We start from the raw sequence: 460047 nt of genomic DNA, 5'->3' as shown, positions 1-460047 counted from the left end.
ACGCGTCGCGGCTCGACGAGACCGTCGACGAGACGGCGCCCGACCTCTGCATCCTCGACGTGCGGCTGCCGCCGACCTGGGTCGACGAGGGCATCCGCGCGGCCCTGTCGCTGCGGGCGCGCCTGCCCCAGCTCGCGGTGCTCGTGCTGTCGCAGTACGTCGAGGAGCGCTACGCCGCCGACCTCATCTCGTCCAGCGGCGGGGCCCTCGGCTACCTCCTCAAGGATCGCGTGGCCGACGTCACCGACTTCCTCGAGGCGATAGAGCGCATCGCGGCCGGTGCCACGGTGCTCGACCCCGAAGTGGTGGCGCAGCTGCTCAGCCGCAGGACGAGGGACGAACGGATGCTGCGCCTCACCGAACGCGAGGCCTCCGTGCTCGCGCTCATCGCGGAGGGGCGCTCCAACCAGGCCATCGCCAAGACGCTGCACGTCACCGAGGGCAGCGTCGAGAAGCACATCACCGCGGTCTTCCAGAAGCTGGACCTCGAACCCGACGAATCGGGCAACCGGCGCGTGCTCGCCGCGATCGCCCACCTCGAGCACGGGGGCCCGACGCCGCCGGCTCCGACGACACCGAGCGGCCGTGGGTCGCAGACAGGAACGAACCGATGAGCACGACCCTGACCCCTCCTCCCGTGGTGCCCGACAGCCCCGTCGAACCGCCGCGCCCCTCCTCCGGCGGATCGCGCGCCGTCGCGATCGTCGTGATCGTGCTGGGCGGCATCGTGCTCCTCGGCGCGGGGATCTCGGCCGCGGTCGGGACCATCGCCTCGGCAGCCGTCCACACCTCGACCCGCACGGCCGACGCCGCCGGCGTCGAGGAGCTCGACGTCGACGCCGCCGCCGGCACGCTGCGCGTCGAGTTCTCCGATGTCCGGGAGGCCGAGCTGGAGGTGACGAGCTCGTGGGGCGCCGGAGACTGGCGCCTCGAGCGCGACGGCGACACGCTGCAGGTCTCGTCGCCCGACCGCGACTGGTTCGGCTGGCGCGGATGGTTCGGCGACGGGGGAGCGGATGCCGTGCTGCGGCTGCCTGCGTCGCTGGAAGGACTGGACGCCGACATCTCGCTCGCGGCCGGCGAGTTCGTGACAGACGGCGAGTTCGGCGAGCTGGACCTCTCGCTCGCGGCCGGCTCGTTCGACGTGACAGGCTCGGCGGACTCGCTCAGCGCGGACGTCAGCGCCGGGCGCGGCACCCTCGAGCTGGACGGGGTGCGCGAGGCGGACCTCACCGTGAGCGCGGGCTCGCTCGACGCGACCCTGACCGGCACCGCGCCGGACGCGATCGAGCTCGACGTGAGCGCCGGTTCGCTGCGGCTCACGGTGCCCGAGGGCGAGTACGACGTGCGCTCCGAGGTCTCGGCCGGCCAGTTCGACAACAACATCGGCTCCACGCCCGGCGCGTCCCACACGATCGACGTGCAGGTCTCGGCGGGCCAGGCGGTGCTCAAGTCCGGGAGCTGACCACTCGGATCCCCCTTCCGACCCGTCGTCGCGGCTCTGCGACGGCGGGTCGGTCTTGTGCGGCCGGGAACCGTGGGTCAGGGGCCGGAGCTGAACGCCTCCGCCTCGGCGTCGCGGCCACGGGCGAGGCCGGCGGTGAATCCCTCGGCGTAGGCCTCGTCGGCGCCGAGGCGGAACATGTCCTTCTCGAGCGGGCGCACGATCGAGCGGGCGCCGGGAAGATCCAGGGGGCCCACGAGGTCGGCGCGGCCGCGCACCACGGCGACGGGGCGCCGCGTCGCCTTGCCCTTGACGAGGTCCGCCGCCGCCGCGAGCTCGTCCCCGACGCACGGCATCGTGACGACCAGCGGGCGGCCCTCGGCATCCGTGCCCCCGCGGAGGTCCTCGAAGACGTGCACGCCGCCCGCGCCGATCGCGTGGTCGGTCTGGCCCTCCCGCCAGGCGCGGCCCAGCGTGTCGGAGACGATCACGCCGACCTGGGTGCCGAGGCGCTCCCGCAGGCCCGCGGCGATCGCCCGCGCGGAGGCGTCGGGGTCGACGGGCAGCAGCAGCACCGTGCCCTCGGGGGTGTTGGACGCGTCGACGCCGGCCGCGGCCGAGACCATGCCGAGGCGGTTCTCGACGATGCGCGTCGTGGAGCCGTTGGGGGTGGTGCGGGATGCCACGACCCGCACGGTCTCGGACGTGATCGCGTCTTCGCGGTCGTCGGCGACGACGAAGCGCCCTTCGGCCTTCGACACGATCTTCGACGTCACCACGAGGATGTCGCCGTCCGCGAGCTCGTCGCCCGCCGCGCGGGCGATGACCTCAACGAGGTCGGTGCCGGCCTCGATCTCGGGGATGCCCTCGAGGGGCCAGACGGTGAGCGCGGTGCGAGGCGGCATGGGTCCAGTCTTCCGGATGCGCGGGCGCTCCGGCTCCGCCGTCGCAAACGCCGAGGGGGCGTGCCCGGCGAACCGGACACGCCCCCTCGGGACAGCGGAGGATCAGCGCACGAAGCGCACCTCGGTGAGGGTCTCGCCGAGGAAGGGCTCGGTGTGCGTCGCGCCGTCGAGGGCGAAGCCGTTGCGCGTGTAGAAGCGGTGCGCGCGGGGGTTGTCGTCGGCGACCCACAGGTACAGGCCCTCGGCCGGCTCGACGACCGCGTCGAAGAGCTTCTGGCCGATGCCGGTGCCGTGGTGGGCGTCGAGCAGGTAGATGAAGTACAGCTCGCGGAAACGCGGGGCGTCCTTGTCGCGGGCGGGGCCGGAGCCGGCGAATCCGACGATGTCGCCGTTCACGAGGGCGGCGAACATCTTGAACTCGGGACCCTGGACGGCCCAGTGGGTCCAGAGCTCGGCGAGGCGCTTGGGCGAGACGGCCTCGAGGGCGGCCTTGCTGATGAGGTGGTCGTACGTCTCGTGCCAGGCGGTCGCGTGGACGCGCCCGAGGGCCTCCGCGTCGACGTCACGCACCGGACGGACGACGATGTCGGTCTGGGTTTCGGCTTCCATGGCCAGACTCTACGCGCGTCGGCGCGAGACCCGAAATCGGGGTAACGCCGGGTGAACGAGGGTTGACAAAAGGATGCTGCTGCCCGGCGATTCTCGGAGATCCCGCCGGAATCGGGCCGATTCATCCGCAGCATCCGAATTCGGCGGGATCTCCGAATCTCACGGCGCACCGATCAGCGCGGGCGCCGGGGTGAAGCTGTCGGGATTCGACAACCGAATCGGCGGAGTCGTCGAGGATCGCTACGATCGCACCTCGTGAACGTGATGTGGCGGACCCTGATCGTGATGGTGACCGCGCGGCGCAGGCTGCGGCGCGGCGGACGACTCGGTCCGAACGAGATCAGCCGGATCCGGCTCACGACGCTGCTCACCGACATCGACCTGCTGCGTCACATGAACAACGGCCGCTACCTCTCGCTGTTCGACCTCGGCCGGTGGGATCTGCTCGTGCGCACCGGCCTGTGGGACGTCATGAAGACCTACGGCTGGTACGCCGTCGTCTCGAGCGAGACGGTGACCTTCCGCAAGTCGCTCAATCTGTGGCAGAAGTTCGACGTCGAGTCGCGCATGATCGGGCACGACGACAAGGCCGTCTATCTCGAGCATCGCGCGGTGGTCGGCGGCGAGGTGTACGCCCGCGCGATCATCCGCGCCCGCATGATGAAGCGCTCCGGGGGAACGCTCTCGCACGAGGAGCTCTTCGCCGCGATCGGCCGCCCCGAGGGCGTTCCGGAAGTGGATGCGTGGGTGCACGAGTGGGCTGCAGCATCCGCGCTCCCTCCCACGCGCGCGGAGGCGCCCAGCGTCTGGAACTGAGGGATCAGCGGAAGACGACGCTGGCGATCAGCGACACGGCGGCGAGGATGCCGACGTTGATGGTCGCGAGGAGCACCGTCCAGAAGCGGCCGGGCTCGAAGCGGGTCCACGTGCGGTGGTCGACGGCATCGAGCGCCGCGTCGAGGGAGTGGTACCGGCCGATCGTCCGGCGTCCGCGCGTCGCGACATAGCCCCGCTCGTCCCGCTTCACCTCACCGACCTGGCGTCCGGAGCGGTCGGCTGTCCACGCGCCGCGCTCGGGGGTCGTCCAATGGATCTCACCGGCCCAGACTTCGGAGTGCTGTGTCATGCCTCCACGCTAAGGACGCGTCATCCATCGCTGCGGGTCTTGACAGATGCGCTCGGCTGCGTCTATCGCGTCGGGGTGGGTTCGTCGGGCTCGGGCACGATCGTGAGGCCCGCGGGCGAGTTCGCCGCCTTGGTGAGAGCCTCCACCCACGCCGGGTTGAGGCGCGGCTGACGCCCGCCGAAGTACTCGAACGCTAGCGAGACGTTCGGGCTCAGCCACACCGACGTGCGTCCGAGGCCGGCGCGGGTGGGGTCGCTCCAGGTGAACGGGAACGACTCGCCGCGTCGCAGCTTGGCCCAGATGACCGCCTGCAGATGCGCGAGGATCCGATCGTCGATCGACGTCGTGACGCGGGTGTCGTAGGTGAGCGTGCCCATCGCCCCCACCTTAGCCCCCGCGACAGGGGACGGTACCTGATCCGGTCGCGCGGGCGATGCGGCGTAGTATACGCAGATTCCGCGCCCGTGTCCGGTGTTGCGCCTGGATGCGAACGTCCTCGACGCTGGTGGCATGGTGCGTCCTCCCCAGCTCACTCGTGACCTGCGTGCCGCGCTCTCCGGCGGCGAGCTGTGGATCGCGTTCCAGCCTCAGTACGACCTGGACCCGGCTGGTCCCGCCGATGCCGCGGCACCCACGGATCCCGTCGCCGTCGAGGCGCTCTGCCGTTGGAACCATGCGCTCCTCGGCGCCGTGCCCCCCGACACGTTCATTCCGCTGGCAGAGGAGGGGCGATTCCTCGATGAGGTCGATCTGCAGGTCTTCGAACGGGCGACGGATCAGGTGACGCGGTGGCGAGAGTCGGGTCATCCGCTCGGGCTCTCGGTGAACGCCTCTCCGGCGCATTTCTCGAGGCGGTATGCCGACACCATCGTCGCGCGGCTGGACCGGCTCGGCGTCGACCCGGTGGGGTTGACGGTCGAGATCACGGAAGCACCGACGCCTCAACTGCGCCCCGAGATGATCACCGCGATGCAGGCATTGCAGTCCGTGGGCATCGCGATCTCGGTGGACGACTACGCCGGCGGCGACACCACCATGGGCATGCTGGAAGCGCTGCCGATCGACGAGGTCAAGATCGACCGATCACTCACGCAACGCTCCGACGCCGAAGCCCATGACGCCGTCGCCGCCGTGGTCGCCAGCAGCGCCCAGCACGGCTGGCGGGTGGTCGCCGAGGGCATCGAGACCTTCGCGGACCTCCAGCGTTCCCGCGATCGCGGCTGCGCTCTCGGGCAGGGCTACCTGTGGGGGCTTCCGATGCCGTCCGAGGAGATGGACGCGCTGCTCGCGGCGGTGTGACCGGCGCGCGAACGACTCGCGTCAGAGCTCGTATTCGGCGAGCTCGTCGTCGGGTTCGTCGACGGGAGCCGCAGGCGCCTCGCCGACCTCGAACTGCGACCAGGTGACCGGCATGCCGGGGGAGAACAGGATGTCGACTCCCGGGCCTCCGCGCAGCGGCGGGATGTTCACGTAGCCGCCCCCCGCCTTGATCGCCTCGAGGATCTTGGTCTTCAGCTCCGACACGGGGTCGGGCAGGAAGTAGTCGCGTCCATCGACGGTGAGCCGGTTCACGATCGCCATCGCACCAGAGTACCTGCGCCCACCCGCCCGTAGGATCGACGCGTGGGCATACTTCACTACGGCGCACCCCCGGCGTCCTTCACGATCGACGATCGCACCCTCGCTCACCTCGAGCTGGTCATCATGGCGAAGCTTCGGCGTCGGGAGAACCTGTCGTTCGCCCACGTCGACGACAACACATCGCTGCGTCAGGCCGTCTGGATCTCGCCGGTGACGACGCTCCGGTTCGAGTACGAGGGCCCGATGCCCGAGATCAACCGGCTCTGGCTGCAGGATCTGATCGACGCGGCGAACTCGTCGTCCGGGCTCCGGGTCCTCCCCGAGCCCGACCTTCCGTCACGCTGAGACCCGACCGCCGCCGTCGCGCTTCGCGCGGTACATCGCCGCGTCCGCGGCGTCCAGCAGTCCTCCGGGAGAGATCCCGCGCTCGGCCGCCACGACGCCCGCGGAGGCGCCCACGGCGACCTCGACGCCCCGCACCGTGATCGGCTCGGTGATCGCGGCCAGCGCCCTTCCGGCGATCGCCGCGGCCTCCTCCGGTCCCGCGCTGACGCAGACGATCACGAACTCGTCGCCGCCCAGCCGCACAACGATGTCGGAACTGCGGGCCACGCCGCTCAGCCGGCGGCCGATCGCCGCCAGCACGGCGTCGCCCATCTCGTGACCGTACGTGTCGTTGATGAGCTTGAAGTCGTCGAGGTCGAGGAAGACCACGGCCACGGCGGCCTCCGAGCCGTGCAGCAGCTCGTCGAGCCGGTCGTCCAGGAAACGGCGGTTGTGGAGGCCCGTGAGAGCATCGCGCAGCGCGAGCTCCGCGAGCTCCGCCTGGGTTCGGGCGACCATCGCCGACCTGATCTCCTCGCCGAGATCGAAGGCGTCCTGGGCGTGCTCACCCCACGGGAGGCTCCGGCCCGTGACGCTCTCGCGCCAGGCGGAGAACGACCGGCGAGGGGAGAGCGGCGTGTCGCGGTTCTCCGGTCGCTGGTCGCCGAGCCAGTCGACGGTGCGCGAGACCTCGCTGCGCACGAACACGAGCGTGTCGCCGTCGCCGCCGAGCGGCACGATGAGGAGGCCGGTGACGCCCGGCACCTCGACCGCGAGCTCCGGCCGTTCGATCGGGAGCGCCTCCCACAGCAGCCGTCCTGGGCCGAGTTCGTCGATCACGGCGAACAGGCGAGCAGGGGACGGCACAACGCCCACGGTGTGGACCGTCTCGCCCATCCGCAGCAGGGCGCCGTCGGCGGGGACCACGTCGAGCACGGTCCGCTCGCCGCTCATCAGGACGGCGCCGACATCGCCGCGCCCGTACAGCGGAGCGATGATGGCGATCCGCCGCTCGCGCGCCTCGAGCTGCCGGCGCAGGCGCCGGATCTGCTCGGCGGCGGCGAGCTGGGTGACGACCTGGGTCGCCATCACTTCCAGGGCGCGGCGCAGGAGCACCGGAATACGCCGTGGGGTGCGGTGCGCACACGTGAACATCCCCACGAGGCGGTCCTCGATGACGAGGCCGAACGACACGGTCGCCGCCTGGCCCATGTTCCGCATGAACGCGAGGTGATGCGGCGACACGGCGCGCAGCTCGGTGCCGCCGAGATCGATGGGGGCTTCCTCCGGAAGGAGCGTGTGGAGGACGAGGCCCGGGTCCTCGGTGTCGGCGATCACCCGCGAGCGCTTCTCGATGTACAGCGCACGCGCCTGCGCCGGGATGTCGGAGGCGGGGAAGTGGAGTCCGAAGTACGGCTCCATGTCGGGTTCGCGCTCGTCGGCCACGACCTGGCCGTGCCCGTCCTCGTGGAACTCGTAGCACATGACCCGGTCGAACCCCGTGATGGCCTTGATCTCGCGGGCCGCCTGCTGCCGCAGCTCGTCGGGATCGGTGACCCCCGCCAACCGCTGGATCGCGCCGACGACTCCGGTGCGGACGTACTCGAGCTCCGGTACGACGGGCTCGAGCTCGACGATGAGCGGCGCGGTGCCGCGATGCGCGATGACGTCGTAGAGCGAAGCCTCGAACTCCGCTCGCACCGGGTCGACGGCCAGTCCCTGGCCGATCGCCCAGGAGAGCGTCTCGCTGCCGGCCTCCCGCAGGTCGCGTCCGAGCCAGTGCTCGACGTTCTCGCTCGCGACGACCACGACTCCGGTCGCCTCGTCGATGCCGAAGAGGGCGCCGTGCGCCTGGATGCGTCCGATCGTGCGGATCTGCTCCTGCGAGCATTCCTGGAGGCGGAGCGTCTCCGCATCATCGCGGGGACGATCTCCGTCGAAGAGGAGGGCAGGCGTATCGGTCAACGCGGGTCCTTAAAGAGCGTGGCGGGTGGGGGGAACTGCGTCGGCGAGAGCCTCATCCTACGTGTGCGGGCGTCGGGAAGCTAAGAATCCCCGGTCCAGCGGGGACCTAGCGCAACCAGTGCCCGCGCGCAACGGGTTTGCCGCTTGCCGCGGACGGCGGTTGCCTGACTGTGGTGGTGCCGGCCGACCCCCGCCCGGCGCCGGAGGGAGAAGGAGGAGCCGTGGACACGACCACCCTGATCTGGATCATCGTCGGCGTCGTCATCGTGCTCGCGATCGTCGTCGTCGCCCTGCTGCTCACCGCGCGCGGGCGCCGCGAGCGCCGCCGGGAGCACCAGCACGATCGCGCCGAGAAGATGCGCGAAGACGCGCGCGAGACCGAGCTGCAGGCCCGGCAGCACGAGGCCGAGGCGGCACGTGCCCGCGCGGACGCCGCAGCCGCAGCCGCGGCCGCGGAAGACGCCAAGGCGCGGGCGGCCGAAGCGTCGATGGACGCCGAACGCCGGGCCGGACGCGTCGACGACCACCGCGCCGAAGCGGAGGACCTGCGTCAGCAGCACGCGGAGGCGATGCGCAAGGCCGACGACGTCGACCCCTACGTCGACGGCACCGGCGCCCGCAACGCTGCTGCTCCTTCAGCCGCTGCGTATACGGGCGACTCCGGCGACGACCGAGACACGGTGCTCGAGGGCACCGAGCGCGACCGCCGCGCGAACACGGACGAGCGGCCGCCGACTCCGCCCGAACGGCACGAGCACACCGAGCGCACCTGACCGGGAGACGGATGCTGCGACCCCGCCACCGCGCGGCCCTCGGGCGCCGCTACGTGCGTGGGGGCGCAGCATCCGTCCGCCGAAGCGGAAACGCGTCGCGCAGGGCGCGCCGAACCTCCAGGATGCCCGCGCGCGCCCGCGACGCGGTGCGCTGCGCGGTGAAGATCTCGCGCGCGGGGCGACCGGGGAGATCGAGCAGCGACACCGGGACCGCCGAGCCCTCCCACAGCAGGTCGGGCAGCACGGCGACCGCCTGCCCCGCCGCGACCAGGCGCGCGTGAGCCGACAGATCCGCCAGCTCGTACCGCACGTCGGGCTCGAAGCCCGCGGCGCGGCACTGCTGCACCGCCCACAGACGGGCAGCGGTGCCGGCGGGCTCCATCACCCACGGGCGATCGCGCAGGTCGTCGAGCGAGTGGGCGGGATCGACGGATGCCACGGCCAGATGGATCGGGTCGGTGCCGAGCGGGTCGCGCTCGAGACCCGGCGCGTGGGCCCGCGTGTGCCCGGGGTACTGCTCGGCGATCACGAGGTCGACGCCGCGCGCCGTGAGCTCGAACAGCCCGAGCTCGGGGGGCATCTCGACGAGCTCGACGCGAAGGTCGGGCGCGCGTTCGGACAGCAGTCCGAGCGCGGCGGGCACGATGGCGAGCGCGGCGGTCTGCATGACCGCGACCCTCACCGGCGCGAGGCCCGGGTGCAGAGACTCGAGCTCGCCGCGCGCCTGCTCGTCGAGATCGAGCGCGCGCGCGGCGTGCGCCGCCAGGACGCGTCCGTGCTCCGTGAGCCGCACCCGCCGGCCTTCCGGCGCGAGCAGCGCGACCCCGGCCTCCTTCTCGAGCTGCGCGAGCTGCTGCGAGATCGTGGACGGACTGTACGAGAGCGCGTCGGCGACGGCGGCGAGCGTGCCGCGCAGCGCGAGCTCGTGGAGCAGTCTGAGGCGACGCAGCTCGAACATCAGCATCCCATCGAGAAATCCGAACGATATAGATCGTAGATGATCGCTTTTCACGAATGAATGGATGCCTCACCCTTGACCTCATGCAGCAGGTGAACCCGATCGCGCACATTGAGGTGCAGGCTGGAACCACGGAGTCCGACGACGTGACAGCTGGAGTGCGCATGCAAGTACGACCCGACGAGCACCTGGCCGGTGAGGCGATCGCCCTCGCCCAGCGATGGATCTCCGAAAGCGCAGAGGTCGAGGTCGACCCGGCGGCGGAGCGACTGGCGGGCGTGCTCAAGGACCCGAACGGCCTGCCGTTCACCATCGGGTTCGTCGACGGCGTGATGCGTCCCGAGAGCCTGTCGGCCGCCGCATCCCATCTGCATCGCGTCGCGCCCCTCGTGCCCGAGTTCCTGCCCTGGTACCTGCGCGGCGCTGTCCGTGTGGGCGGTGCGGTCGCCCCGGTGCTGCCGTCGCCGGTCGTGCCCATCGCGCGGCGCGTGCTGCGCGAGATGGTCGGGCACCTCGTCGTCGACGCCCGTCCCGACAAGCTCGGTCCCGCGATCACCGCTCTTCGGGAGAGCGGCGCGCGGCTCAACCTCAACCTCCTCGGCGAGGCCGTGCTCGGCGAGCAGGAGGCGCTGCGCCGGCTCGAGGGCATCCACGAGCTCATCCGCCGGCCGGACGTCGACTACGTCTCGGTCAAGGTCTCGGCGATCGCCAGCCACATCTCGATGTGGGCGTTCGACGAGGTCGTCGAGAAGGTCGTCGCCCGGCTTCGCCCGCTGTACCTCACGGCGGCCTCGCCCACGAGCTCGGTGAACGGCCCGACGTTCATCAACCTCGACATGGAGGAGTACCGCGACCTCGATCTCACGATCGCGGTGTTCACGCGCCTCCTCGCCGACCCGCGCCTGCGCCACCTCGAAGCAGGCATCGTGCTCCAGGCCTACCTGCCCGACGCCCTGCCCGCGCTCGAGCGGCTCACCGCGTGGGCGCAGGAGCGCGTCGCGAACGGCGGCGCGCGCATCAAGGTGCGACTCGTGAAGGGCGCGAACCTCGCGATGGAGCGCGTCGACGCGGTCATGCACGACTGGAGCCTCGCCACGTACGGCGAGAAGGTCGACTCCGACGCGAACTACGTGCGGTGCCTCCGGTTCGCACTCGAGAAGGAGAACACCCGCGCGGTGCGGATCGGCGTCGCCGGTCACAACCTCTTCGACATCGCCTACGCCTGGCTGCTTGCCGGCGCCACAGGGGTCCGGGACGATGTCGAGTTCGAGATGCTGCTCGGGATGGCGCAGGGCCAGGTCGAGGCGGTCGCGCGCGAGGTCGGCCATGTGCTGCTGTACGTGCCGGTCGTGCGTCCCGACGAGTTCGACGTGGCGATCAGCTACCTGGTGCGACGCCTCGAGGAGAACGCCTCGAGCGACAACTTCCTGTCGGCCGCCTTCGACCTCGCCGACGACCCGGCGATGTTCGACCGCGAGCGCGACCGGTTCCTCGCCTCCCTCGCCCGCGCCGACGATGCGGCGCTCGCGACCGGCGCGAACCGGTCGCAGGACCGCGCCGCCGAGGCGACCGCGACCACCGACTCCGACGCGGCCCGAGCCGACTCCCCGCGCGCGCAGGCGCGCCTGCGCCGAGCCGCCGCGGCATCCGACGAGGCCGGTCTGACCCAGGCCGTGATCGGCATCGCGCGCTCGGCCGTGCCCGGCGACACCGCCCCGGTCGAGCGGTCCGTCCCCGAGCAGGTGTTCGGCGCCGAGGCGTTCGTCGAGACCGCCGTGTTCGCGCCCCGCGAGTCCGCAGCCCGCGTCGCGGGCGCACCGGGCTTCCGCAACACCGCCGACAGCGACCCGGCCCTGCCGGCGAACCGCGCCTGGGCGCGCAGCATCCTGTCCCGCATCGAGACCTCGCGCGCCGGCGACGCCACAGTCGAGGCGGCCCGTGTCACCGACGAGCCCGCGCTGCACGGCATCGTGACGCGCGTGCGCGACGCCGCACCGGCGTGGGGCGCTCTCCCTGCCGCCGAGCGCAGCCTGGTGCTGGCCGCCGCCGCGCGCGCACTCGAAGCCCGTCGCGGCGAGCTCATCGAGGTCGCCGCCTCCGAGACCGGCAAGGTCTTCGCCGAGGCCGATGTCGAGGTCAGCGAGGCCGTCGACTTCGCGAACTACTACGCCGCCACCGCGCGCGAACTCGACCGCGTGAGCGGCGCGGTGTTCGAGCCGGCCCGGCTCACCGTCGTGACGCCGCCGTGGAACTTCCCGATCGCGATCCCCGCCGGCGGTGTGCTGGCGGCCCTTGCCGCGGGATCCGGTGTCGTCTTCAAGCCCGCGCCGCAGGCACGGCGCTGTGCGGCAGTCGTCGCCGAGGCGCTGTGGGAGGCGGGCGTGCCGCGCGACGTGCTCGCGCTCGTCGACATCGACGAGGGCGGTCTCGGACAGACGCTGCTGTCGCACCCGGACGTCGACCGGGTGATCCTCACCGGCGCGTGGGAGACCGCGGCCCTGTTCCGCTCGTGGCGCCCCGACCTCCCGCTCCTCGCCGAGACCAGCGGCAAGAACGCGATGATCGTCATGCCGACGGCGGACCTCGACCTCGCGGCATCCGATCTCATCAAGAGCGCGTTCGGCCACGCCGGCCAGAAGTGCTCCGCCGCGTCGCTCGCGATCCTCGTGGGTCCGGTCGGCCACTCGCAGCGCTTCGCGCGTCAGCTGGTGGATGCTGCGACTTCTCTCCGGGTCGGACCGCCGTCCGACCCGCTCAGCGAGGTCGGCCCGGTCGTCGAGGCGCCGCGCGGCAAGCTCCAGTGGGCGCTCACCACCCTCGACGAGGGGGAGCAGTGGCTCGTCGAGCCGAAGCGCGTGGATGCCGCTCCCGAGTACGACGGGCGGCTCTGGAGCCCCGGCATCCGCACCGGCGTGCAGCCCGGCTCGCGCTTCCACCGCGAGGAGTTCTTCGGACCCGTGCTCGGCATCATGCACGCGTCGTCGCTCGCACACGCGATCGAGCTGCAGAACGCCGTGGCCTACGGCCTCACCGCGGGGCTCTACACGCAGAATCCCGACGACCTCGCGCTGTGGCTCGACCGCGTCGAAGCGGGAAACCTCTACGTCAACCGCGGCATCACCGGTGCGATCGTGCAGCGCCAGCCGTTCGGCGGCTGGAAGCGCTCGTCGGTCGGCGCCGGCGCCAAGGCGGGCGGACCCAACTACCTCGTCGGCCTCGGCCGGTGGCGCGCCACCTCCGGCGCCCCGACATCGGCCACGCTGCACCTGCGTGGTCTCGACACCCGCATCGTCGCCCTCATCGAGGCGGCGCAGCCGTCGCTGGACTACGAGGCGTTCGAGTGGCTCCGTCGCGGTGCCCTGTCGGACGCCATCGCGTGGGACCGCGAGTACGGCCAGGTCAAGGACGTGTCCGGCCTCGGTGTCGAGCGCAACCTCTTCCGCTACCGTCCGATCCCGGCCGTCGCGCTGCGCGCCACGGCAGACGCCTCGTGGCAGGCCGTGCTGCGTGTCGTGATCGCGGGTCTGCGTGCCGGATCGCGACTGACGCTGAGCGCGCCCGTCGGCCTGCCCGCCGCCGTGCGCCGCGTGCTGGCGGAGGAGGATGTCGCCGTGTTCGTCGAGACCGACGAGCAGTGGCTCGAGCGCCTCACCGCCGTCGACATCGTCGCGGCGGCCGCCGACGCCGACCCCGAGCCGCGGCCCGCGCGCGTGCGGCTCATCGGCCAGCCCGACTCGGTCGCGGCGCTGCACACCGTCGTCGCGCAGGCCATGGGCGGTGACCCCGATCTCGCGGTCTACGACAACGAGGTCACCACCGCCGGCCGGCTCGAGCTGCTGCCGTTCCTCCACGAGCAGTCCGTGACGATCACCGCGCACCGCTTCGGCAACCCCGATTCCTGGAGCGAGTCCGTCATCTGACGGAGACGGATGCTGCGGCCCGCAGCATCCGTCAACCCTGCCGTCTGCGTCTTTCGATGTGGCTGCTCGCGGGATCGGGGCGCACGGCGATCGTTCGGGGGACCGGATGCGCCCCCCCGTGCGGGCGTGCCCCGAACCCCGTGACGGCGGCACGGCGAGCGCCGGCGCTGGTCAGTCAGGCGGCGGAGGCCGGCGCGACCAGCGGCTCCGGCCGCGGAGCGCGCGCCGGACGGATGCCGATGATCAGCAGGTAGCCCACCATCCACAGCTCGCCGACGGTCGCCGGGATCACGAGCACGTCCGCGACGACGTCGGCGGCGCCGGGGAGCGCGGCCGACAGCACCGCGTTCACGACGTAGCCGACGCCGCCGACGACCAGGATCCAGCCCAGGATGCGCGGCAGCCGCCCGGTCGTCAGGGCGAACCACCCCATGGGAACGAGCCACAGCCCGAAGAACACGGCGCCGACCGTCCAGAACGCATCCGCGACGACGCGCAGCAGGGGCGCGGCATCCGGCGTCGTCGCCGTCGCCGGATCGAGAGAGATCGCGAGAGCCGCCGTGAGCATCGCGGCGCTTCCCAGCACCGCGAGGGCGTTCCCCATGCCGAATGCGGCGACCGCGTAGGCCGCGACGGGGCGGTCTTCGCGGTACAGCGCGAAGAAGCCGACGGCCGCCAGCGACTGGGCGATCACCACGCCGAGTTCGAGGGCGATGCCGAGCTGCGCATAGCCGAGCGCCTCCGTCGCGAGGGGGCGCACGAGCAGGAAGCCGAGGCCCCCGAGCACGGCGAGGGCGAGATAGGCGCCGCCGGTCCAGCGGGCGGTGCGGATGAGCGAGGGCATGTCGATTCCTTCCGAGGTGGTGTGTAAAAGATTCTTGACACGCACGGTAGGCCCGCTTATCGTCGGTGTCAAGAATCTTTTACAACCCTCTGGGGGAGTCATGGTCTACGAAGAGCGCAACATCTGGGCGAGCCTCATCGTCAGCGTGATCGGCACGATCGTCTACGTCGTGATCGTGCTGCAGCAGGCCGACGGCGGTCCGGTCACCGACGTGGACTGGGTGCCGATCATGCTGTGGGTGATCGGCGCGAGCATCGTCGGTGCGATCGTGCTGAGCATCGCGTGGGGCATCCTCGCGGGCATGTTCGACCCCGACGGGGTGGGCAAGAGCGACCAGCGCGACCGCGACATCGCCCATATGTCGACGCGCGTCGGCCAGGCGTTCCTCATCATCGCCGGGCTCGGCGTCCTCGTCCTGTGCGCGTTCGAGGCCGACTGGTTCTGGATCGCCAACACCATGTACTTCGGCTTCGCGCTGTCGTCGATCGTCGGCGGCATCGCGAGCGTCATCGCCTACCGCCGGGGGCTCGTCTGATGGTGAAGCCCACGAAGGTCACCAACTCGATCCGCGCCGTCCGCGAAGCGGCCGGCATGACCCAAGCCGATCTCGCCCGTCGCGTGGGCGTCACGCGGCAGACCCTCATCGCCATCGAGCAGGGGCGGTACTCGCCGACGCTCGAGCTGGCCTTCCAGCTGTCCCGCGCCTTCGGCGTCGGGCTCGACGATCTCTTCGACTACCCGGAGGAATGACATGTCCGAGACACCTCACGGACCCGCGTCCCTGCGCACGGACGCGATGCCCGCGTGGACGCAGCACCGATACGGCGAGGCCGGCACGGTCGCACTCGAGAACATCGACGTGCCGGCGCCACGCCGCGGCGAGGTGCTCCTGCGCCTGCGCGCGACGGGCCTCAACAACGGCGACATCCGCGTCATGCGCGGCGAGCCTCTCCTCGTGCGCTTCGCGTTCGGCCTGCGTCGCCCGCGCCAGGCGGTGAGGGGGATGGATGCTGCCGCCACCGTCGTCGCGCTGGGCGACGGCGTGACGGAGCTCGCGGTCGGGGACGAGGTCGTCGGCGAGCTTCCCGGCGGCGGCGGGCTCGCGATGTACGCGGTGTGCCCGGCGTCGCGCCTCGTCGCCCGACCCGCCGAGCTCGACCCCGCGGTCGCCGCCAGCCTGCCGGTCGCGGGCGGTACCGCCTGGCAGGCGCTGCAGCTCGGGGGAGTGACGGATGCCGCGACCCCGGCCGCGTCGCCGCAGCGGGTGCTCGTGATCGGCGCCTCGGGTGGCGTCGGCACCTTCGCGGTGCAGCTCGCCGCCGGGCGGGGTGCCGAGGTGTGGGCGCTGTGCGGACAGCGCAACCGAGTGCTCGTCGAAGGACTGGGCGCGTCGCACACGTTCGACTACCGGCACGTGCAGCCGGGGTCGGCCGAGCTCGGAGAGGGGCGGTTCGACGCCGTCATCGACATCGCCGGCACCTCTTCGCTGCGGGACCTGCAGCGGCTCGTGCGCGACGGTGGCCGGGTCGTGCTCGTCTCCGGTGAGGGCGGTCGCGTGCTCGGACCGATCGGGCGCATCGCCGGCGCCGCACTCCGCTCGGTCGGTTCGAAGCGCCCGCTGCGTCCGCTCGCCGCCGTCGCCAAGCCCGACGTCCTCGCCGAGCTGCTCGCGCTCGCCGCAGAAGGGCGCCTGAACCCGGTCATCGAGCGCCGCTACCCGTTCGCCGAGGCGGGCGCCGCGCTCGCCCGCGTGGCCGACGGCCACGTGGCGGGCAAGGTGGTGGTCCTCGCGGAGTGACCGGGGCGCAGCATCCAGAGGCTGCATTTCCTGGCCGTATGCGGCGTCCGTGAGACAATGGACGAGGCGTGCCCGGTTGACGGCTTCCTCAGCTCCGCCGGGCCTCTGGACAGCGTCCGCCGCGCCTCTACAGGAGCAAGATGTCCACGCAGAACACCGCGCCCGCCACCGCCCCGGTCACCGGGTCCGCCTCCGGCCGGATCCAGCAGATCCGCCGCTACCTGATGTGCCGCCCCGAGCACTTCACCGTCAGCTACACCATCAACCCGTGGATGGAGCCGGCCAACCCGACCGACACCGCCCTCGCGGTGCGCCAGTGGCAGGCCCTCTACGACACGTACCTCGCCCTCGGCCACGAGGTGCACCTCATCGACCCCATCGAGGGTCTGCCCGACATGGTCTACACGGCCAACGGCGGTTTCGTCATCGACAACGTCGCGTACGGTGCGAAGTTCCGCTTCCAGGAGCGCGTCCCTGAAGGCCCCGCGTTCATGGACTGGTTCCGTGACAACGGCTTCGAGGTCGCGGAGCCCGTCGAGGTCAACGAGGGCGAGGGCGACTTCCTGCTCGTCGGCGACACGATCCTCGCCGGCACCGGCTTCCGCTCGACCGGCGACAGCCACCGCGAGCTCGCCGACGTGTTCGGCAAGGAGGTCGTGAGCCTCAACCTCGTCGACCCGCGGTTCTACCACCTCGACACCGCGATCTCGGTGCTCGACCCCGTGGAGGGTCCCGGTGGCGTCGAGAAGGCCAACATCGCGTACCTCGAGCACGCCTTCGACGAGCGCAGCCAGGCGATCCTCAGCGAACGGTACCCCGACGCGATCCGCGTCGCGGACGCCGACGGCGCCGTGTTCGGCCTGAACTCGGCCAGCGACGGCCTGAACGTGATCATCTCGCCGCGTGCGACGGGCTTCGAGGCTCAGCTGCGCGAGCGCGGCTACAACCCGGTGCTCGTCGACCTGTCCGAGCTGCTGCTCGGCGGCGGCGGCATCAAGTGCTGCACGCTCGAGCTGCGACGCTGACCCGCGCGAAAGAGGAGTCCCTGATGACCGCCGCCTCCACCTCACTCGACGCCGCGATGAGCCAGATCATCGCCGCCGAAGAGGAGCACGTCGCCCACAATTACCACCCGCTCCCGGTCGTGATCTCGCGCGGCGAGGGAGCATGGGTGACGGATGTCGAGGGCAAGCGCTACCTCGACCTGCTCTCGGCCTACTCGGCCCTCAACTTCGGGCACGGGCATCCCGCGATCCTCGCCGCCGCGCAGGAGCAGCTGAACCGCCTGACGCTCACCAGCCGCGCGTACCACAACGACCGACTCGGACCCTTCGCCGCCGCGCTCGCAGAGCTCTGCGGCAAGGACCTCGTGCTGCCGATGAACACCGGCGCCGAGGCCGTCGAGACCGGAATCAAGGTCGCCCGCGCGTGGGGCTACCGCGTGAAGGGCGTCGCTCCCGACGCCGCGAAGATCGTCGTCGCGCACGGCAACTTCCACGGGCGCACCACGACGATCGTCGGCTTCAGCGACGACCCGCAGGCACGCGCCGACTTCGGGCCGTTCACGCCCGGCTTCATCTCGGTCCCGTTCGGCGACGCCGCGGTCATCGACGCCGCGATCACCGCCGACACGGTGGCCGTGCTCATCGAGCCGATCCAGGGCGAGGCGGGCGTCATCCTCCCGCCGGAGGGCTACCTCAAGAAGGTGCGCGAGATCTGCACCCGCCGCGGCGTGCTGTTCATCGCCGACGAGATCCAGTCCGGGCTCGGCCGTGTGGGCGAGACGTTCGCGTGCGACCGCGAGGGCGTCGTGCCCGACGTCTACCTCCTCGGCAAGGCGCTGGGCGGCGGCATCCTTCCGCTCTCGGCGGTCGTCGCCGACCGCGACGTGCTCGGGGTGATCCACCCCGGCGAGCACGGCTCGACGTTCGGCGGCAACCCGCTCGCCGCGGCGGTGGGCCTGCGCGTGGTCGAGATGCTGCAGACCGGCGAGTTCCAGGGCCGCGCGAAGCTCCTGGGCGAGCACCTCGAGGCGAAGCTCCAGGAGCTCGTGGGCCACGGCGTCACCGCGGTGCGCGTGGCAGGCCTCTGGGCCGGCGTCGACATCGACCGCGAGGTCGGCACCGGGCGCGAGATCGCCGAGCGCCTCATCGGACGCGGGGTGCTCGCGAAGGACACCCACGGCCAGACGATCCGCATCGCGCCGCCGCTCGTCGTGCGCGGGACGGAGCTGGACTGGGCGGTCGAGCAGCTGCGCTTCGTGCTCGCGGGCTGAGGCGCCGGAGGTCGTGGTTCTGCGGCGGCTCACGCCACGTCGACGTTGAGCTGCTGCCACCCCGTCGCGCCGTCGGGCGCCGGCCACGCGTCGGTCTCGGTCTGACGTTCGCCCTGCGCGTTGGTGGCGCGGCAGCGGATCGCGTGGGAGCCGCTCTCGGCCGTCCACGGGATCGACCACTGCACCCACGTGTCGTCCGAGATCGCCGACGCGAGGGTCGCCTCGCGCCACGGCCCGCCGTCGGCCTGCACCTCGACCTTCGCGATGCCCACGTGCTGCTGCCAGGCGACACCCGCGATCGTGGTGTCGCCGGCGCTCAGTCCCTGGCCACGGCGCGGCAGGTCGATGCGTGACTGCAGCTTGATCGGTCCCTTCGCGGACCACCCGCGCGTCGTCCAGTACGCGGTGGCCTTGTCGAACCGCGTCACCTCGAGCTCGGTGACCCACTTGGTCGCCGAGACGTAGCCGTACAGCCCCGGGACGACCATGCGCACCGGGAAGCCGTGCTCCGCCGGGAGCGGCTCGTCGTTCATGCCGACGGCGAGGATCGCTGCGCGCGTCTCCTCCTGCAGCACCTCGAGCGGCGTGCTCGCGGTGAAGCCGTCGATCGAGCGCGACAGCACCATGTCGGCGTCCGACGTCGGCCGGGCGCGTTCGAGCAGCCGGCGGATCGGATAGCCGAGCCACTTCGCGTTGCCGATGAGGTCGCCGCCGACGGGGTTCGAGACGCACGCGAGGGTGGTCCAGCTCTCCTCGAGGGGGAGCGCGAGCAGCTCGTCCCACCCGATCTCGACCTCGTTCTCCACGAGCCCGTGGATGCGCAGGCTCCAATCGCTCGGATCCACCTGCGGCACGACGAGTGCGGTGTCGATGCGATAGAAGCTCGCGTTCGGTGTCACGACCGGCGTCATGCCGGTGAGATCCAGCTGCGCGCCGGCCGGGACCGGCGGCGCGGCGACGGCCGGCGCGGGCAGTCGGAGCGCCTGGCGCACGGCGGTGACCGTGCGGGAACCCGCCTGCAGCGCGGTCCCCGCGATCGCCGCGATCACGCCGGCCGCGGCGGCCGCACCCGCCCACACGAGGAAACGACGGCGCGACGGGTCCTCGTCACCTGGTGCGTCGTCCGTCGCCGTCTCTGTCGAGGCGCGGGACGAGGCATCCGTCGTCCGTCTCGCGAGCTGCGTCAGAAGCCGCACTGCCGCCGCCGCGACGAGCCCTGCGGCGAGCGAGGGGAGCCATGCGAGTCCGGTCGCGCCGGCGCGGGTCATCGCGAGCACCGCGACGACCGCGCCGAGGACGGCGAACAGTGCGGCGCCGAACCACGGGCGGCGCAGTTCCAGGATGCCGACACCCGCCGCCGCGACCAGCAGCACGAGCGCGATGCCGATGAGCAGGGCGAGCTTGTCGGCCGTGCCGAACAGCGAGATCGCGGCATCCTTCGCCCACGGGGGCGCGAGGTCGATGAGCACGCCGCCGACGACGGAGAAGGGGCTCGACGAGGGTGCGACCAGTGCCGCGAGCAGCTCGCCCACCCCCGCGCCGAGCACGACGGACGCCACGCCCGCTCCGGCACCGGAGAGAGCCGAGGCCTTCGCGGCGACGCGCGTCGCGGCACCCGCCTCACGAGTCATAGCGGGAGCATACGTCCGATCCGCCCTGTGCGGACCAGGAGAACGGCTGGGAAACACGAGCGCAACGAAGGCCGCATTAGGCTCTTCGCATGGGTGATCTGTTCGACGGCTACGGCTCCACGCTCGCGCCGCGCAAGACGCCCTCGGGGGTCCCCGCGTTCGACGAGATGTTCGGGAGCCCGGCCCACCCGGGTGCGCCGGCCGAGTCGCGCGAGGCCTATCGAGAGCTCTACCAGGCGCTCGCGCAGATGACCCAGGAGGAGCTGCGCGGCCGCACCGATTCCCTCGCGAGCTCGTACCTCGCGCAGGGCGTGACATTCGACTTCGCGGGCGAGGAACGGCCGTTCCCGCTCGACGCCGTACCGCGCGTGATCACGTACGACGAGTGGTCGCGCATCGAGGCCGGCGTCAAGCAGCGTGTGCGGGCACTCGAGGCGTTCCTCGACGACGCGTACGGGCATCAGTTCTGCGTGCGCGACGAGGTGCTGCCGGCCGGGCTCATCGCGAGCTCCCAGTACTTCTACCGCCAGGCCGCCGGCATCCACTCCGCCAACGGCGTGCGCATCCAGGTGTCGGGCATCGACCTGATCCGCGACGAGCACGGCGAGATGCGCGTGCTCGAAGACAACGTGCGCGTGCCCTCGGGCGTCAGCTACGTCATCTCGAATCGCCGGGTCATGGCGCAGACCCTGCCCGAGCTGTTCGTGTCGATGCGGGTGCGACCGGTCGGGGATTACCCGAACAAGCTGCTCGCGGCGCTGCGCGCCTCGGCCCCCGCCGGCATCGAGGATCCCAACGTCGTGGTGCTGACGCCCGGCGTGTACAACTCCGCGTACTTCGAGCACACGCTGCTGGCACGCCTCATGGGCGTCGAGCTCGTCGAGGGCCGGGATCTGCTATGCATCGGCGGCAAGGTCTTCATGCGCACGACCCGCGGGCCCAAGCGCGTCGACGTCATCTACCGCCGAGTCGACGACGACTTCCTCGACCCGCTGCAGTTCCGCGCCGACTCCATGCTCGGCGCCCCCGGGCTCATGCTCGCCGCGCGCCTCGGCAACGTCACGATCGCGAACGCGGTGGGCAACGGAGTCGCCGACGACAAGCTGCTCTACACGTACGTGCCGGACCTCATCCGCTACTACCTGGCGGAGGAGCCCATCCTTAAGAACGTCGACACGTGGCGCCTCGAAGACCCGAACGCGCTCGAGGAGGTGCTCGACCGCCTCGACGAGCTCGTCGTGAAGCCGGTCGACGGCTCCGGTGGCAAGGGCCTGGTCGTAGGGCCCGATGCCTCGCCCGCCGAGCTCGAGAAGCTCCGCAAGAACCTGCTCGCCGACCCGCGCGGATGGATCGCGCAGCCCGTGGTCATGCTGTCGACGATCCCCACGCTCGTGGAAGACGGCATGCGTCCGCGTCACGCCGACCTCCGGCCCTTCGCGGTCAACGACGGCGAGGACGTCTGGGTGCTCCCCGGCGGCCTCACCCGCGTGGCGCTGCCCGAGGGACAGCTCGTCGTGAACTCGTCGCAGGGCGGCGGCTCCAAGGACACCTGGATCGTCGGCGGCGCCGCACCCGGCCACGTCGAATACGGCCAGGGTCAGAGCGTCGCCGGCCTCGTCGCCGACCAGGCGGCCACGGTGACCGCGGCGATCCCGATCATCTACGACGCCCAGACCGAGCCCACGCACTCGCCGCAGGACCGCCCGCGCACGCGCGTCGAGCAGCAGGAGCAGCAGCAGCAGCAGGCTGCGGAGCAGGACGGAGGCGCGTCATGCTGAGCCGCATCGCAGAGAGCCTCTTCTGGATCGGGCGCTACATCGAGCGCAGCGACGGCACCGCCCGCATCCTCGACGTGCACCTGCAGCTCCTCCTCGAGGACCCGTGGATCGACGAGGACACCGCGTGCCGGTCGCTCCTCAGCGTCATGGGGTCGCTGCCGCCCGAGGGCGTCGACCAGGTGCGCCGCGAGGACGTGCTCTCGCGCCTCGCGGTCGACCGAATGAATCCGTCGAGCATCGCGTACGCGCTCACAGCCGCGCGCGAGAACGCCCGCCGCGCCCGCGAGATCGTCTCGACGGAGCTGTGGGAGACCCTCAACACGACGAACGCCCGCATGCCCCGGCGCCTGCAGAACGACCGCGTGCACGAGTTCTTCCAGTGGGTGCGCGAGCGCGCGGCGCTCGCGGTCGGCATCGTGGACTCGTCGACGAGCCGTGACGAGGCCTGGCAGTTCTTCACGCTGGGGCGCAGCATCGAGCGCACCGACATGACCGCACGCCTGCTCGCGACGAGGTCGCTGACCGAGGCATCCGGTCCGTCGTGGACGACCATCCTGCGCTCGTGCGGTGCGTACGAGGCGTACTTGCGCACGTACCGCGGCATGCCCAGCGCCCGCAACGCCGCCGAGTTCCTGCTGCTGGACCGCCTCTTCCCGCGCTCGATCATCTACTCGATCCAGCGCGCCGAGGAATGCATGAGCGCCATCGATCCCCGCGCCGATCGCGTGGGCCACTCCAACACCGTGCTGCGGGCTCTCGGCCAGATCCGCAACGACCTCGAGTACCGGCCGATCTCCGAGATCCTCGGCGAGCTGCCGACGCACATGGACCGCGTGCAGACCGTCACTCGCGAGGCATCCGAAGCCATCCGCGGCCGGTTCTTCCCGACGCAGGCCGAGCCCAGCTGGATCGGAGAGATCTCATGAAGCGCCTCCGGATCGAGCACCAGACCGGCTTCAGCTATCAGGGCGACGTGACCGCGTCGTACAACGAGGCGCGCATGCTGCCGGGTTCCACCGACAGCCAGTTCGTGCTCAACTCGTCGCTCGACATCGAGCCGTCGACCTCCGTCAACCAGTACGTCGACTACTTCGGCACACGGGTCGCGGCGTTCGACGTGCTGTCGCCGCACTCGTCGCTCACGATCACCGCGCGTTCGCTGGTCGAGGTGCGTCCGCGGCCGCTCGAGCACATCGACGTGACGTGGGAGGGGCTCGCCCGCGAGGCGGCCCGCTCGCTCGAGACCGTCGAGCAGATGACGCAGACCCGGCGCACCCGCCCGCACGAGGAGGTCGCCGAGCTCGCACGGTCGATCGCCGCGCAGCACGACCACCCCGGCCGCGCCGCGCACGCGATCGCCGTCGCCATCGGCGACGCCGTCGAGTACATGCACGGCATCACCGGCGTCCACTCGACCGCCGCCGAGGCGTGGGAGGCGCGCAAGGGCGTCTGCCAGGACATGGCGCACATCGCCCTCGGCGCGCTGCGCGAGGTCGGCATCCCGGCGCGGTACGTGTCGGGCTACCTGCACCCGCGGCCGTCGGCAGAGGTCGGTGTCGCGGTGACGGGCGAGTCCCACGCGTGGATCGAGTGGTTCGCGGGGGAGTGGCAGGGCTTCGACCCCACGAACAACATCGAGATCGGCGACCGCCACGTGCTCGTCGGCCGCGGCCGCGACTACGGCGACGTGCCGCCGCTGCGCGGCGTGTACGCCGGCCCGTTCAAGAGCAACCTGCACGTCAAGGTCACGATCACGCGCGAGGCGTAGCCGGCGGCGTCACCCCGCAAGGATCGGAGATCCGGTGGGAATCGGATGCCTCGTGCCGAGGCATCCGATCTCCGCTGGTTCTCCGAGTTTCGGGGCGACGGATGCTGCGGCTCAGGCCGGTTCGGCGGCTTCGACCTCGACCCGCTCCTCGTCGCGCGGCCTGCCGCCCCCGAGCGAGAGCGTGGCCAGCAGGCCCACCGCGAGGAAGCCCGCGGCGGCGAAGCTGGCGTACTTCGTGCCTTCCGAGAACGCCGCCTTCGCGTCGTCGGCGAGCTGCTCGGTCTGAGGCGATCCGGCGAGGCCTGCGATCGCGCCGCCGGCGCTGTCGACCACGGCCGAGACGACCTGGTCGCGCTGTTCGGCGGGGATCCCGCGGTCGTCGAGCTTCGCCGTGAGCACCGCGGAGGTCGTGGAGAAGAGGATCGTGCCGAGGATGGCGATGCCGAGCGCCGCCCCGAGCTGGCGCGCCGTCGACTGGGTTCCCGACGCCTGACCGCCCTCGGCGGTCGGCACGTCGGCGAGCACCACGCCGGTGAGCTGCGCAGTGGCGAGACCGACACCGAACCCGTACACGAACAGTGCGGGGATCAGCGGCACCCAGGAGGCGTCCGGGGCGATGACGAAGCCGACCGCCGCGATGCCGATGATCTCGGCCACGATGCCGACGCGCACGATCCACACCGGTGCCACGCGTCCGCTCAGTGCCCCCGCCAGTCCGCTCGCGGCGAAGGAGCCGATCGCGAGGGCGAGGAGGATGAGGCCCGTCTGGACGGCCTCGAACCCGAGCACGAACTGGAGCCACAGCGGCAGCGCGAGGATCAGGCCGAACTCGCCGAGCGAGACCACCATCGCGGCGATGTTGCCGTTGCGGAAAGACGGGATGCGGAAGAGCCCGAACGCGATCACTGTCGGCTTGCCGGCCCGGCGGCGATGGAACCCCCACCAGATGAACGACACGACGCCCAGGGCCGCGACGGCGAACGCCACGGCGACGGGTGAGATGTCCCACGGCCAGGTCCATCCGCCGATCGTCAAGTCCTTCTCGGCGGTGAGCCAGCCGTAAGTGCGTCCTTCGATCAGCCCGAAGACCAGGGCTCCGACGGTGATCACCGACAGCAGCGCGCCGAAGAGGTCGATCGACACGGCATCGCCGCGCGATTCGTCCACGGTCAGCAGCACCCCGACCACGATGGCGATCCCGAGCGGCACGTTGATGAGGAACGCCCAGTGCCAGGAGAACTCGGTCGTCAGCCAGCCGCCGAGCAGCGGGCCGACCGCGGCCATACCGCCGATCGTCGAGCCCCAGACCGCGAAGGCGACGGCCCGCTCGCGCCCCCGGAACGTCGCGTTGAGCAGCGACAGCGTCGTGGGGAGCATCATGGCGCCGCCGATGCCCTGGATGAAGCGCGCGCCGATGAGGAGTCCGCCCGTCGTCGCGAGCGCGGCCCCGACGGAGGCGAGGGTGAAGATGACCACGCCGATGAGCAGCATCCGTCGACGTCCCCATCGGTCGGCGAGCGCGCCGAACACGAGCAGCAGCGACGCGAAGACGAGGGTGTAGGCCTCCTGCACCCACTGCACCTCGCTGGACGTGATGCCCAGGTCGTCGACGATCGCCGGGATCGCGACGTTGACGATGGTGGAGTCGACGATGATGAGCGCGACGGCGACGCTGATGAACACCAGCCCCGCCCATCGGCGGCGCGAACTCGAGGTCATATCGCTAGCTTATCTAGCGATATGACCTCGATCCAGATGTTCTCGCCCTCAGGCGGGAGGGTTGTCGGGATCCAGCGTCTCGAGCGTCTCCTCCTCGACGGGATTGTCGGCCTCGAGCTGTTCCTCGGTGGTCTTGTCGCCGCCCAGCGGGCTGTCGCCTTCAGGGGCCTGGTCGTCGCTTCGCCGTTCGTCCATGGCGGTCACGCTAGCGCGGGACGGATGCTGCCGACCGGGGGTTGACGGAGGTCACCAGGCAACTTCGGAATCTGCTGAAAGTTTCCTTGACGTTCGATGATGAAACGTGTCACCGTAGAGCGGTCTACAAAACGTAGAGCGATCTACGGATCGACCTCAAGGGAGAGGAAAAGCACGATGATGTCGCCTCAAACCACCAACCTCACGCGAAATCCGCGTGCGCGCCGACGTACGACGGCGCTCCTGCTGGGCGCCGCACTGATCGCCGCGGGCGGAACTGTCGCGTTCGCGGCACCCGCTGCGGCCGCGGACTGCGCCACCGTCCCCTGGATGGACACCTCGAAGTCGGCCGACCAGCGGGCTGAGGCGCTGCTGGCCGCCAGCACGCAGCACCAGAAGTACCGCTGGCTCGTGGAGCAGCCCGCGAACAGCCCGCAGCAGACGACGTGGTCGGGCGGCGTCGTCTACCCCGTGCAGGTGGACTGCACGCCCACTGTCATCTACTCGAACGGCGCCGAGGGTGCGCACGGCAAGGCGGGCACCACCGCATGGCCGGGCCCCATCGCCGTCGCGGCCTCCTGGAACCTCGAGCTGGGAGAGCAGAAGGGCGCGATCCACGCGGACGAGGCGTTCGACAACCGCAGCAACGTCATCCTCGGCCCGGGTGTCGCCAGCGGCCGCACCCCGCTCTCCGGCCGCAACGCGGAGTACTTCGGAGAGGACGCGCTGCTCTCCGGCCTCATGGGCGCCGCGAACGTCCGCGGCATCGAGGACGGCAGCAGCCCCGACAAGCCGGTCATCGCCAACCTGAAGCACTACGTCGCGAACGAGCAGGAGCTCGACCGCAACAACAGCTCCTCGAACATCGACGAGCGCACGTTCCGGCAGGTGTACGACCTGCCGTACGAGATCGCGATCAAGGAGAGCGACCCCGACAGCCTGATGTGCTCGTACAACCAGATCAACGGCATCTGGTCGTGCGAGAACGACACCCTCACGACGAGCCTGCGCGACAAGATGGGCTTCGACGGCTACGTCATGAGCGACTTCGGTTCGGTCCACTCGACGGGTCCGTCGCTCATGGCCGGCCTCGACCAGGAGCTCAACCGCCCGATCTGGTTCACGCCGGTTCGGCTGGACGCTGCTCTGGCGGCGGGGGAGATCACGCAGCAGCGCATCGACGAGGCCGCCTTCCGGGTCGTGCGCACCTACATCAAGGAGGGGCTGTTCGACCACCCGCTCCCCGCGACCTCGACGCCCGTCACCGCGACGGACGAGTCCCGCGCCCTGGCGCGCGAACTCGCCGAGGAGAGCGCCGTGCTGCTGAAGAACGACGACGGCATCCTGCCCCTCGACGACGGACCGCTCACGGTCGCGGTCGTCGGTCCGACGGCCTCGAAGACGCCGACGGGCGGCATCAGCTCCGCGCAGGCGTGCTCGGCCGGCGGCTTCGGCGCAGGTGGCGTGCTCAACTGCGCGAACGTCGTCGACCCGCTCACCGCGATCACCGAGCGGGTGCAGGCCGCGGGCGGAAGCGTCGTCTACAACAACGGCGCCGACCTCGCCTCGGTCGCCGCGACCGCTGCCCAAGCCGACGTCGCCATCGTGTTCGGCTACATCCGCACGGGTGAGTTCGCCGACACGGCAGACCTCCGCCTCGACTCGAACGGTGACGCGCTCGTGCAGGCCGTCGCTGCGGCGAACGACGACACCGTGGTGGTTCTCAACAGCGGAACCGCGGTCGAGATGCCATGGATCGACGACGTCGACGCGGTGTTCAGCAACTGGTTCGCCGGTGAGCAGATGGGCCCCGCTCTGGCCGCTCTTCTCTGGGGTGATGTCAACCCGTCGGGCAAGCTGCCGATGACCTTCCCGAAGTCGGTGGCCGACACGCCGACCGGAAGCGACCCGGCACGTTACCCCGGCATCTTCTCCAACGGATCGACCACCCGGCCCGCCGGGTCGACGGAAGCGCGCCAGGTGAACTACACCGAGGGTCTCCAGGTCGGCTACAAGTGGTACGACGCGCAGGGCATCGATCCGCTGTTCGAGTTCGGGCACGGCCTGTCGTACACGTCGTTCGCGTACAGCGACCTGGCGGTCGACCACGTGGACGATCCGGCGACCGGTGACGTGCTGTCGAAGGTGTCGTTCACGGTGACCAACTCCGGCGCCCGCGCCGGCGCGGAGATCCCGCAGGTCTACCTGACGCTGCCCGACGCGGCGGAGGAGCCCGGCAAGCGACTCGTCGGCTTCGACCGCGTCGAGCTCGCGGCGGGTGCGAGCACCCGGGTCGAGGTCGTCGTCGACTCGACCGCGAGCAACCAGCCCTTCTCCATCTGGGATGTCGACGCCGACACCTGGACCGTGCTGGACGGCGAGTACACCTTCGCCGTCGGAGCGTCGTCACGCGACCTGCCGCTCACGCAGGACGTGTTCGTCGACCGCGTCGCGCCGAAGATCACCTCGATCACGGTCAACGGCAGCCAGAAGGTCGTGGTCGCCGCGGCCGACGAGCTGAGCGGCGTCGCGCTGATCGAGTACTCGACCCAGAAGAACAAGCAGGATGCCTCGGCATGGGCCCCGTACACGGGTCCGCTGCAGGTCGACGCGAAGAGCACCGTCTCGTTCCGCGTCACCGACCACAGCTGGAACGTCAGCGAGGTCGTCCAGGTGAACCGCAAGGACCTGCGCTGAGACCCCGGGGGCGGCACTCCCTGGGTCGCCCCCGGACCATCTGTCCGCCCCGTGGTGCCGCCACGGGGCGGACGACGCTTTCCCGGGCGCGCCGGGGTACGTTTGCCCTGCAGGTCTGCACCGACGAGGAGAAGAATGACGGATGCCCCCTCCCCGCGCCACGCGACGATCGAGGACGTCGCGCGGACGGCCGGCGTCTCTCGTGCCGCCGTGTCGAAGGTGCTGCGCAATGCCTACGGCGTGAGCGACGGGATGCGCGAGCGGGTGACGGCCGCGATGACCGAGCTGAACTACCGTCCGCGGATCGCGGCACGGGCGATGCGCGGACGCACGTACACGCTCGGCATCGAGCTTCCGGACCTGGCCAACCACTTCTTCGCGCGGATCGCACGCGGCGCCACGAGCGCCCTCGAAGGAACGCCGTACCAGCTCATCATCGCCCCGGCCGAAGCCGGGTCGCGCGAGGGCCTGCGGGCGCTCGAGGCGCTGGTGGACCGTCAGGTGGACGGCGTCATCGCGGTGTCGCCGCGCGTCGACGAAGCGGGACTGGAGCGGATCTCCGGCTCCGTCCCCGTCGTCATGTTCGGGCGCCACGACACCTCCGACCGGTATGACGTGGTCGCGGGCGACGACGCCGCGGGGGCCCGAGCGGCGATGCAGCACCTGCTCGACCTCGGCCACCGCCGGATCGCGCATCTCACCCTGCACGAATCCGGCGCCTTCGAGCCGTTCCCGCACGGCGTGCGCCTGCGCGAGTACGAGGCGGCCATGGCGGACGCGGGGCTCGGCGCGCACGCCGCGGTCTGGCGCACCGACGAGGGCGAGGGTCCGTCCTCGGACGTCGTTCGTCGCATGCTCGCGGACGGGACGACGGCCACCGCCGTGTTCGCGGCCCACGACGAACTCGCCTTCGGTGCGATGCGCGCCGCGAAGGAGGCCGGGGTGCCGCTCGCCGTGGTCGGGTACGACGACGTTCCCATGGCCTCTCACCCCGCGCTCGGGCTCACGACCGTGCACCAACCTGGTGAAGCGATGGGCGCGCGTGCCGTCGAGATGCTGCTGGAGCGCATCGCCGGGCGCACCGAGGCGATGCACGAGATCTTCGAGATCGAGCTGAAGGTGCGCACCTCCACGCGCGCTCCTTCGAGCTGAGGGGGATCAGCGCGCCGCGACCACCGCGTTGTCGAGCTCGTCGAGATCGACGCCCGGCCGCTCGGCCTGGTTGGTGAGCAGCACGAAGGCGACGCCCGCGCTCGGGTGCACCCAGAACTCGGTGCCCGCCCACCCGCCGTGACCGTACACATCGCGGTCGATGAGGCCCGGGGCGCGCGTGCGCAGGTTCCACGTGAAGCCCCAGTCCTGCCCGCGCTCGGCGGGGTACGGGTCGAGGCGCGGGATGTCTCCGGTGAGCGGGCGGAGCATCATCGCGAGGGTCGCCGGCTGCACGACGCCGCCGGCCTCGCCCTGCCCGATGCGCAGCAGTGCCGAGCCGAGCGCGAGGAGATCGCCCGCCGTGCCGATCATGCCCGCGCCGGGGTTGCGGTGGCTCGCGAATCCGCGCATGTCCAGGCCCAGACGCTCTGCGTCGACCACCGTGTGCGGCTCGACGGCCGGGTCCAGCGTGAAACCGCTCGCGCCGAGCGCGGCAGCCCACTCCGTGACGTCGGCATCCCATGTCCGTCCGGTGGTGTGGCGCACGAGTTCGGCGATGCCGTCGAACGCCACCGTCGAGTAGCGCGAGGCGATGCCGGCGGCGAAGTCGCGGCCCGGCGCGAGCAGTGCGGCGCGCAGCCCCTCGGCGGGGTCGAGCGTGGGTTCGCGGATGCCGGAGGTGTGGCTCGCGAGGTGGCGAAGGCGCACGACGTCGTCGCGGCCGGCTCCGAACGCGGGTAGCGCTGCGCTGAGCGGCGTCTCGGTGGTGAGCAGGCCGCGCTCGATCGCGCGTGCGGCGGTGAGGCCGGTGAGCACCTTGGTGATCGAGAACAGCCAGTACGGATCCTCGACCTGTGCCGTCCGCCCGTCGGTCGCGCCGAACGCGTCGAGCGCGACGACGCCGTCGGCGGTCGCGACGCCCAGCACCGCGCTGGGCAGGCGTCCCGCCTCCACATGCCGTCGCGCCCAGTCGAACGCCGCCCCGTAGCCGGTCACGAGCGGGGCTCGTACCGCTCGGGAGACACGGATGCCGCCACCACGCGCCGCAGGTCCTCGAGAGACGCGTCGGGGCCGAACCAGCCGTGGGCGCGCGCCTGCACGAGCACGTTGCCGAGCGCGGTCGCCTCGACCGGGCCGGCGAGTACGGGAAGGCCCGAGCGGTCGGCGGTCGCCTGGCACAGCAGCCGGTTGAGGGCGCCGCCGCCGACGATGTGGATCACGTCGATGTTCCTGCCCGAGAGTCGAGCGGCTGTCGCGAGCGCGCCCGCGAACGCCTGCGCGATGCTCTCGACGATCGTGCGAGCGAACGCCGCGCGGGTCGTCGGCACCGACGCACCGCTCTCGCCGAGCACCGCCGCGATGCGCGCGGGCATGTCGCCAGGGGCCGACAGCCGCGGGTCGTTGGCGTCGAACAGCGCGATGTCGCCGGACACGGATGCCGCGGCATCCAGCAATCCGGGAAGGTCGATCGCCGCGCCGTCCTCGGCCTCCCACGTGCGCACGGCCTCGCTCAGCAGCCAGAGGCCGGTGACGTTGTGAAGGAAGCGCACGCGTCCGTCGACGCCGCCCTCGTTCGTGAAGTTCGCCTCGCGGGCCGCGTCGCTGACGACGGGCTCGTCGAGCTCGACGCCGACCAGGCCCCACGTGCCGCACGAGATGTACGCCGCATCGGGGGTGCTGAGCGGCACCGCGACGACGGCCGACGCGGTGTCGTGCGAGCCGACCGCGATCACCTCGAGGGCCGCGCCCACGCGCTCGCGCGCTTCGCCGTGGAGGGTGCCGAGGGGGGCGCCGGGATCGACGAGCTCGGGAAGCACGGATGCCGGAATCCCCAGCTTCGCGGCGAGTTCGAGGTCCCAGCTGCCGGTGTTCACGTCGACCAGCCCCGTCGTCGACGCGTTGGTGCGCTCGGCGACGCGCGCGCCGGTCAGCAGGAACGCGACGAGATCGGGCACGAGCAGCGCAGAGCTCGCGTCCTGCAGCGCCGTCTCGACGACGTACTGGTAGAGCGTGTTGAACGGAAGGAACTGCAGCCCGTTGCGGCGGTAGAGCTCGTCGAACGGCACCCGTGCGTGCACCATCTCGACGCCGCGCGCGGTGCGCTCATCGCGATAGTGGAACGGCTCGCCGAGCAGCTCCTCGCCGTTGACCAGGCCGTAGTCGACGGCCCACGAGTCGATGCCGATGCTCGCGATGCCGGGCTCACGACGCAGCGCCTCGGCGAGGCCGTCGACGATGTGGCGGTACAGCGCCGAGAAGTCCCAGTGCAGGGAGTTGTCGGCCCCGGGCACGGGACCGTTCGGGAATCTCGACACCTGCTCGAGGCGCAGCATCCCGTCGTCGACGTAGCCGAGCATCACACGTCCGCTGGTCGCGCCGAGATCGACGGCGGCGACGACGCCGCCGCGGACGGGGGCGGCGTCTGCCGCAGCCCCGGTCGCTGAGCCTGTCGAAGCGTCCGTCATCGCAGGAACGCGGCGGCGACGCCGGAGTCGACGGGGATGTGGAGGCCCGTGGTGCGGCTGAGCTCGGGGCCGGTGAGGACGTACACCGCGTCGGCGACGTTCTCGGGCACGACCTCGCGCTTGAGGATGGTGCGGTTGGCGTAGAACTGGCCGAGGTCCTCTTCCTTGACGCCGTACGTCGCGGCGCGGTTGGCGCCCCAGCCGGCGGCGAAGATGCCCGAGCCGCGCACGACGCCGTCGGGGTTGATGCCGTTGACGCGCACGCCGTGCTCGCCGAGCTCGACCGCGAGCAGGCGCACCTGGTGGGCCTGGTCGGCCTTGGTGGCCGAGTACGCGATGTTGTTCGGTCCGGCGAAGACGGAGTTCTTCGACGAGATGTAGATGACGTCGCCGCCGAGCTTCTGGTCGATGAGGATCTTCGCGGCGGCCTTCGACACGAGGAAGGAGCCCTTGGCCATGACGTCGTGCTGCAGGTCCCAGTCCTTCTCGGTGGTCTCCAGCAGCGGCTTCGACAGCGACAGGCCGGCGTTGTTGACGACGAGGTCGACCCCGCCGAACGCGAGCACCGCGGCGTCGAACGCCGCCTGGATGGCGTCGGCGTCGGCGACGTTCGCGGCCACGCCGATGGCGACGTCCGTGTTGCCGAGCTCGGCCGCGGCGGCCTGCGCCTTCTCGAGGTCGAGGTCGGCGACGATCACGCACGCGCCCTCGGCGGCGAGGCGGACGGCGATGGCCTTGCCGATGCCGGATGCCGCGCCCGTGACGAGCGCGATGCGGCCCTGGTGGGTCTTGGGCTTGGGCATGCGCTGGAGCTTCGCCTCTTCGAGGGCCCAGTACTCGATGCGGAACTTCTCGGCGTCGGAGATCGGCGAGTAGGTCGACAGCGCCTCGGCGCCGCGCATCACGTTGATCGCGTTGACGTAGAACTCGCCGGCGACGCGGGCCGTCTGCTTGTTCGCGCCGTACGAGAACATGCCGACGCCGGGGACGAGGACGATGAGCGGGTCGGCGCCGCGGATCGCGGGCGACTCGGCGGTCGCGTGCGCGTCGTAGTAGGCCTGGTAGTCGGCGCGGTACTCCTGGTGCAGCTCCTGCAGGCGCGCGATCGAGTCCTCGACCGAGGCGTCGGCGGGCAGATCGAGGATGAGCGGCTTGACCTTGGTGCGCAGGAAGTGGTCGGGGCAGCTGGTGCCGAGCGCGGCGAGCTCGGGCGCGCGCTCCGAGGCGAGGAAGTCGGTGACGACCTCGGCGTCGGTGAAGTGGCCGACCATCGGCTTGTCGGTCGACGCGATCCCGCGGATGGTCGCGGCGAGGGCGGCGGCCTTGGCGCGGCGCTCGGTCTCGGGGAGGGCCTCGAAGCCGGCACGCCCGCCGCCGAAGGGCTCGGCCTTGCCGTTGGCGCCGATGTACGCCTGGGCGGTCTCGATGATCCAGAGCGAGTTCTGCTCGGCCTCCTCGGACGTGTCGCCCCACGCGGTGATGCCGTGGCCGCCGAGGATCGTGCCGATGGCCTGCGGGTTCGCCTTCTTGATCTCGGAGATGTCGAGACCGAGCTGGAAGCCGGGGCGGCGCCACGGCACCCACACGACCTTGTCGCCGAAGATCTTCGCGGTCAGCTCCTCGCCGTCGGCGGCGGTCGCGATCGCGATGCCCGAGTCGGGGTGCAGGTGGTCCACGTGGTTCGCGTCGACGAGACCGTGCATGGCGGTGTCGATCGAGGGGGCGGCGCCGCCCTTGCCGTGCAGGCAGTAGTCGAACGCGGCGACCATCTCGTCCTCGCGGTCCACACCCGGGTAGACGTTCACGAGCGAGCGGAAGCGGTCCAGGCGCAGCACCGCGAGACCGGACTCCTTGAGCGTGCCGAGGTCGCCGCCCGAGCCCTTGACCCACAGCAGCTCGACGGGCTCACCGGTGACCGGGTCGGTCTCGGTGCCCTTCGCCGACGTGTTGCCGCCGGCGTAGTTCGTGTTCTTCGGGTCGGCGCCGAGGCGGTTCGACCGGGAGAGGAGGTCGGAGACGGCCGGGTTGGTCATGATGCGTTCCTTCTGATGTGGCTGGGGCGCTCAGGCGAGCGAAGCGGTGACGGGCTGGGGGCGGCTGGCGGGGAGGGCGGCGAGGCGGGTCGCGAAGCGCTCGATCGTGACGGATGCTGCGGCCTCGTGCGGACGGTTCAGATGGCCGTGCTCGGTGCCGGGCTCGGTCACGACGTCGACCGGACGGCCGGCGGCGCGCAGAGACGCGGCGAACGCCTCGCCCGAGACGCGGAGCTCGTCGACGTCGCCGTTGACGATGAGGGTCGGCGGGAACTGCACGAGGTCGACGGGGCGGGCGAGTCCCGGGATCGCGCCGAGCGGGGCGCGCTCGACGGAGCCGCCGAGGTAGTTCTCGTACATGGCGCGCACCAGGTCGGCGCCGAAGCGGTCGGCCTCGGGCTGTGCGTCGAGCGCGGCGCGCAGCGCGGCGTCGGGCGCCGGCTGCACGGCGAGCAGAGTCGGGTACGCGAGCAGCGCGAGCGCGGGAAGCGCCGCGCGCCGCTCGATGAGGCGCAGCGTCGCACCCGCGGCGAGGTTGCCGCCGGCGCTCGTGCCGCCGATGGCGATGCGGTCGCGATCGACCCGCAGGCGGCCGGCATTCTCGGCGAGCCACGACCACGCCGTGAGGATGTCGTCGGATGCCGCGGGGTAGTGGTGTCCGCCGGGGGACCGGCCCGCAGCATCCGTCCATCCGGCCGGAACGGGGGCGAGGCGGTAGTCGACCGACACGACCGTCGTGCCCCGCGCGGCGAGCTGAGACGCCACCCAATCGGACTCGGGCATGTCGAGGTCGCCGAAGGCGAAGGCGCCGCCGTGCGCCCACACGAGTCCGGTGCCGTTCGGCTCCCGCGCGGGATAGACGCGCACGAGTCCGTCGGCGGCGGAGTAGGGCTCGCTCATGAGGTCCTTCGGGTTCGGGCCGGCAGCGGTGCCGGGATCGAAGTGGTGCACCGGGGGCGCGAGGATCGGCATCCCACGCCCCCGGTGGGCTTGTGCGGGGGCTACGCGCCCCAGCCGGCCTGCGTGCCGCCGACGCGGTCCGCGGCGATCTTCTGCTGGTAGCCGGATGCCGCGTATGCGGCCATCGGGTCGGCGGCGAGTCCGCGCGACTCGCGCCACTCGGCCAGCGCCGGGCGCACGTCGGTGTAGAACGCGTCCATGAAGACGGCGTTCGCGGCGAGCACGTCGTTCGCCTGTTGCGCGGCGGCGAGCGCGTCGCGGTCGACGAGGAGCGCGCGCGCGGTCATCTCCTGGACGTTGAGCACCGAGCGGATCTGCCCGGGGATCTTGTCCTCCACGTTGTGGCACTGGTCGAGCATGAACGCCACGTCGGGGTTGTTCAGGCCGCCGCCGCGCACGACCTCGAAGATGATGCGGAACAGCTGGAACGGGTCGGCTGCGCCCACGATGAGGTCGTCGTCGGCGTAGAAGCGCGAATTGAAGTCGAACGAGCCGAGCTTCCCGAGGCGCAGCAGCTGCATGACGATGAACTCGATGTTGGTGCCCGGAGCGTGGTGGCCGGTGTCGAGGCAGACCATCGCCTTGTCGCCGAGCGAGGCGACCTGGGCGTAGGAGGTGCCCCAGTCCGGAACGTCGGTGTGGTAGAACGCCGGCTCGAAGAACTTGTACTCGAGCACGAGACGCTGCTCCTCGCCGAGCCGGTCGTAGATCTTCTGCAGCGAGTCCTGCAGGCGGTCCTGACGGGCGCGGATGTCGGCCTGCCCCGGGTAGTTCGAGCCCTCGGCGAGCCAGATCTTGAGGTCGCGCGAGCCGGTGGCATCCATGATGTCGATGCACTCGAGGTGGTGGTCGATCGCCTTGTTGCGGATGCGGTCGTCGTGGTGCGTGAGCGCCCCGAACTTGTAGTCCTCGTCCTGGAAGGTGTTCGAGTTGATGGTGCCGAGCTCGACGCCCAGGTCTTCCGCGTGGCGGCGCAGGTCGGAGTAGTCGTCGACCTTGTCCCACGGGATGTGCAGGGCCACGCTCGGCGCGAGCTTCGTGTAGGCGTTGACCTGCGCGGCATCCGCGATCTTCTCGTACGGGTCGCGCGGCGTGCCGGGCGTCGTGAACACGCGGAAGCGCGTGCCGGAGTTGCCGAACGCCCAGCTGGGCAGCTCGATGCCCTGGCCCTCGAGAGCGGACTGGATGTCGGGTGACAGCGTCGTCATGATGCGGTGCCTTCTTCGGTGGTGTCGGTCGCCGTGCCCCGGGCTGCGGCGAGTTGGTCGTGCAGATTGAAGATCTCGGTGAGCGGTGTGGCCGCCTGGTCGGGCCGGCCCTCGAGGCCGACGAAGAACCGGCCCATCTCGGCCTCCCAGCGCGCGGCGACCTCGGAACCGGCGAGGTAGGTCTGTGCGGCCTCGTCATCGTCGGTCTCGTAGTAGCCGATCAGGCGTCCGCCTTCGCCCAGGAAGAGCGAATAGTTGCGGCGACCCGAGGCGGCGATCTCGGCGAGCATCTCGGGCCACACCGGCGTGTGGCGGGCGACGTACTCGTCCAGCAGTTCGGGTCGCACCGTCAGCTGGAAGCAGACGCGCTTCGTCGCGGTCGCGCTGGTCATGGGTGGGACGCCTCTCGGGTGGGCGGCGATGTCGGCTGCGACACCCCCGGTGCGATGAATCGTTTCAACGATAAACGGCGAGTTCGCTTTCCGCAAGTGGGAGAGCGCTTTCCCTCGAATCGTACGCCGTGGGCGACGATGTGTCGATAGCGTGAGAGCCGATTCGACGCGAGGGAGCACGGATGGAGCATCAGGAGCGGGCGCTGGCCGCCTATGTCGAGTCCGTACGGGAGCAGCCCGGGGCTCTGGGAGTGGTGCTCGTGGGATCGGTCGCCCAGGGCAGGGAGCGCGAGGACTCCGACGTCGACGTGTATCTCGTCGTCGACGAGGAGCGCTTCGGGGCCGAGACCGCGCAGGGGCGCTTCGCCTGGGTCGAACGACGCGACCTGGACTACCCCGGCTCGTACATCGACATCAAGCTCGTGAGTCCGTCGTATCTCACCACGGCCGTCGAGAAGGCCGACGACCCGACGCGGGCGTCGTTCCTCGGCGCGCGGGTGGCCTGGAGCGTGGTCCCGGGACTCGACGAGACGATCGCCCGCATCGTCGAGCTTCCGGACGAGGTGTGGGACGACCGCGTGCGCTCGTTCGTCGCGCAGACCCACCTGTACGGCGGCTACTTCCTGCGTCAGGCGGTCGAGCGTGGCGACGGATTCCTCCGCCGCCACGCCGGACTCCACCTGGCGCTGGCCGCCGCGCGTGCGGCGCTCGCGGCGAACCGTGTCATGCTTCCCGGTCCCAAGTACGTCTCGAAGCTGGTCCACGCAGTTCCGACGCCCGCAGGCTTCGTCGAGGCCTGGAATCAGGTCGTCGACGAGCCCGGCATCGAGGTCGCGGACGAGCTGATGCGGATCCTCGACGAGTGGGTCGGGGACGGCCTCACCCCCGACGAGGCGCTGTCGACGTTCATCCGCGACAACGAACTCGCCTGGCTCCGGGGGAGTGTCCCCGCGGAGTTCTGGTGAAGCCACCGCCCATCACCCCTTGACCGCTCCGCTGGTCATGCCCGCGACGATCTGTCGGTTGAAGAAGATGTACATGATGAGCGGCGGGATGGTCGTCAGCAGGATGTACATGAACAGAAGGTTGAACTGGCTCACGGTCTGGCTCTGGAAGTTGTACAGGCCGAGCTGCACCGTGGGGTAGTCGTTGCCGGGCAGGAAGTACAGCGGGTTCTGGAAGTCGCTGAACACGAACACCGCCTGCACCACGATGACCGTGACGATCACGGGCTTGAGCAGCGGCAGCACGACCGTGAAGAACAGTCGCATCGGGCCCGCGCCGTCGATGATCGCGGCCTCGTCGAGTTCGCGGGGGATCGTGGCGACGAAGGCGCGGAACAGCAGCACGCAGAATGCGAGCCCGTACGTCGCCTCGATCAGGATCATGCCGGGGATCGTCTTGAACAGTCCGACGCCCTGCAGCACCCAGATCGTGGGAACGACCGCGGGGGGCACGATGAGCGCCGCGAGAACGGCGAAGTTGATGAACGGGTTGAGCTTCGTGCGCTTGCGCTGAAGGACGTATCCCACCATCGCGGCGAGGACGACCATGATGGCGCAGCTGAAGACGGTGATGACGGTCGACCAGAGGAAGGCCCACAGCACCTGGTAGTCGTTCTTCTCGATCACCTCGACGAGGTTCGGCCAGAACTGCCATTCGGTGGGGAGGCTGAACTGGACGAGGCCCGCTTCCTTCGAGTCCTTCGCGGACTGCAGGAACACGAACACGAAGGGTACGAGGAAGACCACGACGGAGACGATGATCGCGATGATGCCGACCAGGTACTTGCGCATCCATCGACGCGCCGTCATCGGGCGCCGGTCCTCCCGTGGGGCGCGGCCGCCGCGGAGCTTGCGGGCGTCGGCGGTGGTGAGGGTCTCGGTGACGGTCACAGCTCCGCCTCCCTTCTGTTGAGGAACCACGAGACCGGCACCATCACCGCCGTGACGACGATGAAGAGGATGACGTTGCCCGCGGTGGACAGGCCGAAGAAGCCCGCCTGGTACTGCTTGTAGATGACGGAGGCGATCACGTCGCTGGAGAAGCCGGGACCGCCCTTGGTCATCGCCCAGATCATCGCGAACTCCCGGAGGCCGCCGATGAGGGAGAGGATGATCACGGTCGCGGTCGCGGGGCGCACGAGCGGCAGCGTGATGTTCCGGAAGATCGACCAGGCGCCCGCGCCGTCCATGCGCGCCGCCTCGAAGTACTCGTGGGGAATCGCGACGATGCCGGCCATGAAGATGAGGGTCGCGATCCCGACGCCCTTCCAGATGTCGACGCCCGCGACGGTCAGCAGGGCGAGGCTCGGGTCGGTGTACCAGCCGGGCTCGGGGAGGTTGAAGAACCCGAGGACGTTGTTCACGACGCCGTGGAACGGGTCGAGCAGCGCCTTGAAGGTGAGGCCGACGCCGATCGTGGAGACGAGGACCGGGAAGAACACGACGGCGCGCAGGTAACCGCGGCCGAGGATGGGCCCGGTCAGGAGCAGCGCGAGCGCCAGCCCCAGCACGACCTTCGACGCCGAGGTGACGAAGCCGTAGATGAAGGTGTTGATGAAGCCCTGGACGAGCTGGGGCTCCTGGAAGAACTGGACGAAGTTGTCGAAGCCGATGAACTCGACGTTGAAAAGGGTCCAGCGGGTGAGCGAGAAGTAGAACGACGCGAACGTCGGCACCGCGAAGAACACGAGGAACAGCACGGCGGCGGGGATGTAGAACCAGCTGGGGTACGGGCTTCGGATGCCCTTGCGCTTCTTCTGCCCGGAGGTGCCCTTGGTGGCGGGTGGGGCCGCTCCGGTCGGCGCGACTGCGGTCGTCATTTTCACTCCTTCGTGAAACGGGGCCGGCGGCGTGGCCGCCGGCCCCGGTCTTACTTGTTCTCAGTGAACCCGGTGCCTGATCACCAGCCCGGGAGACCCAGCTGCTGGGCCTGCTTCTTCACATCGTCGTCGTACTGCGCCGCGCCGTCCTCGGCGCCCGTGATTCCGGAGCCGACCGCGACGGTGATGTTCTCGAGGTTCGGTCCCTTGATGGGGGAGAGGAACTCGAGAGCAGACCCGGTGGCGTCGGAGTCGAAGTACGCCTGGATGTCGTTCACGAGGTCGGGCACATCGCTGGGCAGCGTGCAGGCGCTCGTGACGTACGGGCCGGCGATGGAGCCGCCCTCGTTCTGGACCTGGCAGCCGTCCTTCGAGTTGGCGAATGCCACGAACTTCTTGGCGGCGTCGAGCTTGTCGCCCTCGGTGGACTTGGCGATGTAGATGGCGTTCGGCTGCCACATCGTGATCGCGGTGTCCGCGGCGTCCGCTGCCGGCAGGGCGAACACGCCGATGTCGTTCACCAGGTCGGGGTTGTCCTGCTGGACCTGCGAGATGGTCGCCGACAGCATCGGGTACTGCGCGCCCGTGCCTTCCGCCAGAGCGTTCATCGCCTGGGCGTTGGTCATCGACGCAAAGTCCTCGTTGAGCAGGCCCTTCTCGAAGACCTCGGCGCCGTGGGTGAAGCCCGCCAGTGCCGGCTCCTCGACGTACTTGGCCTTCGGGTCGTTGGCGGTGTACTCCTCGGCCCAGTCGGGGTTGACCTTCGAGACGTTCGCGAAGTCGCCGAGGACGAACAGCTGGCTGGTCCAGGTGTCGCCGAAGGACTGCAGGATCGGGGCGACGCCGCCGCCGTCGGACTTGATCTTCTCGCTGTTCGCGATGAACTCGTCCCACGTCGTGGGGACCTCGAGGCCGAGCTTCTCGTAGACCTTCTTGTTGTAGAGCACCGCGCCGGCGAACGACGTGCCCCAGGGCGCGCCGTAGAGTCCGTTGTCGGTCGACACGACGGCCTTGAAGTCGTCGGTGAGGTCCTTGACCCAGTCCTCGTCGCTGAGGTTCACCAGCGTCTGGTCGGGGTTCAGCGCCTGCATGAGCGAGCCCGAGTTGTAGTGGAAGACGTCGTTCATCGAGTCCGTCGACAGCTTGGTCTTCATGAGGTTGTCACCCTCGGTGCCGCCGGGCTGCGTCTCGAGCTTGACGGTGATGTCGGGGTTGGCCTTCTCGAAGGCCGCGATGAGCGCCTTGGCCTGGTTGGTGTTGGCGTCGTCGCTCTGGGTGAGATAGCTGATCTCGACCTTGCCGTCGTTGGAACCGCCACCACCGCTGCACGCGGCCAGCGGCACGGCGAGTGCCACCACTCCCGCGGTTGCGAGGAGCACTCTCCGGGTGGAAGAGCTCTTCATCTTTACCTCCTTGTAAAGCCGAGCGGATGGTCCGCCCACGCTGCCGGATTCCCTGGTGCTGCGTTGATCGACTCGCTGCCCGGGTGGCATTGAAACCATTCAACCCTCGTAAGGTACGTCCGTTCCGGCACGGGGTCAACAGTGGGATCCGAACTGATCCGTCACGATCGTGTAACGGTCTACACTTCGATTGACAACGAGCGTGAATCGTTTCACGATGGTCGAGCGGGTCGGCGACGCGGCCGACCGCCGAAAGGACTCAGCCATGACGGCTCTTCCCCCTCCCTCCGCAGTCGATCCCGGCGTGCGGGTCGTCGGACTGCGCACCCAGCACGGCGCCGGATTGCTCGGCGTGCCGCGCACCGGGCTCCGCCTCAACTGGCGTGCCGAGAGCGACGATCCCGATGCCCGTCTCGTCGGCTATCAGGTGGCAGAAGGCGCTGAGGGAGCCGAGCCCACGCCTGCGGAGCCGGTCGCCGACTCCCGGACGGTCGGCATCGCGGTCCCGGGAGAGCTCGCCGCCCGCGAGCGCCGCGCCTTCTCCGTGCGCGTCGCCACGCCGCGCGGCTGGAGCGCGTGGAGCGAGCCGCTGGTCGTCGAAGCCGGCGTCGACGGACCGGAGCTCGAGGCATCCGTCATCGGCGCCGACACCCCCGCCGACGGACCCGTGCCGCTGCTCCGGACCGAGTTCGTCGTCGACGAGGTGCCGACGGCCGCCCGGCTGCGCCTGAGCGCGCTCGGTCTCGTCGATGCGTGGATCAACGGCGTCCGCGCGACCGACGCCCTCCTCACTCCGGGATGGACGTCGTACCAGGAGCGCATCGTCGTCGACACGCTCGACGTCACGTCCCTCCTGCGGGCCGGCGCGAACGTCATCGTCCTCGCCGTCGCCGACGGCTGGTACCGGGGCAGCTTCGGGTTCGCGCGGCGCCAGGCGATCTACGGCGATCGCACCGGGGCACTCGCCCAGCTGGAGGCCGACGGCGAGATCGTCGCGAAGACGGATGCCTCGTGGCAGACCGGCTTCGGACCGCTCCGCAGCGCCAGCATCTACGACGGCACCGTGACCGACCTGCGCCTCGACGACCCCGCCGTGCACGAGCCCGGGTTCGCGGGCGACGGCTGGGTCGCAGCATCCGTCGTCGATGTCGACTCCGCGCGATTCGAGCCCCGCTCGGCGCCGCCGGTGCGCGTGGTGGCGGAGCTGCCGATGGCGCCCACGTCGCACGCCGGCCGCACGCGCCTGGACGGCGGGCAGAACCTGTCGGGCTGGGTGCGCCTGGTGGTGCGCGGCCGCGCGGGCGATGTCGTCACGGTCCGCCACGCCGAGGTGCTCGAGCCCTCGGGCGACCTGCACGTAAAGGCACTGCGGTCGGCGAAGGCCACCGACGTCTACACGCTCGACCGCGACGGCGAGCACACGCTGGAGCCCGCGTTCACGTTCCACGGGTTCCGCTACGCCGACGTCGAGGGCGCCGAGGTCGTCTCGGCGACGGCGGTCGCGATCTCGAGCGATCTCGCGCCGCGGAGCACTTTCTCGTCGTCGCACGAGGCGCTCGACCGATTCCACTCGAACGTCTTCTGGTCGCAGCGCGACAACTTCGTGTCGGTGCCCACCGACTGCCCGCAGCGCGATGAGCGACTCGGCTGGACCGGCGACGCGCAGGCGTTCGCGGCGACGGCGAACACGCTCATGGACACCGCGTCGTTCTGGATGTCGTGGCTGCGCGATCTCGAGATCGACCAGACCGACGAGGGCGGCGTGCCCGCCGTCGTGCCCGACATCATCCGCCCGCAGGACATGCTCATGGGCGGCGTGCCCACCGAGAACATGGGCCGCGCCGGATGGGCGGATGCCGCCACCATCGTGCCGCTCGCGGTCTACGAGTCATACGGCTCGACGGAGGTGCTCGCGCGTCAGCGCAGCAGCATGCGGCGCTGGGTGGAGCACCTGCGCCGCCGCGCCGGCGACGGCGTCGTGCTGCCGGGCGGCGACTTCCAGTTCGGCGATTGGCTCGACCCCGACGCCCCCGGTGAGCGGCCCTGGGAGGCCAAGGTCTCGAGCGACTTCGTCTCGAACGCCTTCTACTCGTGGTCGGCACGCCTGCTCGCCCGCGCCGAGCGCATCCTCGGCGACGCCGAGAGCGCCGGCGACTACGAGGCCCTCGCGGGCCGCGTCGGAGCCGCGACCTTCGAACGCTGGGGCGAGGAGGCGATCCGCACGCAGAGCGGTGCGGCGATCGCCCTCGAATTCGCCCTGGCGCCGGCCGAGCGCCGCTCCGAGATCGCGGACGCGCTCGCCGAGAACGTGCGCCGCGAGAACGGCCGCATCGCGACCGGCTTCCTCGGCACGCCCCTCGTGCTGTTCGCACTGTCGAACTCCGGCCACCTCGACGAGGCGTACCTCATGCTGCTGCGCCGTGACGCCCCGTCGTGGCTCTACCAGGTGGACCGCGGCGCGACGACGGTGTGGGAGCGCTGGGACGCCATCCTCCCCGACGGCAGCATCCACTCCGGCGCCATGGACGCGCTCCCCACCGAGGATGCCTCGGAAGAGGACACCGGCATGCTGTCGTTCAACCACTACGCGTACGGCGCGATGATCGACTGGGTGTACCGCACGGTGGCGGGTCTCGCGCCGGACGCCGAAGACCCCGGCTACCGCACGGTGCACGTGGCTCCGCGCCCGGCCGTGGGACTCGAGCACGCCTCGGCGTCGATCCAGACCCCGCAGGGGCGTCTCGCGATCGACTGGCGCGTCGACGGCGACGTCTTCGAAGCCACCCTCGAGGTGCCCTTCGGCTCGCGTGCCGTGCTCGACCTTCCGGTCACCGCGGGCTCGGAGACGGCCGTCGACGGCGCTCCGGCCCCCTCCGAGCTCGGCCACGGCACGCATCGCATCACGGTCACCGCGCCCGCCGTCGCGACGCCCGGCGCCGTCGTCCCGGCCTGATCGCGGCATCCGTCAGCCCTTTCCCCACCCAGACCACACACCCGAGGAGTGCCATGAGCGGCCCCGTTCCCCACATCGTCATCGACGCGCCTTACCGCAGCGACGTCGTCGCCTCACCCACCCCCGAGATCGGTTGGCGCACCGAGACCGACATCCCCGGCTGGCTGCAGGCCGGGGCGGAGGTCGAGGTCACCCGGGCCGGCGAGGTGTCGTCGCACCGCGTCGACGGCCGGGTCTCGACGCGGCTCGCATGGCCGTTCGCCCCGCTCTCCGCGCGCGAGGAGGCCTCGCTGCGCGTGCGGGTCACCGGCGTCGACGGCGTCGACGGCGACTGGAGCGAGCCGCAGCGCGTCGTCGCCGGGTTCCTCGCCGAGGGGGAGTGGCAGGCCGTGACGATCGGCCTCGTCGCGCCCGCAGCGAACGCGCAGCCGGCGTACCTGCGGACGGAGTTCGACGTGACCGGTCCGGTGGCACGCGCCACGCTCTACGCGACGGCGCTCGGCGTGTATCAGGTGGCGATCGACGGCGTCGACGTCGACGACCAGGTCATGAAGCCCGGCTGGACGCCGTATGCGCACCGCACCGTCCACGAGACCACCGATGTGACCCGTCTCGTCGCGGAGGGCCGCAACGCCATCGGCGTGCGCCTGGCCGGCGCGTGGGCGACGGAGAGCTTCGGATTCCGCGAGAACGCGCGTCCTCTCTACGCCGACCAGCCGCGCTTCGCGGGCCAGCTGCTCCTCGAGTACGTGGACGGGTCGAGCGAATGGATCGTCACGGATGCCTCGTGGCAGGCGTCCTCCGGACCCCTCACGGCGAGCGGGCTGTACGCGGGCGAGGACCACGACGCCCGGCTCGCCCTCGTCGACTGTGACGGCCGGGGCTTCGCCGAGGCGGGGTTCGCCGCAGACGACTGGGTGCCGGTCGCCGAGCTCGACGCGCTGCGCGCGCCCGAGGCTCGCGTGTCGCCGTTCGTGCGACGCATCGATGACCTCGCGGTGCGCGAGGTCATCACCACCCCGGGCGGCAAGACGGTCCTCGACTTCGGCCAGAACCTGGTCGGGCGCCTCCGGATCCGCGTGTCGGGTCCCGCGGGCACGGTGATCACGCTGCGGCACGCCGAAGTGCTCGAGGACGGCGAGCTCGGCACGCGGCCGCTGCGCGCGGCCGCCGCGACCGACCACTACACACTGTCGGGCCAGGGCGCCGAGGAGTGGGAGCCCGAGTTCACGTTCCACGGCTTCCGCTACGCCCAGATCGACGGGTGGCCGGGCGAGTTCGACCCGTCCGCCGTCACCGCGGTCGTCATCCACAGCGACATGGAGCGCACCGGCTGGTTCGAGGCATCCCATCCGCTCGTCAACCAACTGCACGAGAACATCGTGTGGGGCCTGCGCGGCAACTTCCTGTACCTCCCGACCGACTGCCCGCAGCGCGACGAGCGTCTCGGCTGGACGGGCGACATCCAGGTGTTCGCGCCGACGGCGTCGTTCCTCTACGACGTGCGCGGATTCCTCGACTCGTGGCTGCGCGACCTCGCGCTCGAGCAGGTCGATGGCGTGGTGCCGTTCGTCGTGCCGAACGCGCTCGGTGTCGCCCGCCCCGCCGCGGCGTGGGGCGATGCCGCCACGATCGTGCCCTGGGTGCTCCACGAGCGCTACGCCGACGTCGCCACCGTCGAGCGCCAGTACCCGAGCATGAAGGGCTGGGCGGACGTGCTCATCCGGCTGGCCGGCCCGCGCCGGCTGTGGGAGGGGATGTTCCAGTTCGGCGACTGGCTCGACCCCGACGCGCCGCCGCACCTGCCCGCCAACGCGAAGACGGATGCCGACATCGTGGCGTCGGCGTACCTCTTCCGGTCTGCGGACGCCGTGGCTCGCGCCGCCGCGCTCCTCGGCAAGGACGACGAGGCTCGGGAGTACGCCCAGATCGCGGAGGAGGTGCGCGCCGCGTTCCTCGCGGAGTACGTGACGCCCGCCGGGCGCATGATGTCGGACGCGCAGACCGCGTACGCGATGGCGATCGTCTTCGACATCGTCCCCGCCGACCAGCAGGAGGTGCTGGGCGCGCGGCTCGCCGAGCTCACGCGCCTGTCGGGCTACCGCATCAGCACCGGCTTCGTCGGCACGCCGATCATCCAGGACGCCCTCACACGCACCGGCAACCTCGAGACCGCGCGCCGCCTCCTGGTGCAGACGGAGAACCCGTCGTGGCTGTACCCCGTCACCATGGGGGCGACCACCATCTGGGAGCGGTGGGACTCGATGCTCCCCGACGGGTCGATCAACCCGGGCGAGATGACGTCGTTCAACCACTACGCGCTCGGCGCCGTCGGCGACTGGCTGCATCGCGTGGTCGCGGGTCTCGCACCCGACGCGCCGGGATACGAGCGCTTCCGCATCCAGCCGCGCCCGCTGGCCGAGTTCGACCACGCGTGGGCCGAGCACCGCACGCCGTACGGCACCGCGCGTGCGGGGTGGGCGCGCCAGGACGGCGTCATCCGCGTCGAGGCGACGGTGCCGCCGAACACGACCGCCGTCGTCGTGCTGCCCGACGGGCGCGAGCTCGAGGTCGGCTCGGGAGCCCACGAGTGGGAGGTCGCCGACACCGCGCCGGCGGCCGCCGCCTCGCGCATCGGCCTGGACTCGACCCTCGCCGCCGTCATCGACGACCTCGAGGCGTACGAGGCCATCGGCCAGGTGCTCGAGGCGTCCAGCCCCGAGGCCGCACACGGCTTCCGCACCCACACGAAGTGGTCGGACGCCCGCGAGCTCGGCGAGGCGCTGTTCATGCACGCCGGGCCCGAGACGCAGCAGGAGATCGCTGCGGCGCTCGCCGCGCTGTCGGCGGAGCGCGAAGGGGCGACCGCGGATGCCTGACGGGCGGCTGGGGGAGCGGGCGACCGCTTCCCCAGCTGTGCCCTACACTCACGGACAGCGGAAGGAACTCCTGGGGGTGTCATGGTGGTGAGCGTGCGCGATGTCGCGGCTGCGGCATCCGTTTCCGTCGGCACGGTCTCGAACGTGCTCAATCGACCCGAGAAGGTGTCGCCCGCGACCGTCGAGCGTGTGACGCAGGCGATCGAGGAGCTGGGCTTCGTGCGCAACGACGCCGCACGGCAGCTCAGAGCCGGGCGCAGCCGCAGCATCGCGCTGATCGTGCTCGACGCCGGCAACCCGTTCTTCGCCGAGGTCGCCCGGGGGGCGGAGGACCGCGCCGCCGAGGCCGGGATGAGCGTGCTGCTCGGCAACAGCGACGAGCGCTCCGACCGCGAGGACGCCTACCTCGATCTCTTCCGCGAGCAGCGGGTGAACGGCGTGCTGGTCACGCCGGTGGACGGCGATCTCGCCGGGCTCGCCCGGCTGCACGCCGGCGGGGTGCCGGTCGTGCTCGTCGACCACGAGGACTCCGAGCGGGCGTTCGGATCCGTCTCGGTCGACGACGTCGAGGGCGGCTACCTCGCGGTCTCGCACCTCCTGTCGACCGGTCGCCGGCGCGTCGCCTTCATCGGCGGTCCGCGCACGATCCGCCAGGTGGCGGACCGGCTCGAGGGCGCGCGTCGCGCCGTCGCCGAGGTGGACGGGGCGACCCTCGAGGTCGTCGAGATGTCGGCGCTGTCGGTGCTGCAGGGGCGCGAGGCTGGAGAGCTCCTCCGTGGGCGTGCCGCGGCCGACCGGCCGGACGCCGTGTTCGCGGCGAACGACCTGCTCGCCGTCGGCGCGCTGCAGGCGTTCACGCTGATGGCCGACGTGCAGGTGCCGCGCGACATCGCGCTGATCGGCTACGACGACATCGACTTCGCGTCGGCGACCGTCGTGCCGCTGAGCTCGATCCGCCAGCCGGCCCACCTCATCGGGTACACCGCCGTCGACCTGCTCCTCAAGGATCTCGAAGAGCCCGACGGCGACCACGCGCGCACCGTGCGCTTCCAGCCCGAGCTCGTCGTGCGGGAGTCCACGGCGGGCTGACCTCACACGGTCGAGGCCGGCCGGGTCGCCTCCTCGAGCAGCTCGAGCACGTGGCGGTAGTCGGCTCCGGTCGCGCGCGTCATGCCCAACTCGCAGGTGCGGTTGCAGGACGCGTGCGCGTCGGCGCCCAGTGCCTGGACCTCGGCGGCCTCGGCGGCGGTGGCGGACGCGGTGAGCTCGGGTTGCAGCATCCCGCGGTCTCCGGCGAAGCCGCAGCACGACCACGCGTCCGGCACGACCACCTCGGTGGCGACGGTCTCGGCCACGCGCCGCAGGGCGGGGTCCAGGCCGAGCTGGGTCGACGAGCACGTGGGGTGGAGCGCCAGCGAGCCGACGAGCGGCGTCACCTCGCCCAGGCGGGGGAGCAGCACGCGCTCGGCGAAGGCGACGGCGTCTTCGACGCGGGCGTCGACGCCGGCATCGGCGAGCAGGTGGATGAAGCCCTCGGTGCAGCTCGAGGCATCCGTCACGATCGTGAGCTCTCCGCCGCGGGACGCCTCCGCGATCGACGCGGCCGCGCGGCGGGCCATCACCTTGCGCCCGCCCGCGTGGCCCTTCGAGGTCCAGGGGGTGCTGCAGCACAGCGCGTCGACGCCGTCCGGCACCGCGAGGCGCACGCCCGCGCGCTCGGTGAGCCGGCGGAACGCCTCGGTCACCCCGACCCCCTCGCCCGCGGGGCCGAACATGGCGTTGACGCAGGCGGGGAGGAAGACCGCGACGGGCGCTTCCTCGCCCCTGCCGACGGTCGAACCCAGGCTCGAGCGCGCGCGTCCGCCCCGGGGGAGATCGCCCGAGTAGCGCGGCACGGTGTCGGCGCCGAGCACGGCGCGGCCGAGGTCGGTGGCGACGGTGACGGCCTTCGCCGGGAGTCGATCTGCCACCGTGAGGCCGAGGCTCGCGACCCAGGTCGCGCCTCCCCACGCCTGCGCGGCGCCCTTCCATGCCGCGTTCGACACCGAGCCGGCGTCTTGGCGGCGCAGGCGCTTCACGAGGGTGCCCGTGTTGATCAGGACGGGGCACGCGGTCTGGCACATGCCGTCGACGGCGCACGTGTCGATGCCGGCGTAGTCGTAGTCGCGTTCCAGTTCGCGCACGAGCGCGTGATCGCCGGATGCCTCGGCCCGGGCGATCGCACGTCGCGTCACGATCCGCTGGCGCGGCGTGAGGGTGAGGTCCTTGCTCGGGCACACCGGCTCGCAGTAGCCGCACTCGACGCAGCGGTCGGCCTCCGGCTCGATCGGGTCGGCCAGCTTGATGTTCTTGAGGTGCGCCTCGGGGTCGTCGTCGATGATGACGCCCGGGTTGAGGATGACGGCCGGGTCGCACAGGCGCTTGAGCTCGCGCATGACGTCGTAGAGCTCGTCGCCGTACTGCCGCCGCACGTACGGCGCCATGACGCGACCGGTGCCGTGCTCGGCCTTGAGGTTGCCGCCGGCGTCGAGCACGAGCTCGACCATGTCCTCGGTGAACGCTCGGTAGCGGGCGAGCTGATCGGCCGACTCGAAGCGGTCGGTCAGCATGAAGTGGATGTTGCCGTCCTTCGCGTGCCCGAAGATCACGCTGTCGTCGTAGGCGTAGCGCTCGAACAGCGCCTGCAGCGTCGCGCACGTCGGCGCGAGGCGGTCGACAGGCACGACGACGTCCTCGAGCAGCGCCGTGGTTCCGCTGGGGCGCGCTCCCGCGACCGAGGCGTAGAGGCCCTTGCGCAGCTTCCACGCGGCGGCGCGGGCCACCGGATCGGACGAGAAGGATGCTGCGGCCTCGAGCGGCTGCACCGCGAGCGTCTGCGCGCCCCGCGCGATGAGGTCCGTGAGCTCGTCGTCGTCGTGCGCGTGGAACTCGACGAGGAGCGCCGCCTGGTCGCGCACCGTGAGCCCCGTGATCTCGCGCGGAGCTCCGGCGAGCGACTGCCCGACCCGGAGCGACGTCGCATCCATGAGCTCGAGGGTCGCCGCCCCCGTCGCGACGAGCTCGGGGAGGGCGCGCGTCGCGGCCGCGAGATCGGGGAAGACCGTCAGCGCCGTCGCCATGCGCGGCAGGATCGGCACGGTGCGGTAGGTCGCCTCCGCGACGAACGCGAGCGTCCCCTCGCTGCCGACCACCAGGTGCGCGAGCAGCTCTGCCGGGGTGTCGAAGTCGAGGAACGCGTTGACGGCGTACCCCATCGTGTTCTTCATCGCGAACTGCCGGCGGATGATCTCGACCGACCGCGGGTTCGACACCACTCGCTCGCGGAGCCGCATCAGGCCGTCGACGAGATCGGGCTCGGCGGCCCGGAGCGCCGTGTCGGCGTCGGGCGCGCCCGAGTCGACGACCGTGCCCGACGGCAGCACGAACACGAGCGACTCGAGCGTCTGGTACGTGTTCTCGGTGATGCCGCAGGCCATGCCACTGGAGTTGTTGTTGACGACCCCGCCGATAGTGCACGCCAGCTCGCTGGCGGGATCGGGCCCGAGCCGGAAGCCGTGGCGGGCGAGCCGCGCATTGACTTGCCGCACCGTCGCGCCGGGCTGCGCGCGCACCCGGCGCCCGCCGTCGAGCACGTCGATGCGGCGGAACCGCTGCCTTACGTCGATGAGCAGGCCGTCGGTGGACGCCTGGCCTGAGAGGCTCGTGCCGCCCGAGCGGAACGTGAGCTGCGAGCCGCTGCGGCCGGCTGCGCGCATCACGCGGCCGACCTCGGCCGCGTCGGCGGCGACGAGCACGGCCTCGGGGGTGAGCAGGAAGTGCGAGGCATCGCTCGCATATGCGATGCGGTCGATGGCGCGGGTCTTGAGGCGGGATGCCTCGCCGACGGCGTGCGCGACACCGTCCGGAACGGCGGCTGACGGCAGGGTCGCGGGGGCGGCGCTTCTTGCCATGGGGACTCCTCGCTGAGCTAGACTGCAATCACATTCAAGAGAGAATGGATATGCAAGCTCCTATGGACATGCAGACTAGCGGATCGTCCACCGTGATCTCCACTGAGCCCGACCTCTCCCGCGATGGCGTCGAGCGGTACTGGGAGAGCACCGCTCCGGGAGCGGGACGACGGATGCCGCGGGCCGACGCCGTCAGCGATGCCCCGACGGTCGACCTCAACGGGGTGTGGCGCTTCCGGCTCTCGCCGACGGCGGCGGGCACGGGGTCGGCATGGATCGCCGATGACTTCGACGACGCGGGGTGGGACGCGATGCCGGTGCCGTCGCACTGGGTGCTCGAGGAGTTCACGCCGCTCGCGGGCGGCCCCGCGCGCCGCATGCTCGGCACCGACGAGGGGCCGCTCTACACGAACACGGCCTACCCGATCCCGCTCGATCCGCCTCGCGTCTCGACCGAGAACCCGACCGGCGACTACCGACTCGTCTTCGGCGTCCCCGAGGCCTTCGGCCCGGCGGTGCTGCGCTTCGAGGGCGTTGACTCGTGCGCGAAGGTCTGGCTGAACGGCGAGGAGCTCGGCTGGTCGACCGGCAGCCGCCTGCCGTTCGAGTTCGACGCACCGCTGCGGTCCGGACGCAACGTGCTGTGCGTGCGTGTGCACCGCTGGTCGGCGGGCACGTACCTCGAGGACCAGGACATGTGGTGGCTCCCTGGCATCTTCCGCGACGTCGCGCTGATCGCGCGCCCGTCGGGTGCCATCGACGACCACTTCGTGCACGCCGACTACGACGCCGCGACGGGCCTCGGCGCGCTGCGGGTGGATGCCTCGACCGAGGCCGTCGTCGAGATCCCCGAGCTGGGCATCCGTGTCCCGGCCGGAGAGACCGTGACGATCCCCGTCGAGCCGTGGAGCGCGGAACGGCCCCGCCTGTATCGCGGCACCCTGCGCTCGAGCGGCGAGACGGTGGAGCTCGCCGTCGGGTTCCGGCACGTGGAGATCGTCGACGGCGTCTTCACGGTGAACGGCCGATCCGTCACGTTCCGCGGCGTCAACCGGCACGAGCATCACCCCGACACCGGGCGCACGCTCGACCGCGACACGATGATCCACGACATCGTGCTCATGAAGCGGGCGAACATCGACGCGGTGCGCACCAGCCACTACCCGCCGCATCCGGAGTTCCTGCGTCTGTGCGACGAGTACGGGCTGTGGGTGATCGTCGAGGCAGACCTCGAGACCCACGGGTTCATCTACGAGGGATGGGCGCACAACCCGCCCGCGCTGCCCGAGTGGCGCGACGCGGTCATGGACCGCCTCGTGCGCACCGTCGAGCCGCACAAGAACCACCCCAGCATCGTCGTCTGGTCGCTCGCCAACGAGAGCATGACGGGCGACGGCTTCGCCGAGATGCGCCGCTGGCTCGACGAACGCGACCCATCGCGCGCCGTGATCTACGAGCGCGACCCGAGCTACCGGGACTCCGACTTCTACTCGCTCATGTACCCGTCGCTCGAGCTGCTCGACCAGATCGGCCGGCACGAGGAGCCCCGCGGCGGGCGGCTGAGCATGCACGGCATGGTGTTCAACGAATCCGGGGGCGTCGCGCCGCTGCCGGAGGGCGTCACCGAGGCCGACGAGGAGCGCCGGCGCGCCCTCCCCTTCCTCCTCGTCGAGTACGCCCACGCGCAGGGCAACGGCCCCGGATCCCTGCAGGACTACTGGCGCATCATCCGCGCCCACGACCGCCTCTGCGGCGCTTTCGTGTGGGAGTGGATCGACCACGGGCTGAACGCCGTGACCGACGACGGAGTGCCGTTCGTCATGCACGGCGACGACGTCGACTACGAGCCGCGCGGCGGCCGGTTCGGCCTCCACGGGCTGGTGTTCAGCGACCGCACGCCGACCCCGGGCCTCGTCGAGCTGGCGAAGGCGCACGAGACCATCGGGATCACCGTCGGCGACGACACCGTGCGCATCGTGAACGACCGCCACAGCGCCGACACGGCCGACCTCGCATTCCGGTGGTCCGTCGAGGCCGACGGCGAGGTCGCCGCGAGCGGACTGCTGTCGGTCCCCGTCCTCGCGCCGGGGGAGTCGGCGGAGGTGTCGATTCCGGATGCTGCCGCCACCGCGCTCGCGTCGGGCACGCGCGACACCGTGCTCACGGTGGAGGCAGCGCTCGCCGCAGACGAGATCTGGGCCCCGGCCGGGCACGTCGTCGCGTGGGGTCAGCGGGTGGTCGCAGCGCGCGGCGCCGAGAAACCGCATGCCGCCCGAGACACCGCGCCCCGCGCGGTTTCCTTGCACGGTGACGGTTTCTCGCGCTCGGACGCCGGGATCGTGGTGGGACCGGCCGCGTTCGACCGGGCGACGGGCCGCCTGCTGCGACTCGGCGATCTCGAGCTCGACGGTCCGGTGCTCGACCTGTACCGCGCGCCCACCGAGAACGACCACGGCCAGGGCGAGACCAACAACATCGCCGGCGTGTGGCGCAAGACGATGCTGCACCGGCTGCTGCACCGCGTCGACGCGGTCGATGCGGGCGACGGACGGCTCCGGGTGAGCGGCCGCACGGCGCCGCGCACGCACCCGCACGGCGTCGCCTGGACGATGACATGGACCGCCGACGGCGACGGACTCGTCCTCGAGGTCGACGCCGACTTCGTCGGCCCGTGGACCGACACCCCGTACATGCATCGCGACATCCTGGTCCCGCGGCTCGGCCTGCTGTTCGGCCTTCCCGGTGCCGCCGAGCGGGTGACGTGGTTCGGCCGCGGTCCGGGTGAGACCTACGTCGACTCGTTCGAGGCCTCACGCGTCGGGCGCCACGGCCGGTCGATCGACGACCTCCAGGTGCCCTACCCCGTGCCGCAGGAGAACGGCAACCACGTGCAGACGCGGTGGCTCGAGGTCGCAGGCGCCGGAATCCCGTCGCTGCGGGTCGAGGGTCGTCCCGAGTTCGACTTCACCGCCCGCCGCTGGACGTCGCACGAGCTCGACCGTGCCGCCAAGCCCCACGACCTCGTCGATTCGGGTCGGGTCTGGCTCAACATCGATCACGCGCAGCAAGGTGTGGGCTCAGCATCCGTCGGCCCTGCTCTTCCGGAGAAGTACCGCATCCCGCGCGAGCGCACGACGTGGAGCGTGCGGCTCGAGGCACGCTGACCCCTCGGTCGCCGCCCGCGAATCTCGGAGATCCGGCGAGGATCGGACACATCCGGGCTCAAGCCCCGAATCTCACGCGATCCCCGATTCTCGCGGGTCGTCGCGTCAGAAGCCGTGCGTGAGCAGGGTCGCCCCTGCGCCCGCCTGCAGTGCGCCCAGCGCCTCGCGCTCGTACTCGGGCATGCGGTCGGGGAGGGCATCGAGGTCGAACCAGGCGAGCTCGGCGCACTTGCGCGGCTCGAGGATCTCGGGCTCGCCCTCCCACTCGTCGCACACGAAGAACCAGTCCACGCGCTGCTCGATCGGGTTGTCGGTGCCGTCCGTACGCTGCATGACCGCGACCGGCGTCAGCGTCGCGGCGGCGAGCGTCAGCCCGAGCTCTTCCCGGACCTCGCGGATCGCGGCGTCCACGGCGGTCTCGCCGAGCTCGACATGTCCTGCGGCGCCGGCGGCCAGCATCCGTCCATGTAGCCGGTGTTCTGCCGCAGCTGCAGCAGCACCGCTCCGCCGCGGCGGAGATAGACGTACGACGAGGGGACGACGGAGAAGCGGGTCACGGCGACCCAACCTACCGTCAGCCGAGCGCGGCGACGTCGGTGAACAGGGCGTCGGCCCCCACCTGCCCGCCCTTGAGCAGCAGCTCCAGTCCGTCGATGGCGGGGTCCGCGGCGTGCGCCCGCAGCAGCACGACGTTGCCCCACGGGTTCGCGGCGATCGAGAGCGACTCCACGCCGAGCAGGCGCGTGACGCGGCTCGACGTGTCGCCGCCGCACACGATCACGCGCCGTGCCGCTCCGTCGCGGGCGACGGCGGAGATGACGGATGCTGCGGCCTCCGCGATCGCCTCGAGCACGGGGCGGTCGCCGGTCGAGCTCGCGTCGGCGTCGTCCGACGTGAGCACGACGCCGCGTCCGGCGCGCAGCGCGGCGATCACGTCGGGCACGACGGCCTCCCGCCCGGGCCCATCGAGCGGAAGCGGCTGCACCAGCCAGCCGGCGGCGACCGCGGCATCCGCCTGCCGACGGGTCTGCGCCGAACGGCTGCCCGACACGACGAGCACCGGCCCCGTCGAGGGGGTCGATGCCGGGATGTCGGGGCCGCTGCGCGGGTCCGCGGCGGCGATGCCATGGGAGAGACCGCCCGAGCCGATCGCGAACACCGGAGCGGGGAGCGCCGCGACGGCCTCGCCGACGGTCACGAGGTGCTCGTCGGTGAGGGCGTCGAGGACCAGCGCCGACTCGGCGGAGCTGCGCAGCAGCGCCTCGAGGTCGTCGAAGGCGACGAGCGGAATGGAGCCGACGGGCAGGTCGGTCTGGCGGCCGATGTGCACCGCGAGGTCGGCCTCGGTCATCGGCGTCGAGGGGTGGTGCGACATCGTGGGCTGCCGATCGAGCCGGTACACGGTGCCCCGCTCGGCGGCGAAGTGCTGGCCGAACAGCGTGTACCGCCCGAAGTCGGGCTGGGCGAACAGCATCGGCACCGGGCGCTCGCCGAACGCCTCGCGCGCGAGCTCGACGACGCGGCCGAGACTGCCCACGCCCGGCGCGGAGTCGGCCGTGGAGCACGCCTTGTACTGCACGATCGCCGGCTCGAGCGCGGCGAACGCGGCGAACACCGGCCGCAGCTCGGTATCCATGTCGTCGGGCGCGAGGGAGCGCGAGATGCCGGCCACGCCGACCACGTCCACCTCGTCCGCCGCGCGACGCAGGGCGGCAGCATCCGGGAGTCCCGTGAAGAGCCGCCCCGTCCAGCCGCGCCGCGCGAACTGCAGCAGCGCATCGACGCTGCCGGTGAAGTCGTCGCCGTAGAACAGGGCGGCGCCGCGCGCGGCTCTAGGCACGGACCGGACCGAAGAGCTCGGCGGCCCGACGCAGGGCCTCCGACGTCGAGTAGGCGTCGTCGATGCTCTCGCCACGTGCAGCCGACGCCCACGCGTCGCGCATGCTCGCGACTCCGGCCGCCGCACCGTCGGGATGACCGTGGATGCCGCCGCCGGCGAGCACGAGAAGGTCGGTCGTGCCGACCGCGGCGTAGGTGGCGTGCGCGAGCCCGCCCCACTGTCCCGACGACAGCACGGGGAGCGTCGGCGTCAGACCGAGGAGGGGCTCACGCACGGCGGCGATGGAGTCGAGCACCTGTTCGTCCGTCTCGTAGAACTTGTTGCTGATGCCGTTCGTGTGCAGGTGGTCGGCGCCGGCGAGGCGCGCGAGCTTCTGCCACGCACGGAACCCTATCCCGACCTGCTCCGAGCGCCCGAACGAGCCGAACATCGCACGGTGTCCGTGGATCGGCACGCTGCTGTGGCTGCGGAGGAACTCGAGGCCCGGCAGGCCGATGAGGTTGATGCACGCCATCACGCACGTGCCGCCGGCCGCCACCACGAGGTCGTGGTTGGCCTCCAGTCGCCCGATGTCGTCGGTGATGTTGAACGCGTACATGGGCTTGCGGCCCGTGCGGTCGGCGTGGCGCTCGAGCACCGGCATGACCGCAGCGACCCGCTCGGCCAGCGGCGCGCTCGGCCCGTTGCCCTGCAGCTCGTCGTCCTTGATGAAGTCGATGCCCGACTCGGCGAGCTGACCGACGACCTCCGCGAGGTCGGCGGGGGACAGGCCGATGCTGGGCTTGACGATCGTGCCGATGAGCGCGCCCTCGGGGCGGCCGACCAGCCGGCGCGTGCCCTCGACCCCGAACGCGGGGCCGGCGTAGCGCTCGGCGAACGCCGGCGGCAGCTCCAGGTCGACCAGGCGGATGGCCGCCAGCTCCTTGATCTCGAAGAGGTTGCCGGCGACGGCGGCGAGCAGGTTGGGCAGCGACGGGCCGAAGTTGTCGAGCGGGAACCGCAGTCGCATCCGCGCGCGCCGACGCAGCGCGGGGTCGCCGACGGCGCCCGGCAGGGGCGAGGCGCCGGTGAGGGGCAGCTCGTCGATGGACTCGACCTGGGCGGCGAAGCGCGCGCGCAGGTCGTCGGACTCGCGCTCGACGCGAACGAACGTGCCGGTGGACTGCTCGCCGGCGAGGACCTCGGCGGCCTGCCGCAGGGGCAGTGAGGTCTCGATGATGTACGTCGCGACGACGTGCTGGGACGTGAAGGATGACGAAGACATGCGCGTCACCAGACCAGCGGGAGCCAGACCGACATCTCGCCGGCACCGCGATTGCCCCACGCGAAGTAGGGGATCAATCGCACGGGCGCCGTCGCGAGCGCGGTGTCTGCGAGGTCGTCGTACAGCGCGTCCTCGTCCGACCCGGGAAGGATGACCGCCTCCGTGTCGAGGGCGATCACACGGTGGCCGGCGACCTCGGCTTCGACAGGGGTCAACGCCGTGCCTCGACGGAGCGCGACCTGCTCGAGCACGGCGCCTTCGGGAAGGTCGGCGGTCTCGACGCAGTACACGACCGGTCCGCGGCGCACGGCCACCTGGTTGGTCGCCTCCTCCGCGAGTCGGTGGGCGCGGAGCACCCGCACCGGCATGGGCAGCGTGAGTTCGACGACGTCGCCGGGCCGCCACTCGCGCTCGAGGCGCGTGTACGTGCCGGGCTCGGTCACGGCGACCGGGGTGCCGTTCACGGTGAGCGTCGCGCCCGACGACCAGCCGGGGATGCGGAGGTGGAGCGGAAGACCTCCGGCGGCAGCATCCGTCACGGTGAACGCGATCCGCTCGCCCCACGGGTAGTCGCCGTCTTCGCGCAGGGCGAGACGGCGCCCGTCGTCGGTCGTCACGTCGAGCGTGCTGCCGCCGTAGAGGTGGACGAACAGGCCTTCGTCGCCCATCGACGCCGCGCGCTCGTGGAACCTCGCGAGCGTGCGCGCGATGTTGGGCGGGCAGCAGAAGCAGCTGAGGTACGACTCGCGGATACGCTCGTCCGACGGCGGGGGCACCGGCACCGGGTGGATCGCGGTGTCGCCCGGCCGTCGAAGCGGGTAGGGGAGGTCTCGCACCTGCCGCAGCGCGTTCGTGTAGAAGTACTCGGAGCCGGCGAGGCTGATGCTCGACAGGAGGCTGTTGAAGGCCACCTGCTCGATGACGTCGGCGTAGGTCGCGTCGCCTGTGAGCGCCAGCATCCGCTCGCCCCACAGGATCAGGCCGATGTTCGCGCACGACTCGTTGTGCGCGGTCGTGTGCGGCAACTGGAAGGCGCGGCCGTAGGCCTGGTGCACGCGGCTGATCTGGTTCTGCCACGGTGAGCCGTCGGGGGAGGCCCCGTCGTAGAGGGCTCCGGCGCCACCGGTGATGTACAGCTTCGTGTCGACGACGTCGCGCCACAGGTTCTCGAGCACCGCCTCGAGTTCCTCGTCACCGGTCTCGGCGACGAGGTCGGCGAGACCCGCATAGAGGTAGTTTGCCCGTACGGCGTGCCCGGCGACGACCGTCTGCTCGCGGACGGGGACGCGGTCCTGGTTGTCGTCGCCGCCCTCGAAGTCGTCGCGGACGCGGATGAACGCCTCCGACAGGCGCAGGTACTGCTCGTCGCCGGTCGCGCGGTAGAGGTCGATGACCGCCATGTAGTGGGACGGGCAGATGGCGCTGCGCGCGAGCTCGAGCGGCTTGTTGGTCGCGAGGTCCTCGAGGAAGGCCGCGGCCTTGCGCGCGGCGTCGAGCAGAGTGGTCGACCCGGTCACCTCGTAGTGGCGGACGCCCGCCGTGATGAGGTGGCCGAGGTTGTAGGTCTCGAAGTTGAAGCGGTCGGCGAGGGCGATGGCGTCCTCGTGGTTGCGCGTGGAGATGATGGTCGGCGTGTGAAGGTAGCCGTCTTCGCGCTGCACCGAGGCGATGAGCCGTGCGATCTCTTCGATCCGGGCGGCGAGCGCGGGGTCGGGGTCCGTCTCGAGACGGGCGATGGCCGCCTCGAGCCACTTGTAGAAGTCGCCGTCCATGAACGGCGGTCCGGCGTGCGAGCCCTCCTCGAGTCCTGCGGCGATGCGGAAGTTCGTGAGCCCGGCGCTGACGGCCGGGTCGCTCAGGGAGGACCAGATCTGGGGGATGGTGACGTCGCGCGTGCGATCGTGGACGTCTCCCCAGAAGCCGCTCGCCCAGCGCGCGCTGTCGGCGCCGAGGGGTCGCAGCCGGGCGTGAGCCCGCGTCGCGGTCGTGGCGGTCATTGCTGTTCCTTCCGAGTGGCGTTCAGTCTCGTGCTCGTCGTCGTGTTGCGGCAAGCGCGGGCTGATACAGGTCAGAGGAGGCGGCGCTGAAAGTTCTCGCAACGCTGCATCGAAATGCAGTGTAACCCCTGAATCGTCTCAAAGTGAATAGAATTTCAGTACTGACTGTTGACACACGTCGAAATCGTGCCTACTGTCGTGGTCGTACCTTTCACCCGCATGGTCGTCGTCAAGGAGGACGCTATGAACACCCGCAGCAACCGCCGCCGCATCGCGGCGCTGGGAATCGCAATGGCCGCGGTGCTGCCGCTGGCCGCCTGTGCCGGCAGTGGCACGCCCGAGCCCGGCTCGTCGGAGGCGGGCGGCGGCGCCGGTGGCACCGATCCCGAAACCTTCACCGTCATGACGGCGAACGAGAACCCGGTGCTCGAGGAGCAGCTGACCGCGCTCTCCGAGGGTGCCTGCAAGGCCGAGAACGAGGCCCTGCCGATCGAGCACCAGAAGGTCGCGCAGGCCGACACCGTCCAGAAGGTGACGCTGCTCGCCAGCCAGGGCGCACTGCCGACGCACACGATCGCGGGCACCGCGCTCATCCGTCCCGACGGCGACCTGAACGCCGCCGGCCTGGTGGGCGACCTCAAGGCAGCCCTCGAGGGCTCGGGTGCGTGGGACAACGTGCTCCCCGCCGCCGCCTCCACCGTCGAGCAGGTCTACGGCGGCATGTACTCGATGCCGTACCAGTACAACGTCGAGGGCATCTTCTACAACAAGGAGATCTTCGCCGACAACGGCATCGAAGAGCCCCAGACCTGGGACGACCTCCTCGACGCCTCCGCGACGCTGCAGGACGCGGGCATCACGCCGATGACCGAGGCCGGTGCCGCCGGATGGCCGCTCACGCGCATCCTCGGCATGTACATCTTCCGCAACGTCGGCCCCGAGGCCATGGTCGCGATCCGCGACGGCAAGGCGAAGCTCACCGACCCCGAGTACGTCGAGGGCGCCCAGGCGCTCGCCGACTACGCCGACGCCGGCTACTTCGGCGAGGGCTTCTCGACGCGCGACGGCGACACCTCGTCGAACATGTTCCTCACCGGCCAGGCCGCGATGACCTACGACGGCTCGTGGCTACTCAGCGCCATCAACGACCCGGCCCGCAACCAGATCGGCGGCGAGAACATCGGCTTCATGCCGTTCCCCGAGGTCGACGGCGGCAAAGGCTCGATCGACCAGTACGCCGCGAACGCGGGCGCCCCGATGATCATCAACGCCGAGCAGTTCGGCCCGAAGGTCGTCGACTGGATCAGCTGCATCGCCCAGAACTACGGCCAGCAGGCCCTGCAGAACGCGGGCGTGATCTCGGGCTTCAAGGTCAACGGCGACGTCACCGACATCTCGGAGAACACCGCGGAGATCCAGGAGCGGATCGCGGGCATCGACGAGACCGTACTGTGGTTCGAGGCCCTGATGGACTCGAAGAGCAACTCGCTCGCGTCGACCAACGGCACGCTCCTCACGACCGGTCAGATGACCCCCGAGGAGTACATGACGCAGCTCCAGGCGAGCATCGACGCCAACGGCTGACATCCCGTACCGGCTCCCCGGGCCCGAGCCCGGGGAGCCGGCTCTTCGACAGAGAAAGCAGTTCGCAGATGAACTCGATCTTCGGAGATCGGAAGACGATCTTCATCCTGCTGGCACCGGCTCTGGTGCTCTACACCCTCCTGAAGGTGGTGCCGGTCGGCTGGTCCCTCGGCCTCTCCTTCTTCGAAGGCAACTCGCTCCGCGGGTTCGAGTGGGTGGGCGTCCAGAACTTCATCACCTTCTTCAGCGACCCGAACGCCCTGCAGTCGATGTGGGTGAGCGTGTTCTTCGCGATCGTCGCCACGATCGGCCAGGTCGCCCTCGGCTACGGCCTCGCGCTCCTGTACGTCTTCGTCCTGCGCAAGGGCTCGACGCTCGTGCGGACGTTCGTGTTCTTCCCGACCGTGCTCCCCACCGTCGCCGTCGCGCTGCTGTTCCGCAGCTTCGTCGCCGTCGGTGACAACCAGGGCCCGGTCAACGACATCATCAACTTCTTCGGCGGCGAGAGCGTCGAGGTGCTCGCCTCCACCGTGGGCACGATGACCCTCGCGATCCTCATGACGCTGTGGAGCTCGATGGGCTTCTACGCCGTCCTCCTCTACGCGGGACTTCTCGACATCCCCGAGGAGGTCATCGAGTCCGCCCGCCTCGACGGCGCCAACGGCCTGAAGCTCGTCCGCCACATCGTCGTGCCGCTGTCGCTCCCGATCCTGCTGTCGTCGATCATCTTCAGCCTCAACGCGACGCTCAAGGTCTTCGACAGCCTGCTCGCCCTCAACGGCGGCGGACCCGGCACGTCGACCGCGCCGATGACGCTGTACATGTACCGCACCGCCTTCGAGTACGCCGAGTACGGCTACGGCTCGACGATCGCCGTCCTCCTCACCGCGCTCTGCCTGGTGTTCACCCTGGCGATCTTCCGATCGTCGCGCCGCAAGGCGGAGGTCTGACATGACTCTGACGCACACCGAGAAGCCCGCGTACACCGTCGCGACCCCGACGGTCCGCAAGCCCGGCCCGGGCCGCGCCAAGCGCACCGCTCTGAAGGCGCTCCGCCGTCTGCCGGTCTGGATCCTCGTCGCCGTCCTGATGGTCGTGGTGCTGTATCCGCAGGTCTGGATGGTGCTCGGCTCGTTCAAGACGCAGTCGGAGTTCCTCTCGAACCCCGCGCTGTCGCTGCCCGAGACGTGGAACTTCGACAACTACGTCACCGCTCTCACGAACGGCAACGTCGCCCGCAACTGGCTCAACAGCGTGCTGGTGACGATCCCGTCCGTGATCTTCATCGTCTTCATCGGCGTCGCCGCCGGCTACGCGCTCGAGGTGATGATCTGGAAGGGCCGCAACGGCGTCCTGCTCTACATCCTCGCGGGCATCATGGTGCCCGGTCAGATGATCCTCGTCCCGCTGTTCATCACGTACTTCCGCATCGGCATCACCGACACCCTGTGGCCGCTCATCATCACCTACACGGTGATGGGACTGCCATTGACGACGTTCCTGATGGCGACGTACTTCCGTTCGGTGCCGCGCGAGATCTTCGAGGCCGCGACCGTCGACGGCTCGGGCCCGCTGCGCTCGTTCTTCGTGATCGGCGTCCCGATGATGAAGAACGCGATCCTCACGATCGGCCTCGTGCAGTTCTTCAGCGTGTGGAACGACCTGCTGATCGCCCTGACGTTCACGACCCGTCCTGAGCTCGCGACGATCCAGGTGGGCCTCCTGAGCCTGAGCGACGAGTACGGGTCGACGCAGTACGGTCCGCTGTTCGCGGCCGTCAGCATCAACATCGTGGTGCTGCTGATCCTGTTCCTGACGCTCAACAAGAAGATCATGGCCGGCATGTCCGGCGGCGCCCTCAAGGGCTGAGAAGCTGAAAGGCTGGGTGCATGAGCTCCTCCGCGCCGCGCATCGCGTTCCTCCACACCGGAGCCGTCAACATCGCGCCGTTCGGTGCGCTCGCGGCGGAGTTCCTCCCCGGTGCGACCGTCGTGAACTATCTCGACGACCGCATCGTGGCCGACCTCGGCGATGAGGCGCGCGCGGACTCGGTGCCCGAGCGCATCGACGACCTCGTGCGCGCGGCGGCCGCTGGGGGAGCGGATGCCGTGATGTTCACGTGCTCGTCGATCTCCGAGCTCGCCGCACCCGCCGCTGCGGCGGCAGGCGTGCCCGTCCTCCGCGTGGATGAGGCGATGGCGGATGCTGCGGTCCGAGCCGGACGCCGCGTGCGCGTGCTCGCGACCCTGCCGACCACGTGCCGCCCCACTCTGGGCCTGCTGCAGGAGCGCGCTGCGCTCGCCGGCGTCGAGCCGGAGTTCACGAGCGAGGTCATCGAGGGCGCTTTCGCCGCCGTCGCGGGCGGCGACCGCCCGACCCACGACCGCCTCGTCGCCGCCGCCATCGAGCGCGGCGCCGCGGAGGCCGACGTCATCGTGCTGGCTCAGGCCTCCATGGCCTCCGCCGCCGAGGCCGTGTCGGTCGACGTGCCGGTGCTCACGAGCCCGCGGCTCGGCGTCGAGCGCCTCGCGGCGTCTCTCGCCGATCGCTGACCCCGGCGGCGCGTCCGCTGCCCGATGTTCGCGCGTGGGCGCTCCGCGTCCTCAATTGAGGACCTGAGCCGGAATGAGGACGCCTCAGCCGTGGTGCGCCCTCAGCTCAGCCCTCGTCCTCATTTGAGGAGCTGTGCCGACGGCGGCTCGAACATCCCTGACAGTAAGGTCGCGGCCCTCGTCCTCATCTGAGGACGAGGGGCTGGGTGCCGCGGGACCCGCGTCAGCGCGCGGCGAGGGCCTCGGCCGAGCGCAGGTCGGTCACGAGGGTCGTGACCCAGTCGCCGGCCAGAGCGCCGTGGATGGCCTCGAGCTTGCGCTCGCCACCGGCGATGCCGACGCGGCGCGGGATGCGCCGCAGGCCGTCCACCGTGATGGCGATGATGCGGTCGTCGAGCGCGCCGCGCACGAGCGAGCCGTCGGCGCGGAAGATGCGGTGGCAGATGTCGCCGACGGCGCCCTGGTCGAGCAGCGCCTGACGCTCCTCGGCGGCGAAGGCGTTGCCGCTCGCGGCGAGAGCGTCGGAGGGCTCGATGCTGCCGATGCCCATGATCGCCATCGTGAGCTCGTTCCAGTGGCGCGCGACCTCCTGCATCGAGGGGTCCTGCAGCAGGCTGTCGCGGATCGCCGGGTCGCCGACGACGCCCGGGGCCTGCACGTACACGGGCTCCGCGCCGAGGGTGCGGGCCAGTTCGCCGAGCAGGCGGTTCGAGTGGCTCTGGGCCTCGGGGGCGCCGACGCCGCCGAGCAGCTGCACGACCTCGGTCGCTCCGCGCACCGTGAACGGGCGCATGCGGTCGACCATCGCGAGGATCGTCTGACTCCACGACGAGACGCCGATGCGGTCGGCGCCCGAGAGGGTCGCCTCGAGATAGGCGGCCGCCCCCGCCCCGAGCGAGGCCAGCAGCTCGCCCTCGTCGGCCTCGGGGTCGACGTCGACGATGACGGCCTCCGCGAGGCCATACTTCTCCTCGAGCTGCTCCTCGAGCTCGGCGTAGACGCCCGGGGCGACGGTGACGATGGTGCGCACGATGCCCACGGATTCCGCCCGCTTGAGCAGACGGGAGACCTTCGCCTGTGAGATATTGAGCGCGGCCGCGATGTCGGCCTGGCGGACGCCCCGCTCGTGGTACATGCGCGCGACCTTCGTGAGCAGGCGAACCTGCCCGTCCGCGGGCCGGGTGTAGGGCGTCAGGGGCACAGCGTCTCCGATCGTGGCGATCCAAGGTGTATTCGGATTCGCTAACGAAAGGATATTCACTCTCCGCGCAGAACGCCAGCCCCGACGACGTGTGGATTCACACATCGACCGGGGATTTCGGATGCCGCGGGCCGCAGCATCCGAAATCCCTCATCATTCGTTCGCCCGCCGCGCGCATGTGAATCGCCAAGACACGCCGGGCGCGGGTGCGGCGTATCGGCGTGTCTTGGCGACTCGGGCCCCCAGGGTCGGGGCAGGGTGGGTGGGGTCAGGCGGGGAGTGCGGCGCGGAGCGGAGCAACCCCCGCCGGCACGGGCACCACGCGGGTGTGGGTGCCCGGGGCGAGCGTCTCCTCGTCGGCGCCGTCGAGGTCGAGCACGGCCTCGGCGCCGACCGGAACTGTCGCCTCGACGTGGAGCTGCCCGTCCTCGATGCGCCACGAGATCGCCGCCTCGCCATACGCGGTGAGCTGGCGCGCCGAGGCGGCCGTCAGCCCGCCGCCGGGGCGCGGGGCGAAGCGGATGCGGCGGTAGCCGGGCGCGTCAGGCGCGAGCCCGCCGATGACGCGGTGCATCCAGTCGGCGACGGCGCCGAGCGCGTAGTGGTTGAACGACGTCATCTGCCCCGGGTTGACGGTGCCGTCGGGCAGCAGCGAGTCCCACCGCTCCCACACCGTCGTCGCACCCTGCTCGACCTGGTACAGCCAGGACGGGCACTCGCGCTCGAGCAGGAGGTCGTACGCAGCCGCGACCTGGCCGCCCGAGCTCAGGGCGTCGGAGACGAGCGGCGTGCCGACGAAGCCCGTCGCGATGCGGTTGCCCGCGGCGTGCACGAGGTCGGCGAGGCGGGTGGCCGCAGCATCCCGTTTCACCGGATCGGTGATCAGGTCGAACTGCAGGCCGAGCGCGTACGCCGTCTGGGCGTCGCTGGTCATCGTGCCGTCGGCGTTCACGTACGCGGCCTCGAAGGCGGCGACCACCTCGTCGGCGAGCGCGTCGTAGTGCGCCCGCTCGTCGGCGAGCCCGAGCACCTCCGCCATGCGCGCCACCGTCCGCGCCGACTTCGCGAAGTACGCGGTCGCGACGAGGTAGCGGTCGGTGAGGGCGTCGGCAGGGTCGTCCGGCGGAGCGGCCGGGTCGAGCCAGTCGCCCAGCTGGAAGCCCGAGTCCCACAGCCGCGAAGGCCCCGCGAGTCGCTCGAGCAGGTCCACCCAGCGGTGGGCGCTGTCCCACTGGGCCTCGAGCACGCCGACGTCGCCGAATCGGTCGTAGAGGGTCCACGGGAGGAGCGTCGCCACGTCGCCCCACGCGGCGCCCGGACGCATCGGCGTCCACGCCTTGTCGGCCGGGATCACGGGCACGTACCAGGGCACGGTGCCGTCGGGGAGCTGCTCGATCGCGAGGTCCTGCAGCCAGCCCGAGAGCATGCCCGAGACGTCGTAGAGGGTGGATGCCGTCGGCCCGAAGACCTGGATGTCGCCGGTCCAGCCGATCCGCTCGTCGCGCTGCGGGCAGTCGGTGGGGATGTCGACGAAGTTCCCGCGCATGCCCCAGCGCACGTTCTCGTGGAGGCGGTTGAGCGCAGGATCCGAGGACTCGAACCAGCCGGTGCGCTCGAGGTCCGTGTGGTACACGCGGGCGACGAGGGCGCCGGCCGCGGCATCGGCGTCGAGGTCGCCCGGCCAGCCGGTGACCTCGACGAAGCGGAAGCCGTGGAAGGTGAAGCGGGGTTCCCACTCCTCGACCTCGCGGCCGGCGAGCGTGTAGTTGTCGGTCGAGCGTGCATTGCGGAGCGGGCGCGTGTAGATCTCGCCGTCCTGCATGACCTCCGCGGTGCGCAGACTCACGGTGGTGCCTGCCTCGCCCGAGACCCGGATCCGCACGCGGCCCACCAGGTTCTGCCCGAAGTCGAGGATGCGCGAGCCGCTCGGCCCGGTCAGCACCGCGACCGGGTGGACCTCCTCGGTCGAGCGCACCGGGGGAGCAGTCGGCGCGACGAGCGTCGCGGGGTCGCGGTGGCGCTCCTGCACGCCCTCCCAGGCCGAGTCGTCGTAGCCGGGGGTGGACCACCCGGGCAGCTCCTCGCGGGCGTCGTAGTCCTCGCCGTCGTAGATGCCGCTGGCGAGGATCGGGCTCGGCGCCGAACGCCACGAGTGGTCGGTCGCGACGATCTCGCGGGACCCATCGGCGTAGGTGAGCTCGAGCTGGCCGAGGAACGACTGGTCGTCGCCGTAGAGGTTGCGGAAGCCGCCGCGCCAGCCGAGACGGCCGCGGTACCAGCCGTCGCCGAGCCACGCGCCGAGCGCGTTGTCGCCGGGCGTCACGAGGTCGGTCACGTCGTACGTGTAGTACCGCAGGCGCTTGCCGTACACGGTCCAGCCGGGCGAGAGCGTGTCGTCGCCGACGCGGGCGCCGTTGAGCTCGGCCTCGTAGACGCCGTGCGCGGTCGCGTAGAGGCGGGCGCGCACCAGCCCGTCGCGCACATCGAAGCCGCGGCGCACGAGCGAGGGGCGCCGCTCGTCCGACATCGGGTTCTCGTTGCGCGTCGCGCCGACCGGTCGGGCGACCCAGTCCGAGGGCTCGAGCAGCCCAGCCTCCAGGACGGTGGGGACGGATGCTGCGGACCACGCGCCGTCCTCACCCCGAACGGAGATCCGCACCGAGACGATCTCCCGCGAGCGCAGCGGTTCGGCGGGCCAGGCGACGAGGACCTGCTCTCCGGAGTCGATGACGTAGGTCGTGACATCGCCGCCGCGGTCGACCTCGACCGAGTACGACGTCTGGCGCCAGCCGGACGGAGCTGAGGTGATGCGCCACGAGAGGCGCGGCATCCGCTCGCCGATGCCGAGCGGTTCGCGATGGTGTTCGATGCGGGGTGCGTCGACGATGACGGACATCGGAGTCCCTTCCGAGAGAACTGAAACGTTTCGGTTTCAACGTGTACAGTGAGTGTCGCACCGAATTCGAAACGTTTCAAGTTGCGGTCGGGGTGCGAGTACACGGAGGTACGACATGCGGATCGGCGTCACCGGCAGCGGAGGCAAGCTCGGGCGGGCCACGGTGGAGCGCCTGCGCGCCGACGGCCACGACGTGATGGGCTTCGACCTCACGGGGACGCCGGGGCCGGGCTTCACCCGCGTGGACCTCACCGACTTCGGGCAGACCCTCGACGCTCTCCTCTCGGTGACCGCGCGCCACGACGGGCTCGACGCCCTCGTGCATCTCGCGGCGATCCCGGTGAACGGGCTGGTGCCCGATGCGGCGACCTTCCACAACAACGTCACGGTGTCGTTCAACGCGCTGTTCGCCGCGCATCGCGCGGGTATCCGCACGATCGTGCTGGCCTCGAGCATCACGGCGATGGGCTTCCCCTTCGACGAGGCGCCGCCGTCGCTGCCGGTCGACGAGACGTACACGAGCGCCAACAACACCTACGGCCTCGGCAAGGTGGCGGAGGAGGCGATCGCCGCCCAGCTCGTGCGATGGACGCCCGACACCTCGATCACCGCGCTGCGCTTCACGAACGTGGTCGGGCCCGACGAGTACGCGACGTTCGAGCGGGCGGCCGAGCCCGGCTACCGCCGAGACCTCGTCGGCTCGTGGGTCGATGCGCGCGACGGGGCGCTCGCGGTCGCCCTCGCGCTCGCCGCAGCGGAGCCCGGCTTCGAGGTGTACAACGTTGCGGCGCCGGAGTCCGGCAACGCGGAGCCCTCCCGCGAGGTCGCCGAGCGCTGGTTCCCCGGCACCCCTGTCGCCTCCGACCTCGGCGAGTTCGAGTCGCTCATGTCGACCCGCAAGATCCGCGAACGGCTCGGGTTCGCCGCCGAGCACGACTGGCGCTGACATGTCGCGCCCCGGCATCCGCCAGGTGGCCGCCCACGCCGGCGTGGCGGTCGGGACGGTCTCGGCCTACCTCAACCACCCGGATCGCGTGTCGCCCGAACGGGCGGGGCGCATCGCCGCGGCGATCGACGAGCTCGGCTTCGTGCCGTCGAGCGCCGGCCGCCAGCTGCGCCTGGGCGTCAGCAGCCTCATCGGCTACCTCTCGCCCGATGTGAGCAACCCCCGCTTCAGCGAGCTCGCCCAGGAGGTCGAGTACCGCGCCGAGCGACTCGGCATGACGGTGTTCTTCGCTCACTCCCACGGCGACCGCGAGCGCGAGGACGCGTATCTCGAGGCCTTCGAGCAGCGCCAGGTGCGCGGCATCCTGGTGTCCTCGTTCCAGCCGATCGAGGCGAGGCTCGCCGCGATGCGCGAGCGCGGCACGCCCTCGGTCCTCGTCGGCCGGCGTGCGTGCGACGACCTCCAGCCGTCGGTGTCGATCGACGACGTCTCGGGCGGCCGGCAGGCGGGCGAGCACCTCATCGCGAACGGATGCCGCCGCCTCGCCTTCGTCGGCGGCCCGCTGCCCGTGCAGCAGGTCGCCGATCGGCTCGACGGCATGCGGACCGCGGCGGTGGCGGCATCCGTCGACGCTCCTGAGGTCATCGAGGTCGCCGAGCGGTCGATCGCCGTCGGACGCGCGGTCGGCGCGGCTCTGGCGGCTCGCCCCGCGACCCAGCGCCCGGACGGCGTGTTCGCCGCGAACGACGTGCTCGCGCTCGGCCTGCTCCAGGCGCTCGTGGCCGGCGGCGTCTCGGTGCCGGGCGAGGTCGCGCTCGTCGGGTACGACGACAACGAGTTCGCCGAGGCATCCCTCATCCCGCTCACCAGCGTCCGCGCGCGTCACGACGACTTCGGTGCGGCCGCGGTCGATTTGCTGTTCGAGGCGATCGAGCACGGACGCGGTCCGCGCGCCGACGGCGCCACGGCGCAGCGCGTCTACGAGCCCGAGCTGATCGTGCGCGAGAGCTCGCGCCGCGCGCACTGAACTCCCACCCCTCACACGGATACGACATCGAAGGAGAATCCCCGTGTCCTCAGCGCTCCGCGCTCCCCAGTCCGAGCTGTACCGCCCCGTCGAGCTGACCTTCACCGGCAGCGACGTGATCCCCGCGGACCGCACGCCCGTCACCGTGCACGCGCGGCACGGAGCATCCGGAGCCGAGCGCGTCGTCCCCGGCTTCTGGGATGGCGGCACCACCTACCGCGTGCGGTTCGCGCCCGACCTCGAGGGGGAGTGGTCGTGGACGAGCGAGGGCACGGATGCTGCGCTCTCGGGTCAGTCGGGCACGTTCGAGGTCGTGCGCGGCAGCGACCACGGGCCGGTGCGCGTCGCGCACCGCTTCCACTTCGCGCACGCCGACGGCACGCCGTTCCGGCCGGTCGGCGCGACTGCGTACAACTGGCTCCACCAGGACGAGCCGCTGTTCTCGTCGACCGTCGACGGGATCGCCGAGGCGGGCTTCAACAAGTTCCGCTTCATGGTGTTCCCGCAGGGCGGCGGGTACATCGAGCACGTCCCGACGCTCATGCCGTTCGAGAAGACCGACGGGCGCTGGGATGTCACGAAGCCCGTGCCGGAGTTCTTCCAGCGCCTGGACCGCGCCGTCGAGGTGCTCGGGGAGCGCGGCATCCAGGCCGACGTGCTGATCTACAACGCGTACGACCGCGGGCAGTTCGGCCTCAACGAGCTCACCGAGGAGGAGGACGCGGTCTACCTGCGCTACCTCGTCGCGCGGCTCGCCGCCTTCCCCCACGTGTGGTGGTCGCTCTGCAACGAGTTCGACCAGCTCGAGCGCCCGGACGACCGCTGGGACCGCACCGGCGAGCTGCTCGCCGAGATCGACCCGTACGACCACCTCCGCTCGATCCACAACTGGATCGAGCTCTACGACAACAACCAGCCGTGGGTCACGCACGCGTCGATCCAGAACGGCGCGGTCACGACCGACTTCGGCCGCGCGAACCTGTACCGCGACGTCTACGGCAAGCCGGTCGTGCTCGACGAGATCAAGTACGAGGGCGACATCCCCGACCGTTGGGGGCACCTCGACGCCGAGCAGCTCGTGCACCAGTTCTGGATCGCCACGGTCGCCGGCACGTACGCCTCGCACGGCGAGAGCTTCGCGACCGAGTCCGGAAGCCTCCACATGGTCGAGGGCGGACCGCTCCGCGGCGACTCGCCGGCGCGGCTGGGCTTCCTGCGCACGGTCCTCGAGGAGGTCGAGGGCGCGGGGCTCGACCCGATCGACAAGTGGGACGACCCGGCGTACGTCGCCGGCATCCCGCGCCGCCTGTACGTGCAGTATCTCGGCGCCTCGGCACCCGCGACATGGGACTTCCGCCTGCCGATCGGCGTTCCCGGCGAACGGCCGGAGCCCGGCGACCGGTTCGAGGTCGACGTGATCGACACGTGGAACATGGCCGTGACCCCGGTCGGCCGGACCTTCACGCTCGACGACGTGCAGCGCAACGACGCCTACGACCGCGCGTCCGCTCCCGTCGAACTGCCCGAGGGCGAGGCGCTCGCGCTGCGGATCACGCGGATCGAGAGCTGAGCCGTGGCGTCCGTCGATCGCCTCCGCGCGTGGCGGGGCGGCCCGCGGCTCGGCACGGCGTACTACAACGAGTACCTGCCCGATCCGGACCGGCTCGAGTCCGACCTCGAGCTGATGACCGAGGCCGGGATCACGTGCATCCGCGTCGGCGAGTCGGTCTGGTCCACGTGGGAGCCGCGTGACGGCGAGTTCGACCTCGAGTGGATGACGCCGATCCTCGACGCCGCCGGCCGGCACGGGATCGACGTCATCCTCGGCACCCCGACCTACGCGGTGCCGCCGTGGCTGGCCCGCACGCACCCGGAGCTCGCGGTCGTGCGGCGCGACGGCTCACCGGTGCCGTGGGGCGGGCGGCAGGAGGTGGACCACACCTCGGAGCTCTTCCGCGGCTACGCCGAGCGGGTGATCCGCGCCGTCGTCGGCCGCCACGGGCGTCACCCCGCCGTGATCGGGGTGCAGCTCGACAATGAGGCCGGGCTCCACCTCATCCACAACGACGACGTCGTGCAGCGCTTCCGCGAGTGGGTCGCGGAGCGCTACGGCGACGTCGAGACGCTCAACCGGGAGTGGGGGCTGACGTACTGGTCGCACCGCATCGCCGACTGGGACGAGCTGTGGGCGCCGGCCGGCAACACCACCCCGGCCTACGACCTCGCCTGGCGCCGGTTCCAGGCGGAGCTCACGGCGGACTTCATCGGGTGGCAGGCCGGCATCGTCCGCGAGCTCGTCGACGACGACACCTTGCTGACGACGTGCATCGCCTACCAGCGCCCCGCGATGGACGACGTCGCCGTCGGCGCGCAGCTCGACATCGCCAGCGGCAACGCCTACTACCTCGCCCAGGACGCGCTCGACCTCGATCGCGAGGGCGCCGGCGGCCAGTGGTACGCCGACGACGTCCCGCAGTTCGTGCTCATGGCAGACCGCATGCGTGCCACGACGCAGGGGCCGTTCCTCGTCACCGAGACGGGCGCCGCGTCCATCGGTCCCGCGTGGCTCACACGCCCGCCCTATGGCGGGCAGCTCGCGCAGGCGGCCTGGCTGCTGGTCGCGCGCGGGGCGCGGCTCGTGTCGTACTGGCACTGGCACACCCTGCACTCGGGCGCCGAGGTGCACTGGGGCGGCATCCTCGGCCACGATCTCGAACCCGGCCGCATCCACGCGGAGGTCTCCGCGATCGGCCGGCAGTTCGCGACGGCGGCGGAATGGCTGACGGATGCTGCGCCCGACGCCGACCTCGGGCTCGTGTACGCGCACGACAGCGAGTGGATGATGACGTTCGAGCCGCCGCTCGCCGCCGGCTCCGAGGGGGACCGCGGGTCGTACGCGCGGATCGTGGGCGCCTTCGGCCGCGCCGCGATCGATGCCGGGCTGCAGGTCGGATACGTGAACGAGCGCCAGCTGCCCGAGGCCGACGAGCTCGTGCGGCGCTACCCGGTGCTCGTGGTCGCCGGGCTGGTGGCAGCATCCGATCCCACCCTCGAGACGCTCGTCGAGTACGCGCGACTCGGCGGCCGGCTCGTGCTGGGTCCGCGCACGGGGTACGGCGACGACGAGGGCCGACTGCGCGCGGCGCTCGCGCCGGCGATCGTGGGGCCGGCGGCGGGAGTCGGCTACCGGGAGTTCGCGGCGCTCGCCGCGCCGGTGGAGGTCGTGCGCGACGGCGAGCTCGTCGGGAGCGCCCGGGGCTGGGTCGACGGGCTCGAGCCCGACGGTGCCGAGGTCGTGCTCGGGTACCGGCACGAGCTGTTCGGACGGTGGGCCGCGGTGACGCGGCGGGACGTCGGTGCGGGCTCGATCACGGTGGTGGGCACGCTCCTCGATCGCGCGACACTGGCCGAGGTGATCGCCGGCGTGGCGGGTACGCCCGACGGGATCCTGGCGGCGCGCCCGAGCTCGGTCACGGCGCACTCCCTCACCGGGGAGCGGGGCCGGGTGTGGGTCGTCCACAACTGGTCGCCGCAGCCTCGGACGGTGGTCGTCGCGCGGGCGGCGGCATCCGTCCTCGATGACGCGGTGCACGCGGCCGGCGCCGAAGTCACGCTCGCGCCCTGGGACGTGCGCGTCTGGCGCGAGGCCTGACCGCCGACCGAACTCGGAGATCTGGCGGAACTCGGAGCGTTGCCGGGGCGGGCGTCCGCGTTTCGCCGGATCTCCGAGTTCCGCCCGCGTCAGAGGCGCTGGAAGGTGCCCGGGGCGAGTTCCGCGGCGCGGGACTCGCCGCCCGGTAGCTCGACCTCGACCGCGCGCGAGCGGCGGTCGAGGTTCGCGACGAGCACGACGTCCCCGCCGGCGGTGCGGGCGCCGAGCGCCCACACGAGGTTGTCGGGGGAGTCGCCGCGGAGGCCCGGCTCGCCCGCGAGGGCCGCGAGCGCAGCGACGGCGTCGAACACCGGCAGCGTGGCGCTGTCGGCCGTGCGCAGCCCGCGCGGGCCCCACTCCTCGAAGTAGGCGAGGGTCGCGACGCCGGGCACCGCGAAGGCGGCGGCGCTCGCGACGGTCCACGCGGCCAGCTCGGGGGCGGCCTGGCGCGCGTCGACGGCGTCCGTCAGCGCCGAGCCGTAGCCGTCGCGGAGGTCGTCGTGCTCGGGCATCGGCGGCGGCGTCGTCGCCACGTCGTTGAAGTGCGGGCGCAGCGAGATCGGCCCGATGTGCACCGGCAGCCCGCCGGCGAGGCGCACGGCCTGCCCGGCGGCGACCCGCTGCATGCCGACGGACTCGACCAGCTGGGCGGTGCTCAGGCTGTGGAACAGCGGCGTGCTGCTGAAGACGATCCCGTCCAGGCCCCGCGGAAGGCGGTGGTGCTCGCGGTTGAGCTCGGTGAAGTGCGAGCGCGCTCCGCCGACGACCTCGGCCTCGATGCCCGCCTCGGTGAGGGCGTGACGCAGCGCGGCGATCGCCTCGAGGTCCGAGACGTGTCGCGCCGGACCGGTCGGCGGGAACGCGGTGACACGTGCGACCGACAGGTCGTGGAGCGCGCGGACGGCGTGGTCGATGGCGGCCGGGTCGGTGTCCGGGAGGACGAACCTCACGTCGAGAGGGAGTCCGGATGCCGCGGCACGGTCGAGGGCCGCACGCCAATTGCGCGTCGCGAGGTCGAGCTCGACGAGCACCGTCCCGCCGAGGGCGGCGAAGTCGGGCGTGGGGTCGGGAGCGGTCGACGCCGACACTCCGATCGCGGGCAGCGCCGGCCCCTCCTGGAGGAGGATGCGGGTCACCGGGTCGTCGACAACGGTGCCGGGCGTCCCCGACACCACGATGTCGACCGACTGGACGACGCGCTCACCGGCGGCGAGAGGGTAGGGGAAGGGGAGCGCGAGGGGACGGCTGTACGTCTTGTACGAGGCATCCGACCAGTTGCGCTGGTCCTCCATCTCGAAGACGTCGCCCGCGAAACGCACGTCGACGTCGAGGCCGTCGTGCGTCCAGGACAGGGCTGCGATGTCGAACGCCGGCTGGTGCGGGCTGATGCCGGCCGGGAACCGGGAGCGCACCACCGCGCCGTCGGAGTGGCGGACGTGCAGCGTGGATCCCGCGAGAGTCGGCGGGTGGAGCACGACGAGGCCGGTGCGGTTGGTCTCGAAGTCCGAGGCCGACTCGAGGTCGGCGAGGACGCGCAGGCGCCCGGCGCCGCGCACCTCGGCGCGGACGATGCCGCGGAGATCTGAGCCGAGCCCCGTCGTGTGCACGTGCAGGGTCAGCGCGATGCCGGACGCGTCGACGCGGTCGACCACGAGGCCGGCGGTGTCCCAGTTGCGATCGCGCACCACTGCGCGCACCGAACGGAGCACGACGCTGCCGTGGTACGAGATGTCGGCGAGCTCGTCGTCACGGAGTTCGAGCGACCACGGACCGCTCCTCCACTCGCGTGCCGGCTCGCCGTTCCACAGGTCCGTCATCGTTCCATCCTCGCCTCGCCTGTCGCGATGTGCCACGGGTGGCGGCAGTTCGTGACCGGCGAGCAGTTCGTGTTCGTCCGGAGAAGCCGCTCACCTGTCACGATGCGCCACAGGTGGCGGCGGATCGTGACAGGTGAGCAGACCGTGATCGGGGTCAGAGCGAGGTCATGCCGCCGTCGACCTGGAAGGTGGCGCCCGTCGCGAACGAGCCGTCGTCGCTCGCGAGGTACACCATGATGCCCGCGACGTCCTCCGGCGTTCCGGCGCGGCCGATCGGGATGCGGCTGACGATCGCGGCGCGGGACTCCGGGTCCTCGCTGATCGCGGCCACCAGCGGCGTCTCGGTGTAGGCGGGCTGCACCGTGTTCACGCGGATGCCGCGGTCGGCGTACGCCGCCGCGACGGTGCGGGCGAGGCCATGCATACCGGCCTTCGACGCGCTGTAGGCGGTGAAGTCCTTGCCCTCGCCGTTGACCGCGGTGGGGCTGCCAGTGAGGATGATCGACCCGCCGCCGCGCGGGAGCATGGAGCGCACCGCGTGCTTGACCGTCAAAAAGGCGCCGGTCAGGTTGATGTCGATCGTCCGTCGCCACACGTCCAGGTCGAGGTCGGCCGCCTGCGCATCCTGTCCGAACAGCTGCACGCCGGCGTTGGCCACCACGACGTCGGGCGCCCAGCCGGCCGCCTCGACCTCGGTGAAGGCCGCGGCGACCGCGTCCTCGTCCGAGATGTCCATCGTGACGGCGCGGGCGTTCTCGCCGATGTTCGCCGCGGCAGCGGCCGCCCCCTCGCCGTTGCGGTCGGCGAGGATCACGCGCGCGCCCTCACGTGCGAAGCGCTGGGCGACCGCGAGGCCGATGCCCAGAGCACCACCCGTGATGAGCGCGGTCTTGCCCTCGAGCTGCCCCATGGATCAGCGCTCGATGTGGTCGAGGTGCAGCATGCGCGCGAGGTTCTTGTCGAGCTCGTCGTCGCGGAAGATCTTCTTCCAGTCGTCCTTGATGATCGACTCGCGGCCGTAGTCCATGGCGATGAGGCAGGCGTCCGAGAACGGGTTGTCGCCGCGCAGGCCGTTGGCGAGCGCCACCTGGGTGTGGCCGTACAGGATGCTGCGCGCCGCCGCCTCGGGAACGCCCATGGTGTTGATCGCCTCGTCGAGGGCCTCGTTGAGGAGCGAGCCGATCATGCAGGCGACGGTCTCGACGAGGGTCGGCTCGAGCTGGGCGAGCTGCTTGACCGTGACGAAGTGCACGTCGATGACGGGGGCGTAGATCGCGCGGACCGTCGCCTCGACGATCGCCTTGTGCGCCGGGTCGTCGCTCTCCACGGCAGCGATCGCGTCCTGCGGAGCGGCGATGCCGCCGAACGTGTCGGCCCACTCCTCCTTGGTGGTGCGCTCGAGGAACACCGACGGGTGGCAGGGGTGCGCGACGGCCTGGATGACGTCCTCGCGCGTGGTGAGCAGGCCCGCGTACGCGGCGGCCGGGTCCAGCGTCAGCACGATCGCGCCCGATTTCAGCTGCGGCACGAGATCGGCGGTGACGGGGCCGAGGGCGAGGTCGGGCACGGCCAGGACGACGATGTCGGCGTCGGCGACGGCGGTGGCGGCATCCGTCAGCTCACGGCCCGCGTCGATCGTGCGCTGCTGGCCGGCGGGCGAGTTCTCGACGTACCAGACGGTGTGGTCGGTCTTGACGAGGTTGTTGGACACGCGCATGCCCATCTTCCCGCCGGCGCCGACGACGGCGATCTTGTACGTCTCGGTGGTGGTCGTGCTCATGTCGTGCTCCTCAGATATTCGATGGTTCGGCGGGTCCATTCCCGCTCGGTGCGGACGGTGGTCTCGGCATCCCCCTGCCACGAGAGCCAGTGCTCGACGATCTCGTTGATCCCGCGCTCGCGCGGGCGGACGGTCTCGAGGAGGTGGGGGTAGTCGTGGAGGCCGTCGCCCATGGGCGCGCCCCCGTAGGTGAATCCGACCCAGCCCGGCTGGCGGGCGAAGGCGAAGTCCTTGACGTGCACGTTCTTGACGTGCGCGGCGGTCTGCTCGACGCAGTCGCGCGGACGCTCGAGGCGTGCGACGACGTTCGCGGGGTCGAGGCAGATGCCCAGGCGGTCGCTGCCGATGCGCTCGACGAGGGCGACGAGGTCTTCGGTCGAGACCTGCTCGTACGTCTCGAGCGCGAGGTCGACACCGGCGGCCTCGAACGAGGGGAGCACGGCGCGGAGCCATTCCTCGGCCTGCTCCAGCGTGGGCCGGGTCTCGGCGGAGTACAGCATGCTGCGCACGAGCGTGGTGTCGAACGCGCTCGCGAGATCGAGGAAACGGGTCAGCCGGTGCGGCTCGATGCCCTTGGTGCCCAGCTCGATCGTCAGCTCGAGGTCGCGCGCCGCGGCTGCGGCATCGGTGAGCTCGGCGCCGGTCATGGCCTCGAGGGGCGCGTAGTCGCAGATCTGGAACAGGTCGACGCCGAGTTCCTTCGTCGCCTCGAACGCGCCGACGAGCGACAGCGGCTCCGGCACCTGGTCGGAGTGCTGCCAGAAGAAGGCGTACGTCCCGAGGCCGATCATGCGTCGACCCCCGCTCGGGACGAGGCGAGGGCGGCGGCTTCGTCGAGCACGGCGACGAGGGCGTCGGGGTCGTGGGCGAAGCGGCCGAGGAAGAGGCCGTCGACGGCATCGCCGAGGCGGGTGAGCAGGCCGGGGCCGGCGGAGCCGCCGTAGATGACGACGCTGCCCGCGCGGGCGGGGTCGGCGTCGACGGCGGCGCGGAGCGCCCGGGTGACGGTGGCGATGTGGGTGTCGGGGGCGGGCTCGGCGGCGCCGATCGCCCAGACCGGCTCGTACGCGACGATCACGGGGCCGGCGGGGACCTGCTCGAGGTTCGCGGCGAGCTGCTCGACGTTCGCGAGCGCGGCGGCGGGTGCGCCGAGGTGCTCGGCCTCGCCGATGCAGAGCACCGGGGTGATGCCGTGGGTGAGGGCGGCGGTGGCCTTGCCGGCGGTGACGGTGTCGGTCTCGTCGAACAGGCGGCGCCGTTCGGCGTGTCCGATCTCGGTGACCTGGACGCCGACCTCGGCGAGCTCTTCGGCGGTGACCTCGCCGGTGTACGCACCGGGCGGGTAGGCCGAGACGTCCTGCGCGCCGACCAGCACCGGGGTACCCGCGAACGCCTCCAGGGCGGGGAGGATCTGCAGGTAGCTGGGGATGACGAAGAACCGCACGTCGCCTGCGGCCACGGCCGGGTGACCGGCGACGCGGGCCGCGACATCGGCGAACCACGCGCGTGCCCGCTGATGCCCGAAGTACGTCTTCAGGCTCACCCCGACCGTGACCTGGGGGTGCACCAACTCCTCAGATTCGCGCGAAGCCTGCGGACTCCGGGCGGACTCCTGCGAGTCCGGTGCGGTTCTGAGGAGTTCGTGCTCGGTCATCAGCAGGACCCGGTGGTCTCGAACTCGTCGATGACGGCGACCTTGTCGGCCGACGCCGAGGTGGTGTCGAACCGGTAGGTCAGCCACTCCCGCACCAGGCGGCGGGCGAGCTCGATGCCGACGACACGCTGGCCCATGGTGAGCACCTGCGCGTTGTTGGACAGCACGCCGCGCTCGACCGAGAACGAGTCGTGGGCGGTGACGGCGCGGATGCCGGGGACTTTGTTCGCCGCGATCGCGACTCCGAGGCCGGTGCCGCAGATCAGCAGCGCGCGGTCGGCGGTGCCGTTCGCGACCTGCTGCGCGGCCTCGATGGCGACCTTGGGGTACGGGGTGTGGCCGTCGGCGTCCACGCCCACGTCGATGACCTCGACCACGCCGGGGTTGGCGAGGAGGTCCTTCTTCAAGATCTCCTTGTAGTCGAAGCCGGCGTCGTCGGCGCCGATCACGATGCGCAGCGGCTCAGGCATCTGCGTTCTCCTTCTGGGTCCGGGCCGCGAGCGTCTCGGCGGCCAGTGTCTGTCCGATGGCGGTCACGATGAGCGCGAGACTGATCGCGCCCGGGTCGGGGGTGCCGACACTGTTCTGGCCGTGCGTGCGGGCACGGCCCATGCGGGGCAGCAGCTCGGCGGTCGCGGTCGCGGCGCGGGTGGCAGCATCCGCCGCCGTCCGCCACGCGTCGGTGAGGCCCGCACCCGCATCCACCGCACCGGTGAGGGTGGTGCTGAACGGCACGAGCGCGTCGACGAGGGTCTTGTCTCCGACCTCGGCCTTGCCGTAGTCGGTGACGCCGCGCGATCCGGCCGCGACGCCCGCGGCGACGGCCGTCGGCTCGGGGCGGCCGGTGTCGCCGAGCTTCGCGGCGACGGCGTTGAGGATGACGCCCCATAGCGCCCCGGAGGTGCCCCCGGCCTTGTCGGACCACGCGTCGGCGGCGTGCGCGAGCGTGGTGCGGGCGCCGGCACCGGCGTCGACGGCGGCGGTCGCGGCGGCGAGGGCCGCGTGCGAGCCGCGCTGCATGCCGATGCCGTGGTCGCCGTCACCGGCGATCGCGTCGATGCGGCCGAGCTCGTCGACGTGCGTGTCGACGGTCTCCGCGATCGTGCGCACCGCGGCGAGCACGGTCCGGGCGACGGACTGGGATGCCTCGTCCCCGGGCTCGATGGCCTCGGCCACGGTCGCAGTGCTGTCGGTGGCGACGAGACGCTGCTGCGGTGCGACCGAGCCTCGCCGGTAGGCGGGGGTGTCGACGGGGGTGTCCCACAGCGGCGCGAGCTCGTCGTCCAGCCAGAACAGGGTGAGCGAGGTGCCGGCCATGTCGAAGCTGGTGCAGTACTCGCCCACATGCGGGTCGACGATCTCGAGACCCGCGTCGGTGAGCAGCTGCGCGATGCGCCGGTAGACGACGAACATCTCCTCGTACTTCAGCGACCCGAGGCCGTTGAGGATCGGCACGACGTGGGCACCCGCGAGCTCGATGCCGTCGGGCACCTCGGCCAGCAGCCGCTCGACGAGCAGCTCGGCCAGTCCGTCGGCGGTGGGGATGTCGGTCTCGTCGATGCCGGGCTCGCCGTGGATGCCGAGGCCGATCGCCATCCGCCCCTTCGGGACGGTGAACAGCGGCTGCTCGGCACCGGGGAGGGTGCAGCCGGTGAACGCGACCCCGAACGACCGGGTGCGCTCGTTCGCGAGGCGGGCGAGACGGGTGACCTCGGCGAGGTCGGCGCCGGCCTCGGCCGCGGCGGCCGCGATGCGGAACACCGTGAGGTCGCCGGCGATGCCGCGCCGCTTGTGCTTCTCGTCGGCGGTGGCGCTGACGATGTCGTCGGTGACCGTGACGGTCTCGCACGCGATGCCCTCGGCACGCAGCCGCTCCTGCGCCGCGTCGAAGTTCAGCACGTCGCCGGCGTAGTTGCCGTAGGAGAAGAACACGCCGCCGCCGTTGTCGGCGGCCTTCGCGACCGCGAACACCTGCTGCGTCGAGGGGGAGGCGAACAGGTTGCCCATCGCGGCGCCGTGCGCGAGCCCCGGACCCACCAGCCCGCCGAACGCGGGGTAGTGGCCCGAGCCGCCGCCCACGACGACCGCGACCTGACCGGCCGGCGACACCGTCGAGCGCACCACGCCGCCCGGGACCCGCCGCACGTACCGCTGGTTCGCCGCGACGAACCCGTCGATCATCTCGTCGGCGAAGTCCGCCGGCTCATTCCACAGCCGCGTCATCGCGCGTCACCCTTGGGGTCGGCCGCGGCGTGCAGGGCCTCCGCGTCCACGGCGGGCGCAGCATCCGCGTCGTCGACGACGACCGGGTTGATGCGGTTGCTGCGGGCGAGGAGCACCATGAGCACCGCCGAGACGAGCATGACGAAGCCGACGATGAACATCGGCACCTCGTAGCCGCCGGTCCAGTCGTGCACGAAGCCCGTGACGAACGGGGCCGAGAAGCCGGCCAGGTTGCCGATCGTGTTGATCAGCGCGACCCCGGCGGCAGCCGCGGCTCCCGTGAGGAAGCGCGTGGGCAGCGTCCAGAAGTTCGGCAGGGCGGCGAAGATCGCGCAGGCCGTGACCGTGATGACCGCGATGGTCGCGGCTGGCGAGCCCATGAACAGCGCCAGCGGGATGCTGACGGCACCGGCGATCGCGGGACCCGCGATGTGCCACGTCTTGAGGCCGCGCTTGGAGGCGTCTCGCGACCAGAAGTACATGACGACGGCGGCCGGCAGGTACGGGATCGCGGTGATGAGGCCCTTCTGCAGCGTGTCGAAGGTGACGCCGGACTGCGTCTGGAAGCCCTCGATGATCGTGGGGAGGAAGAATGCCAGCGCATACAGGCCGTAGATGAAGCCGAAGTAGATGAACGAGAGCACCCACACGCGACCGCTCTTGAAGGCGAAGCGGGCCGACACGTGGCCGTGCTCCTTCTTCTGAGTCGCGGCCTTCTCGCGGTCGAGCGCGTCGGTCAGCCAGACCTGCTCGTCACGGGTGAGCCACTTCGCGTCGGCCGGCTTGTCCTTGAGGTAGAACCACGCGATGACACCGACGATGATGGCCGGGATCGCGACGCCGAAGAACATGAAGCGCCAGCCCTCGAGGCCGAAGAACACCTCGTGCTGCTGGATGAGCCAGCCGGCCAGCGGGGCGCCGATGACCGTGGTGAGCGGCTGCGCCAGGTAGAAGAGCATGAGGATGCGGCCGCGGTACTGCGCCGGCACCCAGAGGCTGAGGAAGAGGATCGCGCCGGGGAAGAAGCCGGCCTCGGCGACACCGAGGAGGAAGCGCAGCACGACGAGCTGCTCGAAGTTCTGCACCCACGTGAACAGCAGCGCGACGATGCCCCAGCTCACCATGATGCGCGAGAGCCAGCGGCGGGCGCCGAACTTGTGCAGCGCCAGGTTCGAGGGCACCTCGAGCAGGATGTAGCCGATGAAGAAGACGCCCGAGGCGAAGCCGAACTGAGCGGCGCTCAGGGCGAGGTCTTCGTTCATGCCGTTGGGGGCGGCGAAGCCGATCGCGGTGCGGTCGAGGTAGTTGATGAAGAACATCAGCGCGACGAACGGCACGAGGCGGATCGACACCTTGCGGATGGCGGATCGCGCGACGGGGGGCGCGTCTGCGACGGTCTGGTTCTGGTCCACGGTGACTCCTGCTCATCGACGGTGATCGAGGTGGTTTCCGTCGACCATTGTGACAAACCGGTTGACCAATTGCAAGTGAGAATGGATGCCTCGTCCGCGCCGCCGCGTCACGTACGGCGGTGTGCGCACGCCGAGGCGCGAAGCGTCTCGGGTTCAGGCGACGCGTCGGGCCACAGCATCCGCGATCTCGAACTCGAGCGTCTCGCCGCCGGGATCCGTCGCGGAGATGCGGAGCTCGACGTCCCCGAAGCGCTGCGTCCAGACGTCGGGCTCGCCCGCGTGTGCGGCGATCGCGTCCCGCGCGGCGTCGTCGGCGAGCGTCTCGTACACGATCCAGCTCCCACGGCCGACCCGCGCGGACCGCGCACGCTCGGGATCGCACAGCCAGGCCGCGATGAGCACGGTCGCGCCCGCGTCCGCGTGGGCGCGCAGCGCCTCGAGGGTCGCGCGGGGGAGCCGGCTGCCCGCGACCACGACGAGACCCGCGTCGGCGAGCTGATCGGCCCGCACGTGCTCGTCGAACACGAGCGTGCTGCGGGTCGGCTGGAACAGCCCGTGCATGCGGGTCTGCTCAGCGGCGCCCGCGTCGAGCGGGAACCGCGGCCGGGGGATGCCGTTCAGCTCGTGGCGGGGGAAGTCGTAGCCGGGGATGTGGAGGCAGCTCCCGTGGTCGGGGAGCTGCCCGTGGCTGAGCGCGTGCCAGGCCTCGAAGACGCTGCGGGAGGTGGCGGGCGCCGTCGTCGCCCGATTGCCGAACGGCCGCGCGCCGCGGCCGAAGTCGCTGTCGTCGGCATGGACGAGGGCGATGTCGGCGCGGGCATCGCGATGGCTCCAGCGGAGCGGATGCCGCGGCACGAAGTCGCGGACGAACTCCCGCCAGACCTCGCCGTGGGCGGTGCGCTCGAACGCCCCGGAACCGCGATGGCGCACCAGCACGTCGATGTTCTCGACGAACAGCCGCGTCGGGGCGAACAGGTGGGCGAGGCGCAGCGCCGACGCGAACTCGGCGGGCGAGTGCCCGGGGAAGCCCGGTGCTCGGGTGAGCCAGGGCCCGATGTCGGGGCCCCAGAGATCCGCGCAGATCCACAGCTCGCGCCCGTACTGGAGGGCCGCGCCGAGCGCAGTGCCCAGCTGCAGCGGCTGGAACGACTCCTTCATCACCTTGGGCGTCGGCGTCATCCCGGCGCGCGCGAGCGTGTGGAACATCACCGGGAACACCTGCTCGGCGAGCACCGGAACCGACGCGGAGCCGGCCGCGGAGGTCGCGGCGTCGACCTCGCGCACGATGCCGCGCACGGTGTCGTCGATCACCGCGACGGCATCGTCCGCCCCGAGGCCCTCGGTCTGACCGAAGTGGGGCAGGTGCGCATCGTGGCGGTACTGGTCGGCGTGGATCTGCAGGTGCTCGGGCTCGTCGTACAGCACGCCCGCGAGCACGCCGGAGGCCGCAGCATCCAGGATCAACTCGGCCGGCAGGTCGTACCGGTTCGTGCCGTCGACGAAGGGTCCGTTGATGTTGCCGTACTCGTTGCCCAGTACGAGGTCGATGCCGGCGTCGGCGAGGTCGTGCAGCAGTGGACCGTGGTCGGCGTGGGTCGGGATGAGGTGGTGCACGTAGAAGTCGGCGCCGAGGTCGCGCAGCACGCCCACGAACTCGCGCGGCGTCGGCGGCGGATCCTGCGACGGGATGGGGATGCCGGTCCCCGTGCGCATGATCTCGTCCGAGGCGGCTCCCGCCCAGGGGTCCTGGAACGCGACGACCGGCCCCTGGATGCCGAGCGAGGGCCGGGTCGGGGCGGGGACGGATGAAGGGGCGGCGGATTCGTCGACGGGCACGGGGAGGCTCCTCGGAGGGTCGAAGGGAGGTGCGGCGGCCGACGTTCCCTGGAGTCGGCCGCCGCACGGAACGGGCTACTGGTTCAGCACCACGTCCATCTCGGCGAAGAACTGCTCGACGGCCTGGTCGACCGTGAGCGTGCCGAAGTTCAGCTCCTCCGTCAGCTCACGGAACTTCTCGTGCAGCGAGCCGTAGCCGACGATCGGCGCCGGCGGCGCGTCGCCCAGCCGGTCGGCGATCGACGCCTCGTAGTCCACGATGTCCTGGCTCACCGGGTCGAGGTCCGCCGCCTCCCGCGCCGTCGCCGAGGCTGGCAGGCCGCGGTTGGTGCCGAAGATCTCGCCCGACTCCGGCGAGTTGATGAGGAAGTCGATGAGCGTCGCGGCCGCGGCGGGGTGCTCCGAGTTCGCCGCGATGGAGTACATCTGCGACGCCTTGAGGTAGAGGTCCTTCGCGCCGTCCACCGACAGCGGCGGAGCCTGCAGGGTGACCTCGTTGCCCTCGCCGAGGTTCGCGAGGTAGCCGGCGAGGAAGTTGTCGGTCTGCGTGTCGCTCGCGCCGAGCCCGGCATCGAAGGCCGTCAGCGGCTGCACCTCGGCGACCCGCTGCTGCGGTACGAACTTTCCGCCTTCGCGCGCGGCGGCGCCCTGTTCCCAGTACTCCGTGAGGCGCTCCTCGTCGAAGCCGGGGTTGCCCTCGTCGTCGAAGAGGTCCTTACCCTCGGCGCGCAGCTGCATCTCGAAGTTCACGAAGCGCGAGGACGGGTCGACGCCGCCCCAGACGTCGGGCACGCCCGCCGCCTGCGCGGCGTCGGTCACCTCGGCGACCCACTCGTAGTAGTCGTCCCACGTTCCGCCTGCGAACGGCTCGACGCCGATCTCATCGAGGATCGTCGTGTTCATGAACATCGACCAGGCGTTGGTGGAGATCGGCACGGCCGTCGTGACGCCGTCGACCACGCCAGCGCCGAGCACCGACGGCTCGATCGGGTCGGTCTGGATGATGCTGCCGAGGTACGGCTCCAGGTCGAGCAGCGAGCCGCTCTGCGAGTACTGGCGGATGTAGGCGAGATCCATCGTCACCACGTCGGGGAGGCCGCCGCCGCTGGCTTCGATCTGGCGCTTCTCCCAGTAGTCGTTGGGGGAGAGGAACAGCACGGAGACATCGATGTTGGGGTGCTGCTCCTCGAACGCGGCGATCGCCTCGTTGTAGAGCTCGGCGCGCACGTCGTTGCCCCAGAACGTGAAGGTGATCGACGCTTCCTCATCGGGATCGAGGGTCGGCTGGCTGCTGGCGGGGGCGGCGGACGCGCAGCCCGTGAGTCCGGCGAGGGCGATCAGGCCCACCCCTGCCACTCCCGCGATGAGCTTCCTGTTCCGGAACTTCATTGTGATCGACCTCTCGTCTTCGAGCATCAGGAAACGTTTTCTCAATGTGCCGTGAGAAAGGCGACTGACGTCGCCTGTCCACAGTCTGACAAACCGGTTGACCGAAAGCAATCCCAGAATCGTCCCGACTGCCGTAAGTTGTTCGCATGCCCGCCTACCCCGACGATCGCTCGGCCGAGATCACGGCGGCGCTGGGCGCCCTCCCGACCGGCACGCCGGTTTCCGAGGTCGCCCGCCGCCTGATGGACCTCTTCACCAGCGGCGACCTCGAGGCCGGCACCCGCCTGCCTCCGGAACGACAGCTGGCGGCGACCCTCGGCGTCGGGCGGTCCGCGGTGCGAGAGGCGCTCGCCGCGCTCGAGATCCTCGGCATCGTTGACGTGCGACCCGGCTCGGGCACGTACCTCCGCGGGACCGCGAGCGAGCTGCTGCCGCAGACGCTGCGATGGGGGCTCCTCATCGGCCAGAAGAACACGGCCGAGCTGCTCGAACTGCGCTCGGGGCTCGAGATCTACGTCGCGCGGCTCGCCGCGGGCCGGGCCGCGGCATCCGATCTCCGCGCGATCTCGGGGTCACTCGAGCGCATGCGGTCCGGCGTGGGCGATCTCAAGGCATTCGCGCGCGCGGACCTCGACTTCCACAACGCGCTCGCCGCGGCCGCGGGCAACGACACGCTGATCGACCTGCTGCATGTGGTGCGGTCGCTGCTGCAGGTGTACGCCGACCGGGCCGTCCACGACGAGGCCGAGGCGCGCACCGCCATCGACGAGCACGACGCCGTCTTCCGCGCGATCGAGGCGGAGGACGAGGATGCCGCCGCCTCCGCGATGGCCCTCCACATGGCGACCGCCTCGCAGCGCCTCGCGGCCGAAGCCGCACCCTGAACCGCATCGTCCGAAGGAGGCGCGATGCCGCGCAATTGGGCTGGAACGTACGAGTACTCCGCGCCGCGGATCGTCGAGGCGACGTCGGTCGCCGACGTCCAGCGGGTGCTGCGTGAGCCGGGGCGCGTGCGCGCTCTCGGCACGCGGCACTCGTTCACCGACCTCCCCGACACCACCGGCACGCTCGTCGATGTGACCGGGTTCGCGGCCGAGTTCGAACTCGACGAGGCCGCGCAGACCGTCACCGTGCCCGCCGGCATCCGCTACGGCGTGCTCGCCGTGTGGCTCGACGACCGCGGGTGGGCCCTGCGCAACATGGGCTCGCTGCCGCACATCAACGTCGGCGGCGCGACGGCGACGGGCACCCATGGCTCGGGCGACGCGAATCCCGTGCTCTCGGCATCCGTCCGGGCGCTCCGCTACATCGGAGCCGACGCCGAGGTGCACGAGGTGCGCCGCGGCGACCCCGACTTCGACGCGCTCGTCGTGGGTCTCGGCGCCTACGGGATCGTGGTGTCGCTCACCCTCGACGTCGTGCCCGCGTTCCGCGTGCGGCAGGACATCTACACCGGCATCTCGTGGGAGGCCGCGCTCGCCTCCTACGACGAGCTCACCTCCGCCGGGTACAGCGTGTCGGTGTTCTCGCGCTGGGAGGAGCCGTCGGTCGGCTACGTGTGGCTGAAGACGCGCCTGGAGGCGGACGACGATCCGGTGCCCGACACGATCCTCGACGGCGTCCGCGCGACGGAGGGCGACTCGCCCCTCGGCGTGGAGGACAACATCACCGAGATCGCCGGCGTGCCCGGACCGTGGATGCTGCGCCTGCCGCACTTCCGCCTCGACGCCGAGCCGTCGTTCGGCGACGAGATCCAGAGCGAGTACTTCGTCGCGCGCGCTGACGCGCGGGCAGCGCTGGAGGCGGTGCGGACGCTGGGCGACAGCATCCGTCCCCATCTCATCTGGACCGAGCTGCGCACCGCCGCCGCCGACGAGCTGTGGCTGAGCCCGGCCTACCGCCGCGACGTCGTGATCATCCACTTCACCTGGTACAACCACCCCGACGAGGTCGCCGCCGCCGTCGCGCGCGTCGAGACAGCGCTCGAGCCGTTCGACGCGCGCCCGCACTGGGGCAAGGTCCACGGCTTCGACCGCGCCGCGATCGAGCGCGTGCACCCGCGCCTCGCCGACGCGCGCGCGGTGTTCGAGCGCCTCGATCCCGAGGGCCGCTTCTCGAACGCGCACCTCGAGCGCCTCGGCGTGCGCGAAGCCCGCTGAGCGGGGCATCCGATGGACTTCGCGGTGATCCCCTGGACGGTCGCGGCATGAGCGATCGGCGATTCCCCCGTTCGGTGTTCTCGCGGGGGACCGAGCCCGACGCGCGGTTCACCCTCGCCAACGAGCGCACCTTCCTCGCGTGGATCCGCACGGCGCTCGCCCTGATCGCGGGCGGCGTCGCGCTCGAGGTGCTCGGGCTCGACCTCCACGCGGGACTCCGCCTGGCGGCGTCCCTGGTGCTCGTCGCCGTCGGCGTCCTCACGCCGGCGCTCGCCTGGTTCGGCTGGATGCGCACCGAGCTCGCGCTCCGCGAGGGGAGGCCCCTGCCGACCTCGCCGCTCGGGGTCATCCTCGGCTCGTCGGTGACGCTGGCCGGGATCCTCGTGATCCTGGCGATCCTGCTGCGATGAGCGAGCTCTTCGACGACGGCCTGCAGCCCGAGCGCACCGAACTGGCGTGGCGGCGCACGGCGCTGGCACTCGCCGTCGGGTCGCTCGTGGCGTTCCGTCTCCTGCCGTCGGCGTTCGGCGACGCCTGGTGGGCGCTCGGCGGCGTCGCCGGTCTGCTGGCCACCGCCTGGCTCTACCTCAGCGCGCGGCGGCGGTACCGCCGCGTGAACGAGGCCCTCCGCCGGGAGGGCGACAGGGCGCGGATGCCGAGTGCCGGAGTCCTCGGCATCCTCGCGCTCTTCGTCCTCGCGGTCGGGATCACCAGCGTCGCGGTCGTCCTCGCCGTGGCCCTGCGCGGTGGCGCCGCGGTCTGACCGGCGTCGGGCGTCCGTCGGCCCGCGGGGTCACCTCCCGTCAGTCGGCGACGCGGATCGCGCGGACGGCCATGAACTGGCGGCCGGGCAGCGGCACCCGCACCGTGGTGCGGTGGGTGCCCTCGAGGCGCTCGACGGTCATGTTCCACGTGTCGATGACGTCGATCGTCCACTCGCCGTCGCCGAGCACGACGTTGCGGAAGCGGGGACGGTTGAAGCCGAAGTAGCCGACGCGGTGGGCGTCGCTGCCGCCCCAGGGGACGTCCCAGTCGGAGGGGAGCGGGTCCCAGACCCCGTCGGGGGCGTCGGCGAGCAGTCGCTCGAGGAACCCGATGCGGTCGGGGGAGGTGCCGTGCAGGGCGCCGCCCTTCGACCACCACAGCACCTCGTCGTCGAGCCCGAGGGCCGAGGGGAGGTAGGTCTCGCCGTGGCCGACGTAGCCGCCGCGGACCGCGCCCTCCCAGAAGCGCCGGGTCATCTCCTCGCCCGTGATGTTGCCCCAGCCTTGATCGATGTCGCCCTCGTAGGCGCACTCGTCGATCACGACGGGCTTGCCCCAGCGCTCACGCCACTCGTCGGTGTTCTCGGCGGTGCGATAGACGTCCACGCGCTGGATGCTCACGTGGGTGATCCACGGCTTGGCGTAGTCGTAGAGCGGGCGGCAGTTGTGGATCGAGTTGAGGTGCCCGAACGGGTCCTCCTCGCCGACGACCGCAGCCAGGCGCTCCCAGTCCGCACCGGTCTTCGACCACAGCAGGTCGTACTCGTTCGCCATCGACCACCACACGTTCGAGAACGCGGCGAGGCGGCGCACGGCGTAACGCAGGTAGCGCTCGTCGACGGCGGGTCCGAGGTCGGCGAAGCCCCACCGGTCGTACGCGTGGAACAGGATGAGGTCGGCCTCGATCCCCCGTTCGCCGAGTTGCGCGATGCGCTGCTCGAGCCGCCGGAAGTGGGCCGGGTCGAACCGCTCGAGATCGAAGCCGTCCTCGAGAGAGCCGGGGAACACGAAGTCGGCGGGCTCGTTCGCGTTGAACAGGTACGACTTCGGGAAGAGGCACATGCGGATCTTCGTGAACGGCGCCTCGGCCAGGGTGCGCAGGGTCTGCTCCTGCAGCTCCTCGGGCTGGTGCGTCCACACGTAGGCCGTGGTGCCGAGCGGGCGGTGGCGCGTGCCGTCGGCGTGCCGGAAGTGGAAGCCGTCCACCCGCACCGGTCCGTGCGAGCCGTCGCGCGCGGCCGTCACCGTCACCGTGCCGGCGATCGCGTCGAGCGAGCGCGCGGTCGAGCGGGTCACGAAGGTCCACTCGCCCTCGGCGTCGGCGAGCGCGCGCACCAGGTAGCGGCCGTCGCCGTCGTAGAAGCCGCCGACGCGGACGTCCGAGCCGTCCGGACGCGTGAACACCGCGTCGAGCTCGACGTCGACGAACGGGTTGCCGTGGTCGGGGCCGTCGAAGCGCACCTCCAGCACGTCCCACTGGGGCGTCGAGGAGGGAAGGACGACGGATGCTGAGCCCCGCGTCACCTCGTCGCCCTCGTAGGACGGGTCAGGGCTGATCGCCGGCGCGTAGGGCGCACGCTCGTCGTCGCCGTCCTCGATGTCCGCGAGGGCCGCCCACAGGAGTTCCTGCGCGGCGGGGTCCTCGAGGGCGGGGACGAGCGCCACGAGCTGGCCGAGCCGGACACCGCGGTACTGCGCCGCCATCGGCGACGCCGCGATCCCGGGCAGGTGGGTCTCGAGCACGGCGCGGCCGGCGGGGCTGTCGAGGGTGTCTCCGAAGGTGGAGGCGCGGTCGAACATCGTGGGTTCCTTCTCTGGTGCGGGCCGAGCGGCGGCGTCAGCCGGCCGTGGCGGAGCGGATGGCGGTGTCCACGGCGTCGAGCAGGGCGGGCGGCGTGAACATGAGGGCGGTCGATGCAGGGCGTCCTGCGGCCCAGCGGGTCTCCGAGCGGACCGTGCGCGCCCGCTCCGGATCGGCCTCGTCGAGCGTGTCCAGCAGCGCGTGATAGGCGCGCGGATCGTCGATCACGTCCGCGAGGGAGGCGGTGAGCCCCGGCAGGGGCCGGAGCGCCTGCGCAGGCGACGCGGGAACCCGCCATTCGTGTGCTCCCGATCCCACCTCGGCGTGGCGCGATCCGTCGGGAAGATCCACCTCCGCCGTGGTGTTCGGCGGTACCTCCGCGGTCACGACGACGTCGTCGCCGTCTCGGACCCATGACACCGATGCCTCGCCATACGGCGTCACGTGCCGGGCCGACGCGTGGTCGAGCCCGGCCAGAGGGCGGGGCGCGATCCGCACGCGGCGGTAGCCCGGCTCGGCGGGCGCCAGGCCGGCTACCGAGCGATGCAGCCAGTCGGCGACCGCGCCCAGGGCGTAGTGGTTGAACGACGTCATCTCGCCCGGGTTCACCGACCCGTCGGGCAGCAGGCTGTCCCAGCGCTCCCACACGGTGGTCGCCCCCATCGTCACAGGGTAGAGCCACGACGGGCACTCGGTCTGCAGGAGCAGGCGCTCGGCCGCGGCGAGCCTGCCCGCCCGCGTGAGCGCGTCGGTCACGAGCGGGGTGCCGACGAACCCGGTGCCGATGCGGTAGCCGCCCTCCCGCACGAGCGCCGCGAGGCGCTCGGCGAGGGCGTCGCGCACGCCCGGATCGGTGACGAGGTCGAACTCGAGCGCCAGCGCGTAGGCGGTCGGCGCGTCGCTCATCATGCGACCGGCCGGGGTCACGTACTCCGCCACGAAGGCGGCGCGGCTGCGTTCTGCGAGCGCGGCGTAGGCCGCAGCATCCGTGTCCTCTCCGAGGAGCGAGGCGGCATCCGCGACCTGGCGCAGCGACCGGGCGAGATACGCGGTTGCGACGATGTCGCCGTCGACCTTCGCCTGCCCGGGCTTGTCGGGCGGCGCCGCCGGATCGAGCCAGTCGCCCAGCTGCATGCGGCCTGCCCACAGGCCGCTGTCGCCGGCATCGCGGAGCACGGAGTCGACCCACGTCTTCATGCTCGGGTACTGCGCGGCCAGCACACCGACGTCGCCGAAGCGCTGGTGCAGCACCGTCGGCACCACGGTGGCGGCGTCGCCCCAGGCGGCCGTGGGACCGAGCCCGCCGAACGAGGGGAGCGCGGCCGGCACGACGAGAGGCACGATGCCGTCGTGGCGGGCCTGCTCGAGTGAGAGGTCACGCAGCCACGAGGTGAGGAAGCCGTCGACGTCATAGAGGAAGCTCGCCGTCGGCGCGAACACCTGGATGTCGCCCGTCCAGCCGAGGCGCTCGTCGCGCTGCGGGCAGTCCGTCGGGATCGACAGGAAGTTGCCGCGCATGCCCCATACGACGTTCTCATGTAGCCGGTCCAGCTGCGCGTGGGAGGAGGCGAACCAGCCGGTGCGGCTGAGGTCGGTGTGCAGCACGACCGCCTCGATCTGCGACGGGTCGACCTCGAGTCCGGTCACCTCGGCGTAGCGGAAGCCGTAGAACGAGAACCGGGACTCGAGCACATCGTCCTCGCCCGAGACATCGAACGTGGCGGTCGCCCGCGCGTTGCGGAGGGGGCGGATGCCGAGCTCACCGTCCTCGAGGACCTCGGCGTGGCGCACCGTCACGCGGGTGCCTGCGGCGGCCCTCACCCGCAGCCGCAGCCGGCCGACCAGGTTCTGGCCGAAGTCGAGGATCCGGCCGCCGGACGGGGTCTCGATGACGTCGACGACGGGGAGTGTGTCGATGCGCCGAACGGGGGGCACGATGCGCGCCTCGGGTACGGGGACGTTCTCATACCCGGGAAGGGCGGCGGCGCCGATGCGGGCGGGGGCCCAGATGGCGTCCGGGGCGCCGTGCTGTGCGGGGGAGGACCACTCCTGGATCGCACGGTGGAGGTCCTGGTGCTCGCCGGCGTAGATGCCGCTGTCGACGACGGGCCCGTCGCCGGTCGCAGACCAGCCCTCGCCGGTCGCGGCGACGGTCTCGGTCGACCCGTCGGCGTAGGTGACGCGCAGCTGCGCGAGGAACGACGGCTGCGTGCCGTAGAGGCGGTCCGTGAAGGTGAAGAAGCCGTACTTCTCGGTGTACCAGGCGCCGGCGATCGACGCGCCCAGCACGTTCTCGCCCGGGCGCACCAGGGCGGTCACGTCGACGGTCTCGTGCACGAGGCGGTCGCGGTAGGCGGTCCAGCCCGGGGCGAGCACGTCGTCCGAGACCGGCACCCCGTTCAGCTCCGGCTCGGCGACGCCGAGTGCGGTCCAGAACAGGACGACCCGTTCGACGGGGCGGTCGAGGATGAAGCGCGTCCGCACCAGCGCGGGCTGCGCGTCGCGCTGGGGTGCGGCGAGCCCGATGGGCCGCGCTGCCCACTCGTCCTCGGCGAGGAACCCGGCCTCGATCCGCAGCGGCGTGCTCCAGCCGGTGCTCGTCCCCGAGGTCGAGCGGGCGCGCACGCGGACCTCGCGGATCTCGCCCGGTCGCAGCGGCGCGAACGGCCAGGCGACCAGCACCGAGTCGGCGCCGTCGAGGGCGACCTCGCCGGCGCCGTCCGAGAGCTCCGCGCCCGCCTGCAGCCAGGCGCCGGTCGCCGCCACCGTCCAGGTGAGCCGCGGGGTCGGCGTCGCGACGAACGCGGTGTCGTCGCGCAGCTCGGCCTTCAGGCTCGCGATGACGGGGGATGCGGCATCCGTCATTCGTCGTCTCCTTCTGCCGCCCAGCGCAGCACGGCGACGTCGCCGTCGACGGCGTACACGCCGATGACGCGGCCGGTGAACGATTCGGTGACCTCGGAGGAGAGGAAGCGGCCGTCGACCTGGGCGAGCTCGACGCGCTCGCCGCCGTCGGGGGTGAAGCCGAGGTGGAACATGTCGCTGGTCGAGACGATGCCGCGGCCCGGTGCCGGCCGGCGCGAGTCGAGGTGCAGGTCGACGACGTCGGTGCCGAGCGGGGCGCTCCACTCCTGGTGCAGCCCGCCGAGCGACGTGCGCGCGGTGACGGTGCCGCCGCCGGCCTCGATCTCGATGCGGAAGGCCTCGTCGTAGCGCACCGCGAGCCCGCCGACGCCGGCGCTCACGTCGACGCGCGCGGTGACCGCGTTGGTCAGGTGCTCCTGGCGGCGGCCGACGAAGACCGGTCGCGAGTCGGCGAGCGTCGTGCCGTCGGCGTGCAGCACGAGCGCGCTGGAGCGTGAATCAAGGTCGGCGATCTCGGTGGGCAGGCGTCGGACGGCGACCCACTCGTGGTCGAGCGGGCCGTCGAACACGACCTCGGCACGCGTGCCGGGCCGCGGGTTGAGCTCGACGGGCGCGATCGCGGGCCAGCCGTCGGCCCACGTGACCGGGGTCACGAAGGTCTCGCGCCCGAGCGCCGAGAAGGCCCGGGTGCCGCTGCGCGGCCGCACACCGAGCAGCACGCAGAGCCACTCGCCGTCGGGACCGACGACGAGGTCGCCGTGGCCGGTGTTCTGGATCGGCCGCGGCGTCGAGCGCGCCGAGACGAGGGGGTTGCCCGGCGCGCCGACGAACGGACCTTCGGGCGACGGCCCCCGCGCGATCGAGATCGAGTGCCCGCGCTCGGTGCCGCCTTCGGCGATCACGAGGTACCACGCCCCGTCGACGTCGTAGAGGTGCGGCGCCTCCGGGAACATCAGCCCGGTTCCCGACCACAGCGACCGCGGCTCCTCGAGCGCGCGGTGCGACGCGAGGTCGACGCGCACCTGCTGGATCCCGAGGTGCGTCGGCTGGTTGGGGTTCAGAGCGCCGCTCAGTTGCAGCCCCGAGAACGTGACGAAGCAGGCGCCGTCGGCATCCCACGCGATGTCGGGGTCGATGCCCTCGATCGTCCCCGTGCCGTCGGCCTTGAGCAGGAGGTCGCCGTCGCTCCAGGGGCCGGCGGCATCGGTCGCGGTGAAGTGCAGCATGCCGCGGCCCATCGCGTCCGTGATGACGAGGTGGAAGATCCCGTCGTGATGACGGATCGTCGGAGCCCACGCCCCGCCCCCGGTTGGCACCTCTTCGACACCGAGCTGGTCCGGCCGGGTCGCGACGTGGCCGATGAGCTCCCACGTCTCGAAATCGGTCGAACGGTGGATCGGGATGCCCGGCAGGTACTCGAACGTCGACGTCGCGAGGTAGTACACGCCGTCGACCGCCACGACGCTCGGGTCGGGGTGGAAGCCGTTGATCAGGGGGTTGAAGAGCGTGCTCATGGGGTTCCTTCAGGGGCGAGGTTCAGGACGAGAGACGGATGCCGAGTTCCCGCGCAAGCGCCACGGCACGCGGGTCCGCCCCGCCCGGCCACGGGCCGCGCGCGATGGTCCACGCGAAGGCGAGGCCGGTGTCGGGGTCGACGCAGGCCAGCGCGCCGGCCGCGCCATCATGGCCGAACGCACGTGGCCCGCCCAACGCGAGCTGCTGCGACGGCTTCTGGAACACGATCGCGTGCGCCCGGTCCTGCTGGTGCAGCACCTCGTCGTAGCCGCGGATCTGCTGCTGGCCGATCTCGGCGACGGTGTCCGCGCCGAGGAAGGGCTCGGCGCCGTCGACGCCCGTGACGGCCGCGGCGAACAGTCGGGCGAGGCCGCGGGCGGTCCCGGTGCCCGAGCCGGCGGGATGGCCGTACTCCCAGCTGCGTCGCGAGTTGGCGAGGTCGACCTCGCCGCCCATCGAGCCGAAGACGACCGGGCCGAGCGCCGAGAAGGTCGGAGTGGAGGTGTCGGAGACCGGCTTGATCATCGGCAGCACGTCGACGCGGCGCGACTCGTGCTCGGCGGGGAGGCCGAGGAAGAAATCGATGCCGTACGGGGTGCGGATCTCCTGCTCGTAGAACTCGTGAAGCGTCCGGCCGGTCACCCGGAAGACGAGCTCGTCGCCGAGGTTCCCGATCGTGATGGCGTGATAGCCGAAGGCGCTTCCCGGGTACCAGTACGGCCGGCTCGCCGCCAGGCGCTCCGCCGCCGCGTGGTGGTCGAGCAGATCGTCCCAGGTGAGCGCGGGCTCCGCCTGCGGGAGACCGGCCTGGTGCGAGAGCAGCTGACGCACGGTGACGTGCTGCTTGCCCTTCGCCGCGAACTCGGGCCAGTAGGTCGCGACGCGCTCGTCGAGGTCGAGCTCGCCCCGCTCGACGAGCAGGCCGATCGAGAGGCCGATCGTGTTCTTCGTGACCGAGTAGGGCACGATGACCGAGTCCTCGGCCATGTGCGGCCCGCCCCACGCGTCGAGCACGGGATGACCGTCGTGGAACGCGGCGACCTGGAACGACAGGTCGGGGTCGGCCGCGAGCAGCCCGTCGAGGCGTGTGACGACCTCCTCCAGCCGCTCGTCGGCGCGTCCCTTCAGACCGGCGGTGCCGAGCGCCTTCACGCGACGCTCCAGTCGATCGACAGCGGCAGGTCGGCCACCGAGGCGCCGGCGCGGAGCGTGAAGGCGCCGGGCTCGACGACCCACTCGCCCGCCCAGTGCGCGAGGCGGCGCGCCGGAACGGGGACCGACGCGGTGACGGTCTCACCGGGTGCGGCGTGCACGGTCGCGAAACCGACGAGCCAGCGCTCGGGACGCTCCACCGCGGACTCCGCGCGCTCGGCATACACCTGCACGACCTGCTTGCCGGCACGGTCGCCGGTGTTCGCGAGCGTCACCTCGACCGCGTCGCCGATGCGCTGCGCAGCACCCCACGACCACGTCGTGTACCCGAGGCCGTGGCCGAACGGGAACGCCGGCTCGGCATCGGCCTTCAGCCACGCGCGGTAGCCGATGTGCAGGCCCTCGCGATAGTCGAGGCGGCCGTCGGTCGGAACGACCTCGGTCACCGGAACGTCGGCGAGGGCTGCCGGCCACGTCGTGGGGAGGCGCCCGCCGGGCTCGGCGGCTCCCGTGAGCACGTCGGCGATCGCGTGCCCGAACTCCTGGCCCCCGAAATACCCCTGAACGACGGCCGCGACCTCGTCCGCCCACGGCAGCACGACCGGCGAACCGGCGTTGACCACGACGATCGTCGGGGTTCCGGTGGCGGCGACGGCGCGCACCAGGTCGTCCTGGCGGCCGGGAAGGTCGAGGCTGGTGCGGTCGTAGCCCTCCGACTCGACCTTCGAGTTCGTGCCCACGACGACGATCGCGACCGCGGATGCCGCGGCCTCCGCGACCGCGCGGGCGATGAGCTCGTCGGGGTCGGTGCGCTCGGGGGCGATGCCCAGCGTCGCGCTGAGGGCGCCCGACAGCGCGCCGTGGCTCTCGCGCGTGAACTCGACGCGGACCGCGGTCTCGCGACCGGCCTCGACGGCGACCGTGGCGGTGATCGACGGCGGGTTGAGGAACGCCGCGCCGAGGTCGGTGCCCTCGATGACGAGGGCGTCGTCGAGGACGAGACGCTCGTCGACGTACAGCCTGCCCGGGTTCGCGCCGGCGAAGCCGAGCTCGATCTCGCCCGACTCGGCGGGCGTGTACACCGTCTCGAACACCACCGTGGCGCTCGCCGAGATCGGGGCGTCGCCGCCGAACCAGACCAGGGCCGTGGAGCGGCGGTTCTCGGCGAAGAGCTCGGTGCCGTCGGCGTCGAAGAACGCGACGCGGATGCCGGCCTCGCCGGTCGCCGGGTTGGTCAGCTGTGCGAGCGGGATCTCGGCGACCCCCTCCTGCACGACCGCGCCGATCTCGAAGTTCACCTCGGCCGCCGGCACCGCGGCGCGGATCGCCTCGAGCGGCGAGACGACGGACTCGGGGATCACGGTGGCGCTGCCGCCGCCCTGCGTGCGTGCCTCGCGGGCGTTCTGCCCGATGACGGCGACGCGGCCGAGGGACGCGGCATCCAACGGCAGGACACCCTCGTTGCGCAGCAGCACCGTGCCCTCGATGGCGGCGTCGCGCGCGAACGCGGGACCGTCGAGCGGAGCGGGCTCGATCGGGGTCGCGTCGCCGAGGGCGCCGACGCGCTCGGCGAGCAGCAGCAGGCGCAGCACCTTGCGGTCGAGGTCGGCCTCGTCCACGCGGCCGTCGCGGATCGCGTCGACGAGATCGGCCCACGCCGGCGCGGGGCCGGGCATCGCGAGGTCCTGCGCGGCGGGCACGGAGCCGAGCGAACGGACGGCGGTCCAGTCGCTGATGACGACGCCGTCGAAGCCCCACTCCGAGTTGAGCGGCGTCTCGAGCAGGTCGTTCTCGGTCATCGTGACGCCGTCGACCGCGTTGTAGGCGCTCATGATGGTCCAGGCGCCGGCCTCGACGGCGCGCTCGAACGGCGCCAGGTACAGCTCGCGCAGCGCGCGCTCGTCGACGCGGACGTCGACCGTGAAGCGGTCGGTCTCGGCGTCGTTGGCGACGTAGTGCTTGGGCGTCGCGGCGACGCCGTTGTCCTGCAGGCCCCGCACGTACGCGGCGGCGAGCTCGGCGCTCAGCTCGGGATCCTCGCTGAAGCACTCGAAGTGCCGGCCGCCGAGCGGCGAGCGGTGCAGGTTGATCGTCGGTCCGAGGACGACGTCGACACCCTTGCGACGGGCTTCGGATGCTGCGGCCGCCCCGTAGCGGTAGGCCAGGTCGACGTCCCACGACGCGGCGAGCGCCGATCCCGACGGCAGGTTGAGCGACGGCTCGCGCTCGTCCCAGCGAGGACCGCGGACGCCGGCCGGGCCGTCCGACAGCGTCATCGCGCGAAGGCCGATCTCGGGCACGGGGACGGTCGTCCAGAAGTCGGCGCCCTGCACGAGGCCCGCCTTCTGCTCGAGGGTGAGGCGCTCGAGCAGCGGCACGAGGTGCAGCACCGACTCGGGGTGCGTGGAGGTGGCGGTCTCGGTCATCGGGGGAGTTTCCGTTCTCGGAAGGAGGGTCAGAGGGGAGGATGCCGCGGCCCGGCCCTTGCAGGCCGGGCCGCAGCATCCGTCGCGTCAGAGGACGCCGGCGGCCGCCTCGGCGTCGAGGAGCGCGCGCCGGGCGACGCGGCGCTCCTCCTGCTTGTCGGGGTCGGGCACGGGCGCGGCCATGAAGAGCCGCTGGGTGTAGGGGTGCTCGGGCGCGGAGGTCACCCGGTCGCCGTCGCCGGTCTCGACGATCTCGCCGCGGTACATCACCGCCACGCGGTGGCTGATGTGGCGCACCACCGCGAGGTCGTGCGTGACGAAGAGGTACGCGACGCCGGTGCGGTTCTGGATGTCGATGAAGAGGTCCAGCACGCGCGCCTGGGTCGACAGGTCGAGCGCCGACACCGGCTCGTCGCACACGATGAGCCGCGGCTCCAGGGCGAGCGCACGCGCGATCGCGACGCGCTGGCGCTGACCGCCCGAGAACTCGCGGGGCAGGCGACCGCGCGCGTCGGCGGGAAGCCCCACCTGATCGAGCAGGTCGCGCACCCGCGACTTCGCCTCGCTCGACGAGACGCCCGCCGCGGTGAGCGGCTCGGTGAGGATCTGCTCGATCGTCATCGACGGGTTCAGCGACGAGTACGGGTCCTGGAAGACGACCTGGATCTCGGAGCTGAGCGCGCGGCGCTCCTGGCGCTTGAGGTGCGAGATGTCCTTGCCGTCGTAGACGATCGACCCCTCGGTCACCGGCGCGAGGCCGAGCGCCGCGCGGCCGAGAGTGGTCTTGCCCGACCCGGACTCGCCGACGAGGCCGACCGTCTCACCCGGCAGGATGTCGAGCGAGACGCCCTTGAGGGCCCGGAACGGCTGGGCGCGGAAGCCCTTGCCCGGGTACTCGACGACGAGGTCCTTGATGTCCAGCAGCGGAGTGCTCATGCCCGTGCTCCCTTCATGACGAGCGGACCGCGGGCGGGACCCTCGTCGAGGATCGCGTCCAGCAGCGCCTGCGTGTACGGGTGCTGCGCGTCGTTGAAGATCGCGCGCACCGGGCCCTGCTCGACGAACCGGCCGCTCTGCATGACGGTCACCCGGTCGCACAGGTCGGCGACGACGCCGAAGTTGTGCGTCACCAGGAGCATCGCCATGTGACGTTCGGCCTGCAGGTCGCGCAGCAGCTCGAGCACCTCGGCCTGCACCGTGACGTCGAGGGCCGTGGTCGGCTCGTCGGCGATGATGAGGTCGGGGTCGGTCGACACAGCGCCCGCGATGAGCACACGCTGCGCCATGCCGCCCGACACCTCGAACGGGTACGCGTCGAACGTGCGCTTCGGGTTGGGGATACCGACCCGCGCGAGCAGCTCGAGCGAGCGGTCGGTAGCCGCCTTCTTCGAGAGCCCGAGGTTCTTGCGCAGCGGCTCGACCAGCTGGCTGCCGATCGTGAACGACGGGTCGAGGTTCGACATCGGCTCCTGCGGGATGTATCCGATGCGCTTGCCGCGCAGGCCCGCATACGTGCGGTCATCGCCGTCGGCGATCTCGGTGCCCTCGTACAGGATCGAGCCGCCGGTGACGTGGCCGCCGCGGGGGAGCAGGCCCAGCACGGCGAACGCGGTCTGCGTCTTCCCCGAGCCGGACTCGCCGATGAGACCGTGCACCTCGCCCTTGCGGATGTCGAGCGAGACGCCGTGGACGACCTCGATGTGCGAGCCGTCGGGCTGGTCGTAGCCGACGTGCAGGTCGCGGACGTCGAGCACCTTCTCGGTCGCCTTGCTGCGCGCGTCGCCCTTGTGGACGATGACGCCGTCTGTCTCGAAGATCGGCGGCTCGTCGAGGTCGACGACGTCGCCTCCGCTGAGTCCCACCGACGTCGTGACGGCGGCCACCGAGCCGGTCGCGGTCGCGACCGCGCGGCGCCGCTTGCGCCGCACCGACACGGTGCGCTCGATCTCGTCGCGCATCACATTGGCCAGGAGCGTCAGCGCGATGCAGGTGAGGGCGATCGCGAGCGACGGCCAGAGCATCAGGAGCGGCTCCTTGTAGATGTTCTTGAAGCCGTCGTTGAGCATCTGGCCCCAGGTGGGCACGGCGATGTCTCCGAGTCCGAGGAACTCGAGGCCCGACTGGATCGCGATGGCGATGCCGGCGATGATCGCCGACTGGATGATGATCGGAGCCCGAACCACCGAGAGCACGTGGCGCCCGATGATGCGCGTGTCACTGAGGCCCGACACGCGGGCCGCATCGACGTAGAGCTCGGTGCGCACCGCGGTCACCGAGGCGTACACCAGCCGGTAGAACGCCGGCGCCAGCAGGATGCCGAAGATGAACATCGAGATCCACACCGACGGGCCGAGGACGGCACGTGCGGCGAGCAGCACCACGATGCCGGGCAGCGCCATGTTGAGCTCGGTGACCCACGTGGCCGCGTTGTTGAACCAGCCCTGGTAGTAGCCGGCGATGAGGCCGCTGACCACACCCAGGATGAGCGCGACCACGAGGGCGAGAAGAGCGGCGAGGACGGTCGTCTGGGTCGCGACCAGCAGACGCGAGAACACGTCGCGGCCGCTGCCGTCGGTGCCGAGGAGGTGCTCTGCGCTGGGCGACGCGAGGACGTTGCGGATGTCGGCGTAGTTGGGGTCCTGCGGAGCGATCCACGGCCCGATGATCGCGATGATCCCCAGGAACACGAGGAAGATCAGCGAGGCGAGGCCGACGGGGCGGCGCACCAGCCGGCGCCAGAGCGAGACGCGTACCGGCGCGACCGGTACGTCGAGGGGGACGTCGATGGCGGTCATGAGAGTCGCACCTTCGGGTTCAGCGCCGCCTGGGCGAGGTCGATGAGGAGGTTCACGATGACGACGATGATCGCGAAGGCGATCACGACGCCCATGACGACCGGGATGTCGCCGAGGGTGGTGGCGCGGACGGTGAGCTGGCCCATGCCGGGGATGGCGAAGACCTGCTCGACGATCACGGCCCCGCCGAGGAGGCCGATGAACTGCACGGCGAGCACCGCCAGTGCGGGGCCGCCGGCGTTGCGGAGCACGTGGCGGTACACGACCGAGTTCGTGCTGAGGCCCCGCGAGCGGAGCGTGCGGACGTAGTCCCGCGACATCGCGTCGATGACCGAGCCGCGGACCTGCTGCGACACCGCCGCGATCGCGCCGATCGACAGCGCCACGATGGGCAGGGTCACGGACGACAGCCATCCCGACACCGAGGTGGTCGCAGGCACGTAGCCGGTCGCCTTGAACCAGCCCAGGTTGATCGCGAACACGAGCACGAGGCCCAGTGCGATGAGGAAGCCGGGGATCGCGAAGCCGATGAGGGAGATCACCTGGACGCTGCCGTCGACCCAGCCGCCGCGGCGGGCGGCGAGAATGCCGAGCACGACCGCGACGATCGCCGAGACGACGGTCGCGCCGATCACGATCGCGAGGGTGACCGCGAGGCGGTTGCTGACGCTCGTCGAGACCAGCTCGCCGGTGAACCAGCTGCGACCGAGGTTGCCCGTGAGGGCGCCGGTGACCCAGTTCCAGTACTGCTGGAGCAGCGGCTGATCCAGTCCGAGCTGTTCGGTCTTCTTGGCGACGGTCTCGGCGGTGGCGTTCTCGCCGAGGATGCGGCGGGCGATGTCGCCGCCCGCGGCGTAGAGGAGGACGAACGCGAGGAACGAGATCACCGCGATGAGGATGACGCCCGACAGTACGCGCCGGAGGATGAATGCAAGCATGTCGCTTTCCCGTGGGTGGTGTCTCCCCGCCCGCCCGCGGTGTGCGGGCGGGCGGGGAGAGGATTCAGTTCTTCGGCGAGAAGTCGAAGATCGACGGGTAGGCGTTGGTGGGCCAGAACTCGAGGTTCGTGTTCGCGTCGGTCGCGTACGTGCCCTGGACCCGGAAGAACGGCGCGAACCAGGCCTGCTCGACCAGGTAGGCGTTGAGGTCCTTCGTGGCCTGGTCGGCCTCGTCCTTCGTGCCCATCTGGATCGTCGAGATGTACTCGTCGACCTTCGGGTCCTGCGAGTGGAACGGGTTGAACGTGGCCTCGGGAGCGATCATGAAGTTGATCAGCTGCCAGTCCGGGTTCTGCTCGAGCGCCATCCACGTCGCCGGGTACTTCGGGGCGAGCATGTCGGTGATGAAGTTGCCGGTGCCGGGGTCGGTGTAGTTCACCGTGATCCCGATGTCGGCGAGCTGCTGCGCGACCAGGTCGAACGTGGTCTGGAACGCCGGGGTCGACATCATGTCGATCGAGAACCCATCGGGGTAGCCGGCCTCGGCGAGGAGCTTCTTGGCGCCTTCGGGGTCGTACTCGTAGGTGCTGTCGAGCGCCTCGTCGTAGCCGACCGACGTCGCCGGGAAGACCTGCTCGGTGACGGTTCCGTAGCCTGCCTGCAGCGCCTTCAGCAGCGCCTCGCGGTCGAACGCCATGTTGATCGCCTGGCGCACCTTGACGTCGGCGAGCTCGGGCGCCATCGTGCCGGCGCGGTCGAACAGCAGCAGGCCCTGGAAGTCGAGCTCGTTGGACTCGATCGTCCAGCCGGATGCCTCGATCTCGGGGATCGTGTCGTTGTTCACGATCTTCGCGCCGTTGGCCTCGCCGGCCTTGAGGGCGTTGAGCGTCGCGGTCGGGTCCTCGATGACGTTGATCGTCAGGTTGTCGTACTTGACGGCATCCGGGTTCCAGTAGTCGGGGTTGGCCGTGTAGACGTACGTGGTGCCGGTGACGGTCGCCGCGGTGTCGAGCACGTACGGGCCGGAGCCGATCGGCTCGGTGGCCGAGTCGGGGTCGTCGAACGTGGACGGCGCCTGGATGAGGCCGGGGGCGATCGAGAGCATGTTGACCAGGGACGGGTCGGGCGCGTCCTGCGTGATGGTCACGGTGGTGGCGTCGACGGCCGCGAACTCCTTGCCGGCCAGCGTCGCGGCCTGCGGCGACGTGCCGTCGCGGAAGCGCTCGAGGCTCGCCACGACGGCGTCGGCGTCGAGCTTGGTGCCGTCGGTGAACTCCACGTCGTCGCGGAGCGTCAGCGTCAGCACGGTGTTGTCTTCGTTGTACTCCCACTTGGTGGCGAGCCAGGGTTCGATCTCACCGTCGGAGTTCTTCTGCAGCAGCGTGTCGAACACGGCCTGGAAGAAGGGGCTGCGGTTGCCGTACTCGGCGCCCTGCCCGATGTCGTAGCTCGTGGGCCCGATGATCGCGGTGAGCGTGAGCCGGTCTGCCCGACCGGAGTCGCTTCCGCCTGACCCGTCGTCTCCTGCACCGGCGCAGCCGGTGAGGGCGAGTGCGGCGATCGCGATGGTGGCTGCTGTGGCCTTCCAACGGAACATCCTTGGTCCCTTCATAGGTGGCGATGCCCCTGCGGATCGCCTACTGCCGGGAGACGCTAACAGCAATTTCTAGTGGGCGCTAGGTTTTTGGTCTAAAAAACTAGCGAGCATTAGGAATTCGTTATAGAACGGAGGAAGAGGACCCCGACGGGCACCGATGGAGGTGCCCCGACAGATGCGGGGATACGGTGTGACGATGACCGAGACGACTTCCGCCCAGACAAAGGCGGGGACCGCTCCCACGAGGACGCGCAAGCCGCGGGGCGAGTACGCGAAGTCGAAGGAGACGCGCACAGCGATCCTCGACGCCGCCCTGGAAGTGTTCTCCCAGTCCGGATATCGCGCCGGCTCGCTCCGCGAGGTCGCCGAGCGGGTCGGCATGAGCGAGGCGGGGCTCCTGCACCACTTCCGCAGCAAGAGCGCCCTGCTGCTGGCGCTGCTGGACCACCGCGACAACCTGTCGCGCGCCCGCGTCGACTTCGACCTCCCCGACGGCGTCGAGGCGCTGCGGGCGCTCGCCGAGCTGGCGCGGTTCAACGCAGCGCAGCCCGGCATCGTCGAGCTGTACACGACGCTGTCGGCCGAGGCGACGGCGCCGTCCCACCCCGCGCACGACTACTTCGTCAACCGCTACAACTACGTCCGAACGAGCGTGACCGGCTCGTTCGAGCGCGCCGCCGCCGCGGGACGCCTGGTCGACGGCGTCGACCCCGGGCGTGCGGCCGTCGCCACGATCGCCCTGATGGACGGCCTGCAGGTGCAGTGGCTTCTCGATCCGGAGTCGACCGACATGGCCGAAGCGCTCCACGAGGTCTTCCGAAGCCTCATCCGCGGCTACGACCTCGTCTCGCTCGAGAACGCGCTCGACGTGCTGGACCTGCAGACGGCGAGCGCGTCGACAGCCTCCGACGGCGAAAGCCCCGAAGCGCTAGACGGAGCCGAGGCATGATCCGCCAGCCCTTCCTCGATGGCTGGGCCGCGGGCCCGAAGCTCGGCGCCTTCGAGGCGCCCACGCCGGAGTCCGCACCCCGACCTGTCCGCCTGCCGCACGACGCCGTGCGCGACCTCCCGCGCTCGGCCGACAGCGACCAGGGCGTGCACACCGGCTACGTCCCCGGCGGTGTCTTCGAGTACGCCAAGACGTTCGACGTCCCGGCCGAGTGGCGCGACAAGACCGTGCGCCTCGAGTTCGAGGGCGTCTACCGCGACGCCGTCGTGTTCGTCAACGGCGACGCCGTGACGCACGAGCCGAACGGGTACAACGCGTTCGAGGCCGTGCTCGACCCGTACCTGCGGCACGGCGAGCCCAACCGCGTGACGGTCGAGGCCCGCGCGCACCGCGACAGCCGGTGGTATTCCGGTGCGGGCATCTATCGTCCGGTCCACCTGGTGGTCGCCGACCCCGTGCACATCCCGCTCGACGGCACGCGCGTCACGACGCCCGACATCGACGCCGATCGCGCCGTCGTCCAGGTCGCGACCACCGTGCGGAACGGCACGCGCCGCACCCGCACGCTGCGACTGGGCTGGACAGTGGAGTCGCCCGACGGGTCCGCCCTCGCGACGGGGACGGCGCCGGTGACGGTGCTCCCGAACTCCGACGCCGTGGCGCGCGTGCGCCTCGCGGTCGACGATCCCGCGCTGTGGAGCGTCGACGCCCCCGCGCTCCACCGCGTGCGGACGACCCTCTCCGACGAGAGCGGAGAAGAGATCGACACGGATGCCGCGACCTTCGGCATCCGTCGTCTGCAGATCGACGTCGCGCGCGGACTGCGGATCAACGGCGAGACCGTGAAGCTCCGGGGCGCGTGCGTGCACCACGACAGCGGACCGCTCGGCGCGGCGACGCTCGCCGCCGCCGAGGACCGGCGCGTGCGCCTGCTGAAAGCCGCGGGGTTCAACGCGCTGCGGAGCTCGCACAACCCCATGAGCCGCGCGATGCTCGACGCCTGCGACCGGCACGGCGTGCTCGTGATGGACGAGCTCACCGACACCTGGACCCGCTCGAAGGTCGCGTTCGACGCCGCTCCCAGCTTCCCCGACCGGTGGCGCCACGACGTCGAAGCCCTCGTCGCGAAGGACGTCAACCACCCGAGCGTCATCATGTACTCGATCGGGAATGAGATCCTCGAGCTCGCGACGCCCGCGGGCTCCGCCTGGAGCCGGCGCCTGGCCGAGGCGTTCCGCGACGCCGACGACACGCGCCTCGTCACGAACGGGATCAACGGGATCATCGCGAACCTCGACAAGATGGGGCGCCCCGAGGACTCCGACGGGACCGCGGCGACCGATCCGAACACGATGATGGCGACGATGGGCGACATGATGGCGCGCGCCAACGCGTCGGAGCTCGTCACCGCGTCGACCGAGGAGTCGGCATCGGTGCTCGACGTCGTCGGGTTCAACTACGCCGAGTCGCGGTACGAGCTCGACCGCGAGCTGTTCCCGAACCGCGTGATCGTGGGGTCCGAGACCTTCCCGTCGCGCATCGAGAAGATGTGGGACCTCGTCGAGCGGCTCGACCATGTCGTCGGCGACTTCACGTGGACCGGCTGGGACTACCTCGGCGAGGCCGGCATCGGCCGCGTCGACTACACCGACGAGCCTGGCTACGAGCCGACCGGCACGGCGGGCCCGTACCCGCACCTGCTGGCGGGATGCGGCGACATCGACATCACGGGCTTCCGCCGCCCGGTCTCGTACTACCGCGAGATCGTGTTCGGCCTGCGCACCGAGCCCTACCTGGCCGTGCATCCGCCGCGCCACCACGGCCGGCCGGCCGCGACCACACCCTGGTCCTGGGACGACTCCGTGTCGTCGTGGACGTGGGATGCCGAGCCCGGCGCCCCCGTCACGGTCGACGTCTACGCGCCGGCCGAGGAGGTCGAGCTGCTGCGGGACGGCGTATCGCTCGGCGTCAGCGCGGTCGGAGCCGAGAAGGCGTTCCGCGCCCGCTTCGAGACCGAGTACCGCCCGGGTGAGCTCGTCGCGATCGCCCGCACCGGCGGGGTCGAGGTCGGGTGCGCGACCCTGCGGACGGCCGGCGAGCTGGGGCTCACAGCATCCGTCGAGGAGTGCGACATCACGGTCGACGGGCTTGCGTTCGTCGCGATATCGCTGGCTGACGCGGACGGCGTCGTCGCGGTCGACGCCGACCGGCTCGTCACGGTGACCGTCGACGGCGACGCGGAGCTCGTCGGGCTCGGCACCGGCCGCATCCGCACGGAGGAGTCGTTCGCGGGTCCCTCGGTCACGACGCACGACGGGCGCGCCCTCGCGATCGTCCGGCCCACCGGGCCGGGATCGGCGACGGTGAGGGTGACCGCGGAGGGGCTGGCCGCAGCATCCGTCTCCCTCACCGCCCGCTGAGCACCCTCTTCCGTCTGTTCGTTCGTCACCTGTGCACGCCGAAACCGCGAATCGGCGTGCACAGGTGACGAACGAAGCGAACCTGTCTGGGGACGGGTGGGGCTCAGCTGGCGCGAGCGCGGGTGCGGATCTCGTCCCCGTCGCCGGGAAGCACGCGGATCGGCGTGGTGCCGGCGACCTCGTCGCTGAACTCTTCGGGGGCGACGATGGTGAGCGGCCGCGTCTCGTCGAGCGTGAGGCGGAACCGCTTCTGCTCGTGGCGGTGCAGGCGCCCCGACCAGAGCAGCCACGTGGCGCCGATGGCGAACGCGACGAACGCCGCGACCGCGCCGACGAGGATCGCCGCGCGCGGGCCGAACTCCCCGGCGACCCAGCCGACGATCGGCGCGCCGATCGGGGTGCCGCCCATGAGGATCGCCATGTACAGCGCCAGCACGCGGCCGCGCAGCACCGGGTCGGTGGTGGTCTGCACGTAGCCGTTCGCGGTGGTCATCATGGTGACGACGGAGAAGCCCGTGAACATCAGGGTGATCGCGTAGAGCCAGTACGTCGGCATGAACGCCGACACCACGGCGGCGATCCCGAACATCGCGGTCCCGCTGATGAGGACGCGCAGCCGGGCGCGGTCGCGGCGGGCGGCGAGCAGCGCGCCCGCGACCGAGCCGATCGCGAGGATCGAGCTGAGCAGGCCGAAGCCGTCGGCCTCCTTGCCGAATTCGACGGCCATGGTCGACGCGAGGATCGGGAAGTTCATGCCGAACGCGCCGATGAGGAACACCATCGCGCACGTCACGATGAGGTCGGGGCGGCCGGCGACGTAGCGGAATCCGTCGGCGAGGCGCGAGGACTGCGGCGCCTTGACGCGCGGCACGAGCTCGTGGGTGCGGATCAGCACGAGGGCCGCGAGCATCGCGAGGAAGGTGACGGCGTTGGCGACGAACACCCACCCCGTGCCGATCGCGACGATGACGATGCCCGCGACCGCGGGACCGATCATGCGGGCGCCGTTGAACGACGCCGCGTTGAGCGCGACCGCGTTCGACGCGTTCTCTCGGGCGACGAGGTCCGACACGAAGGCCTGGCGGGCCGGGTTGTCGAAGGCAGCGACGACGCCGAGCGCGAGCGCGAAGACGTACATGATCGGCAGCGTCATCGCGCCGGCGAAGATCAGCACGCCGATCGCGACGCCGAGCAGGAGCAGCAGGCTCTGGGTGATCAACAGGAGCTTGCGGCGGTCGAAGCGGTCCGCGACCAGCCCGGTGACGCCGACCAGGAGCAGCGGCGGCGCGAACTGCAGCGCCATCGTGACGCCCATCGCGGCGGCGTCGTTGTCGGTCAGCTCGGTGAGCACGACCCAGCTGATCGCGGTGGACTGCATCCACGCGCCGATGTTCGACACCAGCGCGCCGATGAACCAGACGCGGTAGTTGAACGCGGAGAAGGACCGGAACATGGCGCTCATCGGGCCACCATCCGCTCCATGATGTCGGCCGCAGCGGCCAGGGTCTCGCGCTCGGCCGGGGTGAGCTCGGCGAGCGAGGCCTCGACCCACGCATCGCGGCGACGCGCGGTCTCTTCGACGACCGCCACGCCCTCGGGGGTGAGCGAGATGACGACCTTGCGTCCGTCGTTCTCGTCGGCGCCGCGCACGATGTAGCCGGAGTCCTGCAGGCAGTTGACGGTGCGGTTCATCGAGGGGGCCGAGACGCGCTCACGCTCGGCGAGATCGCCGAGCGTGTGGGGGCCGTGCACCTTGAGGGCGGCGAGCACCGCGAACTGCCCGTCGCTCATCGAGTCGACCGCGCGCTGGGTGCGCATGCGTCGAGCGAGACGGAACGTGGCGATCCGCAGCTGCGAGGCGGCGGGGGAGAGGTCTGCGTGAGGGCCGGCGTCGGGGCCGGTGTCTGAATCTGAAGTCTCGTTGCTGCTCATCCGGTTAGTTAGCCTAGCTCATTAGTCTTGCTAAACAAAGTCGGGACGGATGGATGCTGCGCCTCCGGGCCGTGCGCCGAGTCGCAGCATCCATCGCCCCTAGACTTCTCCGCATGCCCGAGTTCCACGATGCGCACGGCATCACGATCTTCTTCGACGTCCACCCGGCGAAGACCGAGCCGCGCGCGATCGTGCAGCTGCTGCACGGCATCGGCGAACACGCCGGACGATACGGTGCGCTGATCGCCGCACTCGTCGCCGAGGGCTACACCGTCTACGCGGCCGACCACCGCGGCCACGGGCGCACCGGCATGGGCCAGCACGGCGGCGACGCGTCGCGTCTCGGCCACCCGGGCAAGGGCGGGCTCCGCGGCGCACTCGCAGCGATGTGGCAGTTCACCCAGCAGATCCGCGGACAGAACCCCGAGCTGCCACTCGTGCTGCTGGGACACTCCGGCGGCTCGGTGCTCGCACAGATGCTCGTCAACGACCACCCCGACGCGTACGACGCGGTCGTGCTGACCGGCACGGCCCTGCGCATGCCGGGGTCGATCCACACCACGGGCCTCAACAAGCCGTGGGACGGTCCCGGCGCGATGGGCACCGAGTGGCTCTCGAGCGACCTGTCGGTGGGGCGGGCCTTCCTCGACGACCCGCTCACCACCAGCGAAGACCCGATCAAGTTGATCGGGGTGGCCGACTCCCTCCGCATGTACGGCCGGCCGCGCAAGAACCTCGGCCGCGACATCCCCACGCTCCTGATGATCGGCCGCGACGACACCGTCGGCGGTCCGCGCAGCGTCCACCGGCTGGCCGATGCGTACCGCACGCGCTCGGGCTTCACCGACGTGACGACGCTCGTGTACCCGGGTGCGCGCCACGAGATCTTCAACGAGGTCATGCAGGCCGAGGTCCGCGCGGACCTGCTGGCCTGGCTCGACAAGCACATCGCGGACCGCACCTGAGTGCGGCGGCGCCCGCCCGATCGGCGCCTGTGCCCGCCGCGCGAATAGGCTGAAGCCCATGCACGGCGAATACAAGGTGCCCGGCGGAAAGCTCGTGGTCGTCGACCTCGAGGAGCGCGACGGACGCATCGCGGACTTCCACCTCGCGGGGGACTTCTTCCTCGAACCCGACGACGCGCTCGCCGACATCGACGCCGCCGTCAACGGGCTCCCGATCGAGGCGGATGTCGCGGCCATCGCCGCCGCGGTGCGCTCGGCTCTCCCCGACGGTGCTCAGCTCCTCGGCTTCACGCCCGAGGCGGTCGGCACGGCGGTCCGCCGCGCACTCGTGACGGCCCCGGGCTGGCGCGACTTCGACTGGGAGATCGTGCACGAGAAGCCGGTCTCGCCCCGCATGAACCTCGCGCTCGACGAGGTGCTCACGGGCCGGGTCGGCGACGGCCGCCGGCGCCCGACCCTGCGCATCTGGGAGTGGGACGAGAACGCCGTGGTGATCGGCTCGTTCCAGTCCCTTCGCAATGAGGTCGACCCCGACGGCGCTGCCGCGCACGGCTACGACGTCGTCCGCCGCATCTCGGGCGGTGGCGCGATGATGATGGGCGCGAACTCGATCGTCACGTACTCGCTGTACGTGCCGGCATCCCTCGTCGCAGGGCTCACCTTCGCGGACTCGTACGCGTTCCTCGACGACTGGGTGCTGCAGGCGCTGCGCGCGCTCGGCATCGAGGCGACCTACCAGCCGCTCAACGACATCGCCTCGCCGCAGGGCAAGATCGGCGGCGCCGCGCAGAAGCGCCTCGCGAACGGGGGAGTGCTGCACCACGCGACCCTCAGCTACGACATGGACGGCGAGGTCATGACCGAGGTGCTGCGCATCGGTCGCGAGAAGCTCAGCGACAAGGGCACGACGTCGGCGGCCAAGCGCGTCGACCCCCTGCGCCGCCAGACCGGGCTGCCGCGCGAGGCGATCATCGCCAAGCTCGAGGAGACCTTCACCAACCTCTACGGCGCGGTCCCCGGGCACATCACCGACGACGAATACGCCGAGGCCGAGGCGCTCGTGGCGTCGAAGTTCGCGACGGACGCATGGCTTCGCCGGGTCCCCTGATCGGGGCGCCGGATGCTGCGCCTCCGGGCTCGGTCGAGATCCACCACGGTGACAACCTCGAGGTCATCCGCACGCTTCCCGACGCGTCGTTCACGCTGATCTATCTCGACCCGCCCTTCAACACCGGCCGCGTGCAGGAGCGGGCGCTCGAGACCGCGCGGTCCGCAGCATCCGTCCCGCTGTCGGGCGAGGCGATCGTGCGGCGCGGGTTCCACGGGCGCGAGTACGAGCGGATCCGCGGCGACCTGCGCGCGTACGACGACACCTTCGACGACTACTGGGGCTTCCTCGAGCCGCGGCTGCTCGAGGCGTGGCGCCTGCTCGCCGATGACGGCACCCTGTACATCCACCTCGACTACCGCGAGGCGCACTACGCCAAGGTGCTCATGGACGCGCTCGTCGGGCGCGAGCGGTTCCTCAACGAGCTCATCTGGGCCTATGACTACGGGGCGAAGACGCGCAAGCGCTGGCCCACGAAGCACGACACGATCCTGGTGTACGTCAAGGACCCGAAGTCGTACTGGTTCGACTCGGAGGCCGTCGACCGCGAGCCCTACATGGCGCCCGGGCTCGTCACCCCCGAGAAGGCCGAGCGCGGAAAGCTCCCCACCGACGTCTGGTGGCACACCATCGTGCCGACCACCGGACGCGAGAAGACCGGGTACCCGACGCAGAAGCCCGAGGGGATCCTCCGCCGCATCGTGCAGGCCTCGTCACGCCCCGGCGATCGGGTGCTCGACTTCTTCGCCGGCAGCGGCACGACCGGCGCGGTCGCCTCGGCGCTGGGCCGCGACGCCGTCCTCGTGGACCACAACCCGGCCGCGATCGCGGTGATGCGCGAGCGGATGCCGCATGCTCGGGTGTTCGGGACCCCCGGCGAGCAAACGCTTCCCTAGGCTGAGGGGTATGCGCTTCGGAACCTTCATCCCCCAGGGCTGGCGATTCGATCTCGTCGGCATCGATCCCTCAGAGCACTGGGAGGTGATGAAGGGGCTCGCCCAGCGCGCCGACGCCGGCCCGTGGGAGTCCCTGTGGGTCTACGACCACTTCCACACGACCCCGGTGCCGAGCGACGAGGCGACCCACGAGGCGTGGACGCTCATGGCGGCGTTCGCGGCCTCGACCGGCCGCATCCGTCTCGGTCAGATGTGCACCTGCATGGGCTACCGCAACCCCGCCTACCTCGCCAAGGTCGCCGCCACGGTCGACATCGTCTCGGGCGGACGCACCGAGATGGGCATCGGCGGCGGGTGGTACGAGCACGAGTGGGAGGCGTACGGCTACGGCTTCCCGCAGGTGCCGGAGCGGCTCCGGATGCTGCGCGAGGGCGTCGACATCATGCAGCAGGCCTGGACGACCGGGCGTGCCACGCTCGACGGCAAGCACTACCAGGTGGACGGCGCCATCGTGCAGCCGCTGCCGCTGCAGGACGGCGGCATCCCCATCTGGGTCGCCGGTGGCGGCGAGAAGGTCACGCTCAAGATCGCGGCGAAGTACGCGTCGTACACGAACTACGCGGGCTCGCTCGAGGACATCGACCGCAAGAGCGCCGTGCTCCGCGACCACTGCGACGCGCTCGGCCGGGACTTCTCCGAGATCACGCGCACCTCGAACTTCAACACGATCGTCGGTGCGACCGAGGCCGAGGCGCGCGACCGCCTGGCCGCCGTGAAGGCACGTCTGCTGCCGCACGTGGGCCAGGAGCGCGCCGACCACATCGAGAACGACTACCTGACGTCGCCCGCTTTCGGCACCCCCGAGCAGGTGGCCGAGCGCCTCGCCGAGCGCGAGCGCCACGGCATCGCCTACGCGATCCACTACTTCCCCGAGGCGGCCTACGACCTCTCGGGCGTGGAGCTGTTCGAGCGCGAGGTCGTCGCCGCGCTGAGCTGACGTCGTCGGCGACCGCGTCGAGGATTCAGGAGAACCGGGCCGGCGGGCCGTGTCTCGGCGCTCTCGCGCAGCGCTTTTCCTGAATCCTCGACGCGCGGGGCCGCCCGCAGCGGTACGGGGCGTGCGTGAGTCGCCCCCGCGCGTATTGGGCGGCGGCGCGTCATGAGGCGTCGATGCATCAGGAAAACCGGTGTGCGCGGGCGCCAAAAGGGTGCCTTGAGGACGGCATTTCCTGAATCCTCGACCGCCGCGTGGCCTGTCCTCCCCAGAGCCCGGCCCGCGCCCTCCTCTCCCCATCATGCGGCGGACGGTGAACGCGCCCGGTGCGGGCACCGGAGTCTGGGCGGATGCTGCCGCACCCGTTTCCCTCCTTCCGCCGCTCCGACCTAGCCGCGGCGGGCTGGACCGACAGGTCGCTGAGGAGGGCGGTCGTCGATGGTCGTCTGCTCCGCCCGCGCAGCGGCGTGTACCTCCAACCCGACACACCTCAGGACACCATTGACGCGTGCCGCCTGGGAGGCCGCCTCGCCTGCACGAGTGCGCTGGCTCATCTTGACGTCTTCGTACTGGACCCGGGGGTCCTTCATGTCCATTTGCCGGCGAACTCGTCGCGGCCGAGACCGGTGGCCCGCCGCATTCGTCGGCATTGGGGGCGGCTGCGCCGAACCCCACACCCGAGGTCCACCAGCGTCGAACCGTTCGACGCCGTCGTACAGGCGGTCCGGTGCCAGCCGGCCCGGGCCGCGTTGGCCACATTGGATTCCGCACTGCACCTCGGGGTGCTCAGGCTCGACGAGCTCGACGAGCTCTTCCGCGTACTCCCTCGGCGCCATGCGGTGCTGCGCAAGCTCGTCGACAGCCGCGCGGAGTCCGGCCCGGAGACCCTGGTTCGATTGATGCTCAAGGCGCTCGGCGCCAGTTTCGAAGTCCAGGTGAGGATTTCGAGGGTCGGGCGCGTCGATTTCGTGGTGGACGGGTGGCTGATCGTCGAGTGCGACAGCCGGGGGTTCCATGCGACGTGGGAGGAGCAGCGGCGCGACCGCCGTCGTGACCAAGCGGCCGCTGCGCTGGGTTATGCGACGTACCGACCGATCGCGGAGGACATCATGTGGCATCCGGAAGAGGTCCGCGCGGCGCTGGAAGGGCTGCTGCGTGGTCCTGCCGCGCGTGCTCGGTGAAAGCAGCGGGCTCGATGGTGCATCGACCGCTCGCGCGGCCCCTCACCGCCGATTCTGCTGCTGGTTTGACTCTGCCTGCTCGGACGCCAGGCACACGGAAGGGTGGGTCCTCACCGCTGCATCGGCGAGGACCCACCCTTTCGCTCATCCCGCGCTGCAGGGGCGGCGGGAGTCTGTGGTCAGAGCAGCGACGCGACCGCGGCGTAGCCGTGGGGATCGACGTCGGGGGAGCCCGCCGGCCCGCCGAAGACGCGCGTGGTGCCCGGAGCGCCCGACCATGCCGGCCAGCCGGGATCGGCGTCGACGATCAGGCCGACCGCAGCCGCGTGCGTCTGGTCGGCGAGCTGCTGCGGCGGATTCGGGCCGGTGAGCGGCTCGATCTGCACCGAGTCCAGGCAGTCGAACCAGAACGGGACGTCGATGCAGTGCACCGCCGACCCGTTCACCGCGCCGGGCTGCGACGAGCGGAACGAGTAGCGGTAGACCCACGTCGGAGCGGCGCCGCGTGCCCGCGCCGTGCGGACGACGGCGCTGCGGAACATGCGGTCGGTGATGTAGCGGCCGAGCACGGCAGCGTGTCCGCGCGCCACCACGTCCCGGTTCGCCGCGAGGTACGCCTTGCGCTGCGTCCCCTTGAGCCCCGACCGGCCGAGCAGGAGGCCCAGCGGGATCCAGCGGAGCGTCTTGGCCCGTCCCGCCACGACCATCGAGAACTCGTCATCGGTCGCGCCGAGCACGAGGGGCTTGTCGGCGCCGACGCCCGCGGCGATCGAGGCGATCGTGGGCCGGGTGAGCAGGTCGCCGTCGATCGACGGGCCGAGCAGGAGGCCGTCGTCGAGCAGCTTGGTGATGGCGTCCGGGCCGGCCACGCTCGTCGCCTTCTTCTGCGCCTCGATGATGCGCTCCTCGGGCACCGTCGACAGCGCGGCGCGGGTGGGGGCGACGCCGACGCGTGCCGCGACGTCGCGCCCGATCGCCTCCCAGCGCTCCGTCGCGACGTCGGCGGTGGCGCCGGACAGCGCCCACACCGAGTGGAACAGGTGCTGGGCTGCCGGCATCCCGAGCAGTGTCAGCACCGCCCCGCCGCCCGCGGACTGTCCGGCGATCGTCACCCGCGACGGATCTCCGCCGAAGTTCGCGATGTTGTCCTGGACCCACTGCAAGGCGAGCAGCCAGTCGCGCACGCCTCGGTTGGAGGGGGCGTCCTCGATCCAGCCGAACCCGTCGAAGCCGAGCCGGTACGAGATCGTCACGGTGACCACGCCGTCGCGGTTGAACGAGCGGCCGTCGTACCAGGGGCTCGCCGGCGAGCCCGCGAAGTAGCCGCCGCCGTGGATCCAGACGAGCACGGGGAGCGCAGCATCCGTCTCTCCGGGAACCGGCGTGAAGACGTTGACATTGAGGGTCGACGCGCCGGGCACGGACGGCTCGGGGATGAGGGTCACCCCGGGGTCGCCCCGCTGCGCGGTGCCGCCGAACGCGACGGCGTCGCGCACGCCCTCCCACGGCTCGGCAGGCACAGGGGCGGCGAACCGCAGCTCGCCGACGGGCGGCTTCGCGAACGGGATGCCGAGGAACGCGGCCGATCCGCCGGCGCCGGGCTCGCCCCGCCAGAAGCCGCGCACCCGTCCAGTGGCGGTGTCGGCCTCCGCATAGCGGAGTGCGGTGGTGGTGTCTGTCATGGGGGGTCCTTTCTCGCGGACTCTAGCGGACGCCCTTGATGGGCGCCGTGGCGATCGCTGCCAGAATCACGAACACGATCGCGAACACGAACAGCATGGCGTACCCGCCCATCGCCGAGATGATCAGCAGCGCGATCGACGGGCTGAGCGCCTGGGGGATGTTGGTGGCGACGTTGAGGATGCCGAGGTCCTTGCCCGCGGCAGTGCCCTCGCTGGGCAGCACCTCGGTCATGAGGGCGGCGTCCACCGACATGTACAGACCGAAGCCGACGCCGTTGATGATGCTCATCAGGATCATGCCGGTCATGTCGGGCACGATCAGCGGCATCGCGAGCCCGGCGACCATGATCACCGACGCGGCGTAGATGAAGACCTTGCGGCGGCCGACCTTGTCGCTCCACCATCCCGACAGCGCGATCGCGAGCAGGGTGGGCACGAACGCGACGAGCGTGAGCGTCAGCACGGCGCCCTGCGCCTCGCCGAGCGACAGCCCGATGTACTGCTGCAGCAGGTACAGCTGGTAGGTCGAGACGACGAAGTAGCCGAGGATCAGCAGGAATCGCGCCGTGAACGCCCAGAAGAAGTCGGGGTGCTTGCGCGGGTTCACCCAGAAGCCCCGGAAGAAGGCGCCCCACCGGAACGGCTCGACGGCGGCGTCCTTGGACGACCAGTCCCGGTTGATGAGCACGAACAGGAGCGTCACGACGATCACGGCCCCGCCGAACACGGAGTAGGCGACGCCGAACTGGGCCGCGAGGGCGCTCGCCACCATGATGCCGACGGTCATGCCGACCTGCGTGCCGAGCCCGATCATCGCGCTCGCCCCGCCGCGCTTCGAGCGCGGGAACCGGTCGGCGGTGATGGTGGTCAGCGGCGCCTGCAGGAAGTTCAGCGCGACCTGGATGACGACCCAGAACACGGTGATCCAGACGAGGTCGGTGAGCGAGCCCATCCCGAAGAGGAGGATGCCGCCGACCAGCGCGCCGAGCACCATCCACGGCGAGCGGCGGCCGAACCGCGAGCGCGTGCGGTCGCTCAAGGCGCCGGCGATCGGCTGGGCGAAGAGCGTGAAGACGAATGAGACCGTGGTGACGATCGCGAGGTTCGCCTCCTTCTGCGCGTCGCCGAACAGCAGCTGGATCTGCGTCGGCAGGAGGATCGCGATGAGGCCGCCGTAGGTGGCGAACAGCGTCAGCGCGGCGACCAGCATGCTCGGCAGCAGCGCCCTGCGCGCGGGCGGGCTGGCGGGCGGCTCGCCAGGCGCCGGCGGCGTGCTTCGGATGAGGCCGGTGGGCGCGATGTCGAGGGTGGGGTCGGGCTGTGCGGTCATGGCGACTCCTCTTCGTCGAGATGTCTCGGGGCGGATCGGGGGTGAAATGCGAACGGCATTCGGGATCAGTGTGGCGCACCGAGAGACAAAGTTCAAGACGTGAACTATGTGTAACGATCACGCAACGAGGTGGGCGATCCAAACCCGAGTGCCGCTAGCGTTTGGCCCGTTCAATCGAAGGAGATGACATGAACCGACTGATTCCGCGCCTCGCGATCGCTGCAGTGGTGGTGCTCGGCGCCACCGCGCTGGGCGGCTGGACCACGGCTCCGGCCAAGCCCCCGACCTCGAACCGCGACCCGGTCGTCCAGGTGTACCTGACACGCCATGGCGAGACGATCCTCAACGCGCTGCACCTCGTGCAGGGCTGGTCGGACTCGCCGCTGACCGCGGCGGGCCGTGCGACCGCGACGACCGTCGGCACGAACCTCGGGGCCGAGGTCGGGCAGGTGGACGCCGCCTACTCGGCCGACATGGTGCGCCACTACGAGACGGCGACGCGCATGCTGCAGGGCATGGGCTCGAAGCTGTCCGCGACGCGCGTCGAAGGCCTGCGCGAGCTGAACTTCGGTGGCTGGGAAGGCGCGAAGCAGAGCGCCATGGGCGGTGCCGCCTTCGCGTATCTCGCCCAGCAGGGGATTCCTGAGCCCACGCTCGGGCAGATGACCGACGCGATCGGCGCCACGAACCCGGTGTCGGCGCTTCCCGCGGAGAATTGCGATGCCGTCTCGGATCGCATGCTGAGCTCGCTGAATGCGATCGCGAAGGATGCGGCGAAGCATCGTGACGACAAGGTGCTGGTGGTATCGAGCGGGCTGTCGATCTCGTGCCTGCTCGTCGACCTCGGCGCAGCCGACCGGGTTCCCGAGACGGGGATCGCCAACGGCGCCGTCAACCTGCTGACGTACAAGGCCGGAGCCTGGACCGTCGAGTCGGTCAACGACACGCACTACGCGACGCAGCCGTGACCCGGGCCGGGGCGGGGCGCACCGCACCGCCCCGCCCCGGCCTACGATGGCGATCATGCCCCTCGCGACCCCCGACGTGCGCCGACACAACCTCGGCCTGGTGCTGGGGCGCGTGCTCGAGGGGGCGGGTGAGGCGCGTGCCGACATCGCCGGCGCCACCGGCCTGTCGCGCGGTGCGGTGACCTCACTCGTCGCCGAACTCATCGATGCCGGCCTCGTCGAAGAGAGCGACGTCGTCGCCCCGGCGGGGATGGGGCGGCCCCGGACGACGCTCACGCTCGCGGCCGCGGCCCCGTGCGTCCTGATCGCCCTGCTCGATGCCGACCACGCGACGGCGGTCGCCGGCACTCTGGCGGGTGAGGAGCTCGCCCGCACCTCGCGCAGTCACGGGCGGCCGATGGGTGACCCCGCCGCCATCGTGGGTGTCCTGGCGGACGCTCTGGACGACGTCGCCGGCCGCCTGGCCGCGGCCGGGCGGCGCATCGCGGACGTGTGCGTCGTCGTGTGGGCGCCAGTGGGTGGCACGCCGGTCCGCGTCCTCGCCGACACCGATCTGGCGTGGGGCGAGGTCGATCTGCTGGGACTGCTGCGTGGGCGGTCGACGGCCCTCGCCGCCTTCGCGCACGCGGGCGGGGAGCCCCGGCTGGTGTCGGATGCCGAGGTCGCGGCGCTCGCCGAGCACGCGGCCGTCGGCGGCGACACCCTGCTGTATCTCAAGGCCGACTCGGGAATCGGCGGTGCGGTCGTGCTCGCCGCGGGCGACGACTCCGGCGCGCGCGTCCTCCCTGCGGCGCTCGGACATCTGCCCGTGGTGCCGGACGGCGTGCGCTGCGCGTGCGGCCAGCGCGGCTGCCTCGTCACGGTGGCGGGCCCTGACGTCCTGCTCGCCCGCTCCGGGCTCGGACCACTGGCGGCCGACGAGGGACTCACCGTCGCGCTCGAGGCGTTCGTGACGCAGGTGCGGACGGGTGTCGAGCCCGCCGCGTCGGTGTGGCGCGGGGCGGCACGCGAGATCGCGCGCACCCTTCAGATCGTGGCGCTGACGGTTGCACCGGACGTCATCGTGCTGGGCGGATTCGTCGCAGCGCTCGCCGCAGATGTCGACGAGATGTTCCGGGCGATCCAGCCTCGCATCGCGCACGCACCGGTTCTGCCGGTCGCACCCGTGCTCGGCAGCACGCTCGGCGCGGATGCGGCCCTGCGGGGCGCGCAGCGCGACGCCCGTCTGCGGCTCCTCGCAGACCCGCTCGCGATCTGATCAGTCGCCCTCGCGCGCGGCGTCGCCCTCGTCGGCGGCGATCGACGAGGGCGCGAGGAGCTCGAACAGCGCCGCGACCGGAGCGGCCATGTCGACGTCGGGTTCGAGCATCCACTGCACCTGCATGCCGTCGGCCACAGCCTGGAAGAGGCGTGCGACGGTGTCGGGGTCGACGCGATCGGTGATCTCGCCGGCCCGTTGCTGGGCCGCGACCGCGGCGGCGAAGAACCCGCGCAGGCTCTCGCCGCGGGCGACGAAGAACTGGTGGGCAGGATGCTCGGGATCGGCCGCGTCGACCGACAGCCGGGCGAACAGGTGCACGAGGCCGGGGACGTCGGCGTTGTGACGGATCACGCCAAGGTAGCCGGCGCGGATGTCGAGCAGCTCGCCGCTCTCGGCCGCTGCGAGACCCTGCTGAAGGTCGCCGCCGAGGCCCTGCCCGACGGAGTCGAGCTCGTCGCGTTTGCGGAGGATCTCGGTGAAGAGCTCCTCCTTGCTGTCGAAGTAATGGAGGAGTCCGGCCTGGCTGAGACCCACGGCATCGGCCAGCTCTTTCACCGACGCGCCGCGATAGCCCTCACGGGCGATGACGTCCAGTGCGCGGGTGAGGATCTCCTCGCGCTTCGCAACGCCTTTCGCATAGGAGCCACGTCGCCCCGTGCCGCTGTCTGCCATAGGAGAAGTAAACCCGAACATCGCTTGATTTCTCAAAACCAAATGACATATGGTTTTGATCGGGCGCTCACGGTGGAGCCTCGTCAGCCTCAGCGTGGAAGGAACACGATGACCATCCCCGATGTCACCGAACTGACCCTCGAAGAGAAGGCGTCGCTCACCAGCGGCGCGAGCTTCTGGTACACCAAGCCGGTCGACCGCGTGGGCGTGCCCGCGGTCATGGTGACCGACGGCCCGCACGGCCTGCGCAAGCAGCGCGAGGGCGGCGACCACCTCGGCATCGGCGACAGTGTGCCCGCCACCTGCTTCCCGCCCGCGGTCGGTCTCGGCTCGTCGTGGGACGTCGACCTCGTCCACCGCGTCGGGGAGGCCCTCGGCGCCGAGACCTCGATCGAGAACGTCGCGGTGCTGCTCGGCCCCGGCATCAACATCAAGCGCTCGCCGTTGTGCGGCCGCAACTTCGAGTACCTCTCGGAGGACCCGATCGTGTCGGGCGTCCTCGGCGCCGCGATCGTCCAGGGCATCCAGTCGAAGGGCGTGGGCACCTCGCTCAAGCACTTCGCGGCCAACAACCAGGAGAACGACCGCATGCGGTCCTCGTCCGACGTCGACCCGCGGCCGCTCCGCGAGATCTACCTGCGCGGGTTCCAGCGCGTCGTCGAGGACGCCCAGCCCTGGACCGTCATGTGCTCGTACAACCGCATCAACGGCGTGTACGCGTCGGAGGACCCGTGGCTGCTGACCCAGGTGCTGCGCGACGAGTGGGGCTTCGAGGGCCTCGTCGTCTCCGACTGGGGCGCCGTCAACGAGCGCGTGCCGGGCCTCGCCGCAGGCATGGACCTCGAGATGCCGTCGTCGAACGGCGTCACGGACGCGCAGATCGTCGCGGCAGTGCAGGCCGGCTCGCTCGACGAGTCGGTGGTGGATGTCGCGGCCGGCCGTGTGCTCGACCTCGTGCGCAAGGCGACCGAAGGTGCCGGTGCGGTCGCAGGACCGCTCGACGTCGACGCCCACCACGCCCTCGCCCGCGAGGCTGCAGGCCGCTCGATCGTCCTGCTCAAGAACGACGGCGGCGTGCTGCCGCTCGCGAAGGACGCGAAGCTCGCGGTCATCGGCGAGTTCGCCGCGGCGCCTCGGTACCAGGGCGCGGGTTCGTCGATGATCAACCCGACGCGCCTCGACACCGCGCTCGACGGGATCCGCGCACTCGCCGCCGGCGACGTCGCGTACGCGCAGGGCTTCAGCAATGCCCTCGAGGTCTCGGACGACGAGGCCTTGGCCCTTCGCGACGAGGCTGTGGCCGCAGCATCCGTCGCCGAGATCGCCGTGCTGTTCCTCGGACTGCCCGCCCGTCTGGAGTCGGAGGGCTACGACCGCGACGACATCGACCTGCCCGCCGCCCAGCTCGCACTCGTCGACGCGGTGCTCGCGGCGAACCCGAACACCGTCGTGGTCCTGTCGAACGGCGGCGTCGTCGCGCTGCCGTTCGCCGATCGCGTGCCGGCGATCCTCGAGGGCTGGCTGCTCGGCCAGGCCGGCGGCGGTGCGACGGCCGACGTGCTGTTCGGCGACGTCAACCCGTCGGCAAAGCTCACCGAGACGATCCCGGCGCGCCTCGAGGACACCCCCGCGTTCCTCGACTTCCCGGGCGAGTTCTCGCACACCCGTTACGGCGAGGGTCTCTTCGTCGGCTACCGCTGGTACGACGCGCGCCGCCTCGAGGTCGCGTTCCCGTTCGGGCACGGCCTGTCGTACACGTCGTTCTCGTACGCGGATGCTGCGGCTCAGGTCGACGCGAACGGCGACGTCGAGGTGACCGTCGCCGTCACGAACACCGGCGACCGCGCGGGCCGTGAGGTCGTCCAGGTCTACACGTCGCTGAGCGGATCGTCGGTGCAGCGCGCACCGCGCGAGCTGAAGGCGTTCGCGTCGGTCGCGCTCGAGCCGGGCGAGACCCAGGTCGTGACGCTCACGGTGCGCGGCAAGGACCTCGCGTACTGGGACATCCGCGCCGACCGCTGGGTCGTCGAGGGCGGCGAGTACACCGTCGACGTCGCGGCGTCGAGCCGCGACATCCGCTCGTCCGTCGCCGTGGCTGTCGAGGGCGACGTCCTCACGCTCCCGCTGTCGCGCACATCGTCGATGGGCGAGGTGCTGAGTCACCCGGTAGCGGGTCCGGTGGTGCAGGCCGCGATCGCGCAGATGATGGGCGGCCTCGGCGACAGCGCGGCGTCGATCATGCCGGAAGGCGTCGACATGTCCAAGATGATGGAGTCGTTCCCGATCGGCCGCATCGGCATGATGGGCGCGCTCGCCGGTGACGGCGCCGCCGCCGGCCCCGAGATGATCGACGGTCTGCTCGCGATGGCGAACGCCCCGCAGCAGGACTGATCTGCACGAGCGGATGCCTCGGCGCCGAGCCCTTCGAGGGCGCGGTGCCGAGGCATCCGTCGTCTGTCTCAGCTGTTGAGGAAGGCGAGCAGCGCCTCGTTGACCTCGGCGCCGTGGGTCCACAGCAGGCCGTGCGGGGCGCCCTCGATCTCGACGTACGTGGCGTCGGGGAGCAGCTCCTTGAAGCGCCGGGCCGTCTTGTCGATCGGCAGGATGTTGTCGGCGGTGCCGTGCAGGATGAGCGTGGGGACGTCGACGGCGGGGATGTCGGCGCGGAAGTCCGTCGGCCAGGTCAGGGGCGCCGCGGCGATCGCGGTGTTGCCGGCGTACGAAGCGACCTGGATGCTCGCGTCGAGCGCCTCCTGAGAGATGCGTGAACCCAGCGTGTCGTCGAGGTTGTAGAAGTCCTTGTAGAACCCGGCGATGAACGCGTAGCGGTCGTCCCGCACGGATTGCGCGATGCCGTCGAAGAACTCCTGCGGACCGGCCCCGTCGGGGTTGTCGTCCGTGATGAGCAGGAACGGCTCGAGCGATCCGAGGAACGCCGCCTTCGCGACACGGGCGCTCCCGTAGCGCGACAGGTAGCGGGCGATCTCTCCCGTGCCCATCGAGAAGCCCACGAGCACGGCCTCGTGCAGATCGAGGTCCTCGATGAGGGCGTGCAGGTCGCCGGCGAACGTGTCGTAGTCGAACCCCGAGCCGACCTTGCTCGACTGCCCGAATCCGCGGCGGTCGTACGCGATCACGCGGTACCCGGCGTCCAGCAATGCCGCCTGCTGCTTGCCCCACGACTCGCCGTTCAGCGGAAAGCCGTGGATCAGCACGACGGGCTGGGCATCGGACGGTCCCTGGTCGGTGTAGTAGAGGTCGATGTCCACCGAGTTCTCGGTCCCGACGGTGATGTACGCCACGATCGCTCCTTCCGGATCGCGAACGGATGCCGCGACCCTGCGTTCGACGCTAGGCCGCGGCATCCGTCCTCGCCAGTGTCTTGCGCGCGCTCGTCACGAGCGTTCACACGGCGTTCAGGAGGAGCAGCTGCCGCCGCGGGATGAACGTCGGCACCCCGCCCTGTGGATAACCGGATATCGGTGTCCGCGACATCCGATACTGGCGGGATGTCCACTACGTCCGAGCACGTCGACGGAGGGGCGCCCGAGCCCCTCGAGACGCCCGTGCCGCCCCTTCCCTCGTCCACCGCACCGCTCGCGGAGCCGGTCGGATCCGCGCCCGCATCCACCGCGATGCCTCCCGGAGCGATCAGCCCGGCCGCGCCGCCGCCCGCGAAGAACCTCGCCCTCGTCGCGCTCATCCTCGGCGTCGTCGCCTTCGTGCTCGGATGGGTTCCGATCGTCGGACTCATTCTCGGAGCGCTCGCGATCGGGTTCGGGATCGCCGCGCTTCGGCGACGCCAGCGCAAGGCCCTCGCGATCCCGGGGATCGCTCTGGGCGGGTGGGGTTTTCTTACGTCTCTCGTCACGACCACGATCGTCGTCATCATCGCCCTGCAGCCGCAGGCTTTCAGCGAGGCGTTCTGGCAGAGCTACTCCCTCGCGATGGAGGATGAGGCGCCGAGCGACGCTGTCCGGGAGGAGGCGCCCGCGGCCGCAGAGGAAGATGACGAACCCGTGGCTCCCGCGCCTGCGGCAGCCACGGACTTCGCCGCGCTCGATGACGCCGGCTTCGCCGCGATCGTCGCCGACCCGGTGGCCGCACAGGGCCAGACCTACGTGGTGTACGGCGAGGTGCAGCAGTTCGATGAGAACACGGGGCCGTGCAGCGCCCTGATCCTCGTCGACGACGCCCAGCAGTCGACGTGGGAGGGCTACGCGACGACCGCGTGGATCGCGGCGGAATCCGGCGAAGCGGTCTGCCCCGAGTTCACGGGACTCGCAGCGCTCAGCCACATCAAGGCGTGGGTGACCGTCGCCGGCTCGACCACCACCGAGTGGGACGACGGCACGACGGAGGAGGTGCTCACTCTGGTGCTCCGGCAGTTCGAGGCGCTGCCCGCTCTCCCCTGATCCCTCGGCCCGGAAACTGCGAGAGGGTGGATCTCCGCGTCGAGCGCGCGGAGATCCACCCTCTGCGAGAGGCGGCGAGCTCAGTCGCGCGCGGCGCCCGCCGACGGAGTCACCGTGAAGATCGTGGGGGCGGCGAAGCCGGCGGCTGCGAAGGCGGCGGTGGCGGCATCCGTCACGGCCTGGACCTTGTCGTGGGCGACCAGCGCGATCGCGGCGCCGCCGAAGCCGCCGCCGGTCATGCGGGCGCCGACAGCACCCGCCGCAAGCGCCGCCTCGACCGCCGTGTCGAGCTCGGGGACCGAGATCTCGAAGTCATCGCGCATCGAGGCGTGCGACGCGACGAGGAGGTCGCCGATCGCAGTCGGCCCCTGCTCGCGGAGCGTGCGCACGGTGTCGAGCACGCGCTGGTTCTCGGTGACGACGTGGCGGACACGACGGTAGGTGACGTCGTCGACCAGTTCAGCGAGTCGCGGGAGGTCGTCGACGCTCACGTCGCGCAGCGCGGGCACGCCGAGGGCGGTCGCACCGCGCTCGCAGGCGGCGCGGCGTTCGCCGTAGCCGCCGGTCGCGTGGGAGTGCTTCACGCCGGTGTCGATGACGACGAGCTCGAGGCCGGCGTCCGCGAATCCGAGGTCGATCACCTGCGCGTCGAGCGAGCGGCAGTCCAGGAAGATGGCGGAGTCGGCGCGGCCGAGGAGCGACGCCATCTGGTCCATGATCCCCGTAGGCGCGCCCACGGCCTCGTTCTCGGCGCGGCGGCCGACCTTCGCCAGCGCGACGCGATCCAGGTCGATGCCCCACGTGTCGGCGAGGGCGACGGCGGTCGCCCCCTCGATCGCCGCGGACGACGACAGGCCCGCGCCCACCGGCACGTCCGACGCGAAGGCCAGGTCGACGCCGGCGACGGCCTGCGGATCGGTTCCGGATGCCGCGAGCAGCGCCCATGCGACGCCCAAGGGGTAGCGGGCCCACTCGGGGACGTCGTCACGCTGCGCGGGGAAGAGCGCGTCGAGGTCGTCGAGGGCGACCTCGACGGTCGCGTCGTCGAAGGTCGACGCGACGCGCACGCGGAAGACGCCATCGGCCCGCGGAGCGAGGGCGACGTGGGTGCGGTGCTGGATAGCGAACGGCAGCACGAAGCCGTCGTTGTAGTCGGTGTGCTCGCCGATGAGGTTCACCCGTCCGGGTGCGGACCACGTGCCGACGGCGTCGGCGCCGAAGCGGGCGGCGAAGAGGGCGCGCGCGATGGCGGCGGTGCGGATGTCGGTGGCGGTCACAGGGTCTCCTCGGGGATGGATGCGACGGCGTCGCGCAGCTTCGCAGCGGCCGTCTCGGGCGGGACGTCGCCGATCCAGGCGCCCATGGCGGCCTCGGATCCGGCGAGGAACTTCAGCTTGTCGGCCGCGCGGCGCGGCGAGGTCAGCTGCAGGTGCAGGCGCGCGGTGTCGCGGCCGCGGTGCACCGGCGCCTGGTGCCAGGCGGCGATGTACGGGGTGGGGGTGTCGTAGAGCGCGTCGACGCCGCGGAGCAGCCGCAGGTAGAGCGGGGCGAGCTCGTCGCGCTCGGCATCCGTCGTCTCGGCGAAGTCGGCGACGTGGCGGTGCGGGAGCAGGTGGATCTCGATCGGCCAGCGCGCGGCGAAGGGCACGAACGCCGTCCAGTGCTCGCCCTCGAGGATCACGCGGTCGCCGGCGCGCTCGAACTCGAGGATGCGGGAGAACAGGTCGGGCCCCTCGCGGTCGATCGAGGCGAGCAGGCTCGTCGTGCGCGGGGTGATGTACGGGTACGCGTAGATCTGCCCGTGCGGGTGGGGGAGCGTGACGCCGATCGCCTCGCCGCGGTTCTCGAACGGGAAGACCTGCTCGATCCCCGGCAGCGCCGAGAGCGCGGCGGTGCGGTCGGCCCACGCTTCGATCACGGTGCGAGCGCGGGTCGCAGACAGCGAGCCGAACGAGCCCGAGTGCTCGGGGCTGAAGCACACGACCTCGCAGCGGCCCACGCTCGTGCGGGTGCGGCCGAGACCGGGCGCGATGAGGTCGTCGAGGTCGCGGGGCGCATCGATGCCCGCGGGAGCATCGCCGTGGGCGACGGCGAGCGCGGGTCCGAACGACGGCGACTTGTTCTCGAACACGGCCACGTCGTAGAGCGACGGGATCTCGGACGGGTTGGTCGGCGTCTGCGGAGACAGCGGGTCGAGGTGCGCCGGCGGCAGGAACGCCCGGTTCTGGCGGGCCGCCGCGACCGACACCCAGTCCCCGGTGAGCACGTCGCGGCGCATCGTCGCGGTCTCGGGTCGCGGCGCGAGGTCGCGCGCGTCGACCGCACGGTCGGGGCCGAGCGTCGTCTCGGGGTCGTCGTAGTAGATCAGCTCGCGCCCGTCGGCAAGGCGGGTCGGGCGCTTCACCACGCCCGCGCCGAGCGTCTCGGCGGGAAGGTCCTGGGCGGACACGACGGTGTCGTCCTGAGGCATGTTCACGTCAACACGGTAGCAAATCGGCTATGTTATCGTCAACACGGATGCTGCATCCCCGGCGTGACGCCGACGGCATCCTGCAGATCGGGGTGGGGCATGACGGCCAGGCGCGTGTCGATGGCGGACGTCGCGGAGCGCGCGGGGGTCTCGGGCCAGACCGTGTCGCGCGTGGTGAACGCGAGCCCCCGTGTCGACCCCGAGACCCGGGCGCGCGTCGAAGCGGCGATGACGGAGCTCGGCTACCGCCCGCACCGTGCCGCGCGGGCCCTCCGCACCGGCCGCACGCAGACCATCGGGCTCGTGGTGTCGACGCTCGCCTCGGTGGGCAACTCCCGCATGCTGCAGGCGGTGGCGGATGCTGCGGCCACCCGCGGCTACGCGCTCACGGTGGTGACGCTCGGCGCCGACGGCGTCCCCACGCCCCCTCCACTCGCCGCTGGCGCGTCGAGCGGAGCCTCCGGGCGCGTGGGCCCAGTCGCTGCGGCCTTCGAGCGGCTCGCAGAGCAGGGCGTCGACGGGGCGATCGTGCTGAACGAGGCGACGGCCCGCGTCCGCGGAGCCGATGTCGGCGCCGCCGGGCTCCGACTGGTGGTCGTCGACTCGCCGCGCGACGACCGGTTCGGCGTGGTCGAGACCGACCACGCGGGCGGTGCCCGCCTCGCGGTGAAGCACCTGCTGTCGCTCGGGCACGCGACCGTCCACCACCTCGCCGGCCCCGAAGGCTCCTTCGCCGCCGCGGAGCGCGAACGCGGCTGGCGCGAGGCGCTGTCGGCGACCGGCGCCCCTGTGCCGCCTGTGGTGCGCGGAGATTGGACGTCCGCGTCGGGTTTCGCGGCAGCATCCGTTCTTCTCGAATCCGGCGCGACCGCCGTCTTCGCCGCCAACGATCAGATGGCGCTGGGCGTGCTGCGCGCGGTGGCCGAGTCGGGGCGTGCGGTGCCGGAAGACGTGAGCGTGGTCGGCTTCGACGACGTGGCGGATGCCGCCGACTACCGACCGCCCCTCACGACGGTGCGGCAGGACTTCGACGCCCTCGGCTCGCGCGCGGTGGCGGCACTCGTCGACGGGATCGAGGCGGGCGCGCCGGCCGCGTTCGAGACCGTGCCTACGCGCCTCGTCGTACGCGAGAGCACCGCGCCCGCCCGCTGACGCAGGGGTCGGGTGTCAGCGCCCGTCCCGGTTTTGGCGAGTCGCCAGACTCTGCGGGTTTCGCCTGGATTCTTGGCGACTCGCCGAGACACGCTCGCGGTCGACGGTGCTGCCCATTCTGGCGAGTCGCCAAGAACTGCGCCGGGGACGCGGACTCCTGGCGAGTCGCCGAGAACTGCGCCAGGGACGCGGACTTTCGGCGAGTCGCCAAGAACTGCCCCCGGCACGAGGGTTCCTGGCGAGTCGCCGGAATCACCCGTCAGGGTGGATGCCTCAGCGCGCGGCCTGGCGGGCCTCCCAGCCGGTGCGGACCATCTCGTCGACGCTGTAGCGGTTCTTCCAGTCCAGGTCGCGGGCCGCGAGCTCGCCGGTGGCGACGATGCGGTCGGGGTCGCCGGGCCGGCGAGGGGCGATCTCGGGCGTGAAGTCGATGCCGGTGACGCGGGCCATCGCGTTCATGATCTCGCGGACGCTCAGGCCGTTCTGCGAGCCGAGGTTGTACGCGGGCTCGATCGGCCGGTTCGCGAGCAGGCGCTGGGCGGCGGCGACGTGGGCCGCCGCGATGTCGGCGACGTGCACGTAGTCGCGCACGTTCGTGCCGTCGGGGGTGTCGTAGTCGTCGCCGTTGATGCGGGGCGTCTTTCCCGCGAGCAGCGCCTCGAACACGAGCGGGAAGAGGTTGTGCGGGCTGGTGTCGTACACCGACGGGTCGCCCGAGCCGACGACGTTGAAGTAGCGCAGCGCGGTGTAGCGGAGGGCGTGCTCCGACGCGGCCGTCGCGATCGCCTGGTCGCGGATGATCCACTCGCCGATGAGCTTCGACTCGCCGTAGGGCGAGGCCGGGCGCTTGGGAAGGTCTTCGGTGACGAGCGGGACGTCGGGGGTACCGTAGACCGCGGCCGACGACGAGAAGACCAGGTTCGCGACACCCGCGGCCTGCATGGCGGCGAGGAGCACACGCGTGCCCTCGACGTTCTGCGCGTAGGTGTGCAGCGGACGCTGCACCGAGACGCCGGCGTACTTGAAGCCGGCGAGGTGGATGACGCCCACGACCTCGTGCTCGCGCAGAGTGCGCTCGACGAGCTCTCCGTCGAGGATGGAGCCCTGCACGAACGGCACGCCTTCCGGCACGAACGACGCGTGCCCGCTCGAGAGGTCGTCGATCACGACGGAGTTCAGGCCCGCATCTGCGAGCGCACGGACGATGTGGGCGCCGATGTAGCCGGCGCCTCCGGTCACGAGCCAGGACATGTCACTCCGGATCCAGGTGGGGGCGGATGCGCCGAGCGGCGCCGCCTCCATTCTGCCCCGTCGGACGGATGCCTCGAATCCGGCGTCGGCCGGGCGCTCGGCGTGCACAGAATCGGAGGTTCGGGCAGACACGCCGGGTCGCGGCATCCATCATCCGGCGTGTCGCGTGGGAACTCCGATTCTGTGCACCGGTGTCGAGCCTCAGACCCGCGCGGCCCAGCGCGCCGCGCGCTGTAGCAGTTCGATGTGTCCGGGGGTGTCGTAGGAGCGCTCGTCGTGTCCGAGCGAGCACACGACGGCACGGGTCGGCGTCTCCCGCACCCACACGGCGGCGTGCTCGGCGCCGTCGACGTCGTGCACCGCGAGCACGCGCGCGTCGTCGTCGACCACGAGGTCGCTGTAGCGCTCGTCGAACACGTCGAGGTGCGGCATCCCTCCGCTCACGGGGTGACCGCCGTCGACGACCCGCACCCGCGCGTCGCCGATCGGGGGATGCCACGAGACTCCGGGCTGCCATTCGCCGCCGATGGCCTCGCGCCAGGCGGGGTGGTCGCGCAGGCTCGAGAGCGCGGCGTGCACGGCGATGAGCCCGATGCCCCGGTCGATCGCGGAGCGGAGGCCGGCGTCCGCCGCGGGGTCGGCGCGGTGCCCCAGCTCGGTCGCGCCCTCCCGCCGCGGGTCGCCGGCGTTGACGACGAGCAGATCGAACCCGTCGAGGCTCGAGAGCGCGTGGTCGACATCGTCGTCGACCGTGACGTCCCAGCCGTCCGCGCGCAGCGCGTCGGCGACGCGAGAGGAGGTCGCGGGGAAGGGATGCCACGGGTCGGCGTACCGGCCGGTTCCGGTGGCGATCACCGCGCGGCGTGGGGTGGACTCGGCTTCCGGTCGCTCCATGGATACCATGATCTGCAGGATAACGCTTTCCCGCATCGGTGTCGGCCGGAAACGACAACACCGTGCACGCCCGAGGAGAATGACGCCATGGCCCACACCGTCGTGATCGCCCCCGATTCGTACAAGGGAACGATCGGCGCGGCCGCCGCCACCGAGGCGCTCGCCGCCGGGTGGCGCCGTGAGCGCACCGACAGCGACCTGCGGCTCATGCCGATGGCCGACGGCGGCGAGGGCACCGTCGACGCCTTCGCGGCCGCGGTCCCCGGCGCGGAGCGCGTGCCGGTGACGGTGACCGGACCCGAGGACGAGCCCGTCGCGGCGTCGTGGGTGCTGCTGCCGCCCACCCCGGACGCACCGCGGGGCACCGCGGTCGTGGAGCTCGCGAACACGAGCGGCATCGAGCTGCTCGGCACCCCGCCGCGCCTGCGCGCCTTCGACGCGCACACGCGCGGCTTCGGCGAGGCGATCGCCGACGCCCTCGCGCACGGCGTCTCGCGACTCGTGCTCGGCATCGGCTCCAGCTCGTCGACGGACGGCGGCACCGGAATGCTCGCCGCGCTCGGAGCGCGATTCGCGGATGCTGCGGGCCGGCCCGTCCTCGCCGGCGCGCGCGGTCTCGGCTCCGTGGCGGCGGCCGACCTGTCCGCGCTGGCGCCGCTCCCGCCCGGCGGGGTGACGGTGCTCAGCGATGTGACGAACCCACTCCTCGGACCCCGCGGAGCGGCGGCGGTGTTCGGCCCGCAGAAGGGCGCGCGGCCGGACGACATCGCGGTGCTCGACGCCGGGCTCGCGCGGCTCGCGCAGCTGGTCGATGCCGACCCCGAGACTCCGGGCGCCGGCGCGGCGGGTGGCACGGGATTCGGCCTGCTCGCGTGGGGCGCGCGCCTCGTGCCCGGTTCGGCGGCGGTCGCGGAGCTGGTGGGATTGGATGCGGCGGTGGCCGAGGCATCCGTCGTCGTCACGGGCGAAGGGTCGTACGACGGCCAGTCCGCGGCGGGCAAGGTGCCCGCCCACGTCGGCGCGGTCGCCGCGGCGGCGGGCGTGCCGGTCGCCCTGGTGGCGGGCCGCATCGCGGCGGATGCCGACACCTCGGGCTTCGCGGCCACGGCGTCGCTCACCGCGCTCGCGGGCTCGGGCGAGGCCGCGATGGCCGAGACCGCGCGGTGGCTCGAGGAGGCCGGCGCGCAGCTGGCCCGCGAGCTCGCGCCCCGCTGACCCCGGGCTCGAGCATGCTCGAACACTCGAGGCGTTTCGTCTGCGGGCGCCAGAGCGCCCTCCGCTCAACGACCGGGCCAAGGCGCCGGTCGTTGAGCGAGCGAGGAACGAGCGAGACGAAACGTCCCAGGCCCGGCGCAGAACCCGGGCCCCGGAACCGCGTCAGCGGCCGGTGTGGAGCACGCCGTTGCGGCGGTGCGGGAGCGTCGCGAGCGCGGCGTCCCGGAGCACCTCGGGCAGCAGCGCCTCGGGGGCGTCCTGGAACACGACGGGCCGGAGGAACCGGCGGATCGCGGTCGCGCCGACCGAGGTGTGCAGCGACGTCGTCGCGGGCCACGGGCCGCCGTGGTGCTGCGACCAGGTCACGGCGACACCGGTCGGCCAGCCCGCGAAGAGCACACGCCCGGCCTTGCGGGTGAGCACCTCGAGCACCGCCGCGACGTCGTCGCCGGACTCGGAGTGCAGCGTGGCGGTGAGCGAGCCCGGCACGGCCTCGAGCGCGGCGTGCAGCTCCTCGTCTGAGGAGTAGCGCACGAGCAGCGTCACGGGGCCGAAGCACTCCTCGAGCAGTGTCTCGGGGCGCGCGGCGACGGCCGCGGCATCCGTCGACAGCACGATCGGCTGCGCCGACCCCGGCTCGGCCGGAAGCCCCTGGGCGACCACCGACACCGACGGGTCGGCCTCGAGGTGCTCGATGCCCGACGGGAACGCCGCGGTGATGCGGTCCGTGAGGAGCGGGCCGCCCGTGGCGCCGGTCGCGAAGCCCGCGACGAGGTCCTCGAACCCCTCACCCGAAGGCACGAACACGACGCCGGGCTTGGTGCAGAACTGGCCGACACCGAGCGTGAACGAGCCGACGAGGCCCTGTGCGAGGGCCTCGCCGCGCGCCGCGACGGCGGCCGGCGTGATGACGACGGGGTTCACCGAGCCGAGCTCCCCGTAGAACGGGATCGGGTCGGGACGCCCCGATGCCAGGTCGAACAGGGCGCGCCCGCCGCCGAGCGAGCCGGTGAAGCCCGCGGCCTGGATGGACGGATGCTGCACCAGCGCGTTGCCCGCCTCGCGGCCTTCGACGAGCGCGAGGGAGCCCTCGGGCGCGCCGGCCTCGACGAGGGCGGCGGCGACGATGGCCGCCGTGCGCTCCGACAGGCGGGGGTGGCCCGAGTGCGCCTTCACGATGACCGGGTTGCCGGCCGCGAGGGCCGAGGCGGTGTCGCCGCCGGCGACCGAGAAGGCGAACGGGAAGTTCGACGCCGAGAAGACCGCGACGGGGCCGACACCGGTCAGCATGCGGCGCAGCTCGGGGCGGGGCGGGGTCGCCGCCGGGTCGGCGTCGTCGACCGTGAGCTCCAGGTACGAGCCCTCCTCGACGACGGTCGCGAACAGGCGCAGCTGCCCGGTGGTGCGTCCGACCTCGCCGCGCAGACGCGTCGCGCCCAGGCGGGTCTCCTCGTCGGCGATCTCGACGAGCTCGTCGATGTTCGCGTCGAGCGCGTCGGCGGCGGCGCGCAGCCACGAGGCCCGGGTCGCAGCATCCGTCGCCCGCCAGATCGGTGCCGCAGCGGCGGCGGCCCGCGCGAGGGCGTCGAGTTCGGTCGCGCTGGTGGTGGTCGTGGTGGTCATGTGCCGAACCTTCCCGGGTGGTCGATGTCAGGAGAAACGGAGGCCGAGGCCCGCGTGCGGGACCTCGGTGAGGGTGCCGTCGGCGATGCGCACGGGCGACGGGTCGCGGAGCGCGCCGAGGGCGCCGAAACCGGCATCCTCCACATCCTCCGCCATGGGCTCGGGAACTCCGGGCACCGAGCGGAGGCACAGGGCGAGCTGGCCGGAGAGTTCGGGCAGCAGGTGCGGGTGCACGGCGGCTCCGTAGACGCCCGCGATGGCCGCGATCCCGAGGAACGGGGTGATGCCGCCGACGCGGACGATGTTCGGCTGCACGATCTGCGCGGCGCCGGTGCGGAGGAAGTCGTCGAACCGGTAGACGTTGTGCAGGTTCTCGCCGACCGCGATCGGGATGGCGCTCGATGCCGCCAGCCGCTTCGACAGCTCGTAGTGGCCGTACAGGTCGTCGGCGCGGAGCGGCTCCTCGATCCAGGCCGGCGAGACCTCCGCGAGCACCTCGAGGGAACTCGTCGCGCGATCGAGGTCCCACCGCTGGTTCGCGTCGATCATGAGCTGCCGGCCGGGCCCGAGAACCTCGCGCACGGCCTTCATGCGGTCGAGGTCTTCCGCGACGTCGGGCTTCCCGACCTTCACCTTCACGGCGTCGAAGCCCGCGTCGACCCAGCGGCGCACCTGGGCCACCAGCTCCTCGGTCGAGTAGTGCAGGTTCACGCCCGATCCGTACGTGCGCACGCTCTCGCGCTGCGGACCGAGCCACCGCGCGACCGACTTCTGGTCCGCGCGCGCCGCGGCATCCCACAGGGCGAGATCGAGCCCGGCCATCGCGATGGTCGTGATCCCGCCGCCGCCGGCCTCGTGCAGGTGCTCCCAGAGTGGCAGCCATCCTTCGCCCGGCTCGGCCGAGCGCCCGATCGCCCACGCGGCGATGTCGTGCGCGAGCAGCGCGTGCACGGCCTCGACGCCGATCTGCGGCGTCCACGAGAAGCCCCAGCCCTCGGCGCCGTCGGAGCGCACGACGTGGGTGGCCACGACGCCGATCGAGGTCACGTCGGCCGCCCAGGGCCGCGTCAGCGGCACGCGCACGAGGCGCGCGTCGAACGAGGCGATCGTGGTGCGGGGCGGGGTCGCCGAGGGCGAGGCGGAGGTCACAGCAGCGCTCGCCCCGCCTCGAGGATCTCGGCCAGGCGGGCCTCCTGCGCTGGCGTCGGGTCGACGAGCGGTGCGCGCACCGACCCGACGGGCAGGCCGCCCAGGCGCAGGCCGGTCTTGATGAGCGAGACGCCGAAGCCCGGGGTCTCGTCGCGCAGCGCGACGAGCGGCGAGTAGAAGCCGTCGAGCAGTTCGGCGCGGCGCGCCTCGTCGCCGTCGACGTACGCGCGGTAGTACGCGTTCGCGACCTCGGGGATCATGGCGAACGCCGCCGACGAGTACAGCGGGATGCCGATGCCGCGGTACGCGCCCTGCGTGAGCTCCGCGGTGAGCAGGCCGTTGAAGAACGCGAAGTCCTCGCGCCCCTCGGCCGCGACCGCGCGAACGATCTGCTGCGCGAGGCCGACATCGCCGACGCCGTCCTTGAAGCCCACGACCTTGGGGTTCTGCGCCAGGCGGCGCACCGAGTCGACCGAGTACTGCGCGTTGCCGCGGTGGTAGATGACGACGGGAAGATCGGATGCCGCCGCCACCGCCTCGACATAGGCGACGAGTCCCGCCTGCGGACCGCCGACGAGGTACGGCGGCAGCACGAGCAGTGCGTCGGCTCCGGCGTCGGCGGCGGCACGCGCGAGGGTCGTCGCGTGGCCGAGCGGACCGCCGGTGCCGGCGACGACCGGCACGCGGCCCGCCACGGTCTCGGTCGCGATCTGCACGACGCGCGTCGCCTCGTCGGTCGACAGCGCGTGGAACTCGCCGGTGCCGCACGCGGGGAAGACGCCGCCGGGGGAGTGCGCGAGGGTCGTCTCGAGGTGCTGCCGCAGCAGACCCTCGTCGACGCGGCCGTCGGCGTCGAACGGGGTGACGGGGAAGAAGAGGATGCCGTCGAAGTTCACGCCAGCACGTCCTTTCGGGCGGAGTCGGTGGTGGGGGCGGAGTCGAAGCCGATCGCGTTCGCGGGGCCGGCGGCTGGGGCGGGCTCGCCGAGCTCGCCGCGCCACGTGTGGGCCGGGCGCCAGCCCAGCACGCGCCGGGCCTTCGCGTTCGAGAACGCGGGCGCCGTGCCGGTGAGCTCAGCCGCGAGGTCGTCGGTGCCGGGCACGAACTGCGGCAGCAGCTCGGCGAGCGGGCGGCGGGCGAGCGCGTCGTCGGCGCCGACGAAGAACACCTCGGCGTTCGGGATCTCGGGGAGGGCGACCAGGAGGGTGTCGACGAAGGTCGCGACATCGCGCGCGTCGACGTAGTTGAAGAGCGCCGGCGCCGACAGCGCAGGGTCGGCGAGACGTTCACGCACCGTGTGGCCCTGCTGCGTGAGTGCGCCCTGCCACTCCTCGGGGGCGATGACATAGCACGGCCGGAACGCCGCGAAGCGCGTGGCATCGCCGGTCTGGCGGGCGAGCATCGCGATCGTCTGCTCGGCGAGGTGCTTCGACAGCGCGTACGCGTTCCACGGCTTCGGCGTCGTCTGCTCGTCGAGGGGGAACCGATCCGGCAGCCAGCCCGTGGGCGAGTTGTACCCGAGGACGGTGGGGCTCGACGCCGTCACGATCTTCGGGATGCCCGCGGCGACACCGGCTGACATGACGTTGAGCGCCATCGTCGCGTTCGTGCGGAGGATGACGTCCTCGGGCGCGCTGAACGGCACGGCGATCGCGGCGAGGTGGATGAGCGCGTCGGCCCGGGTGTCGGCGATCGCGCGGGTCGCGGCATCCGTGTCCGTCAGATCCACGGCGATCTGCTCGAGGCCCTGCAGCTCACCCGCTTCGGACACCGCGCGGTCGAGCGAGACCAGCTCGTGCCCGGCTGCGGCGAGTCCCGCGACGAGGCTGCGACCGAGGCGCCCCGCGCCGCCGGTGACGGCGATGCGCGTCATGACCGGATGGCCTCGGCGCGCGCCGCGTCGCTCGCGAGGAAGCGGATGCCGAGGTCGGCGACCTGAACGGGGAGGCCGGTCTCGAGGGAGCGGTTGCCGGCGATGCCGACCGCGATGGAGCGGACACCGTCGCGCCAGTCGGCGGGGCGGGCGAGCGGGTCGTCGCCGGGGCCCTCGAACACGTCGGCGAGCAGCAGCGCGTCGCCGCCGCCGTGGCCGTCGCTGTTGCCCTCGAGCGGCACTTCGTAGGCCGCCTCCCAGTGGCGCTGCACGATGAGCCGCTCACCCTCGGGGCGGAGGGACCCGGTGGTGCCGGCGTCGCTGGCCGACGGGTCGAGCACCGGGTGCAGGCCCTCGTCGGCGAGCACGGCGCCGCGCTCGACGACCTCGAGCTCGGCGCGGCCGAGGGTGCCGTTGACCGCGACCCGGTAGCCCTCCCACGGCGAGTGGGCGTTGAGCGAGTACGACAGGGTGGCGCCGGAGGCGTAGTCGACCACGAGGGCGAGGTTGTCCTCGATGGTGATGCCCTCGCCGAAGACGTCGCGGTCGCGGAGGTATCCGTCGTGCTGCTCGGCGTCGAGGTACAGCGCCTTGAGGCGCTCGTCGTCGCGCAGGTCGAGCTCGAAGGCGTCGCCGCCGTCGTGGGTGCCGCGGGCGGGACGGTCGCCGAGGCCGCGGGCGGCGGCGTTGTCGGCGCCGTAGAACCGCAGCGCACCCGACGCGTAGACGCGGCGCGGGACGGAGCGGATCCACCAGTTCACGAGGTCGAAGTGGTGGCTGGCCTTGTGCACCAGCAGGCCGCCCGAGTGCTCCTTCTCGCGGTGCCAGCGGCGGAAGTAGTCCGCGCCGTGCTTGGTGTCGAGCACCCACGAGAAGTCCACCGAGGTGACCTCGCCGATCGTGCCGTCCTGGATGACCTGACGCAGCGCGGAGTTGCGGGGCGAGTAGCGGTAGTTGAAGGTGATGACGACCTGCCGGCCGGTGCGGTCGATGGCGTCCTCGATGGCCGCGGCGGAGGGCCCGTCGATGGTGAGCGGCTTCTCGACGACGACGTCGGCGCCGGCATCGAGCGCCCGCACGATGAGCGGGGCGTGCAGGTCGTCGCGGGCGCAGATCACGACGCGGTCCACCTGCTGCTCGCGGACCATCGTCTCGAGGTCGTCGGGCCCGTAGACCGCGGGAGCGGCGAAGCCGGCCTCGACGACACGGTCGACGTAGTACTGCGCGCGCACCGGGTTCGGCTCGCAGATCGCGACCAGAGCGGCGTCGTCGGAGTAGCGTCCGATGATCGCGTCGACGTACATCTGGGCGCGGTGTCCCGCGCCGACGAGGGCATACCTGCGGTGGCTCATCTCACTCCTTCAGGAAACGTTTTCTCAGAATACCACGGCATGCGGGGGAAAGCGCTCGCCCGGCACGGTCGCGTACGCACGGATGGATCAATGGGATGTATCGCGCTGCCAGGTGATGGTCACCTTGAAGTTGGCCTGCACCGCCGTGGAGGCGATCACCGCGCCGAGGTCGGCCGACATCTCGATCCCGAACTCGATGGTGACTTCGCTCGGCGGGTGGGGGCCCGAGCGGATCGCATCGAGCACGGCGGTCGCGGCGGGCTGCACCCGCTGCACCACGGTTTCGAACGACTCGCTCGCCTGGGTGACCACCGCCTCCGAGACGCGGCCGCGCAAGACCGGCCCGGAGGGGTCCTGACCGCTGTTCGGTCCGCCCGCAGCGATGACCACCGATCCGCCATCGCCCAGCGGGAACTCCACCAGGTTCGTTCCCATGCCCGCCCTCCCTACTGATTCAGCGTGACGAAGGCCCCGAACTCGCCGCTGTTGTCCGCCAGGTCCGTGTCGTTGATGCCGAGCAGAAGACCGCCCTGGGCCGGACACGGATAGGTCGTTCCGGTCCCGACGGCGAAGATCTCCGGCGTCGTGTCCAGCTTGCCGATGACCGATCCGGTGCCGGCGTCGGGGATGACGCGCGTCGCTGTGCTCTCGTCGGACGTCAGGCCCTCAGGGCCGATCTGCGAGGCGGCCGTCTTGTCGAGCCATCCGCGTCCGCTCACCTCGATCACGAACTCGTCGCCGAGCGTGCAGTACAGGCCGACGTCCACCCAGTCCACGTCGAGGGGGACCGCGAGCTCGGCCGTGCTCCCTTGGTCGCCTGAGCCGCCGCCATCCCGACCCAGGAGATACAGGCCGAGAGCCGCGGCCACGCCGATGCCCACCACGGCAAGGGCGACCACCGCCCCCAGGATCGCCCACCGCCGCCTCCGCGGCGGTCGCGGAGACGGCGTGCCGGAGCGGCCGGGCTCCGCCGGCGCGGCATCCGCCGGCGCGGCATCCGCCGGCGCGGCACCCGCCGGCGACGCACCCGCCCGCGCCGCGGTTCGGGCGAGCGCGGGCGCGGCCGCATCCGTCATGCCAACACCGGCGGGCGGGGGAGGCGGCCGTACATGATCCGCCGAGACCGGCGCAAGGTCGAACAGGTGAGCGTCCCCCCGCAGGTACAGCACGGGCGTGACCCACTCGAGGGTGCCCCGACCGGCGCCGAGGATGCCGATTCGGCCGCTGCGCACGGCCTCGTCGATGCCACGGTTGTTGGCCAGCGCGGTGTAGAAGCCCCGCGAGAAGGCGAGCGCGGCATCATCGCTGATCGAGAACTGCATGGCGGCCACGGCGTGTATGCCGCTGTGCGCGAGCGCCGCCGCCGTGCCCGAGAACAGGTCGGTCGGTCCGCCGGCGCCGGACTGGCACGAGTTCAGCACCACCAGTCGCGGCGTCGGCTCGGCTTCGTCCAAGAGGTCCGCGAGCGCCGACGCCGTGACGTAGTCCGCCCGGCCGTCGCGACCCACGAAGGCCAGCACGCCCTCGTCGCTCGCGGTGTCGTAGGCGCCGTGGCCGATGAAGTGCAGCACGTGCCACGCCCCCTCGAGCAGCTTCGCGTGCAGCCCGTCCCACGTGAGGTCATTCAGCCAGCTCAGCTCGACGCGCCCGTCGGCGATGTGCGGTCCGAGGGCTTCCTCGAGCCGCGAGCGCTCGAGCTCCACATCCAGCATCGGAAGGCCGCGCGGCGACGAGATCATGCCGAGCACGCGCAGCGGGGGTGCGATCTGAAGGATCGGCGTGTGCGCCGCGGGCACGTTCCGCACGAGCGGCTCTTTGCGGCACAGGTAGCGCTCGGTGTCGGCGTCGTAGAGCGCCTCCCACGGCAGTGCGGCGAGTCCTGGAGCGGTGAGGCGCAGCGAGACCTGCACGCTCATGCCGCGCTCCGACGCGACGGCGATGCTCGTGCGATAGGCGGTGCCCACGCTCCCCGTGAAGGCCGATTCGAACAGCCGCCGGCCGACGTCCTGCAGCACGGCTTCGGCGTCCGACATCACGCGGCGTGCCGACACCGCCGACGCCAGCACGCTCGCCTCGAGCAGCGGCCGGCGGTCCACGAGCTCGTCGAGGTCGAGGCGGAAGGGTTCGCTCGGTTCACCCCCGCCGACCGATCGCAGCACGCGCGCGACGTACGAGCCCGGCTCGGGTCCGGGCCCGATCTCCAGCTCCAGCACGGCGGGGTCCATTTGCGATCATTGTCCCGCCGTGATCACACCCGCAACAGGGCCACACATCCCGGCCGGGCCCCCGGCCCCGGGTGGCGCAATACGCCGTTTCGCGCGACCGATGCGGCGTGTCGTGCCACCTGAACGCCGGGGCCTAGGCCGGGCTCAGGCTTCGGGTGGCTCAACACGCCGTTTCGCTCGACCGATGCGGCGTGTCGTGCCACCTGAACGCCGGAGCCGCGGGGTCGCCGGGGGACCCGAGCCTGCCGGTCAGCCGGGGGCGGGGCCGGTCGTGCCGCGCACGGTCAGCTCGGGAAGGACGGTGAGCGGATGCCCCGGCTCCGCGCCCTCGAGCAGCTCGCGCATGCGCGCCCAGGCCTGCACGCCGAGCTCGGCCGCGGGCACGGCTGCCGTCGTCAGCGGGGGAGTCGTGTACCGGGCGAACGGGATGTCGTCGAACCCCACGATGGAGAGGTCCCCGGGTACGCGGCATCCGCTCGCCTGAACGGCGCTCAGGAGGCCCATCGCGACGAGGTCGTTGAAGGCGAGCGCAGCCGTCGCCCCTGATGCCAGCACCGCGGCGCCTGCGGCGGCACCCGCCTCGAAGTCGACGCCGCACGGGATCTCGGTGACGTGCGTGTCGGGGTGCTCGGCGACGAACGACGCGATGGCCTCGAGGCGCGCGGTGTTGGCGACGCTGCCCGGGGCGCCGGCGAGGAAGACGATGCGCCGGTGCCCGAGCCCGTGGAGGTGGGCGAGCTCGGCGGCCAGCGCCGTGCGGTAGTCGGCGCGCACGTGCGGCACGTCCCCCGCGGCGCGATTGATGAGCACGACCGGCCGCAGGCCGCCGACGAGCCGGTCGAGCTCGTCCTGCGGCAGGCGCGGCGCGCAGAGGATCACGCCGTCGGTGCGACGCCGGGTCGTGCCCGCGAGCACGCGCTCCTCTTCGACGGACTCCGCCGAGTCGGCGACGAGCACGTGGTAGTCGTCGGCCGCGGCGGCGTGGCTGAGTCCTCGCAGGATCGCCTGGAACGTCGGGTTGCCGAGGTCGGGCACGACCACCGCGACGGTCTGCGTGCGTCCCAGCACGAGGCTGCGCGCGACCGGGCTCGCGGTGTAGTCGAGCTCGGCAGCGGCAGCTTTCACGCGTTCGGCCAGCGCCGGATCGACGGTGGGGTTGCCGTTGAGCGCGCGGGACACCGTCGACAGCGACACCCCCGCCCGGGCGGCGACGTCGGCGATGGTGACGCGCGTCGAGCGATCGGCGCGGGGCGGTCGAGGCATCCGTGTCTCCCTGGGTCTCGGCGCGCTCAGCCTACCCGGAAACGTTTCCTCACCCGGCCATACGGCCGCCGGCGGTGACCCCCGCGCCTGTCAGCTGCGCGGCGGCGTGCTGCCCCGCACGATCACCTCGAGCGGGAGCTGCGGCTCGGCCGCATCCCACTCCGGGTCGGTGGCGGCGTGCAGCGCGCGGTAGCCGAGGTCCTCGAGGGGCACGCGCACGGTCGTGAGGCCGGGACGGATGTCGCGCCCCGTGGCGATGTCGTCGAATCCTGCGACCGCGATGTCGGCCCCGACCTGGCGTCCGGCGTCGCGCACGGCCGACATGATGCCGATCGCGACGACGTCGCTGATGCCGAAGATCAGGGTGCCCGCGGGCACGTCGCCCTCGAGCAGCTCCGATGCGGCCGCGTAGCCGGCGTCGCGCGTGAAGCCGGCGCGGCGCACCTCGCGGACGTTGCCGCCGGCGGCGGTGAACCCCTCGGTGAACCCGTCGACGCGGTCGTCGGACGTACGGATGCCCTCGGAGGCCGCGAGCACGATCGCGTCGCGATAGCCGAGGCCCGCGAGCTCCGCGCCGAGCGCCGCCGCGCCGCCGTGGTTGTCGACCGCGACCGAACGCGCCGTGCCGCCGCCGGGGCCGACGACGACGACGCGCCCGCCCATGTTCGAGAACGCCTCGAGCTCGCCCTGGAGCCCGGCGGCATCGGGGCCTTCGACGCGGGAGGCCGCGAGGATCAGGCCGCGCGGTCGTTGTCCGCGCAGGGCCCGCACCAGCTTGACCTCCCGCTGCGGATCGCGCTCGGTGATCGCGATCGTGACGACGAGGCCGGCCTCGTCGGCGCCGCGCGCGACGCCGGAGGCGAGTTGACCGAAATAGGGGTCGGCGATGTCGGCGACCAGGAGCGCGACGATGGCGGCGGTGCCTCGCGCGGTCGCCTGGGCGGAGAGATTGGCCGTGTAGCCGAGCTTCTCGGCGGCGGTCTCGACGCGCTCGCGGTAGCTCTCGGCCACCTTTCGCGTCGAGCCGTTGAGCACCCGTGACGCGGTCGCGAGCGAGACCCCGGCCTCGCGCGCGACATCGTGAAGGGTGGCGGCGCCTCGGGTAGGCGCGATGATGTCGCTCACAGGCCAGAGTCTAGAGCCTGTGTCCGGTTCCGGCGATAGATTGGGAAGCGATTTCCCTCAGCTTTTTCCCCAGTTGAGCGGCGACATGCCCCGCGCCGGGCGCGCAACGACGAAGCGCCCGCGGGGACGCCGGTGGATCGGCGTGCCCCGCGAGCGCTTCTGAGCTCGCGGACGCGTCGTCAGCTCGCGACGCGGGCGCGGAGGGAGGGCGAGACGGATGCTGCGAACCCGGCGGCCGTGCGCTGCACGGCGACGAGCGGGTCGGTGGCCCAGATCTCCTCGTTGAAGATCTCGACCTCGATGTCGCGGTCGTAGCCGGTCGCCTCGACGGCATCGGTCAGCGACGCGAAGTCGATGACGCCGTCGCCCGGGTAGTGGCGGCTGAGCAGCGGGTCCGCGGCGAGCGGCGTCTTCCAGTCGCACACCTGGTAGGTCGCGATCCGGCCCTCGCGGCCCGCACGCTCGATCGAGGCCAGCACGTCGGGGTCCCACCAGATGTGGAACGTGTCGACGGTGGCGCCGACGACGGCGGGGTCGAAGTCCGCGGCGATGTCGAGCGCCTGCCCGAGCGTCGAGACGACGCAGCGGTCGGAGGCGTACATCGGATGCAGCGGCTCGATGGCGAGCGTGACGCCCGCGGCCGCAGCATCCGGTGCCAGCTCGCCGATGGCGTCGCGCACGCGCTCGCGCGCGCCCACCAGGTCGCGGGAGCCCTCCGGCAGCCCGCCGGCGACGAGCACGAGGATCGCGGTCGAGCCCTCAGCGCCGGCGGCGGCCAGCGTCGCCGCCTCTTCGATCGCGACACGGTTGTCGTCGATCGACGCGCGCCGTGCGGGGCCTTCGGGCATCGTGAAGAAGCCCGAGCGGCAGTGCGTCGTGAAGCGCAGGCCCGAGTCGGTCAGCATCGAGGCCGCGGTGGCAAGGCCGACCTCCTGCACAGGCTCGCGCCACAGGCCGATCGCCTGCACGCCCGCCTCGGCGGTGACGCGCAGGGCCGTCGCGAGGTCGGCGTACTTGATGGTGGCCTGGTTGATCGACAGGCGGGGGTCGGGGGCGTTCATGCACGGCCCTCCTTCGGTCGTGCTCCGAGCGTGGTCGCCGACGCGCCAGCAGGCGACCACACTCGGAAGGCGGTGGCGGTGGCCGCGCTCACGCGATCACCCCGGGGACATCGATGCCGTTGTGGCGCAGCATCCCGTGCCAGCGGATCGCCGCGAGCTCGGGGCGCTCGAGGGCGAGCGACGAGTTCGCGAGCTCGACGATGCGCGACAGGTGCGGAAGGCTCCGCGCCGAGTGCAGCCCGCCGACCATCTGGAACGCCGGCTGGTGGCCGTTCAGCCACGACAGGAACGCGACGCCCGTCTTGTAGTAGAACGTCGGCGCGGCGAACACCTGGCGGCTGAGCTCCTCGGTCGGGCCGAGGATCTCGAGGTACCGGGCGGGATCGCCGGCGTCGAGCGCCTGGATCGCGGCCGACGCGACCGGCGTGATCGCCGCGAACGCGCCGAGGAGGGCGTCGGAGTGCTGACGCGGGCTCTCGGGGTTGCGCTCCGGCTGCGTCGCGTCGGGCACGTCCTGGCCGCCGATGAGGCCGACGTAGTTGAAGTCGTCGCCGGTGAACATGCGCACACCCTCGGGCAGACGCTCGCGCACCGACACCTCGGAGGCGGCGTCGAGCAGGCTCATCTTCACGCCCGCGACCTTGTCGACGTTCTCCTCGATGATCTCGAGGAGCACCGCCGAGGCCTCGCGCCAGTCCGGTGAGCCGAAGTAGCCCTCGAGCGACGGGTCGAACGCGGTGCCGAGCCAGTGGAGCACCACCGGCACGGTCGCGGACTGCAGCACCTCGCGGTAGACGTGGCGGTAGTCGTCGGCCGACTCGGCGACGCGCGCCAGGTGGCGCGATGCCATCAGGACGGGACCGGCGCCCTGCTCCTCGGTGAAGTGGAGCTGCTGCTTGTAGGCGTCGATGATCTCCTGGAGCGAGATGCGCTCGGCCTCGACGTGATCGGTGTTGACCCCGACCACGACCGAGCCCCCCTCCTCACGGGCGACCTGCGCGGAGCGTGCGATGAGGTCGCGCGTCGCGGCGGCGTCGAGGCCCATGTTGCGCTGGGCGGTGTCCATGGCGTCGGCGACGCCCAGACCCCACGAGTACACCGCGCGGCGGAAGTCCAGCGTCGCGTCCCAGTCGACCTCGGCCGGCTGACCCGGGGTGTTGTCGGCCCAGGTCTTCGGCACGACGTGCGCGGCGGCGTACGCCACGCGGCTCTGGAGCGGGCCCTCGGGCTTGGCATAGCCCGGGGACTCGTTCAGCTCGACGGCGGAGAAGGCCCCGGCGTCGGAGAGAAGTGTGAGCTTCGGCATCCGTCGTCCGATCAGTCCAGCGAGAGTGTGGGCAGCTCGACCTTGCGGCCCTCGCGGCTCGACTGCAGGCCGGCCTCGGCGAGCAGCACGCCGCGCGCGCCCGACAGGAGGTCGAACTCGTACTCCGTGCCCTCGACGTACGAGACGAGGAACTCCTCCCACTGCTGGCGGAAGCCGTTCTGGAAGACGTCGTTCGTGGGAACCTCGGCCCAGTCGGCGTCGTAGTCGTGGCCGTCGGCCAGGTCGGGGTTCCACACCGGCTTCGGCGTGGCGTTGCGGTGCTGGATCTTGGCGCCGAACAGGCCCACGACGGCCGAGCCGTGCGTACCGTCGACGTGGAACTCGACGAGCTCGTCGCGGTTCACGCGCACGGTCCACGACGAGTTGATCTGCGCGACGATGTCGCCCTCGAGCTCGAAGATGCCATAGGCGGCGTCCTCGGCGGTGGCGGTGTAGTGCTCGCCGTTCTCGTCCCAGCGGTCCGCGATGTGAACGGCGGCCTGCGCGTAGACGGTCTTGACCTCGCCGAACAGGTTCTCGAGCACGTAGTTCCAGTGCGGGAACATGTCGACGATGATGCCGCCGCCGTCCTCGGCGCGGTAGTTCCACGACGGACGCTGGGCGGGCTGCCAGTCGCCCTCGAAGACCCAGTAGCCGAACTCGCCGCGCACCGAGAGGATGCGGCCGAAGAAGCCCGAGTCGATGAGGCGCTTGAGCTTCTGCAGGCCCGGGAGGTACAGCTTGTCGTGCACGACGCCGGTCTTGACGCCGGCCTCCTGTGCGAGCTTCGCGAGCTCGAGGGCCTCGTCGACCGTCTCGGCCGTGGGCTTCTCGGTGTAGATCGTCTTGCCGGCGGCGATCGCCTTGCGCAGCGCCGACGCGCGGGCCTTGGTGACGAGGAAGTCGGCGTAGATCTCCCAGCGCGGGTCGGCGAGGGCGGCGTCGAGGTCGGTCGTGTAGTCCTCGATGCCGTGCTTCGCGGCGAGCTCGGCGAGCTTGGCCTCGCTGCGGCCGACGAGGAGCGGCTTCACGGTGACCTTGGTGCCGTCGGGCAGCTCGATGCCGCCCTGCTCGCGGATCGCGAGGATCGAGCGCACCAGGTGCTGGCGGTAGCCCATGCGGCCCGAGACGCCGTTCATGATAATGCCGATCTCACGCACGGCGGGACGGACGGATGCCTCGGCCGAGGCCGGGGCGAGAGTCGTGTCAGTCATGGGGTCCTGCTTTCTGCTCTGAAGGCTGTGGGTACCCGGCTTCACGGTCGGGACCGGAGAGCGGGTAAACGCTTTCCAATAGTGTGACACGGGATCGGATGCGGCGCAAGCGCTTTCCCAGCAGCATCCGAACACCGTCTGGTCAGGCGCGCAAGAGCACACACCCGTGGGGCTCGAGCGAGACCCGTACGACCGAGCTGCCGGGTGCGACGCTGCGCGCGGCATCGGACTGCTCGTGCACGGCTTCGACCGGGACGGATCCTGCTTCCCACACGTCCACGACGACGGCCGGCGCGGCCCCGAGTCCGAGGGAGCGGGTGTCGAACGGCACCTCGCGCGCCTCGTCGGCGGTGTTGAAGACGGCGACCCAGCGCGTGTCGCCGCGCTCGGCGGCCCAGATCACGAGGTCCCGCTCGCGCAGCAGCTCGCGGTTGCCTGTGGAGTCCCGGAGGATCTCGAGCACGCCGTCGTTCTGGAAGAGCGCGATCGTCTCGAGCGCGCTCGTCGGCAGATCGCCGCCGATCATGAGCGGGGAGCGCGCCATGACCCACAGTGTGACGAGGGTCCGGCGCTCGGCGAGTGTGAGCGCGCCCTCGCGAGCCTCGCCGCGTTCGGCGCGGATGCCGATGCGGCCGAGCGGCAGCATGTCGGCGTCGGGCCAGCCCTCGGGTCCGGCGAAAGGAGCCCAGCGGGCCAGTCGCGCGAAGTTGGCTTCGACGTCGTCCCACCGGTCCCACAGATCGTCGCAGATGCGCCACATCGTGGCGTGCGCGCGAAGATGCTCGAGATGGGCGGCCGACAGGTCGCGGCCGGGCGACAGCGACAGGGCGATCTCGCGCGGCGCGGTCTCGATCGCGGTCGAGAGGGCCTCGATCTCGGCGGCCTGGTACGGCCACAGCATGTCGTCGGCCTTGATGAAGTCGACGCCCCACTGCGCGTACTGGTCGGCGATCGAGTGGTAGTAGGCCGCCGCACCGGGCGTGCTGTGGTCGAGACCGACGTAGTGCGGGTTCCACTCGCAGACGTTGCGCGGATCAGCGATGCCCGCCGCGGTCGCCTCGACGCCCAGTACCGGCAGGTCGCGATCGACCGCGATCCGCGGGATGCCGCGCATGATGTGGATGCCGAACTTCAGCCCCAGCTCGTGGATGCGATCGGCGAGCGGCCCGAAGCCCGCACCGCCCGCCGCCGAAGGGAAGCGCACCGGGTCCGGCTGGACGCGCCCGAACCCGTCGATCACGAGCGGGGCGGACTCGTTGTAGCCGTGCGACCGGGCGGTGGGGTCCGCCCAGTCGATGTCGACGACGATCGTGTCCCACCCGTGCGGGAGCAGGTGTGCGGCCATGAACTCGGCATTCGCCAGCACCTCGGCCTCGGTCACGGTCGTGCCGTACGAGTCCCAGCTGTTCCAGCCCATCGGCGGGGTGGCAGTCTTGCGCAGCGTCATCGCTGTCTCGTCTTCCTTGTGTCGTGGCTCTAGCGGATCTCGCGCCACCGGGCGCGCTGGTCGATGCGGGCGTCGGCGAGCTCGCACAGCCCGTCGGCCGATGCCTCGAGGCGGGCCGCGGCATCCGCCGGCAGATGCACGCCGGTGTCGCGCCGCAGCGGAAGGACGTGCAGCTCGACGCTCGCGTCGGGGCCGGCGCCGATGTCACGAAGGTTCGCGACGAGTTCGGAGCCGTCCCAGAACCGGTCGGTCGCGGTCACGCCGTCGACACGCAGCTGCGCGACGTCGCCCGCCCATCGCACGCGGAGCACGGCGTCGGCATCGAGTCCCTCGGGGATCTCGAGCCGGTACACCGCCGCGTGGGCGTCGAGCACGGTGTCGTCGGGCGCCGCCTGCCGGCCGTCGCGCGAGCCGTACTCCCCGGACGGCGAGCTCGCCTCGCGGAGGAGGCGGACATCGATGGTCCCCACGCCCCCTCCACGCGCCGCTGGCGCGTCGCGCGGAGCCTCCGGGCGCGTGGGCCCAGCCTCGGCCCCGGCCCCGTCCACGTGCTCCCAGTCCGGCGTGAGCCAGGATCCGTCCACGTACTCCCGCACGTCGGGGGCTTCGCCGCTCGCGCGTACCGAGACGCGGCCTGCCGCGTCCCACGTGAGCTCGTCCGATGACACGAAGAGGCGTCGGCCGCCCGCCGCCGCGTCGACGACCCACACCCGCGGGGCATCCGCGGCGGGGAGCACGAGCACGTCGAGCGCAGCGCCGTCCGCCTCTTCGATCCGCACCGGCGCGGCACCCGGCGTCACGGCGTGGGCGAAGCGGTCGTGCGCGACCTCCACGGGGATGCCGGCGTCCTCGATCAGGACGAGCGTCGGCGGGGCGTCCGCCGGCCCCGGCAGCACGGTGACCGCAGACGCCGTGGCCCAGTCGATCGTGACGCCGCCGACCTCGAGTCCGAGCGGCCAGCGCGCGAGGGTGCCGGACGGGATGTCGACCGGCGCGCTCGGCAGCTCGACCGTGCCGTGGCGCGTGTCGACGCTGAGGCGTGCCCCGCGATATGCCGGCAGCGGCACGTGCGGCTGGTGCCGGCCGATGAAGACGAACCCCGAGCCGTCGTCGGCACGCACGGCCCAGCGAAGGGTGTCGGCGTCCTCGACGCCCGACGGCCGCACCTCGGGCAGGTACGACGCCATCGGCGCGAGCCGCTCGCCGAACGCCTCGACGAACGCGTGCTGCAGGCGCAGGGCCGCGTGGCTCGGCGCCGTGCGGCCGGACTCGCCGATGGGCGCGTGGAAGTCGTAGCTCAGCCGCGTCATGTCGTTGGGGTAACCCGTGGCCTGCGTCTCCTCGAGACCCGGCCCGGGGTTCGTGCCCCCGGCGTACATGTAGTAGCCCTGCCACGCCGAGCCGCTGCCGAGCTTGGCGTGTGCGACCGCGGCGATGTCGAGCGCGTCGAGGCGCGGCCGGCGGTGGTAGGCCGTGGCCATGCCGCCGCCGAGCTCGCACGTCGCGGCGGGGAACCACGGCGACAGCTCGGAGCGGTGGGCGGCCTCCTCGCCGCGCACGTCCGCGCCGATCCCGGGGTCGTCCCAGGTGTCGGAGAAGAAGTAGTGCGCGCGGAACGTCGGGTCCCACGGCTCGCCGGGGTCGACCCAGAAGCCGTCGCCGTAGCCGCCCCACAGCGGCAGCACCTCGGGGTCCGGCAGATCCGCGCCACCCCACGCCGTCGCGGTCCATAGCGGCGCGGACAACCCGGCCTCGCGCGCCAGCCCCTTGAGGGTGGCGAGGTGGCCGGGCTGGTCGTACAGCTCGTTGTCGAGCTGGATCCCGAGCACGGTCTCCGGCGTGCAGCGCCCGTCGAGTGCGGCCGCGAGCCGGCCGAACCACTCCCGGACGAGCTCGAGGTAGGCGGGGTCGTCGGTGCGGTGCTGCACGGGCAGCTCCTGCACCCAGTCGGGGAACCCGCCGTTGCGCATCTCGCCGTGTGCCCAGGGTCCGATCCGCAGGATGATCTCGAGGCCCTCGGCGCGCACCGCGTCGACGAATGCCGCGACGTCGTAGCGCCCGTCGAAGCGGGTCTCGCCCCGCACCGGCTCGTGGTGCAGCCAGAAGACGTAGGTCGACACGACCGAGATGCCGCCGGCGCGCATCAGCCGCAGGCGCTCGGTCCACCGCTCGCGCGGCACGCGCGTGTAGTGCAGCTCGCCCGACACCGGCAGCCACGGGCGTCCGTCACGGCGCAGCGAGCGGCTGGTGAGAGAGAGTCCCGGTCGGACGTCCTCGGTGTTCGCCATGGCCGGGCGCCGCTCCGCGCGGGGCTGTCCGGTCAGGTCGGCGCGCAGCATCCGTGTCTCCGTGTCGAGGCTGGAAGCAGTGCTCACGCGAGCCGCACCGCCGTCCACGACACGGCCGGCAGCGCCAGCGACAGCAGTTCGCCGTCGACGGATGCCTCGGCCTCGCGCACGCCGACACGCTCGCGGTCTTCGAGCGTGTTGGCCGCGTACAGGTCGTCCTCGTGCAGGAGGTGCGACTCGACGACCGCGACCTCACGGCCGAGAGCCCGCACCAGCGGAGCGAGGTCGACGCGCAGGTCCGCGGCATCCGTCGTCGAACGGTTCACGACGAACAGCGACACGCCCTCGTCGTCGATCGTGGCGACGGCGTTCACCGTCTCGACCTCGCCGAGCTTCTCGCTCGTGAACGTGCCCGCCGACACCGGCACGCGCACGGCGCGGCCGTGCGCGAGACGCGACGTGATCGAGAAAGGGAAGAACGTGGTCTGCCGCCACGCGGGACCGCCCGGCTCGGTCATGATCGGTGCGATCACGTTGACGAGCTGCGCGAGCGACGCCGAGCGCACGCGGTCGGCGTGCTGCAGGAGCGTGATCATGAGGTCGCCGAACACCACGGCGTCGAGGGCGTGGTACTTGTCTTCAAGCAGTCGCGGCGCGACCGGCCAGCCCTTCTCCTCGGGCTTGTCGTTCTGCCCGCCCTCGTCGTCGTGGAGGTACCAGACGTTCCACTCGTCGAACGAGATCATGATGCGCTTGTCGCTCTTCTTCGTGGCGGCGACCGTGTCGGCGATAGCGACGACCGATTCGATGAAGCGCGCCATGTCGACGCCCGACGCCAGGAACTCCTGCGCGTTCCCGCCCAGCTCCTGGTAGTAGGAGTGGCACGAGATGAACTCGACGTCGTCGAACGTGTGCTCGAGCACGGTGCGCTCCCACGAGCCGAACGTCGGCATCGAGCGGGCGGACGAGCCGCACACCACGAGCTCCACGCCGGGGTCCAGCATCCGCATCGCCTTCGCCGTGCGAGAAGCGAGCTTGCCGTAGTCGTCGGCGTTGCGGTGCCCGACCTGCCACGGGCCGTCCATCTCGTTGCCGAGGCACCACATCTTCACGCCGAACGCTGAATCGCGGCCGTTGGCCGCGCGCTGCGCCGTCCATGCGGTCTCGGCGTCGGAGTTGGCGTACTCGAGCAGGTCGAGCGCCTCCTGCGTCCCGCGGGTGCCGAGGTTGACGGCGAGCATGAGCTCGCTCCCGACGCGGTCGAGCCACGTCTGGAACTCGTGCAGCCCGACCTCGTTGGTCTCGGTCGAGTGCCACGCGAGGTCGAGGCGTCGCGGGCGCTCGGCGACCGGGCCGACGCCGTCCTCCCAGCGGTAGCCCGACACGAAGTTGCCGCCGGGGTAGCGGATGGTCGAGACGCCCAGCTCCTTCACGAGCTCGATGACGTCGGTGCGGAAGCCGTCGGCGTCGGCGGACGGGTGCCCCGGCTCGAAGATGCCGTCGTAGATGTGGCGGCCGAGGTGCTCGACGAAGCCGCCGAACAGGCGGCGGTCGATGTCGGCGATCTCGTAGTGCGGGTCGAGCCGCGCGGTGGCGTCGGTCATGAGGAGATCCTCTCGGGATTCTGATGGGAAGTCCGGATGCCGCGGCACGAAGTTCGTGCCGCGGCATCCGTTCCGCGATTCGGTCCGGGGTCAGCCGAGGATGGCGTCCGCCTCGGCGAAGAACTGCGTCACGGCGTCGTCGACGGAGAGCACACCGAGGCCGATCGACTTGCCGGCGTCCCAGAAGGCCTGCTCGAGCGAGCCGTAGCCGACCACCGGGACGGGCGGGGCGTCTCCGATGCGGTCGGCAGCCGACTCGATGTAGTCGGCGACCTGCTTGTCAGCGCCCTCGAGCGTGGTGCCCTCGAGCTTGGACGACGATGCCGGGAAGCCGAGCGTGGTGCCGAAGATCTCGCCGGCCTCGGGGCTGTTCACCACGAAGTCGAGGAAGAGGGCCGCGGCCTCGGGGTGCTCGGTGTTCGCGGCGATCGCGACCTGGAGGCCGGCCTGACGGTACAGGTCCTTCGAGCCCTGCTTGGCGGTGGGCGGTGCGACGAGCGAGATCGACGACGAGCCCGAGTCGGCGAGGTAGCCGCCGAGGAAGTTGCTCCAGCTCATCTCGCTCGCCGTGATGGCGGCGCCGAAGCCGGACTTCGGCGAGAGCTCCTCGAGCTTCTGCTGCGGCACGGTGACGCCGTCGCGGATCTCGGCGCCGGACTCCCAGAACTCGCGCAGGTCGTCCTCGGTGAAGCCGAGTTCGCCGTCGTCGGTGTAGAGGTTCTCGCCGTTCGCGCGCAGCTGCAGCTCGAAGACCTGGATGCGCTGCGTGTAGTCGGTGCCGCCGTACACGGCGCCGCCGGTGGCGTCGGTGACGGAGGCCATCCACTCGTCGAAGTCGGCGAAGCTCGTGCCGCCCTCGGGCGTCTCGACCCCGGCCTGCGCGACGAGGTCGTCGTTGACGAAGTTCGCCCACAGGCTGTAGCCGGTCGGGAGCGAGTACTGCACGCCGTCCAGGGCGCCCGTGCCGAGCAGCGACTCCTCGAACGTCGTGGTGTCGATGTAGTCCGAGACGTCGGCGAGGTCGAGCAGGTTGCCGGACTCCGCGTACTGGCGCAGGTAGCTGTCGGAGAACTGGAAGACGTCGGGGAGGCCGCCGCCGGCAGCCTCGGTCTGGCGCTTCTCCCAGAAGCTCGGGAAGTCCGTGAACGACGTGTTGATCGTGATGTTCGGGTACTCCTCGTTGAACGCCGCGATCAGATCGTTGTAGCGGGTCGCACGGTCGTCGTTGCCCCAGAACGCGAAGTCGAGGGTGACCTTCTCGTCGGGATCGAACGCGGCGTCGTCCGAGGCGCCGCCGGAGCAGCCCGAGAGGACGAGCGCGGCGCCCGCGGTCAGGGCGGCGGCCGCGAGCAGGGTACGAGGTGCAGGCATGGAGGTGCTCCAGTCTTCTGTTCTGATGGGGGTCAGGAGTGGGCGACGGCGGCGCGTGCGGAGTCCGCGGCGGTGCCCGTGGTGCTGACGGGAGCCGACACGAAGGCGACCCCCTGTCCGTCGAGCACGACGCGCTCGACGGCGACGCCGGTCTCGGCATCCGTGCCGTCGATCGTGATCTCGACCCGCGCGTCGCCGTGGTTGATGAGGGTGACCAGATCGCCCCGGCGAGCGGCCTCGACGCCTGCGGGCAGGTCCGCCACGACGGGTCGGACACCGGATGCCTCGACCACGGCCGCGACGATCGCGTCGAGCGCGTCGGCGCTGGGTTGGGTCGCGGTGTACCAGGCCTCGCCCGAGCCGAAGCGGTGGCGGGTGAGCGCCGGCGAGCCGGACTGCAGGCCCGAGGAGAACGTCGCGACCGCCGTCGCGCCGGTCGCGTGGATCGCCTCGGCGACCAGGCGGCCGGACCGCTCCGCTCCGTTCAGGTCGAACGTGACCGCGCCGCGGCCGGCGGCGTCGCGCGCGGCCTGGACGGCGTCGCTGCTCAGGGCTCCGACGCCCGAGCCTCCGGAGGACTGGCCCGCGAGGACGCCGAAGTCCTCGAAGCGCAGCCCCAGCACCGGGCCGAGCTGCGTCAGGAAGCCGCCGTCGCGGAAGTGGTCGTGCGCGTCGACGATGTCGGTGAACGGCCCGGTGAGGAGCGTTCCGCCGTCGTCGACGAACCGGGCGAGCGCCGAGGCGCCCTCGTCGCGCAGCAGATACAGCGCCGGGGCGACCGCGAGGGCGTAGCCGTGGTCGACCTCCTCGGGAGCGACGATGTCGACCTGGATGTTCCGCGCGTGGAACGCGCCGTACCACTCGAGCACGAGCGCGAGGTAGTCGATCTCGGTGGGGTGGTCGCGCTCTTCGACCGCCCACCAGTTCTCCCAGTCGAACACCAGGGCGACCTGTGCGTCGCGGCCCGGTGCCGGGAGCGCCGGGAGCGCGGCGAGGCGCGCGCCGAGCTCGGTCACCGCGTCCCAGGTGCGGGTCTCGGTGCCGGCGTGCGGGAGCATCGCCGAGTGGAACTTCTCGCTGCCGGCGCGGGACTGCCGCCACTGGAAGAACATGATGCCGTCGGCGCCGCGGGCGATGGACTGCGCGGACTCGGCGGCCAGGGCGCCCGGCCGCTTGCCGGGGTTCGCGGGCCGCCAGTTGACGGCATCCGTCGCCTGCTCCCACAGCAGCCACGGCACGCCGGGCTTGAGTGAGCGGACGAGGTCGCGCTGGAAGGCGGCGTCGCGCACGCGGTTCGGGTTGGCGGGGTCGGGATAGCAGTCGTCGGCGATGACGTCCATGTGCGGCGCCCACTTGCGATAGTCCGCGGGCTTGAACGGGCCCATGAAGTTCGTCGTGATCGGCTGCGTCGCGCCGGCGCCCTGCAGGATCTCGCGCTCCATGAGGTAGCACTCGAGCAGCATGTCGCTCGTGAACCGTCGCCAGTCGAGCATCGACGACGGGTTGTGGCTGTAGGGGGCGAGGCGCGGCGGGAAGATCTCGTCGAACGAGCCGTAGCGCTGCGACCAGAAGCTCGTGCCCCACGCGTCGTTGAGCGCGTCGACGGTGGCGTACCGCTTGTGGAGCCAGTCCCGGTACGCGTCGCGCGCAGCATCCGAGAAGTCCATCCAGAGGTGGCAGCCGAACTCGTTGCCGACGTGCCACATCGCCACGGCGGGGTGATCCACGTAGCGCTCGGCCAGCCGGCGCACCAGCTCGCCGGCCAGGCGCCGGTAGGTCGGCGACGACGGGGCGAAGTGCTGACGGCTGCCCGGCCAGTACGACGCACCCGACTCGTTCGCCGGAAGCGTCTCGGGGTAGTTCTTGCTCACCCACGGCGGGGGAGAGGCGGTCGCGGTCGCGAGGTTCACCGCGATGCCGCCGGCGTGGAGCTTCTCGATGACGGTGTCGAGCCACGCGAAGTCCCACACGCCCTCGGCGGGCTGGATGCGCGACCACGCGAAGATGCCGAGGCTCACGATGTTGACGCCGGCCTCCTGCATGAGGCGGACGTCCTCGTCCCACACCTCCTCGGGCCACTGGTCGGGGTTGTAGTCGGCGCCGTACAGCACGTCGAGCAGCTCCTTCTGGCTGGTCTTGCGATCGAGAGAGGTGGGGGTCAGCGGCGGCCGCGGCGCGCCGGGAGGGCGACGACGGCGAAGGTGGCGCAGCCGAGTCCGGCGATGATGAGCGGCGCGAGCATCCAGGTCATCACGCCGACCAGCACGGCGGCGGCCGCGAGGTACAGGGCGGCGATCGGGTCCGAGGCGAGGGACGACGGGATGCTGCGCACCGCCGCCCGCCAGCCGCGCTCGGGTGTCCACGCGCCCGCGGCGACGAGCAGCGCGACCGCGCCGACGACGAGGCCGGCCCAGCCGACGAGGGAGATGAGGCCGCCGCCGGGGAGGGCGCCGGAGTTCGCGAGGTAGATGTCGAGCGTGAGCACGAACGTGATCGCGACCGCGGCGATGCCGACGATCAGGCCGCCGGGCAGCGCCCGGCGCCAGTCCTGCCAGAACGTGCGCACGTGCGACTGCTCCGCGTTCACGTAGCGACGCAGGTGACGGATGCCGGCGGCCAGCGCCGCGGGCAGCGTGACGACGAGGATCCCGGCCGCGGTGACCAGCAGCCCGGTGAGCAGCACCTCGCCGAACAGGGCGAAGGCTCCCTTGGCGCCCGGGTAGCGGGCCGGAGCCCGCTCCTCGAGCGTCGGTCCGGCTCCGGACGCGTCGGCGCGACGCGCGGCGCGGAGTTCTCGGCGGTCCATGGTGGGGTCCTATCCCTTGAGTCCCTGCGTGGCGACGCCGTCGACGAGGAAGCGCTGGAACACGAGGAAGAAGAGCAGGACGGGGATCAGCGCGATGAACGACGCGGTGACGGTGGCGCCGTAGTCGCTCACGCTGGTCTGGTCGTTGTAGAGGCGCAGCGCGATGGGCAGCGGGTAGTTCTCGGGGCTCGTCAGGTAGAGGAGGGGTCCGAGGAAGTCGTTCCAGGCCCAGATGAACGCGAAGATCGAGCAGGTGATCAGGGCGGGCTTGATCAGCGGCAGGATGATCGACCAGAAGATGCGCATGTGTCCGGCGCCGTCGATGCGGGCGGCCTCGTCCATGTCGCGGGGCATCTGCCGGATGAACTGCACCAGCAGGAACACGAAGAACGCTTCGGTGGCGAGGAACTTCGGCAGCAGCAGCGGCCAGAACGTGTCGATCATGTCGAGGCGCTGGAAGATGATGTACTGCGGGATGATCACGACGTGGAACGGCAGCAGCAGGGTGCCGATCATCGCGGCGAACAGGATGCCGAGGCCCTTGAACTGGATGCGGGCGAACGCGTACGCGGCCAGCGACGACGACAGCAGCACACCGATCACGGAGCCCGCGGCGATGATGAACGAGTTCAGGAAGAACCGCCACATCGGCACCCCCGCGATGCCCTCCATCACCTTCGCGTAGTTGGCGATGGTGGGGTTCTCGGGGAGCAGGCCCATGTTGGAGCCGAACTCGCTGTTGGGCTTGAAGGTCGAGAACAGCAGCCAGACCAGCGGGTAGAGCACGATCGCGGTGACGGCGATGAGCACGACGAACCAGATCACGGTCTGCCAGGTGCCGCGCTTGACCTTGCGGCGGGGCGGCTGCGGGGTGGCGTCGACCTGGTTCTCGAGGGTGGCGATGGCGGGTTCGCCGAAGCTTGTGGTGCTCATCGGTTGTCTCCGGCGTAGTGGACCCAGGAGCGCTGGGTGCGGAAAAGGATGAAGGCGATGACGGCGACGACGATCAGCAGCACCCACGCGATGGCGGCGGCGTAGCCCATCTGGCCGTCCGAGAAGCCGCGCTTGTAGAGGTAGAGGGTGATGAAGTTGGTCATGCCGGCGGGGCCGCCGGTGCCGTTGGAGATGATGTAGGCCGAGCTGAAGACCTGGAACGCGCCGATCAGGCCGAGCAGCAGGTTGAAGAAGATCACCGGGGAGAGCATCGGCAGCGTGACCGCGCGGAAACGATGCCAGGGACCGGCGCCGTCCATCTCAGCGGCCTCGTAGAGCTCCTTGGGGATCTGCTTGAGGCCGGCGAGGAAGATGACCATGGTGGCGCCGAACATCCAGATCGCGAGGAGGATCATCGCCGGCAGCACCAGTGCGGGGTTGCCGATCCAGCCGCCGAGGTCGATGCCGATGGCGGAGAGCGCGTTGTCGACGGGGCCGTCGGAGGCGAACATGGCGCGCCACACGATCGCGACCGACACCGAGCCGCCGATGAGGGAGGGGGCGTAGAACGCGGAGCGGAAGAAGCCGGCACCCTTGTCGCGGTAGTTGAGGAGCATCGCCACGCCGAGCGCGGCCGCCAGGGTGATCGGGGTGCCGACGAGGACGTAGATCATGGTGATCTGCGCGGACTGCATGAACGCCGGGTCGTTCGTGAACATCCGGACGTAGTTGTCGAAGCCGATCCACTTCGGCGGCGCGAAGATGTTGTACTTCGTGAACGACAGGTACAGCGAGTACGCCATCGGGATCAGCGTGAGGCCGAAGAACCCGACCAGCCACGGGATCAGGAACCCGTACCCCGCCAGCGTCTCCTTCGCGACCCGGCCGCGCTGACCCGGCCTATTCACATGCTCAGGGCTGCTCCGGCGGAACAGGGACCGGCGTGAGGACTTCTCACCGGTCACGATGACTCTGGTCGCTGTGGTGCTCACGAGACTCTCCGATACGGGTTGTGGAGTAGTGGTTTTCCGGGCCCGGGCGCATCGTACGCCCGGACCCGGAAGCTGTCACTGGTTGAGGACGACGTCCATCTCGGCGAAGAACTGCGAGACCGCGTCATCGACCGTGACGGTGCCGAAGTTGAGCTCGGTACCCAGCTGGCGGAACTTCTCCTCGAGCGTGCCGTAGCCCACGATCGGAACCGGCGGGGCGTCGCCGAGGCGGTCGGCGATCGACGCCTCGTAGTCCTTGACCTGCTGGCTCAGCGGGTCGAGCTCGGCCGCCTCGAGGGCGGTCTCCGAGGCCGGGAGGCCGCGGTTGGTGCCGAAGATCTCACCCGACTGGGGCGAGTTCACGAGGAAGTTGACGAGCGTCGCCGCCGCCTCGGGGTGCTCGGTGTTGGCCGAGATGGTGTGGAGCATGGACGGCTTCAGGTACAGGTCCTTCGCGCCTTCCTTGGTCACCGGGGGAGCGATGAGGCCGAGCTCGGTGTAGCCCTCGCCGAGACCGGCGAGGTAGCCCGCGCCGAAGTTGTCCCAGGTCAGCTCGCTCGCCGTCAGCGCGCTGTCGAAGGCGCCCTTCGGGGCGACCTCTTCCACACGCTGCTGCGGGATGCCGATGCCGTCCTCGCGGATCGGTGCGCCGGACTCCCAGAACTCGGTGAGGCGCTTCTCGTCGAAGCCGGGCGTGCCGTCCTCGTTGAAGAGGTTCTTGCCCTCCGAGCGCAGCTGCAGCTCGAAGTTCTGGATGCGGCCGGTGTAGTCGCCGCCGCCCCAGAACTCGCCGCCGGCGCCGTCGGTGACCTCGCCCATCCAGTCGGTGTAGTCGTCCCAGCTGCCGCCTTCGAACTCTTCGACGCCGGCCTTCTCGAGCAGGACCGGGTTGGTGAACAGGCCCCACGCGTTGGTGGAGGTCGTGATGCCGTAGGTGGTGTCGTCGACGACGCCGATGTTGAGGATGTTCTCGGGCAGCGGGTCGGTCTCGATGATGTTGCCGAGGTACGGGTCGAGGTCGAGCAGCAGGCCGTTCTCGGAGTACTGGCGCAGGTACGAGTAGTCGAACTGCATGACGTCGGGGAGGTTGCCGCCGGCGGCCTCGGTCTGGCGCTTCTCCCAGAACTCGGGGAAGGTGAGGAACGTGGAGTTCACCGTGATGTTCGGGTACTCCTCGTTGAACGCCGCGATGGCCTCGTTGTAGAGCCCGGCGCGGACGTCGTTGCCCCAGAACGCGAGGTCGAGGGTGACCTTCTCGTTCGGGTCGAATGTGGGTGCGGCGTCGGGGGTCTCGTCGCTGCCGCCGGCGCAGCCGGCCAGCACGAGGGCGGCGCCGGCCGCGATGGCGGCGACGGCGAGTGCCCGCTTCTTGCTGAACATCCTTGTCCTCCTTGTGAACGTCTGCGTTCGCGGTTCCGCGTGAGACGTTCGTCGTCTGTGTGTGCGGTGTGGGGCGCTCTGTGGTGCAGATCCTGCGATGCTGGAAAGCGCTTGCCCGCTACGGTACTCGGTCTAAAAACGTTTCGCAAGGCGTTCGGATGAGATTTTTAAACGATTCAGTAACGGGCCGCGGGATTTCGGGCACGCCGACTGTGCACGGTCCCAGCCCCTACGCGCCGCCGCCGCTCAGTTCCCACAGGTCAACCGGCCTTCTGCAGGAGAGATCCGCTCTCCCGCATCCTGCGTAACCCCGGTTGACCTGTTGAAGGAGGGCGAGGGGAAGGACGGGGGACGGATGCCTCGGGTCAGCGCCAACGTCAGCGCTCGGCGACGAGCTCGCCGTCGACCACGCGCAGGCGCGCGACGTGGACGGCGCTGCGGCGATGGCTGCGCTCGTCGGTGTCGGCCAGCTCGCTGCCGTCCCACCAGGGGTGGGTGAAGAAGTACAGCCGCGCCTCGTCGCCGAGGAGCACCACCGAGCCGTGCCGTCCGATCTGGATGCCGTCTCGCGGAGCGCCGCTCTCGCCCAGGATGACGGCATCCGCCCCGCCCTGGCGCTCCCACGCGACGGCGTCGGCGCTCTGGTGCACCGCCATGCCGCGCCACTCGTCGGTGAGGAGGAACCACGTGCCGTCGAGCGCGAAGACGAACGGGCCCTCGTGCGGGCGCCCGCCGACGGCGGTGCCGTCGAGCCGCCACGAGTCGAGGTCGTCCGACACCGCGACCGCGGTCGTCGAGTCGGCCGCCTCGTCCTTGTACCAGAGGCGCCACAGGCCGTCGGGGCACCGGGCGACGGCGGCGTCGATCACACGGTCGCTCGCGAGCGGGATGACACCCCGGCGGCTCCAGGTGCGCAGGTCGTTCGAGAGGTACTCGACGATCCGGCGCGCGTGCCCCTCCCACTGGGTCGGCACGCCGTCGATCTCCGTGAGGTACATGCGCCAGCGCGTGCCGTCGTGGATGATCTCGGGCGCCCAGTGCGTCTCGCCGACCGCTGCAGGCGGCGGCCCGTCGGCCAGGCGCAGGCCCGCGGCATCCGGTTCCAGCGTTCCGGCGTAGCTCCAGCGGAGGCCGTCCTCGCTGCGGGCGACGCCGATGCGCGAGCCGTGCACCCACGCGACGCCGTCGCCGGGATGCGGGTGCGTGGCGCGGCGCTGGGTGTAGAACATCCACCAGCCGTCGGCGTCCCGCACCACGGTGGGATCGGTCGCGCCGTCGTAGACGGGATCGCGGTAGATCTCGCGGGGTGCTGCGGCGTCCGGGTCGAGTGAGGCGTCGACCGTCATCGGGCCGGTCGCAGGTCGATGACGGTGCTCGCGAAGCTCTTGCGGTGCGTCGGGTGCGCGGCGAGGTCGGCGGGGGTCACCACGGCGCCGTCGGCGTCGGCCGACGCGTAGATCGCGGCGACGAGCTCGATCGAACGCGCGGGTGCCTCGGCCGTCGGCGGCAGGGGTGCGCCCGAGCGGAGGGCGTCGAACACGTCGCGCAGCAGATACACGTGGTCGCTGCGCTCTTCGGGCCCGCTGATCTCCCAGGTCGCGGCCTCGGCGGCGTCGACGTGGGGAGCCGGCGTGATGCGCCAGTTCTCGTGGCCGTGGCCGTACAGGTGGTCGACGGTGATCGTGGCCTTCTCGGTGTCGATGCGGATCGTGCTCGTCTCGCGGGGCGACAGCGTGCTCGAGACGACCTGTGCGACCACGCCGCCCTCGAAGACCACGGTCGCCGTCGACACGTCCTCGGTGTTCGTCTCGCGGTCGAGGCGCCAGAGGCGCCCCTCGACCCGCGTCCAGTCTCCGAGCAGGAACGCCAGCAGGTCGAGCTGGTGGATGGCGTGACCGAGGGTCGTGCCGCCGCCCTCGGTCTCCCACTTCCCGCGCCACGGCACCGCGAAGTACGCGGCGTCGCGGTACCAGAGCGTCTGGCACTGGGCGACGAGGGGGCGCCCGAGCGCGCCGGAATCGAGCAGGCGCTTCACATGGGCGGGCGCGGTGCCGGTGCGCTGCTGGAAGACCACCGCGAGCTGCCGCCCGGCGGCCGCCGCGGCATCCGTCATCTGCGCGAGCTCGTCGAGGGACGGTGCCGGGGGCTTCTCGACCACCACGTGCGCGCCGGCCGCGAACGCCGCGAGGGTCTGCGCGGTGTGGGCGCCCGGGGGGGTGCAGATGTGGACGACATCGGGGTGCTCGGCGGCGAGCAGCGCGTCGAGGTCGTCGTACACGGCGGGCGCGCCGTACGTCTCGGCGAACGCGTCGGCCGAGGCGCGGCTGAGGTCGGTGACCGCGACCAGCTCGGCGTGCGGATAGGCGGCGATGGCTCGGATGTGCGAGTGGGCGATCGCTCCCGTGCCCACGATGGCGCAGCGGAGGGTCTCGGTCACGGTGGCTCCTTCGGGTGGATCGCGAACGGATGCTGCAGCCCCGCGGCATCCGCTCCTCCAGGGTAGGCGGTGGAGACGGAAAGCGCTATCCCGCGGTGAGGTCAGTGCGGAAGGCCGGCCTGTGTCGCGTGCAGGCGGGCGTAGCGGCCCTCGGCGGCGACGAGGGCGTCGTGACCGCCGACCTCGATGACTTCGCCGTGCTCGAGCACGACGATCCGGTCCGCCTGGCGGATCGTCGACAGGCGATGGGCGACGACGAGCGTGGTCCTGCCCTTCATGAGGCGGTTGAGCGCCTCCTTCACGAGCTCCTCCGACTCGGGGTCCAGTGCCGACGTCGCCTCGTCGAGCAGCAGGATGCGCGGGTCGCGCACCAGTGCACGCGCGATCGCGAGCCGCTGGCGCTGCCCGCCCGAGAGCCGTGCGCCGCGCTCACCGACGACCGTGTCCCACCCGTCGGGCAGCCGGTCGACGAACTCGGCGGCGTTCGCGTCGCGCAGAGCGGCACGCAGGCGGTCGTCCGAGACGTCGTCGAGGCCGTACGCGATGTTCTCGCGGATCGTGCCCTCGAAGAGCACCGACTCCTGCGGCACGACCGAGACCGATTGCCGCACGGTGCGCAGGTCGAGGTCCTGCATGTCGACGCCGTCGAGCAGGATCCGGCCCGCCGTCGGGCGCACGAAGCCCAGCACGAGGTTGAGCATCGTGGACTTGCCGGAGCCGGATGAGCCCACGAAGGCCACGGTCTCGCCGGGCGAGATGTCGAGCGAGATGTCGTGGACGGCATCCCGTTCCGCCTCGTCGTAGCGATGCGACACGTGCTGCAGCTCGAGGTGGCCGCCGACGTTCGCGACGGCGCGCTTGCCCTCGTTCTGCTCGAGGTCGGGCTCCTGCAGCACCTCCGAGATCGACCGCATCGACTCCATGCCGCGCGCCCCGACCGGGATCAGCATGAGCAGCTGCGTCAGGCCACCGGTGAGCAGCGTGAAGTACGTCGACAGCAGCACGACTTCACCCGGGGTGATGGGGAGGAAGCCCGTCAGCGAGAAGATCGCCGCGAGCACGAGGCATCCCACGCCCAGGAGCTGCATCGCGACCCACGAGATCGACGCCACATGGCCGTTCAGCATGTCGAGGTGCAGGCCGGCACGGCGCACGCCGTCGGCGCCCGAGGCGACGCGGGTGACGGCGGTCTGCTCGAGGCCGTGTGCGCGGGTGACGGGGATGAGGGAGGCCATCTCGCCGACCCGTGCGGAGAGGGTCTCGACCTCGCGGCGGAACACCTCGTTGCGCTCACGCGAGCGGTTGCGCAGTCCGTAGCGGATGCCGATCGCGATCGGGATCGCGAGCGCGTAGACGGGAAGGAACTGCGGCACCGCGATCGCGGTCATCGAGATGGCGCCGATCATGACCATGGTGGCCGACAGCAGCGGGTGGGTCACCTGCTGGAGCATGAGCTCGATGTTCTCGACGTCGCGCACGACCTTCGTCTGCACGATCGACGAGCTCACCCGCGTGTGGTAGCCGATCGAGAGGCTCTGCAGCCGCGCCGCGAGCGCGTTGCGGAGGTCCGCGCCGGTGTCGCGCACGACGGTCATGAAGTTGCGCGTGTACACGATGTGCATCGGGTAGTTCTGGATGAGCAGCACCGCCGCGACCGAGAACCAGACGAGCACGGTCGAGACCTCGCCGCCGTTCGCGACGATGTCGATGATCTTCGCCGTCACCACCGGGAGGAACCACAGCGGGACCTCTTTGCACGCGAACGCGAGGATCGCCACCGCCATGCGCCCGGGCCGGCGCGCGAGCAGCTTCAGCACTGAGCGGCCGGGGCGGGGATTCTGGGCGATCGAGATGATGCGGATGGGTCCGGTAAACGCTTTCTGCGTCATGTGGACATGGTACTGGCGCGGACGATCAGTTCGGGCCGGTAGACGACATTGCCAAGGTCGGCCCCCGCGGTGCCGCCGATGCGCGCGAGCAGAAGCTCGGCCGCGGTGCGTCCCATCTCGCGCGCGGGCTGGCGCACGGAGGTGAGGGGAACGCCGGCGATCGCCGCGAACTCGATGTCGTCGTAGCCGACGACCGCGACGTCGTCCGGCACCCGCACGCCGCGAGAGATCAGTCCGTGCACCAGCCCGATCGCCAGGTGGTCGTTCGAGGTCACGATCCCGTCCGGGCGGTCGGCGGGGGAGCGGGCGGCGAGCTGCTCGCCGAACGCCACGCCGAGCTCGGACGTCGTGCGCTCGGTCCAGATCGGCTCGAGGGTCGCGCCCGGGTGGGCGGCCACGGCGAGCCGCGCGCCCTGCAGGCGCTCGCGCACCTGCCGCACTTCTTCGCGCGCGCCCACGAAGGCGAGCCGCCGGCGTCCCGTCGAGAGCAGGTGCTCGGCGGCGAGCCGCCCACCGGCGACGTCGTCGAACGACACCGAGGGCAGCTCGCCGGTGTCGTCGATCGCATCGACGAGGACGACCGGGATGCCGCGACCCCGCAAGCGCTGCAGCCAGGGCTCGAGGGGGCCGAACGGGCTCACCAGCGCCCCCTCGACCTGCACCCGCTCGAACAGCTCGAGGTGGTCGCGCTCCTTGCCGACGTCGTCGCTGGAGTTGCCGACGAGCACGCGCATTCCCGCCGCCGAGGCCGCGTCCTCGGCGCCGGCGACCATGTCGCCGAAGAAGGGGTTCGCGATGTTGATGACCGTCATCCCCAGCAGCCCGGAGCGCCCGGCGCGCAGCTGCTGCGCGGCCTGCAGTGGCACATAGCCGAGCTGGTCGGCGGCCGAGCGCACGCGGTCGACGAGGCGCTCGCTCACCATGTGAGGGCGGTTCAGCGCGTTCGAGACCGTGCTGATCGAGACGCCCGCGCGCTCGGCGACATCGCGGATGCCGACTCGCTTCATGTCGTTCGTCCCGTCATGCTCACCCGGCACGGGTCCGGGCCGGACGCCCCCGCGCGTCCGGTGCGACCATGGTAGGCGCTTTCCCGCGCGCGGGAGAGCGCCGGCGACACGGTCGATCGTTACCCCCGCGTTACGAGGAGACATTTGACGAATCGGGCAGTGCCGCCTACTCTTCAATCGAAGCGGTTCGAAATCGAAGCGGTTCGATGAACGAACCTCGGATCCCGCCCCTCGACAGAGCGGCAGCCACGTACACGAAGGAGTGACATGGAACGGCATGCTCACCCGGCGGTCCCCTCGGCGGATGCCGCGAATCAGGGCACCCTCCGATGACCACTCAGGCGCAGTCGCAGGTCGTCTTCCAGGAGGCGGCGGTCCACAACCTCGACCAGAACGCCAAGAAGGGGCGCGGCCGGCGGCTGCGTCCGGCGGGCAGCCGGACGTCTTTCACGCTGTTCCTCTGCATCGTGCCGTTCCTGGTGCTGGCGTTCCTGTTCTCGTACCTTCCGCTGTACGGCTGGATCTACTCGCTGTACGACTACAAGCCGGCGCTCGGCCTCGAAGGCAGTGAGTTCGTCGGCCTGCAGTGGTTCCAGATGCTGGTGAGCTCGCCCACGCAGATGGCGCAGATCGGCCAGGTCCTCCTCAACACGCTCGCGATCAGCTTCCTCGGGATCGCGACATCCGTCCTGCCGCTCTTCTTCGCGATCCTGCTCAACGAGATCAAGGCGCCCTGGTTCCGCAACTCCGTGCAGACGCTCACGGCCCTCCCGAACTTCATCTCGTGGGTCCTCGTCTACATGATCGCGTTCTCGCTCTTCTCGAGCTCGGGCCTCGTCAACGACGTGCTCAACGACGCGGGACTCATCACGGCGCCCATCAAGTTCCTCGACACGGACCAGAACGTCTGGATCACCATGACGCTCTGGAGCATCTGGAAGGGACTCGGCTGGGGCGCGATCATCTACCTCGCCGCGATCGCGGGCATCGACCAGTCGCTGTACGAGTCGGCCCGCATCGACGGCGCCGGCCGCTTCCAGCTGATGCGGTACATCACGGTGCCGCAGCTGATGCCGACCTATCTCGTGCTCCTGCTGCTGTCGATCGCCAACATCCTCAACAACGGCATGGAGCAGTACTACGTGTTCCAGAACGCCTTCAACAAGCAGTGGATCCAGGTGCTCGACCTGTACGTCTACAACATCGGCATGACGGGCAACAGCCTGTCGATGGCCACCGCGATCGGCATGCTCAAGAGCCTCATCTCGGTCGCCCTGCTGCTCACCGTCAACGCCGTCTCCAAGCGCGTCCGCGGCGAATCGATCGTCTGAGAGGCCAGGACATGACCACGACGATGACGAAGACGCTCACCACGACCAAGAAGGGCGACACCTCGGCCCGCTATCGCGGGACCGTCGGGGACGCGGTGTTCCGCCTCGCGAACTACGCGCTGTTCTTCCTCTTCGCGCTGATCTGCGCGTACCCGTTCTACTACCTGATCATCAATTCCGTCAGCGCCAACGACATCTCGGCGCTCGGCGACGTGCGCCTGTGGCCGGTCGGGTTCCACCTCTCGAACTACGGGCAGGTGTTCCAGCTGCCCGGCCTGCCGATGGCGACGGTGGTCAGCATCGGCCGCACCGTGATCGGCACCGCGCTGACGGTGCTCGCGTCCGCGTTCCTCGGGTTCATGTTCACGCAGACCCGCATGTGGGGCCGCAAGTTCTGGTACCGCTTCCTCATCATCACGATGTACTTCAGCGCGGGCCTGATCCCGGTGTTCATCATCATGAAGACGCTGGGTCTCACCAACAACTTCTGGGTCTACGTGCTCCCGTTCGTGGTGCAGCCGTTCAACGTCATCCTCGCGAAGACCTACGTCGAGTCGATGCCGAAGGAGCTGCAGGAAGCCGCCGAGGTCGACGGCGCCAACATCCTGCAGGTCTTCTTCAAGGTGTACCTGCCGAACATGACGCCGATCCTCGCGACGATCGCGATCTTCAGTGCGGTGACGCAGTGGAACAGCTTCCAGGACACCCTGATCTACATCACCGATCAGAGCCTGTACACGCTGCAGTACCTGCTCTACATGTTCATCAACCAGGCATCGAGCCTCGCCCAGGCGGCGCAGAACGCCGGCGGCAACATCGGTCAGATCGCCGGGCTCGCCACCGAGCAGACGCCGACCTCGATACGCATGACCGTCTCGGTGCTGGTCGTGCTGCCCATCATCTTCATCTATCCCCTGTTCCAGCGCTTCTTCGTGAAGGGCATCATGCTGGGCGCCGTCAAGGGTTGACGGCGGCCACGAACCACCACAGAACCACCAAGAAAGGAAAGCAATGACGCTTCGAAAGAAGGTGTCCCTGGCTCTCGTGGCGCTGCTCGCCGCGGGCTCGCTCGCCTCGTGCAGCGCCGGCGGCGGCGACGACCAGGGTGCGATCGACCAGTTCCCCGAGAAGTGGGACCAGGAGATCACGATCGACGTGTTCGACGGTCTCGCCAACTACATGGGCGTCCAGCAGGGCTGGTTCGCCAAGATCGTCAAAGACAAGTTCAACATGAAGCTGAACATCATCGCCCCGAACGTCGCGGGCGGCGGTGACACCCTCTACAACACGCGCGTCGCGGCCGGCGACCTCGGCGACCTGATCATCACCGACAAGGGCGAGAAGCTCGACGAGCTCATCGAGGGCGGTCTGGTCAAGGACTCGGCGAACTACTACGGCGCGATGGACAACCTCGCGAAGTTCGACGCCGCGGTCGAGCACCTCAACGACGGCAAGGACGGCGTCTACGGCTTCCCGTCGGCGGTCTCGTCGCTCAAGCCGACCGAGCCCTCCGAGGGTCTCAACCCGACCTTCGGGCCGTACCTCCGCTGGGACTACTACAAGGAGGCCGGCTACCCCGAGATCGGCACCCTCGAGGACCTCCTCCCGGTGCTCGCCGACATGCAGGCCGCGCACCCCACCGCCGACAACGGCCAGCCCACCTACGCCTTCTCGCTGTTCAAGGACTGGGACGGCAACATGATGGTCACGGCCAAGCAGCCCGCGTGCTTCTACGGCTACGACGAGCTCGGCTTCGTGCTGGCCAAGGCCGACGGCTCGGACTACCAGAGCATCCTGGATCCCGACGGCGAGTACATCCGCAACCTCAAGCTCTACTTCGACGCCAACCAGCTCGGCCTCGTCGACCCGGAGTCGACGACGCAGAACTACGACACGCTCTTCTCGAAGTTCCAGAACGGGCAGGTGCTGTTCTCGTGGTGGCCGTGGCTGGGCCAGTCCGCCTTCAACACCGAGGACAACATGGCCGCGGGCAAGGGCTTCGAGATGGTGCCCCTGGCGGACCAGAACATCTTCTCGTACGGCGCCGAGGCGTACGGCGGCAAGCAGGTGTTCGCGATCGGCTCGAAGGCCGAGGACCCGGAGCGCATCGCCGCCTTCATCGACTGGCTCTACTCGCCCGAGGGCGCGTACGCCAACAGCAGCCAGACCGGTGCGTCGGCGGGACCCAAGGGCCTCACGTGGGACGTGAACGACGCCGGCGAGCCCGAGCTCACCGACTTCGGCAACGAGGTCTTCCTCCAGGGCGGCGCGACCGTTCCCGAAGAGTGGGGCGGCGGCGAGTACGCCGACGGCGTCTCGGCGCTCAACCTCAGCGCGGTGCTTCCGATCGACACCGACCCCGAGACGAGCCTGCCGTACAGCTACACGTTCTGGCCCACCTACCAGGCGGCCATCGCCAACCCGCTGACCGTCGACTGGTCGGCGAACATGGGCGACGCGACCTCCACCATGGAGTACCTGCAGACCAACGACCAGGTGCTGGTCGCCCCGGGCGCGAGCTACGCGGCGCCGGCCGACGACTCCGAGATCGAGACCCTGCGCAACCAGGTCAAGGAGATCATCAAGCAGTACTCGTGGCAGATGGTGTTCGCCGCGAACGAGGCGCAGTTCGACTCGCTCCGCGACGAGCTGATCAAGACGGCTGAGGGCCTCGGCTACGACAAGGTGCTCGAGTTCGACATGACCAACGCGAAGTCGCAGAACGACGCGCGGGTGGCCGTGGCGAAGGAGTTCGGCAACTAGCCGCACCGTGTGCAGCGAAGGGCTCGGGATGCAGCATCCCGAGCCCTTCGTCGTGCTGCTCGCACGGGCCTCCTCAATTGAGGGGATGCGCCGAGCTGAGGGGCCCAGCGTCAGAGGCGGTCCGCAGCTGGGCTCTCGTCCTCAATTGAGGTTCACGGATGCTGTGGCGCCGGGTCCCCGCGTCGCGTCCTCAGGTGAGGCGCGGATGCCGTGGCGCCGTGGCGCCGTGTCCCGCGTCGCGCCCTCAACCGAGGTCCACGGATGCTGTGGCGCAGGGGCACCGAGCCCCCGCGACGCGTCCCCAGATGAGGGGATGCGCCGAGATGAGGACCCCGGCGGCGTGATCGGTCCGCAGCTGGGCTCTCGTCCTCGTTTGAGGATCACGGATGCTGCGGGCCGCGGCATCCGCCACCGCCGGCGCCCGAGCAGTCAGGCGTCGTGGCGCGCGAAGACGCTGCGGAAGAGGAAGGCCGTGGCGTAGGCGCCGACGGAGAAGCCGATGGTGGCGATCAGGATCGCGACCGGGGGGAACAGGATCGTCAGGGCGACCGCGGTCACCGGGATCACGAGGACGCCGAGGGTGCGCACGGGCTCGGCCGCCGGGAGCAGCAGCGAGTTCTGGAGGGTCTGGCGCACAGGCCCCGTGAGGTACGCCACCTGGGCCATCGCGTAGAGGAACGCGGCGAAGAGGTACACGGCGCCGATCACCGCCACGACTCCCGCGACTCCGGCGAAGAGCGCGGGGTACGCGAACCAGAACACGCTCGAGAATCCGAGCAGCGCGGCGGGCAGGAGCAGGCACAGCATCAACACGGTGGCGCGGCCGAAGTTCGCCCGGAACGCGGGGAAGAAGTCCTTGAGCGGGCGTCCGCTCTCGTCGTCGGAGTAGCGGATGGTGACCTCGTACAGCGCGCTCGTGGCCGCGCCGATGGTGACGATCGGCAGGCACACGAGGATGTAGAGCAGGTTGAGCGCGACGAACGTCAGGAACGTCGAGAAGCCGCCGAGTGTGCGGCTGTCGGGATCGATCCTCATACGTGCGTCGCGATCACGGCGTGGGTGCTCCGGTGAGCGCCGGCGGCAGCAGGCGCACCGCGGGCTTCGCACCGCTCGAGAGGATCTCGCAGATCATGTCGGTCGCCGCTGCGCCGATCGCCTCCGCGGGCACCGCGATGCTGTCGGCGAGACCGGGCACCGAGCGCGCCACGTCGTCGGGGCACAGTGCCACGATGGCGGGCTCGTCCCCGCGCTGCCGGCCGCGCTGGGCGATCGTCGTCGCGACGTGGGGGAGCGCGCCCTCGTTGTGCACGAAGAACCCGGTGATGCCCGGGTCCTCCGTCATCACGCCGTCGACGGTGGCGATGGATTCGGACGTGCTCGGGCACGCGTGGACGGTGCCCGTCACGCCGTTCGCCTCGCACGCCGCCAGGAAGCCGCGCGCGAGCCGGTCGGCGTACGAGGTGTGGCGCGACATCACCTCGGGCGGCGAGCCGATGAGCGCGATGCGCTTGTGGCCGAGTGCGACGAGCCGGTCGACCGCGAGCCAGCCCGCGGCCTCGAAGTCGAAGTCGACGCAGGGCACGGAGCGCCGCCCCTCGGGAAGGCCGATGAGGACGCTCGGATGCCCCAGCCCCGACAGCGTGTCGATGCGCGGGTCGTCGGACTCGACGTCCATGACCAGCAGCGCGTCGACCATCGAGCCCTTCGCCGCACGCTGGAGCGCCTTCGAGTCGTCGCTCGCGAGCAGCAGGATGTCGTAGCCGTGCTTGCGCGCCTGGGTGACGACGCCGGTGACGATCTGCATCACGACGTGCACGTCGACGCCGGTGCGCAGCGGAGCCTGCAGACCGATGACGTTCGTGGAGCGGGACGCGAGCGAGCGGGCGCCCGCGTGCGGGCTGAAGCCGAGGCTGTCGATCGCCTTCTCGACGCGGTCGCGCGTCTCCTGCGAGATGGCCCGCTTGCCGCTCATGACGTACGACACCGTCGAGATCGACACGCCCGCCTTCTGCGCGACGTCCGCGATCGTCACCATGAGATCCCCCGCTCTCCTCGTTCGATCACCCGCGTGGTTCCGGGTGCGAGCTCGTATGTTCCGATCGAACCGTCCGGCCCGTGCACACTCATTGTGACTGCTCGCGCCCCCGCGCGAAGCCGCGCCCGCACGAGTTCCCCACCGGCCCACTCGACGTCGACCGACACGTCGCCGCGGGAACGGATGCCGCGCACCCGGCCATCGGGCCACTCCGGCGGCAGCGCGGGCAGCAGTCGAAGCGTGATGTGCGCCGTCTCGGCGCTCGCCGCCGGCTCGTCGAACGACTGGACGAGGGCCTCGGCGATGGCCGCCGTCACGCCCAGGTTGCCGTCGATCTGGTACGGCGGATGCGCGCTGAAGAGGTTCGGGTAGAGGCCGCCGCGATGAGCGTCGGTGGTCTCCTCCGCGGGCCGCAGCGCCATCCGCAGCTGCGCGTGCACGGCCGCGCCGTTGCGCAGGCGAGCCTGCATCGCGGCGCGCCAGGCGAGCGCCCAGCCGGTCGACTCCGGACCGCGCAGGCGGATGGACTCGGATGCTGCGCGCGCGAGCCCGGGCGTCGCGTCCGGGGTGATCTGCGCCAGAGGGAACAGCCCCATCAGGTGCGAGAGGTGGCGGTGATCCGGCTCGGCCTCGACGCGCTCGCGGTCCCACTCGAGCAGGTCGCCCCGTGCCGACACCTGCGGGTCGGGGAGGGCATCCGTGAGCGTGGTCAGCTCCGCGATCCACGGGTCGTCTGCGTCGAGCACTGCCGCGGCAGCGCGGCAGACCGCGGCCAGCTCGCGCAGTAGCGCGACATCCATCGTGGCCGACACCGCGACGCCGCGCTCGCGCCCCTCGGCGTCGAGGTAGTGGTTCTCGGGCGAGGTCGACGGGCTCGTCCACGCGCGCGCGCCGTCGGTCTGGATCCACGACAGCGCGAAGGCCGCGGCCGACGCGAGCACCGGCCAGGCCTCGTTCCGCAGGTAGGCGCGGTCGCCGCCGAACGAGTAGTGCTCCCACAGGTGCAGTGCGAGCCACACCCCGCCGAGCGACCAGTTCGCCCACGCCGGGTCGCCGTGGCCGGCGCCGACCGGGGCCACGAAGGCCCAGGCGTCCGAGTTGTGGTGCGCGACCCAGCCGTCCGCGCCGTAGAGCTCGCGGGCGACCGAGGGGCCGGTCGTCTCGGAGAGGCGCCGTGTGAACCGCAGCAGGGGCTCATGGCACTCGGCGAGGTCGGTCGTCTCAGCCGGCCAGTACGCCATCTGGGTGTTGATGTTGAGGGTGTACGCGCTCGACCACGGGCCCGGAAGCTCGGCGTTCCACAGCCCCTGCAGCGTGACCGGCAGCCCGCCGGGCTGCGACGACGCGATGAGCAGGTACCGCCCGTAGTGGAACATGAGGGCTGCGAGAGCCGGGTCGTCGACCTCTTGTGCCCGGCCCACGCGATCGACGGTGTCGAGTGTCTCGACGTCGGCCGGCGTCGGCAGTTCGAGCGCGCACCGCGCATAGAGCTCGCCGTGCGCCGCGGCGTGGGCCTCGAAGAGCTCCGTCGCCGTCGCGTGGACATCGAACGACCCGCGGATGCCGCGCAGCAGCGCCGCCGCGTGCCCGAGGGCGTCGCGGGCATCGGCCGGGTCGCCGGGGAGTGCGGGTGCGGTGGCGGTGGCGATCGCGAAGAGGTGGGTCGTCGCGGCAGCGCTCACGAGCACGCCGTCGACGACCTCGGAGGCGCCGCGGGCCTGGACGACGATCGCGCCGTGCCGGCCGTGGTCCTCGTCGTAGCGGATGGGCTCGGCGGGGTCCTCGTGGCCAGGGGCGACGTCGACCGGGAGCCACCACTCTGTGGCGAGATCGCCGCCCGCCGAGCGCGGGGCCGAGCGGGGCCGCAGGAGCGAGCCCACCTCGAGACGCACGCGCACGGGCTCGTCCGCGGTGATCTCGTGCATGACGGCGCCGGTGACGAGGTCCGCCCAGGTGCGGTGCCGCACGTCGACGCCGTCGATCGCGTACTCGTGGGTGGCGGCGCCGGTCGAGAGGTCGAGGCGCCGCGCGTAAGGTGCGGTCGAGGACGCCGGGGCGACGACGTCCGCTTCCACTGTCAGCTCGATCCAGCCGAGCGGGAGGTAGGCCTGCACCCATGGCGCCTGCATGCGCTGCAGGAGCGCCTCCGCGGTGTCGAGGTCGTCGGAGTCGATCGCCGCGCGCACGGCCGCGAGTGCCTCGGGGCCGCGATCCGCGACGCCGTCCAGCGGGTCGGCGCCGGCGTACCCGGACCATGCCGTGATGTCGTTCAGCCACAGCCGGTCGCCGCCGGCGAGCCCCGCGCACATCGCGCCGCGCACGCCGTTGCCCACCGGGTAGGCCTCGAGCCACCGCGAGGCGGGGGTGGAGGCGCGCAGCGCGTGGAGCCCTTCGGCACGCTCAGGGACCGAGTCGGGCGGCGGCGGGACCGCTCCATCGCGGCGCGTGGACATCGTCACCCTCGTAGTATACCGTCTCAGTGTTGAAGCGCTTCGAAAGTTCGACGCTCTTCTCGCCGACAATTCCGTGACCGTCCGATCGAAACTCAGCGAAGAGGTTCCCCGCTCCATGGCCACCACGCCCGATCCGCGCCGCATCGACGCGTTCTCCGAGATCACCCGCGACCTCGGCATCTGCTTCGGCGGGGACTACAACCCCGAGCAGTGGCCCCGCGAGGTCTGGCAGGAGGACGCCGAGCTCATGGTGCGCGCCGGCGTCAACCTGGTGACGGTCGGCGTGTTCAGCTGGGCGCGACTCGAGCCGTCGCCGGGCGAGTACGACTTCGCGTGGCTCGACGAGGTGCTCGAGCTGCTCGACGCGCACGGCATCGCCGTGGACCTCGCGACGCCGACGGCGTCGCCGCCGCCATGGCTCGGCATCCTCCACCCTGAGACGCTCCCGGTGAACCCCGACGGCGTGCGTCTCGCGGCCGGATCGCGCAACCAGTTCACCCCGGCCTCGCGCGTCTACCGCGAGCACGCTCTGGCGATCGCGACCGCCCTCGCCGAGCGCTACGCCACCCACCCGGCCGTGCGCATGTGGCACGTCGGCAACGAGTTCGGGCAGATCGACTTCGGCGACGAGGCGGCGCGCGAGTTCCGGCTGTGGCTGCGCGGGCGCTACGGCTCGATCGACGCGCTCAACGCGGCGTGGGGCACGCTCGTCTGGGCGCAGGGCTATCGCGACTTCGACGAGATCCTGCCGCCGCGGCGCATGCCCTACCTCGTGAACCCCGCGCAGTCGCTCGACTTCCGCCGGTACACGTCGTGGGCGCTGCAGCGCGTGTTCACCGAGCAGCGCGACGCGATCCGCGCGACGGGCGCCACGCAGCCGATCACGACGAACTTCATGGGCTTCGAGCCGCTCACCGACCTGTGGGAGTGGGCCGGTGACGTCGACGTGGTCGCCGACGACGAGTACCCCGACCACGGCTCCGCGACCGCGTCGTCCGACATCGCGCTCGTGCAGGACCTCATGCGCTCGCTCGGGGAAGGTCGGCCCTGGGTGCTCATGGAGCAGGCGGTGAGCGCGACCTCGTGGCGCCCGCACAACCTGCCCAAGAGCCGCGAGCGCGCGCGCGTCGACTCGCTGCAGGCCGTCGCCCGGGGGGCCGACGCGATCTGCTTCTTCCAGTGGCGTCAGGCCCGCACCGGCGCGGAGCGCTTCCACTCCGCGATGCTGCCGCACGCCGGTGCCGACACCGAGGTGTTCGAGACGACCTGTGCGCTGGGCGCCGATCTGCGCCGGCTGCGGTCCGTCGTCGGCGGGCGGGTCGAGGCATCCGTCGCCCTCGTCTTCGACTGGCCGTCGCGCTGGGCCGCCGACGAACCGGGACGCCCGACGGAGCGGCTCGACACCCTCGAGCAGGTGCAGCGGTGGCACCGCGCGCTGTGGCGCCGCGGCATCGCCGTCGACCTGGTGCGTCCGGGCGCCGACCTGTCGGCCTACGCCGCGGTGCTGGTGCCGCACACGTACATCGTGGAGACGGATGCTGCCGCCACCCTCCGCGCGGCGGTCGAGCGTGGTGCGAGCCTCGTGGTGGGCCCGTTCTCGGGGGTCGCCGACGCCAACGCCGGCATCCTCACCGGTCGATCGCCGGTGCTGCTGCGCGACCTGCTCGGCGTCAGCGGCGAGGAGTGGGTCGGTCTTCCCGACGCACCCACCCCCGTTGTCGTGGAGAGGGCCTGGGCGACCGCGCCCGCGGCGGTCGAGGCATCCGATCTCGGTGAGCGCCTCCGTGCCGAGGGGGCCGAGGTGCTCGCCCGCTTCGGCACCGGGCACCTCGAAGGCGCACCCGCCATCACCCGCCACCGCGCCGGCGCCGGCACCGCCTGGTACCTCGGCGCCGTCGTCTCGGACGACGCGCTCGCCGCGGTGCTCGACGACGCGCTCGACGCTGCCGGTGTCTCGGGCGTCCTGCCCGACCGCGTGCTGCCCGACGGCGTCGAGGCGGTCCAGCGCGGCGCGTCCCTCTTCCTCCTCAACCACGGCGAAGGGTCCCGGAGCATCACGCTGCCCGGCCCGCGCCACGACCTCCTGTCGGACGCGGACGTCGAAGGTCAGCTGACGCTGGCCCCCGGCGCCGCCATGGTGCTCATCGAAAGGCACGCAGAGTGAAGTTCACCGATGGCTACTGGCTGACCAGGCCCGGCCTCGCCCCGCTGTACGCGGTCGAGGTCGACGACATCCGCGTCGACGAGGCGGCGGGCACGATGACCGTGTACGCACCGACCGCCGCGATCCGCGACCGGGGCGACACCCTCAACCGCGCGATGCTCACCGTGACGTTCTCGGCACCCGCGCCGGGCGTCGTCAAGGTGCGCGTCGAGCGTCACGCGGGCGCCGTGCACCGTGGGCCCGACTTCGAGATCTTCGGCGCGGAGGGCTTCCGGCCGACGATCACGGTCGACGAGAATGAAGGCGTCCTCGACGCCGGCCCCCTGAGGGTGCGCGTCGTGCGCACGGCGGGCCAGTGGCGCGTCGACTTCCACGAGGCCGATGGGCGCGTGCTCACGAGCTCCCTGCCGCGGTCGATCGGCCACTACACCGATACGACGGGCAAGAACGGCACCGCCGCCACCGCGGGCACGGCCGGCACCGCCGGCACGGCCGCCGGGGGCACGAAGCCCACGTGGGTGCACCAGCAGCTGAGCATCGAGCCGGGCGAGCGCGTCTACGGCCTCGGCGAGCGCTTCGGCGCGTTCGTCAAGAACGGCCAGGTCGTCGACACGTGGAACGCCGACGGCGGAACCTCCAGCGAGCAGGCGTACAAGAACGTGCCGTTCTACCTCACCTCGCGCGGCTACGGCGTGTTCGTCGACCACCCCGAGAACGTGTCGTTCGAGGTCGGCAGCGAGGTCAACTCGCGCGTGCAGTTCTCGGTGGGCGGCGAGTCCCTCGACTACTACGTCATCGCCGGCCCCGAGCCGAAGGACGTGCTGCGCCGCTACACGGCGCTCACCGGCCGGCCGGCGCGCGTGCCCGCGTGGTCGTTCGGACTGTGGCTCACGACGTCGTTCACCGCCAGCTACGACGAAGACACCGTGAGCGCCTTCGTCGACGGCATGGCCGAGCGCGACATCCCGCTCTCGGTGTTCCACTACGACTGCTTCTGGATGCGCGAGTACCAGTGGAGCGACTTCGAGTGGGACTCCCGCGCGTTCCACGACCCGGTCGGGCAGATCGCCCGCATGCACGAGCGCGACGTGCACGTGTCGCTCTGGATCAACCCGTACATCGCGCAGCGCTCGGCGCTGTTCCGCGAAGCGGCCGACAACGGGTACCTGCTGAAGCGCACCGACGGCAGCGTGTGGCAGTGGGACATGTGGCAGGCGGGCATGGGCCTCGTCGACTTCACGAACCCGGATGCCGCGGACTGGTACGTCGCGAAGCTGCAGGGTCTGCTCGATCAGGGCGTCGACGCCTTCAAGACGGACTTCGGCGAGCGGATCCCCGTCGAAGGCGTCGTGTGGCACGACGGCTCCGACCCGCACCGCATGCACAACTACTACGCGAAGCTCTACAACGAGGTCGTGTTCCGCGCGCTCGAACGGCACCACGGCGTCGGCGACGCTGTCGTGTTCGCGCGTTCCGCGACCGCGGGCTCGCAACAGTTCCCCGTGCACTGGGGCGGCGACAACGACTCGACGTTCCTGTCGATGGCCGAGTCGCTGCGCGGCGGCCTGTCGCTCGCGATGTCGGGCTTCGGCTACTGGAGCCACGACATCGGCGGGTTCGAGGGCACGCCCGACCCGGGCCTGTTCAAGCGCTGGCTCGCGTTCGGCCTGCTGTCGTCGCACTCGCGGCTGCACGGCTCGTCGTCGGTGCGGGTGCCGTGGGCGTTCGACGACGAGGCGGTCGACATCGCCCGCTCGTTCACGAAGCTCAAGATGCGTCTCATGCCGTACCTCGCGGGCGCCGCCGAGCAGGCCCATCGCTGCGGCACGCCGATGATGCGCCCGATGGCGCTGGAGTTCCCCGGCGACCGCTCGGGCTTCGACGCCGACACCCAGTACATGCTGGGCGATGCGCTGCTGGTCGCGCCGGTCTTCACCGCCGACGGCAGTGTCGAGTACTACGTGCCGGAGGGGGAGTGGACCTCGCTCCTCGACGGCTCGGTGGTCGACGGGCGTCGGTGGGTCGTGGAGACCCACGGTTACGACTCGGTGCCGCTGCGCGTGCGTCCGGGCACGGTGCTGCCGTTCGGCGCCGACGACACCCGCCCCGACTACGACTGGTCCGACGGCGTCACGCTCCGGTGCTTCGAGCTGCCCGACGGCTACGACCGCGAGACGCGGGTCCCCGGCCACGACACCAAGGGATCCATCGACGGCGTCGGGGCGACGACGTTCCGCGTCCGCCGCGAGGGCTCGGCGATCATCGCGTCGACGGACGACGCGCACGCCCCGTGGGCACTGCAGGTGGGCGACCGGATCGCCCGCGCCGCAGCATCCGGAGAGATCCGTATCGAGATCGAGGAGACCGCACGATGACCGACATCGCCACGGATGCTGCGACCACCGCGGTCGGCGAAGACCAGGCGCCCGGCCAGCCGGTGTTCCGGCAGGCCGACCAGCCCCTCGCGGCGCGCGCTCGCGACCTGCTCGACCGGCTGACACCCGACGAGCGCATCGCGATGCTGCACCAGGCCGCGCCCGCGGTCGAGCGGCTCGGGGTGTCGGCGTGGCACACAGGATGCGAGGCGCTGCACGGCGTCGCATGGCTCGGGCGTGCGACGGTGTTCCCGCAGTCCGTGGGACTCGCCGCGACGTGGGACACCGACCTCGTCGAGCGGGTGGGCGAGGTCGCCGCGGTCGAGGTGCGCGCGAAGCGCGCCGAGAACCCGATGGTCAGCCTCAACGTGTGGGCGCCGGTCGTCAACACGCTGCGCCACCCGGGCTGGGGGCGCAACGAGGAGGGCTACTCCGAAGACCCGCTCATCACCGCGGTGATGGGCACGGCGTACTCCCGCGGACTGCGCGGCGACCACCCGCGCGTCTGGCGCACGGTGCCTGCGCTCAAGCACTTCCTCGCTTACAACAACGAGACCGATCGCTCGGTGACCTCGTCCGAGATGTCGCTGCGCACCCTCCATGAGGAGGAGCTGCCCGCCTTCCGCGGCGCGATCGAGGAGGGCGTCGCGGGCGGCATCATGCTCGCCTACAACCGCGTGAACGGCGTCCCTGCGCACACGCAGCCCGAGCTCGTCGCGGAGGCCCGGTCGTGGTCGGACGAATCGATCGCGGTGGTGTCGGATGCCGGCGCCCCGACCTTCCTCGTCACCACCCAGCGCACCCAGCCCGACCACGTGCACGCCGCCGCTGCCCTCGTGACCTCGGGCCTCGACTCGTTCACCGATAACGACGCGAACGCGGCGCCCACCATCGGCTACGTGACGGAGGCGCTCGCCGCGGGCCTGCTCACCACGGCCGACGTCGACCAGGCCGTGCTGCGGCTGCTCGAGCTCCGCATCCGCACCGGCGAGTTCGACGGCGACGCCGACCCGTACGCGGGGATCGGCGTCGACGCCATCGACGCACCCGGGTCCCGTGAACTCGCTCGGGAGGCGGTGGCGCGCTCGGTCGTCGTGCTGCGGAACGACGCCGGCGTGCTGCCGCTCTCCCGGGCGTCACGGGTCGCTGTCGTCGGCCCGCTCGCCGACCTCGTGCTCACGGACTGGTACGCGGGCACCCCGCCGTACGCGGTCGGGATCGGCGCCGCCGCCGCCGAGCGCTTCGGCGAGGCCGAGGTCGTGACCGGCGCCGACACTCTCGCGTTCCGGGCCTCGTCGAACGGCCGCTATGTCGTGGCGAACGCCGACGGCTCGGCGGTCGAGGCGGCCGGCGACGCCGCGGCCGACGACGCGCTGTTCGACGTGACGGACTGGGGCGACGGCATCCTCACCCTCCGCTCCCACGCGAGCGGTCTGCTGCTCACCGGCGCGAAGTGGCCGATGCGCGCGGACGCGACGCGCGTGGGCGAATGGGTCGTGCAAGAGAGCTTCCGCAAGCACATCCACGCCGACGGCACGTGGTCGCTGCTGCACCTCGGCTCGGGCCGGTGGCTGCGGGTGTTCCGCGATTCGGGGCTGCTCGCCGCGGAGGCGGTCACGCTCGAGGCCGCCGAGCGGTTCGGTGTGCGCGTCGTGCGATCGGGCGCGGCCGCGGTGGCCGAGGCGGCCGCGCGTGCCGACGCCGTCGTCGTCGCGGTCGGCAACGACCCCCACCTCAACGGCCGCGAGACGGAGGACCGCCCGCACCTGCGGCTGCCCGCCGCCTGGGCCGAGGTGTGGCGCGCCGCGCGCGAGGCGAACCCGCGGGCGGTGCTCACGATCGTGTCGAGCTACCCCTATGTGCTCGCGGGTGTCGAGGCCGAGACCGTCGTGTGGTCGAGCCACGGCGGCCAGGAGCTCGGTCACGGCGTGATCGATGTGCTCTCGGGCGACGTCGAGCCGTCGGGCCGCCTCTCGCAGAGCTGGCCCGCCACCGAGGCGCAGGCGGGCGACCTGTTCGACTACGACACGCTCCGCCAGGGTGCGACCTACCGCCATCAGCCCGACGAGCCGACGTTCGCGTTCGGGCACGGACTCACCTACACGACGGTCGCGTACGAGTCGATTTCGATTCGGGATGCTGCGACCCCCGCACCTGCGCCGACCCATCGGCACGCCGGCTTCGCGCCGCGTGCCGACGAGTCCGTCGTGGACGCGGTCGTGCGGGTGCGCAACACCGGGGACCGCGACGCCGAGGAGCTCGTGCAGCTCTACGCGCTGCCTCCGGCGGGGCTTCCGCTGCCGGCGCCGCGCCGCGTGTTCGTGGCGTACCGCCGTGTGCGGCTCGCGCCCGGAGAGTCCCGCGACGTCGAGCTGTCGTTCTCGCCCGCGCGCCTCGCTGTCTGGGACGACGCGGTGCGCCTGCCCGGTGCCGTCGACGACTGGCTCCACGAGGGCGCGCTGCGCGTGCAACCCGGGACCTACGCAGTGGCCGCGGGCCCTTCGGCCTGGGACCTTCCTGTGCGGACCGAGCTGGAGGTCACCGCGGGCTGAGGTTGCGGCATCCCACCCCGCGGGCTTGCCCGCCGCCGCCGCCCGTTCCCAACAGGTCAACCGGGCTTCTGCAGGGACGTGTCGGCGCACGTGCTCCTGGAGAAGCCCGGTTGACCTGTCGGAGGGATGAGACGAGGAGCAGGGAACGTAGTCCCGCTCGACTACGGCGCGAGTTCCTCCGCCAGAGCCCGCGTCTCGGCCGGAGTCCACACGCGGTCGCCGAAGACGTGGCGATGCGCGAGCGACAGCTCGGCGCCCGGGGCCAGCACGACGTACTCGTCGAAGGAGGGCGACGGCGCCATCACCGGGATCGGCTCGCTGCGGACGAACCAGCGGATCGACGGCGCTCCGGTCGAGGTGCCCGCGAACGCGAGCACGGTGGCGCCGCCGTCCACGTCGTCATGCTCGCCCGAGAATGCCACCCACGGCGCGATCTGGCCCATCACTCCGTCGTCGCCGACGTCGTCGGGAAAGCCGCCGGCCAGCACGCGGCCGCCGGTCCAGGCACGAGGCATCCGGATCATGAAGCCGGTGTAGCCGGCGCCAGGGCGCCCCTCGGTCGTCGGGCTGCCGAGTTCGAGCTCGCGTCCGGACACGTTGCGCAGCGTCGTCGAGAAGTCGAGCATCCAGAGGCCGCGGTCGGTGTCGAGGCCGTGGAAGCGGTGCGTGCGGGTCTCGGCGAGCCATTCGTCGCCGCCCTGCGTGATCCACGTGAGCTCCTCGGTGAAGGAGACCTCGGGCCCGGAGTCGGCCACCGTCGTGAAGCCGTCGTGGCGGATGGTGCCGACGTTGTCGAGAAGCGCGTAGTCGCCGTGCTCGGGGCGGAACGTGTTCCCGCCCCAGAAGTTCTGGCCCGACACGTGGGTCCAGGTCATCTGGAGGCCCTTGTGCCACCGGTGGTCCCACGGGCGGAACCCGGTGAGCAGTGCGCCATCCAGCGCGCGCAGCGGGTGGAGGAAGGGCTTGGGGCCCTCGGAGATCTCGCCGCCGGGATCGAACGCGTAGCGCGCGATGTCGACGCCGGCAGCGGTGACGGTCAGGTCGGTCTGGTCGAGGCGGAGGGTGAGGTCGGTCACGGTCCCATTGTGGCCCAGATCACCGGAAAACGCTTGCCCGATCTGAGTGCGAACGCGTAATCTACCGCTCTCGAGGCGCGAGCGGTAGAGGCATCCCGGTGCAGGCAGGCGGCGATAGCGTCTTCGTCATCTCATACGAGGCCCCGCACCCCCCGCGGAGCCCACGGGAGAGAAGGAGAGAAACATGCTCTGGACCATCCTCGGCCTGATCCTCATCGGCCTGATCGCCGGCCTCATCGCTCGCGCCATCATCCCTGGCAAGCAGAGCATGGGCATCCTGCTGACGATCGTCCTCGGAATCGTCGGCTCGTTCGTCGGCGGGTTCCTCGGCTTCCTGCTGTTCGGAAGCGACCCCAACGGCGGCTTCCTGCAGCCGTCGGGCATCATCGGGTCGATCCTCGGCTCGATCATCGTGCTCGGCCTCTACGTGCTGTTCACGCGTCGCCGCGGCGTCGGCCGCGTCTGACCGGCGATTCCCGGCGCGAACGCACAGAACTTCGCCCGGACCCGTGCGCTCCCTCGCGCGGGTCCGGGCGTCGCTGTGTCAGCCGGGGTCAGGCGCCGGCGAGGGCCTGCGACACGACGTCGCGCGCCTCGGCCTGCACCTGCGCGAGGTGCTCGGGGCCGCGCAGCGACTCGGCGTACAGCTTGTACACGTCCTCGGTGCCTGACGGGCGCGCGGCGAACCACGCGTGCTCGGTCTGCACCTTGAGGCCGCCGATCGCGGCGTCGTTGCCCGGCGCGTGCGAGAGCTTCGCGGTGATGGGCTCGCCGGCGAGCTCGGTCGCCGTGACAGCCTCGGGGGCGAGCTTGCCGAGCGCCGCCTTCTGCGCGGGGGAGGCCGGGGCGTCCACGCGCTGGTAGGCGGAGGCGCCGAACTCGGCCTCGAGCTCGGCATAGCGCTGCGAGGGCGTCTTGCCGGTGACCGCCAGAATCTCGGATGCCAGGAGGCACAGCAGGATGCCGTCCTTGTCGGTGGTCCACACCGAGCCGTCCTTGCGGAGGAAGGATGCCCCCGCCGACTCCTCGCCGCCGAAGGCCACGGATCCGTCCAGCAGCCCCGGCACGAACCACTTGAATCCGACCGGGACCTCGAGCAGCTCGCGCCCGAGCGATTCGGCCACGCGGTCGATGATCATCGAGCTCACGAGGGTCTTGCCGACCGCAGCATCCGCCGGCCAATCCGGCCGGTGCGAGTACAGGTAGTCGATCGCGACCGCGAGGTAGTGGTTCGGGTTCATGAGTCCGGCGTCGGGCGTCACGATGCCGTGGCGGTCGGCGTCGGCGTCGTTGCCCGTGAGGATGTCGTACTCGTCGCGGCGACCGATGAGTCCGGCCATCGCCGACGGCGACGACGGATCCATGCGGATCTTCTCGTCCCAGTCGAGCGTCATGAACTTCCACGTCGGGTCGACGTCGGGGTTCACGACGGTGAGGTCGAGGCCGTGCACCTCGGCGATGAGCGCCCAATACTCGACCGACGCGCCGCCCAGCGGATCGGCGCCGATGCGCACGCCGGCCGAGCGGATGGCCTCCACGTCGATGATGTTCGCGAGATCGCGCACATAGGCGTCGCGGAAGTCGTACTCGCCCAGCTTGTCGCCGTCGAGGTCCTTGAACGGTGTACGGGCGACACCCGCGAGGTCCGCTGCGATGAGCTCGTTCGCGCGGTTCGCGATCCAGCCGGTGGCGTCGGTGTCGGCGGGCCCGCCGTTCGGCGGGTTGTACTTGAAGCCGCCGTCGCGCGGCGGGTTGTGGCTCGGCGTGACGACGATGCCGTCGGCGCGGGTCGGGTCCGCGGCATCCTTCCCGCGGTTGTAGGTGAGGATCGCGTGGCTGAGCGCGGGGGTGGGCACCCACGAGTCGCGGGAGTCCACGCGCACGTCGACGCCGTTCGCGACGAGCACCTCGATGGCGCTGCGCTCGGCCGGCAGCGACAGGCCGTGCGTGTCGCGCCCGAGGAACAGCGGGCCCTCGATGCCCTGTGCCCTGCGGTAGTCGACGATCGCCTGCGTCGTGGCGAGGATGTGCGTCTCGTTGAAGCTCGCCGACAGCGAGGAGCCGCGGTGCCCGCTCGTCCCGAACGCGACGCGCTGCTCGGGGACGGCGGGGTCTGGCTTGACGTCGTAATAAGCGGCGATCAGCTCATCAATGTCGATGAGGTCGGATGCTTCGGCCGGCTGTCCTGCGCGAGTCATGCGTCCCAGTCTGCCCGTCCTCGGCCTGCGGTGCACGGTCCGTGACACCCTGCGCGAGTGCGCGATTCAGGACCGGTGCGCCGCGCGGTCGGCGCGGCCCCCGGATTTCCGCGGGCGGGGTCGATGTCGCACGACGTCCGTCGTGAGTTACGGACGGGATCGGGCCCACGGGGCCCGGGCTAGGCTGGCACGCGTGACTTCCGAGGTCGCCTCCGCCGAGGCATCCGTTCCCGTCCGCCGCACGTACAGCTACCTGGGCCCCGCGGGCACGTTCACCGAGGCGGCGCTCGCCCAGGTGCCGGAGGCCCGCGGCCACGAGTGGCGGCCCGTGCGCAACGTGGGGGAGGCGCTCGCCGACGTCGTCGAGGGGCGGTCCGACGCCGCGATGATCGCGATCGAGAACTCGGTCGACGGCGGGGTCTCGACGGCGCAGGACGCCCTCGCGACGGTGCCCGGACTGCGCATCGTCGGCGAGTACCTCGTGCCCGTCGAGTTCGTCCTCGTCGGACGCCCCGGTGCGCGCCTCGAGAACATCTCGCTCATCGCCGCGCACCCCGTCGCGTACGCGCAGTGCCTGCAGTGGCTCTCGGCGGCGCTGCCCGCCCACGCCCACGTGCCGGCGGCGAGCAACGTCGCGAGCGCGATGGGACTGCTCGACGGCTCGAGCGACGCAGACGCGGCGATCGCCCCTCCCGGGATCCTCGAGCATCACCAGCTCGAACTGCTCGCCTCGAACATCGGCGACAACCCCAACGCGGTGACCCGCTTCGTGCTCGTGAGCCGCACCGTCGTGCCGCCGCCGCCCACCGGCGCCGACAAGACGTCGCTCATCATCGAACTGCCCGACGATCACCCCGGTGCCCTGCTCGAGATGCTGGAGCAGTTCGCCACCCGCGGCATCAACCTGTCGCTGCTGGCCTCGCGCCCCATCGGCGACGAGCTCGGCCGGTACCGCTTCGTCGTCGACGCCGACGGCCACCTCGAGGACGAGCGCATGGCCGACGCCCTGATGGGCCTGCGCCGCTTCAGCCCCCGCGTCACGTTCCTCGGTTCGTACCCCCGCGCCGACCGCGCCGTCGTGCGCTACCCCGAGCGCTACGCGGACGACGTCTTCGTCGAGGCGCGCGATTGGCTGCGGGGGCTCATCTCCGGGGAGCCCGAAGTCCAGGACTGAGGGGTTTCGGGCGGGGGTCCGCTGCGCGGGATCATCCTCCGGCGCGCGTTCCCGCTCCGTCGACTCGTCGACGTCTCCTTCGTCGGCGGCGACGAGCCGTCGGTGCCCGCCAATCCCGATGCCCGCGCGCTCTCCGGATGATCCCGCTCCGCTGCGCCTGCCGCGGACGTTGAGCGCGCGGGAGATGAGGGGGTGGGAAGGAAAGGTAGGCCGGGGTTCTGCGCCGCGTTCAGAGTTCCAGCTCGGCGGCCAGCAGCTCCAACGTCTGCAGGCGGCCGGGAGCGGCATCCATTGGCTCGGCCTCGTACGATCCGGCGATCGGCGAGATCATCACCTCGTCGACGCCGTGCTTCGCGGCGAAGGAGCGGAGATCGGATGCCACGGCCTCGGCCGTGCCGACGAACCACTTCGCGCGGGCCGAGGCCATGAAGGTGTCGCCGAGGCCGGCGAAGTCGGCCGCGTTCGCGAGGGAGTGCTCCACGGTCTCGAGCGGGACGAGGGGCTTGTTGGTGCGCAGGCGCGCCGTCATGCGGAGGTTGGGCAGGGCGCGGGCCTCAGCCTCGTCCTGTGTCGGGGCGACGAGCACGTTCGCGGTGAGGAACGTGCGCGGCGCGGCCAGGGCCTCGGAGGGGACGAAGGAAGAACGGTAGAGGTCGAGCGCGCGCTCGAGACCCTCGCCCGAGAAGTGGTTCGCGAACACGTACGGCAGGCCCAGTGAGGCGGCGAGCTGCGCGGAGTAATCGCTCGAACCCAGCAGCCACACCTCGGGCGTGGTCGTCGCGGCGGGCGTCGCATGCACGTCGTAGGTGCCGCCGGACGTGAAGCGCAGCGAGGCGCCGTCCGGCGCGACGAGCGACATGATGTCGCGCACGTGGTCCGGGAACCGCTCGACGTCGCTCGTGGTGCCGCTCTGGCGCAGCAGCTGCGTGATCACGGGGTCCGAGCCCGGCGCGCGCCCGAGCCCGAGGTCGATGCGGCCCGGAGCGAGCGCCTCGAGCGCCGCGAACTGCTCGGCCACGACGAGAGGGGAATGGTTCGGCAGCATGACGCCGCCCGACCCCAGCCGGATGCGCGACGTCCGCGCGGCGGCAGCCGCCGCGAGCACCGGGGGAGTGGTCGAGGCGACGGCCGGCATGTTGTGGTGCTCGGCGAACCAGTACCGGCGATAGCCGAGCCGATCCGCCGCCTCCACGAGGGACATGGATGCTGCGACAGCTTGCGCGCTCGTCTGCCCGGTGCGCACCGGAACGAGGTCGAGGACGGAAAGGGCCGGGGCGGGTGTCGCAGTGCTCATCGCTGAAGGCAACCCGCGCCCCGGCATCCGCATTCCGGATCGCCTCTCCCGCTCGTTGAGCGAGCGAGGAACGAGCGAGACGAAACGCGCCGAGCGCGATCGGAACTCAGGGCAGGCGGTTCGCCTTCGCGAGGTTGTCGCGCAGCTCGTCGGCGGTCTGCGCCACCACGTAGGCGGGGCGGTCGCGCTCGAGGCGCCACGACTCGCTCAGCGGACCGGCGCTCACGGTGTCGAAGCCCAGTGCGTCGTAGACGCCCGTGACGAAGTCGATCGCCTCAGCGTCGTCGCTCGCGGTGCCGAGTGCACGGCGCTGCGTGTCGCCCGCGGCGAGGCCGCCGGCGTTGATGTCGGACGCGTACAGGTGGTTGAACGCCTTCACGACCTTCGAGGTCGGCAGGTGCTGCTGGAGGAGCCCCGAGGTCGTCGCCTCTCCGCGGTCGAGGGCGTCGATGTGACCGTCGCGCTCGAAGTAGTAGTTGTTCGTGTCGAGCACGATCTTCCCGGCGAGCGGCTCGACCGGAACGTCCTTCAGCGCCTTCATCGGCACCGTCACCACCGCGATGTCGGCGGCCGCGGCCGCGTCGGCGGCGGTCGCCGCGCTCACCTTCGGCCCCAGTTCGTCGACGAGATCCGCGAGGCTCGCGGGTCCGCGTGAGTTCGAGATCACGACGTCGTAGCCGAGTCCCGAGAAGGCGCGGGCGAGCGCCCTGCCGATGTGTCCTGCACCGATGATTCCGATCGTGGTCATGTCGACCCGCAACCTCGGGGCGCAGCATCCCATTCCGGATCCGTCACGGAGGGATATTCAGGAAACGTTTTCGCGATTCGGCCCGCCACCTCACGAGGCCGTGTGACGATGTCCGCATGGATTACACCCACCTCGGACGAACCGGCACCTCCGTCTCGCGGATCGTGCTCGGAACCATGAACTTCGGCGACCGCACCTCGGAGGAGGACTCGTTCGCCATCCTCGACCGCGCGCTGGAGCTCGGCGTCAACTTCATCGACACCGCCAACGGCTACGGCGGCTCGGGTGGCCGCGGCGCCACCGAAGAGATCATCGGGCGCTGGTTCGCCGCCCGTCCCGGCGTCCGTGACGACGTCGTGCTCGCCACCAAGGTGCACTCGCCGATGGTCGATCCGACCGCCGACGGCGACGTGGTCAACGCTCGCGGCGCGTCCGCGTGGCAGGTGCGGCGCGAGGCGATCGGGTCGCTCAAGCGCCTCCAGACCGACCGCATCGACCTGTACCAGTTCCACCACATCGACCGGCACATCTCGTGGCAGGAGCTCTGGCAGTCGATGGAGGTGCTCGTCGCGAAGGGCGACGTCGTCTACACCGGCAGCTCGAACTTCGCGGCGTGGAACATCGCCCAGGCCAATGAGGTCGCGGTCCAGCGCCACTTCCTCGGGCTCGTGAGCGAGCAGTCGCTGTACAACCTCACGCAGCGCTCGATCGAGCTCGAGGTGATTCCGGCGGCGCAGAACTACGGCCTCGGCATCCTGCCGTGGTCGCCGCTCGCCGGCGGACTTCTCAGCGGCGGATCGACGGATGCTGCCGCCCGGTCCGGATCCGAGCGCATCACGTCGCAGCGCGCCGAGCGCCGCGACCAGATCGCCGCGTACGAGGCGTTCGCGCAGGAGCGCGGCTGGACCCCGTCGGCACTCGGCCTCGCGTGGCTGCTGCACCAGCCCGGCGTGACCGGTCCGATCATCGGACCCCGCACGGTCGCCCAGCTCGAGTCGGCCGTGACGGCGCTCGACATCCACTTGAGCGGGGAAGACCTCGCGGCGCTCGACGAGCTGTTCCCCGGCCCGGGCGGGCAGGCTCCGGAGGCCTACGCCTGGTGACGAATCGAGCGGGTCGTGCGCTCAGGAGCGCGCGGCCCGCTTGACGTGCTCGTACGCAGCGAGCGCCGCCTTGCGCGTCTCGCCGAGATCGACGAGAGGCTCGGGCCCGTCGTCGCCCAGCGACTCGGGGGCCCACTCGCGCTGGTAGTGCCCGTCGGCGTCGAACTTCTTCGCCTGCAGCTCGGGGTTGAAGATCCGGAAGTACGGTGCGGCATCGGCGCCCGAGCCGGCGACCCACTGCCAGTTGAACGGGTTGTTCGCCTCGTCGGCGTCGACGAGCGTGTCCCAGAACCACTCCTCGCCGCGCCGCCAGTCGATGAGCAGGTTCTTCACGAGGAAGGATGCCGCGACCATCCGCACCCGGTTGTGCATGTAGCCGGTCGTCCAGAGCTCCTTCATGCCTGCGTCGACGAGCGGGACGCCGGTGCGCCCCGACTGCCACGCCTCGAGGTGCGTGGGCTTGAGCCGTGGCCACGGGAACGCGTCGAACTCGGACCGCAGGTTCTTCGTCGCGAGCTCCGGGAAGTGGAAGAGCGTGTGCCACGCGAACTCGCGCCAGCCGAGCTCGGAGAGGAACCGCCCGCCGTGCCCGGCCTCGACCGTCTCGTGCCACACGGTGTACGGGCTCACCTCGCCCCACCGAAGTCGGGGCGATAACAGCGACGTCGCGCCGGCCGCCGGCTCGTCGCGCGCCCGGTCGTACGCGGCGAGGTCGTCGTCGAGGAATTCGCGCAGCCGCCGTCGCGCCGCGGGTTCGCCCGGCTCCCACGTCTCGCGCAGCCCGCCCGCCCAGTCGGGGCGGCGGGGGAGCAACCCCCAGTCATCGAGGGAATCGGATGCTGCGCCCCCGCGCACGCCGTCCACCTCGCGCGGCTCCGGCAGCGGTGCCCGCGGCGACGGGAGCGCGAGGCACGCGCGCCAGAACGGGGTGAACACGGAGAAGTGCGTTCCGGCACCGGTCTTCACGGTCCACGGCTCGAAGAGCAGCGAGCCGGCGAAGGAGGCGACCTCGACGCCCTCCGCGCGCAGACCCGCCTTGAGCGCGGCGTCGACCTCCCGCTCGGGGCCGCCGTAGCGCCGGTTCCAGAAGACGGCGCCGACCGAGGCATCCGTCACCAGCTCCCGTACGACGCGCTCGGCCGAGCCTCGGCGCAGGACGAGGGTTGCGCCGCGCTCGCGCAGCCGCTCGTCGAGGGACGCGAGCGAGTGGTGCAGCCACCACCGTGCGGCGCCGCCGAGCGGGCGGATGCCGGGCGACTCCTCGTCGAGCACGTAGAGCGCGATGATCGGCTCGCCGCGGTCGATCGCCGCGCGCAGCGCGGGGTTGTCGGCGATGCGGAGGTCATCGCGGAACCACACGATCGAGGGGCCGGCCATGGCTCCATCCTCGTCTGCCGCAGGCGGCGACATCCGGCATTGACAAACCGCGTCAAAGCGTCGGGCTGAACACCCCATCCGACGCCCGCGGACCGGAGAAGCGCTCGCTCCCGCCCGGCGGTTTGACGCCGGCCGTGGCTTGCGCTGGCTTGCGGGATCCTGCAAGTTCTTGCGTACACTGAGCGCATGTCGAAGCGTCTCGCCGAAGTGGCGCGCAAGGTCGGTGTGAGCGAAGCCACCGTGAGTCGCGTGCTCAACGACAAGCCCGGTGTCTCCGAGGCCACGCGGCAGGCGGTGCTCACCGCGCTCGACGTGCTCGGCTACGAGCGGCCGACCAAGCTGCGTGGCGAGCGCGCGCGTCTCGTGGGTCTCGTGCTCCCCGAGCTGCAGAACCCGATCTTCCCCGCACTCGCCGAGATCATCGGCGGCGGGCTCACGCAGAACGGCTACACGCCGCTCCTGTGCACCCAGAACGCGGGCGGCATCACCGAGTCCGACTACGTCGACCTCTTGCTGCAGCAGCAGGTGTCGGGGGTGATCTTCCTGGGCGGCAACTACAGCCAGGCGGACGCCCCGCATGATCACTACGACCGGATCCGGCAGGTGAACCTCCCGACGGTGCTGGTGAACGCCCGCATCGGCTCACTCGACTTCGCCACGGTGTCGACGGACGACGCCGCGGCGTCGGAGCAGGCGATCCAGCACCTGCATCAGCTGGGCCATCGGCGCATCGGGCTGCTGCTGGGCCCGCTCGACCACATCCCGTCGCAGCGCAAGCTCGCCGCCGCGCGCCCGCTGCTCGAACGCCTCGGCTCGCCGCTCGAGGAATCGCTCGTGGTGCGGGGCCTGTACTCGCTGGAATCCGGCCAGGCCGGGGCTTCGCGCCTCTTCGCCGCGGGCGCGACCGCCATCGTCTGCGCGAGCGACCCCCTTGCGCTCGGTGCCGTCCGTGCCGCTCGTCGGGCGGGCCTGCGGGTCCCGGCCGACGTGAGCGTGGTGGGCTTCGACGACTCCTTCCTCATGAGCTGCACCGAGCCGCCTCTGACGACGGTGCGCCAGCCGATCGAGTCGATGGGTCGCACCGTGATCGAGCTCCTGCTCTCACAGATCGCCGGCACGACCGCGGCCGGGGATGAGCTCCTCTTCGAGCCCGAGCTCGTACTGCGGTCGTCGACGGGCCCCGCCGCGGCCTGACCTCAGCCCGAGGCGACCTGGATCGAGCCCGGTTCACCGTTCGGGGGGCGAGGGGCGCTCCAGCGCCCGAAGACGAAACGCCTCGAGTCTGCGGGAGCGTTCGGATCGAGGTGAGCGCCGCGCCCGAGGCGTTTCGTCTCGCTCCTTCGTCGCTCGCTCAACGAGCGAGGGGAGCGCACCGCGCAGCGGTCCTCATCCTTCATCGATCTCGCGAACAATCGTAATCTTGCAAGTATCTGTCCAAGACTTGCAACCTCTACACCGATCCAATACATTCAACGCATCACGTCCTTCCCATCGATGAGGAGACCCGTGGACACCGAGGTCCTGACCCGCGGCCCCCGAGCCGTTCCTGCGAGCGACAACCCGCTGTGGTGGCGGTCGGCCGTCATCTACCAGGTCTACGTGCGGAGCTTCGCGGACGGGAACGGCGACGGCACGGGCGACCTCGCCGGCGTGCGGGCGCGCCTCGGCTACCTCAAGGACCTCGGCGTGGACGCCATCTGGTTCAACCCCTGGTACCCGAGCCCGCTGGCCGACGGCGGCTACGACGTGCAGGACTACCGAGACATCGACCCGCGGTTCGGCACCCTCGAGGAGGCGGAGCTGCTGATCCAGGAGGCGCTGGACCTCGGCATCCGCACGATCATCGACGTCGTGCCGAACCACATCTCGCATCAGCACCCGTGGTTCCAGGCGGCGCTCGCCGCAGGCCCCGGCAGCCCCGAGCGCGAGCGCTTCTGGTTCCACCCGGGCAAGGGCGAGAACGGGGACGGGATCCCCACGCACTGGGTGTCGAGCTTCCAGGGCGAGACCTGGACGCGCACCACGAACCCCGACGGCACGCCGGGGGAGTGGTACCTGCACATGTTCACGCCCGAGCAGCCCGACCTCAACTGGAACCACCCGGACGTCCGCCGCGAGCACGAGGAGATCCTGAGGTTCTGGTTCGACCGCGGCGTCGCGGGCGTGCGCATCGACTCGGCGGCGCTGCTCATCAAGGACCCGGAGCTGCCCGAGGTCGGCGAGAAGCAAGGCCCGGGCGAGCACCCCACGGAGGACCGCGACGAACTGCACGACGTGTACCGCTCGTGGCGCGCGATCGCCGACTCGTACCCGGGCACCCGTGTGCTCGTCGGGGAGATCTGGGTGCCCGACATCGTGCGGTTCACGAACTATCTGCGCGCCGACGAGATGCACACCGCGTTCAACTTCGACTTCCTCGCGCGGCCGTGGGGTGCGGCATCCTTCCGTCAGTCGATCACCTCGACGCTCGAGGCCCACGCGCCCGTCGGTGCGCCGTCGACGTGGGTGCTCAGCAACCACGACGTCACCCGGCCCGTCACCCGCTACGGGCGGGAAGACACCGCGTTCGCGTTCCTCAAGAAGCGGTTCGGCGTGCCCACCGACCCCGAGCTCGGCCTGCATCGGGCTCGCGCAGCAGCACTCCTCGTTGCCGCGCTGCCCGGCAGCCTGTACATCTATCAGGGCGACGAGCTGGGCCTTCCCGAGGTCGAGGACCTGCCGCTCGACCTCATCGAGGACCCGATGCACTTCCGCTCCGGCGGCACGGACCCGGGACGTGACGGATGCCGCGTCCCGCTGCCCTGGTCGGGCGACCACGCGCCGTTCGGCTTCAGTCCCGACGCGACCCGCACGTGGCTGCCCCAGCCCGAGGGGTGGAGCGGGCTCACCGTCGCGGCGCAAGACGCTGACCCGGCGTCGACCCTCAACCTCTACCGCGACGCGCTCCGCCTGCGCCGCGAGCTCCCCGAGCTCGGCGACGGTCCGCTCGAGTGGTGGGATGACGCGATCCCCGCCACGAACGGCGCCGCCGGTCCCGACCTCCTGGCCTTCCGGCGCGGCGATCGCTTCGCGTGCGTCGTGAACACCGGCGACGACCCGGTCGCGCTTCCCCCCAGCGCGACCGTCCTCCTCACGAGCTCGCCCCTCGAGGCCGGCCGGCTGCCCGGCAACGCCGCCGCCTGGCTGCGGCTCGAGGGCGCAGCATCCCACACCCGCACCAACACCCCGGAGACGTCCGCGCCGAGAGGCTGACGTGGACGTCCCCCTCAGAAAGGAAAGACGATGAAGTCACCAGCAAGGGTCCTGCTCGCCGGTGTCGCCGCTCTGGCGACGGTCGGCGCGCTCGTCGGCTGCTCTCCGGCCGGCGGCGACGAGAACAGCGACGGCAAGCTCGAGCTCCGCGTCGCGACCTTCCCGCCCGGCGCCGACGCCGCGGCGTACGAGGCGTTCGCCACGCAGGAGGAGCAGTTCGAGAAGGAGCACCCCGACATCGACATCATCGGTGTCGAGTACGAGTGGGAGGGCCCGACGTTCGCCGTGCAGCTCGCCGGCGGCAGCCTTCCCGACGTGTTCACCGTGCCGTTCACCGACTCGAAGACGCTGCTCGAGAACGGCCAGCTCATGGACGTCACCGCCGAGGTCAAGGAGCTCGGCTACGAAGACAGCTTCAACCCGATCATCCTCGACGGCGTCAAGGACGCCGACGGGAACATCTTCGGCTTCCCGCGCCAGGCCTACGCGATGGGTCTGCACTACAACCGCGACCTGTTCGAGCAGGCAGGGCTCGACCCCGACCAGCCGCCCACCTCATGGGACGAGGTGCGCGAGTACGCGAAGGCGATCCACGACGCCACCGGCAAGGCCGGGTACGCGCAGATGGCGATCAACAACACCGGCGGCTGGCAGCTGACCGCGCAGACCGTCGCCCGCGGCGGGCGCACGCAGACCGATGAGGCCGACGGCAGCGCCACCTCGACGATCGACAACGACGCGACCAAGGCGACGCTCGAGTTCCTGCACGACCTCCGCTGGGAGGACGACTCGTTCGGCGCGAAGGTCGACCTCGACTGGGGCACGATCAACCAGGAGTTCGCCGCCGGCAACATCGGCATGTACACCTCGGGCTCCGACGTCTACACCGCGCTCGTACGCGACTTCGGCCTCGACCCCGCGGTGTACGGCCTCGGCGTCGTGCCGATCGAGGGCGACGACCCGGGCACACTCGGCGGCGGCGACATCGCCGTGATCAGCCCCACGGTCGACGACCAGACCAAGGCGGCCGCGGTCACCTGGATCGACTGGTACTACATGCAGAAGCTCCTCGACGAGGACGCCGCCGTGCAGGACGCCAAGGCCCTCGCGGAGTCCGACCAGGCGGTCGGCACGCCGGTGCTGCCGGTGCTCAGCCGTGAGCTGTACGAGGAATCCCTCACCTGGATCGAGCCGTACATCAACGTGCCGCGCGACCAGATGACGTCGTTCACCGACAACATCTGGGACCAGACGCCGGTCGGCGAGCCGAAGAAGTCGACCCAGGAGGTCTACGCTCTGCTCGACACAGTGGTGCAGACGGTGCTCACCGACGAGAACGCCGACATCGACGCCCTGCTCGCGCAGGCGCAGACCGAGGCGCAGGCGCTGCTCGACGAGTGAGGAACGAGTGGTCCCCGCTCCCACTCCCAGCCCCGCTGGCGCGTCGCTCGGAGCCTCAGGGGGCGGGGGCCCAGCTGCGGCCCGGCCTCGCCGCCGGGTCGCAGCATCCATCCCCCAGGCCCGTGCACCCGACACAGCAAGGTTGACGATGACCGCCACCCTCCCGGAGCGCCCCGCCCCCGCGGCGGCGCCCCCACCCGCCGCACCTCCCGCCCGGCGGAAGACCCGCCGCACCCCGCTCACCTGGTACCGCGGGGGAGGCCTCGCGAACCTGCTGTTCGTGCTGCCGGTGGTGTTCGTGTTCTTCTTCTTCTCGTGGTCACCGATCGTGCAGTCCGTGATCATGAGCCTGCAGAAGACGAATCTGCTCGTCTCGGAGTGGGTCGGGCTCGACAACTACGTGGCGGTGCTCACCGACCCGCAGCTCGGCCGTGCGGTCGTCAACACCGTCTACTTCGCGCTGCTGGCCCTGCTGTTCGGCTTCCCGCTGCCACTGTTCGTCGCTGTGCTGATGAGCGAGGTACGCCGGGGCAAGGGGCTCTACTCCGCTCTCGCGTACCTGCCCGTCGTGATCCCGCCGGTGGTGGCGGTGCTGCTGTGGAAGTTCTTCTACAGCGCCGACCCGTCCGGCGTCTTCAACACCGTCCTCAGCTGGTTCGGCATTCCGCCGCAGCCGTGGATCTCCTCGGCGGTGCAGGCGATGCCGTCCCTCGTACTCGAGGCGACGTGGGCCGCCGCGGGCGGGTCGATCATCATCTACCTCGCCGCACTCCTGTCGGTGCCGCCGGAGCTCTACGACGCGGCCGAGGTCGACGGTGCCGGCATCTGGCGCAAGGTCTGGCACGTCACGATCCCGCAGCTGCGCGGCATCCTCTTCATCATGCTGATCCTGCAGGTCATCGCGACCGCGCAGGTGTTCCTCGAACCGTTCCTCTTCACCGGCGGCGGGCCGGCGGGGGCGACGAAGACGATCCTGCTGTACATCTACGACAAGGCGTTCCGCAACAGCCTGGGCGGCGACTACGGGGAGGCCACCGCGGTGTCGGTGCTGCTCGCGGTCGTGCTCGCGATCCTGTCCTGGCTGTACTTCAAGCTCACGAATCGCTGGAGCACCTCATGACCACCTCGATCACGAACGCCGAGCGCCGCGAGGGCATGCGCGGCTTCCTCTCGCGCTCCCGGTCCCGGAGCTTGTCGAAGGGCGGCGGCCGAAAGCGCGACTCGATCGACGATCTGGCCGAGCGGTCGATCGTCTCGGCCTCGGAGCGCCGGCGTCCCGGCACGCGGTTCGGGATGTCGCTGACCCACGCCTTCCTCTTCGTCACGCTCACGATCGCGGGCCTCGGGCCGATCCTGTGGCTCGCGAAGTCCGCCGTCACCCCGACGCAGGACACACTCCAGCAGCCGTTCGCGCTGTGGCCGAACGGCATCGACTGGGCGAATCTGTCGACGGCGTGGAACGACATCCACATCGACCAGTACTTCTGGAACACGATCGTCATCGCCGCCGGCGCATGGTTCTCGCAGCTGTTCATCGCGACCACAGCGGGCTACGCGCTCTCGGTGCTGCGACCCAAGTACGCGCCCGTGCTCAACGCACTCGTGCTCGCGACCCTGTTCATCCCGGGCATCGTGCTGCTCGTGCCGCTGTACCTCACGATCGTGTCGCCGCCGCTGCTCGGCCGTGACGCGAGCATGCTCAACAGCTACCTCGCGGTGTGGCTGCCGATGGCGGCGAACGCGTTCAACATCCTGCTGGTGAAGCGGTTCTTCGACAATCTGCCGCGCGAGGTGTTCGAGGCCGCGAAGACCGACGGGGCCGGGCCGTTCCGTCTCTTCTGGTCGATCGTGCTGCCGATGTCGAAGCCGATCCTCGGAGTCGTCTCGGTGTTCGCGATCATCGCCGCGTGGAAGGACTACCTCTGGCCCAAGCTCGTGCTGCCGGACCCGGCGGTGCAGCCGCTCTCGGTGCGCCTTCCCGACGTCCAGTCGCAGACCGAGCTCGACGTCTTCCTCGCCGCGCTCGCCATCGCGACGCTCATCCCGATCGCGATGTTCCTCGTGTTCCAGTCCGTGTTCCTGCGGTCCGCCGGACTCGGCGGCGCCGTCAAGGGCTGACTTCGGGGATGACGGATGCCGCGGCCCGCAGCATCCGTCATTCTCACAAGCCGTCGGTGGTGTGGCCCTTGGGGACCACGACGAGGAGGGCGGAGGCCTCGACCCGGGTCTTGACCGAGAGCGCTTCGCCGAACTCGTCGCCGTCGAGCTGGACCGGGCGCGCCTCGTGCGTCGCGAGCTCGATGCCCGCGCCGCGCGAGTAGACGACGGCGCTGTCCTTCGTGCGCAGCGAGAGCACCCGGCGGCCGGCGCGGAAGCGGCGGAGGAAGCTGTTGTCCCACGCGACGCGCCGCCAGACGAACAGCCAGCCGAAGAGGCCCTTCGGCTGGAAGATCACGATGTCGAGCGCGCCGTCGGCGACGGATGCCTCGGGGATGAGGTCGAGGCCGGCCGGGAGCTTGCCGCAGTTCGCGAAGAGCACGCTCTGCACCTTCGACGAGTGCAGCCGGTGTCCGGGCAGCTCGTAGACGACGCGGAACGGCTTCGCCGACGGCAGCGACCGGGCGGCTCCGTCGACGTAGGCGACCCAGCCGACGGTCTTCTTCAGCTGCGGGTTCGTGTTCGCGATCATCGCGGCGTCGAGACCGATGCCGCCCATCACGACGAAGGCGTGCTCGGCGGTGCTGCCGTCAGGACGGGCGATCTCGGTCCAGCCGACGTCCATCGCCAGCGTGTCACCGTCGAACACGGCGCGCACCATGGCGGCGGGCTCGGTGAGAGGGAGCCTCAGGTTGCGGGCCAGCAGGTTGCCGGTGCCGCTGGGAACGATCGCCAGCGGCACCCCGGTGCCGCTCATCGCCTCGGACACCGCGCGCACCGTGCCGTCGCCGCCCGCGACCAGCACGGCGTCCACGCCCTCCCCGAGCGCCTGGCGCGTGACGTCGTCGCCGAGGTCGTCGACCGTGGTCTCGTAGAAGAGGGGCTCCGACCAGCCGGCGTTCGACGCGAGGCGCGTGACCGTGTCGCGCAGCGTGCCGGCGTCGACCTTGATCGGGTTGTACACCAGCGCGGCCTTCGGCGAGGGGCGCTTGCCGTCCTCCGAGATCGGGCGAGCAGCCCCCTCCGTGCCGACACGACGCGCGCGGCCGCTCTCGTCGTCGGCCGTGCCGGGCTCGATGTCGGGACCATCGGCGTAGGCCGCATCGGCCGGGTGCGGAGTGAGGTCGGTGGGGATCTCGCCGGTGCGCACGTCCTCGGCGGGAACGGCGTCGGCGGGAACGCCGTCGGTGGGATTCTCGTCGCCCGATCCGGATGCCGCCGCCATGAGGTACAGATTAGGACCGAATCGCCGGGCGGGCGCGTCGGACGCGGGGCTCGGCACCCCAGGTCTCCCCTTGCGGTCGCCGACTAAGCTTGCAGCGTGATCGATCCCGTGCTGCTTCGCGACAATCCCGAGTTGGTCAAGCGCTCGCAGGAAGCACGGGGAGAGTCACCAGATACCGTCGACGCCGCCGTCGAGGCCGACCGCGCGCGACGCGCCGCCATCACCGCCTTCGAAGAGCTCCGCGCCGCTCAGAACGCGCACGGCAAGAAGGTCGCGCAGGCTCCCAAGGAGGAGAAGGCCGCGCTCGTCGCCGAGGCCAAGGATCTCAGTGAGCGCGTGAAGCAGGCCCAGCACGCGGTCGCCGCGGCGGAGGAGGCATCCGCCGAAGCCTTCGGAGCACTCGAGAACATCGTCATCGACGGCGTGCCGGCGGGCGGCGAAGACGACTTCGTCACGCTGCGCACCCACGGCGAAGTGCCGGCGTTCGGCTTCGAGCCGCGCGACCACCTCGAGCTCGGCGAGAAGCTCGGCGCGATCGACATGGAGCGCGGCACCAAGGTGTCGGGCAGCCGCTTCTACTTCCTCACCGGCATCGGCGCGCGGCTCGAGATCGCGCTCATGAACCTCGCGCTCGACCGGGCGCTGCAGGCCGGCTTCACGCCGATCATCCCGCCGACGCTGGTGCGCCCCGAGGTGATGCGCGGCACCGGCTTCCTCGGCAAGCACGCCGCCGAGGTCTACCACCTCGAAGACGACGACCTCTACCTCGTCGGCACGAGCGAGGTGCCCCTCGCCGGCTACCACATGGACGAGATCCTCGACCTGTCGCGCGGCGCGAAGCGCTACGCCGGCTGGTCGACCTGCTACCGCAGCGAGGCCGGCTCGTACGGCAAGGACACCCGCGGCATCATCCGCGTGCACCAGTTCAACAAGCTCGAGATGTTCGTCTACACGACGCCCGAGCAGGCGGAGGAGGAGCACCTGCGCCTCGTCGCCATGCAGGAGGGCATGCTGCAGGACCTCGGCCTGTCGTACCGCGTGATCGACGTCGCCGCCGGCGACCTCGGCTCGAGCGCCGCCCGCAAATACGACGTCGAAGCCTGGGTGCCCACGCAGAACGCGTACCGCGAGCTCACCTCGACCTCGAACTGCACGACGTACCAGGCGCGCCGGCTCGACATCCGCTACCGGCCCGAAGGCGGCAAGACGCAGCCCGTCGCGACGCTCAACGGCACACTCGGGACCACCCGCTGGATCGTCGCACTGCTCGAGACCCACCAGCGTGAGGACGGCTCCGTCATGGTGCCGGAGGTGCTGCGGCCCTTCCTCGGCGGGCTCGAGGTGATGGAGCCCATCGCGTGAGCGAAGCGCACCTGCCGAAGACCGGCTCCATCAAGGTCGTCGCGCCGAAGAAGGCCGCGAAGCTCGTCGAGCAGGTCGCCCGCGACACCGAGAACCCGGCCGTCGCGACCGAGCAGCTCCTCATCGCCCTCGACATCGACGGCACGGTCCTCCTCGAGGACGAATCGCTGAGCCCCGGCGTCGTCGACGCCGTCGAGCATGCGCACCGCGCCGGCCATGAGGTGATGGTCGCGACGGGGCGCAGCTGGGAGGGCACCCGCGGCATCGTGCGCGTGCTGGGCATCGCCCCCGAATTCGTCGTGTGCTCCAATGGCGCCGTCGTGCTCAAGCGGCTCGAGGCCGACGAACTGAGCTACGAGCGCTGGCACGTCGAGACGTTCGACCCCCGCGAGGTGCTGGAGCAGCTGCGCGTGCACCTCCCCGACGCCCGCTACCTCGTCGAGCTCGCCGACGGGCAGCGCCTGTACACGGAGTATCTCGAGGACTGGAACCTCGTCCACGCGCGCCGCGTGCCGTTCGACGAGCTCGGCGCCCAGCCGGTGTGCCGCGTGGTCGTCGTCTCGCCCGACAAGGGCGAGCAGGACTTCGTCGACCTCGTGAAGCGCATCGGCCTCAACCACGTGTCCTACGCGGTCGGCTGGACCGCCTGGCTCGACATCGCGCCGAAGGGCGTCGACAAGAGCACCGGCCTCGAGCTGGTGCGCACCGAGCTCGGCATCGACCCCGCACACGTCCTCGTCATGGGCGACGGCCGCAACGACGTCGGCATGTTCCGCTGGGCGCTCGACAACGGCGGCCGCGCGGTCGCGATGGCGCAAGGACCGCAGGAAGTGCGCGACGCCGCGGGCGAGATCACCGATTCGGTGCGCGACGGCGGCGTGGCCGCCGTGCTCCGCCGCCTCTGACGTCGTCGGCTAGACTCGACGATTGTTCGACGGATGCCTCCGCCTGGGGTCGCATCGGTCGGGAGGGTTGTCCGAGCGGCCGATGGACCTGGTCTTGAAAACCAGTGGGCAGCAATGTCCCGTGGGTTCGAATCCCACACCCTCCGCAGGAGTGAGTCGATGCTGTTCCGCTGCGTCGGGGCTCAGCCGATCTTCGACAGCATCACGTTGCGGGAGCCCTCTGGGCTGGCGAAGAGCGCGCCGCAGTTCGCGTCGACGGTGACCTCGGTGTCGTTGGGTCCGGGCGAGTGCCGCAGCTCCAGCGGGCCCAGGTCGCCGTCGGGAAGCTCGACCTCGTACGAGATCGTCCGCCGCTCGCCCATCTCGAGGAGAAGGGTCCGGCTGATGGCGGTGTTCTCATGGTCGACGCCGGAACGGTCGCGGAACCGATTGCCCTGCCAGTTCGCGGAGTCCTGCCAGTCGCCCCGCTTGGGGTCGGTCGACAGGATCTCCGCCCCGGGAGGGGCGAAGAACAGGACGTCCAGCATCATCGTGCGCGGATCGATCCCACGGAACTGGTTGCGCAGTCCCAGCGTGTACTCGCTCTTGATGTCCTCGCTCATGCGACTGTGCAGGTCCATCGTGACCGTGATCGTGCGCTCCTCCACGTTGCAACTGGCACGCTGCGTGTAGTCGAGCCAGTAGTTGAGCTTTCCGACGGTGTAGTCGTTGAAGTAGATGCCGAGCTGCGTGGCCTCCGTCGTGTCCTCCCGGAGGACGCCGTCCACGCCGTACTCGTGCGCGAGTGACTGCAGGCCGTCATCCTCGAACCACGCGAACACACGGCCCTCTTCAGCGCTCCGCACGAGCTGATCCCACATCGCGCCGATCTCCCAGCCTCCGCCGGTGAGCGCGTCGAACATGACCGACGTCACCTCGCTGAAGTACGCGTCCATCGCGGCGTTGTCGGTCCCGAACCGCTCGTACGGCTCGCTCATCAGCAAGGAGGCCGTGTTCTCGGAGCTCACCGTCTCCCCGGAGGCGAGGGTCAGCGGACCCGTTGCCTCGAGCATGTGGGCCAGCACGATCGGGTCGATCGAGATCACCCCGTCGAACTCCGGCTTCCCGGTCAACTCCCGCGTCGCCTGAAACAGCTCCACGGCGCGAGGGAAGTGCGGGGTCATCGTGAAGTTCGACGACCAGTTCGCCAGCTCGAAGGGGTACAGCGAGCGGGTCTCCGCCGGCAGCTTGATGAGCGAGCCGTTGACCGTGTCGAAGCCCAGCGAGGGAAGTTCGCTGTACATCAGGTCCACGCCGTTCTCCTGGCCGAGCAGCTCCATCCGGCCGTTGTCGACCTTCAGCACAAGCCAATGCGCGGGCCCGCCGCCCGTCGCCCGGATCTCCGCCGGCGTCTGGATCATCAGCTGGTACAGCATGGGCTTGTCCGCGCCGGCGGCGTGCAGGATCGCGGGGAGGTGCTCCTGCACGATGTTCAGCGCCGGGACGGCCACCGCGATCAGCTCCACCATCGAGTCGAGGGGTTCGTACACGGCGGGGAGCACACCTGTCCGGTCCATGCCCGCGGCGATCGCCGACGCGTCCTCGAGGGACGAGATGATCGTCGGCAGGACCGGTCCGGCTCCGAGGAAGGGCCGCAGGTCGATCCCGAGGCTGTCCTCGCTGCGCTCATCCGTGCCGGCGGCGGCCATCATGGCGACCAGGGGTGGAAGCGACTGCGACGTGATCGTGTGCACCGCTTCTGCCACGGTGCGCACCGCGAGCACGTTGTTGCCGACCTGGGGGACTTCCGCGGCGAGATCCCACAGGACGCCGTTCGACGTGGCTCGTGCCCGTTCCGTCCGGATTACGACGTCGTCGCTCGCCTGCTCCAGCCCGGCGACATCCATGGAGACGGCGGCGGCGGCCAGCACCTTCAGCTGCTCCTTCGCGGCTTCCATGTCGTCGCGGACCTGCAGTACCTGCTGCACGAACGCCCCGACGGTGAACAGTCCGACGAGAAGCGCCGTCGCGACGGGGCCCACCACCACGCACAGCAGGAGGTACCTGCGCCTGCGACGGAGTTGCGCCTTGGTCTCCCGTGCGGCGTGACGGGCAAGCGGGGTCGCGGCCGACCGTCTGCGGGCAGGACGATGCTCCGTGGCTGGATGCGGTGCCGGCGAGGGCCCAGAGGCGGTCACGGCCAGGATGCTACCGGGTGACGGTGACGGAATTCTGACACGCGGGAGTCGATCGTCGCCGTGCGCCCGCCCTCAGCGCACCCACAGGGCGGTGTGTAAGGATACCCCGATGCCTCGGCAGCGCTGTGACGCTGTGCGAGCGAATGATGGAACGACTGTGGAATTCTTGTCTGCGGTGACGTCGCGCGGGTTGCCCCACCACGTCCTCCGCGGTGTGACGCCCCCGATCGGGAAGGGAACCGAGTGAGTTCGACGCACAAGCCCACGAGGCGCGGCCGCCGCACGGTGGCCCGTCACGGTGAGCTGTCGTCTCCGAGCCCCTTCGGTTTCATCCTGAAGCTCGTCGGCATCGTCGCCGCCGTCGTGCTGGTGTCGGGCGCCGGCGTCGCCGCGTACGCCGCCACGGACTTCACGGCGAGCTTCACCGAAGGCGCGGTCGAGCTCGAGGGGCAGGGCGCCGTCCCGCCCGACATCGGCGCGATCGAGGGCGGCGTCGATGTGCTCCTCGTCGGCACCGACGAGTGCGAAGAGCAGTACGCGTACCTCTTCGGCGACCGCTGCACGGGAGCGGACGCCGCAGGGCAGCTCAACGACGTCAACATGCTGGTGCACATCTCCGACAATCCGCGTCGCGTCACCGTGGTCTCGTTCCCGCGTGACCTGATGGTGCCGATCCCGTCGTGCACCCGCGAGGACGGCTCGACCACGTCGGCGACCACCAAGACGCAGATCAACGAAGCGTGGAGCTACGGCGGACTCTCCTGCGTCGCCAAGACCATCAAGGAGCTCAGCGGCCAGAACATCCCGTTCGCCGCGAAGGTGAGCTTCGGCAACGTCATCAACATCACCGATGCGATCGGCGGCGTCGACGTCTGCATCGGCAACGGCGGCATCAAAGACAAGTACACCGGCATCAACTGGCCGGCGGGTCCTCGCACGATCCAGGGCGTCGAGGCGCTGCAGTTCCTGCGCACCCGTCACGGCCTGCAGAACGGCAGCGACCTGGCACGCATCAGCAACCAGCAGCAGTACATGTCGAGTCTTGCGCGCAAGCTCGTGAGCGACGAGGTGCTGTCGAACCCGGCGACGCTGTACAAGCTCGCGGCGACCGCGGTCGACAACATCACGCCGAGCAAGTCGCTGACCAACCCGATGACGCTGGTGCAGATCGCGCTGGCCGTCAAGAACGTGCCCTTCGAAGACATCGTGTTCGTTCAGTACCCGGTGCTCACCGACCCCGCCGACGTCAACCGCGTGGTGCCCGACTACGACTCGGCCGAACAGCTGTGGGCGGCGCTCGCGGCGAACGAGTCGCTCGAGGTCACGCATGACCAGGACCTCACCGGAGGAGTGATCGTGGCCGACCCGCAGCCCACCGAGGCGCCCGCCGACCCCGCCCCCACGGCGACCGCCGACCCGTCGGCGGCACCCGCCCCCAGTGAGACCCCCGTGGCGCTCCCGAACAACATCCCGGGCCAGAACGCGGCCCAGCAGACCTGCTCCGCCGGCAACGTCAGGTCCAACGGCTGATGGCATCGGACAAGCGGCCCTCGAGAGGGGGCCAGACGCCCCTTGCGCGCCACGGAGTGCTGAAGTCGCGGCATCCGTTCATGACCCTCTTCGCGATGTTCGGAGTCGTGCTCGCCGTCTTCGGCGTGAGCGCGGCGGGCATCGCGGCCTACAACCTGTTCGACGCGACGCAGACGATCACCGCGAACGCCGTCGTGCTCGACGAGGAGAAGCCGCTGCCGCCGTCGCTGGGTGCGATTGAGGGCGGCGTGAACATCCTCATGGTCGGCACCGACTCGTGCGAAGGTGCGAACGCCGCGCTGTCGGGGGCGTGCCAGGCCAAGGCGACCGAGGGTGAGCGCAACGACGTCACGATGCTCGTGCACATCTCGGACGAGCCCCGCCGGGTGACCGTGGTGTCGTTCCCGCGTGACATGCTCGTGCCGATCCCGTCGTGCCCGAAGGAGGACGGCAGCGGCAGCTACTCGGCGATGTCGTCGCAGATGCTCAACGCGTCCTACCAGTACGGCGGGCTCGCGTGCACCGTGCTCACGATCGAGTCCCTCATCGGGGATCAGATCGACTTCGCCGCGGCCATCCGCTGGACCGGCGTCATCAACATGTCCGACGCCATCGGCGGCGTCGACGTCTGTGTCGCCGGCGACATCAGCGATGCGCACACCGGACTCAAGCTGACTGCGGGCACCCACACGCTGCAGGGTGTTCAGGCGCTGCAGTTCCTGCGCATCCGCCACGGCATCGGCGACGGCTCCGACCTCGGCCGCATCTCGAACCAGCAGCAGTTCATGTCGTCGATGGTGCGCAAGCTGCAGTCCGATTCGGTGCTCGCGAATCCCGCGACGCTGCTGAACCTCGCGACCACGGCGATCAGCCAGGTGCAGCAGGAGCAGCTCGTTTTGAGCTCCGGCCTCACGAACCCGACGCTCATGGTGCAGATCGCGATGGCGGTCAAGGACGTGCCATACGAGGACATCGTCTTCGTGCAGTACCCGACGCGCTACGCCGCGGGCGACGGCGCCAGCCGCGTGATGCCGGTGAAGGACGCCGCGAACGTGCTCTTCGAGGCGCTCAAGGCCAACCAGCCGCTGACGCTGACGGGCGACGCGAGCCAGGGCTACGGCGTCGAGGTGACCGGCGAGGCCGTCAAGCCCGAGGTGGCTCCGACGCCCGCCGCGACCGAGGCCGCCGGCGAGACGCCCGCGGCTGAGGCCCCCGCCACCGAGACCCCGGCGACGGAGACGCGCGTCGAGCTGCCGTCGGCGATCGCGGGGCAGACCGCGGCGCAGACCACCTGCACGCAGCCCGAGGGCCGGTAGCCGACCAGCTGTCGGCGCTCGCATGCGCTGATTCGCCCCGTGAGCTCCAGCTCACACAGGGTGGCCGAGGCTGTCCGTGCGGTCGGACTGCGTCGAGAACTTCGAGATGAAGACGAGCCAGCTGCCGTCGGGCTGCTGCGTCGCGACGCCGCCGTCCTGCCAGATGCCGTTCTCGGGGAACCATTGCGACCCGGCGGGGTCGCCCTGGTTCTGATGGACGTTATGGATGCCTTGCACCGACGCCGGTGCCGCGCCCTCGGGGAACGGTTCGCCCCAGACGAGCGTGAGCGCGCCGACGTGCAGGGTCGCCTCCAGCGCCTGCGACGCCTGGAGCTGGTCGCCGGAGCGCCACGGCCGGAGGAACGGCACCCAGAAGGGCGAACGATCGGCGGCCACGGCATCCCGTGCGCGGAACAGCCACTGCAGGAACCAGTGGATGCCGACGACCCGCAGCTCGCGGTGCCGGATGACATCGAGGGCGCCCGAGGCGGGGGAGGAGAGGAGCTTCGTGAAGGCCGGAGCAGGCGGCGCCGGCCAGCCCAGCCTCGCGGCCGTGGTGCGGATGGTCTTCCACTGCACCCCCGCGGCGGAGTTCTTGCTGTCGACGTCGACCGCGACGCGGTAGTCGCGGGCCCCGCTGCGCAGCTTCAGGTTGACGTGCCACCATCGCCCGAACTCGTCCGGGTCGTCACGCTCGTGCGACACGAGGGTTCCGCTGAGCACTCCGTACTGTGTGAACGGCATACCGGGATGAGCGAGCCGCGACCACGGGTGATACCCACGGCGGAGTCCACGCGTGCAAGAAGCGGTCCCGGTCTCGGTTATGATTGCTGGGTGCATCCGCGCCCTCGCGGCCGGATGCCTGGAGACGTCGCATAGTCAGGCCTAGTGCACCACCCTGCTAAGGTGGAGTCCTCGCAAGGGGACCGAGGGTTCAAATCCCTCCGTCTCCGCCGAAAAAGCTCAGATCAACGGCTGTTTATTTCGCGTCTGCCACGAAATCCGCCATTTCTGCCACGTTTGCGAAGTGTTCGGCGCTGAGCGATCCGCTCGTGTTCGCGATCGCCCGCTCATCAACCTGCTCGTTTGAAGTCATCGTGGGGTGAAGACTCCGCGTGTCCGCCAGGGAGGGCGGGAGCGCGTATCCCTCGGTCTCCAGAGGCCTGCGAGCGCCTCCACTGCGGCCTCCGTTCCTCCACAAGGGCGGATTCGGGCGCGCCGTCCCCAGCCCGACGGATGTCGCGATCAGAGCGACGTCCTCGTCGGGATGCTGGCCGCATGGGAATCCGCTACTACGCATACGCCTTCGACGCCGACCTCACCCAGCAGGCGGTAGATGATCCGCACAGCATCCTCTCCAGCGATCCGCTCGCTGACGCGTGGGGCCTGGAGCCGCACGCGAGCGTGAGTATCGCGACGTTCGAGCAGGTCTCGCCGAAGCGCGACATGCTCTATCTCGACAAGGCATGGTCCGCCCTGCAGTCCCTCACGTGTCCGACGACCGATGTTCCCGACGCAGGCTCCTGCTACCGGATGTTCGAGGGGAGCGTAACGATGCATGGGCTCGGGTGGGACCCGTGGGTGAGGACGATCCTCCCGGCGGAGGTGCCGGCGATTCGGGACGACCTCTGTGCGATCGACGAGGACCAGGTGCGAACGTGGGCGCGCACCTGGCGCAGTCGGCACGGAGCCGACAATGACGACGAGCTCCGCTACGTCCTCGACTACCTCACGCGGGCACAGGAGTTCGTCGAGGCGCTCGCGACAGACGGTCGCGGGATGGTCTACCTCATCGGGTGACTCAGTCCGAGCTATCCGCCGCCGCCGCGTCAACGGATGTCGGTGTGTTCCTTCAGAATGGACGCGTGCCCGCCGTCGCCCAGGTTCTCGAGCTCGCCCAGCTTGCGGAGCGCGATGCGGCGTGGAAGCTGCTTCGAGCCGACAGCGCACCCGTGGTCGCCAGTCTTCTTGGCACCCACCTGGGCGGAGGCGAGCGCCGAGTCGACGCTGAGGAGCTGTACGAGCGGATCGATGCCGACCTCGAACGGCTCCGCGCTCAGGGGCTGATCTTGCCGCTGACTGCGAAGGGGTACTGCGGGGAGTGGCGATCGGCCGGTTTCCTGGTGCGTCGGCCGTCATCGGAAGCGCGGGGTGAGACGCTCGAGCTTTCCCCGGATGCGATCGCCGGGATCCGCTTCTTGCAGGGTCGCGCCGCCCCGCGTTCGAGTGTGACCGAGTCTCGGCTTGCGAGTCTTGCGGCGCAGGTCCGTCGCCTCGCGATCGACACCGATCCTGACGTGTCAGCGCGCATCGCGCTGCTCGAGGAAGAGATCGAGTCGATTGAGCGGCGGATCGAGAGCCTGCGTTCCGGTGACGAGTCCGCGATCGATGAAGACCGGGCGCTCGAACGCGTTCGCGACGTGCTGGCGCAGGCGGCGGACGTGCCGGACGACTTTGCTCGGGTGCGTGCTGAGTTCGAGATGCTGAATGCATCGCTGCGGGCGAAGATCGTCGAGTCCGATGTATCTCAGGCGGCCGTCGTCGACGAAGTCTTCCGCGGAATCGACCACATCTCCGACTCGGATGCAGGCCGCAGTTTCGCTGCGTTCTCCCAGCTCGTCCTTGACCCTGCACTCGGTGCGGCGTTCGAGGCCGACATCCGCCGCATCCTCGACCGCGGATTCGCTCGCGACCTCACCTCGGAGGAGCGCAGGGCACTGCGCGCCTTCCTCACCACGCTCAAGGGACGAAGCGCGGAGATCCACGACGTCATCACATTGTTCGCCCGGGCGCTCCGCCGCTACGTGCAGTCGCAGGACTACCAGCGCGACCGGGTCCTGAGAACTCTTCTGCGGGAGGCTCAGCACGCGGGGGTGGAAGCCGCCGCACACACGCGTCCGTGGCATCCGACGTCTCTCACGCTGGATCTCTCGGCCGTCGCGCTGTCGAGCGTCGGGGGGATCGACCTTCACGACCCCGCCGAATTCGCCGCCACCGAAGAGATCGTCACGCAGACGACATCCCTCGCGCGCCTTGAGGAACTGCGGGCGATCGCTCGCGAAACCGAGATCGACTTCGACGAACTCACCCGGAACGTCAACGACCTGCTAGCCGAAGTGCCCTCGTGCACCGTCGCAGATGTCCTTGCTCGATACCCCGCGACGCAGGGGGTCGGCAGCGTGATCGGACTTCTCTCGATCGCCGCCGAGCAGGGCACCGTTGACGATGAGCCCGAGGTACTCGCTTGGCAGGGCGCCGACGGAGTTCCGCGTGCGGCGATTGTGGCCGTGCACCGATTCACAGGAGCGGTGGCATGACCGAATCGACCACGGCGGATGTCGCCCCCGACGAGCACGGAGGCCTCTGGCGTGGCGACGCCGGCGAACTCCCTGATCGCACGCGGCGGGTCTTGCTGCGTCTGGTGCGTGGCCCCTATCTTTCCGGAGCGCGCGAGGCGCAGCTGTGGGCGGTGCTGCTCACCGACGAGGCTGTCCTCCGCTCCCGGCTCGCCGACCTGTTCCTCGAACTGGTCATCGATCGGGACAACGAGTTCGCCTTCGTCCGCAACGCTCCGTCCGAGGACGCCCCGAAGGCAGTGCGGTCTGAGGCGTTGACGTTCCTCGACACCGCAATGCTGCTTGTCTTGCGCCAGACGCTACTGAGCGAGGAGGGTCGCGGTCGGGTGATCGTCGGGCAGGCGGAGGTGTTCGAGCAGCTCGCCGTGTTCCGCACCCCGGACCGTGATGAGAAGGACTTCGCGAGCCGCGTCAACTCTTCGTGGAACAAGATGCAGAACAAGCTCCGCGTGTTGCACGCCGTTGGCGATGACCGTGCCGAGATCTCGCCGGTGCTACGACTCCTCGTCGATGCCGACCAGATCCGCGCGATCACATCGGAGTACCACCGGATCGCCCGAGAGGGCGGAGGAGAATCCGCTGCCCCGTCGACGGATGCCGAGGATGACACAGAATGACGATGCTGAGCTTCCCCACCGACGAGCCGGAGGTCGATCCGACCAGGCCCGGCCAGTGGCGACTCGCCCAAATCGAACTCGTCAACTGGGGCACGTTCGCCGGCCACGTCTCCGTGGATGTTGCGCGCGCCGGCCACCTGTTCACCGGCGCATCCGGATCGGGCAAGTCGTCGCTACTCGACGCGATTGCCGCCGTCCTCACCCCCGATAGATGGTTGCGTCTCAACGCGGCGGCTCAGGATGGCGCTTCCCGGCAGAGCGATCGGACGCTGATGAGCTATGTGCGTGGCGCCTGGAGCAAGGAAGCTGACGAGACTGCCGATCGGGCCACCACGACCTACCTGCGCTCGAAGGCAACCTGGAGCGGCATCCTGCTGCGCTACGAGAATCTCCGCGATGAACCGGTCGTCCTCCTGCGGGTGTTCCACGCACCGGGCACGCGCACCGAACCGACCGCGTTGAAGGACGCACGGATCTTCACCCGCGGTCACGTGAAGCTTCTCGAAGTGAAGCCGCACGTCGAAGGCGGAATCGACGCGCGTCGCATGTCGAAGGCCTTCCCCGACGCGCTGATCACCACCGGCGGGAGACACGGACGCTTTCACGAGCGGGTCATCCGTCAGTTCGGCTTCCGCGGAGATGCGACGCTTCAGCTTCTCCACAAGACACAATCAGCGAAGAACCTCGGCACCCTCGACGCGTTGTTCCGCGGGTTCATGCTCGACCAGCCGGGGACCTTCGCGCGGGCCGAGACCGCCGTTGAGCAGTTCACGGAGCTCGATGCCGCGCACAAGCACGTGGTCGACCTGAGGAAGCAGGCTAATGCGCTCCGCAAGGTCGACGAGGCGATCACCGCGTTCGACCTGGCCGGCGCTGAGATGGCGGCGATCTCCGATCTGCACGACGGGGTCGAGCCCTTCACAGCGGGACTCAAGTTGCGGCTCGCGAAGGAAGCCGCGGGCCCCGCACGCGCCGCGCTGGCGCGCGCCGAGAGCGACCTGAGCGACGCTGCGCGAGAGCAGCGGTTGGCGGCAGAGGCGCTGGAAACCGCGAAGGCGCGGGTCCGGGACGAGGGCGGCGCGCGCGTCGAGCTTCTGCAGGAGCGGATCGACAGTGCGCAGCGTGCCGAGGACGTCACTAGGCAATATCGAGCTCAGTTGACCGCAGAGCTGATGCGCATCGGCGCACCAATGCCCGAAGACCCCGAGCAGTTTGCGGAGCTCCTTGCCGCGGCCGTCGCCGAGGTTGCGCGCGACATCCCCGCTGTGTCGTATGAGGTGCGTGACGCCGCGAGTCACGCGCGTAAGGCGCTGGACGAAGTCACCAGGCAGATTCAGGCGCTGAGAGATCACCGGAGCAACCTCGACGAGAAGCTTCTAAGCGCACGACGATTCCTCGCGGACGCTGTCGGTGTGCCGGCATCGACATTCCCCTTTGCGGGCGAGCTGATCTCGGTCGCCGAGCAGCACTCCGCCTGGCGCGGCGCGGCAGAGCGAGTGCTCGCTCCGTTTGCGTCGACGCTCCTCGTGCGGGACGAACATCTTGTCGCCGCACGTCGGGCAGCCGACTCGCGGACACTCGGTGTCCGGCTCGTCATCGAAGCGGTTCCGCACGCCGTCGACGAGCCGCGTCGCCCCAAGGATGCCCGCTCGCTCGTTCATCGCCTCGCGGTGAGCGATGGGCCCTTCGCGTCCTACGTCCGCAAGCGCATGGCCTCCGAGTTCGACTACGCCTGCGTTTCGCACCCCGACGAGCTTGATGACGTCGAGCGTGGCGTCACGATCGGCGGCCTGGTCAAGCGCAACTCACGCAGGTATGAGAAGGACGACCGTCACGGGGTCGGTGATGCCACTCGATGGGTGCTGGGCGGCGACACCCACGCGCGGCTCGAGGCATTGCTTGAGCGTCGGCGGGACGCGATGGCGGCGATGGAGGAAGCATCCGCCCGCGACGCCGAGGCCGACTCGTTTCGTCAGGACGCTGTCAGTCGGCGCGACGTCTTCACACGCGTATCGACGTTCAGCTGGGACCAAGTGGACCTCGCATCCGCGATGGCGGTCACCGCGGCCCAGCGCGACGATCTCCGGGTGCTCACCAGCGAGTCGGGGACTCTCCGCGAAGCACAGGAGGCCGCGGAGCGAGCGACCCAGCGACTGGACGAAACGAACGGAAGCACGCACGGGCGCTCGGAGCCCACGCTGTCGCCCGCAATCACGTCGAAAGCATCGCGGCACACGTCGCCGAACTCGACGCCACCCCATGTGCACCGGTCGAGGAGCGGATCGCCGACGCCCTCGAAGGCCGGTTCCGAGCCGAGCGACGCTCCGTGAGCCTGGAGACGGTGGACGAAGTCGCGCGGAAGGTGCAGTCGGCACTCTCGAAGGACAAGGACGCCTCGGCCAGCCGCGCAGCGGATGCTGAGGCCAGCTTCGCCGGGCGCGCCGCCGAGTTTCGGCTCGGGTGGCCCGCTGCATCCGCAGAGCTGACTGCTGACATCCGCGACCGCTACGGCTACCGGGAACTGCGCGAAGGCATCATCGCCCGCGGCCTGCCCGAGAAGGAGTCCGAGTTCCGCAAGCTGTTGCGGGAACGATCGCAGGACGTCGTCGCACACTTGCTCAGCGACCTCCGCGACGCCCCGGGTCTCATCCGTGAGCGAATCCTCCCCGTCAACGCATCCCTGGGGCGGTCCCCGTTCGAGGGAGCGGACCGCTTCCTCGAGATCGATGTGAAGACGACGCGGACCCCGGAGGTCGACGAGTTCCTCACCGACCTCCGCCGCATCGTTGAAGGCAACTGGGCCGACGAGTCGGCCGCCGGTGCCGAGCAACGATTCGCCGTGCTGCAACGCGTGATCGGTCGACTCGGATCCAAGGACCGCGTCGACATCGACTGGCGCAACCGGGTGCTCGACACGAGGCTTCACGTGAGCTTCCTCGCGCGGGAGAAGGACGTCGCCGGCCGCGTTGTGCGGGTGTATGACTCCGCAGAGGGCTTGTCGGGTGGTCAGCGGCAGAAGCTCGTCATCTTCTGCCTCGCGGCAGCGCTGCGGTACCAGCTGACTGAGGAAGAGGACGAGGTTCCGAGGTTCGGGTCGATCGTGCTCGATGAGGCGTTCGACAAGGCTGACAGCCGATACACGCGCAACGCGATGGAGGTGTTCCGCGAGTTCGGATTCCACATGATCCTCGCGACACCGCAGAAGCTGCTGCAGACGCTCGAGCCGTACGTGGGCGCGATCACGTCGGTATCGAACCCCGACCGCGACGCCTCACGGCTGGCGAACGTGGTGTTCTCGGTCGATGAACCTGAGGTCGCCACCCCGCCGCACGCGGAGTCGCGCGCGTGACCACGCCTGTCACACCGTCTGACCTGCGCGCGCGGGCGAAGAAGCTCTTCGACCGCGATGCACGCACCTGGGCCGCCGAGCAGCAGACCGATGTCGTGCTCGACGTTCCGCTACGCCCGCCAACCGAGCGGGAGGCGCTGGACGATCTCAATCTGGTTCGACAGTGGGTCGACGCCTGGCGCGGTGTGAGCGAGGACTCGGGTATCGAGCTCGAGTGGGTCGTCCGCCATTGGTCACGCATCGGGTCGCAGGAAGTCCCCGTTCGCGCGGTGCTGCGCGGTACGGATTCGATCGCTCGAGCGGCGGGCGAGGCGGATGCTTGGCGACTTCTGGTAGCGCGACTCGACGAGTTGAGGGGCCTGGCCGGCTCCGATGCCGGCGGCGTGCTCCGCGCCCATGCCCGCGCGATCGCCGATCTCGACGGCGCCGATTTCCGCAGGCTCGTCCATGTGCTGGCCTGGTTGCGCGAGAACCCGGAATCGGGCCGCCTGGTGCGGGAACTGCCGATCCGCGGCATCCACACCAAATGGATCGAATCTCGCCGCGGACTCGTGGAAGCGTTGCATCGGGCGGGAACCGGAGCGCCCGGACTGGGCCTTCGCGAGCCGTCGCCGCTCATACGGATCCGTGCTCTCGATCCGTCGCTCTCGTTCCAGGGGCTCACCGATCTGTCGGCGCCCGTCGACGACCTTGCGGCGAGCACGATCCGACCCGAGCGCGTGTTCGTATTCGAGAACCTCGCCACCCTGCTCGCGATGCCCGATGTGCCCCGAGCGGTAGCAGTGCACGGTGGCGGTCACCGCGTCGATCTCGTCGCCCGCCTCCCGTGGGCGCAGACGGTCACCTACTGGGGCGATCTCGATTCGCACGGATTCGCCATTCTCAACCGACTTCGAGCCAGGGGAGTGGACGCAACGTCGGCATTGATGGATATGGATACTCTGTTCGATCACCGTGATCTGTGGGGGATCGATCCCGATCCGAACGTCGGCGTGTTCGACCTGCTCACGCCTGATGAGCGCGGGACTCTCCAGTTGCTGAGCGCGGAGGGCAACATACGCCTCGAGCAGGAGCGCATTCCGTGGAGCTTCGCGCTCGCGCGGCTCGGGGTGTGTTGACGACGCATCTGATCGTTGCCCCAGCAAGCTCCTATTGACCTGTCGGTGACGCGTGGTACCGCAATCGCAACAAACGCAACCCCCTGCGTTTACGTGTATCGAGGTGATTTCCGTGTCTCGCGCTGCCGTCGTTGAAGAGACGTACCTTCCCAGCAGGGGAGACGAACTTGCCCCTGTGCTTGACTTCCTCACCGCCCATGAGGCCACGGGTAGGGCTCTTCCCGAGCCAAGGTACTTCCTCGCGGGGGCGCGTCCAGGCGACCAGGTCGAGCTTCCGGAAGAGGTCTACCTGGCACTCCGCAAGATCGTGGACGCAATGCAGAGCGGGCTGGCCGTGTCAGTTGTACCCCAGACAACACGGCTCACCACCCAGCAGGCAGCCGATCTGCTGAACGTGAGCCGCCCGACCATTGTGAAGCTCCTCGATGCGGGGGAGATCCCGTTCGAGAAGGCGGGAACGCACCGTCGCGTTCTCCTCGCGGATCTCCGCGACTACCGCGAGCGCCGGCGGGAGCGTCAGTACGACATGCTCGCCGCCACGCGCGACGCTGTCGACGAAGACAACATCGAGCAGACGCTCGAGGACCTCAAAGCGGCGAGGAAGGCGGTCGCGGCGAGACGAGCCGCCAGACGCAAGTGAGCAAGGTGGCTGGGAAGCTCGCCGAATGCGCACCCGTGCCCTAGAATCATAACTATTCGTTCAAGCGAAGGGTTGCAAATGTCTGAGGTCACGACGGCGGATGCTGCACGGCGCCTCGGTCTGTCGCAGGAGCGGGTGAGTCAGATGTTGCGGTCCGGCGAACTCGTCGGGCGGCGGATCAGCGCGCGGGGCTGGCTCGTCGACCTCGCCTCCGTCGGCGAACGCGCGCGCATCGCCACCGACGGCGGTCGGCCCTGGTCCGAGAACCGTGTGCGATCGGTCATCGATGCGCTGTCGATGGGCGAGGCCACCGACGCGAAAACGCGGGAGCTGATCCGCACGACGGAGACCGAAGTGGTGTGGCGCAGGCTGGCGCAGGCGGTGACGGTGCGACGCTTCACCGCCCGACATCCGGATGTCGCGCGGGACGCTCTGGTGCTCACGGGCGAGTCCGCGGTCGATGTGTTGGGGGAGCGGCTCGTCGGGCAGTCGGATACGGTCCACGGGTACATTCGCGTGGGTGAGATGGACGACCTTGTCGACGACGCTGGACTGGTGGAGCACGGCGAGGGTCGGGTTGCGATCCACGCGTTCCGATCCGGCGAACGTTCCTGGATCTCCGGCGAAACGGCGCCGCGCGCGCTCGTCGCTGTGGACTGCGCTCGGTCTGCGGTGTCCCGCGTCCATTCGATCGGAGTGCGCGCGCTCGACGAGATGAGGCAGGCGTGGCTGACGCGGAACACCTGATCGTCGTCGCGGACGACGAGCGTCCCTGGAGCCTGCTGTTCGAGATCGCCGAGGTCACGACCCCGGGCGAGTGGGTGTTGGTCGGCGGGCTCATGGTGCACGCGCACGCGTTGCGTGCCGGCGTCACCGCTTCGCGCCCGACCGAGGATGTCGACCTGCTGCTGAACATTGCAGCAGCAAGCGTCGGCGCAGTTGCCGGACCGTTGCAGGACATTGGGCTCCGCCCGGCGGAGTCTCTCGGTCGCAGTGTGCTGCATCGATTCCGACGCGGTGACGAGTTCGTCGATGTCATGGTGGAACGAGGTGCGTCCGCGCGGTGGGCCCGGCGATCGATCTTCCAGGCTCCGGCAGCCCGGCAGGCGATCGACCGCCGAGACTGGTACGGCCTGCATGGCGCAGACCGCGTTGTCCGCATTGCCGTGCCGGATGCTCTCGGCGCGATCGTCGCGAAGGCCGCCGCGTACGCCGTCGACCAGCGCGACAGAGGCCGACACCTCGACGATCTAGCGGTGTTGCTAGCCGCCGCCGGAGGTCGGCGCGGGCTCGGCCTGGACCGGCTCACCCGACGCGATAGACAGCACCTGCGTCCTGCATTCGGCCAACTCGCCGACAGCGGCCAAGATGCCTGGATGCTGCTGGATGCCAACGACCGCGCGATCGGGCTACGTGCTGCGGATACGGTCATTGCGGCCATCTCCGCGGCCTGAGCGAAGCGTCCAGGAGCGTCAGGGCGCCGCCACGTTTCTGCCACGAATCGAACCCGGCCGTCCTGATCCAGGAGCACGTCCGCGACATCAGAACCCGCGGAATCATGCGGTTTCGGCCCGTATCGGTTGTCATCGGCGCGATTTCAAATCCCTCCGTCTCCGCAGAAGAACCCCCGGTCCTCCAGGGGTTTTCTCGTTGGCTCGGTCACGGGCAGACGCGCACGCTGCGTCCCTCGAAGCTCACGGTGTCGCCGACCTGCAGCTGCCGGCCGCGGCGGCGATCGACCTCGCCGTTGACGAGGACGAAGCCGTCGATGATGGCCTCTTTCACCTCGCCGCCGGAGTCGAGGACCCCGGCGAACTTCAAGAACTGGCCGAGGCGGATGCTCTCGCCGCCGATCGGGACGTCGTCGATCGGAGCCGGGTTCGTCATCCCCGAATGCTAGCCGACGGTCGCCGGCCGCCCCGCACCTCGCACAGCGCCTACGCGCCCTCCTTGGACGACGCCTTGTAGCGCTCGGGTTCCGGCGTCCGTGCGAACCATCGGCCGGAGATCTGCGTCGGCACGATGCGCACCCACCGGTACTTGAGCGTGGGGATCCAGGGTCGGAGCGCGAGCGCGTCGGCCTCGTCGATCTCGCGCTGCAGCTCGATCCGTTCCGCCACGCCTTTGACGATGACGCTCGAGGCGTACGTGTCGTCGTACTCGTCGACCTCGAACGCGACGCGAGGGTGCTCCGACAGCTCCGCGAGCTTCGAGCCCGGAGCGGTGCGGAACAGCACTCTGGGTCCGTCGATCACGTAGTTCACGGGGAAGATGTCGGGCTCGCCGTCCGCGTCCAGGGCGAGATGGCCCAGCTCGCCGCGCGCGAGCAGGTTCCAGCATTGCTCTTCGCTGAGTGTCACGACCGCATCGTTCGTGTCTTCCATGGCGCCATCTCCGTCGATCCTCGCCCGCCGCAGCACGACCCTTCTGCGCACACACCCTAGTTCTTCCCGGCGCAAAGCGGACCTGGTCCGCGCGCAGGCGATGGCGACCCCGATTCGGATGACACCGAAGGGATGATGGATGCTGCGGCGCACAGCATCCATATCTTCCCCTTAGTCTTCTCACCATGGGCGCGACGGCGAATGCCTATCTGACCGGGTTCGGCCGGTATCTGCCGGGGGGACCGGTCGACAACGACGGCATCGCGGCGCGCCTCGGCGGGGACGACGCGGTCACGGAGCGGATCCGGCGGCGCATCCTGGACTCGAACGGCATCCGGCAGCGTCACTACGCGCTCGACGAGCACGGCGAGCCGACCGAGCTCAACGAAGAGCTCGCGGTCAAGGCCCTCCGCGCGGCGTTCGATGACCGCGGCGTCGACGCCCACGACATCCGCATGCTGGCGTGCGCGACGACGATGGGCGACGTGCTCGTGCCCGGTTTCGCGTCCATGGTGCACGGGCGACTCGGCGGCGGGCCGATGCAGCTGCTGTCGGCGTCCGGGGTGTGCGCGTCCAGCCTCGCGGCGCTCGACGCCGTCGTCAGCAAGGTGCGCCTCGGCGATCACCCGCGTGCGGCCGTGGTCGGCTCGGAGCTTGCGAGCCGGAGCCTCAGGCAGCGCCGGTACGACGGCATCCGCGCCGGCATGGACGCCCACTTCCTCCGGTGGATGCTGTCCGACGGAGCGGGCGCAGTCGTGGTCGAGTTCCAGCCCCACCCGAGCAAGCCGTCGCTGCGGGTCGACTGGGTGAGGCACGTCTCGCTCGCCCACGAGCACGACGTGTGCATGCGCGCCGGCATGGTCGGCGCCGAGCCGGAGGTCGGCGGAACCTGGCAGGACGTCGGCATCGCCGAGGGCGACGCAGCCGGGATGTTCCTGCTGCGGCAGGACGTGGGCATGCTCGACGACCTCGCGGATGCGGGGATCCGCCAGTTCGAGGAGCTCGTCGACATCGGGCTCGTCGACGTGCGCCACCTCGATCACGTCGTCTGCCACTACTCCACGAACATGTTCCGCGATGTCGCGTTCGAGGCGCTCCGGCGCCGCATCCCGACGCTCGACACCGACCGCTGGTTCTCGAATCTCGAGACCCGCGGCAACACGGGCTCCGCGAGCATCTTCATCGCGCTCGAGGAGGCCTGGCACACCGGGCGCTTCGCGCCGGGCGAGACCGTCCTTCTCGCCGTGCCCGAATCCGGGCGGTTCTCGTTCGCCTTCGCCCACCTCACCGTGGTCGCACCCCGCGACCAGCAAGGAGCATCGACATGAGCAGCACCACGACCGTCTCCGCCGACATCGCCCCCGAGGACGGCGCCGGTACGCTGTTCGAACGCCTGGCGGAGGTCTGGGTGGAGCTCGAGGACCGGCTGGACCGGGTGCCCATCCTGCAGCGCCTCGCCGACGGAACGGTGACGCTCGACGACTACCGGCGCCTGCTCTTCAACCTCCGCCAGCAGGTGGTCGACGGGTCGCCGTGGATCTCGCGTGCGGCGTCGAGCTTCGACATCGAGCACTTCGAGCTGCGTGCGGCCGCGATCCGCCACGCGGAGGAGGAGCACCGCGACTACCTGATGCTCGAGCGCGACTACGTCGCGATCGGCGGATCGCTCGACGAGCTGCGCCGCGGACGCAAGAACGTCGGGTCGGAGGCGCTGTCGGGCTACATGTTCCACTACGCGGCTCAGCCGAACCCCGTCGGTCTGCTGGGCGCGATGTTCATCATCGAGGGCCTGGGCGCGAAGCGCGCGGCGGGGTGGGCGGCGCGGTTCCAGGAGGTGCTCGGTCTCGCCGACAACCAGGTGCACTTCATGCGCTACCACCAGGATGCCGACGCCGAGCACACCGGGGACATGGAGGCGATCCTGACCTCCGGCATCATCGACGACCGCGATGCCGACGACATCGTCCGCTGCGCGCAGGTGGTGGCGCGCCTGTACGCGCTGCAGCTCGAGGAACTGGACCGCTGACGTGGCGGCGCCGCGGCCGAGCATGCCGGAGTTCGTGCGCTCCGACCCGAGCATGTGGGAGGCGGTGTACGCCGACCCGTCGGTCCCGCTCGACCGGGCGCTGGTCCGGCGCATCATCAACGACCAACGGCGCCTGTCGCGGCGCTGGCTCTACCCGATCGCCCGGATCGTCTCGCGCGTGCTGGTCGCGATCATCTCGATCGTGAAGCGGGTGCTCCCGTTCCGATGGATGCCGCTGAGCACGATGGACGCACTGTGCGTGTGGTTTCTGCGACGCTTCGTCGCGCCCGGCGCGGTCGAGCTGCTGATCCGGCACTTCGTGGTCGAGACGAACCTCGTGAACTTCATCATCCGCAACACCGCGGTCGACATGGCGCCGGTCACGCTGCGGCCGGAGACCCTTGCAGGCCTCGGCGACTCGGCCGTCGTCGAGCACGACGTCAACGTCTACGACGTCCTGATCGCCCTCGACGGCGTTCCGCTCACGCGGCCGGAGGTGCTCGACTTCGCGCAGCTCGACATCCCGCCGCTCGATGCCGAGCGGGGTCGGCGGCGCTACCTGCGGCTCGACATCCAGACCGCGCTGTGCTTCATGAACATCCCGTTCTCGATGGCGCTCACGGTCGAGGAGTACCGGCGTGCGGTGCACTCGATCCGGTTCGACGACTCGTTCCTCGAGATCCTCGCCCTCGTCACGGGCGACGACACGTTCCGCCACTGGAAGCTCGCCGGCATGAGCCTGTGGATGGACTCGAACGTCGATGTTCCGCGTATGGTCTACCGGCACGCGCTGGTGTGCGAGTACGCGCACGCCCACCTCGTGAAGCTCGCCGGCGGCGCCTACCCGCGAGACACCGCGGTCGAGCTGGACTGACTTCGACGGGTCAGGCGATGTCGCGTGCCGGTTCGAACCGGTCCACGAGCGCCTGCACGACCGCCGCGACGTAGTCGCGGTCCAGCGGCTCGCCCTCCCACGCCTGGTGCATCGGGAATGCCTCGACGAGTGCGTCGAGGGCGCGGGCGGTCGGCTCGGTGAAGTGCAGGCCGAGGCTCGCGCGACTCACGAGCAGCCAGTCGCGGCAGAGGTCGTGCACCTTCGCGTCGTAGTTGCCGAACGAGTACATCTCGAAGAGCGCGCGCACCTCGTCGGTCGTCGCATACGAGCCGCAGATCAGGTCGACCACGGCTGCGCAGGCCTCATCGCGGGACCGTGCCCCCTCGAGGCTGGCGCGGTAGTGCTCCGCCATGCGGGCCGCCAGTGAGGCGAACGCCTGCTCGAGGATGTCGGACAGCCCGTCGAAGTAGTAGGTGAGGGAGCCGAGCGGCACCCCGGCGCGTGCGGCGATGACCCGGTGGCTGGTCTGGTGCACGCCGCGCTCGCCGATCACCTCGAGTGCCGCGGCGATGATCCGCTCCCGCCGGTCAGGGTCATTGGCGCCTCGTGCGACCACGCGCCACCTCCTGTCGGGATCAGTTGTGTACGATAGTACAGATCACTTGTGTACGTTCGTACATATTTTAAGGATGCCGATGCCCACGTCTCTTCGCGCGCGCCGCCTCGCCCTGGCCACGCTCTTCTTCGTCCCCGGCGTCGGGATCGCTTCCTGGGTGACGCGCACGCCCGACATCCGTGATCTGCTCGGGGCGTCGACCGCCGAGATGGGACTCGTGCTGTTCGGCCTCTCGCTCGGCTCGATGATCGGCATCCTCTCGTCCGGCGCGCTCGTCGCGCGGCTGGGCGCGCGCCCCGTCATCGCGGCCGGCGCGGCCGGGATCGTGCTGAGCATGCCGCTCATCGGCATCGGCGCAGCAACGGGGTCGCCGTTCGCGGTCGCCGCGGGCCTCTTCCTCTTCGGCGCCGGCATGGGCGGCGGCGAAGTGGCGATGAACGTCGAGGGCGCGGACGTCGAACGGGTGACGGATCGGTCCTTCCTTCCGACACTGCACGGATGCTTCAGCCTCGGCACCGTCGTCGGCGCCGTGGTCGGCATCGTGGCCACGGCTGCCGCGTTCCCGGTGGTCTGGCACCTCGTGATCGTCGGAGTGGTGGCCCTCGTCGCGGTTCTTCTCGCGGTCCCCGCGCTGCCGCCGCACACCGGTCGCGCCTACGGGGGCGAGACGACGACGGTGCGCGAGGACCGTCGCGCGCTCTGGAAGGACTCCCGCCTGCTGCTGATCGGCGTGATCATCCTCGCGATGGCGCTCGCCGAGGGCACGGCCAACGACTGGCTCCCGCTGGTCATGGTCGACGGCCACGGCTTCGATCCCGCGCTCGGCTCGACGATCTACGCCGTCTTCGCTGCTGCGATGACGATCGGCCGCTTCGCCGGCGGCTGGTTCATCGAGCGCTTCGGCCGCCCCGCCGTGCTCTGCGCCAGCGGCGTCTTCGCCGCCGTCGGCCTGGCACTCGTGATCTTCGTCGACAGCCAGGTCGGGGCCGCGGCCGCGGTGCTGCTGTGGGGGCTCGGTGCATCGCTCGGGTTCCCCGTCGCGATCAGCGCGGCGGGCGACTCGGGTCCTGACTCGGCGGCACGGGTGTCGCTCGTGGCGACGGCCGGCTATGTCGCGTTCCTCGTCGGACCGCCCGCGCTGGGGTTCGTCGGGGAAGAGCACGGGCTGCGCGCGGCGCTCATGATCCCGCTCGTGTTCGTCGTCATCGCGGCGATGGTCGCACCGCTCATCGGCGGCCGGCGCCGCGCACCGGTCCTCGTCGAGGGGGCCTGAGGCGTCAGGAGCCGGCGTCGGCGACCATCGCCTTGAGGTGCTCGTACTCCTCCGGCATGCCGGGGTTCGCGAGTCGATGGTCGCTGATCGCCCGACCGGCGATGACGTCGTCGAGGTAGCGGCGGTCGGCGTCGAGACGTCGGACCGCGTCGGAGCCCGGCGTGCCGTGGCCCGGGATCACGAGATCGGCCTGGGCGGCGAACGGTGCGAGGAGGTCGAGCGCGGCGAGGTACGCCGGCAGGTCGTCGGGGTCGAAGGGGAGAGGCAGCTCGAGGTCGCTGAGCATGTCGCCGGCGATCAGCACCCGCTGCTCGGGCAGCCACACGGCGGTGTGACCCGGCGCGTGCCCGTCATGCACCACCAGCTCGGGGGCGAAGCCTCGCGGAACGGACGAGGGCGGGAGCGCAGCATCCACTTCCTCCACCACCCCCATCAGGTCGACCAGCGGCTCCGGGAACTCGGCGCCGAGCGCGGCGACCAGGGCATCCCTCTCGTCGCGGGCGAGCGCGGCGGTCGTCGCCGACGCCCACCGCGGCGCGGAGCCGAAGCGCGGGTGCCACAGCAGGTGGTCGTGATGGGCGTGCGTGGCGAACCCGCCGACGACGCGGAGCCCGCGCGCGTCGAGCTCATCGGCCAGGGCGTCGAGTTCGTCGGGCATCCACGCGGGATCGATGAGCAGCGCCTCGCCGTCGCGGCACAGCACCGTCGACATCGTCGACATCACGCGGCTCGTGGCGACGAGCACACCATCCGCGACCTCGATCATCGCGGCTCACTCTAACGGCCCGGCTCCCGCCACGGCGCGTTAGCATCGCACCGACGGAACGCGTGCGACGAGAGGCAGGCGCATGAGCCTGAGCGAGATCGACCCCACCGTGCCGCCCTCGGGTGAGGGCTGCGCCGACTGCGACGACGTCGGCGGATGGTGGGTGCACCTGCGGCGCTGCGCGGTGTGCGGCGACGTGCGGTGCTGCGACACCTCGCCCGCGCAGCACGCGACGGCGCACTTCCGCGCGACGGGTCACCGGTACGTCCGCAGCTTCGAGCCGGGCGAGGAATGGTTCTGGGACTACGTCGCCGAGGACTACGTCGACGGACCAGAGCTCTCGCCGCCCGAGTCGCGCCCCGACACGCAGCCGTCGCCGGGGCCGGAAGGCCGGGTCCCGGCCGACTGGCGTGAGCTGATCCACCGCTGAGGAAGGGACTGCGATGGGCAACGCGAAGATGACACCGCGCGAGTTCGAGCGCATGATGAAGCCCGCGCTCAGCGACGCGCAGTGGGAGCGTCTGCTGTCGTTCGGCGAACCGCACGACGTGGATGCGGGCGAGTACCTGTTCGAGGCCGGCGACCTCGACTACGACCTGATCCTCGTCGACACGGGCGAGCTCGAGATCGTCCGCGTCGCCTTCGGCTGGGTCGGGGAGACCCATGTCGGCACGATGGGTCCGCGCAGCTTCGTCGGCGAGCTGGGCCTCCTCAACGGGCAGGGCGCGTTCTTGTCGGCGCGGGCGACGACGGCGGGACGGATGCTCCGGGTCAGCCGCGCGCGCCTTCGCGTGCTGATGGCGGAAGACGACGAGCTGTGCGACATCATCCTGCACGCGCTGTGGGCGCGCCGCGAGATCCTCCGCACCGGACCCGCCGCGCTGACCCTCAAGCTCGTCGGCCCCCGCTCGTCGCGCGACTTCCTGGCGCTGCGACGCTTCGCCGAGCGGGTCGACCTCGTGCACACCGCGATAGAGCTCGCGCCGGGAGACCTCTGGACGCTCGGCGAGCACGGCATCGGCCTCGACGACCTGCCGGTCGCCTTCATCCAGGGCGAGGCCATGAAGAACGCGACGCCCGGCATGGTCGCCGAGCGGCTGGGCCTGAGCTACCAGGGTCGGGCCGACGAGGTGGTCGACCTGGTCGTCGTCGGCGGCGGACCGGCAGGCCTCGCCGCCGCGATCTACGGGGCCTCCGAGGGACTGAGCACGGTGCTGCTGGATGCTGTGGCCCCGGGTGGGCAGGCGGCGGCGACGTCGCGCATCGAGAACTTCCTGGGCTTCCCGTTCGGCGTGAGCGGCGGCGATCTGATCGGTCAAGCGTCGCTCCAGGCGCTCAAGTTCGGCGTGCGGGTCTACGCGCCGTGCGAGGCGGCCGACCTCCGCCCCGCGGGCAGGGACCTCGACGTCACCCTCACAGACGGCCGCGTCATCCGTGCCCGTACGGCGATCGTGACCTCCGGAGCCGCCTACCGCACGCTCGACCTCGACCGGTGGAACGAGTTCGAGGGCGCCGGCATCTACTACGCGGCCACGCCGCTCGAGCTCCGTCAGGTGTTCGAGTCGCCGGTGGTCGTCGTCGGCGGGGCGAACTCCGCCGGACAGGCGTCGCTGTATCTCGCTGCGAACGGGTGCCCGGTGCACCTCGTGGTGCGCGGTTCCGACCTCGGCGGCCGCATGTCGTCGTACCTCGTGGACCGACTGCTCGAAGACCCGCGGATCGACGTGCACACCGGTTCCCGCGTCACCGCCCTCGGCGGAGGGCCGGCGCTGGAGAGTGTGAGCATCGACTCCATCGGCGACGTCGCGGCGCGCGGACTCTTCTGCTTCATCGGCGCGGAGCCGGCGACGTCGTGGCTCGCCGAGCTCGATCGCGACGCCGACGGATTCCTTCGCACCGGCACCGATGTGTCGGTGCAGTCGCTCGAACGGTGGTCGGCGCTCGGCCGCGAACCGCTGCCGTTCGAGACCTCCGTGCCTCGCATCTTCGCCGCCGGCGACGTGCGCCGCGGCTCGATGAAGCGCGTCGCCGCAGCGGTCGGCGAGGGCTCCAGCGCGGTGGCATCCGTCCACCGCGCGCTCGCCGACATCCGCTGACGCGGTCCGAGGGGTTCTCGCGGTACCTGTCACAGCGGGGTCTCCCGCGCGCAGGCTGGCAGGAGTGGGATGGAGGATGCCGCGGGCGAACACTCTGCGGCACGAGGAGGGAACCATGCACACCAGGCAGCTCGGCCAGGGTCTCGAGGTCTCGGCGATCGGCATCGGCGCCATGGGGATGTCGATGAGCTACGGCCCGAACCCCGGTGACCGCGACGACATGATCGGCGTGCTCCGCTACGCCGTGGACCAGGGCGTGACGTTCATCGACACCGCGGAGGTGTACGGACCGTACGACAACGAGGTTCTCGTCGGTGAGGCCATCGCCCCGATCCGCGACCGCGTGGTCGTCGCGACGAAGTTCGGCTGGGACATCGTCGACGGCAAGATGGTCGGGACGAACTCGCGCCCGGAGCAGATCCGGCGGGTGGCCGACGCCTCGCTCCAGCGGCTCGGTGTCGACGCGATCGATCTGTTCTACCAGCACCGCGTCGATCCCGCCGTGCCCATCGAAGATGTGGCCGGCGCCGTCAGCGAGCTCGTCGCGGCGGGCAAGGTGAAGCACTTCGGTCTGTCCGAGGCCGGTGCGGCCACCATCCGTCGCGCGCACGCGGTGTTTCCCGTGACGGCCGTTCAGAGCGAGTACTCCCTGTGGACGCGCGACCCCGAGGCCGAGGTGCTGCCGACGTGCGCGGAGCTCGGCATCGGGTTCGTGCCGTTCAGTCCGCTGGGCAAGGGGTTCCTGACGGGCACCGTCTCGGCGGACGCCACGTTCGGCTCCGGCGAGATCCGCGGCCGCGTCCCGCGCTTCCAGCCCGACAACCTCCGTGCGAACCAGGCCGTCGTCGACGGCGTGCGCGACGTCGCCGCCGCACGCGGGGCGACGCCCGGCCAGGTGGCCCTCGCGTGGCTGCTGTCGAGGCATCCGTCCATCGTCCCGATCCCCGGAACCCGCCGTCGCGAGCGCGTCGACGAGAACGCGGGCTCGACCGCCGTGGCGCTCTCGGCCGACGACATCGCGACGCTCGACGCGCTCGCCGCGGTCGTGGCGGGCAACCGCTACGACGACGCCGGCATGGCGATGGTCGGGCTCTGAGAAGGGAGCACACGATGAGCACGAGCAGGCAGCCGCAGGCGGCGACGGTCAAGGGACCCGCCGAGTGGTTCAGCGGGGACGTCTACTTCAACGCCTACTACCGCGGTGAGGAACCCTCGCGTACGCGCCTGAACCTGGTGCGGTTCACCCCCGGCGCGCACACCGCGTGGCACCGGCACGCGGTCGGGCAGACGCTCCACGTGACGGAGGGCGTCGGGTGGGTGCAGACGCGCGGCGAGGAGCTCATCGAGCTGCGCCCGGGCGACACGGTCTACACGCCCGCGGGGGAGTGGCACTGGCACGGCGCCACTGCCGATCAGTTCATGTGCCACCTCGCGCTGTGGGAGGCGCCCGCCCTCGACGCCGGCGAGCCCGAGACGGAGTGGGGCGACAAGCTCACCGAGGCCGAATACCCCGCGGGAGGCGCGTCATGACGACGTGGGACGAGGCGGAGCTGCGCCGCATCGGCGCCGCCACCGAGCTGCGCATCTCGTCGCGGCGGCCCGACGGGACGCTGCGCCCCGCCGTCACGATCTGGCACGCGGCCGTCGGCGACGCCCTCTACATCCGGTCCGCGCACGGCCCCGAGAACGGCTGGTTCCGCCGCGCCGTGCGGTCGGGCATCGGTCGCGTGGCGGCCGGCGGTGTCTCGAAGGACGTGACGTTCGAGCTGGCCGATCCCGCGGTGAAGACCGACCTCGACGCGGCGCTGCACACCAAGTACGACCGCTACGGGGCCGCGTACGTCCGGCCGATCACGGGAGCGGATGCTGCGAGCACGACGCTCGTCGTCATGCCGGCCTGATCGTCGCCCGAACTGCTGCTCGCCTGTCACGAACTGCCGACCGCGTCGGCGCATCGTGACAGGCGATCAGTGCTGCTGTGAGCTTCGCGGCCCGTCGAGCCGAGGCGTTCCGGCCGAAACAGGGGAGTCGGCACTCGGTCTCGGCGAGAATCCCCTGGCTCGAGGACAGCGCCGGCGCTCAGCGCGCGGCGGCGGCCGTGGCCGTGGCGTCGATCGCCGCGAACTCGGCGGCCTGCGTGGCCGCCCACGACGCGAGGAGCTTGAGGGCGTCGGCCGACGGAGAACCCGCCGGCGCCGTGTAGACGTTGAGCACGAGGCCGGGCTCGCTCGGCAGGTCCATCGACTCGTAGTTCAGCTCCAGGTCGCCGACCACCGGGTGATGCAGGCGCTTGAGGCCGCTGCGGTGGAACTTCACGTCGCGCGAGGCCCAGCGCTCGCGGAACAGCTCGCTCTGCGTGGAGAGCTCGCCGACGAGCCGGATGAGGTCGGGGTCGTGCGGGTTGCGGCCCGCCTCCATCCGCAGCATCGCGGCGGAGTCGTGGGTGATCTGGTCGTAGTCGCGCCAGAAGTCGCGGGCGGCAGGGTTCAGGTACGCGAACCGCGTGGTGTTCACGGGCCGGCGCGGATCATCGAAGACGGGGGAGTAGAGCGCGCGGGCGAGCAGGTTCGCCGCGAGGATGTCGTGGCGGCCGTTGCGCACCCAGGCCGGAGCCTCGGTGAACGCGTCCAGCACCTGCTGCACGGCCGGCCGCACCGTCGGCGAGGGGCGGCGGGCGGGCTTGCGGCCGGGGCCGGCCGCGCGCGCGAGGTCGAACAGGTACTCGCGTTCCGCCTCGTCGAGCTGCAGGGTGCGGGCGACGGCGTCGAGCACGCCCTCCGACGCACCGGCGAGATTCCCGCGCTCGAGGCGCACGTAGTAGTCGACCGAGACGCCGGCGAGCATCGCCACTTCCTCGCGGCGGAGGCCGGCGACCCGGCGGTTGCCGCCGTACGCGGGCAGCCCCGCCTGCTCGGGGGTGAGCCGGGCGCGACGGGAGCTCAGGAACTCCTTGACCTCGGCGCGGATGTCAGCCATGACTCCACGCTACGTCGCCGGATCCCGCGCTGACAGGCTCTGCGAGTGCCCGTCAACCCGCGTGCTGCGTCGTCACCAGCCGCTGCGGGTCGGCGTGTGACCGTCGCGGGCGTCGTCGGGCATGGCCATTTCGGCACGCACGCCGAGAAGGCGGATCGGCCGGCCGGGCTCGATCTTCGCGACGAGCTCCATCGTGCGGGCCAGCACGACCTCGCGATCGGAGGTCGACGGGATCTTCTTCGTGAACGTCTTCGTGAGGAACGGCGCGTAGCGCACCTTCAGCCCGAGCCCGACGACGGGGCGGTCGTCGGCGGCGACCTCGTCGAGCACGTCGCCGAGCAGTCTGCGGGCGGCATCCTCGATCTCGACCGGATCGACGATGTCGACCTGGAACGTCGTCTCCTTGCTGTGGCCGCGGGCGACCCAGGGGGTGTCGTCAACGACGTTCGACCCGTCGCCACGGCCGAGCTGGCGGTACCAGAGCCCCATCTTCGGCCCGAATTCGCGGGTGAGAGCGTCCGGGTCGGCGACGGCGAGCTGGGACACCGTCTCGATCCCCAGCAGCGCGAGCCGCTTCGAGATCTTCGAGCCGACGCCCCAGAGGGCGATCGTCGGGCGGTGCCCCATGACCTCGAGCCAGTTGTCGGCGGTGAGGTGGAAGGTGCCGCGCGGCTTGCCGAAGTCGGTGGCGTTCTTCGCCCGGACCAGGTTGTCGCCGATGCCGACGCTGCAGTGCAGGCGGGTGCGATCGAGCACGTCCTGCTGCAGCCTGCGGGCGTACCCTTCCGGATCGTCGGTGTCGACGCCGACGAACGCCTCGTCCCATCCGAGCACCTGCACCACCGCGCCCGGCTGTGCGCGGAGCGTCGCCATGACGTCCTCGGATGCCGCGAGGTAGAGCGGAGCGTCGACCGGCAGGATCACCGCATCCGGGATCTTGCGCGCGGCGATGCGCAGCGGCATCCCCGACCCGACACCGAACTCGCGCGCCTCGTACGACGCCGTGGAGACGACCGCGCGCTCGGTGGGATCGCCGCGGCCGCCGACGATGACGGGCTTGCCCGCGAGCTCGGGGTTGCGCAGGATCTCGACGGCGGCGATGAACTGGTCGAGGTCGACGTGCAGCACCCAGCGCCGGGGCGCTGGCGCGACGATGTCGCTCACGATCCCGCCCCTCGCGACCGGCGCATGACACGAGACTAAGCGCCGTCGCCGACACGGCGCACCGTCGGCGGAGACCGGAGGGGCGGATGCTGCGGGCCGCGGCATCCGTCCCCCATCAGGTGCTTCCGCCTCAACTGAGCCCGCAAGGAGCCCTGGCTTCGTTCGTCACGCATGTCCGCTCCACGGCGCGATCGGCGTACATCTGTGGCGAGCGAACGGACTAGAGGCGCTCTGTACCGGGCGCCCTGTCGTGAGTCAACCCCCGTGCGACGGGCGGAGGCGGTTCGTAGCGTGGCTGTTCCCGATGAGAGGAGCCGTCATGGCAACCAGCACGGTGACCGCAGAGACCGACGTGGACGCCCCGATCCGCGCGGTGTACGACCAGTGGACCCAGTTCGAGGAGTTCCCGCGCTTCATGTCGGCGGTGGAGCGCATCGACCAGCTCGGCGATCGGCGCCAGCACTGGGTCGTGAAGGTCGGCGGGGTCGAGCGCGAGTTCGACGCCACGATCACGGACCAGGTGCCCGACGACCACATCTCGTGGGCGAGTCAGGGCGAGGCCGTCCACAGCGGCCGGGTGAGCTTCCGGTCGCTCGGAGACCGCACGAAGGTCGCGCTCGAGATGACCTGGACGCCCGAGACCTTCACCGAGAAGACCGGCGCGGCGCTCGGCATCGACGAGCACGCGGTGAAGAAGGACCTCGAGCGGTTCAAGGACTTCATCGAGGAGCGCGGCCGCGAGACCGGCGGCTGGCGCGGCGAGATCCACGGCGACACGGCGCCCTGAGCGGCCGGATCGCCTGATCGATCGACGAGAGGATCCCCGATGTCCGACAACCTGCCCGCCGACATCCCGCACGCGCCCGACGGTCAGGTCGGGATGCAGCCGATGCGCGATCGCGACACGTCGATCGAGCCCGACCCCGAGCGTGATCCGGCCCAGGCCGACTGGGACCGCACGAACGCCCGCGATGCCGGCGCCCTCGGGGACGACGCCGCCACCGCGACCGGCGACGACCCGGCCCACCTCGCGTCCGACGAGGACGACGTGCCCCGGTCCGATCTCCCTCCGGAGGGGGCGCAGCCCGAGACGCAGGGGCTCCCGCCCGAGCTGGCCGACCAGGGTGAGACCGGCCAGGGAGACCTCGCTCCCGAGGACTACTGACTTCCGCACTTCGCGCAGCGGGGAAAGATGCGCGAAGGGGTGAGGAGAGGATGCCTCGGCCCGGCGATCGAGGGCCGGGCCGAGGCATCCGTCACGCGAACGCGAACACGGGCGGGAAGACCACCACGACGATCGCCGCCCACGCGAGGTAGACGGGCATGAAGCCGGTCTGCCAGCGCTCGAGACGCTCGTAAGGCGTACGTCGCATCGCGAACCGCAGCTGCAGCCAGGCCGCGCCCGCGAGGTTCGCCAGCAGGATGACGTTGAGCCCGAGCGAGGCGAGCTTGTTGGGGCTCGCGCCCCACTCGGCGATGCGCCCGATCATCGCGACGAGCACCATGATGTCGACGACGAGCGCCGCGACGACCATGACGAGCTGCATCCGGTCGAACCAGGAGGGCGGCGCCAGCGGATCCCGGGCCGAGAGGGCGTACAGCAGCAGGCCGACCACGACGACGAGCACGATGTCGAAGAGGATGAGCAGGTCCCGCTGTCCGAACATCTCGGTCGAGCTGTCGTCGATGAGGTTGCCCTGGATGAAGCCCGCGACGATGAAGGCGAGCAGCAGCAGAGTGAACAGCGGTGTGAAGAGCTTCGTGAGCACCGGGGCGATGTTCTCGATGACGCTCTGCTTCGCCTCGACCAGCCACGCGGCGATGATGATCGCGCCCGCGAGGCCGCACGGGATCATGACCTCTCCGACAAACCAGCCCGCGTCGAGGTCGATCGCGGCGAAGACCCCCATCGTGAGCGCGATGAGCACGCCGCCGCCCAGCGCGATGAGGGCGAGGTAGACCACCCACTCGCCGGTGAACCGGATGAAGTCCATGCGGGCGCGGCTCGACCTGACACGCCCGTTGACGTAGCCGATGCCGGTGACGAGCCACAGCACCACGACGAGATGCGTCGCCGCGAGCATCAGCGTCGCGCCGCCCGGGGCGAACGGGTAGACCGCCATCACGACGGCGGCCGCGACGAACGGCACCGCCACCACCGCGATGGTCGGGAGCGCGGCCTTCCGCCGCGTCAGGAAGTACGCCGCGAGGAAGGGCAGCACGAGCAGTGCGTACCAGCGGCCGTAGAAGTCGCCGTTCTCCGCGAACTGGATGCCGAACAGGGCCGGGATCTTCACCGCCAGCGCCGCACCCACCGCGAGTCCGACCGCGAGCAGCAGCCCGCCGCCGGTGCGTGGGGCGCGCGGCTCGTCCTGGAACATGAGCTGCTTCCAGAGTCGCTCGGAATGCTCGCGCGCGAACTCGCGCGAGAGGTCGTCGAGCCCGCCGAGCCGCTTCACCGCGACGAGGAACGCCTCGTCGCCGTCGAGCCCGGAGGCCTCGAGCCGGTCGATCTGGCCGCGCAGATGGTCTTCGAGTTCGTCGACGTCGCGGCCGTCTATCGCCTCCGGGCGCGAGACGTACGCGCGCCACGTCGAGATCTGGTCTTCGATGCGGGGGTCGAGGTCTTCGGTCATGTCAGGCCCCTCCGAACGCCGGGATGCCGGCGAAGTCGGTGCCGCCGTCGCGATCCGACCACACGCGCTGCAGCGCCCGGCTCACGACGGCCCACTGCTGCCGCTGCTCGGCGAACGCCGCACGGCCGGTCTGGCTGAGCCGGTAGTGCTTGCGGGGCCGCCCGCTGGGGGAGGCGCCCCACGACGACTCGACGTGCCCGAGGCGCTCGAGCCGGTGCAGCAGCGGGTACAGCATGCCGTCGCTCCACTCGAGCTCACCGCCCGACAGCTCGCCCACCCGCTGCAGGATCGCGTAGCCGTACGACTCGCCCTCCGCGAGGATGCCGAGCACCATCGGCGTCGCCGCCGCGGCGACCAGGTCCTTGCCGATCTTCACGTCGCCTCCATACCTAGAAGTCCTAGGTACATAGAAGTACAAGTTACCTAGAACCGCAAGGTATGCACCATGACGCCCCGTGACACCGCGCGTCGCCGCGGGTCGCACGGTGGGAATGCGGTCGCCCGCGCCGTGTTGGGATGGAAGGGCGAACCGCCCCTCCCCGGACGAAGGAATCGAATGACCCTCCCCGCGAGCACCCCCGACACCGTCACCGACGCGCGCTGGCGCGCCGTGTCGAGCGAGCACGGCATCGCCGCGCTGCGCCACACGCACTGGCTCGACACCGAGCCGCGCGCGTACGACGGGGCACCCGGGGTGTGGCGGGCGGTCGACGGCAAGGTCGTCGGCGCCGCGCTTCGCGTCGACGCACCCGCAGCTTCGGCCGACGACGTCGTGCTCGCTCCCGGCGAGCACCTCGATGTGGGAGGCGTCCGGCTGAAGGCGATCAGCCGCGAGGGCGCGCCGGCGCTGCGGGTGTTCGACCCCGAGACTCCCGGACGCACGCGGCTGCGCGGCATCCTGTCGTTCCCTCACGACGCTGCGTGGGCGCTGCCCGGGGTCTTCCGCCCGGCGGCCGAGGGCGAGATCAACGTCATCCGCAGCGTCGACGGCTACGAGCGCGAGGAGCCCGCAGTGGGCACGATCGCGCTCGAGGTCGACGGGTCGCCGTTCGAGCTCACGGTCACGGGCGATCCTGCAGAGGGTCTCAGCGCGGTCATCGCCGACGCCACAAGCAACGTGGACGCGTACCGGTTCCGGTTCCTCGAGATCGATGCGCCCGCCGCGGACGGCACCGTGACCGTGGACTTCAACCAGGCGTACCTGCCGCCGTGCGCGTTCAGCGACCACTACGTGTGCCCGCTCCCGCCCGCGAACAACCGCCTCGCCGTCCGTGTCGAGGCAGGGGAGCGAATCACCGAAATCGCGTGAGAGTGGTGCTCGCACCCCGGGCGCGGGTGCGAGCACAATGGGGCCACAGCCGGAGCGCGTCCGGCACTGCCCGACCCGAGGAGCCTCGCCATGGCCCGTTCCCTCTCCGAGATGCGCGAGCGGTCGCGCGACCGTGCCAAGGCGCGCGCCGCGCGATCCGAACTGAAGAACACCGCATACGAGATCTTCATCGGCGTGCTGTCGATCCTGTCGATCGGGAACCTCGTGTTCATGTACGTGATCGCGGGGGACACCGCCCTCGAGCTGGTGCTGTCGGTCATGAATGCGCTGTTCAGCGCGATCTTCCTCGGCGACTTCATCTACCGGATCTCGACCGCGCCGAAGGCGTCGCGCTACTTCTTCCGCGGCTTCGGCTGGGCGGATCTGCTGGCCAGCCTCCCGTTCCCGCAGTTCAAGATCCTGCGACTGTTCCGCCTGCTGCGGGTCTTCCGGCTGCTGCGCGAACTCGGCCCGCGGACCGTGTGGACCACCCTCATCCACGACCGCGCGAACAGCGCCCTCATGACGCTGCTGCTGATGGGCATCCTCGTACTGCAGTTCGGCAGCATCACGATCCTCTACGTCGAAGAGGACGCCGACGGCGCCAACATCACCTCGGCCTCCGACGCGCTCTGGTACACGATCGTCACGATCTCGACCGTCGGCTACGGCGACCAGTACCCGGTGACCAACGTCGGCCGCATGATCGGCACGCTCATCATCGTGGTCGGCGTCGGCATCTTCGGTACCTTCACCGGTTACCTCGCGAACCTCTTCCTCGGTCCGCGCAAGGCCGCCGAAGACGCGGAGACGGATGCTGAGACCCCCGCGACGACCGACGACACCACCGCCGCGCCGACCGAGGCCGCGGCGCCGTCGATCGCCGATCACGCCGCCAAGGGCGTGGCGGCCGGAGCGGTCGCGGGCGCCGTGAAGGCCGGGGCGGCCGCGGGGCAGGGAAGCGGCCCAGGAGCACCGATCGCGGGCACGCCGGAATCACCCGGACTCGAGCCCGAGGTCCGCGAGGCCGACCCCGAAGCCACGGTCGAGCGCCTGCGGGTGCTGCTCGCGCAGTCGGAGGAGACGATGGCCGAGATGCGCCGGCTCCTCGCCGACGCGACGCGGTAGCGGGTTAGTCAGCGGGGACGCGTCGAGGCCCGCACGACGAGCTCGGGCGGGAACACCGTCTGGCGCGCGATGCTGTCGGGGTCGGTGGCCTCCTCGAGCACGATCCGCAGCGCGGTGCGCCCGATCATCCGGCTCGGCTGGCGGATCGACGACAGCGGCACCGCGGCCGCGCCGGCGAATGAGATGTCGTCGAACCCGATGATGGCGATGTCGTCGGGCACCAGCATCCGTCCGTCCACGACGAGGGACTGGAGCAGGCCCAGGGCGAGCAAGTCGTTGGCGGCGAAGAGGGCGTCGGGCCAGTCGCGGCGCGGACGCGAGATGATGCGGGTGCCGGCAGCCACCCCCTCCTCCACGGTCATCGCGGAGGTCGCGACCACTTCGAGATCGACGTGGTCGCCGGCGTTCTCGGCGGCGACACGCGCGCCCGCGAGCCGGTCGTTCACCTGGCGGATGTCGAACGGGCCGCCGACGAACGCGATGCGGCGCCTGCCGCCCTCGATGAGATGCTCCACGGCAAGGCGCCCGCCCGCGACGCTGTCGACCGAGACCGACGAGAATCGGCCGTCGCCGCTGAAGCGGTCGACGAGGACGGCCGCGATGCCGCGCTCGCGCAGCCGCTCCAGTCGCTTCGTCACGTCTCCGTACGGTGCGATGAGAAGTCCCCGCACCTGCTGCTCCTCGAAGAGATCGAGGTAGAGGCTCTCGCGGCGGTGGTCCTCGTCGGTGTTGCCGTAGAGGATCGCGATGCCATGGCGGGTGGCTTCGTCCTCGGCCCCGCGCACGACGTCGTTGTAGAACGGGTTCTGCCCGTCCAGCACGACGAAGCCGACCGTGGTGCTGACGCCCGCGCGCAGCTTGCGAGCCGCATCGTTGCGCACATAGCCCAGCTCCTCGATCGCCCGCGTGACGCGGTCCGCGGACTCCGCGGAGACCTCGCCGGGGCGATTCAGGACGTTCGACACCGTGCCGACCGAGACCCCCGCGCGCTGCGCGACATCACGGATGCTCACCGGCACGGCTGGTCTCCACTTCGTCGTCGGACTCTGGTCACGATTCGGTCACCGTCACCGAGTGACTTGACCGCATTCGGCTCTGAACTTTAGAGTAGCCTGAACTTCACCTGAATCGATTCAGGAAGATTCAGAAATCTCAATTCACCTCGATGAGGAGGATGCCGTGGCAGCCGATGTCGCACCCGCCGCGCCACCCGCGCCCCCGCCCCCGCCCGCGCTCGAGCTCCGGCGCGTGGTCAAGTCCTTCGGCCCCGTGGTCGCGCTGCGCTCGGGGAGCCTGACGCTCGACGCCGGATCGATCCATGCGCTCATCGGCGAGAACGGCGCCGGCAAGTCGACGCTCGTGAAGATCGTCGCCGGGCTCTACCGCCGCGATGCGGGCGAGTTCCTGCTCGACGGCGAGTCGGTCGACTTCTCCAGCACGGCGCAGTCGAAGGCGGCGGGCATCGCCGTCATCTACCAGGAGCCGACGCTGTTCCCCGACCTGTCGGTGACCGAGAACATCTTCATGGGCCGCCAGCCCACGAACCGCATCGGCCGCATCGACCGCAAGGCGATGCGCACCGAGGCCGTGGAGATCTTCCAGCGCCTCGGCGTCTCGCTCGACCCCGATCGGGTCACCGAGGGCCTGTCGATCGCCGACCAGCAGATCATCGAGATCGCGAAGGCCATCTCGCTGGACGCCCGCGTTCTGATCATGGACGAGCCGACGGCGGCGCTGTCGGGCGTCGAGGTCGAGCGCCTGTTCGCCGTGGCGCGGAGCCTGCGCGACGAGGGTCGGGCGCTGCTGTTCATCTCGCACCGCTTCGACGAGGTGTTCGCGCTGTGCGACACCGTCACCGTGATGCGCGACGGCTCGTACATCGACACCACGCCGATCGCCGACACCACGGTCGACGAGCTGGTCCGTCAGATGGTCGGCCGCGACGTCACCGAGCTGTTCCCGAAGCTGCCCTCCGAGGTGGGGGACACCGTGCTCGAGGTGCGGGGCCTCACCCGCAAGGGCGTCTTCCGCGACATCTCGTTCGACCTCCGTGCCGGCGAGATCGTCGGACTCGCGGGGCTGGTCGGGGCCGGGCGTTCGGAAGTGGCCCGTGCCGTGTTCGGTGTCGACGCGTACGAGTCGGGCACCGTGAAGCTCCTCGGCGCGGCCCTGCCCAAGGGCAACCCGCGCCTGGCGACGGCACGCGGACTCGCGCTCGTGCCCGAGGACCGCCGCAAGCAGGGGCTGGTGCTCGATGACGGCGTCTCGCGCAACATCACCCTCGCCATCCGCTCGAAGCTGGCCAAGTGGGGCCTCATCTGGGGCGGCCTCGAGAACCGCGCCGCGCAGCTGTGGGCCAGCCGCCTCGAAGTGAAGACCGCGGCGCTCGACGCCGAGACCGGCACGCTGTCGGGCGGCAACCAGCAGAAGGTGGTGCTCGGCAAGTGGCTCGCCACAGAGCCGCAGGTGCTCATCGTCGACGAGCCCACACGCGGCATCGACGTCGGAACGAAGGCCGAGGTGCACCGCCTGCTCAGCCAGCTCGCACAGCAGGGCAAGGCCATCCTCATGATCTCGTCCGAACTCCCGGAGGTGCTCGGCATGGCCGACCGTGTCCTGGTCATGCGCGAAGGGCGCCTCACCGGCGAGTTCTCGCGTGTGGAAGCGACTCCCGAAGCCGTCATGTTCGCGGCGACCGCGGATGCGGAGGCTGCCCGATGAGCACCACCACGGCCCCCGTCGCGCCCGGCACGAGCGCGGCGTCGAAGCTCGTCCGCCATCTCGCGACCGCGCGTGAGACGGGCATCCTCATCGCCCTCCTCGTCGTCGTCATCGCGGCCACGATCGCGAACCCGAGCTTCCTGTTCTCCTCCGACGGGTTCCGCGACCTGCTGCTCACGCCGTCGCTGCTGCTGCTGGTCGCGGTCGGATCGGCCGTGGTCATCATCACGCGCAACGTCGACCTGTCGGTGGGCTCGATCGTGGGCCTGTCGGCCTACCTGACGGGGCGGCTGTTCATCGACGTGCCCGGCATCCCGATCATCGGGGTCTTCGTCGGCGGCGTGCTGCTGGGCGGTCTGCTCGGCGCGATCAACGGCGCGCTCGTCGCCTTCGCCCGCGTCCCCGCCCTCGTCATCACGCTCGGCACGATGTACATCTACCGCGGCATCAACGTGGCGTGGACCGGCAGCGACCGCATCAACGCCTCGGACCTTCCCCGCGACTTCCGCGGGCTCGGCACGGACTCGATCCTCGGCATCCCGATCCTCACGATCATCGCCGTCGTCGTGCTGGTGGTGGCCGCCTGGTACCTGCGCAACATCCGCGGCGGTCGCGAGTTCTACGCGATCGGGTCCGATCCCGCCGCCGCGCACCTGTACGGCCTCAAGGTCAACCGCCGTGTCATCACCGCGTTCGTGGTGTCGGGCGCACTCTCCGGCCTCGCCGGCGTGCTGTACGCCGCCCGCTACGGGACGGTCAGCTCCGCGGCCGGGTTCGGCTGGGAGCTGCAGGCGATCGGTGCGGCCGTGATCGGCGGCGTGGCGATCTCGGGCGGTGTCGGCACCGTCTGGGGCGCCGCGATCGGCGCATTCCTGCTGCTCACCATCAACCGGGCGCTGCCGATCCTCGGCATCGACGACTTCTGGCAGCGCGCCGTGGTCGGCGTGCTGATCCTCGGCGCCATCGTGCTCGACCGGGTGCTCGCGGTCCGCCAGCACCGACGACTCATCGCACAACGGGAGGAGACGAGATGACTACTTTGACGGATGCCGCGCCCACGCGCGTGTACAAGGCCCACACCCGTCCCGCCTGGCGGCGCGTGCTCATCACCCGCGAAGCCGCGATCATCGCCATCCTGCTGCTCGTCATCGTCGTGGCGCTCGCCACGGTGCGCAACTTCGACAGCCCCCTCACGGTCACCTATCTGCTGCGCGACATCGCGCCGATCCTGCTGATCGCGCTGCCGATGACGCTCATCATCATCACCGAGGAGATCGACCTCTCGGTGGCATCGATCGTGGGTCTGTCGAGCGTGATGACCGGCATCCTCACCCAGGCCGGGCTGCCGTTCCCCGCCGCGGCGATCATCGCGATCCTGGTGGGCACGCTGGCCGGGGTGGTCAACGGCTTCCTCATCACGGTCGTCGGGCTTCCCTCGCTGGCGGTGACCATCGGCACCCTGGCGCTGTTCCGCGGCATCGCGGTCGGCCTCCTGGGCACCACGGCGATCACCGAGTTCCCCGAGGAGTGGACCGACCTCGCCAAGGCGAACATCCCGGGCACGCCGATCCCGATGATCATGATCCCGTTCGTGGTGCTCGCGCTGATCTTCGCTGTGCTGCTGCACTTCACGCCGTTCGGTCGCTCGCTGTACGCGATCGGTCTGAACAAGGAAGCGGCGCACTTCTCCGGCATCGACGTGGGCCGCACGAAGTTCCTGCTCTTCGTCCTCTCGGGCGCGGTGTCCGGCTTCGCGGGCGTGTACTTCACGCTGCTGTACTCCAACGCGCGCGGCGACAACGCGATGGGCATGGAGCTCCAGGTCATCGCCGCCGTCCTCCTCGGCGGGGTCTCCATCTTCGGCGGCCGCGGCGCCCTCCACGGCGTCATCGCCGGCGTGCTCCTGATCGGGGTGCTCGGCTCGGCCCTGCGCCTGGCCGGCGTCACCAGCGACGTCATCAACATCATCACGGGTGTGCTCCTCATCCTCTCCGTGGTGTCTTCCAGCCTCCTCGCCTGGCTGCAGCGCCGACGCGCCGCCGCCATCGGGAAGAGAAAAGGGCGGGGCGAGACGACCGACGTCTCGTAGCCACCTCCAAACCACCACCTCGCAGCACTGCACCAGGCACCTGCAATCAGGAAGGGAAACAAAGATGTTCGGACTTCAGCGCAAGGGTCGCATGGCCCTCGCGGCGGCCGCGCTCACTGTGGGCGTGGCACTCGTCGCGACGGGCTGCTCGGGAGGCAGCGGCGGCGACGGCGGCTCGACCGAGGGCGGCGGCGACGCCAACCTGTCGATCACCATGCTGCCGAAGAACCTCGGCAACCCGTACTTCGACACCTCGACCAAGGGCGCCACCGCGGCGGCGGACGAATTCGGCGGCACGATCGACGAGGTCGGCCCGTCCGAGGCGTCGCCGACGTCGCAGGTGCAGTACATCCAGACCGCCGCCCAGCAGGGCGCCGGCGGCCTGATCGTGTCGGCGAACGACCCCGAGGCCATCTGCGACGCGCTGAACGAGGCGCGCGACGCGGGGGTGAAGGTCGTCACCTTCGACTCCGACACCAACGCGGACTGCCGTGACCTGTTCATCAACCAGGCCACCGCCGAGGGCATCGCCAAGGTGCAGGTCGACCTGATCGCCGAGCAGATCGGCGACGCCGGTCAGATCGCCATCCTGTCCGCCTCGGCCAACGCGACGAACCAGAACGCGTGGATCGAGACGATGAAGGAGCTGCTCGCGAGCGACCACCCGAACATCGAGCTGGTCGAGGTCGCGTACGGCGACGACGACGACCAGACGTCGTTCGACAAGACCGCGGCACTCCTGCAGACGTACCCCGAGCTCAAGGGCATCATCTCGCCGACGACGGTGGGCATCGCCGCCGCGGCCCGCTACCTGTCGACCTCGGAGTACAAGGGCAAGGTCGCGCTGACCGGTCTCGGCACCCCGAACCAGATGCGCGAGTACGTCGAGGACGGCACCGTCACCTCGTTCGCGCTGTGGAACCCGGAGGACCTCGGCTACCTCGCCGCGTGGGCCACGCAGGCCCTCATCACCGGTGAGATCACCGGCGAGGAAGGCGACACCTTCGACGCCGGCAAGCTCGGCTCCTACGAGGTCGGCGCCGACGGCGTCGTGCTCCTCGGCGAGCCCTACGTGTTCGACGCGGACAACATCGGCGACTTCGACTTCTGATCCGCCGCTGAGCACGAACGCCCGGTCCCGCATCCGCGGGGCCGGGCGTTCCGCGTCGCGCGGTGGTCGCGAGGCTCAGTGGCGCGAGGCCACCGCGTTCCAGATGCCGGCGCCGAGTACGACGGACGCGGCGAGCAGGGGCGCGACGAGTGCGGTGCCGGCTCCGGTCGCGTCGGCGACGAGACCCGTGAGAGCGGATGCTGCGGACTGGCCGACGACGATGGCAGAGCCGAGCATCGTCATCACGGTGGCGGAACGGCCACGCGGACTGAAGGCGGCGGCGAGGCTGTACTGGGAGACGAGTGTGGGACCGATGCCGACGCCGATCACGAGGAGGCAGATCGCGATCGCGCCGATGCTGTCGACGAACGGCAGCGCGACGGTGCCCGCGACCAGGATCGACGCGAACGTCAGCCACCGCGCGCGCAGCGTGAAGCGCGCCGGGAACAGTGCCACGCCGAGGGCGAGCGCCGCCGAGCCGATGCCCATCGCCCCGTAGACCAGTCCGGCCTGCTCGGGCACGCCGCGCTCGGCCATGAAGGCCGTCAGCGAAGTGAGCATCGCGCCGAAGAACAGGCCCATGCCCAGCGCACCGACGACGGGGGCGAGCACGCGCGGACGGAACAGCTCGCGCACAGGCGCCTGCTCCGGCCTCACTGATCCCGCCGATGCGGTCGCGGTCTGCGCCGTGGGGTGCAGCGCGAACGCGCTCACGAAGATCAGGCCGAGCACGGCCGCGCCGATCACCGGCGCGGCGGGGTTGAGAGTGGTCGCGAGCAGGCCCACGATCACCGGGCCGAAGACGAATACGATCTCGTCCGCCGCGGACTCGTACGCCATCGCACCGTTCACGACGGGCGTCCGGCGCTCCTTCGGGTACGCCCGGCCGATGATGCCGACGAGGCGGCTGCGCGAGAGCGGTGCGACCTGGGGCATGGTCGCGCCGATGAAGAACGCGACGGCGAGGAGCGCAGCATCCGGAACCGGCGCGAAAGCCAACCACGCCATCGTCGCGAGCATCACGCTGTTCGCCGCGCCCGCGATCAGCAGCACGCGGCGCTGGCCGAAGCGATCGGCGGCCGCTCCGAGCAACGGACCGACGAGGGCGGTTCCGAGGCCGGTCATGGCGCTCGTTGCGCCGCCGAGCGCGAGCGACCCGCGTGCGGAGACGACGAGCGTCAGGATGCCGACCACCATCATCGCGAAAGGCAGACGCGCGATCAGCGCGATGGGGAAGTAGGCGTATCCCGCCTCGCGGATGAGGCTCGGGCGCCGGACGGCGGCGCGCGCAGCGGTGTCGGTCTCGACGAGTGTCGTGTGCATCTTGCTCCTGGCCATGCGCCGAGGGTCGGCGGCTGTTGGTGCCGCCTTGTGCGCAGCCGGGAGCCGCAGACAGGTAGATGCACATCGAAATGGGCACGGCCAGTCTACCGTGGCCCACCTGGGCAGGGCCTGGCCGTGGTCTGGTCAGAGCACGGCGCCGACCATCGCCTCGCCGAGCGGGGTGCGCCGGTGCAGCACCCGGGCGCCGTCGCGCGCGCTGGCGACCAGGCCCGCATCCCGCAGCACGGTGAGATGGTGCGAGGCGGTCGAGATCGCGACGGCCGTGTCGCGCGCGACCTGCGAGGTCGTGCGCGGTTCGTGCGCGTCGAGGAGGATGCGCGCGCGTGCGGGTCCGAGCAGCGCGCCGAGCGCCGCCGCCACGTCGGCGGGATCCCTGGCCCACGTGGCAGTCACCCCCTGCGCCGGGTAGAAGAGCGTCGGCTGCGCCGGCGGTTCGGTGAGGACGAAGCATCCCGTGGCACCCATCACCGACGGCACGAGCACGAGGCCGCTGCCACGGCAGTCGACCACCTCGCTCCAGATGCGCATCGTGACGCGCACGGCTCCGTCCGACCACGCCACGCGGTCGTGCAGGCCCTGGATCATCGCGCCGATGCCGCTCTCGGCGATGCGTCGCGAGCGCACCGCGATGTCGGCGCGCAGCAGCCGCTCGAGCTGCGTCCATACCGGGGCGACGCCGGAGTTCCACACCGACAGCCACGCCTCGGCGATCATCGCCCGGGCGCGGTCGGGCTGCTCGAGCATCCGCTGCACCGCCGCGCGGCGCGCGCCGTCGGTGCGGACGAGCACCTTGGCCATGTCGACCTCGAAGCGCTCGTCGTCGATGTCGCGCAGGCGGGCGGCCTCCGCCTCGGGGGTGAGCTCCCACGTCGGGGTGGTGGTCAGGAAGTCGGGGAAGTAGCCCTCGTCGCGGATCAGCAGCGCGAGCACCTCGAAGTCGTCGCGCGGGATCGCACCGCGGGTCGCCCGCATCCATCCCCATTGCAGCGGGTACTCCTCGGGCCGGAGCATCGCGCGCACCGCGTGGCAGAGCTCGTGGCCGGGCGAGATCCCGAACCGGATCGCCGTGAGGTCGTCCGGCGCCAGCTGGAAGTCGACGAACTTTCGATCCACATCGAAACTATAGGGGCCGCGCACGGCGGCGAGCAGGGTGGGATCACGCAGACCGACAGGACGGAGCATCTCATGAGCATCGCGATCCCCGACATCGTCCCGGCCGCCGACACCCGCGTCGGCACCGGGACCCTGCGCCGCTTCATCGGCGCCGAGCACGGCGCCGGCGTGTCGTACTTCTTCGTCGACAACGAGCCCGGACAGGGCCCCGACATCCACCGTCACCCCTATCCCGAGACGTGGGTGCTCCTCGAGGGCGAAGCGCGCATCACGATCGACGGCGAGACACTGCACGCGGTCGCCGGAGACACGGCGACCGCGCCGGCGGGGGCGTGGCACGGCTTCAAGAACTGCGGCGCCGGGCGGCTGCGGGTGCTGTGCATCCACGCCTCCGACCGCATCATCCAGGAGTGGCAGGATGCTCCTGGAGTACTCGACATCCCGTCCACCGGCAGCTGAGGAGATCACACATGTCGTTCCAGGCATACCTCGACAACATCGAGTCGAAGACCGGCCTCACGCCGCGTCAGCTCATCGAGAAGGCGCACGAGAAGGGGTTCGACGAGAACACCAAGGCGACGCCGATCGTCGAGTGGCTCGCGGCCGATTACGGTCTCGGCCGCGGCCACGCGATGGCCATCGTGCACGTCGTCACCAAGGGTCCGCAGATCAGCGACAAGCACGTGGGCACCGACACCACCCACTCCGACCCGTCGAACACGCTGTGGCTCGACGGCAAGGCGACGAACCCCAACCCCTGACTCAGGTGGCGGCGGGGATCCACACACGCATCGTCGAGGGTCCTCGCTCGGCCCACTCGTGATACGGCACGAGTGGCACCGATAGGGATGCTGCGCCCCCGAGCCCGTCACCGGGCTCGCCGTAGGGCCAGCCGGCGTCGCTCTCGCGGTGCCGCACGACATCGATCCACACGCGGCCGTCGCGCTCGACGGGCGCGGCGCCGGGCGCCAGTGCGACCTGGGCCACGTCGTCGACGCCGGCGGCGGCGAGATCCACCGATTCGAGGGCGAACACCTCCGGGCCGCGCTCGATGACGAGGCATCCGCGCACGGCGTCGATGCGCTCGTCGGGAGCGGTCAGCCGGGGTGCCATGGGCAGCTCGAGCTCGACCACGTCTCCCGCCCGGAAGGCCCGTCGCACCTCGACGGCGCCGGGCGCGGCGTCCGACTCGGCGGCGGCAACGCCGTTCGTGGGAACGACCCGCAGGCGCGCACCGTCGGCCCACGCGGGTACGCGGAGTGTGAGCGTCCATTCGGCGTCGGGCGCAGCATCCGTCACGATCACCCGGACGAGCCCCGACACCGGGTAGTCCGTCTCGACATCGAACGCGATCACACGACCGTCGGGCAGCGTGGTGCGAACGGACGCCGGGGCGTACTGCTGCAGCTGCACCCCCTCGTCGTCGGCCGTCGCGAGGTACGTGTCGAGGCTCGCCAGTGTGCGGGCGACGTTCGGCGGGCAGCACGACACCTCGAACCACGGCGCGCGCAGCGACGACGAGGCGCGCGGCGACGTCGTCTCGGGGTCGGCGGGGATGCCGGGCACGCGCTGGTGCAGCGTGTTCGCGTAGAAGAACGCCCGGCCGTCGGGTGCGGGCGAGGTGGCGACGACGTTGTAGAGCGTGCGCTCGATGAGGTCGGCGTGGCGGGGGTCCGCCCCGGCCAGCAGCAGCCGCCACGAGAACATGATCGATCCGACGCCCGCACAGGTCTCGGAGTACGCGCGGTCGGCGGGCAGCTCCCAGTCCTCGCCGAACGCCTCGTCCTGGTGGTGGGAGCCCTGGCCGCCCGTGACGTAGGTGCGGCGCGCGACGGTGCGGTCCCACTGGCGGCGCAGCGCTTCGAGCAGCTGGTCGTCGCCGGTGTCGATCGCCACGTCGGCGGCACCGGCTGCGAGGTAGTTCGCCCGCACGGCGTGGCCGCGCAGCGCCTCGGCGTCGCGGACCGCGACGTCGTCCTGGTAGTACTTGCGTCCCCATTCGATGTCGCGCAGGGTGCCCCGGCCGTGCCGTTCGACGAACAGGCGCGCCTGCTCGAGGTAGCGGTCGTCGCCCGTGACGCGGGCGAGCTCGGCGAGGCCGACCTCGACGACCGCGTGGCCGCAGATCGCGTCGCGCCCGTCGGCGCCGAACTCGCGGCACACCATGTCGGCCGCGCGCCGCGCCACCTCGAGGAGCCCGTCGTCGGCCCCCGGCCGCGTGCGCTCCCGGGCGACGGCCGCCTGGAAGAGGTGGCCGAGGCAGTACAGCTCGTGCCCCCACTCGAGGTCGGACCACCGCGCGCCCTGACCGGGGCGGCCGAACCGCGTGTTGAGGTACCCGTCGGCCTCCTGCGCGGCGGCGACGCGACTCACGACCTCGCGGAAGCGCGCCTCCAGCGCGGCGTCGTCGGTGCGGCCGATCTCCCACGCGAGGCCCTCGAGGTACTTGTAGACCTCCGAGTCCGAGAACTCGCGGCCGCGGCGTCCCTCGGCGAGCCCGCCCGACACGGCGAGATCGAAGTTGGGGAGCCATCCCTCGGATTCGAGGCGGGCGCCGATGTGCCGCAGCGTGCCGGCGGCGTTGACCGACTGCCGGTCGCCCCAGAAGCCGCCGGTGATGCGGACCTCGTTCTGGCCCAGCGGGCGCAGGCGTCCCCTCGACGGGGCGACGGGCGCCTGAGGTGCGGTGGTGGTGATCTGCATGGTCATCCCTTGAAGGCTCCCGACATGAATCCGCGGACATAGTGGCGCTGGAGCACCAGGAACAGGACGACGCACGGCAGCGCGAGCACGACGACTCCCGCCTCCGTCGCGCCGTAGTCGATGACGCCCATCACCTGGCCGCGGAGGTTCGCGACCGCCAGGGGGAGCGTCATCCGGTTGGTGTCGGTGATGAGGATGAGGGGCGCGATGAAGTCGTTCCACGCCGTGAGGAAGGCGAACAGTCCCACCGTGATGAGTCCGGGCTTGACGGCCGGCAGCAGCACGCGCCAGAGCGCCGAGAAGCTGTTGCAGCCGTCGACGAGCGCCGCCTCATCCATCTCCTTGGGGATCGACTCGAACGAGATGCGCATCATGAACATCGAGAACGGCAGCTGGAACATGGTGAGCACCAGCGCCACGCCGACCAGCGAGTTGTTGAGGCCGATCGCGTTCAGGATCACGTACAGCGGAATCAGCAGCGTCGCGTACGGCACCATCAGGATCGCGAGCACCAGGAGGAACAGCAGATTCTTGCCGGGGAACGAGAAGCGCGCGAACGCGTAGCCGCCGAGGAACGATGTCACGAGCGTCAGGACCACGGTCAGCAGCGAGACGAACAGCGAGTTCCCGAGGTAGACCCAGATGCCCGCCTGGAAGTTCGCCAGCGACTCGTAGTTGCCGAAACCCCAGCCGTCGGTCTGGGCGGAGCCCGCCTGGGGACTGAACGACGACACGGCGGTCCACACGAGCGGGTACAGGAAGATGATCGCGAGCGCGCCGGTGAAGACGACGTACGGGATGCCGTAGACGAGGCGCCCGCGCGGACGACCTGTCCGCGTCCCCCGATAGTCCGGCGCCACGATGGTGCGCGTCGAGGTGGTGTCTGTGAGGGTCATATCAGCCCTCCTCGGGCTTGCGGAACGCGCGCAGCTGCACGACGTTGATGACGATGAGGGCCAGCAGCACGATCACCGACAGTGCGGCGGCGATTCCGAGGTCGTTCTTCCCCTGGAAGGCCACGTTGTAGATCAGCTGGACGATGGTCATGGTGCTGTTGTCGGGTCCGCCCTTGGTGAGGATGTAGAACTGGTCGAACGCCAGCAGCGACCCGGTCACGCACAGGACGATCGTCAGGGCGAAGGTGGGGCGCAGCAGCGGCACGGTGATGTGCCGGAAGGTCTGCCAGCGCGAGGCGCCGTCGATGCGGGCGGCCTCGAAGACGTCGTCGGGGATGCCCTGCAGGCCGACCAGCATGAGCAGCATGTAGAAGCCCGCGTACCGCCACACGATGAGGAACACCGTCGACCACAGCGCACCCTCCGGTGTGCCGAGGAAGGTGAAGCCCCACGTCTCCATGAGATCGGCGAACGGGCCGGCGAACGGCGAGTAGAGCACGTAGAAGAGGAGGGATGCCGAGGCCAGGCCGAGCGCGCTCGGGATGAGGAACGACGTGCGCAGGAAGCCCTTCCACGCGCTCGACTCCTGCACGAGGAGGGCGAGGCCGAGGCCGAGGCCGATCAGCAGCACGGTCGTGATGATCGTGTACTTGAGCGTGAACCAGATCGAGTCCCAGAACAGCCGGAGGTCCACGGCATCCGCGTAGTTCTCGGGGAAGTTCCAGCCCTGGTTGCCGCGCAGGAGCGGCCAGTCCGACCCCGACATCTGGAGTACCAGCAGCAGCGGGATGAGGAACAGGGCGACCACGAACAGCGCCGTCGGCAGGGCGTAGAGCCACCCTTGGACGGGGCCGCCGAGGGCGCTCCGGCTCTGGCGGTTCGCGCGCGGTGCTCGCGCGCGGCGCGCAGTGGTCGTGAAAGCCACGTCAGTCCTTCGTTCGGGGCTTGGGGAGAAGGTGGGGGAGAGAGAGCGGGGCGCATCGCTCGGTCGGTGCCGGCGATGCGCCCCGCCGGTGGATCACTCGCCGAGGACGGCGGTGATCTCGTCGTTGTCGGCGTCGACCGTGTCGGTGCCTTCGAGCACGGCGTTGCGCACGAGGGTCAGCCACGGGCTTCCCGGCGCGTTGAACGCCTGCTGGAACTGCAGTGCGACGGGGGTGTCGCCCTCACCGGCGACCTCGTTGATCGTCACCAAACGCGGGTCCTCCGAGGAGTACTCGTTGTTGGCGAGGTCGGAGCGGGAGACCGCGTTGCCGTCCTTCGCGAGCACCTGCACCTGCGCGTCGTCCGACATCATCCAGGAGAGGAAGTTCCACGCCTGAGCCGAGAGCTTCGAGTCCTTCGAGATGCCGATGCCGTCGCCGCCGACGAACGTCGATGCGCCGCCGTCGACACCGGGAAGGCCCGCCACGCCGGCGTCGAACTCGAGGCCCGACAGGAGGGTCGCGGGGTACGGCATGATGCCGACCTTGCCCTCCTGGAACCCGGCGACCCAGGTCGGTCCGGTCTCATCGGCCGAGCCGGGAGCCACGGCGCCTGCGTCGTAGAGCTCCTTCCACGTGGAGTAGACCTCCTGCGCGGCCTCGCTGTTGAGCAGCGACTCGGTGCCCTCTTCGTTCATCACCTGGTCGCCCGAGGCCCAGACGCTCGGGAACCACGTGAAGACGAGGCATCCGCCGCAGTTGAGGCCTGCGGACGTGCCGGAGACGCCGTCCTTGCCGAGAGCCTGGATGGCCTGCGCGGCTTCGGAGAACTCGGCGAGGGTCTCGGGGGCCTTCTCGGGGTCGAGCCCCGCCTCGGCGAACAGCTCCTTGTTCCACATCAGCATCGACAGGTCGAGGACGAAGGGCAGCACGTGCTCCTGCCCCTCGTAGGTGCCGGCCGACAGGTGGCCCTTGTTGATCGAGTCCTTGTAGTCCAGGCTGTCGATCTGGTCGGTGATGTCGGCGAACAGGCCCTGCTCGACCCAGTTGGGGACGTACACGATGTCGGCGGCGAACAGGTCGGGCAGCCCGCTCGCACCGGCGGCGGCGCCGACCTTCGCGACGTAGTCGTCGTTGGGGACGACGGTCAGCTCGACCTGGTTCTTGTGGCTCTCGTTGTACGCGTCGACCAGAAGGTTCGCCTGGCGCTCCATCGGCGCGCGCGTCCACAGCGTCAGGGTCGAGCCGTCGTCGACTCCTTCAGCGGGAATGGATGCGGCGGGTTCGGGGCTGTCGCCGCCTCCGGCGCAGGCGGCGAGGCCCCCGATGAGGGCTCCCGCCGTGACGAGGACGGTGGCCGTCCGCAGTGCGGCACGACGTCGGGTGGTGATCATGCAACTGTCTCCTCTGGCTCTTCTTCGAGCGGATGACGCTGGACGGGTCGGCATCGCTGCGAGTGGGTGCAATGGACGAAAACCGAAATCGGCGAAATCCATTTCGAGCAAGCTATCGTGGCGATTGCGAGACCGTCAAGTATGGTCTTCGATAACGTTTGAGCACCCGAAAGGAAGGTGACTCGTGGCAACGAGCGAAAACGGGTCGCGCGCCGCGACGCTGAGCGATGTGGCTCGGCGCGCGGGAGTGTCGATCGCGACGGCGTCGAAGGCGCTCAACAACCGCGACGACGTCGCCGTCGCGACGCGGCAGCGCGTCCTGCGCGCGGCCGACGAGTTGTCGTTCACCCCCAATGCGATGGCCAAGGGACTGCTCGCCGGCCGCACCGGCACCGTCGGGCTTCTCACCAGCGACCTCGAGGGCCGCTTCATGATCCCGATCCTGATGGGCGCCGAAGACGCGTTCGGGGCGGGGCAGATCAACGTGTTCCTGTGCGATGCGCGCGGCGACGCCATCCGCGAGCAGCACCATCTCAAGGCCCTGCTGAGCCGTCGCGTCGACGGGATCATCGTCGTCGGGAGGCAGACCGATCCCCGCCCGTCCCTCGGGCAGGACCTCCCGGTCCCGGTCGTGTACGCGTATGCGCCGTCCGACGACCCGCGCGACCTCTCACTGACTCCCGACAACTACGCCGGCGGGCGCCTCGCCGTCGAGCACCTGATCGCCTGCGGGCGATCCCGCATCGCCGTCATCACGGGCGACCCCGCCTACGCGGCAGCGCAGGACCGCGTCGCGGGAGCTCGTGCCGGGCTGGCGGCGGCAGGGCTGGAGCTCGTGGGCGAGCCGATGTTCTCGGAATGGACGGAGCACTGGGGCCGGGATGCCGCGGCGATCCTGCTGCAGCGGCACCCCGACGTCGATGCGATCTTCTGCGGATCCGACCAGATCGCGCGCGGGGCGCTGGACACCGCGCGCGACCTGGGACGCAGCGTGCCCGACGACCTCGCGGTGATCGGCTACGACAACTGGGAGGTGCTCGCGACCAATTCGCGGCCTCAGCTCACGAGCATCGACGCGAACCTGCAGCAGCTCGGACGCCAGGCCGCGCAACGGGTTTTCGACGCCATCGACGGCGTGAACATCGGCCAGGGAAGCCATCACCTTCCGGTGCGGCTCGTGATCCGGGGATCGACGATCCCGCGTCGATGACGCAGTGCGTCGTCGAGGACGGCGCGTAGTTTCGAAATTCTCGAAAACGATTGCGCTGGCGCGTAGGTCACTGCCAAACTGCCCCTCACGCGGGATTTCAGCGTCGAGAACACCAATTGTGAGCGCCAACATCGCTGCTGTGGTGTCAACCGGTTTCGGTGCTCGTCGAGTCGCTGTCGCGTACCCGGCCGAGACCAGCCGCTGACGAAACAAAGGTGATTCACGAATGAACGACCACGTCCTGGCGCGGGCAGCGGTGGCGACAGCCGCCGCTGTCGCGCTGATCCTCGCAGGCGGCGCCGCACCGGCATCCGCCGCCGACGCCCCACCACCGACGCGCACCATCACATCCGCCGGCAACCCGATCATCGCCGACGGGTCCCTGTACACCGCCGACGCCGCACCTCTCGTGGGGGCGGACGGGCGGCTGTACATCTACACCGGCCACGACGAGGCGTCGGCGCAGCAGGCGGGGTTCGCGATGCGCGACTACGCGGTGCTCGCGACCGACGACGTGGCATCGGGCGAATGGGACGTCTACCAGAACGCCCTCGACCCGGACGCGGTGTTCTCGTGGGCCTCGGGCAACGCGGCCTACGCCGGTCACGCGGTGCTGGGCGGTGACGGCAAGTACTACTGGTACGTGCCGGTGGAGTCGAAGGACACGACCCAGGCCAACCGCATGGCGATCGGCGTCGCCGTCTCCGACTCGCCGGTCGGGCCATGGACCGACGCGATCGGGGCGCCGCTGGTGAAGTGGTCCGACGTGTTCGGCTCGAGCACCAACGGCCAGGAGGTGATCGACCCGCACGTGTTCACGGACACGGACGGCACCGTCTACCTCTACTGGGGCTCCTGGAGTGTCGCGCGCGTCGTGAAGCTCACCTCCTCGATGACCGCGCTCGACGGCGCGATCTCGACGATGTCGGGTCTCACCTCGTTCTACGAGGCGCCGTGGGTGTTCAAGAAGAACGGGCTGTACTACCTGCTCTACGACTGGAAGCAGGGCGGCAGCGCCTGCACACCGTCGAACTACCAGGCGTGCATCGGGTACGCGACGTCGACGAGCCCCACGGGGCCGTGGAACTACCAGGGCATCATCCTGTCGGGCACGTCTGCGACGACCGTGCACCCGTCGCTCATCGACTTCAAGGGCAAGTCGTACCTGACCTACCACACCAAGGATGCGGTGGGCGGTGGGCACTTCCGCCGGTCCGTCGCGATCGACGAGGTCCAGTGGGACGGCGCGAAGATCCTGCCCGTCACGCAGACCCTCGCGAAGGATCCGAAGCGGATCCCGTCGGCCAACCTCGCGCTCGACGCGCAGGTGAAGGCGTCCTTCACCGAGCAGCCCCCGATGCGGACCACCGCGGTCAATGACGGATTCCGCGCCACGACGGCGCTCCTGCCGCCCGACCAGTGGGGCAACTACCGGGGAACGACGAGCGCCAACGAGACCGACTGGCTCTCGTACCAGTGGACGGCGCCGGTGCGCACCGGCTCGGCCGGCATCCAGTTCCACCAGGACTCCAACTGGATCCGTCCGCCCGCCTCGTGGAAGCTCGAATACCTCGACGCCGCGGGGGACTGGCGACCGGTCGAGAACGCGACGTACCCGACGACGGTCAACACGTGGCTGACGGTGAACTTCACGCCGGTGACCACGACGGCGCTGCGCGCGACGTTCGCCGGCCGTGCCAGCGGCGCGTACTTCAACTCCGTGTCGGTTTCGGAGTGGGAGGTCTACGCTCGCGAGGCCGCGGTGCCCGCACCCGTCGCGGTGCACACCAAGCCCGCAGTCGCACCGGTGCTCCCCGCCGCTGTGCGGATCACGGTCGACGGCGCGCAGCAGTGGGCGCCGGTCAACTGGCTGCCGGTGAAGGCGTCCGACTACGCAGAGGCGGGCACGTTCACGGCGACCGGCCGCGCGCTCGGTGTCGCCGCGGGTCTGGTCCAGGCGGATGTCACCGTCAGCTCGGACGACCCGCCCGCGCCGCCGGCGGACCACGATGCCCCGACCGTCACGCTGGCGGCCTCCGGGACGTCGGGTGCTGACGGCTGGTTCGCCTCGAACGTCACGCTGCGCGCCTCGGCCGAGGATGCGGTCGACTACCTCACCACGGTGTCGACCCGCATCGGCGCCGGCGCCTGGACGGCGACGCCGAACGTGCGCTTCGCCGAGGTCACGGTGACCGCAGAGGGCACGAGCACCGTCGCCGCCCGCGCCGAGGACTCGTCGGGCAACGTGTCGAGCGAGGTGAGCCGCACCGTCAAGATCGACAAGACGGCTCCGACCGCGAACGCCGCGCTCGACGCGGCCGCGCGCACGGTGTCGATCTCCGCGACCGACGCCGGATCCGGCGTGGCCGCGATCGAGTATCGCTTCGACGGCGCCGGGGCATGGGTTGCGGCGACGGCGGGCGCGGCGATCGCCGCACCCGACGGGCTGCCGCACCAGCTCACCTACCGCGTGCGCGACATCGCCGGCAACACGGCGAACGGCACGGTGACCATTCCCAAGGACCCGAACGCTCAGCTCACGGGCAACATCTCGTCGTATGCGACGGCCACCGCCTCGTTCACGAGCGGCTGGGAGAACGTCAACGGTCTCAAGGACGGCACCAACGCGCCGTTCGAGAACGCGGCGGCCAAGTACGCGACGAGTTGGGGGACCTGGCCGCAGGCCGGCCAGCAGACCGCACGGCTGACGTGGTCGTTCTCGGTCGACGTCGACTCGGTGGGTGTGTGGTGGTACCGCGACAGCCCCGATACCGCGAACGCCGGCATGATCCCGCCCAAGAGCTGGGTGCTGCAGTACCTCGACGCCGACGGCACGACGTGGCGTGACGTCACTCTCGACGCCGGGCAGTCGTACGGTCGCACCGGCAGCGGATTCGACCGCGTCGACTTCGCCCCGGTGAAGACGACGGCGCTGCGGATCGTGTCGCAGTCCTGGGGTGCCGCGGAGGGTGGCGGATCGACCGGCATCCGCGAGTGGCAGGTCATCGCCGCGGCACCTGCCGCGACGCCCGCGATCGAGGTGCCGGCCACCGCTGTCGCGGCGGGGTCCGAGTTCCCGGTGACGCTGACCGGCGGCATCCCGAACGTGGACTACGCCGTGACGCTCGAACCGGGCGGGATCGCTCTCGGGACGCTGCACACCGATGGCAGCGGCGCGGGCTCGCTCACGGCGGCGCTCCGCACGGACCTCGCCGCGGGGGAGTACACGGTGCGCGTCGCCCGCGGTGACGTCACGATCGAGAAGAAGATCACGGTGGCCCTGCCCGCGCTGCAGGTCGAGGCCTCAGCGACTCCTCGCTGTGTCGCGGGGAAGGTGCAGCTGGTGACCGTAGTGAAGAACGTCAGCGGCACGGCGCTCCAGGTCGACGTGTCTTCGACGTACGGGTCGAAGTCGCTCGCCGTGCAGCCGGGCAAGTCGGCGTCGGTGGCCTTCGCCACGCGCTCCGCGTCGGTCGCCGGCGGCGCGATCGCCGTCGCCGCCGCTGCGGAAGATGGACGCACGGCGCAGGTGGAGGCAGCCTTCTCGGCCATCACCTGTCAGTGAGCGCTCGCGCTGAGCGCGCGAGCTCGTGAACGGTGCGGCGTCCCAGACTCGGAGGATCCGGGTCTGGGATGCCGCGCCCGATATTGCAGCGAGCTGCCGATCAGAGGGCCGTCCCGCGCGGTTCGTTCTCGCCTGTGCCGATGTCCGCTGATCCAGCGCGGCGAGGGCGCCGCCACCACGCGCGACGCGGGGGTGCGGCATCCGTCTCCTCGGCGATCGATGCGGCGCGCGCTTCCCGCCGTTCGCGCCACGCGGCCAGCTCGGCCTCGACGTCGCGCGTGGGCGTCACGACCGGCGGGCCGCCGAGCAGCTGGCGCCGGGCCTCGATCACCCGGCGGTTGAAGTCCTCGACCGCCTCGCGCACGTCGGACTCGTTCCCGAGGCCGTCGAGCCTCGCCTCGAGCTCGGCGTTCTCGACGCGGAGCATGAGTGCCGGCGGGCCGAGGCCGGTGAGCTGCTCGGTCTCGATCTTGCGGCGGATCCACCAGTCCGGGTCGTGCGTCTCGCCGAGGCCCGGGATCGGCTTGCCGGCGCCGGGCAGGTCGTCGAACTCGCCCCGGCGGATCGCCTGCTGGATCGCCGTCTCGACGACCGCTGCGCGATCGGCTGCGGAGTACGCACGCGCGGCGTTCGCCGGCGGGGACGCAGCATCCGTGTGTTCGCCGTCATCTTCGCGCTCCGCGCGGTAGCGCGCGGCGGCGAGGCGTGGATCTTCGGCCATGCGTGCACCTCCTCGGGGCGAGGTCCGGTTCGAGCCTACGGCGAACGCGTGCGGAGCCGGCGAGCACGGGACGGATGCCGCGTGGCTGACCATTCAGGAATCTCTCAGGAATCCGCTCGCACGCGCGGAATTCCGCGCCTCGCGGACGGCGAGCTGGCGGGGTTCGGACCCGGCCGCCCAATCCGCTCGGGTGCCCCCTCCGGATGACCCGATGTGCGGGGAACACCGCACGTCACGGAACGGAAGGAATGATCCGATGCGCAAGACGACGCGAGCTGGACTGATGGGAACCGCAGGAATCGGCGCTGTGGCGCTGGCGGTGGCGGGCTTCTCGATCCCCGCGAACGCCGACGACCACACGTCCGCGGCGGAGGACACCCACACGTCGGCGCACGCCCTCGATTCGCTCGACGCCTTCCAGGGCTGGGCCTGGGTCGACGACGCGCTGGACGCGAACGACAACACGATCGGCAGCCTCGGTGTCGACGGCGGACTCATCAACGGCCCGCTGGTGAGCGACGTTGCGAACGGCCCGATCCTCTCGGGCAACGACGCACCCGTGCTCTCCGGCAACGACGTCAGCGCCCCGATCGGTTCGGGCAATGATGTGAGCGTCGACGCTCCCATCGGCTCGGGCAACGACGTCGCCGGCGGCAACTCGGTCGGCAACGGGACGAACGTCGGCTCGGGCAACGACACCGGCGTCTCGGTGGGCCAGGTGGGCGCCGAGGTCGGCGACCTGACGAGCGACATCGGCACCCACGTCGACGATCTCGTCGGCGACGTCTCGAGCGATGTCGACGATCTGGTCGGCGACCTGCTCGGCTGATCACTCCGCAGGTGTGGGCAGCGGCGCCGGGGGATTCCCGGCGCCGCTGTCGCGTGCAGCTGCGTCAGCTCACCTCATCGCGCCACGAATGCTGCGGGTCGTACCCGAGCAGGCGCCGGGCCTTGTCGATCGACAGGAGGGTGTCGTGCTCTCCGAAGTCCCGCGTCTCGACGCCGGGGAAGACCTCCGCGACCAGTTCCGCGTTGGGTCGCGACATCACGGTGTCGGCGGCGGCGATGATGTAGGTCTCGAAGCCCGGGGGCGCGACCTCGAGCGCGCGCTCGACGGCCTGCGCGCCATCGCGGGCGTCGATGTAGCCCCAGAGGTTCCACTTGCGCTTCAGCGCGTCGTCGTCGTACGACGGGAACGCCTCGTAGTCCTCCGGCACCATCACGTTCGAGAACCGCAGGCCCGTGATCGACAGATCGGGGTGCCAGCGCACGAGCTCGACGGCCATGCGCTCCTCGAGCGTCTTCACGAGCGAGTACACGGACTCGGGGCGCGGCGGGTACTCCTCGTCGACCGGGATGTACGGCGGCGGCACATCGAAGGGGAGTCCCAGCACCGTCTCGCTCGACGCGTACACGATGCGACGGATGCCGAGCCTCACGGCCGCCCAGAACACGTTGAACGTCGCCGTCATGTTGTTGTGGAAGGTCGCGACATCGGAACGGATGCCGGGAGCCGGGATCGCACCGAGGTGCACGACGGCGTCGAACCCGTCGTGCCGGTCGTTCACGGCGGAGAGGGCGTCGACGACCTGGCCGTAGTCGGTGAGGTCGACCTGGACGAAGTCCGGCCCGCGGGTGCCGACGACGTCGATGCCGATGACGTCGTGACCGGCCGCGCGAAGCTCGCGGGCGACGACGGTGCCGAGTTTGCCGGACGAGCCGGTGAGGGCGATGCGCATGGATCCAGCTTGCCAGTACTGGCCGACGCCGGGGCCGCCTCAGCCCACTCGTACGGGCCGTCTCCACGTCGCAAGCGTTTTCGGCATGAAGGAGGGTGAGTAGATACCGGTAACACGAAATCTTCGAAAACCATTGCGCTCGGCCTTTCGTCACTGCTTTACTGGCGCGGACCCGGTTCGCCCCGACCGTCCCCGTGCGGCGTCGCCGAGTCATCCGTTCCCCGATGGAGAGGATGGGCGATGTCGCCTACAACCAGGAGAAGAACGGCTGCCGCAGCGACGATCTGCGCGCTGACGGCAGCCACACTCGCGTTCGTGCCGACGAACGCATTCGGAGCCCCCGTGCCGGGCAACGAATCCGACGTCGGCGTCTACACGAACGGCCAGACCGACACGATGGACATCGGCGACCCGACGTACACGAACCTCGCTGAGGTCGAGCAGAAGCTCGTTCCCGGCGTGGACTGGACGGCGGAGAGCATGCACGGCGCGATCGTCGAGAAGGATCTCGCCGCAGGAGGCACCGACTACTACCTCGACCGCATCCTCGGAGTGACGGGCACGGCGAACAACACCGTGCTCCAGACGCGCGGTCGCTCGCTGTACCTGCGCGGCGGCAGCACGTGGGGCGTCATGGGCTTCGCAGGCTCGACCTATGTCGGCGGGCCCAACAACCTCGGATCCTTCTACTCGGTCATCGTGCCCGGGCAGACCGTCACGGAGGTGGGCGCCCAGCGATTCAACGCGCCCAGCCACGCGAAGTCGCGGTACAACATCGGCACCACGGGCGTGGTGGCCGACATGAAGAAGTTCATCACGTACGACAACGTCGCCGTCACCACGATCGCGTTCCAGAACCCGGGCGGCGCCGCACAGACCTTCACCGTCCGCGCCGCATCGCCGCTGGCGACCGGAGCCGGTGACGCGGGCGACGAGCTCGTCGGCACGCGCACCATCACCAGCGGTTCCAACAACGGACTCAACGACACGGCGTGGTCGCAGGTCGACATCGCACTGAAGGCACCCGGCTTCACGCGGTCGGGCTCGAACCTCGATCGCCAGATCACGGTTCCGGCCGGTGGCACGGTCGAGATCTCCGTCGTCGGAGCGCTCTCCAGCGACGGCATGCCTGCCGGAGCGGAGCAGCTGCAGGCGTACGCCGCTCTCGCGCCGGCGGACGCGTTCCGCACGGGCGTCACCGAGTTCAACCAGCGCTGGGCCGAGGACATCCCCTACATCGATGTGCCCGACGCGGCGATCGAGAAGGCGATCGTCTACCGGTGGTGGGGCGAGCGCTACAACGCGCTCGACACGAACGAGGCGGGCTACGTCTACCAGTACCCGACCACCGTCGAAGGCTCGAACCTCTATCAGAACGCGGTCGTGCTGACGCAGCCGATGCACCTGCAGGACACGAAGTGGATCCGCAACCCGTACCTCGCGTACGGCCAGATCCTCAACGTGGGAGAGCTGTCGGGATCGTCGGCGTTCCTCGACAGCCCCGGTCACACGAGCTGGAACAACCACTACTCGCAGTACATCGGCACGGCCGGCCTCGAGGCGTACAACGTCTATGGCGGCGGACCGGCGATCGCGGAGAAGTTCGCGTCGTACTTCGAGGGCGACGGTGTCGGTCAGCTCGAGCACTACGACGGCAACGACGACATGCTGATCGCGTACGACACGAACTACATGCCCGGCAACGACTCCGACGCCATCACCTTCGGCTACCCGAAGACGAACGCCTCGGCCGCGGGGGCTCGCACGATCGAGCGCCCGGAGTCCGCGTATGTGTGGGGCGCCTTCGACGCGGCCGCTCAGCTCTACGAGCAGGCGGGTGCGGATGCCTCGAAGGTCGCCGAGATGCGCACCGCCGCCGACGGGATCCAGAGCGAGGTCCTGGACCGGCTGTGGAGCGAAGAGATGCGGATGTTCCTCGCGGGCACCTCGCACGGAGCCCAAGCGGCCGCATCCTCGAACGGCGGGGCCAACCCGCTGAGCACCGCGGAGCGGGATCTCATCCCGGCCAAGGAGTCGAACCTCTACGACATCTACTCGGAGGGGCTCATCCCCAAGGAGGACGCCGAGAAGTACGTGGACGGCTACCGGTTCCTCCGGTACGGCGACAACTTCCCGATCTTCCCGTTCTACACGGCCAACCAGTACGACCGGGCGAAGTTCGGGATCGGGGGGTCGAACAACTTCTCGAACATCAACTTCACCGTGCAGTACCGCGCGGTGCGGGCCGCGCTGCGCGACTACGACCCGGAGCAGAAGTACATCACTCCGGAGTACGCCGAGCGCCTGCTGCAGTGGATGGCGTGGAGCATCTACCCGAACGGTGACGCGCGCGTGGCCAACCAGTCCGAGTACTACTCGAACTGGAATCCCGCCACGAAGACGTACAACCGCAACAACCCGAACCACGTGATGCTCGGCAACATGAACTACATCTACGTGGAGGACATGGGCGGCATCCGTCCCCGCGCGGACGACAAGATCGAGCTCTGGCCGATCGACCTCGGCTACGGGAACTTCATGGTGAACAACCTGAACTACCACGGCAAGGACCTGACGATCGTCTGGGACGAGGACGGCTCGGAGTACGGCCTGGGTGCGGGCTACAGCCTGTTCGTCGACGGCGAGCGCAAGGCGACCGCCGATGACCTCGGCCGGTTCGTCTACGACCCGGCGACGAACGAGATCGTCGAGTCGGACGAGGGCCTGGACGTGACGGTGGTCGCCGAGGAGGGCGCCGACATGCCCAGCGCCGTCGACACCCCGATCAAGGACGAGCGCGTCGTGTCGTACCTCAAGACCGCGGGCATCGACCTCGAGGAGGAGGCGGCCAACCTGGCCTCCGGTGCCACGCTGTCGTCGTCCGCGACCCAGCAGGGTGCGCGTCCGGCCGCCTGGCGCAACTTCCACACGCCGGGCTTCTCGACGGGTTCGATGAACTACACCCCGGGTGCCATCAAGGAGACCGAGCGCCCCGTGACGCTGAACGCCGTCAACGACGGCATCACCGCCAACGAGCCGTACTGGGGCAACTACGGCACCGGTCAGACCGGAGGCTACGTCGACATCGACTTCGGCTCGCCGAAGACGTTCGACAACGTCAAGGTGTGGTTCGTCAGCGACCGTCAGGCCGGGGGCTACCACGAGCCGCAGGGCTACGCGATCCAGGTGCAGAACGGTGCGGGCGAGTGGGTCACCGTGCCCGACGCCTTCAAGGCGCCGAAGATCCCGGGGCCGAAGTTCAACGAGGCGCTGTTCGAGACGGTCACCGCGAGCAAGGTGCGCGTGGCGTTCACGAACACCCCTTCGTTCTCCACCGCCATCTCGGAGATCCAGGTCTTCGACTCGGGCCGCGAGGTGCCGGTGGTCGTCAACGACGCGCCGGTGGTCACCGCGACCGCCGACCGTTCCCGCGACGGCAACCTCTCGACGACGCTCGTCGGAACGGCGACGGACGACGGCATCCCCGAGTCGGGCACGCTGACATACAGCTGGTCGACGGTGTCGGCCCCCGCGGGCGCCGGCGTCATCTTCTCGGACCAGAACGCACTGCGCACCACCGTGACGGGCACCGTCGCCGGCGCGTACGTGTTCCGGCTCCAGGCGAGTGACGGCGCGCTCACCACGCAGCGCGATGTGTCTCTCGACCTCACCGAGAAGGCCACGTCCGCCGAGTACGGCGCGGTCGCGACGATCACCTCGAGTGGTGTCGCCTCCTGGGAGAACCAGAACCGGGTGAACGAGGCCACCACACCCGCCAGCTCGAACCCGGGTGCGGGCAACGGCTGGGGCAACTGGGGTCAGACGGCCAACGGCACTTCGGTGGCGAACGCCGCATGGCTGCGGTACACGTGGCAGTCGCCGGTGCGGATCAGCTCGACGGAGATCTACTGGTACGACGACAACGGCGGGACGCGGTCGCCGCGAGCCGACACGTACGTCATCGAGTCGTCCAACGACGGCACGAACTGGACTCCGGTGACCCTCACCAACGGCTCCACCTACGCCGCGGGCCTCAAGCTGAACGCCTTCAACCGCTTCGAGTTCGAGGCGATCGAGGCGAGCCAGCTGCGCGTGCGCATCACGGGCGTGCAGACCGGCGGCGCCGGCACCGGTGTGCTGCGCTGGCGGGTCAACGGCGAGACGGTCGCGTCCGTGGACGCGCCTGTCGTGGTCCGCACGGTCGTGGGTGAGATCCCGCAGCTGCCGGCTGAGCTGGATGTCGTCTTCGCGAGCGGTGCGCGGGGCTCGGTGCCCTTCACCTGGCAGGCGATCACCGCCGAGCAGGTCGCCGAGACCAACGTCGAGCCGTTCACCGTGTACGGCACCAACACCGCGTACGGGCTCATCGCCCAGGCGCAGGTGTACGTCCGGCCGGAGAACTCGCAGGGTGGCATCTCGATCCAGGGAGCGCAGCAGTTCGAGCAGACCGTCGAGGTCGGCGAGCTGCCGTGGCTGCCGGAGCGGGTCGCCGTGTCGTACAACGACGGCTCACGCGACAACCGGGCGATCGGCGTCGAGTGGGACTTCGACGAGGCGATCGTGCAGACGCCGGGCGTCTACGAGATCCGCGGTCAGCTGATCCTGCCGTCGTACGTCAGCACCGCCGGCACCACGTCGACGACGCTGACCCTGACGGTCGGTGACGGCGTCGCACCCGGACCCAAGGTGTCGGCCACCGTCGACACCCGCTGCGTGGCGGGCAAGATCCAGCTGGTCGTGAAGGCGACCAACGAGCACGACGAACCCGTCACGCTCGCGCTGGCATCGGACTACGGCACCAAGCAGGTCACGGGCGTCGAGGCCGGCAAGTCGGTCAGCAACGCCTTCGCGGTACGCGCCGCGTCGGTGACCGCCGGTGAGGTGTCGGTGACCGCCACGGCGGCCGACGGCTCCACCACCACGGTGAAGGCGCCGTACACGGCGAAGTCCTGCGGCTGATCCACAGGCCGGAGGCGGCGACGGACCATCCGTCGCCGCCTCCGCACAACCCACACACCGCTGCCGGGTCCCCGAGGGGGCCCGGCAGCGGTGTTTCAGGTGCCACGACACGCGGGATCGCGGCTGTCACCCCGCGTGTTGCGCGACCTGAACGGGGACCGCGGCGAGGGACGGGCCGACCACGTGTCGCCCGGCAGAGGCCCGTGTGGGCCCCCGGGCGAGCTCGGCGGTGTGATTCCAGGCGTCGCCCCGACCGGAGCGGTCCGCACCGGCGGGCGGGGCGGGCCGGCGGAGTCGGCAGAGTGGATGCTGCCGCCACGGCCGGTGCAGCGCTCGGCGGGCGGCCCGCCACCGCGGGTGAGACGACAGTGCGCGGACGAGACCCCGGGTGAACCCCCAGGTCTCGTCCGCGCACTGTCGTCTCACGGCCGATGTCCGGGGCGGACGGCCGAAGGTCAGGCGGCTGACGGTGCGAGAGGTGCGCCCTGTGATGCGGGGGAGGGCTCAGAGAGCGCCGCATCGGAGAGGGTGGCCGCGTCCTCGGTCTCCGCCTCGGCCGCGGGCAGCGGCGGCGGGAGCGGCTGGAACGACGAGACCGGCTCGAGCAGTGCCTCGCGCACGATGCGGCGAGGGTCGTACTGACGGGGGTCCAGCTTCTGCCAGTCGACCTCGTCGAACTCCGGTCCCATCTCGTCGCGCATGCGCGCGGTCGTGCGGGCCAGTGCGGCCTTCGCCGCCTGCACCCCCTGGGCGAGCCGGCGCGACAGTTCCGGCAGGCGTTCGGGGCCGACGAGGAGAGCCCCGACGACACCGATCAGGAAAAGCTTTTCGACGGTGAGGCCGAAGAACACCGCGGACGCCTCAACTCGACGTGCGCGAGTCCGCGGGGGTTGCCGCCGGCGCCTGGACGGCGGTCGCGGGGGAGTCCGCTCCAGCGTCTGCGGTCTTGGGGGCCTGGCGCATCTCGCCCTTCAGGATCCGCGCCGATTGCCCGACACTCTTGGCCAGGGCGGGGAGACGGGCCGCTCCGAACAGGAGCAGGATCACCGCCAGCACGATCAGCAGATGCCAGCCGTTGAGGTTCGCGAGCACGTCGTGGTCTCCTTTGATAGACGGTGCGCTGTTAGCACTAACACCACGCGCGAATGCCCAGTATGACCCGTTCCCGAAGCGTGGTCAAGCGCACTCTCGAAAACTTTCGAAAAGCTTGTTAGCGCTCACTGATATCGCTAACGTGCAAAGCGGGCCAGCCGTGATCTTCCGTGCTCGGGTGCGCCCCAAGGTCCGAAGAAGAACCGAAAGGATCAGTGATGATCGGAGAGAACCCGTCAGGGCTCACTCGGCGCAGGGTGCTCGGCGGCGGACTCGCCATCGCCGGCGCCGTCGCGGCGACCAGCCTCCTCGAGGCAGGGGGCGCGCGGGCTGCGGCACCCGCACCCGGGGCGGCGTTCCGCACCGCGGGCGCGGCGTATCCCACGCGGATGGTGCGCGCGGCGCAGACGCTCGTGTACCCCCAGTCGTGGAGCGTCCGGCCGTTCCCGCTCACGTCCGTCACGCTCGGGCAGAGCGTCTTCACCCGGGCGCTCAACCAGCACCTCGTGCTGTACCGCGCCTACTCGGTCGACAAGGTGCTCGCGGTCTTCCGCCGCAACGCCGGACTCCCGACGAACGGTGCGACGCCGCCCGGCGGCTGGGAGGAGTTCGGGCCCAACCCCGATCTCCAGCGCTGGGGTCCGCGCGAATACGTGCGCGGCCAGAACGCCGCGGGTGCGGGCGGATGCCTGCGCGGCCACTACGGCGGCCACTTCCTGAGCGGAATCTCGATGGCATACGCCTCCACGGGCGAGGTCGCACTGCTCAACAAGGTCAACGCGATCGTCGACGGCCTCGAGGAGTGCCGCGCGGCACTCGCCGCCCAGGAGTACCAGGGCGCCCCCCGCTACTCGCACCCCGGGTTCCTTTCGGCGTACGGCGAGTGGCAGTTCTCGGCGCTCGAGGAGTTCGCGCCCTACGGCGAGATCTGGGCCCCGTACTACACGCTCCACAAGATCCTCGCGGGCCTGCTCGACGCGCACGCCCTGGCAGGCAGCACGAAGGCGCTCGCGCTCGCCGAGGGCATCGGCCACTGGGTGTACAGCCGCCTCTCCAAGTGCACGCCGGCCCAGCTCGCGCGCATGTGGGGCTCGTACATCGCCGGTGAGTACGGCGGGATGAACGAGGTGCTGGTCGAGCTCTACTGGCGCTCGAACGACGCGGCGAAGAGCGAGTTCCTGGATGCCGCGCACCTGTTCACCCTGCACACGCTCGTCGACGCGTGCGCCGCCGGCACCGACACGCTCAACGGCAAGCACGCCAACCAGCACATCCCGCAGTTCCCCGGCTACATCAAGCTCGCCGCGCAGACCGGCGACGACCACTTCCTGGACGCCTCGAAGGGCTTCTACGACATGGTCGTCCCCGGGCGCTCGTACGCGCACGGCGGCACGGGCGAAGGCGAGCTGTGGGGACCCGCGAACACCGTCGCGGGCGACATCGGTCCGCGCAACGCCGAGTCGTGCGCCGCGTACAACATGCTCAAGGTCGCGAGCTACCTGTTCTTCAACGAGCAGAACCCGAAGTACATGGACTACTTCGAGCGCACCGTGCTGAACCACATCCTGGGCGGTCGCCGCAACCAGGAGTCGACCTCCGGCCCCGAGAACCTGTACATGTTCCCGGTGCAGCCCGGGGCCCGCAAGGAGTACGGCAACGGCAACATCGGCACGTGCTGCGGCGGGACCGGGCTCGAGAGCCACGTGAAGTACCAGGAAGGCATCTACTTCCGCTCCGCCGATCAGAGCGAGCTGTATGTCAACCTCTACATCGCGTCGACCCTCGAATGGGAGGAGACCGGGCTCGTGCTCGAGCAGGTGTCGTCGTACCCCGAGGGGGAGACATCCACTCTCACGGTCAAGACGGCCCCGTCCGGCCCGCTGACGGTGCATCTGCGAATCCCCGGCTGGTCGTCGGGCGCGGAGGTCCAGGTCAACGGCGCGCCGGCGGGAGTCGACGCGGTGCCCGGCACCTACGCGCGCATCTCGCGGGCATGGGCGGCAGGGGACACCATCACGGTGCGCATCCCGCTCACGGTGCGGGTGGAGGCGGCGATCGACCGGCCCGATATCCAGGCACTCATGTACGGACCCGTGGTGCTGACGGCGACGAGCTCGTCGACCAGCTACCTGAAGGTCTCGCTCGCCGACCGGCTGAACCTGTCGGGCGACGTCACCCGCGGCATCTCGAAGACCGCGGCGAACGTCTTCACGATCGGGTCGCAGTCGTACGAGCCCGCCTACAACGGACGCGATGTGGCCTACCACATGTACTTCCAGCGCAATGAGCCGTCGGTCACGTTCGCCGGCCAGGACGCGGGAGTCGCCAACCCGAAGCGGGCGAACAAGACCCTGCTCGACGAGGTGTGGGAGCGGGCGCCGTTCGCCGACCGATTCGCCTTCCTGGGCGCGGTCGGCGAGGTCTCGGCGGCGTATGTCGCTGCCGGGCTGCTCACCGCCCGCAACCGCCAGAGGATCCTCCTCGCCGCCGGCCGCGCGCCGATCGACGGGGGCAACTGACATGCCTATCACAGAGAGGACACCGATGCACACGCGTGCACGCCGAGCCGGTGTGAAGAAGGCCGCGCTCGCGCTGGTCGCGGCCGTGGCGCTCATCGCCGGTGGGGCAGCGGTCGCGATGCCGGCGGGGGCCGCCGACGAGCCGATCAACCTCGCCCTGGCCTCCGGTGAGAACGCGCCGGTCACCGAGGTCAGCTACGTCCCCAGCTGGAACTCCGCCGCCGCGCTCAACAACGGGGTCGTCGGCCCGACGAACACGCTCTCCGCCATGTGGGGAACGTGGGGGGCGCCCGGCAACCCGACACAGGACACCGCGACGTACACGTGGGAGCGTCCGGTCACGGTGAGCTCGTCGAAGCTCTACCTGTGGCAGAACCACCTCACCTCGGGCGGCGACTCGGGTGTGATGATCCCGGCGTCGTGGAAGGTCGAGTACCGCACCAGCGCGGGCGAGTGGGCCCCGGTCACCGGCTCGGGCCTCACCTACCCGGTGCCGGTCCTGGACACGGCCGCCCCGGTCGCGTCCCAGCCGGTCGTGCAGGCGAACTTCGACGCCGTCACCACCACGGCGGTGCGCCTCGTCCTCGACCGGCAGCTCTTCCAGAGCCAGCGCAAGGCGACGAGCGTGATCGAGTGGGAGGTCTGGGGTGTCAACGCGCCGGTCGTCGAGCCGGAGCCCGAGGACCCCGACGCCTTCATCGACTCGCAGGCCGTGGCGGTCCGCACCGTCACCGGCACGGCGCCGACGCTGCCCGACAGCGTCTGGGTGATCGGCGAGAACGGTCCGCTGCGCTATGTCGATGTCGAGTGGGCAGGCGTCCCGGCGTCGAGCTACGCCTCGCCGGGGCAGTTCGAGGTCGTGGGCGACCCCGCCGGGTACGACGGGCAGACGGTGAGCGGCACGGTGTACGTGGCGAACAGCCTGTCCGACGAGATCGAGAGCGTCGACTACTCCGCGACCATCACGACGGCCGGTGTCGAGCCGGTGCTTCCGGAGACGGTCCGTGCGACCTACGAGGACGGCACGGCCTCGAGCGGTGTCGACGTCGAGTGGGCTTCGATCGAGCCCGCAGCCTACGCCGAGGTCGACGCGATCTTCGACGTCGAGGGCACGGTCGACGGCTACGCTCCGGGCGCGATCGCGACGGTGTTCGTCGTCGAGCCGCTCGACCAGAGCGAGCCGATCGTGGCGCTGTCGTTCGACGCGGCACCGCAGGGCAGCGGCTGGTACACCACCGCCCCGACCGTGACGGTCACGGCCGAGGAGACCGCGAGCCCCGTGGAGAGCATCGAGTACAGCCTCGACGGCGAGACGTGGAACGCCTACACGGCGCCCTTCGCGGTCTCGGCGCAGGGCGAGGTCACGGTGAGCGCACGTGCGACCAGCGAGGACGGCGCCGTGGGCGAGGCATCCGAGACGGTCAAGGTCGACACGGTCGCCCCGGTCACCGGAGTCGACTGGGTCGTCGTGGACGGAACGTCGGCCACGTTCACCCTGGTGCCGAGCGACGCCGCGCCCGGCTCGGGCGTGACGCGCACGGTGTGGTCGGACGGCCCCGACTCGTCGCCGACCGGCGAGCTGAACAACATGTACGCGACGTACGAGGAGCCCTTCTCGGTGCAGCTCACCGAAGAGCCCCGCTACGTGCACGTGCAGGCTCAGGACGCGGCGGGCAACATCGAGGATTACGTGACGATCGAGCTGCCCACGCTCGCGGCGAACGCCCTCGATCTGCAGCCGACGGTCACCCAGCGGTGCGTCGCCGGCAAGGCATACCTCGCGGTGTCGGTGAAGAACGCCGACGATGTCGCGGCCGACGTCCAGATCGCCACCCCGTACGGCTCCAAGACCCTCACCGGTCTCAAGGCCGGCGCCACGGTGACGAGCACGTTCAACTCGCGACTGGCGACCGCACCCGCCGGCGAGATCGAGGTGACCGGCACGGCCGGTGCCCTGGTCTACTCCGGCACGGTGGAGTTCTCCCCGCACAGCTGCGGCTGACGCGGCACGCACGAGGGAACGGCCCGCGGTCTTCGGATCGCGGGCCGTTCTTTCGTGCGCCGGCCGTTCCTTCGTGCGCGGGACGCACCGCAGGAGCGGGACGGATGCCGCCACCCGCGGTCTGCGTGACCGCCTCCACGTGCGGTGCCCGCGGCCGGAAGCCCGTCCGTACGGGCGGGTCGCAGCATCCGTGTCTCCACGATCCGACGGCTCGGCGGAGACCGGCGGTGCGCCGGGGCGCAGCAGAGAGGCCCGCCCGCTCGCGCGGACGGGCCTCTCGGGGCTCAGTGCGTGATCAGCCGCAGGCGGCGCCCGGTGTGGCCACCTCGCGCGTCACGGTGACCGGCGAACCGTTCACCGTGGCCGTCGCGGTGAGCACCGCCGTGTCCGGGGGCACCGACGTCAGACGCGTCGTGAACGACGCCGACACCGACTTGCCGGCCGCGACCGCGCCGAACGCCTTCGACCCGAAGCCGGTCGTCGCCGACATCGTGACCGGGAAGCCCTCGGCGTTGGTCACCGTCAGCACCTGGACGACCTTGCCGGCCACGCAGCGCGACGTCACGACACCCGAGACCGCGAGCTGCGGTGCCGCAGGACCCGTGACCGTGACGGTGAGGGTCACCGTGCGGTTGCCCGGCGCCACCTCCTCGTCGCGGGTCTGGTTGAGCACCGCCGAGCCGTCGGCGGCGAAGTGCACCGTCTTCACGCGGGCGTGACGGCTGGGGTCGTTGAGTCCGCCGTCGGCACCGGGGATCCACTCCGCGACCGGCGGGCGGGCGTGGTAGACGATCACCGGGTTGCCGTCCTCGTCGAGCGTGAACGAGTTGTGGCCGGGTCCGTTCTGCTGGCCGCCGAAGTCGTCCGATGTCAGCAGCGGATAGCCGGTCTTCGACCATGTCGCGGGGTTCATGAGGTCGCCGTCGACCGGTGCGCGCAGCATCCCGATCGAATACGTCTCGTTCACCTCCGATGCCGAGAAGAACACGAACACCTCGTCGTCGCTCTTGATGACGGCGGGGCCCTCGTTGATCACCTGGCTCGTCGTGCGCTCCCACGCGTAGTTGGGCGTCGACAGGAGGATCGACTTCGACGTCAGCTGCGTCGGGTCGGCGGGGTTGATCTCGGCCATCCGCAGATCCGAGCTGCCCGGCTTCTCGGCCCACACGAGGTAGTCCTTGCCGTTCGCCTCGAAGTGCGTCATGTCGAGCGAGAAGCTCGTGAACGCGGCGGTGTCGCCGGCCGCGGCCTTGACGTAGCCGAGCACGCTCCAGTTCGACGCGACCATCGGGTCGGTGTTGCCCGGGGCGCGCATCACAGTCGGGCGGATGTTCCACACGTCGGTGCTGCGGCTCGACGTGAAGAAGATGTACCAGTCGCCGTTGATCTTGTGCAGCTCCGGCGCCCAGAAGTACCGGTAGTTGCTCGAGGCGATCTTCGATCCGTTCGAGGTGTCGGGCGCGGCCGCGTTGTTGGCCCAGAGCAGCACCTGCTCCTGCGCCGTGGTGAGGCCGTTGATCGTGCTCGCGCGCCGCAGGACGATGCGGTCGTAGCCCACGCCGGCGTTCGACTGCGTCGTGGGGTACGAACCGGTCAGGTAGTACTCCGTGCTGCCCGTGCGCTCGTCGTCGCGGAAGACCCAGGGGTCCGCCCGCTCCTTCACGAGGATGCCCTTCGCGTCACCGTAGACCGGCTGGTTGACCGTGCCCGTGACCGTGTAGGTCCCGGGAGTGGCCAGGTCGACCGCGCTCGTGTCCCAGTTGACGCCCAGCTGCTTCGACGAGCCGTCGGAGTAGCCGAGGTCCACCTTCTCGGGGAGATCGAGCTCGCCGCCCACCTCGACCTCGACGTCGTCTCCCGCGTCGACGGTCGTGTTGACGATGCGGCCGAGCGACTTCTGAAGCTGAGACAGCTCCGCCTGAGTGACGGGAAGAGCGGATGCCTCGATCCCGCCGGTCGGTAGACCCGTCACGGTCGGTGCGGCCGGCGCGGTGATCGAGACGGGGGCGCTGAACGTCGTGAAGTCGGCGGTCGTCACCTCGTAGGCGGCACCCGCGGCGGTGCGCAGCGTCACGCGGTAGAGCCGCGTGCCGTTGTCGTAGGTCACATCGGCGCGCGAGACGACGATGTTCTGCGTGTTGGTGAGCACCCACTTCTGGTCCGTGAAGGTCACGAGATCCTTCGACGAGTAGACGAAGATGCGGCCGTTGGCGGCGTTGTCGGTCGCGACGAGGCCGTAGGTGCCGTCGGGCTTGCGGAACAGCGTCGGGTTCGCGAACTGCGAGGTGCCGGTGCCGAACGTGGGGTAGAGCACGCCCTTGTTGTTGTTCAGCGCGACGAGCGGATCGCCGTTCTTCGCGGCCGCGAGGTGGAGCACCTCGGTCTTGGCCGTGTTGCCCGTGCGGACGTAGGCGACGGCCTGGCCGACGTCCTGCGCCTTGACGGTGACATCGTACGTGCGCTGCGTCGAGTTGCCGGCACGGCTGAACGTCGCCGTCAGCGTGACGGGGGCATCGGCGGCGGCTCGCGTGACGGCGCCCGTCGCCGAGACGACGGCGGGGGCCGACGAGGCCCAGGCGATCGTCGCACCCTGCGACTCGGTGTTGAGCACGATGTCGGACGCGGCGACCGTGATGCCGAGGTCGAAGGCGTCAGCCGTGCGCTCGAGGTCGCGCTGCGGGTCGAGCGCCGGGACCGCGACCGTGTAGCCGCGCGTGATCGACTGGCCGCCCAGCGTGAAGGTTCCCGTGAGGGTGACGGAGGCGTCCGCCTGGCCCTCTGCGGGACGCGTGAGCTTGCCGTCCGCGGCGATCACCGACGGCTGCGACGACTCCCACGTGACGCGCGAGAGGTTGGGCGTGCCGGTGGCGGGGAGCGCGATGTCGGCCGTCGCCTCGCTCGGGAGCGACACGGCGTCGGCGTCGGCCGTGAGGGCGGCGTTCGTCTGGTCGGTCGTGGTGCGGTCGCTCTGGTGGTACAGCTCTGCGATCTGGCCCGCGTTGTACGCGGACGTCGACACGATCACGTCGTCGACCGAGCCCTTGTAGAAGGCGTCGGCGTACGTCGAGCGGCCGATGTAGCCGACGAGTCCGGTGCCGAACTGAGTCACCGTGCGGCTCGTCGCCACCGTGCCGACGAGCGCTCCGTTGTAGTAGCCCGAGATCGAGGTGGGAGTGATGACCGTGGTGTACATCGCCCACGCGGTGCCGGTGGTCGGTCCGGCCACGCCCTGCGAGGCGGTCGTGGGGGAGATGCCGTATTCGGTGCCCCACGGAGCGCTCGGCGTGTTGCCGTTGGTGATGACCGACTTGAAGCGGCTGGACGGGTTGCGGGGGTTCAACAGCCAGTACTGCGCGGGGAAGGTGCCGGTGCCCGAGCCGAAGAACATCGCGGCGTAGTTCCCGGCGCCGGTGTCATTGCGCAGCCAGGTCGAGATCGTCAGCGTGTCCTTGCCGTCGAACAGGTTCGCGGGGAAGCGCACGTACCCCGCGCCGCTGTTCGCCGCGCCTCCGGGCAGTGTCAGCACGCCGTCGACCACGGTCGCGCCGGCGCCGACGATCGTGCCGTTGTTTCCGTGGCCCGAGACGTCCGTCACCGCGCCGGCGGTGCTGAAGTCGTAGTGCAGGACCAGGTTCGGGTCGTCCGGAACCGGGTCCGCGTGAGCAGCGGGTGGGGCGAGAGCGCCGATGGCAAGTGCAGCGATCGTCGCTCCTGCCACCCCGATTCGCCGCCAGGACTTCGTCGCCATATGAAACCTCTTCATCGCGGTCTGGCGCCCGCGCGGGTCGCGGGCAACGGTCGCCAATGTAGCGCGTTACCGCTCACATTCATAGAGCGGCTGCCGCCGTTACGCCCGACCCGAATGGAGGGCACATCTCAATGAAACGTGTTGCGCAATGGCGAGTTACCGCTAATGTGAGCGATAACAGCCCTGTTCGACGAAGTTCAGTCACTTGATGGAGAGTGGAATGCGACTGTCCCTGCACCCCCGCCGAGCCGCGATCGGGATCGCCGCCGTCGGCGCCATGATCCTCGGCCTCGGCGCCACGACGACCGCGGCCGCCGCGGTGCCCGAGGACGGCTTGGTGGCGTCATACGAGTTCGACCTCGCGAGCGGATCGTCCGTGCCCAACGAGGTCGCCGGCTCCCCGTTCGGCGGCGCCACGGTCCGCAATGTCCAGGCCGCCGACTGGACCGGTTCGGCGCTCACCCTCCGCGGCGGCGCCAAGACGTCCACCGGCAACTGGGTGGAGCTGCCCGACGACCTCCTGGCCGGCAAGGCGTCCGCGACCGTCGTCGCCGAGGTGAAGGCCTCGCAGGCGATGCTCAACGGCTTCCACTTCCTGTGGAACATCGGCAACGAGTCCTCGGCGACCGAGTACTTCTTCGCCTCGCTCAACTGCGCGTCCGGCCGTGCGCCTCTCGTGGGCATCAAGTCCGCCGGCGTCGAGCGGCTCGTGCAGTCGACCTCGTGCGGGGTCACCGCGAACCAGTGGGTGAACGTGACGTCGGTCGTCGACGGCGCGTCGGGCACGGCATCCCTCTACATCGACGGCGTCCGCGTCGCGAACGGCGGCGTCGACCGCACCCCGGCGAACATCGTCGACCAGTCGCTCAACACCATCGGCCGTGCCCCGTGGCCCGACCCGCTCTTCCAGGGCGCGATCTCGTCGTTCCGCGTGTACGACCGTGCCCTCTCGGCAGTCGAGGTCGCCGCGGGATCCGACGCCGACGCCCAGGCTCACGCGGCCGAACTGCAGGCGCAGGCCCAGGCGATCCTCACCGGTCTCGCGCTCGCCGACCGCGAGACCGCGACCGACATCGACCTGCCGACGGCGGGCGGCAAGGTCACCTGGAGCTCGAGCAACCCCGCGGTCGTCGCTGCGGACGGCTCGATCGCTGCACCCCTCGCCGGCCAGCCGGCCGTCGAGGTCGAGCTCACCGCGACGGCGGCCATTCGCGGCATCACCGCCACCCAGACCATCACGGTCACGGTGCTGCCGTCGTCCGAGACCGCCGAGCAGCGCGCGACGCGGCTGGCCGAGCTCTTCGTCATCCCCGCGGTCGTCGAGTCGGGCACGGCGCTGCCCGCCGCACCCGCGGGCACCGAGGTTGAGGTGACCTCGACGAGCGACGGCATCACGGCCGATGAGACGATCGTTGCCGCGGGTGACGACGCCGTCGACGGCCAGGTCGCGGTCGAGGTGACGGACACGGCGACCGGAGTCGCGGCATCCCGCACCTTCGATGTCACCGTGCTCCCCGCCGACACCACCACGCAGCTGCTCGCCTACAGCCGCGTGCCCACGACGGTCGCGCAGGCGAACAACGCCGACGTCGCGCTCAGCGTGCACCTCGCCCTCGAAGGCGGCGACGGATGGGGCCCGCTCAACGAGAACTACGGCATCTTCTTCGCGAAGACCTCGGTCGCTGTTCCCGCGAACGGCACCAGCGACAGCATCATCCGGAGTCTCCGCGACCCCCACCTGTTCACCCTCGAGGACGGCGGCTACGGCCTGGTCGCGACGCGTACCGCCCGCGGCGGCGGCGCCGACGGCACCCAGACCTCCAGTGTGCTCTTCGCCCGCAGCAGCGACCTGCGGAGCTACAACGAGGTCGGCATGGTGAACCTCGGCGTGACGAGCGGGGTCAACGAGCCGGCGGCCGTGTACGACTCGGCCTCCGATCGCTACGTCGTGACGTGGACGTCGGATGCCGGGGCCTCGATGTACACGACCTTCACCGACCTCGCCGACCCGGCCACCCGGGGCGAGATCGGCCGTGGGGTGGTGTCGGCGACCGCCGGCGCAGCCGGTGACGGCATCCCGGATTACGACTCCGGCAACACGCTTCCCGTCGACGCGCAGACCGTCGAGGCGCTCGAGGGACGCTTCGGCCGCATCGCGAACACCGGCGTCGCCCAGCTCGACGGCGTCCAGATCGAGCAGGGCGGAGAGCTGGATGCCGCGGCCCTGCCGAAGCGCGCAGAGCTGTCGTACGACGACGGCTCCAGCGCCTCGCGCGTGATCGCATGGGATGCGGACTCCCTCGCCGCGGTCGACACGGCGACCCCCGGTATGTACGAGGTCACCGGGACGCTCAAGACCACCGAGTACGCCACCCCGTTCGCGGACGAGCGCGCCGACCCGTCGGTGTTCCGCTATGACTGGAACGGCCAGGAGAAGTTCCTGATGATCGCCACCGAGGACATCTACGGCGGCAACATCAACCCGCAGGGCGGCGCGCACATGCCGATCCGCATCGCGGACAGCATCGAGGACCTCTCGGACGAGGCGGTCGACGCCGGCCGCAACGTCGAGATCGACCTGCTGCGCCGGGGCGACACCGACGCCGACGGCGCCGTGATGACCGGCTGCTTCTGGGCGCCGGAGTATCACGTCATCGGCGGAAAGCTGTCGATCCTGTTCATGCCCTGCTACAACGGCACCAACGGCCAGCCCGACATGTGGACCGGGCGGGCGAGCATCATCCAGCTGAAGCAGGATGCCCAGGGCCACGACCTCGACCCGGCGGTCCCCGCGAACTGGACGAAGGCGCAGAAGGTGCTGCGCTCGAACGGCGGCATCCTCAACCCGTCGCAGAACATCTCGCTGGACATGACGTACCTCGAGGACTCCGGCCAGTCGTACTACGTGTGGCAGCAGCTCGGAGCCCTGTTCATCGCGAAGATGGATCCCGCGAACCCCACCCGCCTGACGTCGGAGCCGGTGCGCATCCTCGTGCCGGAGTACGCGTGGGACAACACCATCGCGGAGGGCCCGAACGTGTACGCCCACGACGGCGTGCTGTACCTGATCTACTCGGGATCGACGGTCGGCGACACCTACACGACGGGGCTCGCCACCGCGACGGCGGGGGAGGGCGTGGACCTCACGTCGCCCGCCGCCTGGAGCAAGCTGAACTACCCGATCCAGAAGTCCGGCGTGTTCAACGGCGATTGGCAGCTCGGCACCGGCCACGGCATGTGGTCGCACGACGAGGACGACAACCTGCTCTACGTCTTCCACGCGCGCACCGACAACAACGGCCTGAGCGGCCGCGACATGTTCGTCCGCCGCGTGCACTGGGCCGCCGACGGCCTGCCGGTCTTCGACATGGAGGCGGATGAGGAGGTCGCGCCCGACAACCGCACGGTGTCGACCACGGTCACCGTCACGGCCGTCGCCGCCCCCGAGCTCGACGTGACCGGCAAGATCACCGCGCGCTGCGTGGCCGGCAAGGTCGTCCAGGTCCTCACGGTGACCAACGGCGAGGGCGTCCCGGTGACGGTCTCGGCGGCCGGTCCGTTCGGCACGAAGGCATTCGGTGCGGTGTCCGCGGGCAAGAGCACGTCGACGTCGTTCACGACCCGGCAGGCGTCGATCTCGGACGGATCCGTGACGCTCACCGCCGCTGCGACGGTCGGCGGCTCACCGGTGACGGTGACGACCGCCGTGCCGTATCCCGCGGCGAACTGCGGCTGAAAGACCCGGAACCGGGCGGCACGATAGCCGCCCGGTTCCGTACCACTCCCGCGCGCGGGAGCTCCGGCGTCTTGCGGCCATGACCGCGGCCGGCGGAGCAGCGTGCGGTCGAACGATCACACCACCCGGAGGAAGGGAACGCAGTGAATCGAAGAGGCAGAGAGATCGCGCGGGCGCCGAGGGGCCCACGCACGGCGCGGGGGACGAAGATGCTCTCGGGCGCCTTGGGAGTCGCCCTGGTGGCCGGCGCCATCGGGATGAGCGCGCCGGGGGCGGCGGTCGCCGCAGAGCCGGCGTCGCTGCTGGCGTCGTACGACTTCTCGGAGGCGAGCGGCACCGTCGTGCACGACGTCTCCGGGGCGGGCCGTGACGGCACCGTCGTCGGGGGAGCGGCCTGGCGCGGCGGCTACATGCAGTTCACCGGCGCGAACCACGTCCAGCTGCCGAACAACCTGCTCTCCGGGCAGAGCGCGGCCACGATCGTCATCGAGACCAGCCCCACGGCATTGTCCGGCAACAAGTTCCTGTGGAACATCGGCGGGTCGGGCGACTCGTCGACCGGCCAGTTCTTCATCCAGCCGGTCGCGCCGCGCGTCGCGATCTCGAAGACCAACTGGTCGGGCGAGCAGTCGGTCACCTCGGCCAGCAAGCTCGTCGAAGGAAAGTGGCAGTCCGTCGCGGCGACGATCTCGAAGAACGCCACCGGCACGGCATCCACGCTGAAGCTCTACATCGACGGCGTGCTGGTCGCCACGAAGGCGGATTCCACTCTCAGCCTCAACGACCTGACGACGCACACCATGAACTACATCGGCAAGAGCGCGTACGCGGGCGACTCCCTCTATCAAGGCGGCGTCTCGGCGTTCCGCGTGTACAGCGAGGCCCTGTCCGCGACGGACATCGCGGCGGCATCGGCGACGGATGCTGCGGCTTCCGCCACCGAGACCGCGAACGCGATCGACCTCGCCGCCGTCAACGCCCAGAACCTCGGCCAGGTCGAGTCGGATCTCTCGCTGCCCACGACGGGCGGCGTGACCTGGACATCGTCGCCCTCGGGGATCGTGGCTGCGAACGGTCAGGTCACGCGCCCCTCGGCTGACACGCCGGTCACGCTGACCGCGACGGCGACGGTGCGCGGACAGACCGCGACCAAGGACTTCGCGATCACGGTGCTGAAGGCGCCCAGTGCGGCCGAGCAGGCGGCACGCGCCGCCGAGACACTGCTGGTGCCGTCCGTCCTGGAGAAGGGCTACGTCCTTCCTGCCACCGCCCTCGGTCTGCCGGTGGTGTGGTCGCACGTCTCCGGCGCCGGATCGGTCGCGAGCGGTGCCATCGCCTCCGCGCCGACATCGGGGCTCGGCGCGGCGAAGCTGCAGGCCGTCGTCGGCACCGGGGCGGATGCCGCCACGACGCAGGTCGACGTGCGCATCGCCGAGAGCGGTGCCTCGCGCCTGGCGGCGTACACGACGTCGAAGAACGTCCGTGGCGGCGACGATCCCGAGGTCACGCGCTCGGGCCACCTCGCGCTGAGCGCCGACGGCACCACGTTCACGCCCCTGAACTCGGGCACGGGCGTGGTCTTCCCGAAGGTCAGCGGCATGACCGAGACCAGCAACGGCACGAAGCGCTACCTCGCGCAGCCCTATCTGTTCAGGCTGGCAGGCGACGAGGGCTTCGGCCTCATCGCCCGCCGCACGAACGACGCGGGCGCGGCTGACGCCGCCGGTGCGCTCGTGTTCACCTCGCCCGACCTCGTGGACTGGACCGAGGTCGGTTACCTGCCGCTTCCCGGCCAAGGCACGACCGGTGCGGTCTCGGCCGAGTGGGACTCCCGCGCGAACGCCTACCGCATCGTGTGGACCACCGCGGCCGGCTCCGCGCTGACCGGGACCACGGCCGACTTCGCCTCTGTGTCCGCGGTAAAGACCGGCCAGCAGCCGACGGGGCGCACGGGCGCCATCACGGTGACGTACGCCGAGACGGCATCGATCGTTCCGGTCACCTCTGCCGAGGCCCGCGCGGCCGACCAGCTTCTCGGTCGGGTCCGCAACACCGGCCTGCAGGCGCTGGACGACGTGACGGTCGCGGCGGGCGGTGCGCTCGAGCTTCCCGAGAAGGTGACAGCCGACTACTCCGACGGAGGCACGCACGACTTCCGTGTGACCTGGGACACGTCGGCGGTCGACACCTCGACGCCGGGCGAGTACACGGTGAACGGCACGCTTCAGCGCACCGACACGATCTTCCCGCTGATCGCGAACCGCGCCGACCCGCATGTCCTGCGGTACACCCTTCCGAACGGCGACAAGACGTGGCTGTTCATCTCGACCGATGATGCCGGACAGGACGAGTTCTTCATCCGTCAGGCCGACACGATCGCGGGACTCGCGACCGCCGCCGACCACAAGATCCTCGGCTACGGACTGTCGGGCACGTCGGTGAACTCCCAGCTGTGGGCACCGGAGCTGCATGTCGTCGACGGCGACCTGTACATCCTGTTCGCCGCCAACGCCAACAGCGCCAACTCGTGGACGGGCGTGCAGTCCTACTCGATGCGCCTCACCCCGGGTGGCAACCCGCTCGTGCGCGCCGACTGGCAGAGCCCGCAGCGGGTCGTCGACGCCGCCGGGCAGCCGTTGACCACCTACGGCACGGGCATCACGCTCGACATGACGCACTTCGAAGACGCCGGCACCGACTATGTGGTGTGGTCGGAGCGTGTGATCGCGCCGGCGACCGGCCCGGCGGTGCTGAAGATCGCGAAGGTGACGCCGTCGGCGACCGGCGCGTGGCAGCTGTCGGGTCAGCGCTCGACGATCGTGTACCCGGACGCGAGCTGGTCGGACAACACGTCGGCCGTCGCCGAGGGGCCGTTCGTCATCCAGCGCGACGGCAAGATCATGATCACCTTCTCGGGCTCGAACATCGACTGGACCTACGCCGTGGGACTCGCCACTGCGGAGTCCGGTGCCGACCTGCTCGACGCGTCAGCGTGGAACATCCGCAGCTATCCGATCTGGAGCTATGAGGGGGCCTTCGCCAACAACTGGGGTCCCGGCCACAACTCGTACACGTACGACGACGACGGCAATCTGCTGAACATCTTCCACGCGAAGCTCACGCAGAACGGCACCCGCGACGCGGGTGTGCGCATGGTGTACTTCCGTGAGGACGGCAGCCCGATCCTCGACATGACGGATGCCGAGTGGCTCGCCACGGCGAACCGCACGGTGACCGTGAAGGTGACGGTCGCCGAGGAGCCCGGTCTCGATGTCACGGCCGCCGTGACCTCGAGATGCGTGGCGGGCAAGGTCGTGCAGGTGGTCACCGTGACCAACGGCGAAGACGTGCCGGTGTCGGTCTCGGCGTCGGGCGCGTATGGCTCGAAGACCTTCGCGTCGGTCGCCGCGGGCAAGAGCTCGTCGGCTTCGTTCTCGACGCGTCAGGCCTCGATCACGGGCGGCTCGGTCGAGCTCACGGCCACCGCCACCATCGGCGGATCGCCGGTCACCGTGACCAGCGACGGCGGGTACTCCGCGGCAAGCTGCGGCTGATCGGCTGATCACTGTCGAGGGCGGCGGCACTTCCGGTGCCGCCGCCCTTCGTCGTGCCCGCGTGGCCGTTCGAGGTGGCAGGACGCGCCGCTGCGCGTGATCGATGCGGCGTGTTGCCCCACCCGAATGAGCGGGACGCCGCTTCGCGGGACGGATGCCGCGGGCCGCAGCATCCGTCATCCCTCGAGCGCGCGGCGGCGGGCGCAGCAGAGCGCCCCGCCGGCCGAAGCCGACGGGGCGCTCGAGCGAGGCGGGGCGTCAGCCGCAGGAGGCCGCGGCGAAGGTCGCCGACTTCTCCGCGGAGGTGCTCCCGGCGCTCACGGTCACTGCCACGGAGCCCGTCGGAATGGCCGCGAGCCGCGTCGTGAACGCGGCCGACGTGCTCTTGCCGGGCTGCACGGCGGCCACCGTCTTGGAGCCGTACGGCGTCGTGATCGCGAGCGCCACCGGCGCGCCGCCGTCGTTCGCGGTCGTCACCGTCAGCACGACCTTGCCGGCGACGCAGCGCGTCGCGGTGGTCACGGTGACCGGCAGCGGCGCGGCCGCGACGACGACGTCCGCTGTCACGGTGATCGCGGTCGAGCTGAACAGCGTGCGGTCGGCGGCGTTGTACGCCGTCGAGCCGCCCGCACCCACCCACTGGTTGAGGTTCGCGCCGATGGTCTGCACCACGCCGGTGACCTCGTACGTGCCCGCGACGTCGGTGTCGACCTCCGTCACGTCCCACGTGACCGGCTGCGACGCCGTCCCGCGGCCGTACGCGAGAGCGACCTCCGCCTCGTCGGGCAGCGCCTCACGCACGGCGTCGGCCGATGCACCCGCGGCGACCTCAATGCTGCCGAGCTGCGAGACGACCGCGCCCGTGGCGTCGGCCTCGCGGATCGTCTCGTACTGGCCGAACGTCAGCGGCACGATCCCGCCGTGCTTGGTGCTCGGCGCCATCGAGAAGCTGCTCGAGACGAGCTGCGTCCACCCGGCATCCAGATCCGCCGTCTCCATCGGCCGGTAGCCGGTCGAGGGGATGACGTCGACGTAGAGGTACCACTTGTCCTCGCCGTGGCGCTGGAACACCGCCGGACCTTCGACGCCGCCGGCGTTCCCGCCCGACCACACGGCGCCGATGCGGGTCTGGATCTGCGTCCAGGTCGCGGTGGGCGCCCACCAGTCCGCCGCGGGCGTGGACTCCATGTAGATGCCCTTGCCGGCGGAGTTGTCCTTGGTGATCCGGTAGGTCTTGCCGTCGTTCTGGATGATGGTGGTGTCGATCGTGTTGCCGCCGGCGTCGATGAAGACGCCGCCGTACTCGTAGGTGTCCTGCGTGAAGTCGGTCGTCGCACCCCACAGGATGCGCGAGTACGTCGAACCCGTGTGCCCGGCGTTCGTGTACACGTTCGACGCCCAGTAGACGACGAACGCGCCGCTGCCGTCCTCGTTGTACCCGGGGACCCACGTGGCCTCCGGCGCCCACGCCATGCCGAGCTCGGCGACTTCGGTGCCCGCGGGGGACTGGGCGACGTCGAACTGACGCAGGTCGCTCCACGTGACGAGGTCCTTCGACTCCCACACATTGAGCTTCGTGCTGCCCTGCGACGACCAGTAGCACCACTCGGTGCAGCCGGTCACACCGCGGTCGCCGCCGAAGACGCGCAGGTCGGTGGCGATGATGTAGTACGTCCCGGTCTCGGGGTTGTACGTCAGGTAGGGGTCGCGGATGCCGGTGGTCCCCAGCTGCGACGCGAGGATCGGCTTCCCGCCGTTCAGCGGGTCCCAGTGCTCGGGGTCGTCGCCGCGCGACACGTCGAGGTAGATCTTCTCGGCGTAGCCGGCGGAGTCCTCGATGAAGTGCACCATCGCATAGCCGAAGGCATCGTCCTCACCGGGGACGGGCTCGATCGTCACCGGCACGGACTTCGACACGCTCGTGCCGCGCACCGTGGCGGTCGCCGTGAGGGCGGTGGTCACCGGCGCGGAGCCGGTGGCGGGCTGCGTCGCCGACACGGTCAGGCCATCCTCGGCCACCTCGAGCGCGGGGTCGGCCGAGGTCCAGGTCACGCGGCCGCCGTAGCCGGGCAGCGTCGTGGCGGCTTCGTCGATCGTCACCGCGCCGACGCCGTCGAGGACGGTCTGCGCCGCCTGCTGGAAGGACGAGGCGTGGAGGGCGGCATCCGCATCAGACACGTCGCCGACTTCGGCCGCCGTCAGTGCACGGTCGTACACGCGGAAGGTCGAGACCTCTCCCTTGTACATCGGGTCGGGGTAGGGCGCGCGGCCGATCGCGTTGAGGGTCTGGTTGGTGATGGATGCCGGTGTCAAAGCCGTCGCGGTGCGCGCGACCTGCTCGCCGTCGACGTAGAACGTGATGGTGCCCGCGGCGCCGTCGATCACCGACGTCAGGCTGTACCAGCGATCGGACGACAGGGCGGTGCCCGAGCGCGCGTTGACCTCGCCGCCACCGCCGCCGGTGGTGATGGTGGTGCGCGGGTTGTCGCGCACCGACGCGAAGTAGTACTGGGTCGTCGAGTCGCTGCCGATGTTCCAGAGGAAGTTCCAGTTGTTCTTCATGGAGGCGTCGAGCTTGGTCTCGATCGTGACCGTCGCCGAGGTCTTGCCGCTCAGCAGGTTGTCGGGGAGGCGGACCCAGCTCGCGGTGGGGCTGGTCTTGGCGCCACCGGTGAAGACGAACGACGAGCCCGTCCAGAGGCTGTCGGTGCCGTTCATGACGGTCGCGGCGCCGACCGGGCCGGTGGCCGAGTTCGGCACGGACGAGCCCGCGGTCTCGTCGAAGAGGTACTCCGCGAGGAGTCCGGCAGTCGGGACCGGGGTGGCGCTCATGGCGGGCGCCGCGGCGAGCGGCGCGAGAGCGCCGAGGACCATCGCCGCACCCGCGGCCGATGCGATCAGGGCGCGTGTGCGCCGTCGGGATGTGGGCTTCGTGCGTGTCGAGGAACGTGCCGGGTTCACTCCAGCTCCTTTGCTCTGGCGAGACGGTTCGGTGCACGAGACGGGACGGCGAAGCGCGCGAGTGCATGTTAGCGCTCACGCGGATACCGATCAACGACGCGGTCAGCTCGGTCCTCGACTCTTGACTTCCCGAGAGTTCGCGCTAACATCGAACTCACAGCAAACTGATAGCGCTAACACAAGCGCATCCCGCTCGACAGGACAAGGGAGCCCTGCAGCCTTGGCGAAGACCACCCGGAGCACCGTCGGCACGCACCTGCCGCATCCATTCATCCGTCGCGCCCTCGCGCTCGGCACGACCGTCGCGCTCGCCGCCGGCGCGCTGGCCCTCGGGCTGCCCTCGGCTGCCGCGGCCGCCGACCCCATCTCGATCGCATCAGCCAAGGTCCTCGACCTCAAGTTCGACGGCGACCTCGCCGACGCGAGCACGAACGCCGCGGCGGTCACGATGCAGAAGGGCACCGCCGCCTACGGCGCGGGTGTCAGCGGGCAGGCCTTCAACCTCAACGGCTCCAACGCCATCCGCCTGGGCACCGCGGCGTACCTGCAGCCTGCCGACCTCACGGTGTCGTTCTGGTACAAGCCGAACGCGGCCATGTCGGGTGAGCAGGTGTTCGCCTGGAGCAAGACGGTGTACAACTCCGACGGCTGGTACCTGACCTCGGAGGCCAACGGCACGCCCCTCGCCCTCTCGGTCGGCCCGTCCTCGGGTCAGCCGTACAAGGTGGCGGTCGACGCCGCGCGCGCCGACTTCTTCCCGACCGGCCAGTGGACCCACGTGGTCGTGACCTACGACAAGGCGACGAAGGCGGTCTCGTTCTACCGCAACGGCGTGCGCCAGATCTCGACCGTCAAGTACGCCGCCACGGGCGCGGCCACCGGAGTGCTGGGTTCGGAGAGCACCACGGTGAAGACCCTCGGCTACAACGGTCCGAACTACAACGGCGCGCACGCGAACGGTCTCCTCGACGACTACACCTTGTACAACGGTGTCGCGACGATCGCGGATGTCGTCGCGCTGACGAAGGAGAACAACCCGGCCTTCGATCCCGCCGCCGTGGCGCAGTCGGCGCTCGACGCCGTGAGCGTGCCGACCACCGCGTCCGCCGACTTCGGTCTGCCGGTCACCGCCTCGAACGGCGCGGAGCTGTCGTGGGCGTCCTCCGACGCCGAGGTGATCTCGATCGCCGGGGGCGCGGCATCCGTCACCCGCCCGGCGGGTTCCGACGCGACCGTGACCCTCACCGCCACCGCGGCCTACGGCGGCAGCGCACCGGTGACGAAGACCTTCACCGTGACGGTGCCGAAGGACGGGGCATCCACGTCCATCTATGTCGAGGAGACCGACTTGAGCGAGGTGCTGCTCGAGGACCCGTACCTGGTCAACGGCAACGAGAAGATGGTCGAGTACCTGCTGAGCCTCGACCCGGAGCGCTTCCTGTACTCCTTCTATACGCAGGCCGGGCTTCCGACGACGGCCCAGCCCTACGGCGGCTGGGAGCGCGCCAGCGGTACGCGGTTCCAGGGGCACTTCTTCGGCCACTACGTCTCGGCGCTGTCGCAGGCGTACGCGACGGAGAGCGACCCGACCACCAAGGCGGCGCTGCTCGCCAAGCTCACCACGGCCGTCGACGGTCTCGACCGCGCTCAGCGGGCGTACGCCGCCCTCGACCCGAGCAACGCCGGCTACGTCTCGCCGTTCTCCACGTCGGTGCTGCCGAGCGGCGGCGGCGGGCTGCTCGTTCCCTTCTACAACCTGCACAAGGTTCTGGCGGGCCTCCTCGACGCGCATCAGTACGCACCCGAGGCGGTCTCCGGCAAGGCGCTCACCGTCGCGAGCGGATTCGGCACCTGGGTGCGCAACTGGGCCGCGCGCCAGTCCAACCCGGCGTCGATCCTCAACACCGAGTACGGCGGCATGAACGAGGCGCTCTACGAGCTGTTCAGCATCACGGCGGACCCGGCGCACAAGCGCGCGGCGGAGTACTTCGACGAGGTGACGCTGTTCCAGCAGCTCGCGGCGGGCCAGGACGTGCTCGACGGCAAGCACGCGAACACGACCATCCCCAAGCTCATCGGCGCCCTCAAGCGCTACACGGTGTTCACCGACAACCCGAGCCTGTACGCGATGCTGACCCCCGCCGAGAAGAGCAGCCTCGGCATGTACCGCACCGCCGCTGAGAACTTCTGGCAGATCGTCGTCGACGACCACACCTATGCGAACGGCGGCAACAGCCAGTCCGAGCACTTCCACGGCGCCGACGAGCTCTACGAGCACGCCACCAACGGCACCACGTCGGGCTACGGCGAGAACTCGACCTCCGAGATCTGCAACGAGTACAACATGCTCAAGCTGACCAAGGCGCTGTTCCAGGTGAGCCCCGACGTGAAGTACCCCGACTTCTACGAGCACACCTACATCAACGCGATCCTCGCGCAGCAGAACCCCGAGACCGGCATGATGACGTACTTCCAGCCGATGCAGGCCGGGTACGCGAAGGTGTTCGGCAACCCGGTGGACGAGTTCTGGTGCGACCACGGAACGGCGACCGAGAGCTTCACCAAGCTGGGCGACTCGATCTACTTCCGCAAGGGGTCGTCGGTCTACGTCAACATGTTCCGCTCGTCGGTGTACACCGACGAGGAGCACAACCTGCGCCTCACGCAGACCGCCGATGTGCCGGCCGACGAGACGGTGACGTACACGGTCGAGGCGATCGACGGCGGCGAGCTGGCCGAGGGCACGACGCTGCGCCTGCGCATCCCGAGCTGGGCGGCCGCGACGCCGACCCTGACGGTGAACGGCGCGGCACAGGATGTCGCGGCCCTCACGCAGGACGGCTACATCGTGCTCGAGGTCGCCGCGGGCGACGAGCTCACGTACGTGCTGCCGGCCGAGGTGCGCGTCGACGACTCGACCGAGAACCCCAACTGGGTGGCCTTCACCTACGGGCCGGTGCTGCTGGCGACCGAGCTCAACCGGACGAACGTCGGCTCGACGTACGTCGCGGGCGTGCTGGTGCGCATGAGCACCGCCGACAAGTCGGTGAGCAACGACGTCGTGGTCGACGACGCCGACGCGTTCAAGGCGGGCATCGCCGAGAACCTCGTGCGCATCGAGGACGGCGAGAACCTCAACGGCATAGAGACCATGCGCTTCAAGATGAAGAACGCGGATGCCGCCTCCGAGGCGCTGACCTTCGAGCCCTGGTACAGCCTGTACAACGCGCGCTACGCGATCTACATGGACCTCATCGAGCCCGACTCCCCGCAGGCGCAGGAGCTGATCCTCAAGAGCAAGCAGCAACTGCGCATCGAGGAGACCACGATCGACTCGCTCACGTCGTTCGACAACAACAACAGCGAGGCCGACAAGAACTACAAGTACAACAAGTCCGGTGTGGGAGTCTGGCTGGGCGAGGGTTACCGTGACGGGCAGATGGCCACCGACGCGTACTTCCAGTACGACATGATCGTCGACCCGTCGCTGCCCAAGAACTACCTGGGCGTCCGCTACTTCGGCGGTGACAACGGGCGCACGTTCAACGTGTACGTCAACGACGTCCTGCTGAAGAACGAGCGCATCACCAACGGCGGGGGCGCGACCACGTGGTACGTCCAGTACGACGAGATCCCGGCATCCGTGCTCGCCGGCATCGAAGCGAAGGACAGCTACAAGCGGAATCAGGCCGGCCAGTACGTGCTGGACGCGAACGGCGAGAAGATCCCCGTCGTGACCGTCCGCTTCCAGGGCAACGGCACCAGCTACGTGGGCGGCGTCTACGGCGTCTACACCGCCTCGAAGACCACCTACGGGAAGGATGCCGATCTCTCGGGCCTCTCGTTCGAGGACGGCGCACTCGCTCCCACGCTGGCCGGCGGCGTGTACTCGTACACGGCGACCGTTCCGGAGGACGCGACGACGGCGACGTTCGACGTGGATCCCGCGGTGCCGAGCGGCCTGGTGTACGCCGGTGACGTGCTGATCGACGACACGCAGCCGCGGACGGTGTCGCTTGCGGCGGAGGGCCCCACGGTCCTCACGCTGCGCAGCACCGCGCAGGACCACACCACATCGGCCACGTACACGATCTCGATCGTGCGCGCCGAGCCCGAGCCTGCGCTGCAGGTGACCGCGACGGCGACCGCGCGCTGCGTGGCGGGCAAGGTCGTGCTCGCCGTGTCGACCGCCAACGGCGCGGACGTGCCTGTGGCGCTGTCGATCGCGACGCCGTTCGGCTCCAAGCAGGTGGCGAACCTCGCCGCCGGCAAGACGACGACAGCCGCGTTCACGACGCGCCTCACGCAGATCGAGGCGGGCTCCGTCACGGTCACCGCGACGGGGTCGGTGGGCGGCGAGCAGGCCACGCAGACGGTGCCGGTGGCATTCCCGGCCTTCGTCTGCGGCTGAGACTTCCCGGGGGGATGCCTGGACGGAGGCATCCTCTCGGGGGACCAACCCGAAAACTGCGAAAAGGTTATCGAAAGGGGTTGTTCTCGCTAACCGTTATCGCTAACATCAATTCGAGCCCGAAGATCCACTGCCGGATCCAGAGCAAAGGTGCATCATGCTCACGCTTTCCAACCGCCCCCGTCGGGGCACGACGCAGCCCTCGTCGGCTCGTGTCGTCGCCCGTGCGGTGCCGGTGAGCAGCACCTCGTTCACTCCTTCGCCCGCACCCCCGCGGGCCGGGGGAGCGGAACCGGCAGCGCTCGCGGGCGCAAACGACGTGTACTGGGGAACTCGCGGCGAACGCCCGGATTCCCGCGAGACTCGACGATCGGACGGACCGGTCGCTCGCGAGTTCGGTTCGGCAGAGATGCCGGCCGGGGAATGGAGACAGAAGCAATGAACAAGAAGGGCTTCATCGCTCGCGCCGCGGTCGGCGCGCTCGGCGGCGCACTCCTCATCGGCGGTGCCGGCGCGGCGATCGCCGACGAGGTCGGCAACGAAGACGTCGACGTCAACGTCAACATCGAGGCTCTCGAGCCGGTCGGTGCACTGACGCTGAGCGTTGCGCCCGGTGGTGCGACTCTCGAGGAGGTGCCGTCCGCTAACGAAGATCTGCGCCAGTTCAACGGCACGCTGCCCATCGTCACCGTGACGGACGACCGCGAGGAAGTTCCCGTCGGCCAGTTCTGGTACGTCGTCGGTCAGTCCAGCGCACTGACGTCGGGTGCCAACTCGATCGCCGCCGGCAACCTCGGCTGGACCCCGCACCTGCTCACTGCCGAGGGCGATGGTGAGGTCGCCGAGGGTGACGAGGTTGGCACTGTCCTCGATGGCGACATCGGTCTGAGCACCGGCGAGGACGCGCTCGCGCTCTCGCTCGACTCTGGTGAGGCGGCGAGCGTCGGCACCTGGTCGGCGAACGCCGATCTGTTCCTCAAGACGCCGAAGACGGTGGCTCCGGGTGCGTACACCGGCACGATCACCCTCACCCTCTGGGAAGACGCCTACTGAACCTGATCCCATCCCACGTGGGACCGTGTTGAAATCGGGTCGGGGACGTCGTCGACGGCCCCGACCCTGACATTCCTTGGAAGTACTGTGCAGCAACTCCCCGACGGTCCCGTCTCGGCCGTCCGAACGGCATCAGCGCTGGTCGCCGCTCTCGTGATCCTGGTCATGTCCGCCTTGTGGCTAGCGCCGCCGGCGCATGCCGCCGCCGACGAGGGTCCCGAAGTGCGTTGGTCGGTGGTCCCCGCCGATGAATCGGGCCCGGATGGCCGGCGCGCGGTCGAGATCGAGGTGGACCCTGGCGAGAAGGTTGACGATTACTTTGCCGTCCGCAACATCAGTGCGGACGAAGTCGTCTTCGGCCTCACCGCCGCGGACGGCTTCTACAACCGCAACGGGCGTTTCGACATCCTCGCCGCGGACCAGGAGTCGGTGGACGCCGGCACGTGGATCTCGCTGCCAGAGACCGTCACGGTCCCCGCGGGCGGGACCGTCGTGGTTCCGTTCTCCGTCGCGGTCCCCGACACGGCCGAACCCGGCGACCACGCCGCCGGCATCACCGCGTCGGTGCTCTCGGTGCAGTCTGCGGAGGACGGCACGAGCGTCGGGGTCGAGAGTCGGGTCGGCTTCCGCGTGCTCACGCGCGTCACCGGAGAGATCACGCCGGCCGCCTCGCTGGCGGGCCTCTCCGGCGACTACACCACGTCGTGGAACCCCCTGCGCCCGGGGGAGGCGACCGTCACCTTCGACGTCGTCAACGAGGGCAACACCCGTCTGCTCGCCGAAGGCTCCGTCTCGGCGGGCGGGCACACCGTCTTCTTCCCTGGTGTCGGCGAGTCGACCCAGGAGCTCCTGCCCGGTGACACCCGCACCATCACCGTCGTGGTCGACGACGTGTGGCCGCTGTTCGCGGTGCCGGCGACCGTGACCCTGGCGCCGACCGTCGTGACCATGTCGGACTCGTCCGAGACTCTCGACCCCGTCACCGCGGATGCCGTCGTGTGGGCGATGCCGTGGCCGCAGCTGCTGCTCCTCATCGGTCTCGCGCTCGTCGTGGGGGCGATCCTCTGGGGCCGCATCCGCTCTCGGCGGCGCCTCGCGGCGATGCTCGACGGAGCGCGGGCGGAGGCTCTCGAAGAGGGCCGTGAGCAGGGCCGCAGCGAAGCGAAGACTCCGGCGGGCGTCGCGTGAGGCGCCGGTACGGCCACCTGGCCTTCGGCGTGCTCGCCGCGATCTCGGCATCCACTCTCCTCGCGATGCCCGCGAACGCGGACGAGGTCGACGTCGACAGCGGCACGGTCTCGGTGACGGTGCAGATCGATCCCCTCGAGTGCGTGACAGGCTGCGGCGGGGGTTCCCTGCCGGGGACCGATCTTCCCGCCACCGGCATGGCGGGCATCGAGCCCTTGCTGTGGATCGCCATGGCCCTCGTTGCGGCCGGGGCGGTGTTCGCGCTCAGAGCATGGACGGCGCGTCACGGTCGGACCCTTGCACTGACGGCGTCGTCGACGGCCTACGCTGTGGACAGCGGTGAACACGCTCCCAGGGGGGAGAACCCGTCGGCCGACGAGCCGGCCGGGCACCGTCGGAGCGAACGAGGTGACCCCGCATGACCGAAGCGACGCGAGGCTGGCAGCGTCCCAGCATCTATGACGTCGCGAAGCATGCCGGCGTGTCGCACATGACCGTTTCGCGCGTGCTCAACGGTCACCCGAACATCCGCGAGTCGACGCGTGAGCGTGTGCTCCAGGCGATCGACGAGATGAACTACACCCGCAGCTCGATCGCACGGGCTCTCGCCACCCGTCGTGCGATGCGCATCGGCGTGCTGGTCGACAGCCCGGTGCAGTACGGCCCGAACAGCACGCTGCGCGCGCTCGAGAGCGCCGCCCGCGATGTGGGATACGCGATCAGCGCCTTCTCCATCTCGGAGGACGAAGACCTGCAGATCGACACGGGCGTCGTCGAACTGGTCACGCAGGGGGTCGACGCGCTCTGCGTCATCGCGCCGCGGGCGTCGTCGCTCGATCTTCTGAGGCAGCAGAGCACCGGACTTCCCACGATCGTGATCCGGGCGGAACCGGACGCCACCTGGCACACGGCTGCGGTGGATCAGCGCTTCGGCGCGCGACTCGCCGTCCAGCACCTCATCGATCTCGGGCATCGTTCGATCGCCCACCTCGCCGGACCGCTCGACTGGTACGACGCCCGTGAACGCGAACAGGGCTGGCTCGACGCCCTCGCGGCTGCAGGGCTTCCGGTCAAACCGGCGATCAACGGCGACTGGACGTCGGACTACGGCTACGAGTTCGGCCGCAGCTTCGACTTCGGCGACATCACCGCCGTGTTCGCCTCGAACGACCAGATGGCTCTCGGCCTCGTCCACGGGCTCACGGAGCGGGGGATCCGCGTACCCGACGATGTCAGCGTGATCGGCTTCGACGATCTGCCGGACTCACGCCACTTCATCCCCCCGCTCACCACCGTCCGGCAGGACTTCGCCGCGCTCGGCTCGCTCGCACTGCAGCTCGTCATCGCGGCGATCGAGGGCGAAGAGGGGGCGCAGCACGACATGATCGCGCCCAGCCTCGTCGTGCGATCGTCGACGTCGGCACCGCGCGCCTGAACGCCGACCGGGCCTTTTCCGACACCGGCGATGCGGTCGCGCCAGGAGGTGCGGCCGCTCTTCGTCGCGCCTTGATGTTCTGCGGAATGTTCGCGGTAACGGAAAAGTAACGAAATGCCGAGGCGGAGTTGCGCGCGGGGATTGTTAGCGCGCACAATGGGGTCACACACCTAAGGGTGTCCCGCTGGGGACACATGGATTTCTCTCTGACGAAGAGCGTCGGGGAGTCTCAAGGAGGAGATGAGATGGCACACAAGAAGCGCATGCTGGGGATGCTCGGCTTCGTGGGCGCGGGCGTGCTCGCGCTCGGTCTTGCCGGCTGCTCGGGCGCCGCAAGCGGCGACGCCGGCGACAGCGGCGACAGCAGCAGCGACCTCACCACCGTCGGCTTCGTCGCGGTCGGCCCCGAGGGCGGCTGGCGCAACGCGAACGAGCAGGCCATCAAGGACGCGTTCTCGGAGGAGGCCGGCTTCGACCTGAAGTACGCCCCCGCCGCGAGCCCGACCGACCAGAAGTCGCAGCTCGACGCCTTCGCCACGTTCGTGAACGACGAGGTCGACGTCATCCTGCTCACCGCCACCGAGGCGTCGGGCTGGGAGGACTCGCTCGAGCTCGCGCAGGAGGCCGAGATCCCCGTCATCCTGCTCGATCGCGGTGTCGACGCCAGCGATGACCTCTACGTCACGCGCATCGCCCCCGACAACGTGAAGGTCGCCGGTTCGGTGGGCGACTGGGCCGTCGAGACGTACCCCGAGGGCGCGAGCTACTACGTGCTCGAGGGCGTCCCCGGCCTCTCGGTCGTCAACGAGCGCAACGAGGGCTTCGACGCAGCCATCGAGGGCCAGGACGGCTGGAACAAGATCGGCGCGCAGACCGCCAACTGGACCGCTGACGAGGGCAAGTCGGTCATCGAGACCGTCCTCAAGGAGAACCCGGACCTGCAGTTCGTCTTCGCTCAGAACGACGAGATGGGCATCGGCGCCGCCGCCGCGGTGACCGCTGCCGGCCTGGTCCCGGGCACCGACGTCAAGATCGCCACGATCGACGGCACCACCCCGGCGCTCGAGGCGCTCGCGGCCGGCGACCTGAGCTTCGTCGCCCAGTACAACCCGTTCTTCGGCGACCTCGCCGTGGACGCGGTCAACGACGCCCTCGCGGGCAAGACCGTCGAGAAGACCATCGTCGTCCCGGGCGAGACCTTCGACTCGGCCGAGGCCGGTCAGGCCGCGATCGACGCGGGCAAGGGCTTCTGATCCGACACTGCGTCGGCTAGGAGTAGAGCAGTGCGGGCGGGGGTCGCCGTTCTCGGCGGCCCCCGCTCGTCCTCGTCTCCGTCCCGTTCGTCTGCACTGCAGAAATAAGGAGTCACCCAGCGATGATTGAACCGATCGCGATCGTCGAGGTCCGAGGCGCCTCGATCACCTTCCCGGGGGTCAAAGCGCTCGATGAGGTCAGCTTCCGGCTGCTTCCCGGCGAGGTCCACACCCTGATGGGTGAGAACGGCGCCGGCAAGTCCACTCTCATCAAGGCCCTGACCGGGGTCTACCAGATCGACTCCGGCGAGATCGTCGTGGCCGGCCAGGTGCGTCATTTCACCGGCACCGCCTCGGCGCAGGCCGCGGGGATCTCCACGGTCTACCAGGAGGTCAACCTCTGCACGAATCTCACCATCGGTGAGAACGTGATGCTCGGTCACGAGGTCCGTGGCCTGGCCGGCGTCAACTGGCGCAAGACCCACGCGCTCGCCCGCGAGGCCCTCGCCCGCATGGGGCTGGGCGACCTCGACCCGCGCGCACCCCTCTCCTCCCTCTCCATCGCGATGCAGCAGCTGGTCGCCATCAGCCGCGCGATGGTCACCGACTCGAAGGTGCTCATCCTCGACGAGCCGACGTCGAGCCTCGACGCGAACGAGGTCGAGGTGCTCTTCGGGGTCATCCGTCGCCTGCGCGACCAGGGCGTCGCGATCCTCTTCGTCTCGCACTTCCTCGACCAGGTGTATGCGATCAGCGACCGCATCACGGTGCTGCGCAACGGCAAGTTCGTCGGCGAGTACCTCAAGCGCGACCTCGACCGTACGCAGCTCATCTCCAAGATGATCGGCAAGGACTTCGAGTCCCTGCGCGCGCTGGGCTCCAATCGTCAGACCGAGGCGCGCGACCGCACCCAGACCCCGCTGTTCGCGGCTGAAGGTCTCGGACGCAAGGGCGCGATCGAGCCCACCGACGTCGACATCCACGCCGGCGAGGTCGTCGGCTTCGCCGGGCTCCTCGGCGCCGGGCGCACGGAACTCGCCAGGCTCATCGCCGGTGCCGACAAGGCCGACTCGGGCACGGTGCGCATCCGCGGCAAGAAGGTCTCGCTGAACTCTCCCGTGGCCGGCCTCTCGCAGGGCATCGCCTACTCGACCGAGAGCCGTCGCGACGACGGCATCGTCGGCGACCTGAGCGTCCGCGAGAACATCATGCTCGCAGTCCAGGCGCGTCGAGGGTGGTTCCGGCGTGTGCCCGCCCGCGAGGTCGACCAGCTGGTCACGACCTACATGGAGCGCTTCAGTGTGCGCCCCAACGACCCCGACCGGCCCATCCGCCTGCTCTCCGGCGGAAACCAGCAGAAGGTGCTCCTCGGGCGCTGGCTCGCGACGAACCCCGATCTGCTCCTGCTGGACGAGCCGACCCGCGGCATCGACGTCGGCGCGAAGGCCGACATCCAGGAGACCGTGGCCGAGCTCGCAGAAGGCGGGATGGGCGTGGTGTTCATCTCGTCCGAGCTGGAAGAGGTCGTGCGTCTCTCCGAGCGCATCGTCATCCTGAAGGACCACCAGAAGGTGGGCGAGGTCGTGAACGGCCCCGAGGTGACGGCAGAGAGCATCGTCTCGGTCATCGCGACCGAGAGCGGGGACGAGGCCGAAGAGCAGGCCGACGCCCTCGCCGAAGAGGTCGCCGCCGGCGACGACCGCAATGGACTCGAAGGGAGCGCGTCATGAGCCGCGTCAAGACCGCGTTCCGCACGCCCTGGTTCTGGGCGATCATCGGGATCGCGCTGCTGCTGCTGGTCAACTCGATCAAGAACCCCGCGTACCTCGCGATCAGCGTCAACCCGACGACGGGGCTGCTCACCGGCAACGTGCTCGACATCCTGCGCATCTCGGCGCCGATCATCATGATCGCGCTGGGCATGACGTTCGTCATCGCGACCGAAGGCATCGACCTCTCCGTCGGATCGATGATGGCCGTCGGCGGCGCCGTCGCCATGCAGACCCTGTCGACCCTGGACTCCAACTCGGTGGGCGCGATGTTCACGGCCATCGGCCTCGCGCTGCTGCTGGCGATCGTCCTCGGCGCGATCAACGGCATCCTGGTGGCGGTCGTGGGGCTGCAGCCCTTCATCAGCACCCTGATCATGATGCTCGCCGCCCGCGGCATCGCTCGCGTGATCACGGACGGCCAGAACACGAACGCCACGAACGAGCCGTTCCGGCAGCTCGCGAACGGCCAGATCCTCGGACTGCCCACCAGCTTCGTGCTCGCCATCGCGATCGTGGTGCTGATCGCGCTGACCATGCGCCGCACCGCTCTCGGCCTCATGATCGAGTCCATCGGCATCAACCCGAAGGCGAGCCGCCTCGCCGGCATCCGTCCCCGTCCGATCCTGATCGGCGTCTACGTCCTGTCCGCCGCGCTCGCCGCGGTCGGAGGCCTCTTCAGCGTCTCCGAGGTGATGACGGTGAGCGTCGGAGGCACCGGAAACCTGATGGAGCTCGACGCGATCCTCGCGGTCGTGATCGGTGGCACCTCCCTCGCGGGAGGCAAGTTCTCGATCCTGGGCTCCACCATCGGCGCCCTCCTCATCGCGACCCTGAACAAGACCGTGCTGTTCCTCGGCATCCCCGCCGCGGCGACGCCGGCGTTCAAGGCGCTCGTCATCATCGCCCTGGTGCTGCTGCAATCGGAGCGGATCCGCTCGTTCGCGTTCTCACGCACGAAGTCCTCCGGCACCCCGACGGGGCCGGCGACGCCGGCCGCGACGGAGAGCACCCCCGTTTCGAAGGAGGTCGTGGCATGAGCACTTCACGCACGCTCGCTGAAACCGTCCCGCCCGTCGCCGATCTGCCCGAGAGCAAGAAGGCGGAGAACGTCACCCACCTGTCGCGGCTGTGGGAGCGCAGTCAGACGCTCATTCCCACGCTGACCGCGCTGGTGCTGCTGTTCGGCATGCTCATCTACGCGGAGATCGCATACGGCCGCGTGTTCCACGCCGGAACGATGTCGAGTCTGCTCGTCAGCTTCGCGCCCACCATCATCCTCGCGGTCGGCATGACCATCGTGATCGTCTCGGGAGGCATCGACCTGTCGGTCGGTGCCGTGGTCGCGTTCAGCTCGGTCGCCGGCGTGATGCTGATGAACATCGGGGTCAACGGCTGGCTGTCGATGCTGCTCATGATCGTGTTCGGCGCGGTCTTCGGGCTCATCGCCGGCGTGATGATCCAGTACTTCAACGTGCAGCCGTTCATCGCGACGCTCGCGATGATGTTCCTCGCGCGCGGCCTCGCGTCGATCCTCTCGACCACCCCGGTGATCGCCCCCGAGGACTCGCCCATCCTGCTCCTCGCCACCGACTGGAAGCTCATCGACGGCCCGAAGGTCAACGACTTCACGATCACGCCGGGTCTGCTCATCGCGGTCCTGGTGGTGCTCGGCGGGCTGTTCTTCATGCACCGCACCCGCATGGGCCGCACCGTCTACGCGATCGGCGGCAACGAGTCCTCCGCCCAGCTGATGGGCCTTCCCGTCTCGCGGACCCGCGTCTGGATCTACATCGCCTCGGGTGCCCTGTCGGGTCTCGCAGCGATCGTGTACACGGCCGAGGTCGGCGGCAAGGCGCAGAACGTCACGGGTATCGGCTGGGAGCTCGACGCCATCGCGGCGGTCGTCATCGGCGGCACCCTGCTGACGGGCGGCTACGGCTATATCCTCGGCTCGATCGTCGGCGTGTTCGTGATCGCGGCGCTGCGCCTCATCATCACGAAGGACGGCACCATCAACCCCGAGTACCTGACGATCATCACCGGCGCCGTGCTGCTCGCCTTCGTGCTGCTGCAGCGGGTGCTGACGCGAAGGAGGTCGAGCTGATGTCGAACGAGAACCTGCAGGCATCGATCGACGCGGTCCGCGCCGATGTTGCGAGGCTGCATGCCGAGTTGGTGCGCTACAACCTGATCGTGTGGACCGGCGGGAACGTGTCGGGCCGTGTGCCGGGCGCCGACCTGTTCGTGATCAAGCCGTCGGGTGTGAGCTACGACGACCTGACGGCCGAGAACATGATCCTGTGCGACCTGGACGGCAACGTCATCCCCGGCACGCCGGGCAGCGACCGCAGCCCGTCGAGCGACACGGCGGCGCACGCGTACGTGTACCGCAACATGCCCGAGGTCGGGGGAGTGGTGCACACCCACTCCACGTTCGCGGTGGCGTGGGCGGCGCGCGGTGAGGAGATCCCGTGCGTGATCACGGCGATGGCCGACGAGTTCGGCGGTCCGATCCCGATCGGCCCGTTCGCGATTATCGGCGACGACTCGATCGGCCGCGGCATCGTCGAGACGCTGACCGGGCACCGCTCGCGGGCGGTGCTGATGCAGAACCACGGCCCGTTCACGATCGGCACGTCGGCCAAGGACGCGGTCAAGGCCGCGGTCATGGTCGAGGACGTCGCGCGCACGGTGCACTACGCCCGTGAGGCCGGTCCGCTGATCCCGATTCCGCAGGAGGCGATCGACCGCCTGTACGACCGGTATCAGAACGTCTACGGCCAGTCGACGGACGAGCGCCGCGACGCGGAGGGCGAGCGATGATGACGGATGCTGCGGCTCAGGCGATCCGCGAGGGTCGCACCGCGCTCGGGGTCGAGTTCGGCTCGACGCGCATCAAGGCCTGTCTGATCGATCTCGACGACCCCACCCGCGTGCTGGCGACCGGATCGCACGCGTGGGAGAACCAGCTGCAGGACCGCAACTGGACGTACGCCCTCGACGATGTCTGGTCGGGGTTGCAGGCCGCCTACGCGGCGCTGGTCGACGAGGTGCGCGGCACCTACGGCGTCGTGCCCGAGGTCTTCGGTGCGATCGGCGTCTCGGCGATGATGCACGGCTATCTCGCGTTCGACGCCGAGGGTGAGCTGCTCACGCCGTTCCGCACGTGGCGCAACACCTCCACCGAGCGCGCCGCGGCGGTGCTGTCGGAGCTGTTCGGCACCAACATCCCGCTGCGGTGGTCGATCGCGCACCTGTACCAGGCCGTCCTGAACGAAGAGGACCATGTCGCCGACATCCGGTTCCTCAACACCCTCGCCGGCTACGTCCACTGGAAGCTCACCGGCCGGGCGGTGCTGGGCGTCGGCGATGCGTCGGGCATGTTCCCGATCGACGCGGCGACCCGAGGGTACGACGCGGGCATGCTGCAGAAGTTCGACCGGCTCGTCGCGGAGCGCGCCCCGGACCTCGATGTCTCCGCGCTCCTGCCCGAGGTCCTCGTCGCGGGCGCACGGGCGGGCGAGCTGACCGCCGAGGGTGCGCGGCTGCTGGATCCGTCCGGTGCCCTGCGCCCCGGCATCCCGTTCTGTCCTCCCGAGGGGGATGCGGGAACCGGCATGGTCGCGACGAACTCGGTCGCGCCGCGCACCGGCAATGTGAGCGCGGGAACGAGCATCTTCGCGATGGTGGTGCTCGAGAGCCCGCTGCGGGAGGCGCACGAGGAACTCGACCTCGTGACGACGCCCGCCGGCGACCCGGTCGCGATGGTCCACTGCAACAACGGCGCGAGCGAGCTCGCAGCCTGGGTCGGTCTGTTCGAGCAGTTCGCCTCCATCGCCGGGGGCGGCCTGAACGCGGACGAGGTGTTCGAGGCGCTCTTCCGCGAGGCGCTCGATGGCGACCCCGACGCCGGGGGCCTGCTCGCCTACAACCACCTGTCGGGCGAGCCGATCGCCGGGCTCCCCGAGGGCCGCCCGCTGTTCGTCCGCACGCCCGAGAGCCGCTTCACCCTCGCGAACTTCATGCGCGCGCAGCTGTACGGCGTGTTCGGCACGCTCGCGCTGGGCATGCGCGTGCTCGAAGCGGAGGGAGTCGCCCTGGACCGCATGTATGCCCATGGCGGCGTCTTCCGCACGGCGGGCGTCGCCCAGCGATTCCTCGCCGGCGCGCTCGGCGCGCCGGTCGCGGTGGCCGACACCGCTTCCGAGGGCGGTGCCTGGGGCATCGCCGTCCTCGCCGCGTTCGCCGTCGACACGGCAGACGCGGACCTCGACGTGTTCCTCACGGACCGCGTCTTCGCGCACACCGGGTTCGAGTCCCTCGAGCCCGATGCGGAGGATGTGCCCGGCTTCGCCGCGTACCTCGCCCGCTACCGCGCAGGCCTGTCGATCGAGCGCGCCGCGATCGCGGCGAAGCTGTGACACCGGCTCCCTCACCCCGCTAGATCTGAAGGAAAGACCATGACCCGCACGCCCTTGTCCACGTCCCTCGACTCGTATGAGGTGTGGTTCGTCACCGGCAGCCAGAACCTGTACGGCGAGGAGACGCTCCGCCAGGTCGCTGAGCAGTCCCAGGCCGTCGTGGACGGCCTGTCCGGCCTGCCGGTGAAGGTGGTGTGGAAGCCCGTCCTGAAGGACTCGGACTCGATCCGCCGTCTGGCGCTCGAGGTGAACACGCGCGACGACGTCGTCGGCGTGATCGCGTGGATGCACACCTTCAGCCCGGCGAAGATGTGGATCTCGGGTCTGGACGCGCTGCAGAAGCCGCTGCTGCACCTGCACACGCAGGCGAACGTCGAGCTGCCGTGGGCCGACATCGACTTCGACTTCATGAACCTGAACCAGGCCGCCCACGGCGACCGCGAGTTCGGGTACATCCAGACCCGCCTGGGCGTGGCGCGCAAGACCGTCGTCGGTCACGTGTCGAACCCGGCCGTGCGGCAGCAGGTCGAGGACTGGCAGCGGGCCGCCGCCGGCTGGGCCGCGGTCCGCACCCTGAAGCTCGCGCGGTTCGGTGACAACATGCGCTTCGTCGCGGTCACCGAGGGCGACAAGACCGAGGCGGAGCTGCGGTTCGGCGTGCAGGTCAACACGTGGGGAGTGAACGAGCTCGCCGAAGCGGTGGATGCCGCGACCGACGCCGACATCGACGCCCTGGTGCAGGTCTACCTCGACTCGTACGACGTCGCCGACGAGCTGCTGCCGGGCGCCGAGCGCCACCAGTCGCTGCGCGACGGCGCCGCGATCGAGCTCGGCCTGCGCTCGTTCCTGGAGGAGGGCGGCTTCGGCGCCTTCACGACCTCGTTCGAGGACCTCGGCACGCTGAAGCAGCTGCCCGGTCTCGCGGTGCAGCGCCTGATGGCCGAGGGCTACGGCTTCGGTGGCGAGGGCGACTGGAAGACCGCGATCCTGATCCGCGTCGCCAACGTGATGGGTGCGGGCCTTCCCGGCGGTGCGTCGCTGATGGAGGACTACACCTACGACCTGGTCGCGGGCGACGAGAAGATCCTCGGCGCGCACATGCTCGAGGTGTCGCCGTCGCTGACCACCGCCAAGACCCGCCTGGAGATCCACGCGCTCGGCATCGGCGGCAAGGAGGACCCGGTGCGTCTGGTCTTCACCGCCGACCCCGGCCCTGCCGTGGTGGTCGCGATGAGCGACATGCGGGACCGGTTCCGCCTCGTCGCCAACGTCGTCGAGAACGTCGACGCCCCCGACCTGCCCAAGCTCCCCGTGGGCCGTGCGATCTGGAAGCCCGCGCCCGACTTCGCCACCAGCGCCGCCTGCTGGCTCGAGGCCGGTGCCGCGCACCACACCGTGATGTCGACCGCCGTCGGCATCGAGGTGTTCCGCGACTTCGCCGAGATCGCCCGCACCGAGCTCGTCGTCATCGACGAGGACACCACCGTGCGCGGTTTCCGCCGCGAGCTGCGCTGGAACCAGGCCTACTACCGCCTCGCCCAAGGTCTCTGAGTCATCCGCCGCGGGGCGTCCGGATCCGCTCCGGCCGCCCCGCGGCATCGCGTTCCACCCCTACAACCGAACACCGCACCCGCACAGACGCGCACCGTCCGGCGTCGTCGCCACCCGAACGAACAGGAAGCTCGATGAAGAGACAGCGCTCCACCCTCCCTCGGAATGGAACACGGCGACCCACCGCACGGCGCGCGATCGCGGCATCCGTGGCCGGTGCGCTCGCCGTGACCACGATCGGCCTGTCGGCTCCGCTCGCGGCAAACGCCGCAGACGTGCCGGCGCCCTCCGCCCACTACGACATGACGCACGCGGGCACGAGCCTCATCGACGTGTCGGGCAACGGTCGCAACGCGACGCTGACCAACCTCACCGACGCGTCGTTCGTCGACGCCGGGGGCGACGACGTGCTGCGGTTCAAGGCCGACGGCTACGCGTCGCTGCCGAAGGGCCTCGTGACCGGCACCGACAACAGCTTCACCGTCGAGTACACGGTCTCGACCCAGACGTCGGCGAACCACTTCGGCTGGGTCATCGGCGACGGCGTCGGACCGTGGAACACGACCCAGCTCGGCAACCACGTCTTCCTCAGCCCCCGCTCGTCGCAGGGCGGTTACACCAATCAGGTCCTCTCGGCCATCCGCGTGAAGTCGGGCACCGACAACGGCGAGAGCCGGCTTCCGGCGGGCGGCGGCCTCAACCCGGGCTTCACCACGCTCACGATGGTGGGTTCGGGCAACACGCTGACGCTGTATCGCGATGGTGCGGTCATCTCGACGCTCACCCACACCCGGGCGATGAGCTCGATCATCCCGAGCGGCGACGTGCTGGGCTACCTGGGCCGGTCGCTGTACCAGGGCGATCCGCTGCTTCGCGCCGATGTCTCCGACGTCAAGTTCTGGGATGTGGCGCTCACCGCCGAGGAGGTGTCGTCGAGCATGCCGACTGCTGCCGAGAAGACCGCTGCGACCTCCGCCTTGCTGCGCGGAGACGTGCTCGCGACGATGCTCGGGGCGAACGCATCGCTCGACAGCGTCTCGAGCAACCTGATTCTGCCGGCGACGGTCAACGGCGTCGCGCTCACGTGGGCGTCGTCGGCGCCGTCGGTCGTCTCGACGGCCGGAGTCGTCTCGCGCTCGATCATCGAGAACACCCCCGTCACCCTCACCGCGACCACGGCGCTGGGCACGCTCACGTTCGATGTCACCGTGCTGGCGCCGTCGGTGGCGGCCGACCTCGACGCGATCTCGCTCGCGACGCGCACCACCGAGAACCTGCCGCTGGCGACGAAGGGCGCGGTCAACGCGTCCGCGATCACCTGGACGTCGTCGGACGAAGAGCTCGTGACCGAGACGGATGCCTCGTACGCGGCGCCCGCTGTCGGTGCGGCGGACCCGTACGCCGGCGGCGGCATCGTGACGCGCCCCGCCTACGGCGAGGGCGACCGCGAGGTCACGCTCACCGCGCACGCCACGCTCAACGGTCAGACGGCCGAGCGCACGTTCGAGGTCACGGTGGCGGAGAAGGGCCGCTGGGCTCCCGACGCCGGCTACGCGGCGGCGTACTTCAAGTCCGACGGCGACGAGAAGATCTACCAGGCGGCGACGTCGGGCAACGACTTCTTCACGTTCTCGCCGGTCAACGGCGGCAACGCCGTGATCACGTCGACCGCCGACACCAAGGGTCTGCGCGACCCGTACATCCTGCGCTCGAAGGACGGCGACAAGTACTACATGGTCGCCACCGACCTCTGCATCAGCTGCGGCACGGGCTGGGGCCCGGCGCAGTCGGCCGGAAGCCTCAAGATCGAGGTGTGGGAGTCGACCGACCTGGTGGACTGGAAGCGCACCAACGGAGACAACACGGGCATCACCATCAACCAGCCCGAGGCCGGCATGACGTGGGCGCCCGAGGCGTACTGGGACGACGACCTGCAGTCGTACGTCGTGTTCTTCGCCTCGCGCCTCTACTCGGACGCGACCCACACCAACTCCGACAAGCTGTACGCCCGCATGTTCTACGTGCTGACGCGCGACTTCAAGACGTACACGTACCCGCCGGCGAGCTGGCAGGACACCGGGTACGCCCGCATCGACTCGACGGTCACCAAGATCGGGGACTACTACTACCGCTTCACCAAGAACGAGGAGAGCGGCGCCGCCGGCACCCTCGAGGCGGGCAAGGACATCTTCCTCGAGCGTTCGAAGGTGCTCACCGCGCCCACGACGCAGTCCAGCTGGACGGCGAACCCCGAATCCACGTGGCAGCTCACCGACACCCGCATGACGAGCCTCGAGACCGGGCAGTCCGGTGAAGGCCCCGAGATCATCAAGCTGAACGAGGGCGACCCGAACAACGCCGGCGACGGCTATGTGTTCCTCGTCGACAACTACAGCGCGGGCGGCTACCGGGCGTTCCTGACCACGGGGGCGGCGATCGCGTCGAGCCAGCAGTCCGACCGCCTGTCGCAGCGCGCCGCGTGGAACGTCCGCCCCGTCGGCGGGCTGCCGGCGAGCCCCCGCCACGGTGCTTTCGTGAGCGTCACGCAGTCGGTGCTCACCGCGATGCACCAGTGGACGGATGTCGCGGCCGTGGCCTCGACGACGACCCTCGCGGCGTCCGGCAGCACGCTGACGGCCGAGGTCGAGGCGGCGGACGGCGGCGACGTCGTCGGCACCGTGACCTTCTCGGGCGGCTCGTGGAGCAAGACGGTCGGCCTGGAGGACGCCTCGGCGTCCGTCACGGCCCCCGCGGGAGTCGGCAGCGTCACCGCGCACTATGACGGCTACGCCGACGGGCTCGTTGCGACGTCGTCCTCCTCGGCGGTGTCGATCGCCCTCGACATCGCCGCCACCGGCACTACGCGCTGCGTGGCCGGCAAGGTGACCGAGGTCGTGACGGTCACGAACCGTGACGATGTCGCCGCCACGATCGTGATCGGGGGTGCCTACGGCTCGAAGACGGTCACCGTCGCCGCGGGCAAGAGCGCCTCCGCCACCTTCACCACGCGCCTGGCCTCGATCGCCGCCGACACGGTGTCGATCAGCGCGCAGTCCGCGGACGGCCGGAGCCACGCTTCCACCGTGACGGTGGCCGCAGCCGGCTGCAACTAGCGCACACGTGAGGGGTCCGCATCTTCTGATGCGGGCCCCTCACCGCGCGTGGTGCTCGGGCCGATTGGCCCGCCACGGGCCGCGCGAACTACTGTGACAACGTCCCGCATCTGAAGAGGATCGAAACCATGGCACGTCCCCCCGCATCCGGAACCCAGCACGCACTCCGCGCCGGCGACTACGAGGCCGTCGTGGCGAGCGTCGGCGCGACGCTCCGCTCGCTCACGTATCGCGGCCGCGACCTCGTCGTGCCGTTCGAGGCCGACGAGGTGCGTCCCGCGCACCGCGGCGCGACCCTCGCTCCCTGGCCGAACCGCGTGGTCGACGGCCGCTACTCGTTCGGCGGCCGCGATTTCCAGCTGCCGCTCACCGAGCCCGCGCGCTCTCACGCGCTGCACGGCCTCGCCACGTGGCTCGACTTCGAGGCGATCGACAAGGGCCCCGACCACGTGACCCTGGCGGCCGTCATCCAGCCGCAGACGTTCTTCCCGTGGCGTCTCGTCATCACCACGACCTTCGCGCTCGGGCCCGACGGCCTCACGCAGTCGGTGACGGCGCACAACGAGAGCGACGAGCCGGCCCCGTGGGGCACCGGCCCGCACCCGTACCTCGTCGCCGGGGACGGCCGTGTCGACGGCTGGACGCTCGAGCTGCCCGCCGCCCAGGTGCTGGCGGTCACGCCCGACCGCCTCATCCCGACCGACCTCGTCGCGGTCGACGCCGAGGACCCGCAGCGCTTCGACTTCCGCTCCGCCCGCGAGATCGGCGCGGCAGAGATCGACCACGCGTACTCGGGCCTCATCCGCGACGTCGACGGCACCGCCACGGTGCGCGTGATCGGTGCAGCGGGCTCGGGTGTCGAGATGTCGTGGGATGCCGCGTGCCCGTGGGTGCAGATCCACACCGCCGACAAGCCCGACGCCGCGCAGAGCCGCCTCGGCCTCGCCGTCGAGCCCATGACGTGCGCGCCCGACGCTTTCAACGCCGGGTCGTACGACTACGACGCCGGGCTCATCGTCATCGAGCCCGAGGCATCCGTCACCGCTTCGTGGCGCATCGCCGCGATCGACTGAGTCTTCCGCACGCGACACAGCGAAAGCGGAGCCGGCCCCCCGGTCGGCTCCGCTTTCATCGTCTGCGGATCAGCTGTCCCGCAGGTCTTCCTTGATCTCGTTGCGCGTTTTCACCGAGTCGCGCTCCGCTTCGGCCTTCTTGACTTCGGCATCAGCCTTCATCTCGTCGACCTTGTCCCCGACTCGATCGGTGGTGTCTTCCCACGCGTCCTGGATCTTCTCGCCGACGGCCTTGGCCGTCTCCTTCGCGTCTTCCATGAATCCCATCGATCTCTCCTCTCATGAGGGATGAGAACGACGCTACGCGCGAGGCACGGGGCGAGGCAGGGGGTTGATTCGGCGCGTGGCGCTTGATACACGGACCGATGGATGCTGCCCCTCTGGGCTTCGCCGCACGGTTGCGGCCCGGCCGCCGCGGAGGACTCTGCGCGGGTGAGGCGGCGTCAGCGGACCGGCGTCGTGGTGTCGATCGCGTCGCGGAGCGGACGGCGCATCGGCGCCCAGTAGTGCGTCGGCGTGACGCGGGCCAGCGCGTCGACCAGGCGCGCCTCGCGGCCGATCATCGTGCGCGGGCGCCGGCGGACCGTTGCCTCGACGATGCGCGCCGCCGCGTCGGCGGGCTCGGTGTGGTACATCGCGGCCTGCGCGGCTGCCGCGCGCTGGGCGACCGCGGGGTCGATCGCCGCGGCGTACCGGCCGTGCAGGATGATGCCCGTCTTCACGCCCGCGGGGTAGACCGCGCCCACCGTGATCGTGGAGCGCTCGAGCTCGTGACGCAGCGACTCGGTGAACCCGCGCACCGCGAACTTGCTCATCGCGTAGGGGATGCGCCCCGCAGGCGCCGCGAGGCCGTAGATCGACACCAGGTGCGTGATGTGCGCCGCCGGCTCGCGCCGCAGCGCAGGCAGCAGCGCCTGCGTGACGTTGACGGTGCCCCACAGATTCACGTCCATGAGCCAGCGCATCTCGGCCATGGTCACCTGGTCGATGTCGCCGAGCATCGACGACCCGGCGCACGTCACGAGCGCCTGGATGCGCGGATGGGATGCCTCGACCTCCGCCACGATCGCGGCGACCGCGTCGTCGTCGGTGAGGTCGATCACGTGCGTGGTGTGCCCGGTGCCGTCGAGGGTCGCGGCAACCGCGGCGAGGCCGTCGGGGTTGCGGTCGAGCAGGGCGATGCGCGCTCCTCGCGCGGCCAGCTGCCGTGCCACGTCGGCGCCCATTCCCGCGGCGCCGCCGGTGATGACGGTGGTGCGCCCGCGCACGTCCAGGGGTGGCTGCTTCGCCATGTGATGCCTCTCGGTCCGGTCGTCGCCGTCGACGAGCCGCGCATACGATTCTCGCTGACTCGGGAGTGCCCGACGGACGCTAGCCTTTGAGGGGAGGTTCGATGGGCAAGACCGCAGAGGCGATCGCCGAAGGGGTGTCCATCGCGTCCGCCGCAGCGCGCCTGGCGATCCGCAACCGCATCCTCGTCGAGACGATCGCGCACGACGAGGCGTTCGACGTGGTGGCCTTCACGCCGTTCGCGCGCGAGACCCTTCTCGGCCTCGCCGACGAGCAGGAGCAGGCTGCCGCGCTCGTGAAGCGTCAGCGGAAGAAGGCCTGGGGCAAGTTCACCGATCCCGACGGCACGCACGACTACCGCGACCGCGACACCCGCAACCTCCGGCGGCGCGGCCGGCAGTACGCCGGCGTCGCGACGGCGCTCCGGCGCATGGCCGACGACCCTCACGTGGTCCGGACCTTCATCGAACAGTCACGCGACGCCGCGTGGGGCGACGTCGAGGCCAATCTCCAGCGCCGCCTGCGGGTCGAGGGCATGCGCCCTGAGCTCGACCCCGACTACGACCGCATGCGCGCCGCCCGCATGCAGTCGATCCGCCTCGTCGACCTCCCGCGCCTCGCGGCGCACAAGCGTCATCAGGAGGATCCGGAGACGGATGCTGCGCCCCCGGCCGAGCCTGCGGCACATTCGCCGCGCATCTCGGGCATCGACGTCAGCGAGCTCGATTCCTGACGCGTGTCCATGCTCGGGCGTACTCTCGAGCCGTGGCCGACGCAGCCCCACCGCATCCGATGCGCTTTCCTCTGGATCATCCGCTGACCGAGCGGGTGCGCGGCATCTGCCTGCCCTACCCTGAGGCGGCGGAGGTGCCGGCGCACGGCCGCTCCACCTTCCGCGCGGGCAAGCGCCAGTTCGCGATCGTCGGCGCCGCCCACGACGACGCCGGAGCGGTCGAGTTCATCCCCGACGACCTGGAGCGCCCGGTGCTCCTCGAGCGCGAAGACGTCTTCGTGCCGCCCTACGAGGGCGCGTACGGCTGGCTCGCGATCCGTGTCGAAGCGGATGCCGGCGACTGGGAACTCCTCGCCGAGCTCATCGACACCTCGTACCGCCAGGTCGCGCTGCAACGACAGCTGCGTGCTCTCGACGGCGGGTAGGGGAGCTCTGATGCGCGCGGACACGCCCGGGAAACCAGCATCCGACCGCCGATTCGCGCGGCGCGCATCCGTCAGGTATTCTTGACGACGTTGTGCGCGAGAGCGAGCAACATGCGCCCGTAGCTCAATGGATAGAGCATCTGACTACGGATCAGAAGGTTAGGGGTTCGAGTCCCTTCGGGCGCGCACTGTGTTGAGACAGTAACCTTGAGAAAAGCGCCGGTTTACCGGCGCTTTTCTTGTTTCTGCGAGTCATACTGGCATCGCCGACGACGCCACATGGCGTCACAGCACGCCACACGTATGTGTGCACCTATGTGTGCACTAGATCGAACGCCACTCGGCACCATGTGTGACGTCTGGTGCCACAGCTTCACCTCTACGCGATTCCTGCTGTCTCGGCGGAACGCCGATGCCAAACGCCTTCTTGATCTTCGTCTCGATCTCGGCCGCGACTCTCGGGTTCTTGATGAGGAAGTTGCGCGCGTTCTCTTTGCCCTGGCCGAGCTGCTCGCCCTCGTACGTGTACCAGGCGCCGGACTTCTTGACAATGGCATGCTCGACGCCGAAGTCGATGAGGCTGCCTTCGCGTGAGATGCCCACCCCGTACAGGATGTCGAACTCGGCCTGCTTGAACGGAGGGGCCATCTTGTTCTTGACGACCTTCACGCGGGTTCGGTTGCCGACCGCCTCGGTGCCGTCCTTGAGGGTCTCGATGCGGCGGATGTCGAGACGCACCGATGCGTAGAACTTGAGCGCCTTGCCGCCGGCGGTGGTCTCGGGGGAACCGAAGAACACGCCGATCTTCTCGCGCAGCTGGTTGATGAAGATCATCGTGGTGTTGGTCTGATTGAGACCACCCGTGAGCTTGCGCAAGGCCTGCGACATGAGGCGCGCCTGCAGGCCGACGTGGGAGTCGCCCATCTCACCCTCGATCTCAGCCTTGGGCACGAGTGCGGCCACCGAGTCGATCACGATCAGGTCGATCGCCCCGGAGCGCACGAGCATGTCGGCGATCTCGAGAGCCTGCTCGCCGGTGTCGGGCTGGGACACCAGAAGCGCGTCGATGTCGACGCCGAGCTTCTGCGCGTAATCCGGGTCGAGCGCGTGCTCCGCGTCGATGAACGCGGCGATGCCGCCCGCGCGCTGAGCGTTCGCGATCGCGTGCAGGGTCAGCGTCGTCTTACCCGACGACTCCGGCCCGTAGATCTCGATGATGCGACCACGCGGCAGACCACCGATGCCGAGTGCGACATCGAGCGCGATCGAACCGGTCGGAATCACCTCGACCGGAGCGCGCTCATCGCTGCCGAGACGCATCACCGAACCCTTCCCGAACTGGCGGTCTATCTGCGCCAACGCTTCCTCGAGCGCTCTCTCCCTCGCGGCCGGGGAAACCCCGCCCACCCGGGGCGAGGGAGGTGCTGTCGGGGGCGCCGGTGCAATGAGCGCGAGAGATCGCTCCAGGTTAGTGACAACAATCCGGCGGAGTTCTTCCAGTTCCGCTGCACGAACAAGGGCAGTCTCCGAGCTGGGGGAGCGCCACTGGCTGGGGCGGCCCTCTGCTGCGGCGAACTCAACGGTCAGCCACTCCCAGTCCTTGAGTTCGTGCGGCGTCATTGGGCCTTGAAGGAATTCGCGCCCAGACTTGACCCGGGCCCGCCACTCGATCTCCGTCGCGAAGTGCAGCAGGCCGAGGGCTGTCACCATCGCCACATCAACTTCACCCCAAGCGTCAACGAGATCCTCCTGGAATCTTGCGATCGCCACGGGTTCCGACTCCGGCACGGGCGCGAAGTACCCGATGCCCTCACCAACGACTAGCCAGTCGTGATGTTCGCGATGTAGTGCCTCGAGCGCGGCCTGGTACCAGGCTGGTGGGTCGGGAGACTCGACAGCGACGCTCGCGAGGATCTCGCGGAAGTTTTGCAGACGCAGTTGTTCTACGCCGCTCACACGAGCCCATTCTCAATAAAGTCCCAGGGAGTGGAGTAGCCGAGCACAGGCTTGCAGACCTGGATGTGATCTCTTTTCATGCGGATGGTCTCGTCGTAATCGTCCGTGTCGTACGGCACGGTTTCCACGACATTCTCCGGGCTCGCCCACGCGATGCGGGCTCGGAGCCCATGGCCCAGAGGTTCAGCTCCGTACGCCTCGGTCTTTTCGCGGGTGTCCGCCAGAAACGTCGAACCCGCCTGCATGTCGGCAAACGCAGAACTGAAACGCAGTACTGCTGGGCTCGAAGCACCCGTCCGGATCAGCGACAAGAGTCCAGCACCGCGGTAGCCGGCGGTCGCGGGGCTGAAAAGGCGAACCGTCGCGCCCAAAGTGACTGGGGCCACCGACAGAGCACCGCCTGAGGCCCGCCAGATCCGGAAGTCATCGACGAGCGCGCGTCGAATAACCATGCCGCCGAGGGAATGCCCGACGAGGATGAGTTGCTCATAGTTGAGCACTCCGACGTCTCCTCCCGCGACACCCCTCGCCTGCGAGAGGAGTGGCGCGGGCGTTGGATAGTACGCGGCCAGACGGCGTCGAAAGCGGTCGGATGTGGATTTGATCGTGTCGACAAAAGACCGATAACCGACGAAAACCAGATCTGCTTCTTGCCAGAACGGGTGATCGGGAGGGGTCGGGAGCATTCCCGCCCAAGTCCTCGTTGCGTTGCCCAGGAAACCGTGAACGAAGATGACAAGGCGCTTCGGCGGGAGCACGGATGCGTGAGCCACGCGAAAAAGGTTGTCGTTTAGAAACAGCGCTGTGTGAATGGCCGTGACCCCCAGTCGATGTCACGTATCGTACTGGCGCCAATCCGTTCCGCGATGTATGACGCTTGATGAACCTAGGACAGCTCATCGAATGAGCGGGGACTGCTTTTCGAGAGGAGGCACCAACTCCGGCTGGGCCGTGCCGTCAAGGGTGAGGCTCGGAAACGAAGTACGCAGCGAGAGTTGCGATGCCGGAGCGTGCTTCTTGCTCGAGCTGGTGCGTGTACTTGCGGGAGATGTCCTCGGATCCGTGACCGGAGATGCCGGCGTACACGACCCACGGGATGCCCGCGTGCTCAGCCATGGTCGTGTAGGTGTGCCGGAGCCAGTGTGTGGTCGCGGGGCGCTTGATCCCCGCAGCGGCAAGCGCCGCTCGGAAGGCGGTGTTGCTGTCCTCGTTCGTCAGCGGCTTCCCGGTAGGGCGATGCCAGACCAGGTGGTGCGGGTTCGAGTCTCTGTCTTTCTCGAGGTGCTCCCGAAGCGCCGAGGAGACCTCGGGTGTCAGTGGAGCTATGCGCGGTTTGCACGACTTTGGGCGTACGAGCGCCCAACGGCCTTCGAGCAGCTCGTATTCGAGGCTGGCAGCAATGTCGAGGACACGCTGCGGGCATCGTCCTGCGACCTTGAAACCGCAAGTTCCGCCGCAGCCGTGCAGTGAAGTGACCTCGACGAGGTTCCATGACACGTGGGCGAGGTTGTGGTCCAGGTCCAAATCGTTGTGCCGAAGGCCACGCATCTCGCCGTCGCGTGCTCCGGACAACAGGGGGAGATTCCACCTCGGATCTCCGAGAGCGATGAGGGCTGCCGCCTCCTGCCGGGTGAGTGAGTCTCGCGCGGCGGGAGCTTGCTTGGGCAGGTTGACGGCCTCCGCGACATTGCGGTTGATCATCCCGTTCTCGACGGCGTAGCCCAGCATTGCGGACAGCGTGCGGTGCGCCCCGGCGACGGATGCTGGGCCGACCCCGCGGGCGAAGATGGCGCTGTGCAGCCGCCGGACGTCGGTGGGAAGCAGCTCGGCGACGACCCGCTTTCCCAGGATGGGGATGATGCTGGTTGTCAGGTGGGAGCGGTAGCCCTGCATCGTCTTGGGCTTCAGTCGGTCGCCGGCTTCCTCGAGCCAACTGTCGGCGAGGTCGCTGACTCGGGTGCGGTGATCGAGCGGTTGGCCGTGCTCAGCGAGCTGCTGCATGAGCTTGCGTAGCTTCTTGACGCACTCTTCGCGGGTCTTGGCATGGACGTACCGCTGTCGGCGGCTACCGTCAGGCTTGAAGCCGTCATCGACGACGCCGCGCCAGAGGTCGCGGCTCTTCAGGTAGTACAGGCCGCCCTGCCCGTGGTCTCTGCGCTTGGGCATCCGGGGTCACGCCGACGGAAGCTGCTCCGGGTGTGTCGGGAGCTGCTCGATGAAGCGTTCGAGATCAGTGACCAGGTAGAGCGGCTTGCTGCCGGAGAAGTGAGGGGTGATGTCGCCCAGTCGAACGTGATGACGTAGGCGGGAGGGGCTCAGCCCCAGCGCGGCGGCCGCGGTGACGTGGTCAACCGCGACGACAGTCTGTCCTGTCGTCGTGACGGTGGTCACGCGCGCGGCCGACCCACATTCGATTCCAGCCCTTCCATGCGCCCTGCCGCGCGGGCGCTGCGGATCCAGTCCTGCGCCGTGCGCTCCGGGACATCCAGTTCCAGCGAGATGAGCTTGACGGGGGACCCGTCCGCGAGCGCTGCCGTGCCGTACAGGATCTCGACCACGTCCCACCGTTCGTCCTTGACGCCACGCTTGACGACGGCGGCAGCCATCCATGGCGGGATGATGCGTCCGTCCGCTGACGACGTCAGGTCGGAGACGGTGAGCCACCGCTCGACCGGTCCATCCTCCAGCTTGACCGTGATGCAGCGGGGGATCGCGGTCTGCAGGATCGCCTGCGGGGCCGTGTGGCGCAACCGGTAGTCGCTGAACTCGTCGCTGATCGCACGATTGAGGATCGTGGTGATCACGTAGCGACCCCGCTCGGCGCTGTACACCGCTTCGATGGTGGTCTCCACGCCGGCATCCTCGTCGCGTGTAGTCGCGACGAACCCCGGGGCAATGCGCAATGCGGACCCGACCGGCTGCGTAGCTGCGCGCCCCGTCATTTCTTCGCCATCGAGTGTCTTCACGTCGACCTTCACCCCCTTAGTTTGCCTAACCGCATCGGCATTCCACGAAGCCTCTTGATAACTATACGGCTAAGCGGTGTACTGATGTCAAAGGAATTTTGAATTCCACGGTTCGAAGTTGGGAGGTCGGTCATGCATGTGATCGCGATAGCGAACCAGAAGGGTGGAGTAGGAAAGACCACCATCGCGATGCAGCTGGGCGCAGCGTTGTCCCGCCGGCATCGCGTGCTGGTCGTGGATGTGGATCGGCAGCGCTCAACGGTGTGGTGGGCGGAGAACATGCGCGACACACTCCCGTTCGACTTCGCCGGCGACCAGAACCCGAGAGTGCTCGGACGGCTGCGGGAGCTGCAGGTCGAGTACGACTACATCCTCGTCGACACCCCCGGCAGTCTTGAAGACACGCCCGTCCTGGAGACGGTGCTGGACGCCGCTGACACGGTCGTGGTCCCGTTGATCCCGGAGCCGTTGGCGGTCGAACCGACGATGCGGACGATCAGTCGGCTGATCGAACCCCGCGGGCTGCGGCACGCGGTGCTGCTGAACCGCATCGACGCGCGCAACCCATCGCAGCTACGGACTTGGCAGGACCTGCTCGACACCGTGTGGGGAGTGCCTCGCTTCGACGCCTACCTGCGGCAGTACAAGGCGCAAGCCGATGCGCCGATCCTCGGGCAGTTGGTGACGACTGTCCACGACAACCGGCGCACGAGCGGGGCAATCTACGACATCACCCGCGTCGGCCTCGAAGTGGCTGCACAGGCGGCGCCGGCGTTGACAGGTCGGTGGTGACGGTGAGCCAGGTAGATCTGGCGGACAGGCTCCGCGACGCCCGCGCCCGTGTTGATGGTGAACTCCGGGCCGAGGATCGGGAACTGCCGAAGTTCGCCCGGCTCACCCGCAAGGACACGCTGATTCGCGGTGAGCAGCACACCGCGTTGACGGCATTGGCGAAGTCGCTGATGCGCCGGCGGGCTGTCAAGAGCGAACGGATCACCGAGAACACCCTCATCCGAGTCGCCATCGACTTGCTGTTCGCGCACAGCAATGAGCTTCACGGCTCCACCGAAGACGAGCTTCGCCGATCGGTGGCCCCTGAACTTCGGATCTTCCCCGAGTCGGGACTGCCGGACTTCGGCACTTGGGAATCGCGGAAGCCCGCAAGCTCGGACGTTCCAGATGCAGCGACCCCATTACTGCGGAACTCCGTCACTTCCGGACTCCCGAAGTCCGGGAGCCCGGCGCTCACGGACTCCGCACCTTCCGGAGGAGCCGCCGGCGAGCCGGCGATGGCCGCAGCTGCTGCCGCACCGGACGCGCCCGCGCGCGGAGTGGTGGGACCCGCCGCAAACCTCGGAACTTCGGGTGTTCGTAAGTTCGGCAGTTCCGGGCCGTCGTCCGCCACCGGATTGGAGGGTTCCCCGTGAGCGTGCGGCCGGAGGGTGGTGGGGAGGATCGGTCTGCCGCGGAGCGGGAGCGCGAGGCGCGGCGGGCTTATCGGGAGCGCAACGCCGAGCGGATCAGTGCGGGCAAGCGGGCGTGGCGGGAGCGTAATCAGGAGCACGTCCGCGCGTACCGGGCCGCGTACAACGCGGAGCACCGTGAGGAGGTGCTCGCGAAGAAGCGGGAGTACAGCGCGCGCGATACCGCGCGGAAGGCTGCGGAGCGGCGCCGGAAGCAATCGAAGCAGGCCTCGTCGAAGAAGTACTACGAGGCCCACAAGGCCGAGCACCGTGAGTACACGCGGCAGTGGCAGGCGCGGAAACGGGCGGAGGATCCGGAGGCGTATCGGGCGAGGCGGGCGAAGGCGCAGCGCCGCTGGTGGGAGACGCACAAGGACGAGTACAACGCGAAGCTCCGCGCCCAGCACCGGGAGGACCCGGCACCGAAACGTACCGCGGCGCGGGCGTACTACGCCGCGCACGCCGAGCAGGTGAAGGCGAAGAAACGCGCCTACTACGCCGCAAACCGCGAGAAGGTGCTCGCCGGCAACCGGGCATGGAAGGAACGCGAGAAACGCCGCCTCGCCGCCGGGCTCCCACCCCGCCGGATCCGCACCACCCCCGCCGCGGAGCGCCGCACCAACACGGCCGCCGCCGACGCGTTCTTCGCCCGGACTCGGACACCGGAGGAGATCGCCGCGCTGCGACGGAAGCCTCAAGCGGGCGTCGAGTTGTTGGAAGCGACACCGCCCGAGTTGGTCGCGGCGTTCGAACGCGACAGCAAACGGCTCCGGATCGAACACGCCCTCGCCACCGACGGCAGCTACGCGAACCGCCAACTGGCCGCCGAAGCCCGCCGGCAGCTCGCCGCACAGCAACGCGCGGCACGCCGGGAACAGCGGGATGCGGCCGAGAACGCCCGGTTGGACGCGATCGGCAAACAGATCAACGACCGGCTGCGACACCGCGACGCCCCGCGGCAGCGACATCACCTCGACCCCGACCCGGCCGCGCCGCACCCGATGCTGAACCCGAACACCACGATGGGAATGAACCGATGACCACCACCACCCCGAGCGGAGAACCGACCATGCTCGACCGATCCGCAGCAGAAGCCGCCCGCTGGCGCACCGCCGTCTGCGCCTTCGAGTACTACCCGGAAAAGCACCTCGACGAACCCGGCTACACCGTCGACGAAGACGTCACCTGGTGCGCCGAACCCCTCACCGGCCTCCCCGACAACGAGCTCGAGCAGCTGCGCGCCACCATTCGAACGCTCATCACAACCCCGACCGCGGACCGACAAGCGTTCATCCGCCACCTCGCCACCCTCACCGCCGACGACACTGACGGAACCTGACCAACACCACCAGGAACGGAGAAGCACCATGAACGTCACCGGTCATCTGCAGCCGCTCATCACGATCACTGCGATCACATCCACGACGACGGTGATCCTGCTGCTGGTGCTGGCGGGACAGCTGCTCCGCGGACGCCTGCGGCGTGCCGCGGGCAGCCTCGCCGCCATCGCACTGCTCACCGTGGTCGGGCTCGCGGCCGCCCTTCCCCTCGGGAACACTCCGCTGATCGGGGTGCCGTCACCCTGACACGCCACCGCCCCGCAACCACGCATCCCAGGTGGGTCGCGGGAACGGCGAGAGCATCACCCATCACGTCACGAAACGAGGTCACCGAAATGAACACGACAACGACGTCCGGCACGGCATCCGAGACGGCGCCCGGGAGCGTCAACACGATCGCCGCGTGGGATCACCTGGAAGACACCGTCGACCGGCTCGCCCACGTAGTCGACGACCTCCTCGCCCGGCACGACGAGCAGCTGGTGTGCAGCCTGCAGTTTCCGGAAGCGGAAGCCCTCGCCGAAGTCCTCGACGCCGGCAGGCACACCCGCACCGCGGCACGGCTGATGCACCACTGGGCACTCACCGAACCCGACTGGGAAGCCGACCGCAACCACGAACCGACCATCCGAGGCTGGCTCGCTCTCGACCGCCAATCATGGTCCAGCGAAGCGCAACGCCCGTCCCACGCTCACGAGGTCAGGAGCAGCCATGGGGCTTGAGGACGACATCCGTCGCGATCTGAAACGACAGGGATACTCGCAGACACGGACACACGACGACGCGCTCGCTCACCGATGGCGGGCTTCCGCGAGGGCAGCAGCCCGCGCACTGGGCCGCCCTATCGAGACGACCCGCGCCGGTGCCATCGTGCTCGCGCAGTTGAAGGACTGGCCGGCCAACGAGCTCGAACAGGAACTCGACACGGTGCAACTGAGCAACGCGATGCGCGCAGCCTTCGCACGGATGCCGAACCTGCCGAATCACGGTGGGCAGTCCGCGTCGGCGACGAGGCCGCCGACCCCGATCCGCCCGTCCTCGAACCACTGAGCCAGCGACGCTATGGAGCGTGGACTATGCGTCGTGGGGGAGCTGGTCCAGCGCGCGCTGCACCGAGTTGGCGCTCACCCCCAGCACCCGGGCGATATGCGTCATCGGCCGGTCCAGTCGGCGCAGCTCGACCGCCATCGCCACCTTCTCCGGAGTCATCACCGTCGGCCGGCCGGGACGCTTCCCCGACGCCGCCGCCGACGCCATCCCGGCCCGGGTCCGCACGCTCACCAGCCGACGTCGCACACCCTCCAAGGCCGCGAACACCTCGGCCGGATCCACACCCCGTTCCACACCTGTGCACAACGCCGGCTCCGACAGCGAACGGAACTGCACAGCCCGGTCGGTGAGCCCGGCCAGCGTGCTCACGAAATGGGTCACCGCGTGCGACAGGCGCACCGCACTGGAGACCACCAACACATCCCCGGACGCGAGGAACGTCAGGCACTCGGCAAGCCCCGGCCGCGTCCGCGGGTCCGCGGTCGCGTCGTCGGTGAACACCCGCACCGCGCCGGCCGCTATCAGCTCCGCGACATCCGCCGCGGTGCCGGCGCCCGGCGTGAGCTCCCGCGTGTACCCGACGAGCCGGGTCACCGGAACGGTCCTTCCACCCCCGCACCGCCCGGCACGATGACCGGCGCGGCGATGTCGATCGGGCGCGCCGGCGGCAGCGTCTGGCGCAGCGCGACCAACCGGGCAACCGTCTTCCGCTCCATCACGGTCGCGAATTTCCCGTTCGCCGGCACGTGCAGTTCGGGGATCACCTCCCGCAGCGACACCTCGTGCAGCTCCACCAGCAGCTCCGCCACCTCGTCCGGCAACCCGCGTCGCGTCGCCGCGAACTCGGTCGCATGATGCAGCTCGCTCAACCACTGCGTCGCGTCGAACCGTCCCAGCCGCTCCGACTGCGCCGCCAGCAACCCCACCCCGGCCCCCGCAAACCCGGCAGCCTCAGCGCCGGGACTGTCAAACACCACGCCGCCGTCACGGCTGACCACCGTCAACCGGTCCGTCCACCCGGACTCCTCGACAGACGCGACCAGGGCGCGGGTCGCCGCGAACCCCTCGTCGTGGGAGGCACGAGACGTCGGCGCTGCCCGGCGGCCCGCTTGCACCTCTTGGAGGTATCCCGACGTGACCGACAGCAGGCTCTCGGCGCGTCGCGAGCCGACCACGACAACCCGGGTGTGGAACCCCTCCGCCGCGAACCGTTGCGCCGTCCCCGCGGCGGCCGCGACGTTCCGGAACGTTCCCTCCAACGCGAGCGACCGGTGATTCTCCCGCGCGCACCGGATGCAGCCGCTCACCCACCCCGCCACAGCCTGCCCCAGCTCGCTCAGTGCGGCCGGATCCGTTGACGCGGTCGGTTCGAGGAAGGCGGGATGGAACGCGCGCAGATCCTCGCCTCTCAGGACCGCGACGTCCGGGTCTTCAGTCGCCAGCGCTGCCGCGGTGCGGGATCTGCCAGAGCCCGGTTGCCCGGCGACGAGCACGAACGTCGGCTGGTCAGGCGCCCTGTCGTCGGGGAAGTACAGCGGAAGGATGTCGCGGCGAAGGATCTCGTCGCGCTGGACCTCGTCCAGACCCGCCGGACTCATGCGTCCACCGACAGGTCACGAACACGACGGTCTAGCCGCGCCTGCAGGGCGGCCACGGCGGCACGGTCGTACGCGTCGACGGTGAGCACGTCGCGTCGCACGGTCGCCAGCTCGTCACGGTGCGACGCCTCTTGCAGCAACGCGAAGACGGAGACAGCGGTCTCGCGCATCCGGTCGTACGCGACCACATCGCTGACTCGCCATGGCGAGGTCGTTCCGGGCATCGACCCTCCTCGACGCCCATCGTACCGAGCACCCAAAAAGGTTGTCGCCTCCCATTTGGGAACCCACATTGCTGTGGTCGTCAGCATGAACGGTCAGCCGCGGGCGGCTGGCAGTGCTTGTCCGCCCGCTGCCGCGGGCGTTGTTCGCCGTGAAGCCTTCGGCAGTCTACGGTCGGCGCCGCTGCGCGCAAGCAGCTGCGCTGCCGGCTCCTCCGAGACTTTCGGCACGCGGTCGCTCCGCTCCCTTATTTCGCGCCGAAACTCTCTCCCCTCCGCCCTCCGGGTTGCACTCCGCGGCGCGCTCCCTGACAGGCACTACGTGCCTTCACGGCAAACAAACACGAAGGAGAGAAAAACATGACCATCACCACCACCCGCACCGGGACGGTCGAGCACATCGACCCCAGCACGCTCATCGTCGAGACCAACGTCCGCACCACCGCGCCGCTCGAACCAGGGTTTGTGGACAGCATCCGGCAGGTCGGGGTGCTCACGCCGCTGTTGGCGTGGCGGGACACCGGCGGGGGAGTGCACGTGCGTGCCGGGCAACGCCGCGCCCTCGCCGCGACGGAAGCCGGCATCGCAACCGTCCCCGTCTACGTCGTTGACGCGAACGATGACGATGACGCGCGACGGATCGTGGAGCAGCTGATCGAGAACGACCAGCGCGAAGCGCTCACCGATGCCGACCGCATCCAGGCATGGCGTGCCCTCGAACTCAAAGGGCTCTCCGCGACCGCGATCGCCAAGCGCACCGGGACCAAACGTGACCGGGTGAAGACCGGCCTCGCCGTCGCCCAGAGCGCGACCGCCACCGATGCCGTCAGCGGAAGCGGGTTGACGCTGGACCAGGCGGCGATCCTGTTGGAGTTCGACGGCGACGTCGACACTGTCGCGGAACTGACCGAGGTCGCGACCACGGACCCCGGGTACTTCCCGGTCGCGGTGGAACGGGCACGGCAGGACAAGGTCGCACGGGAGGCAAAGGCGCAGGTCGAGCAGGAGGAAGCCGACAAGGGGCACCGGATCCTCGACGAACGGCCCAGCGACTACAACACCGCCCCGTATCGGGTGCGCATGCTCCGCACCGCCGGTGATGAGCCCGTCGACGCCGACGCGATCCAGGGCAAACCGGGGGTCGCGGTGTACGTGGCGAGCTACTACGGGGGAGAAGCACGAGCGGAGTACTACGTCGACGACCCCGCCGCACTCGGGTTCACCGTCCGAGAAGACCCCAGCTACGCAAGCGGCGGAGCCCCGGCGGGGCCGATGACCGACGAGCAGAAGGCGGACCGGAAGGAACTGATCGCGAATAACAAGGAGTGGGACGCCGCCGAAGTCGTGCGCCGCGAATGGCTCAACCAGTTCCTCGCCCGCAAGGCGGTGCCGAAGAACGCGCAACCCGTGATCGCCGAAGCCCTCACCACCGCCCGATCGAAGATCGCCGACAGTCTCACCCGCGGCTGCTCCACAGCGGAGCTGCTCCTCGGCATCGACGGGCACGACTACGGCAATCAGCTGACGGAGTACCTCAGTGCACACCCGAGCCGGGCCACCCACGTCGCCCTCGCCCTGGTGCTCGGCGGAATCGAGCAGAACACCAACCGCAACACCTGGCGTGCTCCCAGCGCCGACACCGCCTGGTACCTGCACACCCTCCAGGACTGGGGCTACCCGCTGTGCCCCGTCGAACGCATCGCCGCGATGCTCCCCGACGACACGCCAACTGAGTAGCCGCCGCCGGTGGGTATCCGGCGACGGGTACCCACCCACCTCGCACATCATCACGATCAAGCAAAGGAGCGGTCATGAACACGGTGACCGTCTACACCACCGGACCCAGCTGCCAGCGATGCAAGCTCACCAAGGCCGTCCTGACCCGTAACGGCGTGCCCTTCATCGAGGTCGACATCCGGGAGCAGCCGGCGGCGCGCGATTACGTCGTCGACGAGCTCGGCTACACGGAAGCGCCCGTGGTCGTCGTCGACGAGCACGACCACTGGAGCGGGTTCCGTCCCGACCAGATCGATCGAATCGCCCACGCATGACTCAGCTCATCGACCTCTGGCTTGAAGCCGCACACGAAGCCCGCGCGCTGCGAGCCCAGCTGGCCTACCTCGAGGAAGCGTGGCTCCGGGCCGAAGCTGACGCGGACTACTGGTACTTCCAAGCCTGTAACACCCCGCGACCCCACCCCCTGACGGCCACCGACAACAAACGACACCCGAGGCAGGCGGAACCGAGTGGGTACGCGAGTGCGTGCCCCATGCGCGGCGTAGTGGCCCGCGGAGACAACGAACGCCGGCTATTGAACTGAAAGGACAATGTCATGTCCAACATGGAAGACATCACGGCCGCTATCGACGGCCTCCCCATCCTCACCATGGTGGCGATATCGCTATGCTCCATATGGATCGCCGTCGGGATCCTGCTGTTCGGCTCCTATGGCGTGCCGGCAGCTTTCTCGAAGGAAGTGCTGCGCACCCCAAGACGGCGCCCTCGGTGTCACTGCGACGATCGGAGGCGACGTTGAGGGCACTGCTCTCGCGCGGGGATGAACGGATGTCGCCGCGGATGGGACGATGGGGCGATGGCGCGGAAATTGACACCGGAGCAGACACGGCTCGTCGGCGTCGTCGCACAAGCAGCCGCGGTAGTCGCCCTCCTCATATCCATCGCCGGCGCCGTCCGAACATGGGGAACGTCCGGAGCGGTCGCGTGGTCGCTCGCGATCGTCGTGTGCGCGGTCGGCAGCTACACCATCTTCGTCGTCAACCGGGAGCGGTGGCGGAAACGGCGCTAGGGATGTCGGAGCATTGACCTATGCCGTTGAGTCGATGTAGCCGCGAAGGGAGGTCTCCCAATGTTCCACAGTCGACACCGTGATGACTCCCACTCCTCGCCGCTACCGGCAGATCGTCGCTCCTCCTCGCGAGCGGAATCAGAATCTCGCAGCGCTGGATGCCCTGTACGAACTGATCCAGGTCCGGCGCATCAACGTTGATGACTGGAATTACGCCCTTGCGGCGTCAGACATGCCCGAAGGTATTGCAGCCGCTGAAGGCTTCTCCCATCTCGGTTGGAACGTCCACGCGCTCGATCTTCTGCACGCGCGCATCTGCGTCAGCGGGCGCATCACCCGCCGCGACTGGGACGAGTGCATCGTTGAAGGCCGACTTATCCACGAAGCCAACCAGAGGTAGGCCGAAGCGACCACGACATCGGCGACCGCCACCCTGCGATCGCCGCTGTCGGAGCGGAGTGATCAACACCGATCCCCTTACGGGCGCCGCCCGCAAGGGGATGGTCGGGTTCCGCGGGATTGCCTCGGCGGGGCTGGGATCCGACTGGTGGCAGGCGCCAGGTCTGTCGTACTCCGTCGCTACGGTGAGCGAATGGCGATTGACGGCACAGAGACCATCGCGTCCTTCACGTCAGGCGACCCGCGGTTCATCTATGCTGCCCGCCGCGACGGTACCGGTGTGATGCTGCTCCCAGAAGGCGAAGCTGAGCAGCATCGGCACCTTGCACGTACAGAGCTGATGTGCCCGGTTCGTGGCTGCCCTGCACCTGATATCACTACGGTCGGAGGTGAGCGCCGGCACCACTACCGGCATCTGGTCAAGAACGCCACGACAGATCACGGTGCGGAGACCTGGTATCACCTCGAAGCGAAACACGTCCTGGCATCCTGGGCCTCAGTTTGGCACGAAGGCGCTGTCGTCGAAATCGAGAGAGTGCTCGGCTCACGTGACCGGGTCGCGGACGTGTTTGTCGGTCTTCCAGACGGCACCCAGTATGCGATCGAAGTGCAATTCTCCTCGCTCACTCCTGAGCTGTTCCGGGAACGCCATCGCTGGTACCGGGATGCCGGGATCGTGGACGTGTGGCTCTTCATCCACGCCGGCGTCCACCTGCGAACAGGGTGGAACGACACTCGCGACGTCACCTACTCGCCCACGCATCGTGCCGTGCGGTACTCAGGCGTTCCGGTGTTGTGGTTGAACCCACAACAGCAGATGGTTGGTTACGCGACGCGAACGCTCACTATCGGCACTAGGACGTATCGAACGCATGTCGACGACGGAGGCGAGTTCGCCGTCGAGCCCCTAGCCAACTTCAGCCTCAAGCCGGCGGGAATGTCAAGCGCGGTCCTCACCGCGATTGACGTTGACACGGCGGACGCACTCGACGCGATCGAGAGAGCAGGTCGCGCCCGCGCCGCGGCCGACGAACGACGGCGACAGGACATCGAGCGTCGTGCCCACGCCACCCAACGAGCCGCAGAGAGCGCCCGAGTCAGTGCTGGCGAGCGGAACAGGAAACGTGCAGCGATCGCCGCGCGATGGGAATCGAGTCCGGAGGGCCAAGCCGCCTACGCGTACTTTGGCGGGCTCATGCTGCCGCTGTGGTTGATCGACGACGGCGAGCTGGAAGTCACTATTCCTGGGCGTGTATGGAAATGGCGACTCGTGCGGGAACTGGTGCTCCCGCTCTGCAAAGGTCAGTACCTCACTTCACCGGCGCTTCTGCATGAGCTCGGACGCACATATCCGGAAGTGTTCCCTGCCAGAGCAACCGAACGCGAGATCGATAGCCTGCTTCGCGAACTGGAAGCCGAAGGCCTTCTTAATCGCGTGGTTGGGCAACCTGGTTACTACACCGCTGTCGACGCGAATGTGGCCGCCGCACGTTCAGAGCGCGACGTGCCGACTGGCATGTGCTCGATCTGCCGCAAGCCGCTTTCGAAGGACATCCCTGGAATGAAAGTGCACTTTGGGGACTGCGAACGACGTGCGGCGAATCTCGCCCGACGTTCACCGGCGGAGCGCTGACGATGCGTGATGAGCGTCCCTGATCGTGCCAATGCACGTTTGCGGATCACGTGGAGCGCATCGCCAGCGGCTTCTGCAACCTCGTCGCTGTCGGCGGAGCTGCAGAAATGGTCAGTTCCGGCGCGTCGCGGCACCCAGTCGATGTCGCGGGGTTCGGCTACGCTCCGGAATGTGCCGAGAAGCAAATTGCCTGGACTTCGTGAGCTTGATTTCGGAATGCTCGACGCCGGCGATGAGGCATCGGTACCCGAGTCTCGGACGCTGCTGGAGGGCTACTACGATCACAAGACTCTGGCGCGCCGCATAACTGCAGGTTCAGCGTGGTTGGTGATTGGACCGAAGGGATCCGGGAAGTCCGCAAGCTTTGAACACCTCCGCCTGGATTGGCAGAGCTCGCCTGTGCACTTTTTCTCCTTATGGCAGTTAGGAGGCTGGCCCGTCGGGGACGTCACGAAGATCAAGATGGGTGTCACGGAAGGCGACGCGTCGGCGCAGGGCGCATGGGAGTTCCTTCTGCTCCTGCGACTGTTTGACTCCCTCACCGCAGACCAGGGCGCCATCATTCCCGCACAGGCAATTCGGCTGCGCAAGGAGCTCGAGAAGCTCGGGTTGCTTGGCAATCATGATTTGCGGACGCGATTCATTGACTGGTCGACCTCAACTGTCCGGTTCTCGCTCCTCGGTCTCGGTGCCGAAGGCAGTGCTACCAGCACGCCCGTGACGCTTTACCACCTGACGGCGCACCTCCGCGAAGCCTGCGGTCAAGTGCGTACGACGTCGAATCACCGGCTAGCCCTCGATGGCCTCGATCAGTTTTTTGCTGAGTCGGATGCGGACTGGCGGTCGCTTGCCGGGCTCGTACATGCGGTACAGGCGGTGAATGTTTTTTTCCGCGCGCAACGTTTGAATGCCGGCGTGGTCTTGGCCATACGCTCTGAGATATTCGCATCGCTTCCTAGCACCGACTCGGCGAAGTTGCTCGACCACTCGGTGCGTCTCGACTGGACCGATGAAGGATTCGACAGTAGGAATCTGCTGTGGGACATGGTGAACAGGAAAGTGCTCGCGTCGGTCCGCTCAACTGACGGCGGCAACCCGTTCAAAGATCTTCGGTCTGCCTACCTTCATGAACCGATGCAACGCGGCATGTACCTCGAGATGCCGCAGTACCTGTTGTCCTTCACGCGCCTGTTGCCGCGGGACCTCGTGGCAATGATGCGCCAACTTCAGGAGATCCACCCCGGATCGGGCGCGGTGACTTCGGACCAGGCGATCGAGACGGTGCGCCGCTACAGCGAGCGCTATTTCGTCGCGGAGATCTTCAACAACCTGCACGGTGCCCTTCAGGATGCAGTCGGGCACAAGACGATGGCCTTCAAGGAAGCGCTGGCCTCGGTTCCCAGTCGCTACTTCACTGCCGACACGCTCGCGCACGAACTCGATGGGCTTTTTGAGCACGAGGAACTCCGGCCCGCACTGCGACGGTTGTACGTCATTGGCGCAATCGGCGTACGCCGCGGAAGCCGCGGAAGCGAACACACAGACTTCGTCTTCCGCAGAACAGAGGGAGGATCCTTCAACTTCCGATCTGAGCTCGCACTGCACTCCTCGCTGGCAATCGCTTGGAACGTCCCCCGCTAAGTCCCTGTAGCACTGTTGAACGGGCCCCGCACGCCAACACACCTCCCGCGCGCATTGCACGGATGGGGATCGGGATCGTTCACCCGTAGACCGCTCGCGATCGACCCCATGCGAGCAGCGCCCGTCTAGGGATCGAGTCGGAACGCGTTGCCTACTTCTTCTGCGGCGCAAGGTTGACGCGGACGTCGCTGCCGGGGCGGGGCGCCACTTCGAAGAGTCCAATCTCACGGACGAGATCGGAGAGTTTCGCGTATCCCCAGTTGCGTGAGTCGGAGTCGGGTCGTTTCTTTCGGACGAGTGAGCTCACAGCGGCGAGGTCGGCCCATCCGTCCTCCACTAATCGAGCAAACCTATCTGCGAGGCTGCAAACGTGAGTCCGCCGAAAACGGGACTAGCGACGGCTGATCAAGGTTCGAGCGGTCGATACCATGACCGCGTGCGAGATACCCGCCTTGATCCGTTGCCATCCGAGCTTCGCCGTCGCCGCGAGCAAGCCAGGTGGGAGTTAGAGAACGGCATCATTTGGATCGACGGATGTCCGACTACCGTCGGTGTCGAAGTCATAGCCGCTGTCGAAACCTTCACGAATATGCCGCGCCGTGTCCTCGCGATGGCCGACCAACGGCTCGGAGAAGAGGACGACCGGACCTGGGTAAGTGCGGAACGTCTCCGCGGTCAGGGAGACGAGGAAACGCGCCTTGACGCACTGGCCGCGGTAGTCAATGCCTTCGTCTGGCTAGCCAGCCATGACGACGTACCGGAGGATTCCGGTTACGGAAATCGCCCCGACATCGAACCAGAGTACGATCAGGCGGCGTTCATCGCGTTGGTAAACGACCGGCTCCTCCATGCGCGCGTTGACTGGCTCTTCGAGGACGGGCGGTTCCAGGAACGTGGCAACTATGTCATGCACTCGGAAGTGCTACGCCCGGCAACGATACTTCTTGGCGATGACCCTGTCTTCAAGACAGCTTCCGACGCCTTTCAGAGCGCGCTCACAAGGCTGTCGAAAGGCGAGACTGACATTGCGCTTACGCAGGCTGCCACCGCGCTTCAGGAGTTCTTCCGCGCCCTTGACGTCGAAGGGAACTCCGTCGCGAACCAGCTCGATAACGCCCAACGCGCGAAGGTCATCAGTGGCGCCGACCGTAGCCTAATGAAGCCGCTGATCGATTGGGTCAACGCCGATAGGTCAGATCGTGGGAACGCACATCGCCACCGTGAGGGCGACGTCACGAAGGCAGATGCGTGGCTGATGATGCACGTCGTCGGCGCGCTGATGGTGCGACTCTCCAACCGCGAGCCCCGAGACATCATCGCCGCTCGGGAGAAGCGCGAAGCGGATGCCGAGCGAGCGAGCAACGAAGCAGCTTCACTCGCCCGCGAGTCGACGGGGATCGACACCCCCTCTCGAACCAGCGAGCCCTGGGATGCGCCGACAGATAGGTACGGCGATGACACACCGTTCTGAGCTGCGCCCCATGCCAGCGAGAAGGTGGAGCGGAAGCGGGATCCTGCGCACAAGATGTACTCGGCTGGAGGTGTTTGGGCGTTGTTCCTAGGGGCCAGTCACCTCGAGTTCCGTGATGATGTGCATGACCTTCTGCGAGATTTCGACAACGAGTTGCAGCAGGCCAGTCGCATGCACCGATACATCGTCCAGTCGGCAGAACGAGACTTTGAGTCTGTCTACGACCGGCTCCTCGAAGAGAACTCGGGCTGGGAGGACAGCTACAACGGTGGCGACGCTGTCTGGGACGCCGAGGTCGAACTTGGAATGAACCCGTGGACGCTCGCGAAACATCTCGGCTTCATGACCCTCGTGAGGACCGTCGCGCTGGCCGAGATTGTTCTCGCACGGTTGGGTGCAGCCTGCTGGCAAGAACCGAAGTACACCGTGTACCCATTGGGGAAGACATGGTCGCGGCGATGGGAGGGTGAGTTTTTCACGACCTGCCTACAGCGCAGGTTCGATCCGAATGCGGGTGGCTTCGGGGCGCTGCGCGCGCTGCGAGATCTATATGCGCACGGCTATGGTGTCCCCGTTGAGCCAAGCGACTTGCAGGCACTCGCCCGCAGGTTGTACGGCGCCTTCTCATCGGCCCCGCCCACTCGGGGGGAAGTCGATCTTGGCTTTGACGGCGCAATGAGCTTCTTCGGAGAGCACGCCAAGTTCAGTCACCAAGATGGGCTCGTCGAAGGATTCTTCTTCCGGCTGCCGGAAGCGGAACTCACCCCCCTCGCCGTACATCGTTCGATCGAGTGCGTACGCAGCACAATTGCCGAAGCCGGCGCGGCGATCGTCGCCGGGACCGTCGATGATGTGTCGGCAACGCGATTCGTGCGGACCGTGTCCAAGTTCTGGGAGCAGCGCGGTGGCATACCGACGGGCTGACGGCAAGGCGAGTCGCGACCAGGGTCGGCGGCCAAGTCGGGTACCTACAGCGGCGACCTAATTGAAGCGGTTCGGCTCGGACACCAGCGAAGTCCTCGAACGAATCTCCATGCAAGTATCGATCCACGCGCCGAGTCCTAGTAGCCCTTGGCTGTTCTCGTCCCGGTAGGTTGAACCGAGATCCGACTTCCTGGGGAGGGGCCATGTCACCAACAGGGGTGCATAGCGCGGCCGGACAGGCCCTTGGATACCTCCACCAGTGCTTGTGGGCCGTCGTCGAGCTTGGGCGCCGAGCCCAAGATGAACCCACTGTGGAACTCCGGCTCGAAGCGCTCGACGACCTGCAGTTCGACCTGGACGGCGCGCCCGTGGAACTTCTGCAGATCAAGCATCATTCCGGTCCGAACGCGAGCCTGTCCGCTTCGAGCATCGACCTCTGGAGAACCCTCAACGTCTGGATGGACCTCCCACCGGATGACACAACGATTCTGCGTCTAGTAACCACGCAGATCGTTCCCGAAGGCGGGGATCTATATGGCCTCACCGAGTCGGGTCGCGACTTGACTGCCGCCCTCTCAGCGATTGAGTCAGCGGCGGCGAGTTCCACGAACCAGACTTCAAAGAGATGGCGCGCTCGTTTTCTTTCGCTCGACCCACGCGAGCGCGATGCGCTTGTGAGCCGGATCTTCCTCGACGATGCCGCGCCGCACGCTGAGGACATCGACGACGCGCTCGTCCGTACATTCCGCTACGCCATACCTCCTGGCAAGCAAGGCGTGTTCCTCGACCAGCTTCTCGGGCGTTGGGCGTTTCTCGCGGTGTCGCTGCTCGACCGAAAGGTTGACGCGGTCGTGGGAGTCGACTTGATTGCAATGGTCGCGGACATCACGGACCAACTCAGGCCGGACTCCCTGCCCATCAATCCCGCACTACCCGACAGGTTTGGGGAGCAAGACGCAGTTGAGTACCACGAGCGCCAGTTCGTCCACCAACTACGATGGATCGCCCTGGACAACACCCGGCTTTGGAAAGCTATGAAGCGCCCTGGGTCTGATGGAGACTCGCGCTATTTGATTCCCACCAACTGATCTCGGCGGTCTTGGTCAGCATAGAACGCCTGCTCGAACTCGACTGGTGGGATGTCGCCGAGGTAACCGTGGAGGCGCTGCGTGTTGTGCCAGTGCACCCAGCCGAGCGTCGCGAGCTCGAGATCCTCGACCGTCTTCCACGGCCCGGATCGGGCGGGTCCGCGGACGAGCTCGGTCTTGTAGTAGCCGTTGACCGTCTCGGCCAGGGCGTTGTCATAGCTGTCGCCGACGGTCCCGATCGACGGGGTCGCGCCGATCTCCGCGAGGCGTTCGCCGTAGCGGATCGACGTGAATTGACTGCCCGCGTCCGAATGACATCGCAGGCCGGCGTGGTGCCGGCCGCGGGACCAGCGGGCCATCTCGATCGCGTCGAGCACCATCTCGGTGCGCATGTGCGACGCGACCCGCCAGCCCACGATCATCCTGCTGAACGCGTCGACGATAAAGCACACATACGCGACACCCGCCCAGGTGGGCACGAACGTTAGATCGGTCACCCAGAGCCGGTTCGGGGCGGTCGCGGTGAACTCCCGCCGCACCAGGTCCGGGTGTCTGGCCGAGGTCGGATCGGGCCGGGTGGTCTTCGCCCGCTTGGACCGTCTCGCGCCCTCGATCCCGGCGGCGCGCATCAGCCGACCCGTCTGGTCGCGGCCGATCTCGATGCCCGCCCGGCGGGCAGCCTTCCAGAGCTTGCGGACCCCATAGACGCAGTAGTTGTCCGCCCACAACGTCACCAGCTCCGGGGTTACGACCGCGTCGTTGACCGCTCGCGCCGACGGCGCCCGGTCACGAGCGGCGTAGTAGGTGCTCGGAGCCACCTGCAGCAGTGCGCAGATGGGCTCGACTCCGAGCGGGCGACCTTCGACGATGTCGTCCTTGTTCGCGTCGATGAACGCGACTACTTCCGGTGTTGGCGGTCGAGCTCCGCCCCGAAGAAACTCGCCGCACGCTTGAGGATCTCATTGGCGCGACGCAACTCGCGGACTTCTTGCTCCAGCTCCCTCACCCGAGCCGACTCCGACGAAGTCACGCCCGGCGCGACGCCGTCGTCGATGTCAGCTTGCTTGACCCAGGTCCGCACGGATTCGACCCCGTATCCGAGCTGCGACGCGACCCGCTGCACCGTCCCCTGGGTAACCCCGAGTTCGGCGCGCAACGTCCGCACCATTCGCACCGCGGCGGCCTTCTCCTCGCTCGAGTACCGACGCGTCGTCGGCTTCCCCGCAGCCTGTTCTCTCGGCATGACTCCATCCTCGTTTCCAAGGTCAGGAGTCTCCAACAAACTCAGGGCGCTTCACTATCCGCGACTACCACCGGTCGTATGCTCAGCGGTCCTATTGGCTCCGCCACCAGCTCGTATCCGAGGCTGAGCTAGATCGTTTCGCCTTTCGCTTGCGAGATGAATGGGAGTCAGTATTCGATCGGAAGATCGCTCAGATGCGCCGCGATGGGAGACCTGACGCCGAGGTCGTCGGCCAAGAGATCCTCGAGGATCTCGCTCAGCAGTCGCGGGCCCGCATACGCGACCGTTTCGAAGAATCATGGTTCAGTCGAGGACTATTTCACGCGATGGCTGACGGTGAGCTCGGTATCGAGGACGACCCCATTGGGTGGCACCCCGAGTTCGTGCGGAAACTTGAGGAGTTGTTGTCGGATGCCGCCTGATTCCCGTGACGCAGCGCGTTGGATTCGGAGTCCTGAAGCGCTCGCGCTCTTCAATCCCGTGCTCACGAGCGAACTAATCCTCACCGCTTGTTACTGGCGCGAGCACGAGGATCACGGTGGGATCGATTGGCCGGCGCTTTTCCTCGTTCTCCCGATCGCTCTCCATCCTGAGACCCGTAGCGCGATGCCACGCGACGCGCGCACAACTCTCGCAAAATGGGCAGTTCGGAACGGACCGCTTGTCGCCGAACTCGAGACGCGGACGGAGGTCATGATCGACGCGACGCGGCGTGGTATCCGGCACGGAATGCGGCTAGGAAGGCTTCGTCTGGAAGGGCCGACGATGACGGCTCAGGCTCGCCCACGCCCGGTCACGAGCAGCTGGCCGGAGGAACTCGCAGCGTCCTCGAGAGCGGCGAAAATGTACGGCCGTTGGCTCGCTGGTGTCGAGACTCATGAGGCGCTCGAACTGCTAGGGATAGGAATCTAGGACATGCATCTCATCGCGATGGGGGTTTACAGCAGATCGGGCGAACGCCGCGACGTGAGATTCGTGCCTGGCGCGCTGAACGTGCTCACGGGCAAGTCGAAGACTGGAAAGTCAGCCATCCTCGACGTCGTGGAGTTCTGTCTTGGCCGCAACACTGTGACCATTCCCAGCGGTGTCATTAGCGATCAGGCGTCCTGGTACTACGTACTCGTCGGCTTCGGCGACCAGCGGGTTTTCATCGGACGCCCCAATCCGGAGACGGCGACAACCGCACACGCAATGGTTCGGACGGGTGGGTCGACTCTGGAAGCGCTTGAGTTCGCGGATCTGGAAGTGAATGCAGACACCGAGGTCGTTCGAGACACGCTTACGTCCAGGCTCGGCATCGAGCGTTATCTCGTCGAGCCGGAGCCGGGGTCTCTTCGCGCCGCATTCGAGGTATCCGTCCGTCAGGCCCTCTTCTTCTGCTTCCAATCGCAAGGCGAGATCGCAAACCGTGATGTTCTGTTTCATCGTGCGGCAGACAACGCGATAAAGACCACCATTCGGGACACGTTGCCGTACTTCCTGGGCGCGGCTACACCGGAGCAGTTCGCGGTTCGTCGGCAGTTGGTGAATGCGCGTCGTGTGCTGCAGCGACTTCAGAATGACATCAGAGCGGTTGAGCGGGACCTTGATGACCAAGCGCCTCGAATCATGCGATTGCTGTCGACCGGCGCATCCCTTGGTGTGCCACCCTCGGAGGATAGCCTCAGCTCGGCTCGGACGCAGCTGGAGGCCATCCTGCAATTCGAGCCTCCCGCGATTCAAGACGATCCGGAGCTCGCTCGTCGATACGGCGAGCACGCGCGGACGATCGACGACCTGACCGAGCAGGTGCGCCAAGTAGACGCACGAACCGAGACGCTCCGCTCCCTGCTCCAAGCCCGCGATCGTGCCGCAAGCGAGGCAAACTTTCAGGCCGACCGCCTCAGTGCAGTCGAACTCATGATCCCGGTTGGCCAAGGGGCGGGCGACGCTGCCGCGTGTCCGCTGTGCACCCAAACGATGCCTCAGCCTGACGAATCGGTCGACGCGATTCGCGACCAGCTGACCCGCCTGCGGACGAGCCTCGCCAAGTCGTCCGAGTCGGCTCGTCAGCGTGAGAGCGCCATCGAATCGCTGGAGCAGGAGCGTGCTCGACTCAGGGCTGCTATTCGAAGGGAGCTAGTCGAACTCGACACGATACGGGCACAGGCAGCGAGCGTTGCCGAGGGAGCGAGCCTCCGAGAGCGCGTAGCGCAGCTCAAGGGTCGCGTACTCCAAGAGCTCGAACGAGGAGTCGACACTCACGAAGAGGTCGCATCGTTGAAGGAACGAGAACGAGTTATCCGAGGTCAGATCGCGCGACTCGAGGAGATGGAAGCAGCTGACAACCCAGGCGCCGCCCTGCAGGAGGCGCTAGACGACATCTCGGGACGCATGACACAACACGCCAAACAACTCCAACTGGAGGGCTCCGAGCACCAAATTGTCCTCGACCCCACGGAACTCTCAATCGCTGCGATCTATCCCGGAGGGCGGCGTCCACTCTCACGAATGGGGAGCGCCGAGAACTGGGTGGGCTACCACTTGGTCGCCCACGTTGCTTTGCACGAGTGGTTTGTCGACCACGGCCGGCCGGTGCCTCGATTCCTCATGCTCGACCAGCCGACCCAAGCGTTCTTCCCCGAGGAAATCGTCGACGCCGCGCAGGACGAGGACGCGGACTGGGAGGCGGTTCGCCGCCAGTTTGTTCTTCTTCGCGATGTCGTCGCGAAACTCAACGGTGAGCTACAGATCGTCGTTTGCGACCACGCCAACCTCTCCGAGCAGTGGTTCCAGGACGCAATCATCGACAACTGGCGAAATGGTGTCGCGCTGATCCCAGCGGATTGGCTGCAGACATAGTCTTGAGCCTGCGGTCAGTCGCCGGTTCGTCCCGTCGGGTGCTATGCGTCGTCTGCCCGCAAGCCGGTCGCTATGCGTTCAGCCGAGCGGTGAAGTCTGCGACCGTCGAGTCGAAGCCGGTCGCCTGGTCGCCCGCCCAGTTCAGTCCGATCAGCAAGCCGTCTGCCGACAGGCCAGGAAGCCAGCGGGACTCGAACTCCGCGCGGGGAATCTCACGCGTGCGAAAGTCGGCGTACGCCGGCACGTTCTCGATCACCCGACGCGCTCGCGACTCGCGCGACCAGAAGGGCATGGCACGCGCACCATCCGTCCCGCGCGGCGCTGGGACGCCCTCGTCGTCCTCGATTGTCCACACCGAGCCGTCGGGGCCGAGCTCGCGGAAGAACGCATCCGCGTGCACTGAACTTGTACTCATGGATCGACGCTAGCGTCTACGTTCAGAGCGGCCGAGGGCTCGCGAGTTGCACGGAGACCGGTTCACCAACGCGCAGTCGGCGGTGGACTGCGGTGGCATCCGCCGCTGCCTCGGGCTCTGGGCGGACTCGGGCGAATAGCCGGACCGGTGAGTTGCGCGATGGGGGTGCCAGATTCGGGCGCGCCATGGTCCACCGAACCAACTTTGCGCCGACCCGACCGAGAGCCACGCTGGCGAGTCGAGAGCCGAGGCCAAGGCGCAAGCCGGAGACCCGAGGCGCGATGAACGAACGGGGGCGAGGCGAGGAAGAAAAGCGAATGCACGCAGGCACTTTCTGTGGAAGTCATTCCGATTTAAGCAATTTGGAGCTACTCTGGCGGGGTGCGCGGTGGCCTGGAGCGGTGGAAGCGGGGTGTCGAATCGCAGGGGGTTCGACGGGCGATCGCTTACGCACTCAAGGGGTCTTGCGACTCCCATCTGCGATCCGCTGGTGTCGACGCGCTCGCCGAATACGGCACCCCTGGCGCGACGGGACTGACCCGGTTCACGGTCGAAGAGGGCGTCATCCGCACCGACGTTTTGGACGAAGTAGCGCTGCGCCGGTGGGTAGACGGGTGCGATCCGGTGACCGGGGAGCGACGGGGTCGTGATCTCAAATCTGCGGACGCAGACCTCATCTTGGACGGCACGATCAACGCGCCGAAGTCGTACAGCATCGCCGCGCTCATCAACCCTGACCTCGCCCGCGAGTTCGAGGCGCTGCAGGACCGGCTGCGGGACCGGATCATCACGATCTGGCAGCGCGAGCTCAATGCGCGGCGCGGCGCCGGTGGCCGCATTCGCGAGGCGCTGCACCGGGTGGAGGTCGTGGAGCTCCAGCATCGGCGGTCCCGGGCGCTGGACCCGCACGTCCACCGCCACCTGTGGCTGAACGTGAAGGTGCTGGGCGAGGACGGGAAATGGTCCAACGTCGATTCACGGGTGGCGATGAAGATGCACACGCTCATCAACGCGGAAGGGGAGCTCGCGGCGGGCACCGACCCTGCCTGGCTTGCTGCGCTGGCCCGCCACGGGTACACGCTGAACAGCGATGGTGAGATCGCCGAGCTGGCCAGTGCGGTGCGGCCGCTCTCGCGCCGGTCCACACAGATCGAGGCCAATCGGGCCATGCTGCTGGCGACCTGGCGGGCTGAGCATGCAGGCCAGCAGCCGAGCCCGAATCAGTTGCATCAGATCGACAGGTTGGCGTGGGCGAAGGCCCGCCCGAACAAGCCCGGCGACCTCGACGAGACCGCGTGGGAACACCTCATCGCCGACGAGCTCGAAGCGATCGACCCGACCATCCTCACCCCCCGCGAACCCGTCACCTTAGAAGCCATCGCTGTCGAGGACCTCGACTTGGAGCTGCTCGGCTGCCGCGCTGCGGTGGAGGCGGATGCGCGCTCCACCGCGTGCGGCGGACGGTTCAGCCTGGTCGACCTTCGAGCCGGCGCGACCCGGGCGGTCGCCTCCTCGGGCGTGGTCGCTCCGCGGGAGGAGCTGCAGGACACCATCGACGACGTCACGCGCCGCGCCTTCGAGTTGACCGTCGATCTGTTGCCGGACGAGCCGCTGCGGCCGGTGCACGTCAAGGGTTACATGGCGACCGCGACCGCGGCGCTGAAGCTCGAGCTGGCGGCCCGGCTGGATGCCCTCACCCTCGCCGGCACCCCTGCAAGCGAGGCGGCCACCGCCCGGTCCGCCGATCAGGTGTTGCGGGGGCAGGTCGAGTTGGACCAGTTGCAGGTGCGCGCGGCGGCGGCGATTGCCGGCACCGATCGACTGGTCTCTGTGACCGGGCCGGCCGGCGCGGGGAAGACGACGATGCTGCGGGTGGCGAAGGCCGCGTTGGCTGGCCAGCGTCGGCGAATGGTTGTCGTGGCGCCGACCAAGAAGGCGGCGTCGGTCGCCGCCCGCGAACTGGGCACCACCGCGTCCAGCCTGCACGCCCTGCTCGCCGACCACGGTTTCCGGTGGAGTCGCGATGCCGCCGGCGCGGAGGTCTGGACCCGGCTCACCCCTGGCGGCCTCGACCCGTCGACCGGCCCGCCTTACCTGGGACCGCACCGCTTCCCGCTGGCTGCGGGGGACCGTGTGGTCGTGGATGAGGCGGGCATGATCGACCTGCACACCGCGAACGCGCTCGCCGCGATCGCCGCGGATGCCGGTGCCGGGATCGCGATGGTCGGTGACCATCTGCAGGCGCGCCCGGTCGGCCACTCCGGAGCGATGGCCGCGCTCACCCGCCGGGCCACGGCCGTCGTCGAGCTGACCTCCGTGCACCGCTTCCGCGACCCGGGCTACGCCGCGCTGACCTTGCGGATGCGGGAACCAGCCTCGAAAGAAGCAGCGCTGGCGGTCGCCGCTGAGCTCGACGAGCTCGGCCTGATCCACCGGGTCTCCGACCACGTGCAGGCCCGGGACGTGATGGTGGAGGCCTACTTCCGGTGGACGCGCGAGCATCACCGGGTGGCGCTGGTGACCAGCACCAACGACGAGGCCGACGCGATCAACGAAGCCATCCAGCAGCGTCGCGTCGATACCGGCGACCTCTCCCTGGTGCGGATCGCGGTCGGGCAGGGGGAGCAGCGGCTGCTCGAGGGCGACGTGGTGCAGACGCGCCGCAACGACCGGAACGCTGACGTCGAGAACCGGGCCGGCTGGACGATCCGCCGCATCAGCCTGGCGGGCCTGGAGTTGGTCAGCCTCGGCGACAGCGCCGACATCCGCACCGTCACCTCCGACTACGCCGCCCAGCACGTCCACCTCGCCTACGCGTCCACCGTGCACGGCATCCAAGGCGAAACCACCCACGCCTCCATCGTCGGCCCCGGCGTGGACGCGGCCGGGCTATACGTCGGGATGACCCGCGGCCGCACCTACAACGAGGCCATCGCGATCGCCGGCACCGACGCCGCCGCCCGGGACCGGATCGCAGACAGCATGCTCCGCGGCATCCCGGAAGTGAGCATCGACGACTCCATCCGAGCCGCACAGACCGAACTGAGCCGCGCTGCCCGTTCCCCGGAAGCCGCCCAGCCAACGGCGCGCCACGAACCGGCAGCCCGCACCGGCCAGACACCATCCGAGGGTCAGCAGCGGGAGCATCACGCCCGTATGGCTCTCGAGGAAACCCGCGACTGGCTGCACGCCAGCTGGCGAACGTTGCTCGAACTTGACGCTCGCATCGCTGGCGACACCGCGACCGGACATGGCCGCATCCCCGGGACCGACCACCAGTTGCGTGAGGCCCGCCAGGAACTCGCCGATCGATACGAGGCGCGCACCGCGGAGTATGCCGGACTCCTGCGCGCGTACGAGGAGGAGCGGACGGCTCAGGCGGTCGAAACGGAGCGTCGGATCCGAGCGGCCGTCACCCCGACGCTTCACCGTGCGGATCCGACCGCGGTCATGCCGGTGGTTGCACCGGATGGTTCCGCGAATGCGCTTCGCCGCTGAGCGACGCGACAGCCGTAGGCGCGGTTCAGGTGATGGGGCTGACGGCGTTGGCCCACACCCAGCAGCGCATCTCCTTCTCGCCGACGGTGAAGCTGACGCCGCAGGCGATGTCGTTCCAGACCACGACGACGGCGTCGACGAGCATCGCGTGGGGTCCGAACCGTACCCAGGCTTTGCAGGGCTTCGGTTTCGGGTCGCGTGTGATCGGGAGCGTGTCTTGTTGGAGCTCTTCGGGGGTCAGTGATTGGAGCGGGTTTTCCTCGGCGATGCGTTGCAGGATCTTGTTGTCCATCTGCCTGTCGAAGTAGGCCGCGTACCTGCGATTGCTGCCCATGGCGCCCGGATCCCCTCCTCCGGCCGATCGCTTCGACTCTACCCGCCATCGAACATGTGTTCTATTCTCTTAGGTCATGACGACAGCTCAGATCGAACACGAGGCAAACGTATGGATGGTCGACGACATTCCGGTGCGGATGTTCTACGCCGGTCACCGATGGCGGATCACCGACAGCCCGACCCGGTTGCGTGAGTCGATCTGGGCCACTCCGGGTGAGCCGTCGCTTGGGCCGTGCGGGTGGCGGTTCCAAGCGGCCAACGAGGCCGGTGATGTGCTGATGTTCGACGTCTACCGCGGCGCCGACGACTGGCACGTGCACCATACCTACACGTGACCGGCATCACGCCATAGTCCTCGGGTGGAGGGATGCTGCCGATGACGACGATGCGGCAAGTCTGGCAGCTGTAGCCGTGGCCGGCGTCGCGGAGCAAGGTGGCGCACTCGGGACAGCGCGGTGTCTGCGCGTCGTCGAGGAGGTCGCTCATGCCGGCGACACTACGCCCGACGTGGCGGTGCTGTCCGGATGTTGTCGTCATGTGACGCGCGTCTGGGGGCGTGTCGCGGGCCGGATTTCTGTGCTGGGCAGAGCGGCGGGGCGAGAGTACAGTGACTCTCGCCCCGCTTGCTTGATGGTTCAGGTTAGCGCGACAGTTCGGCGCCGGCGTACGAGGCCGGTACCGCTACCGGCCCCGAAGCGTCTGCTGCGGGGCCGTTAGCTTTTGGGGAACGGTCGACGATGACGTCGGCGAACTTCAGGGACGCGCCGACGTTGTCCGCGACGATGTCGCGGGTCTCGCGGGACTGTCCGGTCTCCTTGTCGACGTAGGTGCCGAACCGGAGGTCGCCGGCGACGATCACGTTGTCGCCCTTGCGGAGCGAGTCGGCGACGTGCCGGGCCTGCTGGTTGAATACGACGACGCGGTGGAACACGGTGCCGACGTCTTCCCACCGGTTGGTGGTCTCATTGAGCCGCCGGTCGTTGATGGCGACGGTGAAACGGGCGTATTCGTTGCCGAATTCGGCGTTGCCGTGTTCGGGGTCACTGGTGAGGTTGCCCTCGATGGTGACCGGGATCCTGGTGGTCATCGTTCTTCCTTCCTGTCAGGAGACCCCGTGGTCGGGGTCTCGGTGGCATGGGCCTGGCTGGCCCACGCGTTCCAGTCCTGCTCGTCGGTGACGTTCACCCAGGAGCGGGGTTTGAGGGGATCGTGGCCGCGCGCACAGCCGCCGGAGTGGGCCTTGGTCAGGCGGGGCAGGGCGAGGCTGAGCCGTTCGTGCCAGCCGATGGGTCCGAACCCGGCGTCGGTGGCGTCGAACGCGACGGTATGCGCGGTGTGCAGTGCGGAGAGCTCTTCGACGAGCTGGCCGTGTTTGTACCAGCACGCCGGGACGACGGATTCGGAGATCCGGTAGCGGACGGTGAACCATTCCACCCAGTCCCGCAGCGCCGCCCAGGCCTCGCGGGCGTTGGAGTCGGGGAGGGTGTACCAGTTGATGATGTGCGCGCCGAGGGGGTCCGACGGCCCGTACCGGTGGTTCGGGTCGTATCCGGCGATGTCGCCGGCGATGTCGTCGTCGTAGTCCGGTGGCGGGGGCAGATCGGTCATGCGGCGCTTCCTCCGTCCGGGCGGAGTTTCTGCCGGAGCCGGGCGAGGGCGAGGTGGCTGGCGGTGCGGCGGGTGCGGGCGTGGGAGAGCACGGCGTCGCGGTCGATGAGCCGGTGCAGCAGGTCGTGGCAGTAGGGGTGCATCGCGACGAGGTCCTCGTCCGGTTCGAGGGCCCGGAACGTGCCGCCCGTGATCTTGACCCCGCGGTAGTCGAGGTGATGCAGCTCGAGCTGGCTGCGGGTCGCGGTCCGGCCGCAGCCGGCGCAGCTGAGTGGCTGCCCCGATGCGGCCAGGTGGGTGAACCAGCGGTCGCGGCGGGCGAACCATGCTTTCGAGCGGAGGAACTCGTTGCGGTACAGGTTGAACAGTGCCGGGCGGCGACGATTACTCATCCCTCATCTCCCTCCACCACTTCCGCACTCCCGGACTCCGGGACTGCCGATGTCCGGGAGGTCGGGGTGCGGCGGGCCGTGTCGAACACGGCCCGCTGCTCTTGTTCGGTTTCGCGTTTGCCGGTCTGGATGGTGTGCGCGTCGGAGCGTTCGTCCCACCCGGCGAGGTCCAGCAGCACGCTGCGCCGGTTGCGGTAGGCGAGCAGACCGACGCTGGGCGGTAGGCGGCGGATCTCGTCGACGGACATCAGCGGGCGGCGTTCATGGTGCTCGCTGGTGGCGTGGCCGGTCTCCCGGGTGGACCAGGAGCGTTGTTCGCGGCGGGTGTCACGGGTGCCGAGCAGCGATTCAATGTCGCGCAGATGGCCGACATGGCTGGCGCCGCCCAGCAGCACCTTCGCGGTGGCGGCGGCCCAGATGGTGTCGGCTTCCGCGCGGGACCAGGACGTCTCGGCCTGGGAGAGGGCTTGCAGCACGATGAACGTGCAGATGCCGCGGCCGCCGCCATCGGCCATGATCCGCGGCAGGTTCCCCCACCGGAACATGTTCGCGATCTCATCCAGGATGAGGCCGAGCGGGTGGGGGAGGCGGGAGCCGGCAGAGGCGAGCGCGGTGGTGCGGGCGACCTCGACGATGTCGTCGAGCACCGCACCGAGCCACCCGCCCATCGCGGACGCCCCGGAAGACGACCCGATCAGATACAGGGTATTCGCCTGGTCGAGGAACTCGCGCGGATCAAACAGCGGGTCGCCGGGTCGGGGGAGGAGGGCGTCGCGGATCTGCGGGACGGCGAGAGGGGCGACGGCGCCTTGCACGCCGAACCAGATGGAGGAGACCAGCTTCTCGTCGGCGGACAGGGTGGCGTCCAGGCTGTCCCCCCAGCCGGGGGTGCCGTCGGTCTTCAGGATGTCGACGGCGGCGCGGGTCTGCGCCGGGCTGGTGCCCCAATCGTACAGTTCGGTGATGGTCTTGCCGCCGACGGCGGCGGCGTGCAGCAGCCGGCCGAGCACCACCCCGGCGGCTTGCGCCCATTCCTCATTCGTCCGGGAGCTGCCCAGCGCGGTGCCGGTGATGATCGCTGCCCCGCGCTGCATCGCCACCAGCGGGTCCTCGCAGCCGGTGATCGGGGAGATGCGAAGGGGGTGGCGGATGCCGGACAGACCTTGCGGGTCGAACACGTGCACGGTGCCGCGGGCCTGCCGCATCCGCATCGTCGCGGTGAGGTTGTCGTTCGTGGTGGAGGTGGTGATCAGCGGTCCGGACCAGTCCAGGATCGCGGACATCAGCACCCGGTACCCCTTCCCCGACCGGGGCGGCCCTTCGAGGGCGACGGAGTCCTCGATGGACACGTACACGTCCTGCCCGCGCGACCGGCCTACCCGCCAGCCGACGTCGGTGGCGGTCGGCTGGGGGATGTCGGGGCGGAGCTGCTGGGCGCGGCGCAGCACCGCCCGGGCGGAGAGGTGGTCGCGGATCTCCGAGGCGGTGGCGAAGCCGGGGCGGGTGCGCAGGTCGGTGATGAACGCCCGGTCCGATTCCCGATACCGCCGCACCATCCGCAGCACCCACACGGCTAGCCCGCCGATCAGCAGCACGGCAACGATGTCGATGACCCTGATGGCGGCGACCGGGAGGACGCAGTCGGCGGGGGCGGTGTACGAGTCGGGGTTGCCGGTCACAGCGAGGACGAGTCCGGAGAACAGGTTCGCCGGGGCGGGGCGTGCGCCGCAGGTGAGTGCGGTGGTGGCTTCGGCAATGAATCCGAACGCGAGCGCGAGCAGCATCGCGGCGGCGACGAGGACCGCCGCGGTCTTGCCGAAGATGCTCTGGTTCACCGGTCGCGTCCCGTCTTAGAGACCTTCGGCGGCGGACGCGGCGGCGGCCAGCCACGCATCTTTGGTGCGGGGCCGCAGCGTGTCGAACCGGAGCGGGCCGGCCTTCAGGGCGGAGTCGAACGGGATGGTGTGCACGGCGCGGACGTGCCCGGTGAACCCGTCCGCGATCCGCCGCGCCTCCGCAGTCCCGGTGGGTTCGGCCTGGGTGACGAGGACGACCGCCCGGTCCGCGAGAGCCGCGGAGCGTTCATCGCGGCCCCGGAGCGCATCCAGCAGCAGGGATGCGGATTCGGCGGATTCCGCGGTGGCGAGGGTGGGCAGGACGAGCTGGTAGGAGGAGTCGATCATCCGCAGCCACCGTTCCGCGGACTCGTCGTTGCCTGAGTCGAAGATCACGAGCCGGTAGAACCGGGCGGCGACCTGCATCAGCACATCGAACTGGTCGGCGTGGATGCGCTGGTCGGTGGCGAGCAGTTCCGGGTTGGAGCGGAGCACGTCATACCGGTCGGCGGTCTGGTGGTGCACGAACCGGGCGATCTCCGACACCCCCGCCTCCGGCGCGAGCAGGTGCCGGGCGACGGGAAGTAGGTCGCGGAGAGTGGTGTCGTAACCGCCTTGTTCGGTGCGCCAGCCCAGGGTGCCGCGGGTGTCGTTGTTGTCCCACGCGAGCACGCTTCCGCCGCCTTCCCGGGCGTAGACGGCCGCGAGCATCCCGGTGGTCATCGTCTTGCCGACCCCGCCTTTGCCGTTCACCACGGCCAGGGTGCGGCATCCCGCCCACTGCCGGGACACCACCGCCCGCGCCGCGGCCCGCTGCTGCTCGGCCGGAGACGGTTTCACAGTGAACCCGAGCCCGGTGAGCAGTCCTCGCCACCCGGTGGCGGGCGGGGTGGCGGTGGCAGGGGTGGGGGTCAGGAAGGTGGGGCGGGTGGACTCCGCAGCCGGCGCGGATTCTGGAACGAGAGTGTCCGGCTGCGGAGTCGGTTCCCTCACCTCCTCTCCACGTCCGGTCGCGATCGCGTCATCAATGTCCTGGTACGGGCCCAGGTCGAGGTCCTCGTCGTCCCCGGCCTGGTCGGGGTCGGTGGTGGGGAGGGGGGAGAGGTCGCCGGCGGGGTCGATGAGGAGGTGGTGTTCGCCGCGGTCGCCGGAGGTGACGAGCTCGATGGGGGTGCCGGTGCGGCGGGCCTCGTCGGTGGCGCGGCGCACCACCGCGTGGCGGATGTCCTCGTCGGCGGTGGGGGCGACCGGTTCGGTGTGCCCGTCGAGGGTGACGAAGGTGGCGTGCGGGCCGGTGACGGTCGCGTAGGTCCGCGGTCGGTGCGTGGTTGTGCTCATCATTGCTCCTCGGTCAGGTCACGGGCACCCTCTTGCTGCAACCAGCCGTCCACGGCGGTGTCGCTGGCGGCGGCGGGTTGGGGCCAGAGGGTGTCGAGTTCGTCGGGGTCCAGGACGCGAAGGGTGGCGTCGTCGCGGTCGGCCGGGTTCACTGCGTCGTCCGTGGCGAACAGGGCGTACTCCCACGGCGTCGAGGTGGCGAAGCAATCGACGAGGTAGGAGTACTGGCCCACATAGGCGAGGAACTCGCCCTTGCGCAGCTGCCTCGCCATCTCCACGTGTGGGGCGGGCATGTTCAGCCGCGCGCGCAGGGCGGCTTGTTCTTGGTGGTTGACGCGGAAGATGAACTTGTTCTCGATGTCCCCGACGATCGAATACGCCAGGGAGCGTTCCAGGGAGTCGGCGTCGCCGACGGCGTCGAGGTCGCCCATCTTGTGCAGGATCACGATGTTGCTGATCCCGTAATGCCGGGACAGTTTCAGCCACTGCTGGAACATCTGCAAGGACGCCAGCGACGTCATGTCCCGCCACCCCTCCTCCCGCACCACATACCGCGTCCGCCTGGCAGCGCGATCGGAGATCACAGCCTGGATCCACGCGGTCGAGCACACCTGCGTCAGCTGCGCGGCAAGATCCCCACGGGCGAACAGTTCGCTGGTGTCGGTGACAACGATCGGGGCGTCCTGGTCGAACTCCACAGTGGACTCGTCTTCGAACAACCCACTGAGGTCGCCCTCCACGAAACGACGCAGCACGAACCGGGGCTGGATCGCGCCCTCCGCGGCCCGGAACGCGGCCGTGGTGTCGCCGGCCAGGTGCCCGAGCTCGTCGTAGACGCCGCGCAGGGTGGGGTGGTCGTTGGAGCGGGTGATGCAGCGGTCAAGGGCGTCGAGGATGGCGGCGTGCTCGACGGCAGTGAGCCGACCACCGAGCGTCATCTCAATCAGGGCGATGAGGGTGCCGATGCGACGCTGCTTCACCATTTGCTCGTGCTGCTCATCCGACGCCCCGGTGCGGCGCGGGCCACGGTCGAGCGGGTTGAGACGGGTGCCGGTGCCTCCACCGAGCCGGATCACCCGCCCACCCGGGATCGCCTCCGCCACCGTCACCCATTCGCCCTTCGGGTCGGAGGGGACGACGACCTGGTGACCGAACGCGATGGAGCGGGTGACCAGGGTCTTCACGGTGGCGGACTTCCCGCCCCGGTAGGCGCCGAGCACCAGGATGTTGGTGGAGAACGTGCCCCGCTCGGTGGCGTCGACGTAGGCCTCCCACGGTGAGAAATGCCACAGCGCGTCCGCGTTCAAATCCACCCCAAGGATCGGGCCGCGGTGGCCGAGACCACTGTCGGCGACGAACGGGTAGATCCCGGCGATGTGCTGCGAGGTCGCCTGATGGGCGGGGATCCACGCCTTCGCCAGATTCCAGTACCCGCCCTGCGTGATCCCCGGCCCGAACGGCCCCGGCACCGCCGGCTCCGGCAGCGACCGATCCCGCCGCGACGACCGGGCGGGCGCCGCGTTGGTCTGGGCGTGGGTGATCTGCATTTGCAGGTCGCGCTTCTCGCGGCGGGTGAGGCCGGTGGGGGTGAAGGTGGCGGCGTGGCGGGTCATCACTTCATCCCCAACCCGACCGGGATCGCGTTCACCATCAACGCCTCGGCCTGCTGGCAGTACAGGATCTGCGCCTCCATGCCCGCCCGCGACAGCGCGTTGCGCATCCCGGCGATCGCCTGGTCCAGGCGTTCCTCGTCGGGGGCGGTGACGGTGAGGTAGGCGCCGTACTGGAACTCGCCGTGCCCGTTCGCGATCTCCTGCTCCTGCTGCTCCAACGCCTTCCAGTCCGCGGCATCCGCCGCCGATCCGTCCGCACCGCGCTTCGCGCGCAGCTTCTCGTTGCCGCGCCACACCTTCTTCTCATCCCGGATCCGCTTCAACGCCTTCGACACCGGGACGGGGGTAAGGACGATGGAGAAGATGTGGGTGATCGCCTCCCCGGTGTGCGGGTGCCGGGCGAACACCACCGGCGCCAAGAACCCGACCGGGCTGTCGGAGCGGGGCCACTCGTGCACCCACATCGTGGTGTGCACACCGGAGTCGGTGACCACGATCCCGTTGCGCCCCTTCGGCTCGTCCAGGAACATCGGCCCGATCGCCACCGGATCCACCCCCGCCACCACATCGGGACGGTTCTGCACGATCGCCGCGAACTCCGGATCGAACGCGAGCCGCCCGAGCGCGGCGACATCCCGGGGTGCGAGCCACCGGCGCACCTTGATCTTCGCGGCGCCCAGCGCGTCGGCGAGGTTGCCGGCCTCGATGTGCGCCAACGCCACGATCGCGTCCTTCCCGCCGCCGAGCGCTTTCAACTGGGCGCCGAGGGTGACCAGGTCGAGGGTGAGGATGAGGTAGTTGCGGTGGGCGACTTCGAAGCGTTCGGAGCGGTCCATCACGTCCTGATAGTTGTGGGCGACGGGGGAGTCGGGGTTGAGGTCGCGGATGCGGCGCACGGTGTCGTAGTGGTCGCGGGCGGCGCGGATCGTGGTCGGCAGGGTGCGTTCCTGCAACGTCACCCGCTTCACCCCGGGGCGTTGCGTGAACGGCCCGAGGACGCGGTCGAACTGCTCGGCCAGGTCATACCGCTCCGGCAGGTCGTGCATCAAGAACCCCTGCACCTCAAGCTCCGCCACCACGGACACCGACCGGTCGTGCGGGTTGTAGATGGCCGCCGTCCCGGTGGCGTCCCACAGCTGCAGGGACGCGCGGGTGCCCGGCAGATTCAGCGTGCCGACCAGCTGGGGGCGTTCGGGCCGGTAGGTGTGGGTGGTCGCCCCGGCGGTGTGGCGAACCTGCTTCACCAGCCACAGCCCCGCCATCCGCGGCGTAGACACCCCGTGGATGTTGGTGAGCGCGGTCACCCCGAACCCGAGGTAGATCGGTGCCCCGTAGAGCAGGCCGAGCGGGCCGAACCGGTTCACGAAGATCAGCAGGGCGAGGGCGGCGGCGGTGAGGAAGGTGAGCTGCCACGGGTCCATGCCCATCACGACGCCTTGCCGGGACCGGCGCGGCAGCCGCACCGGACGCGAATACTCGGGCGTAGAAGTCATGACAGGCTCCCCTCGGATCGAGGCGGTTGCGGTGGTGGCGGTGACGAGGGACGTGGCGACGGCGATCCCGTCGAAGAAGGTGGGGGAGCGGTGCGCGTGCCGCCGGATGCCGAAGTGCGGCCCTGCGCGGGTGTTGCGGCGCCGCGCGGCGCGGTCGCCGGAGCCGATCGCCCCGCCGAAGGACTCGCGGACGGACCCGTGGCGGCGGGCCCGGCGCCGGCGGGGCGGATCCCGGAGGGGAGGCCGCCGAGGCGGGTGGGGATGCTGGCGACCCCGCGGGCACCGGTGGCGGCCATCCGGCCGCCATGGGAGCCGAGCCGGGAGCCGATGGCATCGGCGGCGACCGCGCCGGTGAAGCTGAACAGCCCGAAGATCGCGAACGGTGCGAACGCGACCAGCACTAGGCCGATCAGCAGTGGCCAGCACTGCGGGTTCCAGATCGTCTTCACGGATGCGAGTCCGTGGACGATGAGGGTGACGAACCCGATCGTGAGCGGCGCCGTCAACAGCAGCACCATCACCGCGGACACGTAGCCGACCACCCACTGTGGTCCGATCCGCTTCACCGGGAACAGCATCCAGGCGACCGGGCCCACCATGATCAGCGCCGCGAGCGCGATGTTGCGGAACGCGAACACCAACATCAGCAAGAACATCCCCAGCATCAGCAGCCCATGGATGAGGAACGCGAAGAAGTAGTTCGCCTGCCCACCCGCCCACATCACTGACTGCAACGTCGAGTACAACGACGCCGGGCCGTCGCCGTTGAGGATGTACCAGGTCATGTCATCGACCGCGTTCAGCAGATGCCCTGTCAACCACAGCGTGACCGGCACCGCCGGGATCGCGATGAACGACCGCACCAACGCACCGACCAGCTCGTCCCGGTCTCCGGAGACCACGGCCGCAGCGATCGCCCACACCATCGCGGCGAACGTGATGATCAGGATCGCCCACTGCCAGAACGACCACTGCTCCACCGCCGCCGACCACAACAACGTCGACGTGTCGAACCGCATGTTGTCCGCCACCAGGAACATCACCCCGGTCGCCGACAACGCCATCCCCCGCCCCGCGTTCTCGAACGTCAGACACACCGCATCCCCGAGACTGCACCCATACTTCACGTCCAGAGGGCGTCCACCATCCGCCTGAATAGCTTGAATGTGGCCTTCGTACGTGCTGCACACAGTCGCGCTTGCCCCGCCCAGGGCGACACCCATGAAGCATTGCTGCGCTGTGACCTTGTCCGTATCCGTCGGTGTGCAACTCACCTGCCCACTGGTGACCTTGCAGTCCACCGGAAACGCGGGCGCCGACCACGGTTCTCCGGTGACCGCATCCATCGCGACGGGAGCGGCGCTGTCGACGGTGGTCGCTTGCGCGCTCCCGCCTGTGCCGATGACGAGGGCGATGCCGACGGCGAGGCCGAGGCGGAGCGCCCGGTGGAGGTTCATCAGAATCCGAAGTCGAAGTTCACGAACCAGGCGAACAGGCCGGATGCGGCGCCGAGCACGGCAGCGGCGATGAAGATCCACAGGATGTTCTCGCCCGCCCAGGTCCGCACCCGGTCGGACGCGAGGCCGCGGAAGGCGAGAGCGGCGCCGGCGATGATCAGCATGATCAGCACCACGAGCATCGCACCGGCCAGGATGTAGGACGCGATGACCTGGAAGCCCTGGAAGAACGGGGCGGAGAAGTCCGGTTGGATGTCGGGAACGTCGACATCACCCGGAACGATGAGTGTGCGCACGAGGCTGCTCCTTGCTGGTTGCTACTTCAGTTGCAGGCCGAGGCCGGCCATGAACGGCTCCGGATCTACCGGAGTTCCGGACTTCTGAACTTCGTAATGCAGATGGCACCCGAACGACTTGCCGGTATTGCCCTCCGCCCCCAGCGGTGCGCCCGCGGCGACCTCCTCGCCGACGGTCACGCGAAGTGATCCCCATTGCATGTGCCCGTAGAGCGTGACGACCTGGTCGCCGTGATCGATGCGGACCGCGTTCCCATACCCCTGCCAGGACCCGGAGGTGATCACCCGCCCGGGCCCGGCGGCATAGATGGTCGCGCCACAGCCCTGCGCCATGTCGTAACCCTGATGATTCGTGGAGCAGTAGCCGCACCCCTGCACCGGGTGATAGCCGAAACCCCGCCCCTTCGAATACCCGCCCGCCAGCGGGAAACCCCACTCCCCGCTCGCGACGGGCGCCGCGTCAACCTTCGTCGGCACGGCACTGGCGGTGCCGCCCGCGATGGCGAACGGGATCGCGACCAGCGGGGTCAGCAGCAGGGCCACGACCAGGGCAAAGATGAGGAGGGCCCCTGTCAGGATCTTCCGGCCAGTCCTCGAGCGGAGGGCTGCGGCGGTGATCACCGGGGCGCCCATGTCAGGGCTCCAACGGCTCCGTGAAGTAGCGGACCACCTTGCAATCGCCCGCCTGCTGCGCGGAATCCCGCGTCGGGACCGACCCCGGGCCGCACAGCACCTGCACGCTCACCCGCACCTGCTCCTCATACGCCGTCTCCCCACCACCGCCGTCGGACCGGGTGAACAGCAACGTCACATCCGACGTCCCGATCGACATGTCACCCGACGCATCATCCGTCACCGGCACATACGCCACATCGCCACTGGTGGCGGCGACGACACGGCCGTCTTCGTTCGCAAGCGAGTCCCACTCCTCCTGCGGCAGCACAACTCCCTGATGGAACTCGACCAAGGAGGCTTGCATCGCGGCCTCTTGGTCGGCTTCGGCGGTGTAGCGGGTGTCGGGGGTGAACCAGGTGTCGAGGTAATCGAGCCACTCCTCACGAGTACTCAGTTGAGTGTCGAAAGTCGACGCCGCCTCCAACGCGGCACGGATGTACACCTCGCGACCTGTCGTGATCGGCTCCGGAACCCAACCCCGCTCACCCACAGACGCATCCACCACGTCACGGTCAGCTGCCCCCATGGTGGGTGCTGCGCTGCTCGGCGACTCGGATGCGGTACCGCTTGGTGAGGGTGTCGGCTGTGTGAGCAGCGAGCTGACGATGATCGCCACCAGACCCGCAATGAGGACGGCGCCGCCGAGGATCGCCCACACCAGGCCGCTGTGCCCTGACGTCTGGTTCGTCGTCACCTGTCAGCCCTCCTGATCGTTCAGGACGGCAACCGTGCGCGGACGGGACGCGCTGGGGGACGGTCGCCGTGACGGCATCATACGCACGAAAGGGTTCTCCACCGCGAGAAATCTCGCAAGGTTGTGGAGAACTCGATCAACAGTCTCACGGGGGGAGGAGTCACGGCGACTGCGGCGAGCGATCCGAAATTTTAGACCTGCAATCAGGTGATCGTCTGTCCCCACTTCGGGGGACACGCCTCCGTCGCCCGGCCCGACGGCCGGCTCGTGGGGAAGCGACATCCTCAACATGGAGAACACCGTATAGCAATATTCTTGGCATGTAAACGTCTAAATCGTATTCTTGCGATATGCCTAGACTCGCGCAGCCGGCCGGATCCGAAGACGCCGAAGAACCCGTCGCCCTCCTCGGCAGTCTCGTCAAGACCGCAATCCTGCGCTATCTCCGCACCAACCCCGGCGTCCCCATCCGCCCCATCTGCGATGCCCTCCAGCTCGGCGCAAGCACCGTCCAGCCCCGCCTCAACGAACTCGAAGCAGCGGGCCTCGTCATCTCCGACCCGCCGTATGACGAAGCCCACCCGCGCCGCGGGATCTGGGTACGGTACAGAGCGAACGATGAAGCCGTAACGGATCTGTACCTCCGGCTAGGTTTCGCGATCGGTGAGTTTTAGTCCATCGCGAGGCCGAATAGCACCCCGACGAGGATCGGGGGCAGCAGGCTCAGCATCGGGTCGCCCTGCGGGGCCGGAATGAGGGGATCGAGCCAGCCCCATTGGAACACCGCGACGCTGGCGCCGAACGAGGCGCCCACCGACAGCAGATAGCCGAGTGTGGCGATGAGCGGGTTCAGCAGCGAGCGGAACAACACGATCATCAGCACGAGGGAGATGAGCACGATCGCGATGAGGTAGGTGACCAGGGCCTGCATGAGCTGCTGATCCTGGTCGATGCCGATGGCGGTCTCGCCGGTCACCTCCAGATTCACTCCGGCGCGGTCATCGGCGCGATCGCGGATCTCGTGCACCGCGTCCTTCGTCGCGTCGTCGATGGGGCTGCCGTCGGGGATGACGACGATGCGCGCAATGGCGTCTGACGCGCTGAGCTCGGCCGGCATCACGCGCTCGACCCCGTCGATCCCGGCGACCTCCCTCTCGATCGCGCCCGTCTGAGAGGCGACGTCATCGCCCTCGGCGAGCACGATGAGCGGGCTCTGCACCCCGCCGAACCCATCAAGGACGAGGTTGTACGCGCTGCGCTCCGTCGACAGCGGGTCGGCGCCGCCGGGCACGTTGAACGCGGTCTTCATGCTGAGCATCGGGAGGGCCGCGATCGCGAGGAGCACCAGTCCGCCCACGAGGGCGACGACAGGGCGCTTGACCACAAATGCGCTCCACCCGCGGATGAGCCCGCGCTTGTGCGACCGGCCCTCAGTCCACAGCTCGCCCGCCTCGCGGGCACGGCGCTGCGAGCGCGACAGCGCGCGCAGCCCGAGCGTGCGCATCAGCGCCGGCAGCAGCGTGAGCGCCAGCAGGACGGCGACGGCGACGGCGAAGGCGGCGGCCATGCCCATCTCGGTGATCGAGCCGATGCCCGCGACCATAAGCGCGCTCAAGGCGACGATCACCGTGAGTCCGGCGAACACCACGGCGGTTCCGGCGGTGCCCATGAGCCCCGGGTCTGGTGGAGGCTCCTGACATCCCGAAAGAACGAGGACCGGTCAGCGGGCTCCCAATTGCCGGCGCGCTTCGTCGATCGTCGCCAGGATGGAAACGGTCTCAGCGTGCGTGTGCAGGGGGGACTCAGCCCGCCCTTCCCCGACGTACCGGGCGAAGGCGGTCGCCTCCCAGGCCAGCCCGGCCATCAGTTCCAGCCCGGTCGGATCACGCCAGATGACCGGCTCATCTAAGTAGTTCTGGGAGCGCAGCGTGAAAGTGGCGGGGACGTGGAACGGGGCATGGATGCTGATACGCGCCGTGGTGCCGCAGATGTGTGCCACGGTCGGCGTCGAGGTGAGGATCGACGTCATCAACGTGGACTGTTCGTCCCCGTGCCCGAGCACGACCGTGGCCGTGGCGTCTACCCCCGACGAGGTCAACGAGCCGATCGTGGTGATCGACGACGGCTCTCCGAGCACCATCGAGTCGAGCTGAATCGGATAGATGCCGAGATCCAGCAAAGCGCCGCCTCCGGTCCCGGGCTGCAGCAGTCGGTGGGTAGGGTCCGCTGCCAGGGGTTGGCCGTGGTCGGCGATGACGCTGCGGACTTCGCCGACGATCCCTTCCTCGATGATGAGACGGATCATCTGGGTATGCGGGAGGTATCGCGTCCACATCGCCTCCATGGCGAAGACGCCGGCCACACGTGCTTCGCTAAGCCGTTGATGTCAGTCCCAACCTGCACGCGGAGGGTAGCTTGGGGTGCTGGATCGTCGAGCGTGATCCCGGACTGCTGAACCTCGAACCATGGGCGGGGCCTTCAAATGACAGAATCACCTCCCCCTGCGCTATCAATCGGCATCGTGCTAGGAGACTCAGATCCCGTCAATCAGACGTGGAAACGCTATCGGCCAAGGTGAGCAGCGGCTCCTCGAGGGCGACGTCGTGCAGACCCGCCGCAACGACCGGCACGCCGACGTCGAGAACCGGGCGCTGTGGATCCTGCGCCGGATCACTCCCGCCGGCCTGGAACTCTGCAGCGGGGCCGTAGGTCACGAGGTGCGCACGGTCAGCCACGACTACGCCGCTGATCACATGCATCTTGCGTACGCGTCCACCGTGCACGGCATCCAAGGAGAGACGACCGACGCCGCCGTCGTCGGACCCGGTGTGGACGCCGCCGGGCTGTATGTAGGGATGACCCGCGGTCGCGACCACAACGAGGCGATCGCGATCGCTCGCAGCGACGCCGGTGCACGTGACCAGATCGCCGACAGCATGCTCCGCGGGCTGCCGGAAGTGACCGTCGACGACTCGCTCCGTGCGGCCCGCACCGAGCTCGACCGCGCCGCCCGCACCCCCGCACCCGACACCGCCGCCGCACTCTGGCACGACGCCACACGCCGTCCCCACGGCACCATCGTCGACCTCGACCGCGTGGCGCACCTCTACCGCCGGCGACAGCACGCCCTGCGCCGCGACCTCGAGGAGCGGAAAGACTGGCTCCACCTCGCCAAACGGCGCCTGCTGACAATGGATGCCGCCCTCGCCGGCTCGGCCTCCGTCAGTCATGGCCGTAGCGCGACAACCACGGCGCTCGCCGGCGAACGAACGGCCCTGGAAGACGAGCGGACGGAGAAGCTGGCGGCATACACCGGCCTGCTCGACGACTATCGTAGGCTGTCGCTCGCCGCCGACACTGCCGAGGCTGAGCTCGTCCTGCGGCGCGGCCTGGCCCCCGAGGTTCGTGCCGCGGAAGACCGTGCGCGGGCTGCCCTCGTCAACACCCACAGCGCACCGACTGGCCCTCGGGTGGGGCTGCAACGGTAGCACCCTGTCTGCGCCCACCCCCGGGGTTGCGAGATGATGGGATGAGCCTCCCGGGCTCGATCGATGGGTAGAAGGTGGGCGAGGCGGGCTACGCTCTGGTCATGGTGCGCGACGAGTTCACGGGTGAGTTGCTTGCCGCACGTGGTGATGCGCTCGTGCACAGGCTGGTGATTCCTCGCCCTGTCGCGTGGGTGTCGACTCGATCGGCGTCCGGTGCGGACAATCTTGCGCCGCATTCGTTCTTCACTGTCGTGTCCACGCGTCCATCGATCTTGATGATCTCTTCCATCGGATTCAAGGACACGGCGCGGAACGTCATCGAGACGGGCGAGTTCGTCGTCAACGTGTCATCCGAGGCGAACGTCGAATCAATCAATCTGACGGCTACGGAGTATCCTCCGGAGCTGTCGGAGTTCGATGAAGTCGGCGTGAGGCGCTTGCGATCGATTCTAGTGAACGCGCCGTCTGTTGCAGAGTCTGCGGCCGCAATGGAGTGCCGGTTGGTGCGCCACGAAGAGATCGGGAACGGGTTCCTCCTGTTCGGGGAGGTGGTTGCGATCACCGTCGATCCGGCTGTGTGTGGAGACCGTGGGCCTGAATCGGGGCTGTTGCGGCCGGTGGCGCGCCTCGGCGGTATCGAATGGACGACGCTCGGCACGGTGACTCGGCGTAAGCGCATGCCGTTCGCCCCGAGGAACTGATCGACCCACTCCCGACCCCACTGGCAGCAGGTAGCCGACCCATGACGGGAGGCGCTGCTCCGATCCGGTTAGGAGGAGCGGATTCGGGTCAGGGGATGAGCACGGCGCGACCAACGATGTCGCCATGGTGGAGACGGCCGAAGACGTCGTTGATCGCGGCGAGTGGGAATCGTTCTATATGAGAGACGAGATCGCCTTTCTGCGCGAAGGTGAGGACCTCTTCGAGCTCGTTACGGGAGCCCCAGCTGCTGGAGGTGAGCGTTGCGCCCTGCGCAAGGCCGAAGAACGAGTACCGAACCGATCCACCTCCCAGCCCGACGACCACGACTATGCCCTGACGTCCGACCACCGCGGCAGCGGTCGCGAGGGTGGCATCCACGCCGACGAAGTCGATCACTGCGGCGGCTCCTCTCGCGTCGGTTGCGTCCCAAATGGTCCTCGTCGCGCTTTCCGCGCTCGGGTCCACCACGACGTCCGCGCCCAGTTCGAGGGCGAGTTCGCGCTTGTGCGGGTCGTTGTCTACGACGATCACTGTTGAGGGTGTGAGCATCTTCAAGAACTGCACCCCGTACTGCCCGAGCCCCCCTGCGCCGATCAGGACCGCGCTGGTTCCGGGGACGAGTCGCGAGAGTGTCTTCTTCACCGCTGAGTAGGGGGTGAGCGCAGCGTCCGTGAGTGGTGCTGCGTCGGCGGGGTGGAGGCCGCCGGCGGGGATGAGATGACGTACCGACGGCACGATGAGGTACTCCGCGTACCCGCCTTCAGGACCCATCCCACCCCAGCGAAAACGGTCGCACAGCTGCTCCGTCCCGCCCAGACAGAAGTGACAATGTCCACAACCCCATCCCCCGAAGACCACAACCGCGTCGCCAAGCGAGAGACCTTGACCCTCCGCTCCCGCGCCGAACGCGTCGACCCACCCCGCGTTCTCGTGCCCGAGGGTGTGGGGCAGGTCGACCCCCTTCACACCTCCGGATTTGATGTGCAGGTCGGAGTGACAGGCCCCCGCGGCGCCGACGCGGATCCGCACCTCTCCCGGGCCGGGCACCGGGATCGGTACGTCCTCAACGACGAATTCAGCGCCCAGAGTGTGCAGACGAGCTGCCTTCATGGGGCTGTCAGAACAACGGTGGATCTGGTTTGGCCTGACCGAAAGGAAAGGCGATGACCGATGTCATCGAGATGATCGATCCTGTGACCGGAGAGATCATCGATCAGCAACAGATCGCGGCGCAGTTGCTCGCGCAGGCGAGGGAGCAGGGCGTCAGCCTGGTCGGCCCAGGCGGGCTTCTCGGGAACCTCACGAAGACAGTGCTGGAGACGGCGCTCGAGGCGGAGTTGACCGAGCATCTCGGCTATGAGAAGCACGGCGCCAGTGAGGGCGACAACGCCCGCAACGGCACCCGGTCTAAGACGGTGCTCACCGAGGTTGGCGCGGTGCAGATCGATGTGCCGCGGGACCGGGACGGATCGTTCCAGCCGAAGATCGTCCGCAAGCGGCAGCGCCGGTTGGACGGGATCGACGAGATCGTGCTGTCGCTGACCGCGCGGGGGCTCACGACCGGTGAGGTGGCGGCGCACTTCGACGACGTCTACGGCGCCAGCGTCAGCAAGGAGACGATCTCGAAGATCACCGACAAGGTCATCGAGGAGATGACCGAGTGGCAGAACCGTCCGCTGGACCGCGTATACCCGGTGGTGTTCATCGACGCGATCGTGGTGAAGGTCCGGGACGGGCAGGTGCGCAACAAGCCGTTCTACGTCGCCGTCGGCGTGACCACGGCCGGGGAACGCGACATCCTCGGGATCTGGGCCGGCGACGGCGGCGAAGGGGCGAAGTTCTGGCTGGGCGTGCTCACCGAGCTGAAGAACCGCGGCGTCGAGGACGTCTGCATCGTCGTCTGTGACGGGCTGAAGGGTCTGCCCGAGTCGATCACCACCACGTGGGAGTTCGCGACGGTGCAGACGTGCATCATCCACCTGATCCGCAACACCTTCAAGTTCGCGTCCCGCAAGTACTGGGACCAGATCGCCCGCGACCTACGGCCGGTCTACACGGCCCCGACCGAGGCCGCCGCGAAGGCGCGGTTCGAGGAGTTCGCGGAGAAGTGGGCGAGCATGTATCCCGCGATCCGCAAGCTCTGGGACAACGCGTGGAGCGAGTTCATCCCGTTCCTGGACTACGACGTCGAGATCCGCCGCATCATCTGCAGCACGAATGCGATCGAGTCGCTCAACGCGAGATACCGCCGTGCAGTGAGAGCACGCGGGCACTTCCCGAACGATGCCGCCGCGCTGAAGTGCCTCTACCTCGTGACCCGCTCGCTTGATCCCACCGGGCGAGGACGGGCACGCTGGGTCACGAGGTGGAAGCCGGCACTGAACGCGTTCGCGATCACCTTCGAAGGCCGCATCAACTAACCATGCGCCAGATCAGATCCACCGTTCATCTGACAGACCCCGTCAAGGTGCGGAAGGGCAGACTAAGCCCCTCCGCCTGCCGCTGGGCGTCGTCACTCTAGGACCCTACGCCGAGATGGGCTCCGCCGGCAACATCTAGGGAAACGCCGGTGATGTAGCGGTTTATTGGGTCAGTCAAGAAGCTAATCGCGTTGGCAACTTCTGCAGGCTCGGCGAATCGTCGCATGGGAAGTTGCGCGGCGCGAGCGTCCCGCGCGGCCTGTGCACCTGCCGACTGTTCGGCGAGTTGGGCCCACATAGGTGTGTTCACGGGGCCAGGGTTTACGGCGTTGACCGAGATGCCCGCAGGGCCGAGGATCTTCGCCATTGACCACATGATGTGGAGCACAGCGATCTTGCTGGCGTTGTAAGGCAAGTAGTCGACCCGCGCCTCTTTGGCTGCGACAGAAGACAGCAGGAGGATCGTTCCCTTCGTCCCACTGTCACGCATAAGGTTCGCGACCTCGCGAGTGATCGTGAAAGTACCCGTCGCGTTGATACGCATGACGCGCTCGAACTCTTCAGTGGTGGTCAGCAACGGATCCGGAGTGCCACCCAAGACGCCGGCCGCGTGTACGAGAACGTCGATGCGACCGTGATCCGCGACGGTCTGACGGACCACATCCCGCGTCTGCTGCTCGTCGGTCACATCGAGTGCGTAGAAGCTGTCCACGTCCTGGCCCTCGAGCTCTGCGCGGTCGGCTCCGAGGACGATGTCGCCGCGCGCGCGCAGCGCGTCGACCACTGAGGCGCCGATTCCTCCGCTCGATCCGGTGACGAGGGTCACTTGGGGGTTGTGCGATGGTGCTACTTCACCGCTTTGCTCGACCACACGCGTCCCTCCTGCTCCTCGGTCGGCAGACCTGATGCGGCAAGGATCTGGTCCAGGAGTTGCTGGGTCTTGACCGCTTCCCACCCGGAGGTCAACGGCGGCTGCCGGTCGTGGACGCGGTCAAGGAAGTGTCGGACCGCGTTGGCAAACCCGAAAGTCTCGGTTGCGGTCGCCCACCCGAAGGCTTCGGGGCTCATAGAGCGGACAGTGCGGACGCCGTCGACGGTGACGGTGACGGTGTCAGGTGCGACTACCTCGGCCGACCGCATCTGACCGTACGCGTCGAGCTTCTCTCCCCAAGCGCCAGCGGCGCGCGCCGCAACCAGAATGCCGGTGTTGCCGTTCGAGAATCGGACGAGGGCCGCTGTACCCTCCTCTTCCCACGGGTCGTCGCCAGCGGATGCTGCGGATACCTCGACGACCTCGCCACCGCAGAACCAGCGGAGGAGGTCGACCATGTGAATCGCGTTCTCGAAGGTCGCCCGGTACTCGCTGCCGGCGCGGTTCTTCTGCGCGACGCAGAACGATGCGCCGGCGGCGCCGAACGCGTCTCGTGCGGCGACGTAGACGGGTGCGAACCGCCGGTTCAGTCCGACCATCAGGATCCGCCCATGTTCGTCGGCGAGTTCGGCGAGGCGGACGGAGTCAGCAGTCGAGGTGGCGAGGGGCTTCTCGCAGAACACGTCGACCCCTGCGCGGAGGGCGCTTTCGACGGCTGCGACGTGCTCGGAGCGTGGCGTCAGCACGAAGATAGCGTCGAGGTTTTCCGCGGAGAGCATCGCATCGACCGTGCGGTACACGTTCGCGAATCCCCACCGCCGCTGCAGGGCGCTCGGGTCCTCGCGGCGGGACACCAGGGCACGCAGCTCAACGTCAGCGCGCTGCACAAGAGTGGGCAGCTGGGCGATGCTGGCGATGTTTCCTGCACCGACCACGCCGACGCGGAGCGCACTCATGAGAGAGCCTCGGAATTCTCGATGGTCACGTCGTAGTCGATCTGTGCCAGCAGTGAACGGAGGTGCTCGGCGCCGCGGCGGAATCCGATCTCCGGGGCGTCAAGGTCCTGCGGGTGCCACCGGTATTCGTACTCCAGCGTGAGCACGTCGTCGTATCCGACATCCTTGAGACGGCGGAGCGCGCGCGGCCAGTCCAGGGCGCCATCACCGACGACGCGGGAGATGACCGCGCGCTCTGACGCGTGTACGCGCGCCGTCTCGGACGCCACGAACGGCGCGTTCGGGTCCTTGAAGATCAGGTCCTTCACGTGGACATGGCCGATGAGGTCGCCTTGTACGGCGAAGGCGTCGTCGACGTCCTCGTCGTGGGTGAAGGTGAGGTTGGCCTGGTCATAGAGCACCCGGACGGAGGCTGCGTTGACGGCGCGGACCAGCTTGGCGGTATCCCGTGCTGTCTGGGTCATCGTCCCGAAGTGATTCTCGGCACAGAGGATCACGCCAGCGTCGGCGGCCGGACCGGCGAGTTCCTGCAGTGACCGGACGAGCTGTGCCCAGTGGGCGGCGTGGCCCGTCTGACCTGGCTGCCAGGCGCCGGAGTAGACGCGGATGCGGGTCGCGCCGACGGTGTGAGCGATGTCCAGAGCGGACTTGAACTCGTCGACGGCTGCGACGCGGGCCCGCTCGTCCGTGGCGTTGATGGCGGTCGTGTACGGGGTGAGTCCGATGATGGGGACGCCCTCGCTGTCGGCGACGCGCGCAGCCTCCGCTGCCGCCGCGGTGTCGCCAAGGGGCAGGCCACTGATGTAGTCGTCTTGGTAGATCACTTCGGCGGCGTCCAGGCCGGCGCGCGCGAAGAGTCTGATGGCGTCCGGGACCGTGTGGTTGGGGGTGCCGAGGGTGTGGCCGGCGATTTTCATGCGGATGTCTCCGAGTTGGTTGAGGGGGAGTGAGTGTGCCAGTCGGCGGGGCCGACGAGGTGGGGGGGATCGGCGACGCGGGATCGGTCGACGAATTCGAGGATGAGTCCCCAGTCGGTGCGGGCGTACACCCAGCGGTTTCCGGCCACGGCCGGGCTGTCGCCGGCGACTTCTTTGCGTGCGCCGAGGATTTCGATGCCGTTGAGGGGTGCGATGGCGTCGACGACGTCGTCCACGTCGTCGACGACGAAGCAGAGATGGTGGCCGCCGGCGTCGCTGGCACGCGGGAACTTCGGGGTGCGGTCCGCGCTCCACCATTGGAACAGCTCAACGTTCAGGTTCGGCGGAAGTCGGAGCATGCGCAGTTTGAGGTGCGCGTCGGCGGGAACTCCGAAATGCTCTGGCATGACTGCCGCGTCCGGTCCGCGGCTGGATTCGTAGAGTTGTTCCGCGCCGAGGAGGACGGTGAAGAGGCGGGTCGCGTCGTCGAGGTCGGGGACGGTGAAAGCGACGTGGTCCACGTACTGCAGACCGGGCAGGCGACGAGGATTCTGATTCATCGGTGAAGTTTCTGCGTCGAGGAACGGATGAGGAGGGTCGGCTTCAGGACGACGTGGTCGGGTGGTCCATCGGTGATGAGGGTTTCGCCCAGTTCGATGGCGATCCGGCCGAGGTCGGTGATGGGCTGCCGGACGCTCGTCAGCCGGGGGCTGAAGTGAGCGCCGAGGTCCAGTCCGTCGAAGCCGACGACAGAGAGGTCGGCTGGGACGTCGAACCCGCGCGCGCCGAGCTCGGAGATCATGGCGAACGCGATCATGTCGTTCGAGGCGATGACTGCGGTGGGGCGCACCGGCTCGCGCATCCAGTGGTCCACGATCCCGGCACCCAGTTCGGATCCGGGTGCAGCTTCCAGCACCACGGGCGCAAACCCGTGCCGTTCGGCGGCGCGATGGTACGCGTCCCACCGGTCTTGGGCGGTATGGGTGCCGACGATGCCGGGCGCGTAGCCGATGCAGGTGTGGCCGAGACCGAGCAGGTGGTCGACGGCAAGGTTGACGCCGTGCGCGCTGTCCACCGTCACGGTGGGCAACGAGGGGTCGTCCTCGACGCGGTCGATGACGACGACACGGTTTTCGAACGCGTGCTGGCGCAGGGTCTCCAGGTCTAGTCGGGTGGAGGGTGCGACGACGGCGAAGGGCGAGTACATCGAGCGCATCGTGTTGAAGTAGCCGGCAGTCTGGCCGGTGTCGCCGCCCGTGATGCAGAGCATCAGTTGGAAGCCTCGCGTTTCGGCGGCGGCGGTGGTCGCTCGTGCCAGCTCTGCAAAGAATGGGTTGGTGATGTCCGGGACGATCAGGGGGACGAGGTTGCTGGAGCCTCGGCGGAGGGCTTGAGCCAGCGGGTTCATGGAGTAGCCGAGCTCGGCGGCGACACGCAAGACGTGTTCCTTCGTCGACGCGCGGACGGCATCTGGCCGTGAGAAGGCGCGCGACACGGTTGAGCGGTGCACGCCCGCCGCCTCGGCGACATCGTCGATGCTGACCTCAGCCATGAGACACCTCCTCTGACACGGCCCCGGACCAGATGATCTCCATGGTGGTCACGAGCTCCGCCAGCGTCGGCATGCCGGTGAACCCGGCGGCGAGTGTGTCGGCGACTTCATCGACGAACACTTCGTAGAGCGGGTCGCTGTCGACTTCGAGGAGTGCGGTCGTGGTGTTCCCCGCGTTGTCGGTGAACGAGGCGCCGCCGGTGGTGTCGACGGAGGCGAATCCGTTGCTGCCCGCTGCCGTGAAGCTGCAGTAGCGCTTCAGGCCGGAGTCGGGATAGGCATATCCGACCTCGACGATGGCCTCGCGGCCGGTCTTGGTGGTCAGGATCATCGTGGCGTGGTCGTCTACGGCCGCGCCGTGCAGTGCTGTGGACTGTTTCCGGATGATCTCGTCGGGGAGTCCGAGGTGACGGATCGCCATGTCTACAAAGTGCGGGCCAAGGTTCATCAGGCTGCCGCCGCCAGACAGTGTCGGTTCGAGCATCCACGGATTGCCGTTGCGCTGATACCTCGACGGTGGTCCGGCAACGAACGCCATCCGCTCGTACACGATGTCACCGGCCTGGCTAAGCCACGTTTCGATGGGAGCGCCCCGCTGAACCAGGGGTACCGTCGCGGGGACTCCGGCTCGTCTCGCCGCCGCTTCGATGCCCCGAACCTCATCGAGGTTGGCGCCCGCCGGCTTCTCAATCACGAACGGGATGCGCCGGTCGATGAGGAGCTGACTGATCGCGGCCATCTCGTGATGCGGATTGAGCACGAAGACCACGTCGATGTCGTCGTGGCTGAGCGCATCCTCAACGGTTGACGTGATGGGGACACCGACAGCTTCGGCTAGCGGCCGCGCGTGGTCGGGCTCCGCGGATTGCACTGCCGCTACGTGAAAACGGCGGGCGAGACCCGAGCCGTACAGCGGCGCATGCCAGTGGGATGCTCCCAGCACGACAGCCGTCGGCCGGGCATCAACAGGGGGGCGCGTCATCGCCGTCGACTCCTTTGTGGCTCGTGCGGCCAGAAATGAGATCGATCTCTGAGATCGATCTCAGAAATCCTGACACAACCCGACCGAAGCTGTCAACGCGCTCGCATTGCGCGCTCGCGGATCTCAGAGAAGTGGTGTATTCCTCGATGTCATGTTCCGAAAACTTGATGTCCTTGAGTCCATCCGCGAGTCCGGCAACGTCCTCATCGTTCGCCTCGACACGGCCGAGGAAGCGTACGAGGTCGCGGCTGCGGCTGTCGCCGGCGGTATCCGAGCACTGGAAATCACGCTGTCCATCCCGGGTGCGCTGGAGGTCATCCGACGCCTCACCGAGCGCTTCGCCGGTCACGATGTGACGTTCGGCGCGGGCACCGTCCTGGATGGTCACGCGGCGTGGGCAAGCATCCAAGCCGGCGCGCAGTTCCTCGTCAGCCCCAACCTCAACCCCGAGATGATCCGCGTCGCGAACCGCTACCAGGTCGCGACGATCAGCGGCGCCTACACCCCCACCGAAATCCTCAACACGGCGGAGGCAGGCTCCGACATCGTCAAACTCTTCCCGACCGAGGCGGGCGGCATCCCGTACACCAAGGCCCTGCTCGCGCCCCTTGCGCACATTCCGCTCCTGCCGGCGGGAGGGGTCACCACGGCAAACGTCGGCGACTGGTTCGACGCGGGCGTCGTGGCCGTCGGAGTGGGCAGCGCCATCACGAAGGCCGGCCGCCCCGATGGCGACCTGACCAAGGTCACCGCTGCGGCAGAGGAATTCACCGCCGCCATCGTGCGAGCGAAGCGATGACATCCGACGACCGCCCCCGCCCCGTCGCCTACATCACCCTCGGCGGGGCGGGGTCAGGCAAATCGACACTGTCCAAACACCTCAGCGCGCTCACCGGAGCTGCATACCTGGACAAGGACACGCTCGCCGGACCTCTGGTCCGCGTGGCGCTCGAAGCGTATGGTCAAGATCCCTCCGACCGGGAGTCGAACGCGATGTACCTCGAGAAGGTCATGCCGGCCGAGTACGAGACGCTCTTCGCCGCCGCCGGCCGCAATCTAGAACTCGGTCATTCGGTCGTCATCGACGCGCCGTTCGTGGCCTACCTGGAAGACGAAGACTTCCTCCGCCGCTCGACGGAGAACGCGCGGTGGCCCGATGTGCGCATCGTCGTGATCACCGTGCAGACCTCGCCCGACGTGGTGCGGCAGCGCCTTCTGGACCGAGGAAGCGACAGGGATCGCGTCAAGCTGGCCGAGTGGGACACCTATTGGGCTCGGTTCGGTGCGCTGCGATGCTGCTGGACGACCGGCGAACACATCGCGTTCACAAACAACGACGAGTCCGACCTTGCGCGCCTGAGCGATCTCGTACTCGACCACTAACGCTCGATGCCGTGAACCCGATGCTATTTCGACGTCGGGCTTGACAGAACCGACAACCCGTGGGACTGTTAGTAACAGCGTTTCAGTAACACCGTTACCAGACGCGAACTGATCCACAATGGTGAGGAGATGATGACATGGCACTAGCGGACGATGTCGCGAACGCAATGCATGCGCTCGAGATGTTGGCGTCGCGCCCGGAGGGCCGCCGCGTCAGTGAGATCGCCGAGCGGCTCGAAATCAATAAGGCCATCGCACATCGTCTCCTCGCCGCGCTGATGAACGTCGGCTATGTGAGCCAGGACGCCCGCACGTCGACCTACTTCGCGACCCACAGCCTCGGCGCCCTCGGGCTCCGACAACTGTCATCCTCCGGGGTGGGGACGTGGGCGCAAAGGTCATTGGACTCGCTGGCTGCTGACTCCGAAGAGCTCGTCCGCCTCGCCGTCGCGTCGAACGACTCGCTGCAGTGGATCGCGAAAGCACAGGGTTCGAACTCGTCACTCCGGCTCGACCCGGTGATGGGGCAAGATGTCGTGCCGCACGCGACCGCATCCGGAAAGGCATGGCTCTCGACGCTCTCACCTGAGCGCGTTGCGACCGTCGTCGACCAGGAGAATCGGTTGAGCGTCACGTCCCGCTCGCCCCTAGATCGACCTGCCCTGGCCATCGAGCTCGATGAGGTTCGGCACCGCGGGTACGCCACCACCTTCGAGGAGATGGATCTCGGCATCAACGCCGTCGCGGCACCCATCTACGGTGCCGGACCGGGACGGGAAGCGACCGGGACCATCAGCATCGCGGGTCCGTCGGTTCGGATGACGCGGGCACGTATGGCCGAACTCTCACCGTTGCTTCTGGCTGCAGCGGAGGAGATCTCCAAGAGCTGGCCGAGCTACGACTATCTCGTCGCAAGCGAGGAGCTCTCCGCGTAGTCGCCATTCTGCGCTGAGACTCACCATCTCGGTTGACCGGACCGCCGGCCGACCTCTCTTCACCATGTCTATTTTCGGCGACCCCAGCGCCATGCCGTCTTCAACCCGAGGGAGAGCACAATGACAACTTCCCACCACAGCGTTGGTACGTCCACTCCCGACGGACTCCACCTCCCCGTTCAAAAGGGTCGTGCCCGTAACCTGCTCGCAGGGACGGTCGGCCACTTCGTCGAGTGGTACGACTGGTACGTCTACGGGCTTCTCGCGGCCGTCTTCTCCTCGCAGATCTTCCCGTCGGACTCGCCGTTCGCTTCCCTCATGGCAGCGTTCCTCACGTACACCATCGGATTCGTCGTGCGTCCGCTCAGCGGCATCATCCTCTCCCCACTCGCCGATCGGTACGGGCGTCGCAGGATCCTATCCCTCGCGGTTTCGGGCATGGCTCTCGGTGCTCTGATCATCGGCCTAACACCCCCGTTCGCAGTCGTGGGCTACCTGGCGCCGATCATGTTCGTCGTCGCGCGCATCCTGCAGGGCATCTCCGCGGGCACGGAGGGGCAGAGCGCCATCGCTTACATGGTCGAACACGCACCCGCCAACCGCCGCGGCCTGTTCGGCTCCTTCACCAACATGGCCAGCGGCCTCGCTACCCTGGCCGCTACCGGTGCCGCCGCGATCGTGACTGCCGCCTTCGCTCCTGAGGTCCTCGAAGCCTGGGGCTGGAGGATCCCGTTCATCCTCGGCGGCATCCTCGGAGTGGCAGGGCTCATCCTTCGCGCACGCTCAGACGAGTCCCCCGAATTCGAAGCGAGCGCCCTCGTCGAGCAGAAGTCCGCACCCGCGAAGCTCATGGAACTCCTCCGCAACCACCCGAAGGCGATCCTGCAGACGGCCGCTCTGTCGGCTCCTGCCGTCGCCTACTACACCTGGGCGACGTTCCTGCCGACCTACGCGAACATCACCTCCGGGCGCGACCTATCCGGAACGTTGGCCGGCAGCGCCCTCGGCCTCGCATTGCTCGTCATCGTGGTTCCCACGTGCGGCTACCTCTCCGACCGACTCGGCCGCCGGAAGATCTTCCCGATCATCGGCGCGACCGGAATGATCATCCTGTTCTACCCGCTCCTCCTCCTTCTGCAGACACCCGGCTTCGGCGTCTATGTCCTCGTCGCCGCCTCCGGATGGGTCGTGCTCGGCATCTGGCAGGCCGTGTACCCGACGATTCAGGCCGAACTATTCCCCGCTGCCGTGCGTGTGTCCGGAATCGGCTTCGCCCATCAGATCGTCATCGCCGTGTTCGGCGGAACGGCGCCGCTCATCGCTGCTGCGTTCGTGGGCGCGGGACACCCGATGTGGGTCGCGATCTACATGATCGTCGTCGTCACCCTCTGCCTCATCGTCTACTTCACGCTCCCGGAAACCGGCAGTCGCGCGCCGCGCGCCACGGTCTCCGCGACCGACAACATCGCCGTCATCATGGACGACCCGGTGACCACCGAGCCCACCCCCACCGAAGTGATGACTTCCCGCAGCACCGAAAGGACATCCGCATGATCATCAACACGTTCTCCTACCTCTGGGAGGCGTCAGCGCTCGAGGCGATCACCGAGTTGGTGGACAACGGATACTCCGTGTTCGAGGTGCCGATCAGTTCTCCGCACTGCTGGCCGGTGGAAATCTCGAGCTCCGATCGCTCTGATGTTCGGGCGACGCTCGCCGGCGCCGGCGCCGAGATCAGGTCGCTCAACGCCGGCGGCTACGACCTCAATCTCGCCAGCCCCGCGGCCAGCATGCGCAGCAAGAGCATCGAGCACATCACCTCGGTCATCGACCTGGCTGCCGAGTGGAATGTCCGGGAAATCATCATCTCTCCCGGCACCCGACGCCCCATGATCTCTCCGACCCTCGACCAGGTGCACGGGTGGCTATACGAGAGCCTGGACGTCCTGATCCCCAGAGCGAAGCAGGCCGGCACCCGACTCCTCTTTGAGAACACACCGTATTGCTTCACCCCGACGATCGAGACCCTCGCGCACGTGGTGCGCACGGTCAACGATGACGCCCTGAAGATCGTGTACGACGTCGCCAACGCCGCCTACATCGGCGAGGACCCGGTCGCCGCTCTGCGGGAATACCACGAGCTGATCCCGCTCGTGCACATCTCGGACACCGGCACCGACACGTGGGGCCACGACCCCATCGGCACAGGCGTGATCGACTGGCGTGCCCTGGGCCAGGCCGTGGCGGAGACACTCGGAGTCGACAACGTCGTTCTGGAAGTGATCCGCGACGAGAACACCCTGGAAGAGTTCGCGGCCGCAGTGCGCGACCTCGGCGCTGCCGGCTGGAATGTTGGAAGCGCCCGCACCGAGGAGGTCGCGCGATGAGGGCGCTGGTCAGCGGCGGAAGCAGCGGTATCGGAGCCGCCACAAGTGTCAGGATCGCCGAAGCGGCTCTCGCTCGCGGCGAGGAGGCCATGGTCGCGGTGTGCGGTCACACATCCGGCGAGCAACAACACGAGGTCGTCGAATCGATCCGCGCGCTGGGCGGCACGGCGATTGCTCTGGTCGGCGACCTGGGCGACCCCGAGGTGCCGGCTCAGCTGGTCGGGTCCGCCGTCGACGAGTTTGGTGGCCTCGACGCATTGGTGGCCAATGCCGGCATCGCGAAGCCTGGCGAACTCAAAGACGTCGCGCTCGAGGACTGGGATCACATGTTCTCCGTCAACCTTCGCGGGGCGTGGCTGCTGGCCAAAGCCAGCTACCCGCATCTGCGGGACAGCGCGGGCGCGGCCGCGGCCGTGTTCACCTCGTCGATGTCGGGGCAGATCCCACACGCCGGGTCGGGGGCCTACAGCCCCACCAAGGCGGCGCTGACACTGCTCGCGCAGACTCTCGCGCTGGAGTGGGCACCCGATGGAATCCGCGTGAACGTCGTCTCGCCGGGTATGACGCGAACGGGCATGAACACGAACCTGTATGCCGATCCGGAGATCAAGCGGGGGCGGGAGGAGATCATCCCGCTCCACCGCATCGGTCAGCCGGTCGACATCGCGAACGTCATCGAATTCCTCGTCAGCCCGCTCGCGGGATACGTCACCGGGCAGGACATCTGCGTGGACGGCGGGTTCTCCAAGTCCATCCTGAGCCACATCCCTGGCCGACCGAGCTCGAAGTCATAGTCACGACACCTGCGTAACCACAGACACGGGCACTCGCTTTCCCGGGCACACAGCAGCCGAACGAGGCGAACTATCTCGAAGGAGAGACAGAAATGATCACGAAGCGGTGGAGCATCGCGCTGGGAGCCGTCGCAGCAGCAGGTCTGCTGCTCACTGCCTGTACCCCCCCAGCGGACGATTCCGGCGGTGGCGATGGCGGAGGCGACACGGACAGCGGCCCGGTTACCCTCACCTACTGGGACTTCCTGGACCCGAGCCAGGATAATCCTCGAGCGAACGCGTTGCGGGACAACATCGCAGCGTTCGAGGAAGCCAACCCCGACATCAACATCGACCTGTCCGTCGTGTCGCTCGGGGACATGATCAGCCGACTGCCTCAGGCCGCCGCGGCCGGCCAGGCCCCCGACGTGTTCAAGATGTTCACGCCCCAGGTGCCACAGATGGCAGCTGCAGGCGCGTACACGCCGCTGCCCGGAGCGGCGCTCGAGGTGGATGACTGGCTGCGACCCGCGGACACCCTGGCCGGCCCCGACGGCCAGCAGGTCGCCGTGCCGTACGAGTACCGCACGTGTGCCCTGTATTACAACCAGAAGATCCTCGACGAGATCGGCGCCACCGCTCCCACCACGTACGACGAGGTCGTCGACGTCGCGAGCAAGGCAGCCGCCGCCGGGTACACCGGGTTCGGCACCGGGTTCTCCGACACCGACAATTCCGCGATCATCGCAACGTTCTTCGACTGCTTCATGAGCCAGGTCGGGCAGGACATCTGGAATGAGGACGGCGAAGTCGACTATGCCGGCGACAAGGCGGACGAGTTCGGCGACTTCCTCGCGGAGCTCCGCGACGCGGACGCTCTCGGCAGCGCCGTGGTGTCTGACACCTACTCCACCGTTACGGACGGGCTCGCGAACGGGACCGTGGCGATGGCTGTCCTCGGCACCGAGCGCATCGTCACGTATGGGACGACCAACCCCGACATCAAGTGGACCGACCTTCCGACTGCCTCGACGGGGGATCAGACCGGCGCGACCATCGGGTGGACGATGGGTATCGGTGCAGGTAGCAAGAAGGTGGATGCCGCGTGGAAGTTCATCGAGTACATGACCGGCGCGGAAGCAGCTGCGGGACTGGCTAGCGGTGGCGAAGTCCCGACCCGCGCATCGAGCTACGACGACCCCTACTTCTCGACCCCCGAGGCCGACACGGTGAACTCCATCGCAGAGTACGTCGAGAGCAACAGCGAGCCGCACGCCTACCAGGACAACTGGATCGCGGTCGCCACCGGATTGTCACAGGCAGGTCAGGCCCTCGTTCTCAATGGCCTGTCGGGCAGCGAATACATCACCGCCGCGCAGGACGCCGCGAACAAGTAAGCCGACGAGTATCCGGGGAGTCCGCGAGGGCTCCCCGGGGATCGGAATCATCATGACTCTCTCAGCTGGTGTTGTCGGAGTTCCCTCCGGCATCCGCAAGGCGGCGGGCGACACGGACCCTAGCAACAAGGTCCGGCGGCGACGCGTCGACCGACGTGTGTGGTTGTATACGCTGCCCGTCCTGCTGGTCTTCACCTTCGTCTTCGTCGGCCCGCTCATTTACACCGTGTGGACCGCGCTGCACGAGACGACGTACTACCAGATCGGTGAGTTCTCCGGTCTGAACTCCTTCGTTGAGCTGTTCTCTGACCCCAGCCTTCCCGTGCAGGTCGGCATCACTCTCGTGTTCTCGATCGGGGCGCTGGTGGTCGCCCTCCCGGCGGGCTTGATCTCGGCGATCGTGCTCAACGATCTGCATCGGTTCAAGCGAACGGTGCGTAGCTTGTTCCTTCTGCCGTGGCTGATGTCGCAGGCGATCGCCGGAACGATCTGGCTGTGGTTCTTGAACCCCAACTACGGTCCCGCGTCATACATCACCGAGTCTCTCGGATTCGGCCCTACCGACGTGTTCTCGTCGCCCACGGCGGCCCTCATCGGGGTGACCCTGATCACTGCCTGGTGGTCGTACCCGCAGGCGATGCTGCTGTTCCTGGGTGCGCTGCAGACGATCCCGGAGGAGCTTCGGGAAAGCCTCAAGATGGACGGCGGCGGCATCTGGCGGGGATTCGTCAGCATTACACTGCCGTACCTGCGCAACACCATCGTCTCGGTGATCGTGGTGCTCCTCATGCTGTACGTGCAGATGGTGACCATCATCCTCGTTACCACGCGCGGGGGACCTCTCGGGGCTACCGAGACCCTCTCCATGCGCGTCTTCAACCAGACATTCGTCGACTTCGACCTCTCTGGCGCATCGGCGACGGCGATCCTGCTGTTCGCGATCAACACCGTGCTCACCCTCGCCGCTATCCGTTTCCGCCGAAAGGAAGCGCTGTGACTACCGCAACAGAACGCATCGTGACTCCCGGAGCGCCCCAGCGTCGCAGGCGGCGCGTCGAGTGGATGCGGGTCGTGCCCGCCTGGATCTACATCGTTCTCTCGGCCGCCATCGTGCTGCCACCGATCGCCTGGGTCGTCTCTACGGCGCTCAAACCGGACGAGGATACCATCGCGTATCCCCCCGAGTGGATCCCCAGCCCGATCACGTTCGAATCGTTCGCCGGCATTTACACGACGACCAACGTGCGGTTCTTCATCAACTCGCTCATCTACGCCGGGGGGTCGATCTTCCTGGCCCTGGCGATATGCATCCCTGCGGCTTACGTTGCGACCCGCTTCCAGAGTCGTCGCATGGAGACGCTGATGACGGGCATCCTGGTGCTGTCGATGGTCCCCGCGATCGTTGTCTTCATCGCGCTGTACTCCATGTTCGTGAAGACCGCGCTGATCAACACCTATCCGATGCTGATCGTGGTCTACACAGCGATCATCTGCGGGCAGACCATCCTGTTCCTCCGCAACTTCATCGAGAACATTCCTGTCGAGATTGAAGAGGCCGCCGCCATCGACGGCTGCTCCCGGCTCCAGATCCTGTGGCGAATTGTCATCCCACTGATCCGGCCCGGCATCGCTGCGATCGCGATCTTCATCTTCGTCTTCGTGTGGAACGACTTCCTCGTCGGAACCGTCCTCGCAACCACGGAAGACATGAAGACCGTCCAGAACGGCATCGTCCGCTACATCACCACCGGATTCGGCAACTTCTGGGGCCTGTTTTCCGCATTCGTGATCGTCGCCTTCGTCCCGGTCCTCGTCATCTTCGCGGCCTTCCAGAAGTGGTTCATCGCGGGGTTGACCTCCGGCGGCGTCAAGGGATGACGTCGAACACTCTGCCGGTCGTCGTGATTGGAGGGCGCCGACCGGCGCGGTTCATTCGGACGGCGTTCGAACTGGAGTACGCCCGGTGACGCACGCTGGGGTGTTTCCGCACGGAAGCCGGCAGGGCTACGACCTCGGGTGCCGCTCCAGAGGCGGATGCCCTTTCCACGAGCACACCGAAATCCTCAGCTGTGTAGAGGCTGCAATCGCCGTACGCGGCGATCACCGCCTCGCCATCCTGCCTGCAGATCAGCCGATTCCACGGAAGCGAGATGCGGGGAACGCGGCGAGAATTTCACAAAAGGAGTCTGCTGGAGAGCGCACCCACGGCACGGTCTGGCGGTACCGGAACGGCTGCACCGACGCGCGTAGCTGCCCGCATTGGCGACTCGGTCGTGTGACATGTGCCGAGGCCCGTCGCCGCTACTTCGCCGACTATTACGCGCAGCGGCGCGACGGCCGAGGCACCCCGATCCGACACGGCACATCCGCCGGGTACCTCAGCGGGTGCACGTCCGCGCACAACTGCCCGGGGGATGACCGCGGTCGATCGTGCCACCAGGCACGGGCCACCTACCGGCGTCAACGAGCACGCGCGGAAGGCATTGGCCCTCCTGCGCCCACGGTGCCCTCCCACGAAGCCGTGCAACTGGTGCTCGAGCTCGCGCAAACACCCATGACCGGACGCGGAATCGCACGCATCACCGGGGTGGGCAGATCAACCATCGCCCGTCTCATGAACGCCGGCGATGCATTGGACCACGCGACCATCCGCGAAGAAACCCTCGCCGCGATCCGAGCAGCGCACGCGATCCACGCGTTCAGTTCTGTGCAGCGAGCGAGCGCTACCTCTCACCCGCGACAGAACTGACTGAACACGGACCCCGGTTGCCGACAGATGGCACACACCGGCGATCAAGGCAACGCCAAACGAAGGAGAGCAAGGTGGGCGACGGAAAGATTGGTGTCGCATTGGTGGGGGCTGGGGCGATGGGAACTGTCCACGCCGCGATCGCGTCCGGCATAGACGAGCTCGAGATCGTCGGGATCGTGGACCCATTCCCGGAAGCCACCGCTCGCGTCGCCAATCGACTAGAGACAGCCGGCTTCCGTCGTCCCAGCGAGTACGCCACGCTGGAAGAGGCCCTCATTTCACCGGAGGTCGACCTCGTCGTGATCACGACGCCCAGTGGACTGCACGTATCGCAGGCGACGATGGCTCTCGACGCTCATCGACACGTCATCCTCGAGAAACCGCTCGATGTAGATCTGAGTCGAGCGCGCGTGATGGCTGACCGTGCCGCCCGAGCGGCCCGCGAGGGCTTGGTCGCAACCGTCATCAGCCAGCATCGATTCGACGCTGCGTCAGTGATCGTTGCAGATGCCGTGAAGTCCAACGCGTTTGGACGCGTGACAACAGCCATCGCGTCGACAGCGTGGTGGCGACCGCAGAGCTACTACGACTCCGCAGATTGGCGCGGGACTTGGGCTCTCGACGGCGGCGGTGCTCTGATGAACCAGGGCGTGCACAACGTTGACCTCCTGCTCTCGTTCCTTGGGCGTCCCGTGGAGATATCGGGGCAGATAGCGCTCCTCGCTCACGACAAAGTCGAGGTCGAAGACTCCGTGGTCGCGGCAATCCGGTTTGAGTCAGGAGCGCTCGCCGCGGTGCACGCGACAACAGCGGCGTATCCGGGCCTCGCCACGCGCCTCCATGTGATGGGGTCATTGGGCTCCGCGATCATCGAAGATGATCTGCTCACCTACTTCCACGCCGCCCAGTCGCCGGAAATCGACATCGGCCCGATGGGGCTCACGTCCGCTGAGGGCAACACAGCCCAGAGCATGCTCACCAATAGGGGGGAGCGGATCCATCGTCTCGGCTTTGATCTTCCTCCGGCGCCGGCGGGTCAGTACAGCCTCGACCCAACGAGCCATCAGCTCCAGTACATGAATGTCGTGCACGCCATCACCTCGGGCACGCAACCCCAGGTCACGATCCAGCACGCGTACGACGCGATGGTGGTGGTCCGGTCGGTCTACGTCGCCGCGACACTGAACAAGCCCGTGCAATTCGCTGACGTCGCCGCCGGAGTCTACGACGACGTCCAGCTGTCTGCGATCGACGAATCAGGCCGCTCGCCCCGCGACGATCCGATGACATGCGACACGACCCGGGCGAGGCCGGGCACTCATCGATCCCGGTGCACGGGCGTGCGACACAGGTCCACCTGATGGACTGGCTAAGCATCGGCGTCCTCCTGACAGTGGCGGCGGGGGCCACCGTGCAGATCATCACAGGTACCGGGTTCGCGCTCGTCTGCGCGCCGTTCCTTCTGCTCATGCTCGGCCCCGACGTCGGTGTCCGCGCGGTGCTCGTCCTCTCTCTCGCGTTGAATACCTACCTTCTGGCGGTCACGATCCGTCATGTTCGTTGGAAAGACGCACTCCTGCTCCTCCTGCCAGTTGCGCTCCTGATCGTTCCCACTGTCTTCGTTGTGGGTGCTATTCGGGGCCCGGCGCTCACCATCACTGCCGGTGCTGTCATCGTGATAGCTACCCTGCTGGTGGTCCGGCGCCGCACACTGAAGGTGATCGATACCGTTGGGGGCGTGGTGCTGGTTGGCGCCGTCAGCGGGGTGTTCACCGTGGTCGCCGCAGTAAGTGGACCACCAGTGACGCTCCTGGCTGTGCAGCGGAAGTGGCAACCGGATGTTAGCCGCGCCACGATGCAAGCCTTCTTCCTCCCCCTGAACCTCCTCGCGATCCTCGTGCTCGGCCCCGTCGACGCCGACCTTTCCAACGTTTGGTGGGCCATCGGAGGGTGCGCTCTCGGGCTCGTCGTCGGCTCGCTGGGCGCGCGGTGCATTCCAGCGACCGCCGTGCGATGGGCGATGTTGACAGTTGCAGCGGCGGGCGGAGTTTGGCTGATCGCAAGTGGGGCGTTGGAGATGATCGCAACAGCAGCCAGCAGCTCTCCGACCCGTAGCGGCCCCGTCTAGTGGCTACTTCGCGCCTGGGTTGATGCGGGCCCCGAACGCATCCCGGCCCTTCCCAATCGGCTGTCGGACCATTGCTCACGAAAGAAGGAACCGATGTCTCACCACTTTTTCGGCCGCGTAGACGAGGAAACCGCATGATCAGCGGCAGGGCCACTCTCATCGCCCACCTGGGATTCCCCACAGATACCTTCGCCTCGTCCTCACTCTGCAACCCCTGGTTTGACCGGAACGGAATCGATGCGGCCGTCGTCCCGATGTCCGCCCGGGCCGAGGGGTATCCTGACCTGTTTCGGTCCCTCTTCTCTGTGACCAACCTCCGCGGTGCACTGGTGACCATGCCTCACAAGGTCACGACCATGCAGCTCGTTGACGAGGTAAGCCCCGCGGCAGCGATCGCCGGCGCGACCAACGCTGTCGTCAAGCGTGAAGATGGATCGCTCCTCGCTGACCAATTCGACGGGGCCGGCTTTGTCCGCGCTCTCGTGCGCAAAGGATTCGACCCGGTCGACAAGCGCGTCCTGATCGTCGGCACCGGAGGGGTGGGTTCGGCCATCGCTGCATCGCTGGCCGCAGCGCAGGTCGGTGAACTCAGCCTGGTAAATCGCCGCAGCGCATCGGCGGTGGAGCTGTCTCGTCGTCTCGAAGCTCACTATCCAGACGTGAACACCGGCCTCGGATCGAGAGACCCTCGCGGGTTCGACCTCATCGTCAACGCAACTTCCCTCGGGGTGCAAGCGAGTGATCCTCTGCCTCTCGACCTCCATGGTGTTGTGAGCAGTACCTTCGTTGCGGACGTCGTCAACAAGCCCGGCCTCACTCCGTTCCTGCTGGCGGCACGCGACAGAGGGTGCACCGTCCAAGTGGGCCGCGACATGCTTCTGGAGATGGTTCCTGCATACCTTGCCTTCTTTGGGTACGAAGGTGCCATCGCCGAAGACTTCGCGTAACTAGGCGGCCGGATTGAAGCGCCCTGGGTCTGATGGAGACTCGCGCTATTGGATTCCGACCAGCTGTTCGCGGTCGGCGTGGACAGCATAGAACGCGTTCTCGAACTCGACGGGTGGCATGTCGCCGAGGTAACCGTGGAGGCGTCAGTTTAGATCGCTACGTATCAGTTGGGGCTGAGCGCGGGGTAGTCGGTGTAACCCTCGGCGCTGAAGGCATAGAACAGCTCGGGCCGGGGGAGATTCTCGGGGTGGCCGGCCTTCCACCGCACAACCAGGTCAGGGTTAGCGATCACGGCGCGGCCGACGGCGACGGCATCCACGAAGGAGGCTTGGACGAGGGTGGCGGCAGCCGCAGCAGATCCCGATGAGCCCGCGAATCCTCTGTTGGCGATGAGCTTTCCGCCGAAATGCGCCTGAAGCTCTTCGATCAGCTCCCCGGTGGGCTCGCCATGCACGACCGACAGGTAGGCGAGACCGAGTGGGCGCAGCTGACGGAGAAGTGCGCCATAGGTCGCGCGCACGTCATCATGATCGGACTCGAGCGCTCCGCCGATGTTGATCGCGGGAGCGATACGGATACCGACCCGATCGGCACCGACAGCCTTCACCACGGCGGTCGTGAGTTCGACGACGAGGCGGGCGCGGTTCTCGGGTGAGCCGCCGTATTCGTCGGTGCGCACGTTTGATCCGGGGGCTAGGAACTGATGCATGAGGTAGCCGTTGGCGGCATGCATCTCGACGCCATCGAAACCAGCCGCGATCGCACGTCGTGCAGCGACGACATGGTCGGTGATCGCCGCTGTGATCTCGCCGGCTGTCATTGCGTCGGGCTCGACAAATGCGCTCTTCCCGTCGCCGACGTGCACGAATCCAGGTGACGCGATCGCGCTGGGCGCGAGGACTCGGCGCCCACCGTTGAGATCGGGGTGAGACTGCTGGCCGCCGTGCATCAGTTGCAGGACGATCTTGCCACCCTTCTCATGGACCGCCTCGACCACACGCGCCCAGCCGGCGGCCTGCTCGTCGGTGGCGATCCCGGGTTGCCCCGCGTACGCCTGCGACTCGAAGCTCGGGTACGTGCCCTCCGTGACGATCATTCCGACTCCCGCCCGCTGGCGGTAGTACTCGACCAGGAGATCACCAGGGACGCCAAGATCGCCCGAGCGCATCCGTGTCAATGGGGCCATGACGATCCGATTGGCCAGATCGATGGAGCCGAAGGTGATCGGTTGGAACAGGGGAGAGTTCGAAATGTCCGTCGAGATCGTGTCCGTCATAGTGTTCTCCGTCCGAGCGATGGGTCGCGGTGTCTCCGCAAGAAACTCTAACGGATCTACGCAGTAATGCGTACATCGGGTCGGAAGAGATGCGGCCGAGAGAAGTGGCTGAGGGCGGTGGCTCGCTCGCATTCCTCGTGAATGGCGGGGGTGCTGACGACCGTCATCTTCGGCAGCCTTCGCCATATCCCACCGATAGGCCAAGCTTCAACACCGACAACAGCAGGACCACGGCCAGCGTTGTCGTGCGTCCTTCAAGCGTTACATGGATCTGCTCTAAAGACCTCTTGCGGGGGCGGCGCCCGCGGTCTCGATGCAGCATGCCTTCGAGGCGATGGCGCTCATCCGCTCCGTGTACATCGCGTCAACTCTTCAGTGATCAGTTCGCTTCCGAGATGTCCTGGACGGCCGGTACAACCACCTCGAGCTCGAGGCCGTCGACAGCGTCACGACCTGAGCGGGACGCATGTCCGGCGGCGTGACGCCGCCTCGAAGATCGGGCGAAACCCGCCCTCGGCGTTCAATTCGGACGCTTCCGCTCGTTCGCACTCGAACCCGATGCTTGACCGCTGGTCGACGTTCCACTATCGTCCTGATTGTAATTGTAATTACGATTCCAGTAAGGATGGACGATGAGGTCCGACCGTTCGACACTGCGCAGCGAATTGACCGCCGCGAGCGTCGCCGACTACCTGCGATCACGCGGGGTGATCGACGGCGAAGCAACGGCTCGCGAGCTGGCCGGGGGGATTTCCAACATCGTGCTTCGGGTCGATGGCCCCGCACCAGGATTCGTCGTCAAGCAGGCGCTGGAGGTCCTCCGCGTCCAACAGCGGTGGGAGTTCGATCGAGCGCGCATCTTCACCGAGCGCCGCTGCATGGAGGTGCTCGCGCAGTTGCTCGGACCGGACGACGTCCCTTCCGTCGTCGACCACGACGATGAAGCTTTCGCTTTCACCATGACCGCCGCACCCGAGAGCGGCATGACGTGGAAGTCGGAGCTTCTCCGCGGGGAAGTGCGCCTCGGTGTCGCAGAACGCGTCGGCCGGCTCCTGGGGCAGCTCCAAGCGCGCAGCGCCGGCGACGCGCTGATCGCCGACGAGTTCGACAATCTCATGCCGCTCGAGCAGGGCCGCATCGAGCCGTACCACCTCTCGGCTGCGCGCTTTCACGCAGACCTCGAGGATGCCATCGCCGCAGACATCCAGCGGCTCCGCACCAACCGCAGGGTGCTGGTCCTCGGTGACTACTCGCCCAAGAACATTCTCGTCTTCCCGAGTGACCAGGTGATCCTCCTCGACTTCGAAGTCGCTCACTGGGGCGACCCTGCGTTCGATCCCGCGTTCGCTCTGACGCACCTCGTCCTGAAGGAGGTGCGCCGACCCGAGACAGCGCCGGAGTATCGCGCAGCCCGGCACGCCCTGTGGAACGCATACGAAGCGGCGGGTGGGCTGGCATCGATCCAGGACGTCGCCTCCGAGATGGCCGTGCTGATGCTCTGCCGGGTCGACGGCAAGTCTCCGGCGGAATACCTGCTCGCCGAGAAGAGAGCTTTCGTGCGCGCTCAGTCGCGTCGCCTGATCCGAACGCCCGACAAGACGCTGGCCGACTTCGACGATCTCGCCGATCGCTGGCGACTGGAGAACATATGACCCGTATCACCGGCATCCGTGCCCGCGAGATCCTCGATTCGCGAGGCCGCCCCACTGTCCAGGCCGACGTCGCGCTCGACTCCGGTCGAGTCGCCACCGCCAGCGTTCCCTCCGGTGCTTCCACCGGTCGACACGAGGCCGTCGAACTGCGCGACGGTGACAGCGGCAGATTCGGCGGCCGCGGCGTCCTCGAGGCTGTGCGCAACGTCAACGAGATCATCGCTCCCGCCCTCGTCGGCCTGTCGCCGGAGATCTCGGCAGTGGACCAGCGCATGCGCGAGCTCGACGGTACCGACGACAAGTCGGCTCTCGGTGCGAATGCGATCCTCGCCGTCTCCCTCGCCACAGCACGCGCGCAGGCGATTAGTTCGGGCCGCAGTCTGTGGCAGGTGTTCGCCGGCGAGAGCATCCCGGACCTGCCACTGCCGATGGTGAACATCCTCAGCGGTGGCCTGCACGCGGGTCGGCAGATCGACTTCCAGGACTTCCTGGTGGTGCCGGTGGGCGCTGCCGACTACCCCGAGGCGCTGGAGTGGGTCGTCGCCGTGCACGAGGCCATGGGAACCGCTTTGACGACCCGTGGACTGTCGACTCTCCGCGCCGACGAAGGCGGCTACGGGCCGAGCATCGGTGGCTCCGAAGAGGCGCTGGAGCTCATGGACGAGGCGGTCGCCCGTGCCGGTCTCGAGCCGGGCTCCCAGATCGTCTATGCGATCGATGTGGCCGCCACGCACTTCTTCGACCCTGCCGAGGAGATCTATCGCGTGGCCGGCGCAGAGCTCACATCCGAGGAGATGGTGGAGATGCTGGCCGACCTCACCGACCGATTCGCCATCGCCTCGCTCGAGGACGGGCTCGCAGAGGACGACTGGTCGGGGTGGCGACGGCTGCAGGCACGGCTGGGCGGTCGCGTGCAGATCATCGGCGACGACCACTTCACGACGAATCCGCAGAGAGTCGGGCGCGGCATCGCCGAAGCGACCGCGAACGCGGTGCTCGTGAAGATGAATCAGATCGGCACGATCAGCGAGACTCTCGACGTCATCAGCCAAGCTCGGAAAGCCGGGTGGCGGACGGTCGTCTCCGCGCGATCCGGAGAGACGGAGGACGCCGCTTTGGCCGACCTCGCATTCGGCACGGGTGCCGGTCAGATCAAGGTCGGTTCCGTCACACAGTCGGAGCGGCTGGCGAAGTACAACCGTCTGCTCGTCCTCCAGGATCGGCTGGGGGAGCGTGCCTCTCTTTCGCGTGCTCTCGGGCCGGTCGGAGAGGGCAACCGATGAGCACCGTCCTCGTCACCGATTACACGTGGGACTCTCTGGAGATCGAGCGTCGAGAACTGGCTCGCGTCGGAGCGTCACTCGTGGTGGCCCCGGACGCCGAGGAAGCGACGCTCGAAGAACTCGTCATCGAAGCAGACGCGATCCTGACGTGCTTCGGGCGTGTCACACCGGCCGTGCTGCGCGCCGGCAGACGACTTCGGGTGGTCGGCCGATACGGCATCGGGACCGACAACATCGCCGTCGAGACGGCGACGGAGATGGGGATTCCGGTCACCAACGTCCCGGACTACTGCGTCGACGAAGTCGCGGAGCACACGATGGCTCTGGCGTTCGGTCTTGCCCGGAGCGTCACGACCTTCGATCGCAACATCCGCGAAGGGCGCTGGGATCTCGGTCGCGGGCGCCCGATCCGGCGAATGCGAGGTCAGACTCTCGGGCTCCTCGGACTCGGCTCGATCGGACGAGCTGTAGCCGAGCGGGCGGTCGCGCTCGGTCTTCATGTGATCGCGCACGTGCGTTCGGGCGTGCCTGCCGACCTCGAAGCCCTCGGTGTGGAAAACGTCTCGATGCGCGAGCTCGCAGCACGCTCGGACATCCTCTCCCTGCACGTTCCGCTCACCGACGCCACCCGCCACATCGTCGACCGGTCGATGCTCGGCGCGATGAAGGAGACGGCGTTCCTGATCAACACCGCCAGGGGCGGCGTGATCGATCAGGAGGCACTGGTCGAGGCCCTCGACGGGGGAATCATCGCGGGCGCCGGGCTTGACGTCTTCACCCCGGAGCACCTCGATCCCGGCCACCCCCTCTTCGCACACCCGCGCGTCATCGCCACCCCTCACGTGGCGTTCTATTCCGAGGAGTCGGTCGCAGAGCTGGCATCCAGAGCAGCGGCGAACGTCGCGACGGTGCTCTCCGGTTGGCGCGCACACGACACCGTCAATCCGTCGGTCTACGACGGCACACGCTGGACACGTCGAACGGAGCCGACACGATGACTTTCGGACTCGGCACTTTCGCCCGCCTGGACGATGTGTTCCCCGGCCTCCTGGTCGATGATCGGGTGATCGACCTCCGCCGTGCGCTCGACAGGGAAGACCTCACCACCCTCGATCTTCTGCGCGACTGGGACCGCACCCTGCCGCTGCTGCGCTCCATCGCCGAATCGGACAGCCCCGCGATCGAGACGACCGACGTCCGACCGCTGTCGCCGGTGCAGCCGTCCGGACAGATCATCTGCACGGGGGCGAACTATACGAAGCACGTCACGCAGATCGTCTACACGATGACCAAGAACCAGGGTGACGCGCGAACAGATGAAGAGCTGAGGGAGTTCGCCGCAGCGACGGCGCGCGCCCGACGGGATGACCCGCCCTTCTTCTTCGTCGGACTGCCCTCCGCGCTCGCGGGCGCGCGAGATGACGTCGTCCTGTGGGGCCCCCACGAGCAGCACGACTGGGAACTCGAGCTCGCCGTCGTCATCGGGCGTCGAACTCACCGCGTGCCGGTCGAGAAGGCCATGGACGCGATCGCCGGCTACACGATCAGCAACGACATCACCGTGCGCGATGCGATGTTCCGCCGCGACATCCCCATGACGGACTTCCTGCATTCGAAGAACCGACCGACGTACTTCCCGACCGGTCCGGTCATCGTGCCGACCGAATTCGTCCCCGACCCGTCCCGGCTGCGCATCCGGTTGTCGGTCAACGGCGAGCTGATGCAGGACGAGCTGGTTTCGGACATCATCCAGGGCATCCCGGAACTCGTCAGCGCCGCCTCCCACGTCACCGTGCTCTCGCCCGGCGACATGATCCTGACCGGCTCGCCCGCCGGAAACGCGGGCCATCACGGTAATCGCTGGCTTCGACCCGGCGACCTCATCGAGTCCTCGATCACCGGCCTCGGGACTCAGCGCAACCTCTGCGTCGCTCCCGTCGCCGACGACGATTTCGCTCCGACCACCACCCTCGCCTGAGAACACCCACGCCTGAAGGAGGCACACCATGTCAGAAGTGCTGCTGTCGCAGCTCGCCCACGTCGAGCTGTTCAGCCCGAAGCCGGAAGAGACGGTCAACTGGATGAAGGAGGTGCTCGGCCTCGAAGAGACCACACGGGAAGGCCAGTCGGTCTACCTGCGCGGCTGGGCGGAATGGCTCCACTCCAGTCTCATCGTCACGGAAGCACCGGAGCCCGGCATCGGTCGCATCGGGTGGCGGACCTACGGACCCGGCGACGCGGAGATCATCGCGAAGCGCCTCGACGGCACGGAGGAGGAAGTCGGCTGGGTCGATGACTGGACCGGTCACGGTGCCACCTACCAGTACCGCTCGCCCCACGGGCGTCACCTCCACGAGGTGTTCTGGGACGTCGACCTCTACCAGGCTCCCGAGGACAAGTTCGATCCCGCGATGCCGAACCGCCCCCAGAAGTACGTCAACCGCGGAGCCGGTGCACGGTATCTCGACCACATCACCTTCCCCTCGCCGAACATGAAGGGCGACATCGACTTCTACAAGCAGTTCGGCGCGCGCCACACGGCCCAGACCGAAGTCGAGCCGGGATTCACGGTCTTCTCCACGCTGACGTGCAACGGCATCCGCTCCACTCACGACGTGGCGATCGTTCCCGACTTCAGCGGGATGACCGGTCGTGCCCACCACCTCGCGTTCCGGGTCGACCAGCGTCTGGACGTCGAGCGCGCCGCCGAGGCGTTCATCGCCGCGGGCACTCCCATCGAGTTCGGCCCCGGTGTGCACGGCATCGACGAGATCACGTACCTGTACGTGCGCGAGCCGGGCGGCTTCCGCATCGAGATCAACGCCGGAGGATGGGTCAACACCATGCCGGATTGGGAGACGCGCACGTATCAGGCTGCCGGCGGCAATCCCGGACAGAGCATCTACCGCAACATCGAGGCGCCCGACGGGTTCTACACCGCCTGGCCCTTGCCGCCGGAGGAGGCCGCCGACAAGGAGCAGGCGGCGATCCGCGATGAGAAGGTCGCCGCCTTCAGCGGTCAGAAGGCATCGCCCGAGGGGTTCATCGACGGCTGAGCGACAGCGAGCCGACCCGGAGGGCGTGCGCGGCGGCGCGCGTCACGCACGCTCTTCACCCACATGACAGAACTCCCGCGTTCAAAGGAGAACAACAGATGACAACGCGCAACAGCGGTCGCGTGGCCGTGATCGGCGCTGGGCCTGGCGGTATGGCGACCGCTCTGGCCCTCCGTCAGAAGGGGTTTGACGTCTCGCTGTACGAGCGTTACCAGCACACCCGTCCGATCGGAAGCATCCTCAACCTGTGGCCTCCGCCCCTGAAGGCTCTCGACATCATCGGGGTGGACATCGACGGGCTGGGCGCGGCCTGCAACTCGGAGTTCCGCCGAATCGACGGCAGACGGCGCGCGATCGTTCACATCCCACCGTCCGTCAAAGAGGAGTGGGGCGGCGGCTTCCTCGGCTGCCTGCGCTCAGACCTGTACCAGCGGATGTTCGACGCGCTTCCCGACGGCATCTACCACCCGAACAAGCTTCTCACCGGCCTCAGCGATCGACGGTCGGATGTGTCGCTGTCGTTCGAAGGCGGCGATGAGGAGATCTTCGACTTCGTCGTCGGGGCTGACGGCATCCGCTCGGAGGTGCGACGCGTCCTGTGGGGCGACGAACCGTTGCGCGAGCACAACCTGCATGTGATCGGCGGCTATGTCTTCGGCACCAGGGAGAAGGACGACGAGCTCGCGGTGATCAGCCACGACCGTACGCTGCAGGCGAGCTGGACACCCATCCAGTACGGCGACAAGATCGGCCACGAGTGGTGGGTGCTGGAAGCCTGGACGCCCGGCACGAGGACGCCCCGGCCCCTGAAGGCGTATGTGGAATCAAAGATCCGCGACAACTGGGATCCGAAGATGGTCGCCATGATCTCCCGCACGCCCGAGGAGAACATCTCTGAGTGGGAGATCCGCGACCGTCCCCCACTGGCGAAGTGGTCGAAAGGCCGGGCGACGCTCGTCGGAGATGCCGCCCACCCGACCTCGCCGTACGCCGCCTACGGTGCCGGGATGGCGATCGAGGACGGCTACTTCCTGAGCCGCGCGCTTGAGGGCGTCGATTTCAGCGACGCCCACGATCTGGCCGCACGGCTGGAGGGTTATGAGCAACTGCGTCGCCCGCACACCGCGCGTGTCACGGAGATGGCCTTCCAGCTCGGGAAGATGTTCCACCACATGCCGGCCCCTCTGCGTCCGATCCGCGACTTCGTTCTCGACCACACGCCGATGCTGCAGAAGCAGGTAGGCGACACCAACCCAGAGCAGATCCTCGCGCAGCTCGCGCAGATCACCGACTGAAAGGCGCCTCTCATGGCGAATCGAGTCTCAGGCCCGGCAACCGCCGCCGCTGTCGAACTCGTGAGTGACTACTCGCTCGAGATGACGGGCAAGGACATCCCCGGCCTGACCGACGCGAAGGACAGCATCCCGGCCGGCACGCGGATCAACGTGACCTTCCTCGGCAACGAGGACCTCGAGATGCGGGTCGCCGCCGCTGCGGCCGTGCGGGAGATGGGCTTCATCCCGGTCCCCCACATCTCCGCCCGCCGCCTGTGCTCCCGCGCCCAGCTCGAGGAGTTCCTCGGCCGCCTGCGGGATGTCGGTGCGACCGACAGCGTCTTCGTGGTCGGTGGCGACCCGGCCACCCCGGAGGGTCCGTACGAGGACTCGTACGACGTCATCCGCACGGGTCTGCTGCTGGACTACGGCGTGAAGGACGTCGCGATCGCGGGCTACCCTGAGGGTCACCCCGACATCTCCGACGAGGTGCTCTGGCGGGCGCTCGAGGACAAGTCGGCGTCCTTGTCCCAGCAGGGGCTGGGCGCGACGATCCTGACCCAGTTCTCGTTCGACACCGATCCGGTGATCGACTGGATCCAGCAGGTGCGCTCGCGCGGCATCGACAGCACGATCCGCATCGGCACGCCCGGTCCCGCGGGCATCAAGCGGCTGCTCGGCTTCGCCCGCCGCTTCGGGATCGGCGCGAACGCCATGATCGTCAAGAAGTATGGCTTCTCCCTCACGAACCTCATGGGCACCGCCGGACCCGACCGCTTCGTCACCGACCTGTCGGCGCTGCTGGCCGAGGACCCGAAATCCGGAGCCGTGAAGCTGCACTTCTACACCTTCGGCGGCCTGCTCGCGACAGCGGACTGGGCGGGCACGTTCTCGAGCTCGCACTCCGGGGTTGCGGAATGACCGCCGCGTTCTCCGCCCCGACGGCAGCTGCACCTGCCCGCACCGGGGGTGCGAACACCCAGGCGCTGCAGATCGAGGCAACCGCTGCCTCGCTGTCTGCCCAGCGATCGGCAGACCGTGAACATCCGCGCGACCACGCCTGCCTGATCGTCCACGGGCCCGACCAGCCCGGCATCGTCTCGGCCGTGACCGCGCTGATCACCCGCAACAACGGCAACATCGTCCAGCTCGATCAGTACTCCGATGATGCGAACGGCGGCAACTTCTTCCAGCGCGTGGTCTTCCACCGCCCCGATCTGGCCGCCACCCTGCCCGAGATCGAGGCGGACCTGACCAAGACCGTGACCGCGCTCGGGCTCGAGTGGACCCTCACCGACCAGTCGATCCCCAAGCGCATGGCGATCCTCGCCTCGACCTCGGATCACTGCCTGCTCGAGCTGCTGTGGCGGCACCGCCGCGGCGAGCTGCCCGTCACGATCCCGATGGTCATCTCCAACCACACCAACACCGCCGAGGACGTGCGCTCGTTCGGCATCCCGTTCTTCCACGTGCCCTCGCAAGGACCCGACAAGTCCGCGGCCGAGGCGAAGATCCTCGAGCTCGTGAAGGACAACGTCGACTTCATCGTCCTCGCCCGCTACATGCAGATCATTTCCGAGGACTTCCTCGACGAGGTCGGCGTGCCCGTCATCAACATCCACCACTCGTTCCTGCCCGCGTTCATCGGCGCAGCGCCCTACCGCAAGGCCAAGGAGCGGGGCGTGAAGCTCATCGGCGCCACGTCGCACTACGTGACGAAGGACCTCGACGAGGGCCCGATCATCGAGCAGGACGTCGCGCGGGTCAACCACGCGATGAGCGCTGCCGACCTGCAGAGCCGCGGCGCGTACGTCGAACGCGCCGTGCTCTCCCGCGCCGTGCAGTGGCACGCGCAGGACCGCGTCATCCGCCACGGCAACCAGACCATCGTCTTCCCCGACAGACCCTGAAAAGCGGTTGTTCCCACCCAATGTCCGGCTCACCCTAGGAGCTCAGCATGACCCGATTCCCATCCCTCGAACGCGACGTCTCGGTGACGCGCGCCATCATCCGCCTCAGCGCCGCCGCGCTGCGCTGACCATGGGTTCGTCCACGGAGATCGCGTCCACGGATCTGACGCGATCCACGCAAGCGGCGGCGGCGACGGGTCCGAGCATCCCCGGGCCCGACCCGGTCATCGATGTCCACGCCCACGCGGTGATCCCCGCGGCGTTCGCGCTGGTCGGCGACGATCCGGCTGCTCGTGATCATCAGAGTCGCGAAGAAAACAACTTCGGTGCTGAGGCATCGGCGGTCAACCAAGCGGTGATCAAGACACTCGGTCCGAAACTGGTCGACGTAGAGCTGCGGCTCTCCTTGATGGACCAGGCAGGCATCGACCACCAGCTCGTCAGCCCCTCGCCCGTGCATTACTACGAGTGGGCCGACGAGGACAAGGCGATCCTGCTCAGTCGCGCCGTGAACGACGGCATGGCGCAGCTCGTCTCGGCTGAGCCACGACGATTGACAGGTCTCGGTGTGGTTCCGCTCAGGTATCCCGACCGCGCGGTCCAGGAACTGCGCCGCGCGGTCGAGGAGCTGGAGCTGGCGGGCGTGGAGATTCCGACGACGGGAGGAGACTTCGAGCTCTCGTCCCCCCTCCTCGATCCGTTCTGGCAAGAAGCCGAGGATCTCGGGGCGCTCATCTTCCTCCACCCCTGGGGCTGCACACTGGGAACGCGCCTGGACCGCTATTACCTCGCCAACACGGTCGGTCAACCCGTCGAGACAGCCGTCGCGCTGTCGCACCTGATCTTCTCCGGCGTGCTTGATCGGCACCCTCGCCTGAAGATCCTGGCGGCGCACGGCGGGGGCTACCTCCCCACGTACATCGGCCGTTCCGACCACGCTTGGCACGTCCGCCCCGACGCGCGCACGTGCACGCGTCGCCCGAGCGACTATCTTCGCGACATCTACTACGACTCCCTCGTGTACGACTCCGACGCGTTGCACACGTTGCTGGATCGGGTGGGTCCGGAGCGCGTCCTGATGGGTTCGGACTACCCGTTCGACATGGGGGTCGACGATCCGGTGAGTCGCATCGATGCTGCCGCGCTGACGCCTGAGATCGCGCGTGACATCAAAGGTCGCACGGCAGCCGGCTTGCTGCGCCGCCGCCCCGCGTCGATGCACCGGCCCCGTCAAGCGCCCACCGCCGATCAAGGAGCCTCGTATGCCGAACCCCGATGACCTGCCCGCGCTCGACCGGCGCGATCCCGAATCCGCGATCGCAGACGCTGCTCGCCGCTTCTCGAACTGGGGAAAATGGGGCGAGCAGGATGCGGTCGGGACGATGAATTACATCACCGACGACCACCGTGCACGAGCGGCGGCGCTGGCGAAGACGGGCAAGACCTTCTCGCTCTCGCTGCTGTTCGATGCCGACGGCCCGCAGACGGGTTGGCGAGGCCGCATCAATCCGGTGCACACGATGACGGCGACCGGGGTCGATGCCGTGCACGTCGGACAGGGCTTCCCGCACGGTATCGGAGGCGCGGATGACTTCATCACGATGCCGTTGCAGGCCGGAACCCAGTGGGATGGGCTGGGTCATATCTTCGATCGCGGTATGGCGTGGAACGGTCGCGACGCGGCGAAGGTCGTCACGAGCGACGGTGATCAGGTGACGGGGATTGAGCACCAGGCAGCGAGGATCGTCGCTCGTGGGGTGCTGCTCGATGTCGGCAGACGCTTCGGAGATGACGGTGAACTTCCCGACGGCTTCGCCATCATGCAAGCCCATCTCGAGCAGACCATCGAGGCTCAAGGCCCCACGGCCGAGGTCAGGGGCGGTGACATCGTCCTGGTGCGCACCGGTCGGCTCGCGCGCGCGCGGCGTGAAGGCTGGAACGGCTATGCGGGTGGACCGGCCGCCGGATTGTCGTTCACGACCGCCGGCTGGCTCTTCCGCACGGAGATTGCAGCGATCGCGACGGACACGTGGGGTTTCGAGGTGAGGCCGAACGAGTTCGACGACGCCTTCCAGCCGCTGCACCAGATCGTCATCCCGAACCTGGGCCTGACAGTGGGAGAGATGTGGGATCTCGACAGTCTTGCCGAGGACTGCGCAGCAGACGGCACATACGAGTTCTTCCTCGTCGCCGCGCCGATCCCGTTCACGAAGGCCGTCGGTGCGCCGGTCAACCCGATCGCGGTGAAGTGAGGGTGCGCGCATGAAGATCGCACGGTGGATCTACGACGGCGTGCGCGAGGACGGATTCGTGGACGGCGAAGCCCTCATCCCGTTCGCCGACGGTGCGCAGGTGAAGGATCTCCTCGACGCCGGACTGTCTGCGACGCTGGAGATCGAAGATCGCAGTCGCGTCGCGTCGGCACCACGTGCGGCCGCGGACCTGCGGCTGCTGCCGCCGCTCGAGCCGCCCTCGGTCCGCGATTTCGCGGTCTTCGAACAGCATGTCGAAGGGATGGTGCGCGGCAACTCCGGCGTGCGCGAAGCCGACGTGCCGGATGCCTTCTACGAGCAGCCGGTGTTCTACTTCACCAACCCGCACTCGATCATCGGCGATCGCGACGTCGTCCGTCGTCCTGCCGGGACGGAGAGGCTCGACTTCGAGCTCGAACTCGCCGCCGTGATCGGTGCGGTGCCCGAGTCGGCGGGGCGCGATCTCGATGTGGCGACGGCGGCGAGCCACATCTTCGGCTACACCATCATGAACGACTGGTCCGCCCGCGATCTCCAATCCCGCGAGATGCGGATGAGCCTCGGACCGTGCAAGGGGAAGGACTTCGCGACCACACTCGGCCCGGTGCTCGTCACGGCCGACGAGCTGTCGGACTTCATCGACCCCGACGGATTCCTCGATCTCACGGGATCGGTGAGCGTGAACGGCGAGATCCTGGGTACCGACACCTTCGCCAACATGTCATGGAGCTTTCCGGCGCTCGTCGCGTTCGCGAGCCGAGACTCGTGGGTCAAGCCGGGCGACGTCCTCGGGTCGGGCACGATGGGCAACGGATGTCTGGCCGAAGCGTGGGGCCGACGCGGCCTCGTCGATCCTCCACCGCTCGCCGATGGTGACATCGTCACGCTGTCGATCGAGCACCTCGGTGCCCTCACGAACACCGTGACGCCGAGCGTGGCGGTGCCGCCGCTGATGCCCGGCGCCCGTGACCGGAGAGGATGGCGGCGGCGAACGGCCGCTGCCGGCTGAGCGCGATGCGGGTCGCTAGGCGTGAGTGCGACCGCTCGCACGAACCGTCGGCGGCGCAGCCGCCGTCACGAGCCGAAGAGATAGAGGACGCTCATCCGGCTCAACTCGCTCAGCAGCGACTCGCGCGAGAGCGATCGATCGGATTCGAACTGCTCCCCGCGACTGATACGGCGGGCGATGGTGTCGTAGAGGATGCGGAACACCATGTCGATCGCCAACTCCGGGTCGGGATGCGTCACCTCGGCCCGGACGCGATCCAGCGCGGCGCGGAAACGGGCGCCGACCTTCTGCGACTGCTCGGCGCCCTGATTCCAGACCATGGTGTCCGCGGGGCCGATCGACATGAAGACCGACAGGATGTCGGCGTTGCGCAGCATCAATTGACCGATGCCGGTGATGAGCGCCGTGACATGCGCGGGCGACGGCAGGTCGGCACTCATCACCGCCTCGATCACCGCGGTCTCTTCGGTCTCGATCCGTTGCATCTCGCGCGCGTGGATGGCGAGGATGAGGGCATCTCGGCTCGGGGCGCGAAGGTAGATGGATCCGATGCCGACCCCGGCCCGCTCGCTGACCGTCTGCATACTGAAGCCGGCATTGCCCACTTCACGAAGGAGGTCGGCGCCGGCCACCAGGACGCGTTCGAACGATTCCTGACTTCGTCGTTGACGTGGCGGCCGGATGTCTCCCGGACCCGCGACCTGCTCGCCCGCGCTGATCTGCGAAACAGCGGCCTTCGTCGCTTCGGCCATGACCACCTCCTGCATCGACCTCACACCAGTCTGGCGCGGACGTCGCGGTTGACCGAACAATGCTCGACTATTACCTTACAGATTGAAATCCAAAATCCATATTCAAATAATCACGTCACTGACATCGATATGGATCCTCGCTCCGCTCTCCGAGCCGCGATGGACAATCCTCGCGGTGCCTGGGACGACGCTCCCATCACCTCTGGGGATCGGGTGAGGCGCAGTGATCGTGATGCGATGTCGGCGGTGCGGCCGATGAGCAAGGAGATGAGATGACGTACGACATCGCGTCGATGCGAGCCACCCCGGTGGGGTACGCGTGGAGCCGATTCGGCGAGCCCGAGTACACCGACTGGATGGACGAGAACCTGTCGTGGAAGCAGACGTGCTACATCGGGGACTGGTCGTTCCTCTGGCAGCACCGCCTCACCGGACCGGGCGCACTGCAACTGATCAGCGACTTCACCGTCAACACGATGGCGAACTTCAAGATCGGTCAATCGAAACACGCCATCCATACCAATGCCGACGGCAAGGTGATCCACGAAGGCGTCCTCACCAGGTTCGGAGACGAGGAGTTCGTGGTTCATGGTCGAGGAGGATTCTGGCTCGCTCACCATGCCGGCGGGTACGACGTCAACGTCGCCAAAGAGGACTGGTTCATCTATCAGGTGTCCGGACCCCTTTCGATCGGTCTGCTGCAGAAGCTCGATCCGTCCGCTGACCTGCTCGCCACGCGGTACATGCATGTCACACCTCTCACCGTCGCGGGCCACCGCATCCATGCGTTGCGGCAGGGGATGAGCGGGGAGCTGGGATTCGAGCTTCAGGGTCCGGCAGAGATCGGCGCGGACGTGTACGCCGCCGTTCTGGAGGCGGGTGCCGATCTGGGGATCCGCCGGATGGGCGGCCGCGTGGCTCCGACCAACCATCTGGAGGCCGGATACCCGACGATCGCCACCGACTACATCCCGGCAATCTTCGACGATGCGGACTACCTTGCCTTCTTCATGGCGAACATGCCCGCCTACGCCCTGCCGGCGTACATCGCGGGCAGCTACCCCGGGGGGCGAATCGAGGACTACTACCGAAGCCCGGTCGAACTCGGGTGGGGTCGCGTCGTCAACGGCGATCACGATTTCCTCGGCCGCGAGGCGCTCCTGGCTGAAAAGGCTGCGCCGCGCCGCGTTCTGCGGACTCTGGAATGGGATGCCCGCGACGTCGCGGATGTGCTGAGCTCGCTCGTGATCGACGAGGACCACTACACGTTCATGGAGCTGCCGCGCGACCAGCGCGGATTCATGTGGGCGGATCGGGTAGAGATCGATGGCCGGATCGTCGGAGTCGCGACGTCTCGTGGCTTCAGCTATTGGTTCAGGAAGACCCTGTCCCTGGCGACGTTGGATCTCGACATCGCCGATGTCGGGACGACGCTCGACGTCATCTGGGGCAACCCCGGCGATCGCGAGAAGAGCGTTCGAGCGAGGGTGGCACCGTCGCCGTACAAGGAGCCGCGCGGTCGTGGCGATCTGCGCGACGCCGTCGGCGCGCGGCCCGCCTAGTCCCTCCCGCGCGCCTCTCTCGTGCGTGCCCGATGTCACCCAAAAGACCTTGACATCACTTCCCTCCGGCGACATGATATTTCTGAACTGGAATTACTGTTCAAATAACCGCGCTCCATCGATCGAGGTGGTGCGATCTCAAAGAGGAGATGCCGAGCATGTCTGACACACCGTCCTTCGAACCTCCCGCGATGACGCTGCAGAACGCCCTGGATGCCGCCGGCTCCGCCGTCGGACTCTTGTGGCGGCCGGGAATCCCTCCCATCGACGTGCCGGTGGTTCCCGCCGAGGTCACCGGCTGGGAAGAGGAGCAGCGCGCGTGGACCGAAGGGGTGGCGCTCCTTGATCTGTCGCACCACATGACGGATCTGTTCATCGATGGACCGGATGCCGTGAAGCTGCTCTCCCGGGTCAGTGCGAACAACTACGAGACGTTCGCCGTCGGCCAGGCGAAACAGTTCATCACCGTCACGGAAGACGGATGGCTGATGCAGGACGCGATCCTGGCGCGCACCGGACCGGAGTCCTTCCTCCTGACCGGGATCGGTACGACCCACACCTGGGTGGTATACCACGCTGTCACCGGCGGTGACCACGTGACATTCGACTGGGACTTCTCATCCGACATCCGCGGCAACGACACGCCACGGCTGTTCCGCTACCAGGTGCAGGGACCGCGTGCGCAGGCGATGCTCGAGCCGCTGTTCGGCGACGCCCTGGACGACATCAAGTTCTTCCACTTCAAGACGGTGACACTGGACGGGCGGGAATTCTGGGCGCTGCGTCACGGAATGGCCGGACAGGCGGGCTACGAGTTCATCGGTGCGTGGCAGCACGCCGAATTCGTGAGGACGGCCCTGACCAACGCCGGCGAAAGTCACGGACTCGTCGAGGTGGGAGGCAAGGCCTACTACACCAGCGGAGTCGACAGCGGCTGGCTCGCGTGCCCGGTGCCGGGAATCTACACGAGCGAGGCGGAGGCGGGCTTCCGCAACTTCACCAGCGCATTCTCCTACGAGGGATTCGTCCCGTTGCAGGGCAGCTACTACTCCCCGAACATCGAGGACTACTACGTCAACCCCTACGAGATCGGGTACGGCCGCTCGATCCACCTCGGGCACGATTTCATCGGGCGGGACGCGCTGGCCCGGCGGCGCGACGATGTGCGCCGCGCGAAAGTGACTCTCGTATGGAACAAGGAAGACGTCGATCGGGTCTTCGGATCGGACCGTGACGTCGTGCGCTCTTATACGCGCGACCGTGTCGAGGTCGACGGTAGGCTGGTCGGGATCTCCGAGTACGCCGCCTCATCAGCGACCGAGGGGACGATCCACTCGATCGCCCGAATCGACCTGGCACATGCCGAACCCGGGTCCGAAGTGACCCTGCTGTGGGGTCAGCACCCCGGATCGAGCGACCCGGACTTCGATCAGTTTGAGTCGGTCAGGGCGACGGTGGCTCCGTCCCCGTACACCGAATACGCCCGCACCGGCTACCGAGAGACGACGGCATCATGACCGCCGTTCGTCGCGTCCTGATCCAGGGCGCCGGCATCGGAGGGCTCGCTGCGGCCACTGCCATGGCGCAGCGAGGCATCGACGTTCACGTCGTCGAGGGGGAAGGACGCACGGCGGTGGCCGGTGTCGGATTGAATCAGCCGCAGAACGCTCTCGACGCGTTGGAGAAGATCGGCGTCAAGCAGGCCTGCCTCGATGTCGGCTTTCCGTTCGAAGACCTCGTGATGTGGAACACCAACGGGGACAAGGTGATGGCCATCCCCCCGGTGAAAGGCCTGTACGGCTTCCCGTCCAACAATGCGATCGGCCGCCCTGTCTACTACGACATCCTGAAGTCGGCTGCAGAAGCCGCCGGCGCTCGGATCACGATCGGCCGCACGATCGACACGATGACACAGGATGCCGATGGCGTCGATGTCACCTTCGCCCGTTGGGTGGGGCGGCACGAGGACCCCGAGCCGGACCCCGACGCTCCCGTCGAGCGCTACGACCTCGTGGTCGGGTTCGATGGTGTCCGCTCGTCAGTACGCAACGCCATCTTCGGCGACAAGTACACTCCGACCTTCAGCGGCTCCGGAATCTGGCGAGCAACCATCCCCCGACCGGATTACCTCACCGAAGTGACCCTGGTGATGGCGCCCGGAAACGTGAAGGCGGTGCTCACCCCCATCAGTGCGACTCACATGTACTTCGGTCTGGTCACACCTGAACCGGGCAATCCTCGGCACCGACCCGAAGACTTCGTCCGCGACATCCGCGAGCGCACCTCGAGCTTCACCGGACGTCTCGCAGAGCTGCGCGACACGGTCTCGGATGATTCCATCGCCGTGTACACGGCGCTGGAGCACGTCGTGGTCCGGGAGCCGTGGTTCCAGGGTCGCATCGCGATCGCCGGCGACGCCGCGCACGCCTCGCCTCCGCACCTGTCCCAGGGTGCTGCGCAGGCTCTGGAGGATGCCGTCACGTTGGCCGAGCATCTCGAGACTTCCGATGATCTCGACGACGCGCTCAACGCCTGGTATCGCCGGCGCCACGACCGCACCTACCTGGTTGCGGACATGTCGCTCGCGATCCTGAAGTCGGAGACCGGGTCGGAATTGACCGAATCGGAGAAGAGCCTGATCGCACTGGGTGCACCCGGTGCGCTCGTCAAGATCGCGACCGAGCCCTACTGAGACATGCGCGCAGTCCAATTCCGTCAACACGGGGATCCATCCGTGCTCGAGATTCGCGAGATTCCGACCCCGACCCTGGAGCCGGACCATGTGAGAGTCCGGGTCGCGGCTGTGGCGTTGAACCCCTTCGATTACAAGGTGCGCCGCGGCTACATCCACACGGATCCGCCGACCACCTGGCAAGGCGTCGGCAGCGACCTCGCCGGTACTGTCGAAGCCGTCGGTGAGGCAGCAGCATACGCCGACGGCCGGCCGATCCGCGTCGGCGACGACGTGATCGGATGGGCCGACGACGGTGCACTGGCCGAACTCGTATCGGTGCCCGCCGGCCAGCTCGCCATCAGGCCTGCCGGGCTGAGTTGGGACGCCGCCGCGGCGATCATCAGGGCGGGTGTCACCGCGATGGCGGCTGCCGACACACTGGATGTCGGGCCGGGAGACGTCGTGCTCGTGAGCTCGGCGGCAGGATCGATGGGCGAGATCTTCTGCCAGCTCGCACGGTCTCGCGGTGCCCGCGTCATCGGCACAGCCTCGCCCAAGCACCACGATCGCCTGCGCGGCAGGGGAGTGGAACCGGTTGCCTACGGACCCGGCCTGACCCAGCGTGTGACTGCGGCTGCAGCACCCGACCGAGTCACCGCCGTGCAAGACAATCACGGCGGCGAGACGATCGACACGGCCTTCGAGCTCGGTGTGCCTCCGACGCGAATCTGCACCGTGGTGGACTACGCGGCGGCGCGTACGCGTGGAGTGCTGATGCCGCGGAACTACGACCGCTCGCCGGGTGCGGTGGAGAAGCTCGCCGCCCAGGTCGCCGACGGACAGTTCGCGGTCACCCTGCTGCCCCCTCTCCCGCTGGAACGCGTGCGCGAGGCGTTCGAACTGCTCGAGTCGCAGCATCCTGGCGGCAAGATCATCATCCACCCCCAGCCGGCAGAGGAGCCGGCCATCGGCGTCGACCAGACGACGCCAGCTCATTCACACCTCGAGTAAGGAACCAATTGATGGACGGGTACTTCTCCCTCGAAGACAAGATCCAGGCCACCGGCGGCAACCCCGCCGTGATGCTTCGCAACAACCCCGGCGTGCGTCACCCCTTCCCCTACCCGCCGGAGTGGACCAGTTGGCACACCGAGCAGTACGCGTGGAAGAACGGCTGCGTGCTGTTCGACCAGGGCGAGCACATGAGTGACATCTACTTCTCCGGCCCCGACGTCCGGCGACTGTTCTCGGATACCGCACTCAACGACATGTCGACCTTCACGCGCAATGACGCGAAGCAGTTCGTCGCGTGCGCGCCTGACGGCAGGTTCATCGGCGACGCCGTGCTCTTCGGGATGGAGGATGACTCGTGGAGCCTGGTTGGGGCTCCCATCGCCGCGAACTGGGTGCATTATCAGGCGATCGCCGGCGGATACGACGTGGAGGTGACTCTGGATCACGCCTCGCCGTACAACCCGGCTCCGCGAAAGCTCTGGCGCTACCAGCTGAACGGACCCCTCACACACGACGTCATCGAGGCCGTCGCGGGCAGGCAGATCGAGACACCGAAGTTCTTCGGCGTCGTCGAGTTCGAGATCGACGGAACCCCGGTGCGCGCCCTGAATCACACGATGTCCGGTGTGCCGGGCGACCGTCTCACCGGTCTCGAGCTGTACGGCCCCCGTGAGCATGCCGATCGCGTGATGATGGCGCTGATGCAGGCGGGAGAACCCCTAGGTCTGCAGCGCGGCGGTGCGCTGGCCTACGTCTCATCCGGACACGAAAGCGGCTGGTGGGCGGCACCGATTCCCGCGATCTTCTCCCAGCCGGAGCTGAAGGCGTATCGGGAGTGGCTGCCGGGGTTCGCAACGGAGGCCAGCCTGGTCGTCGACGGGAGCTTCGAGTCGCTGAACGTCGAGGACTACTACCTCGACCCGTGGGAACTCGGATACGGCCGTCTGATCAACTGGAATCACGACTTCATCGGCAAACAGGCTCTGGAAGAGCGTCGCGATGCCCCGCACAAGAAGAAGGTCTGGCTGGTGTGGAACGACGATGACTTCATCAGGTTGATGAGAGACGGGTTGTTCGGCGGAGACGACAGCCGGACGCGGATCGTCTCCCCCTCGAGCCTGTACACGCCGTCGCAGCACTATGACACGGTGCTGCGCGGAGACCGGTTCGTCGGGTTCTCGAACTTCGGCGGATACACCGTCAACATGGGCCGCGTCGTCTCCATCGCAACGATCGAAGAAGCAGATGCCGTCGACGGCGCCGAAGTCGAGATCGTCTGGGGCGAGCCCGACGGTGGGCGAGGCCGCAGGTTCATGGAGCCCCACCACGTCCAGACCAGAGTGCGCGCCACGGTCGCCACCCGTTCACCGGCGAAGGTGCCCGTGCAAGCCTGACGCGCGGAACCATACACGCAACGCCGACCGCGGCTGGACCGCGGTCGGCGTTGTCGTGCGCTGAGGCATCGCGTGGGCGTTCCGCCGCCCACCCTGGCGGAGTAGCCGCTCTTCACCCACTCGGCGCGCTGAGTGAATCCACTTTTAAAAACTCCTTGCATTTTACCTGCGCGCAAGTAAGAATCGCCACGTGAGCAATGTGACGAAGCATGCTGCAGGCGAGGATCGCGCCGGCAAGTCGCCCCAGGGGCGATCAGTGCCGAGGCTGCGAGCCGAGGGGCTCCGCTTGTCTTTCGGGGGGACACAGGCGTTGCGCGGTGTCGACCTCACAGTGGCGGTCGGTGAAACGGTGGCCGTCATCGGGCCGAACGGCGCGGGAAAGACGAGCCTGTTCAACTGCCTCACCCGCTCCTACCGCATCGACGCCGGCGAGATCGAGCTCGACGGTGAGTCGATCACCGCGATGCCCGACTTCACGGTCGCGCGCCGAGGGGTCGCGCGGACTTTCCAGCACCCGGTGCTCTTCCCCGAGATGACGGTCGCCGACAACATCGGATTCGGATTCGATCTGACTCGGCCGGTCGGATACTTCTCCGCGCTCCTGCGGCCCGGGAAGGTGAAGTCCGTCGCGGACGATCGCAGGCGGAGGGTCGAGGAGATCCTCGACACGGTAGGCCTCGCCGCCATGGCCGGTGTGCACGCCGGCGAGCTGCCGCAGGGTCACCGTCGCCTGGTGGAACTGGGTCGCGCGCTCGCGACGAACCCGAAGCTGCTGCTCCTGGACGAACCGGTTGCGGGCCTGAACGACCGGGAATCGGAGCACTTCGCTGAGCTGCTGCGTTCCGTGCAGGAAGAGGCGGGAATCTCGATCCTGTTGATCGAGCACGACATGCCGTTCGTCCTCGGTCTGGCCGACCGGGTCGTGGTGCTCAACTTCGGGCAAGTCATCGCGACCGGCTCCGCCGCCCAGATCCAGACCGATCCTCGAGTCATCGAGGCCTACCTCGGACCGTCGGTGGAGTCCTGATGAACTCGCAACTGCTGCAGACGCTGGTGTCGGGGGTGGCGGTCGGCTCGACCTACGCCCTGATCGCACTGGGATTCGTGCTCGTCTACTCCGCCACCCGGGTGCTCAACTTCGCGCAGGGCGCCTTCGTGCTGATCGGCGCGTATGCGACGTACCAGCTCGGCTCCCGCTTCGGGCTTCCCTTCTTCCTGGCCGTGCTGCTCGCAGCGATCATCTGCTCGGGGCTCAGCGTGCTCTTCGAACGATTCGTCGTCCGCCGCATCCCCCCGCACGATCACTTCGCCGCCGTCATGGTCACCGTCGGAGCACTCTTCGCTGTCGAAGCTGTGGTCGCCAGCATCTGGGGGGCGACGCCGATGAATCTCGGCGACCCGTGGGGCGTGGACACCGTTCCGTTCCTGGGTGCTGCGGTCGCCGTCGTCTCGATCTGGACGATCGCCGTCAGCGTGGTGCTTCTGACAGCCACCTTCGTGGTGTTCAAGTTCACCAAAGTCGGACTCGCGATGCGGGCAGCCGTCAGCGATCCGCTCGCGGCGACGGCCAACGGCATCAGCCTCAGCCGTGTCCGGCTGGGTGTCTGGGCCGCCGCGGGTGCAGCGGGAGCGATCGCCGGAGTCCTCATGTCCACGGGTGCCACCGGCGTGAGCCCTGCCCTCGGAATCGCGGCGTTCGCCGCCTTGCCCGCGATGGTCCTCGGAGGCCTCACCTCGCCGGTCGGAGCGATCGTCGGGGGGCTGATCACGGGGATGGTGCAGCAGCTGGCAGTGCTCTACCAGCCGCAGTACCTTCCCTTCCTCGGCGACGGGTTCCCGGCGGTCACCCCCTATCTGCTGCTGGTCGTCGTACTCCTGGTGAAGCCGTCGGGTCTGTTCGGCACACGCACGGTCGGGAGGTTCTGATGTCAACCCAGACACTGGTCGAGACGGTCAAGCCCCAGAGGGTAAGACTGACACCTCGGCGAATCGTGACGATCGCAATCGTCGCTGTCGTCCTCGTGGGCCTGTGGGTGGTGACACCCTTGATCCTCGACGACAGCACACTCACCAATCTCGCCTATTCGGGCATCTTCGCCATCGCAGCGGTGGGCCTGGTGCTCCTCTCGGGCTACGGCGGGCAGAGCAGCTTCGCGCAGCCGGCATTCATGCTGATCGGCGCCTACACGACGGTCAACCTGGGTGCGGTGCTTCAGCTCCCCATGGCCCTCTACCTGCTGGCGGCCGTTGCGCTGGCCGGGCTGATCGGAGCGGCTGTCGGGGTGCTGGCGCTTCGCCTCGAAGGCCAGCAACTGGCCATTGTGACCCTCGGCGTGCTGCTGGTGAGTCAGTACATCGCCTACGAAGCGACGGAGCTCACCGGCGGGGAGAACGGCAGGAGCGCGGCCGGAGCAAGCCGCGACCTCTTCGGGATCGATCTCGCCGCGCTCGGTGGATTCACCTCGAGCCAGTCGGAATTCTGGGTGGTCTGGGCGATCGTCGCCCTCGTCGCCTGGGCGTCGATGCGGCTCCTCCGCCAACGGCCGGGACAGGCGCTGATCTCCGTGCGGGAGAACGCCGCAGCGGCGTCAGCGCTCGGCGTCGACGTCCGCCGAGAGAAGTTGAAGGCCTTCACGTGGGCAAGCGCGCTCGGCGGTCTTGCGGGCGCTCTCTACGCGGCTTTCCAGCAGTACGCCACGCCGAGTGACTTCGGTCTTCTGCCTGCGGTGCTCCTGTTGGCGATGCTGGTCATCGGCGGCAGCCGCAGCGTCGTGGGGACCATCATCGGTGCGCTTCTGGTCTGGGGTGGCAAGCAGTGGGTGTCCGACAGCGCCAGCACGGGCGGCGTGCTCAGCTGGCTGGTCAAGGTGCCGGGCAGCACTGAGGGACTCATGGCTCCGGGGGACCTTGTGACGTTCATCTTCGGGATCGCGATCATCGTCGTCCTCCTCGTTTCGCCGGCTGGTCTCGCCGGCATCTTCACTTCTCTCCGGACCCGTGCAAGACGGTCTCGGCGCGCTTCGACGGCGCGCGTGCAGGCCTAACAATCGAAAGGACGTCGAAATGATCACACATCGTCGTGTCATCGCCCGAAGCATGGGCCTCGTCGCGCTCATCGCCGCCGGGAGCCTGCTCGTATCGGGCTGCACCCGCGGCGGGACCCCCGCCGCAAGCGAGTCCAGCGGCGAGATCGCGACCTCGCCGGGCTTCGACGGCGAGACCATCTCGCTGGGGCTGATCACCGTGACCAGCGGCCCGATCGCTCCGGTCTCCGCGCCGCTCATCGCGGCCCAGCAGGCGTGGGCGAAGTGGGTGAACGCGAACGGCGGCATCGAGGGCTACAAGGTCGAACTGAACATCACCGACTCCGGCTACAACCCCGCTCAGGCGATCCAGCAGTACGAGAGAACGAAGGGCGACGTGGCGATGTACGCGAACATCTTCGGCACGCCCATCGCGCTCACCTTGATGGAGCAGCTCCAGACCGATGACATCCTCGCGCTGGTGGGAACGGGCGAGGGCTCACTGCTGCGAGCGCCCAACGCGATCCTCGCGTTCACCCCGTACCAGTCACAGATCATCGAGGGCGTGGCCACGGGAATGTCTGAGCTGGATACTGACGATCCAACCGTCTGCGGCGCGGGTCTGGAAGGACCGCTCACCGAGAATACCCAGGCCGCGCTCGAATTCGCGGAAGATGAGCTGGGCTACACGCTCGGCCCCGTCGTGAGTGTCTCGCAGACCTCCACCGACGCGACTCCCCAGATCCTTCAGCTGCAGGCCGCTGAGTGCGACCTGGTGGCGATCCAGGGGGTTCCGGCTGTCACGACCGGCCTGCTGAGCGCGGCCGCGAAGCTCGGCTGGGAGCCGCAGTGGACTACGAGCGTCACCGGCTGGGAAGCCATCTTCGAAGACAACCCCATCTACGACTACGCACAGAAGAACCTCTTCATCACCGCCGACGTCGTGCCCTTCGGCTACGAGTCTGCAGAGGGCATGAGTGCTCTCGTTGAGGCGCACGATGAGTACACGCCGGATGTCGCGCCCACGGCGCCGTACGTCTCGGGGTGGACGCAGATGCTGGCCGTGCAGAGCGTCCTCGAGGAGGCGATCAAGCGCGGGGATCTCAGTCACGCCGGGCTCGTGGAAGCCTCCAGCGCGCTGTCGACGTTCGATCTGCAGGGCATCGGGGCCGCGTGGGGATGGGGCGAGCCCGCCGATCGCACCCCGCCCACAACGTTCAACGTCTACCGCCCCGACGCGTCGGTCGAGTCCGGTCTCGGTCTGGTCGAAGCAGACGTCCCGGCTCCGGACGCCGCCGTCAACTACCCCTACTGAGAATCACACGTCGATGTCATCGAGCAGCGCAGCCGCACTGGAGGTGCGTGATCTCACGGTCGCGTACGGCCAGCTCCACCCGACGTTGAACAACGTCAGCCTCACCGTCCCGCGGGGGAGTGTGGTCGCGCTGCTCGGTGCCAACGGCGCCGGCAAGACGACCACGATCTCAGCGGTGTCCGGGCTCTTGGGCGCCGCCGGAGGACGGATCGTGAGCGGATCGATCACGCTCGACGGCGCAGACCTGTCCGGCCTCGACGCCCGAGCTCGAGTACGCCGGGGGCTCTCCCAAGTCCTGGAGGGTCGGCACGTGTTCCCCGATCTCACGCTCGATGAGAACCTGCTGTGCGGCGCCATCACACGCCGCGACCGCGCAGAGGTAGCTGCGGATCTCGGCAGGGTGTACGAGCGCTTTCCCGACTTGGCGCATCGCCGAACCGAGAAGGCGGGCCTGCTGTCGGGCGGTCAACAGCAGATGCTCGTCATCGGGCGCGCGCTCATGAGCCGGCCCGCGGTGCTGCTGCTGGACGAGCCGTCGTTGGGCCTGGCGCCGGTCATCGTGGCACAGGTCGGCGAGATCATCTCCCGCATCCGCGACGAGGGAACATCGGTGCTGCTGGTCGAGCAGAACGTGCGCCTGGCTCTGGCGTTGTCCGATCACGCGTACGTGCTTGAGAACGGTGCCGTCGCACTCGACGGGCCGAGCGCCACGCTGCGCGACGATCCGCGGGTGCAAGCCGCCTATCTGGGTGGTCACCAGGGCGAGCACGTCCCGCTCGATCCCACCGCCGACTGACTGGCGTCGACAGACGACGCTCAACAAAGGAATGGAGTCTTCATGAGTGTGAATGACAAGGTCATCGTGGTCACCGGATCCGGTCGCGGAATCGGTCGTGACATCGCTCTTCGCGCCGCGCGGGAGGGCGCGAAGGTGGTCGTCAACGATCTCGGTGTCGCGGCCGACGGCAGCGGCCTGGACGCGACACCCGCAGAAGAAGTGGTTCGCCTCATCCGCGAGCAGGGTGGCGACGCGGTGGCGAATCTGGACAGCATCTCCGAGCCCGACAGCGCTCAGCGCATCATCGACACGGCCATCGAGACCTACGGCCGCGTCGATGTCGTGATCAACAACGCCGGATTCCTGCGGGATCGCATCTTCCACCGCATGTCGCCCGAGGAGTGGCAGGCCGTGATCCACGTGCACCTGGACGGCTACTTCTACGTGTCGCGGGCCGCAGCCCCCTTCTTCAAGGACCAAGGATCGGGTGCCTTCGTCCACTTCACCTCGCCGGCGGGACTCATCGGCAGTGTCGGGCAGGCCAACTACGCGGCGGCGAAGATGGGAGTCGTGGGGCTGTCCACGTCGATAGCCCATGACATGCGGCGCTACGGCGTGCGTTCCAACTGCATCGCGCCCTCCGCGTGGACTCGCCTGGTCGCCGGCATCCCGGTCGCCGACGACGCTGCCGCCGAGAAGAACAAGCACATGGAGCAGGCGATGGGCGCGGAGAAGATCTCGCCCCTCGCGGTGTTCCTCGCCAGTGACGACGCGGCCGGAATCACGGGCCAGATCTTCAAAGTGCGGGGCAACGAGGTCTTCCTCATGAGCCAGCCGCGACCGATCCGTTCCGTCCATCGCGATGGCGGATGGGATCAGTCGTCACTGCGCGACCACATGCTCCCTGCCTTGCGCGACTCGTTCGTCCCGCTCGAGACTCACCTGGAGCACTTCAGCTGGGAGACGATCTGAGTGAGCAGCGCGACGCTGGATCAGGAGAGGCTGCGCACATGGCCGTTCCGCGACGTCCGCGTGACCTACACCGAGAAAGACACGATTCTCTACGCGCTGTCGATAGGTCTCGGTGCCGACCCGACGGATGCCGCGCAGTTGCCTTACGTGTACGAGAGGGATCTCATCGCGTTCCCGACGATGCTGACAACGCTCGGGATGTACCAGGACGATCAGTTCATCACCGATCCGGGTGTGGGAATCGACCTGTCGCAGATGCTGCACACCGAGATGGCGCTGACGATCCATCGACCGTTTCCCGCAACGGGAGAAGTGCACAGCCGCATCTCGATCGACCGTCTGATCGACCGTGGGGAAGGTCGTGGAGCGATCCTCGACTTCTCGCGGCAGATGCGGTCGGCATCCGGTGAGCTCATAGCGACGGAGAGCGGCAGCTTCTTCCTGCGCGGCAACGGCGGATTCGGCGGCTCGAACGGCGAGAGGCCCAGACTTCCCGCCGTCCCAGACCGACCGGCGGACCGGACAGCGGAAATCGACACCTCCCGATCGGCGGCCCTGCTGTTCCGATTGATCGGCGACCGGAATCCCATTCACGTGGATCCCGAGGTCGCTCGACGCGGCGGCTTTCCGGCACCGATCCTGCACGGGGGATGCACGTTCGGCGTAGCTGTGCACGGAGTGGTCCGATCGCTCCTGAACTATCAGACAGAGCGGCTGCGACACGTCGGGGCTCGGTTCTCGGCACCCGTCCTGCCCGGAGACACGCTCATGATCGAGGTCTGGGACCACGGCGACGGCAGAGCTGCGTTCCGGGCGAGCGTTCCTGCTCGTGAGATGGTCGTGGTGGACAACGGCGTCGTGGTGCTCGATCAGTGAGCGCCGGGCTGCGTCACGCCGGCATGCTGTCGGAGTCCGTCGAGAGCGAGGCCGCCGCCGGAATAAGCGAGTCAGCCGTCGCATCCCCTGTCGGCGCCGGCTTCCAGTAGATCGCGTGTCGCCACAACTCGTAGAGCGTGTCGACGGCCTGGTCGTCGGTCATCTGAACGTCGTCGAATCCGCCCTGATGCTGCCAGAAGGCGCAGAAGTTCTCGACCATCAGCGTCAGTGCGGATGCGGCGAGGATCGGGTCGACGGTGGGGCAGAATCCCTCCTCCTGGGCGTGCCGGATTCCGCGGGCGACCATGTCGGTCGATTCACGCTGCAGCTCTTTCCACCGTTGGCGGAATTCCGGGTCGACAGCGGCCGCCTGCGTGATTCCCACGACTTCGCCCATTCGCCGGCGGTACGTCAGCCAGAAGGCCTGGATCTGCGGGCGCAGGTCAACCGGCGCACGGGGCCCAGTACGCCCTGCTTGTTTGACGGCCTCACGCAGCTCTTCGGAGAAGTTGTCGGCCAGGTCGGCGAGGAGCTCGGCCTTTCCGTCGTAGTGCTGGTAGAGCAGGCCGGGCGAGCGTTCGGCCTCCTCCGCGATGTCGACGAGGCGCGCGTTCAGGTAGCCGTCCCTGGCGAAGACCGTGCGGGCGGCATCCCTGAAAGCAGCGCGCGTGGCGAGACCGCGCTTGGTTCGCGCCATGTCAGCTCCTTCGTATTCTGGTGGGTGTCGGACATCGTCCTTCGTGAGCCGGGTGGCGGCGGAGTTGTACGAACCGAATGTATAAAACCCATGTCAACCTTAGCGAGGGAACGGCGTGATGACCCTGTCTTCACATGAACCGACGGTCGCGGCGGGTCGGGCGACGGCGAGCACGAGTCGTGGCGGCGCGTCGCGGAGGGAGCAGGTCCTCCACGAGGCCGAGGTGCTGTTCGCGGAACGCGGCTACGTCGAGACCAGCCTTGATCTAGTCGCTACCCGACTCGGCATCAAGCGGCAGGCCATCTATTACTACTTCCCTTCGAAGGACGCGATTCTGGTGGAGATCGTCGTCCGCACCGGCGGTGCCCTGAAACGGGCCGTCATGCCCACCTTCGACAGCGACCTCTCTCCCAGTGCGAAGCTCGAGCACGTCGTGCGAATCCACATCGATCACGTGCTTCGCAACTCCGAGAGCTTCCGCATCCAGTTCGCAGAGGTCCCCCGGATGGCTCCGGAGTTCATCCAGAAGGTGCGCCGCGACGAGCAGGCCTACGTCCGTCAGGTCGTTGCCGTGATCGAAGCCGGACAGCGAGAGGGTGAGTTCCGCCCGGGGCCAGCGGTACCTCTGGCCTTGATGCTCATCGGTATGTGCAACGCAACCCTGGAATGGTTCCAGCCGAACCGGCGCCTGTCGATCTCCGCGGCGGCCGAGCTGGGCGCGACGCTCGTGTTGCGCGGACTGCTCGTGAGGCCGCCCGCCGACGGCACCCCGCCCGACGTGGGCTCACCGAACTAGCGTCTCCTCCGCATTCTGGGTGACGTCATCCCACTGGGGCTCGCGCTTCTCCAGGAACGCTTGGATGCCTTCGCGACGGTCCACCGATTCCCAGGCGTCCACCCGGGCCTGCTCTTGCGCCGCGACGAGTGATTGGTCCTCGACGCCGCTTGCGCGACGCACGAGGTCCAGCGACGCACGGACCGCGGACGGGCTGTTGGCGGCGATCTGCTCGGCGACCGCCACGGCGCTCGCGAGGGCTGAACCGGTGTCGACGACCTCGGCGGCGAGTCCGAAGTCGTAGGCCTTCTCCGCCGTGACAGCCGCACCGGTCAGGAGCATGAGCATCGCTCGGCCGGTGCCGATGGACGCACCGAGTCGCACGAGTCCGCCCGCCCCGGCGACGAGGCCGCGCTTGACCTCGGGGAGCGAGAACGTCGCGCTCCGACCGGCGACCACGATGTCGCAGGCAAGGGCGAGCTCGCACCCCCCGCCGACTGCGGCTCCCTCGACGGCCGCGATGTACGGCTTCGTGCGGGTTCGGTAGACGAAACCCGCGAATCCTCCCTCAGGCGTGCTGATCGGTCCCACGCCGCTGACCGCGATGACGGAGAGATCGCCTCCCGAGGAGAAGTTGCCGGTACCGGTCACCACCACGGCTCGGATGGTGGAGTCCTCTTCGAACGCATCGACCGCAGCGACGAACCCGTCGGTCAACTCTCCGTCGAAGGCGTTGCGCGCGCTCGGCCGGTCCAGCGTGATGATCCCCACGCGCCCTCGGCGTTCGCTGTGCACGGGCATCAGCGCGCCTCCTCGATCCGCTCGATCCCGCGCAGGTCGAACGCCTCATCAAACGGTGCCCGATCGGTCCGGAACGCGTTGGCCGGGTGGTCCGCGTCCTCGTAGCCGAACGAGATGCCGCAGATGATGTGCTGGCTCTCGGGGATGCCGAGAACCTCGCGGACGACTTCGGCCTGCATCGCGATCGCCGCCTGTGCGATGGAGGCGACGCCGTGACTGGTGGCGGCAAGGAGGAAATAGGCGATGAAGGCGCCGGTGTCGACGTAGCCATACGGCCCGAGGCTGGCATCGCTGGTCACGATGGCCACGTGCGGTGCGCCGAAGAAGCGGAAATTCTCACGCATCTGCCGAGTGCGTCCCTCCACGTCGTCCCGGGTGATCCCGAGACTGTCGTAGAGGGCGAACCCCGATGCTCGCCGGCGATCGCGGAACGGACCGATGTACTGCTCCGGGGGTGGGACGTCACTCACACCATCGAAGGACACGGCCGCGGCCAGCAAGCGCTCGCGGAGGTTCGCCAGTTCGGGGCCGCCAAGGACGACCGCACGCCACGGCTGCACGTTCGACCACGACGGGCTTCGCTGCGCCGTCTCCAGGATCCGGCGGATCGTCTCGGGTGCGACCGGCTGATCCGTGAAGCCTCGGCAGCTGAAACGGCGGTCCATGAGTTCACGCAGCGCCGCGGGCGCTGAAGTCTCAGATTGGATCATGGTGGCCTCTCGTGGGGACACCGCACCTGTCACCCAGGGATGCCCGAATTGTGATGTTGAAATCATTTTCTACTTTGGCGGGGCCTCTTGTCAAAGGATTCGCCGCGGTCCGCAAACATGAAACTCGATTATGAATCTGGTTTCTACTATGCTGAAGGCGACTCGCACGACGACGTGCCGCGCACGTGTCCGAGGGGTCGATCGATGAACCAGTGCATCCCGAACGGCCGAAGGAGCGACGTGGCTCAATCCATTACCACGGAGAAGATCCCGCAGACAGTGAGCGACCTGCTCGAAGCTCGGGCCCTGACCTCGCCCACGGGGATCGCGCTGGCGTACCCCGGGCAGGGGACGACGCTGACCTGGAGCGAATGGGACGACCAGTCCGCGGCACTGGCGCGGGCTCTCGTGGATCGCGGACTCCAGAAGGGCGACCGGGTCGCCCTCCTCGCCGAGAACCGGATCGAGTGGTCGATCGCTCAGATGGGGGCCGCCCGGGCCGGCCTCATCCTCGTTCCGATCAACACCCACTCCCGTTCCGAGGACCTGCGTCATGCATTGGGTCAGTCCGGATCACGCGCGGTGATCCTCACCGAGCGTTTCCGCTCGAACGACTACCTCGACCTCCTGCGGTCGATCGCCGGCGATCTTCCCGATCTCCTGCACACCGTCGTGATCGGCGCCGCGCGGGGCGGCATCCACACGTCGTGGGACGAGCTCATCGCGGAAGGAGCGCAGTCCTCGGCGTCACTTCCCGCCGTTCACGGCGACGACCCCGCCGTGATCATCTACACATCCGGGACCACCGGACGACCGAAGGGTGCTCTGCTTCGACACTCGGCGGTCCTCGGAAACGGGATCGCGGCCTTCGACCGTCTCCGGGCGGACCACTCCGACATCGTCACGTCGATCATTCCGCTCTTCCACAGTGCATCCTTCTGCGGCACCATTCCCGGATGCGTGGCGACCGGCGCCACATACGTCGGAGTGGATGCCTTCGACGAGATCACGATGATGCAGATCATCGACTCGGCGCGCAGCACGATCCACGTCGCCGTCCCGACGACCCTGCGCGCGATGTTGCACCATCCGCGTCGCAGCGAGTTCGATCTCTCGTCGTTGCGGGTCGTCCACTGCGGCGGATCGGACATCGATCCTGACATGCTCGCCGCGTGCGCTCGGGAATTCCCGGTGCCCGACGTGCTTCAGGGGTACGGGCTCAGCGAGGCCGCCTCTCTGGTGAGCCTCGGAGATCCCGGGGCGGGGATTGCGACATCGAGCGCCGGGTTCCCGCTGACCGGCTACGCCATCCGGATCGCATCGACATCGACCGGCGAGATCCTCTCGGCGGGCAATCCTGGAGAGATCCAGGTGAGCTCGGCCCACGTGATGATCGAGTATTTCCGGATGCCCGAAGAGACGGATCGCGCGTTCACGGATGACGGGTGGCTGCGAACCGGTGACCTCGGCGAACTGACCAGAAGCGGAGAGCTGCGGATGGCGGGCGGCCGGCTGAAGGACATGATCATCCGCGGAGGGGAGAACATCTACCCCGCGGAGATCGAGAACACCCTGCGGCTGCATCCGGCGATCCGGGAGGCCGCGGTCTTCGGAGTGCCCGACGAGGCCCTCGGCGAAATCGTCGTCGCAGCAGTCACGTGCGAGGCCGATGTCACCGGGCCTGAGCTCGCGGCGTTCTGCACCGAGCGGATCGCGCGCTACAAGGCGCCCGTCACCTACTACCGCGTCGACCGCTTTCCGCTGACGCCCAGCAACAAGATCCGCAAGGTGGATCTGCGTCAGATGGCGCTGTCCGGGGTCCTCGCGGAACTGCCCAGCCCGATGGAGGACCAGACATGACCCTTGACGCAACGACGGCGCGGCCCCACCCGGTGCCGACTCCGGAGACCGAGCATTTCTGGGAAGGGACGCGTCAGGACGAATTGCGTCTGCAGAAGTGCTCGGATCCCACGTGCGCGACGACGTACTTCCCTCCGCGTCCGTTCTGTCCGTCCTGCGGCAGTCGTGACGTGCAGGTCTTCCCTGCGTCAGGGCGCGCGACCCTGGCGTCCTACGTCATCTCGCACCTTCCGGCGCCGGGCTTCGAGCCGCCGTACGCGATCGCCCTGGTCGACCTGGAGGAGGGGCCCCGGATGATGACGAGCATCGTCGAGGCGCCCCCCACCCCTGAAGCCCTGGAGTTGGACATGCCACTGACCGTGCGGTTTCTCCGCCTGAGCGATGCGATCTCGCTTCCCGTCTTCGCGCCGGAGGTGACGCGATGAGCACGAACGCGCCCATCGCCGCGATCGTCGGCGCGGCGGAGACGACGGAGATGGGCCGGATCCCGGGGGCTTCCCAACTGCAGCTGCACCTCGATGCCGCGCTGAACGCCCTCGCGGATGCCGGACTGCGGCCATCCGACATCGACGGCATCGCGACCGCCGGGGAGACGCCCGACTCGATCGCGCTGCAACTGGGAATCGTCCCCCGCTGGATCGACGCCACGTCAGTGGGCGGATGCTCCTTCATCATGCACGTGCGCCACGCGAGCCATGCGATCCAGGCCGGACTGGCTGACACGGTGCTGATCACGCACGGCGAGAGCGGGCGAAGCAGAGTGGCAGGCTCCGGATTCCCGGTGCCGGTTCCCGGAAGCCTTCAGCAGCAGTTCGAAACGCCCTACGGCACTGTCGGGCCACCGACGATGTTCCCGCTGCCCGTGCTGCGCTACTTGAAGACGTACGGGCACGACGCCGAAGCACTCGCCCGAGTCGCGGTCATCCAGCGCGAATGGGCGGGCCTGAACCCGCGCGCATCCCAGAAGGACCCGATCACGATCGATGACGTGATGAACTCGCGCATGATCTCCTACCCGTTCACGAAGCTGATGTGCTGCCTCGTCACCGACGGCGGCGGAGCGCTGATCCTCACCAGCGCCGAGCGCGCGCGGGACTTTCCGCAGAAGCCGGTCTACGTGGTGGGTACGGGCGAGAGCATGGAGACGCCGCTCATCAGTCAGATGCGCGACCTCACGACATCCGCGGCTTTCCGGGTTTCGTCGCGAGAGGCGTTCCGGATGGCGGGCATCACCCATGCGGACGTCGACCATCTCATGCTGTACGACGCGTTCGCTCACCTTCCGATCTACGGCCTGGAGGACCTCGGGTTCTGTGCGCCCGGCGAGGCCCCGGACTTCATCCGCGAAGGGCACACCGCGCCCGGCGGATTCTTGCCGGTCAACACCAACGGGGGCGGCTTGAGCTACATGCACTCCGGCATGTACGGGATGTACGCGCTGCAGGAGAGTGTGCGCCAGATGCGGGGCATCGCACCCGCGCAGGTGCACGGCGCATCGGTCTCCGTGACGCACGGCGTCGGGGGCATGTTCTCGGCAGCGTCCACCGTGGTCATGACGAACGAGCTCTGACGCCGAGGGACGGGGAACAAGGGGAAGGCCCGCGTGGTGTCACGCGGGCCTTCCCCTTGTTCTCAGCGGGGCGTCGTGACGCGCGGAACGCGGAGGTAGGAGAGTCGCTCCGGACCCGAATGGATGACGTGCGTCCCCTGATTCAGCGTCGGAGGGTGCGCGGCAGCACGACGACCTCCGCGCAACCCGCCCTCCGCCACGGAGTCGAGCTCGACTCCGGTGCCGCGGATGTTCCAGCCGGCGACGGTCAGCCTGATCTGCTGTCCCGGCTCGAAGCGGTACGCGCGCGGTGTCAGCGGGATGTCGACGGCCACCACCTCGTCGGGAGCCAGCTTCTGAGCAGATCGGAACGAGTGAACGGGCAGGAAGTCCGTGGAGAGCTCGTCGTCGAGTTCGCGCATCGACGCGCGGAGGCGTCCGGGCGCACCGGGGGGTGAGATCGGGTACGTGTCCGCGAACTCGCGGTGCGGCGCGAGCAGATTCCCTTCCTCGTCCAGCTTCTCCATCAGGACGAAGAGGTCCATGTCGTCCGCGCCCTGCGCCTGCACCCACAGTCGGACCGACAGGTACCCCACGAGGGTCATCTCCTCCGTCACCGGGAACGTGAAGGAGGCGCTCCCGTCCTCGGCGTCGTAGCTCGTCGACGACGCAGCGTCCGGGGGTGTGGTGGACAGTGCGCCGGCGCCGGCGTGGAGATACAGCTTCTCGTACGCGGTATCGGCGGGCGGCCACTGCGCGAACGGCACGTCAACCAGGTCGTCCCCGCCCGCGTTGATGATCGATGCGCGAACGCGCGGGGTCTGCTCCCACCCGTTGTCGATTCCCTTCAGGAAGTGGTCGAAGAAGCGCAGCGCATCGTTCTGATACTCGTCGCTGTACTGGTCGTACCACTCCTGAGTGTTGTTCAACCTCAGCCACTTGCTGTCGGACCCGAGTCGGCGGAAGGCTTCGGGTCCACCCATCGAGTGCAGCCCCGTGACCCCGTCGACGACGACATACGCGGGGACATCGACCTGAGACAGGTCGGGCGCCTTGTCCCGCCAGTAGTCGTCCAGAAGACCGTTGCGAAGCGCCATTGCGGAGATGTCCTCGATCTTGCTCTCGCCGCCCGGGATCATGTACGGCAGGAACGAGAAGAACCCGGGGTCCGGGATGCCACCCCACCGCAGGTGCGTACGGAAGGGGTCGTAGATTCCGTTCCAGGGCGCGATCGCGGCCAGATGCGGTGGTCTGGTCGCGGCGATGCCCCACTGTGTGAAGGCCAGCCACGATGCGCCGTACAACGCCACCTTGCCGCTACTCCACGGCTGCTCCGCGACCCACTCGATCACGTCGTAGCCGTCGTTCGCGTCGACCGAGCCCCAGTACTGGATGTCGCCCCCCGACCTGCCCGCTCCGCGCACATCCGGGTTCACGAGTGCGTAACCGTGGTCGAGCCAGAAGGCGCCGTCAGCACCCTCGAACTTCGCCAGGCCGGAGAAGTTCTCCTTCGGCACGCCGTACGGCGTCGTGGTCGGCAGTGACTTGCCGTAGGCGCTCCAGCTGATGATCGCAGGCAGGTCGGTCTCCTGGTCTGCCGGTCGCAGCACGTCCGTGTAGATCACCACCCCATCGCGCAAGGTGATCTCGACGTCCTGCTCCCACACCACATCACGAGGCAGCGGCTTGCCTCCCTCGATGAAGACCGTGCCCGCAGCGAGATGCTTGGTCTCCCGTCCGGTGAGATACCCCTGGGGGAGCGCCGCCGCCGGGCTGAACGGCACGTCCCAGTCGGGCGGGTAGGTGGTGGGACGGTTGTTCTCCGATGATTGGTTCATTTCTCCTGCTTCCTTGAAGGATCGAATGCTGGGCGCCTTCGCGGCGCTTGGTTCACTTCCAGACCGAGTCATCCCTGCCGCCCCACGGGCGCGCCGAACGACCGACCGGGCGCGCGCCAGAGGCCAGCCGCGGGGCGGGGAGCGGCTGGTGCAGGCCATCGAGGTGCACGTAACCTCCGCGAGCGCGGATGTGCGCGTTCTCCCGAGCTTCGGCCATCGTGAGCACGGGTGTGAAACACACATCCGCGTCCTCGAGAAGATCGACCCACTCCTGCCGTGTCCGCTCAGCGAGTCGCGCGGACACTGCCTGTTTCGTCTCGGGCCATGTGGACCGATCATCGTGAGCGACCTCGACATACTCGGGAAGGCCGATTCGGCGCAGGAACTCCTGGAAGAAGGGCATCTCCGTGGCGCCGATCGCGACATAACGGCCGTCGCGGGTCTCGTAGGCGTCGTAGAACGGTGCTCCGCCGTCGAGGAAGTTCTCACCCCGTCGGTCGGACCAGTCTCCCGTCTGCATCTGTTCATGCACCTGCGTCATGAGCAGGGACGACCCGTCGATCATGGCCGCGTCGATGACCTCGCCGACACCGGTCAGCCGGGCCCGCACGAGTGCGCACGCGATTCCGAAGGCGAGGAGCATGGCGCCCCCGCCGTTGTCGGCGACCAGGTTGAGTGGCGGGGCGGGCGGCTCGCCTGCCCGCCCGATGCCGTTCAGCAGGCCCGCGATCGCGAGGAAATTTATGTCGTGCCCCGCTTTGGCCGCGAGCGGGCCGACCTGCCCCCAGCCCGTCATGCGCCCGTAGACCAGTGCGGGGCGCAGCGGGAGACAGACCTCGGGTCCGAGGCCGATCCGCTCCATCACGCCGGGGCGGTAGCTGTCGATGAGGACATCGGCCTGCTCGATGAATCCGAGGGCTGTGCGGTGATCGGCGGGGTCCTTCAGATTCAGCGCGACATACTCCTTGCCGCGCCCGACGGTTCGGGAGGGGGATTCGACCGCGACGATCGACTGCTTCGGCCGGTCGATGCGCAGCACGTGTGCACCCATGTCGGCCAGCATCATGCTCGCCAGGGGCCCCGGCCCCATTCCTTCGAACTCGAGGACCTTCACGCCTTCGAGCGGCCCGGCGCCTGATTCGCTCACGAGATCTCCTGACCCGTCGTTTCCCGGTCTGCGGCGGAGCCTGCCCGTCGGGAACGTTCGTGCACATCGCCGACGACACCCTCGTCGCGGAGGGCGACCTTGCGCACACGGCCGGTGACGGTGCGCGGAAGCTCCTCGACGAAGCGCACGAACCGCGGGACCATGAATCGCGGTGCGCGCAGATCGAGGAAGCCCCACAGCTCCTCCGCGGTCAGTTCACCGTCCTCCGCTCGGACGACCACGATCATGATGTCGTCGTCGACCTCGGTGTCGGGGATGGCGATCGCGGCCGACTCGGCGACGAAGGGGTGCCCATCGACGATCGCTTCCAGCTCGACCGAGGAGACGTTCTCACCCCGACGGCGGATGCTGTCCTTCACGCGATCGACGAAGTAGAACTGGCCGTCGGCGTCCCGTCGGAGTCCGTCGCCGGAATGGAACCACCCGTCCTTCCACGCCGTGTCCGTCGCCTCCGGCATCCGCCAGTAGCCGCGCGACATGATGTCGCGCTCCGTCGTGCGGATGAGAGCCTCACCCGGCTGATCCACCCCGACCTCGCGTCCCTCGGCGTCGACGAGTTTCACCTCGAACTCCGGATTGGGCCGACCGATCGTCCGGTGGTCGGGCTTCGGATAGGGCTGCCGGGTGACCATTCCCGCCTCGGACGACGCGTAACCGCCGCTCACCTCGAGATCGAAGCGCGCCTCGAACTGCTGATACTCGGGGATCGTAGGGGCCATCTGCACGTGCCGCAGCGGATTCTCCGCGTCATCGCTGCGCGTCGGTGAGTTCCACAGGAAGTAGGACAAGCCGGCCAGGAGAAGCGCGCAGGTCACCCCGCCCTCGCGCACATCGGGCCAGAATCGCTCGGTGCTCCACCGCGACCTCACGACCGCCGATCCGTTCCTCATCACCGCATCGGTGAAGGTCATCTTCCCTGTGAGGTGGAACAGGGGCCAGGGCGAATAGAGCACGAAGTCGTCATCACGCACGTCCTCGGGGAAGACCAGCATGCTGTTCAGCAGCCGCCACGTGACCATGACCCCCTTCGAGGGGCCTGTCGTGCCCGAGGTGTAGACGACGGACGCGATCTCCGCGGCATCCGGCGGTTCGATGTCGACCGCCGGCTGGTGATCACCGAGGAACTCCGCGCGGGAGATGACCCGCCACGGCACCGGCTCCGGTGACTGCTCCGCATCGAGCAGGACGACCGTCTCGAGCAGCGGGACCCGGTCGGCGACCTCGCGCAGGCGGTCGAGATACACCGATCTGCAGACCACGATCGTCGATCCGCTGGAGGTGAGGATGTGCGCCAGCATCTCCCCGCGGTAGTCGAGATTCACCGGGATCTCGACGCCACGAAGCCAGGCCAGACCCAACCAGGCGAAATAGCCGTCCGAGCTCGTGGGGACCATCGTCGCCACGGGCGCTCCTTCCACGATTCCCAGGTGCCGGAACGCGGCAGCGAATCGCAGCACCTCGGTCAAGAAGCTGCCGTACGTGTGGCTGATCTCCTCGTCGAGGAACGTCATAATCGTCCGGTCGGGGTCATCCTTCGCCGTCGTGCGCAGGACTTCCAGCGCCGAACGTCGCGAGATTCTCGTGCTCATCTCCGTCGCCTTCTCTTGCTCATATGTCAACCCAGACGGGCCTCGATGCGGCGCGCACTCTGTGCCAGCGCTTCCACCACGCGGGGTGTGTCGATCTCGCGGGTCAGATAGAGCACCGCGAGGGATGCGGGCGAACCCGAGCCGGTGGACAGTGGCACCGCCACGGAGGACAGCCCTGGCAGAAGCTCGTCGTGACTGGTCTCGAAGGGCGCCGGCGGAAAGGCCACGGGGTCCAATTGGGAACGGATGACCCGGCCGGGCGCTCCCCGGTCGATCGGATGCCGGTTGCCCGGGCGCTGCGCGACGGCCGCGCTCGCATTCCGGGGCTCCGCGCTGGAGAGCGTCACCGCCTGCTGCCCGTCGTAGGTGACGACGAATGCCGTCATCGTGAACTGGTCCGCCAGGAGCGACAGCTCCGGACCTGCGGCCTCCCTGAGGTCGCGACTCACGTTGCGCGCGAGTGCGACGATGCGAGCGCCCAGCTCCAGCCCGCCGTCCCCGGATCGAGTCACGAAGCCCTCGTCCTCGAGGGTGCGTACCAACCGATAGGCCATGGACCGGTGGACACCCAGCGCGCTCGCCAGGAACGCGACGGTCACCGGCGTCTCGGACTCACCGATGAGGGCCAGCGCAGTCAGCCCGCGCGCCAGCGTCTGGGATCCCGATTCCGCCACAGTGCAGACCTCCTTGACCGCTCTTACCCCGTACCCTAACATTGTCTCTGTAATTGATTCAATGTTGCAATTATCGAGACACAACGAGGTGCAGGATGCAGATTCATGTTCGCGGTTACCAATCGGGCGATCCGCGGATCAAGCCGGCCGCCGGTCGTGGTGTGAATCGATCCGCCGACCTTCCCGACGAGACGGACGTCCTGATCGTGGGGACGGGACCGGCGGCCGCGGTGGTCGCCGCCCAGCTCTCGCGGTTCCCTTCGATCGATGTCCGGGCGATCGAACGGCGTCCCGGTCGTCTCGACGTCGGGCAGGCCGATGGCATCCAAGCGCGGTCCGTGGAGACCTTCCAGGCGTTTGGATTCGCGAACGAGGTCGTCGACGAGGCGTACCGCAACGTCGAGATGTCCTTCTGGCAGCCCGACCCGGACGACCCTTCCCGCATCGTCCGGGCCTCCCGCGCGCCCGACGATGCGGTCGGCATCAGCGAGTTCCCCCACATCTACGTGAACCAGTCGCGCATCCTCGACTACTTCCTGCGGGACGCCGAGCGCGCACCGGGTCGGGTCGTCCCCGACTACGGCATCGAGTTCGTCGACTGCGAGATCGACTCTGCGGCCGGCTCCCATCCGGTGGCGGCGCGCGTGCGATACGTCAGTGGACCGCGGGCCGGGGAGGAACGCGTCGTCCGCGCGAAGTACCTCGTCGGAGGTGACGGAGCCCACAGTGCCGTGCGCTCCGCCCTCGGGCATCGGTTGAGCGGCGATTCATCGCTTCATGCGTGGGGCGTCATGGACGTCATGGCCAACACCGATTTTCCGGACATCCAGATGAAGTGCTCCATCCAATCCCGCGATGCCGGCAACATCCTCCTCATCCCGCGCGAAGGCGGATACCTCGCGCGCATGTACGTCGATCTCGGCGAGCTGGATGAACGGGACCCGTCGGCCGTTCGTGCGACACCCTTGAACGACCTGATCGGGATCGCCAACCGCATCCTCAGCCCGTACACCCTCGACGTGCGTGTCGTCACATGGTGGTCGGTGTACGAGGTCGCGCATCGCATCAGTGACGGTTTCGATGACGTGCCCTCCGACCAGGTCGGCACGCGGCGGCCGCGGGCGTTCATCATGGGCGATGCCTGTCACACGCACTCCGCGAAGGCCGGCCAGGGGATGAACGTCTCCATCCAGGACGGCTTCAATCTCGGCTGGAAGCTGGCCGCTGTCCTGGAGGGCAGGGCGCCGGAGGATCTGTTGGACACCTATGCCGCCGAGCGACGCGTGGTCGCCCAGAATCTCATCGACTTCGATCGCGAGTGGGCGGAGATGCTGGCTCGGCCCGTGGACTCGTGGGAAGACCCGACCGAACTGGAGCGGTACTACCTGAAGACCATGGAATTCCCGGCGGGCTTCATGACCCGATACGAGCCGAGCACCATCACGCTCGGCGTCGCGCATCAGCACCGCGCAACAGGGTTCCCGGTCGGGAAGCGATTCAAGTCCGCCGAGGTGATCCGTCGCTCCGACAGCCGCTGGCAGCACCTCGGCCATCAGCACGAAGCAGATGGCAGATGGCGCGTCTACGTCTTCGCCGATGACGCCGCGCCGGCACGGGTCGGTACACCCACGGCCGAGTTCGCCGAGTGGTGGCGCGCGGACCCCGCGTCACCCCGGGTGCTCTACACCCCGGCCACCGGCGACGAGGATGCTGTCTTCGACACCAAAGTTATCTACCAGCAGGACTACACCCTGGTCGAGCCTTTCGACGTCCCCGACGCCTTCCAACCCACCAAGGTCCCTTTCGGGCTGAGGGACATCAACCAGATCTTCGCCAGCGGCCACGGTCGCGACATCCATCGCGACCGGGGAATCGACCGCGGCGGAGCCGTGGTCGTGGTGCGACCGGACATGTACGTCGCCGCTGTGCTGCCGCTGACGGCCCGCGGCGAACTCGTCGACTTCTTCGCGCGGAACATGCGCGCACCACAGCCGAGCGAAAGGACTGACGCGTGAACGCCGACGATCAGAACACGGTCGAGGCGCCCGTGGCCGGGCTGAGCTTTCCACTGCCCTTGGGGCCGGCCAATCCGCTGGACGTCTCGCAGCCGCCTATTCCGCCGCGCGAACCGCAGACGCGCGTCCTCGCGGCGGGGTCCGTGCACGGCGATGGTGCGTTCCCGTTGCCGTGCGACATCATCATGCACGCCGACGCCGACATTCCGACGCGCAGCGGCCTGCTGCGCGCTGACATCTTCCGGCCCGTCACCGACGAGACGGTCCCCGCCATCGTCGCCTACACGCCGTACGGCAAGCGTGGCGGGCGGTGGAGTCAGCTGCGCAACGCCACCATGGTCGGGGTGCCGGCGGGCGATCTGTCGTTCCTCCAGGCGTTCGAAGCGCCGGATCCCGGATACTGGTGCGACCAGGGGTACGCGATCGTCGTTGTCGACGCTGCCGGCACGGGGCACTCCGAGGGAGATGAGTACTTCGTCGGCTCCGCATCGGCCCGCAACGTCTACGACGTCATCGAGTGGCTCGCGGAGCAGTCCTGGTGCTCGGGGAAAGTGGGGATGGGTGGCAGTTCCTACCTCGGGATGATCCAGTGGGCCACCGCCGCGGAGAAGCCGCCCCACCTTGCGGCGATCGCGCCGTGGGAGGGCACGAGCGACCCGTATCGCGAGCTCATGGTGCGCGGGGGCATCCCGGACGGCGGCTTCTGGCAGCGGAGCATCCAGGACTTCGTGGTCGGTCAGAGCCGGACCGAGAACATGAGAGCCGGTGTCGAGCTGCACCCCTTCTTCGACGAGTACTGGCAAGACAAGCGGGCGAGATTCGAAGAGATCACGATTCCCGCGTATGTGCTGGCGAGTTGGACGAGCCCGATCCACACTCGGGGGACGCTTCAGGCTTTCCGTGAACTCGGATCGAGCGAGAAGTGGCTGCGAGTCCACGACAACCAGGAATGGATCGAGCTGGTCGACAAGAACAGCGTCGAGGACCTCCGCCGATTCTTCGACCGCTACCTCAAGGGGATCCCGAACGGGTGGGAAGACACACCGCGAGTCCGTCTGTCAGTCCTCGACCCCGGCGGCTCGGACGAGGTGGGCAGGCCCGAGCAGGAGTGGCCTCTGGAACGGCAGCAGTGGTACCGGCTCTGGCTGGACGCCTCATCGCACGCACTCCTGAGCGAACTTCCGAGCGAGGAGTCCGTCGCCTCGTACCGAAGCGACGACGCGCATGACTCCGTCACCTTCTCGGTCACGGCCGACGAAGATCTCGAGATCACCGGGTATCTCAACCTGCACGTCTGGGTCGAAGCCGACACCGCCGACGATCTGGATCTCTTCGTGGCGCTCTACAAGGAATCGGTGGACGGACGCCGGCTCCACCACATCGTGGTGCGGGACCCGAGTCTGAGGCGCTGGATCGAGTCGCAGGAGGTGGACGGGAAGATGCCGGCGACGTGGTCGTACACGGGTCCCCTCGGGCGGCTCCGCGTCTCCCACCGTGAACTGGATGCTCTCGGCAGCACGCCGTCCGAGCCCGCCTTGGCTCACCGGTCGGAGGCCAGGATCGCACCGGGGACATGCGTCCCAGTTGAGATCGGCCTCTGGCCGACGGCCATGAAGGTGAACGCGGGGGAGCGGCTGGTGATCGAGGTCGCCGGTCATCCGGTCGGACCTCTGGGCGGCAGCAACAGCCTGCCCGGCGGCGACATCGACGTGCCCACCCGTAACCGCGGGCTCCACCGCATCCGCACGGGCGGCGGGTACGACAGTCACCTCCTCCTGCCGCTGATCCCGCGACCCGTCTGACTCAGATCGCCAGCGCCCGTGCCAGCCGCTGCGCACGCACGGCCGGGGTTCCGAGCAGCAGCTGGGAGGTGCGGGCCTGCTTGAGGTAGAGGTGCGCGTCGTGCTCCCACGTGTATCCGATCCCGCCATGCACACGCGCCATCCAGGCGGCCCCGGTGAAGGCCAGTCGCTGCATCTTCACCTGCACGACCAGCGCCGCAGCGATGAACTCGGCGTCGTGCGACGCGTCCGCGAGGGAGGTCGCATCCCGCAGCAGCGCAGAAGCGAGTTCGGCCTCCATCGCCCACTCGGCCAGCGGATGCTTGACCGCCTGGAAGGATCCGATCGACCGGCCGAACTGCACCCGGTCCTTCGCGTACTGCACGGTGAGCTCGAGCGCGCGCTCGTACGCACCGTGTTGAGTCGCGGCGAGAAGCACGCTTGCGACGGCGTCGACGTGTTCGAGATATCCGGCGAGATCGTGCACCGCCACGGTTCGGCCCTCGGCAAGGGCGAAGTCCACCCGCGCGGCGAAAACACTCGCGTCCAGGACGGACACAGGTGTGCGCGTCACTCCGGATGTCGTCGGGTCGAGCACCACGAGGCCCTCCGCGGTGAGAACCAGCAGAACATCGGCGAACTGTCCGTCGCGCACGAAGGTCTTCGTTCCCGACACGCGCGTTGCGCCGTCGCTCGAGGCTCTGACCGCGGGGGTGGACGGGATCCACGACCGAGGGTCTTCGGTGAATGCGAGGGCCACGATGAGAGAACCCTGCGCGATCGCGGGGAGCAGCTCTTCCTTGAGCTGGTCGTCGTCGGTGGCGGCGATGGCCGCTGAGGCGAGCAGCGAAGTGAACACCGGGGCGGCTGCGAAGCTCCGGCCGGCTTCGGCCAGCACGATCGAAGCTTCCGTCAGACCGAGCCCCAGCCCGCCGTGGTCGGTGCTCACGAGCGTCGCAACCGCACCGAGTTCGACAACGGCGTCCCACGCGCGATGGTCGAAATCCGCATCCGGTGACGGCACGACGCGAATTCTGTCGAGGTCAGTGGTCTTCTCGAGAACCGCCCGGAGGACCTCGCGGAACTCCTCCTGCTCGTCCGTCAGCAACAGACTCCGATTCATCCGTGGCTCCTCACGTCGGCGCCGGAAGAGCCGCCGGATCGGCGCGCGTCGCGAAACGGCACATCCCTGTCGAGCGCCGGCTCGCGCTCCAGACCGAGGACCCTCTCACCGACGATATTCTTCTGGATCTCGATCGTCCCTCCCGCTGTCCATTCCGCGGGGCCCTGGGTGATCGCCTTGGTGATGTCGGGGTAGTCGTCGCGCGCATCCGCCCAGGTGACCATGCCGAGGCCCACGATGTCTGCGGCCATCTCATGGATGCGGATGCTCGCGAGCGCGCCGGCGAGTTTCGCGATCGAGCCGCGTGCGCCGACGTCTTGGCCGACCTCGATCTGCTCACGCATGAGTCGCGCGAGAGCCTGGGTGCCCCGCTCGAGTACCGACACTTCTGCGAGCGAGGTCCGGGCGACGGAATCCTCTGCGAGCCCACCGTCCCGGGCGAGAGCGACCAGGCGGTCGAACGAGAGGGGGCCGTGGGGGGTCGGGTTCCCCGTCCCCAGCGATATGCGCTCGAGTCTCAGCATGGCCATCGCCGCGCTCCAGCCCTCGTTCACGGTGCCGAGCACATTCGCATCCGGCACGAACGCCCCGTCGAGGAAGACTTCGTTGAACGGATACTCCCCGTCGGCGACGCGAAGAGGGGAGACCTGAACCTCGGGGACCCGCAGATCGAGGATGAACATCGTGATTCCGCGATGCTTCGGCACGGCGGGATCGGTGCGGGCGAGGATGATTCCGTACTCACAGTGCTGCGCGAGAGAAGTCCACACCTTCTGGCCGGTCAGCCGCCATCCGCCGGTGACCTTCTCGGCCTTCGTCTGCAACGCGGCCAGGTCTGAGCCGGCTCCTGGTTCGGAGAACATCTGGGCGAAGATGGTTCTGCCCGACCAGAGGTCCGGCAGGTAGGCGCGCTTCTGCTCCTCGGTGCCGAGGAGGTCGATGATCGGCCCGCACATACCGTGGCTGACCAGGAAGGTCATGCGTGGGACGGCGTAGTCGGCGGACAGGCGCTGCCAGATCCGGCTCTCCTCTTCACCTAGACCCTGTCCGCCGTACTCGACAGGCTGCGTGAGGGCGGCGTAGCCCGCTGCGTGCAGATCAAGCTGGAGCAGCTTGTCCCGCCCGATCGCCGCGGCGGAGTGCGTGTCCGGTTCGTCGACGTCGCCGGCACGGGGGACGCGGCGTTCCAAGAACTCGCGCGCTCGTGTCTCCCATCGGGCAAGATGTTCGGGCGATGCGGGCGGCCGGGAATCGGTATCGGCAGGTGTCATCGTCAGTCCTTCCTTCTCGGCACTGCGGCGTGCTTCATCGGTAGGGGATGGGCAGGCGATGGACGATCGGCCCGCCCTCGGCCACGATCCCGGACGCGACGAGCGCCTCCACCTCGTCGTCGGTGAGCCCCGCCAGATCGAGGACGGCCCGGGTGTGCTCGCCTACACCCGGCGGCGACGGCTCAGGACGGCGCCTGACGGGCCCGAACGAGACCAGATCCCCGGAGATCGCGAAACGCCTCCCGGTCCCGTCCTCTTCGCGGACGCGGAAGACCGCGTGCTCACGCAGTTCGGGGTCGTTGATCACTTCGGGGATCGTGCGCGCAGATGTGGACGGCAGTCCGACGCCGTTCAGCGCATCCAGAGCCGCGGCGCGGGCCACGCCGGCGAGGCCCCGGGTGAGGCGCTCCTGCAGCGACCCTTCTGCCGGATGCAGAAGGCCCGCTCTCTCCAGCTCGGCCGCGAAATCCCCGCTGCTCTGACCCGTGCCCGCCTGACCGTCGATGTACACCCATCCGTCGGAGACCTGGTAGTACCGCTGGGCGACGTCCGCGCCGCGGAAGTCCCGTCCACCGTGAGCCGACGGCGGCCTGCCCTCGTACCGGACGATCTCGTCGTCCTGTAGGAAGGCTGCGGTGGCCAGCAGCGAGTTCCAGATCCTTTGGCCCTTGCCGGACTGTTTGCGCTCGTACAGCCCCAGAGTGATGGCCAGTGCGCTCGTCGCCGCCGTCGTGACATCGTTGACGGCGATCGAGTTCATGACGGGTACGTCGTCGCCGCCTTGACTCGTCATCATTCCGGACTCGGCCTGGATCACCATGTCGACGCCTGGTCGTGCCGAGTCCGGCCCGCCCTCGCCGTAGGCGGAGAGCGACAGGGTGATGATCTCGGGGTTGACCGTCGTCAGGGTCTCGTAGTCCAGACGGAGCTTCGGCAGCACGCCCGGGCGTAGTCCGTCCATCACCACAGCGCTCGCGGCGACGAGGCGGTGCACCGCCTCCTGCCCCGAGGCGGTCTGCAAGTCGATCGCGAGACTGCGCATCCCGCGATTGAAGACATAGGCCTGCTGACGAAACGGATCCCCCGCATACGGCTCGACCTTGATGACGTCCGCACCGAGTTCTGCCAGGAGCATCCCCGTGTAGGGCGTCGCCACGAACGTGCCGATGTTGAGCATGGTGTACCCATCGAGCGGCCCCGCATCGCTCTGCGCGCGGCCCGCTGTGTGCGATCGCTCGCGCGCGGTCCACGGAACATCCGCGGGGCGCGGAGACAGGTCGGGCGCGGCGTGACGTATGGCGCCCGGAGTGCGTGTCAGGTGGAAGGGGATGCCGGGCATCACGATCTCGTGCCCATGGCCGTCGGTCACCTCTACGCGCATTCCGGTTGCCCGCAGCTGGTCTCGATCGAGCACGTCATCCCGGTCCGCCACGATGCCGCACGGGATCCCGAGCGCTTTCATCATCTCGATGAGCTCGGTCAGGTCGCGGGAGGCGAACGCTTCTTCGATCGCGGGGACCACCCATGCCATGTTCTTCGGATCGACCAGGCGCTGGGTGTCGCCCGCGATGCGCTCGTCATCAAGGATCCATCCGAGGTCGAGTGCGAGCAGGAGTGCTGTCTCGAACTTCGGTCCGAGCGCGCCGCAGGCCACCCGACCCCCGTCCCGGGTGTGGAAAAAGCGATACGTGTGATGGCGGCCCGTCGGGCCGATGGCGGTGTCCGGGGAGGGGGCGTCCAGATACGCGGCGAGCGACATCATGTTCACCATCACCGACGCTTGAGCCCCGGATACCGTCACGAGGCGCCCGCGGCCCGTATCCATGCGCTCGATGAGGGCGGCGACAGTGCACACCGCGGCCCACACGCCCTGCATGTGCAGCAGAAACGAGGTCACCGAGTCGACGGGTCCGCCCGAGAAGCTCGCCTGGCGCGCTGCTTGACCGGAGACCGCCGAGAGCAGCCCATTCGATTCGGCGCCCCCCGCCCACGGCGTCGAACCGTCGAGATACGGTGGCAGCCGCGTCACAACCAGCTGCGTGTTCGATTCCGCGGCTCGTTGGACCCTCGGGCCGTAGTGGGCGAGATCGTGCTCCCCGAGAACGACGACGTCCGCGCGTTCGATGGCGCTCGACAACCAGCCGATGTCGCCGTCAGAGTCCAGGTCGACAGCGACGCGCCGCTTGTTCCGGTTCCAGACGGCGAAACCTGGCCTGATTCGAGCCCGATCGCCGGACGGCGGCTCCACTTTGATGACGTCCGCGCCGAAATCGGCGAGGAACATGGCCGCGATCGGTGCCGCCACGCCCGTGCTGAGGTCCAGGACCCGTACATCGCCCAGCACTGCCATCTCCGCCTCCTTGCAGAACAAGCCTTCATGTCGCATCGGCGACGAGTCAGCCATCGTGCGCCGACTCGACATTCGCGAACGAACGCCATACTAGAATGCCACTCTAACTTAGGGTTGCTTGATCGGATAGATCAGATGTGATCGATGGGGTGGTCGTCTCGCACCGGATGTTGTGCGCTGAAGGGAGTCGTCGTGGGAGAAGCATCTCGATCGGGACCACTCGAGGGCACGCGCGTGATCGAGCTGATGGGCATCGGGCCGGTCCCGCACGCCGGCATGCTCCTCGCCGACATGGGCGCCGACGTGCTGCGCATCGACCGCCCGGCGGCGCCGACCGGACCGCGTCCGGGCGACATTCGCGGAGGCATCGTGCACCGTGGCAAGGAGCACCTCGTCCTCGACATCACCACGACCGCCGGTCGGGAGCAGATCCTCGAACGCGTGGAGTCGTCGGACGTGCTGATCGAAGGGGCGCGCCCCGGCGTCGCCGAACGACTCGGCCTCGGGCCCGATGAGTGCTCCAGGCACAACCGGGCGCTCGTATACGGGCGGATGACGGGATGGGGGCAGGACGGCCCCCTGAGTGGCATTGCCGGGCACGACATCAATTACCTCGCCCTTTCCGGCATCCTTCACGGCTCAGGTCAGTCTCGAACGCCTCAGTTCACCTCCAACCTGCTCGGTGACTACGGCGCGGGCAGTATGTACCTGGTGGTCGGCGTGCTCGCGGCCCTGCTGCACGCGCGGGCGACCGGAGTCGGTCGCGTCGTCGACGCGGCGATCGTCGACGGGGGCGCTCACCTCTTGACGAATGCCATGTGGATGCGATCTGCCGGTCTGCAGAGCGACACGCCCGGGCAGAGCGTGCTCGACGGCGGGGCTCCCTACTATCAGGTGTACGAAACGCAAGACGGCGAGTTCGTGGCGGTCGGAGCGATCGAGCCGGCCTTCTTCGCACAACTCGTCTCGACGCTGGGACTCTCGTTCGATCCCGCCTCCCAGAACGACCGCGAGTCATGGCCGGACCTCCAGAATCGGCTGACGCGGGCTTTCCTCGCTCACCCCCGCGGCCACTGGGAGAAGGTCTTCGCCGGCGTGGACGCGTGTGTCACGCCGGTGCTGTCTCTTCCCGAAGCCCAGGCGCATCCGCACGTCCAGTCGCGAAAGAGCATCGTGGTCGGTCGAAGCGGAGAGCTCGAACCGGGCTACGCACCGCGATTCTCGATCGCGGGAGACCACGACGCTCTCATGGCGGAAGATGGCCCCACGGCCCCGTATCCTGCGCCAGCCGGCGAAGAAGCTGGAGGAAGTAGCTGACGACTGACTCCGCTGACGCCTGGTCTTCAATGCCGACGAGTTCCTCGGCCGCGGCGCGAAGGAGTGCTGTCACGGCGCGCGCTGAGGCGCTGGGCGTCGGTGGCTGACCGAGCGTGATGTCTCGCGTCCCCGCGGCCATGCGTTCCATGAGGCTTTCTTCGACTCGATCGAACCCCGCGGGCCGATCATCGCCGAGGATCGCGCCGGTGACTCTGCGGTTGCGCCACGAAGCCATCAGATACGCGCGCGCGCCGATCAGGTAGAGTTCCAGGCCGGTGTGCTCTTCCTCAGCCAGCGCGGTCGCGATCGCGCGTCGGGACGCCTCCGCCTGTTCGTGGATGACGTCCGTGGCCACCGCGGTGAAGATCGCGGCCTTGCCGCCGACGTGGTGATAGATGCTCCCGACGCTCACCCCCGAGCTGTCGACGATGTCCTGGATGCTCGTCTGTTCGTAGCCGATCGCACTGAATTGCTCGCGTGCCGCGTCCACGATGGACTGGCGGATCTTCGCAGAGGACTTCCATTGACGGGGCGCAACCGCGGACTGCGGGGCGATCCCCTCAGGCGCCGCACCGGTCATTGCTCCATCGTGCCAGACGTCTAACGGTCGTTAATGAATTTTGTTTTAGAACAGAGTTTTAATATTGTGGCCAGATGCGAGCGCTAAGTGTCATGGATGATCTGGTCGGCGTCGAGATCGCCAACGATCCGGTGCGTTGGGGCACCGCGGACGCCGCCCTGTACGCACTCGCCGTGGGTGCCGGTCGCGACGACCCGGCATCCGAGCTCGCATTCACAACCGACAACACGCACGTCCCGCAACGAACGCTTCCCACATTCGCCGCGACGTTGGCCGGACGGTCGGGGGTCCCGGCGATGCTGCATGCCGTCGGTGAGCACTTCGATCTGTCCACGATGCTTCACGGCGATCAGACGCATGAGCAGTTCGAGGAGCTGCCGCCGGCGGGGAGTGCCGAAGCACGCACGGTGATCACCGGCATCTGGGACAAAGGGCGAGCCGCCGTCGTCCAATTCGAGACGACCATGCTCGATGTCCCCACCGGCCGCCGACTGTCGCGAAGCACCTCATCGATGTTCTTCCGCGGAGCGGGTGGCTGGGGTGGACCGCGCGGTCCCCAGACGCAGCCGTTCGTACCCGACGAGGAGCCCGCTGCGGTCCTCACCGCCACCACGTCGGCGAGTCAGCCGCTCCTGTACCGCCTCACCGGAGACGCGAACCCTTTGCACACAGATCCCGAGGTCGCACGAGCATCCGGGTTCGAACGCCCGATCATGCACGGCATGAGCGTCTTCGGCGTCGTCGGCCGCACGCTGCTGAACGAGGTGGCGGCCGGCGACCCTGCGCGATTCGACTCGCTCTCCTGTCGCTTCGCGGCGCCGGTCATGCCGGGGGACACCCTGGCGATCGACCTGTGGATGGACAAGCCCGGGTCCGCACGATTCACGGTCGCGTCCGAATCCGGTCACACGGTCCTCTCCGACGGCGCGTTCGAGTTCTCGCCGGAGGACGCAGCCGCTCAGTAGCTGAGACGGGTCCCGGAGTCCGGTGACGAGCACCAGGCGGACGCGAGGCGCTCGGTCGAGCGGGCCAGCAGTGAGACGTCGGCATCCACCAGGATGAAGCGGACCCCTTGATCCAGATAGGCGCTGGCAACGGCAGGGTCGAACGCGTTGACGCCGCACGCGGTTCCGCCCTGCACCGACGCCTCGATCACCTCCCGCACGACACCCTGGACATCAGGGTGGGCCTGCTGGCCGAGACGTCCCATCGAGGCGGCGAGGTCGCTCGGCCCGACGAAGATGCCGTCGATGCCGTCGACGCGCGCGATCTCCGCGGCCCCGGCCGCCCCGGTGGCCGACTCGATCTGCACGAACACCGCGACGTGGTCGGACGCATCCTGCAAGTAGTCATCCACGCGGTTCCATCGCGCCGACCTGGCCAGGGCGCTTCCCACGCCCCGCCCGCCGCGAGGGGGATACCGCGCAGCATCCACCACGTCCTGGGCGGCCCGGGCGGACTCGATCATCGGGATGAGCAGGTTCTGCGCGCCGATGTCGAGCACCTGCTTGATCACGGTCGCATCCGCGGACGGCAGGCGAACGACGGGAGTGATCGGGTAGGCGGCGACGGCGTGCAACTGCGCGAGTACGGACTCCAGACCATTCGGCGCATGCTCCATGTCGATCAGCAGCCAGTCCAGTCCGCTTCCCGCGCAGATCTCCGCGACGAGCGGACTACCGGACGAGACCCACATTCCCGCGAGCGGTCGATCGGCAGCAGCCAGCCGATCGCGCATCGTCGGATCTAGGCGAAGCGACACGAAACGGTCCCCAGCGGCCCGTAGTCGGCGAGCACGGTATCGCCGGCGTGCACCCACATCGGCCGCGTGAACGAACCGGCGAGGACGATGTCTCCGGCCTCGAGACCGTCGCCATGCCGGTGCAGTTTGTTGGCGAGCCAGGCGACTCCATTGGCGGGATGGTTCAGCACCGCAGCCGAAACGCCGGATTCTTCGATCACTTCATTCCGGTAGAGCAGCGCGGACACCCAGCGGAGGTCGACAGCGGCAGGATCGACCGGCGTGCCGCCGATCACCATCCCGCCCATCGCCGCGTTGTCGCTGATGGTGTCAACGATCGTGCGGCCCGCGAGTTCGATGCGTGAGGACAGGATCTCCAGAGCGGGAACGACGAACTCCGTGGCGCGCAGGACGTCGAAAAGCGTGTTGTGGGGTCCCTGTAGCGGTGCGCGCAGGACGAAGGCGAGCTCGACTTCGATGCGGACGTTCGTGAAGTCGGCGTGCGCGATGACGGCGCCGCTCTCATGGACCATGTCGGCGAAGATCGTGCCGTAATCGGGCTCTGTGATGCCGGTGGCAGCCTGCATCACTTTCGAGGTGAGCCCGATCTTGCGCCCGACGAGCCGTCGGCCGGCGGTCGTCGATCGACGACGCCACTCGTTCTGGACGGCGTACGCGTCCTCGACGGTCATGTCCGGGTAGCGGGCGGTCAGAAGCGGCACCATCGTCCGCGATGACTCCGCGTGGGCGAGCTCGTCAGCGATCGCGCTGACCATCCGCTCGTCCATCACGCTGTCTGCTCTCGTCCGAGCTCGGCGTCATAGCGCGAGCGCCATTCCGCGTTCATCGGGAAGAGTCCGTCAAGCGGATGCCTCTCACGCACGCGATCAGCGACCCAGGCATCCTCGGCCTCCTGATTCAGGGCCGCCTCGACGACTTCTTCGACGATCGCGCGAGGGATGACGACCACTCCATCCGCGTCACCCACGATCACATCGCCCGGCTCGACGGTCGTCCCGCCGCAGCCGACCGCGACGTCGGCTTCCCACGGGACGTGTCGACGCCCGAGCACAGCGGGGTGGGCGGCTGCGGCGAACACCGGCAGACCGGTCGCGGCGACGGCATCCCGATCCCGGACTCCGCCGTCCGTGACGATCCCCGCGGCTCCGCGTGTCAACGCGCGCAGGGCGAGGATGTCGCCGAGGGTCGCGGCGCCGGTCTCCCCGCGGGCTTCGATGACGACGACCTCGCCGGGGCCGACCGAGTCGAACGCACGCTTCTGGGCGTTCTGGCCGCCGCCCACGCGAGCGAAGAGATCCTCGCGGAGCGGAAGGTAGCGAAGAGTCTTCGCCACGCCCACGACCGTGCCACCCGCCTGGAGGGCGCGCACGCCGTCGATCGACGAGTTGTCGATTCCGCGTCTGCGCAGCTGCGCGGAAAGGGCCGCTACGGGTGCCCGCCGCAGTTTGTCGCGGAGGAGATCTCCGAGAGGGTCGGCCATCAGTGCAGCCCAAGGTAGGACTCGAGGGTGCGCGGTGTCGCCGTGAGAGTCGGATCGAGCACGGGTTCGCCGGGGAATTCGCTTGCTTCGAAGAACCAGCGATTGGAGGCGGGCATGCCCCACAGCTGTGCGCGCCTCGGATCGCTGATGTCCCAGCGGATCGGCTCATCTTCGAGGTCGATGAACTGATAGTGCGTGGTGAACAGTTCGACCCGATGCTGATCGGGATCGCGGAGGTAGAGGAAGAGGGCGTTGGAGATGCCGTGACGCCCGGGCCCACGGTCGATCTCGTCGCCGAAGCCGAGCGCACCGGCGACGTCCGCAGCGTGCAGCAGGGCGCTGGCGTCGGGAACCGTGTAGGCGAAGTGATGCAGACGAGGACCGCGACCGTTGGTGAAGACGAGGTCGTGCGTATTGCCCTTGACCTCCATCCAGGTTCCCCAGAGTTCGTCCGTTCCATCGGTGGCGGTGAACTCGGAGATGCGCATCCCGAGCTCCGTCCAGAACTCGGTGGCCGCCTGCACGTCGTGCGTGACGACCTGGTAATGATCCAGTCGCTGCGGGGCGCCGGCGACGAACTCGTCGAAGGCCTGCATCTTGCGCGGCACCGACTCCATCGACGATGTGAGCTCGATCAGGGTGCCCACCGAGTCGCGGAATCGAAGCGTCGGACCCTGGTGGGCGACCTCCACGCGGCGGTGCTCGATCCCGCGGTCGGCGAAGTATTTCTCGGCCGCGACGATATCGTCATCGAGCCGCACACGGAGGCCGATCCGATGCGCTCGGGGTGTCGCGCTGCGCTCCAGCACGAGACTGTGATGCGCGGCCTCTTCCAGGCCCCGCAGGTAGATCGCATCCTCCGTCTCGAGGGTCACGACCAGTCCGATCACGTCGCGGTAGAAGTCGCGGCTCGCTGCAAGGTCGGTGACGCCCAGTGAGACGTGACTGGCGCGGGTGATGGCGAAGGGCGGCGCCATATTAGTGATCGGCAACATCGGCTGACTCCTCTGCGAATCTCTGTCGCAAGTGTGACCGGCGCGCTCGAGACTGGGGAGTACCGAATTTCTATCGCTCCCATAGATCAAAATTATCCCGAGGGCATCCCAGCGTGATTTCATGCATGATTGCAGCGGGCACGTCGCTCCTTCGAACCGACGGCCTTCGGAAGGAGCGTGCCGTGCACCGTCGCGTAACGATCGAGGTTCCCGGCTTCGAGCACGCCAACCCGATACCGGTGGCCAGCCGCATCGGACCGTTCGTCGCCACTGGGGTACTGACGGGCCGTGATCCTCGCACGCGGGAGATGCCGGAGACGCTCGCCGAGCAGTGCGCGAACCTCTTCACACTCGTCCGTGAGGTGGTGGCGAATGCGGGTGGATCGATCGGCGACATCCTGCGGATGACGTTCTGGGTCGCCGACTATCGAGACCGTGCGGCGCTCAATGAGGAGTGGGTGAAGATGTTCCCGCAGCCGGAGCATCGCCCGGCACGTCAGACGATCGCCGCCCAGCTCGATGGCGGATGCCGTATTCAATGCGACTTTCTCGCGGTGATCGACGGCTGAGGACTGCAGCGCTGAGGTATTACGACGAAGCGGACCGGGTCTCGCTGATGCGTCGCAGCAGGTTCTCGAGTGTCATGTTGGGCGACCTGTCCGCACGGGCGAGCACGAGCGCTCGCAGCGACGGCAGGCTCGGCTCGAGCCGCCTCACGGCGATGTCGAAGCCGCGCAAGCTGGCGCGATCGGCGTCGGGCAAGATCGACCACGCCAGCCCCGCTTCGACGAGGGGAATGCACGTCTGGATCGTGTCCACACGCCGCACCGAGCCGGGGGAGACACCGTGACGTCGGATCCCCTCCAGGACGATCTCCGGGAGGCTCGGCAGGGCCGCCGCACTTTGAGGCAGCACCAAGACGGACCCGTCAAGGGCACTCAGCGGAAGTGTGTCGCCCGCAGGAGCCCGATCCGGCGGCAGCGCGGCCACCAGGGGAATGTCGCCCCAGTCGACTATCCGCAATGACGCACTGTGCCGCTCGGCGAATCTCGGTGCATCCGCTACGAGGATCGCGGCCAGGTCCGCGGTACGCTGCTGCAGCATGTCGATGGCCGTCCACGGGGGCGGGCTGATGAGGCGAATGTCGACATCCGGACTCTCAGCGCTGTGCGCCCGCAACAGCACGGGCAGCCGGTTCCACGTGAGGGCCGGCACGACTGCCATCGTGAGTGTTCCTGCGAACCCGTCTCCGAATCTCCGGAGAACTCTGGTCGCCTCGTCCGTTTCCGCGAGCACGCGCGAGGCCACCTCCAGGAGGTAGCGCCCGGCGCTCGTCGCCTCGACACCGCGCGGCGAGCGCGTGAGAAGCGAGACGCCCACTTCGCTCTCCAGCTTCCCTACCGCCACGCTGAGAGCAGGTTGCGATAAGTGGAGCGCCGCCGCCGCTGCGGTCAGTGAACCTTCTTCGACCACCGCGCTGAAGTAGCGGAGTTGGCGCAGTTCCATTCAGCAAATCTATTCCAGACCGCGAGGGATAGCCAGGATCGATAGCGGCGTCTCAACCCGAGACCACCTCGTCGTCACTGCCGCAGTGCAGAGCTGTGCGTGAGCTTGACAGGGCGGCGTTACCATTTGCCAGGGGCGTTGGCGCGTCGCCTCGAGCGCCGCCCGCCCATCCATCCGTTCGCGAGGGCGGTCCGTGTCCCGAGGACGAGGTCATGCCCACTCAGAAGACGATCGGCGTGCTGGTCTTTCCCGGGGCGTGCCTGCTCGACCTCGCCGGTCCCCTCGAGGTCTTCGCTGAAGCAAACCGCACAGACATCCGCTACGACGTCTCGATGCTGTCCGTGGACGGCGCTGACGTCACCGCTTCGATGGGGATGCGAATTCCCGTCGATCGGTCGGCGTTCGAGTCTCGATCGTTCGACGCAGTACTGGTCGCGGGTGGAGAGATCTTTCCCGCCAGCGCGGTGAGCGGCGATCTGGCTGAGGCCGCTCGATTCCTTTCGCGACGGACCGCGCATCTCGCGGCGATCTGCACGGGCGCCTTCATCCTCGGCGCGGCAGGGTTGCTGGACGGATTGTCGGCAACGACGCATCCCGACCATGTCGCGGAACTGGCTCGACGGTACCCGACGGTCAGTGTCGACTCGGACTCGTCGTATGTGAGATCTGGTCAGGTATACACGTCGGGATGCTTCACCGCCGCGATCGACCTCGCGTTGGCGCTCTTCGCCGAGGATCACGGCGAAGCCGCAGCACGCGAGATCGCCAGGTCGCTGATCGTCTTCCAACAACGCCGCGTTCATCGTGCTCCCCCCTCGGAATTGCTGGCCGGAGTCGTGCCGAGAAGCGCCGAGCTGCGCAGGCTGACGCAGCAGATCAACGACGACCCCGTAGGCCCGCACGCATTGAGTGATCTTGCCCTTCGCGCGAACCTGAGCACCCGACAGCTGACGCGGCTCTTCCGTGCGGAACTCGATGTCACGCCGCAGAAGTACGTCGAGAGCGTCCGGTTCTCCGTGGCGCGTGCTCTCCTTCAATCCGGCCACTCCGTAGCATTCTCCGCGGCAAATGCGGGGTTCGGATCCGCGGAGGCGCTCCGCCGCTCGTTCGTGACGCACACAGGAGTGTCGCCGACGGAGTTCCTCCGTCAACACCGCCGCGGCACGGCGTCCTAATCGGAACACCACCGTTCTGGCCGCTTTTCGCACCGATCTCGCCTGATCGTCCGCCGACCGTCGCCCGTGCTCGCCCAGCACACGCACACTGCTCTGAATCTGCAAAGTTCCCTCCGGGTCGCCTCAGCGCCGACCGGAGTCCGTGATTCGAAAGGAGTTCCGCATGCGCGAAGTCGAAGGCGATGCCCCCGACACCTCCGCTCGCCTGGGGGCGCTGGGAGTCGAGCTCAATGCTCTGAACACCATCCCGGAGAGCGAACGCACCCAGAAGCCGAGCTCTCTGTTCTGGCCGTGGTTCGGCGCGAATGTCTCCGTGCTCGCTGTGAGCTATGGCTCCTACCTCCTGGGGTTCGGCGTCTCCTTCTGGCAGGCGACGATCGTCGGCGTGATCGGCGTCGTCTTCTCGTTCCTGCTGTGCGGACTCGTCGCCATAGCGGGAAAGCGTGGATCGGCACCGACGATGGTCCTCAGTCGTGCCGCATTCGGGTACAACGGCAACAAGATCGCCTCGGTACTCTCCTGGCTCCTGGCGGTCGGCTGGGAGACGGTCCTGACGTCGCTGGCCGTCCTGGCCACCGCCACGGTATTCACCCAGCTCGGTTGGGATGGGGGAGTGGGGACGAAGGTTCTGGCGCTCGTGGTGGTGGTGCTCCTGGTGCTTGTCGGTGGGATCCTCGGGTTCGACTTCATCATGAAGATGCAGAAGTGGATCACGATCATCACCGGCGCCCTGACCGCGGTATACATCGTGCTGGTGGCAGGTCACATCGATTTCGACGCCCTGGCGTCACTGCCGACCGGAACGCCTCAGGCGCTGATGGGAGGCTGCGTGTTCATCATGACCGGGTTCGGTCTCGGGTGGGTCATTTCGGCTGCCGACTTCTCCCGCTATCTGCCGCGTCAAACCCCCGCACGAAAGGTCGTCGGCTGGACGACGCTCGGCGGAGCGATCGCCCCCGCGGTGCTGCTGATCTTCGGCATCCTTCTCGCGGGGTCCTCTCCCGAGTTGAACGAGGCGATCGGCATGGACCCCATCGGCGCGCTCGCAACGCTGCTGCCCGTGTGGTTCCTCGTTCCCTTCACCGTGGTCGCCGTTCTCGGGCTGGTCGGCGGGGCGGTGCTCGGCATCTACTCGTCCGGACTGGCGCTGCTCAGTGCCGGCATCCCCATGCCGCGGTGGGCTGCCGCGGGACTCGACGGCATCATCATGACGCTCGGCGCCATCTATGTCGTCTTCGTTGCGACGAACTTCATCGGACCCTTCCAGGGCTTCCTGATCACCCTCGGAGTTCCCACGGCCGCGTGGTGCGGCATCTTCCTGGCCGACCTGATGCTGCGGAAGGAGGACTACGCGGAGGCGGATCTCTACACACCCAGGGGCCGGTACGGGTCCTTCCGCGTGGTGCCCGCGGCCGTCCTGGCGATCTCCACCATCGTCGGGTGGGGCCTTGTCACCAACTCGTTCGCGGAATGGCTGACGTGGCAGGGCTTCCTCCTCGAGCCGCTCGGACTCGGAGGGCGAGAGGGCGCGTGGGCCTACGCCAATCTCGGGGTCCTCGTCGCCCTCGCCCTTGGCTTCGTCGGCATCCTGGCGTTCGGTCGTCCTGCCATCCGACGGCAGGAAGCGCTTCCCCTCGGTGAGCCCGCCGCCGATCGTGCCCACGCTGTCGGGATTGCCAGGTGAACCACACGCGAGATCTCACGGCTGAGGTGATCGTGGACGCGACCCCGCTCTTTTCCGTCGAGCAGGCGATCTTCGGACAGTTCATCGAGCACTTCCACCGCGAAATCTACGGCGGCATCTACGACCTCGGCTCCCCTCTGTCGGATCACCAGGGCTTCCGTCGAGACGTACTCGATGCGCTGCGCGAACTCGGGGTTCCCGTCGTCCGCTGGCCAGGTGGCTCGTTCGCATCGGGATATCACTGGAAAGACGGGATCGGCCGTGACAGGGAAGCCGTCTTCGACCGCGCCTGGCGGGTTCCGGAGTCCAACAGATTCGGCACCGACGAATTCCTCCGATGGACGTCTGATCTCGGAGCCGAGGCATACATCTGCACAAATGCAGGCACCGGGTCTCTCGATGAGATGACGGATTGGGTCGAGTACTGCAATGGCTCTGCCGGCACTCGGTGGGCGGACCGGCGCGTGGCGAACGGGCGCTCGGAGCCCTACCGGGTTCCCTACTGGAGCGTCGGCAATGAGAACTACGAGGAATGGGAGTTGGGAGCGGAAGACCCGGCCGTCTGGGCGCGCAAGGTTGCCGAGATGGCCAAGGCGATCAGGCGCGTCGACCCGACGGTCACGCTGCTGGCGGCCAGCAGCGGATTCCCGACATGGACGCAACCGATGCTCGAGGTGGCCGGCAAGTACCTCGACCACATCTCCGTCCACCGCTATTGGGACGATCTCGCGGACGACAACAAGCCGGCAGACTACGTGACCTGTATGAGCAAGACACTGGAACCGGACCGGACGATGCAGCAGCTTCACTCGCTGCTCGACGTTGCCCGGATGCCGCACCTCGGAATCGTCTTCGATGAGTGGAACCTGCGCGGGTGGCATCATCCGGCGGGAAACTCCGCCGACGTCATCGCCGCTCGCGATCTCAACGACGACAACTCGACCTACACGATGGCCGACGCGGTGTTCTCGGCCTGCTTCCTGAACGCATGCGTGCGTCATGCGGATCGCGTCAAGATGGCCAACTTCGCCCCTGCGATCAACTCGCGGGGAGCGCTGTACGTTCATCCCGAAGGCGTGGTCAAGCGCACCACGTTCCATGTCTTCGCGATGCTCAGGTCGCTCTTGCCTGGCCACACTCTGCCGACCACCACGTACAGCTCCGCGATGGACGCGAACGGTTCGACGATCCCCACCGTCGACGTCGCCGGCACGCTGGACCCGGCAACCCGCCGCATCGCGCTCAGCATCGTCAACAAGTCACCGCACCAGCAGGCGGAACTGCAGATCCATGTCGACAATAGGCTGCTGAGTGGACGATGCAACGCGACGATTCTCTCCGGTGACTCCCCGGACGCGTTCAACAGCGTCGACCGCCCGCACCGCGTGGTCCCCGAGCGCACCACGCTGGAGGTCGCGGCGGGAAGAGTCACCCTTCCGCCGCACAGCGTGACGATCCTGGAAGTGCCGGCCGAACGTCCTCACCAGTCGCGACCGCCGTGGATGAGCACCACGGGCGGGGGCTGGCTTCGCATCGCGGCCGGGGCGGCCGGACCATGACCTCGCCGAATCCCGCATCGACCACCGAACCGCTGTCGTTCTGCGAGCTGCATGTTCACATCGAGGGCACACTCGAGCCGGGGATGGTGTTCGATCTCGCGCGCGGGAACGGCCTGGTGCCGCCGGCGGATTCGACGGAGGCTCTCGCAGCTCGCTACGAGTTCGACGATCTGTCCTCGTTCCTCAAGATCTACTACGAGAACATGACCGTGTTGCGTTCTGAGGAGGATTTCGCCCTCTTGGCGGGCGCTTACCTGCGCAGAGCCCGGCGTGCGGGAGTCGCACACGTCGAGATGTTCGTCGACCCTCAAGCCCATGCCGCGCGCGGCGTATCCGAGAAGACAGTGCTTCGCGGCCTGCACAGGGCGATCGAGGGGGCCCGAGAGACGCTGGGCATCTCCGCCGGCATCATCGCCTGCGTGGTCCGAGATCAGCCGATCGACACGGCGGAGCGGATGCTCGACACCGTCCTCGCGACGGATGTGCCGGTGCTCGGCCTGGGCCTGGATTCCGCCGAAGTCGGGTTCCCGCCGAAACTGTTCCAACGCGTCTTCCTGCGCGCGGCGGACGCAGGTCTGCGTCGAGTCGCTCACGCCGGCGAGGAGGGGCCTGCCTCATACGTGTGGGAGGCGATCGACGATCTCGGGGTCGAGCGCATCGACCACGGTATCCGTGCCTGGGAGGATCCGAGGCTGATCGATCGTCTGGTGGCGGACCGGATTCCGCTCACGGTATGTCCCCTCTCGAACGTCCGGCTGAAGGCCGTCAAGTCGCTCCAGCAGTTGCCCCTGCGCGCGATGCTGCATCGTGGGCTCGTCGTGACGGTCAACTCGGACGACCCGGCCTACTTCGGGGGATATCTGGACGACAACATCGCCGCCGTTCGCACGGCATTCGACCTCGACGCCGACGAGATCCGGACACTCATGCGCAACTCGATCGCCGCCTCCTTTCTGACCGACGACGAGAAGCTTCGCCTCCTGACCCAGCCGGCGTAGGACGCTGAGCGGGCGAGGGTCACTTGTCGGGAAGGCCGGGGATCCGGTCGTGTGCTGCCTCGTCGACGATGAGGTCGATCAGTCCGGGGAAGCGCCGATCGAGTTCGTCTTTTCGCAGAACGTTCTCACGCCGGTTGCCGGAGTCATGCTGATGGATCACGCCGGCCTCACGGAGCACGCGAAAGTGGCGGGTCAGCGCCGACGGCGTGAGATGCGGGTAGAAGCCCCCGCATGCCAGACCCGGCTCCGCCATCAGCCGCACGACGATCCCGACGCGCACAGGATCCGACAGCGCGCCGAGAATCGTCAGCACGTCGACGGCGTCGATGTTCGGGTGGGCGAGCGGTGAGGCAGTGCGACTGGCCATGACATCAGGTTAACGCACAGGGGCGTCATGTACGCGTATATGCGTAGATCATGTAACGTCTTCTGCGGGACTCAGCTCGGCTGAGTCACCCCCACATTCAGCGAGCGGCGATCTCGGCAGGCTCGCTCCAACTCAGAGGAGAACTCGCATGGCCCTTCGCAAGACCGCTGTCATCTTCGGCGCCGGCCCGGGGATCGGTGCCGCTGCCGCTCGCGAATTCGCGGCGCTCGGCTACAACCTCGCTCTCGTCGCCCGCACCGCCCCGAAGCTCGAATGGCTGGTCGGGCGATTCGAGGCAGAGGGGGCGACCGCGAAGGCGTTCCTCGCCGACGGTGCCGACGGGAACTCGATCGACGCCGCCGTCCGCGACATCCGCACGTGGGCTGAGGGCGACCCGGGCGTGATGCTGTTCAACGCCTACACGTCGCAACCCGCGGGCTGGACGCACGAGGTGGATCCGGCCGGCTTCTCCCGGAGCTTGATCATCAACGCGGGGGCGGCTCAGCACCTCGTCCACCGCTTCGCCCCGGCGATGCTGGCTGCGCGGGAGGGCTCGTTGCTCTTCACCAGCAACGGATTCGGCATCTGGCCGAGAGGCCGCGGCTTCGGCACCTTGAGTGCGGGGAAGGCCGCCATGCGCTCGATCGCCCTGACGCTGGCCGAAGATATCGCCGGCAGCGGCGTGCGAGTCGGGCTGCTCACCGTGAACGGACCGTCGGCCCGCGGCACAGACTACGACCCCGACGTGATCGCGAAGGAGTTCGTGAAGCTGCACGACGGCAGCGTCACCGACACCGAGATCATCTACAACGGTGCCTCCGGTCGCGGTCCCGACCCGCTCTGACTCACTCGCTCTCCTCTCGGCAAGGAGCGTCGACGGCCCGGTTCCATCGTCGATGAAGACTCGGTATCAGGGTGTACCGCAACGTAGTACGAACATGATATGTTTCGTATCTATTCCCGTACTCTTGCGCAACGCATCGTGCGGTGAAATCAGATTCTCAATGAGGAGAAGAAATGACGCACGTGTACGAACCGAACACGACGATGACGACTCGCGACGGTGTGACGCTTGTCGCGGATGTGTGGCGGCCCGCAGAGGGAACCGCGCCGACGCTTCTCATGCGCACGCCGTACAACCGGCGAAGCACGGGCATGTTAGGAAGTGCCAATACGTCGGTGCCGTCATTCATGCAATTCGTCAACGCCGGGTACGCGGTCATGATCCAGGATGCGCGGGGAACATCCGCGTCGGAAGGTCGATTCGAACCAAAGGTCAACGAAGTCGGTGATGGGCAGGACACGATCGCCTGGATCTGCGATCAGAGCTGGTCGGACGGGTCGGTCGCGATGTTCGGCGCCTCCTACATGGGAATGGTGCAATGGGCTGTCGCGGGTTCGGACACGCCTGGCCTGCGAGCGATCGTTCCGACAACCGCAGCGGCCGACTGGTACTCGAATCTCTGGTACTCGCAGGGTGGCGCGATGTCGCTGAGCCTGGACACATTCTGGAACTCGATGATGTACATGGGGGAGGAGCAGCGCGCGCTCGCCAGCGGCGCATCGCAGGATCCGTCGATGCTGATGCAGCTCGGTGGCTCGCTGCTGTATCCCGATCCGGTGAACGAGGCCACGCCCCTTGCGGAGCTCGCCGTGCACGGAAAGGGGCGCTGGTTCGACGACTGGATCGCGCACCCCGACTTCGATGAGTACTGGCGCAGCCAGGACTGGTCCACGTCCGAGCGGATGTCGCACGTGACGGTGCCGGTGCTCTCCGTCGGCGGATGGTACGACCTGAAGATCAGCGGGACCGTGGAGGGATTCCTCGGGGTTCGGCAGCACGGCGGGTCGCCGGGCGCGCGTGAGCAGTCGCGACTGGTGATCGGCCCCTGGGACCACATGAGTGTCACCGGCCGCTTCCCCGACCGGTACTTCGGGATGCTCGCTGAGGTCGACCCCTCCATCGAACACATCGCGTTTTACGACCAGCATCTGCGAGGCGTCACACCCGCCGCAGCCGCGCCACGGGTTCGGATCTTCGTGATGGGCATCGACCAGTGGCGCGACGAGGAGGACTGGCCGCTGCCGGACACGCGATACGAGGACTTCTATCTCGACAGTGCGGGGTCGGCGGCGACCAGACACGGGGACGGCAGGCTGCTGATCGCCCCGCCGACGAAGGACACGCTCGACCAGTTCACCTACGATCCGCGCGCCGCCGTCCCCACGGCGGGGGGCGCGCTGCTCCCTGCCACTCCCGGGATGATCGGACCTGTCGATCAGTCCGTCGTCGACGGTCGTGAGGACATTCTCTGCTACGTCACCGACGTCTTCGATGAGCCGATCGAGGTGACCGGGCCAGTCGAGCTGCGCGCCTTCGTCTCGTCGAGCGCCCTGGACACCGACATCACCGCCAAGCTGGTCGACGTCTACCCGGACGGTCGCGCAATCAATCTCTGCGACGGGATCCTGCGCCTGCGCTACCGCAACGGCCTCGATCGCCCGGAGCTTCTCGAGCCGGATCAGGTGTACGACGTCACGATTCGGATGGGTGTCACCTCGAACGTCTTCCTCCCCGGCCATCGGCTGCGGTTGGATGTCTCCAGCAGCAACTTCCCGCGCTTCGACCGCAACACCAACACGGGCGGCTTCATCTCGGGTGAATCGATCGAGGATGCTGTCGTGGCGACGAACCGCGTGCACCATGGACCGACCCAGCCGAGTCGACTCGTGCTTCCGTTGATCAGCAGGTGACGGCGTCATCGGGTGACGGGGAGACGAGGATCGGTTCCTTCCGGGTTACGGCCCGCTAGCGTTGGTGCGCCAGTGTGATTGCGGAAATCGACCCCGTGCAGTGACGCAGCCACTTGTACCATCATCGGTGGCGTCGGGAAGGGAACGCGAGACGTGAGCAGCATCGAGAGTCAGAAGCCCTCCCAGCGCAGGACGCGTGCGCGTCGGCGCGGCACCGGCGATCGCCGGGCCGAGCTGATCGAGCAGCTCCAGTCCATGTTCCTCGCCGAAGGCTTCAGTGCGCTCACCGTCGACGATCTGTGCGCGCGGCTTCATTGCTCGAAGACGACTCTCTATTCGGTCGCGGACAGCCGTGAGCAGATCGTTCAGGCGGTGGTGAGGCACTTCTTCGCCGAATCCGCCCAGGCGATCGAAGCCGAGCTCGGTCGCCACACTCAGCCGGCTGATCGGGTCGTGACCTACCTCTCGGGCGTCGGCACTGCGATGCGTCGCAACTCACCCGAGTTCTACGCGGACATGGTGAGCTATCAGCCCACGGCTGCGATCTATCGGCTCAACTCGGATGCCGCAGCCCGACGCGTGCGCCAACTCATCGACGAAGGGGTCGCCGCCGGAGACTTCACCCCCGGATACGCCGATTTCACTGCACACGCGGTTGCCGTGCTCATCGACGGCGTGCAGAGCGGGCGTCTTCTGGAGGCCACCGGGCTGACAGCCGGCGAAGCCTTCACCGATCTCGGCGAAATCCTGATCAACGGCCTCGCGCGCCGCGACTAACCGATCCGCGTACCGGAATCACCGGCATCAGGGTGCACGGCGAGAACCAGCTTGCCACTGGCTCGTCGCTCATCCAGAGCAGCCACGGCGTCGGCCGCATGCTGAAACGGCACGACCTCGCTGATCACGGGATACACGGCGCCTCGAGCGACGTGGGGAGCGAGGCGCTCCCACTGCTGCGGCAGAGATACCCCCGCGACCGGCATCAGCCCCTCCCACGCCACCCCGACGATCGTCGTGTTCGTCAGCAGCAGCCGGTTGACGCGAACGGTGGGGATGCTGCCCCCGGTGAATCCCAACACGAGAAGCCGTCCCTGGCGCGCGAGCGCCCGGAGAGAGTCGGTGAATCGCTCACCACCCACCGGGTCGAGCACCATATCCACACCGCGACCGTGCGTGATGCGCCGCACCTCTTCCAGGAAGTTGTACGGGGAGATCGCCTCGTCGGCCCCGACGCGTCGCGCCAATTCAGCCTTCTCGGGCGTGGAGACGACCGCGATGACGTCTGCGCCGATGATCTTTGCCTGCTGAATGAGCGCGATACCGAGGCCCCCGGCCGCGCCATGTATCAGCACTGTTTCGCCCGTCTGAAGGCTGCCTCGCTCTCCGAGCGCGAACTCGGCGCTCAGCACGTTGATCGGCATCCCCGCCGCCGTCACGAAGTCGACCTCGTCTGGAAGGGGGAGCACCCGGTCCGTCGGCGTGACCACATAGTCGGCAAAGGCCCCGCTGCCCGCAACTCCCAACACCCGGTCACCGGGGGAGAAGCCGGAGTCCACGTCGCACTCGACCACGACCCCGGCGAACTCCGAACCGATGGTGAACGGCAGGGGGACACGATATTGGTACTCACCGCGCGACTGGAGAACATCGGGATACGAGACTCCGGCTGCGTTCACCTCCACCAGCACCTCGCCCGGTGCACGCACAGGCCGAGAGACCTCTTGCACCTCAAGCAGGCGCGGTCCGCCGTGCGTCGTGTTGCGAACCGCCCGCATCCGGTGTGACATCGCGAGCATCTCCCCAGGGTTACCGCCGCTAAGCGCGAACGTTGCATCCGCGATAAACTCATTATATAGTACGATGGTATCAAAGTTCGTATCCGGATCGAAGGAGATCCATGGTTGCCACATCGCCGCATTTCGCATCGATCGCCTCGGTCTACGAGGGGGACAGCGCCAGCGCTGCGTGGATCCTCTGTGACCGGCACGACCCGTCGACGGTGGCCTACCGTGTGGTCGATGAAGACCTGCTCCGAGAGGTGACCTACGGCGAATTGCGCGAGGATTCTTCTCGGCTCGCAGCTGCCCTCAAAGACCTCGGAGTCGGGCCCGGCACGCGCGTGGCAACGCTGCTCGGAAAGGGTCCGGAGCTCATCACCACCATGGTCGCGACCTGGCGGCTCGGCGCCGTGTACGTCCCCCTGTTCACGGCATTCGCGTCACCGGCCATCGCGTACCGACTGCGAACCGCTGGAGCGGAGGTGGTGGTCACCGACGCCGCCCAACGCCCGAAACTGACCACCGACGACGGACTGCCACTCGGCGAGTGGAAGGTCGTCGTCGTGGGGGACGACGTCTTGGCATCGAGCGACATCCCCTATCGCGAACTGACCGACCGTGCGCCCTCCACGTTCGTCGAGCCGTATCCGCAAGGCCCCGACGGAGCCTTCGTCCACATCTTCACCTCGGGCACCACGGGGTCCCCGAAAGGCGTCATCCATCCGCTTCGCCACATCGCCACGTGGCACAGCTACCTCACGCATGGTCTAGGGGTCACCGCGGATGACGTCTACTGGTGCGCGGCAGATCCAGGTTGGGCGTACGGCCTCTACTCCGGGGTCGTGAGCCCGCTCGCCGCGGGGGTCGGCACCATTCTGCAGACCGGATCGTTCGAACCCCGTCGTGCCTGGTCATTGATCACACGGATGGGTGTGACCAACCTCACCGCCGCGCCGACCGTGTACCGCGCGATCCGCAATGCCTACCCCGCTGTGCCCGCGCCGACAGTGCTTCGACGCCTTTCCAGCGCGGGCGAGCCCCTTACTCCAGAGGTCAACGAGTGGGCTGAGAAGGAGCTCGCACTGATGGTGCACGACCACTTCGGGCAAACGGAGGTCGGCATGGTCTTCGCCAATCACCACCACCCTGAGTTGTCCCGTCCGATCGTCGCCGGCTCGATGGGCCACCCGCTGCCTGGATGGTCGGCTACGATCCTCGCCGAGGACGGCGACGAAGAGCTGCCGGCGGGCGAAGTCGGCCGGGTCGCGCTGGATGCATCGAGCCCCGCGATGACGTTCCGCTCCTACCAGGACCCGAGCAAGACCAGTTCTCGGTTCGCCGCCGACGGGCGCTATTACCTCCTCGGCGATCTCGGCTCGAAGGACGAGGCCGGCGCTTTCCGATTCTCGGCACGGGACGACGACGTGATCATCATGGCGGGCTATCGGATCGGCCCGTTCGAGGTGGAGTCCGTTCTCAGCACCCATCCGGCCGTGGCGGAGAGCGCGGCCGTCGCCGCGCCGGATGCCGAACGCGGTGAGGTCCTCGAAGCCTTCGTCGTGCTCCGCGACGGTTACGTGTCGGGTCCGGAGCTCGCCTCCGACATCCAGGCATTCGTCAAGCGCAACTACGCGGCGCACGCTTATCCGCGCACCGTGCACTTCGTCACGGAGCTCCCGAAGACGCCGAGTGGGAAGATCCAGCGATTCGTCCTCCGCCAGCGGCGACGCGACGAATACGACGCGGCGGCTGCCTCGTGACCTGCACCGCCCCGCTCCTCGTCGATCAGCGCGGTGACGTCCGCTGGCTCCTGCTGAACCGCCCCGACCGCCGCAACGCCCTCGACGAGCAGCTGACCGCCGCGCTCGAAGAACAGGTGGAGGACATCGAGCACGATGACCGGACGTCGGTGGTCGTCGTCGCCGGCGAAGGGCCCAGCTTCTGCGCGGGAGGAGACTTCCGCCACTTCTTGTCCCTCGCCGACGGCGACCGAGTCGTCGGGTTTCTGTCCCGACTGTCAGCCTGCCTCGCGCGAGTCGAGGCGAGCCCGAAACCGTGGGTCGGCGCTCTGCACGGACACGCCATCGCCGGCGGGTTGGAGCTCGCCCTCGTCTGCGACGTGGTCATCGCGGCCGAGGGCACGCGGATCGGGGACGGGCACGTGAACAACCATCTCCTGCCCGGAGCAGGCTCCGCGGTGCGCCTCGAGCGGGCGATCGGCAAGGGGAACGCCCGATGGATGCACCTGAGCGGCGAGTCGCTCTCGGCAGAGGAGCTCATGCCCACCGGCTGGATCCGCGAGCTGGTGCCCGCCGCGGCGCTCCGCGACCGCGCCCAGGCTCTGGCCGCTCAACTCGCCTCACGCCATTTCGGAACGCAGCAGAACATGAAGCGACTGCTCGGTGAGGTCTGGAACCTGGAGCAGGACGATGCGCTCGCTCGGGAGCTGAACGCATTCGAAGCGAACTGGACAGAGAGTGATGTTCCCAGCGCCCTGCACGGCTTCCTCGCGCGGCGCTCCGGTCGCTCCTATGAAGGTCAGCGATCATGAGAACACCGAAGAGCCCCGTGCGCGCACGCTTTGACGGCCGGACCGTCGCGATCACCGGCGCGGCGCAAGGCCTCGGTCTTGCCATGGCAGACCGCTTCGCGGCCGAAGGAGCGACTCTGGCGCTGATCGATGTGAGCGAGTCCCGCTTGACCCAAGCGGCAGAGCTCCTGCGAGAAACGCACGAAGTCGATGTGGACGTGGCCGTCGTCGATGTCACGGCGGCCGCCGAGGTGAACGCATGGATCACCGCGACCGAAGCCGCTCACGGCGGTGTGGACGTGCTGATCAACAATGCCGGCATCATCCGCGACAATCGCGTCGAGAACATTTCCGACGATGACTGGGATGCCGTCGTCGACGTCAGTCTCAAGGGTGCCTTCCTCTGCGCTCGGGCGGTCTTTCCGGGCATGCGCTCCCGCGGATACGGCAGGATCATCTCCTTCTCCTCCATGTCGTGGCGCGGCAACTTCGGCCAGGCGAACTACGTCGCCGCGAAGGCGGGCATCGTCGGACTCACCCGGGCCCTCGCCCTCGAAGGGGCGACGTCGGGCATCACGGCGAACGCCATCGCGCCCGGACTGATCGAGACGCCGATGCTCGCCTCGATGAACGACGCGGCGCGCGACCTGCTCACCCGCAAGGTGCCCATGCGGCACACCGGCGACCCGGCCGACATCGCCGAGGGCGCTGCCTTCCTCGCGTCCGAAGCCGCCGGCTACATCACCGGGGTGGTACTGGACATCGACGGCGGAATCTCCATCGGGTCGTCCATTCGCTGAGACGCTGGCAGCACCGTCCCGCGACGGTTCCGTGGACGATATTCGGGTCATCGCCTTGATCCCCCGATCGGCCGAGGCGAAGCGAGCCGCGTGGAACGCGCACTCAGTGCACCCACGCGTCGCCGGATCTACCCGACGCTAGGCCAGTACGCGGTTTCGGTGATCCTTCGGAACCTCGCCCGCACGTCCCAGCGCCGGCAAGACGGACCGTTGACCTGTTGCCGACCACGCCAAAGTCGCGATGTCAGCGTGCGACGCGGTCGTTCGCGGGCGTCGGATGCTTACGTTCCTAGAACGGGTGCTACGGCACGCGCGGCCGGTATTCGGCTGATCAGCTGTGGGTTCACGCCACGTGAAGTCGCGGAGGCAGCCGAGTTCGGCATCTGCAAGCTCTTCCCCGCGCACGTCGGCGGAATGGAGTACCTCAAGACACTCAGGGCGATCCTTCCCCACGCACGGATCATGCCCACCGGCGGCGTCGGCGTCGGCGACGTCGCCTCATGGCTCCGTGCAGGGGCCGCCGCGGTCGGGGTTGGAAGCGATCTCACCGCTCACCCCGATCTTGACCTGGCGATCTCCATGCTTCGGACACAGGTCGCTGAAGGGCGTGGAGCGTGACCCGCGTGCTGGCAGTGGGGGAGTGCCTCATTGGACTCACCCGGAACTCTCCATCGACGGCCCACCTCGCGTTCGCCGGCGGCACGTGCAACACGGCGGTCTACCTCGCGCGCCTCTCACGTCGCGCCGTCGAGGTGCGGTATCTCACGGCGACGGGAGACGATCAGCTCAGCGGCGAGTTGCTCGGCTTCCTGGACGCGGAAGGGGTGACGGCAGATGTCAAGAGGGTCCCTGGCGCATCTCCGTCGCTCTATGTCGTGTCAACGGAAGCCGTTGCCCCTCAGCTGCTTGCCTGTCGCGGTCATAAACAGGTACTCGCTCGGTTGGCGTTCACCGGCGTGACGCCGAGCGATCTCGTTCGCCCGTGCAGTTAGGGACACCGTTCATGACTTCCTGGTCTTGGTGCCCTTCTCCGCGTACCCATCCGAGTGGGCGCGATTGATCCGAAGTCCCGGGTAGGGAAGATCTTGCAGGTCGTGCACGCGCGCGGCGCGTAGCTCGGGCCACCGCAGGCGGTGAGGCTGATGAACTCGCTGACTTCGGCCATCTTCGGGTTCAATTCGCGCTGAGCGGCGAGTATCTGCGCAAGCTGCTCATCGGGGGTGGGTCGAGCTCGTCATCGGAATCTTGATGCTGCTCTCGCGCGGGCATCGGCACGCCACGCACGGGGTTCTTCGAGCGCAAGCGCTCGCGGACCGTGTACTGGAAGAGCGCGCTCAGTGTCGTGCGAGCCCTCAATACTGTCAGTTGTGCGCCTTCGTTCTCAGCTCTGAGGTCAGGTGGTCCAGGTCTTCACTGACCGACCCTAGGCGCGTGCGGTACGTCACTGTCAGTTTCTGCCACTGTGTCGTACGGTAGGTTGCGTGAGCACTCCGGCCGAGCCAGACCTGCAGTTTTCACGCCTCCGTGTCTCAGACCGATGCTGCGAACTATTCGTCTCACGCGGTTCTGTAGATGTGACGATTGCAGAGCTTGCGGCGGCAGCCGATATCTCCCAGCGCACTTTTCATCGCTACTTCCCGTTCAAGGCTGAATCTGTTGGCCCCACGTTCGATGCAATGATCCGACGATCCAACAATGTCATCGCCGAGGCTGACGAAGACCGGCCACTAGCGGCGGTACTGCGGGAAGCGTTCAGTGCCAGCCTCCTCGACGCAGCCACCGACCGCACGCGGAGGCTGTTCCCGCTGGTATTCGGCGATCGCGAAATGTGGGCAGTCTTCCTCCGCAAGCTCCATGATGGGGAGCGATCCGTGGCGCCGATTCTCGCTCCGCGGCTCCGCGCTCCGGAAGACTCTTTGTCTGCTCGCGCCGCTGCCGCCGCTGTCGCCAGCGCTATTCGCATCGCACTCGAGGTAATGGTCACCACCGGCGCGGACCCGGCCACGACTTACGCCGAACTCCTCGACGAATTCACTCCATCAGTGTTGCAACGGCGATGACGAACTCGCGGGTCGCCCTCGAGGCGGCACCGATCCAGCCGCGCCCTAGCGCCCGCCGGGCGCGAGACGACAGCGAGACGACCGGCATGTCGCCGGCTCAACGAAAGAAGGACAGTCATTATGAAAGCAGCACGACTGAACGAAGCCGGCGCGGATTTCGTCATTGAGGAGCGCCCGGTACCCGTCCCGGGGCCAGGGCAGGTTCTCATCCGCGTCGCCGGTGCGGGGGTGTGCCACTCGGATCTGCATATCAAGACGGGGGAGCAGCAGGGGGTGGCGCTCCCGCACACCCTCGGGCACGAGAACGCCGGCTGGATCGAAGCGTTCGGACCCGGTGCCGAAGGACAAGGCTTCGAGGTCGGTGACGCGGTCGTCGTGTTCGGCGGCTGGGGCTGCGGACACTGCCGGTTCTGCCTCGGCGGCAAAGAGCAGCTGTGCAACATCTTCCTTTGGGGCGGCATGGGACCCGAGGGCGGATACGCCGAATATCTGGTCGTGCCATCCGTGCGTGAACTGCTCAGCGCGGGCGGGCTGGACCCGGTCACCGCGGCACCCCTGACTGACGCGGCCCTCACCCCGTACTCGGCGGTGAAGAAGACGCTGCCGTATCTGGTCCCCGGGGCCACCGCCATCCTGATCGGCGCCGGCGGGCTCGGGCAGTACGGAGTCCAGTTTCTGAAGCTTCTCTCTCCGGCGACGGTGATCGTTGTCGACACCGACGAGCAGAAACGTGAGCATGCCCGCGACCTCGGCGCCGACGTCACCATCGACCCCAGAGACCCCGACGCGGCAGAACAGATCAAAGCGGTCACCGGCGAGGATGGTGCGGCCGCCGTGATCGACTTCGTCGGCATCGACGCGACAATGGCGCTCGGCACCGGTGCTGTCGGGCGCGGCGGCCTGTTCGTGCTCGTGGGGCTCGCCGGCGGCAGCTTCCCGTTCTCGTTCTTCTCCATGCCCAGTGACGCCGCGATGATGACCAGCAACTGGGGTACCCGCAACGAACTCGAAGAAGTGCTCGCTCTGGCCCGTTCCGGTCGCCTGATCTCCACGATCGAGCAGCACCCCCTCGCCGACATCAACGAGGTATTCAACCGACTCGCCACCGGGCAGATCCCCGGACGAGCAGTCCTCGTACCCTGAGCCAGGCGGAGCCGACCGGCGGCAGGCGACCGGCGGCAGGCGACGCGTGGGACGGTTCGACCCCTCCATCGAGCGTCTTGCGCCGATGAGGTGCCGGCACAGCGGTATGTGCCGTCACCTTGTCGCGCCCGTGTCGGCGTGCGCGTCGCCTGTTCGCGCCCGTGCGGGTGTACGCGTCGGCTGTTCGCGCCGTTGATTGACGCGCTGGTCGGTGATCACGTGATGCCGGCTAGGTTCCGTCGTGTCTGATCTGTCTGGTCAGCCTAAATTCACCGGCACAGCACCAAGAATCCGAACTTGTAATCGCGAGGACGCAATGACGTCGTGCATGCGGGAGCAGGAGTCGAGAAGGCTCCCGTTCGTTGCACAGCCTACGCAAGTATCGGGAAGCCGCCGGCTGGTGTTGACGGAAATGCCGTGCTGTCCAAGGATCTTCGCCATGTACCACATGATGTGGAGCACAGCGATCTTGCTGGCTTTGTAGCGGAGGTAAACGACCCGCGCCTCCTTGGCGGCAACCGAGGCAAGCAGGAGGATGGCCCCGCCGTTCCCGCGGCGACCGCCGCCGCATCATGAATCTGTATTTAGAAACAAAAGTTTACCTGTGCGCAAGAATGAATCGCCACTTGAGCAATGTGACGATGCATGCCGCAGGCGAAGAACGCGCCGGCGAGACGCCCCACGGGCGGTCCACGCCGAGGCTACGAGCGAAGGGGCTCCGCTTGTCCTTCGGGGGGACGCAGGCGTTGCGCGACGTCGACCCCACCGCGGCGGTCGGCGAGACCGTCGCCGTCATCGGGCCGAACGGCGCCGGCAAGACGGCATTCAACGGCGTCGACCGCCCGCACCGCGTGGTCCCCGAGCGCGCCACGCTGGAGGTCGCGGCGGGAAAAGTCACCCTTCGACTGACTCTCCCACTTACGTTCCTGTAAAGATAAGGAAATCTTAAGTCCATCCACGGCCAGAACACCCCTGAATCATTTCGTAACGTCGGAGCGCGGGATGACGAAAGGGAGCACAGCGGATGAGCGTGACGGCTCGGGGGCGGGAGTGCTAGCGGGGGACGCTCGCGCTCCGTCGACGAGCCGTGCCGCCTTCTTCGTGTCGGACAGCACGGGGATCACCGCGGAGACTCTCGGCAGCGCACTCCTGGCGAACTTCCCGGGCCTCCCGTTCATGCGGCACACGATTCCCTTCGTCGATTCCGTGAGTGGCGCCCGTGCTGTGGGCGGCGAGATCTAGCGAGCGATTCAGTCCGGCTTGCGGCCGGTCGTCTTCACAACTGTCAAATCGGCGGAGATCCTCGACGCGCTGCAGGTGCCTGGAGCGGTCGTAGTCGATCTGCTGAGCGGGCACCTCACGGAGTTGGAGGCGGCGTTCGGGACGAGTCGTTCCGAACAGCTCGGGCAGTATCACGGCGTCGGTGACATCGAGCGCTACTTCGCGCGGATGCGTGCGGTCGAGTACGCGATCGAGCACGACGACGGCCAGAGTGGGCGCGCTCTGGACATCGCCGACGTGATCATCATCGCCCCGTCCCGGTGCGGGAAGACGCCGACGACTATGTATCTCGCCCTGCAGTATGGGCTCCTCGTGGCCAACTATCCGCTGACGGACGACGACTTCCCGACGGATGATCTGCCGCGGACCGTGCAGCGGTTCGAGGCGAAGTGCTTCGGGCTGACGACGACGCCACTGCGGCTGAGTCAGGTCCGCCACGAGCGGCGTCCCAACTCGGTGTACTCGAGCCTTGCCCAGTGCACGCTCGAGCTGCGCCGGGCCGAGGACCTGTATCGACGCAACCGCGTCCCGTTCCTGAACTCGTCCACGAAGTCGGTCGAGGAGATGTCGGCCGTCATCATGCAGTCGATGCACCTCCGCAGCTGAACCGACCAAACCTTCACCACGAAACGATCGCCGATCAGGAGCCCCTCATGACGAACATCCTTTGGTACAACGAGGTCGGCATGGCCGACGTCGCGCAGGTCGGCGGCAAGAACGCCTCGCTCGGTGAGATGGTGTCGAACCTGTCGGATGCCGGCGTCCGCGTGCCGGGCGGGTTCGCGACGACCGCGGATGCCTACCGCGCCTTCCTATCGGCGGACGGCCTGTACGACCGCATCCGGCGCACGGTCGAAGCGTTGGACGTTGCCGACGTCGCCGAGCTCGCTCGTGTCGGCGCCACCGTGCGGGAGTGGATCCTGGCGCAGCCGTTTCCGGCCGACTTCGAGGATGACGTCCGTAGAGCTTATGCCCGCCAGGTCGCCGGCGACCCGGAGCCCGAGTTCGTGTCGTGGGCCGTGCGCTCCAGCGCGACGGCCGAGGATTTGCCGGACGCATCGTTCGCCGGCCAGCAGGAGACGTTCCTGAACATCAGCGGGATCCAGAACATCCTGCTCGCGATCCGGCACGTGTTCGCCTCGCTTTACAACGACCGGGCGATCGCCTACCGGGTGCACCATGGGTTCGACCACCACGAGGTCGCTCTGTCGGCGGGGGTTCAGCGCATGGTCCGGTCCGACATCGGCGCATCGGGGGTTCTCTTCACCGTCGACACCGAGTCCGGTTTCGACCAGGCGGTGTTCATCACGAGCTCGTACGGGCTCGGCGAGGCTGTCGTGCAGGGCGCCGTCATCCCTGACGAGTTCTACGTCTCCAAGCCCGCGCTGCGGGCAGGTCGCCCGGCGATCCTGAAGCGGTCGGTCGGAGAGAAGGCCATGAAGATGGTCTACGCGCACGGACGTCACGTCGGTGGAAGCACTGTATTCACGGATGTCGCGGAGGCGGATCGTGCCCGGTTCAGCATCACCGAGGCAGAGGTGGAGGAGCTCGCCCGGCAGGCACTGATAATCGAGGAGCACTACGGCCGTCCGATGGACGTCGAATGGGGCAAAGAGGGCGTCGACGGGGAGCTGTACATCCTGCAGGCGCGCCCCGAGACAGTGGTCTCGCGGGTCGACGGGAATGTGATGCGCCGCTTCGTGCTCGAAGAATCCGGCATTCCAGTCGCGGATGGGCGGGCGATCGGCCAGAAGATCGGGGCAGGTCCGGTGCGAGTGATGAAGTTCATCGATCAGATGGATCAGTTCCGCGAGCGCGATGTTCTCGTGGCCGACATGACCGACCCCGATTGGGAGCCGATCGTGAAGCTTGCGTCGGCGATCGTGACCAACCGTGGCGGCCGCACATGTCACGCTGCGATCATCGCGCGGGAACTCGGCATCCCCGGGGTCGTCGGCGCCGGCGACGCGACGCGCGTGCTGACCGACGGACAGCCCGTCACCGTGTCTTGCGCTGAGGGGGACACCGGTTTCGTCTACCCGGGTATCCTGAAGTTCAGCGAGATCGTGACGGAACTTGATGCGATGCCTGAGAGCCCCGTGAAGATCATGCTCAATGTGGGTACACCCGATCAGGCGTTCTCCTTCTCGAAGCTCCCCAACCGTGGCGTCGGACTGGCTCGACTCGAGTTCGTCATCAACCGGCAGATCGGCATCCACCCCCGCGCACTCCTCGAGATCGACACGCTCTCGACGCCGCTCCGCGACGAGATCACCGAACGAATCAATGCCTACGCATCGCCGCGGGACTGCTTCGTCAAGCGCGTCGCGGAGGGCGTGTCGATGCTCGGTGCGGCGTTCGCGCCGGAGCCTGTGATCGTGAGGCTGTCCGACTTCAAGTCCAACGAGTACGCCAACCTGCTCGGCGGCGAGCTGTATGAGCCACGCGAAGAGAACCCGATGATCGGCTACCGCGGGGCGTCCCGGTACATCTCGGAGGACTTCCGCGCCTGCTTCGACATGGAATGCGAAGCACTCCGCTTCGTCCGCGACGAGATGGGGCTGACGAACATCGCCATCATGGTCCCCTTCGTCCGCACCCTCGGCGAAGCGGCCGCCGTCATCGACCTGCTCGCCGAGAACGGGCTTCGCCGTGGCGAGAACGGATTGCGTGTGATCATGATGGGCGAACTGCCCTCCAACGCGGTCCTCGCCGATGAGTTCCTCGAGTACTTCGACGGATTCTCCATCGGATCCAACGACATGACTCAGCTCACCCTCGGACTGGACCGTGACTCGGCCCTCGTGGCCGCCACGTTCGACGAGCGCGACCCCGCTGTGCTGCGGATGCTCACGATGGCGATCGATGCCTGCGCTCGCGCGGGGAAGTACGTGGGCATCTGTGGGCAGGGCCCCAGCGACCACCCCGACCTCGCGGACTGGCTCGTCGGACAGGGCATCGAATCCATGTCGCTCAACCCGGACACGGTCGTAGAAACCTGGCTCCGCCTTTCGAAGCGGCAGCCTGCCAACGCGTGACGGAATGGACGCAGCAATGTCCTGACCAGTCGTCGCATCTCAGGCCAACCGATGCACGGTCAGTTCTGGGCGAATGTCTCGGGATCGACGGGCTGGCGACTTTTCGGAAGCTTGCTCACTACCAACAGATAAGAGCCCGTGACGAGATCGTCCACCATGTCCGGCTCGAGGTGCTCGCCGGCGTGGAGCGTGATCCAGTGCCGCTTGTTCATGTGGTAGCCGGGCGTGATCTCGTCGTAGACCTGTCGTAGTGCGCGGGCGTCAGAGGGCTCGGCCTTGAGGATCACGAGCGGCTCACCCGTGACCTCTGTCTGCAACATGAACACCTTGTCGCGCACCTTCCACACGTCCCATTCGACTCCAAACGGGTGCGTGAGCTCGGCACGAGGGAGTTGGTCGGTACGGTCTGCGGCTTGCCGCTGCATCGTCTTTCCGTCCAACTCGGCTCCCTTTCGCATCGCTTACCCACCACCGTACGAGGCGGATGTGACGTCCGGCGTAACCTCGCGGGCGCAGCGCGCGGTGCCTCTGACGGCAGCCCAAGCTCGACCTCAGGGCTCGCCTTGCCGGACGTCACGGCGCAAGCGACCCCGATCCAGATGTGCGGTGACATCGACGAGCTCCGATCGAAGGCCCTTCTGACCGTCCCAGCCGGAGACGGAATCGACGCTTCCGTTCGATACAGTCGTGAGTTATGATTATGAAATCAGTTTCAAGTTTCACTCGGAGTCATTGATCTCTCCAGATCAGTGAGGGTGGTCGATCAACCGGACAGAGAAGTCGAGGATTGTCGGAGATGGCTGAACACGTCGCGCGTCCGCGCCTACTCGGGGCGGTCCGCTGCGACCGGTCGTTCGCCCACACTCGCCACGTCGTCGTTCTCGGCGATGCGGCCCGATGACGATGGGGCGTCTACGTCTTCCGACTTCATTGCGAGGCGCCGTCGTTATCGACGATCGAATCTTCATCCGATCGCACACCCGATTGAGCAGCGCCTGGTCTTGCTCCCGATGTGATCTCGAGGAAAGGAAACACAGATGATCTCGCTAGAGGACCGACTGAAGCAAGTCAAGAATCCCGTGGAACTTCTGCGTTCGGCACCTGCGGTGCGCGCGGACTTCCAATACCCGATCGAGTGGGGTGGCTGGTACGACGAGCAGTGGGCGTGGAGGAACACCGCGATCCTGTTTGATCAGTCCCTCCACATGCATGACTTCGTCTTCACGGGTCCCGATGTGAAGCGCCTGTTCACTCACACCGGCATCAACAGCTTCGCGGATTTCGGACGCGGCATGGCGAAGCAATTCGTCGCTGTCAATCCCGACGGGTACTTCATCGGGGACGGCATCCTCTTCGCGTTCGAGGACGACGAATACCACCTCGTCGTCGGTCCCACGCACATGGGCGCCTGGCTGGAGTACCAAGCTGAAATCGGCGGGTACGACGTGGAGATGACCGTCGATGGCAGGTCGAGGGACATCCGCGACCGCAAGCTCTACCGATACCAGATGACAGGCCCGGCGGTTCAGGACGTTCTCGAGAAAGCACAGGGCAGCCCGCTCGACCCGATCAAGTTCTTCCATATGGGCGAGCTCAAGATCGCCGGAAGGACCGTTCGGGCGCTCAATCACAGCATGGCCGGAGGTCGCGGACGGATGCAGGGCCTGGAGTTGATGGGCCCCGTCGAGGACGCAGACCTCGTGGTGAATGCGATTGTCGAAGCCGGCAAAGAGTTTGGACTGCGCAGGGGAGGAGCCCGAGCCTATGGGTCGAGCATCGCCGAGTCCGGATGGTTCGCGCGCCCTTTGCCGGCCATCTACACCGGCGAGAAGATGAAGCCCTTTCGTGAGCGCTTCCCGGCAGCGAGCGCGGAACGTCTCGATTCCTTGAACGGAAGCTTCACCACCGACGACATCGAGGACTACTACTGGACCCCTTGGGACCTGGGCTACGGCTACCTCGTGAAGTTCGACCACGACTTCATCGGGCGCGAAGCCCTTGAGGCGTCGAAGGATAAGCCGCACCGCCGAAAGGTGTTCATCGAGTGGGACAACGAGGACGTGAGCCGGATCATCACCGACTCGTTGTTCAAGACCGAGGACCGCCCTCGCGAACTGGATGTGCCGGGTTCGATGGAAGCAGTGCACCTTGATCGCGTCATGATCGGAGACCGACTCGTCGGCGTGTCGTACTACACCGGGTACACAGTCAGCAACGGCAGTTGGGTCTCGTTGGGTTTGATCGATGAGGCGGATGCCGAAGACGGAGCCGAAGTCATCGTGGTCTGGGGTGAAGACGACGGCGGGGCAGGAAAGCCGTTGACGCAACCGCACGTCCAGACGGAGGTCAGGGGCACGGTGCGGCTCAAGGTCCCCGCCGTTACCCGAGGTGACGCGCAGTCCTAGCCGACAAGGGTTATCTGAGGCGCCGTTCGGGTCGGGTCACCACAGGGGGGACCCGGCCCCGGAGGTTGACCCGGAATCAGTTTCGCATCTCGCGTCTGTCGCTGGCGGCCGTCGCTTTCTGCAGTTCACTCAACGGAAGAGCTCACTCATGGCAGACCCCAGCGCGACCGCAGAAGCGGTCCGATCGCTGATCGATGCTTTCTCGCTGGAAATGACCGGCAAGGACGTGCCGGGCCTCCTCGAGGCGAAGGACACGATCCCGCCCAGGACGAAGGTCAACATCACGTTCCTGGGCAACGAAGACCTCGACATGCGCATCGCAGCGGCGAAGGCGGTGCGCGAACTCGGGTTCGTCGCCGTCCCGCACATCTCCGCCAGACGCCTGGCTTCCCGCGCGCAGCTGGAGCAATTCCTCTCTCGGCTGCGGGACGTCGGTGCCACGGAGCATGTGTTCGTCGTCGGCGGGGACCCGGCTACCCCAGAGGGTCCGTATGAGGACTCGTACGACGTGATCCGCACCGGACTGCTTCCGGACTACGGCGTGAAAGAGGTCTCGATCGCAGGCTACCCGGAGGGGCACCCGAACATCCCGAACGAGGTTCTCTGGCGAGCATTGGAAGAGAAGTCGTCGTCGCTGGCCCAACAAGGCTTGAACGCCACGATTCTGACCCAGTTCGCATTCGACACCGACCCGGTGCTCGGATGGATCGAAGACGTGCGCACTCGCGGCATCCGCAGCACCATTCGCATCGGAACTCCAGGTCCTGCCGGCATCAAGCGGCTCATCGGATTCGCCCGACGCTTCGGCATCGGGGCGAACGCGATGATCGTGCAGAAGTACGGCTTCTCGCTGACCAACCTTCTGGGCACCGCCGGTCCCGACAGATTCGTCACCGATCTCGCTCTCCTGCTCAACGACTCTTCGGCCGGCGTGAGCTATGGGTCGATCAACCTGCACTTCTACACCTTCGGTGGGCTGCGGGCGACCTCGGTATGGGCTCGCGAGTTCCTCGCGGTCGAATCCTAAGGAGTCGGACAGTGCCCACAAACTCCGAACTCCCTAGAGACCACGCGTGCCTGATCGTCAACGGCCCGGATCAGCCCGGCGTCGTGGCAGAAGTCAGCGCGCTGATCACCCGACATGGGGGGAACATCGTCACCTTGGACCAGTACTCGTCCAACCCTCAGGGTGGAGCCTTCTTTCAGAGGGTGACGTTCCATCGACCGGATCTGGCGGTGGCACTTCCCGACATCGAGGCAGACGTCGCCGCCACCTTGGGCCCGTTGCAGATGCAGTGGCGACTGACCGACCAGTCGATTCCGAAGCGAATGGCGATCCTCGCGTCCACATCCGATCACTGCCTCCTCGAGCTGCTTTGGCGGCATCGCCGCGGCGAGCTTCCCGTCACCATCCCGATGGTGATCAGCAACCACGCCAACCTCGCCTCCGATGCGCGGAGCTTCGGGATACCGTTCTTCCACGTTCCGTCGCAGGGGCCGGATAAGTCAGAGGCTGAAGCGAAGATTCTCGAACTGGTTCAGGGCAACGTCGACTTCATCGTGCTCGCGCGCTACATGCAGATCATCAGCCAAGGGTTTCTTGACGATGTGGCTGTCCCGGTCATCAATATCCATCACTCGTTCCTGCCGGCGTTCATCGGCGCCGCGCCGTACCGCAACGCCCACGAACGAGGCGTCAAGCTCATCGGCGCCACCAGCCACTACGTCACGAAGGACCTGGACGAGGGTCCGATCATCGAGCAGGACGTCGCGCGAGTGAATCACGCGATGACGGCTGCCGATCTGCAGGCTCGCGGGGCATTCGTCGAACGCGAGGTGCTCGGCCGCGCCGTGAAATGGCACGCAGAGGACCGAGTCATCCGCCATGGCAACCACACTGTGGTCTTCACCGATCGCCCGTAGCCCCTCACCGTGAAAGGAAGGCAGACAAGTCAATCCAGCAGCGTCACGCCGAAGCCCGTCACGACGGATCGGAGTTCGGCGAGGTAGCGCTGCGCCTGCCCGGTGAGCGGGATCGCGGAATGGCCGATCCAGCCGATCTCGATGCGTTCGTCCACCTCGAGCGGGATGGCGACGATCTCCGGATCGAGGTCGTCGCTGATGATGCCCGTCGAGATCGTGTATCCGTCGAGGCCGATCATCAAGTTGAAGATCGTTGCCCGATCGGAGACCCGGATCTCCTGCCTGCTGGAGAGCGTCGAGAGGATCTCCTCCGCGAAGTAGAACGAGTTGTTCGCTCCCTGGTCGAAGGTGAGCCGCGGCACGTCGGCGAGGTCGTCGAGGGTGACCAGGTCCCGGGCGGCGAGAGGGTTCTTGCGGGAGATGAAGATGTGCGGTTCGGCGAGGAACAGCGGCCGGAACGCGAGCCCGGAGTCGCGCAGCAGCTTGTCGATCACGTTCCGGTTGAAGTCGTTCCGGTACAGGATCCCGAGTTCGCTGCGGAGCGTGCGGACATCCTCGATGATGTCCCACGTGCGGGTCTCACGGAGGGAGAACTCGTACTCCGCCGCACCGCTGGATCGCACCATCCTGACGAACGCCTCCACCACGAAGGAATAGTGCTGCGCCGAGACCCCGAGCAGGCGGCGCGACGGCGGCCGGCCGAGATAGCGCTGCTCGAGGAGCGACACCTGCTCGATCACCTGCCTGGCGTACCCCAGGAACTCCGCCCCGTCGGCGGTGAGCGTGACCCCACGGGCGGAGCGCACCAGCAAGGACCGGCCCACGCGGGACTCCAGGTCCTTCATCGCCGCGGACATGGTCGGCTGCGAGACGTAGAGCAGGTCGGCGGCTCCGGTGATGGACCCTTCGGCCGCGACCTCGATGAAGTACCCGAGCTGCTGGAGGGTGATGCCGTTCGATCCGCGAGCCATAGGCAGATCCTATAGCCACGCATAGCGGGGACGAGTTACCTGATGGGGCGTCCCGAACTGCACGATGAAGGCATCGACTCCGCAAGGCCGAGCCCGGCCGATCAGCCACCGGATTGGCCCTCTCATGGCGACCGCCTTCACGTTCCGCATCACCACCACCCGCTTCGACACGGACTACTGCCCGTCGACCAGTTCCCGTCTCACGACGAATTTCGCCAATCTGGCGCGAGGGGAGCAGCGTCAGCAGAATCTGCGCAATGCGCTGACGATGATCGACCGCCGGTTCAACGAGCTGGCTTCGTGGGACAACCCGGACCGTGAGCGGTACACCCTCGAACTCGACATCGTCTCCGTCGGCGTGCAGCTGACGGACGACAGCGAAGAGCCGGAGTTCCCGCTACTGGAGATGCTGGACATCCAGATCGTGGACCAGCTCACCGGTGTTCGCCGACACGGGATCGTGGGGAACAACTTCTCGTCCTACGTCCGCGATTTCGACTTCAGCGTGCTGCTGCCGGCCGTCAACGAGCGATCGACCGGCTTCACGACGCCGACGCACTTCGGCGAGCTGCACGGCAAGCTGTTCCAGCACTTCCTCGACTCCGTCGCCTACCGCGAGCGCTTCCCTCTGCCCCCCGTCATCTGCATCAGTGTCTCGACGAGCAGAACGTATTCTCGGACCGAAACCCGCCACCCGGTCCTCGGGGTCGAATACCGTCAAGACGCCTTCTCGCTGACCGACGAGTACTTCTCGAAGATGGGCCTGCAGGTCCGGTACTTCATGCCCCCCGGCAGCGTCGCTCCGCTCGCGTTCTACTTCCGCGGTGATCTGCTCAACGACTATTCGCCCCTGCAGCTGATCGGCACGATCAGCACGATGGAGACGTTCCAGAAGATCTATCGGCCGGAGATCTACAACGCCGGTGCCGCCGCAGCCGCCGTCTACCGACCGCGCCTGGAGCACGATGACTACTCGCGGACCCAGATCACGTACGACCGCGTCGAGCGCAGTCAGCTCGCGGTGAAGCAGGGCAAGTACGCCGAGGAGCACTTCATGACACCGCACAGGAGAGTCCTGGAGCAGTGGGCCGCCGACTACCCGACCCCCGTCGCATGATCGCCGAAGGATCGTCCGCCATGACTCCGCTCCTGCCCACCTCCATCGTCGGCAGCCTGCCGAAGCCGTCGTGGCTCGCGCAGCCCGAGACGCTCTGGTCCCCCTGGAAGCTGGAGGGCGATGCACTGATCGAGGGCAAGCAGGATGCGCTGCGTATCGCCGTCCAGGAGCAGCAACGCAGCGGGATCGAGATCATCAGCGACGGCGAGCAGACCCGTCAGCACTTCGTCACGACCTTCATCGAGCACCTCAGCGGGGTCGATTTCCAGCAGCGTGAGACGGTCCGGATCCGCAACCGCTACGACGCGAGCGTGCCGACCGTCGTCGGCGCCGTCAGCCGCGAGAAGCCCGTGTTCGTCGATGACGCGGCCTTCTTGCGTGCCCAGACCGATCAGCCCATCAAGTGGGCGCTCCCCGGTCCCATGACGATGATCGACACTCTGTACGACCGCCACTACAAGGGTCGCGAGAAGCTCGCGTGGGAGTTCGCGACGATCCTCAATCAGGAGGCGAGAGAGCTCGAGGCCGCGGGAGTCGACATCATCCAGTTCGATGAGCCGGCGTTCAACGTGTTCTTCGACGACGTCCGGGACTGGGGTGTCGCGACCCTCGAGCGCGCGGCGGAGGGGTTGCGGGCCGAAACCGTCGTGCACATCTGCTACGGCTACGGCATCAAGGCGAACACCGATTGGAAGGCCACGCTCGGTGCGGAGTGGCGGCAGTATGCGGAAACCTTCCCGCTCCTGCAGCGGTCCGCGATCGATGTCGTCTCGCTGGAGAGCCACCACTCCCACGTCCCGATGGAGCTCGTCGAACTCATCCGCGGCAAGAAGGTCATGCTCGGCGCGATCGACGTGGCGAGCACCGCCATCGAGACCCCGGAGGACGTCGCCGGCACCCTTCGGAATGCGCTCGCGTACGTCGACGCCGACAAGCTCGTCCCCAGCACGAACTGCGGGATGGCGCCGCTGCCGCGGGACGTGGCGCGGGGGAAGTTGAGCGCCCTCAGCGCGGGGGCCCGCATCGTCCGCGAGGAGCTGGCCCTTGCGCGCGTCTGAGGTCCGCACCGACGCGCAGATCGAAATGCCCGCGCACCGTTTCTCCTCATCCCTTTCGCCCGACGAGCTCAAAGCGCTCTTCCGTGGCCACCCGGGCGGTGTCGCCGTCATCACGGCGGATGCGGGTGACGGGCCGGTCGCGCTGACGGCGACGTCCGTCGCATCGGTGAGCGCCGAACCGCCGCTGCTGATCTTCTCGATCTCCGCGCAGTCCTCGGCATCCGACGTGCTGTCCCGGGCCGAGACCGTCGTCGTGCACCTGCTGGACGCGCACGACATCGACATCGCGAAGCTGGGCGCGACCGGCGGGATCGACCGCTTCGCCCAGAGCCACCGATGGTCGCGCCTGAGCTCCGGGGAGCCGGTGTACCGCGACGTCCGCGCCTGGGTGCGCTGCGCTGTCATCAACCGTATGGATGCCGGGTCCTCCACGGTCATCGCCGCCCACGCGCTGCAGTCCCACGTCGAACGCGACGTTCGCGCGGGCGAACCCGGCGACGCGTTGGTCTACCACAACCGCACGTGGCACCGCCTGGGCGAGCACTCCCGCCTCGAAGACTAAAAAGCGGTGCTTCCTGTCCGCAATCCGCCCCGCCGGCAGCGGCGGCGGGAGCCCCGGCGAGGGGACCACTGCTTAACAGCCATCCGCTGCAGGGCGTCGATCTCCGATCGAGTACCGAAGGCCCCAGCGGTTCCCGCGCTGCACCGCCACAGCGCCGGCGGCGTTGCCCAGGGCGAGGGCGACATCGAGGTCGGTGCCCTCCGCGAGCGCGACGGTGATTCCGGCGGTGCAAGCGTCGCCTGCGCCCGTAGTGTCGACCACAGGCACGGGCATTGACGTGCGTTCGCCCGGCCGAGGGGTACGCATCGATCCCGTGTCAGCCACGCGTGATTACGATCGTGGACGGGCCGAGCGCGAAGAGATTGGCGATGAGGTCGCCATCGCCCGTCTCCGGTCGTAGTCGCCTCATCCAAAGAGATCGCGACGTCGTTCGGCATGCTTTCCTACGCGATGACCGTTGCCGCCATCAGCAGCGTCGTGCCGCCCATAAGGACGTGTTGTATACGGGAAAGTGTGTGCACCTCCCGGACAGAGGCGAGCACCGATGCGCCCGCGTGACACCCCGCAACGCCGAGGACCACGGCGACCAGCGCGCCAGCGCTGGCCCCGTGACCGGCGTGCCCTAAGACCTCGGCAGGCATCCCCCCGGCCATGAGGGGAAGAATCGCGGCGGTCGCAACGAGCCCGAGCGCAGTGTGGGGGACAGCGCACGAGCGCGGTGCGACCGTGCGCTGTCGCCGGGAGCGGGGCGACCGCCACGCTGCTAGAGCCATCGCCGCGCCGAGCAGGGCAATCGACCACACCGGGGCGCTCGCGTAGGTCACATTGACCATGGCCACCAGCATGGCGATCACTGCGGCCAGGTCGACAGCCGCCGCCTTTCGACGCCAACCGGGATGCACGCACGCCGCCACGGCGGCCAGAGCCACCGCGGCCAGATGAAGGACTTCATGCAGCACCCGGCGACGCCTACCCGACCACGAACATCGCGGCGGTCACCGCCCCCAGTCCCGACGGCCGGGCCGTCGGGACGAGCCTCTGCAACCGCGTGCTCACCACGAGACGGGGAGCGTGGTGAGACCGCGGAACATCCACCCCTCCCAGCGCGATTCCCGCTCGGTGTCGACGCGCAATGAGGGGAACCGACGGTAGAGCCGCGGCAGCGCGACATAAGCAACTGCGGACTGTGCCGCCCACCTTCCCGCGCACAGGTGCGGACCGCTGCCGAATCCTAGGTGCCGACGCTCTGTCCGCCCGGGGATGAATCGATCCGGGTCGGCGAACATCGAGTCATCCCGGTTGGCGGAGGCGATGGACAGGCTGACCTCGGTGCCCGCAGGGATTGTGAAGCCGCCGAGAACGGTGTCCATCGTCGTGAAGCGTCCCAGCAGACCGATAGGACAGTAGTACCGCACGCCCTCCTCGAAAACGGCAGCCCAGTCGCGGTGCCCGGCGTCGGGGTTCGGACGCAGGTCCGGCTCCTCGTCGAAACGCGTCACAAGACTCGTGATCATGTGCTGCGGCTCGTTCACACCGCCCGAGATGGCGAGGTTGACGTTGGCTCGCACGGAGGAGATCGGCATGCCGCCGGCGATCATCATCGATGTCATGGACTCGTCCGGATAGCGTTGAACGCGGGAGATGACCTCGTCGATCGCGGCGGTGGCCTCACCTCGGGATCGCTCGCAGCGTTCCCAGACATCGCCGTGATCGCGCGGATCGACTCCCGCGCCGGCAATGAAGTCCCGCGACCAGCGACTCAGGGTCTCCGCGGGCACGTCACGGAGGCCAAGCAGATCCATAAGGTTCTGCGCGGCCAGCGGCGCGGCGAAATGCGCGTTGAGATCCGCCTCCGCGGGGCCGATCTCCTCGAGTGCGTCGAGCAACGCATCCGTATTGTCCGCGTAGCGAGCGCTCCACACTTCCTCCATCGCCTTCGGGCGCAGAGTGGAGTTGATGAGGGAGCGCTCGGCCGCGTGCTCCGGATCGTCCTTTCGCAACATGGGACGTTCGCCGAGCGCTCGGGTGATGGTGTCGGGTTGATACCGCGACGAGAAAATCTCCGGCCTCTGCTCGATGAAGGCGCACGCGTCGAAAGTGCTGACGAGAATACTGTCGAGTTCCGGAACCCAAGCGATGGGGGCCTCTCGACGCAGGCGCTCATATGTGGGATACGGATCGTCGAGCAGAACGTCGAAATCGACCCAGTCGGTCACGGGAACGGAGTCGGGACCTTGCAGCATTGCGTTCATGAGGGCCTCATTGCTTGGCGAATGTTGTTGATTGACGCGTTCTTTTGCCGCATCGTCGGGGAGCCGACCGAGCGGGCACGTCCTGGTCCGAACGGTGGCGCACTGCTAGCTGCAGCTGTAAGGGACCATTCGGCGGCGGACATCAGTGGGCTTCGACGTGTTGAGCCAATGGCGCCCGATCAAGCTGCCAGTCGAACGCCTGCTCCACCTCTGCCGCGACCCTCAGCAGGGTTGCCTCACCGTGCGCGCCGCCGATCAGCTGGGCACCGATCGGCATTCCGTTCGTTCCGGCATGCACCGGCAGGGAGATTGCCGGCAGGCCCGCGATATTGACGAAGCTCGTGAATGAGATCGTTCGCAGCTCAGTCAGCCGAGGACCATCTGGCGTCTCGTTCGCCTCGTCGTAAACGGCCCCCACCCGGGGCGTCTGGCAGGCGGTTGTGGGTGTGAGGAGAATGTCGAAGTCCCGGCCCCACTGCGCCACCACCCGCCGAGTCTCCCACTGCAGCTGGTTGGCCAGCGCCACGTACTCGCCGGCGTGGAAGGTCGTCGCGCGATCGAACCGGTAGCGGATATACGGGTCGAGGCGATCGACGTTCGCGTGGTCGAATGGCGTTGCCCAGACCGAAGCACTGATGACGAGGTCGGCGAAGCCCCGCACTGCGTCGTCCGAGTAGAGGAACGGGTCCGCTGGTTCAACGCTGTGCCCGAGGTGCTCTAGCGTTCGTGCGAGTTTGAGTGCCGCCACGACGCACTCGTCGTCCACCTCGGCTCCGGTCGGCGGAGCGAGCAGGAGGCCGACGCGCAGTTGTGGGCCGGCTGCTGTCAACTCGTCGATGTAGGGGCGCCGCTTGGGCGGCGCCGAGTACCACGCGAGTGGGTCGGCGACGCCGAGCACGTCAAGCATCGCCGCCGCGTCCGCGACAGTGCGGGTGATTGCGCCTTCTGTCACCGACTGCTCCCACCCTCGCACGTCGTTCGGCACCCTTCCGCGGCTGGGTTTGAGGCCGATGAGACCCGTCGCGGCGGAAGGTACTCGGATCGACCCGCCTCCGTCCGAGGCGTGCGCAACGGGCGCGAGCGCGGCAGCGACCGCTGCCGACGCGCCCCCGGACGAACCGCCGGACGTGAAATCGGGATTCCAGGGATTGCGTGTTTTTCCCCACCGGCGGTTCTCAGATACGGTCAGAGGCCCGAATTCGGGGCTGTTGCTGCGTCCGAACAGAACGAAGCCGGCGTCCTCGAGGAGATCGACCGTGACCTCGTTCGCCTCCGCGGGATCGGGGTCGATGGCGAGAGAGCTGGCGGTGTAGGGCTGACCTGCGACGGGAGTCAGATCCTTGATCGGGATCGGCACACCCTCAAACGGGCGAGCGGTGCCGGCCGCGATCCGCCGATCAGCCTCCAGGGCCCGTCGACGAACATCGTCCCGGTCGATCCAGACGATGGCGTTGATTCGAGGGTTGATCGCGTCGATGCGATCGAGATAGAAGTCAGCAGCCTCGACGGCGCTGACCTGACGGCTGCTGAGCAATGCGGCAAGTTCCGTCGCAGAGATGAAGGGGTCCATGGTGCGCTCCGAGGGATCAGTCACGCCAGGACTTCGAACACATCGATGGTTGTCTTGCCGGTCTCCGCACGGGCTCGCCCGACGAAGACAGACCGCGTCAACCATTGCAACCGAGCGGACACCGTGCGAAACCGCGGCGTGGTCTGGAAGTAGCCCATCTGCTCGCTCGGACCGCTGTCGCCCTCGAGGTGACGAAGTACACCGACGTTGACGACGTCGATGATCTCGTCACGGTCAGTGCGGATCAGGTAGCGAGCTTCGACTTGATATGCGTCGTCCGCACGATTCCAGCACCAGTCACCACCCCCCGAGACGATTTCGCCCGTGACCTCGCCGGAGACAGTGCCGCCCGTGATGGGAATGAACTCCAGCAGCTCGACGTCCCGCTTCTCTATGGGCAGGTAGTCGGAGACCTCCGCCTCGATCCGGAAGGAGAAGCGAAGGGGGGGAGGTTCTTCGTGGATCATCTTCGGTGCCAATCTCGCGCGTTGCACGCCGCGCCGTCGCGGCCCTTCCGATTATGGGGATAGTGAAGCCTTTAGTCAACAGCATTCACTAGATACAGTGGTATCGGCTTCACAAGGGGCAACCGACTGCAGTGCGGCGGCGGACGAGGAGGAACCGTGGACAAGTCTCGGTCGCGTCGAAAGCGCGGATCGCTATCGCCCGAGGAGATCGTCGCGGCCGCGATGTCGCTGCTTGACAGCGAGGGTGAGTCGGCCCTGACGTTCACTCGCCTGGGCGAAGAGCTCTCGGCGTCGCCTACGGCTTTCTACCGGCACTTCGGGAGTCGGGCCGAGCTGGTGTCCGAGATTGCGGACCGCCTTGATGCCCTCTCGCTCGCCGGCTTCGAGCCGACCGACGACTGGCGAGCAGATCTCACTGAGCTCGCGTGGCGGGCATGGCGCGTCGCGCTCGAGCACCCGGCCGCGGCCGCGCTCTCGCTCGGCATCATCACCAACGGCGTCGAGGAGCTTCGGGCTGTCGAAGCTGTCCTGCGTGCCTTGCACGTCGCCGGCCTCCGGGGTCGCGTCGCCGTCGTCTATTACCAGGCATATGCGAACCTCGTCCTCAGCGCTGCGCAGTCGCAGGCCGCCAGGCTCGCCGCTGCGGACAACGCAGGGGGACCGCTGAGGCTGGTGCAGGCGTACAGCCCCGCAGATCCCAACCAGTTCCCTTTCGCAGACAGCGTCCGTAACGAGCTGAGGCGCGTCGACTACGAAGAAGTGTTCGCGACACAGCTCAAGATGTATGTAGATGCCCTCGAGCTCGTCATTGCACGCGAGGGGATCAACGCGGGGCCTTCGCCGCGCTAGCGAGGGCCACACCCGTGGGGGATGGCGCGCTCGGTCTCGTTGAGCAAGTCCTCGATGCGGGCGACTGCTCCGTCAATGCGCCGGCGCCTATGCCGGCGCGACGAGCGATCTCAACGCGAAGTCGGCCGACACAAGGTGCTCCATCGTGATGGGCTGGGGTTGCGCGAGCGCCCGCCGCGCCGCCATGTGGGTGGGCGCGTCATCGAGCGACTCCACGCATCGCAGTTCGCCGCCTTGGAACCGGAAGATGCTGAGGCGGTCCGCCTCTTCCCGTCCCGGCGGAACGACCACCTCGTCGTCTGGGCGGCCGAGCCCCGCGATCTGGAGCCGTGCGGTCCCCTGCACCGACCAAAACCACGGGATGTCGGAGTACGGAGCGTCGCCTCCCATCAGAGTGGCGGCCAGGTGGCGCGCCTGGTCGGTGGCGTTCTGCACGGACTCCAGCCGCTCGGCGAAGCCGGAGTGGGCTGACGGGAACCGCGCGCAGTCCCCGATCGCCGAGATCGCCGGGTCGCTCGAGGTCAGCTGTTCATCGACGATCACCCCATCGTCGACGTCCAGCCCCGCATCCTGGGCCAATCGCGTTCTCGCACGCACGCCGATGCCAACGACAACAACGTCCGCGGTAAGCACCGAGCCATCACTGAGTGCGACGGCAGGTCCGTTCGCTTGCTGGAAGACCCGTGCGACCCTTGTCCTCAGTCGGACGCTGACCCCGCTGGCGGTCAGCCGATCGAGCAGAGCGGCGCTCATCGGCTCACTCACTGAACGACCGAGCACGCGGTCTGCCGGCGTGACGAGGAGCACGTCTACTCCGCGATTTCGCGCGCCCGCCGCAACCTCGAGTCCGATGAATCCGCCGCCGATGACAATGACTCGAGACGCTTCTCTCACGGCCCTGCTGACGGCGACCGCGTCGGCGTCGGTCCGAAGCGTGTGCACTGTCGCGCCAGGCTCGACGAAGTTCACGGGCGCACTTTGCGCGCCAGTCGCCAGGACGAGATGGTCGTACGAGATCGAGCTGAGGTCGCTCAGTTCGACAGTGCGGTACGCGCGGTTGATGCGTGTGACGCTGACCCCCGGGTGGAAGTGTACGCTCTGCGTCTCGAAGAACGACGGCGGTTGCAATGGCAGGACTTCCACAGCGGAGCCGGCCATCGAGTCCTTGGATAGCGGAGGGCGCTGATACGGATGCGAGTGCTGCTCCTCGACGAGATCGATGTCGCCTGCGAAGCCACGCCTACGCAGTGCCGCGCAGACTTCGACGCCTGCGTGGCCACCTCCGACGACGACGATACGCATCAGTACTGGGTATCGGGGACATCGACGGTCACGTCACGCCTCAGGCCGACGAGCTGGCAAGACAGGCGGGAGGCGGGCGTGCGCGCGGCAGCCGCGGCTTCCAGCATCTCCGCCTCGTCATCACTCACGGGCGGAAGATCGTCCTGACACCCATCTACGTAGACGTGACAGGTGGCGCACATTGCCTGGCCGCCGCATTCACCGACAATTCCGGGCACGCCGTTGAGGATCGCGGCACGCATCAGGCTCTGGCCTTCTGCGATATCAACGGTCGTCCGACTGCCATCGGGCTGCACGTAAGTCGCCTCAGTCATCATCATCCTGCCTCATCTTCGAGTATGCCGCCTTCATTGTGCAGCTAGTGAATAGCATAGTCAAGATCATTCACTTGAGCGTCGAGTCCGGGCGGCAGCGATACTGTCCAGCGCGTTCCCGACCGCAGATGTCACGCACACTCGCACGGCGCGATCGAGGTGCGACACATCGTGGACAAACTCTCGCGGGGGATGCTCGCTCCGGATCGACGCCGCCACAGCGGACTATGCGGTGCATCAATCTGATAGATGCACCACTGCGGGATCGCATATTGGCAACGAGGGCTGTGAATACCGTTAACTATGACCAGTCACCCGGTCTCGGTCCTGCGCCAAACTCACCAGCCCGATTACGGCGCATCGACCCGATCCATCCTCGCCGGACCCATCAAAGGAGATGTCATGTCCACACCAATAGACCCTGCGCCTACAGTCGCCGACGAACTCGCAGAGTCCGAACACGATCACCTTAGGTCGAACTCGATCGGTACATGGAGCATCGTCTTCTTCGTCGTGTCTGCGGCGGCACCGATCAGCATCATCGCCGGTGTCAGCCCTCTGGCGATCCTGATCGGCGGCATTGGCGCTCCTGTCGTGTACCTGATCGCGGGAGTGGTTCTTCTCCTGTTCGCCGTGGCGTTCATGGCGATGACCAGGCACGTCAAAGCCTTGGGTGGCTTCTACACCTACATCACGAAAGCTCTTGGACGCGTCGTCGGTCTGGGTTCCGGGATCCTCGCGCTCGTGTCGTACAACGTCCTGCAGATCGGTCTGTACGGGCTGATGGGGGTCGCGGGTCACGAGATGTTCTTGGCAGTCTTCGGGATCGACGTCCCCTGGTGGCTGGTTGCAGGGGTTGGCATCGTGCTGGTCTTCGCGCTCGCCTACATCGGCGTCGACATCGGAGCGAAGGTGCTCGGAATCCTGCTCGCGCTTGAGACGCTCCTGCTGATCCTTCTCGCGATTGCCGTGCTGGTCCAAGGCGGCGCGGAAGGCGTTCAGTTCGGAACCTTCACCAGCGACGCCATCTTCAGCCCTGGCATGTTCGTGATCATCGCGTTCGGATTCGCGGCCTTCTCGGGATTCGAGTCCACGGTTCTCTATCGCGCTGAGGCGCGCGAGCCGCACCGCACTATTCCCCGAGCGACCTACATCTCCGTAGGGTTTATGGCGATCTTCTACGCCTTCATGGTCTGGATCGTCATCCAGGCTTTCGGTGAGTCCAACATCGTCGCCGTCACGGCTGAGAACCCCGCAGCCATCTTCTTCATCGCATCGGACCGGTACCTCGGCACCTGGGCGGCGATCGCGATGTACATGTTGATCCTGACGAGCGTCTACGCGTCTCAGCTCGCCTTCCACAACGCGATCAACCGCTATGCGTTCGCGCTCGCTCGAGACGGCATCCTGCCGGCGGCTCTTCATCGCACGCATCCCCGCTTCGGATCACCCTACATTGCGGGAATCTTGCAGACCCTGCTGGCCGCGGTCGTGGTGGCGGCCTTCGCCATTCTTGGCCTGGACCCGTACCTGCAGCTCCTGCTCTGGGTGAATAGTCCAGGCGTGATCGGAGTCATCGTCCTGCAGGTGCTCATGAGCGTCGCGGTCGTCGTCTTCTTCGCGCGCCGCCGGGACTTGGCCCGCAAGCGGTACATCCTTCCCGCCGCCATAGTCTCGTCGTTCCTGTTCATCGCACTCGTCGTGCTGCTCATCATCAACATCGACGTTCTGACAGCGGCGGGTCCAGTGATCAATACCATCCTCGTGCTGATCGTGCCCGCTTCTTTCCTGATCGGCGCCGCGATGGCGATGCGCCTGCGGGCCAAGGATCCGGCGGCCTTTGAGCGGATCGGTGGTGGAGAGGCTTAGGCACCGAACGGGAAGCCGCGATCGGGGTTGCCCTGGCGGCGACGACGGTGCAAGTCGAGGAGAGTGGCGCGACGATTCCCCAGCGGAGGTCGATACGCCACTCTCCTCGCACAGCCGTTGTTGACTTGCAGCGCCGCAGTGACCTCACGCATCATCGGTCAGTCGCGAGCCGTCCAGGAAATGAGCCGATTCGCCGCGGTGGTACCACGCCCGGGCCGCCGGCTCGCGGTGGGCTATTGCCCTCAGCACTCGCAGGCGGCGTGCCCGTCGCCACACCGGCAGGTCCCGGCGCCGGTGTGGCAGGCGCCGTGCGTCGGCACGGGAGGGGGTACATCCAGCGTGGGGTTCTGATCGAAGAAGCCGTGCGGCACCAGCGAGAACCCGGTGCTGTCGACCGGCATAATCGGCCAGTCCTCCGTGCGCGGGAAGTGCGTGAGTCCGAACGTGTGCCACACGACGATGTCCTGACCGTCGATG

At 69.0% G+C, this 460047-nt stretch carries 387 protein-coding genes, 3 tRNA genes and 4 pseudogenes (2 of these 394 running past the window's edge); 216 read left to right on the top strand and 178 right to left on the bottom strand.

Annotation, left to right across the window (positions count from 1 at the left end; all coding sequences use genetic code 11):
* Together ACFVSU_RS08940 and ACFVSU_RS08935 are read left to right on the top strand one after the other, a co-directional pair.
* On the top strand, nucleotides 1-614 hold the 3' portion of the coding sequence (locus ACFVSU_RS08940; RefSeq protein ID WP_387141066.1) for a response regulator. 97 nt of this gene lie to the left of the window's left edge; only the last 614 of its 711 coding nucleotides appear in the window; its start codon lies off the left edge, out of view; it ends in the stop codon at nucleotides 612-614.
* A complete protein-coding gene (locus ACFVSU_RS08935) occupies nucleotides 611-1465 on the top strand; it encodes a hypothetical protein (RefSeq protein WP_387141062.1) in 855 nt (284 codons plus the stop codon). Before ACFVSU_RS08940 ends, ACFVSU_RS08935 begins: the two co-directional genes overlap by 4 nt.
* A gap of 77 nt (nucleotides 1466-1542) precedes the next feature.
* Here ACFVSU_RS08935 and ACFVSU_RS08930 read toward each other — a convergent pair whose 3' ends face one another.
* Nucleotides 1543-2349 (bottom strand): coenzyme F420-0:L-glutamate ligase, encoded by an 807-nt coding sequence (locus ACFVSU_RS08930; RefSeq protein WP_387141059.1) that lies wholly within the window; start codon nucleotides 2347-2349, stop codon nucleotides 1543-1545.
* A 102-nt stretch (nucleotides 2350-2451) separates the two neighbouring features.
* Nucleotides 2452-2958, bottom strand: coding sequence for a GNAT family N-acetyltransferase (locus tag ACFVSU_RS08925; RefSeq protein ID WP_056371891.1), 507 nt, complete (start codon nucleotides 2956-2958; stop codon nucleotides 2452-2454).
* Between the two features lie 73 nt (nucleotides 2959-3031).
* Here ACFVSU_RS08925 and ACFVSU_RS08920 point away from each other — a divergent pair, with 73 nt between their 5' ends.
* Nucleotides 3032-3217 (top strand): hypothetical protein, encoded by a 186-nt coding sequence (locus ACFVSU_RS08920; RefSeq protein ID WP_387141055.1) that lies wholly within the window; start codon nucleotides 3032-3034, stop codon nucleotides 3215-3217.
* Nucleotides 3214-3774: a thioesterase family protein gene (locus tag ACFVSU_RS08915; RefSeq protein WP_387141052.1), complete on the top strand. Its 561-nt coding sequence runs from the start codon at nucleotides 3214-3216 to the stop codon at nucleotides 3772-3774. The genes ACFVSU_RS08920 and ACFVSU_RS08915 overlap by 4 nt, the downstream gene beginning before the upstream one ends.
* Nucleotides 3775-3778: 4 nt before the next feature.
* Here ACFVSU_RS08915 and ACFVSU_RS08910 read toward each other — a convergent pair whose 3' ends face one another.
* Nucleotides 3779-4084 carry a hypothetical protein gene (locus tag ACFVSU_RS08910; RefSeq protein WP_387141049.1) on the bottom strand — a complete coding sequence of 102 codons (306 nt, stop codon included), beginning with the start codon at nucleotides 4082-4084 and terminating at the stop codon, nucleotides 3779-3781.
* A gap of 62 nt (nucleotides 4085-4146) precedes the next feature.
* On the bottom strand, nucleotides 4147-4461 hold the full coding sequence (locus tag ACFVSU_RS08905) for an ATP-dependent DNA ligase (RefSeq protein ID WP_387141046.1): 315 nt from the start codon (nucleotides 4459-4461) through the stop codon (nucleotides 4147-4149).
* A gap of 133 nt (nucleotides 4462-4594) precedes the next feature.
* Between ACFVSU_RS08905 and ACFVSU_RS08900 the strand changes: the two genes are divergently transcribed.
* Nucleotides 4595-5383, top strand: a complete 789-nt coding sequence (locus tag ACFVSU_RS08900) for an EAL domain-containing protein (RefSeq protein WP_387141043.1) — start codon at nucleotides 4595-4597, stop codon at nucleotides 5381-5383.
* Nucleotides 5384-5404: 21 nt separating this feature from the next.
* On the opposite strand, the gene ACFVSU_RS08895 is transcribed toward ACFVSU_RS08900, so the two are convergent.
* Nucleotides 5405-5665, bottom strand: coding sequence for a hypothetical protein (locus tag ACFVSU_RS08895; RefSeq protein WP_387141040.1), 261 nt, complete (start codon nucleotides 5663-5665; stop codon nucleotides 5405-5407).
* A 42-nt stretch (nucleotides 5666-5707) separates the two neighbouring features.
* Here ACFVSU_RS08895 and ACFVSU_RS08890 point away from each other — a divergent pair, with 42 nt between their 5' ends.
* Nucleotides 5708-6010 (top strand): hypothetical protein, encoded by a 303-nt coding sequence (locus ACFVSU_RS08890; protein ID WP_387141037.1) that lies wholly within the window; start codon nucleotides 5708-5710, stop codon nucleotides 6008-6010.
* Here the strand turns inward: ACFVSU_RS08890 and ACFVSU_RS08885 are convergent.
* The gene (locus ACFVSU_RS08885) at nucleotides 6002-7954 is read right to left on the bottom strand and encodes a diguanylate cyclase domain-containing protein (protein ID WP_387141034.1); all 1953 of its coding nucleotides are present in this window, start codon (nucleotides 7952-7954) and stop codon (nucleotides 6002-6004) included. The genes ACFVSU_RS08890 and ACFVSU_RS08885 overlap by 9 nt on opposite strands.
* 221 nt (nucleotides 7955-8175) lie before the next feature.
* Here ACFVSU_RS08885 and ACFVSU_RS08880 point away from each other — a divergent pair, with 221 nt between their 5' ends.
* On the top strand, nucleotides 8176-8727 hold the full coding sequence (locus ACFVSU_RS08880; RefSeq protein WP_387141031.1) for a hypothetical protein: 552 nt from the start codon (nucleotides 8176-8178) through the stop codon (nucleotides 8725-8727).
* 49 nt (nucleotides 8728-8776) lie between these two features.
* Here the strand turns inward: ACFVSU_RS08880 and ACFVSU_RS08875 are convergent, their stop codons facing one another.
* Nucleotides 8777-9685, bottom strand: coding sequence for a LysR family transcriptional regulator (locus tag ACFVSU_RS08875; RefSeq protein ID WP_387141028.1), 909 nt, complete (start codon nucleotides 9683-9685; stop codon nucleotides 8777-8779).
* A 164-nt stretch (nucleotides 9686-9849) separates the two neighbouring features.
* On the opposite strand from ACFVSU_RS08875, the gene ACFVSU_RS08870 reads away from it, so the two are divergent.
* Nucleotides 9850-13605, top strand: coding sequence for a bifunctional proline dehydrogenase/L-glutamate gamma-semialdehyde dehydrogenase (locus ACFVSU_RS08870; protein ID WP_387141313.1), 3756 nt, complete (start codon nucleotides 9850-9852; stop codon nucleotides 13603-13605).
* 175 nt (nucleotides 13606-13780) lie between these two features.
* Here the strand turns inward: ACFVSU_RS08870 and ACFVSU_RS08865 are convergent, their stop codons facing one another.
* The gene (locus ACFVSU_RS08865; RefSeq protein WP_387141025.1) at nucleotides 13781-14449 is read right to left on the bottom strand and encodes a DUF4386 domain-containing protein; all 669 of its coding nucleotides are present in this window, start codon (nucleotides 14447-14449) and stop codon (nucleotides 13781-13783) included.
* Between the two features lie 100 nt (nucleotides 14450-14549).
* Here ACFVSU_RS08865 and ACFVSU_RS08860 point away from each other — a divergent pair, with 100 nt between their 5' ends.
* The 5 genes from ACFVSU_RS08860 to rocD all read left to right on the top strand — a co-directional run bounded on the left by ACFVSU_RS08860 (nucleotide 14550) and on the right by rocD (nucleotide 18522).
* Nucleotides 14550-14984 (top strand): hypothetical protein, encoded by a 435-nt coding sequence (locus ACFVSU_RS08860; RefSeq protein WP_387141022.1) that lies wholly within the window; start codon nucleotides 14550-14552, stop codon nucleotides 14982-14984.
* Complete coding sequence (locus tag ACFVSU_RS08855; RefSeq protein ID WP_310286073.1) at nucleotides 14984-15199, top strand: helix-turn-helix transcriptional regulator; 216 nt, start codon at nucleotides 14984-14986, stop codon at nucleotides 15197-15199. Before ACFVSU_RS08860 ends, ACFVSU_RS08855 begins: the two co-directional genes overlap by 1 nt.
* A 1-nt stretch (nucleotide 15200) precedes the next feature.
* Complete coding sequence (locus tag ACFVSU_RS08850; protein WP_387141019.1) at nucleotides 15201-16247, top strand: NAD(P)-dependent alcohol dehydrogenase; 1047 nt, start codon at nucleotides 15201-15203, stop codon at nucleotides 16245-16247.
* A gap of 140 nt (nucleotides 16248-16387) precedes the next feature.
* Nucleotides 16388-17272 carry a dimethylargininase gene (gene ddaH / locus ACFVSU_RS08845; RefSeq protein ID WP_387141016.1) on the top strand — a complete coding sequence of 295 codons (885 nt, stop codon included), beginning with the start codon at nucleotides 16388-16390 and terminating at the stop codon, nucleotides 17270-17272.
* A gap of 23 nt (nucleotides 17273-17295) precedes the next feature.
* Nucleotides 17296-18522 (top strand): ornithine--oxo-acid transaminase, encoded by a 1227-nt coding sequence (rocD, locus tag ACFVSU_RS08840; RefSeq protein ID WP_387141013.1) that lies wholly within the window; start codon nucleotides 17296-17298, stop codon nucleotides 18520-18522.
* Between the two features lie 29 nt (nucleotides 18523-18551).
* Here rocD and ACFVSU_RS08835 read toward each other — a convergent pair whose 3' ends face one another.
* Nucleotides 18552-20153 carry a molybdopterin-dependent oxidoreductase gene (locus tag ACFVSU_RS08835; RefSeq protein WP_387141010.1) on the bottom strand — a complete coding sequence of 534 codons (1602 nt, stop codon included), beginning with the start codon at nucleotides 20151-20153 and terminating at the stop codon, nucleotides 18552-18554.
* An 89-nt stretch (nucleotides 20154-20242) separates the two neighbouring features.
* Here ACFVSU_RS08835 and ACFVSU_RS08830 point away from each other — a divergent pair, with 89 nt between their 5' ends.
* From ACFVSU_RS08830 to ACFVSU_RS08820, 3 genes are read left to right on the top strand one after another with little or no spacing between them, the layout of a single operon-like run.
* Nucleotides 20243-21931 carry a circularly permuted type 2 ATP-grasp protein gene (locus ACFVSU_RS08830; RefSeq protein WP_387141007.1) on the top strand — a complete coding sequence of 563 codons (1689 nt, stop codon included), beginning with the start codon at nucleotides 20243-20245 and terminating at the stop codon, nucleotides 21929-21931.
* Nucleotides 21925-22857, top strand: a complete 933-nt coding sequence (locus ACFVSU_RS08825) for an alpha-E domain-containing protein (protein WP_310286061.1) — start codon at nucleotides 21925-21927, stop codon at nucleotides 22855-22857. Before ACFVSU_RS08830 ends, ACFVSU_RS08825 begins: the two co-directional genes overlap by 7 nt.
* A complete protein-coding gene (locus ACFVSU_RS08820; RefSeq protein ID WP_375870654.1) occupies nucleotides 22854-23699 on the top strand; it encodes a transglutaminase N-terminal domain-containing protein in 846 nt (281 codons plus the stop codon). The genes ACFVSU_RS08825 and ACFVSU_RS08820 overlap by 4 nt, the downstream gene beginning before the upstream one ends.
* A 111-nt stretch (nucleotides 23700-23810) precedes the next feature.
* Here ACFVSU_RS08820 and ACFVSU_RS08815 read toward each other — a convergent pair whose 3' ends face one another.
* Nucleotides 23811-25418 (bottom strand): MFS transporter, encoded by a 1608-nt coding sequence (locus ACFVSU_RS08815; protein WP_387141003.1) that lies wholly within the window; start codon nucleotides 25416-25418, stop codon nucleotides 23811-23813.
* A 48-nt stretch (nucleotides 25419-25466) separates the two neighbouring features.
* Complete coding sequence (locus ACFVSU_RS08810; RefSeq protein ID WP_387141000.1) at nucleotides 25467-25613, bottom strand: hypothetical protein; 147 nt, start codon at nucleotides 25611-25613, stop codon at nucleotides 25467-25469.
* A gap of 177 nt (nucleotides 25614-25790) precedes the next feature.
* Between ACFVSU_RS08810 and ACFVSU_RS08805 the strand changes: the two genes are divergently transcribed.
* The gene (locus ACFVSU_RS08805; RefSeq protein WP_387140997.1) at nucleotides 25791-28310 is read left to right on the top strand and encodes a beta-glucosidase; all 2520 of its coding nucleotides are present in this window, start codon (nucleotides 25791-25793) and stop codon (nucleotides 28308-28310) included.
* A gap of 135 nt (nucleotides 28311-28445) precedes the next feature.
* Complete coding sequence (locus ACFVSU_RS08800) at nucleotides 28446-29462, top strand: LacI family DNA-binding transcriptional regulator (RefSeq protein ID WP_387140994.1); 1017 nt, start codon at nucleotides 28446-28448, stop codon at nucleotides 29460-29462.
* A 6-nt stretch (nucleotides 29463-29468) separates the two neighbouring features.
* Here ACFVSU_RS08800 and ACFVSU_RS08795 read toward each other — a convergent pair whose 3' ends face one another.
* The 6 genes from ACFVSU_RS08795 to ACFVSU_RS08770 are packed head-to-tail and all read right to left on the bottom strand — an operon-like array spanning nucleotide 29469 to nucleotide 36520.
* Nucleotides 29469-30458, bottom strand: a complete 990-nt coding sequence (locus ACFVSU_RS08795; RefSeq protein ID WP_387140991.1) for a serine hydrolase domain-containing protein — start codon at nucleotides 30456-30458, stop codon at nucleotides 29469-29471.
* The gene (locus tag ACFVSU_RS08790) at nucleotides 30455-31927 is read right to left on the bottom strand and encodes a rhamnulokinase family protein (protein ID WP_387140988.1); all 1473 of its coding nucleotides are present in this window, start codon (nucleotides 31925-31927) and stop codon (nucleotides 30455-30457) included. Before ACFVSU_RS08790 ends, ACFVSU_RS08795 begins: the two co-directional genes overlap by 4 nt.
* On the bottom strand, nucleotides 31924-33960 hold the full coding sequence (locus tag ACFVSU_RS08785) for a bifunctional aldolase/short-chain dehydrogenase (protein WP_387140984.1): 2037 nt from the start codon (nucleotides 33958-33960) through the stop codon (nucleotides 31924-31926). The genes ACFVSU_RS08790 and ACFVSU_RS08785 overlap by 4 nt, the downstream gene beginning before the upstream one ends.
* A 30-nt stretch (nucleotides 33961-33990) precedes the next feature.
* Nucleotides 33991-34932, bottom strand: coding sequence for an alpha/beta hydrolase fold domain-containing protein (locus ACFVSU_RS08780; RefSeq protein WP_387140981.1), 942 nt, complete (start codon nucleotides 34930-34932; stop codon nucleotides 33991-33993).
* A 29-nt stretch (nucleotides 34933-34961) separates the two neighbouring features.
* A complete protein-coding gene (gene rhaI, locus ACFVSU_RS08775; protein WP_376013552.1) occupies nucleotides 34962-36128 on the bottom strand; it encodes an L-rhamnose isomerase in 1167 nt (388 codons plus the stop codon).
* Complete coding sequence (locus tag ACFVSU_RS08770) at nucleotides 36125-36520, bottom strand: L-rhamnose mutarotase (protein ID WP_387140976.1); 396 nt, start codon at nucleotides 36518-36520, stop codon at nucleotides 36125-36127. Before ACFVSU_RS08770 ends, rhaI begins: the two co-directional genes overlap by 4 nt.
* A 182-nt stretch (nucleotides 36521-36702) precedes the next feature.
* Here ACFVSU_RS08770 and ACFVSU_RS08765 point away from each other — a divergent pair, with 182 nt between their 5' ends.
* Nucleotides 36703-37485 (top strand): nucleotidyltransferase domain-containing protein, encoded by a 783-nt coding sequence (locus ACFVSU_RS08765; protein WP_387140973.1) that lies wholly within the window; start codon nucleotides 36703-36705, stop codon nucleotides 37483-37485.
* 12 nt (nucleotides 37486-37497) lie between these two features.
* Here ACFVSU_RS08765 and ACFVSU_RS08760 read toward each other — a convergent pair whose 3' ends face one another.
* The 3 genes from ACFVSU_RS08760 to ACFVSU_RS08750 form a co-directional block, all read right to left on the bottom strand.
* Nucleotides 37498-38415 carry a carbohydrate ABC transporter permease gene (locus tag ACFVSU_RS08760; RefSeq protein WP_387140970.1) on the bottom strand — a complete coding sequence of 306 codons (918 nt, stop codon included), beginning with the start codon at nucleotides 38413-38415 and terminating at the stop codon, nucleotides 37498-37500.
* Entirely contained in the window at nucleotides 38412-39344 is a 933-nt protein-coding gene (locus tag ACFVSU_RS08755; protein ID WP_376013564.1) for a carbohydrate ABC transporter permease, read from the bottom strand. Before ACFVSU_RS08755 ends, ACFVSU_RS08760 begins: the two co-directional genes overlap by 4 nt.
* A gap of 80 nt (nucleotides 39345-39424) precedes the next feature.
* Nucleotides 39425-40747, bottom strand: a complete 1323-nt coding sequence (locus ACFVSU_RS08750; protein WP_387140965.1) for an ABC transporter substrate-binding protein — start codon at nucleotides 40745-40747, stop codon at nucleotides 39425-39427.
* Between the two features lie 265 nt (nucleotides 40748-41012).
* Between ACFVSU_RS08750 and ACFVSU_RS08745 the strand changes: the two genes are divergently transcribed.
* The 3 genes from ACFVSU_RS08745 to ACFVSU_RS08735 all read left to right on the top strand — a co-directional run bounded on the left by ACFVSU_RS08745 (nucleotide 41013) and on the right by ACFVSU_RS08735 (nucleotide 47668).
* Nucleotides 41013-43700 carry a family 78 glycoside hydrolase catalytic domain gene (locus tag ACFVSU_RS08745; RefSeq protein ID WP_387140962.1) on the top strand — a complete coding sequence of 896 codons (2688 nt, stop codon included), beginning with the start codon at nucleotides 41013-41015 and terminating at the stop codon, nucleotides 43698-43700.
* A gap of 53 nt (nucleotides 43701-43753) precedes the next feature.
* Nucleotides 43754-46579 carry a family 78 glycoside hydrolase catalytic domain gene (locus ACFVSU_RS08740; RefSeq protein ID WP_387140959.1) on the top strand — a complete coding sequence of 942 codons (2826 nt, stop codon included), beginning with the start codon at nucleotides 43754-43756 and terminating at the stop codon, nucleotides 46577-46579.
* Nucleotides 46580-46660: 81 nt separating this feature from the next.
* Nucleotides 46661-47668 carry a LacI family DNA-binding transcriptional regulator gene (locus ACFVSU_RS08735; protein ID WP_387140956.1) on the top strand — a complete coding sequence of 336 codons (1008 nt, stop codon included), beginning with the start codon at nucleotides 46661-46663 and terminating at the stop codon, nucleotides 47666-47668.
* A gap of 2 nt (nucleotides 47669-47670) precedes the next feature.
* On the opposite strand, the gene ACFVSU_RS08730 is transcribed toward ACFVSU_RS08735, so the two are convergent.
* Nucleotides 47671-50529 (bottom strand): FAD-binding and (Fe-S)-binding domain-containing protein, encoded by a 2859-nt coding sequence (locus ACFVSU_RS08730; protein WP_387140953.1) that lies wholly within the window; start codon nucleotides 50527-50529, stop codon nucleotides 47671-47673.
* Nucleotides 50530-50591: 62 nt separating this feature from the next.
* On the opposite strand from ACFVSU_RS08730, the gene ACFVSU_RS08725 reads away from it, so the two are divergent.
* Nucleotides 50592-53693 (top strand): glycoside hydrolase family 2 TIM barrel-domain containing protein, encoded by a 3102-nt coding sequence (locus tag ACFVSU_RS08725; protein ID WP_387140950.1) that lies wholly within the window; start codon nucleotides 50592-50594, stop codon nucleotides 53691-53693.
* Nucleotides 53694-53798: 105 nt separating this feature from the next.
* Here the strand turns inward: ACFVSU_RS08725 and ACFVSU_RS08720 are convergent, their stop codons facing one another.
* From ACFVSU_RS08720 to ACFVSU_RS08705, 4 genes are all read right to left on the bottom strand, one after another.
* The gene (locus ACFVSU_RS08720; protein WP_387140947.1) at nucleotides 53799-54152 is read right to left on the bottom strand and encodes an NUDIX domain-containing protein; all 354 of its coding nucleotides are present in this window, start codon (nucleotides 54150-54152) and stop codon (nucleotides 53799-53801) included.
* Between the two features lie 115 nt (nucleotides 54153-54267).
* Nucleotides 54268-55533, bottom strand: coding sequence for a four-carbon acid sugar kinase family protein (locus tag ACFVSU_RS08715; protein ID WP_387140944.1), 1266 nt, complete (start codon nucleotides 55531-55533; stop codon nucleotides 54268-54270).
* Nucleotides 55526-56797, bottom strand: coding sequence for a RuBisCO large subunit C-terminal-like domain-containing protein (locus tag ACFVSU_RS08710; RefSeq protein WP_387140941.1), 1272 nt, complete (start codon nucleotides 56795-56797; stop codon nucleotides 55526-55528). Before ACFVSU_RS08710 ends, ACFVSU_RS08715 begins: the two co-directional genes overlap by 8 nt.
* A gap of 5 nt (nucleotides 56798-56802) precedes the next feature.
* On the bottom strand, nucleotides 56803-58794 hold the full coding sequence (locus tag ACFVSU_RS08705) for a glycoside hydrolase family 127 protein (RefSeq protein WP_387140938.1): 1992 nt from the start codon (nucleotides 58792-58794) through the stop codon (nucleotides 56803-56805).
* Between the two features lie 243 nt (nucleotides 58795-59037).
* Here ACFVSU_RS08705 and ACFVSU_RS08700 point away from each other — a divergent pair, with 243 nt between their 5' ends.
* From ACFVSU_RS08700 to ACFVSU_RS08685, 4 genes are all read left to right on the top strand, one after another.
* Nucleotides 59038-60378: an ABC transporter substrate-binding protein gene (locus tag ACFVSU_RS08700; protein ID WP_387140935.1), complete on the top strand. Its 1341-nt coding sequence runs from the start codon at nucleotides 59038-59040 to the stop codon at nucleotides 60376-60378.
* Nucleotides 60379-60446: 68 nt separating this feature from the next.
* On the top strand, nucleotides 60447-61328 hold the full coding sequence (locus ACFVSU_RS08695) for a sugar ABC transporter permease (RefSeq protein ID WP_310286008.1): 882 nt from the start codon (nucleotides 60447-60449) through the stop codon (nucleotides 61326-61328).
* Between the two features lies 1 nt (nucleotide 61329).
* Nucleotides 61330-62247 carry a carbohydrate ABC transporter permease gene (locus ACFVSU_RS08690; protein WP_387140931.1) on the top strand — a complete coding sequence of 306 codons (918 nt, stop codon included), beginning with the start codon at nucleotides 61330-61332 and terminating at the stop codon, nucleotides 62245-62247.
* A 20-nt stretch (nucleotides 62248-62267) separates the two neighbouring features.
* On the top strand, nucleotides 62268-62930 hold the full coding sequence (locus ACFVSU_RS08685) for an aspartate/glutamate racemase family protein (RefSeq protein ID WP_387140928.1): 663 nt from the start codon (nucleotides 62268-62270) through the stop codon (nucleotides 62928-62930).
* A 223-nt stretch (nucleotides 62931-63153) separates the two neighbouring features.
* On the opposite strand, the gene ACFVSU_RS08680 is transcribed toward ACFVSU_RS08685, so the two are convergent.
* Nucleotides 63154-64131 (bottom strand): sugar-binding transcriptional regulator, encoded by a 978-nt coding sequence (locus ACFVSU_RS08680; RefSeq protein ID WP_310286000.1) that lies wholly within the window; start codon nucleotides 64129-64131, stop codon nucleotides 63154-63156.
* 268 nt (nucleotides 64132-64399) lie between these two features.
* Nucleotides 64400-67027, bottom strand: coding sequence for a family 78 glycoside hydrolase catalytic domain (locus ACFVSU_RS08675; protein ID WP_387140923.1), 2628 nt, complete (start codon nucleotides 67025-67027; stop codon nucleotides 64400-64402).
* A gap of 115 nt (nucleotides 67028-67142) precedes the next feature.
* Between ACFVSU_RS08675 and ACFVSU_RS08670 the strand changes: the two genes are divergently transcribed.
* The 4 genes from ACFVSU_RS08670 to ACFVSU_RS08655 are packed head-to-tail and all read left to right on the top strand — an operon-like array spanning nucleotide 67143 to nucleotide 72652.
* Nucleotides 67143-67973: an NAD-dependent epimerase/dehydratase family protein gene (locus tag ACFVSU_RS08670; RefSeq protein ID WP_387140920.1), complete on the top strand. Its 831-nt coding sequence runs from the start codon at nucleotides 67143-67145 to the stop codon at nucleotides 67971-67973.
* A 1-nt stretch (nucleotide 67974) separates the two neighbouring features.
* On the top strand, nucleotides 67975-69000 hold the full coding sequence (locus ACFVSU_RS08665; RefSeq protein WP_387140917.1) for a LacI family DNA-binding transcriptional regulator: 1026 nt from the start codon (nucleotides 67975-67977) through the stop codon (nucleotides 68998-69000).
* 43 nt (nucleotides 69001-69043) lie between these two features.
* The gene (locus tag ACFVSU_RS08660; RefSeq protein ID WP_387140914.1) at nucleotides 69044-70570 is read left to right on the top strand and encodes a DUF4038 domain-containing protein; all 1527 of its coding nucleotides are present in this window, start codon (nucleotides 69044-69046) and stop codon (nucleotides 70568-70570) included.
* A 3-nt stretch (nucleotides 70571-70573) separates the two neighbouring features.
* Nucleotides 70574-72652 (top strand): beta-galactosidase, encoded by a 2079-nt coding sequence (locus ACFVSU_RS08655; RefSeq protein ID WP_387140911.1) that lies wholly within the window; start codon nucleotides 70574-70576, stop codon nucleotides 72650-72652.
* Nucleotides 72653-72741: 89 nt separating this feature from the next.
* On the opposite strand, the gene ACFVSU_RS08650 is transcribed toward ACFVSU_RS08655, so the two are convergent.
* The 10 genes from ACFVSU_RS08650 to ACFVSU_RS08605 form a co-directional block, all read right to left on the bottom strand.
* The gene (locus ACFVSU_RS08650) at nucleotides 72742-74469 is read right to left on the bottom strand and encodes a hypothetical protein (protein ID WP_387140908.1); all 1728 of its coding nucleotides are present in this window, start codon (nucleotides 74467-74469) and stop codon (nucleotides 72742-72744) included.
* A gap of 154 nt (nucleotides 74470-74623) precedes the next feature.
* The gene (locus tag ACFVSU_RS08645; protein WP_387140905.1) at nucleotides 74624-75379 is read right to left on the bottom strand and encodes an SDR family NAD(P)-dependent oxidoreductase; all 756 of its coding nucleotides are present in this window, start codon (nucleotides 75377-75379) and stop codon (nucleotides 74624-74626) included.
* Between the two features lie 3 nt (nucleotides 75380-75382).
* Entirely contained in the window at nucleotides 75383-76249 is an 867-nt protein-coding gene (locus tag ACFVSU_RS08640) for a phosphogluconate dehydrogenase C-terminal domain-containing protein (protein WP_387140902.1), read from the bottom strand.
* On the bottom strand, nucleotides 76246-77040 hold the full coding sequence (locus tag ACFVSU_RS08635; RefSeq protein ID WP_387140899.1) for a sugar phosphate isomerase/epimerase family protein: 795 nt from the start codon (nucleotides 77038-77040) through the stop codon (nucleotides 76246-76248). Before ACFVSU_RS08635 ends, ACFVSU_RS08640 begins: the two co-directional genes overlap by 4 nt.
* Complete coding sequence (locus tag ACFVSU_RS08630) at nucleotides 77037-77816, bottom strand: triose-phosphate isomerase family protein (RefSeq protein ID WP_387141310.1); 780 nt, start codon at nucleotides 77814-77816, stop codon at nucleotides 77037-77039. Before ACFVSU_RS08630 ends, ACFVSU_RS08635 begins: the two co-directional genes overlap by 4 nt.
* Before the next feature lie 86 nt (nucleotides 77817-77902).
* Nucleotides 77903-78373: a ribose-5-phosphate isomerase gene (locus tag ACFVSU_RS08625; protein ID WP_387140896.1), complete on the bottom strand. Its 471-nt coding sequence runs from the start codon at nucleotides 78371-78373 to the stop codon at nucleotides 77903-77905.
* On the bottom strand, nucleotides 78366-80126 hold the full coding sequence (locus ACFVSU_RS08620) for a dihydroxyacetone kinase family protein (RefSeq protein WP_387140893.1): 1761 nt from the start codon (nucleotides 80124-80126) through the stop codon (nucleotides 78366-78368). The genes ACFVSU_RS08625 and ACFVSU_RS08620 overlap by 8 nt, the downstream gene beginning before the upstream one ends.
* The gene (locus tag ACFVSU_RS08615) at nucleotides 80123-81538 is read right to left on the bottom strand and encodes an MFS transporter (protein WP_387140890.1); all 1416 of its coding nucleotides are present in this window, start codon (nucleotides 81536-81538) and stop codon (nucleotides 80123-80125) included. Before ACFVSU_RS08615 ends, ACFVSU_RS08620 begins: the two co-directional genes overlap by 4 nt.
* A 153-nt stretch (nucleotides 81539-81691) precedes the next feature.
* Complete coding sequence (locus ACFVSU_RS08610) at nucleotides 81692-83374, bottom strand: hypothetical protein (protein WP_387140888.1); 1683 nt, start codon at nucleotides 83372-83374, stop codon at nucleotides 81692-81694.
* A gap of 75 nt (nucleotides 83375-83449) precedes the next feature.
* A complete protein-coding gene (locus ACFVSU_RS08605; protein WP_387140885.1) occupies nucleotides 83450-84763 on the bottom strand; it encodes an ABC transporter substrate-binding protein in 1314 nt (437 codons plus the stop codon).
* Between the two features lie 146 nt (nucleotides 84764-84909).
* On the opposite strand from ACFVSU_RS08605, the gene ACFVSU_RS08600 reads away from it, so the two are divergent.
* Genes ACFVSU_RS08600 through ACFVSU_RS08585 form a run of 4 tightly spaced genes read left to right on the top strand, consistent with a single transcriptional unit; the run spans nucleotide 84910 to nucleotide 87685 of the window.
* Nucleotides 84910-85647: a FadR/GntR family transcriptional regulator gene (locus tag ACFVSU_RS08600; protein WP_387140882.1), complete on the top strand. Its 738-nt coding sequence runs from the start codon at nucleotides 84910-84912 to the stop codon at nucleotides 85645-85647.
* Nucleotides 85648-85671: 24 nt separating this feature from the next.
* Nucleotides 85672-86922 (top strand): D-arabinono-1,4-lactone oxidase, encoded by a 1251-nt coding sequence (locus tag ACFVSU_RS08595; RefSeq protein WP_387140879.1) that lies wholly within the window; start codon nucleotides 85672-85674, stop codon nucleotides 86920-86922.
* A gap of 47 nt (nucleotides 86923-86969) precedes the next feature.
* The gene (locus tag ACFVSU_RS08590; RefSeq protein WP_387140876.1) at nucleotides 86970-87332 is read left to right on the top strand and encodes a YidH family protein; all 363 of its coding nucleotides are present in this window, start codon (nucleotides 86970-86972) and stop codon (nucleotides 87330-87332) included.
* Nucleotides 87329-87685: a DUF202 domain-containing protein gene (locus ACFVSU_RS08585; protein ID WP_387140874.1), complete on the top strand. Its 357-nt coding sequence runs from the start codon at nucleotides 87329-87331 to the stop codon at nucleotides 87683-87685. The genes ACFVSU_RS08590 and ACFVSU_RS08585 overlap by 4 nt, the downstream gene beginning before the upstream one ends.
* 40 nt (nucleotides 87686-87725) lie before the next feature.
* Here the strand turns inward: ACFVSU_RS08585 and ACFVSU_RS08580 are convergent, their stop codons facing one another.
* From ACFVSU_RS08580 to ACFVSU_RS08540, 9 genes are all read right to left on the bottom strand, one after another.
* Nucleotides 87726-89486 carry a DUF5605 domain-containing protein gene (locus ACFVSU_RS08580; RefSeq protein ID WP_387140871.1) on the bottom strand — a complete coding sequence of 587 codons (1761 nt, stop codon included), beginning with the start codon at nucleotides 89484-89486 and terminating at the stop codon, nucleotides 87726-87728.
* A 37-nt stretch (nucleotides 89487-89523) separates the two neighbouring features.
* Nucleotides 89524-92352 (bottom strand): family 78 glycoside hydrolase catalytic domain, encoded by a 2829-nt coding sequence (locus ACFVSU_RS08575; protein ID WP_387140868.1) that lies wholly within the window; start codon nucleotides 92350-92352, stop codon nucleotides 89524-89526.
* Complete coding sequence (locus ACFVSU_RS08570) at nucleotides 92349-93866, bottom strand: family 43 glycosylhydrolase (RefSeq protein WP_387140865.1); 1518 nt, start codon at nucleotides 93864-93866, stop codon at nucleotides 92349-92351. Before ACFVSU_RS08570 ends, ACFVSU_RS08575 begins: the two co-directional genes overlap by 4 nt.
* Nucleotides 93867-93888: 22 nt before the next feature.
* On the bottom strand, nucleotides 93889-95019 hold the full coding sequence (locus ACFVSU_RS08565) for a serine hydrolase domain-containing protein (RefSeq protein WP_387140862.1): 1131 nt from the start codon (nucleotides 95017-95019) through the stop codon (nucleotides 93889-93891).
* Nucleotides 95016-97445, bottom strand: a complete 2430-nt coding sequence (locus ACFVSU_RS08560; RefSeq protein ID WP_387140858.1) for a glycoside hydrolase family 3 C-terminal domain-containing protein — start codon at nucleotides 97443-97445, stop codon at nucleotides 95016-95018. The genes ACFVSU_RS08565 and ACFVSU_RS08560 overlap by 4 nt, the downstream gene beginning before the upstream one ends.
* A gap of 87 nt (nucleotides 97446-97532) precedes the next feature.
* A complete protein-coding gene (locus tag ACFVSU_RS08555; protein ID WP_376013670.1) occupies nucleotides 97533-98381 on the bottom strand; it encodes an ATP-binding cassette domain-containing protein in 849 nt (282 codons plus the stop codon).
* Nucleotides 98378-100240 carry a dipeptide/oligopeptide/nickel ABC transporter permease/ATP-binding protein gene (locus ACFVSU_RS08550; RefSeq protein WP_387140854.1) on the bottom strand — a complete coding sequence of 621 codons (1863 nt, stop codon included), beginning with the start codon at nucleotides 100238-100240 and terminating at the stop codon, nucleotides 98378-98380. Before ACFVSU_RS08550 ends, ACFVSU_RS08555 begins: the two co-directional genes overlap by 4 nt.
* Nucleotides 100237-101178 carry an ABC transporter permease gene (locus tag ACFVSU_RS08545; RefSeq protein WP_310285940.1) on the bottom strand — a complete coding sequence of 314 codons (942 nt, stop codon included), beginning with the start codon at nucleotides 101176-101178 and terminating at the stop codon, nucleotides 100237-100239. The genes ACFVSU_RS08550 and ACFVSU_RS08545 overlap by 4 nt, the downstream gene beginning before the upstream one ends.
* A 64-nt stretch (nucleotides 101179-101242) precedes the next feature.
* Nucleotides 101243-102775: an ABC transporter substrate-binding protein gene (locus ACFVSU_RS08540; protein ID WP_375870704.1), complete on the bottom strand. Its 1533-nt coding sequence runs from the start codon at nucleotides 102773-102775 to the stop codon at nucleotides 101243-101245.
* 196 nt (nucleotides 102776-102971) lie between these two features.
* Here ACFVSU_RS08540 and ACFVSU_RS08535 point away from each other — a divergent pair, with 196 nt between their 5' ends.
* The gene (locus tag ACFVSU_RS08535) at nucleotides 102972-103724 is read left to right on the top strand and encodes a TetR/AcrR family transcriptional regulator (RefSeq protein WP_387140849.1); all 753 of its coding nucleotides are present in this window, start codon (nucleotides 102972-102974) and stop codon (nucleotides 103722-103724) included.
* On the top strand, nucleotides 103721-106144 hold the full coding sequence (locus tag ACFVSU_RS08530; RefSeq protein ID WP_387140846.1) for a glycoside hydrolase family 2 TIM barrel-domain containing protein: 2424 nt from the start codon (nucleotides 103721-103723) through the stop codon (nucleotides 106142-106144). The genes ACFVSU_RS08535 and ACFVSU_RS08530 overlap by 4 nt, the downstream gene beginning before the upstream one ends.
* 103 nt (nucleotides 106145-106247) lie before the next feature.
* On the opposite strand, the gene ACFVSU_RS08525 is transcribed toward ACFVSU_RS08530, so the two are convergent.
* Together ACFVSU_RS08525 and ACFVSU_RS08520 are read right to left on the bottom strand one after the other, a co-directional pair.
* Nucleotides 106248-107606: an MFS transporter gene (locus tag ACFVSU_RS08525; RefSeq protein WP_387140843.1), complete on the bottom strand. Its 1359-nt coding sequence runs from the start codon at nucleotides 107604-107606 to the stop codon at nucleotides 106248-106250.
* Nucleotides 107603-108076 carry a MarR family winged helix-turn-helix transcriptional regulator gene (locus ACFVSU_RS08520; protein ID WP_387140840.1) on the bottom strand — a complete coding sequence of 158 codons (474 nt, stop codon included), beginning with the start codon at nucleotides 108074-108076 and terminating at the stop codon, nucleotides 107603-107605. The genes ACFVSU_RS08525 and ACFVSU_RS08520 overlap by 4 nt, the downstream gene beginning before the upstream one ends.
* A 113-nt stretch (nucleotides 108077-108189) precedes the next feature.
* On the opposite strand from ACFVSU_RS08520, the gene ACFVSU_RS08515 reads away from it, so the two are divergent.
* From ACFVSU_RS08515 to ACFVSU_RS08495, 5 genes are all read left to right on the top strand, one after another.
* Nucleotides 108190-109041, top strand: coding sequence for an alpha/beta hydrolase (locus ACFVSU_RS08515; protein ID WP_387140837.1), 852 nt, complete (start codon nucleotides 108190-108192; stop codon nucleotides 109039-109041).
* Between the two features lie 58 nt (nucleotides 109042-109099).
* Nucleotides 109100-110149, top strand: coding sequence for a biotin/lipoate A/B protein ligase family protein (locus ACFVSU_RS08510; protein ID WP_387140834.1), 1050 nt, complete (start codon nucleotides 109100-109102; stop codon nucleotides 110147-110149).
* A complete protein-coding gene (locus ACFVSU_RS08505) occupies nucleotides 110128-111045 on the top strand; it encodes a DNA-methyltransferase (protein ID WP_387140831.1) in 918 nt (305 codons plus the stop codon). Before ACFVSU_RS08510 ends, ACFVSU_RS08505 begins: the two co-directional genes overlap by 22 nt.
* A gap of 10 nt (nucleotides 111046-111055) precedes the next feature.
* A complete protein-coding gene (locus tag ACFVSU_RS08500) occupies nucleotides 111056-112042 on the top strand; it encodes an LLM class F420-dependent oxidoreductase (RefSeq protein ID WP_387140828.1) in 987 nt (328 codons plus the stop codon).
* Nucleotides 112043-112389: 347 nt separating this feature from the next.
* Nucleotides 112390-113220 carry a type IV toxin-antitoxin system AbiEi family antitoxin domain-containing protein gene (locus ACFVSU_RS08495; RefSeq protein WP_387140825.1) on the top strand — a complete coding sequence of 277 codons (831 nt, stop codon included), beginning with the start codon at nucleotides 112390-112392 and terminating at the stop codon, nucleotides 113218-113220.
* 179 nt (nucleotides 113221-113399) lie between these two features.
* Here ACFVSU_RS08495 and ACFVSU_RS08490 read toward each other — a convergent pair whose 3' ends face one another.
* Together ACFVSU_RS08490 and ACFVSU_RS08485 are read right to left on the bottom strand one after the other, a co-directional pair.
* Nucleotides 113400-114902 (bottom strand): carboxylesterase/lipase family protein, encoded by a 1503-nt coding sequence (locus tag ACFVSU_RS08490; protein WP_387140822.1) that lies wholly within the window; start codon nucleotides 114900-114902, stop codon nucleotides 113400-113402.
* A gap of 22 nt (nucleotides 114903-114924) precedes the next feature.
* A complete protein-coding gene (locus tag ACFVSU_RS08485; RefSeq protein WP_387140818.1) occupies nucleotides 114925-116232 on the bottom strand; it encodes an MFS transporter in 1308 nt (435 codons plus the stop codon).
* 188 nt (nucleotides 116233-116420) lie between these two features.
* Here ACFVSU_RS08485 and ACFVSU_RS08480 point away from each other — a divergent pair, with 188 nt between their 5' ends.
* Both ACFVSU_RS08480 and ACFVSU_RS08475 read left to right on the top strand, forming a co-directional pair.
* The gene (locus ACFVSU_RS08480; protein WP_387140815.1) at nucleotides 116421-117200 is read left to right on the top strand and encodes a histidine phosphatase family protein; all 780 of its coding nucleotides are present in this window, start codon (nucleotides 116421-116423) and stop codon (nucleotides 117198-117200) included.
* A gap of 55 nt (nucleotides 117201-117255) precedes the next feature.
* Nucleotides 117256-118458 carry an ROK family protein gene (locus ACFVSU_RS08475; protein ID WP_387140812.1) on the top strand — a complete coding sequence of 401 codons (1203 nt, stop codon included), beginning with the start codon at nucleotides 117256-117258 and terminating at the stop codon, nucleotides 118456-118458.
* Here the strand turns inward: ACFVSU_RS08475 and ACFVSU_RS08470 are convergent, their stop codons facing one another.
* Nucleotides 118459-119133, bottom strand: a complete 675-nt coding sequence (locus ACFVSU_RS08470) for a TetR/AcrR family transcriptional regulator (RefSeq protein ID WP_387140809.1) — start codon at nucleotides 119131-119133, stop codon at nucleotides 118459-118461.
* Nucleotides 119134-119241: 108 nt separating this feature from the next.
* Between ACFVSU_RS08470 and ACFVSU_RS08465 the strand changes: the two genes are divergently transcribed.
* Nucleotides 119242-121524: a glycoside hydrolase family 3 C-terminal domain-containing protein gene (locus tag ACFVSU_RS08465; RefSeq protein WP_387140806.1), complete on the top strand. Its 2283-nt coding sequence runs from the start codon at nucleotides 119242-119244 to the stop codon at nucleotides 121522-121524.
* A gap of 68 nt (nucleotides 121525-121592) precedes the next feature.
* Here ACFVSU_RS08465 and ACFVSU_RS08460 read toward each other — a convergent pair whose 3' ends face one another.
* Nucleotides 121593-122435 carry an alpha/beta fold hydrolase gene (locus ACFVSU_RS08460; protein ID WP_387140803.1) on the bottom strand — a complete coding sequence of 281 codons (843 nt, stop codon included), beginning with the start codon at nucleotides 122433-122435 and terminating at the stop codon, nucleotides 121593-121595.
* 207 nt (nucleotides 122436-122642) lie between these two features.
* Here ACFVSU_RS08460 and ACFVSU_RS08455 point away from each other — a divergent pair, with 207 nt between their 5' ends.
* A complete protein-coding gene (locus tag ACFVSU_RS08455) occupies nucleotides 122643-123548 on the top strand; it encodes a DUF4190 domain-containing protein (RefSeq protein ID WP_387140800.1) in 906 nt (301 codons plus the stop codon).
* Between the two features lie 80 nt (nucleotides 123549-123628).
* On the opposite strand, the gene galK is transcribed toward ACFVSU_RS08455, so the two are convergent.
* Together galK and galT are read right to left on the bottom strand one after the other, a co-directional pair.
* Nucleotides 123629-124825, bottom strand: a complete 1197-nt coding sequence (galK, locus tag ACFVSU_RS08450; protein ID WP_387140797.1) for a galactokinase — start codon at nucleotides 124823-124825, stop codon at nucleotides 123629-123631.
* Complete coding sequence (gene galT, locus ACFVSU_RS08445) at nucleotides 124822-126018, bottom strand: galactose-1-phosphate uridylyltransferase (protein ID WP_387141307.1); 1197 nt, start codon at nucleotides 126016-126018, stop codon at nucleotides 124822-124824. The genes galK and galT overlap by 4 nt, the downstream gene beginning before the upstream one ends.
* 99 nt (nucleotides 126019-126117) lie before the next feature.
* On the opposite strand from galT, the gene ACFVSU_RS08440 reads away from it, so the two are divergent.
* The gene (locus ACFVSU_RS08440) at nucleotides 126118-127170 is read left to right on the top strand and encodes a LacI family DNA-binding transcriptional regulator (protein WP_387140794.1); all 1053 of its coding nucleotides are present in this window, start codon (nucleotides 126118-126120) and stop codon (nucleotides 127168-127170) included.
* A gap of 273 nt (nucleotides 127171-127443) precedes the next feature.
* Here ACFVSU_RS08440 and galE read toward each other — a convergent pair whose 3' ends face one another.
* The gene (gene galE, locus ACFVSU_RS08435; RefSeq protein WP_387140791.1) at nucleotides 127444-128421 is read right to left on the bottom strand and encodes a UDP-glucose 4-epimerase GalE; all 978 of its coding nucleotides are present in this window, start codon (nucleotides 128419-128421) and stop codon (nucleotides 127444-127446) included.
* Between the two features lie 201 nt (nucleotides 128422-128622).
* Entirely contained in the window at nucleotides 128623-129315 is a 693-nt protein-coding gene (locus ACFVSU_RS08430) for a ThuA domain-containing protein (RefSeq protein WP_387140788.1), read from the bottom strand.
* An 87-nt stretch (nucleotides 129316-129402) separates the two neighbouring features.
* Between ACFVSU_RS08430 and ACFVSU_RS08425 the strand changes: the two genes are divergently transcribed.
* Nucleotides 129403-130530, top strand: coding sequence for a glycerate kinase (locus ACFVSU_RS08425; RefSeq protein WP_387140785.1), 1128 nt, complete (start codon nucleotides 129403-129405; stop codon nucleotides 130528-130530).
* Between the two features lie 162 nt (nucleotides 130531-130692).
* On the opposite strand, the gene ACFVSU_RS08420 is transcribed toward ACFVSU_RS08425, so the two are convergent.
* From ACFVSU_RS08420 to ACFVSU_RS08300, 25 genes are all read right to left on the bottom strand, one after another.
* Nucleotides 130693-132153, bottom strand: coding sequence for an aldehyde dehydrogenase (NADP(+)) (locus tag ACFVSU_RS08420; protein ID WP_387140782.1), 1461 nt, complete (start codon nucleotides 132151-132153; stop codon nucleotides 130693-130695).
* Between the two features lie 27 nt (nucleotides 132154-132180).
* Entirely contained in the window at nucleotides 132181-133302 is a 1122-nt protein-coding gene (locus tag ACFVSU_RS08415) for a mandelate racemase/muconate lactonizing enzyme family protein (RefSeq protein ID WP_387140779.1), read from the bottom strand.
* A complete protein-coding gene (locus ACFVSU_RS08410; protein ID WP_387140775.1) occupies nucleotides 133299-134198 on the bottom strand; it encodes a 5-dehydro-4-deoxyglucarate dehydratase in 900 nt (299 codons plus the stop codon). The genes ACFVSU_RS08415 and ACFVSU_RS08410 overlap by 4 nt, the downstream gene beginning before the upstream one ends.
* Nucleotides 134195-135175, bottom strand: a complete 981-nt coding sequence (locus ACFVSU_RS08405; protein ID WP_387140772.1) for an NAD-dependent epimerase/dehydratase family protein — start codon at nucleotides 135173-135175, stop codon at nucleotides 134195-134197. Before ACFVSU_RS08405 ends, ACFVSU_RS08410 begins: the two co-directional genes overlap by 4 nt.
* Nucleotides 135172-136527: a Gfo/Idh/MocA family protein gene (locus tag ACFVSU_RS08400; protein ID WP_387140769.1), complete on the bottom strand. Its 1356-nt coding sequence runs from the start codon at nucleotides 136525-136527 to the stop codon at nucleotides 135172-135174. Before ACFVSU_RS08400 ends, ACFVSU_RS08405 begins: the two co-directional genes overlap by 4 nt.
* Nucleotides 136528-136614: 87 nt before the next feature.
* Nucleotides 136615-136962 (bottom strand): CU044_2847 family protein, encoded by a 348-nt coding sequence (locus tag ACFVSU_RS08395; RefSeq protein ID WP_387140766.1) that lies wholly within the window; start codon nucleotides 136960-136962, stop codon nucleotides 136615-136617.
* A gap of 11 nt (nucleotides 136963-136973) precedes the next feature.
* Entirely contained in the window at nucleotides 136974-138752 is a 1779-nt protein-coding gene (locus tag ACFVSU_RS08390; protein WP_387140763.1) for a CHAT domain-containing protein, read from the bottom strand.
* 249 nt (nucleotides 138753-139001) lie between these two features.
* A complete protein-coding gene (locus ACFVSU_RS08385) occupies nucleotides 139002-140015 on the bottom strand; it encodes a LacI family DNA-binding transcriptional regulator (RefSeq protein ID WP_387140760.1) in 1014 nt (337 codons plus the stop codon).
* Nucleotides 140016-140105: 90 nt separating this feature from the next.
* Nucleotides 140106-141140 (bottom strand): LacI family DNA-binding transcriptional regulator, encoded by a 1035-nt coding sequence (locus tag ACFVSU_RS08380; RefSeq protein ID WP_387140757.1) that lies wholly within the window; start codon nucleotides 141138-141140, stop codon nucleotides 140106-140108.
* A 179-nt stretch (nucleotides 141141-141319) separates the two neighbouring features.
* Nucleotides 141320-142201, bottom strand: coding sequence for a sugar phosphate isomerase/epimerase family protein (locus ACFVSU_RS08375; RefSeq protein WP_387140754.1), 882 nt, complete (start codon nucleotides 142199-142201; stop codon nucleotides 141320-141322).
* 88 nt (nucleotides 142202-142289) lie between these two features.
* Entirely contained in the window at nucleotides 142290-143507 is a 1218-nt protein-coding gene (locus ACFVSU_RS08370) for a dihydrodipicolinate synthase family protein (protein ID WP_387140751.1), read from the bottom strand.
* An 11-nt stretch (nucleotides 143508-143518) separates the two neighbouring features.
* The gene (locus tag ACFVSU_RS08365) at nucleotides 143519-144721 is read right to left on the bottom strand and encodes a Gfo/Idh/MocA family protein (RefSeq protein ID WP_387140748.1); all 1203 of its coding nucleotides are present in this window, start codon (nucleotides 144719-144721) and stop codon (nucleotides 143519-143521) included.
* 142 nt (nucleotides 144722-144863) lie between these two features.
* On the bottom strand, nucleotides 144864-146168 hold the full coding sequence (locus ACFVSU_RS08360; RefSeq protein ID WP_387140745.1) for an alpha-galactosidase: 1305 nt from the start codon (nucleotides 146166-146168) through the stop codon (nucleotides 144864-144866).
* Nucleotides 146169-146197: 29 nt separating this feature from the next.
* Nucleotides 146198-148543: a beta-galactosidase gene (locus ACFVSU_RS08355; RefSeq protein ID WP_387140742.1), complete on the bottom strand. Its 2346-nt coding sequence runs from the start codon at nucleotides 148541-148543 to the stop codon at nucleotides 146198-146200.
* Nucleotides 148540-150060 (bottom strand): alpha-N-arabinofuranosidase, encoded by a 1521-nt coding sequence (locus ACFVSU_RS08350; RefSeq protein ID WP_387140739.1) that lies wholly within the window; start codon nucleotides 150058-150060, stop codon nucleotides 148540-148542. The genes ACFVSU_RS08355 and ACFVSU_RS08350 overlap by 4 nt, the downstream gene beginning before the upstream one ends.
* 90 nt (nucleotides 150061-150150) lie before the next feature.
* Nucleotides 150151-151431, bottom strand: a complete 1281-nt coding sequence (locus ACFVSU_RS08345) for an ABC transporter substrate-binding protein (protein WP_387140736.1) — start codon at nucleotides 151429-151431, stop codon at nucleotides 150151-150153.
* A 32-nt stretch (nucleotides 151432-151463) separates the two neighbouring features.
* On the bottom strand, nucleotides 151464-153542 hold the full coding sequence (locus tag ACFVSU_RS08340) for a beta-galactosidase (RefSeq protein WP_387140733.1): 2079 nt from the start codon (nucleotides 153540-153542) through the stop codon (nucleotides 151464-151466).
* A gap of 47 nt (nucleotides 153543-153589) precedes the next feature.
* Complete coding sequence (locus tag ACFVSU_RS08335; protein WP_387140730.1) at nucleotides 153590-154237, bottom strand: DUF624 domain-containing protein; 648 nt, start codon at nucleotides 154235-154237, stop codon at nucleotides 153590-153592.
* A gap of 9 nt (nucleotides 154238-154246) precedes the next feature.
* Nucleotides 154247-155170, bottom strand: coding sequence for a carbohydrate ABC transporter permease (locus ACFVSU_RS08330; RefSeq protein WP_387140726.1), 924 nt, complete (start codon nucleotides 155168-155170; stop codon nucleotides 154247-154249).
* Entirely contained in the window at nucleotides 155167-156162 is a 996-nt protein-coding gene (locus ACFVSU_RS08325) for a carbohydrate ABC transporter permease (protein WP_387140723.1), read from the bottom strand. Before ACFVSU_RS08325 ends, ACFVSU_RS08330 begins: the two co-directional genes overlap by 4 nt.
* Before the next feature lie 75 nt (nucleotides 156163-156237).
* A complete protein-coding gene (locus ACFVSU_RS08320; protein WP_387140720.1) occupies nucleotides 156238-157542 on the bottom strand; it encodes an ABC transporter substrate-binding protein in 1305 nt (434 codons plus the stop codon).
* Between the two features lie 377 nt (nucleotides 157543-157919).
* Nucleotides 157920-158888, bottom strand: coding sequence for a family 43 glycosylhydrolase (locus ACFVSU_RS08315; RefSeq protein ID WP_387140716.1), 969 nt, complete (start codon nucleotides 158886-158888; stop codon nucleotides 157920-157922).
* Nucleotides 158885-159979: a Gfo/Idh/MocA family protein gene (locus ACFVSU_RS08310; RefSeq protein WP_387140713.1), complete on the bottom strand. Its 1095-nt coding sequence runs from the start codon at nucleotides 159977-159979 to the stop codon at nucleotides 158885-158887. The genes ACFVSU_RS08315 and ACFVSU_RS08310 overlap by 4 nt, the downstream gene beginning before the upstream one ends.
* Before the next feature lie 101 nt (nucleotides 159980-160080).
* A complete protein-coding gene (locus ACFVSU_RS08305) occupies nucleotides 160081-161868 on the bottom strand; it encodes an ABC transporter ATP-binding protein (RefSeq protein ID WP_387140710.1) in 1788 nt (595 codons plus the stop codon).
* Nucleotides 161865-162875, bottom strand: a complete 1011-nt coding sequence (locus ACFVSU_RS08300; RefSeq protein ID WP_387140707.1) for a LacI family DNA-binding transcriptional regulator — start codon at nucleotides 162873-162875, stop codon at nucleotides 161865-161867. Before ACFVSU_RS08300 ends, ACFVSU_RS08305 begins: the two co-directional genes overlap by 4 nt.
* A gap of 329 nt (nucleotides 162876-163204) precedes the next feature.
* Between ACFVSU_RS08300 and ACFVSU_RS08295 the strand changes: the two genes are divergently transcribed.
* The 3 genes from ACFVSU_RS08295 to ACFVSU_RS08285 are packed head-to-tail and all read left to right on the top strand — an operon-like array spanning nucleotide 163205 to nucleotide 166969.
* A complete protein-coding gene (locus tag ACFVSU_RS08295; protein WP_310285828.1) occupies nucleotides 163205-164206 on the top strand; it encodes an ABC transporter permease subunit in 1002 nt (333 codons plus the stop codon).
* 11 nt (nucleotides 164207-164217) lie between these two features.
* Nucleotides 164218-165174 (top strand): carbohydrate ABC transporter permease, encoded by a 957-nt coding sequence (locus tag ACFVSU_RS08290; RefSeq protein WP_387140704.1) that lies wholly within the window; start codon nucleotides 164218-164220, stop codon nucleotides 165172-165174.
* 43 nt (nucleotides 165175-165217) lie between these two features.
* Nucleotides 165218-166969: an ABC transporter substrate-binding protein gene (locus tag ACFVSU_RS08285; protein ID WP_387140701.1), complete on the top strand. Its 1752-nt coding sequence runs from the start codon at nucleotides 165218-165220 to the stop codon at nucleotides 166967-166969.
* Between the two features lie 429 nt (nucleotides 166970-167398).
* Here the strand turns inward: ACFVSU_RS08285 and ACFVSU_RS08280 are convergent, their stop codons facing one another.
* Genes ACFVSU_RS08280 through ACFVSU_RS08270 form a run of 3 tightly spaced genes read right to left on the bottom strand, consistent with a single transcriptional unit; the run spans nucleotide 167399 to nucleotide 171457 of the window.
* Nucleotides 167399-168004 carry a YesL family protein gene (locus ACFVSU_RS08280; protein ID WP_387140698.1) on the bottom strand — a complete coding sequence of 202 codons (606 nt, stop codon included), beginning with the start codon at nucleotides 168002-168004 and terminating at the stop codon, nucleotides 167399-167401.
* A 13-nt stretch (nucleotides 168005-168017) separates the two neighbouring features.
* The gene (locus tag ACFVSU_RS08275; RefSeq protein ID WP_387140695.1) at nucleotides 168018-169004 is read right to left on the bottom strand and encodes a LacI family DNA-binding transcriptional regulator; all 987 of its coding nucleotides are present in this window, start codon (nucleotides 169002-169004) and stop codon (nucleotides 168018-168020) included.
* A complete protein-coding gene (locus tag ACFVSU_RS08270) occupies nucleotides 168998-171457 on the bottom strand; it encodes a glycoside hydrolase N-terminal domain-containing protein (RefSeq protein WP_387141304.1) in 2460 nt (819 codons plus the stop codon). Before ACFVSU_RS08270 ends, ACFVSU_RS08275 begins: the two co-directional genes overlap by 7 nt.
* A 115-nt stretch (nucleotides 171458-171572) precedes the next feature.
* Here ACFVSU_RS08270 and ACFVSU_RS08265 point away from each other — a divergent pair, with 115 nt between their 5' ends.
* From ACFVSU_RS08265 to ACFVSU_RS08255, 3 genes are read left to right on the top strand one after another with little or no spacing between them, the layout of a single operon-like run.
* The gene (locus ACFVSU_RS08265) at nucleotides 171573-173621 is read left to right on the top strand and encodes a beta-galactosidase (protein WP_387140692.1); all 2049 of its coding nucleotides are present in this window, start codon (nucleotides 171573-171575) and stop codon (nucleotides 173619-173621) included.
* Nucleotides 173618-175996, top strand: a complete 2379-nt coding sequence (gene yicI / locus ACFVSU_RS08260; RefSeq protein ID WP_387140689.1) for an alpha-xylosidase — start codon at nucleotides 173618-173620, stop codon at nucleotides 175994-175996. The genes ACFVSU_RS08265 and yicI overlap by 4 nt, the downstream gene beginning before the upstream one ends.
* Entirely contained in the window at nucleotides 175993-178548 is a 2556-nt protein-coding gene (locus ACFVSU_RS08255) for a glycoside hydrolase family 3 C-terminal domain-containing protein (protein WP_387140686.1), read from the top strand. The genes yicI and ACFVSU_RS08255 overlap by 4 nt, the downstream gene beginning before the upstream one ends.
* Before the next feature lie 161 nt (nucleotides 178549-178709).
* Here the strand turns inward: ACFVSU_RS08255 and ACFVSU_RS08250 are convergent, their stop codons facing one another.
* A complete protein-coding gene (locus ACFVSU_RS08250; protein WP_387140683.1) occupies nucleotides 178710-179624 on the bottom strand; it encodes a PmoA family protein in 915 nt (304 codons plus the stop codon).
* 184 nt (nucleotides 179625-179808) lie between these two features.
* Here ACFVSU_RS08250 and ACFVSU_RS08245 point away from each other — a divergent pair, with 184 nt between their 5' ends.
* Entirely contained in the window at nucleotides 179809-180090 is a 282-nt protein-coding gene (locus ACFVSU_RS08245; RefSeq protein WP_387140680.1) for a GlsB/YeaQ/YmgE family stress response membrane protein, read from the top strand.
* An 88-nt stretch (nucleotides 180091-180178) separates the two neighbouring features.
* Here ACFVSU_RS08245 and pgm read toward each other — a convergent pair whose 3' ends face one another.
* Nucleotides 180179-181822 carry a phosphoglucomutase (alpha-D-glucose-1,6-bisphosphate-dependent) gene (gene pgm / locus ACFVSU_RS08240; RefSeq protein WP_387140677.1) on the bottom strand — a complete coding sequence of 548 codons (1644 nt, stop codon included), beginning with the start codon at nucleotides 181820-181822 and terminating at the stop codon, nucleotides 180179-180181.
* Between the two features lie 193 nt (nucleotides 181823-182015).
* Here pgm and pheA point away from each other — a divergent pair, with 193 nt between their 5' ends.
* Complete coding sequence (gene pheA, locus ACFVSU_RS08235) at nucleotides 182016-182996, top strand: prephenate dehydratase (RefSeq protein WP_387140674.1); 981 nt, start codon at nucleotides 182016-182018, stop codon at nucleotides 182994-182996.
* Nucleotides 182997-183225: 229 nt separating this feature from the next.
* Here pheA and ACFVSU_RS08230 read toward each other — a convergent pair whose 3' ends face one another.
* Nucleotides 183226-184290, bottom strand: coding sequence for an LLM class flavin-dependent oxidoreductase (locus ACFVSU_RS08230; protein WP_387140671.1), 1065 nt, complete (start codon nucleotides 184288-184290; stop codon nucleotides 183226-183228).
* A 106-nt stretch (nucleotides 184291-184396) separates the two neighbouring features.
* A complete protein-coding gene (locus ACFVSU_RS08225; RefSeq protein ID WP_387140668.1) occupies nucleotides 184397-185038 on the bottom strand; it encodes an NADPH-dependent F420 reductase in 642 nt (213 codons plus the stop codon).
* Between the two features lie 116 nt (nucleotides 185039-185154).
* Here ACFVSU_RS08225 and ACFVSU_RS08220 point away from each other — a divergent pair, with 116 nt between their 5' ends.
* Complete coding sequence (locus tag ACFVSU_RS08220) at nucleotides 185155-186141, top strand: aldo/keto reductase (protein ID WP_387140665.1); 987 nt, start codon at nucleotides 185155-185157, stop codon at nucleotides 186139-186141.
* A 21-nt stretch (nucleotides 186142-186162) separates the two neighbouring features.
* On the opposite strand, the gene ACFVSU_RS08215 is transcribed toward ACFVSU_RS08220, so the two are convergent.
* A complete protein-coding gene (locus ACFVSU_RS08215; protein ID WP_387140662.1) occupies nucleotides 186163-187518 on the bottom strand; it encodes a cryptochrome/photolyase family protein in 1356 nt (451 codons plus the stop codon).
* A 186-nt stretch (nucleotides 187519-187704) separates the two neighbouring features.
* On the opposite strand from ACFVSU_RS08215, the gene ACFVSU_RS08210 reads away from it, so the two are divergent.
* The 5 genes from ACFVSU_RS08210 (at nucleotide 187705) to ACFVSU_RS08190 (ending at nucleotide 194289) form a co-directional block, all read left to right on the top strand.
* Nucleotides 187705-188712 carry a LacI family DNA-binding transcriptional regulator gene (locus ACFVSU_RS08210; protein WP_387140659.1) on the top strand — a complete coding sequence of 336 codons (1008 nt, stop codon included), beginning with the start codon at nucleotides 187705-187707 and terminating at the stop codon, nucleotides 188710-188712.
* A gap of 300 nt (nucleotides 188713-189012) precedes the next feature.
* Nucleotides 189013-190770, top strand: a complete 1758-nt coding sequence (locus ACFVSU_RS08205; RefSeq protein ID WP_387140657.1) for a glycoside hydrolase family 13 protein — start codon at nucleotides 189013-189015, stop codon at nucleotides 190768-190770.
* A gap of 30 nt (nucleotides 190771-190800) precedes the next feature.
* Nucleotides 190801-192171, top strand: a complete 1371-nt coding sequence (locus ACFVSU_RS08200) for an ABC transporter substrate-binding protein (protein WP_387140654.1) — start codon at nucleotides 190801-190803, stop codon at nucleotides 192169-192171.
* 148 nt (nucleotides 192172-192319) lie between these two features.
* A complete protein-coding gene (locus ACFVSU_RS08195) occupies nucleotides 192320-193291 on the top strand; it encodes a carbohydrate ABC transporter permease (protein WP_387140651.1) in 972 nt (323 codons plus the stop codon).
* Nucleotides 193288-194289, top strand: coding sequence for a carbohydrate ABC transporter permease (locus ACFVSU_RS08190; RefSeq protein WP_387140648.1), 1002 nt, complete (start codon nucleotides 193288-193290; stop codon nucleotides 194287-194289). The genes ACFVSU_RS08195 and ACFVSU_RS08190 overlap by 4 nt, the downstream gene beginning before the upstream one ends.
* Nucleotides 194290-194332: 43 nt before the next feature.
* Here the strand turns inward: ACFVSU_RS08190 and ACFVSU_RS08185 are convergent, their stop codons facing one another.
* Complete coding sequence (locus ACFVSU_RS08185; protein WP_387140646.1) at nucleotides 194333-195553, bottom strand: diacylglycerol/lipid kinase family protein; 1221 nt, start codon at nucleotides 195551-195553, stop codon at nucleotides 194333-194335.
* A gap of 96 nt (nucleotides 195554-195649) precedes the next feature.
* On the opposite strand from ACFVSU_RS08185, the gene serS reads away from it, so the two are divergent.
* The 3 genes from serS to ACFVSU_RS08170 all read left to right on the top strand — a co-directional run bounded on the left by serS (nucleotide 195650) and on the right by ACFVSU_RS08170 (nucleotide 197966).
* Nucleotides 195650-196915, top strand: a complete 1266-nt coding sequence (serS, locus tag ACFVSU_RS08180) for a serine--tRNA ligase (RefSeq protein WP_387140643.1) — start codon at nucleotides 195650-195652, stop codon at nucleotides 196913-196915.
* Nucleotides 196912-197820, top strand: coding sequence for an HAD family hydrolase (locus ACFVSU_RS08175; protein ID WP_387140640.1), 909 nt, complete (start codon nucleotides 196912-196914; stop codon nucleotides 197818-197820). The genes serS and ACFVSU_RS08175 overlap by 4 nt, the downstream gene beginning before the upstream one ends.
* Nucleotides 197821-197881: 61 nt before the next feature.
* Nucleotides 197882-197966 (top strand) — tRNA-Ser (locus tag ACFVSU_RS08170).
* Nucleotides 197967-198002: 36 nt separating this feature from the next.
* Here the strand turns inward: ACFVSU_RS08170 and ACFVSU_RS08165 are convergent.
* Nucleotides 198003-199847 (bottom strand): DUF4012 domain-containing protein, encoded by a 1845-nt coding sequence (locus tag ACFVSU_RS08165; RefSeq protein WP_387140637.1) that lies wholly within the window; start codon nucleotides 199845-199847, stop codon nucleotides 198003-198005.
* Nucleotides 199848-200240: 393 nt separating this feature from the next.
* Between ACFVSU_RS08165 and ACFVSU_RS08160 the strand changes: the two genes are divergently transcribed.
* The gene (locus ACFVSU_RS08160) at nucleotides 200241-201527 is read left to right on the top strand and encodes an LCP family protein (RefSeq protein WP_387140634.1); all 1287 of its coding nucleotides are present in this window, start codon (nucleotides 200241-200243) and stop codon (nucleotides 201525-201527) included.
* Nucleotides 201528-201607: 80 nt separating this feature from the next.
* The gene (locus ACFVSU_RS08155) at nucleotides 201608-202843 is read left to right on the top strand and encodes an LCP family protein (RefSeq protein WP_387140630.1); all 1236 of its coding nucleotides are present in this window, start codon (nucleotides 201608-201610) and stop codon (nucleotides 202841-202843) included.
* Nucleotides 202844-202894: 51 nt separating this feature from the next.
* Here ACFVSU_RS08155 and ACFVSU_RS08150 read toward each other — a convergent pair whose 3' ends face one another.
* Entirely contained in the window at nucleotides 202895-203587 is a 693-nt protein-coding gene (locus ACFVSU_RS08150; protein WP_387140628.1) for a DUF2278 family protein, read from the bottom strand.
* Between the two features lie 120 nt (nucleotides 203588-203707).
* Between ACFVSU_RS08150 and ACFVSU_RS08145 the strand changes: the two genes are divergently transcribed.
* The 10 genes from ACFVSU_RS08145 to ACFVSU_RS08100 all read left to right on the top strand — a co-directional run bounded on the left by ACFVSU_RS08145 (nucleotide 203708) and on the right by ACFVSU_RS08100 (nucleotide 213377).
* Nucleotides 203708-203796 (top strand) — tRNA-Ser (locus ACFVSU_RS08145).
* A 325-nt stretch (nucleotides 203797-204121) separates the two neighbouring features.
* Nucleotides 204122-204643, top strand: coding sequence for a DUF1877 family protein (locus ACFVSU_RS08140; RefSeq protein WP_387140625.1), 522 nt, complete (start codon nucleotides 204122-204124; stop codon nucleotides 204641-204643).
* Between the two features lie 65 nt (nucleotides 204644-204708).
* Entirely contained in the window at nucleotides 204709-206160 is a 1452-nt protein-coding gene (locus ACFVSU_RS08135; RefSeq protein WP_387140623.1) for a DUF3375 domain-containing protein, read from the top strand.
* A 92-nt stretch (nucleotides 206161-206252) separates the two neighbouring features.
* Nucleotides 206253-206816, top strand: coding sequence for a DUF4194 domain-containing protein (locus tag ACFVSU_RS08130; RefSeq protein WP_387140620.1), 564 nt, complete (start codon nucleotides 206253-206255; stop codon nucleotides 206814-206816).
* Nucleotides 206813-209146 carry an ATP-binding protein gene (locus ACFVSU_RS08125; RefSeq protein WP_387140618.1) on the top strand — a complete coding sequence of 778 codons (2334 nt, stop codon included), beginning with the start codon at nucleotides 206813-206815 and terminating at the stop codon, nucleotides 209144-209146. The genes ACFVSU_RS08130 and ACFVSU_RS08125 overlap by 4 nt, the downstream gene beginning before the upstream one ends.
* Before the next feature lie 11 nt (nucleotides 209147-209157).
* A complete protein-coding gene (locus ACFVSU_RS08120) occupies nucleotides 209158-210165 on the top strand; it encodes an SbcC/MukB-like Walker B domain-containing protein (protein ID WP_387140615.1) in 1008 nt (335 codons plus the stop codon).
* Complete coding sequence (locus tag ACFVSU_RS08115) at nucleotides 210162-211283, top strand: DUF3322 domain-containing protein (protein WP_387140613.1); 1122 nt, start codon at nucleotides 210162-210164, stop codon at nucleotides 211281-211283. The genes ACFVSU_RS08120 and ACFVSU_RS08115 overlap by 4 nt, the downstream gene beginning before the upstream one ends.
* A 112-nt stretch (nucleotides 211284-211395) precedes the next feature.
* Entirely contained in the window at nucleotides 211396-211923 is a 528-nt protein-coding gene (locus tag ACFVSU_RS08110; RefSeq protein WP_387140611.1) for an excisionase family DNA-binding protein, read from the top strand.
* Nucleotides 211924-212067: 144 nt separating this feature from the next.
* Complete coding sequence (locus ACFVSU_RS08105) at nucleotides 212068-212670, top strand: hypothetical protein (RefSeq protein WP_387140608.1); 603 nt, start codon at nucleotides 212068-212070, stop codon at nucleotides 212668-212670.
* Nucleotides 212649-213377 carry a hypothetical protein gene (locus tag ACFVSU_RS08100; protein ID WP_387140605.1) on the top strand — a complete coding sequence of 243 codons (729 nt, stop codon included), beginning with the start codon at nucleotides 212649-212651 and terminating at the stop codon, nucleotides 213375-213377. Before ACFVSU_RS08105 ends, ACFVSU_RS08100 begins: the two co-directional genes overlap by 22 nt.
* Before the next feature lie 205 nt (nucleotides 213378-213582).
* On the opposite strand, the gene ACFVSU_RS08095 is transcribed toward ACFVSU_RS08100, so the two are convergent.
* Together ACFVSU_RS08095 and ACFVSU_RS08090 are read right to left on the bottom strand one after the other, a co-directional pair.
* Nucleotides 213583-213810, bottom strand: a complete 228-nt coding sequence (locus ACFVSU_RS08095; RefSeq protein ID WP_387140602.1) for an RNA-binding S4 domain-containing protein — start codon at nucleotides 213808-213810, stop codon at nucleotides 213583-213585.
* 50 nt (nucleotides 213811-213860) lie between these two features.
* Nucleotides 213861-214307 carry a pyridoxamine 5'-phosphate oxidase family protein gene (locus tag ACFVSU_RS08090; RefSeq protein ID WP_387140599.1) on the bottom strand — a complete coding sequence of 149 codons (447 nt, stop codon included), beginning with the start codon at nucleotides 214305-214307 and terminating at the stop codon, nucleotides 213861-213863.
* A gap of 185 nt (nucleotides 214308-214492) precedes the next feature.
* Here ACFVSU_RS08090 and ACFVSU_RS08085 point away from each other — a divergent pair, with 185 nt between their 5' ends.
* The 3 genes from ACFVSU_RS08085 to ACFVSU_RS08075 are packed head-to-tail and all read left to right on the top strand — an operon-like array spanning nucleotide 214493 to nucleotide 217207.
* Entirely contained in the window at nucleotides 214493-215635 is a 1143-nt protein-coding gene (locus ACFVSU_RS08085) for a 3-oxoacyl-[acyl-carrier-protein] synthase III C-terminal domain-containing protein (RefSeq protein ID WP_387140595.1), read from the top strand.
* Nucleotides 215632-216333 carry an iron-containing redox enzyme family protein gene (locus ACFVSU_RS08080; protein WP_387140592.1) on the top strand — a complete coding sequence of 234 codons (702 nt, stop codon included), beginning with the start codon at nucleotides 215632-215634 and terminating at the stop codon, nucleotides 216331-216333. Before ACFVSU_RS08085 ends, ACFVSU_RS08080 begins: the two co-directional genes overlap by 4 nt.
* 22 nt (nucleotides 216334-216355) lie before the next feature.
* Nucleotides 216356-217207 carry a DUF6999 family protein gene (locus tag ACFVSU_RS08075; protein WP_387140589.1) on the top strand — a complete coding sequence of 284 codons (852 nt, stop codon included), beginning with the start codon at nucleotides 216356-216358 and terminating at the stop codon, nucleotides 217205-217207.
* 10 nt (nucleotides 217208-217217) lie between these two features.
* Here ACFVSU_RS08075 and ACFVSU_RS08070 read toward each other — a convergent pair whose 3' ends face one another.
* Complete coding sequence (locus ACFVSU_RS08070; RefSeq protein WP_387140586.1) at nucleotides 217218-217784, bottom strand: TetR/AcrR family transcriptional regulator; 567 nt, start codon at nucleotides 217782-217784, stop codon at nucleotides 217218-217220.
* A gap of 79 nt (nucleotides 217785-217863) precedes the next feature.
* Here ACFVSU_RS08070 and ACFVSU_RS08065 point away from each other — a divergent pair, with 79 nt between their 5' ends.
* Nucleotides 217864-219057 carry an MFS transporter gene (locus ACFVSU_RS08065; RefSeq protein WP_387140583.1) on the top strand — a complete coding sequence of 398 codons (1194 nt, stop codon included), beginning with the start codon at nucleotides 217864-217866 and terminating at the stop codon, nucleotides 219055-219057.
* 4 nt (nucleotides 219058-219061) lie between these two features.
* Here ACFVSU_RS08065 and ACFVSU_RS08060 read toward each other — a convergent pair whose 3' ends face one another.
* Entirely contained in the window at nucleotides 219062-219823 is a 762-nt protein-coding gene (locus ACFVSU_RS08060; protein WP_387140580.1) for an MBL fold metallo-hydrolase, read from the bottom strand.
* A gap of 82 nt (nucleotides 219824-219905) precedes the next feature.
* On the opposite strand from ACFVSU_RS08060, the gene ACFVSU_RS08055 reads away from it, so the two are divergent.
* The 5 genes from ACFVSU_RS08055 to ACFVSU_RS08035 all read left to right on the top strand — a co-directional run bounded on the left by ACFVSU_RS08055 (nucleotide 219906) and on the right by ACFVSU_RS08035 (nucleotide 223820).
* A complete protein-coding gene (locus ACFVSU_RS08055; RefSeq protein WP_310285731.1) occupies nucleotides 219906-220253 on the top strand; it encodes a UBP-type zinc finger domain-containing protein in 348 nt (115 codons plus the stop codon).
* Nucleotides 220254-220266: 13 nt separating this feature from the next.
* Nucleotides 220267-221919, top strand: coding sequence for an FAD-dependent oxidoreductase (locus tag ACFVSU_RS08050; protein WP_387140575.1), 1653 nt, complete (start codon nucleotides 220267-220269; stop codon nucleotides 221917-221919).
* Between the two features lie 115 nt (nucleotides 221920-222034).
* Nucleotides 222035-223015, top strand: coding sequence for an aldo/keto reductase (locus tag ACFVSU_RS08045; RefSeq protein WP_387140571.1), 981 nt, complete (start codon nucleotides 222035-222037; stop codon nucleotides 223013-223015).
* Between the two features lie 14 nt (nucleotides 223016-223029).
* On the top strand, nucleotides 223030-223449 hold the full coding sequence (locus ACFVSU_RS08040; protein WP_387140568.1) for a cupin domain-containing protein: 420 nt from the start codon (nucleotides 223030-223032) through the stop codon (nucleotides 223447-223449).
* A complete protein-coding gene (locus ACFVSU_RS08035) occupies nucleotides 223446-223820 on the top strand; it encodes a DUF2255 family protein (RefSeq protein WP_387140565.1) in 375 nt (124 codons plus the stop codon). Before ACFVSU_RS08040 ends, ACFVSU_RS08035 begins: the two co-directional genes overlap by 4 nt.
* A gap of 178 nt (nucleotides 223821-223998) precedes the next feature.
* Here the strand turns inward: ACFVSU_RS08035 and ACFVSU_RS08030 are convergent, their stop codons facing one another.
* Both ACFVSU_RS08030 and ACFVSU_RS08025 read right to left on the bottom strand, forming a co-directional pair.
* A complete protein-coding gene (locus tag ACFVSU_RS08030) occupies nucleotides 223999-224895 on the bottom strand; it encodes a helix-turn-helix transcriptional regulator (protein ID WP_387140561.1) in 897 nt (298 codons plus the stop codon).
* A 72-nt stretch (nucleotides 224896-224967) separates the two neighbouring features.
* Entirely contained in the window at nucleotides 224968-226023 is a 1056-nt protein-coding gene (locus tag ACFVSU_RS08025; protein ID WP_387141301.1) for a DNA polymerase IV, read from the bottom strand.
* Nucleotides 226024-226378: 355 nt separating this feature from the next.
* Between ACFVSU_RS08025 and ACFVSU_RS08020 the strand changes: the two genes are divergently transcribed.
* The gene (locus tag ACFVSU_RS08020; protein WP_387140558.1) at nucleotides 226379-226846 is read left to right on the top strand and encodes an SRPBCC family protein; all 468 of its coding nucleotides are present in this window, start codon (nucleotides 226379-226381) and stop codon (nucleotides 226844-226846) included.
* Nucleotides 226847-226885: 39 nt separating this feature from the next.
* A complete protein-coding gene (locus tag ACFVSU_RS08015; RefSeq protein ID WP_387140555.1) occupies nucleotides 226886-227224 on the top strand; it encodes a sugar ABC transporter ATPase in 339 nt (112 codons plus the stop codon).
* A gap of 91 nt (nucleotides 227225-227315) precedes the next feature.
* Here ACFVSU_RS08015 and ACFVSU_RS08010 read toward each other — a convergent pair whose 3' ends face one another.
* Both ACFVSU_RS08010 and ACFVSU_RS08005 read right to left on the bottom strand, forming a co-directional pair.
* Complete coding sequence (locus ACFVSU_RS08010; RefSeq protein ID WP_387140552.1) at nucleotides 227316-228695, bottom strand: permease prefix domain 1-containing protein; 1380 nt, start codon at nucleotides 228693-228695, stop codon at nucleotides 227316-227318.
* 1 nt (nucleotide 228696) lies between these two features.
* Nucleotides 228697-229071 carry a PadR family transcriptional regulator gene (locus ACFVSU_RS08005; protein WP_116196997.1) on the bottom strand — a complete coding sequence of 125 codons (375 nt, stop codon included), beginning with the start codon at nucleotides 229069-229071 and terminating at the stop codon, nucleotides 228697-228699.
* Nucleotides 229072-229251: 180 nt separating this feature from the next.
* Between ACFVSU_RS08005 and ACFVSU_RS08000 the strand changes: the two genes are divergently transcribed.
* Nucleotides 229252-230004: a DUF1684 domain-containing protein gene (locus tag ACFVSU_RS08000; protein WP_387140546.1), complete on the top strand. Its 753-nt coding sequence runs from the start codon at nucleotides 229252-229254 to the stop codon at nucleotides 230002-230004.
* 90 nt (nucleotides 230005-230094) lie between these two features.
* Nucleotides 230095-231132, top strand: a complete 1038-nt coding sequence (locus ACFVSU_RS07995; protein ID WP_387140543.1) for a potassium channel family protein — start codon at nucleotides 230095-230097, stop codon at nucleotides 231130-231132.
* 8 nt (nucleotides 231133-231140) lie between these two features.
* On the opposite strand, the gene ACFVSU_RS07990 is transcribed toward ACFVSU_RS07995, so the two are convergent.
* Nucleotides 231141-232151: a LacI family DNA-binding transcriptional regulator gene (locus ACFVSU_RS07990; RefSeq protein WP_387140540.1), complete on the bottom strand. Its 1011-nt coding sequence runs from the start codon at nucleotides 232149-232151 to the stop codon at nucleotides 231141-231143.
* A gap of 160 nt (nucleotides 232152-232311) precedes the next feature.
* On the opposite strand from ACFVSU_RS07990, the gene ACFVSU_RS07985 reads away from it, so the two are divergent.
* From ACFVSU_RS07985 to rhaS, 4 genes are all read left to right on the top strand, one after another.
* Nucleotides 232312-233853 (top strand): sugar ABC transporter ATP-binding protein, encoded by a 1542-nt coding sequence (locus tag ACFVSU_RS07985; protein ID WP_387140537.1) that lies wholly within the window; start codon nucleotides 232312-232314, stop codon nucleotides 233851-233853.
* Nucleotides 233850-234887: an ABC transporter permease gene (locus ACFVSU_RS07980; protein ID WP_387140534.1), complete on the top strand. Its 1038-nt coding sequence runs from the start codon at nucleotides 233850-233852 to the stop codon at nucleotides 234885-234887. Before ACFVSU_RS07985 ends, ACFVSU_RS07980 begins: the two co-directional genes overlap by 4 nt.
* Nucleotides 234884-235942 carry an ABC transporter permease gene (locus ACFVSU_RS07975; protein WP_387140531.1) on the top strand — a complete coding sequence of 353 codons (1059 nt, stop codon included), beginning with the start codon at nucleotides 234884-234886 and terminating at the stop codon, nucleotides 235940-235942. Before ACFVSU_RS07980 ends, ACFVSU_RS07975 begins: the two co-directional genes overlap by 4 nt.
* Nucleotides 235943-236006: 64 nt before the next feature.
* A complete protein-coding gene (rhaS, locus tag ACFVSU_RS07970) occupies nucleotides 236007-237053 on the top strand; it encodes a rhamnose ABC transporter substrate-binding protein (RefSeq protein WP_387140528.1) in 1047 nt (348 codons plus the stop codon).
* A gap of 75 nt (nucleotides 237054-237128) precedes the next feature.
* Here rhaS and ACFVSU_RS07965 read toward each other — a convergent pair whose 3' ends face one another.
* On the bottom strand, nucleotides 237129-238376 hold the full coding sequence (locus ACFVSU_RS07965; RefSeq protein ID WP_387141297.1) for an MFS transporter: 1248 nt from the start codon (nucleotides 238374-238376) through the stop codon (nucleotides 237129-237131).
* A gap of 144 nt (nucleotides 238377-238520) precedes the next feature.
* Nucleotides 238521-239510, bottom strand: a complete 990-nt coding sequence (locus ACFVSU_RS07960) for a DUF5937 family protein (RefSeq protein ID WP_387140525.1) — start codon at nucleotides 239508-239510, stop codon at nucleotides 238521-238523.
* Between the two features lie 72 nt (nucleotides 239511-239582).
* Between ACFVSU_RS07960 and ACFVSU_RS07955 the strand changes: the two genes are divergently transcribed.
* Together ACFVSU_RS07955 and ACFVSU_RS07950 are read left to right on the top strand one after the other, a co-directional pair.
* Nucleotides 239583-239969 (top strand): cupin domain-containing protein, encoded by a 387-nt coding sequence (locus ACFVSU_RS07955; RefSeq protein WP_387140522.1) that lies wholly within the window; start codon nucleotides 239583-239585, stop codon nucleotides 239967-239969.
* Between the two features lie 11 nt (nucleotides 239970-239980).
* On the top strand, nucleotides 239981-240271 hold the full coding sequence (locus tag ACFVSU_RS07950; RefSeq protein ID WP_387140519.1) for a DUF4287 domain-containing protein: 291 nt from the start codon (nucleotides 239981-239983) through the stop codon (nucleotides 240269-240271).
* A gap of 1 nt (nucleotide 240272) precedes the next feature.
* Here ACFVSU_RS07950 and ACFVSU_RS07945 read toward each other — a convergent pair whose 3' ends face one another.
* From ACFVSU_RS07945 to ACFVSU_RS07930, 4 genes are all read right to left on the bottom strand, one after another.
* Nucleotides 240273-242219: a glycoside hydrolase family 127 protein gene (locus tag ACFVSU_RS07945; protein WP_387140516.1), complete on the bottom strand. Its 1947-nt coding sequence runs from the start codon at nucleotides 242217-242219 to the stop codon at nucleotides 240273-240275.
* The gene (locus ACFVSU_RS07940) at nucleotides 242216-243109 is read right to left on the bottom strand and encodes a carbohydrate ABC transporter permease (RefSeq protein WP_310285617.1); all 894 of its coding nucleotides are present in this window, start codon (nucleotides 243107-243109) and stop codon (nucleotides 242216-242218) included. Before ACFVSU_RS07940 ends, ACFVSU_RS07945 begins: the two co-directional genes overlap by 4 nt.
* A gap of 1 nt (nucleotide 243110) precedes the next feature.
* Nucleotides 243111-244034 (bottom strand): sugar ABC transporter permease, encoded by a 924-nt coding sequence (locus ACFVSU_RS07935; protein WP_310285615.1) that lies wholly within the window; start codon nucleotides 244032-244034, stop codon nucleotides 243111-243113.
* 93 nt (nucleotides 244035-244127) lie between these two features.
* Complete coding sequence (locus ACFVSU_RS07930; protein ID WP_387140511.1) at nucleotides 244128-245426, bottom strand: ABC transporter substrate-binding protein; 1299 nt, start codon at nucleotides 245424-245426, stop codon at nucleotides 244128-244130.
* Nucleotides 245427-245610: 184 nt separating this feature from the next.
* On the opposite strand from ACFVSU_RS07930, the gene ACFVSU_RS07925 reads away from it, so the two are divergent.
* Together ACFVSU_RS07925 and ACFVSU_RS07920 are read left to right on the top strand one after the other, a co-directional pair.
* Nucleotides 245611-246636: a LacI family DNA-binding transcriptional regulator gene (locus tag ACFVSU_RS07925; protein WP_310285610.1), complete on the top strand. Its 1026-nt coding sequence runs from the start codon at nucleotides 245611-245613 to the stop codon at nucleotides 246634-246636.
* A 226-nt stretch (nucleotides 246637-246862) separates the two neighbouring features.
* Nucleotides 246863-250201 (top strand): family 43 glycosylhydrolase, encoded by a 3339-nt coding sequence (locus tag ACFVSU_RS07920; protein WP_387140507.1) that lies wholly within the window; start codon nucleotides 246863-246865, stop codon nucleotides 250199-250201.
* Between the two features lie 100 nt (nucleotides 250202-250301).
* Here ACFVSU_RS07920 and ACFVSU_RS07915 read toward each other — a convergent pair whose 3' ends face one another.
* The gene (locus ACFVSU_RS07915) at nucleotides 250302-250922 is read right to left on the bottom strand and encodes a DUF1992 domain-containing protein (RefSeq protein WP_387140504.1); all 621 of its coding nucleotides are present in this window, start codon (nucleotides 250920-250922) and stop codon (nucleotides 250302-250304) included.
* Nucleotides 250923-251178: 256 nt separating this feature from the next.
* Between ACFVSU_RS07915 and ACFVSU_RS07910 the strand changes: the two genes are divergently transcribed.
* Nucleotides 251179-251751 (top strand): hypothetical protein, encoded by a 573-nt coding sequence (locus tag ACFVSU_RS07910; RefSeq protein ID WP_387140501.1) that lies wholly within the window; start codon nucleotides 251179-251181, stop codon nucleotides 251749-251751.
* A gap of 64 nt (nucleotides 251752-251815) precedes the next feature.
* Here ACFVSU_RS07910 and ACFVSU_RS07905 read toward each other — a convergent pair whose 3' ends face one another.
* Complete coding sequence (locus ACFVSU_RS07905; protein WP_387140498.1) at nucleotides 251816-252661, bottom strand: NAD-dependent epimerase/dehydratase family protein; 846 nt, start codon at nucleotides 252659-252661, stop codon at nucleotides 251816-251818.
* A 315-nt stretch (nucleotides 252662-252976) separates the two neighbouring features.
* Between ACFVSU_RS07905 and ACFVSU_RS07900 the strand changes: the two genes are divergently transcribed.
* Nucleotides 252977-257620 carry a discoidin domain-containing protein gene (locus ACFVSU_RS07900; protein ID WP_387140496.1) on the top strand — a complete coding sequence of 1548 codons (4644 nt, stop codon included), beginning with the start codon at nucleotides 252977-252979 and terminating at the stop codon, nucleotides 257618-257620.
* 455 nt (nucleotides 257621-258075) lie between these two features.
* Here ACFVSU_RS07900 and ACFVSU_RS07895 read toward each other — a convergent pair whose 3' ends face one another.
* Both ACFVSU_RS07895 and ACFVSU_RS07890 read right to left on the bottom strand, forming a co-directional pair.
* A complete protein-coding gene (locus ACFVSU_RS07895; RefSeq protein WP_387140493.1) occupies nucleotides 258076-258471 on the bottom strand; it encodes a twin-arginine translocase TatA/TatE family subunit in 396 nt (131 codons plus the stop codon).
* Nucleotides 258472-258481: 10 nt separating this feature from the next.
* Entirely contained in the window at nucleotides 258482-258712 is a 231-nt protein-coding gene (locus tag ACFVSU_RS07890; protein ID WP_387140490.1) for a twin-arginine translocase TatA/TatE family subunit, read from the bottom strand.
* A 218-nt stretch (nucleotides 258713-258930) separates the two neighbouring features.
* Between ACFVSU_RS07890 and ACFVSU_RS07885 the strand changes: the two genes are divergently transcribed.
* On the top strand, nucleotides 258931-261231 hold the full coding sequence (locus ACFVSU_RS07885; RefSeq protein ID WP_387140487.1) for a glycoside hydrolase family 127 protein: 2301 nt from the start codon (nucleotides 258931-258933) through the stop codon (nucleotides 261229-261231).
* A gap of 25 nt (nucleotides 261232-261256) precedes the next feature.
* Nucleotides 261257-263233, top strand: a complete 1977-nt coding sequence (locus ACFVSU_RS07880; protein ID WP_387140484.1) for an OmpL47-type beta-barrel domain-containing protein — start codon at nucleotides 261257-261259, stop codon at nucleotides 263231-263233.
* A gap of 295 nt (nucleotides 263234-263528) precedes the next feature.
* Here the strand turns inward: ACFVSU_RS07880 and ACFVSU_RS07875 are convergent, their stop codons facing one another.
* Nucleotides 263529-266981 (bottom strand): family 43 glycosylhydrolase, encoded by a 3453-nt coding sequence (locus ACFVSU_RS07875; protein ID WP_387140481.1) that lies wholly within the window; start codon nucleotides 266979-266981, stop codon nucleotides 263529-263531.
* A gap of 220 nt (nucleotides 266982-267201) precedes the next feature.
* Between ACFVSU_RS07875 and ACFVSU_RS07870 the strand changes: the two genes are divergently transcribed.
* Together ACFVSU_RS07870 and ACFVSU_RS07865 are read left to right on the top strand one after the other, a co-directional pair.
* Nucleotides 267202-270717: a family 43 glycosylhydrolase gene (locus ACFVSU_RS07870; protein WP_387140478.1), complete on the top strand. Its 3516-nt coding sequence runs from the start codon at nucleotides 267202-267204 to the stop codon at nucleotides 270715-270717.
* Between the two features lie 209 nt (nucleotides 270718-270926).
* Entirely contained in the window at nucleotides 270927-274271 is a 3345-nt protein-coding gene (locus ACFVSU_RS07865) for a family 43 glycosylhydrolase (RefSeq protein ID WP_387140475.1), read from the top strand.
* 258 nt (nucleotides 274272-274529) lie between these two features.
* On the opposite strand, the gene ACFVSU_RS07860 is transcribed toward ACFVSU_RS07865, so the two are convergent.
* Nucleotides 274530-277145: a LamG-like jellyroll fold domain-containing protein gene (locus tag ACFVSU_RS07860; RefSeq protein ID WP_387140472.1), complete on the bottom strand. Its 2616-nt coding sequence runs from the start codon at nucleotides 277143-277145 to the stop codon at nucleotides 274530-274532.
* 307 nt (nucleotides 277146-277452) lie between these two features.
* Between ACFVSU_RS07860 and ACFVSU_RS07855 the strand changes: the two genes are divergently transcribed.
* From ACFVSU_RS07855 to ACFVSU_RS07790, 14 genes are all read left to right on the top strand, one after another.
* The gene (locus ACFVSU_RS07855; protein WP_387140469.1) at nucleotides 277453-281643 is read left to right on the top strand and encodes a beta-L-arabinofuranosidase domain-containing protein; all 4191 of its coding nucleotides are present in this window, start codon (nucleotides 277453-277455) and stop codon (nucleotides 281641-281643) included.
* 438 nt (nucleotides 281644-282081) lie between these two features.
* Nucleotides 282082-282696, top strand: a complete 615-nt coding sequence (locus ACFVSU_RS07850; RefSeq protein ID WP_387140466.1) for a hypothetical protein — start codon at nucleotides 282082-282084, stop codon at nucleotides 282694-282696.
* An 87-nt stretch (nucleotides 282697-282783) separates the two neighbouring features.
* Nucleotides 282784-283884 carry a hypothetical protein gene (locus ACFVSU_RS07845; protein ID WP_387140463.1) on the top strand — a complete coding sequence of 367 codons (1101 nt, stop codon included), beginning with the start codon at nucleotides 282784-282786 and terminating at the stop codon, nucleotides 283882-283884.
* Nucleotides 283881-284306 carry an LPXTG cell wall anchor domain-containing protein gene (locus ACFVSU_RS07840; RefSeq protein ID WP_387140460.1) on the top strand — a complete coding sequence of 142 codons (426 nt, stop codon included), beginning with the start codon at nucleotides 283881-283883 and terminating at the stop codon, nucleotides 284304-284306. Before ACFVSU_RS07845 ends, ACFVSU_RS07840 begins: the two co-directional genes overlap by 4 nt.
* Nucleotides 284303-285319: a LacI family DNA-binding transcriptional regulator gene (locus ACFVSU_RS07835; protein ID WP_387140457.1), complete on the top strand. Its 1017-nt coding sequence runs from the start codon at nucleotides 284303-284305 to the stop codon at nucleotides 285317-285319. The genes ACFVSU_RS07840 and ACFVSU_RS07835 overlap by 4 nt, the downstream gene beginning before the upstream one ends.
* Before the next feature lie 245 nt (nucleotides 285320-285564).
* Nucleotides 285565-286572, top strand: a complete 1008-nt coding sequence (locus ACFVSU_RS07830; RefSeq protein ID WP_310285564.1) for a substrate-binding domain-containing protein — start codon at nucleotides 285565-285567, stop codon at nucleotides 286570-286572.
* Nucleotides 286573-286694: 122 nt separating this feature from the next.
* Nucleotides 286695-288302: a sugar ABC transporter ATP-binding protein gene (locus ACFVSU_RS07825; protein WP_387140453.1), complete on the top strand. Its 1608-nt coding sequence runs from the start codon at nucleotides 286695-286697 to the stop codon at nucleotides 288300-288302.
* The gene (locus ACFVSU_RS07820; protein ID WP_310285560.1) at nucleotides 288299-289381 is read left to right on the top strand and encodes an ABC transporter permease; all 1083 of its coding nucleotides are present in this window, start codon (nucleotides 288299-288301) and stop codon (nucleotides 289379-289381) included. The genes ACFVSU_RS07825 and ACFVSU_RS07820 overlap by 4 nt, the downstream gene beginning before the upstream one ends.
* Nucleotides 289378-290448, top strand: a complete 1071-nt coding sequence (locus ACFVSU_RS07815; protein WP_387140450.1) for an ABC transporter permease — start codon at nucleotides 289378-289380, stop codon at nucleotides 290446-290448. The genes ACFVSU_RS07820 and ACFVSU_RS07815 overlap by 4 nt, the downstream gene beginning before the upstream one ends.
* The gene (locus tag ACFVSU_RS07810; RefSeq protein ID WP_387140447.1) at nucleotides 290448-291167 is read left to right on the top strand and encodes an L-ribulose-5-phosphate 4-epimerase; all 720 of its coding nucleotides are present in this window, start codon (nucleotides 290448-290450) and stop codon (nucleotides 291165-291167) included. The genes ACFVSU_RS07815 and ACFVSU_RS07810 overlap by 1 nt, the downstream gene beginning before the upstream one ends.
* On the top strand, nucleotides 291167-292765 hold the full coding sequence (locus ACFVSU_RS07805; protein WP_387140444.1) for a xylulokinase: 1599 nt from the start codon (nucleotides 291167-291169) through the stop codon (nucleotides 292763-292765). The genes ACFVSU_RS07810 and ACFVSU_RS07805 overlap by 1 nt, the downstream gene beginning before the upstream one ends.
* A gap of 39 nt (nucleotides 292766-292804) precedes the next feature.
* Entirely contained in the window at nucleotides 292805-294316 is a 1512-nt protein-coding gene (gene araA / locus ACFVSU_RS07800) for an L-arabinose isomerase (RefSeq protein ID WP_387140441.1), read from the top strand.
* 134 nt (nucleotides 294317-294450) lie between these two features.
* Nucleotides 294451-297429, top strand: coding sequence for an immunoglobulin-like domain-containing protein (locus ACFVSU_RS07795; RefSeq protein WP_387140438.1), 2979 nt, complete (start codon nucleotides 294451-294453; stop codon nucleotides 297427-297429).
* A 128-nt stretch (nucleotides 297430-297557) separates the two neighbouring features.
* Entirely contained in the window at nucleotides 297558-298502 is a 945-nt protein-coding gene (locus ACFVSU_RS07790; RefSeq protein WP_387140434.1) for an aldose 1-epimerase family protein, read from the top strand.
* Nucleotides 298503-298571: 69 nt separating this feature from the next.
* Here the strand turns inward: ACFVSU_RS07790 and ACFVSU_RS07785 are convergent, their stop codons facing one another.
* Together ACFVSU_RS07785 and ACFVSU_RS07780 are read right to left on the bottom strand one after the other, a co-directional pair.
* Nucleotides 298572-298760: a hypothetical protein gene (locus ACFVSU_RS07785; RefSeq protein ID WP_310285547.1), complete on the bottom strand. Its 189-nt coding sequence runs from the start codon at nucleotides 298758-298760 to the stop codon at nucleotides 298572-298574.
* A 185-nt stretch (nucleotides 298761-298945) separates the two neighbouring features.
* Nucleotides 298946-299794 carry an SDR family NAD(P)-dependent oxidoreductase gene (locus tag ACFVSU_RS07780; RefSeq protein WP_387140431.1) on the bottom strand — a complete coding sequence of 283 codons (849 nt, stop codon included), beginning with the start codon at nucleotides 299792-299794 and terminating at the stop codon, nucleotides 298946-298948.
* Between the two features lie 101 nt (nucleotides 299795-299895).
* Here ACFVSU_RS07780 and ACFVSU_RS07775 point away from each other — a divergent pair, with 101 nt between their 5' ends.
* The 3 genes from ACFVSU_RS07775 to ACFVSU_RS07765 all read left to right on the top strand — a co-directional run bounded on the left by ACFVSU_RS07775 (nucleotide 299896) and on the right by ACFVSU_RS07765 (nucleotide 301136).
* The gene (locus ACFVSU_RS07775; RefSeq protein WP_387140428.1) at nucleotides 299896-300525 is read left to right on the top strand and encodes an asparagine synthase; all 630 of its coding nucleotides are present in this window, start codon (nucleotides 299896-299898) and stop codon (nucleotides 300523-300525) included.
* A gap of 32 nt (nucleotides 300526-300557) precedes the next feature.
* Nucleotides 300558-300950, top strand: coding sequence for an MmcQ/YjbR family DNA-binding protein (locus ACFVSU_RS07770; RefSeq protein ID WP_387140425.1), 393 nt, complete (start codon nucleotides 300558-300560; stop codon nucleotides 300948-300950).
* Nucleotides 300951-301063: 113 nt separating this feature from the next.
* Nucleotides 301064-301136: transfer RNA gene (locus ACFVSU_RS07765), tRNA-Arg, on the top strand.
* Between the two features lie 138 nt (nucleotides 301137-301274).
* Here the strand turns inward: ACFVSU_RS07765 and recA are convergent.
* From recA to ACFVSU_RS07740, 5 genes are all read right to left on the bottom strand, one after another.
* Complete coding sequence (gene recA, locus ACFVSU_RS07760; RefSeq protein ID WP_387141294.1) at nucleotides 301275-302357, bottom strand: recombinase RecA; 1083 nt, start codon at nucleotides 302355-302357, stop codon at nucleotides 301275-301277.
* A gap of 545 nt (nucleotides 302358-302902) precedes the next feature.
* The gene (locus ACFVSU_RS07755) at nucleotides 302903-303679 is read right to left on the bottom strand and encodes an esterase/lipase family protein (RefSeq protein WP_387140422.1); all 777 of its coding nucleotides are present in this window, start codon (nucleotides 303677-303679) and stop codon (nucleotides 302903-302905) included.
* A gap of 184 nt (nucleotides 303680-303863) precedes the next feature.
* Nucleotides 303864-305072, bottom strand: coding sequence for a tyrosine-type recombinase/integrase (locus tag ACFVSU_RS07750; RefSeq protein ID WP_387140419.1), 1209 nt, complete (start codon nucleotides 305070-305072; stop codon nucleotides 303864-303866).
* A 6-nt stretch (nucleotides 305073-305078) separates the two neighbouring features.
* Nucleotides 305079-305297, bottom strand: a complete 219-nt coding sequence (locus ACFVSU_RS07745; RefSeq protein ID WP_387140416.1) for a helix-turn-helix domain-containing protein — start codon at nucleotides 305295-305297, stop codon at nucleotides 305079-305081.
* Nucleotides 305294-305884 carry a hypothetical protein gene (locus ACFVSU_RS07740; protein ID WP_387140413.1) on the bottom strand — a complete coding sequence of 197 codons (591 nt, stop codon included), beginning with the start codon at nucleotides 305882-305884 and terminating at the stop codon, nucleotides 305294-305296. The genes ACFVSU_RS07745 and ACFVSU_RS07740 overlap by 4 nt, the downstream gene beginning before the upstream one ends.
* 120 nt (nucleotides 305885-306004) lie before the next feature.
* Between ACFVSU_RS07740 and ACFVSU_RS07735 the strand changes: the two genes are divergently transcribed.
* The 7 genes from ACFVSU_RS07735 (at nucleotide 306005) to ACFVSU_RS07705 (ending at nucleotide 309725) form a co-directional block, all read left to right on the top strand.
* On the top strand, nucleotides 306005-306664 hold the full coding sequence (locus tag ACFVSU_RS07735; RefSeq protein WP_387140410.1) for a ParA family protein: 660 nt from the start codon (nucleotides 306005-306007) through the stop codon (nucleotides 306662-306664).
* 2 nt (nucleotides 306665-306666) lie between these two features.
* A complete protein-coding gene (locus ACFVSU_RS07730; RefSeq protein WP_387140406.1) occupies nucleotides 306667-307299 on the top strand; it encodes a hypothetical protein in 633 nt (210 codons plus the stop codon).
* Nucleotides 307296-308375, top strand: a complete 1080-nt coding sequence (locus tag ACFVSU_RS07725) for a hypothetical protein (RefSeq protein ID WP_387140403.1) — start codon at nucleotides 307296-307298, stop codon at nucleotides 308373-308375. The genes ACFVSU_RS07730 and ACFVSU_RS07725 overlap by 4 nt, the downstream gene beginning before the upstream one ends.
* Nucleotides 308372-308674: a hypothetical protein gene (locus ACFVSU_RS07720; protein ID WP_387140402.1), complete on the top strand. Its 303-nt coding sequence runs from the start codon at nucleotides 308372-308374 to the stop codon at nucleotides 308672-308674. The genes ACFVSU_RS07725 and ACFVSU_RS07720 overlap by 4 nt, the downstream gene beginning before the upstream one ends.
* 28 nt (nucleotides 308675-308702) lie before the next feature.
* Nucleotides 308703-308921, top strand: a complete 219-nt coding sequence (locus ACFVSU_RS07715; RefSeq protein WP_387140399.1) for a hypothetical protein — start codon at nucleotides 308703-308705, stop codon at nucleotides 308919-308921.
* Nucleotides 308922-309010: 89 nt separating this feature from the next.
* Nucleotides 309011-309397, top strand: a complete 387-nt coding sequence (locus ACFVSU_RS07710; protein ID WP_387140396.1) for a hypothetical protein — start codon at nucleotides 309011-309013, stop codon at nucleotides 309395-309397.
* A complete protein-coding gene (locus tag ACFVSU_RS07705) occupies nucleotides 309387-309725 on the top strand; it encodes a hypothetical protein (RefSeq protein ID WP_387140393.1) in 339 nt (112 codons plus the stop codon). The genes ACFVSU_RS07710 and ACFVSU_RS07705 overlap by 11 nt, the downstream gene beginning before the upstream one ends.
* A 24-nt stretch (nucleotides 309726-309749) precedes the next feature.
* Here the strand turns inward: ACFVSU_RS07705 and ACFVSU_RS07700 are convergent, their stop codons facing one another.
* From ACFVSU_RS07700 to ACFVSU_RS07690, 3 genes are read right to left on the bottom strand one after another with little or no spacing between them, the layout of a single operon-like run.
* The gene (locus tag ACFVSU_RS07700) at nucleotides 309750-310319 is read right to left on the bottom strand and encodes a recombinase family protein (RefSeq protein ID WP_387140390.1); all 570 of its coding nucleotides are present in this window, start codon (nucleotides 310317-310319) and stop codon (nucleotides 309750-309752) included.
* A complete protein-coding gene (locus ACFVSU_RS07695; RefSeq protein WP_387140388.1) occupies nucleotides 310316-311323 on the bottom strand; it encodes a zeta toxin family protein in 1008 nt (335 codons plus the stop codon). Before ACFVSU_RS07695 ends, ACFVSU_RS07700 begins: the two co-directional genes overlap by 4 nt.
* Complete coding sequence (locus ACFVSU_RS07690; protein WP_387140385.1) at nucleotides 311320-311547, bottom strand: hypothetical protein; 228 nt, start codon at nucleotides 311545-311547, stop codon at nucleotides 311320-311322. The genes ACFVSU_RS07695 and ACFVSU_RS07690 overlap by 4 nt, the downstream gene beginning before the upstream one ends.
* A gap of 357 nt (nucleotides 311548-311904) precedes the next feature.
* Between ACFVSU_RS07690 and ACFVSU_RS07685 the strand changes: the two genes are divergently transcribed.
* The 6 genes from ACFVSU_RS07685 (at nucleotide 311905) to ACFVSU_RS07660 (ending at nucleotide 318023) form a co-directional block, all read left to right on the top strand.
* Entirely contained in the window at nucleotides 311905-313281 is a 1377-nt protein-coding gene (locus ACFVSU_RS07685; protein ID WP_387140382.1) for a ParB/RepB/Spo0J family partition protein, read from the top strand.
* 74 nt (nucleotides 313282-313355) lie between these two features.
* Nucleotides 313356-313595, top strand: a complete 240-nt coding sequence (locus ACFVSU_RS07680) for a glutaredoxin domain-containing protein (protein ID WP_387140379.1) — start codon at nucleotides 313356-313358, stop codon at nucleotides 313593-313595.
* A 281-nt stretch (nucleotides 313596-313876) separates the two neighbouring features.
* A complete protein-coding gene (locus ACFVSU_RS07675; RefSeq protein WP_387140376.1) occupies nucleotides 313877-314080 on the top strand; it encodes a hypothetical protein in 204 nt (67 codons plus the stop codon).
* 349 nt (nucleotides 314081-314429) lie between these two features.
* Complete coding sequence (locus ACFVSU_RS07670; RefSeq protein ID WP_387140374.1) at nucleotides 314430-314750, top strand: hypothetical protein; 321 nt, start codon at nucleotides 314430-314432, stop codon at nucleotides 314748-314750.
* Nucleotides 314751-314942: 192 nt separating this feature from the next.
* Entirely contained in the window at nucleotides 314943-316382 is a 1440-nt protein-coding gene (locus ACFVSU_RS07665; protein ID WP_387140371.1) for a competence protein CoiA, read from the top strand.
* A gap of 9 nt (nucleotides 316383-316391) precedes the next feature.
* Nucleotides 316392-318023, top strand: a complete 1632-nt coding sequence (locus tag ACFVSU_RS07660) for a P-loop ATPase, Sll1717 family (RefSeq protein ID WP_387140368.1) — start codon at nucleotides 316392-316394, stop codon at nucleotides 318021-318023.
* Between the two features lie 151 nt (nucleotides 318024-318174).
* Here the strand turns inward: ACFVSU_RS07660 and ACFVSU_RS07655 are convergent, their stop codons facing one another.
* Nucleotides 318175-318360, bottom strand: coding sequence for an OST-HTH/LOTUS domain-containing protein (locus ACFVSU_RS07655; RefSeq protein WP_387140365.1), 186 nt, complete (start codon nucleotides 318358-318360; stop codon nucleotides 318175-318177).
* 99 nt (nucleotides 318361-318459) lie between these two features.
* Here ACFVSU_RS07655 and ACFVSU_RS07650 point away from each other — a divergent pair, with 99 nt between their 5' ends.
* The 3 genes from ACFVSU_RS07650 to ACFVSU_RS07640 all read left to right on the top strand — a co-directional run bounded on the left by ACFVSU_RS07650 (nucleotide 318460) and on the right by ACFVSU_RS07640 (nucleotide 321506).
* Nucleotides 318460-319494 carry a hypothetical protein gene (locus tag ACFVSU_RS07650; RefSeq protein WP_387140362.1) on the top strand — a complete coding sequence of 345 codons (1035 nt, stop codon included), beginning with the start codon at nucleotides 318460-318462 and terminating at the stop codon, nucleotides 319492-319494.
* A gap of 120 nt (nucleotides 319495-319614) precedes the next feature.
* Nucleotides 319615-320418, top strand: a complete 804-nt coding sequence (locus tag ACFVSU_RS07645) for a hypothetical protein (RefSeq protein WP_387140359.1) — start codon at nucleotides 319615-319617, stop codon at nucleotides 320416-320418.
* Between the two features lie 311 nt (nucleotides 320419-320729).
* Entirely contained in the window at nucleotides 320730-321506 is a 777-nt protein-coding gene (locus ACFVSU_RS07640; protein WP_387140356.1) for a hypothetical protein, read from the top strand.
* Here ACFVSU_RS07640 and ACFVSU_RS07635 read toward each other — a convergent pair.
* A protein-coding gene (locus ACFVSU_RS07635) for an IS3 family transposase (protein ID WP_387140353.1) occupies nucleotides 321485-322749 on the bottom strand; the annotation gives its coding sequence in 2 pieces (ribosomal slippage) (nucleotides 321485-322446 and nucleotides 322446-322749; 1266 coding nt in all). The two genes, ACFVSU_RS07640 and ACFVSU_RS07635, sit on opposite strands and share 22 nt — an antisense overlap.
* A 56-nt stretch (nucleotides 322750-322805) precedes the next feature.
* On the opposite strand from ACFVSU_RS07635, the gene ACFVSU_RS07630 reads away from it, so the two are divergent.
* The 3 genes from ACFVSU_RS07630 to ACFVSU_RS07620 are packed head-to-tail and all read left to right on the top strand — an operon-like array spanning nucleotide 322806 to nucleotide 325590.
* Nucleotides 322806-323171 carry an ABC-three component system protein gene (locus ACFVSU_RS07630; protein WP_387141291.1) on the top strand — a complete coding sequence of 122 codons (366 nt, stop codon included), beginning with the start codon at nucleotides 322806-322808 and terminating at the stop codon, nucleotides 323169-323171.
* Nucleotides 323161-323661 carry a three component ABC system middle component gene (locus ACFVSU_RS07625; RefSeq protein WP_387140350.1) on the top strand — a complete coding sequence of 167 codons (501 nt, stop codon included), beginning with the start codon at nucleotides 323161-323163 and terminating at the stop codon, nucleotides 323659-323661. Before ACFVSU_RS07630 ends, ACFVSU_RS07625 begins: the two co-directional genes overlap by 11 nt.
* A 3-nt stretch (nucleotides 323662-323664) precedes the next feature.
* Nucleotides 323665-325590 (top strand): DUF3732 domain-containing protein, encoded by a 1926-nt coding sequence (locus ACFVSU_RS07620; RefSeq protein WP_387140347.1) that lies wholly within the window; start codon nucleotides 323665-323667, stop codon nucleotides 325588-325590.
* A 70-nt stretch (nucleotides 325591-325660) separates the two neighbouring features.
* Here the strand turns inward: ACFVSU_RS07620 and ACFVSU_RS07615 are convergent, their stop codons facing one another.
* Nucleotides 325661-326005 (bottom strand): DUF2750 domain-containing protein, encoded by a 345-nt coding sequence (locus ACFVSU_RS07615; RefSeq protein WP_387140344.1) that lies wholly within the window; start codon nucleotides 326003-326005, stop codon nucleotides 325661-325663.
* A 381-nt stretch (nucleotides 326006-326386) separates the two neighbouring features.
* On the opposite strand from ACFVSU_RS07615, the gene ACFVSU_RS07610 reads away from it, so the two are divergent.
* Entirely contained in the window at nucleotides 326387-329503 is a 3117-nt protein-coding gene (locus tag ACFVSU_RS07610) for an AAA family ATPase (protein ID WP_387140341.1), read from the top strand.
* A 25-nt stretch (nucleotides 329504-329528) separates the two neighbouring features.
* Here the strand turns inward: ACFVSU_RS07610 and ACFVSU_RS07605 are convergent, their stop codons facing one another.
* Nucleotides 329529-329837: a hypothetical protein gene (locus tag ACFVSU_RS07605; protein ID WP_387140338.1), complete on the bottom strand. Its 309-nt coding sequence runs from the start codon at nucleotides 329835-329837 to the stop codon at nucleotides 329529-329531.
* A 76-nt stretch (nucleotides 329838-329913) separates the two neighbouring features.
* Here ACFVSU_RS07605 and ACFVSU_RS07600 point away from each other — a divergent pair, with 76 nt between their 5' ends.
* Nucleotides 329914-330174: a hypothetical protein gene (locus ACFVSU_RS07600; RefSeq protein WP_387140335.1), complete on the top strand. Its 261-nt coding sequence runs from the start codon at nucleotides 329914-329916 to the stop codon at nucleotides 330172-330174.
* 305 nt (nucleotides 330175-330479) lie between these two features.
* On the opposite strand, the gene ACFVSU_RS07595 is transcribed toward ACFVSU_RS07600, so the two are convergent.
* The 11 genes from ACFVSU_RS07595 to ACFVSU_RS07545 form a co-directional block, all read right to left on the bottom strand.
* Nucleotides 330480-330926 (bottom strand): single-stranded DNA-binding protein, encoded by a 447-nt coding sequence (locus ACFVSU_RS07595; protein WP_387140332.1) that lies wholly within the window; start codon nucleotides 330924-330926, stop codon nucleotides 330480-330482.
* Complete coding sequence (locus ACFVSU_RS07590) at nucleotides 330923-331447, bottom strand: hypothetical protein (protein ID WP_387140329.1); 525 nt, start codon at nucleotides 331445-331447, stop codon at nucleotides 330923-330925. Before ACFVSU_RS07590 ends, ACFVSU_RS07595 begins: the two co-directional genes overlap by 4 nt.
* Entirely contained in the window at nucleotides 331444-331839 is a 396-nt protein-coding gene (locus ACFVSU_RS07585; RefSeq protein ID WP_387140326.1) for a hypothetical protein, read from the bottom strand. Before ACFVSU_RS07585 ends, ACFVSU_RS07590 begins: the two co-directional genes overlap by 4 nt.
* Nucleotides 331836-333674 (bottom strand): type IV secretory system conjugative DNA transfer family protein, encoded by a 1839-nt coding sequence (locus tag ACFVSU_RS07580; protein WP_387140323.1) that lies wholly within the window; start codon nucleotides 333672-333674, stop codon nucleotides 331836-331838. The genes ACFVSU_RS07585 and ACFVSU_RS07580 overlap by 4 nt, the downstream gene beginning before the upstream one ends.
* A gap of 15 nt (nucleotides 333675-333689) precedes the next feature.
* A complete protein-coding gene (locus ACFVSU_RS07575; RefSeq protein ID WP_387140320.1) occupies nucleotides 333690-335012 on the bottom strand; it encodes an AAA family ATPase in 1323 nt (440 codons plus the stop codon).
* A complete protein-coding gene (locus ACFVSU_RS07570) occupies nucleotides 335012-336625 on the bottom strand; it encodes a hypothetical protein (protein WP_387140317.1) in 1614 nt (537 codons plus the stop codon). The genes ACFVSU_RS07575 and ACFVSU_RS07570 overlap by 1 nt, the downstream gene beginning before the upstream one ends.
* Nucleotides 336625-338118: an SCO6880 family protein gene (locus ACFVSU_RS07565; protein ID WP_387140314.1), complete on the bottom strand. Its 1494-nt coding sequence runs from the start codon at nucleotides 338116-338118 to the stop codon at nucleotides 336625-336627. Before ACFVSU_RS07565 ends, ACFVSU_RS07570 begins: the two co-directional genes overlap by 1 nt.
* A complete protein-coding gene (locus ACFVSU_RS07560) occupies nucleotides 338115-339464 on the bottom strand; it encodes a hypothetical protein (protein WP_387140311.1) in 1350 nt (449 codons plus the stop codon). The genes ACFVSU_RS07565 and ACFVSU_RS07560 overlap by 4 nt, the downstream gene beginning before the upstream one ends.
* A gap of 110 nt (nucleotides 339465-339574) precedes the next feature.
* Complete coding sequence (locus tag ACFVSU_RS07555) at nucleotides 339575-339871, bottom strand: hypothetical protein (RefSeq protein WP_310250290.1); 297 nt, start codon at nucleotides 339869-339871, stop codon at nucleotides 339575-339577.
* Between the two features lie 21 nt (nucleotides 339872-339892).
* A complete protein-coding gene (locus ACFVSU_RS07550) occupies nucleotides 339893-340504 on the bottom strand; it encodes a M23 family metallopeptidase (protein ID WP_387140308.1) in 612 nt (203 codons plus the stop codon).
* Nucleotide 340505: 1 nt separating this feature from the next.
* Nucleotides 340506-341240, bottom strand: a complete 735-nt coding sequence (locus tag ACFVSU_RS07545) for a hypothetical protein (protein ID WP_387140305.1) — start codon at nucleotides 341238-341240, stop codon at nucleotides 340506-340508.
* Nucleotides 341241-341590: 350 nt separating this feature from the next.
* On the opposite strand from ACFVSU_RS07545, the gene ACFVSU_RS07540 reads away from it, so the two are divergent.
* Entirely contained in the window at nucleotides 341591-341914 is a 324-nt protein-coding gene (locus ACFVSU_RS07540; RefSeq protein ID WP_387140302.1) for a winged helix-turn-helix domain-containing protein, read from the top strand.
* Here ACFVSU_RS07540 and ACFVSU_RS07535 read toward each other — a convergent pair.
* Nucleotides 341911-342909 (bottom strand): MMPL family transporter, encoded by a 999-nt coding sequence (locus ACFVSU_RS07535; protein WP_387140299.1) that lies wholly within the window; start codon nucleotides 342907-342909, stop codon nucleotides 341911-341913. The genes ACFVSU_RS07540 and ACFVSU_RS07535 overlap by 4 nt on opposite strands.
* A gap of 51 nt (nucleotides 342910-342960) precedes the next feature.
* The gene (locus ACFVSU_RS07530; RefSeq protein WP_387140296.1) at nucleotides 342961-343602 is read right to left on the bottom strand and encodes a hypothetical protein; all 642 of its coding nucleotides are present in this window, start codon (nucleotides 343600-343602) and stop codon (nucleotides 342961-342963) included.
* A 241-nt stretch (nucleotides 343603-343843) separates the two neighbouring features.
* On the opposite strand from ACFVSU_RS07530, the gene ACFVSU_RS07525 reads away from it, so the two are divergent.
* Entirely contained in the window at nucleotides 343844-344728 is an 885-nt protein-coding gene (locus ACFVSU_RS07525; RefSeq protein ID WP_387140293.1) for a hypothetical protein, read from the top strand.
* A 101-nt stretch (nucleotides 344729-344829) separates the two neighbouring features.
* Nucleotides 344830-345429, top strand: coding sequence for a flavin reductase family protein (locus ACFVSU_RS07520; RefSeq protein ID WP_387140290.1), 600 nt, complete (start codon nucleotides 344830-344832; stop codon nucleotides 345427-345429).
* A gap of 88 nt (nucleotides 345430-345517) precedes the next feature.
* Here ACFVSU_RS07520 and ACFVSU_RS07515 read toward each other — a convergent pair whose 3' ends face one another.
* Nucleotides 345518-346540, bottom strand: coding sequence for an NAD(P)-dependent alcohol dehydrogenase (locus ACFVSU_RS07515; RefSeq protein WP_387140287.1), 1023 nt, complete (start codon nucleotides 346538-346540; stop codon nucleotides 345518-345520).
* Between the two features lie 71 nt (nucleotides 346541-346611).
* Here ACFVSU_RS07515 and ACFVSU_RS07510 point away from each other — a divergent pair, with 71 nt between their 5' ends.
* Nucleotides 346612-347850 (top strand): IS256 family transposase, encoded by a 1239-nt coding sequence (locus tag ACFVSU_RS07510; RefSeq protein ID WP_387141288.1) that lies wholly within the window; start codon nucleotides 346612-346614, stop codon nucleotides 347848-347850.
* Between the two features lie 97 nt (nucleotides 347851-347947).
* Here the strand turns inward: ACFVSU_RS07510 and ACFVSU_RS07505 are convergent, their stop codons facing one another.
* Genes ACFVSU_RS07505 through ACFVSU_RS07480 form a run of 6 tightly spaced genes read right to left on the bottom strand, consistent with a single transcriptional unit; the run spans nucleotide 347948 to nucleotide 353128 of the window.
* Nucleotides 347948-348676 carry an SDR family NAD(P)-dependent oxidoreductase gene (locus ACFVSU_RS07505; RefSeq protein WP_387140284.1) on the bottom strand — a complete coding sequence of 243 codons (729 nt, stop codon included), beginning with the start codon at nucleotides 348674-348676 and terminating at the stop codon, nucleotides 347948-347950.
* Between the two features lie 20 nt (nucleotides 348677-348696).
* Nucleotides 348697-349677 (bottom strand): Gfo/Idh/MocA family protein, encoded by a 981-nt coding sequence (locus ACFVSU_RS07500; RefSeq protein WP_387140281.1) that lies wholly within the window; start codon nucleotides 349675-349677, stop codon nucleotides 348697-348699.
* The gene (locus ACFVSU_RS07495) at nucleotides 349674-350594 is read right to left on the bottom strand and encodes a sugar phosphate isomerase/epimerase family protein (RefSeq protein ID WP_387140278.1); all 921 of its coding nucleotides are present in this window, start codon (nucleotides 350592-350594) and stop codon (nucleotides 349674-349676) included. Before ACFVSU_RS07495 ends, ACFVSU_RS07500 begins: the two co-directional genes overlap by 4 nt.
* On the bottom strand, nucleotides 350591-351154 hold the full coding sequence (locus tag ACFVSU_RS07490; RefSeq protein WP_387140275.1) for a VOC family protein: 564 nt from the start codon (nucleotides 351152-351154) through the stop codon (nucleotides 350591-350593). Before ACFVSU_RS07490 ends, ACFVSU_RS07495 begins: the two co-directional genes overlap by 4 nt.
* Nucleotides 351151-352146, bottom strand: a complete 996-nt coding sequence (locus tag ACFVSU_RS07485; RefSeq protein WP_387140272.1) for a LacI family DNA-binding transcriptional regulator — start codon at nucleotides 352144-352146, stop codon at nucleotides 351151-351153. The genes ACFVSU_RS07490 and ACFVSU_RS07485 overlap by 4 nt, the downstream gene beginning before the upstream one ends.
* A complete protein-coding gene (locus ACFVSU_RS07480; protein WP_387140269.1) occupies nucleotides 352139-353128 on the bottom strand; it encodes a Gfo/Idh/MocA family protein in 990 nt (329 codons plus the stop codon). The genes ACFVSU_RS07485 and ACFVSU_RS07480 overlap by 8 nt, the downstream gene beginning before the upstream one ends.
* Before the next feature lie 106 nt (nucleotides 353129-353234).
* Between ACFVSU_RS07480 and ACFVSU_RS07475 the strand changes: the two genes are divergently transcribed.
* The 13 genes from ACFVSU_RS07475 (at nucleotide 353235) to ACFVSU_RS07415 (ending at nucleotide 365830) form a co-directional block, all read left to right on the top strand.
* On the top strand, nucleotides 353235-353927 hold the full coding sequence (locus tag ACFVSU_RS07475; protein WP_387140266.1) for a bifunctional 4-hydroxy-2-oxoglutarate aldolase/2-dehydro-3-deoxy-phosphogluconate aldolase: 693 nt from the start codon (nucleotides 353235-353237) through the stop codon (nucleotides 353925-353927).
* Complete coding sequence (locus tag ACFVSU_RS07470) at nucleotides 353924-354511, top strand: AAA family ATPase (RefSeq protein ID WP_387140263.1); 588 nt, start codon at nucleotides 353924-353926, stop codon at nucleotides 354509-354511. Before ACFVSU_RS07475 ends, ACFVSU_RS07470 begins: the two co-directional genes overlap by 4 nt.
* 167 nt (nucleotides 354512-354678) lie before the next feature.
* Complete coding sequence (locus tag ACFVSU_RS07465; protein WP_387140260.1) at nucleotides 354679-355446, top strand: IclR family transcriptional regulator; 768 nt, start codon at nucleotides 354679-354681, stop codon at nucleotides 355444-355446.
* A gap of 120 nt (nucleotides 355447-355566) precedes the next feature.
* Nucleotides 355567-357000, top strand: coding sequence for an MFS transporter (locus ACFVSU_RS07460; RefSeq protein ID WP_387140257.1), 1434 nt, complete (start codon nucleotides 355567-355569; stop codon nucleotides 356998-357000).
* On the top strand, nucleotides 356997-357833 hold the full coding sequence (locus ACFVSU_RS07455) for a sugar phosphate isomerase/epimerase family protein (RefSeq protein ID WP_387140254.1): 837 nt from the start codon (nucleotides 356997-356999) through the stop codon (nucleotides 357831-357833). The genes ACFVSU_RS07460 and ACFVSU_RS07455 overlap by 4 nt, the downstream gene beginning before the upstream one ends.
* A complete protein-coding gene (locus ACFVSU_RS07450; RefSeq protein WP_387140251.1) occupies nucleotides 357830-358627 on the top strand; it encodes an SDR family NAD(P)-dependent oxidoreductase in 798 nt (265 codons plus the stop codon). The genes ACFVSU_RS07455 and ACFVSU_RS07450 overlap by 4 nt, the downstream gene beginning before the upstream one ends.
* 92 nt (nucleotides 358628-358719) lie before the next feature.
* Nucleotides 358720-360003, top strand: a complete 1284-nt coding sequence (locus tag ACFVSU_RS07445) for an ABC transporter substrate-binding protein (RefSeq protein ID WP_387140248.1) — start codon at nucleotides 358720-358722, stop codon at nucleotides 360001-360003.
* Nucleotides 360004-360055: 52 nt separating this feature from the next.
* A complete protein-coding gene (locus ACFVSU_RS07440; protein WP_387140245.1) occupies nucleotides 360056-361000 on the top strand; it encodes a carbohydrate ABC transporter permease in 945 nt (314 codons plus the stop codon).
* Nucleotides 360997-361881, top strand: coding sequence for a carbohydrate ABC transporter permease (locus ACFVSU_RS07435; RefSeq protein WP_387140242.1), 885 nt, complete (start codon nucleotides 360997-360999; stop codon nucleotides 361879-361881). The genes ACFVSU_RS07440 and ACFVSU_RS07435 overlap by 4 nt, the downstream gene beginning before the upstream one ends.
* Before the next feature lie 643 nt (nucleotides 361882-362524).
* Nucleotides 362525-362752 carry a hypothetical protein gene (locus ACFVSU_RS07430; RefSeq protein WP_387140239.1) on the top strand — a complete coding sequence of 76 codons (228 nt, stop codon included), beginning with the start codon at nucleotides 362525-362527 and terminating at the stop codon, nucleotides 362750-362752.
* A 74-nt stretch (nucleotides 362753-362826) separates the two neighbouring features.
* Nucleotides 362827-364116, top strand: a complete 1290-nt coding sequence (locus ACFVSU_RS07425) for a Gfo/Idh/MocA family protein (RefSeq protein ID WP_387140236.1) — start codon at nucleotides 362827-362829, stop codon at nucleotides 364114-364116.
* Nucleotides 364116-364883 carry a TSUP family transporter gene (locus ACFVSU_RS07420; RefSeq protein WP_387140233.1) on the top strand — a complete coding sequence of 256 codons (768 nt, stop codon included), beginning with the start codon at nucleotides 364116-364118 and terminating at the stop codon, nucleotides 364881-364883. Before ACFVSU_RS07425 ends, ACFVSU_RS07420 begins: the two co-directional genes overlap by 1 nt.
* Nucleotides 364884-365017: 134 nt before the next feature.
* A complete protein-coding gene (locus ACFVSU_RS07415) occupies nucleotides 365018-365830 on the top strand; it encodes a shikimate dehydrogenase family protein (protein ID WP_387140229.1) in 813 nt (270 codons plus the stop codon).
* 164 nt (nucleotides 365831-365994) lie between these two features.
* On the opposite strand, the gene ACFVSU_RS07410 is transcribed toward ACFVSU_RS07415, so the two are convergent.
* The gene (locus ACFVSU_RS07410; protein ID WP_387141285.1) at nucleotides 365995-367107 is read right to left on the bottom strand and encodes an alkene reductase; all 1113 of its coding nucleotides are present in this window, start codon (nucleotides 367105-367107) and stop codon (nucleotides 365995-365997) included.
* Nucleotides 367108-367772: 665 nt separating this feature from the next.
* Between ACFVSU_RS07410 and ACFVSU_RS07405 the strand changes: the two genes are divergently transcribed.
* From ACFVSU_RS07405 to ACFVSU_RS07355, 11 genes are all read left to right on the top strand, one after another.
* Entirely contained in the window at nucleotides 367773-368759 is a 987-nt protein-coding gene (locus ACFVSU_RS07405) for a phosphotransferase family protein (RefSeq protein ID WP_387140226.1), read from the top strand.
* Complete coding sequence (gene eno, locus ACFVSU_RS07400) at nucleotides 368756-370042, top strand: phosphopyruvate hydratase (RefSeq protein WP_387140223.1); 1287 nt, start codon at nucleotides 368756-368758, stop codon at nucleotides 370040-370042. The genes ACFVSU_RS07405 and eno overlap by 4 nt, the downstream gene beginning before the upstream one ends.
* A complete protein-coding gene (locus ACFVSU_RS07395) occupies nucleotides 370039-371040 on the top strand; it encodes a C-terminal binding protein (RefSeq protein WP_387140220.1) in 1002 nt (333 codons plus the stop codon). Before eno ends, ACFVSU_RS07395 begins: the two co-directional genes overlap by 4 nt.
* Nucleotides 371037-372020, top strand: coding sequence for a fumarylacetoacetate hydrolase family protein (locus ACFVSU_RS07390; protein WP_387140217.1), 984 nt, complete (start codon nucleotides 371037-371039; stop codon nucleotides 372018-372020). Before ACFVSU_RS07395 ends, ACFVSU_RS07390 begins: the two co-directional genes overlap by 4 nt.
* 28 nt (nucleotides 372021-372048) lie before the next feature.
* Entirely contained in the window at nucleotides 372049-373098 is a 1050-nt protein-coding gene (locus tag ACFVSU_RS07385) for a VOC family protein (protein WP_387140214.1), read from the top strand.
* 98 nt (nucleotides 373099-373196) lie between these two features.
* Nucleotides 373197-374393 (top strand): FAD-dependent oxidoreductase, encoded by a 1197-nt coding sequence (locus tag ACFVSU_RS07380; RefSeq protein WP_387140211.1) that lies wholly within the window; start codon nucleotides 373197-373199, stop codon nucleotides 374391-374393.
* A gap of 12 nt (nucleotides 374394-374405) precedes the next feature.
* On the top strand, nucleotides 374406-375293 hold the full coding sequence (locus ACFVSU_RS07375) for a methylenetetrahydrofolate reductase (protein WP_387140208.1): 888 nt from the start codon (nucleotides 374406-374408) through the stop codon (nucleotides 375291-375293).
* Nucleotides 375290-376282, top strand: a complete 993-nt coding sequence (gene purU, locus ACFVSU_RS07370; protein ID WP_387140205.1) for a formyltetrahydrofolate deformylase — start codon at nucleotides 375290-375292, stop codon at nucleotides 376280-376282. Before ACFVSU_RS07375 ends, purU (ACFVSU_RS07370) begins: the two co-directional genes overlap by 4 nt.
* 247 nt (nucleotides 376283-376529) lie before the next feature.
* Nucleotides 376530-377561 (top strand): amidohydrolase family protein, encoded by a 1032-nt coding sequence (locus ACFVSU_RS07365; protein ID WP_387140201.1) that lies wholly within the window; start codon nucleotides 376530-376532, stop codon nucleotides 377559-377561.
* Entirely contained in the window at nucleotides 377545-378534 is a 990-nt protein-coding gene (locus ACFVSU_RS07360; protein ID WP_387141282.1) for a cyclase family protein, read from the top strand. The genes ACFVSU_RS07365 and ACFVSU_RS07360 overlap by 17 nt, the downstream gene beginning before the upstream one ends.
* A 10-nt stretch (nucleotides 378535-378544) precedes the next feature.
* Nucleotides 378545-379543 (top strand): fumarylacetoacetate hydrolase family protein, encoded by a 999-nt coding sequence (locus ACFVSU_RS07355; RefSeq protein ID WP_387140197.1) that lies wholly within the window; start codon nucleotides 378545-378547, stop codon nucleotides 379541-379543.
* Nucleotides 379544-379608: 65 nt separating this feature from the next.
* On the opposite strand, the gene ACFVSU_RS07350 is transcribed toward ACFVSU_RS07355, so the two are convergent.
* Complete coding sequence (locus ACFVSU_RS07350) at nucleotides 379609-380295, bottom strand: TetR/AcrR family transcriptional regulator (protein ID WP_387140194.1); 687 nt, start codon at nucleotides 380293-380295, stop codon at nucleotides 379609-379611.
* 272 nt (nucleotides 380296-380567) lie between these two features.
* Between ACFVSU_RS07350 and ACFVSU_RS07345 the strand changes: the two genes are divergently transcribed.
* The 12 genes from ACFVSU_RS07345 to ACFVSU_RS07290 all read left to right on the top strand — a co-directional run bounded on the left by ACFVSU_RS07345 (nucleotide 380568) and on the right by ACFVSU_RS07290 (nucleotide 393903).
* Nucleotides 380568-381857, top strand: a complete 1290-nt coding sequence (locus ACFVSU_RS07345) for a hypothetical protein (protein ID WP_387140191.1) — start codon at nucleotides 380568-380570, stop codon at nucleotides 381855-381857.
* A 158-nt stretch (nucleotides 381858-382015) separates the two neighbouring features.
* Nucleotides 382016-383374 carry an aminomethyl transferase family protein gene (locus tag ACFVSU_RS07340; protein WP_387140188.1) on the top strand — a complete coding sequence of 453 codons (1359 nt, stop codon included), beginning with the start codon at nucleotides 382016-382018 and terminating at the stop codon, nucleotides 383372-383374.
* The gene (locus tag ACFVSU_RS07335) at nucleotides 383371-384549 is read left to right on the top strand and encodes an FAD-dependent monooxygenase (RefSeq protein ID WP_387140185.1); all 1179 of its coding nucleotides are present in this window, start codon (nucleotides 383371-383373) and stop codon (nucleotides 384547-384549) included. The genes ACFVSU_RS07340 and ACFVSU_RS07335 overlap by 4 nt, the downstream gene beginning before the upstream one ends.
* A 3-nt stretch (nucleotides 384550-384552) precedes the next feature.
* Complete coding sequence (locus ACFVSU_RS07330; RefSeq protein WP_387140182.1) at nucleotides 384553-385542, top strand: NADP-dependent oxidoreductase; 990 nt, start codon at nucleotides 384553-384555, stop codon at nucleotides 385540-385542.
* Nucleotides 385543-385553: 11 nt separating this feature from the next.
* The gene (locus tag ACFVSU_RS07325; protein WP_387140179.1) at nucleotides 385554-386939 is read left to right on the top strand and encodes an aminomethyl transferase family protein; all 1386 of its coding nucleotides are present in this window, start codon (nucleotides 385554-385556) and stop codon (nucleotides 386937-386939) included.
* Nucleotides 386940-387225: 286 nt separating this feature from the next.
* Nucleotides 387226-387966, top strand: coding sequence for an ABC transporter ATP-binding protein (locus ACFVSU_RS07320; protein WP_387140176.1), 741 nt, complete (start codon nucleotides 387226-387228; stop codon nucleotides 387964-387966).
* Nucleotides 387966-388865, top strand: coding sequence for a branched-chain amino acid ABC transporter permease (locus ACFVSU_RS07315; RefSeq protein WP_387140172.1), 900 nt, complete (start codon nucleotides 387966-387968; stop codon nucleotides 388863-388865). The genes ACFVSU_RS07320 and ACFVSU_RS07315 overlap by 1 nt, the downstream gene beginning before the upstream one ends.
* A gap of 65 nt (nucleotides 388866-388930) precedes the next feature.
* A complete protein-coding gene (locus ACFVSU_RS07310) occupies nucleotides 388931-389983 on the top strand; it encodes a branched-chain amino acid ABC transporter permease (RefSeq protein WP_387140169.1) in 1053 nt (350 codons plus the stop codon).
* 19 nt (nucleotides 389984-390002) lie between these two features.
* Entirely contained in the window at nucleotides 390003-391277 is a 1275-nt protein-coding gene (locus ACFVSU_RS07305; RefSeq protein ID WP_387140166.1) for an ABC transporter substrate-binding protein, read from the top strand.
* 13 nt (nucleotides 391278-391290) lie between these two features.
* Complete coding sequence (locus ACFVSU_RS07300; protein ID WP_387140162.1) at nucleotides 391291-392073, top strand: ABC transporter ATP-binding protein; 783 nt, start codon at nucleotides 391291-391293, stop codon at nucleotides 392071-392073.
* A 42-nt stretch (nucleotides 392074-392115) separates the two neighbouring features.
* Nucleotides 392116-393027, top strand: a complete 912-nt coding sequence (locus ACFVSU_RS07295; protein WP_387140159.1) for an SDR family oxidoreductase — start codon at nucleotides 392116-392118, stop codon at nucleotides 393025-393027.
* Entirely contained in the window at nucleotides 393028-393903 is an 876-nt protein-coding gene (locus ACFVSU_RS07290) for a MaoC/PaaZ C-terminal domain-containing protein (RefSeq protein ID WP_387140156.1), read from the top strand.
* A 13-nt stretch (nucleotides 393904-393916) separates the two neighbouring features.
* Here the strand turns inward: ACFVSU_RS07290 and ACFVSU_RS07285 are convergent, their stop codons facing one another.
* Entirely contained in the window at nucleotides 393917-394600 is a 684-nt protein-coding gene (locus tag ACFVSU_RS07285) for a TetR/AcrR family transcriptional regulator (RefSeq protein ID WP_387140153.1), read from the bottom strand.
* A 118-nt stretch (nucleotides 394601-394718) separates the two neighbouring features.
* Between ACFVSU_RS07285 and ACFVSU_RS07280 the strand changes: the two genes are divergently transcribed.
* The gene (locus tag ACFVSU_RS07280; protein WP_387140150.1) at nucleotides 394719-395396 is read left to right on the top strand and encodes a TetR/AcrR family transcriptional regulator; all 678 of its coding nucleotides are present in this window, start codon (nucleotides 394719-394721) and stop codon (nucleotides 395394-395396) included.
* Here the strand turns inward: ACFVSU_RS07280 and ACFVSU_RS07275 are convergent.
* Both ACFVSU_RS07275 and ACFVSU_RS07270 read right to left on the bottom strand, forming a co-directional pair.
* Nucleotides 395385-396176, bottom strand: a complete 792-nt coding sequence (locus ACFVSU_RS07275; RefSeq protein WP_387140147.1) for an enoyl-CoA hydratase/isomerase family protein — start codon at nucleotides 396174-396176, stop codon at nucleotides 395385-395387. The genes ACFVSU_RS07280 and ACFVSU_RS07275 overlap by 12 nt on opposite strands.
* Nucleotides 396176-396841 (bottom strand): nitroreductase, encoded by a 666-nt coding sequence (locus ACFVSU_RS07270; protein WP_387141279.1) that lies wholly within the window; start codon nucleotides 396839-396841, stop codon nucleotides 396176-396178. The genes ACFVSU_RS07275 and ACFVSU_RS07270 overlap by 1 nt, the downstream gene beginning before the upstream one ends.
* A gap of 285 nt (nucleotides 396842-397126) precedes the next feature.
* On the opposite strand from ACFVSU_RS07270, the gene ACFVSU_RS07265 reads away from it, so the two are divergent.
* Genes ACFVSU_RS07265 through ACFVSU_RS07255 form a run of 3 tightly spaced genes read left to right on the top strand, consistent with a single transcriptional unit; the run spans nucleotide 397127 to nucleotide 400316 of the window.
* The gene (locus tag ACFVSU_RS07265) at nucleotides 397127-398746 is read left to right on the top strand and encodes a class I adenylate-forming enzyme family protein (protein ID WP_387140144.1); all 1620 of its coding nucleotides are present in this window, start codon (nucleotides 397127-397129) and stop codon (nucleotides 398744-398746) included.
* The gene (locus ACFVSU_RS07260; protein ID WP_387140141.1) at nucleotides 398743-399171 is read left to right on the top strand and encodes a Zn-ribbon domain-containing OB-fold protein; all 429 of its coding nucleotides are present in this window, start codon (nucleotides 398743-398745) and stop codon (nucleotides 399169-399171) included. Before ACFVSU_RS07265 ends, ACFVSU_RS07260 begins: the two co-directional genes overlap by 4 nt.
* The gene (locus ACFVSU_RS07255; RefSeq protein ID WP_387140138.1) at nucleotides 399168-400316 is read left to right on the top strand and encodes a hypothetical protein; all 1149 of its coding nucleotides are present in this window, start codon (nucleotides 399168-399170) and stop codon (nucleotides 400314-400316) included. The genes ACFVSU_RS07260 and ACFVSU_RS07255 overlap by 4 nt, the downstream gene beginning before the upstream one ends.
* Before the next feature lie 62 nt (nucleotides 400317-400378).
* On the opposite strand, the gene ACFVSU_RS07250 is transcribed toward ACFVSU_RS07255, so the two are convergent.
* Genes ACFVSU_RS07250 through ACFVSU_RS07235 form a run of 4 tightly spaced genes read right to left on the bottom strand, consistent with a single transcriptional unit; the run spans nucleotide 400379 to nucleotide 405564 of the window.
* Nucleotides 400379-402133: a CocE/NonD family hydrolase gene (locus tag ACFVSU_RS07250; protein ID WP_387140135.1), complete on the bottom strand. Its 1755-nt coding sequence runs from the start codon at nucleotides 402131-402133 to the stop codon at nucleotides 400379-400381.
* A gap of 52 nt (nucleotides 402134-402185) precedes the next feature.
* Entirely contained in the window at nucleotides 402186-403280 is a 1095-nt protein-coding gene (locus ACFVSU_RS07245; protein WP_387140132.1) for a CaiB/BaiF CoA transferase family protein, read from the bottom strand.
* Nucleotides 403277-404890 (bottom strand): AMP-binding protein, encoded by a 1614-nt coding sequence (locus ACFVSU_RS07240; protein ID WP_387140129.1) that lies wholly within the window; start codon nucleotides 404888-404890, stop codon nucleotides 403277-403279. Before ACFVSU_RS07240 ends, ACFVSU_RS07245 begins: the two co-directional genes overlap by 4 nt.
* A 26-nt stretch (nucleotides 404891-404916) precedes the next feature.
* Nucleotides 404917-405564 (bottom strand): IclR family transcriptional regulator, encoded by a 648-nt coding sequence (locus ACFVSU_RS07235; protein ID WP_387140126.1) that lies wholly within the window; start codon nucleotides 405562-405564, stop codon nucleotides 404917-404919.
* Between the two features lie 95 nt (nucleotides 405565-405659).
* Here ACFVSU_RS07235 and ACFVSU_RS07230 point away from each other — a divergent pair, with 95 nt between their 5' ends.
* Both ACFVSU_RS07230 and ACFVSU_RS07225 read left to right on the top strand, forming a co-directional pair.
* Complete coding sequence (locus tag ACFVSU_RS07230) at nucleotides 405660-407579, top strand: FAD-dependent monooxygenase (RefSeq protein WP_387140123.1); 1920 nt, start codon at nucleotides 405660-405662, stop codon at nucleotides 407577-407579.
* Nucleotides 407576-409381 (top strand): CocE/NonD family hydrolase, encoded by a 1806-nt coding sequence (locus ACFVSU_RS07225; RefSeq protein ID WP_387140120.1) that lies wholly within the window; start codon nucleotides 407576-407578, stop codon nucleotides 409379-409381. The genes ACFVSU_RS07230 and ACFVSU_RS07225 overlap by 4 nt, the downstream gene beginning before the upstream one ends.
* A 1-nt stretch (nucleotide 409382) precedes the next feature.
* On the opposite strand, the gene ACFVSU_RS07220 is transcribed toward ACFVSU_RS07225, so the two are convergent.
* From ACFVSU_RS07220 to ACFVSU_RS07210, 3 genes are read right to left on the bottom strand one after another with little or no spacing between them, the layout of a single operon-like run.
* Nucleotides 409383-410483, bottom strand: coding sequence for an acyl-CoA dehydrogenase family protein (locus ACFVSU_RS07220; RefSeq protein ID WP_387140117.1), 1101 nt, complete (start codon nucleotides 410481-410483; stop codon nucleotides 409383-409385).
* The gene (locus ACFVSU_RS07215) at nucleotides 410480-411754 is read right to left on the bottom strand and encodes an acyl-CoA dehydrogenase family protein (RefSeq protein ID WP_387140114.1); all 1275 of its coding nucleotides are present in this window, start codon (nucleotides 411752-411754) and stop codon (nucleotides 410480-410482) included. Before ACFVSU_RS07215 ends, ACFVSU_RS07220 begins: the two co-directional genes overlap by 4 nt.
* A 34-nt stretch (nucleotides 411755-411788) precedes the next feature.
* Nucleotides 411789-414104, bottom strand: coding sequence for a CoA transferase (locus ACFVSU_RS07210; protein WP_387140111.1), 2316 nt, complete (start codon nucleotides 414102-414104; stop codon nucleotides 411789-411791).
* A gap of 192 nt (nucleotides 414105-414296) precedes the next feature.
* Here ACFVSU_RS07210 and ACFVSU_RS07205 point away from each other — a divergent pair, with 192 nt between their 5' ends.
* Nucleotides 414297-415421, top strand: coding sequence for a CaiB/BaiF CoA transferase family protein (locus ACFVSU_RS07205; RefSeq protein ID WP_387140108.1), 1125 nt, complete (start codon nucleotides 414297-414299; stop codon nucleotides 415419-415421).
* On the opposite strand, the gene ACFVSU_RS07200 is transcribed toward ACFVSU_RS07205, so the two are convergent.
* Nucleotides 415351-416001, bottom strand: a complete 651-nt coding sequence (locus tag ACFVSU_RS07200) for a TetR/AcrR family transcriptional regulator (protein WP_387140104.1) — start codon at nucleotides 415999-416001, stop codon at nucleotides 415351-415353. The two genes, ACFVSU_RS07205 and ACFVSU_RS07200, sit on opposite strands and share 71 nt — an antisense overlap.
* 92 nt (nucleotides 416002-416093) lie before the next feature.
* Between ACFVSU_RS07200 and ACFVSU_RS07195 the strand changes: the two genes are divergently transcribed.
* Nucleotides 416094-416966 carry a MaoC/PaaZ C-terminal domain-containing protein gene (locus ACFVSU_RS07195; protein ID WP_387140101.1) on the top strand — a complete coding sequence of 291 codons (873 nt, stop codon included), beginning with the start codon at nucleotides 416094-416096 and terminating at the stop codon, nucleotides 416964-416966.
* Here ACFVSU_RS07195 and ACFVSU_RS07190 read toward each other — a convergent pair.
* From ACFVSU_RS07190 to hpaD, 4 genes and pseudogenes are all read right to left on the bottom strand, one after another.
* Nucleotides 416960-417763 carry an HpcH/HpaI aldolase/citrate lyase family protein gene (locus ACFVSU_RS07190; protein WP_387140098.1) on the bottom strand — a complete coding sequence of 268 codons (804 nt, stop codon included), beginning with the start codon at nucleotides 417761-417763 and terminating at the stop codon, nucleotides 416960-416962. The genes ACFVSU_RS07195 and ACFVSU_RS07190 overlap by 7 nt on opposite strands.
* The gene (gene hpaH, locus ACFVSU_RS07185; protein ID WP_387141276.1) at nucleotides 417748-418530 is read right to left on the bottom strand and encodes a 2-oxo-hept-4-ene-1,7-dioate hydratase; all 783 of its coding nucleotides are present in this window, start codon (nucleotides 418528-418530) and stop codon (nucleotides 417748-417750) included. The genes ACFVSU_RS07190 and hpaH overlap by 16 nt, the downstream gene beginning before the upstream one ends.
* Nucleotides 418530-419219 (bottom strand): annotated as a pseudogene (locus ACFVSU_RS07180) (hypothetical protein); the annotation flags it as partial. The pseudogene ACFVSU_RS07180 and the gene hpaH, both read right to left, overlap by 1 nt.
* Nucleotides 419220-419242: 23 nt before the next feature.
* Nucleotides 419243-420238: a 3,4-dihydroxyphenylacetate 2,3-dioxygenase gene (hpaD, locus tag ACFVSU_RS07175; RefSeq protein WP_387140095.1), complete on the bottom strand. Its 996-nt coding sequence runs from the start codon at nucleotides 420236-420238 to the stop codon at nucleotides 419243-419245.
* Between the two features lie 239 nt (nucleotides 420239-420477).
* On the opposite strand from hpaD, the gene ACFVSU_RS07170 reads away from it, so the two are divergent.
* Nucleotides 420478-420807, top strand: a complete 330-nt coding sequence (locus tag ACFVSU_RS07170; RefSeq protein ID WP_387140092.1) for a RidA family protein — start codon at nucleotides 420478-420480, stop codon at nucleotides 420805-420807.
* Nucleotides 420808-420826: 19 nt separating this feature from the next.
* Here ACFVSU_RS07170 and ACFVSU_RS07165 read toward each other — a convergent pair whose 3' ends face one another.
* Nucleotides 420827-421744 carry a LysR family transcriptional regulator gene (locus tag ACFVSU_RS07165; protein WP_387140089.1) on the bottom strand — a complete coding sequence of 306 codons (918 nt, stop codon included), beginning with the start codon at nucleotides 421742-421744 and terminating at the stop codon, nucleotides 420827-420829.
* A 212-nt stretch (nucleotides 421745-421956) separates the two neighbouring features.
* Here ACFVSU_RS07165 and ACFVSU_RS07160 point away from each other — a divergent pair, with 212 nt between their 5' ends.
* The 4 genes from ACFVSU_RS07160 (at nucleotide 421957) to ACFVSU_RS07145 (ending at nucleotide 427160) form a co-directional block, all read left to right on the top strand.
* Nucleotides 421957-422919: a GlxA family transcriptional regulator gene (locus ACFVSU_RS07160; RefSeq protein ID WP_387140087.1), complete on the top strand. Its 963-nt coding sequence runs from the start codon at nucleotides 421957-421959 to the stop codon at nucleotides 422917-422919.
* Nucleotides 422920-423082: 163 nt separating this feature from the next.
* Nucleotides 423083-424603 carry a purine-cytosine permease family protein gene (locus ACFVSU_RS07155; protein ID WP_387140084.1) on the top strand — a complete coding sequence of 507 codons (1521 nt, stop codon included), beginning with the start codon at nucleotides 423083-423085 and terminating at the stop codon, nucleotides 424601-424603.
* Nucleotides 424600-426162, top strand: a complete 1563-nt coding sequence (locus ACFVSU_RS07150; RefSeq protein WP_387140081.1) for an alpha-L-arabinofuranosidase C-terminal domain-containing protein — start codon at nucleotides 424600-424602, stop codon at nucleotides 426160-426162. The genes ACFVSU_RS07155 and ACFVSU_RS07150 overlap by 4 nt, the downstream gene beginning before the upstream one ends.
* Nucleotides 426159-427160, top strand: a complete 1002-nt coding sequence (locus ACFVSU_RS07145; protein ID WP_387140078.1) for an adenosine deaminase — start codon at nucleotides 426159-426161, stop codon at nucleotides 427158-427160. The genes ACFVSU_RS07150 and ACFVSU_RS07145 overlap by 4 nt, the downstream gene beginning before the upstream one ends.
* 19 nt (nucleotides 427161-427179) lie before the next feature.
* Here the strand turns inward: ACFVSU_RS07145 and ACFVSU_RS07140 are convergent, their stop codons facing one another.
* Nucleotides 427180-427527: an ArsR/SmtB family transcription factor gene (locus tag ACFVSU_RS07140; protein WP_387140075.1), complete on the bottom strand. Its 348-nt coding sequence runs from the start codon at nucleotides 427525-427527 to the stop codon at nucleotides 427180-427182.
* A 148-nt stretch (nucleotides 427528-427675) separates the two neighbouring features.
* Here ACFVSU_RS07140 and ACFVSU_RS07135 point away from each other — a divergent pair, with 148 nt between their 5' ends.
* The 3 genes from ACFVSU_RS07135 to ACFVSU_RS07125 all read left to right on the top strand — a co-directional run bounded on the left by ACFVSU_RS07135 (nucleotide 427676) and on the right by ACFVSU_RS07125 (nucleotide 431058).
* On the top strand, nucleotides 427676-428371 hold the full coding sequence (locus tag ACFVSU_RS07135; protein ID WP_387140072.1) for an SDR family NAD(P)-dependent oxidoreductase: 696 nt from the start codon (nucleotides 427676-427678) through the stop codon (nucleotides 428369-428371).
* A gap of 173 nt (nucleotides 428372-428544) precedes the next feature.
* Nucleotides 428545-430281: a CocE/NonD family hydrolase gene (locus ACFVSU_RS07130; protein ID WP_387140070.1), complete on the top strand. Its 1737-nt coding sequence runs from the start codon at nucleotides 428545-428547 to the stop codon at nucleotides 430279-430281.
* A 153-nt stretch (nucleotides 430282-430434) separates the two neighbouring features.
* On the top strand, nucleotides 430435-431058 hold the full coding sequence (locus tag ACFVSU_RS07125; protein ID WP_387140067.1) for a TetR/AcrR family transcriptional regulator: 624 nt from the start codon (nucleotides 430435-430437) through the stop codon (nucleotides 431056-431058).
* Here the strand turns inward: ACFVSU_RS07125 and ACFVSU_RS07120 are convergent.
* Entirely contained in the window at nucleotides 431055-432206 is a 1152-nt protein-coding gene (locus ACFVSU_RS07120) for an NADPH:quinone oxidoreductase family protein (protein ID WP_387140064.1), read from the bottom strand. The two genes, ACFVSU_RS07125 and ACFVSU_RS07120, sit on opposite strands and share 4 nt — an antisense overlap.
* Between ACFVSU_RS07120 and ACFVSU_RS07115 the strand changes: the two genes are divergently transcribed.
* The 7 genes from ACFVSU_RS07115 (at nucleotide 432179) to ACFVSU_RS07085 (ending at nucleotide 438592) form a co-directional block, all read left to right on the top strand.
* Entirely contained in the window at nucleotides 432179-433819 is a 1641-nt protein-coding gene (locus tag ACFVSU_RS07115; RefSeq protein WP_387140061.1) for an AMP-binding protein, read from the top strand. The two genes, ACFVSU_RS07120 and ACFVSU_RS07115, sit on opposite strands and share 28 nt — an antisense overlap.
* Nucleotides 433816-434610, top strand: coding sequence for an enoyl-CoA hydratase/isomerase family protein (locus ACFVSU_RS07110; RefSeq protein WP_387140058.1), 795 nt, complete (start codon nucleotides 433816-433818; stop codon nucleotides 434608-434610). Before ACFVSU_RS07115 ends, ACFVSU_RS07110 begins: the two co-directional genes overlap by 4 nt.
* Nucleotides 434607-435389 carry an SDR family oxidoreductase gene (locus ACFVSU_RS07105; RefSeq protein ID WP_387140055.1) on the top strand — a complete coding sequence of 261 codons (783 nt, stop codon included), beginning with the start codon at nucleotides 434607-434609 and terminating at the stop codon, nucleotides 435387-435389. Before ACFVSU_RS07110 ends, ACFVSU_RS07105 begins: the two co-directional genes overlap by 4 nt.
* A 90-nt stretch (nucleotides 435390-435479) precedes the next feature.
* Nucleotides 435480-436007 (top strand): hypothetical protein, encoded by a 528-nt coding sequence (locus ACFVSU_RS07100; RefSeq protein WP_387140052.1) that lies wholly within the window; start codon nucleotides 435480-435482, stop codon nucleotides 436005-436007.
* Entirely contained in the window at nucleotides 436004-436381 is a 378-nt protein-coding gene (locus ACFVSU_RS07095) for a PfkB family carbohydrate kinase (protein WP_387140048.1), read from the top strand. Before ACFVSU_RS07100 ends, ACFVSU_RS07095 begins: the two co-directional genes overlap by 4 nt.
* Before the next feature lie 489 nt (nucleotides 436382-436870).
* Nucleotides 436871-437449: a TetR family transcriptional regulator gene (locus ACFVSU_RS07090; RefSeq protein WP_387140045.1), complete on the top strand. Its 579-nt coding sequence runs from the start codon at nucleotides 436871-436873 to the stop codon at nucleotides 437447-437449.
* Nucleotides 437450-437569: 120 nt separating this feature from the next.
* A complete protein-coding gene (locus tag ACFVSU_RS07085) occupies nucleotides 437570-438592 on the top strand; it encodes an NAD(P)-dependent alcohol dehydrogenase (protein WP_387140042.1) in 1023 nt (340 codons plus the stop codon).
* A 258-nt stretch (nucleotides 438593-438850) separates the two neighbouring features.
* On the opposite strand, the pseudogene ACFVSU_RS07080 reads toward ACFVSU_RS07085, so the two are convergent.
* Nucleotides 438851-439132: pseudogene (locus ACFVSU_RS07080) on the bottom strand (hypothetical protein); the annotation flags it as partial.
* Between the two features lie 182 nt (nucleotides 439133-439314).
* Here ACFVSU_RS07080 and ACFVSU_RS07075 point away from each other — a divergent pair.
* From ACFVSU_RS07075 to ppsA, 3 genes and pseudogenes are all read left to right on the top strand, one after another.
* The gene (locus ACFVSU_RS07075) at nucleotides 439315-439524 is read left to right on the top strand and encodes a hypothetical protein (RefSeq protein ID WP_387140040.1); all 210 of its coding nucleotides are present in this window, start codon (nucleotides 439315-439317) and stop codon (nucleotides 439522-439524) included.
* Between the two features lie 70 nt (nucleotides 439525-439594).
* Nucleotides 439595-440479, top strand: a pseudogene (locus tag ACFVSU_RS07070) (pyruvate, water dikinase regulatory protein).
* A 47-nt stretch (nucleotides 440480-440526) separates the two neighbouring features.
* Nucleotides 440527-442911, top strand: a complete 2385-nt coding sequence (ppsA, locus tag ACFVSU_RS07065; RefSeq protein WP_387140037.1) for a phosphoenolpyruvate synthase — start codon at nucleotides 440527-440529, stop codon at nucleotides 442909-442911.
* 59 nt (nucleotides 442912-442970) lie between these two features.
* On the opposite strand, the gene ACFVSU_RS07060 is transcribed toward ppsA, so the two are convergent.
* On the bottom strand, nucleotides 442971-443351 hold the full coding sequence (locus ACFVSU_RS07060; RefSeq protein WP_387140034.1) for an MmcQ/YjbR family DNA-binding protein: 381 nt from the start codon (nucleotides 443349-443351) through the stop codon (nucleotides 442971-442973).
* 597 nt (nucleotides 443352-443948) lie between these two features.
* Between ACFVSU_RS07060 and ACFVSU_RS07055 the strand changes: the two genes are divergently transcribed.
* The 3 genes from ACFVSU_RS07055 to purU (ACFVSU_RS07045) are packed head-to-tail and all read left to right on the top strand — an operon-like array spanning nucleotide 443949 to nucleotide 447239.
* Complete coding sequence (locus tag ACFVSU_RS07055) at nucleotides 443949-445316, top strand: aminomethyl transferase family protein (protein WP_387140031.1); 1368 nt, start codon at nucleotides 443949-443951, stop codon at nucleotides 445314-445316.
* Nucleotides 445300-446343, top strand: a complete 1044-nt coding sequence (locus ACFVSU_RS07050) for a methylenetetrahydrofolate reductase (RefSeq protein ID WP_387140029.1) — start codon at nucleotides 445300-445302, stop codon at nucleotides 446341-446343. The genes ACFVSU_RS07055 and ACFVSU_RS07050 overlap by 17 nt, the downstream gene beginning before the upstream one ends.
* Nucleotides 446310-447239, top strand: a complete 930-nt coding sequence (purU, locus tag ACFVSU_RS07045) for a formyltetrahydrofolate deformylase (RefSeq protein ID WP_387140026.1) — start codon at nucleotides 446310-446312, stop codon at nucleotides 447237-447239. The genes ACFVSU_RS07050 and purU (ACFVSU_RS07045) overlap by 34 nt, the downstream gene beginning before the upstream one ends.
* 29 nt (nucleotides 447240-447268) lie before the next feature.
* Here the strand turns inward: purU (ACFVSU_RS07045) and ACFVSU_RS07040 are convergent, their stop codons facing one another.
* Nucleotides 447269-448210 carry a LysR family transcriptional regulator gene (locus ACFVSU_RS07040; RefSeq protein ID WP_387140023.1) on the bottom strand — a complete coding sequence of 314 codons (942 nt, stop codon included), beginning with the start codon at nucleotides 448208-448210 and terminating at the stop codon, nucleotides 447269-447271.
* A gap of 124 nt (nucleotides 448211-448334) precedes the next feature.
* Between ACFVSU_RS07040 and ACFVSU_RS07035 the strand changes: the two genes are divergently transcribed.
* From ACFVSU_RS07035 to ACFVSU_RS07025, 3 genes are read left to right on the top strand one after another with little or no spacing between them, the layout of a single operon-like run.
* Entirely contained in the window at nucleotides 448335-449327 is a 993-nt protein-coding gene (locus tag ACFVSU_RS07035; RefSeq protein WP_387140020.1) for a putative oxygenase MesX, read from the top strand.
* 20 nt (nucleotides 449328-449347) lie between these two features.
* Nucleotides 449348-450385 (top strand): methionine synthase, encoded by a 1038-nt coding sequence (locus ACFVSU_RS07030; protein ID WP_387140017.1) that lies wholly within the window; start codon nucleotides 449348-449350, stop codon nucleotides 450383-450385.
* A 25-nt stretch (nucleotides 450386-450410) separates the two neighbouring features.
* Nucleotides 450411-450947 carry a flavin reductase family protein gene (locus ACFVSU_RS07025; protein ID WP_387141273.1) on the top strand — a complete coding sequence of 179 codons (537 nt, stop codon included), beginning with the start codon at nucleotides 450411-450413 and terminating at the stop codon, nucleotides 450945-450947.
* Nucleotides 450948-451019: 72 nt separating this feature from the next.
* Here ACFVSU_RS07025 and ACFVSU_RS07020 read toward each other — a convergent pair whose 3' ends face one another.
* The 5 genes from ACFVSU_RS07020 to ACFVSU_RS07000 all read right to left on the bottom strand — a co-directional run bounded on the left by ACFVSU_RS07020 (nucleotide 451020) and on the right by ACFVSU_RS07000 (nucleotide 455236).
* Entirely contained in the window at nucleotides 451020-451220 is a 201-nt protein-coding gene (locus ACFVSU_RS07020; RefSeq protein ID WP_387140014.1) for a PfkB family carbohydrate kinase, read from the bottom strand.
* Between the two features lie 170 nt (nucleotides 451221-451390).
* Nucleotides 451391-451906 carry a hypothetical protein gene (locus ACFVSU_RS07015; protein ID WP_387140011.1) on the bottom strand — a complete coding sequence of 172 codons (516 nt, stop codon included), beginning with the start codon at nucleotides 451904-451906 and terminating at the stop codon, nucleotides 451391-451393.
* 93 nt (nucleotides 451907-451999) lie between these two features.
* The gene (locus ACFVSU_RS07010) at nucleotides 452000-453199 is read right to left on the bottom strand and encodes a cytochrome P450 (RefSeq protein ID WP_387140008.1); all 1200 of its coding nucleotides are present in this window, start codon (nucleotides 453197-453199) and stop codon (nucleotides 452000-452002) included.
* 142 nt (nucleotides 453200-453341) lie between these two features.
* Nucleotides 453342-454769, bottom strand: a complete 1428-nt coding sequence (locus ACFVSU_RS07005; protein ID WP_387140005.1) for an amidase — start codon at nucleotides 454767-454769, stop codon at nucleotides 453342-453344.
* A gap of 20 nt (nucleotides 454770-454789) precedes the next feature.
* Complete coding sequence (locus tag ACFVSU_RS07000) at nucleotides 454790-455236, bottom strand: DUF3237 domain-containing protein (RefSeq protein ID WP_387140002.1); 447 nt, start codon at nucleotides 455234-455236, stop codon at nucleotides 454790-454792.
* Between the two features lie 156 nt (nucleotides 455237-455392).
* On the opposite strand from ACFVSU_RS07000, the gene ACFVSU_RS06995 reads away from it, so the two are divergent.
* Nucleotides 455393-456085 carry a TetR/AcrR family transcriptional regulator gene (locus tag ACFVSU_RS06995; RefSeq protein WP_387139999.1) on the top strand — a complete coding sequence of 231 codons (693 nt, stop codon included), beginning with the start codon at nucleotides 455393-455395 and terminating at the stop codon, nucleotides 456083-456085.
* 87 nt (nucleotides 456086-456172) lie between these two features.
* On the opposite strand, the gene ACFVSU_RS06990 is transcribed toward ACFVSU_RS06995, so the two are convergent.
* On the bottom strand, nucleotides 456173-457387 hold the full coding sequence (locus ACFVSU_RS06990) for an NAD(P)/FAD-dependent oxidoreductase (RefSeq protein WP_387139996.1): 1215 nt from the start codon (nucleotides 457385-457387) through the stop codon (nucleotides 456173-456175).
* A complete protein-coding gene (locus ACFVSU_RS06985; protein ID WP_387139993.1) occupies nucleotides 457387-457701 on the bottom strand; it encodes a 2Fe-2S iron-sulfur cluster-binding protein in 315 nt (104 codons plus the stop codon). The genes ACFVSU_RS06990 and ACFVSU_RS06985 overlap by 1 nt, the downstream gene beginning before the upstream one ends.
* Before the next feature lie 303 nt (nucleotides 457702-458004).
* On the opposite strand from ACFVSU_RS06985, the gene ACFVSU_RS06980 reads away from it, so the two are divergent.
* Nucleotides 458005-459570, top strand: coding sequence for an APC family permease (locus ACFVSU_RS06980; protein ID WP_387139990.1), 1566 nt, complete (start codon nucleotides 458005-458007; stop codon nucleotides 459568-459570).
* Between the two features lie 242 nt (nucleotides 459571-459812).
* On the opposite strand, the pseudogene ACFVSU_RS06975 reads toward ACFVSU_RS06980, so the two are convergent.
* Nucleotides 459813-460047, bottom strand: a pseudogene (locus ACFVSU_RS06975) (primary-amine oxidase); it runs 1726 nt beyond the window's last position.

The organism is Microbacterium sp. NPDC058062, from assembly GCF_042885375.1.
Classification (GTDB): Bacteria; Actinomycetota; Actinomycetes; order Actinomycetales; family Microbacteriaceae; genus Microbacterium; species Microbacterium trichothecenolyticum_C.
This window is presented reverse-complemented; position numbering and strand designations above follow the sequence as displayed.

What these genes read in the sequence shown, in the direction of transcription:
- ACFVSU_RS08935 (WP_387141062.1), top strand. Translation starts at nt 611, where the DNA reads ATGAGCACGACCCTGACCCCTCCTCCCGTGGTGCCCGACAGCCCCGTC.
- ACFVSU_RS08930 (WP_387141059.1), bottom strand. Translation starts at nt 2,349, where the DNA reads ATGCCGCCTCGCACCGCGCTCACCGTCTGGCCCCTCGAGGGCATCCCC.
- ACFVSU_RS08925 (WP_056371891.1), bottom strand. Translation starts at nt 2,958, where the DNA reads ATGGAAGCCGAAACCCAGACCGACATCGTCGTCCGTCCGGTGCGTGAC.
- ACFVSU_RS08920 (WP_387141055.1), top strand. Translation starts at nt 3,032, where the DNA reads ATGCTGCTGCCCGGCGATTCTCGGAGATCCCGCCGGAATCGGGCCGAT.
- ACFVSU_RS08910 (WP_387141049.1), bottom strand. Translation starts at nt 4,084, where the DNA reads ATGACACAGCACTCCGAAGTCTGGGCCGGTGAGATCCATTGGACGACC.
- ACFVSU_RS08905 (WP_387141046.1), bottom strand. Translation starts at nt 4,461, where the DNA reads ATGGGCACGCTCACCTACGACACCCGCGTCACGACGTCGATCGACGAT.
- ACFVSU_RS08900 (WP_387141043.1), top strand. Translation starts at nt 4,595, where the DNA reads ATGGTGCGTCCTCCCCAGCTCACTCGTGACCTGCGTGCCGCGCTCTCC.
- ACFVSU_RS08895 (WP_387141040.1), bottom strand. Translation starts at nt 5,665, where the DNA reads ATGGCGATCGTGAACCGGCTCACCGTCGATGGACGCGACTACTTCCTG.
- ACFVSU_RS08875 (WP_387141028.1), bottom strand. Translation starts at nt 9,685, where the DNA reads ATGTTCGAGCTGCGTCGCCTCAGACTGCTCCACGAGCTCGCGCTGCGC.
- ACFVSU_RS08870 (WP_387141313.1), top strand. Translation starts at nt 9,850, where the DNA reads ATGCAAGTACGACCCGACGAGCACCTGGCCGGTGAGGCGATCGCCCTC.
- ACFVSU_RS08865 (WP_387141025.1), bottom strand. Translation starts at nt 14,449, where the DNA reads ATGCCCTCGCTCATCCGCACCGCCCGCTGGACCGGCGGCGCCTATCTC.
- ACFVSU_RS08860 (WP_387141022.1), top strand. Translation starts at nt 14,550, where the DNA reads ATGGTCTACGAAGAGCGCAACATCTGGGCGAGCCTCATCGTCAGCGTG.
- ACFVSU_RS08855 (WP_310286073.1), top strand. Translation starts at nt 14,984, where the DNA reads ATGGTGAAGCCCACGAAGGTCACCAACTCGATCCGCGCCGTCCGCGAA.
- ACFVSU_RS08850 (WP_387141019.1), top strand. Translation starts at nt 15,201, where the DNA reads ATGTCCGAGACACCTCACGGACCCGCGTCCCTGCGCACGGACGCGATG.
- ddaH (WP_387141016.1), top strand. Translation starts at nt 16,388, where the DNA reads ATGTCCACGCAGAACACCGCGCCCGCCACCGCCCCGGTCACCGGGTCC.
- rocD (WP_387141013.1), top strand. Translation starts at nt 17,296, where the DNA reads ATGACCGCCGCCTCCACCTCACTCGACGCCGCGATGAGCCAGATCATC.
- ACFVSU_RS08835 (WP_387141010.1), bottom strand. Translation starts at nt 20,153, where the DNA reads ATGACTCGTGAGGCGGGTGCCGCGACGCGCGTCGCCGCGAAGGCCTCG.
- ACFVSU_RS08830 (WP_387141007.1), top strand. Translation starts at nt 20,243, where the DNA reads ATGGGTGATCTGTTCGACGGCTACGGCTCCACGCTCGCGCCGCGCAAG.
- ACFVSU_RS08825 (WP_310286061.1), top strand. Translation starts at nt 21,925, where the DNA reads ATGCTGAGCCGCATCGCAGAGAGCCTCTTCTGGATCGGGCGCTACATC.
- ACFVSU_RS08820 (WP_375870654.1), top strand. Translation starts at nt 22,854, where the DNA reads ATGAAGCGCCTCCGGATCGAGCACCAGACCGGCTTCAGCTATCAGGGC.
- ACFVSU_RS08815 (WP_387141003.1), bottom strand. Translation starts at nt 25,418, where the DNA reads ATGACCTCGAGTTCGCGCCGCCGATGGGCGGGGCTGGTGTTCATCAGC.
- ACFVSU_RS08810 (WP_387141000.1), bottom strand. Translation starts at nt 25,613, where the DNA reads ATGGACGAACGGCGAAGCGACGACCAGGCCCCTGAAGGCGACAGCCCG.
- ACFVSU_RS08805 (WP_387140997.1), top strand. Translation starts at nt 25,791, where the DNA reads ATGATGTCGCCTCAAACCACCAACCTCACGCGAAATCCGCGTGCGCGC.
- ACFVSU_RS08800 (WP_387140994.1), top strand. Translation starts at nt 28,446, where the DNA reads ATGACGGATGCCCCCTCCCCGCGCCACGCGACGATCGAGGACGTCGCG.
- ACFVSU_RS08790 (WP_387140988.1), bottom strand. Translation starts at nt 31,927, where the DNA reads ATGACGGACGCTTCGACAGGCTCAGCGACCGGGGCTGCGGCAGACGCC.
- ACFVSU_RS08785 (WP_387140984.1), bottom strand. Translation starts at nt 33,960, where the DNA reads ATGACCAACCCGGCCGTCTCCGACCTCCTCTCCCGGTCGAACCGCCTC.
- ACFVSU_RS08780 (WP_387140981.1), bottom strand. Translation starts at nt 34,932, where the DNA reads ATGCCGATCCTCGCGCCCCCGGTGCACCACTTCGATCCCGGCACCGCT.
- rhaI (WP_376013552.1), bottom strand. Translation starts at nt 36,128, where the DNA reads ATGACGACGCTGTCACCCGACATCCAGTCCGCTCTCGAGGGCCAGGGC.
- ACFVSU_RS08770 (WP_387140976.1), bottom strand. Translation starts at nt 36,520, where the DNA reads ATGACCAGCGCGACCGCGACGAAGCGCGTCTGCTTCCAGCTGACGGTG.
- ACFVSU_RS08765 (WP_387140973.1), top strand. Translation starts at nt 36,703, where the DNA reads ATGGAGCATCAGGAGCGGGCGCTGGCCGCCTATGTCGAGTCCGTACGG.
- ACFVSU_RS08755 (WP_376013564.1), bottom strand. Translation starts at nt 39,344, where the DNA reads ATGACGACCGCAGTCGCGCCGACCGGAGCGGCCCCACCCGCCACCAAG.
- ACFVSU_RS08750 (WP_387140965.1), bottom strand. Translation starts at nt 40,747, where the DNA reads ATGAAGAGCTCTTCCACCCGGAGAGTGCTCCTCGCAACCGCGGGAGTG.
- ACFVSU_RS08745 (WP_387140962.1), top strand. Translation starts at nt 41,013, where the DNA reads ATGACGGCTCTTCCCCCTCCCTCCGCAGTCGATCCCGGCGTGCGGGTC.
- ACFVSU_RS08740 (WP_387140959.1), top strand. Translation starts at nt 43,754, where the DNA reads ATGAGCGGCCCCGTTCCCCACATCGTCATCGACGCGCCTTACCGCAGC.
- ACFVSU_RS08735 (WP_387140956.1), top strand. Translation starts at nt 46,661, where the DNA reads ATGGTGGTGAGCGTGCGCGATGTCGCGGCTGCGGCATCCGTTTCCGTC.
- ACFVSU_RS08730 (WP_387140953.1), bottom strand. Translation starts at nt 50,529, where the DNA reads ATGGCAAGAAGCGCCGCCCCCGCGACCCTGCCGTCAGCCGCCGTTCCG.
- ACFVSU_RS08725 (WP_387140950.1), top strand. Translation starts at nt 50,592, where the DNA reads ATGGACATGCAGACTAGCGGATCGTCCACCGTGATCTCCACTGAGCCC.
- ACFVSU_RS08720 (WP_387140947.1), bottom strand. Translation starts at nt 54,152, where the DNA reads ATGCTGGCCGCCGGCGCCGCAGGACATGTCGAGCTCGGCGAGACCGCC.
- ACFVSU_RS08710 (WP_387140941.1), bottom strand. Translation starts at nt 56,797, where the DNA reads ATGTCTTCGTCATCCTTCACGTCCCAGCACGTCGTCGCGACGTACATC.
- ACFVSU_RS08705 (WP_387140938.1), bottom strand. Translation starts at nt 58,794, where the DNA reads ATGACCGCCACGACCGCGACGCGGGCTCACGCCCGGCTGCGACCCCTC.
- ACFVSU_RS08700 (WP_387140935.1), top strand. Translation starts at nt 59,038, where the DNA reads ATGAACACCCGCAGCAACCGCCGCCGCATCGCGGCGCTGGGAATCGCA.
- ACFVSU_RS08695 (WP_310286008.1), top strand. Translation starts at nt 60,447, where the DNA reads ATGAACTCGATCTTCGGAGATCGGAAGACGATCTTCATCCTGCTGGCA.
- ACFVSU_RS08690 (WP_387140931.1), top strand. Translation starts at nt 61,330, where the DNA reads ATGACTCTGACGCACACCGAGAAGCCCGCGTACACCGTCGCGACCCCG.
- ACFVSU_RS08685 (WP_387140928.1), top strand. Translation starts at nt 62,268, where the DNA reads ATGAGCTCCTCCGCGCCGCGCATCGCGTTCCTCCACACCGGAGCCGTC.
- ACFVSU_RS08675 (WP_387140923.1), bottom strand. Translation starts at nt 67,027, where the DNA reads ATGTCCGTCATCGTCGACGCACCCCGCATCGAACACCATCGCGAACCG.
- ACFVSU_RS08670 (WP_387140920.1), top strand. Translation starts at nt 67,143, where the DNA reads ATGCGGATCGGCGTCACCGGCAGCGGAGGCAAGCTCGGGCGGGCCACG.
- ACFVSU_RS08665 (WP_387140917.1), top strand. Translation starts at nt 67,975, where the DNA reads ATGTCGCGCCCCGGCATCCGCCAGGTGGCCGCCCACGCCGGCGTGGCG.
- ACFVSU_RS08650 (WP_387140908.1), bottom strand. Translation starts at nt 74,469, where the DNA reads ATGACGGACCTGTGGAACGGCGAGCCGGCACGCGAGTGGAGGAGCGGT.
- ACFVSU_RS08645 (WP_387140905.1), bottom strand. Translation starts at nt 75,379, where the DNA reads ATGGGGCAGCTCGAGGGCAAGACCGCGCTCATCACGGGTGGTGCTCTG.
- ACFVSU_RS08640 (WP_387140902.1), bottom strand. Translation starts at nt 76,249, where the DNA reads ATGAGCACGACCACCACCGAGACGTACAAGATCGCCGTCGTCGGCGCC.
- ACFVSU_RS08635 (WP_387140899.1), bottom strand. Translation starts at nt 77,040, where the DNA reads ATGATCGGCCTCGGGACGTACGCCTTCTTCTGGCAGCACTCCGACCAG.
- ACFVSU_RS08625 (WP_387140896.1), bottom strand. Translation starts at nt 78,373, where the DNA reads ATGCCTGAGCCGCTGCGCATCGTGATCGGCGCCGACGACGCCGGCTTC.
- ACFVSU_RS08620 (WP_387140893.1), bottom strand. Translation starts at nt 80,126, where the DNA reads ATGACGCGGCTGTGGAATGAGCCGGCGGACTTCGCCGACGAGATGATC.
- ACFVSU_RS08605 (WP_387140885.1), bottom strand. Translation starts at nt 84,763, where the DNA reads ATGAAGTTCCGGAACAGGAAGCTCATCGCGGGAGTGGCAGGGGTGGGC.
- ACFVSU_RS08600 (WP_387140882.1), top strand. Translation starts at nt 84,910, where the DNA reads ATGCCCGCCTACCCCGACGATCGCTCGGCCGAGATCACGGCGGCGCTG.
- ACFVSU_RS08595 (WP_387140879.1), top strand. Translation starts at nt 85,672, where the DNA reads ATGCCGCGCAATTGGGCTGGAACGTACGAGTACTCCGCGCCGCGGATC.
- ACFVSU_RS08590 (WP_387140876.1), top strand. Translation starts at nt 86,970, where the DNA reads ATGAGCGATCGGCGATTCCCCCGTTCGGTGTTCTCGCGGGGGACCGAG.
- ACFVSU_RS08585 (WP_387140874.1), top strand. Translation starts at nt 87,329, where the DNA reads ATGAGCGAGCTCTTCGACGACGGCCTGCAGCCCGAGCGCACCGAACTG.
- ACFVSU_RS08580 (WP_387140871.1), bottom strand. Translation starts at nt 89,486, where the DNA reads ATGTTCGACCGCGCCTCCACCTTCGGAGACACCCTCGACAGCCCCGCC.
- ACFVSU_RS08575 (WP_387140868.1), bottom strand. Translation starts at nt 92,352, where the DNA reads ATGACGGATGCCGCATCCCCCGTCATCGCGAGCCTGAAGGCCGAGCTG.
- ACFVSU_RS08570 (WP_387140865.1), bottom strand. Translation starts at nt 93,866, where the DNA reads ATGAGCACGCTCTTCAACCCCCTGATCAACGGCTTCCACCCCGACCCG.
- ACFVSU_RS08560 (WP_387140858.1), bottom strand. Translation starts at nt 97,445, where the DNA reads ATGACCGAGACCGCCACCTCCACGCACCCCGAGTCGGTGCTGCACCTC.
- ACFVSU_RS08555 (WP_376013670.1), bottom strand. Translation starts at nt 98,381, where the DNA reads ATGAGCACTCCGCTGCTGGACATCAAGGACCTCGTCGTCGAGTACCCG.
- ACFVSU_RS08550 (WP_387140854.1), bottom strand. Translation starts at nt 100,240, where the DNA reads ATGACCGCCATCGACGTCCCCCTCGACGTACCGGTCGCGCCGGTACGC.
- ACFVSU_RS08545 (WP_310285940.1), bottom strand. Translation starts at nt 101,178, where the DNA reads ATGCTTGCATTCATCCTCCGGCGCGTACTGTCGGGCGTCATCCTCATC.
- ACFVSU_RS08540 (WP_375870704.1), bottom strand. Translation starts at nt 102,775, where the DNA reads ATGTTCCGTTGGAAGGCCACAGCAGCCACCATCGCGATCGCCGCACTC.
- ACFVSU_RS08535 (WP_387140849.1), top strand. Translation starts at nt 102,972, where the DNA reads ATGACCGAGACGACTTCCGCCCAGACAAAGGCGGGGACCGCTCCCACG.
- ACFVSU_RS08530 (WP_387140846.1), top strand. Translation starts at nt 103,721, where the DNA reads ATGATCCGCCAGCCCTTCCTCGATGGCTGGGCCGCGGGCCCGAAGCTC.
- ACFVSU_RS08525 (WP_387140843.1), bottom strand. Translation starts at nt 107,606, where the DNA reads ATGAGCGCCATGTTCCGGTCCTTCTCCGCGTTCAACTACCGCGTCTGG.
- ACFVSU_RS08520 (WP_387140840.1), bottom strand. Translation starts at nt 108,076, where the DNA reads ATGAGCAGCAACGAGACTTCAGATTCAGACACCGGCCCCGACGCCGGC.
- ACFVSU_RS08515 (WP_387140837.1), top strand. Translation starts at nt 108,190, where the DNA reads ATGCCCGAGTTCCACGATGCGCACGGCATCACGATCTTCTTCGACGTC.
- ACFVSU_RS08510 (WP_387140834.1), top strand. Translation starts at nt 109,100, where the DNA reads ATGCACGGCGAATACAAGGTGCCCGGCGGAAAGCTCGTGGTCGTCGAC.
- ACFVSU_RS08505 (WP_387140831.1), top strand. Translation starts at nt 110,128, where the DNA reads ATGGCTTCGCCGGGTCCCCTGATCGGGGCGCCGGATGCTGCGCCTCCG.
- ACFVSU_RS08500 (WP_387140828.1), top strand. Translation starts at nt 111,056, where the DNA reads ATGCGCTTCGGAACCTTCATCCCCCAGGGCTGGCGATTCGATCTCGTC.
- ACFVSU_RS08495 (WP_387140825.1), top strand. Translation starts at nt 112,390, where the DNA reads ATGCTGCCGCACCCGTTTCCCTCCTTCCGCCGCTCCGACCTAGCCGCG.
- ACFVSU_RS08490 (WP_387140822.1), bottom strand. Translation starts at nt 114,902, where the DNA reads ATGACAGACACCACCACCGCACTCCGCTATGCGGAGGCCGACACCGCC.
- ACFVSU_RS08485 (WP_387140818.1), bottom strand. Translation starts at nt 116,232, where the DNA reads ATGACCGCACAGCCCGACCCCACCCTCGACATCGCGCCCACCGGCCTC.
- ACFVSU_RS08480 (WP_387140815.1), top strand. Translation starts at nt 116,421, where the DNA reads ATGAACCGACTGATTCCGCGCCTCGCGATCGCTGCAGTGGTGGTGCTC.
- ACFVSU_RS08475 (WP_387140812.1), top strand. Translation starts at nt 117,256, where the DNA reads ATGCCCCTCGCGACCCCCGACGTGCGCCGACACAACCTCGGCCTGGTG.
- ACFVSU_RS08470 (WP_387140809.1), bottom strand. Translation starts at nt 119,133, where the DNA reads ATGGCAGACAGCGGCACGGGGCGACGTGGCTCCTATGCGAAAGGCGTT.
- ACFVSU_RS08465 (WP_387140806.1), top strand. Translation starts at nt 119,242, where the DNA reads ATGACCATCCCCGATGTCACCGAACTGACCCTCGAAGAGAAGGCGTCG.
- ACFVSU_RS08455 (WP_387140800.1), top strand. Translation starts at nt 122,643, where the DNA reads ATGTCCACTACGTCCGAGCACGTCGACGGAGGGGCGCCCGAGCCCCTC.
- galT (WP_387141307.1), bottom strand. Translation starts at nt 126,018, where the DNA reads ATGCCTCAGGACGACACCGTCGTGTCCGCCCAGGACCTTCCCGCCGAG.
- ACFVSU_RS08440 (WP_387140794.1), top strand. Translation starts at nt 126,118, where the DNA reads ATGACGGCCAGGCGCGTGTCGATGGCGGACGTCGCGGAGCGCGCGGGG.
- galE (WP_387140791.1), bottom strand. Translation starts at nt 128,421, where the DNA reads ATGTCCTGGCTCGTGACCGGAGGCGCCGGCTACATCGGCGCCCACATC.
- ACFVSU_RS08430 (WP_387140788.1), bottom strand. Translation starts at nt 129,315, where the DNA reads ATGGAGCGACCGGAAGCCGAGTCCACCCCACGCCGCGCGGTGATCGCC.
- ACFVSU_RS08425 (WP_387140785.1), top strand. Translation starts at nt 129,403, where the DNA reads ATGGCCCACACCGTCGTGATCGCCCCCGATTCGTACAAGGGAACGATC.
- ACFVSU_RS08420 (WP_387140782.1), bottom strand. Translation starts at nt 132,153, where the DNA reads ATGACCACCACGACCACCACCAGCGCGACCGAACTCGACGCCCTCGCG.
- ACFVSU_RS08405 (WP_387140772.1), bottom strand. Translation starts at nt 135,175, where the DNA reads ATGACGCGCATCGCCGTCACCGGCGGCGCGGGGCGCCTCGGTCGCAGC.
- ACFVSU_RS08400 (WP_387140769.1), bottom strand. Translation starts at nt 136,527, where the DNA reads ATGAGCCACCGCAGGTATGCCCTCGTCGGCGCGGGACACCGCGCCCAG.
- ACFVSU_RS08395 (WP_387140766.1), bottom strand. Translation starts at nt 136,962, where the DNA reads ATGGGAACGAACCTGGTGGAGTTCCCGCTGGGCGATGGCGGATCGGTG.
- ACFVSU_RS08390 (WP_387140763.1), bottom strand. Translation starts at nt 138,752, where the DNA reads ATGGACCCCGCCGTGCTGGAGCTGGAGATCGGGCCCGGACCCGAGCCG.
- ACFVSU_RS08385 (WP_387140760.1), bottom strand. Translation starts at nt 140,015, where the DNA reads ATGCCTCGACCGCCCCGCGCCGATCGCTCGACGCGCGTCACCATCGCC.
- ACFVSU_RS08375 (WP_387140754.1), bottom strand. Translation starts at nt 142,201, where the DNA reads ATGAACGCCCCCGACCCCCGCCTGTCGATCAACCAGGCCACCATCAAG.
- ACFVSU_RS08370 (WP_387140751.1), bottom strand. Translation starts at nt 143,507, where the DNA reads ATGCCGAAGCTCACACTTCTCTCCGACGCCGGGGCCTTCTCCGCCGTC.
- ACFVSU_RS08365 (WP_387140748.1), bottom strand. Translation starts at nt 144,721, where the DNA reads ATGACTGACACGACTCTCGCCCCGGCCTCGGCCGAGGCATCCGTCCGT.
- ACFVSU_RS08360 (WP_387140745.1), bottom strand. Translation starts at nt 146,168, where the DNA reads ATGACGCTGCGCAAGACTGCCACCCCGCCGATGGGCTGGAACAGCTGG.
- ACFVSU_RS08350 (WP_387140739.1), bottom strand. Translation starts at nt 150,060, where the DNA reads ATGACCGACGCCACCGCGCGGCTCGACCCGCACTACGAGATCGCCGAC.
- ACFVSU_RS08345 (WP_387140736.1), bottom strand. Translation starts at nt 151,431, where the DNA reads ATGCCTGCACCTCGTACCCTGCTCGCGGCCGCCGCCCTGACCGCGGGC.
- ACFVSU_RS08335 (WP_387140730.1), bottom strand. Translation starts at nt 154,237, where the DNA reads ATGGACCGCCGAGAACTCCGCGCCGCGCGTCGCGCCGACGCGTCCGGA.
- ACFVSU_RS08330 (WP_387140726.1), bottom strand. Translation starts at nt 155,170, where the DNA reads ATGAGCACCACAAGCTTCGGCGAACCCGCCATCGCCACCCTCGAGAAC.
- ACFVSU_RS08320 (WP_387140720.1), bottom strand. Translation starts at nt 157,542, where the DNA reads ATGTTCAGCAAGAAGCGGGCACTCGCCGTCGCCGCCATCGCGGCCGGC.
- ACFVSU_RS08315 (WP_387140716.1), bottom strand. Translation starts at nt 158,888, where the DNA reads ATGACGGTCGACGCCTCACTCGACCCGGACGCCGCAGCACCCCGCGAG.
- ACFVSU_RS08305 (WP_387140710.1), bottom strand. Translation starts at nt 161,868, where the DNA reads ATGACGCAGAAAGCGTTTACCGGACCCATCCGCATCATCTCGATCGCC.
- ACFVSU_RS08300 (WP_387140707.1), bottom strand. Translation starts at nt 162,875, where the DNA reads ATGAAGCGAGTCGGCATCCGCGATGTCGCCGAGCGCGCGGGCGTCTCG.
- ACFVSU_RS08295 (WP_310285828.1), top strand. Translation starts at nt 163,205, where the DNA reads ATGACCACTCAGGCGCAGTCGCAGGTCGTCTTCCAGGAGGCGGCGGTC.
- ACFVSU_RS08290 (WP_387140704.1), top strand. Translation starts at nt 164,218, where the DNA reads ATGACCACGACGATGACGAAGACGCTCACCACGACCAAGAAGGGCGAC.
- ACFVSU_RS08285 (WP_387140701.1), top strand. Translation starts at nt 165,218, where the DNA reads ATGACGCTTCGAAAGAAGGTGTCCCTGGCTCTCGTGGCGCTGCTCGCC.
- ACFVSU_RS08280 (WP_387140698.1), bottom strand. Translation starts at nt 168,004, where the DNA reads ATGAGGATCGATCCCGACAGCCGCACACTCGGCGGCTTCTCGACGTTC.
- ACFVSU_RS08275 (WP_387140695.1), bottom strand. Translation starts at nt 169,004, where the DNA reads ATGGTGACGATCGCGGACGTCGCGCAGAAGGCGGGCGTGTCGATCTCG.
- ACFVSU_RS08270 (WP_387141304.1), bottom strand. Translation starts at nt 171,457, where the DNA reads ATGTCCACGCGCCGCGATGGAGCGGTCCCGCCGCCGCCCGACTCGGTC.
- ACFVSU_RS08265 (WP_387140692.1), top strand. Translation starts at nt 171,573, where the DNA reads ATGGCCACCACGCCCGATCCGCGCCGCATCGACGCGTTCTCCGAGATC.
- ACFVSU_RS08255 (WP_387140686.1), top strand. Translation starts at nt 175,993, where the DNA reads ATGACCGACATCGCCACGGATGCTGCGACCACCGCGGTCGGCGAAGAC.
- ACFVSU_RS08245 (WP_387140680.1), top strand. Translation starts at nt 179,809, where the DNA reads ATGCTCTGGACCATCCTCGGCCTGATCCTCATCGGCCTGATCGCCGGC.
- pgm (WP_387140677.1), bottom strand. Translation starts at nt 181,822, where the DNA reads ATGACTCGCGCAGGACAGCCGGCCGAAGCATCCGACCTCATCGACATT.
- ACFVSU_RS08230 (WP_387140671.1), bottom strand. Translation starts at nt 184,290, where the DNA reads ATGAGCACTGCGACACCCGCCCCGGCCCTTTCCGTCCTCGACCTCGTT.
- ACFVSU_RS08225 (WP_387140668.1), bottom strand. Translation starts at nt 185,038, where the DNA reads ATGACCACGATCGGAATCATCGGTGCAGGACACATCGGCAGGGCGCTC.
- ACFVSU_RS08220 (WP_387140665.1), top strand. Translation starts at nt 185,155, where the DNA reads ATGGATTACACCCACCTCGGACGAACCGGCACCTCCGTCTCGCGGATC.
- ACFVSU_RS08215 (WP_387140662.1), bottom strand. Translation starts at nt 187,518, where the DNA reads ATGGCCGGCCCCTCGATCGTGTGGTTCCGCGATGACCTCCGCATCGCC.
- ACFVSU_RS08210 (WP_387140659.1), top strand. Translation starts at nt 187,705, where the DNA reads ATGTCGAAGCGTCTCGCCGAAGTGGCGCGCAAGGTCGGTGTGAGCGAA.
- ACFVSU_RS08205 (WP_387140657.1), top strand. Translation starts at nt 189,013, where the DNA reads ATGAGGAGACCCGTGGACACCGAGGTCCTGACCCGCGGCCCCCGAGCC.
- ACFVSU_RS08200 (WP_387140654.1), top strand. Translation starts at nt 190,801, where the DNA reads ATGAAGTCACCAGCAAGGGTCCTGCTCGCCGGTGTCGCCGCTCTGGCG.
- ACFVSU_RS08195 (WP_387140651.1), top strand. Translation starts at nt 192,320, where the DNA reads ATGACCGCCACCCTCCCGGAGCGCCCCGCCCCCGCGGCGGCGCCCCCA.
- ACFVSU_RS08190 (WP_387140648.1), top strand. Translation starts at nt 193,288, where the DNA reads ATGACCACCTCGATCACGAACGCCGAGCGCCGCGAGGGCATGCGCGGC.
- ACFVSU_RS08185 (WP_387140646.1), bottom strand. Translation starts at nt 195,553, where the DNA reads ATGGCGGCGGCATCCGGATCGGGCGACGAGAATCCCACCGACGGCGTT.
- ACFVSU_RS08155 (WP_387140630.1), top strand. Translation starts at nt 201,608, where the DNA reads ATGACCCTCTTCGCGATGTTCGGAGTCGTGCTCGCCGTCTTCGGCGTG.
- ACFVSU_RS08150 (WP_387140628.1), bottom strand. Translation starts at nt 203,587, where the DNA reads ATGCCGTTCACACAGTACGGAGTGCTCAGCGGAACCCTCGTGTCGCAC.
- ACFVSU_RS08140 (WP_387140625.1), top strand. Translation starts at nt 204,122, where the DNA reads ATGGGAATCCGCTACTACGCATACGCCTTCGACGCCGACCTCACCCAG.
- ACFVSU_RS08125 (WP_387140618.1), top strand. Translation starts at nt 206,813, where the DNA reads ATGACGATGCTGAGCTTCCCCACCGACGAGCCGGAGGTCGATCCGACC.
- ACFVSU_RS08105 (WP_387140608.1), top strand. Translation starts at nt 212,068, where the DNA reads ATGTTGCGGTCCGGCGAACTCGTCGGGCGGCGGATCAGCGCGCGGGGC.
- ACFVSU_RS08095 (WP_387140602.1), bottom strand. Translation starts at nt 213,810, where the DNA reads ATGACGAACCCGGCTCCGATCGACGACGTCCCGATCGGCGGCGAGAGC.
- ACFVSU_RS08090 (WP_387140599.1), bottom strand. Translation starts at nt 214,307, where the DNA reads ATGGAAGACACGAACGATGCGGTCGTGACACTCAGCGAAGAGCAATGC.
- ACFVSU_RS08085 (WP_387140595.1), top strand. Translation starts at nt 214,493, where the DNA reads ATGGGCGCGACGGCGAATGCCTATCTGACCGGGTTCGGCCGGTATCTG.
- ACFVSU_RS08080 (WP_387140592.1), top strand. Translation starts at nt 215,632, where the DNA reads ATGAGCAGCACCACGACCGTCTCCGCCGACATCGCCCCCGAGGACGGC.
- ACFVSU_RS08075 (WP_387140589.1), top strand. Translation starts at nt 216,356, where the DNA reads ATGCCGGAGTTCGTGCGCTCCGACCCGAGCATGTGGGAGGCGGTGTAC.
- ACFVSU_RS08065 (WP_387140583.1), top strand. Translation starts at nt 217,864, where the DNA reads ATGCCCACGTCTCTTCGCGCGCGCCGCCTCGCCCTGGCCACGCTCTTC.
- ACFVSU_RS08060 (WP_387140580.1), bottom strand. Translation starts at nt 219,823, where the DNA reads ATGATCGAGGTCGCGGATGGTGTGCTCGTCGCCACGAGCCGCGTGATG.
- ACFVSU_RS08055 (WP_310285731.1), top strand. Translation starts at nt 219,906, where the DNA reads ATGAGCCTGAGCGAGATCGACCCCACCGTGCCGCCCTCGGGTGAGGGC.
- ACFVSU_RS08050 (WP_387140575.1), top strand. Translation starts at nt 220,267, where the DNA reads ATGGGCAACGCGAAGATGACACCGCGCGAGTTCGAGCGCATGATGAAG.
- ACFVSU_RS08045 (WP_387140571.1), top strand. Translation starts at nt 222,035, where the DNA reads ATGCACACCAGGCAGCTCGGCCAGGGTCTCGAGGTCTCGGCGATCGGC.
- ACFVSU_RS08040 (WP_387140568.1), top strand. Translation starts at nt 223,030, where the DNA reads ATGAGCACGAGCAGGCAGCCGCAGGCGGCGACGGTCAAGGGACCCGCC.
- ACFVSU_RS08035 (WP_387140565.1), top strand. Translation starts at nt 223,446, where the DNA reads ATGACGACGTGGGACGAGGCGGAGCTGCGCCGCATCGGCGCCGCCACC.
- ACFVSU_RS08030 (WP_387140561.1), bottom strand. Translation starts at nt 224,895, where the DNA reads ATGGCTGACATCCGCGCCGAGGTCAAGGAGTTCCTGAGCTCCCGTCGC.
- ACFVSU_RS08020 (WP_387140558.1), top strand. Translation starts at nt 226,379, where the DNA reads ATGGCAACCAGCACGGTGACCGCAGAGACCGACGTGGACGCCCCGATC.
- ACFVSU_RS08015 (WP_387140555.1), top strand. Translation starts at nt 226,886, where the DNA reads ATGTCCGACAACCTGCCCGCCGACATCCCGCACGCGCCCGACGGTCAG.
- ACFVSU_RS08010 (WP_387140552.1), bottom strand. Translation starts at nt 228,695, where the DNA reads ATGACCGAAGACCTCGACCCCCGCATCGAAGACCAGATCTCGACGTGG.
- ACFVSU_RS08000 (WP_387140546.1), top strand. Translation starts at nt 229,252, where the DNA reads ATGACCCTCCCCGCGAGCACCCCCGACACCGTCACCGACGCGCGCTGG.
- ACFVSU_RS07995 (WP_387140543.1), top strand. Translation starts at nt 230,095, where the DNA reads ATGGCCCGTTCCCTCTCCGAGATGCGCGAGCGGTCGCGCGACCGTGCC.
- ACFVSU_RS07980 (WP_387140534.1), top strand. Translation starts at nt 233,850, where the DNA reads ATGAGCACCACCACGGCCCCCGTCGCGCCCGGCACGAGCGCGGCGTCG.
- ACFVSU_RS07975 (WP_387140531.1), top strand. Translation starts at nt 234,884, where the DNA reads ATGACTACTTTGACGGATGCCGCGCCCACGCGCGTGTACAAGGCCCAC.
- rhaS (WP_387140528.1), top strand. Translation starts at nt 236,007, where the DNA reads ATGTTCGGACTTCAGCGCAAGGGTCGCATGGCCCTCGCGGCGGCCGCG.
- ACFVSU_RS07965 (WP_387141297.1), bottom strand. Translation starts at nt 238,376, where the DNA reads ATGCACACGACACTCGTCGAGACCGACACCGCTGCGCGCGCCGCCGTC.
- ACFVSU_RS07955 (WP_387140522.1), top strand. Translation starts at nt 239,583, where the DNA reads ATGAGCATCGCGATCCCCGACATCGTCCCGGCCGCCGACACCCGCGTC.
- ACFVSU_RS07950 (WP_387140519.1), top strand. Translation starts at nt 239,981, where the DNA reads ATGTCGTTCCAGGCATACCTCGACAACATCGAGTCGAAGACCGGCCTC.
- ACFVSU_RS07945 (WP_387140516.1), bottom strand. Translation starts at nt 242,219, where the DNA reads ATGACCATGCAGATCACCACCACCGCACCTCAGGCGCCCGTCGCCCCG.
- ACFVSU_RS07940 (WP_310285617.1), bottom strand. Translation starts at nt 243,109, where the DNA reads ATGACCCTCACAGACACCACCTCGACGCGCACCATCGTGGCGCCGGAC.
- ACFVSU_RS07930 (WP_387140511.1), bottom strand. Translation starts at nt 245,426, where the DNA reads ATGATCACCACCCGACGTCGTGCCGCACTGCGGACGGCCACCGTCCTC.
- ACFVSU_RS07920 (WP_387140507.1), top strand. Translation starts at nt 246,863, where the DNA reads ATGAACGACCACGTCCTGGCGCGGGCAGCGGTGGCGACAGCCGCCGCT.
- ACFVSU_RS07915 (WP_387140504.1), bottom strand. Translation starts at nt 250,922, where the DNA reads ATGGCCGAAGATCCACGCCTCGCCGCCGCGCGCTACCGCGCGGAGCGC.
- ACFVSU_RS07910 (WP_387140501.1), top strand. Translation starts at nt 251,179, where the DNA reads ATGCGCAAGACGACGCGAGCTGGACTGATGGGAACCGCAGGAATCGGC.
- ACFVSU_RS07905 (WP_387140498.1), bottom strand. Translation starts at nt 252,661, where the DNA reads ATGCGCATCGCCCTCACCGGCTCGTCCGGCAAACTCGGCACCGTCGTC.
- ACFVSU_RS07885 (WP_387140487.1), top strand. Translation starts at nt 258,931, where the DNA reads ATGATCGGAGAGAACCCGTCAGGGCTCACTCGGCGCAGGGTGCTCGGC.
- ACFVSU_RS07880 (WP_387140484.1), top strand. Translation starts at nt 261,257, where the DNA reads ATGCACACGCGTGCACGCCGAGCCGGTGTGAAGAAGGCCGCGCTCGCG.
- ACFVSU_RS07875 (WP_387140481.1), bottom strand. Translation starts at nt 266,981, where the DNA reads ATGGCGACGAAGTCCTGGCGGCGAATCGGGGTGGCAGGAGCGACGATC.
- ACFVSU_RS07870 (WP_387140478.1), top strand. Translation starts at nt 267,202, where the DNA reads ATGCGACTGTCCCTGCACCCCCGCCGAGCCGCGATCGGGATCGCCGCC.
- ACFVSU_RS07865 (WP_387140475.1), top strand. Translation starts at nt 270,927, where the DNA reads ATGCTCTCGGGCGCCTTGGGAGTCGCCCTGGTGGCCGGCGCCATCGGG.
- ACFVSU_RS07860 (WP_387140472.1), bottom strand. Translation starts at nt 277,145, where the DNA reads ATGGTCCTCGGCGCTCTCGCGCCGCTCGCCGCGGCGCCCGCCATGAGC.
- ACFVSU_RS07850 (WP_387140466.1), top strand. Translation starts at nt 282,082, where the DNA reads ATGAACAAGAAGGGCTTCATCGCTCGCGCCGCGGTCGGCGCGCTCGGC.
- ACFVSU_RS07835 (WP_387140457.1), top strand. Translation starts at nt 284,303, where the DNA reads ATGACCGAAGCGACGCGAGGCTGGCAGCGTCCCAGCATCTATGACGTC.
- ACFVSU_RS07830 (WP_310285564.1), top strand. Translation starts at nt 285,565, where the DNA reads ATGGCACACAAGAAGCGCATGCTGGGGATGCTCGGCTTCGTGGGCGCG.
- ACFVSU_RS07825 (WP_387140453.1), top strand. Translation starts at nt 286,695, where the DNA reads ATGATTGAACCGATCGCGATCGTCGAGGTCCGAGGCGCCTCGATCACC.
- ACFVSU_RS07820 (WP_310285560.1), top strand. Translation starts at nt 288,299, where the DNA reads ATGAGCCGCGTCAAGACCGCGTTCCGCACGCCCTGGTTCTGGGCGATC.
- ACFVSU_RS07815 (WP_387140450.1), top strand. Translation starts at nt 289,378, where the DNA reads ATGAGCACTTCACGCACGCTCGCTGAAACCGTCCCGCCCGTCGCCGAT.
- ACFVSU_RS07810 (WP_387140447.1), top strand. Translation starts at nt 290,448, where the DNA reads ATGTCGAACGAGAACCTGCAGGCATCGATCGACGCGGTCCGCGCCGAT.
- ACFVSU_RS07805 (WP_387140444.1), top strand. Translation starts at nt 291,167, where the DNA reads ATGACGGATGCTGCGGCTCAGGCGATCCGCGAGGGTCGCACCGCGCTC.
- araA (WP_387140441.1), top strand. Translation starts at nt 292,805, where the DNA reads ATGACCCGCACGCCCTTGTCCACGTCCCTCGACTCGTATGAGGTGTGG.
- ACFVSU_RS07795 (WP_387140438.1), top strand. Translation starts at nt 294,451, where the DNA reads ATGAAGAGACAGCGCTCCACCCTCCCTCGGAATGGAACACGGCGACCC.
- ACFVSU_RS07790 (WP_387140434.1), top strand. Translation starts at nt 297,558, where the DNA reads ATGGCACGTCCCCCCGCATCCGGAACCCAGCACGCACTCCGCGCCGGC.
- ACFVSU_RS07785 (WP_310285547.1), bottom strand. Translation starts at nt 298,760, where the DNA reads ATGGAAGACGCGAAGGAGACGGCCAAGGCCGTCGGCGAGAAGATCCAG.
- ACFVSU_RS07780 (WP_387140431.1), bottom strand. Translation starts at nt 299,794, where the DNA reads ATGGCGAAGCAGCCACCCCTGGACGTGCGCGGGCGCACCACCGTCATC.
- ACFVSU_RS07775 (WP_387140428.1), top strand. Translation starts at nt 299,896, where the DNA reads ATGGGCAAGACCGCAGAGGCGATCGCCGAAGGGGTGTCCATCGCGTCC.
- ACFVSU_RS07750 (WP_387140419.1), bottom strand. Translation starts at nt 305,072, where the DNA reads ATGCCCAAGCGCAGAGACCACGGGCAGGGCGGCCTGTACTACCTGAAG.
- ACFVSU_RS07735 (WP_387140410.1), top strand. Translation starts at nt 306,005, where the DNA reads ATGCATGTGATCGCGATAGCGAACCAGAAGGGTGGAGTAGGAAAGACC.
- ACFVSU_RS07720 (WP_387140402.1), top strand. Translation starts at nt 308,372, where the DNA reads ATGACCACCACCACCCCGAGCGGAGAACCGACCATGCTCGACCGATCC.
- ACFVSU_RS07715 (WP_387140399.1), top strand. Translation starts at nt 308,703, where the DNA reads ATGAACGTCACCGGTCATCTGCAGCCGCTCATCACGATCACTGCGATC.
- ACFVSU_RS07710 (WP_387140396.1), top strand. Translation starts at nt 309,011, where the DNA reads ATGAACACGACAACGACGTCCGGCACGGCATCCGAGACGGCGCCCGGG.
- ACFVSU_RS07705 (WP_387140393.1), top strand. Translation starts at nt 309,387, where the DNA reads ATGGGGCTTGAGGACGACATCCGTCGCGATCTGAAACGACAGGGATAC.
- ACFVSU_RS07695 (WP_387140388.1), bottom strand. Translation starts at nt 311,323, where the DNA reads ATGAGTCCGGCGGGTCTGGACGAGGTCCAGCGCGACGAGATCCTTCGC.
- ACFVSU_RS07690 (WP_387140385.1), bottom strand. Translation starts at nt 311,547, where the DNA reads ATGCCCGGAACGACCTCGCCATGGCGAGTCAGCGATGTGGTCGCGTAC.
- ACFVSU_RS07685 (WP_387140382.1), top strand. Translation starts at nt 311,905, where the DNA reads ATGACCATCACCACCACCCGCACCGGGACGGTCGAGCACATCGACCCC.
- ACFVSU_RS07680 (WP_387140379.1), top strand. Translation starts at nt 313,356, where the DNA reads ATGAACACGGTGACCGTCTACACCACCGGACCCAGCTGCCAGCGATGC.
- ACFVSU_RS07675 (WP_387140376.1), top strand. Translation starts at nt 313,877, where the DNA reads ATGTCCAACATGGAAGACATCACGGCCGCTATCGACGGCCTCCCCATC.
- ACFVSU_RS07665 (WP_387140371.1), top strand. Translation starts at nt 314,943, where the DNA reads ATGGCGATTGACGGCACAGAGACCATCGCGTCCTTCACGTCAGGCGAC.
- ACFVSU_RS07660 (WP_387140368.1), top strand. Translation starts at nt 316,392, where the DNA reads ATGAGCGTCCCTGATCGTGCCAATGCACGTTTGCGGATCACGTGGAGC.
- ACFVSU_RS07625 (WP_387140350.1), top strand. Translation starts at nt 323,161, where the DNA reads ATGCCGCCTGATTCCCGTGACGCAGCGCGTTGGATTCGGAGTCCTGAA.
- ACFVSU_RS07620 (WP_387140347.1), top strand. Translation starts at nt 323,665, where the DNA reads ATGCATCTCATCGCGATGGGGGTTTACAGCAGATCGGGCGAACGCCGC.
- ACFVSU_RS07615 (WP_387140344.1), bottom strand. Translation starts at nt 326,005, where the DNA reads ATGAGTACAAGTTCAGTGCACGCGGATGCGTTCTTCCGCGAGCTCGGC.
- ACFVSU_RS07605 (WP_387140338.1), bottom strand. Translation starts at nt 329,837, where the DNA reads ATGGGCAGCAATCGCAGGTACGCGGCCTACTTCGACAGGCAGATGGAC.
- ACFVSU_RS07600 (WP_387140335.1), top strand. Translation starts at nt 329,914, where the DNA reads ATGACGACAGCTCAGATCGAACACGAGGCAAACGTATGGATGGTCGAC.
- ACFVSU_RS07595 (WP_387140332.1), bottom strand. Translation starts at nt 330,926, where the DNA reads ATGACCACCAGGATCCCGGTCACCATCGAGGGCAACCTCACCAGTGAC.
- ACFVSU_RS07590 (WP_387140329.1), bottom strand. Translation starts at nt 331,447, where the DNA reads ATGACCGATCTGCCCCCGCCACCGGACTACGACGACGACATCGCCGGC.
- ACFVSU_RS07585 (WP_387140326.1), bottom strand. Translation starts at nt 331,839, where the DNA reads ATGAGTAATCGTCGCCGCCCGGCACTGTTCAACCTGTACCGCAACGAG.
- ACFVSU_RS07575 (WP_387140320.1), bottom strand. Translation starts at nt 335,012, where the DNA reads ATGAGCACAACCACGCACCGACCGCGGACCTACGCGACCGTCACCGGC.
- ACFVSU_RS07570 (WP_387140317.1), bottom strand. Translation starts at nt 336,625, where the DNA reads ATGACCCGCCACGCCGCCACCTTCACCCCCACCGGCCTCACCCGCCGC.
- ACFVSU_RS07565 (WP_387140314.1), bottom strand. Translation starts at nt 338,118, where the DNA reads ATGACTTCTACGCCCGAGTATTCGCGTCCGGTGCGGCTGCCGCGCCGG.
- ACFVSU_RS07560 (WP_387140311.1), bottom strand. Translation starts at nt 339,464, where the DNA reads ATGGATGCGGTCACCGGAGAACCGTGGTCGGCGCCCGCGTTTCCGGTG.
- ACFVSU_RS07550 (WP_387140308.1), bottom strand. Translation starts at nt 340,504, where the DNA reads ATGGGCGCCCCGGTGATCACCGCCGCAGCCCTCCGCTCGAGGACTGGC.
- ACFVSU_RS07540 (WP_387140302.1), top strand. Translation starts at nt 341,591, where the DNA reads ATGCCTAGACTCGCGCAGCCGGCCGGATCCGAAGACGCCGAAGAACCC.
- ACFVSU_RS07535 (WP_387140299.1), bottom strand. Translation starts at nt 342,909, where the DNA reads ATGGGCACCGCCGGAACCGCCGTGGTGTTCGCCGGACTCACGGTGATC.
- ACFVSU_RS07520 (WP_387140290.1), top strand. Translation starts at nt 344,830, where the DNA reads ATGGTGCGCGACGAGTTCACGGGTGAGTTGCTTGCCGCACGTGGTGAT.
- ACFVSU_RS07515 (WP_387140287.1), bottom strand. Translation starts at nt 346,540, where the DNA reads ATGAAGGCAGCTCGTCTGCACACTCTGGGCGCTGAATTCGTCGTTGAG.
- ACFVSU_RS07510 (WP_387141288.1), top strand. Translation starts at nt 346,612, where the DNA reads ATGATCGATCCTGTGACCGGAGAGATCATCGATCAGCAACAGATCGCG.
- ACFVSU_RS07500 (WP_387140281.1), bottom strand. Translation starts at nt 349,677, where the DNA reads ATGAGTGCGCTCCGCGTCGGCGTGGTCGGTGCAGGAAACATCGCCAGC.
- ACFVSU_RS07495 (WP_387140278.1), bottom strand. Translation starts at nt 350,594, where the DNA reads ATGAAAATCGCCGGCCACACCCTCGGCACCCCCAACCACACGGTCCCG.
- ACFVSU_RS07490 (WP_387140275.1), bottom strand. Translation starts at nt 351,154, where the DNA reads ATGAATCAGAATCCTCGTCGCCTGCCCGGTCTGCAGTACGTGGACCAC.
- ACFVSU_RS07485 (WP_387140272.1), bottom strand. Translation starts at nt 352,146, where the DNA reads ATGGCTGAGGTCAGCATCGACGATGTCGCCGAGGCGGCGGGCGTGCAC.
- ACFVSU_RS07480 (WP_387140269.1), bottom strand. Translation starts at nt 353,128, where the DNA reads ATGACGCGCCCCCCTGTTGATGCCCGGCCGACGGCTGTCGTGCTGGGA.
- ACFVSU_RS07470 (WP_387140263.1), top strand. Translation starts at nt 353,924, where the DNA reads ATGACATCCGACGACCGCCCCCGCCCCGTCGCCTACATCACCCTCGGC.
- ACFVSU_RS07465 (WP_387140260.1), top strand. Translation starts at nt 354,679, where the DNA reads ATGCATGCGCTCGAGATGTTGGCGTCGCGCCCGGAGGGCCGCCGCGTC.
- ACFVSU_RS07460 (WP_387140257.1), top strand. Translation starts at nt 355,567, where the DNA reads ATGACAACTTCCCACCACAGCGTTGGTACGTCCACTCCCGACGGACTC.
- ACFVSU_RS07455 (WP_387140254.1), top strand. Translation starts at nt 356,997, where the DNA reads ATGATCATCAACACGTTCTCCTACCTCTGGGAGGCGTCAGCGCTCGAG.
- ACFVSU_RS07450 (WP_387140251.1), top strand. Translation starts at nt 357,830, where the DNA reads ATGAGGGCGCTGGTCAGCGGCGGAAGCAGCGGTATCGGAGCCGCCACA.
- ACFVSU_RS07445 (WP_387140248.1), top strand. Translation starts at nt 358,720, where the DNA reads ATGATCACGAAGCGGTGGAGCATCGCGCTGGGAGCCGTCGCAGCAGCA.
- ACFVSU_RS07440 (WP_387140245.1), top strand. Translation starts at nt 360,056, where the DNA reads ATGACTCTCTCAGCTGGTGTTGTCGGAGTTCCCTCCGGCATCCGCAAG.
- ACFVSU_RS07420 (WP_387140233.1), top strand. Translation starts at nt 364,116, where the DNA reads ATGGACTGGCTAAGCATCGGCGTCCTCCTGACAGTGGCGGCGGGGGCC.
- ACFVSU_RS07415 (WP_387140229.1), top strand. Translation starts at nt 365,018, where the DNA reads ATGATCAGCGGCAGGGCCACTCTCATCGCCCACCTGGGATTCCCCACA.
- ACFVSU_RS07410 (WP_387141285.1), bottom strand. Translation starts at nt 367,107, where the DNA reads ATGACGGACACGATCTCGACGGACATTTCGAACTCTCCCCTGTTCCAA.
- eno (WP_387140223.1), top strand. Translation starts at nt 368,756, where the DNA reads ATGACCCGTATCACCGGCATCCGTGCCCGCGAGATCCTCGATTCGCGA.
- ACFVSU_RS07395 (WP_387140220.1), top strand. Translation starts at nt 370,039, where the DNA reads ATGAGCACCGTCCTCGTCACCGATTACACGTGGGACTCTCTGGAGATC.
- ACFVSU_RS07390 (WP_387140217.1), top strand. Translation starts at nt 371,037, where the DNA reads ATGACTTTCGGACTCGGCACTTTCGCCCGCCTGGACGATGTGTTCCCC.
- ACFVSU_RS07385 (WP_387140214.1), top strand. Translation starts at nt 372,049, where the DNA reads ATGTCAGAAGTGCTGCTGTCGCAGCTCGCCCACGTCGAGCTGTTCAGC.
- ACFVSU_RS07380 (WP_387140211.1), top strand. Translation starts at nt 373,197, where the DNA reads ATGACAACGCGCAACAGCGGTCGCGTGGCCGTGATCGGCGCTGGGCCT.
- ACFVSU_RS07375 (WP_387140208.1), top strand. Translation starts at nt 374,406, where the DNA reads ATGGCGAATCGAGTCTCAGGCCCGGCAACCGCCGCCGCTGTCGAACTC.
- purU (WP_387140205.1), top strand. Translation starts at nt 375,290, where the DNA reads ATGACCGCCGCGTTCTCCGCCCCGACGGCAGCTGCACCTGCCCGCACC.
- ACFVSU_RS07360 (WP_387141282.1), top strand. Translation starts at nt 377,545, where the DNA reads ATGCCGAACCCCGATGACCTGCCCGCGCTCGACCGGCGCGATCCCGAA.
- ACFVSU_RS07355 (WP_387140197.1), top strand. Translation starts at nt 378,545, where the DNA reads ATGAAGATCGCACGGTGGATCTACGACGGCGTGCGCGAGGACGGATTC.
- ACFVSU_RS07350 (WP_387140194.1), bottom strand. Translation starts at nt 380,295, where the DNA reads ATGGCCGAAGCGACGAAGGCCGCTGTTTCGCAGATCAGCGCGGGCGAG.
- ACFVSU_RS07345 (WP_387140191.1), top strand. Translation starts at nt 380,568, where the DNA reads ATGACGTACGACATCGCGTCGATGCGAGCCACCCCGGTGGGGTACGCG.
- ACFVSU_RS07340 (WP_387140188.1), top strand. Translation starts at nt 382,016, where the DNA reads ATGTCTGACACACCGTCCTTCGAACCTCCCGCGATGACGCTGCAGAAC.
- ACFVSU_RS07335 (WP_387140185.1), top strand. Translation starts at nt 383,371, where the DNA reads ATGACCGCCGTTCGTCGCGTCCTGATCCAGGGCGCCGGCATCGGAGGG.
- ACFVSU_RS07330 (WP_387140182.1), top strand. Translation starts at nt 384,553, where the DNA reads ATGCGCGCAGTCCAATTCCGTCAACACGGGGATCCATCCGTGCTCGAG.
- ACFVSU_RS07325 (WP_387140179.1), top strand. Translation starts at nt 385,554, where the DNA reads ATGGACGGGTACTTCTCCCTCGAAGACAAGATCCAGGCCACCGGCGGC.
- ACFVSU_RS07315 (WP_387140172.1), top strand. Translation starts at nt 387,966, where the DNA reads ATGAACTCGCAACTGCTGCAGACGCTGGTGTCGGGGGTGGCGGTCGGC.
- ACFVSU_RS07305 (WP_387140166.1), top strand. Translation starts at nt 390,003, where the DNA reads ATGATCACACATCGTCGTGTCATCGCCCGAAGCATGGGCCTCGTCGCG.
- ACFVSU_RS07300 (WP_387140162.1), top strand. Translation starts at nt 391,291, where the DNA reads ATGTCATCGAGCAGCGCAGCCGCACTGGAGGTGCGTGATCTCACGGTC.
- ACFVSU_RS07295 (WP_387140159.1), top strand. Translation starts at nt 392,116, where the DNA reads ATGAGTGTGAATGACAAGGTCATCGTGGTCACCGGATCCGGTCGCGGA.
- ACFVSU_RS07285 (WP_387140153.1), bottom strand. Translation starts at nt 394,600, where the DNA reads ATGGCGCGAACCAAGCGCGGTCTCGCCACGCGCGCTGCTTTCAGGGAT.
- ACFVSU_RS07280 (WP_387140150.1), top strand. Translation starts at nt 394,719, where the DNA reads ATGACCCTGTCTTCACATGAACCGACGGTCGCGGCGGGTCGGGCGACG.
- ACFVSU_RS07275 (WP_387140147.1), bottom strand. Translation starts at nt 396,176, where the DNA reads ATGCCCGTGCACAGCGAACGCCGAGGGCGCGTGGGGATCATCACGCTG.
- ACFVSU_RS07270 (WP_387141279.1), bottom strand. Translation starts at nt 396,841, where the DNA reads ATGGACCGCCGTTTCAGCTGCCGAGGCTTCACGGATCAGCCGGTCGCA.
- ACFVSU_RS07260 (WP_387140141.1), top strand. Translation starts at nt 398,743, where the DNA reads ATGACCCTTGACGCAACGACGGCGCGGCCCCACCCGGTGCCGACTCCG.
- ACFVSU_RS07255 (WP_387140138.1), top strand. Translation starts at nt 399,168, where the DNA reads ATGAGCACGAACGCGCCCATCGCCGCGATCGTCGGCGCGGCGGAGACG.
- ACFVSU_RS07250 (WP_387140135.1), bottom strand. Translation starts at nt 402,133, where the DNA reads ATGAACCAATCATCGGAGAACAACCGTCCCACCACCTACCCGCCCGAC.
- ACFVSU_RS07240 (WP_387140129.1), bottom strand. Translation starts at nt 404,890, where the DNA reads ATGAGCACGAGAATCTCGCGACGTTCGGCGCTGGAAGTCCTGCGCACG.
- ACFVSU_RS07230 (WP_387140123.1), top strand. Translation starts at nt 405,660, where the DNA reads ATGCAGATTCATGTTCGCGGTTACCAATCGGGCGATCCGCGGATCAAG.
- ACFVSU_RS07220 (WP_387140117.1), bottom strand. Translation starts at nt 410,483, where the DNA reads ATGAATCGGAGTCTGTTGCTGACGGACGAGCAGGAGGAGTTCCGCGAG.
- ACFVSU_RS07215 (WP_387140114.1), bottom strand. Translation starts at nt 411,754, where the DNA reads ATGACACCTGCCGATACCGATTCCCGGCCGCCCGCATCGCCCGAACAT.
- ACFVSU_RS07210 (WP_387140111.1), bottom strand. Translation starts at nt 414,104, where the DNA reads ATGGCAGTGCTGGGCGATGTACGGGTCCTGGACCTCAGCACGGGCGTG.
- ACFVSU_RS07200 (WP_387140104.1), bottom strand. Translation starts at nt 416,001, where the DNA reads ATGACCGGTGCGGCGCCTGAGGGGATCGCCCCGCAGTCCGCGGTTGCG.
- ACFVSU_RS07195 (WP_387140101.1), top strand. Translation starts at nt 416,094, where the DNA reads ATGGATGATCTGGTCGGCGTCGAGATCGCCAACGATCCGGTGCGTTGG.
- hpaH (WP_387141276.1), bottom strand. Translation starts at nt 418,530, where the DNA reads ATGGACGAGCGGATGGTCAGCGCGATCGCTGACGAGCTCGCCCACGCG.
- hpaD (WP_387140095.1), bottom strand. Translation starts at nt 420,238, where the DNA reads ATGTTGCCGATCACTAATATGGCGCCGCCCTTCGCCATCACCCGCGCC.
- ACFVSU_RS07165 (WP_387140089.1), bottom strand. Translation starts at nt 421,744, where the DNA reads ATGGAACTGCGCCAACTCCGCTACTTCAGCGCGGTGGTCGAAGAAGGT.
- ACFVSU_RS07160 (WP_387140087.1), top strand. Translation starts at nt 421,957, where the DNA reads ATGCCCACTCAGAAGACGATCGGCGTGCTGGTCTTTCCCGGGGCGTGC.
- ACFVSU_RS07155 (WP_387140084.1), top strand. Translation starts at nt 423,083, where the DNA reads ATGCGCGAAGTCGAAGGCGATGCCCCCGACACCTCCGCTCGCCTGGGG.
- ACFVSU_RS07145 (WP_387140078.1), top strand. Translation starts at nt 426,159, where the DNA reads ATGACCTCGCCGAATCCCGCATCGACCACCGAACCGCTGTCGTTCTGC.
- ACFVSU_RS07140 (WP_387140075.1), bottom strand. Translation starts at nt 427,527, where the DNA reads ATGGCCAGTCGCACTGCCTCACCGCTCGCCCACCCGAACATCGACGCC.
- ACFVSU_RS07135 (WP_387140072.1), top strand. Translation starts at nt 427,676, where the DNA reads ATGGCCCTTCGCAAGACCGCTGTCATCTTCGGCGCCGGCCCGGGGATC.
- ACFVSU_RS07130 (WP_387140070.1), top strand. Translation starts at nt 428,545, where the DNA reads ATGACGCACGTGTACGAACCGAACACGACGATGACGACTCGCGACGGT.
- ACFVSU_RS07115 (WP_387140061.1), top strand. Translation starts at nt 432,179, where the DNA reads ATGGTTGCCACATCGCCGCATTTCGCATCGATCGCCTCGGTCTACGAG.
- ACFVSU_RS07120 (WP_387140064.1), bottom strand. Translation starts at nt 432,206, where the DNA reads ATGCGAAATGCGGCGATGTGGCAACCATGGATCTCCTTCGATCCGGAT.
- ACFVSU_RS07105 (WP_387140055.1), top strand. Translation starts at nt 434,607, where the DNA reads ATGAGAACACCGAAGAGCCCCGTGCGCGCACGCTTTGACGGCCGGACC.
- ACFVSU_RS07085 (WP_387140042.1), top strand. Translation starts at nt 437,570, where the DNA reads ATGAAAGCAGCACGACTGAACGAAGCCGGCGCGGATTTCGTCATTGAG.
- ppsA (WP_387140037.1), top strand. Translation starts at nt 440,527, where the DNA reads ATGACGAACATCCTTTGGTACAACGAGGTCGGCATGGCCGACGTCGCG.
- ACFVSU_RS07055 (WP_387140031.1), top strand. Translation starts at nt 443,949, where the DNA reads ATGATCTCGCTAGAGGACCGACTGAAGCAAGTCAAGAATCCCGTGGAA.
- purU (WP_387140026.1), top strand. Translation starts at nt 446,310, where the DNA reads ATGGGCTCGCGAGTTCCTCGCGGTCGAATCCTAAGGAGTCGGACAGTG.
- ACFVSU_RS07040 (WP_387140023.1), bottom strand. Translation starts at nt 448,210, where the DNA reads ATGGCTCGCGGATCGAACGGCATCACCCTCCAGCAGCTCGGGTACTTC.
- ACFVSU_RS07035 (WP_387140020.1), top strand. Translation starts at nt 448,335, where the DNA reads ATGGCGACCGCCTTCACGTTCCGCATCACCACCACCCGCTTCGACACG.
- ACFVSU_RS07030 (WP_387140017.1), top strand. Translation starts at nt 449,348, where the DNA reads ATGACTCCGCTCCTGCCCACCTCCATCGTCGGCAGCCTGCCGAAGCCG.
- ACFVSU_RS07025 (WP_387141273.1), top strand. Translation starts at nt 450,411, where the DNA reads ATGCCCGCGCACCGTTTCTCCTCATCCCTTTCGCCCGACGAGCTCAAA.
- ACFVSU_RS07020 (WP_387140014.1), bottom strand. Translation starts at nt 451,220, where the DNA reads ATGCCCGTGCCTGTGGTCGACACTACGGGCGCAGGCGACGCTTGCACC.
- ACFVSU_RS07010 (WP_387140008.1), bottom strand. Translation starts at nt 453,199, where the DNA reads ATGAACGCAATGCTGCAAGGTCCCGACTCCGTTCCCGTGACCGACTGG.
- ACFVSU_RS07005 (WP_387140005.1), bottom strand. Translation starts at nt 454,769, where the DNA reads ATGGACCCCTTCATCTCTGCGACGGAACTTGCCGCATTGCTCAGCAGC.
- ACFVSU_RS07000 (WP_387140002.1), bottom strand. Translation starts at nt 455,236, where the DNA reads ATGATCCACGAAGAACCTCCCCCCCTTCGCTTCTCCTTCCGGATCGAG.
- ACFVSU_RS06990 (WP_387139996.1), bottom strand. Translation starts at nt 457,387, where the DNA reads ATGCGTATCGTCGTCGTCGGAGGTGGCCACGCAGGCGTCGAAGTCTGC.
- ACFVSU_RS06985 (WP_387139993.1), bottom strand. Translation starts at nt 457,701, where the DNA reads ATGACTGAGGCGACTTACGTGCAGCCCGATGGCAGTCGGACGACCGTT.
- ACFVSU_RS06980 (WP_387139990.1), top strand. Translation starts at nt 458,005, where the DNA reads ATGACCAGTCACCCGGTCTCGGTCCTGCGCCAAACTCACCAGCCCGAT.